This window comes from Variovorax paradoxus B4, assembly GCF_000463015.1.
Classification (GTDB): Bacteria; Pseudomonadota; Gammaproteobacteria; order Burkholderiales; family Burkholderiaceae_C; genus Variovorax; species Variovorax paradoxus_E.
In genome coordinates this window covers 951,630-1,353,255 of the sequence record NC_022234.1, presented here as the reverse complement: position 1 = coordinate 1,353,255, position 401,626 = coordinate 951,630, and the positions used below count along the sequence as shown (strand labels likewise).

Annotated in this window: 386 protein-coding genes, 2 tRNA genes and 12 pseudogenes (1 of these 400 running past the window's edge); 200 read left to right on the top strand and 200 right to left on the bottom strand. The window is 66.2% G+C overall.

The window, feature by feature from the left end; all coding sequences use genetic code 11:
* Positions 1 to 212 precede the first annotated feature (212 nt).
* The 13 genes from VAPA_RS33515 (at position 213) to VAPA_RS33455 (ending at position 14,569) form a co-directional block, all read left to right on the top strand.
* Positions 213 to 773: a hypothetical protein gene (locus tag VAPA_RS33515; RefSeq protein WP_230559079.1), complete on the top strand. Its 561-nt coding sequence runs from the start codon at positions 213 to 215 to the stop codon at positions 771 to 773.
* Positions 774 to 777: 4 nt separating this feature from the next.
* On the top strand, positions 778 to 1,110 hold the full coding sequence (locus VAPA_RS33510; RefSeq protein ID WP_021004705.1) for a TrbC/VirB2 family protein: 333 nt from the start codon (positions 778 to 780) through the stop codon (positions 1,108 to 1,110).
* Between the two features lie 12 nt (positions 1,111 to 1,122).
* Positions 1,123 to 1,491: a VirB3 family type IV secretion system protein gene (locus VAPA_RS33505; RefSeq protein WP_021004704.1), complete on the top strand. Its 369-nt coding sequence runs from the start codon at positions 1,123 to 1,125 to the stop codon at positions 1,489 to 1,491.
* Between the two features lie 14 nt (positions 1,492 to 1,505).
* Complete coding sequence (locus VAPA_RS33500) at positions 1,506 to 4,013, top strand: VirB4 family type IV secretion/conjugal transfer ATPase (protein WP_021004703.1); 2,508 nt, start codon at positions 1,506 to 1,508, stop codon at positions 4,011 to 4,013.
* On the top strand, positions 4,006 to 4,740 hold the full coding sequence (locus VAPA_RS33495) for a TrbJ/VirB5 family protein (RefSeq protein ID WP_021004702.1): 735 nt from the start codon (positions 4,006 to 4,008) through the stop codon (positions 4,738 to 4,740). The genes VAPA_RS33500 and VAPA_RS33495 overlap by 8 nt, the downstream gene beginning before the upstream one ends.
* 235 nt (positions 4,741 to 4,975) lie before the next feature.
* A complete protein-coding gene (locus tag VAPA_RS33490) occupies positions 4,976 to 6,025 on the top strand; it encodes a TrbL/VirB6 family protein (protein WP_021004701.1) in 1,050 nt (349 codons plus the stop codon).
* Positions 6,026 to 6,179: 154 nt separating this feature from the next.
* A complete protein-coding gene (locus VAPA_RS33485; RefSeq protein ID WP_021004700.1) occupies positions 6,180 to 6,902 on the top strand; it encodes a VirB8 family type IV secretion system protein in 723 nt (240 codons plus the stop codon).
* On the top strand, positions 6,899 to 7,741 hold the full coding sequence (locus VAPA_RS33480; protein ID WP_021004699.1) for a TrbG/VirB9 family P-type conjugative transfer protein: 843 nt from the start codon (positions 6,899 to 6,901) through the stop codon (positions 7,739 to 7,741). The genes VAPA_RS33485 and VAPA_RS33480 overlap by 4 nt, the downstream gene beginning before the upstream one ends.
* The gene (gene virB10, locus VAPA_RS33475) at positions 7,738 to 9,075 is read left to right on the top strand and encodes a type IV secretion system protein VirB10 (protein ID WP_021004698.1); all 1,338 of its coding nucleotides are present in this window, start codon (positions 7,738 to 7,740) and stop codon (positions 9,073 to 9,075) included. Before VAPA_RS33480 ends, virB10 begins: the two co-directional genes overlap by 4 nt.
* Positions 9,044 to 10,192 carry a P-type DNA transfer ATPase VirB11 gene (gene virB11 / locus VAPA_RS33470; protein WP_021004697.1) on the top strand — a complete coding sequence of 383 codons (1,149 nt, stop codon included), beginning with the start codon at positions 9,044 to 9,046 and terminating at the stop codon, positions 10,190 to 10,192. The genes virB10 and virB11 overlap by 32 nt, the downstream gene beginning before the upstream one ends.
* Positions 10,185 to 12,113, top strand: a complete 1,929-nt coding sequence (locus VAPA_RS33465; protein WP_230559078.1) for a type IV secretory system conjugative DNA transfer family protein — start codon at positions 10,185 to 10,187, stop codon at positions 12,111 to 12,113. The genes virB11 and VAPA_RS33465 overlap by 8 nt, the downstream gene beginning before the upstream one ends.
* 67 nt (positions 12,114 to 12,180) lie before the next feature.
* The gene (locus VAPA_RS33460; RefSeq protein ID WP_021004695.1) at positions 12,181 to 13,383 is read left to right on the top strand and encodes an LPD7 domain-containing protein; all 1,203 of its coding nucleotides are present in this window, start codon (positions 12,181 to 12,183) and stop codon (positions 13,381 to 13,383) included.
* 469 nt (positions 13,384 to 13,852) lie between these two features.
* A complete protein-coding gene (locus tag VAPA_RS33455) occupies positions 13,853 to 14,569 on the top strand; it encodes a TraX family protein (protein ID WP_021004693.1) in 717 nt (238 codons plus the stop codon).
* Positions 14,570 to 14,640: 71 nt separating this feature from the next.
* On the opposite strand, the gene VAPA_RS33450 is transcribed toward VAPA_RS33455, so the two are convergent.
* The 3 genes from VAPA_RS33450 to VAPA_RS33440 all read right to left on the bottom strand — a co-directional run bounded on the left by VAPA_RS33450 (position 14,641) and on the right by VAPA_RS33440 (position 17,413).
* Positions 14,641 to 15,747, bottom strand: coding sequence for a relaxase/mobilization nuclease domain-containing protein (locus VAPA_RS33450; RefSeq protein WP_021004692.1), 1,107 nt, complete (start codon positions 15,745 to 15,747; stop codon positions 14,641 to 14,643).
* Complete coding sequence (locus tag VAPA_RS35380) at positions 15,740 to 16,318, bottom strand: hypothetical protein (RefSeq protein ID WP_230559077.1); 579 nt, start codon at positions 16,316 to 16,318, stop codon at positions 15,740 to 15,742. Before VAPA_RS35380 ends, VAPA_RS33450 begins: the two co-directional genes overlap by 8 nt.
* 522 nt (positions 16,319 to 16,840) lie before the next feature.
* Positions 16,841 to 17,413: a helix-turn-helix domain-containing protein gene (locus tag VAPA_RS33440; protein ID WP_041946954.1), complete on the bottom strand. Its 573-nt coding sequence runs from the start codon at positions 17,411 to 17,413 to the stop codon at positions 16,841 to 16,843.
* A 590-nt stretch (positions 17,414 to 18,003) separates the two neighbouring features.
* On the opposite strand from VAPA_RS33440, the gene VAPA_RS33435 reads away from it, so the two are divergent.
* Positions 18,004 to 18,522, top strand: a complete 519-nt coding sequence (locus tag VAPA_RS33435) for a hypothetical protein (RefSeq protein WP_021004688.1) — start codon at positions 18,004 to 18,006, stop codon at positions 18,520 to 18,522.
* Positions 18,523 to 18,736: 214 nt separating this feature from the next.
* On the opposite strand, the gene VAPA_RS33430 is transcribed toward VAPA_RS33435, so the two are convergent.
* The 5 genes from VAPA_RS33430 to VAPA_RS33410 all read right to left on the bottom strand — a co-directional run bounded on the left by VAPA_RS33430 (position 18,737) and on the right by VAPA_RS33410 (position 25,392).
* The gene (locus VAPA_RS33430; protein ID WP_021004687.1) at positions 18,737 to 21,088 is read right to left on the bottom strand and encodes a TOTE conflict system archaeo-eukaryotic primase domain-containing protein; all 2,352 of its coding nucleotides are present in this window, start codon (positions 21,086 to 21,088) and stop codon (positions 18,737 to 18,739) included.
* A complete protein-coding gene (locus VAPA_RS34765; RefSeq protein ID WP_155248166.1) occupies positions 21,085 to 21,246 on the bottom strand; it encodes a hypothetical protein in 162 nt (53 codons plus the stop codon). The genes VAPA_RS33430 and VAPA_RS34765 overlap by 4 nt, the downstream gene beginning before the upstream one ends.
* Positions 21,247 to 21,255: 9 nt before the next feature.
* Positions 21,256 to 22,158 (bottom strand): nucleotidyl transferase AbiEii/AbiGii toxin family protein, encoded by a 903-nt coding sequence (locus tag VAPA_RS33425; protein ID WP_021004686.1) that lies wholly within the window; start codon positions 22,156 to 22,158, stop codon positions 21,256 to 21,258.
* On the bottom strand, positions 22,158 to 23,255 hold the full coding sequence (locus tag VAPA_RS33420) for a hypothetical protein (protein ID WP_021004685.1): 1,098 nt from the start codon (positions 23,253 to 23,255) through the stop codon (positions 22,158 to 22,160). Before VAPA_RS33420 ends, VAPA_RS33425 begins: the two co-directional genes overlap by 1 nt.
* A gap of 575 nt (positions 23,256 to 23,830) precedes the next feature.
* A protein-coding gene (locus tag VAPA_RS33410; protein WP_155248141.1) for an IS3 family transposase occupies positions 23,831 to 25,392 on the bottom strand; the annotation gives its coding sequence in 2 pieces (ribosomal slippage) (positions 23,831 to 24,963 and positions 24,963 to 25,392; 1,563 coding nt in all).
* 988 nt (positions 25,393 to 26,380) lie between these two features.
* On the opposite strand from VAPA_RS33410, the gene VAPA_RS33400 reads away from it, so the two are divergent.
* On the top strand, positions 26,381 to 27,544 hold the full coding sequence (locus VAPA_RS33400) for a PDDEXK nuclease domain-containing protein (RefSeq protein ID WP_021004683.1): 1,164 nt from the start codon (positions 26,381 to 26,383) through the stop codon (positions 27,542 to 27,544).
* Positions 27,545 to 28,023: 479 nt separating this feature from the next.
* On the opposite strand, the gene VAPA_RS33395 is transcribed toward VAPA_RS33400, so the two are convergent.
* Positions 28,024 to 28,587: a helix-turn-helix domain-containing protein gene (locus VAPA_RS33395; RefSeq protein ID WP_196232609.1), complete on the bottom strand. Its 564-nt coding sequence runs from the start codon at positions 28,585 to 28,587 to the stop codon at positions 28,024 to 28,026.
* A 226-nt stretch (positions 28,588 to 28,813) separates the two neighbouring features.
* Between VAPA_RS33395 and VAPA_RS34355 the strand changes: the two genes are divergently transcribed.
* The 3 genes and pseudogenes from VAPA_RS34355 to VAPA_RS34750 all read left to right on the top strand — a co-directional run.
* Positions 28,814 to 29,134 (top strand): helix-turn-helix domain-containing protein, encoded by a 321-nt coding sequence (locus VAPA_RS34355; protein ID WP_021004681.1) that lies wholly within the window; start codon positions 28,814 to 28,816, stop codon positions 29,132 to 29,134.
* Between the two features lie 253 nt (positions 29,135 to 29,387).
* Positions 29,388 to 29,729, top strand: a pseudogene (locus VAPA_RS34760) (transposase); the annotation flags it as partial.
* Between the two features lie 259 nt (positions 29,730 to 29,988).
* Positions 29,989 to 30,153: pseudogene (locus tag VAPA_RS34750) on the top strand (ATP-binding protein); the annotation flags it as partial.
* Between the two features lie 296 nt (positions 30,154 to 30,449).
* Here VAPA_RS34750 and VAPA_RS33380 read toward each other — a convergent pair.
* Positions 30,450 to 30,698, bottom strand: a pseudogene (locus tag VAPA_RS33380) (helix-turn-helix domain-containing protein); the annotation flags it as partial.
* Between the two features lie 8 nt (positions 30,699 to 30,706).
* Positions 30,707 to 30,880 (bottom strand): annotated as a pseudogene (locus VAPA_RS35375) (nucleotidyl transferase AbiEii/AbiGii toxin family protein); the annotation flags it as partial.
* A gap of 121 nt (positions 30,881 to 31,001) precedes the next feature.
* Between VAPA_RS35375 and VAPA_RS35495 the strand changes: the two are divergent.
* Both VAPA_RS35495 and VAPA_RS35490 read left to right on the top strand, forming a co-directional pair.
* Positions 31,002 to 31,853 carry a Wadjet anti-phage system protein JetA family protein gene (locus VAPA_RS35495; protein WP_155248164.1) on the top strand — a complete coding sequence of 284 codons (852 nt, stop codon included), beginning with the start codon at positions 31,002 to 31,004 and terminating at the stop codon, positions 31,851 to 31,853.
* Positions 31,799 to 32,239: pseudogene (locus tag VAPA_RS35490) on the top strand (hypothetical protein); the annotation flags it as partial. The gene VAPA_RS35495 and the pseudogene VAPA_RS35490, both read left to right, overlap by 55 nt.
* Positions 32,240 to 32,358: 119 nt before the next feature.
* On the opposite strand, the gene VAPA_RS35485 reads toward VAPA_RS35490, so the two are convergent.
* Together VAPA_RS35485 and VAPA_RS33365 are read right to left on the bottom strand one after the other, a co-directional pair.
* Positions 32,359 to 32,724 (bottom strand): metallophosphoesterase family protein, encoded by a 366-nt coding sequence (locus VAPA_RS35485; RefSeq protein WP_413470497.1) that lies wholly within the window; start codon positions 32,722 to 32,724, stop codon positions 32,359 to 32,361.
* Positions 32,725 to 32,764: 40 nt separating this feature from the next.
* Complete coding sequence (locus VAPA_RS33365; RefSeq protein WP_041946949.1) at positions 32,765 to 33,328, bottom strand: helix-turn-helix domain-containing protein; 564 nt, start codon at positions 33,326 to 33,328, stop codon at positions 32,765 to 32,767.
* A 171-nt stretch (positions 33,329 to 33,499) separates the two neighbouring features.
* Here VAPA_RS33365 and VAPA_RS34340 point away from each other — a divergent pair, with 171 nt between their 5' ends.
* From VAPA_RS34340 to VAPA_RS33340, 6 genes are all read left to right on the top strand, one after another.
* Positions 33,500 to 33,865, top strand: coding sequence for a helix-turn-helix domain-containing protein (locus VAPA_RS34340; protein ID WP_080667000.1), 366 nt, complete (start codon positions 33,500 to 33,502; stop codon positions 33,863 to 33,865).
* A gap of 781 nt (positions 33,866 to 34,646) precedes the next feature.
* On the top strand, positions 34,647 to 35,432 hold the full coding sequence (locus VAPA_RS33360; RefSeq protein WP_021004675.1) for an ABC transporter substrate-binding protein: 786 nt from the start codon (positions 34,647 to 34,649) through the stop codon (positions 35,430 to 35,432).
* 15 nt (positions 35,433 to 35,447) lie between these two features.
* The gene (locus tag VAPA_RS33355; protein WP_021004674.1) at positions 35,448 to 36,119 is read left to right on the top strand and encodes an ABC transporter permease subunit; all 672 of its coding nucleotides are present in this window, start codon (positions 35,448 to 35,450) and stop codon (positions 36,117 to 36,119) included.
* A gap of 4 nt (positions 36,120 to 36,123) precedes the next feature.
* A complete protein-coding gene (locus VAPA_RS33350) occupies positions 36,124 to 36,804 on the top strand; it encodes an ABC transporter permease (RefSeq protein ID WP_021004673.1) in 681 nt (226 codons plus the stop codon).
* Positions 36,805 to 36,817: 13 nt separating this feature from the next.
* Positions 36,818 to 37,405, top strand: a complete 588-nt coding sequence (locus VAPA_RS33345; RefSeq protein ID WP_021004672.1) for a type 2 periplasmic-binding domain-containing protein — start codon at positions 36,818 to 36,820, stop codon at positions 37,403 to 37,405.
* A 2-nt stretch (positions 37,406 to 37,407) separates the two neighbouring features.
* A complete protein-coding gene (locus tag VAPA_RS33340) occupies positions 37,408 to 38,160 on the top strand; it encodes an amino acid ABC transporter ATP-binding protein (protein WP_021004671.1) in 753 nt (250 codons plus the stop codon).
* Between the two features lie 312 nt (positions 38,161 to 38,472).
* Here VAPA_RS33340 and VAPA_RS33330 read toward each other — a convergent pair whose 3' ends face one another.
* From VAPA_RS33330 to VAPA_RS33315, 5 genes are all read right to left on the bottom strand, one after another.
* Positions 38,473 to 39,216, bottom strand: coding sequence for a Fic/DOC family protein (locus tag VAPA_RS33330; RefSeq protein WP_021004669.1), 744 nt, complete (start codon positions 39,214 to 39,216; stop codon positions 38,473 to 38,475).
* Positions 39,200 to 39,886 (bottom strand): hypothetical protein, encoded by a 687-nt coding sequence (locus tag VAPA_RS33325; RefSeq protein ID WP_021004668.1) that lies wholly within the window; start codon positions 39,884 to 39,886, stop codon positions 39,200 to 39,202. Before VAPA_RS33325 ends, VAPA_RS33330 begins: the two co-directional genes overlap by 17 nt.
* A gap of 145 nt (positions 39,887 to 40,031) precedes the next feature.
* Positions 40,032 to 40,439, bottom strand: a complete 408-nt coding sequence (locus VAPA_RS35690; protein WP_413470496.1) for an integrase core domain-containing protein — start codon at positions 40,437 to 40,439, stop codon at positions 40,032 to 40,034.
* A 124-nt stretch (positions 40,440 to 40,563) separates the two neighbouring features.
* The gene (locus VAPA_RS33320) at positions 40,564 to 40,848 is read right to left on the bottom strand and encodes a CopG family ribbon-helix-helix protein (protein WP_021004666.1); all 285 of its coding nucleotides are present in this window, start codon (positions 40,846 to 40,848) and stop codon (positions 40,564 to 40,566) included.
* A gap of 146 nt (positions 40,849 to 40,994) precedes the next feature.
* On the bottom strand, positions 40,995 to 41,546 hold the full coding sequence (locus VAPA_RS33315; RefSeq protein WP_041946747.1) for a chorismate mutase: 552 nt from the start codon (positions 41,544 to 41,546) through the stop codon (positions 40,995 to 40,997).
* A gap of 338 nt (positions 41,547 to 41,884) precedes the next feature.
* On the opposite strand from VAPA_RS33315, the gene VAPA_RS33310 reads away from it, so the two are divergent.
* Positions 41,885 to 42,988, top strand: a complete 1,104-nt coding sequence (locus VAPA_RS33310) for a J domain-containing protein (RefSeq protein ID WP_021004664.1) — start codon at positions 41,885 to 41,887, stop codon at positions 42,986 to 42,988.
* Positions 42,989 to 43,006: 18 nt separating this feature from the next.
* On the opposite strand, the gene VAPA_RS33305 is transcribed toward VAPA_RS33310, so the two are convergent.
* From VAPA_RS33305 to VAPA_RS33295, 3 genes are all read right to left on the bottom strand, one after another.
* On the bottom strand, positions 43,007 to 43,204 hold the full coding sequence (locus VAPA_RS33305) for a hypothetical protein (RefSeq protein WP_021004663.1): 198 nt from the start codon (positions 43,202 to 43,204) through the stop codon (positions 43,007 to 43,009).
* A 134-nt stretch (positions 43,205 to 43,338) separates the two neighbouring features.
* Complete coding sequence (locus VAPA_RS33300) at positions 43,339 to 44,571, bottom strand: type II toxin-antitoxin system HipA family toxin (RefSeq protein ID WP_021004662.1); 1,233 nt, start codon at positions 44,569 to 44,571, stop codon at positions 43,339 to 43,341.
* Positions 44,561 to 44,830 (bottom strand): helix-turn-helix domain-containing protein, encoded by a 270-nt coding sequence (locus VAPA_RS33295; RefSeq protein WP_021004661.1) that lies wholly within the window; start codon positions 44,828 to 44,830, stop codon positions 44,561 to 44,563. Before VAPA_RS33295 ends, VAPA_RS33300 begins: the two co-directional genes overlap by 11 nt.
* Positions 44,831 to 45,078: 248 nt before the next feature.
* On the opposite strand from VAPA_RS33295, the gene VAPA_RS33290 reads away from it, so the two are divergent.
* A complete protein-coding gene (locus tag VAPA_RS33290) occupies positions 45,079 to 45,438 on the top strand; it encodes a hypothetical protein (RefSeq protein WP_021004660.1) in 360 nt (119 codons plus the stop codon).
* The gene (locus VAPA_RS33285; RefSeq protein WP_021004659.1) at positions 45,438 to 46,076 is read left to right on the top strand and encodes a hypothetical protein; all 639 of its coding nucleotides are present in this window, start codon (positions 45,438 to 45,440) and stop codon (positions 46,074 to 46,076) included. Before VAPA_RS33290 ends, VAPA_RS33285 begins: the two co-directional genes overlap by 1 nt.
* Here VAPA_RS33285 and VAPA_RS35685 read toward each other — a convergent pair.
* Positions 45,966 to 46,496 (bottom strand): ATP-binding protein, encoded by a 531-nt coding sequence (locus tag VAPA_RS35685; protein WP_413470490.1) that lies wholly within the window; start codon positions 46,494 to 46,496, stop codon positions 45,966 to 45,968. The genes VAPA_RS33285 and VAPA_RS35685 overlap by 111 nt on opposite strands.
* Before the next feature lie 363 nt (positions 46,497 to 46,859).
* Between VAPA_RS35685 and VAPA_RS33280 the strand changes: the two genes are divergently transcribed.
* Positions 46,860 to 47,249: a hypothetical protein gene (locus VAPA_RS33280; RefSeq protein WP_021004657.1), complete on the top strand. Its 390-nt coding sequence runs from the start codon at positions 46,860 to 46,862 to the stop codon at positions 47,247 to 47,249.
* Positions 47,250 to 47,532: 283 nt separating this feature from the next.
* Here the strand turns inward: VAPA_RS33280 and VAPA_RS33275 are convergent, their stop codons facing one another.
* Positions 47,533 to 47,913, bottom strand: a complete 381-nt coding sequence (locus tag VAPA_RS33275; protein WP_021004656.1) for a type 2 periplasmic-binding domain-containing protein — start codon at positions 47,911 to 47,913, stop codon at positions 47,533 to 47,535.
* 391 nt (positions 47,914 to 48,304) lie between these two features.
* The gene (locus VAPA_RS33270; RefSeq protein ID WP_041946745.1) at positions 48,305 to 49,249 is read right to left on the bottom strand and encodes an ArdC family protein; all 945 of its coding nucleotides are present in this window, start codon (positions 49,247 to 49,249) and stop codon (positions 48,305 to 48,307) included.
* A gap of 833 nt (positions 49,250 to 50,082) precedes the next feature.
* Between VAPA_RS33270 and VAPA_RS33265 the strand changes: the two genes are divergently transcribed.
* The 3 genes from VAPA_RS33265 to VAPA_RS34325 all read left to right on the top strand — a co-directional run bounded on the left by VAPA_RS33265 (position 50,083) and on the right by VAPA_RS34325 (position 51,622).
* Positions 50,083 to 50,352 carry a type II toxin-antitoxin system RelE/ParE family toxin gene (locus VAPA_RS33265; protein ID WP_021004654.1) on the top strand — a complete coding sequence of 90 codons (270 nt, stop codon included), beginning with the start codon at positions 50,083 to 50,085 and terminating at the stop codon, positions 50,350 to 50,352.
* A gap of 41 nt (positions 50,353 to 50,393) precedes the next feature.
* Positions 50,394 to 50,642, top strand: a complete 249-nt coding sequence (locus VAPA_RS33260) for a HigA family addiction module antitoxin (RefSeq protein ID WP_021004653.1) — start codon at positions 50,394 to 50,396, stop codon at positions 50,640 to 50,642.
* 168 nt (positions 50,643 to 50,810) lie between these two features.
* Positions 50,811 to 51,622 (top strand): IS5 family transposase gene (locus tag VAPA_RS34325; RefSeq protein ID WP_196232540.1). Its coding sequence is split into 2 segments (ribosomal slippage): positions 50,811 to 51,141 and positions 51,141 to 51,622, totalling 813 coding nucleotides; the frame shifts between segments, so codons are not numbered across the junction.
* 25 nt (positions 51,623 to 51,647) lie between these two features.
* Here VAPA_RS34325 and VAPA_RS33250 read toward each other — a convergent pair.
* Positions 51,648 to 52,760 (bottom strand): IS5 family transposase, encoded by a 1,113-nt coding sequence (locus tag VAPA_RS33250; RefSeq protein ID WP_041946944.1) that lies wholly within the window; start codon positions 52,758 to 52,760, stop codon positions 51,648 to 51,650.
* A 158-nt stretch (positions 52,761 to 52,918) separates the two neighbouring features.
* Between VAPA_RS33250 and VAPA_RS34990 the strand changes: the two genes are divergently transcribed.
* Positions 52,919 to 53,443 carry a DedA family protein gene (locus VAPA_RS34990; protein WP_051255459.1) on the top strand — a complete coding sequence of 175 codons (525 nt, stop codon included), beginning with the start codon at positions 52,919 to 52,921 and terminating at the stop codon, positions 53,441 to 53,443.
* Positions 53,350 to 54,921: a phosphatase PAP2 family protein gene (locus VAPA_RS33245; RefSeq protein WP_196232596.1), complete on the top strand. Its 1,572-nt coding sequence runs from the start codon at positions 53,350 to 53,352 to the stop codon at positions 54,919 to 54,921. The genes VAPA_RS34990 and VAPA_RS33245 overlap by 94 nt, the downstream gene beginning before the upstream one ends.
* On the opposite strand, the gene VAPA_RS35680 is transcribed toward VAPA_RS33245, so the two are convergent.
* On the bottom strand, positions 54,821 to 55,297 hold the full coding sequence (locus tag VAPA_RS35680; protein WP_413470495.1) for a YkvA family protein: 477 nt from the start codon (positions 55,295 to 55,297) through the stop codon (positions 54,821 to 54,823). The genes VAPA_RS33245 and VAPA_RS35680 overlap by 101 nt on opposite strands.
* Positions 55,298 to 55,427: 130 nt before the next feature.
* Between VAPA_RS35680 and VAPA_RS33240 the strand changes: the two genes are divergently transcribed.
* The gene (locus VAPA_RS33240) at positions 55,428 to 56,843 is read left to right on the top strand and encodes an IS701 family transposase (protein ID WP_021004649.1); all 1,416 of its coding nucleotides are present in this window, start codon (positions 55,428 to 55,430) and stop codon (positions 56,841 to 56,843) included.
* Here the strand turns inward: VAPA_RS33240 and VAPA_RS33235 are convergent.
* Together VAPA_RS33235 and VAPA_RS33230 are read right to left on the bottom strand one after the other, a co-directional pair.
* Positions 56,840 to 58,210 (bottom strand): HipA domain-containing protein, encoded by a 1,371-nt coding sequence (locus tag VAPA_RS33235; RefSeq protein WP_021004648.1) that lies wholly within the window; start codon positions 58,208 to 58,210, stop codon positions 56,840 to 56,842. The two genes, VAPA_RS33240 and VAPA_RS33235, sit on opposite strands and share 4 nt — an antisense overlap.
* Positions 58,197 to 58,523, bottom strand: coding sequence for a helix-turn-helix domain-containing protein (locus VAPA_RS33230; RefSeq protein WP_021004647.1), 327 nt, complete (start codon positions 58,521 to 58,523; stop codon positions 58,197 to 58,199). The genes VAPA_RS33235 and VAPA_RS33230 overlap by 14 nt, the downstream gene beginning before the upstream one ends.
* 651 nt (positions 58,524 to 59,174) lie before the next feature.
* On the opposite strand from VAPA_RS33230, the gene panD reads away from it, so the two are divergent.
* A complete protein-coding gene (gene panD / locus VAPA_RS33225; protein WP_021004646.1) occupies positions 59,175 to 59,576 on the top strand; it encodes an aspartate 1-decarboxylase in 402 nt (133 codons plus the stop codon).
* 68 nt (positions 59,577 to 59,644) lie between these two features.
* Here panD and VAPA_RS33220 read toward each other — a convergent pair whose 3' ends face one another.
* Positions 59,645 to 60,457, bottom strand: a complete 813-nt coding sequence (locus VAPA_RS33220; RefSeq protein WP_021004645.1) for a class I SAM-dependent methyltransferase — start codon at positions 60,455 to 60,457, stop codon at positions 59,645 to 59,647.
* Between the two features lie 9 nt (positions 60,458 to 60,466).
* On the opposite strand from VAPA_RS33220, the gene VAPA_RS34735 reads away from it, so the two are divergent.
* The 7 genes from VAPA_RS34735 to VAPA_RS33195 all read left to right on the top strand — a co-directional run bounded on the left by VAPA_RS34735 (position 60,467) and on the right by VAPA_RS33195 (position 65,022).
* Positions 60,467 to 60,649 (top strand): hypothetical protein, encoded by a 183-nt coding sequence (locus VAPA_RS34735; RefSeq protein ID WP_155248161.1) that lies wholly within the window; start codon positions 60,467 to 60,469, stop codon positions 60,647 to 60,649.
* Positions 60,650 to 60,663: 14 nt separating this feature from the next.
* Complete coding sequence (locus tag VAPA_RS35480) at positions 60,664 to 60,786, top strand: hypothetical protein (protein ID WP_268977828.1); 123 nt, start codon at positions 60,664 to 60,666, stop codon at positions 60,784 to 60,786.
* Between the two features lie 117 nt (positions 60,787 to 60,903).
* Positions 60,904 to 61,305, top strand: coding sequence for a GreA/GreB family elongation factor (locus tag VAPA_RS33215; RefSeq protein ID WP_021004644.1), 402 nt, complete (start codon positions 60,904 to 60,906; stop codon positions 61,303 to 61,305).
* 102 nt (positions 61,306 to 61,407) lie between these two features.
* The gene (locus tag VAPA_RS33210) at positions 61,408 to 61,941 is read left to right on the top strand and encodes a 2'-5' RNA ligase family protein (protein ID WP_021004643.1); all 534 of its coding nucleotides are present in this window, start codon (positions 61,408 to 61,410) and stop codon (positions 61,939 to 61,941) included.
* A gap of 122 nt (positions 61,942 to 62,063) precedes the next feature.
* Positions 62,064 to 62,423 carry a copper-binding protein gene (locus VAPA_RS33205; protein WP_041946744.1) on the top strand — a complete coding sequence of 120 codons (360 nt, stop codon included), beginning with the start codon at positions 62,064 to 62,066 and terminating at the stop codon, positions 62,421 to 62,423.
* A 62-nt stretch (positions 62,424 to 62,485) separates the two neighbouring features.
* Positions 62,486 to 63,946, top strand: a complete 1,461-nt coding sequence (locus VAPA_RS33200) for a sensor domain-containing diguanylate cyclase (protein WP_021004641.1) — start codon at positions 62,486 to 62,488, stop codon at positions 63,944 to 63,946.
* Positions 63,947 to 63,984: 38 nt separating this feature from the next.
* On the top strand, positions 63,985 to 65,022 hold the full coding sequence (locus tag VAPA_RS33195) for an RNA methyltransferase (RefSeq protein WP_021004640.1): 1,038 nt from the start codon (positions 63,985 to 63,987) through the stop codon (positions 65,020 to 65,022).
* Here VAPA_RS33195 and VAPA_RS33190 read toward each other — a convergent pair.
* From VAPA_RS33190 to VAPA_RS33145, 10 genes are all read right to left on the bottom strand, one after another.
* On the bottom strand, positions 65,015 to 65,767 hold the full coding sequence (locus tag VAPA_RS33190) for an alpha/beta fold hydrolase (protein WP_021004639.1): 753 nt from the start codon (positions 65,765 to 65,767) through the stop codon (positions 65,015 to 65,017). The genes VAPA_RS33195 and VAPA_RS33190 overlap by 8 nt on opposite strands.
* 143 nt (positions 65,768 to 65,910) lie before the next feature.
* Positions 65,911 to 66,264 (bottom strand): RidA family protein, encoded by a 354-nt coding sequence (locus VAPA_RS33185; protein WP_021004638.1) that lies wholly within the window; start codon positions 66,262 to 66,264, stop codon positions 65,911 to 65,913.
* Positions 66,261 to 67,418, bottom strand: coding sequence for an NAD(P)/FAD-dependent oxidoreductase (locus VAPA_RS33180; protein ID WP_021004637.1), 1,158 nt, complete (start codon positions 67,416 to 67,418; stop codon positions 66,261 to 66,263). Before VAPA_RS33180 ends, VAPA_RS33185 begins: the two co-directional genes overlap by 4 nt.
* The gene (locus VAPA_RS33175; RefSeq protein WP_021004636.1) at positions 67,415 to 68,803 is read right to left on the bottom strand and encodes an FAD/NAD(P)-dependent oxidoreductase; all 1,389 of its coding nucleotides are present in this window, start codon (positions 68,801 to 68,803) and stop codon (positions 67,415 to 67,417) included. Before VAPA_RS33175 ends, VAPA_RS33180 begins: the two co-directional genes overlap by 4 nt.
* The gene (locus tag VAPA_RS33170; RefSeq protein WP_021004635.1) at positions 68,793 to 69,158 is read right to left on the bottom strand and encodes a (2Fe-2S)-binding protein; all 366 of its coding nucleotides are present in this window, start codon (positions 69,156 to 69,158) and stop codon (positions 68,793 to 68,795) included. Before VAPA_RS33170 ends, VAPA_RS33175 begins: the two co-directional genes overlap by 11 nt.
* Positions 69,148 to 70,284 carry an NAD(P)/FAD-dependent oxidoreductase gene (locus VAPA_RS33165; protein WP_021004634.1) on the bottom strand — a complete coding sequence of 379 codons (1,137 nt, stop codon included), beginning with the start codon at positions 70,282 to 70,284 and terminating at the stop codon, positions 69,148 to 69,150. The genes VAPA_RS33170 and VAPA_RS33165 overlap by 11 nt, the downstream gene beginning before the upstream one ends.
* A gap of 60 nt (positions 70,285 to 70,344) precedes the next feature.
* The gene (locus tag VAPA_RS33160; RefSeq protein WP_021004633.1) at positions 70,345 to 71,139 is read right to left on the bottom strand and encodes an ABC transporter permease; all 795 of its coding nucleotides are present in this window, start codon (positions 71,137 to 71,139) and stop codon (positions 70,345 to 70,347) included.
* A 16-nt stretch (positions 71,140 to 71,155) separates the two neighbouring features.
* The gene (locus VAPA_RS33155) at positions 71,156 to 72,034 is read right to left on the bottom strand and encodes an ABC transporter permease (RefSeq protein ID WP_021004632.1); all 879 of its coding nucleotides are present in this window, start codon (positions 72,032 to 72,034) and stop codon (positions 71,156 to 71,158) included.
* The gene (locus VAPA_RS33150) at positions 72,027 to 73,094 is read right to left on the bottom strand and encodes an ABC transporter ATP-binding protein (protein ID WP_021004631.1); all 1,068 of its coding nucleotides are present in this window, start codon (positions 73,092 to 73,094) and stop codon (positions 72,027 to 72,029) included. Before VAPA_RS33150 ends, VAPA_RS33155 begins: the two co-directional genes overlap by 8 nt.
* Before the next feature lie 6 nt (positions 73,095 to 73,100).
* Entirely contained in the window at positions 73,101 to 74,153 is a 1,053-nt protein-coding gene (locus tag VAPA_RS33145; protein ID WP_021004630.1) for an ABC transporter substrate-binding protein, read from the bottom strand.
* 185 nt (positions 74,154 to 74,338) lie between these two features.
* Here VAPA_RS33145 and VAPA_RS33140 point away from each other — a divergent pair, with 185 nt between their 5' ends.
* The 6 genes from VAPA_RS33140 (at position 74,339) to VAPA_RS33115 (ending at position 80,117) form a co-directional block, all read left to right on the top strand.
* Positions 74,339 to 75,247, top strand: a complete 909-nt coding sequence (locus VAPA_RS33140) for a LysR substrate-binding domain-containing protein (RefSeq protein ID WP_021004629.1) — start codon at positions 74,339 to 74,341, stop codon at positions 75,245 to 75,247.
* A gap of 270 nt (positions 75,248 to 75,517) precedes the next feature.
* Entirely contained in the window at positions 75,518 to 77,503 is a 1,986-nt protein-coding gene (locus tag VAPA_RS33135; RefSeq protein WP_021004628.1) for a sensor histidine kinase, read from the top strand.
* A gap of 50 nt (positions 77,504 to 77,553) precedes the next feature.
* Positions 77,554 to 78,033 carry an AAC(3)-I family aminoglycoside N-acetyltransferase gene (locus tag VAPA_RS33130; protein ID WP_021004627.1) on the top strand — a complete coding sequence of 160 codons (480 nt, stop codon included), beginning with the start codon at positions 77,554 to 77,556 and terminating at the stop codon, positions 78,031 to 78,033.
* A gap of 6 nt (positions 78,034 to 78,039) precedes the next feature.
* On the top strand, positions 78,040 to 78,807 hold the full coding sequence (locus VAPA_RS33125) for a hypothetical protein (RefSeq protein WP_021004626.1): 768 nt from the start codon (positions 78,040 to 78,042) through the stop codon (positions 78,805 to 78,807).
* 46 nt (positions 78,808 to 78,853) lie between these two features.
* Positions 78,854 to 79,498 (top strand): FMN-binding negative transcriptional regulator, encoded by a 645-nt coding sequence (locus VAPA_RS33120; protein ID WP_021004625.1) that lies wholly within the window; start codon positions 78,854 to 78,856, stop codon positions 79,496 to 79,498.
* A gap of 10 nt (positions 79,499 to 79,508) precedes the next feature.
* Entirely contained in the window at positions 79,509 to 80,117 is a 609-nt protein-coding gene (locus VAPA_RS33115) for a trimeric intracellular cation channel family protein (protein WP_021004624.1), read from the top strand.
* Positions 80,118 to 80,151: 34 nt separating this feature from the next.
* On the opposite strand, the gene VAPA_RS33110 is transcribed toward VAPA_RS33115, so the two are convergent.
* Entirely contained in the window at positions 80,152 to 80,949 is a 798-nt protein-coding gene (locus tag VAPA_RS33110; protein ID WP_041946942.1) for a DUF899 domain-containing protein, read from the bottom strand.
* 150 nt (positions 80,950 to 81,099) lie between these two features.
* Here VAPA_RS33110 and VAPA_RS33105 point away from each other — a divergent pair, with 150 nt between their 5' ends.
* A complete protein-coding gene (locus VAPA_RS33105; RefSeq protein WP_021004622.1) occupies positions 81,100 to 82,080 on the top strand; it encodes a Bug family tripartite tricarboxylate transporter substrate binding protein in 981 nt (326 codons plus the stop codon).
* Positions 82,081 to 82,092: 12 nt separating this feature from the next.
* Here the strand turns inward: VAPA_RS33105 and VAPA_RS33100 are convergent, their stop codons facing one another.
* A complete protein-coding gene (locus tag VAPA_RS33100; protein ID WP_230559075.1) occupies positions 82,093 to 82,566 on the bottom strand; it encodes a nucleoside deaminase in 474 nt (157 codons plus the stop codon).
* 87 nt (positions 82,567 to 82,653) lie between these two features.
* On the opposite strand from VAPA_RS33100, the gene VAPA_RS33095 reads away from it, so the two are divergent.
* From VAPA_RS33095 to VAPA_RS33080, 4 genes are all read left to right on the top strand, one after another.
* Positions 82,654 to 83,253 (top strand): TetR/AcrR family transcriptional regulator, encoded by a 600-nt coding sequence (locus tag VAPA_RS33095; protein ID WP_021004620.1) that lies wholly within the window; start codon positions 82,654 to 82,656, stop codon positions 83,251 to 83,253.
* Between the two features lie 81 nt (positions 83,254 to 83,334).
* A complete protein-coding gene (locus tag VAPA_RS33090) occupies positions 83,335 to 84,336 on the top strand; it encodes an NADP-dependent oxidoreductase (RefSeq protein ID WP_021004619.1) in 1,002 nt (333 codons plus the stop codon).
* Between the two features lie 48 nt (positions 84,337 to 84,384).
* The gene (locus VAPA_RS33085; RefSeq protein WP_021004618.1) at positions 84,385 to 85,089 is read left to right on the top strand and encodes an SDR family oxidoreductase; all 705 of its coding nucleotides are present in this window, start codon (positions 84,385 to 84,387) and stop codon (positions 85,087 to 85,089) included.
* On the top strand, positions 85,090 to 85,926 hold the full coding sequence (locus VAPA_RS33080; protein ID WP_021004617.1) for an alpha/beta fold hydrolase: 837 nt from the start codon (positions 85,090 to 85,092) through the stop codon (positions 85,924 to 85,926).
* Here the strand turns inward: VAPA_RS33080 and VAPA_RS33075 are convergent.
* On the bottom strand, positions 85,845 to 86,948 hold the full coding sequence (locus VAPA_RS33075; RefSeq protein ID WP_021004616.1) for a carbon-nitrogen hydrolase family protein: 1,104 nt from the start codon (positions 86,946 to 86,948) through the stop codon (positions 85,845 to 85,847). The two genes, VAPA_RS33080 and VAPA_RS33075, sit on opposite strands and share 82 nt — an antisense overlap.
* A gap of 283 nt (positions 86,949 to 87,231) precedes the next feature.
* Between VAPA_RS33075 and VAPA_RS33070 the strand changes: the two genes are divergently transcribed.
* The 11 genes from VAPA_RS33070 to VAPA_RS33020 all read left to right on the top strand — a co-directional run bounded on the left by VAPA_RS33070 (position 87,232) and on the right by VAPA_RS33020 (position 99,548).
* A complete protein-coding gene (locus VAPA_RS33070; RefSeq protein WP_021004615.1) occupies positions 87,232 to 89,394 on the top strand; it encodes a thiamine pyrophosphate-dependent enzyme in 2,163 nt (720 codons plus the stop codon).
* The gene (locus tag VAPA_RS33065) at positions 89,391 to 90,947 is read left to right on the top strand and encodes an indolepyruvate oxidoreductase subunit beta family protein (RefSeq protein ID WP_021004614.1); all 1,557 of its coding nucleotides are present in this window, start codon (positions 89,391 to 89,393) and stop codon (positions 90,945 to 90,947) included. Before VAPA_RS33070 ends, VAPA_RS33065 begins: the two co-directional genes overlap by 4 nt.
* Positions 90,948 to 90,984: 37 nt before the next feature.
* Positions 90,985 to 92,160 (top strand): ABC transporter substrate-binding protein, encoded by a 1,176-nt coding sequence (locus VAPA_RS33060; protein WP_021004613.1) that lies wholly within the window; start codon positions 90,985 to 90,987, stop codon positions 92,158 to 92,160.
* Positions 92,161 to 92,190: 30 nt separating this feature from the next.
* Positions 92,191 to 93,366 carry an alpha-hydroxy acid oxidase gene (locus VAPA_RS33055; RefSeq protein ID WP_021004612.1) on the top strand — a complete coding sequence of 392 codons (1,176 nt, stop codon included), beginning with the start codon at positions 92,191 to 92,193 and terminating at the stop codon, positions 93,364 to 93,366.
* Complete coding sequence (locus VAPA_RS33050) at positions 93,359 to 94,231, top strand: branched-chain amino acid ABC transporter permease (protein WP_021004611.1); 873 nt, start codon at positions 93,359 to 93,361, stop codon at positions 94,229 to 94,231. The genes VAPA_RS33055 and VAPA_RS33050 overlap by 8 nt, the downstream gene beginning before the upstream one ends.
* Positions 94,228 to 95,172 (top strand): branched-chain amino acid ABC transporter permease, encoded by a 945-nt coding sequence (locus tag VAPA_RS33045; protein ID WP_021004610.1) that lies wholly within the window; start codon positions 94,228 to 94,230, stop codon positions 95,170 to 95,172. Before VAPA_RS33050 ends, VAPA_RS33045 begins: the two co-directional genes overlap by 4 nt.
* 1 nt (position 95,173) lies before the next feature.
* A complete protein-coding gene (locus VAPA_RS33040; RefSeq protein ID WP_021004609.1) occupies positions 95,174 to 95,956 on the top strand; it encodes an ABC transporter ATP-binding protein in 783 nt (260 codons plus the stop codon).
* Complete coding sequence (locus tag VAPA_RS33035) at positions 95,953 to 96,681, top strand: ABC transporter ATP-binding protein (RefSeq protein ID WP_021004608.1); 729 nt, start codon at positions 95,953 to 95,955, stop codon at positions 96,679 to 96,681. The genes VAPA_RS33040 and VAPA_RS33035 overlap by 4 nt, the downstream gene beginning before the upstream one ends.
* Positions 96,682 to 96,692: 11 nt before the next feature.
* On the top strand, positions 96,693 to 97,787 hold the full coding sequence (locus tag VAPA_RS33030; protein WP_021004607.1) for an enolase C-terminal domain-like protein: 1,095 nt from the start codon (positions 96,693 to 96,695) through the stop codon (positions 97,785 to 97,787).
* A 112-nt stretch (positions 97,788 to 97,899) separates the two neighbouring features.
* Positions 97,900 to 98,205, top strand: coding sequence for a helix-turn-helix domain-containing protein (locus VAPA_RS33025; protein ID WP_021004606.1), 306 nt, complete (start codon positions 97,900 to 97,902; stop codon positions 98,203 to 98,205).
* 2 nt (positions 98,206 to 98,207) lie between these two features.
* Entirely contained in the window at positions 98,208 to 99,548 is a 1,341-nt protein-coding gene (locus tag VAPA_RS33020) for a type II toxin-antitoxin system HipA family toxin (RefSeq protein ID WP_021004605.1), read from the top strand.
* 12 nt (positions 99,549 to 99,560) lie between these two features.
* On the opposite strand, the gene VAPA_RS33015 is transcribed toward VAPA_RS33020, so the two are convergent.
* Genes VAPA_RS33015 through iaaH form a run of 6 tightly spaced genes read right to left on the bottom strand, consistent with a single transcriptional unit; the run spans position 99,561 to position 106,441 of the window.
* A complete protein-coding gene (locus tag VAPA_RS33015; RefSeq protein WP_021004604.1) occupies positions 99,561 to 100,457 on the bottom strand; it encodes a LysR family transcriptional regulator in 897 nt (298 codons plus the stop codon).
* Between the two features lie 42 nt (positions 100,458 to 100,499).
* Complete coding sequence (locus VAPA_RS33010) at positions 100,500 to 101,195, bottom strand: ABC transporter ATP-binding protein (protein WP_021004603.1); 696 nt, start codon at positions 101,193 to 101,195, stop codon at positions 100,500 to 100,502.
* The gene (locus VAPA_RS33005) at positions 101,192 to 103,000 is read right to left on the bottom strand and encodes a branched-chain amino acid ABC transporter ATP-binding protein/permease (RefSeq protein WP_021004602.1); all 1,809 of its coding nucleotides are present in this window, start codon (positions 102,998 to 103,000) and stop codon (positions 101,192 to 101,194) included. Before VAPA_RS33005 ends, VAPA_RS33010 begins: the two co-directional genes overlap by 4 nt.
* Positions 102,978 to 103,832, bottom strand: a complete 855-nt coding sequence (locus VAPA_RS33000) for a branched-chain amino acid ABC transporter permease (protein WP_021004601.1) — start codon at positions 103,830 to 103,832, stop codon at positions 102,978 to 102,980. Before VAPA_RS33000 ends, VAPA_RS33005 begins: the two co-directional genes overlap by 23 nt.
* A 7-nt stretch (positions 103,833 to 103,839) precedes the next feature.
* A complete protein-coding gene (locus VAPA_RS32995) occupies positions 103,840 to 104,988 on the bottom strand; it encodes a substrate-binding domain-containing protein (protein WP_021004600.1) in 1,149 nt (382 codons plus the stop codon).
* A 46-nt stretch (positions 104,989 to 105,034) separates the two neighbouring features.
* Complete coding sequence (iaaH, locus tag VAPA_RS32990) at positions 105,035 to 106,441, bottom strand: indoleacetamide hydrolase (protein ID WP_021004599.1); 1,407 nt, start codon at positions 106,439 to 106,441, stop codon at positions 105,035 to 105,037.
* A gap of 170 nt (positions 106,442 to 106,611) precedes the next feature.
* Here iaaH and VAPA_RS32985 point away from each other — a divergent pair, with 170 nt between their 5' ends.
* A complete protein-coding gene (locus tag VAPA_RS32985) occupies positions 106,612 to 107,475 on the top strand; it encodes a helix-turn-helix transcriptional regulator (protein WP_080667051.1) in 864 nt (287 codons plus the stop codon).
* 31 nt (positions 107,476 to 107,506) lie between these two features.
* On the opposite strand, the pseudogene VAPA_RS35575 reads toward VAPA_RS32985, so the two are convergent.
* A pseudogene (locus VAPA_RS35575) lies at positions 107,507 to 108,104 on the bottom strand (alpha/beta hydrolase); the annotation flags it as partial.
* On the opposite strand from VAPA_RS35575, the gene istA reads away from it, so the two are divergent.
* Positions 108,070 to 109,683 (top strand): IS21 family transposase, encoded by a 1,614-nt coding sequence (gene istA, locus VAPA_RS32975; protein WP_021004596.1) that lies wholly within the window; start codon positions 108,070 to 108,072, stop codon positions 109,681 to 109,683. The pseudogene VAPA_RS35575 and the gene istA overlap by 35 nt on opposite strands.
* Positions 109,680 to 110,444 carry an IS21-like element helper ATPase IstB gene (gene istB / locus VAPA_RS32970; RefSeq protein WP_021004595.1) on the top strand — a complete coding sequence of 255 codons (765 nt, stop codon included), beginning with the start codon at positions 109,680 to 109,682 and terminating at the stop codon, positions 110,442 to 110,444. The genes istA and istB overlap by 4 nt, the downstream gene beginning before the upstream one ends.
* A 232-nt stretch (positions 110,445 to 110,676) precedes the next feature.
* Here istB and VAPA_RS35675 read toward each other — a convergent pair whose 3' ends face one another.
* On the bottom strand, positions 110,677 to 110,817 hold the full coding sequence (locus tag VAPA_RS35675) for a TetR/AcrR family transcriptional regulator C-terminal domain-containing protein (RefSeq protein WP_021004594.1): 141 nt from the start codon (positions 110,815 to 110,817) through the stop codon (positions 110,677 to 110,679).
* A gap of 20 nt (positions 110,818 to 110,837) precedes the next feature.
* On the opposite strand from VAPA_RS35675, the gene VAPA_RS35355 reads away from it, so the two are divergent.
* Positions 110,838 to 111,644: a hypothetical protein gene (locus VAPA_RS35355; RefSeq protein WP_230559073.1), complete on the top strand. Its 807-nt coding sequence runs from the start codon at positions 110,838 to 110,840 to the stop codon at positions 111,642 to 111,644.
* Positions 111,619 to 112,167, top strand: coding sequence for a hypothetical protein (locus VAPA_RS35350; RefSeq protein ID WP_051255456.1), 549 nt, complete (start codon positions 111,619 to 111,621; stop codon positions 112,165 to 112,167). The genes VAPA_RS35355 and VAPA_RS35350 overlap by 26 nt, the downstream gene beginning before the upstream one ends.
* Positions 112,168 to 112,510: 343 nt before the next feature.
* Here VAPA_RS35350 and VAPA_RS32960 read toward each other — a convergent pair.
* From VAPA_RS32960 to VAPA_RS32945, 4 genes and pseudogenes are all read right to left on the bottom strand, one after another.
* Positions 112,511 to 113,957 (bottom strand): annotated as a pseudogene (locus VAPA_RS32960) (IS1182 family transposase).
* Between the two features lie 364 nt (positions 113,958 to 114,321).
* The gene (locus tag VAPA_RS32955; RefSeq protein WP_021004592.1) at positions 114,322 to 115,320 is read right to left on the bottom strand and encodes a Bug family tripartite tricarboxylate transporter substrate binding protein; all 999 of its coding nucleotides are present in this window, start codon (positions 115,318 to 115,320) and stop codon (positions 114,322 to 114,324) included.
* A gap of 438 nt (positions 115,321 to 115,758) precedes the next feature.
* The gene (locus tag VAPA_RS32950; RefSeq protein ID WP_021004591.1) at positions 115,759 to 116,709 is read right to left on the bottom strand and encodes a LysR family transcriptional regulator; all 951 of its coding nucleotides are present in this window, start codon (positions 116,707 to 116,709) and stop codon (positions 115,759 to 115,761) included.
* 78 nt (positions 116,710 to 116,787) lie between these two features.
* Positions 116,788 to 117,912 carry a porin gene (locus tag VAPA_RS32945; RefSeq protein WP_021004590.1) on the bottom strand — a complete coding sequence of 375 codons (1,125 nt, stop codon included), beginning with the start codon at positions 117,910 to 117,912 and terminating at the stop codon, positions 116,788 to 116,790.
* A gap of 155 nt (positions 117,913 to 118,067) precedes the next feature.
* Here VAPA_RS32945 and VAPA_RS32940 point away from each other — a divergent pair, with 155 nt between their 5' ends.
* Positions 118,068 to 118,610, top strand: coding sequence for a MarR family winged helix-turn-helix transcriptional regulator (locus VAPA_RS32940; protein ID WP_196232595.1), 543 nt, complete (start codon positions 118,068 to 118,070; stop codon positions 118,608 to 118,610).
* Positions 118,611 to 118,646: 36 nt separating this feature from the next.
* Here the strand turns inward: VAPA_RS32940 and VAPA_RS32935 are convergent, their stop codons facing one another.
* From VAPA_RS32935 to VAPA_RS32890, 10 genes are all read right to left on the bottom strand, one after another.
* Complete coding sequence (locus VAPA_RS32935) at positions 118,647 to 118,955, bottom strand: DUF202 domain-containing protein (RefSeq protein ID WP_041946743.1); 309 nt, start codon at positions 118,953 to 118,955, stop codon at positions 118,647 to 118,649.
* The gene (locus VAPA_RS32930) at positions 118,952 to 119,284 is read right to left on the bottom strand and encodes a YidH family protein (RefSeq protein ID WP_041946742.1); all 333 of its coding nucleotides are present in this window, start codon (positions 119,282 to 119,284) and stop codon (positions 118,952 to 118,954) included. Before VAPA_RS32930 ends, VAPA_RS32935 begins: the two co-directional genes overlap by 4 nt.
* Complete coding sequence (locus VAPA_RS32925; RefSeq protein ID WP_021004586.1) at positions 119,284 to 119,655, bottom strand: RidA family protein; 372 nt, start codon at positions 119,653 to 119,655, stop codon at positions 119,284 to 119,286. Before VAPA_RS32925 ends, VAPA_RS32930 begins: the two co-directional genes overlap by 1 nt.
* Positions 119,656 to 119,666: 11 nt before the next feature.
* Positions 119,667 to 120,524: a tryptophan 2,3-dioxygenase gene (gene kynA / locus VAPA_RS32920; protein WP_041946741.1), complete on the bottom strand. Its 858-nt coding sequence runs from the start codon at positions 120,522 to 120,524 to the stop codon at positions 119,667 to 119,669.
* A 50-nt stretch (positions 120,525 to 120,574) separates the two neighbouring features.
* On the bottom strand, positions 120,575 to 121,807 hold the full coding sequence (locus VAPA_RS32915) for an amino acid aminotransferase (protein WP_051255454.1): 1,233 nt from the start codon (positions 121,805 to 121,807) through the stop codon (positions 120,575 to 120,577).
* Positions 121,800 to 123,215, bottom strand: a complete 1,416-nt coding sequence (locus VAPA_RS32910) for an FAD-binding oxidoreductase (RefSeq protein WP_041946934.1) — start codon at positions 123,213 to 123,215, stop codon at positions 121,800 to 121,802. Before VAPA_RS32910 ends, VAPA_RS32915 begins: the two co-directional genes overlap by 8 nt.
* A gap of 115 nt (positions 123,216 to 123,330) precedes the next feature.
* A complete protein-coding gene (locus tag VAPA_RS32905; RefSeq protein ID WP_021004582.1) occupies positions 123,331 to 124,200 on the bottom strand; it encodes an alpha/beta hydrolase in 870 nt (289 codons plus the stop codon).
* Positions 124,197 to 125,660, bottom strand: a complete 1,464-nt coding sequence (locus tag VAPA_RS32900) for a sulfatase-like hydrolase/transferase (RefSeq protein WP_021004581.1) — start codon at positions 125,658 to 125,660, stop codon at positions 124,197 to 124,199. Before VAPA_RS32900 ends, VAPA_RS32905 begins: the two co-directional genes overlap by 4 nt.
* Before the next feature lie 11 nt (positions 125,661 to 125,671).
* Positions 125,672 to 126,643 (bottom strand): Bug family tripartite tricarboxylate transporter substrate binding protein, encoded by a 972-nt coding sequence (locus VAPA_RS32895; protein WP_021004580.1) that lies wholly within the window; start codon positions 126,641 to 126,643, stop codon positions 125,672 to 125,674.
* A 132-nt stretch (positions 126,644 to 126,775) separates the two neighbouring features.
* A complete protein-coding gene (locus VAPA_RS32890) occupies positions 126,776 to 127,642 on the bottom strand; it encodes a formylglycine-generating enzyme family protein (RefSeq protein ID WP_021004579.1) in 867 nt (288 codons plus the stop codon).
* 86 nt (positions 127,643 to 127,728) lie between these two features.
* Here VAPA_RS32890 and VAPA_RS32885 point away from each other — a divergent pair, with 86 nt between their 5' ends.
* Complete coding sequence (locus VAPA_RS32885; RefSeq protein WP_196232594.1) at positions 127,729 to 129,135, top strand: sulfatase-like hydrolase/transferase; 1,407 nt, start codon at positions 127,729 to 127,731, stop codon at positions 129,133 to 129,135.
* Between the two features lie 967 nt (positions 129,136 to 130,102).
* On the opposite strand, the gene VAPA_RS34310 is transcribed toward VAPA_RS32885, so the two are convergent.
* From VAPA_RS34310 to VAPA_RS34725, 9 genes are all read right to left on the bottom strand, one after another.
* A protein-coding gene (locus tag VAPA_RS34310; RefSeq protein ID WP_196232540.1) for an IS5 family transposase occupies positions 130,103 to 130,914 on the bottom strand; the annotation gives its coding sequence in 2 pieces (ribosomal slippage) (positions 130,103 to 130,584 and positions 130,584 to 130,914; 813 coding nt in all).
* Between the two features lie 769 nt (positions 130,915 to 131,683).
* Positions 131,684 to 131,908, bottom strand: coding sequence for a hypothetical protein (locus VAPA_RS32870; RefSeq protein WP_041946739.1), 225 nt, complete (start codon positions 131,906 to 131,908; stop codon positions 131,684 to 131,686).
* A 92-nt stretch (positions 131,909 to 132,000) separates the two neighbouring features.
* On the bottom strand, positions 132,001 to 132,270 hold the full coding sequence (locus VAPA_RS32865) for a hypothetical protein (protein ID WP_021004575.1): 270 nt from the start codon (positions 132,268 to 132,270) through the stop codon (positions 132,001 to 132,003).
* Between the two features lie 146 nt (positions 132,271 to 132,416).
* Positions 132,417 to 132,983 carry a DUF2846 domain-containing protein gene (locus tag VAPA_RS34300; protein WP_080666995.1) on the bottom strand — a complete coding sequence of 189 codons (567 nt, stop codon included), beginning with the start codon at positions 132,981 to 132,983 and terminating at the stop codon, positions 132,417 to 132,419.
* Positions 132,984 to 133,576: 593 nt separating this feature from the next.
* Entirely contained in the window at positions 133,577 to 134,083 is a 507-nt protein-coding gene (locus VAPA_RS32855; protein ID WP_155248159.1) for a hypothetical protein, read from the bottom strand.
* Between the two features lie 341 nt (positions 134,084 to 134,424).
* The gene (locus VAPA_RS32850; protein WP_155248158.1) at positions 134,425 to 134,934 is read right to left on the bottom strand and encodes a hypothetical protein; all 510 of its coding nucleotides are present in this window, start codon (positions 134,932 to 134,934) and stop codon (positions 134,425 to 134,427) included.
* Positions 134,935 to 135,232: 298 nt separating this feature from the next.
* Positions 135,233 to 135,505 (bottom strand): hypothetical protein, encoded by a 273-nt coding sequence (locus VAPA_RS32845; RefSeq protein WP_041946734.1) that lies wholly within the window; start codon positions 135,503 to 135,505, stop codon positions 135,233 to 135,235.
* A gap of 216 nt (positions 135,506 to 135,721) precedes the next feature.
* Positions 135,722 to 136,507, bottom strand: a complete 786-nt coding sequence (locus VAPA_RS32840) for a hypothetical protein (protein WP_155248157.1) — start codon at positions 136,505 to 136,507, stop codon at positions 135,722 to 135,724.
* Between the two features lie 120 nt (positions 136,508 to 136,627).
* Entirely contained in the window at positions 136,628 to 136,804 is a 177-nt protein-coding gene (locus VAPA_RS34725; protein WP_155248156.1) for a hypothetical protein, read from the bottom strand.
* A gap of 530 nt (positions 136,805 to 137,334) precedes the next feature.
* Here VAPA_RS34725 and VAPA_RS32830 point away from each other — a divergent pair.
* Positions 137,335 to 138,648, top strand: coding sequence for an IS1380 family transposase (locus VAPA_RS32830; RefSeq protein WP_021004568.1), 1,314 nt, complete (start codon positions 137,335 to 137,337; stop codon positions 138,646 to 138,648).
* A 257-nt stretch (positions 138,649 to 138,905) separates the two neighbouring features.
* On the opposite strand, the gene VAPA_RS34720 is transcribed toward VAPA_RS32830, so the two are convergent.
* Entirely contained in the window at positions 138,906 to 139,166 is a 261-nt protein-coding gene (locus tag VAPA_RS34720) for a hypothetical protein (protein WP_155248155.1), read from the bottom strand.
* 240 nt (positions 139,167 to 139,406) lie between these two features.
* Between VAPA_RS34720 and VAPA_RS32825 the strand changes: the two genes are divergently transcribed.
* Complete coding sequence (locus VAPA_RS32825) at positions 139,407 to 139,628, top strand: winged helix-turn-helix domain-containing protein (RefSeq protein WP_080666993.1); 222 nt, start codon at positions 139,407 to 139,409, stop codon at positions 139,626 to 139,628.
* Between the two features lie 203 nt (positions 139,629 to 139,831).
* Here the strand turns inward: VAPA_RS32825 and VAPA_RS32820 are convergent, their stop codons facing one another.
* From VAPA_RS32820 to VAPA_RS32810, 3 genes are read right to left on the bottom strand one after another with little or no spacing between them, the layout of a single operon-like run.
* A complete protein-coding gene (locus VAPA_RS32820) occupies positions 139,832 to 140,818 on the bottom strand; it encodes a Bug family tripartite tricarboxylate transporter substrate binding protein (RefSeq protein WP_021004565.1) in 987 nt (328 codons plus the stop codon).
* A 36-nt stretch (positions 140,819 to 140,854) separates the two neighbouring features.
* Positions 140,855 to 141,133, bottom strand: coding sequence for a muconolactone Delta-isomerase (catC, locus tag VAPA_RS32815; RefSeq protein ID WP_021004564.1), 279 nt, complete (start codon positions 141,131 to 141,133; stop codon positions 140,855 to 140,857).
* Positions 141,134 to 141,135: 2 nt separating this feature from the next.
* On the bottom strand, positions 141,136 to 142,329 hold the full coding sequence (locus VAPA_RS32810) for a muconate cycloisomerase family protein (RefSeq protein ID WP_021004563.1): 1,194 nt from the start codon (positions 142,327 to 142,329) through the stop codon (positions 141,136 to 141,138).
* A gap of 120 nt (positions 142,330 to 142,449) precedes the next feature.
* Here VAPA_RS32810 and VAPA_RS32805 point away from each other — a divergent pair, with 120 nt between their 5' ends.
* From VAPA_RS32805 to VAPA_RS32795, 3 genes are all read left to right on the top strand, one after another.
* A complete protein-coding gene (locus tag VAPA_RS32805) occupies positions 142,450 to 143,331 on the top strand; it encodes a LysR substrate-binding domain-containing protein (RefSeq protein ID WP_021004562.1) in 882 nt (293 codons plus the stop codon).
* A gap of 152 nt (positions 143,332 to 143,483) precedes the next feature.
* Positions 143,484 to 143,780, top strand: coding sequence for a hypothetical protein (locus tag VAPA_RS32800; RefSeq protein WP_021004561.1), 297 nt, complete (start codon positions 143,484 to 143,486; stop codon positions 143,778 to 143,780).
* 62 nt (positions 143,781 to 143,842) lie between these two features.
* On the top strand, positions 143,843 to 144,166 hold the full coding sequence (locus VAPA_RS32795; protein WP_021004560.1) for a hypothetical protein: 324 nt from the start codon (positions 143,843 to 143,845) through the stop codon (positions 144,164 to 144,166).
* Between the two features lie 57 nt (positions 144,167 to 144,223).
* Here VAPA_RS32795 and VAPA_RS32790 read toward each other — a convergent pair whose 3' ends face one another.
* Positions 144,224 to 144,874: an ABC transporter ATP-binding protein gene (locus tag VAPA_RS32790; RefSeq protein WP_021004559.1), complete on the bottom strand. Its 651-nt coding sequence runs from the start codon at positions 144,872 to 144,874 to the stop codon at positions 144,224 to 144,226.
* Positions 144,875 to 145,087: 213 nt separating this feature from the next.
* Between VAPA_RS32790 and VAPA_RS32785 the strand changes: the two genes are divergently transcribed.
* Entirely contained in the window at positions 145,088 to 145,444 is a 357-nt protein-coding gene (locus tag VAPA_RS32785; protein ID WP_021004558.1) for an Arm DNA-binding domain-containing protein, read from the top strand.
* 146 nt (positions 145,445 to 145,590) lie between these two features.
* On the opposite strand, the gene VAPA_RS32780 is transcribed toward VAPA_RS32785, so the two are convergent.
* From VAPA_RS32780 to VAPA_RS32755, 6 genes are all read right to left on the bottom strand, one after another.
* Positions 145,591 to 146,100, bottom strand: coding sequence for a DUF1993 domain-containing protein (locus tag VAPA_RS32780; RefSeq protein ID WP_021004557.1), 510 nt, complete (start codon positions 146,098 to 146,100; stop codon positions 145,591 to 145,593).
* 537 nt (positions 146,101 to 146,637) lie between these two features.
* Positions 146,638 to 147,510: a phosphonopyruvate hydrolase gene (locus tag VAPA_RS32775; RefSeq protein ID WP_021004556.1), complete on the bottom strand. Its 873-nt coding sequence runs from the start codon at positions 147,508 to 147,510 to the stop codon at positions 146,638 to 146,640.
* A gap of 43 nt (positions 147,511 to 147,553) precedes the next feature.
* The gene (locus tag VAPA_RS32770; RefSeq protein ID WP_021004555.1) at positions 147,554 to 148,783 is read right to left on the bottom strand and encodes a pyridoxal phosphate-dependent aminotransferase; all 1,230 of its coding nucleotides are present in this window, start codon (positions 148,781 to 148,783) and stop codon (positions 147,554 to 147,556) included.
* The gene (locus VAPA_RS32765) at positions 148,780 to 150,438 is read right to left on the bottom strand and encodes an ABC transporter permease (RefSeq protein WP_041946730.1); all 1,659 of its coding nucleotides are present in this window, start codon (positions 150,436 to 150,438) and stop codon (positions 148,780 to 148,782) included. The genes VAPA_RS32770 and VAPA_RS32765 overlap by 4 nt, the downstream gene beginning before the upstream one ends.
* On the bottom strand, positions 150,435 to 151,499 hold the full coding sequence (locus VAPA_RS32760; protein ID WP_021004553.1) for an ABC transporter ATP-binding protein: 1,065 nt from the start codon (positions 151,497 to 151,499) through the stop codon (positions 150,435 to 150,437). The genes VAPA_RS32765 and VAPA_RS32760 overlap by 4 nt, the downstream gene beginning before the upstream one ends.
* Positions 151,500 to 151,529: 30 nt before the next feature.
* Positions 151,530 to 152,513 (bottom strand): ABC transporter substrate-binding protein, encoded by a 984-nt coding sequence (locus tag VAPA_RS32755; protein ID WP_021004552.1) that lies wholly within the window; start codon positions 152,511 to 152,513, stop codon positions 151,530 to 151,532.
* Positions 152,514 to 152,613: 100 nt separating this feature from the next.
* On the opposite strand from VAPA_RS32755, the gene VAPA_RS32750 reads away from it, so the two are divergent.
* Complete coding sequence (locus VAPA_RS32750) at positions 152,614 to 153,519, top strand: LysR family transcriptional regulator (RefSeq protein ID WP_021004551.1); 906 nt, start codon at positions 152,614 to 152,616, stop codon at positions 153,517 to 153,519.
* A 488-nt stretch (positions 153,520 to 154,007) separates the two neighbouring features.
* Entirely contained in the window at positions 154,008 to 154,412 is a 405-nt protein-coding gene (locus tag VAPA_RS34715; RefSeq protein WP_155248154.1) for a hypothetical protein, read from the top strand.
* A 210-nt stretch (positions 154,413 to 154,622) separates the two neighbouring features.
* On the opposite strand, the gene VAPA_RS32745 is transcribed toward VAPA_RS34715, so the two are convergent.
* The gene (locus VAPA_RS32745) at positions 154,623 to 156,068 is read right to left on the bottom strand and encodes an IS1182 family transposase (protein ID WP_021004549.1); all 1,446 of its coding nucleotides are present in this window, start codon (positions 156,066 to 156,068) and stop codon (positions 154,623 to 154,625) included.
* Between the two features lie 96 nt (positions 156,069 to 156,164).
* Between VAPA_RS32745 and VAPA_RS32740 the strand changes: the two genes are divergently transcribed.
* Complete coding sequence (locus tag VAPA_RS32740) at positions 156,165 to 156,530, top strand: hypothetical protein (protein ID WP_041946729.1); 366 nt, start codon at positions 156,165 to 156,167, stop codon at positions 156,528 to 156,530.
* A gap of 66 nt (positions 156,531 to 156,596) precedes the next feature.
* Positions 156,597 to 157,121 (top strand): hypothetical protein, encoded by a 525-nt coding sequence (locus VAPA_RS34710; protein ID WP_155248153.1) that lies wholly within the window; start codon positions 156,597 to 156,599, stop codon positions 157,119 to 157,121.
* 265 nt (positions 157,122 to 157,386) lie between these two features.
* Here VAPA_RS34710 and VAPA_RS34705 read toward each other — a convergent pair whose 3' ends face one another.
* Positions 157,387 to 157,731: a hypothetical protein gene (locus VAPA_RS34705; protein ID WP_196232612.1), complete on the bottom strand. Its 345-nt coding sequence runs from the start codon at positions 157,729 to 157,731 to the stop codon at positions 157,387 to 157,389.
* Between VAPA_RS34705 and VAPA_RS32725 the strand changes: the two are divergent.
* A pseudogene (locus tag VAPA_RS32725) lies at positions 157,703 to 158,143 on the top strand (transposase); the annotation flags it as partial. The gene VAPA_RS34705 and the pseudogene VAPA_RS32725 sit on opposite strands and share 29 nt — an antisense overlap.
* Positions 158,144 to 158,710: 567 nt before the next feature.
* Here the strand turns inward: VAPA_RS32725 and VAPA_RS32720 are convergent.
* From VAPA_RS32720 to phnG, 13 genes are all read right to left on the bottom strand, one after another.
* Complete coding sequence (locus VAPA_RS32720; protein WP_155248152.1) at positions 158,711 to 159,184, bottom strand: hypothetical protein; 474 nt, start codon at positions 159,182 to 159,184, stop codon at positions 158,711 to 158,713.
* A gap of 332 nt (positions 159,185 to 159,516) precedes the next feature.
* A complete protein-coding gene (locus VAPA_RS32715) occupies positions 159,517 to 160,365 on the bottom strand; it encodes an alpha/beta hydrolase family protein (RefSeq protein ID WP_021004545.1) in 849 nt (282 codons plus the stop codon).
* 133 nt (positions 160,366 to 160,498) lie between these two features.
* The gene (locus VAPA_RS34290; RefSeq protein ID WP_080666989.1) at positions 160,499 to 160,942 is read right to left on the bottom strand and encodes a GFA family protein; all 444 of its coding nucleotides are present in this window, start codon (positions 160,940 to 160,942) and stop codon (positions 160,499 to 160,501) included.
* A 902-nt stretch (positions 160,943 to 161,844) separates the two neighbouring features.
* A complete protein-coding gene (phnE, locus tag VAPA_RS32705; RefSeq protein WP_021004542.1) occupies positions 161,845 to 162,657 on the bottom strand; it encodes a phosphonate ABC transporter, permease protein PhnE in 813 nt (270 codons plus the stop codon).
* Positions 162,658 to 162,698: 41 nt separating this feature from the next.
* Positions 162,699 to 163,646, bottom strand: coding sequence for a phosphonate ABC transporter substrate-binding protein (gene phnD / locus VAPA_RS32700; protein WP_021004541.1), 948 nt, complete (start codon positions 163,644 to 163,646; stop codon positions 162,699 to 162,701).
* A gap of 57 nt (positions 163,647 to 163,703) precedes the next feature.
* Positions 163,704 to 164,570, bottom strand: a complete 867-nt coding sequence (gene phnC / locus VAPA_RS32695; RefSeq protein ID WP_021004540.1) for a phosphonate ABC transporter ATP-binding protein — start codon at positions 164,568 to 164,570, stop codon at positions 163,704 to 163,706.
* A 112-nt stretch (positions 164,571 to 164,682) separates the two neighbouring features.
* Positions 164,683 to 165,837, bottom strand: coding sequence for an alpha-D-ribose 1-methylphosphonate 5-triphosphate diphosphatase (locus tag VAPA_RS32690; protein WP_021004539.1), 1,155 nt, complete (start codon positions 165,835 to 165,837; stop codon positions 164,683 to 164,685).
* Positions 165,834 to 166,550, bottom strand: a complete 717-nt coding sequence (gene phnL / locus VAPA_RS32685) for a phosphonate C-P lyase system protein PhnL (RefSeq protein WP_021004538.1) — start codon at positions 166,548 to 166,550, stop codon at positions 165,834 to 165,836. Before phnL ends, VAPA_RS32690 begins: the two co-directional genes overlap by 4 nt.
* On the bottom strand, positions 166,547 to 167,338 hold the full coding sequence (gene phnK, locus VAPA_RS32680) for a phosphonate C-P lyase system protein PhnK (protein ID WP_021004537.1): 792 nt from the start codon (positions 167,336 to 167,338) through the stop codon (positions 166,547 to 166,549). The genes phnL and phnK overlap by 4 nt, the downstream gene beginning before the upstream one ends.
* Entirely contained in the window at positions 167,335 to 168,234 is a 900-nt protein-coding gene (locus VAPA_RS32675; RefSeq protein ID WP_021004536.1) for an alpha-D-ribose 1-methylphosphonate 5-phosphate C-P-lyase PhnJ, read from the bottom strand. Before VAPA_RS32675 ends, phnK begins: the two co-directional genes overlap by 4 nt.
* Positions 168,231 to 169,325, bottom strand: a complete 1,095-nt coding sequence (locus VAPA_RS32670) for a carbon-phosphorus lyase complex subunit (RefSeq protein ID WP_021004535.1) — start codon at positions 169,323 to 169,325, stop codon at positions 168,231 to 168,233. Before VAPA_RS32670 ends, VAPA_RS32675 begins: the two co-directional genes overlap by 4 nt.
* Position 169,326: 1 nt before the next feature.
* Positions 169,327 to 169,959, bottom strand: a complete 633-nt coding sequence (gene phnH / locus VAPA_RS32665; RefSeq protein WP_021004534.1) for a phosphonate C-P lyase system protein PhnH — start codon at positions 169,957 to 169,959, stop codon at positions 169,327 to 169,329.
* Positions 169,956 to 170,474 carry a phosphonate C-P lyase system protein PhnG gene (phnG, locus tag VAPA_RS32660; protein ID WP_018905746.1) on the bottom strand — a complete coding sequence of 173 codons (519 nt, stop codon included), beginning with the start codon at positions 170,472 to 170,474 and terminating at the stop codon, positions 169,956 to 169,958. The genes phnH and phnG overlap by 4 nt, the downstream gene beginning before the upstream one ends.
* Positions 170,475 to 170,549: 75 nt before the next feature.
* Between phnG and phnF the strand changes: the two genes are divergently transcribed.
* The 8 genes from phnF to VAPA_RS32620 all read left to right on the top strand — a co-directional run bounded on the left by phnF (position 170,550) and on the right by VAPA_RS32620 (position 180,581).
* The gene (phnF, locus tag VAPA_RS32655) at positions 170,550 to 171,332 is read left to right on the top strand and encodes a phosphonate metabolism transcriptional regulator PhnF (RefSeq protein WP_021004533.1); all 783 of its coding nucleotides are present in this window, start codon (positions 170,550 to 170,552) and stop codon (positions 171,330 to 171,332) included.
* Positions 171,325 to 172,050, top strand: coding sequence for a DUF1045 domain-containing protein (locus VAPA_RS32650; protein ID WP_021004532.1), 726 nt, complete (start codon positions 171,325 to 171,327; stop codon positions 172,048 to 172,050). The genes phnF and VAPA_RS32650 overlap by 8 nt, the downstream gene beginning before the upstream one ends.
* A gap of 22 nt (positions 172,051 to 172,072) precedes the next feature.
* Entirely contained in the window at positions 172,073 to 172,630 is a 558-nt protein-coding gene (phnN, locus tag VAPA_RS32645; RefSeq protein ID WP_021004531.1) for a phosphonate metabolism protein/1,5-bisphosphokinase (PRPP-forming) PhnN, read from the top strand.
* A 199-nt stretch (positions 172,631 to 172,829) separates the two neighbouring features.
* A complete protein-coding gene (nosP, locus tag VAPA_RS32640; protein ID WP_021004530.1) occupies positions 172,830 to 173,990 on the top strand; it encodes a nitric oxide-sensing protein NosP in 1,161 nt (386 codons plus the stop codon).
* Positions 173,983 to 175,080, top strand: a complete 1,098-nt coding sequence (locus tag VAPA_RS32635) for a sensor histidine kinase (protein ID WP_021004529.1) — start codon at positions 173,983 to 173,985, stop codon at positions 175,078 to 175,080. Before nosP ends, VAPA_RS32635 begins: the two co-directional genes overlap by 8 nt.
* Entirely contained in the window at positions 175,077 to 177,344 is a 2,268-nt protein-coding gene (locus VAPA_RS32630; protein WP_021004528.1) for a putative bifunctional diguanylate cyclase/phosphodiesterase, read from the top strand. Before VAPA_RS32635 ends, VAPA_RS32630 begins: the two co-directional genes overlap by 4 nt.
* Positions 177,341 to 178,333, top strand: coding sequence for a TRAP transporter substrate-binding protein (locus VAPA_RS32625; protein ID WP_021004527.1), 993 nt, complete (start codon positions 177,341 to 177,343; stop codon positions 178,331 to 178,333). Before VAPA_RS32630 ends, VAPA_RS32625 begins: the two co-directional genes overlap by 4 nt.
* Before the next feature lie 76 nt (positions 178,334 to 178,409).
* Positions 178,410 to 180,581, top strand: coding sequence for a putative bifunctional diguanylate cyclase/phosphodiesterase (locus VAPA_RS32620; protein ID WP_021004526.1), 2,172 nt, complete (start codon positions 178,410 to 178,412; stop codon positions 180,579 to 180,581).
* A 4-nt stretch (positions 180,582 to 180,585) separates the two neighbouring features.
* Here VAPA_RS32620 and VAPA_RS32615 read toward each other — a convergent pair whose 3' ends face one another.
* The gene (locus VAPA_RS32615; protein WP_021004525.1) at positions 180,586 to 181,353 is read right to left on the bottom strand and encodes an SDR family oxidoreductase; all 768 of its coding nucleotides are present in this window, start codon (positions 181,351 to 181,353) and stop codon (positions 180,586 to 180,588) included.
* A gap of 99 nt (positions 181,354 to 181,452) precedes the next feature.
* On the opposite strand from VAPA_RS32615, the gene VAPA_RS32610 reads away from it, so the two are divergent.
* Complete coding sequence (locus tag VAPA_RS32610; RefSeq protein WP_021004524.1) at positions 181,453 to 182,355, top strand: AraC family transcriptional regulator; 903 nt, start codon at positions 181,453 to 181,455, stop codon at positions 182,353 to 182,355.
* 18 nt (positions 182,356 to 182,373) lie between these two features.
* Here the strand turns inward: VAPA_RS32610 and VAPA_RS32605 are convergent, their stop codons facing one another.
* From VAPA_RS32605 to VAPA_RS32565, 9 genes are all read right to left on the bottom strand, one after another.
* The gene (locus tag VAPA_RS32605) at positions 182,374 to 183,951 is read right to left on the bottom strand and encodes a GMC family oxidoreductase (RefSeq protein ID WP_021004523.1); all 1,578 of its coding nucleotides are present in this window, start codon (positions 183,949 to 183,951) and stop codon (positions 182,374 to 182,376) included.
* 10 nt (positions 183,952 to 183,961) lie between these two features.
* Entirely contained in the window at positions 183,962 to 185,359 is a 1,398-nt protein-coding gene (locus tag VAPA_RS32600; protein ID WP_021004522.1) for an amidase, read from the bottom strand.
* The gene (locus tag VAPA_RS32595; RefSeq protein ID WP_021004521.1) at positions 185,356 to 186,060 is read right to left on the bottom strand and encodes an ABC transporter ATP-binding protein; all 705 of its coding nucleotides are present in this window, start codon (positions 186,058 to 186,060) and stop codon (positions 185,356 to 185,358) included. Before VAPA_RS32595 ends, VAPA_RS32600 begins: the two co-directional genes overlap by 4 nt.
* 15 nt (positions 186,061 to 186,075) lie before the next feature.
* Positions 186,076 to 186,795: an ATP-binding cassette domain-containing protein gene (locus tag VAPA_RS32590; protein ID WP_021004520.1), complete on the bottom strand. Its 720-nt coding sequence runs from the start codon at positions 186,793 to 186,795 to the stop codon at positions 186,076 to 186,078.
* The gene (locus VAPA_RS32585; RefSeq protein WP_021004519.1) at positions 186,792 to 187,880 is read right to left on the bottom strand and encodes a branched-chain amino acid ABC transporter permease; all 1,089 of its coding nucleotides are present in this window, start codon (positions 187,878 to 187,880) and stop codon (positions 186,792 to 186,794) included. The genes VAPA_RS32590 and VAPA_RS32585 overlap by 4 nt, the downstream gene beginning before the upstream one ends.
* Positions 187,877 to 188,743, bottom strand: coding sequence for an ABC transporter permease subunit (locus tag VAPA_RS32580; protein WP_021004518.1), 867 nt, complete (start codon positions 188,741 to 188,743; stop codon positions 187,877 to 187,879). Before VAPA_RS32580 ends, VAPA_RS32585 begins: the two co-directional genes overlap by 4 nt.
* 15 nt (positions 188,744 to 188,758) lie before the next feature.
* Entirely contained in the window at positions 188,759 to 189,985 is a 1,227-nt protein-coding gene (locus VAPA_RS32575; protein ID WP_021004517.1) for an urea ABC transporter substrate-binding protein, read from the bottom strand.
* 84 nt (positions 189,986 to 190,069) lie between these two features.
* Entirely contained in the window at positions 190,070 to 191,587 is a 1,518-nt protein-coding gene (locus VAPA_RS32570) for an amidase (protein WP_021004516.1), read from the bottom strand.
* Positions 191,588 to 191,727: 140 nt separating this feature from the next.
* Positions 191,728 to 192,870 (bottom strand): substrate-binding domain-containing protein, encoded by a 1,143-nt coding sequence (locus VAPA_RS32565; protein ID WP_230559072.1) that lies wholly within the window; start codon positions 192,868 to 192,870, stop codon positions 191,728 to 191,730.
* Positions 192,871 to 193,033: 163 nt separating this feature from the next.
* On the opposite strand from VAPA_RS32565, the gene VAPA_RS32560 reads away from it, so the two are divergent.
* Positions 193,034 to 193,468 carry a MarR family winged helix-turn-helix transcriptional regulator gene (locus tag VAPA_RS32560; protein WP_021004514.1) on the top strand — a complete coding sequence of 145 codons (435 nt, stop codon included), beginning with the start codon at positions 193,034 to 193,036 and terminating at the stop codon, positions 193,466 to 193,468.
* A gap of 56 nt (positions 193,469 to 193,524) precedes the next feature.
* Here the strand turns inward: VAPA_RS32560 and VAPA_RS32555 are convergent, their stop codons facing one another.
* Positions 193,525 to 194,898: a replication initiation protein gene (locus VAPA_RS32555; RefSeq protein ID WP_021004513.1), complete on the bottom strand. Its 1,374-nt coding sequence runs from the start codon at positions 194,896 to 194,898 to the stop codon at positions 193,525 to 193,527.
* 528 nt (positions 194,899 to 195,426) lie between these two features.
* On the opposite strand from VAPA_RS32555, the gene VAPA_RS32550 reads away from it, so the two are divergent.
* Entirely contained in the window at positions 195,427 to 196,662 is a 1,236-nt protein-coding gene (locus VAPA_RS32550; RefSeq protein WP_021004512.1) for an AAA family ATPase, read from the top strand.
* 243 nt (positions 196,663 to 196,905) lie between these two features.
* Positions 196,906 to 197,985, top strand: a complete 1,080-nt coding sequence (locus tag VAPA_RS32545) for a ParB/RepB/Spo0J family partition protein (protein WP_021004511.1) — start codon at positions 196,906 to 196,908, stop codon at positions 197,983 to 197,985.
* 316 nt (positions 197,986 to 198,301) lie between these two features.
* Here VAPA_RS32545 and VAPA_RS35345 read toward each other — a convergent pair whose 3' ends face one another.
* A complete protein-coding gene (locus tag VAPA_RS35345) occupies positions 198,302 to 198,493 on the bottom strand; it encodes a hypothetical protein (protein WP_230559071.1) in 192 nt (63 codons plus the stop codon).
* Between the two features lie 425 nt (positions 198,494 to 198,918).
* Between VAPA_RS35345 and VAPA_RS32530 the strand changes: the two genes are divergently transcribed.
* From VAPA_RS32530 to VAPA_RS32515, 4 genes are all read left to right on the top strand, one after another.
* Positions 198,919 to 199,179 (top strand): hypothetical protein, encoded by a 261-nt coding sequence (locus tag VAPA_RS32530; RefSeq protein ID WP_041946725.1) that lies wholly within the window; start codon positions 198,919 to 198,921, stop codon positions 199,177 to 199,179.
* Positions 199,176 to 201,068, top strand: a complete 1,893-nt coding sequence (locus VAPA_RS32525; RefSeq protein ID WP_021004508.1) for a phage integrase family protein — start codon at positions 199,176 to 199,178, stop codon at positions 201,066 to 201,068. Before VAPA_RS32530 ends, VAPA_RS32525 begins: the two co-directional genes overlap by 4 nt.
* A 127-nt stretch (positions 201,069 to 201,195) precedes the next feature.
* Positions 201,196 to 202,083, top strand: coding sequence for an amidohydrolase family protein (locus tag VAPA_RS32520; protein WP_021004507.1), 888 nt, complete (start codon positions 201,196 to 201,198; stop codon positions 202,081 to 202,083).
* A 79-nt stretch (positions 202,084 to 202,162) separates the two neighbouring features.
* Positions 202,163 to 203,086, top strand: a complete 924-nt coding sequence (locus tag VAPA_RS32515; RefSeq protein WP_021004506.1) for a LysR substrate-binding domain-containing protein — start codon at positions 202,163 to 202,165, stop codon at positions 203,084 to 203,086.
* Between the two features lie 22 nt (positions 203,087 to 203,108).
* Here VAPA_RS32515 and VAPA_RS32510 read toward each other — a convergent pair whose 3' ends face one another.
* The 3 genes from VAPA_RS32510 to VAPA_RS32500 all read right to left on the bottom strand — a co-directional run bounded on the left by VAPA_RS32510 (position 203,109) and on the right by VAPA_RS32500 (position 206,285).
* Positions 203,109 to 204,092 carry a tripartite tricarboxylate transporter substrate binding protein gene (locus VAPA_RS32510; RefSeq protein WP_021004505.1) on the bottom strand — a complete coding sequence of 328 codons (984 nt, stop codon included), beginning with the start codon at positions 204,090 to 204,092 and terminating at the stop codon, positions 203,109 to 203,111.
* Between the two features lie 39 nt (positions 204,093 to 204,131).
* Positions 204,132 to 205,166: a porin gene (locus VAPA_RS32505; protein ID WP_021004504.1), complete on the bottom strand. Its 1,035-nt coding sequence runs from the start codon at positions 205,164 to 205,166 to the stop codon at positions 204,132 to 204,134.
* Positions 205,167 to 205,370: 204 nt separating this feature from the next.
* A complete protein-coding gene (locus VAPA_RS32500) occupies positions 205,371 to 206,285 on the bottom strand; it encodes a LysR family transcriptional regulator (protein WP_021004503.1) in 915 nt (304 codons plus the stop codon).
* A 119-nt stretch (positions 206,286 to 206,404) separates the two neighbouring features.
* On the opposite strand from VAPA_RS32500, the gene VAPA_RS32495 reads away from it, so the two are divergent.
* Genes VAPA_RS32495 through VAPA_RS32475 form a run of 5 tightly spaced genes read left to right on the top strand, consistent with a single transcriptional unit; the run spans position 206,405 to position 212,738 of the window.
* Complete coding sequence (locus tag VAPA_RS32495; protein WP_041946924.1) at positions 206,405 to 207,640, top strand: NAD(P)/FAD-dependent oxidoreductase; 1,236 nt, start codon at positions 206,405 to 206,407, stop codon at positions 207,638 to 207,640.
* Positions 207,640 to 209,616, top strand: coding sequence for a hydantoinase/oxoprolinase family protein (locus tag VAPA_RS32490; protein WP_021004501.1), 1,977 nt, complete (start codon positions 207,640 to 207,642; stop codon positions 209,614 to 209,616). The genes VAPA_RS32495 and VAPA_RS32490 overlap by 1 nt, the downstream gene beginning before the upstream one ends.
* Positions 209,617 to 209,671: 55 nt before the next feature.
* Positions 209,672 to 211,306 (top strand): hydantoinase B/oxoprolinase family protein, encoded by a 1,635-nt coding sequence (locus tag VAPA_RS32485; protein WP_021004500.1) that lies wholly within the window; start codon positions 209,672 to 209,674, stop codon positions 211,304 to 211,306.
* The gene (locus VAPA_RS32480; protein ID WP_021004499.1) at positions 211,303 to 212,298 is read left to right on the top strand and encodes a tripartite tricarboxylate transporter substrate binding protein; all 996 of its coding nucleotides are present in this window, start codon (positions 211,303 to 211,305) and stop codon (positions 212,296 to 212,298) included. The genes VAPA_RS32485 and VAPA_RS32480 overlap by 4 nt, the downstream gene beginning before the upstream one ends.
* Positions 212,299 to 212,303: 5 nt before the next feature.
* Complete coding sequence (locus VAPA_RS32475) at positions 212,304 to 212,738, top strand: RidA family protein (protein ID WP_021004498.1); 435 nt, start codon at positions 212,304 to 212,306, stop codon at positions 212,736 to 212,738.
* On the opposite strand, the gene VAPA_RS32470 is transcribed toward VAPA_RS32475, so the two are convergent.
* The 10 genes from VAPA_RS32470 to VAPA_RS32425 form a co-directional block, all read right to left on the bottom strand.
* A complete protein-coding gene (locus VAPA_RS32470; protein WP_021004497.1) occupies positions 212,718 to 213,650 on the bottom strand; it encodes a CsgG/HfaB family protein in 933 nt (310 codons plus the stop codon). The genes VAPA_RS32475 and VAPA_RS32470 overlap by 21 nt on opposite strands.
* Before the next feature lie 145 nt (positions 213,651 to 213,795).
* A complete protein-coding gene (locus VAPA_RS33700) occupies positions 213,796 to 214,941 on the bottom strand; it encodes an Ig-like domain-containing protein (protein ID WP_021004496.1) in 1,146 nt (381 codons plus the stop codon).
* Positions 214,942 to 215,030: 89 nt separating this feature from the next.
* Entirely contained in the window at positions 215,031 to 216,851 is a 1,821-nt protein-coding gene (locus VAPA_RS32460; protein ID WP_021004495.1) for an ATP-binding response regulator, read from the bottom strand.
* A gap of 61 nt (positions 216,852 to 216,912) precedes the next feature.
* Positions 216,913 to 217,626 carry a response regulator transcription factor gene (locus tag VAPA_RS32455; RefSeq protein WP_021004494.1) on the bottom strand — a complete coding sequence of 238 codons (714 nt, stop codon included), beginning with the start codon at positions 217,624 to 217,626 and terminating at the stop codon, positions 216,913 to 216,915.
* An 84-nt stretch (positions 217,627 to 217,710) separates the two neighbouring features.
* Entirely contained in the window at positions 217,711 to 220,017 is a 2,307-nt protein-coding gene (locus VAPA_RS32450) for a molybdopterin-dependent oxidoreductase (protein WP_021004493.1), read from the bottom strand.
* 14 nt (positions 220,018 to 220,031) lie between these two features.
* Positions 220,032 to 221,012, bottom strand: coding sequence for a Bug family tripartite tricarboxylate transporter substrate binding protein (locus tag VAPA_RS32445; RefSeq protein ID WP_021004492.1), 981 nt, complete (start codon positions 221,010 to 221,012; stop codon positions 220,032 to 220,034).
* 23 nt (positions 221,013 to 221,035) lie between these two features.
* Positions 221,036 to 221,905 carry a sulfurtransferase gene (locus tag VAPA_RS32440; RefSeq protein ID WP_021004491.1) on the bottom strand — a complete coding sequence of 290 codons (870 nt, stop codon included), beginning with the start codon at positions 221,903 to 221,905 and terminating at the stop codon, positions 221,036 to 221,038.
* Positions 221,902 to 222,894: a tripartite tricarboxylate transporter substrate binding protein gene (locus VAPA_RS32435; protein ID WP_021004490.1), complete on the bottom strand. Its 993-nt coding sequence runs from the start codon at positions 222,892 to 222,894 to the stop codon at positions 221,902 to 221,904. The genes VAPA_RS32440 and VAPA_RS32435 overlap by 4 nt, the downstream gene beginning before the upstream one ends.
* A 63-nt stretch (positions 222,895 to 222,957) precedes the next feature.
* On the bottom strand, positions 222,958 to 224,316 hold the full coding sequence (gene purB / locus VAPA_RS32430; RefSeq protein WP_021004489.1) for an adenylosuccinate lyase: 1,359 nt from the start codon (positions 224,314 to 224,316) through the stop codon (positions 222,958 to 222,960).
* A gap of 16 nt (positions 224,317 to 224,332) precedes the next feature.
* Positions 224,333 to 225,811, bottom strand: a complete 1,479-nt coding sequence (locus VAPA_RS32425; RefSeq protein WP_021004488.1) for an FAD-binding oxidoreductase — start codon at positions 225,809 to 225,811, stop codon at positions 224,333 to 224,335.
* A gap of 256 nt (positions 225,812 to 226,067) precedes the next feature.
* Between VAPA_RS32425 and VAPA_RS32420 the strand changes: the two genes are divergently transcribed.
* Positions 226,068 to 226,889, top strand: a complete 822-nt coding sequence (locus VAPA_RS32420; RefSeq protein WP_021004487.1) for an IclR family transcriptional regulator — start codon at positions 226,068 to 226,070, stop codon at positions 226,887 to 226,889.
* A gap of 25 nt (positions 226,890 to 226,914) precedes the next feature.
* On the opposite strand, the gene VAPA_RS32415 is transcribed toward VAPA_RS32420, so the two are convergent.
* The gene (locus VAPA_RS32415) at positions 226,915 to 227,787 is read right to left on the bottom strand and encodes an MBL fold metallo-hydrolase (RefSeq protein ID WP_021004486.1); all 873 of its coding nucleotides are present in this window, start codon (positions 227,785 to 227,787) and stop codon (positions 226,915 to 226,917) included.
* Between the two features lie 74 nt (positions 227,788 to 227,861).
* On the opposite strand from VAPA_RS32415, the gene VAPA_RS32410 reads away from it, so the two are divergent.
* From VAPA_RS32410 to VAPA_RS32395, 4 genes are all read left to right on the top strand, one after another.
* The gene (locus VAPA_RS32410) at positions 227,862 to 229,259 is read left to right on the top strand and encodes an MmgE/PrpD family protein (RefSeq protein ID WP_041946723.1); all 1,398 of its coding nucleotides are present in this window, start codon (positions 227,862 to 227,864) and stop codon (positions 229,257 to 229,259) included.
* Between the two features lie 502 nt (positions 229,260 to 229,761).
* Positions 229,762 to 229,838: transfer RNA gene (locus tag VAPA_RS32405), tRNA-Arg, on the top strand.
* Positions 229,839 to 229,884: 46 nt separating this feature from the next.
* Positions 229,885 to 229,958, top strand: a tRNA-His gene (locus tag VAPA_RS32400).
* 77 nt (positions 229,959 to 230,035) lie between these two features.
* Positions 230,036 to 230,599: an HNH endonuclease gene (locus tag VAPA_RS32395; RefSeq protein ID WP_021004483.1), complete on the top strand. Its 564-nt coding sequence runs from the start codon at positions 230,036 to 230,038 to the stop codon at positions 230,597 to 230,599.
* A gap of 133 nt (positions 230,600 to 230,732) precedes the next feature.
* Here the strand turns inward: VAPA_RS32395 and VAPA_RS32390 are convergent, their stop codons facing one another.
* Complete coding sequence (locus VAPA_RS32390) at positions 230,733 to 230,915, bottom strand: DUF3606 domain-containing protein (protein WP_021004482.1); 183 nt, start codon at positions 230,913 to 230,915, stop codon at positions 230,733 to 230,735.
* A gap of 355 nt (positions 230,916 to 231,270) precedes the next feature.
* On the opposite strand from VAPA_RS32390, the gene VAPA_RS32385 reads away from it, so the two are divergent.
* The 7 genes from VAPA_RS32385 to VAPA_RS32355 all read left to right on the top strand — a co-directional run bounded on the left by VAPA_RS32385 (position 231,271) and on the right by VAPA_RS32355 (position 240,369).
* A complete protein-coding gene (locus VAPA_RS32385; RefSeq protein WP_021004481.1) occupies positions 231,271 to 232,395 on the top strand; it encodes a sensor histidine kinase in 1,125 nt (374 codons plus the stop codon).
* 226 nt (positions 232,396 to 232,621) lie between these two features.
* Complete coding sequence (locus VAPA_RS32380) at positions 232,622 to 233,152, top strand: Csu type fimbrial protein (protein ID WP_021004480.1); 531 nt, start codon at positions 232,622 to 232,624, stop codon at positions 233,150 to 233,152.
* A gap of 20 nt (positions 233,153 to 233,172) precedes the next feature.
* On the top strand, positions 233,173 to 233,970 hold the full coding sequence (locus tag VAPA_RS32375; RefSeq protein WP_021004479.1) for a fimbrial biogenesis chaperone: 798 nt from the start codon (positions 233,173 to 233,175) through the stop codon (positions 233,968 to 233,970).
* A gap of 217 nt (positions 233,971 to 234,187) precedes the next feature.
* Positions 234,188 to 236,386 (top strand): fimbria/pilus outer membrane usher protein, encoded by a 2,199-nt coding sequence (locus VAPA_RS32370; protein ID WP_196232593.1) that lies wholly within the window; start codon positions 234,188 to 234,190, stop codon positions 236,384 to 236,386.
* A complete protein-coding gene (locus tag VAPA_RS32365) occupies positions 236,383 to 236,868 on the top strand; it encodes a Csu type fimbrial protein (RefSeq protein ID WP_041946915.1) in 486 nt (161 codons plus the stop codon). Before VAPA_RS32370 ends, VAPA_RS32365 begins: the two co-directional genes overlap by 4 nt.
* A gap of 167 nt (positions 236,869 to 237,035) precedes the next feature.
* Positions 237,036 to 238,757 carry a circularly permuted ATPgrasp-containing protein gene (locus VAPA_RS32360; RefSeq protein ID WP_021004476.1) on the top strand — a complete coding sequence of 574 codons (1,722 nt, stop codon included), beginning with the start codon at positions 237,036 to 237,038 and terminating at the stop codon, positions 238,755 to 238,757.
* On the top strand, positions 238,750 to 240,369 hold the full coding sequence (locus VAPA_RS32355) for a phospholipase D family protein (protein ID WP_021004475.1): 1,620 nt from the start codon (positions 238,750 to 238,752) through the stop codon (positions 240,367 to 240,369). The genes VAPA_RS32360 and VAPA_RS32355 overlap by 8 nt, the downstream gene beginning before the upstream one ends.
* Before the next feature lie 78 nt (positions 240,370 to 240,447).
* Here VAPA_RS32355 and VAPA_RS32350 read toward each other — a convergent pair whose 3' ends face one another.
* The 6 genes from VAPA_RS32350 to VAPA_RS32325 form a co-directional block, all read right to left on the bottom strand.
* Positions 240,448 to 240,933, bottom strand: a complete 486-nt coding sequence (locus VAPA_RS32350) for a RidA family protein (protein ID WP_021004474.1) — start codon at positions 240,931 to 240,933, stop codon at positions 240,448 to 240,450.
* Positions 240,930 to 241,829, bottom strand: coding sequence for a PhzF family phenazine biosynthesis protein (locus VAPA_RS32345; RefSeq protein WP_021004473.1), 900 nt, complete (start codon positions 241,827 to 241,829; stop codon positions 240,930 to 240,932). The genes VAPA_RS32350 and VAPA_RS32345 overlap by 4 nt, the downstream gene beginning before the upstream one ends.
* A gap of 19 nt (positions 241,830 to 241,848) precedes the next feature.
* Positions 241,849 to 242,844, bottom strand: coding sequence for a Bug family tripartite tricarboxylate transporter substrate binding protein (locus VAPA_RS32340; RefSeq protein ID WP_021004472.1), 996 nt, complete (start codon positions 242,842 to 242,844; stop codon positions 241,849 to 241,851).
* Between the two features lie 115 nt (positions 242,845 to 242,959).
* Positions 242,960 to 243,736, bottom strand: coding sequence for a helix-turn-helix domain-containing protein (locus VAPA_RS32335; protein ID WP_021004471.1), 777 nt, complete (start codon positions 243,734 to 243,736; stop codon positions 242,960 to 242,962).
* Between the two features lie 233 nt (positions 243,737 to 243,969).
* On the bottom strand, positions 243,970 to 244,635 hold the full coding sequence (locus VAPA_RS32330) for a methyltransferase family protein (protein ID WP_021004470.1): 666 nt from the start codon (positions 244,633 to 244,635) through the stop codon (positions 243,970 to 243,972).
* Complete coding sequence (locus VAPA_RS32325; protein ID WP_021004469.1) at positions 244,616 to 244,870, bottom strand: DUF2933 domain-containing protein; 255 nt, start codon at positions 244,868 to 244,870, stop codon at positions 244,616 to 244,618. The genes VAPA_RS32330 and VAPA_RS32325 overlap by 20 nt, the downstream gene beginning before the upstream one ends.
* A 133-nt stretch (positions 244,871 to 245,003) precedes the next feature.
* Between VAPA_RS32325 and VAPA_RS32320 the strand changes: the two genes are divergently transcribed.
* The 5 genes from VAPA_RS32320 to VAPA_RS32300 all read left to right on the top strand — a co-directional run bounded on the left by VAPA_RS32320 (position 245,004) and on the right by VAPA_RS32300 (position 248,832).
* Positions 245,004 to 245,306 carry a DUF5676 family membrane protein gene (locus VAPA_RS32320; RefSeq protein ID WP_021004468.1) on the top strand — a complete coding sequence of 101 codons (303 nt, stop codon included), beginning with the start codon at positions 245,004 to 245,006 and terminating at the stop codon, positions 245,304 to 245,306.
* A gap of 136 nt (positions 245,307 to 245,442) precedes the next feature.
* Complete coding sequence (locus VAPA_RS32315; protein ID WP_021004467.1) at positions 245,443 to 246,411, top strand: LysR family transcriptional regulator; 969 nt, start codon at positions 245,443 to 245,445, stop codon at positions 246,409 to 246,411.
* 119 nt (positions 246,412 to 246,530) lie between these two features.
* A complete protein-coding gene (locus VAPA_RS32310) occupies positions 246,531 to 247,409 on the top strand; it encodes an alpha/beta fold hydrolase (protein ID WP_021004466.1) in 879 nt (292 codons plus the stop codon).
* 26 nt (positions 247,410 to 247,435) lie between these two features.
* Positions 247,436 to 248,011, top strand: a complete 576-nt coding sequence (locus VAPA_RS32305; RefSeq protein ID WP_021004465.1) for a carboxymuconolactone decarboxylase family protein — start codon at positions 247,436 to 247,438, stop codon at positions 248,009 to 248,011.
* The gene (locus VAPA_RS32300) at positions 248,008 to 248,832 is read left to right on the top strand and encodes an amidohydrolase family protein (protein WP_021004464.1); all 825 of its coding nucleotides are present in this window, start codon (positions 248,008 to 248,010) and stop codon (positions 248,830 to 248,832) included. The genes VAPA_RS32305 and VAPA_RS32300 overlap by 4 nt, the downstream gene beginning before the upstream one ends.
* Positions 248,833 to 248,853: 21 nt before the next feature.
* Here VAPA_RS32300 and VAPA_RS32295 read toward each other — a convergent pair whose 3' ends face one another.
* Positions 248,854 to 249,471, bottom strand: coding sequence for a glutathione S-transferase family protein (locus VAPA_RS32295; protein ID WP_080666981.1), 618 nt, complete (start codon positions 249,469 to 249,471; stop codon positions 248,854 to 248,856).
* Positions 249,471 to 250,700: a CaiB/BaiF CoA transferase family protein gene (locus tag VAPA_RS32290; protein ID WP_021004462.1), complete on the bottom strand. Its 1,230-nt coding sequence runs from the start codon at positions 250,698 to 250,700 to the stop codon at positions 249,471 to 249,473. Before VAPA_RS32290 ends, VAPA_RS32295 begins: the two co-directional genes overlap by 1 nt.
* Before the next feature lie 201 nt (positions 250,701 to 250,901).
* Between VAPA_RS32290 and VAPA_RS32285 the strand changes: the two genes are divergently transcribed.
* Entirely contained in the window at positions 250,902 to 251,870 is a 969-nt protein-coding gene (locus tag VAPA_RS32285) for a Bug family tripartite tricarboxylate transporter substrate binding protein (RefSeq protein ID WP_021004461.1), read from the top strand.
* 19 nt (positions 251,871 to 251,889) lie between these two features.
* Here the strand turns inward: VAPA_RS32285 and VAPA_RS32280 are convergent, their stop codons facing one another.
* From VAPA_RS32280 to VAPA_RS32260, 5 genes are all read right to left on the bottom strand, one after another.
* Positions 251,890 to 253,122 (bottom strand): acyl-CoA dehydrogenase family protein, encoded by a 1,233-nt coding sequence (locus tag VAPA_RS32280; protein ID WP_021004460.1) that lies wholly within the window; start codon positions 253,120 to 253,122, stop codon positions 251,890 to 251,892.
* A gap of 147 nt (positions 253,123 to 253,269) precedes the next feature.
* A complete protein-coding gene (locus tag VAPA_RS32275; RefSeq protein WP_021004459.1) occupies positions 253,270 to 254,046 on the bottom strand; it encodes an enoyl-CoA hydratase/isomerase family protein in 777 nt (258 codons plus the stop codon).
* A gap of 110 nt (positions 254,047 to 254,156) precedes the next feature.
* Positions 254,157 to 254,921 carry an ABC transporter substrate-binding protein gene (locus tag VAPA_RS32270; RefSeq protein WP_021004458.1) on the bottom strand — a complete coding sequence of 255 codons (765 nt, stop codon included), beginning with the start codon at positions 254,919 to 254,921 and terminating at the stop codon, positions 254,157 to 254,159.
* Positions 254,918 to 255,964 carry an Ldh family oxidoreductase gene (locus VAPA_RS32265; protein ID WP_021004457.1) on the bottom strand — a complete coding sequence of 349 codons (1,047 nt, stop codon included), beginning with the start codon at positions 255,962 to 255,964 and terminating at the stop codon, positions 254,918 to 254,920. Before VAPA_RS32265 ends, VAPA_RS32270 begins: the two co-directional genes overlap by 4 nt.
* Before the next feature lie 30 nt (positions 255,965 to 255,994).
* Entirely contained in the window at positions 255,995 to 257,011 is a 1,017-nt protein-coding gene (locus tag VAPA_RS32260) for a Bug family tripartite tricarboxylate transporter substrate binding protein (RefSeq protein ID WP_021004456.1), read from the bottom strand.
* Positions 257,012 to 257,127: 116 nt separating this feature from the next.
* Here VAPA_RS32260 and VAPA_RS32255 point away from each other — a divergent pair, with 116 nt between their 5' ends.
* Complete coding sequence (locus tag VAPA_RS32255) at positions 257,128 to 258,030, top strand: LysR family transcriptional regulator (protein ID WP_041946719.1); 903 nt, start codon at positions 257,128 to 257,130, stop codon at positions 258,028 to 258,030.
* Positions 258,031 to 258,158: 128 nt separating this feature from the next.
* Positions 258,159 to 260,543, top strand: a complete 2,385-nt coding sequence (locus tag VAPA_RS32250; protein ID WP_021004454.1) for a DNA polymerase II — start codon at positions 258,159 to 258,161, stop codon at positions 260,541 to 260,543.
* 466 nt (positions 260,544 to 261,009) lie between these two features.
* Here the strand turns inward: VAPA_RS32250 and VAPA_RS32245 are convergent, their stop codons facing one another.
* Genes VAPA_RS32245 through VAPA_RS32230 form a run of 4 tightly spaced genes read right to left on the bottom strand, consistent with a single transcriptional unit; the run spans position 261,010 to position 264,746 of the window.
* Positions 261,010 to 261,867: a fumarylacetoacetate hydrolase family protein gene (locus tag VAPA_RS32245; RefSeq protein WP_021004453.1), complete on the bottom strand. Its 858-nt coding sequence runs from the start codon at positions 261,865 to 261,867 to the stop codon at positions 261,010 to 261,012.
* Positions 261,868 to 261,916: 49 nt separating this feature from the next.
* Positions 261,917 to 262,669: an IclR family transcriptional regulator gene (locus VAPA_RS32240; RefSeq protein WP_230559070.1), complete on the bottom strand. Its 753-nt coding sequence runs from the start codon at positions 262,667 to 262,669 to the stop codon at positions 261,917 to 261,919.
* Between the two features lie 18 nt (positions 262,670 to 262,687).
* Positions 262,688 to 264,196: a bifunctional 3-(3-hydroxy-phenyl)propionate/3-hydroxycinnamic acid hydroxylase MhpA gene (gene mhpA / locus VAPA_RS32235; RefSeq protein WP_021004451.1), complete on the bottom strand. Its 1,509-nt coding sequence runs from the start codon at positions 264,194 to 264,196 to the stop codon at positions 262,688 to 262,690.
* Entirely contained in the window at positions 264,189 to 264,746 is a 558-nt protein-coding gene (locus tag VAPA_RS32230; protein ID WP_021004450.1) for a VOC family protein, read from the bottom strand. The genes mhpA and VAPA_RS32230 overlap by 8 nt, the downstream gene beginning before the upstream one ends.
* A 149-nt stretch (positions 264,747 to 264,895) precedes the next feature.
* Between VAPA_RS32230 and VAPA_RS32225 the strand changes: the two genes are divergently transcribed.
* Both VAPA_RS32225 and VAPA_RS32220 read left to right on the top strand, forming a co-directional pair.
* Positions 264,896 to 265,885: a Bug family tripartite tricarboxylate transporter substrate binding protein gene (locus VAPA_RS32225; RefSeq protein WP_021004449.1), complete on the top strand. Its 990-nt coding sequence runs from the start codon at positions 264,896 to 264,898 to the stop codon at positions 265,883 to 265,885.
* A 471-nt stretch (positions 265,886 to 266,356) separates the two neighbouring features.
* A complete protein-coding gene (locus VAPA_RS32220) occupies positions 266,357 to 267,151 on the top strand; it encodes an AraC family transcriptional regulator (RefSeq protein ID WP_230559069.1) in 795 nt (264 codons plus the stop codon).
* Positions 267,152 to 267,163: 12 nt separating this feature from the next.
* On the opposite strand, the gene VAPA_RS32215 is transcribed toward VAPA_RS32220, so the two are convergent.
* Complete coding sequence (locus tag VAPA_RS32215) at positions 267,164 to 268,084, bottom strand: LysR family transcriptional regulator (protein WP_021004447.1); 921 nt, start codon at positions 268,082 to 268,084, stop codon at positions 267,164 to 267,166.
* Positions 268,085 to 268,250: 166 nt separating this feature from the next.
* Between VAPA_RS32215 and VAPA_RS32210 the strand changes: the two genes are divergently transcribed.
* The 10 genes from VAPA_RS32210 (at position 268,251) to VAPA_RS32165 (ending at position 276,468) form a co-directional block, all read left to right on the top strand.
* Positions 268,251 to 268,970: a pirin family protein gene (locus VAPA_RS32210; protein ID WP_021004446.1), complete on the top strand. Its 720-nt coding sequence runs from the start codon at positions 268,251 to 268,253 to the stop codon at positions 268,968 to 268,970.
* A 143-nt stretch (positions 268,971 to 269,113) separates the two neighbouring features.
* Positions 269,114 to 269,767 carry a hydrolase gene (locus tag VAPA_RS32205; protein WP_021004445.1) on the top strand — a complete coding sequence of 218 codons (654 nt, stop codon included), beginning with the start codon at positions 269,114 to 269,116 and terminating at the stop codon, positions 269,765 to 269,767.
* 17 nt (positions 269,768 to 269,784) lie between these two features.
* The gene (locus VAPA_RS32200) at positions 269,785 to 270,060 is read left to right on the top strand and encodes a DUF1427 family protein (protein ID WP_021004444.1); all 276 of its coding nucleotides are present in this window, start codon (positions 269,785 to 269,787) and stop codon (positions 270,058 to 270,060) included.
* Positions 270,061 to 270,164: 104 nt separating this feature from the next.
* Positions 270,165 to 272,054: an amidohydrolase gene (locus VAPA_RS32195; protein WP_021004443.1), complete on the top strand. Its 1,890-nt coding sequence runs from the start codon at positions 270,165 to 270,167 to the stop codon at positions 272,052 to 272,054.
* A complete protein-coding gene (locus VAPA_RS32190) occupies positions 272,054 to 272,455 on the top strand; it encodes a DoxX family protein (RefSeq protein WP_021004442.1) in 402 nt (133 codons plus the stop codon). Before VAPA_RS32195 ends, VAPA_RS32190 begins: the two co-directional genes overlap by 1 nt.
* Positions 272,448 to 274,046 (top strand): MFS transporter, encoded by a 1,599-nt coding sequence (locus tag VAPA_RS32185; RefSeq protein ID WP_021004441.1) that lies wholly within the window; start codon positions 272,448 to 272,450, stop codon positions 274,044 to 274,046. Before VAPA_RS32190 ends, VAPA_RS32185 begins: the two co-directional genes overlap by 8 nt.
* Before the next feature lie 39 nt (positions 274,047 to 274,085).
* Complete coding sequence (locus tag VAPA_RS32180) at positions 274,086 to 274,631, top strand: Dps family protein (protein WP_021004440.1); 546 nt, start codon at positions 274,086 to 274,088, stop codon at positions 274,629 to 274,631.
* A gap of 58 nt (positions 274,632 to 274,689) precedes the next feature.
* Positions 274,690 to 275,511, top strand: a complete 822-nt coding sequence (locus VAPA_RS32175; protein ID WP_021004439.1) for an alpha/beta fold hydrolase — start codon at positions 274,690 to 274,692, stop codon at positions 275,509 to 275,511.
* A 19-nt stretch (positions 275,512 to 275,530) separates the two neighbouring features.
* The gene (locus VAPA_RS32170) at positions 275,531 to 276,130 is read left to right on the top strand and encodes a hypothetical protein (protein ID WP_021004438.1); all 600 of its coding nucleotides are present in this window, start codon (positions 275,531 to 275,533) and stop codon (positions 276,128 to 276,130) included.
* Between the two features lie 29 nt (positions 276,131 to 276,159).
* Positions 276,160 to 276,468: a GNAT family N-acetyltransferase gene (locus VAPA_RS32165; protein ID WP_021004437.1), complete on the top strand. Its 309-nt coding sequence runs from the start codon at positions 276,160 to 276,162 to the stop codon at positions 276,466 to 276,468.
* A 14-nt stretch (positions 276,469 to 276,482) separates the two neighbouring features.
* Here the strand turns inward: VAPA_RS32165 and VAPA_RS32160 are convergent, their stop codons facing one another.
* Positions 276,483 to 277,187 (bottom strand): YoaK family protein, encoded by a 705-nt coding sequence (locus VAPA_RS32160; protein ID WP_021004436.1) that lies wholly within the window; start codon positions 277,185 to 277,187, stop codon positions 276,483 to 276,485.
* Positions 277,188 to 277,389: 202 nt separating this feature from the next.
* Here VAPA_RS32160 and VAPA_RS32155 point away from each other — a divergent pair, with 202 nt between their 5' ends.
* Positions 277,390 to 278,835: a catalase gene (locus VAPA_RS32155; protein WP_021004435.1), complete on the top strand. Its 1,446-nt coding sequence runs from the start codon at positions 277,390 to 277,392 to the stop codon at positions 278,833 to 278,835.
* 15 nt (positions 278,836 to 278,850) lie between these two features.
* On the opposite strand, the gene VAPA_RS32150 is transcribed toward VAPA_RS32155, so the two are convergent.
* Complete coding sequence (locus VAPA_RS32150) at positions 278,851 to 279,636, bottom strand: helix-turn-helix transcriptional regulator (protein ID WP_230559068.1); 786 nt, start codon at positions 279,634 to 279,636, stop codon at positions 278,851 to 278,853.
* 340 nt (positions 279,637 to 279,976) lie between these two features.
* A complete protein-coding gene (locus VAPA_RS32145) occupies positions 279,977 to 280,981 on the bottom strand; it encodes an alpha/beta fold hydrolase (protein ID WP_080667044.1) in 1,005 nt (334 codons plus the stop codon).
* Between the two features lie 175 nt (positions 280,982 to 281,156).
* Between VAPA_RS32145 and VAPA_RS32140 the strand changes: the two genes are divergently transcribed.
* The 12 genes from VAPA_RS32140 (at position 281,157) to VAPA_RS32085 (ending at position 293,187) form a co-directional block, all read left to right on the top strand.
* A complete protein-coding gene (locus VAPA_RS32140) occupies positions 281,157 to 282,107 on the top strand; it encodes a LysR family transcriptional regulator (RefSeq protein ID WP_021004432.1) in 951 nt (316 codons plus the stop codon).
* A 157-nt stretch (positions 282,108 to 282,264) separates the two neighbouring features.
* Positions 282,265 to 282,774 (top strand): cupin domain-containing protein, encoded by a 510-nt coding sequence (locus tag VAPA_RS32135; RefSeq protein WP_021004431.1) that lies wholly within the window; start codon positions 282,265 to 282,267, stop codon positions 282,772 to 282,774.
* A gap of 38 nt (positions 282,775 to 282,812) precedes the next feature.
* On the top strand, positions 282,813 to 283,820 hold the full coding sequence (locus VAPA_RS32130) for a hypothetical protein (RefSeq protein WP_021004430.1): 1,008 nt from the start codon (positions 282,813 to 282,815) through the stop codon (positions 283,818 to 283,820).
* A gap of 156 nt (positions 283,821 to 283,976) precedes the next feature.
* Complete coding sequence (locus VAPA_RS32125; protein ID WP_041946907.1) at positions 283,977 to 285,440, top strand: aldehyde dehydrogenase family protein; 1,464 nt, start codon at positions 283,977 to 283,979, stop codon at positions 285,438 to 285,440.
* Positions 285,441 to 285,472: 32 nt separating this feature from the next.
* On the top strand, positions 285,473 to 286,447 hold the full coding sequence (locus tag VAPA_RS32120; protein WP_021004428.1) for a tripartite tricarboxylate transporter substrate binding protein: 975 nt from the start codon (positions 285,473 to 285,475) through the stop codon (positions 286,445 to 286,447).
* 20 nt (positions 286,448 to 286,467) lie between these two features.
* Entirely contained in the window at positions 286,468 to 287,535 is a 1,068-nt protein-coding gene (locus tag VAPA_RS32115) for a maleylacetate reductase (protein ID WP_021004427.1), read from the top strand.
* 55 nt (positions 287,536 to 287,590) lie between these two features.
* Positions 287,591 to 288,856 carry an ABC transporter substrate-binding protein gene (locus tag VAPA_RS32110; protein WP_021004426.1) on the top strand — a complete coding sequence of 422 codons (1,266 nt, stop codon included), beginning with the start codon at positions 287,591 to 287,593 and terminating at the stop codon, positions 288,854 to 288,856.
* The gene (locus VAPA_RS32105) at positions 288,853 to 289,572 is read left to right on the top strand and encodes an ABC transporter ATP-binding protein (protein WP_021004425.1); all 720 of its coding nucleotides are present in this window, start codon (positions 288,853 to 288,855) and stop codon (positions 289,570 to 289,572) included. The genes VAPA_RS32110 and VAPA_RS32105 overlap by 4 nt, the downstream gene beginning before the upstream one ends.
* Positions 289,569 to 290,285 carry an ABC transporter ATP-binding protein gene (locus VAPA_RS32100; RefSeq protein ID WP_021004424.1) on the top strand — a complete coding sequence of 239 codons (717 nt, stop codon included), beginning with the start codon at positions 289,569 to 289,571 and terminating at the stop codon, positions 290,283 to 290,285. Before VAPA_RS32105 ends, VAPA_RS32100 begins: the two co-directional genes overlap by 4 nt.
* Positions 290,278 to 291,138, top strand: coding sequence for a branched-chain amino acid ABC transporter permease (locus tag VAPA_RS32095; protein WP_021004423.1), 861 nt, complete (start codon positions 290,278 to 290,280; stop codon positions 291,136 to 291,138). The genes VAPA_RS32100 and VAPA_RS32095 overlap by 8 nt, the downstream gene beginning before the upstream one ends.
* A gap of 11 nt (positions 291,139 to 291,149) precedes the next feature.
* On the top strand, positions 291,150 to 292,316 hold the full coding sequence (locus VAPA_RS32090) for a branched-chain amino acid ABC transporter permease (RefSeq protein ID WP_080666979.1): 1,167 nt from the start codon (positions 291,150 to 291,152) through the stop codon (positions 292,314 to 292,316).
* Complete coding sequence (locus VAPA_RS32085) at positions 292,300 to 293,187, top strand: intradiol ring-cleavage dioxygenase (protein WP_021004421.1); 888 nt, start codon at positions 292,300 to 292,302, stop codon at positions 293,185 to 293,187. Before VAPA_RS32090 ends, VAPA_RS32085 begins: the two co-directional genes overlap by 17 nt.
* Here the strand turns inward: VAPA_RS32085 and VAPA_RS32080 are convergent.
* From VAPA_RS32080 to VAPA_RS32060, 5 genes are read right to left on the bottom strand one after another with little or no spacing between them, the layout of a single operon-like run.
* Positions 293,175 to 293,744: a DUF4286 family protein gene (locus VAPA_RS32080; protein WP_021004420.1), complete on the bottom strand. Its 570-nt coding sequence runs from the start codon at positions 293,742 to 293,744 to the stop codon at positions 293,175 to 293,177. The genes VAPA_RS32085 and VAPA_RS32080 overlap by 13 nt on opposite strands.
* A gap of 13 nt (positions 293,745 to 293,757) precedes the next feature.
* Positions 293,758 to 294,288 (bottom strand): carboxymuconolactone decarboxylase family protein, encoded by a 531-nt coding sequence (locus VAPA_RS32075; RefSeq protein WP_413470494.1) that lies wholly within the window; start codon positions 294,286 to 294,288, stop codon positions 293,758 to 293,760.
* Positions 294,288 to 295,244 carry a Bug family tripartite tricarboxylate transporter substrate binding protein gene (locus VAPA_RS32070; RefSeq protein ID WP_021004418.1) on the bottom strand — a complete coding sequence of 319 codons (957 nt, stop codon included), beginning with the start codon at positions 295,242 to 295,244 and terminating at the stop codon, positions 294,288 to 294,290. Before VAPA_RS32070 ends, VAPA_RS32075 begins: the two co-directional genes overlap by 1 nt.
* A gap of 33 nt (positions 295,245 to 295,277) precedes the next feature.
* Positions 295,278 to 296,078, bottom strand: a complete 801-nt coding sequence (locus VAPA_RS32065; RefSeq protein ID WP_021004417.1) for an SDR family NAD(P)-dependent oxidoreductase — start codon at positions 296,076 to 296,078, stop codon at positions 295,278 to 295,280.
* The gene (locus VAPA_RS32060) at positions 296,075 to 296,914 is read right to left on the bottom strand and encodes an amidohydrolase family protein (RefSeq protein ID WP_021004416.1); all 840 of its coding nucleotides are present in this window, start codon (positions 296,912 to 296,914) and stop codon (positions 296,075 to 296,077) included. The genes VAPA_RS32065 and VAPA_RS32060 overlap by 4 nt, the downstream gene beginning before the upstream one ends.
* A gap of 70 nt (positions 296,915 to 296,984) precedes the next feature.
* Here VAPA_RS32060 and VAPA_RS32055 point away from each other — a divergent pair, with 70 nt between their 5' ends.
* The gene (locus tag VAPA_RS32055; protein WP_021004415.1) at positions 296,985 to 297,878 is read left to right on the top strand and encodes a LysR substrate-binding domain-containing protein; all 894 of its coding nucleotides are present in this window, start codon (positions 296,985 to 296,987) and stop codon (positions 297,876 to 297,878) included.
* A gap of 45 nt (positions 297,879 to 297,923) precedes the next feature.
* Here VAPA_RS32055 and VAPA_RS34285 read toward each other — a convergent pair whose 3' ends face one another.
* Both VAPA_RS34285 and VAPA_RS32050 read right to left on the bottom strand, forming a co-directional pair.
* Positions 297,924 to 298,166, bottom strand: a complete 243-nt coding sequence (locus tag VAPA_RS34285; protein WP_021004414.1) for a hypothetical protein — start codon at positions 298,164 to 298,166, stop codon at positions 297,924 to 297,926.
* A gap of 233 nt (positions 298,167 to 298,399) precedes the next feature.
* Positions 298,400 to 299,236 (bottom strand): helix-turn-helix transcriptional regulator, encoded by an 837-nt coding sequence (locus tag VAPA_RS32050; RefSeq protein ID WP_021004413.1) that lies wholly within the window; start codon positions 299,234 to 299,236, stop codon positions 298,400 to 298,402.
* A gap of 132 nt (positions 299,237 to 299,368) precedes the next feature.
* On the opposite strand from VAPA_RS32050, the gene VAPA_RS32045 reads away from it, so the two are divergent.
* The 3 genes from VAPA_RS32045 (at position 299,369) to VAPA_RS32035 (ending at position 301,449) form a co-directional block, all read left to right on the top strand.
* On the top strand, positions 299,369 to 300,577 hold the full coding sequence (locus tag VAPA_RS32045) for a helix-turn-helix transcriptional regulator (RefSeq protein WP_021004412.1): 1,209 nt from the start codon (positions 299,369 to 299,371) through the stop codon (positions 300,575 to 300,577).
* Positions 300,578 to 300,621: 44 nt separating this feature from the next.
* The gene (locus VAPA_RS32040; protein WP_230559067.1) at positions 300,622 to 301,083 is read left to right on the top strand and encodes a hypothetical protein; all 462 of its coding nucleotides are present in this window, start codon (positions 300,622 to 300,624) and stop codon (positions 301,081 to 301,083) included.
* Positions 301,084 to 301,185: 102 nt separating this feature from the next.
* Positions 301,186 to 301,449 (top strand): hypothetical protein, encoded by a 264-nt coding sequence (locus VAPA_RS32035; protein WP_021004410.1) that lies wholly within the window; start codon positions 301,186 to 301,188, stop codon positions 301,447 to 301,449.
* A 12-nt stretch (positions 301,450 to 301,461) separates the two neighbouring features.
* Here VAPA_RS32035 and VAPA_RS34700 read toward each other — a convergent pair whose 3' ends face one another.
* Genes VAPA_RS34700 through VAPA_RS32025 form a run of 3 tightly spaced genes read right to left on the bottom strand, consistent with a single transcriptional unit; the run spans position 301,462 to position 303,237 of the window.
* The gene (locus VAPA_RS34700; RefSeq protein ID WP_155248150.1) at positions 301,462 to 301,791 is read right to left on the bottom strand and encodes a hypothetical protein; all 330 of its coding nucleotides are present in this window, start codon (positions 301,789 to 301,791) and stop codon (positions 301,462 to 301,464) included.
* Complete coding sequence (locus tag VAPA_RS34695; protein ID WP_021004408.1) at positions 301,745 to 302,218, bottom strand: transposase; 474 nt, start codon at positions 302,216 to 302,218, stop codon at positions 301,745 to 301,747. Before VAPA_RS34695 ends, VAPA_RS34700 begins: the two co-directional genes overlap by 47 nt.
* Positions 302,215 to 303,237 (bottom strand): LysR family transcriptional regulator, encoded by a 1,023-nt coding sequence (locus tag VAPA_RS32025; protein ID WP_021004407.1) that lies wholly within the window; start codon positions 303,235 to 303,237, stop codon positions 302,215 to 302,217. Before VAPA_RS32025 ends, VAPA_RS34695 begins: the two co-directional genes overlap by 4 nt.
* Positions 303,238 to 303,328: 91 nt before the next feature.
* Between VAPA_RS32025 and VAPA_RS32020 the strand changes: the two genes are divergently transcribed.
* Genes VAPA_RS32020 through VAPA_RS32010 form a run of 3 tightly spaced genes read left to right on the top strand, consistent with a single transcriptional unit; the run spans position 303,329 to position 306,828 of the window.
* Complete coding sequence (locus tag VAPA_RS32020) at positions 303,329 to 304,537, top strand: CaiB/BaiF CoA transferase family protein (protein ID WP_021004406.1); 1,209 nt, start codon at positions 303,329 to 303,331, stop codon at positions 304,535 to 304,537.
* Positions 304,534 to 305,820 (top strand): DUF1254 domain-containing protein, encoded by a 1,287-nt coding sequence (locus tag VAPA_RS32015; RefSeq protein ID WP_230559066.1) that lies wholly within the window; start codon positions 304,534 to 304,536, stop codon positions 305,818 to 305,820. Before VAPA_RS32020 ends, VAPA_RS32015 begins: the two co-directional genes overlap by 4 nt.
* A gap of 30 nt (positions 305,821 to 305,850) precedes the next feature.
* Positions 305,851 to 306,828 (top strand): Bug family tripartite tricarboxylate transporter substrate binding protein, encoded by a 978-nt coding sequence (locus tag VAPA_RS32010; protein WP_021004404.1) that lies wholly within the window; start codon positions 305,851 to 305,853, stop codon positions 306,826 to 306,828.
* 72 nt (positions 306,829 to 306,900) lie between these two features.
* Here VAPA_RS32010 and VAPA_RS32005 read toward each other — a convergent pair.
* Positions 306,901 to 307,286, bottom strand: a pseudogene (locus VAPA_RS32005) (transposase); the annotation flags it as partial.
* Positions 307,287 to 307,503: 217 nt separating this feature from the next.
* On the opposite strand from VAPA_RS32005, the gene VAPA_RS32000 reads away from it, so the two are divergent.
* The 6 genes from VAPA_RS32000 (at position 307,504) to VAPA_RS34985 (ending at position 314,972) form a co-directional block, all read left to right on the top strand.
* A complete protein-coding gene (locus VAPA_RS32000; protein ID WP_021004401.1) occupies positions 307,504 to 309,858 on the top strand; it encodes a YadA family autotransporter adhesin in 2,355 nt (784 codons plus the stop codon).
* Positions 309,859 to 309,878: 20 nt separating this feature from the next.
* Positions 309,879 to 310,721 (top strand): OmpA family protein, encoded by an 843-nt coding sequence (locus tag VAPA_RS31995; protein ID WP_021004400.1) that lies wholly within the window; start codon positions 309,879 to 309,881, stop codon positions 310,719 to 310,721.
* Between the two features lie 96 nt (positions 310,722 to 310,817).
* Positions 310,818 to 311,534: a response regulator transcription factor gene (locus tag VAPA_RS31990; RefSeq protein ID WP_021004399.1), complete on the top strand. Its 717-nt coding sequence runs from the start codon at positions 310,818 to 310,820 to the stop codon at positions 311,532 to 311,534.
* A complete protein-coding gene (locus VAPA_RS31985; protein WP_021004398.1) occupies positions 311,531 to 312,826 on the top strand; it encodes a FecR domain-containing protein in 1,296 nt (431 codons plus the stop codon). The genes VAPA_RS31990 and VAPA_RS31985 overlap by 4 nt, the downstream gene beginning before the upstream one ends.
* Positions 312,827 to 314,779 carry a CHASE2 domain-containing protein gene (locus tag VAPA_RS31980; protein WP_021004397.1) on the top strand — a complete coding sequence of 651 codons (1,953 nt, stop codon included), beginning with the start codon at positions 312,827 to 312,829 and terminating at the stop codon, positions 314,777 to 314,779. It abuts the gene before it with no gap.
* Positions 314,760 to 314,972, top strand: a complete 213-nt coding sequence (locus VAPA_RS34985; RefSeq protein WP_041946717.1) for a hypothetical protein — start codon at positions 314,760 to 314,762, stop codon at positions 314,970 to 314,972. Before VAPA_RS31980 ends, VAPA_RS34985 begins: the two co-directional genes overlap by 20 nt.
* A 64-nt stretch (positions 314,973 to 315,036) precedes the next feature.
* Here VAPA_RS34985 and VAPA_RS31970 read toward each other — a convergent pair whose 3' ends face one another.
* Positions 315,037 to 315,954, bottom strand: a complete 918-nt coding sequence (locus VAPA_RS31970) for a LysR family transcriptional regulator (protein WP_021004395.1) — start codon at positions 315,952 to 315,954, stop codon at positions 315,037 to 315,039.
* A gap of 72 nt (positions 315,955 to 316,026) precedes the next feature.
* Here VAPA_RS31970 and VAPA_RS31965 point away from each other — a divergent pair, with 72 nt between their 5' ends.
* The 6 genes from VAPA_RS31965 to VAPA_RS31940 all read left to right on the top strand — a co-directional run bounded on the left by VAPA_RS31965 (position 316,027) and on the right by VAPA_RS31940 (position 320,049).
* Complete coding sequence (locus tag VAPA_RS31965) at positions 316,027 to 316,701, top strand: HAD family hydrolase (RefSeq protein WP_021004394.1); 675 nt, start codon at positions 316,027 to 316,029, stop codon at positions 316,699 to 316,701.
* Between the two features lie 28 nt (positions 316,702 to 316,729).
* Positions 316,730 to 317,716, top strand: coding sequence for a tripartite tricarboxylate transporter substrate-binding protein (locus VAPA_RS31960; RefSeq protein WP_021004393.1), 987 nt, complete (start codon positions 316,730 to 316,732; stop codon positions 317,714 to 317,716).
* Positions 317,717 to 317,730: 14 nt separating this feature from the next.
* Positions 317,731 to 318,876 carry a DSD1 family PLP-dependent enzyme gene (locus tag VAPA_RS31955; RefSeq protein WP_021004392.1) on the top strand — a complete coding sequence of 382 codons (1,146 nt, stop codon included), beginning with the start codon at positions 317,731 to 317,733 and terminating at the stop codon, positions 318,874 to 318,876.
* The gene (locus VAPA_RS31950) at positions 318,866 to 319,282 is read left to right on the top strand and encodes a RidA family protein (RefSeq protein WP_021004391.1); all 417 of its coding nucleotides are present in this window, start codon (positions 318,866 to 318,868) and stop codon (positions 319,280 to 319,282) included. The genes VAPA_RS31955 and VAPA_RS31950 overlap by 11 nt, the downstream gene beginning before the upstream one ends.
* A gap of 84 nt (positions 319,283 to 319,366) precedes the next feature.
* Complete coding sequence (locus tag VAPA_RS31945; protein ID WP_021004390.1) at positions 319,367 to 319,660, top strand: type II toxin-antitoxin system Phd/YefM family antitoxin; 294 nt, start codon at positions 319,367 to 319,369, stop codon at positions 319,658 to 319,660.
* On the top strand, positions 319,657 to 320,049 hold the full coding sequence (locus VAPA_RS31940) for a hypothetical protein (RefSeq protein ID WP_021004389.1): 393 nt from the start codon (positions 319,657 to 319,659) through the stop codon (positions 320,047 to 320,049). Before VAPA_RS31945 ends, VAPA_RS31940 begins: the two co-directional genes overlap by 4 nt.
* A gap of 25 nt (positions 320,050 to 320,074) precedes the next feature.
* Here the strand turns inward: VAPA_RS31940 and VAPA_RS31935 are convergent, their stop codons facing one another.
* Positions 320,075 to 320,731 carry a dihydrofolate reductase family protein gene (locus VAPA_RS31935; protein WP_021004388.1) on the bottom strand — a complete coding sequence of 219 codons (657 nt, stop codon included), beginning with the start codon at positions 320,729 to 320,731 and terminating at the stop codon, positions 320,075 to 320,077.
* A gap of 98 nt (positions 320,732 to 320,829) precedes the next feature.
* Here VAPA_RS31935 and VAPA_RS31930 point away from each other — a divergent pair, with 98 nt between their 5' ends.
* A complete protein-coding gene (locus VAPA_RS31930) occupies positions 320,830 to 321,600 on the top strand; it encodes a glutathione S-transferase family protein (RefSeq protein ID WP_230559065.1) in 771 nt (256 codons plus the stop codon).
* Between the two features lie 71 nt (positions 321,601 to 321,671).
* On the opposite strand, the gene VAPA_RS31925 is transcribed toward VAPA_RS31930, so the two are convergent.
* Positions 321,672 to 322,598, bottom strand: coding sequence for a LysR family transcriptional regulator (locus VAPA_RS31925; protein WP_021004386.1), 927 nt, complete (start codon positions 322,596 to 322,598; stop codon positions 321,672 to 321,674).
* Between the two features lie 105 nt (positions 322,599 to 322,703).
* On the opposite strand from VAPA_RS31925, the gene VAPA_RS31920 reads away from it, so the two are divergent.
* Together VAPA_RS31920 and VAPA_RS31915 are read left to right on the top strand one after the other, a co-directional pair.
* The gene (locus VAPA_RS31920; protein ID WP_021004385.1) at positions 322,704 to 324,149 is read left to right on the top strand and encodes an MFS transporter; all 1,446 of its coding nucleotides are present in this window, start codon (positions 322,704 to 322,706) and stop codon (positions 324,147 to 324,149) included.
* A 396-nt stretch (positions 324,150 to 324,545) separates the two neighbouring features.
* A complete protein-coding gene (locus VAPA_RS31915; RefSeq protein WP_223262492.1) occupies positions 324,546 to 324,758 on the top strand; it encodes a DUF6429 family protein in 213 nt (70 codons plus the stop codon).
* A gap of 2 nt (positions 324,759 to 324,760) precedes the next feature.
* Here the strand turns inward: VAPA_RS31915 and VAPA_RS31910 are convergent, their stop codons facing one another.
* The 3 genes from VAPA_RS31910 to VAPA_RS31900 are packed head-to-tail and all read right to left on the bottom strand — an operon-like array spanning position 324,761 to position 326,279.
* Positions 324,761 to 325,372, bottom strand: coding sequence for a DNA-3-methyladenine glycosylase I (locus VAPA_RS31910; protein WP_021004382.1), 612 nt, complete (start codon positions 325,370 to 325,372; stop codon positions 324,761 to 324,763).
* A gap of 1 nt (position 325,373) precedes the next feature.
* The gene (locus tag VAPA_RS31905; RefSeq protein ID WP_021004381.1) at positions 325,374 to 325,667 is read right to left on the bottom strand and encodes a YciI family protein; all 294 of its coding nucleotides are present in this window, start codon (positions 325,665 to 325,667) and stop codon (positions 325,374 to 325,376) included.
* Between the two features lie 24 nt (positions 325,668 to 325,691).
* Positions 325,692 to 326,279: a TetR/AcrR family transcriptional regulator gene (locus tag VAPA_RS31900; RefSeq protein WP_021004380.1), complete on the bottom strand. Its 588-nt coding sequence runs from the start codon at positions 326,277 to 326,279 to the stop codon at positions 325,692 to 325,694.
* Positions 326,280 to 326,338: 59 nt separating this feature from the next.
* Between VAPA_RS31900 and VAPA_RS31895 the strand changes: the two genes are divergently transcribed.
* Positions 326,339 to 326,941 carry a hypothetical protein gene (locus VAPA_RS31895; protein ID WP_230559063.1) on the top strand — a complete coding sequence of 201 codons (603 nt, stop codon included), beginning with the start codon at positions 326,339 to 326,341 and terminating at the stop codon, positions 326,939 to 326,941.
* A 17-nt stretch (positions 326,942 to 326,958) separates the two neighbouring features.
* Here the strand turns inward: VAPA_RS31895 and VAPA_RS31890 are convergent, their stop codons facing one another.
* The gene (locus VAPA_RS31890) at positions 326,959 to 327,750 is read right to left on the bottom strand and encodes an SDR family NAD(P)-dependent oxidoreductase (protein WP_021004378.1); all 792 of its coding nucleotides are present in this window, start codon (positions 327,748 to 327,750) and stop codon (positions 326,959 to 326,961) included.
* Between the two features lie 51 nt (positions 327,751 to 327,801).
* Complete coding sequence (locus tag VAPA_RS31885) at positions 327,802 to 328,749, bottom strand: alpha/beta fold hydrolase (RefSeq protein WP_021004377.1); 948 nt, start codon at positions 328,747 to 328,749, stop codon at positions 327,802 to 327,804.
* 119 nt (positions 328,750 to 328,868) lie between these two features.
* Between VAPA_RS31885 and VAPA_RS31880 the strand changes: the two genes are divergently transcribed.
* Positions 328,869 to 329,795, top strand: coding sequence for a LysR family transcriptional regulator (locus tag VAPA_RS31880; protein ID WP_021004376.1), 927 nt, complete (start codon positions 328,869 to 328,871; stop codon positions 329,793 to 329,795).
* Positions 329,796 to 329,808: 13 nt separating this feature from the next.
* Here VAPA_RS31880 and VAPA_RS31875 read toward each other — a convergent pair whose 3' ends face one another.
* A complete protein-coding gene (locus tag VAPA_RS31875; protein ID WP_021004375.1) occupies positions 329,809 to 330,354 on the bottom strand; it encodes a DinB family protein in 546 nt (181 codons plus the stop codon).
* Between the two features lie 86 nt (positions 330,355 to 330,440).
* Between VAPA_RS31875 and VAPA_RS31870 the strand changes: the two genes are divergently transcribed.
* The 4 genes from VAPA_RS31870 (at position 330,441) to VAPA_RS31855 (ending at position 334,795) form a co-directional block, all read left to right on the top strand.
* On the top strand, positions 330,441 to 331,067 hold the full coding sequence (locus VAPA_RS31870) for a TetR/AcrR family transcriptional regulator (protein ID WP_021004374.1): 627 nt from the start codon (positions 330,441 to 330,443) through the stop codon (positions 331,065 to 331,067).
* A 136-nt stretch (positions 331,068 to 331,203) separates the two neighbouring features.
* Positions 331,204 to 332,685: an aldehyde dehydrogenase family protein gene (locus VAPA_RS31865; protein ID WP_021004373.1), complete on the top strand. Its 1,482-nt coding sequence runs from the start codon at positions 331,204 to 331,206 to the stop codon at positions 332,683 to 332,685.
* 44 nt (positions 332,686 to 332,729) lie between these two features.
* Entirely contained in the window at positions 332,730 to 333,449 is a 720-nt protein-coding gene (locus tag VAPA_RS31860) for a cupin domain-containing protein (protein WP_021004372.1), read from the top strand.
* 20 nt (positions 333,450 to 333,469) lie between these two features.
* Positions 333,470 to 334,795: an NAD(P)/FAD-dependent oxidoreductase gene (locus tag VAPA_RS31855; RefSeq protein ID WP_021004371.1), complete on the top strand. Its 1,326-nt coding sequence runs from the start codon at positions 333,470 to 333,472 to the stop codon at positions 334,793 to 334,795.
* Here the strand turns inward: VAPA_RS31855 and VAPA_RS31850 are convergent.
* Positions 334,792 to 335,673 (bottom strand): LysR family transcriptional regulator, encoded by an 882-nt coding sequence (locus tag VAPA_RS31850; protein ID WP_021004370.1) that lies wholly within the window; start codon positions 335,671 to 335,673, stop codon positions 334,792 to 334,794. The genes VAPA_RS31855 and VAPA_RS31850 overlap by 4 nt on opposite strands.
* Positions 335,674 to 335,790: 117 nt before the next feature.
* Between VAPA_RS31850 and VAPA_RS31845 the strand changes: the two genes are divergently transcribed.
* The 3 genes from VAPA_RS31845 to VAPA_RS31835 all read left to right on the top strand — a co-directional run bounded on the left by VAPA_RS31845 (position 335,791) and on the right by VAPA_RS31835 (position 339,114).
* Positions 335,791 to 336,729, top strand: a complete 939-nt coding sequence (locus VAPA_RS31845) for an NADP-dependent oxidoreductase (protein ID WP_021004369.1) — start codon at positions 335,791 to 335,793, stop codon at positions 336,727 to 336,729.
* Between the two features lie 40 nt (positions 336,730 to 336,769).
* Complete coding sequence (locus tag VAPA_RS31840; protein WP_021004368.1) at positions 336,770 to 337,639, top strand: NmrA/HSCARG family protein; 870 nt, start codon at positions 336,770 to 336,772, stop codon at positions 337,637 to 337,639.
* Between the two features lie 302 nt (positions 337,640 to 337,941).
* On the top strand, positions 337,942 to 339,114 hold the full coding sequence (locus tag VAPA_RS31835) for a serine hydrolase domain-containing protein (protein ID WP_021004367.1): 1,173 nt from the start codon (positions 337,942 to 337,944) through the stop codon (positions 339,112 to 339,114).
* Between the two features lie 35 nt (positions 339,115 to 339,149).
* Here the strand turns inward: VAPA_RS31835 and VAPA_RS31830 are convergent, their stop codons facing one another.
* The 3 genes from VAPA_RS31830 to VAPA_RS31820 all read right to left on the bottom strand — a co-directional run bounded on the left by VAPA_RS31830 (position 339,150) and on the right by VAPA_RS31820 (position 342,034).
* Positions 339,150 to 340,400 (bottom strand): CaiB/BaiF CoA transferase family protein, encoded by a 1,251-nt coding sequence (locus VAPA_RS31830; RefSeq protein ID WP_021004366.1) that lies wholly within the window; start codon positions 340,398 to 340,400, stop codon positions 339,150 to 339,152.
* Positions 340,401 to 340,475: 75 nt separating this feature from the next.
* Positions 340,476 to 341,255: an IclR family transcriptional regulator gene (locus VAPA_RS31825; protein WP_021004365.1), complete on the bottom strand. Its 780-nt coding sequence runs from the start codon at positions 341,253 to 341,255 to the stop codon at positions 340,476 to 340,478.
* The gene (locus tag VAPA_RS31820; RefSeq protein ID WP_021004364.1) at positions 341,252 to 342,034 is read right to left on the bottom strand and encodes an IclR family transcriptional regulator; all 783 of its coding nucleotides are present in this window, start codon (positions 342,032 to 342,034) and stop codon (positions 341,252 to 341,254) included. The genes VAPA_RS31825 and VAPA_RS31820 overlap by 4 nt, the downstream gene beginning before the upstream one ends.
* A 153-nt stretch (positions 342,035 to 342,187) precedes the next feature.
* On the opposite strand from VAPA_RS31820, the gene VAPA_RS31815 reads away from it, so the two are divergent.
* The 3 genes from VAPA_RS31815 to VAPA_RS31805 are packed head-to-tail and all read left to right on the top strand — an operon-like array spanning position 342,188 to position 345,533.
* Positions 342,188 to 343,156, top strand: a complete 969-nt coding sequence (locus VAPA_RS31815; RefSeq protein ID WP_021004363.1) for a Bug family tripartite tricarboxylate transporter substrate binding protein — start codon at positions 342,188 to 342,190, stop codon at positions 343,154 to 343,156.
* 44 nt (positions 343,157 to 343,200) lie between these two features.
* Positions 343,201 to 344,370 carry an acyl-CoA dehydrogenase family protein gene (locus VAPA_RS31810; protein ID WP_021004362.1) on the top strand — a complete coding sequence of 390 codons (1,170 nt, stop codon included), beginning with the start codon at positions 343,201 to 343,203 and terminating at the stop codon, positions 344,368 to 344,370.
* Positions 344,370 to 345,533, top strand: coding sequence for an acyl-CoA dehydrogenase family protein (locus tag VAPA_RS31805; RefSeq protein WP_021004361.1), 1,164 nt, complete (start codon positions 344,370 to 344,372; stop codon positions 345,531 to 345,533). The genes VAPA_RS31810 and VAPA_RS31805 overlap by 1 nt, the downstream gene beginning before the upstream one ends.
* A 5-nt stretch (positions 345,534 to 345,538) precedes the next feature.
* Here the strand turns inward: VAPA_RS31805 and VAPA_RS31800 are convergent.
* From VAPA_RS31800 to VAPA_RS31790, 3 genes and pseudogenes are all read right to left on the bottom strand, one after another.
* Positions 345,539 to 345,838 (bottom strand): annotated as a pseudogene (locus VAPA_RS31800) (dehydratase); the annotation flags it as partial.
* Positions 345,839 to 345,887: 49 nt separating this feature from the next.
* Positions 345,888 to 346,865, bottom strand: coding sequence for a Bug family tripartite tricarboxylate transporter substrate binding protein (locus tag VAPA_RS31795; protein ID WP_021004359.1), 978 nt, complete (start codon positions 346,863 to 346,865; stop codon positions 345,888 to 345,890).
* 38 nt (positions 346,866 to 346,903) lie between these two features.
* The gene (locus VAPA_RS31790; RefSeq protein ID WP_021004358.1) at positions 346,904 to 348,235 is read right to left on the bottom strand and encodes an arylsulfatase; all 1,332 of its coding nucleotides are present in this window, start codon (positions 348,233 to 348,235) and stop codon (positions 346,904 to 346,906) included.
* 93 nt (positions 348,236 to 348,328) lie between these two features.
* Here VAPA_RS31790 and VAPA_RS31785 point away from each other — a divergent pair, with 93 nt between their 5' ends.
* Positions 348,329 to 349,228, top strand: coding sequence for a LysR family transcriptional regulator (locus VAPA_RS31785; protein ID WP_021004357.1), 900 nt, complete (start codon positions 348,329 to 348,331; stop codon positions 349,226 to 349,228).
* 173 nt (positions 349,229 to 349,401) lie between these two features.
* On the opposite strand, the gene VAPA_RS35670 is transcribed toward VAPA_RS31785, so the two are convergent.
* The 10 genes from VAPA_RS35670 to VAPA_RS31730 all read right to left on the bottom strand — a co-directional run bounded on the left by VAPA_RS35670 (position 349,402) and on the right by VAPA_RS31730 (position 358,845).
* A complete protein-coding gene (locus tag VAPA_RS35670; RefSeq protein ID WP_413470488.1) occupies positions 349,402 to 349,824 on the bottom strand; it encodes a hypothetical protein in 423 nt (140 codons plus the stop codon).
* A 153-nt stretch (positions 349,825 to 349,977) separates the two neighbouring features.
* Entirely contained in the window at positions 349,978 to 350,946 is a 969-nt protein-coding gene (locus tag VAPA_RS31770) for a PDR/VanB family oxidoreductase (protein ID WP_021004355.1), read from the bottom strand.
* 48 nt (positions 350,947 to 350,994) lie between these two features.
* The gene (locus VAPA_RS31765; RefSeq protein ID WP_021004354.1) at positions 350,995 to 352,020 is read right to left on the bottom strand and encodes a Bug family tripartite tricarboxylate transporter substrate binding protein; all 1,026 of its coding nucleotides are present in this window, start codon (positions 352,018 to 352,020) and stop codon (positions 350,995 to 350,997) included.
* Positions 352,021 to 352,087: 67 nt separating this feature from the next.
* Complete coding sequence (locus VAPA_RS31760) at positions 352,088 to 353,365, bottom strand: Rieske 2Fe-2S domain-containing protein (RefSeq protein WP_021004353.1); 1,278 nt, start codon at positions 353,363 to 353,365, stop codon at positions 352,088 to 352,090.
* Positions 353,366 to 353,397: 32 nt separating this feature from the next.
* A complete protein-coding gene (locus tag VAPA_RS31755; RefSeq protein WP_196232592.1) occupies positions 353,398 to 353,913 on the bottom strand; it encodes a MarR family winged helix-turn-helix transcriptional regulator in 516 nt (171 codons plus the stop codon).
* Between the two features lie 240 nt (positions 353,914 to 354,153).
* Positions 354,154 to 355,167 carry a 2Fe-2S iron-sulfur cluster-binding protein gene (locus VAPA_RS31750; protein WP_021004351.1) on the bottom strand — a complete coding sequence of 338 codons (1,014 nt, stop codon included), beginning with the start codon at positions 355,165 to 355,167 and terminating at the stop codon, positions 354,154 to 354,156.
* The gene (locus VAPA_RS31745; protein WP_021004350.1) at positions 355,164 to 356,123 is read right to left on the bottom strand and encodes a PdxA family dehydrogenase; all 960 of its coding nucleotides are present in this window, start codon (positions 356,121 to 356,123) and stop codon (positions 355,164 to 355,166) included. Before VAPA_RS31745 ends, VAPA_RS31750 begins: the two co-directional genes overlap by 4 nt.
* A 2-nt stretch (positions 356,124 to 356,125) precedes the next feature.
* On the bottom strand, positions 356,126 to 356,590 hold the full coding sequence (locus VAPA_RS31740; RefSeq protein WP_021004349.1) for an aromatic-ring-hydroxylating dioxygenase subunit beta: 465 nt from the start codon (positions 356,588 to 356,590) through the stop codon (positions 356,126 to 356,128).
* Between the two features lie 30 nt (positions 356,591 to 356,620).
* Positions 356,621 to 357,865, bottom strand: coding sequence for an aromatic ring-hydroxylating dioxygenase subunit alpha (locus VAPA_RS31735; protein ID WP_021004348.1), 1,245 nt, complete (start codon positions 357,863 to 357,865; stop codon positions 356,621 to 356,623).
* 11 nt (positions 357,866 to 357,876) lie between these two features.
* Positions 357,877 to 358,845 (bottom strand): Bug family tripartite tricarboxylate transporter substrate binding protein, encoded by a 969-nt coding sequence (locus tag VAPA_RS31730; protein WP_021004347.1) that lies wholly within the window; start codon positions 358,843 to 358,845, stop codon positions 357,877 to 357,879.
* Between the two features lie 82 nt (positions 358,846 to 358,927).
* On the opposite strand from VAPA_RS31730, the gene VAPA_RS31725 reads away from it, so the two are divergent.
* Positions 358,928 to 359,728, top strand: coding sequence for an IclR family transcriptional regulator domain-containing protein (locus VAPA_RS31725; protein WP_230559062.1), 801 nt, complete (start codon positions 358,928 to 358,930; stop codon positions 359,726 to 359,728).
* A gap of 45 nt (positions 359,729 to 359,773) precedes the next feature.
* Here VAPA_RS31725 and VAPA_RS31720 read toward each other — a convergent pair whose 3' ends face one another.
* The 3 genes from VAPA_RS31720 to leuC are packed head-to-tail and all read right to left on the bottom strand — an operon-like array spanning position 359,774 to position 362,777.
* Positions 359,774 to 360,766 carry a Bug family tripartite tricarboxylate transporter substrate binding protein gene (locus VAPA_RS31720; protein ID WP_021004345.1) on the bottom strand — a complete coding sequence of 331 codons (993 nt, stop codon included), beginning with the start codon at positions 360,764 to 360,766 and terminating at the stop codon, positions 359,774 to 359,776.
* Positions 360,763 to 361,395, bottom strand: a complete 633-nt coding sequence (gene leuD / locus VAPA_RS31715) for a 3-isopropylmalate dehydratase small subunit (protein WP_021004344.1) — start codon at positions 361,393 to 361,395, stop codon at positions 360,763 to 360,765. The genes VAPA_RS31720 and leuD overlap by 4 nt, the downstream gene beginning before the upstream one ends.
* The gene (gene leuC / locus VAPA_RS31710; protein ID WP_021004343.1) at positions 361,392 to 362,777 is read right to left on the bottom strand and encodes a 3-isopropylmalate dehydratase large subunit; all 1,386 of its coding nucleotides are present in this window, start codon (positions 362,775 to 362,777) and stop codon (positions 361,392 to 361,394) included. The genes leuD and leuC overlap by 4 nt, the downstream gene beginning before the upstream one ends.
* A 116-nt stretch (positions 362,778 to 362,893) precedes the next feature.
* Between leuC and VAPA_RS31705 the strand changes: the two genes are divergently transcribed.
* The 8 genes from VAPA_RS31705 (at position 362,894) to VAPA_RS31670 (ending at position 379,848) form a co-directional block, all read left to right on the top strand.
* Entirely contained in the window at positions 362,894 to 363,622 is a 729-nt protein-coding gene (locus VAPA_RS31705) for a GntR family transcriptional regulator (protein ID WP_021004342.1), read from the top strand.
* Positions 363,623 to 364,272: 650 nt separating this feature from the next.
* Positions 364,273 to 364,596, top strand: a complete 324-nt coding sequence (locus VAPA_RS31700; protein WP_021004340.1) for a DUF2958 domain-containing protein — start codon at positions 364,273 to 364,275, stop codon at positions 364,594 to 364,596.
* 63 nt (positions 364,597 to 364,659) lie between these two features.
* Positions 364,660 to 366,015, top strand: a complete 1,356-nt coding sequence (locus VAPA_RS31695) for an IS1182 family transposase (protein WP_021004339.1) — start codon at positions 364,660 to 364,662, stop codon at positions 366,013 to 366,015.
* Between the two features lie 573 nt (positions 366,016 to 366,588).
* Positions 366,589 to 376,674: a two-partner secretion domain-containing protein gene (locus VAPA_RS31690; RefSeq protein WP_080666944.1), complete on the top strand. Its 10,086-nt coding sequence runs from the start codon at positions 366,589 to 366,591 to the stop codon at positions 376,672 to 376,674.
* Positions 376,675 to 376,718: 44 nt separating this feature from the next.
* Positions 376,719 to 376,922: a hypothetical protein gene (locus VAPA_RS31685; RefSeq protein WP_155248148.1), complete on the top strand. Its 204-nt coding sequence runs from the start codon at positions 376,719 to 376,721 to the stop codon at positions 376,920 to 376,922.
* A 143-nt stretch (positions 376,923 to 377,065) separates the two neighbouring features.
* Entirely contained in the window at positions 377,066 to 378,781 is a 1,716-nt protein-coding gene (locus VAPA_RS31680; protein WP_041946711.1) for a ShlB/FhaC/HecB family hemolysin secretion/activation protein, read from the top strand.
* 24 nt (positions 378,782 to 378,805) lie between these two features.
* The gene (locus VAPA_RS31675) at positions 378,806 to 379,408 is read left to right on the top strand and encodes a hypothetical protein (protein WP_196232591.1); all 603 of its coding nucleotides are present in this window, start codon (positions 378,806 to 378,808) and stop codon (positions 379,406 to 379,408) included.
* On the top strand, positions 379,405 to 379,848 hold the full coding sequence (locus VAPA_RS31670; RefSeq protein ID WP_021004334.1) for a hypothetical protein: 444 nt from the start codon (positions 379,405 to 379,407) through the stop codon (positions 379,846 to 379,848). The genes VAPA_RS31675 and VAPA_RS31670 overlap by 4 nt, the downstream gene beginning before the upstream one ends.
* Positions 379,849 to 379,937: 89 nt before the next feature.
* On the opposite strand, the gene VAPA_RS31665 is transcribed toward VAPA_RS31670, so the two are convergent.
* The 4 genes from VAPA_RS31665 to tnpA form a co-directional block, all read right to left on the bottom strand.
* The gene (locus tag VAPA_RS31665) at positions 379,938 to 380,456 is read right to left on the bottom strand and encodes a hypothetical protein (protein WP_021004333.1); all 519 of its coding nucleotides are present in this window, start codon (positions 380,454 to 380,456) and stop codon (positions 379,938 to 379,940) included.
* A 51-nt stretch (positions 380,457 to 380,507) separates the two neighbouring features.
* The gene (tnpC, locus tag VAPA_RS31660; protein ID WP_021004332.1) at positions 380,508 to 382,076 is read right to left on the bottom strand and encodes an IS66 family transposase; all 1,569 of its coding nucleotides are present in this window, start codon (positions 382,074 to 382,076) and stop codon (positions 380,508 to 380,510) included.
* Positions 382,077 to 382,153: 77 nt separating this feature from the next.
* Positions 382,154 to 382,501 carry an IS66 family insertion sequence element accessory protein TnpB gene (gene tnpB, locus VAPA_RS31655; RefSeq protein WP_021004331.1) on the bottom strand — a complete coding sequence of 116 codons (348 nt, stop codon included), beginning with the start codon at positions 382,499 to 382,501 and terminating at the stop codon, positions 382,154 to 382,156.
* Positions 382,498 to 382,899, bottom strand: a complete 402-nt coding sequence (gene tnpA, locus VAPA_RS31650; protein ID WP_021004330.1) for an IS66-like element accessory protein TnpA — start codon at positions 382,897 to 382,899, stop codon at positions 382,498 to 382,500. Before tnpA ends, tnpB begins: the two co-directional genes overlap by 4 nt.
* Before the next feature lie 117 nt (positions 382,900 to 383,016).
* On the opposite strand from tnpA, the gene VAPA_RS31645 reads away from it, so the two are divergent.
* The 3 genes from VAPA_RS31645 (at position 383,017) to VAPA_RS31635 (ending at position 385,690) form a co-directional block, all read left to right on the top strand.
* Entirely contained in the window at positions 383,017 to 383,742 is a 726-nt protein-coding gene (locus VAPA_RS31645; RefSeq protein WP_051255446.1) for a hypothetical protein, read from the top strand.
* Between the two features lie 302 nt (positions 383,743 to 384,044).
* Positions 384,045 to 384,422 (top strand): PH domain-containing protein, encoded by a 378-nt coding sequence (locus tag VAPA_RS31640; protein WP_021004327.1) that lies wholly within the window; start codon positions 384,045 to 384,047, stop codon positions 384,420 to 384,422.
* Between the two features lie 509 nt (positions 384,423 to 384,931).
* Positions 384,932 to 385,690, top strand: a complete 759-nt coding sequence (locus VAPA_RS31635; RefSeq protein ID WP_230559061.1) for a hypothetical protein — start codon at positions 384,932 to 384,934, stop codon at positions 385,688 to 385,690.
* 355 nt (positions 385,691 to 386,045) lie between these two features.
* On the opposite strand, the gene VAPA_RS31630 is transcribed toward VAPA_RS31635, so the two are convergent.
* The 4 genes and pseudogenes from VAPA_RS31630 to VAPA_RS31615 form a co-directional block, all read right to left on the bottom strand.
* Positions 386,046 to 387,134 (bottom strand): NADH:flavin oxidoreductase, encoded by a 1,089-nt coding sequence (locus VAPA_RS31630; protein ID WP_021004325.1) that lies wholly within the window; start codon positions 387,132 to 387,134, stop codon positions 386,046 to 386,048.
* Between the two features lie 195 nt (positions 387,135 to 387,329).
* Positions 387,330 to 388,847 carry an efflux transporter outer membrane subunit gene (locus VAPA_RS31625; RefSeq protein ID WP_021004324.1) on the bottom strand — a complete coding sequence of 506 codons (1,518 nt, stop codon included), beginning with the start codon at positions 388,845 to 388,847 and terminating at the stop codon, positions 387,330 to 387,332.
* Positions 388,844 to 392,045, bottom strand: a pseudogene (locus tag VAPA_RS31620) (efflux RND transporter permease subunit). The gene VAPA_RS31625 and the pseudogene VAPA_RS31620 overlap by 4 nt, the downstream one beginning before the upstream one ends.
* Positions 392,042 to 393,217, bottom strand: a complete 1,176-nt coding sequence (locus VAPA_RS31615) for an efflux RND transporter periplasmic adaptor subunit (RefSeq protein ID WP_021004321.1) — start codon at positions 393,215 to 393,217, stop codon at positions 392,042 to 392,044. Before VAPA_RS31615 ends, VAPA_RS31620 begins: the two are co-directional and overlap by 4 nt.
* Before the next feature lie 207 nt (positions 393,218 to 393,424).
* Between VAPA_RS31615 and VAPA_RS31610 the strand changes: the two genes are divergently transcribed.
* The 3 genes from VAPA_RS31610 (at position 393,425) to VAPA_RS31600 (ending at position 397,027) form a co-directional block, all read left to right on the top strand.
* Positions 393,425 to 394,369 carry a LysR family transcriptional regulator gene (locus tag VAPA_RS31610; RefSeq protein ID WP_021004320.1) on the top strand — a complete coding sequence of 315 codons (945 nt, stop codon included), beginning with the start codon at positions 393,425 to 393,427 and terminating at the stop codon, positions 394,367 to 394,369.
* Between the two features lie 295 nt (positions 394,370 to 394,664).
* On the top strand, positions 394,665 to 396,053 hold the full coding sequence (gene gor, locus VAPA_RS31605) for a glutathione-disulfide reductase (protein ID WP_021004319.1): 1,389 nt from the start codon (positions 394,665 to 394,667) through the stop codon (positions 396,051 to 396,053).
* A gap of 65 nt (positions 396,054 to 396,118) precedes the next feature.
* Positions 396,119 to 397,027 carry a LysR family transcriptional regulator gene (locus VAPA_RS31600; RefSeq protein WP_021004318.1) on the top strand — a complete coding sequence of 303 codons (909 nt, stop codon included), beginning with the start codon at positions 396,119 to 396,121 and terminating at the stop codon, positions 397,025 to 397,027.
* 79 nt (positions 397,028 to 397,106) lie between these two features.
* Here the strand turns inward: VAPA_RS31600 and VAPA_RS31595 are convergent, their stop codons facing one another.
* From VAPA_RS31595 to VAPA_RS31575, 5 genes and pseudogenes are all read right to left on the bottom strand, one after another.
* Entirely contained in the window at positions 397,107 to 397,451 is a 345-nt protein-coding gene (locus VAPA_RS31595; protein ID WP_021004317.1) for a carboxymuconolactone decarboxylase family protein, read from the bottom strand.
* Between the two features lie 117 nt (positions 397,452 to 397,568).
* On the bottom strand, positions 397,569 to 398,660 hold the full coding sequence (locus tag VAPA_RS31590; RefSeq protein WP_021004316.1) for an alkene reductase: 1,092 nt from the start codon (positions 398,658 to 398,660) through the stop codon (positions 397,569 to 397,571).
* A gap of 26 nt (positions 398,661 to 398,686) precedes the next feature.
* Positions 398,687 to 399,301: a glutathione transferase GstA gene (gene gstA, locus VAPA_RS31585; protein ID WP_021004315.1), complete on the bottom strand. Its 615-nt coding sequence runs from the start codon at positions 399,299 to 399,301 to the stop codon at positions 398,687 to 398,689.
* Between the two features lie 222 nt (positions 399,302 to 399,523).
* Entirely contained in the window at positions 399,524 to 400,399 is an 876-nt protein-coding gene (gene yghU / locus VAPA_RS31580; RefSeq protein WP_021004314.1) for a glutathione-dependent disulfide-bond oxidoreductase, read from the bottom strand.
* A gap of 702 nt (positions 400,400 to 401,101) precedes the next feature.
* Positions 401,102 to 401,626 (bottom strand): annotated as a pseudogene (locus VAPA_RS31575) (IS630 family transposase) (its annotated part continues 21 nt past the right edge of the window); the annotation flags it as partial.

Below are 401,626 nucleotides of genomic sequence, written 5' to 3'. Positions count from 1 at the left end.
GCGCGTCCATCACCCCCGAACGGCGCGCTTCGCGGGCACCGCTGAAACTTGCAACAGAGGCTCGCCCCCCGCACCGGCGGACCCGCCTCACTGCTCCGTGCTCGCACCGCCCTGCCGCGTCGCTCACGAAATATCGCCGCCTCGCGCTTTGCGACACCACTGTCAAAAACAATAGTCGACACACGCACGGGCAGAGGCGGACATTGCGCCCCATGCAAGCAAACGACACTCAACGCGGGCATGCGACCGATGAAGGCCGACGCTCAGCCTGGCTTTCCATGCTCATGTTCGCCGGCTTGATGGCGCACGCGCGCCCCCTGTGGGCCCAGGCGGAGCCCAGCGCATCGCAGGGCGCCGGACCACAGCAGCAGGCGGCGCGCGACAACGACCGCATCGAGATCCTTCGCGAGGAGCTCAGGAAGTCGGAAGCGCAATTGGAAGGTCTCATGCGCCGCAAGGCCGAGCGGCTCGCCGCATCCGACCTGAAGGCAGCGACCGAGGCCGAGGAACAGCGCGTCCGCACGCTCGGCGACATCGCGGCCATCCGGCGGGAGATCGCTTCGGCCTCTCATGCCGCCGCCCAGGCTACGGCGGTCAGGCCCATGGCCGTTCAGGCCGCCAAGAATCCTTCCGCCGCCGGCAAGCGCGTGGCGCCAGCACCGTGGTGGGACGTCTACGGCAGCGGTCGGCGCATTGAATCGCCTGCTTCACTTTCTCCTGCGTCCCCGCCTGGGCAAGTGCCCGCGGGATCAGCCCCCAGCCCAACGGAGTAACGCCATGACCGCATGCTCGATCCACATCCAGCCCGCAGCGGCAGCCGGCATCCGTGTCAAATGGATCGGATGGCTGCTCATCGCGTGGCTCATCGCCGCCGCCCCTGCCGAAATCGCCTGGGCGGGCAGCCCGTTCGCGACCGGTGCGAACGCGACCCAGCAACAACTCGTCGCCATCCTGACGCCGCTGGCCGCAGTCGCCGTGATGGTCTCCGGCGCCATGGCCTGGTTCGGGCGCCTGAGTTGGTGGTGGATGGTCGCGGTCGTGATCGGCACCGTGCTGGTCTTCGGCGGCCCGCAGATCGTGTCCTGGATCCGGGGCCTGTTCGGCGTCTGAAGGGAGCGGTCCATGAGTCGCAACCAGGGCATTGCCGCGGATCCCCTGTTCGTCGGCATGACGCGGCCTTCGATGGTCTGGGGCGTCACCTACTCGGCCATGATGTTCAACATCGTCGTCACGACCGAGTCGTTCATCGTGACCAAGAGCCTCGCGTGGCTGCTGGCCTTCGTGCCGATCCACGGCGTGCTCTACCTCGTGTGCCTGTACGAGCCGCGCTTCTTCGACCTGCTGCAGCTCTGGGGCCGCACGCGCCTGCCGGCCATGCTCGGCGGCAACCTGCGGTTCTGGCGTGCGAACTCGTACAGCCCCCTGGCGCTGAACATGCCTGACTGGCGGGGGCGCCGCCGCATGCGCACGCCGCCCGTGACCTTGGTCTGACGCCGTACCGCGCCATGAAACTGCTGTCACGCTCCGAGCACACGCTGCGCCGCGAAGCCGGCGCCGCGACCATGATTCCGCTTTCGGCGCATGTGGACGAGCATGTGGCCCTGACACGTGCCGGCGACTATGTGCAGACACTCCGCCTGGCCGGCACGAGCTTCGAAAGCGCGGACGACGAGGACATCAACAGCTGGCATGAGCGCCTCAATGTCCTGCTGCGCAACATCGCGTCGCCCAACCTGGCGCTCTGGGCCCACGTGATCCGCCGTCGCGAGGCGGCCTATCCGGCCGGACAGACGACGCCCGGCTTCGCCGACGAGATCGAGCAGCGCTATCGCCGCAAGATGGCTGGCGAGCGGCTGATGGTCAACGAACTGTACCTGTCGGTCGTCTTCCGGCCGCAGCCCACCCGCATCGGCAATGCCGCATTGCGGCTGTTCAAGCGCGTGGACCCGGACGGTGCGCGGGCGGAACTGCACGATGCGCTGGACGCCTGCAGCAAGCTGCGCCAAGAACTGCTCGCCGCCCTGGAACGCTACGACCCCGAAGCACTGGGCATCTATCGGCTGCAGGGGAACGACGGGCTTTTTTCCTCCCTCGTGGAATTCCACGGCCTGCTCGTCAACGGGGAGTGGCAGCGCATGCCGCTGCCGCGCTCGCCACTCAACGAGGTCCTGGCCACCACCCGCCCCTTCTTCGGCAACGAGGCCATGGAATACCGGACCGGCACCCAGACCCGCATTGGCGCCTTCCTCGGCATCAAGGAGTACCCCACGCCCACGGCGCCGGGCATGTTCAGCGCCCTGCTGACCGCGCCCTTCCCCTTCGTGCTCACGCAAAGCTTCACCTTCCTGGCCAAGGGCACGGCCACCGACATGATGAGCCGCCAGCATCACCGGATGGCCGCCGCCGGTGACCTGGCAGTCTCGCAGGCGGAGGAGCTCCAGGACGCGCTGGACGACCTGATGAGCAATCGTTTCGTGGTGGGCGACCACCACTTCAGCCTGCATGTGCTCGCCGACACCTACGACGGCGTCAGCGAGGCCGAGGGACGGCCCCGTCTGAAGCAGCTCAACGACAACGTCGCCCGCGCCCGCTACCTGCTGGGCGACGCAGGAATGGTCGTGGCCCGCGAGGATCTCGCGCTGGAGGCGGCCTTCTGGGCGCAGCTGCCGGGAAACTTCGGCTACCGCAGCCGCAAGGCGCCCGTCACCAGCCGCAACTTCGCCGCCATGTCGCCCTTCCACAATTTCCCGACCGGCCGGGCAACGGGCAACTACTGGGGTGATGCGCTGACCATGTTCACCACGCGCGCGGGCTCGCCCTACTACTTCTCGCTGCATGCGAGCGACCCGCGCAGCCGGGACGGCGGCAGCCGCCGCGATGTCGGACACATCACGGGCGTGGGACCGGTCGGGACCGGCAAGACCACGCTGCTGGGCTTCTGCATGGTGGCGATCTGCAATCGCCTCGATGCCACACAAGTCGTCTTCGACAAGGATGAAGGGCTGCATATCCTGGTGCGGGCACTGGGCGGCCAGTACCTCCCGCTCAAGAACGGGGCACCAACCGGCTGCAATCCGCTGCAGCTCGACGATTCGATCGCCGACAACGTCGAGTTCATGCGGCACTGGCTCAGACGCCTCGTGATGCGCACGCCGGGCGAGACGCTGACCGTCCGTCAGGAAGACGATCTCGACCAGGCACTGCGCGGCACCCTGAAGCTCGACCCCTCTTTCAGGCGCCTGTCCCGGCTCGCCGCCTTCCTCGACATCACGGATCCGGAGGGGATGCACGCGCGCCTTCGGCGGTGGTGCGCCTCGGAGCACGGCGACTATGCCTGGGTCTTCGACAACGATCACGACCACGTGGCCCCGCTGCTTGCCCGGCACGCCCTCGTGGGCTTCGATGTGACCGACTTCCTTGACAACGAGGTCGTGCGCGCCCCGCTGACCCTGTACCTCTTTCACCTCGTCAACCGGATGGTGGACGGCCGCCCGCTGGTGTGCTGGATGGACGAATTCGCCAAGCTGCTGAGCGACCCGGCCTTCGCGAAATTCGCCAAGAACGGCCTGGAGACCTGGCGCAAGAAGAACGCGAACATCGCCACCTTCACCCAGAGCACCAGCCATGTGCTCGATTCCAGCATCGCGCGTGCGATCGTCGAGCAGACGCCGACGAAGATCCTGTTTCCGAATCCGGAGGCGGACTACGACGAATACACCCGGGGCTTCAACCTGACGGACCGAGAGTTCGCGCTCATCAAGCAGGAGCTCGAGCCTGGCTCTCGCCAGTTCCTCATCAAGCAGAACCATGTCAGCGTGGTCGCACAGCTCGATCTCCATGGCTTCGACGACGCCTTGCACGTCATCTCCGGGCGCACCGGCAACGTCCGCCTCATGCGCGAACTGATCGCGATCTGCGGACCGGATCCCGCCCAATGGCTGCCGCCTTTCCGCAGGGCGCTTGCGAACGACCCTTCCCATTCATCCTCACACCAGGAGATCTCCCATGCGTAGATTCCTTGTTGCTCTCTTCTTCGCGGCCACAGCTTCGCTCGCACCGCTGCACGCGAAAGCCGGCATCCCGGTGATCGACATCACGGCCGTCGCCAACCTGATACAGCAGGTCATGTACTGGCAGCAGCAAATCTCCGGGATGCAGAAGCAGTACGACCAACTGAAGGAGTCGAAAGACCAGCTGACTCGGACCCACAACGCCATGACGGGAAGCCGAGGCATGGAGCAGTTGCTGCCGACCTCGGACCTCGCACGCAACTACCTGCCTCCCAGCTATGGCGAACTGATTAACACGCTCAACGGCTCGTCGGCCAGCTATGCCGGGCTGGCCAGCCAGGTCCAGTCGATCATGAAAGCCAACAGCGTTCTCTCGGGAACGCAGTTGGAGGGGCTCAGTCCGGAGTTGCGCCAGGTCGTCGAGCAAGGGCGGCAATCGGCAGCGCTGCTCAACGGAATGACCCAGAACGCGTACCAGAACACCAGCCAGCGCTTCTCGGCCCTGCAACTGCTGATCGATCGCATCGCTTCCGCACAGGACCCCAAGGCGATCCAGGACCTGCAGGCAAGAATGCAGGCCGAGCAGAACATGCTCACCAACGAGCAGACGAAGCTGCAGAGTCTCTATCAGATTGCAAGAGCCGAGGAAGCTAGCCAGCAGCAACGCGCTAGGGAGCAAGTCATCTCTGGCCACGGCGGATTCAACGCAAGATTTGTTCCCAATCCCTGAACCGCTATGTCCAGATCATTGATCGTCATCGCCGTGATTGCGGTACTTGCCACAGGCGGCGCCTATCGGTTGCTGAAACAAGACTCGACGCCAACAGTCCCGCCCGAACTTGTGCCGTCCCAAACCGGCAAGCCAGTAACACCAAGCGTCGAGCACGGGGACTTCCAGAATCGGTTTCGGCCAACGATGCCACTTGCTAGTGACGCCGAGAAATGAAGCTTCGATAGGGCGAGCAATGTTCTTCCAGCAATTCTGGACGTGGCTGACCTCTCAATTGACGGAATACCTCGCGGCAAAAACGGTGGCCGTGGCCGGCGCCATCGAGCCGGCGGTGGTAACGCTTGCGACAATTTACGTGATGATTTGGGGATTCCTCAGCCTGACCGGCAGAGTTCAAGAACCGATATGGGAGGGCGTCAAGCGAATCCTTTTCATCGCCATAGTACTTGGCGTCGGCCTGAGACTCTGGCTTTACAACGAAGTCATTGTCGACACGTTCTTCAATGCACCAACCCAACTGGCTGCCAAGATCACCGCGGCATCGAACCCGGTGTCCGTAATCGACACGATCTGGGAAAAAGGCGGGACTGTTGCTTCGAACCTCTGGAACAAAGGCGGCGTATTGAACGGTGACTTTGGCTTCTATTTGGCGGGAGCCATCGTCTACTTCATCATTGGAGGCGTCGCCGTCTACTCGTTCTTCCTGCTTGTTTTGTCCAAGCTCGCACTGGCACTGATCCTTGCCTTGGGTCCGGTTTTTATTTGCCTGCTTTTCTTCGAGGCTACACGGCGATTCTTCGAGGCTTGGATCGCCCAGATGGCCAACTATGCACTGGTTGCTGTTCTAAGCTCGCTGGTGGCGAGCCTCATGCTTCAGGTTGTTTCTTCCTACGCCACCCAGACAGCAGCGAGGGGCGCGGCCATTGTGACCGTAGACGCATTGAACATGGTGCTGTGTGCTTCGCTTGTGCTGCTGGTGATGCGCCAAATCATGTCCATTGCAGCCGGTCTTGCGAGCGGGATTGCACTGAGTTCATTTGGGCTCGTCAGCGGATTGGCGCGGTGGGCCATGGGCGGGGCCAAGCGAACCAGCTACGAGTTCGGACGCGGCGTGCTGGACGGCCTGCGGCGAGAGCCTGGCAGTCGCTGGGATTCGTTCCGCCGCTTGGCGGGCAACCGCGTCGGCGCCGGCGTGGCTTCCTTCAGAGGGATCGGTAGCTCGCGACGCGGCGGCACCGTGCTTTCCAGAGAGCAGGTCATGCCGAGCCTCTCGCGCAGTCGCTAGCGGTGGAGTGTGCAGATGAAGCCCTCGATCATCCTTTCTCTGCTTACCCTTCTCCTGGCGGCATGCGGCACTCGCCCACCCGCACCGCCGGACTGCGAAGGGCCACTCACACCGATCAACATCTCGGGCGGTGTTTCCCCATCAGGAGCAGTCAATGCGCCGGGACGCCTCCCTTGAGAACTACCTGCACGAAGCCCAGAGCTGGGAACTCGACCGCGCGCGTCGGGCGGAGCGATCGACCAGGATCGCCTGGGCCGTGGCCACATCGGCGGCACTGATCGCGGTTCTCGCCGTCGCCGCCGTCAGCGGGCTCACGCCGCTGAAGGAGCCAGTTCCCGTTCTCATCCGGGTCGACAGCAGCAGCGGCATCGTCGACATCGTTCCCACCTACGAAGGCACGACCGACATCGAGCAGGTCGTGACACGCAACCTGCTGCAGAACTACGTGATTGCGCGCGAGCGTTATTTCTACGGCACCGCGGAAGTGGACTACGAATTGGTCGCCTCGCAAAACTCGCCTCGTCTCAACCAGGAGTGGGCGACCTTGTGGGCGGCCGACAACCCGGCCTCACCTCTGAATGCCTACAAGGACGGCACTTCCATCCGCGCGCAGGTGCAATCGGTCACTTTTCTCAAGCTGGAGAGCGGGAAAGACAAGCTGGCACAGGTCCGCTTCACCCGTTCGACGCGCGCAGGCGGCACCGGGGAGGAGCAGACCAGCCAGTGGGTCTCCACGATCGAGTTCGCCTATGTCCCGCCATCGGCGGACAACAAGATGCGTTCGCTCAACCCACTGGGCTTTCGCGTCGTCGAATACCGCCGCGAGCCCGAGGTCGCCCCGGTTCGCGTTGCACCCGGCAGGCAGGATGCACGATGACGCCCCAGCGCGTGCACCGCAGCTTTCCGCTGGCGATCGGACTGGCGGCAAGTCTGGCGCTTGCCGCGCCGTACGGCCGAGCCGCGACCGTGCCGGCTGCCGGCAAGGTCGATGCCCGGGTACGGGTGGTCGCCTACAACCCGGCAGACGTCATCAGCTTGCAGGGGTACGTGGGCTACCAGATCCACGTGCAGTTTGCCGAAGGCGAGGAGTTCGTGAATCTCGGCTCCGGCGACAACGGCGCCTTCGATATCGGCGCCGAGCGCAACCACTTCTTCATCAAGCCCAAGGAAGCGCGCGCCGCGACCAACTTCACTGTCCTCACGAACCGGCGGACCTATCATTTCGACTACACCGTCTCCTCCATCACGCCGGTAGGCGCTGCCACCAGGCGCATGGTGTATTCGATACGTTTCACCTACCCAGAAGACGAGGCCCGGAAGGCAGCCGAGGATCAGGAACGGCGCCGGGCCGAGGCGCGCATGAGCGAAGGGGCGACCGATCGGCCACGCAACTCCGACTACTGGTTCTGCGGGAACGATTCGCTCAAGCCCGTGAGCGCGCATGACGACGGGGCGCAAACGCGTCTGCGTTTCCACGCGCGCTCCGACTTCCCGGCGATGTTCGTCCAGAACGACGACGGATCCGAATCGCTGTTGAACTTCAACGTCGACGCGGACGAGGTAGTGATTCACCGCGTGGCGCACCGCATTGTGCTGCGGCGGGGCGGGCTGGTCGGTTGCGTGATCAACCGGTCCTTCGTCGGCGGCGGCGCGCGCACCCCCACCAACACCAGCGCAACAGGTGTGCGGCGCATCACTGTAGGAGAAGGGCCATGACCTGGATGAGCGAGCCCCGCCGCGCGTCCCGGACCGATCCCCAGGAGCCTGGCGACGCGCCCGAGATCGACCCGGACACCGGAGAGATCCTGTCAGGGCAGCGAGCCGCGGCCCCGGGAGACGGGACGTTCCGGACAGCCGAAGAGCGCCCGACGATCCAGGGCGAGCGCGCCATTCCATCGGTCAATCGCGAGCGCTCCATCCAGTCGCGCATCAGCGGGTTCCTGGCGCTGACAGCGATCATGCTGCTGGGCGCCGGATTCCTGTTCTGGTACTACAACACCCAGTATGCCAAGACCCAGGAGGCCGAAGAGGCTGCGAGAAAGACGGCTGCTGCGCGCGCCGGCGGCGAGATGAAGGTTCCGCCGCTCGGCCGCATCGATCCGCCCAGAGCGGCGCCGGAAGCAGCAGCGACCGCCGCCCCTCCCTCCCCGCCGTCACCGTCGGCGAACGGCGCCAACACGGGACCGCCGCAGAAGACACCCGAGCAGATCGCACTGGAACGACAGCTGGGCGCCCCGGTGCTTCGGCGCGCCCAAGCCGCTCAGGCGCACAGCGCCACGACGCCGCATGCGTTCGCGGATCCGGCGATGCTGTCTGCCGGCGGCGTGCCAAGCATGGCCCAGCTGATCGGTGCGCTGCAGCCGCCCCACGCCGGTTCGGCGGCACCCGGCGGCGGTCAGCTCGCCGCCAGCCTTCGGCCCACGCCGACCCCGGCGGTCGTCGCCCAGACCCTGCCGACACGGCGCATGCTTTTGCCCAAGGGCGCGTTCATCGACTGCACGCTGGAAACCGCCATCGATTCCACCTATGAGGGCATGGCCACCTGCATCGGCGCGAGCGACGTCTACGGGGCGGACGGCAAGGTCGTGCTGCTGGAGCGTGGCACCAAGTACGTTGGCGAACAGCGTGGAACGCCGCGACAGGGACAGGGCCGCGTCTTCATCGTCTGGAACGAAGCGCGCACGCCGACCGGCGTCGTGGTCCAGCTGGCTTCCCCGGGCACCGACGAATTGGGGCGCAGCGGCCTCCCCGGCTTCGTCGACACCCATTTCTGGGATCGCTTCGGTGCCGCGGTCCTGATCTCGGTGATCGACGGCACGATGCAGACGATCGCCGCCCACCAGCAAAGCGGCACCTCTGTCGGTAGCGGCGGCGGCGTGGTGCTCGCCCCCCAGGGCAGCCGCGATGTCATCACGGAGGTCCTGCGCAGCACCGTGTCGATCCCGCCGACCGTGATCAAGAACCAGGGCGAGCGAATCCAGATTCTGGTCGCCCGCGACGTGGATTTCAGGAGCGTCTATGCGCTTCGAACCGAACCGGCCATCCCTTGATGGCGAGCCCGGCGCCGCCGCAAGCGACCGGCGGCCGGCGCGGGCGCACGCGCATGACGAAGCCTCCGCAGAGCCGCCGTCGTCGCTTGCTCTCTTTCTCGGTCCGCTCGGCCACTTATTGGGTGATCCCGCGGTGACCGAGATCTGCATCAACGAGCCCGGTGCAGCCTTCGTGGAACGGCAGTCCGGCTGGACACGCGAGGCGTTGCCGTTCGCGACCTTCGACTGGTGCATGTCCATCGCCAAGCTCGTGGCCAACTTCACGCGACAGCGCATCTCGGCCAACGAGCCGCTCCTGTCCGCCACCCTCCCGGGCAGCGAAAGAATCCAGATCGTGCTGCCACCCGCAACGCTGGACCAGACCGTCTCGATCACGATTCGGCGCCCCTCGAACACGCTCTGGACCCTCGAAGAGCTGGAGAATTTGCACATCTTCGAGACCACGCGCAGTGCTCCCGCGACTCTGGCGCGGCAATCTGAACTGGCGCCCCTGCCACCCGAAGACCGGGAGCTGACGGACTTCCTCGCACGTCGGCAATTCGTGCCCTTCCTGCGACGCGCCGTCCAGCTCCGCAAGAACATCCTACTGTCCGGCGCCACCGGCTCCGGCAAGACCACGGTCGGCAAGGCGCTGATCCTCGAGGTGCCGTCCGAGGACCGCCTGATCACGATCGAGGACGTGAAGGAGCTGTCGCTGCGCAACCAGCCCAACCACGTGAGGCTCTTCTATTCGCAAGGCGCCCAGGGGCAGGCCGAGGTCACGCCCGGCCAACTGCTCGCCAGCGCCAAACGGCAACGCCCCGATCGGGTGTTCGTGTCCGAGCTTCGCACCGGCGAGGAGGTTTACGACTATCTGGTGTCCGTGAACACCGGCCACCCGGGCTCGATCACCAGCGTGCACGCCGACAGCGCGGAGATGGCCTTCGTGGCGCTGGCGCAGCTGATGAAGCGCAGTCAGGCGGGCCACGGCATGACCACGCGCGACGGCGTGGAACTGGCCCAGATGAGCGTGGACATCGTCGTGCAGTGCGCGCGAGAGCGCAGGGACGGCCTGCTGCGGCGCATCGTGCGGGAGATCTGGTATGACCCTGGCACCAAGATCCGAAGGCTTGCCTAGCCCCTTCAGAATCGCGGTCGCGCTGCTGGTGGCGGCGCTGGTCGGCATGTACGTCGCCGGCCATGCGTTCCTGATCGCGATGAATCTGCCGCCACAGCGCGCCACGCTGCTGACCCTTCACGAGTACTGGCAGGTCTACGGCGAACGGCCGGACGTGCGCCGTGTCCTCATTGCGTCGCTGGCCGGCTCCCAGGGGCTGATGCTCGGTTTGGTCGGAATTGCCATGCTGCCTCGCCGCCGGCCGCTGCATGGCGATGCCCGATTCGCGAGCCGTCGCGAGATCGCGCGATCGGGCCTCCTGAACGAGCACGGCATCATCCTCGGGCGGCTCGGCAATCGCTACCTGGTGCTTCCCGGCCAGCAGGGCGTCGCACTCGAGGCGCCGCCGCGCAGTGGCAAGGGCATCGGCGTGGTCATCCCCAATCTGCTGAACTGGCCCGGCTCGGCCATCGTCAGCGACATCAAGGGCGAGAACTTCACGCGCACCGCCGGCTTCCGTGCGGCCCATGGGCAGCAGGTGCACCTGTTCGATCCCTTGTCCGAGCGCGAGCGCTCGGCACGCTGGAACCCGCTCGGCTACGTCTCCGAGACGCCCTACCGCTGCATCGACGATCTGCAGCGCATCGGCACGATGCTCTTTCCCGATCCACAGGCCGGTGACCCCTTCTGGACCTCCTCGGCCCGATCTCTGTTCCTGGGCATCGCCCTCTATCTCTTCGAGACCAAGGGTGCCACGCGCACCTTGGGCGAGGTCCTGCGCCAGGGCATGGCCAGCGATGCCGAGGGCTTCCAGAAGCACTGGAAGCGCGTGATCGACGCCTGCGAGCGCACGGGGTACCCCTTGTCGCAGGAAGCGGTGCAGAGCCTCTACGACGTGATCGACCTGGCGCCGACCACCGCCTCCAGCATCCGCAAGACCTTCACCAGCCGCCTGGACCTGTGGCTCAACCCGATGATCGATGCCGCCACCTCGGCCAACGATTTCGACCTGAGGGAACTGCGCAAGCGCCCGATCTCGATCTATGTGCAGATCAACCCCGACAACATCGCCCGGCTGCAGCCGCTCCTGAACCTGTTCTTCCAGCAGGCGATCGGCCTGCAAACGCGGGAACTCCCCGAGAACAATCCGCAGCTTCGCCACCAGGTGCTCCTGATGCTCGACGAATTTCCGGCGCTCGGCCGCATTCCCGTCATCGCCGACTCCACGGCCTTTCTGCCCGGGTACGACGTGCGCACCGTGATCATCGTCCAGTCCAATTCGCAGCTGATCGAGAAGTACGGCATCGAGGGCGCCAAGTCGATCCGCAAGATGCTGGCCGCACGCATCGTGTTCCCGCCCAAGGAATACGAGGACGCCGAGGCCATCTCGCGCGAACTGGGAACCTGCACCGTCCGGCAGAAGAACGTCAGCCGCCCGATGTGGGGGGGCGCGGGCAAGGAGCCGACCGTGAGCATCAGCGAGCAACCGCGCCGTCTGCTGCTGCCCCAGGAGGTCAAGGAACTGGGATCGGACCGCATGATCCTGTTCTACGAAGGCCTGCGGCCGGTGCTGGCGCACCGCATCCTCTACTTTCGCGACAGGTTCTTCGCCCCACGCGAACTGCCGCCCCCACTGGTGCCGAAGCTGGACGTGCACAAGTCCAGCCGCGTCGTCGCAACCGCTCCGGCGGCGACGCCCGACGACAGGAAAGACACACCTGACACGCATCCCGGATCCATCACCAACGCCACACCACAGGGCGGTGCCTTCGCACTGACGAACAGGCAGGCCGATACCGTGGCCGGCGATGTACTGAACGACGACCTGAAACTGGACGACTTCTCGTTCGACTTCGGCGACGTGGAGATTCCCATCGAGAAGCTCAGTGACGAGGACATCAAGCGCCACGCCGATGAGTTCATGGCGCAGATCCTGGACTGATGCCACATCGAGTCGGTCGGGACAGCCCGGGGCGTCCTGCCTGACAGCACACATGAAAGGAGCCGCAATGTCCACAGACCGTTCTTCCGGAAACCAAGCTCCGAACGGGACCGAGAGCACCGCACCTTGGAATGACGCAGGCTCCATCCAGGGAGATGCGCCTGCTGCAGGCCGTGGTCATTCCCGGGTGCCCGATGCCATCGAGCGCCGCCACCTGCGCATCGACAATCGCTACTTCTTCCCGGACCGCACCCTCGCGTTCATCGACGACGGCGGCCGTCTCCGCGTGCGGACCGAGAACCGCGAGGTGCTGCACAGCGTCGTGGCGATCGCCGAAGCGCGCGGCTGGCGGGTCATCGAACTCACGGGCACTGAGACCTTCCGCCAGGGCATGTGGCACGAAGCCGCGCTGCGAGGCATCGAGGCCCGAGGCTACGACCCGACCTCGGCTGAGATCCTCCAGGTCCGGCGTGCGTTGAGGAAAAGAGCGTCGCCCTCGCACGAGAACGGACGGGGTCCGATGCCTGTGTCGCTGGACCGCGAAGCAGCAACTGTGCACCAAGGCGCCGTACCCGCCGAAGCCCCCAGCAATTCCAGTCTTCATCCACACGAAGAACCGCAAGACCGCCGATTCGAGCGCGGAGGACCAAGATCGCCTGTCAGGGGGATGCTCGTGGCGGCCGCCGCAGCACCCTATCAATTCGATCCGGCGCAGCGCATGTCCTTCTACGTGACGGTTCGCGCCGAGACCGGGGACCGAACCATCTGGGGTACGGACCTCGAGCGGGCCCTCGCAGAGTCTTCTTCGCAACCGCGCATTGGCGACCAGGTGGTGCTCGCGCAGCTCGGCACCCGTCCGGTCAACGTCCGGGTGGCAGCCCGCAATGCGGAAGGTGAGCTGGTCGGCGAAAAGAAAATTGTCGCGCAGCGTGCGCGGTGGCGCATCGAGACATCCGATCACCTTCGCGCGATGGAACACCACGCCATGCGCATACGCACCGGGGAATTGCTGTCCGATGCGACCCGGGGTCTCCCCGAACTGGCCACGGCGGCGGCGGATCTCAAGCTGGCCGAGCAGTACGCACAGCGCGTGACCAGCGATCCGTCCTCCCAGCAGCGCCTCGTACAGCTGATTCGCGAGCGGATCGCGGAGGCGCTGGCCCAAGGCCGCGCCATCCACCTTCCGGATCGACTCCCGCGCGCCGCACGCATGCATGCGCGCGAACGCACGGCCCGAAGCCGGGAGGAGTTGAGCCACGAGCGCGTCTAGAAATCGTTGGAGGCCAGGGTTGAAGCTTGCAGCGTTTCGTCCAGCCTTGCGTGCGCGTTGTTCGCGCCTCTCTCCGGTCCTGCGCTGGCGCGGAACACCATCCGAGGCGCCTGCTCGAAACTCCGGGCGCAGAGCCTATTCTTTCGGCACCGAGACGCGGCGGGGCTGTTCGGTCCTACTCCACCACCAGCTTTCCGGTCAAGGAACGCGTGCCGGTCTGCTCGAACGTGCGTCATGCCCTTGGACAGGACAAGTTCATTGTGGCGGACGACACGGACGTGCAGGCCGGTCGCCTCAACCGCACGTCCTCGGCTACACAGCGCAACGCCGAGAGCTTGTTGGTTGTACGCAATGCGCCGGCGCTCGTCGCGTGGCGTGGCGTGGCGTGGCGTGGCGCCAGCAGTGGATCGAAGGTATTGAACCACCCCCAGCGTCCTGATGCACAAGGGATTCAACCGGTCCCGCCGCCATGTCCCGAAGGCTCCAGATTCGCAACCGAGTGAAAACTCAGCCGCAGGTGAGCGCCTGGTCGATCTCGAACGGCTCGCTCGAAGCGCTCAAATGGGTCGGTCTGTTGCTCATGGCGGGCGATCACGTCAACAAGTACCTGCTGCATGAGTCGAGCCCGGCTCTCTACGCATTGGGTCGCATGGCGATGCCGCTCTTCGGCTTCGTGCTCATGGTCAACCTGACACGCCCCGGAGCGCTCGAGAGCGGCTTGCACCTGCGCGTCATGAAGCGACTGGCGATCTTTGCCCTGCTGGCGACACCAGCTTTCGTTCATCTGGTCGGCTGGTGGCCGTTGAACATCCTTGCCACCCTTTTACTGGCAACGCTGATCGTCTGGCTGCTGGAGCGGGACGGCTGGGCCGCGCGCTGCATGGCCTTGATCGCCTTCCTCGTTGGTGGCGCCGTGGTGGAGTTCTGGTGGCCGGCGCTGCTCTGCTGCCTGGGCGCCTGGGCGTTCCTGCGCAGGTCCACCGGTCTGCGGATGCTGTTGTGGGCGTTGGCGATGGCTTCACTCACTGCCATCAACGGCAACTTCGCCGCAGTGGCGGCCCTGCTCTTGATTTGGGGAGCTCGGCAGGTCGAGATTCCGTTGCCGCGCAGTCGGTGGGTCTTCTACGCCTTCTATCCAATCCACCTCTCGCTGATTGCCCTGGTGTTGATCGTCACCGAAAATTGACGCGGCGGGATGCTCCGATACCGATCCAATGCCGCAGCATGGGTCGGTCTACGTTCGAGTGCGCGTCGCGTTCACCGGGTGCGCGTTCCGGGCGGCAGAGCATCGTCGCGGTCTGGAGTTCGGCGTCTGATCTGCTCTTTCCAGTGGTCGGCCAGTCGCTGTGAGTCGGTTTGTATGTCCGGCATTCTTCCGACGAAATGATCCACTTGGTCGGCAAGATCTGCCTCGCCCCGTCTTCGGAGCGCATCCACTGTGGCACGCCAATCTTCGACCACCTCCCGCCGGGTGTTTCGCATCTTCTCTTGTCCGTCATCCACGGCGCCTCGCCCCGACCTCAGAGCCTGGAGCAGGTTCTCCAGCTTGGCGCCCATGAAGGTCGAGGTCTTCGGCGGTCGATGCCTGGCTCGGTCGGCGGGCGGCAGCTGTCCGAATGCCCGGAGCGCGCGCAGCCGATGATGGATCGCATCTCTGTACGGTTTGCGGGTCTGCCCTCGCACTTGGCGCGGTGTGGCATTGGCCGCCACGCCCTGCTCTCGCATCAGCGCGGCGAACTGCTCGCGCCACTGGCGCAGCGTTTCCTTGCGGATGTAGAGGCGCTGGCCAGGCTCGAACTCGTGCTCGCACTTGACCACCAGATGCACATGCGGGTGCGGCTGATCGGTGTGCAGCACCATGGCGTAGCGATATTGCAGCGCGAAGTTCTCGCGTGCAAAGACGCGCGCGGCTGCCAGTACCTTGTCCGGCGGCGTGCCGGCGGGCATGGACAGGACGATGTTGTGCACCAACTTCGTACGCGTGTCTTTCTGCCCCGGAGCGGGTTTCGGCTTGTACTGGCTTCTGCAAAGTTCCAGCTGCCAGTCGGCCGTGATCTCCTTGGGAGCACCCCGGCCCTGCGGCGTCAGCCCCTCGTCGGTTTCCAACTGCAGCTTGCCGTGCCGGCCGATGTAGCGCAGATGGGCCTGGACGCCGCCGACATCCCGTCCGCCCCCTGAGACCTTCACCATCACCTCGGGCGTGCGCCCCACGGTGCGCTGAATTTGCGCGATCTGGTCGGCGCCGAGGCGCAGCGTGCCGCCGGGTCCACGCCGACCGTAGCTCACGATGTCCAGGGTCATGTCGCGCGGCGCATCGGCCGCGCCGCGGCCGCTTCGTCCGATGCGCGCCGTCTGTTCAGGCATGGGCACTCCCGGCGCCGGTCTCCCAGCTGATCAGGTTGCGGCGCACAATGGCTACCGTGGCTTCGCGTGCCTCCTCGACTTCCTGCCGGACCGCCGCAATCGCTTCGCCGAGGTCCGGTGCGCCCGGCTCGGGCTGAGTGTTCGGCATGCCGAACATTCGGAGCTGCCGCCCCAGCGCGGCCAGTCGGGCGGCGGTCGCTTTGATCTGGTCCAGTTCGTTCGGCGGCAGCACGGCCGCGTCATGCACATGGTTGTGGATCAGCAGGGCGAGGTAGCTGGCTGTCTTCATCCCGCGGGAATGGGCTCGCTGTGCCGCCAGCGCGCGATCGCCTTTGCGAAGCCGCAGCGTGATGCGATCCGCCACGCCGGGGCGGTTCTCCGATTCGCCTGCAGGCCGCTGTCCACCCGAGTCCAGCCAGCTTTCGCCGTTGGTCTTGAGCACTTCGTCGACCATCTTCGCAAGCAGGCTCGACGCACTGAGGTGATGCCGCGCGGCCAGCGCGACGAAATGCGCCCTCGTCTCGGGCGACACCCGGGTCCCAATCACACTCGACGGAGAGGTCTTAGTCATCGCAACGCCATGGCTGTTAACAATGTCTGACGTCAGACTATCCTGCCCTCATAGCCGCACAAGGACTTTGCCCTCGGAATTCCAGCGTCGAGCTCACCTCGCCGTTTCGCCACTCCCGGAGCGTTGCGGGCGATCGGCAGTTCGGAGCCCTCCATCGATGTTCGGCATGCCGAACATCGATGGAGGTAGACGGAACGATCCCGCCCTCGTAGCCGCACAAGCACTTTTCCCTCGAAGTTTCGACGTCGTCCTGCGACCGCCGCGTCCAGACTGCCGGCAGCGAGACATCCATCCCGCATGCAGAACGAGTCCGCACGGCCGCCGCATGAATTTCCTCACGGCTCCATCAAGCAGAAGACCTCCGCTGTTGCGACGGTTCGAGACTTTCTCGGTGTTCGGCATGCCGAACACCAGAGAAAGCTACGGACAGAGAGGTGAATTCGGTACGTAGCGAATTCGCGGGGAAACCATCGAATGGGCATCCGCGTCGCCCCGCAGCGCGTCAGGGCCGCCAAGAACAGCCTACTCTCGCAGCGTGAACACCACGGAGAGGTAGGAGACCGGCGGGGTCTGGATGGCCTCGATCCCATGCAGCGCGGTCGCATCGAACAGCAGCGAGTCCCCCGCCCCGACCGCCACCGACTTGCCGCCGTAGCGGTACATGACCTCCCCGGACAGGAAGTACAGGAACTTGAGGCCCGGATGCTGGAAGGTCACATAGGGATCGGCGCCGGGCAGCAGCGTGACCAGGTAGGGCTCGACGAACAGGTTGCCCGACAGCAGGTGGCCCAGCAGCTCGTAGCGGTAGTCCGCTACCGCGCCGATGCGATCGACCAAGACACCATGTCCTGCGCGCACATGGCAGAAGTCAGTGCGCCGCGCCTGGTCCCCGAAGAACCGCGACGTCGGCACCCCAAGACCATTCGCGAGGCGCTCCAGTGTCTCCACCGAAGGCGAGACCAGCCCACGCTCGATGCGCGAAAGCATCGAGGCCGAAATCCCCGAGGTCTTAGCCAGCGCGCCGCCAGATACGTCGGCCGCCATGCGCAGCGACTTCACCTGCGTCCCGATGCGTACCGCGGACAGGCTGCGCACGACATGCGCCGGCTGCCGCGGCCGGACACGCGTCACCGACGCTGGCAGGCGCAACGGACGAGCCGTTGGCAGAGGCGAAGCAAGCTCTCTATGGGCCATCTTGAATCTCGCACATGAGAATGGTCAGTGAGCACCTTGTGCAAAGCATCCGGGAACGAGTGCGACACACAACAACTCGTCATATACTTTGTAGCTCTATGCCATTCTATATGTGGCAATCAGACGGTGCCAAGCCGCCGCGCTCCTCCTGTTCCGCCACCCAACTTTCCGCGTGCCTTCCGGACTGCGCGGGTCGCGGTAGGCATCCCGCAGGAGGCCTTCGACACCGTCTCATCTCGGACTTACGTCAGCATTCTTGAGAGAGGCGTAAACGTCCCGACGCTCACGAAGATCGATGCTCTGGTGCGGGTTCTGGGCCTGCACCCGTTGACTGTGCTCACGCTCGCCTACGCAAGTTCGCCGTCGCCCGAAGAAATCGGCAAACTCCAAGAACTGGTGGCAGGAGAAATCGCGAGTCTTGGGTTGTCGGCGTTCTCTCCGAACTCGTTACCCAGAGGCAAGACTCGCAGCACCAAATAAGAAGTTCGGCCATGCGCGTCAAACAGATCGAAGATCTTCCCATGGCCACAAGCGCTGAGCTGTACCAGCTCAGCTGGGTCATCGAGCAACTCATGGCCGACCCCAGGCGCATCGTGCAGGCGCGCTCGCAGCTGCACATGGGCCAACTGGTGAAGTACTGGGACTGGGGGACCGGCAAGCTGCGCGAGGCTCGCATCGCGGCGATGAAGGACCGGCAGGTCACGCTGCTCGACGAACAAAGCAAACAGCGCTTCAGCGTGCTGTACGCGGCCGTCGTGCCTATCGATGAGCAGCAGGCAGGCGCGTCACCCTCACCTGCGGCTGCAGCGCCGCTGAGGCCGCCGCCGGAGATCCATCACAAACAGGACTTCCGCGTCGGCCAGCGCGTGAGCTTCACCGACCAAGGCCTGAGGCGGCATGTCGGAGAAATCGTTCGGATCAACCAGCGCACGGCCACGGTTCACTGCGACGGACGCTCGTGGCGAGTCGCCTTCGCTCTGCTCCAGCACATCGTCGACGTCACACCTTAAACCCGTCGATCATCAACGACGGCCCTGAGCGGGCTATTACCCAGAAACATGGATGCCAACGAAGTATCTACAACGTCATACTCTCTGCCACACTGCCGACGACGATTGTGACTGGCGCCCGCTCCAATTCAAGCGTAGTTGAAACACTTGCATCTGCATCTGCATCTGCATCTGCATCTGCATCTGCATCTGCATTTGCATTTGCATTTGCGCATCAAAACAGACCTTCATTCGGCACGGTGCCGGCGTCGGTCCGATATCCCATCGCTCGGTATCCGCGCTGACGCTTATCCCACATACGCAGCAACGCGGGATGGCCGGTGTCCACGAAGTCGATGATTCGCACGTCGGCCTTGCTGACGTGCTCCCGGTGCAGGCGACCGGCGTACTGCTGCAGCGTCCCTTTCCAGGACACCGGCATGGCGAGCACCAGCGTGTCCAGCGGCGGGTGGTCGAAGCCCTCGCCAACCAACTTGCCGGTCGCCAGGAGGACCCGCGGTGCGTCGGGCGCCAACGCATCAAGGCCTGCCACCAGCGCCGCACGCTGCTTTCTGGACATCCGGCCATGCAGCACGAAGAGGTCCGACCCGAGGCCGTCGAGGGTTGCCTCAATCGCGTTGAGATGTTCCGTGCGCTCCGTCAGGACCAGTATCTTGCGACCCTGCGCGAAGGCATCGCGCACCTCGGCTGCGATGGCTTCAGTCCTCGCCTGATCGTTAGCCAGATGCTGGAATACATTCTGGATGCCGGCATCTTGCGGCAAATCGATCCGGGCATGGCGGGACCGCGGCACCACCTCCAGATCGTGCGGTGCCCCGGCCGGCGTGGCCGCCGTGTGACGGATCGGCCCGCACTGCATGAAGATGATCGGCTGCTGCCCGTCGCGTCGGAACGGCGTGGCGGTCAGGCCAAGCACGTATTTCGCCTTGGTCCGCTTCAGGATGGCGTCGATCGAGACCGCGCCGACGTGGTGGCACTCGTCGACGATCACGTGGCCGTAGTCCTCGACCAGCGGGTTCACCTCACCCCGGCGGGACAAAGACTGCATCACGGCAATGTCGATCCTGCCGGTCGGCTTGGCCTTGCCGCCGCCAATGGTGCCGACCACGGCCGTACCGACGCCCAGAAAGGTCTGCAGCCGCTCCTGCCATTGCTTCAGCAGTTCCGTGCGATGCACCAGTACCAGCGTGTTGACGCCTTTCTCGGCGATCATCGCCGCGGCGATGACTGTCTTGCCAAAGGCAGTCGGTGCGCACAGCACCCCGGCATCAAACGGCAGCATCGCAGCGACGGCGGTCTGCTGGTCTTGACGCAGATTGCCGACGAACGACACGTCCAGCGGCTGGCCCTTGAAGCGCTCGTCTCGCAGCTCACACGCGATGCCGTTCTCGCGCAGCAGCGACAGGGAGGCATCCAGACACCCGCGGGGCAAGGCGATGTGTTGCGGGTAGTTCTCGGCGCAGCCGATGACCCGTGGCTTGTCCCACACCGACACCCGCATCGCCTGCGCCTTGTAAAACTCGGGGTTCTGGAACGCCGCCAGACGGATCAGTCGATTGGCGAGGGGCTGGGGCAGTTGCGCCTTCTCGAAGTAGATCAGGTTGGCCACGGTCATCGTCAGCGAGCGGGGCATGGTTCCCGGCAACTTCTTCGACGCTGTGCTTTCGCGTTTCCAGGGCGTGGCCAGATCCTCGTCGTCAATGAAGGTGATATCCAACGGATGGATGCCACTCGTGGCCCGCAGGATGGTCGGCTCGATGTCGTGTGCGGCCATCGGCTGGAGGGAGGCCAGGAACGCCCACTGGTCCGGGTAGGGGCGCTGCTCGGCGTCGACGAAGACGCTGTAGCCCCTTTCGCGCGGCCCCTTCTGCAGAGGCAGGGCGATCAGGTTACCAAAGCCGCCTCTGGGCATCGTGTCCTGATTCGGAAACAGTCGGTCGTAGGAAGTGAGCCGGAGCTGCCGCGTGCGCTCGCAGGTGTGGCTGATGATGGCTGTGCCGAGGCGGCGGGCATCGCGCGCCGACACGCGAACAGCAAAGAACACCCAGGCATGGGCGCCTTGACCGGAGCGCGAGACCTCCAGCGCTGCTGGCACGCCCAGCCCCGCGCAAGACTGCATGAACGCCTGCGCATCGTCCCGCCATTCGGCCTCGTCGAAGTCGACGGCCAGGAAATGACAGCTGTCGTCCTCCAGCAGCGGATACACCCCGACCGTATGCTCGCCAGCCAGGTGCTTGTAGATCACCGCGTCCGACAGCGGGACGAGCAGACGATTGCCGCAGTCTCCGCACTTGATGCGCGGCTTCTCGCACACCCCGGTGCGCCACTCATTCGCGCAAGCCGGCGCGTAGCCCGACTTGCCGGTGGTCTTGCTCTCCCATCGGACGGGAAACACATCGGTACGACCGCGGAAGAGCCGTCGGAAGATAGCGACCTTCTCGTCAGTGGACAGTCTCGATGGCTCGACGGGCGATGGGGACGGCTGCTGCCGCGTCCGCCATTCGATGCCGTGCGATTCGAGCAGCGCGATCAGCCGGCTGTTCTCCGCGCAGCTTGGTGAGTTCATCGCGGTCCGCCATCGAATCCACGCTCGGCCAACAGGTCGTCCATGTTGTCGCCAACGCCGTATCCCAGGTTGTGGCCGAGGCGTCGGACAGCATCCAGGCGACCCAACAATGCGGACCTGTGCTTGTTGATGCCGACGAATATCGCTTTGATGGCCACGCAGTGTCCTTATCCGATCTGTCCAAGAAGCTGCTCGATCACGTCACTGGCTTGGCGCTGGCGCAACGCCCTCGCCTCGCGCTGCTCGGGTTCGTCGCTCTCGCCAAGTTCAAACTTGGCGACCGACACCGGGCCATCCTTGCGATACCCCTCTGTCTTTTCGTCCTGGGCGAATCGGTTGCGTAAGATTGCCAGCGAGGCCTGGATCACTGCGCCGTGCTTGCCAGCCAGCTCCTTGCGGAACGCGTCGGCGACGGCAGCCAATCCCTCGGGGGCGTGCTCGATGCAGTAGATCAGGTCGTGCGCATCCTTGCGCTCGAAACGCTGATCGAAGGCAAACGCCTTCAGGCAGGTGAAACTCACCAGGTTGGCGTGCTTGACCTTCTCGGTCGCGACGCCGTTGCCGCCCAGCAGTTCGGCCTGGATCTCGGTGAACTGATGGAGGTCAAAAACGATGGACGAGTGCGGGATATTCAGCGCGGAGATCGTGCCCTCGGTCGGCAGCGGCTGCACCTTGCCGCCGGCGATATCAGGCGCATCTGCGAGCAACTCCAACTCCAACACCATCAGCGCACCGTGTTCGGTGCGGGCTTGCCAACGCCAGGAGAGTTTCTTGCCGGCGTCATTTTCGGCGCGCTCGAAGCCCATCTTTTTGAGGTTGTCCTCCAGCGTGTGGTACGCCTCGGTGTCAGCGAGGATCTGCAGGTCGATCACGATATCGACATCGAGGGTGCCCGCATGCGCTGGGACCGCGGGCGGTCGAGCCGCGACCAGATACCTCGGGGTCAGGCCGCCGACCAAGTAGACCGAGTCCTTCCACGGCCCCAACCCGCGCAACAGCGTCACGAGGACGCGTTCGCAGTCAAGCGTGTACTGGTCGCTGTAGCCGTCGAGCGTTGCAGGTTTGGCCATCAGAAGCCGATCCTTTCTTTGCGGAGGTGCTCGGCCATTTCCTTGGAGCGACCTTCGCCGCGCAGCAGATCGAGATAGACCTGTACCGGGCTGGCCAGCCAGATGCCGTCGACTCGTTCGCGAAAGAGCAAGTCGCCCGGCGACTTCGCTTCGATGATGGCCAGGTTGGCGCCTTCATTGACCATACGTGCGCCTAGATCCCTGATGGCGGCATCGGCGCTGGAGCCGATCAGCAGCCGGGCGCGCACCTGGGATACGCTGGATAGGAATGGGGAATAGCGTTGTGCCGCAGCTTCATGACTGATCGCGTATCCGGCATCGTGGGCGTCGAAGACCTCGCCGACTCGCTCCAGCAACGCGTCCGCTTTCGTGGCCGGCACGTAGTACCGGCGAAAAGTCGGGGGTCGGATGGATGCGAGTTGCTTCACCCAAGCATCCAGCAAAGCTGTGGGCTCGCGAAGGTGGCGTTCCTTGCTCGGCCCTTGCCCGCGCGACACCAGCCAGTCGAAACGCTCAAGCTCGGTCAGCACCTGGGAGGCGGTGGCCGGTGACACCATCGCATGCTGGGCCAGCTCTTTCACGCCGAACCAGTCCTGATGTTGGATCAGCACAGCGTGAAGCACTTGCGCGCGCCGCCCGGAAAACAGGGATCGAACCGACTTCGTAAGGGTCTTGGGCGGAGGCTTGTCGATGTAAAAGTAGGCTCCTGGCGCAGGCAAATACATGCTTCCGCCACTGTCGTAGTACCCGACGCGCTCATCTCTGAGCAGTTCCTTGGCGCCGGGGGAAATGGACTCGGCGACCAGTAGTGACAGCGGTTCCTTGCCCTGCCCCCTGGGCCAGCCGTGGCTGGCCTCCCGAAACTGCCAGATCACTTGCCGAACGTCTCGCGGATAAACGGCCTTCTTGGCCTCCACCAGCAGGATGAAGGACTTGCCCGCTACCTGCAGGTCGATCTGCGCGTCATGCCCGCGATCGACGATCGAACCGATGGGCTCCAAATGAGCCAGGTCGGCACGCACCTCCGGCAGTTCTCGGAGGGCGTCGAGGAACTGCGTGATCAGTTGCTGTTCGGTCAGGGAAGACTCGAGCCTCATGGATGCAGAGGGTTATTTACTGTACAGTAAATAAGGCGATCTTAGCGAATATTCGGGGTTTCCGCAATATTTACTGCACAGCGAATAAGCCGTGCAGCGTCCAGGCGGGTGCCGTCGGCCTGGCCCCGCATCACTGCCGAACTTGAGCTGCACTTTGCGCTCTGCACGGCACAACGACATCTGGAGCCGGAGCAGATCACCGCTGTGCGCCTGCAGGGCATCGTAGACCTCGAATTTGGCGGACTCGCTGTACATATCCGCGCAATCTCGGTATTCCCGAAAGCAGTCCACCAGCTCCGCGAAAGCCTGCTCGGCCTCCCGCCCCACCTCGAACGCCGGCTCTGAGAGATCCAACCATGGTGCTCGTCTCCGCCAGCTTGGCCAACTGGCGGCCGGTCGTCAGCGGCTGCGCTGCCAGCATGACGCTTTCCTAGTTGAATTTTTCCTTTACCGCCTTGATGGTCTCGCCCGAAGGAATCGAGAACGGCTTGCTGATACGTCGATGTCCTCGAACTCGAAGGCCCGGGCGATGGCGCGTCGCGTGTCGGCGCGCGTCAAGGTAGTTGTCGCCTCTTTCATGCAGCCAGCGGCTGTATGTTGGGGTTCCTCGCATGTGCCTGAACGATGCAGTCACGTTCGGGGTTGAGAGTCACTGCGCCGATGGGCGACCAGTTGCGTGTAGGCCCTGACCATCGTGCTGGGTTGAGCGCGCGTGCACGGGTGTACAGCGCGTGGCGAGCAGCGAGGATGGCTTGATCGTCGCCGTTGTGGCGTTGCGCAGGGCTGACGTAGCGAATGCCGCTGTGTCGATGGTCATGGTTGTACCAACGCACGAAGCCGGCCGCCCAGGAGCGCGCGTGGTCCAGGTCGGCGAAGCCCCTGGCGGGGAACTCCGGGCGGTACTTGGCCGTTCTGAACAATGCTTCCGCATAGGCGTTGTCGTCGCTCACGCGAGGCCTGGAGTACGACGGCTTCACGCCCAGCCAGTTGAGCATCGCCAGCACTGTCGTGGCCTTCAATGTGGAGCCGTTGTCGCCATGCAGCACCGGCTTGGTGTCCAGGGTGGCGATGCCCTCGGCCAGCGCCGTGCGGCGCACCAGGTGCACGGCATGGTCGGAGTCGTCCGTGTCGTGAACCTCCCAGCCCACGATCTTGCGGCTGTACAGGTCCAGGATCAGGTAGAGATGGAACCAGCGCCCGAGCACCTGCGCGGGCAGGTACGTCATGTCCCAGCACCAGACTTGTCGCGGTGTCTCGGCGATGTGCGTCGTGGGAGGGCGCACGACCCTGGGCGCCTTGGCACGACCGCGATGGGCGCTCTGCCCGTGCGCGCGCAGGACGCGACTGAAGCTGGACTCGCTGGCCAAGTACACACCCTCATCGGCCAGCATGGGCACGATGCGCGCCGGCGGCACGGCAGCGAACCGCGGCTCATTGGCCACCGCCAGCAGCTGTGCGCGCTCTTCCTGGCTCAGGGCATGGCCGGGTATGGGGCGCACGGCCTGCGGCCTGCCATCGCCCGCGGTGAGGCCTTCATGAGCCTGCCAACGCTGCAGGGTGCGCACGTCGATGCCGGCGCTCTCGCAGGCCAGGCGCAGCCGCGCGCCGGCGGTGTGAGCCTTGGAGATGTTCTGGGCCACGATCCGGCGATCTTCGAGGCCGATCATTCGTCCCCTCCCTTGTGGAAGATCGCCTCGAGATTTTTTGAGAGTACCAACAGGGCTGCGGTCTCGGCCAGCGCCCGGTCCTTGCGCAGCAGGTCGCGCTCGAGCTCCTTGATGCGTTTGCGGTCGGCCCGCGTGGCCTGCGGGCTGGCACGGGCCTCTTCAGGCTGTGCCAGCGCGGCAGTGGCGCTCGATCGCCACTTGTCCAGATCGGCTGGGTATACCCCGTGCTCGCGGCACCAGGCGCTCTTGGCCGCCTCGGGCATCGCCGCCGTCGTGATCACCGCCTCAAGCCGCGCGCGCGCAGTCCATGCCCGCCCTCGGGCGGGCATGGACTGCGCATCCTCGCGCCAACGCTCCAGTGTCTCCACTCCAATGCCAACCTCGCGCGCCACTACCTCCAGCGCCGAACTCTCCGGCGGCAGCAACCTTGCTACCGCCCGGTCCTTGAATGCTTGTCCGTATCGAGCCACTCTCATCCTTCATCGCCGCCCCCGGGTTCTTGGGTCTAAGGAGGCGACAACTATTGTGACGCGGGGGGGTGTCCAGGCTGGCTGGCATTGCCTGATCGACACGCGGATCGTTCGCACATTCAGACCCGACAGCTCAGCCAATTGCTCCTGTGACCAATGACGCATTTCGCGGAACATTCGCGTCAAGACTGCCAGCTCAGCGGGTTCAGAAGCCGGGATTCCTGTGTTTTATCTTCAGTCGTCATAGGCGCTCCATAGATGGCGTTTCAATGCCGTCGGTATCGCGCCTGCAATGCCAACACGACAGTGATCCGACACCCTGCAGGGCAGGCACCCCAGCAATGAGCGTCGGCCGCGTGAATGGATGAGTTTTCAAAGGGTGCCGCCTTCCATCGACGGCTCGACCGAGACTCCGCCGCGCGAATCCCGCCCTCATAGCCGCACAAGGACTTTGCCCCCGAAGCTTCGACGTCGTCCTGCGACCCCCACGTCCAGGCTACCGAAACCGAAAATTCATTCCGCTCGCAAAGCAAGCCCACACGGCCGCTGCATAAATTTCCTCACGGCTCAATCAAGCGGAAGACCTCCGCTGTCGATACCCGTTCGAGGCTTTCTCGATGTTCGGCATGCCGAACACCGAGAAAAAGCTACGGGCAGAGAGGTGAATTCGGCACGCAGCGATTCGCGGGGGAACCATCGAATGGGCAGCGATTGCTCCCGTCCCGCGGAAAGCGGCGGCCAAAGCGATTGCTGCATCGAAGGCGCTCACCACCACCCCCTCTGGAGTTCAACCAGTCCTGGGTTCCAACGACGAGATGATCAACAACAGGCTGCCATGCAATTCCCAGGCCTTCCAAGCGCTGATGAATTGAAAGAAGTTCACGACCCCCGCACAGGGCCTCACGCAGCCCGATGCCGCATGGGTTGTTGAAGGCCTCGCGACGACGCCTACGGACTCGATGCTCGGTGGAGGCACTATATTTGCCCGGTGCCATCCTCCACCGCGCTCACCCCGTTCGACTACCCCGGCTTCGTCGCGGATTTGAAACGCCGCATCGACGGTGCGCGGCTGTCGGCCGCGCGCGCCGTCAACCGCGAACTGGTGGGCCTGTACTGGGACATCGGGCAAGCCATCCGTGAGCAGCAGACACGCCGCGGATGGGGCGACGCAGTAGTCGATCGGCTCGCGCGCGACCTCAAGGCTTCCTTCGCAGGGACGGCAGGGTTTTCCGCTGCAAGCCTCTGGCGCATGCGCCAGTTCCACGAGACCTACACCACGCCGGAGTTTCTCGCACAGCTTGTGCGAGAAAGCGGGCGCGACACGCCGCGCCCCCGGGGATCCAGAGCGCTGGCGGCCGCCCGCCAGTCAGAACTCGCACAGGCTGTGCGAGAAATGGTAGAGGCCGTGCCATGGGGCCACCATGTCAACCTGCTGTCCAAACTCGACGATCCGGCCCAGCGCCTGTTCTACCTGAAGGCCACGGCGCGCTTCGGCTGGAGCCGCAACGTACTGCTCAATCAGATCAAGGCGCAGGCCTACGAGCGCTCTCTGGCCGAGGGCAAGTTGCACAACTTCGCGCTGGCGTTGCCCGGTCAACTGGCCGAGCAGGCCGAAGAGGCGCTCAAGAGCAGCTACAACCTGGAATTCCTCGGCATCCGGCGCGAGATCCGCGAGCGCGAACTCGAGGACCACCTGATCGACCGGCTGCGCGACTTCATCCTCGAGTTGGGCTACGGCTTCTGCTTCGTCGGGCGCCAATACCGGCTCACGCTCGGGCGCAAGGAGTACTTCATCGACCTGCTCTTCTATCACCGCTTCCTCAAAGCGCTGGTGGCGATCGAGCTGAAGATCGGCCCCTTCGAGCCGGAGTTCGCGGGCAAGATGGACTTCTACCTCAACCTCCTCAACGAGAAGGAGCGCGCGAGCGACGACGCCCCGTCCATCGGGATCATTCTGTGCGCCGAGAAGGACAACCTCGAGGTGGAGTTCGCACTCAAGAGCAAGTCCAACCCGATCGGAGTGGCCGAGTACCAACTCCAGGGCAGGCTGCCGGCCGAGATGAAGGGCAAGTTGCCCACTGCCCGCCAGCTGCAGGAGGTCCTGCGGGACGGCTACCCACGCGCGGTGACCCCGGACCGTCCCATCCGGTAAAGAGACAGAGGTACCGCCACGCGGTGCACGAAGCACCATATGGGAGCCCTCGGTGCGGCTCCGTCTCGCGGGCCTCGACGACGACGCGGGACTGGCCGACTGTGATCCGCGCGTGGGACACGCGTAACAACACCTCGCATCGCAGATGGGCCCTCCGTCCTGCCCTCATAGCCGCACAAGGAATTTGCCCCCGAAGTTTCGACGTCGTCCTGCGACCGCCGCGTCCAGACTGCCGGCAGCGAGACATCCATCCCGCATGCAGAACGAGCCCACACGGCCGCTGCATGATTTTCCTCACGGCTCCATCAAGCGGAAGACCTCCGCTGTTGCTACCCTTCGAGACTTTCTCGGTGTTCGGCATGCCGAACACCGAGAAATGGAGCCGGACAGAGAGGTGAATTCGGCACGCAGCGAATTCGAGGGACTATCGAATGGGCCTCCGCGTCGCCCCGCTGCGCGGCAATGCCGCCAAGAACGGCCTACTCTCGCAGCGTGAACACCACTGACAGGTAAGAGACCGGCTGGGTCTGAATGGCCTCGATCCCATGCAGTGCGGTCGCTTCGAACAGCAGCGAGTCGCCTGCCCCCACCACAACCGACTTCGTGCCATAGCGGTAGGTGACCTCCCCGGACAGGAAGTGCAGGAACTTGAGGCCGGGATGCTGGAAGGTCACATAGGGATCGGCGCCGGGCAGCAGCGTGACCAGGTAGGGCTCGACGAACAGATTGCCCGACAGCAGATGGCCCAACAGCTCATAACGGTAGTCCGCCACGGCACCGAGGCGATCGACAACAACGCCCTTCCCCGCACGCACATGAGAGAAGTCCGTGCGGCGCGCCTGATCTCCGAAGAAGCGCGACACCGGCACATGCAACCCCTGCGCGACGCGCTCCAAAGTCTCCACGGACGGTGACACCAGACCACGCTCGATGCGCGAAAGCATCGAGGCAGAAATCCCCGAGGCCTTCGCCAGCGAACCAGCCGACATCTCAGCCGCCATGCGAAGCGCCCTCACCTGCGCACCGATGCGCGCCGCGGACATGCTGCGCACGACCGGCGTTGACTGCCGCGGCCGGAAATGCGTCACCGAGGCGGGCAGCCGCAACGGTCGTGCCGTTGGAAGAGGCGAGGCAAGCTGTCGACGCGTCATTGGAATTTCGCTGGCAAACCGCGATGCGGATTGCAAATTAAAAGATTCGCACCAAGAGTAGGTGTATGAGTTAAAGATAACGTGGTTTTAATTGTCTCCAAATCCGAGCCTTCTGTCCATGCAGAAGCAAGTCACTCGGAGAGGAAGGCCACTTGGGGCAACAACATTTGAGGCCGAGCCCGCTCTTGCATTTGGCGCCGTCGTGAGAGCGCTGCGAACGGCAGATGGCATCGGACAGGAAGCATTGGCCCACCAGGCAGGCATCGAACGGTCGCACATGGGGAAAATCGAGCGTGGTGAACACATGCCAACACTCGCCATGATCCTGCGCATCGCGAACGCTCTCGGTCGTACTGCTGGCGAACTGCTGCTCGAGACCGAGTCCGTTTTGACCGAGCAGCAAAATGCGCGGCAGCAGTCGCAAGCAACGGACTCTTAATCCGTAGGTCGAGTGTTCGAGTCACTCAGGGCCCACCACCAACAAGCGCGTAATCGCTGGAAAGCCTGCTATCGAATTGGTAGCAGGCTTTTTTCATTGATAAGACCGGTGACAGTCTGGTGACAGAATCGTCGCGATTGCCACGTCTGGGATCTTCCAACCGGAAGGCCTCATCACAAGACAACGTGTTCGAATTTGTTCGATTGACGCCGCAGCTCGCCTGCCGGTCCGCGGGGTCGTCACCGTTGCCCTGCTCCCGTTGTCGCTCGTCGTGACCGGAGCCAATGAGCATGACCTGACGCAACTCGATGCCGTGCTGCAAGCCATCGTGGTCAAACGCAAGAGGCCAAGCCAGCGGCGCAGCAAGCACCTGTGTGCCGATGGCGGTTACCGAGGCCGGCGCGCGTTGCAGATCATCGAATCGCATGGCTACATTCCTCACGTCGTTGATCGCAGCAAGGAGGCCGATGCCAAGCGGCGCGACCCCACGAAGAGGGCACGGCGCTGGGGGGTCGAGGTCTGCCACAGCTGGTTCAATCGCTTTCGCAAGCTGCTCGTGCGATACGAGAAGCTCGAACGCAGCTTCGTCGCCCTCATCCGCAAGGTTTCGCTATGGCTCGGTCATGCCAGTATCCAGACGACCGAGATGTACACCCGTGCTGACCCGTCCATCAGGCTCGAGTCGCTCGAAGCCACCGCGGCGCCGTGCCTCCGATCGGGTCGATTCGTGCAACCGACAAGTTGATCGCCTCGCTGACCACGGGCAGTTTTATGCGGCGACAGAAACGGGCCGCCTAGAGAGGCTGTCGGGCTCTCGGCAACGGGGGGTCCGCATAAGAATGCTGTCCGCACTAAACCGGGTGGTGCAGGACTGGGGCAAGTACCTCGCCGACGCCACCATGGCCACCACCATCCTGGACCGGCTCATGCACCGCTGCGCAATGCTGGAGTTCGAGGGCAAAAGCTACCGCCTGAAGGAGGCCGCCGCGCCCATCGCCATCACGCCCGAATCGTCATAATCCGACCGTCCTGCCTGGAGCAGTTTGACCGGCCATAAGTGGAGCAGTTTGGGGTGGCCATCGGGGGACATGCCGAACCTCCAAAACAACAGATGGGGAGTTTCGCCGATCTGACGGAAGTGTTGACGGACTTCACCATGATCGGACTACTCAGCCTTCTTGCTGCGGATTGCATTCAGCAGCTTCTCGAGGATCTTCTCCATGATGGGATTTTGAGGCGTGGCCGCCGCCGGGCTCTTGCGCGAACCGGGGTTGGAGCCGTGTCGCAAAAAACGCGGCGTCAGGGCATCACCGAATCATGCCGCCATGGCCTCGTCCTGCTCCTGGCCAATCAGCACGTCGGCGGGAATGCCCATGCCCTTGTTCAGGCGGCGGATCATGTGCAGCGTCAGCGGGCGCTTGCGCGCGAGCACCTCGTAGACGCGGTTCAGCGGGCCGATGTATGGCACGAGGTCGCGCACCCCCAAGCCCGACTGTTCCATGCGGAAGCGGATCGCCCCGATGGGGTCGGGTGGGTCGATGGGGTAGTGCTCGGCTTCGTAGGCCTATGCGGGTCGTATTCATGAGCGATGTCTTTTTCGTTCCCGAACAGCACCTCGTGGGTAGGTCGGTTGTGCCCGGCCAAGTAAGTCACGAAGCATTCCACCGCCGCGTCCGACAAATCACCAGACTCGAACATCTTCAGCACATCAAACAAGTCACGCGGATGCTGGCGATCCATGGCCGATTGATTTTTAAAGTCTTATTAAATTTTTGACGCATTATTCAATCTCGCGCGGCAGCCGACCCGGAACGCCAACGCCCCCCGACTGCCAGATCGCGGTGGCCAACATCGAGGAGCTGCGCCCATGGCTATTCCCGACCTAATCACTTCCGCGGAAAGAGGGCTGTTCGGGCGCATTCCCAGCCGCCTGTTCGCGCCTTTGGCAGCTCCCAACCGTCAGCAGCACTGGCAATTGCTGTGTGCGCTTTATGAGCGGCGGTTCGGCCCTGACGCGCCTTTTCCACCCAGCCACGGATTCCACTGGCGCGAGATCGCGCGCGATATCGAGGACGAGCTGGCCGCGCTTGATGCACGTGCCGCCGCCGCGAATGCAGAGCCACCTCTGACGCCGTTGGTCATTCGTGCGAACGAAGACTTCCACCAGTTGAAGGAAGCGGACTGGCTGCGGGTGGAACTGCGCGGGGTCAAGCAGATGGTCACGATGCCGCCCGTCGTCGCGCATTTCATGGGACTGCTGGTGGAGTTTGCTCAAACCGGCCCGGTGTTCGTGGCCGGTAAGGTACGCTCGATCGAGGCCAACCTGCGGCTGATCGTGCGCGAGAACGCGGAAGGCGACACGCTCCAGGAAGCAGCCAGCCAGATCCGCAGCCTGCTGGAGCACGTGCGCAACACAGGCAACAGCGTGCGCGAGCTGATGCTCGCGATGGACCCGACGATTTCAACCGCTACCTACGTACGGACCTACTTCGACCGGTTCATTCAGCGGGTGTTCATCGGCGACTACGGCGAGTTGCGCACGCGAGAGCACCCGATTTCGCGCAAGCAAGAAATCATCCAAACGGTGGAACACATCCACACGTCCGCCGAGTCGCGCGAGCGGCTTATCGCCTGGTACAGCACCCCAAGCGGACCAGCGGCGACATGCGGCGTGCTGAGCTGCTGTTCGAACGCGACATCCAACGCCTCATCGATCTGAAACGGATCGACGAATACCTGGACCGCCTGGACGAGGAGGTACGCCGCGCGAACAAGCAAGCGCTGGTGTTCCTGGACTTTCGGCTGCGTGCGCTCCGACCGCTCGACCACCTGGTCAAGCACGCGATCGCCGGCGTGCTCGCGGGCGCTGCCGAGGCAGCGCCCTTTGCGCCGGGCGAACTGATCGGAATCGAGCGGCTGGCGGAACCGAAGAAAATGATCGTCCGTCCGCCGCCGGCGCCCCTGCGAACGGCGGTGGTGTCGATCGAGGAGCAGGCCCGCGCGCGGCTCATGTTACGCGCCCGCGATCTGCGGTCCATCACGGCCCCGAAGTTGACCGGCTACGTGCTGGCCAACTTGCAGGGACAGGACGAGGTTCAAAGCGAGCAATTGGTAGTGCAGGGCATCGGGGACGTGCGCGCGATTCAAGCTTTGAATGCGGTCGGACTAGCGATGTCGTCGGAGAGCCGCAACCTCAAGCTCGACGCGATGACGCTCGCGAAAGGCTACACGGTCGAGACGACCGAAGGGAAGCGCGAAGGGGAATGGGTACCCGGCCAACGACCAGTGGCGCAACGAACCAACGGCCGCGCGGCGAGCGCCCCGCGTGCCGCAGGCACGCCTAGCTGGAGGTAAACAAGCGCGCGCAGCGCGCATCGGCACCATGCGCTGTCGGGGAGCACCAACTTCTTCGTCATCTCGCTTTCGGCGTCGTGATTGCCGTGCAGTACAAACGCTCGAATTCCAGCCTTTGCAAGCCGCCCCATCTGCATAGCGAAGAAAATCCCGGTGTTGTAGTCCCGCCGGTCCCCGTCATATAGGTCACCAGCAAACACAACGAATGAGACGCTGTCCTCGATCGCCTTGGTCAGCCGCCTCGCTCCGCAGCCCGACGGTGCCGCCGCGAGCAGCCTATTCGCGCAACGTGAAAACCACCGAGAGGTACGAAACCGTCCCCGAATGAATGGTCTCGATGCCATGCAGCGCGGTCGCTTCGAACAGCAGCGAGTCGCCTGCCCTCACCTCCACAGTCCTGCCGCCATAGCGGTAGCGGACCTCCCCGGACAGGAAGTACAGGAACTTGAGGCCCGGATGCTGGAAGGTCACGTAGGGGTCGGCGCCAGGCAGCAGCGTGACCAGATAGGGCTCGACGAACAGGTTGCCCGACAGCAGGTGGCCCAGCAGCTCGTAGCGGTAGTCCGCCACGGCACCGATGCGGTCGACAAGAACGCCCTGCCCCGCGCGCACATGGCAGAAATCCGTGCGCCGCGCCTGATCGCCGAAGAAGCGCGACGCCGGCACACCCAAACCATTCGCGAGACGCTCCAGGGTCTCCACCGAAGGCGAGACCAGTCCGCGCTCGATGCGAGAAAGCATCGAGGCAGAAATCCCCGAGGCCTTCGCCAGCGCTCCACCGGATACATCAGCCGCCATGCGCAGCGCCCTCACCTGCGCCCCTATGCGCGTCGCCGACAGGCTGCGCGCCGCAGGTGCCGGTCGGCGTGTCTTTGCGGGCAATGCGGAAGTGGGAACTCGTATTGGTCGCCCGGTCGGCAGCGGTGACGCTTGATAGATAGCCATGACAGGGTCTCTATGCAGTGTATATGCCGTCGATTCTAGGGCTGCAAAGAAAGATCGTCAGCGGGTATGCCCACTGCCGCCAAGAGATCGAACCTGCAGGCTCCGACGCACAGGGAGCCTATTTCGATTGCACTCGGCAAGCGTCTCAAAGAACTTCGGATAAAAGCGGATAGATCTCAGACCGAACTCGCCTTCGATTGCGAACTTGATCGGACCTACATATCGCTTATCGAGCGAGGGTTAGCCAATCCATCGTTGTGGACTCTTGGCACACTGGCGTTCGCACTAAAAACGACAGTTCCAGATTTATTGCAAGGCAATACGTACGTCGTTGAGCCATCCATGGGTGAGCAAAGCAGAAAGCGTCGAGTCAATCAGGCCTCCCACGAGTCCAAACTTGCCATCGGCAGCAGGCGTTCGCAATTGCGTTGAACTCCAGTTGCTGCTCCGCGGAGGTCGGCGCGCTATCCCAACCTCGCGCGCCACTACCTCCAGCGCCGAACTCTCCGGCGGCAGCAACCTTGCTACCGCCCGGTCCTTGAATGCTTGTCCGTATCGAGCCACTCTCATCCTTCATCGCCGCCCCCGGGTTCTTGGTTCTAAGGAGGCGACAACTATTGTGATGCGGAGGGATGCACGTGCTCGGCGCATCGCTGCCGAGGGTCGAATTGTTTCCGTCGACGTGGAGGCCCATCCTGAAAAGGGCAATCAGATCTTTGCTGTCGGCGCCGTCAGATCTGACAGCGCAGATACTTACCGCAGCACCTGTTCTCCTGGCAAAGCAGCCGCGGTGGCGGCATCGACCTGCGTTCCTCCACGGGCATCGCGTGCGATTCGATCGAAGTACGCACAGAGCGTCCCCCGCTCTCCCTCGCGAACTTGCGCACCCATGGTCAAGACCTCGCTGTAGGTCGCCTCATGGCGCGAGCCGGCGGGTGGAACGAGGTCGCCGGCGGCGGCGCGGTGGCGAGGCACAGATCGATGCGCTCACCGCGACGCGGCCTCCATACCTCCGGCGCGCCGCCAGGCACGTTCGCGGGCACCGACTCGAATTGCCCGCGATGCAATGTGCGCGTCCCCCGGCGCGCTGGCCCCTCTGCGCCCGAAGGGCGGTCCTTCGAATGGGCAATTGCATCCGATGCAAGCATTGCGCACGCTCCGAAGCTCCTCGACGATCCGCGTATCACAACGATTCGTCTCGGAGACAATGTCCATGCGCTTCCACGCTTCGCTTTCCGGCTTGCTTCGCCGGCCCCTCGGCCTGGCACTCTCGTCATGCCTCTGCATGGCCGCGGCCAACGCCCAGGACAGCTACCGCATCGCGACCGAAGGCTCGTACCCGCCCTGGAGCTTCAAGGACTCGCAGGGGATGCTCCAGGGCTGGGACGTCGACATCGCGCGTGCACTGTGCGAGAAGATGAAGGCCAAGTGCGAGATCGTCGCTCAGGACTGGGATGGCATCATTCCGGGCCTCGTCGCCCGCAAGTACGACATGATCGTGGCGAGCATGGCGATCACGCCGCAGCGCCGCGAGCGCGTGGCCTTCTCGGCCAAGTACAAGGACACGATTTCGCGCTTCGTCGCGCGCAAGGGAATGCCGCCGGACGTCAGCCCCGCGGCGCTGAAGGGCCAGACCATCGGGGTGCAGCGCGGCTCGGTCCAGGCGGCCTACCTCGCGCAGAACTACCAGGCCGCGAACCTCAAGTTCTACGACACGCCGCAGGCCGCCGAACTCGATCTCGTTGCCGGCCGCGTCGAGTACATCCTCGGGAACATGGTCACCTACCACGTCGGCTTCCTGAAGACGCCCGAGGCCAAGGACTTCGCGTTCGTCGGCCCGGAGCTCAAGGGCGGCATCCTCGGCGAAGGCAACGGCATCGCCGTGCGCAAGGACGATGGACAGACCCTGGCGAGGATCAACGCCGCGCTTGAAGCGATCCGGGCCGACGGCACCTACGACCGCATCACGGCGAAGTACTTCCCGTTCAAGCTGATGTAGGCGCCGCGACCCCCGATGAACATCCTCCATGGTTTTGGCGGGCAGTTGCTCCTGGGCGCGCTCGCGACGCTGCAGCTCGCGGCCGCCGCGCTGGTGCTCGGCACGCTGTTCGGCGCCGCCGTCTGCGGCCTGCAGCTCTCGGGCCACCGCATTCTGCGGGCCGCCGGCGACGGCTATGCCGCGGTGGTCCGGGGCATTCCCGACCTGCTGATCGTCTTCGCCGTCTTCTTTGGTGGCTCGCTCACGCTCGCCGCGCTCACCGGCCGCTATGTCGAGATCGACACCTTTCTCGCCGGTGTGGCCGCGCTGGCGCTCTCGTTCGGCGCCTATGCCGCCGAGATCGCGCGGGGCGCACTGCAGTCGGTCCCGAAAACCCAGCGGGAGGCCGCGAGAACGCTCGGCCTGTCGCGCGCCCAGGCGCTGTGGACCGTCGTGCTGCCGCAGGCGGCCCGCTTCGCCCTCGCCCCGTTCGGCAACCAGTCGATCGTTCTGCTCAAGCAGACATCGATCGTCTCCATCGTCGGGTGCGACGAACTCATGCGCAAGGCCGCAGAGGCCTCCGGCGCGACGCGGGAGCCGTTCACGATGTATCTCGCCGCCGCCTGCATCTATCTTGCGCTGACCGGCTTCGCCACGCTGTGCCTCGAGTGGGCGGAGCGCCGCGCCGCACGCCCGCTGGCTGCCTGACCCCATGTTCGACATCACCCTTCTGTGGTCCGTGCTGCCCGCGCTGGTCGAGGGCGCCTGGCTCACGCTCGAGCTCACGGCCTGGGTCATCCTCCTGGGCACGGCCCTGTCGATCCCCGTCGCCCTCGGCAGGAACGCGCGGGCCGCCGGACTGCGCGCGGCGGCCCATGCCTACGTGCTCTTCTTTCGCGGGACCCCCGCGCTGGTCCAGCTGTTCCTGCTCTACTACGGGGCGGGCCAGTTCGACGTGATCCGGCATTCCGTGCTGTGGCCCGTGCTGCGCGATCCCTACTGGTGCGTGGTGATCGCCCTGGGACTGAACTCGGCCGCCTACACCGGCAAGACACTGGGCGCCGCACTGGCCGCGATCCCGCGCGGGACGCGCGAGGCCGCCCGCGTCCTCGGGCTCGGCCGCGTCCAGGCCTTTGGCCTGATCGACCTGCCGCTCGCGGTGCGCACGGCGCTGCCGGCCTTCGGCAACGAGATCATCCTGACCTGCAAGGCGACCTCGCTCGCCAGCACCGTCACCCTGCTCGAGCTCACGGGCAGCGCCCGCCTGCTCACCGCCGAGACCTACGCGCCTTACGAGATCTTTCTCGGCGCAGGCCTCGTCTATCTCGCCATCAACTACGTCCTGCTGCGCGGCGTCCGCGCGCTCGAGGCCTCGTTGAATCGTCCACACTGAACCAAGCAAGCGCATGAGATTCCTCACCCTGGGCCCGGCAGGCAGCAACCACGAATTCGTGACCCGCCGCTACCTCGACTTTCACGGCCTTCGCGACACCGCGATCCTGGACCTGGTCTCCGATTTCGAGCGCGGCGCCGATGCCGTGCTGCGGGGCGAGGCCGATTTCATGATCCAGTGCGCGGTGCATCCCGCCGCTGTGTCGACGGTCGCGAAGTGCTTCGTCGGCCTCCACCTGATCGACACCTTCATCTCGCCGAGCCAGGACCTGGCCATCCTGCAGCGCCACGACGCCGCGCAACGCACGTCCCTTGCGCTCATGCGCCCGACCCTGCCGTACATCGACCGCCGCCAGTGGCCGCAGATCGAATTCGTGGAGACCGTCGCCGAGGTCACCCAGGGCGTGAGGGACGGGAAGTACGCGGTCGGCCTCGGCTATGCCTGGGCCGCGGAAAAACACCCCGAGCTCCTGCATGTGAGGCAGTTCATCGGCACGGTCGACGATGCCTGGATGGTCTATGGGCGCACCCGCGTGAGCACCGGGGAACTGAGCGCCTGGCGCGACAGCCCCGCCGCCCTTCTCTATCGGCGGGGAGCCTGAGCATGGGCGCGGCCATCTCCTCTCTCGATCCGATGGTCTCGGTCGCGGGGCTGTCCAAGCATTTCCACGCACAACAGGTGCTCAGCGACGTCCATCTGAGCGTCGCAGCCGGTGAGCGCGTGGTCGTGTGCGGCCCCTCGGGTTCGGGCAAGTCGACGCTCGCGCGGTGCATCAGCGGACTCGAGAGCTACGCAAGCGGCACCGTGACGGTCAACGGTGTCGCAGTCTCGCCGCGCATGCGCCATGCCGATCTGGTACGGGCCAACATCGGCATGGTGTTCCAGCAGTTCAACCTGTTTCCGCACCTCACCGTGCTCGAGAACTGCACCTTGGCACAGCGATGGGTCCGGCGCCGCTCCCGGCAGGAGGCGCGACAGACCGCACTCGCGTACCTCGACAAGGTCCGGCTCGCCGAGAAGGCGTCAGCCTATCCGGCTCAGCTCTCAGGCGGACAGCAGCAGCGCGTCGCCATCGCGCGGGCACTCTGCCTGAATCCTTCTGTCATGCTGTTCGATGAGGCCACGTCGGCACTCGATCCGGAGATGGTCAAGGAAGTGCTCGAAACCATGATCCTTCTGGCGCGGGATGGCATGACGATGATCTGCATCACCCACGAAATGGGCTTCGCGCGGGCGGTCGCCGACAAGGTCGCGTTCATGGACGGCGGGCGCATCGTGCAGGCCGCGCCGCCCGGCGAGTTCTTCGGCAACTGCGCGGACGCGCGGATCCAGCGATTCCTCAGCAAGGTCTTCTGACCCGAGGTCCTTGCTCGAAGTTCGTGCGTTCACTCGGTGCACACGCGTGCCAGGCCGCGGTCCAGCCCGATGGCGAACAGCGGCGACAGCCCATGCGAGTCAACGTGCCGCGCGGTCGCATGCGTCAACCGCTCGCGGCAACCCGGCCGCTCGCGCAGCGACCGGGTCGCGACGAGTTCGTCGATGGACCGGGGGCGGAGCCGATCGAGCGCCGGACGGAGCTCGTTCCTCAGGTCTGCGCGAGGTCCGGCCGGCCCCCTTCCCTCGCGCCGCCCGCGAACCACGAGCGGATTTCGCCGGCTCAACTGGCGCTCACGGACCCCCATCGTCCGGCTCGACGCTGTAGCCCCGCTGGCGCTCGAAGTCCCGGTACTGTCGCGCGACCTCAGCGTCGCTGTGTTCGCCAGCGATCGTGTCCTCGGGGCCCTGACCATCGAGCCCCGACAAGGTGTCGATCACTCTTCCCCACAATGGCCGCTCTTGGTGAACACCCACGAACGGTTCCAGGTCGTCATCCAGGATGCCCTTGCCAGGCGAAGCAATCTCGGCGCTCAGTGCTTCGAGGTAATCCGTCTTGCGGGTGCGATGCCATGCGATGCTGAAACCAGCCCGGTGGCACAGTTCGCTGTGCACCACCAACATCGTCCGCCCATTGCCATCCAAGAAAGGGTGGCCGTAGGCGAACAGCCCCATCACCTCGCCCGAGCGTTGGCGGAACTGACGCTTGTCGCGCGCGATGCGAAGGCCCTCCTCCACGGCGCGCCGCGCATCGGCCGGGTGACTGAACCAAGTCCCGGCTTTCGTCACCGCGATGTCGGGGGCCGTAGCCGCCCGATCTTGTCCGGCCCAGGGGTAGAACGCCGAGAACAGAATTCGATGGACTGCGAGAAAGTCGTCGTAACCCAGGCGCCTGCGCTTGGCCAAATGGGCGATGGCTTGGTCCAGACCCGCACGAAACAGCTGATGCTCCAACTCCTGAACGATCTGTAAATCCTTCTCCCCGTAGCGGTTGCGCAGGTAACCCGCCTGTTCGAAATCCTTAAATGGATCGAACACGTTGCTTGCGCTCGCGCAGGTAGTTGACCAGCAGCGTGGTCATCTCCGCAGTCGACAGCTTGCCCGCACGTTGGAGCGCGACCAGCAGGTCCTGCACAGGGCCAGTACGGACCGGATCTCCCGCGAGCTTTGTGACAGTCTCGGCCCACTGATCTGACATCGTCGGGCTGTAGCTCACCTGATGTCGACTTGCAAGATCGCGCACGAATTCAGCCACGTTCGTCGCAGGAATGACCAGCCTGCGATCCGACGCAGGCGCAACCTTTGCGCGCGTGCGGTCGTTGATGTAGGACACCCTGCGCTCGCCGAGCGCCAGCTTGCGCGAAAGGCGCCGGTGCCCGGTGTCCAGAACGATGTTGCCGTTGTTGCTCCGGGCGATCGGCGCGGTGTGGCCTGAGGCCGCCGAACCAGGGGTCATGTGAAGCTTGGCAGCAGCCTCACGAGCGAGGGTCTGAAAATCCGCCGCCGGCCGCACCGTCCGAGTCTGGACGTCCCGCCGGGCTTTGGCGTAAACACCCGAGCCCAGACGGACCAGGTCGCCATCGCGCTGCAAGGTCCTGAGCGCGTCGGACACCTGCGACGCACTGCCCAAACCGGCAAGTTCGCTGCGCAATACGACATGGCCGGCTCGACGCCGGATTGACAAACGCATGCGGTCGACAAGCTTCATGGTGGTGCCATTCAATTTTAACACCTTCCGGCAAAATTCAGTACAAATTCCAATTAAATCAACGACTTACACCTGCGAGAAGTAACGGCACTTCGGCATTTCCTGCAACTCCCAGAAAGGAAAGAAGGCCTCCTTGACCTGCCCCTCATGCGATGCAGAGCATCACGCGGAAGCACGGGGATGCAAGACGGATCGATCTCTGCGGTTGCTGAACGGGTTCGAACTTCGCTGGGCGCATTCGCTGGCAACTGCTGTGCGGCCTGACTTCGTTGTCTTCCCGGCGTGAGCGTGTGACGATCGTCCTGGCCCGCCGCAGCGTCTCGAACGCTTGCTCGTTCGGACACTCGTCCCTGAACTTGCGGTGAAGCGCTAGCCGTTCTGCACGGGCCGTCCCGGCCCGATCAGATGCAACGGATGCCGGGGGTCTGCGCCAGCCCCTGAAGGCGCGACAGCTGGGCTCTGGGTCGTGTCGGTGCGCACAACCGGCGGATACCGCGGGAGAGCCCACTGACCAGCAGGCGAGCCGTTCGCTCTGGTCGCATTCCTCGATCATGGAGGCACCGGCCGCGCGCCTGGCCTGCGGGACTCGCGACCGCCTGGATATCGCAGGGCGATCAATGGGTCGATCGAAGACATCGAGGACTTCCGGGGCGACTTCAATCCGCGTCATCTGCCCATCAGTGCTCGAGCTTTCGCGCGGGCGGCTTTACGGGTTCCTCGCCCCGCCCACGAGCAGCAAGGTATTTCTTCGCGTCGTCCCAAGGCACGAAGCTCCCGGTCGCCAGCAACTTTGCCCAGCGCTTCTCGGCGATGCGATGCAGCTCTTCCTGTGCTTCGACTTGCTCGACTGTCCGAGCGATGGCATCGACGATGAAAGCATGGGCAGTTTTTCCTGCCAAGTCCGCAGCTGCGGGGATACGCTCTTTGAGATCGTCGTCCAGGCGAATGGTGGTTGTCGACATGGTCAAACCTTTCGTACGTACATTGCAGCACGGTGGTGCTGCAAACCCTGTCTGGCACTTTCCGGTTTCTTCGGCATGGCGCAGCCGGATCCGCGGCTTGTCAGCAAGATCTTCTGACCCGAGGTCCTTGCCGGAAGTTCGTGCGTTCACTCGGCGCACACGCGCGCCAGGCCGCGGTCCAGCCCGATGGTGAACAGCGGCGACAGCCCATGCGAGTCGACGTGCCGCGCGGTCGCATGCGTCAACCGCTCGCGGCAATCCGGCCGCTCGCGCAGCGACCGGGTCGCGACGAGTTCGTCGATGAACCGGGGGCGGAGCCGATCGAGCGCCGGACGGAGCTCGTTCCTCAGGTCTGCGCGAGGTTCCGCCGGCGCTCCTCCCTCGCGCCGCCAGCGGGCCATGAGCGCGAACTGGACGAGTTTGCTCGCTTCGATCTGGTCGGTGAAGAACGCGGTCACCAGTTCTCCTGGCAAACCCCGCGCGCCCGCCTCTTGCGCAGCCGCCGCAACGACTTCCTGCTCGCGCGGATCGCCCGGCGGATCCGCGACCGGCTGGCGGCTGTCCCATTTGGTCAGCGCCACTTGCCGGGACAGATCGAGCCGCGCCGCGCTCAGGGCCACGAGGGCCGAGAAGCCCTCGGACCGATCGGGCCCGGTGGCATCCGAAGCACAGGCGAGTGTGGCCAGCGTGAGGGCCATCGCGCCGGCCGCTCGGAGACAACGAATCAGAACGCGCATGTGCATCGGGAACCTCCGGAAGTCCAGCGACGCGATCGGGGCTGCCCGCCACCGGATCGACCCGAGGCAAAGATTAGTGCGGGGACGATCGCACGTCGCCTGTCAACATGCCCAGTTGCGCGCGGACCGCCGGTCGCGCGCAACGGTACCGCCGCTCAGACGTGTTGGCGGCGGCGTAGATCCGCCTCCATCCGGTGGTGAGGAGGCGGTTTTGAAGCGGGGGTTCGGCCCGGCGGCCATTGAGGCCGGGCCATGAACGACAATGGCGGCATCATCAAAGCTGGAACTGGAGCTGGCCCGTGTCGCGCACTGACGCCCTTCAAATCTCGTTGCACAAGTCCGGGTCTGCATTGACGCCGCCGCAAAAGCGGTTCAACAGCCTCATCCGGCAGATCGCACAGGCGCGGCAGACGCTGGCGGCGTGGCACGAGCACATCGCGGCGTATCGCCAAGCGCATGCACAGGTGCTCAGGCCGCTGCAGGCAGACTTGATCGCGGGACGCAGGCAATGGGTGTTTGCGTTGGATGCGCTGATTGATCAGCGCAACTGGACCAAGGCGGAGCGCGGCACGTTGCGCGAGCTGCTGTGCGACGCGACGGGGGAACTGCTGGCCGCGCGCGGCGAGGACGCAGCGCTGAAGGCACTGTTCGACAAGCATGCGGAAGTGGACTTCGACACCGAGCAGCGCGAGATGATGCGGGCAATGAAGGGCCTGACGGAGGCGATGACCGGGCTGGACCTGGGCGACGAGGAAGGGATCGATACGGATGCGGACCTGTTCGCGCGCATGCAGCAAGGCTTGCAGGACCGCGCGGCGGCCGAGGAAGCTGAGCGCGAGGCAAAGTCGGCGCTCGGCCGCAAGAGCGCGGCGCGGCAGCGGCGCGAGGCCGAGGCGCAACAGGCCACCCACTCGGTGCGCGAGATCTACCGCAAGCTTGCCAGCGCCTTGCACCCGGATCGCGAGACTGATGAGCGGCAACGCGCAGAGAAGACCGCGCTGATGCAACGGGTCAACCAGGCCTATGCGGCCAACGACCTGCTCGCGCTGCTGGAGCTGCAATTGGAGATCGAGCAGATCGATGCGAGCCACGCCGCGACCGCCGGCGCCCAGCGCTTGAAGCACTACAACAAGGTGCTGGGCGAGCAGTTGGCCGAACTCAAGTCGCAGGTGGCCGACGTGGAGATGGGGTTCCGCATGGAGTTCGGCCTGGAACCCGGTTGGGGAATGAACCCTCGCAAGCTCGGCGAGGTGCTCGAGCAGACGAGCCGCCAGTGGCGAGCCGAGTTGAGCGAGCAACAACGCGATATGCGCATGCTGGGCGATGTGGCGGCGACCAAGCGCTGGCTGAAGCGCCAGAGGCAACTGCTTGACGAATCCGAGTTCGACTTCGAGCCATTCTGAGCCAGGTGCTTGCGGCGATCAGAAGGGGTGGTCAGGATCGAACTCGGGCAGCGGCAAGTGCGGCGCGAGCTGATCGCGCCAGGCCTGCTGCGCGGCCGATCCGTACATTGACCATAGCTGCTGGCGCAGCGCATGCAGGCACTCGAAGACGGCCAGAACCTGCTCGGGTGTCCAGTGCGTGGGCAGCGACGATGGTTGTGCGTGGTGCGAGCTCACGACTTGCTCCTGACGGACTTGCCCGCGCGATGCAACGGAACCAAGAACCCCTCAAGAAGATGGCTGCCGGCAAAATGTGAGGAGCGCCGCCATGCACCGCAGCAGAGAAAACGCCGGCCGGCCGGCGCGCCCGTTCATCGCGCGTGCGCGCGTCCCTCTTCCCAGGCTCGCGCCATCTGCTCCCACAGCGCCCTGGTGACACGCGCGTCGCCTTTGGCCTCATCCAGGGTCTTGCCCATGGCACCCGCTATCCGGTCAATCACGTCGACGGGCTGGGCGACACCACAGATGCGGCGGCCGAAATCCACCAGTTCTTCGGTTGTCGGATAGGCTTTCGTCTGGTGTTTACCCGCGAACAACTTGAGCGCACGTGTCCGGTCTTCGAGCTCAGGGCCACCCGGGAACTGGGTGTACTTGTAGATGGAGGTTGTCACCACATCGAACATGGGCGCCAACCACACGCCCTTGCGCGAGCGGTAGAGCAATCCGAAGTTCTTGAGGTGCGCATCGCCGTTGCGGACCATGATGGAGAAGGCGACCTGCTCGAAGAATCGATGCAGGTTGCTGCTGTGAAGCTGGAACTGGCGCAGCAACTCGGCGACACGCTGGTAGCTGCCGTGGTATTTGCGGTCCGACAGGATGTCGCGCACCCGCAGCCCCGCCAGCGCCGCGATGTCTTCAAAGCCGAGCCGCTCTACCCGGCCATCGTCATGAACGACCAGGTCAAAGCGGTCCAAGACCAGCATCTGGCCATCGTCGGACAACGCGAACGACGGCACATCGATGCCTGCGCGTTTGGCGGCCGTCAGGCACAGATACTCGTTGGCAGCCAGCCCGGGGTAGGCCGCGCTTGCCGCCTTGACAATGAGCGATGGGATGGGCGCCGTCGGTCGGTCCGGCACCATGATCTTGGGCTGCATGCCCGCAATGCCCGCCCCCGTGCTCAAGTAGGCCGCCACCAACTCACTGAAAACCTCTGGCGTGTACGTCGTGCCCAGCAATTCGGCCTTGCTCAGCGTGCGCGGCAAGGCGGGTGCCACCTGGTCGGGCAGGCTGTAGCCCAGCCGGCCAATCCCGTGGCGCCCTGCCAGCGCCAGCATGTGCATCGGCGTCATCGGCTGTTTCGGGAACAGCGCCCGAATTCTCATGAACAGGTCGCCCTCGGGAAGATTCTGGTCCATCGGAGGAAACAGGTCGCCGTCTTGCCAGGTGAGGCGCTCGCTGGGCGGCATCAGCAGGGCCACCGTCGCCTGCTCCGCGTCCGGCGCGAGATACCGGAACTCGCAGGTGGATGTCCGGAGCAACTGGCCCGCCTGGGCCGCGTCCCCGATAGAGACATTCAGGAGACGAATCTTTTCAGGGAGCATCGTCGTCGTCCTGGAATCGCGCAGCGACTTCACTGGCAGACGGCAAGCCAGACCGCTCCAATCGCAGCGCCAGACCGAGTGCCCCCAGCACGGCAAGCAGCGAGGACACGGTGGCGTCTTCCCCGGATTCAAGCCGGTAGATGACCTCCCGAACCTTGCCGGCCTTCTCGGCAAGCTCGGACTTGCTCATCCCCAGGGCTTCGCGCTGCACTCGCAGCTGGCGACCCAGCTCGTCCGGCAATCTGATTTTGTCAGTCATGGCTGACATCCTCGTGGAAATTCACAGTTCTGCCAGTCATAGCTGACAAGCCGTCGTGCCCACCTTTCAACCCCGTCCCAGGGGCACAGGTCCGCCAGGCTGGAAATCGAGAATCTGCTCCACATTGGTTCAACGTTTCGTTCACTCCCGGCGAAATGGCCTTCGGGACGCGGAGGCCAACCATTCGCCTGAGCGAGACGCCTAAAAATCCATAAAATAGCTAAAATCCCTGTTTTAGGATCTTCCTGATGTCTGCCCGCGCTGCCCCCAAGCCCATTGCTGAAATCGAGCGCCTGACGCGCAACCTGCCGTCGTTCTCCGCCACCAAACTGGCCTCGGGCATGCAGAGCGTGACCGGCACCGTGATGGCGCGCGGGGCGGTCCTGATCACGCGGCATGAACAGCCTTCGATGGTGCTGATGTCGGTGGAACGCTATCTGGCGCTGGAACAGGCGGCGCAGCCAGACCTGGAAGCGCTCACGCGCCACTTCGACACCATGTTTTCGCACATGCAGGGCGAGGCAGCCGCACAGGCGATGGCGGATGCCTTTGCCATGGCGCCGGCCGAACTCGGCGAGGCGGCTGTTGCCCGCGCGGCACATCGCTGATGCCGGCGCGAATCTTCGTGCTGGCCGGCGTCAACGGCGCCGGCAAGAGCAGCGTGGGCGGCGCGGCGCTGCTACAGAAGAAGGTCGAGTACTTCAATCCGGACTTGGCCGCACGTGCACTGTCGGATGCCCATCCCGGACTCCCGGCCGAAGTGGCGAACGCCCAGGCCTGGGAACTCGGCCGCAGCGGACTCGAGCGTGCCCTGGCGCAGCAGTCGAACTTTGCCTTCGAAACGACGCTGGGCGCCAGGACGATCCCCGAGATGCTCCTCCAAGGGGCGCGCCAGGGCGCCCTGATTCATCTCTGGTACGCGGGACTTTCTTCTCCGGAACTTCACCTGCAGCGGGTCAAGGCCCGCGTGGCCAGCGGCGGCCATGACATTCCCGAAGCGAAGATCCGCGAGCGCTACGAAACCAGCCGCGCCAACCTGATCCGGCTGCTGCCGCACCTGGCGAGTCTGCGCGTCTATGACAACAGTGCCGAAGGCGATCCAAAGGCCGGCCAGCGGCCTCAACCGCTGCTGTTGCTACACATGGAGGGAGGCCGCGTCGCCTCCCACATTGCGCTCGATCTCGTGCCACAGTGGGCCAAACCCATCATCGTCGCCGCTTGGGGGCGCCGCGGCAGCGCGCCCTGAGCGTTCGAGAGCCTTCGCGCCTCGCGGCGGCGGTGCTGGTCTCTTCCAAAGCGGGTCGGTCCTGGAGCGCTTGAAGGTCCGAGCGATTCGTCGGCACGATCGAGCGGTCCATCGGACGCCCGCCATCGCTTGCACGTGGCCAGGCGGCCAAAGCTTTCGGCAGCACGCGGCGCAGTGCGCCCAAGAACGAATCCGCAGCGAGCGATACGCGCGCCACCGGCGCGACTGGGCCGCGAGGGGGAGTCGGCGGTTCTGCTGCATCAGGCGATCGAGGATCGCCTCGGCAATGGCGGCGTCACCGACCCACGCATGCCCGTGATCGATCGGCAGTTGGCCGGTGATGACGGCGGCCTCGCCGGCTGCCCGGTCGTCGACGATCTCCGGCACATCGCTGCGGGCCTGGACGTCGGGCGCGGCCATGCCCCGGTCGTCCAGCGGCAGCACATCGGTCTTGGCCAGTTGGACCCGGCTTGATCTGACGCCGCGCGTCCCGGCCCGGCCCGGCGCAGCGCCTCGGCGACGCCACGGCACCAGGACGCGCCCCGGCTGCGAGTGGCCCGCCGACACCGCAGCCGGGCGCCTCGCCGAAAGGCCCCCCGGAGCGAGCGCAGCCATGTCCGCGCCGCTGCCGCGCGCGGTCGCAGGCTTGTCCGCTTCGAGAGCGATCCTGCGATCGGCACCGGCGCCGCCGAGGCGCTCCCGGGGCACCTTGACGCAGCGCAAACGGCCGAGGCGAACCCCCTCCTAGACTTTCCGCTCCATGAACTCAGAGGGCATCTCATCATGAACGATTCATCTTCGAAGGCTTTCGTCTCGACCCGCGCATGGATCCTCGCGGCCGGGGTGGTGTTGATGCAGGCGCTTGGCGCCGGCGCATGGGCTCAGGGCACGGGCGAGGCCGATCCCTCGCAAGCCAAGGCACGGCCGGCGCCGCAGACGACACCGTCCGAACGCGCCGCGGCACGCAAGGAGCGCATGGCGCAAGGACGGCAGGTCGCCCGCGGCGCCCAGCTGAGCGAAGGCGATCCGAAGCCGAGCGCGCAGGCCAGGCCGTCCAGGGCGGAGCGACGGACCGAGAACGCCCGCAGGCTTCAGGCGAACCGCCAGGCGAACAGGCGAGGAGAGTTCGCCCGCGGAGGCAACGCCGACGCGCCCGAATCGGGGCGCCGTTGAGCAGCCGGCGTCGACCGCGTCCATCGCAGGGGGGGGCCAGCGGTGCTACCGTGACCGTCGATTCCGCCATCGTGACCGGTGAATCCGGACCATCCGGAAAATCGGTCGCGTCGAGCCCGGATTCACACGTTCGCGCGCAATGCCGGGTCACGAGAGGCCGGAACGGGGCGGTCACGATGCCCCGGAATACCCGGCCGGCGTGCATGATGGCCCCGCGGGGCATCCGCGTCTGGCTGGCCACGGGCGCGATGGGCATGAACTGCGGCACGACCACGCCGGCCACTCAGGCGGGGGGCGCGACGCGCACGTCCGCTTGCGTGCCGGGCAAGTACGCCTCGACCTGGCTCTGAAGGGCGGCCGCTGCAGCGTGCATCGCCTCCCGGAGACGGAGGGCTGCCCGCGTGTGATAGCGGTTGAGCGAGCGGATCAGGCACGCTTTCCGCTCCAGCGCGGGGGCATCGATGGCCACGGCGCCGCGCACGATCAAGCTCCATGCCGTGGCCGCATTGACCACCGCCGTCACACCGCGATGACGCGCGGCATGCACCAGATCCTCCTGCGCATCGGATTCGAAATGCACCTGCAGCCTGAGACCTTGCGCGGCGAACAGGCCCTCGATCCGGCGGCGCAGGGTGTGTTCGGTCGGCAGCTGACCGCCGCGCAAGTTGAGGCGGCGATTTCAGGTGGGCGGCGCATGCACGGGCCCGATGGGTGGCGCGGGTTGCGCGGCCGGCGCGACGTTCCGGCATCGAAGCAGGCGTTGAATCAAGACTGACCGCTACGGCGCGCGGTCAGCACCCCCTTCTGTTTTCACCCCGACCCTGGTGCTCCGCCGGCCCTCATGCCTTTTCCGTTCCGCCTGCCGCGCGACCGTTCGAGGTCGGCGTGCGGAACGCAAGCGTCGCGGGTCCGCCATGTCGATCCGCCGAACGCCGGATTCGGGCCACGCGGGATTCGCGCCGGCACGGCTTCCTGGTGCGGCCCGGCCTGGCCGCGAGGCCGGCGCGCGACATCGCCACGCGCCGCCTTCACCAGATCTCGATGCATCCGCCCCCTCACCGCTGCGCGACAGGTCCGGACCCGCCAAGCGCAGGCATCTCCCGCGCCAAGATGTACGCGAACGCCTCCTCCGCAAGGCGCGCCGCCGTGAAAATCGCCGTGCGGTCGGCCCGCAGCACCTTCAGCCAGGCGTCGATGTAGGCCGCATGCCCCTCGACCGTGGCATCGACCAGCCCGCAGTGCCCCAGGAGGAACGCGCTGCCGAGCTCCGCCACCAGTTCCTCGAACGCATAGGCCGCGTCGCCGAAACGCCGCCCGAAGCTGCGGTTCAGCCGCCCGGGATGGCCGGTCCAGTGCACCAGCTCGTGCAGCGCCGTCGCGCACTGCGCCTCGGCGCCCGTGAACTGCCGCGGCCACGGCAGACGGATCTCGTCGAGCGCCGGCAGGTACGCCGCCTGGTCGAACCCGTGCCGGATCGTCGCATGGCAGCCCCCCAGCAGCCGCATCGCCCGCTCCACGGGACCCTGCGAGGCCGCCGGCGCGGCGATGCCCAGGTCCACGACCTCGAGCGGCAGCCCGTCGATCTGCGCCAGGTTGAAGAGCCAGAACGGCCGGCACCGCAGCACGCCCGGGCGCGCACCGGAACGGGCCGTCAGGGCCTCCTCATCCACGCCGCCTTCCGAGAGGACATCGTCGGCATCGTCAAGGCGCTCCCGCGCCCCGCGCTCGAAGTGCGCGCACAGCACGCCGCGTTCGCCCCGGCGCACCTGGGCGCCGAGGCGCTGCGACTGCCTGTAGGTCAGCCACACATTGGACGCGTAGCCCGCCTCGATCGCCGCCTCCCAGAGCAGCAGCACATTCGCGCCGCGGTAAGGCGCCCCGGTCTTGCCGTTGCGAGGCACTCCGCGCGCCGCCGCCCGCGTCCAGCGTTCGCGGAACACGCTGCCGCCCTTCTCCAGCATCGCGATGATCCGGTCCGTCACCATCTGCCGCACGTCCATGCGGTCCCGCCCCTGCACAGCAGCGCCCGCAGATTCGACAACACCCTCACCTGCTTTGGGTGAGTCCTCGGGGGGTGCGGGAGGAACGCCCGTGGCTGTTTGCATCCGCGCGTGATGCGGGGTGGCGCTGGAAGTTGGATTCGCGTGCATCGCTGGGCCTTTCTGCGGCATGTGCCGCGGTGGTTGAACATCTGCTTTCGGAGCCGCCTCGACGCATGAACAGCGCGCGAAAAGGGCCGATGTCCAGGGACCGGCCGCAAGCCGCAGCCGAACGCAGCGAGGACCGGGTGAGGACGGTGGCAAAGCCCGCAGCCCTGGACAGCGGCCCGTGCGCGCTATGCGTCGGTCAAGAGGTGGCTTCGAACGCAGAGGCCACGCGGACAGGCCGCAGGCACCCGCACGCGGCGCCGCCCAAGGCGGCGTGCCATCCAGGCCGCTGCGAAGCGCGCGCCTCCAGCCCTGTCAGGAACCGCCGAACGCCGAGGCGAGCGGCCTGGCCGGTGACTGCCGTGCATGCACGGCCACTTGGCGACCCGCGCCGATTCCCCGGTCGGCCGGCCCTTCTCCGACCATCGCGCGCATCGGCGTCCAGGCGTCACCGCCGTCCGCGCACCGCACGCGGGCCACGCACAGGCAAGATGCGCCGAGCGGCGCAACGCTCGCGCCCCTCGAAGACTGGAGCAATTCGGCCGTCAAGCCCACTGGTCGAAATCAGAGTCGACAGCAGCCTCGGACTTCGTACTTGGTATGCGCACGGCGGGACCGACGCACATGAGTGCCGCCATGTCCTTGCGAAGCAACTCGGGCGCCGCGCAAGCAGAGGGACGAGGTGCATGGCGATTCAATCCTTCTCTTGCCCGGATACTGAAGAGCTTTTCACCACGGGCAAAAACGCTCGCTTCGCCAATATCCGGGACGTGGCGATCCGCAAGCTGACCCAGTTGGACGCTGCGCCGACGGTAGTTTTCATGAAGATGCCACCAGGCAACGACCTGAAGTTTTACGACGGCGCCTGGCACGTCAGGATCAAGCAGCAGTGGCGGCTGATCTTCAAATGGGGCGATGCGGGCCCATACGACGTGAGGATTGATGACCCGCACTGACCGGCCAGTCAGCCGAAACCGCACCTTGAAAGGGCAACCCGATGTTTAAGAATGGAATGCGCCCGGTCCATCCCGGCGAAGTCCTCCGCGAGGACTACCTCAAGCCCCTTGGCATGACTGCCAACGCGCTGGCGAAGGCGCTGCACGTGCCTGCGTCCCGTGTCAATGACATCGTGCTCGAACGCCGCGGCATTTCGCCAGACACTGCGCTGCGCCTGACTCGCTACTTTGGCGGTGAAGAGGCCGACGCGGTGGGTTGGATCAATATGCAAGCGACCTACGATTTCTAGGTTGCGCAGAAAGCGGTAGCGAAGGCAATCGCCAAAGAGGTGCAGCCACGCGCTGCTGATGATGACCCCTTTGCCTTCGCAGCCTGAGGCGGTTTCTCAACTTGGCCTACTTAGAGTGGCTAACAAAACCCTGTCATCGCCATGCGCGGGGCATGCGTTTGACGAGCGATGGGACGAATCAGAAACAAAGAAATCAGCGCGGCGCTGTACAAGAAGATTGCGCCATTGCTGCCCGTGGTGACACCTTCAGCCAAGGGCGGGCGGCCACGCCTGAGCGACGCGCAAGCTCTCAACGGCATCCTCTTCGTGCTGCGCACGGGCATCCCCTGGGAAGACCTCCCCCAAGAGTTGGGCTTTGGCAGCGGCATGACCTGCTGGCGGCGGCTTCGTGACTGGCAAGCTGCCGGGGTGTGGCATGGCCTGCATCTGGCACTTCTGGGGGAACTGCGCAGCGCCGACAAGCTCGACTTCAGTCGCGTCAGCATGGACGGGGCCAGCGTGCCCAGCCCCCGGGGGGCCCGCACACGGGGCCCAACCCCACGGACCGGGGCAAACTCGGCAGCAAGCGCCACGTCATCACGGACCGCCAGGGCATCCCGCTGATCTTCTGCGTCACCGGGGCCAACCGCCACGATTCGGTGGTCTTCGAGGAACTCGTCGACGCCTTGCCGGCAGTGAGTGGCAAGCGCGGCAGGCCGCGCCGGTGGCCCGAGAAATTGCATGCGGACAAGGGTTACGACTACGCGCGATGCCGTGCTCATCTCAGGCGCCGAGGCATCAAGGATCGCATCGCCCGCAGAGGCATCGAACGCAATGATCGGCTCGGACGCCACCGCTGGGTGGTCGAGCGCACTCACGCCTGGCTGGCTGCCTTCGGCAAGCTGCGCACCCGATTCGAGCGTCGCATCGACATTCATGTCGCGCTGCTTTCCCTGGCGTGTTGCGTCATCTGCATTCGCAATCTCCCCCCGTTTTGTTAGCCGCTCTTAGAGGGTGTAGACGAAATCAACTGAAGTTGGCGAGTCTGCTGAGAAGGATACGCGCCTCGGCAAGCCAGACCCATGCGGTGGAGATAGAGGTATTGCGGTCGTGGTGCATAACCATGCGGCGCCAGCGTTCGTCCCAGGCGTGAGTGCGTTCAACCACCCATCGCTTGGGCAATACGACGAAGCCAGCCACCGGCTGCGGCCAGAGGGACTGTTGCGGATCGTGCAGCCTCCCGGTCGAGCGATTGCCTGGCCTGCGCACGACTTCGACACGGATGCCGTGGACGTGCTCGATGGCCTGCGCACATTTGCCACCGTAAGCACCGTCCGTGTAGAGCCGCTCGATGGTAGGCGCCTTCGCGCAGGCCTGCCCTACCACCTGTGCGGCACCATCGCGGTCTTGCACGTTGGCCGCAGTCACCGTGACGGCCAACAAAAATCCGAGTGTGTCCACCACCAAGTGGCGCTTGCGGCCCTTGACCTTCTTGCCCGCATCGAAGCCACTGTCACCGCCCTGCGGCGAGGAGCGTGTTGACTGGGCATCGATGATTGCCGCGGTCGGCTCCGCATTGCGCCCCATGCGCACACGCCACTGCTGGCGCAGCCGGTCTCGCATCCGCTCGAAGGCATCGGCCTGGACCCAACGCACGAAGGCCTTGTAAACCGCCTGCCATGGTGCAAAGCTCACGGGCAGCAGGCGCCAGGCGCAGCCTGTGCGCAGGACATAGCAACAGGCATCCACAAGGTGCCGGCGCTCGTAGCGCGGCGGCGCGCCTCGCTCCCCCTGCGGGCGTTCGAAGAGATCGGCGATCAGTGCCCATTCAGCATCGGTCAGGTCGGTGCTGTAGTGCGGACCTGCTTCACGTCGATGGGCTGCGGTGTAGCCGTAGCGTTTCAGTGCCGACGCTTTAGGCGGCGGCCCTTCGAGGGCTTTGCGCTTTGGCATCAAGCGCACGATGCCTTGGGCGCGCAAGGCCCTGCGGATCGTTGCCGCGCACACGCGCACGGCACCTCGATGCTCAAGCTCCGACGCCAATTCGTCCAACGTCGCATGCGGCATCTGCGAGACGATGGTCAGTAGCAAAGCGACCTGCTCGGGAAGCAGTGCTGGTGGCCTTCCTCCACGGTCCACTGCCTTCGATTCATCGCCCAATTACCTTTGCCTTGCCATCGCAAACTCCTGTTGGATGGCAACATGGCATGCAAGCTTCAGGCCAGTTGATTTCGTCTACACCCTCTTAAGACGTTCGATCACCCGCAAACGGTCCGGGCACCGACAATGGAATGCTGATGGAATCACATCTTCAAGCGCTGATCGGCTATTTCTCCGAGCACCCGCAATGGGCGCTCGCTGCGGTGTTTGCGGCGGCCCTGCTCGAGTCGCTGGCCGTGATCGGCACGGTTGTTCCGGGCAGTTCGATCGTCTTCGTCGGCGGCGTGCTCGTCGGGCTTCAGGCGCTCGACCCGGCGTCGGTGGCGATTGCCGCAGTGTGCGGTGCGATAGCCGGCGACGGCATAAGCTACTGGCTCGGTCGTCGCCATCGCGATCGGATTCGCGCGCTGTGGCCGATGAAGGCCTATCCCGCCCTTTTCGATCGAGGGCAAGCGTACTTTGCGAAAATGGTGGCAAGAGCGTTTTTCTTGCGCGCTTTCTCGGCCCGCTGCGAGCTGTCGTACCGGTTGTCGCCGGCATGTCGGGCCTACCAGCTCCGCAGTTCTACGTGTTCAACGTTCTGTCGGCGTTGGTGTGGGCGGCGGCTCACCTCGCTCCCGGTTTTCTCTTCGGTGCATCGCTTCAGCTGGCCGGAGCCGTGAGTTCACGGCTCGCCGTCCTGCTGCTCTTCGTCGCCGGCGCCCTGTGGCTCGTCGTCTGGCTCGTGGCCTTGCTGCATCGCCAGGCACGGCCGCGCATCGAAGGCTGGCGAGATCGCGCCGTGGCCTGGGCCAGCACAAGATCGAACCTGCCTGCGCGCATCGTGCTGTCCCTGCTCGACCCCACCCGGGTCGAGTCCAAGGCGCTGCTTGCCGCCGCGTTGATGCTGATCGGCAGCGCTTGGCTATTCTTCGGCGTGCTCGAGGACGTGCTGTCCAATGACCCGCTGGTGCAGGTTGATCGCCGCGTCTATGCGATGCTGCAGATGCTTCGCACGGCCTGGGGCGACAGTCTCATGGTGGCCGTCACAGAATTGGGCAGCGCCCCGGCCGTGATTTCCATCATCACCGCCGTCTCCTTGTGGCTGGCCGCGAAGCGCTGCTGGCGCACGCTGGGCTATTGGCTGGCGGCCGTCGGGTTTGCCCAGTTGCTCGTCTGGACGCTGAAGTTCACGCTGGGTCGAGCGCGACCGACGGAAATCTACAGCGGGATCGATCCCTTTTCGTTTCCGAGTGGCCATGCCGCGATGAATATCGTGGTCTACGGTTTTCTGGCCTTCCTGCTGGCGCGCGCCAAGCCAGTCGGAACGAAGATCGCCATCACGCTGTCGGCCGCGATGGTGATCTTGCTGATCGCGTTTTCACGGTTGTACCTGGGCGCCCACTGGTTCTCGGACGTGCTCGCCAGCTTGAGCCTGGGTCTGGCCTGGGTGGCTTTGCTGAGCATCGCCTACCTCAACCATGTGGGACCTGAGAAGGTGTCTGCCTTGCCGCTGTCGATGGTGGTGGGGCTGACCTTGGCGCTCGTCGGTGGGTGGGTTGTCGTCGAAGACCACCGCGCCGATCTGGCGCAGTACGCCTACCGCCCACGAAGCGACACGGTGCCTGTCGCCGATTGGCGAGCGGACGGATGGCGCAGACTTGCTTCCACCCGAACCGACCTTGGCGGGGACGCCGAAGAGCCGCTGTCGGTGCAATGGGCGGGCCCGACGGAAGCGGTCGCGGGCATTCTGAATCGGGCGGGATGGCATGCTCCCCCGCCCTGGGCCGCGAAGACGGCACTGCTGTGGCTGTTGCCGAACACGCCGATCGATCAGCTCGCCGTGCTGCCGAAGCTCGACTATGGAGAAGCGCAGGGGATGACGTTCATAAAGGTGCTGAACGCCGACGAGCGCACAGTACTGCGTCTGTGGCTATCGGCCTATGTCGTCGAGAGCACCGGAGCAGGGCCGCCACACCCCTTGTGGATCGGCATGGTGACCACCGAGCGCCTGCGGCGTCCTGTCGGCTTGATCACGCTCGCCGCAACGCAACACGATTTCACGACGCCGCTGCGGCGGCTGGCACAGGATGTTCGCGCTCAGCAGGGCTCGGCGCAGTGGCAGGAATGGACCGGGCGGGTTGTGCTGCTGATCGGATGAGCCACGCGAAATCGATACGTCCGACGAACAGCCAACAACGTTTCACCGTCCGAACCAGAACCCGAACCACAGGTCGAGCGCTACGAGAACCATGCACAGCAACACGTTGTCGCTTCTGGTTTGGATCCACCCGATCATGCGTCTGAGCCAATGATCCCCCTCGGGCACAACTTGTATCCCAGACGTTTGCAGGAACCATGTGGATCGCCGCCCAGGACAACTCGGCCAGCATCGCCAAGTCGTCTAGATAGCTCGGTAGCGGCAGCAATTCCGGGGTCAGGTCGACTGGAAGCGCTGCATAAAGGACGACGAAGAACGCGATGGTCTTGGCCGATCGCGGTGTCTCTCGATGAAAACCGGCTACCCACAGGGCCATGACGTTGCGTGCCCCGCGGAAGGTCCATGTTCTGACGTGCTCGATGTCCATCGTCGTTGCATTTGCGCGTTAGTCTTACTGTGTCATAAATTGCATAATTCGATCTTCTCGACTTCGAGCTGGAGGATCTATGAGTGCTGCGGAACGCTTTGATCTCTACCTTGAACACCTGAGCGCAGGCTTGGGTCACGCGGACCGGCATGCCGGCCTTCGGGGCTACTGCACGGGCCTGATGCTCCCCCTGTCGCGCAAGAGCGTGGAGCCCATGGCCGCGCGGGTGGATCCGACGCATGCCAGCGCGCGGCACCAGTCACTGCACCATTTCGTGGCCAAGGCTGAGTGGTCCGACACCCAGATGCTGCGTCGCGTGTGCCAGTGGGTGATGCCCAGGATGGACTTCAGCCAGGGCGGCTGGTGGATCATCGACGACACCGGGTTCCCGAAGAAGGGCCGCCATTCGGTCGGTGTCACGCGCCAGTACTGCGGGATGCTGGGCAAGCAGGACAACTGCCAGGTGGCCGTCAGCATCTCGCTGGCAAGCAAACAGGGCAGCTTGCCCGTGGCCTGGCAACTGTACCTGCCCGAGGACTGGGCGGCAGATGCTGAACGCCGCACCAAGGCTGGCGTTCCCGATGAAGTGCGCTTCGCCACGAAGACGCAGATCGCGCTGCAGCAATTGCGTACGCTGCTGGATGAAGGCGCGCCGCGCCATTGCGTGCTGGCCGATGCTGGCTACGGCGTGGACAACGCTTTTCGTCAGGCGCTCAGCGATATGGGCTTGCTCTATGCGGTAGGTGTCACATCTGCCGTCATGGTCTGGCCGCCTGGCGTTCAGCCGCTGCCACCCAAGCCTTACAGCGGCATGGGCCGACCGCCAGTGATGCCCAGGCGAACGGCGGCACTGCAGCCCATGAGCGTCAAGGCATTGGCGCAGTCGTTGCCAAGCCGAGCGTTCCACAACATCAGCTGGCGCGAGGGAACCGGCGACACACTGAACGGCCGCTTTGCGGCCGTGCGGGTGCGCCACGCCGGCGGCAATACGGGCAAGGCACGCCTGCGTCCCGAGCAGTGGCTGCTCATCGAGTGGCCAGCAAGCGACGCTGAGCCGAGCAAGTACTTCCTGTCCACCCTGCCAGAGGACACGCCGATCAACGAGTTGGTCGACATCGCCCATCAGCGCTGGCGCATCGAGCGTGACTACCAGGATCTGAAGCAGGATTTCGGCCTCGGCCACTACGAGGGCCGAGGGTGGCGGGGGTTTCATCATCACGCCGCGTTGAGCATCGCGGCCTACGGGTTCCTCATGGCCGAACGCCTCGCCGCCGACAAGTCTGTCGGCGGTAAGAAAAACTTCATCGAACGCCAGGTGCCTGCCCTTCCCGAGGATTACATCCCCCGCGGCAGCCCTGCGCGCGCAGCGTCACGTGCCGACGTCAATCACGACACTGCGCCATCGACTGAGCTACCAGCTGATCGCTCGTCTCGGTCAGTGCCCCTGCTGCGGAAGGGCAAGCGAAAAACTGCTCTTGTGACACAGCAACCTTAGAAGTGCTCGGCGGTGAAGGCACGGGCACCGGCCGCCAGCCCCACCAACGTTTGGCTGAGCCGCTGCACCAATTCACATATCGGGCGCAGAAAGTCACGCTCCTCTTCGGTGTACATCGGGGCGGAAAGAAGTTCGGGCGCTCTCTTCATCGCACGGGACAGCCGCTCCGTCTCCCGGTGCAGCAGCTTTTGATTGATGCCGCAAAGGTGGGCGAAATGCGCAAGCTCCATCGCGTTGAGCTCTTCCCATCCGAAGGCGTCGCCGAAGGACATTGCGAAGCTTTGGTCGAGTTCCGGATATTGGGCCACGCTCACGACGTCGTACCACGGCGCGGGCTCAAGCATGGTTCGGTCGACGAAGAACGAAAAGTTTTTTCCATGCGCATCGGAGTTGCCGACCGCCAGCTGGAACAGTGCCCAACGCAACATCTCCAACCGCGCCACCGCCGGGCGGCGCATGAGAGCGGCAAGACCAAAAAGTCTCGGCAGACTCATCCCATCGCGATATTGTGCGAGGGCGGGGGAATTGCCCAGATGGCGCTCATGTTTGGAATCCACCGAAAGATCGGCAGCCTGGCAACCGTCGATGACGTGCAGCTTTGTCACCCAAGCTTGGTTTTCTTCGGCGCGCCATTGCCGGTCGAACCGGGCGACGACCAGAACGGGAACCTTCAGGCGCATGATGGCAACACGGGCCACCTGGGCGCCATACGCCCCTGCGAGCGTCATGCAGTAGTGCTCGTTGGCCACGAGGTGAGGCGTGCGTGGGCCGGCCGGCTGCGGCTTGAGAATGAAAGTCGAGGCCAGCGGCGGCTCCGGCAGCCACATGCTGGCCTCTGTATCGTGGACGAGGTCGTGCGCAGCCCATACGGCCAGCTTGTCCTGATAGCCCGCAATCGACATTCGCACCCGGCCGTCCCACACCGTGAGGCCGCCGTCCTTTGCAGCATCGATACGGCCGCTGAGCTCCTCTCGCGACAGAAAGCGTTGTTCTCGGCGAGCGGCCGCGGCCGTTGGTTGATCGACGGGCTGGAACTCCAATGCTCCGGTCGTCTCCCCTCCCATTTCTCGCAGCAGTGCAAATGCATTGCTCGGTGCGACATGGAGTTGCTCGAGTGCGGCGCGAAGAGGCGCCCCCTCCGGAAAGAGGTTCACGATGAAGCGTCGGATCGCATGAGAGTCATAGCCGTCAGGCGGCGGCTCAAAGGGAAATGCCGGCGAGAGTTGAAATGCACCCTGGCGCGCCCATGCGTGGTCATAACGGAACGACCACTGGTCTTCCGCTCTTGCGTAGGCGAGCTCGCCGACCGGGGTGCCACCATCGTGTGTCACGCGCAAGCGATGCACGTTGTCCTCAGACCCGCTCATCGTCTGACGCCTTCTGCCTGGTCACAAAACTCTGCAGGTCACTTTTGGGTCCGACCACAAGCGCAAGACCAAGCCCATCGAGCACCGCCTGCAGCTTGTCCAGCCTGACGGAGCCCGCTCCATTCTCAAGTCGCGAGACCAGATCGACAGAGACGCCAAAGAGGCTCGCCGCGTCGTCGATGCGAAGTTGTTGCCGCTTTCTGGCCTGGCGCACGTACTGCCCAAGGCCGCCCTGCCCGCGCACCAGAATCGGGGGCGGTGCAATCGGGTCGGCGGCGCGGACCGCCTCGACTTTGACGCTGCTGGAGTTCATTTCGGAATTTACCAAATAGTCGCATAGGCTCGGGCTACCCGAGGAGATATTTCTGATATTCCGAATTTTAACGCTGCGCGTGGCTCTTTGAAGCGCTATTCACTAAATTCCGAAACTACGGCCCTCTCCATCGCGATCAGATCAGAATTTCCGGTTTTCCGAAATTCCAGGAACCCCGCAGCCGCTCAAGATAATTGTCGCTGGCCAAGCGACCGATTTCCGGAGACGGAGGCACCCGCATCGCCCGGAGTGACCCCGATGCTCCGGTGATGTCCCGGCGCCGTCGACCCAGCCCGTCGTGCTGCAGCGTGGCGGGGGGCGTAGGGATGGTTTCGGAACGCTCAACGCCCCAGCGTGCGTCCCTGCCCGCGCCTCTGGCGCAGACGAAAAGCGCGCGGCACCCGTGACGCGCGCGTCGCGCCCACATCCAGGCCCGGCCTCAAGCCATCCCACCACCCTGCCTCTGGGCGAGCGCCGCGCGCAGGCCCCGAAGGACCGGAAGTCCTGGCGATGAAGACGCCACGGGGCGCCGACGCCATTGGCGACTCGACTATGCTTCGCCCGCCGCGTATGCGGCGCCCCTCGTTCCGCCGCGCTCATCGATGGACGCCGGACCGATCCACCTTTTCGCAGAGAGAAAGAGTCCGCTCCATGTTCCGCACCCTGCTCAAGTCCAAGATCCACCGCGTCGCCGTCACCGACTGCGAACTGCACTACGAAGGCTCGTGCGCCATCGACGAAGACCTGCTCGATGCCGCCAACCTGGCCGAGAACGAGCAGGTGCACATCTGGAACATCAACAACGGCGAGCGCTTCGTCACCTACGCGATCCGCGGCGAGCGCGGCACCGGCATCATCTCGGTCAACGGCTCCGCCGCACGCCGGGCCTCGGTGGGCGACCTGATCATCATCGCGGCGTTCGGCCTGGTGCCCGAAGACCAGGTGGCGGGCTACAAGCCCAAGCTGGTGTTTGTGGACGGTGCCAACCGCATCAAGGAAGAGCGCGCGCACGTTCCGGTGCAGGCGGCTTCTGGCGAGACTGCAATGGTCTGAGCGGAGCGCGCTGCGCGAGCGCGGCAAGCGCACACCGCCACGCCATGGCCGGATGTACCGGGAGTGCGCTATCCCGTCGCCACGATCACATGCGCCTGGATTTTTCCGGCCACCGGGCCCTCGCCGCGGTCGCTGGCGATCGCCTGCGTCGCGCGGTCGGTCGCGAGCTGAAGCAAGCTCGCATCGCGCGTCTCGATTTCATTGCGCAGCGGCGTTCCCTGGCAATAGGCGGTGGCAACCTCGCGCGCCGAGGCCGCGCGGCTCACCTCCTCGCGTGTCTCGATCTCGATCCCGGTGAATCCTGCGCGCTTCAAATCCTCGCGGATCCGTGCGATGTCGTGATAGCCGTGCGGCGTGCGGGCGAGGAACCGCGGAGGGTCGTGCGGAAACACCGCAGCCACGGCGTTGGTGACATCGTCGGCAAAGGCGTTTTCTTCGATGCGGTCCCAAACATTGAAGACGAATCGCCCGCCCGCCCTCAGCACGCGACGCGCCTCGGCGTAGCCGGCGACCCGGTCGGGGAAGAACATCGCGCCGAACTGGCAGCAAACGACGTCGAACGCGGCATCTTCGAACGGCAGGTCGAGCGCGTCCGCCTGCCGCCACTCGATGCGGCTGTCGGAGCCCTGCCGGGTCGCGGCATAGTCGAGCATGGGCTGGTTGAGGTCGGTCACCACGTAGCGCGCGTCGGCGCCCAGTCTTGGCGCCAGCGCCCGCGTGACCACGCCGCTGCCGGCCGCAGTTTCGAGCACCGCGCCGGGCGAGGAGGCCGCGACACGCGCCGCCATGTCGGCGGCATAGGCCTCGAAGATCAGGGGGACCATCAGCGTGTCGTAGAACTTCGGGATCGAGCCCGCGAACACCTTGTCGCTTTCAGCCATGGGATCTCCTTGAAAGTTCCGAACGGCAGCCTTGCCATGGTGGACCTGCACGCCGGCTTCGTCAACGTCGCGAACCTGGCTCGTCAGACACGAACTGCCCCACCCAGCCTGCCGCAGATCTTCATCGAATCAGGACAACGGCAATCTGGCAAGAACCCTGAGGACATTGCTTGCCCGGCCACGGCGCGCTGAATAGACTACACACCATGTCGACCACCTTCCTCGTCTTCACCCACACCGCCGCCGCGGCGCTGCTTGCTGCAGCGGCGTGCGCGCGTGCACGCGTGGCCTTGAAGGCGGGTCGCAGGCAACTGCCTGCACATCCCTAGGCCCGGCGGTCGCTTTCTTCCTTCATCTTCAGCGCAACCATCCACCGCCGGGCACAAGTCCCGCGCGTCCGCGGCCATCGTCGTCCATCGACGGGTCCGCACGAATGGAGTGCGTCAATGCATGCAACGATCCACGGCGAGCGCACGCTCACCGAGCTTGACTTCGCCCGCCTGAACAAGCTGCCCAGGCTCAACCTGCCGCCCAGCCTTGCGGACCTTCTGGCCTGTGCCGAGGTGACCAGCTCGAGGGCCGTGCCCGGGAACATCGTGACGATGTGCTCGCGCGTCGACATCGTCGACGTGCACACGCGTCGGCGGCAGACGCTGACCGTCTGCTATCCCGAAGAGGCCAAGCCCGCGGCCGGCCTCATCTCCGTGCTGTCGCCGGTGGGAAACAGCCTGCTCGGCCTGAAGGTCGGGGACACCGCCAGGTGGGAGGCCCCGAACGGAGACGCATGCGCCGCGGAAGTCGCGGCAATCCTCTTTCAGCCCGAGGCGACCGGCGACTACACCACGTAGACGGGCCGGATCGCGCCCGGACCCATCTTGCCGTGACCGGGATGACCTGTCGCGTGCGCGCAGGTGCGCCTTGCGCGCAGGATGGATGAATATCATCGGGCCATGGCGATATCCGCATTCATTGTGCCGGTGCCCTCGGCTGAACCGCTCGTCGGAGACTTGCGCCGGCGCTTCGACGCGACAACCCAACTGGGAGTGCCTGCGCACATCACCGTGCTCGTGCCGTTCATGGACGCCCGGCAGATCACGCCCGCCGTGCTGGAGCGAGCGCAGCACGCGTTGAGTCGGGTGGCCGCATTCTCCTTTTCGCTGGGCACGGTGGCGCGCTTTCCGACGACCGCCTATGTCGCACCGGAGCCTTCCGAGCCTTTCGTCCGCATGACCCAGGCTCTGGTGAAAGCCTTTCCGGATTTCCCGCCGTACGGAGGAGCGCACGAGGAAGTCATTCCGCACCTGACCGTCGCCGATGGCGATGCATCCGAGGCCGCTGCGGCGGCTGCCGAGTTGCAGGGCCGGCTCGATGCATCCGGTGCGGTCAAGGCGGATTGCACCTCGGTCGTGCTGATTGAAAACTCGACGGGCCGCTGGGAAAAGTTGCATGTGTTCCATCTGGCTCGGGCGGCCGGCGTTGGATGAGGTCGTCTCGCTGCGCCACCACCGAGCGTGCACGCGTCGAGACTTCTCCAAGGTCCCGATCTTTGGCTCCGCCGAAGGTTGCGCCTGGCAGAATCATTGGCTGCTTCACTTCCTCCACGACTATGCTGCGCTTCGTCCTCATGACTGCGTTGAGCCTCGCCATCGTGGACGCGGCGGCGGCCCAATCGGCTGAACCGCGGCCCGCTGAAGCCGATGCCGAGGCGGCGCCGGTAACCACATATGCACGCGTCGCCTCCGTCAAGGAGGAGGCCGACGGCCAGCTGTATGTCCGACTGAAGCTGCTTCCGAGGGCCAAGATTCCCTTCACGGTCCAGAGATTCAGGGTGAGGGACCGGACGCTGCTCGCTGGCATCGCCGAGGGCTCATGGGTCAGGTTCAGCGCGAAACACATCGATGGCGAGAACACGTTGACGTCCATCCGTGCCACCGCCGAATGCAAGCGCTTTCAGAAATGCGGCTGAGCCTTCAGCCTGCCGGAGGGTGCATCATTGCGGGGCACAATCCCTCGCACGAAGGAAAACCCATGCCGTCCTCCACCGACTACGAATCGATGTTCGAGTTTGCGCCGATGTCGCTCTGGCTCGAGGATTACAGCGGGCTGCGCCAGCTGTTCGAGTCGTGGCGCGGCGCCGGCGTCGTGGATCTGGTGGGCCACCTGAATGCCGAGCCGCAGCATGTGCGCGATTGCATGGCGCAGCTGAAGGTGCTGAGCGTCAACCAGAGCACGCTCGCCCTCTTCGGTGCCCAAAGCCAGGCCGACCTGCTGTCCCGGCTTGACAGCGTCTTTCGTGACGACATGACTGCGCCCGTGATCTACGAGCTGGACCAGCTCTGGCGCGGCAATCTCTGCTTCGACAACCAGACAGTCAACTATGCGCTCGACGGCCGCCGGCTCGACGTGCATGTGCGCGTGCAGGTGCTGCCCGGATACGAGGCCTCGTGGGACCGCGTGCTGGTCTCGCTGGACGACATCACCGAGCGCGTGCGGGCCGAACGGCTGCGCCTGGAGAGCGAACGCTACGCGCGCGAGCTGTTCGAGCGTTCGCCGGTGTCGTTGTGGGTGGAGGACTTCAGCGCGGTCAAGGCCCTGCTCGACGACATACGCAACCGGGGCATCAGCGACTTCACGACCTTCATCAAGGTGCACCCCGAGTTCATCACGCGCTGCATGCGCGAGATCCGCGTGATCGACGTCAACCGGGAAACCCTGCGCATGTTCGGCGCAGCCGACAAGAGCGAGCTGCTGGACAATCTCTCCGGCATCTTTCGCGACGAGATGCACGACTCCTTCGCCGAGCAGCTGCAGGACCTCTGGAGCGGCAAGATGGTGCAGCAGCGGGAGGTCGTCAACTACGCGCTGACGGGCGACCTGCTGAACATCCACATGCAGTTCGCCGTGCTCGAAGACCGGCTCGCCACCTGGGATCTCGTGCTGGTGTCGCTGATCGACATCACCGCCAGGAAGAAGGCCGAGGCCTACCTCGAGTACCTGGGCAAGCACGACGTGCTGACGCAGCTGCGCAACCGCGCCTTCTTTTCGGAAGAACTGAACCGGCTGTCGCGCAAGGGCCCGTGGCCGGTGTCGGTGCTGGTGATCGACATGAACGGCCTGAAGCCCGTCAACGACGAGGAAGGACACGCCGCCGGCGATGCGCTGCTGCGGCGCGTGGGCGAGGTGCTGAGCAAGGCGGTCGACGAGCCCGGCTGGCCCGCGCGTATCGGCGGCGACGAGTTTGCCGTCGTGCTGCCGAAGACGGACGAGCGCGCGGCGGAGGCCATGCGCGATCGCATCGCTTCCATGCTCGAGCTGAACAACCAGTTCTATGCCGGGCAAAGCGGGCGGGTGCTGAACCTCGCGATCGGCGTGGCGACCTGCGAGGCCGGCGACCAGCTGGACGCGGCGCTGCAGCGCGCAGACCGTGCGATGTACGAGGATAAGGCCCGCCATTACCGCGACAGCGGCACCGAGCGCCGCCGCGAGTAGGCAATGGCAGAGCGCGGCCATGCACAATCTGCCGCAGCATGCGAATCCACGAACTGAAACAACGGCTGCGGGAAGCCGGCGCGGGCCCCAGCCACGCGCAGCGCATCTTGCGGCTGTGGTCCCATGCGCTGCCGCGAAACAGCGGCCGGCGCCTGCCGGCGAGCTTCTTTCCGTCGTCGCTGCTGGCCGCCCTGCCCGCCATCGAAGCCGAGCTTGCGGGACTCGCGCGCATCCACGCGGTGCATCCCGGCGCCGATGGGTCCGAGCGGCTGCTCGTCGCCCTTGCCGACGGCCAGACGGTGGAGAGCGTGCTGCTGCCGCGCGACGGGCTGTGCGTCTCGTCGCAGGTGGGCTGCGCGGTCGGATGCCGGTTCTGCATGACGGGGCGCGACGGATTGCTGCGCCAGGTGGGAAGCGCCGAGATCATTGCCCAGGTCGCCCTCGCGCGCATGCGCCGGCCGGTGCGCAAGGTGGTGTTCATGGGCATGGGCGAACCGGCCCACAACCTGGACAACGTGATGGAGGCCATCGAGCTGCTCGGCACGGTGGGCAACATCGGCCACAAGAACCTGGTGTTCTCCACGGTGGGCGATCCGCGCGCGTTCGAGAGGCTGCAGCAGGCACGCGTCAGGCCCGCGCTGGCGCTCTCCCTGCACACGACCAAGGCCGACCTGCGCAAGAAGCTCCTTCCGCGCGCGCCGAACATGACGCCCGAGGAACTGGTCGGCGCAGGCGAGCGCTACGCACGGGCCACCGGCTACCCGATCCAGTACCAGTGGACGCTGCTGGAAGGCGTCAACGACGGGCCGGAGGAGATCGAAGGCATCGTGAGGCTGCTCTCCGGCAAGTACGGCGTGCTGAACATGATCCCGTTCAACGCGGTGGATGGCGTGGCGTTCAGCCGCCCGTCGTGGGAGCGCTGCGAGCAGATGGCGCGCACGCTGCACCAGCGGGGCATCCTGACGAAGCTGCGCCAATCGGCCGGCCAGGATGTCGACGGCGGATGCGGCCAGCTGAGGGCGCGCGCAGCCGAAGCAGCCGAAATGCGGGTGGTGCCGATTCGTCCGCTCATGTGAACGAGGCCATCCAATCCCAGACCTGGCCGGGCGCCTCGACCATCACGTTGTGGCCATGCGGCCCCAGGTCCCGGGCCTCGGGATCGAGGGAGCGGGTCTGCTCCATCGTGACCAGCGCATCGTGGCGCCCGCGGGCGAGATGGACGGGGCAGCGCGCCAGCGCCGCCAGTTCGGACAGCGGCGGCTTGCCCACGGCATGGGCCCGGGGATCCATTGCGAGACGCCAGCCATCAGTGCCCTGCGCGATGCCCCGCGCAACGGCGGGGGCCGCGGCGCCGGCGATCCCGGCAAGGCCGCAGACCTTCAGGTACCTGTCCCACGCCTCTTCTTCCGTGGCGAATGTCCTGGCCGGCTGTGACGCCAGCGTCTCCATGCGGCGCAGCTCTTCGTCGCTCCACGCGATCTTGATGCCGGCCGCGAACACCCGGTGCGGCGCGAGGCCGAACCAGCCCGTGGCCAGCGCGAGGGCGATCACCCCGCCGAGCGAATGCCCGAGCACCACGAGGCGGCCCTCGGGATGGATGTGCGGCAGCGCAGCGCGCGCCACACTGGCGGCGTACTGGCCGATGGCATAGGAGTCCAGCCGGTCGGACCGGCCATGGCCCGGCAGGTCGAGCACGACCCAGCGGCCGCTCCAGCGAGCGCCGGCCTCGGCGCACATGGGCGACCACACCGCGCCCGTTGCGCCCATGCCGTGCAGCATGAGGAGCAGGTCCGGGCCTTCGCCGCCTTGTTCGATGTACATGTTCGTTGCCTCCGTGGCGCCTTGATGGCGCAAGAATACCCGGCGGTGCGCTCCTGCAACGGGACTGCGGCTCCATTCGCGATGCCTTCCTTGACGGCCGCGTGTGGATGCGCGCTGAAGGTATCTTCTGGCTTTCCGGCGCCCTATAGCGCCGCGGTCACGATGATCTCGACGCGCAGATCGGGCGCGGCCAGCCTGGCTTCGCAGGTGGCGCGGGTGGGCATGGCATCGGCAGGAATCCACGCCGCCCAGGCGGCGTTCAGGCCGGCGAAGTCGCGGTCGATGTCCTGCAGCCAGATCTGCACCGACAGCAGGCGCGACTTGTTCGTGCCGACGCTCGCGAGGTAGCCGTCGATCTTGGCAAGGATGTCGGCGGCCTGCGCCTGGGCGTCGCCGCTGCGGTCGTTCGCGGTGACGCCCGCGAGGTAGGCCACCGAGTTGTGCACGACGATGCGGGAAAGGCGCGCGTTGGAGTCGTAGCGCTGGATGTCGCTCATGAGGGGCTTCCTTCTTGGAGTGGTTGAAAAGTTGCGGCTGTTCGACGCGCGAAGCGATCGACGGCAAAGGCTTCGATGGGCAGCGTGCTGCGGCCTTCGGTCACGAGCTCGGCAACGATCTGCCCGCCGATCGGCCCGAGCTCGAAGCCGTGCGCCGAAAAGCCGAAGGCATGCACGAGATTCGGTGCCGCGCGGCTCGGGCCGATCACGGGAATGCCGTCGGGCATGAAGGCCTCGACGCCGGCCCAGGCGCGGTTGACGCCCAGCGGCTTCAGGTGCGGGAACAGGTCGGTCACCGTGCGCGCGCTGCGTGCGAGCTTCGGCATGTCGACGATGCCGTGCCGCGCGTCGAGGTCCGCGGTGCAGCGCAGCCCGCCGCCGATCAGCACCGTGCCGTTCGCGAACTGCTTGAAGGACAGCGGCCGGCCGGTCGCGCCGAGCACCGGCGTGACGAAGGGCGGCGCGCGATGCGTGATCATGAGCATCAGCCCGCCCCCTTCGACCGGCACCGGGTCGCCGGCTTGCGCGGCCAGCGTGCCGGCCCAGGCGCCCGCGGCGTTGACCAGATGGGTGGCGTCGAAGCTGCCGCGCGTGGTCGCCACGTGCCAGCGGCCGGCGCGATGGTCAATGCGCTCGACGCGCGTCTCCTCGTGCACTTGCGCGCCGGCGCGCTGGGATGCAAGCCGGAATGCGGTGACGGCGCGGTACGGCAAGGCATGGCCGTCGTCGCGCGCCCAGATGGCGCCGACGACGTGCGGCGCGATCGCGGGCACGAGCTCGCGCACCTGTCGGGCGTCGACGAGTTCTTCATGGCCGAAGCCGAGCGAATGCAGATGCGCGACGGTGTCGCGCAGCGTCTGCAGTTCTTCGTCGGTCTCGGCAACCTTCAGCTGGCCGCTGGGCGCGAAGCCCGCGTCGTCGCCGACGAGCTCGGCCAGCCGGTGCCACATCGCCCGCGATGCCAGCGCGAGCGGAATTTCGGCGACGTGGCGCCCGAGCGTTCGCACGCCGCCCGCGTTCACGCCGGAGGCGTGGCGGCCGCAGAACTCGGCTTCGAGCACGATGACTGCAAGCCCGCGCCGCGCAAGATGCAGCGCGCTCGACAGGCCATGCAGGCCGCCACCCACGACGATCACATCCGCCGATCGCTTCATTCCGCGCCCGCGAGCTCGCCCAGCGAGATCGGCTTGATCGGCGGCCGGATGCGGTAGTAGCCCACTTCGGCCGGCGTCACGCCGCGCGCGTCCGCGATCAGCTCGGTCACGGTCAGTCCGCACTGGCGCCCCTGGCACGGGCCCATGCCGCAGCGCCCGAAAGCCTTCGCCTGGTTCGGTCCGTCGCAGCCGAGCGCCACGAAATGCCGGATGTCACCGGCGGCGACTTCCTCGCAGCGGCACACGATCACGTCGTCGGCCGGAATGCGGTTGGCTTTCTTGGGCCGGTACAGCGCATCGAGGAAGGGTCGGATGCGCAGGTGCTCGCGCAACGCCGCGCGAAGCGGTGCAGCGAGCTTGTCGCGCTCGCCGGTCGTGATCCGGCCGAGCCCATGCATCGCGCCGAGCGCCGCAAGCTCACCCTGCCGCGCCGCCGCCAGCGCACCGCCGATGCCGAGGCCATCGCCGGCGACGTGGATGCCGGGCACGTCGAGCGCACCCCAGGCGTCGGCCTTGGGCCGCCAGCACAGTTGCGCGTCGTCCCAGGTGTGCCTGGCCCGCAGCGACCAGGTGAACTGCGTGTTCGGCACCACGCCGTGGTGCAGCAGCAGGGTGGAGGTCTCGATGCAATGCGCCTTGCCGCCGGCGGTGAAGCGCAGCGCCGCCACGCCGTCCTGGCCCTCCCGGCCTTCCGCCGCGAGGTTCTCGGCGCCAGTATGGAAGGGCACGCCGGCGCGCTTGAGCGCGCGCATGAGCGACAGTCCCTTCTTCAGGTAGCGCCAGCCGGCCAGCGCGCCGCCGAGGCGCGGGAGCGCGCGGCGGTAGTCTTCCATCGATGTCGTGTCGACCAGCGCGCGAATGGGCACGCCGGCGCGCACGTACTGCCAGCCGAGCAGGTAGAGCAGCGGTCCGCAGCCTGCCAGCACGACGGGCTCGACCGGCACCACGTCGGCGCTCTTCAAGAGGATCTGCGCGGCACCGGCGGTGAACACGCCCGGCAGCGTCCAGCCCGGGATCGGGAATGGACGCTCCATCGCGCCCGCGCAAAGCACGACGCGTTCGGCCTGCAGCGTGAAAGTCGCGCCGTCGCGCAGGTAGTGCACAGCGCCTTCGGGCGTGACCTGCCAGACCGCGGCGTTGGTGAGGTGCCGGGCGCCGCTTGCGGCGAAGGCCTCGGCGAGCGAGCGGCCGGCGGCGTAGTCCGGCCCGAGCAGGTCGACCCGTCGTGCCGGCGCGTCGGTGATGGCGCGATAGATCTGCCCGCCCGCACCGCGCTGCTCGTCGAGCACGACGACGCTGGCGCCGAGCCGCGCGGCAGCGATGGCGGCCGACATGCCGGCCGGTCCGGCGCCAACGATGGCGATGTCGCAACGCTCATTCGACATGGGCAGCCTCTTCGGCAATCACGGTGCCAGCGCCGTCGAAAGAACGCAGGCCGGCCTGGGTCTTGACCTGCATGCCCTCGGCCACCGCGACGAGGCAGCTCTGGCGGTTGGGCTGGCCGTCGATCTCGACCAGGCAATCGAAGCAGGCGCCCATCATGCAGTAGGGCGCGCGCGGCGCCCCGCTCACGGGCGTGGTGCGGAAGGTCGAGACGCCGTTGGCGAGCAGGGCCGCGGCCACGCTGCAGCCGGCCGGCGCCTGCAGGGCGCGGCCATCGAAGAACAGGGTGACCATCGGCTCGCCGCGCGGCGAAGCATCGGCCGGAACCAGGGAGCGAAAGCGGACGTCAGTGGGCATGGTGAAAGGTCTCGTTGCCGTTGAGGAAGCGGTCGCCGCTGAAGGACTGGATGCCGGCCGGAACGCCGTTCCCGGCGCTGCCGGCGATCCACGGCGCAATGGAGAACGCGTGGTTGGCGGCCAGCGTCACGCCGCTGTGGCAGGTCACGACGAAGGCGCCGGGACACTGCGTCGATGCCTGGTAGATGGGAAAGCCGTCGGGCGTCATCACCCGCAGCGCGCCCCATGCGCGCACCAGCCGCAGGCTCTCCAGCACCGGGAAGCTGCGCACGCCGCGGCGCGCGATGGTGCTGAGCACCTCGGCGGTCGTTCCGTCGTCCAGGCCGACGTCCTCGAGCGAATCGCCGAGCTGGATCGTGCCCTCGTCCGTCTGGCGCACGTAGGTGGTCGGATGGTCGAGAAAGCGGGCGACGCGTTCGCCGACCAGCACCTGGCCCCGGTTGGGCTGCACCGGCGCATGCAGGCCGACCTGCGGCGCCAGTTCGCGGCTGCCGAGGCCGGCCGCGAGCACGACGCGCGGTGCATGCCATGTGGCTGCACGGGTCTCGATCTCGAAGCCGCCGGCCCGCGGCGTGATCCGCGTCACCCGGCTGCCCTGCGCGAAACGCACGCCGTGATGACGGCAGGCCGCGTGGAGCGCGCGCAGCAGCTTCAACGGATTCGCGTGGCCGTCCATCCGCGTGTAGCTCGCGCCCGCGACCGCGGGTCCGACCCCGGGCAGCCGCGCCTTCAGCGATGCATGGTCCAGCATCTCGAAGGCGTAGTCGCCGTCGAGCGCGTCGCCGATGCTGCGCATGCGCGCTTCGCGTGCCTGCAGCTCGTCGTCGGAAAAGCAGAAATGAAAGCCACCGGGCTGGCGCAGTTGCACGTCGATGCCGGTGTCGGCGTTCAGTGCCTCGGCGAGCTGCGGCCATTGCGCGGCCGACTGCATCGTCCAGCGCGCATACGGCGTCATGCCGAACCCCTTGCCCTGGACCCATACGAGCCCGAAGTTGCCGCGCGACGCGCGAAACGCATCGTCGCCCTCGTCGAGGACGGTCACGCGAGTGCCGTTGCGCGCCGCGCCGTAGGCCAGCGCGGTGCCGACCAGGCCGCCACCGACGACGATCAAATCACTTGTGTTCATGGAGCTGCAGAAAAATGAGGCGCCCGAGCGCAAGCAGATGGGCAGACGAGCTGGGCACGTTCAGCCCTTGCCGATCAGCACGCGGTCGAGGCCGACGAGGCGGTCGAGCAGCACCATCAGCAGCACCGTTCCGGCGATGAGCACGGTCGACACCGACGCCACCAGCGGGTCGATGGTCTGCGCGATCTGGTTGTACATGGCGACCGGCAGCGTCGTGGTGCCCGGCGTGGCGACGAACACCGTCATGGTGAGCTCGTCGAAGCTCTGGATGAAGGCGAGCATCCAGCCGCCGACCACGCCCGGGAGGATCAGCGGCAGCACGATGCGGCGAAACGCGGTCATGCGGCTCGCGCCGAGCGAGAGCGCGGCCTTCTCGGCATCGCGGTCGAGGCCCGTGGCCGAGGCCAGCACCAGCCGCAGCGCGTACGGCATCACCACCACCACGTGCGTCAGCGCGAGCCACGCGAACGATCCCGACACGCCCATGGTGGTGAAGAAGCGCAGGAACGCCACGCCCAGCACGACGTGCGGAATCATCAGCGGCGACATGAAGAAGGCCGCGAGCACGCCGCGCCCCGGAAAGCGGTAGCGCACCAGCGCGAGCGCGGCCGGCACCGCCAGCACCACGGCGACGCTCGCGCTCGCGAGGCCGAGCCAGAGCGAGAGCCAGAACGCATTGACAAGTTCGGTGGCGCCGCCGATGGCGCGGAACCAGCGCAGCGAGAAGCCGTCGGTCGGCAGCGAGATGTAGCCCTTGCCGGTGAACGACACCAGCACCACCACGATCAGCGGCGCCAGGATGAAGGCGATGAAGATCGCGTGGTAGACGAGAGAGATCAGTCCGTTCTTGCGCATGTCGTGCCTCTTCTTCTCAACCTTCGAAGACCTGCGCGTAGCGCCGCTCGAGCCAGCGGTTGAAGCCCGCGATGACGATGACGTTGGCGATCAGGAGCAGGATCGCGATCGATGCGCCCAGCGGCCAGTTCAGCGTGCTCAGGAACTCGTCGTAGGCGGCCGTGGCCACCACCTTGAGCCGGCGCCCGCCGAGAATGGCCGGCGTGGCGAAGGCCGAGGCCGCCAGCGCGAACACGATGATTCCGCCCGACAGGATGCCCGGCAGGATCTGCGGCAGGATGACCCGGCGAAACACCGTCAAAGGCGCCGCGCCGAAGGACAGCCCCGCGTTCTCGACCTGCGGATCGAGCTTCTGCAGCGAGGCCCACACCGAGATCACCATGAACGGCATCAGCACGTGCGTGAGCGCGATGACCACCCCGGTCATCGTGAACAGCAGGCGCACTGGTTCGTCCGCGAGGCCTAGCGCCTTCAGGCCCGCGTTGATGAGCCCGTTGTTGCCCATGAGGATGGCCCAGCCCAGCGTGCGAACCACGACCGAGACCAGCAGCGGGCCAAGAATGACGATCAGGAAGATGCCCCGCCACGGCGCCTTCATGCGCGACAGGATGATGGTCTCCGGCACGCCGAACAGCACCGACAGCAGCGTGACGGCCAGCGCCAGGCCGGCCGTGCGCAGGAAGATCTCGTAGTAGTACGGGTCCGAGAAGACCTCGAGGTAGTTGCGCGCGGTGAAGTCCGGCAGCACGCCGCGCGTGCCGTCGAACGAGTGGAATGACAACACCGCGGTGAGCGCGAGCGGAATCACCAGCAGCCCGAGAAACAGCAGCAGCGCAGGCGCGCTGAGGAACCAGGGCGCGGAACCCGCGCGCGACCCGGTGGCGGCCTCAGCCATGCGCGGCCTCCGTGTCGAGCAGGCGCAGGTCGTCGTCCAGCCAGTGCAGCGCGACGGCTTCGCCTTCGGCCGGCGGCACCGCGCCGATGTTGGGATGGCTCACCCGCATTGGCCCGAGCGCGCTGTCGACCTCGACCAGCCAGTGGTTGCCCAGGAAGAGCCGCGTGCGGATGGTGGCGGGAATGCCGCTCGCAGAGGCCGGCGCAAGCCTCACCTTCTCGGGCCGCACGTAGACGTTGACCTCCCGCGCGAGGGACTTTTCCTGGTGCGGCACGTGCAGCAGCGAATCGCCGACACGCACCTCGCAGCAGCGCATGTTGCGGGCTTCGACGACACCCTTCAGCACGTTCGTCTTGCCGAGGAAGGAGGACGCGAACGCGGATTCCGGCCGCTCGTACGCCTCGTACGGCGTGGCGAGCTGCACGATGCGCCCGCCGTGCATGACCGCGATGCGGTCGCTCATGGTCATGGCCTCGACCTGGTCGTGCGTGACCAGGATCGTGGTGATGCCCAGGTGCCGCTGGATGCCGCGCAGTTCGACGTGCATGTCCTCGCGCAGCTTCGCATCGAGGTTCGACATCGGCTCGTCGAGCAGCAGCACCTCGGGGCGCACCGCCAGCGCACGGGCGATGGCAACGCGTTGCCGCTGGCCGCCCGAGAGTTCCTTCGGGTAGCGCTTGCCGAGGCCCGGCAGCCGCACGAGCTCGAGCGTCTCGTCGATGCGCTTCAACTTCCCGGCACCCCGCATGCCGCGCATCTCCAGGCCGAAGCCGATGTTGTCGGCCACGGTCATGTGCGGAAACAGCGCATAGCTCTGGAACACCACGCCCATGCCGCGCTTCTCCGGCCGCATGGCCGTGATGTCGGCGCCGTTCAGGCGGATGCGCCCGCGCGTCGGCTCGACGAAGCCCGCCACCATCTGCAGGGTGGTGGTCTTGCCGCAGCCCGAGGGGCCGAGCAGCGAGATGAACTCGCCGCGCTCGACGTCCAGGCTCAGGCTCTCCACGGCGCGGAAGTCGCCGAAGGTCTTGCCGAGTTGATCGAGTTGGAGGAAGGTCATGCGTGCTCAGCGTTCGACGGTGCGGTTCCAGCGGTTGGTCCACTCGGCACGCTTCTCGTTGACCCGCGTCCAGTCGGTGGGCAGCAGCTTGTCCATCTGCTCCTTGCCGTACGGCACCTTGGCCGCGACCGCCGGTGCCAGCCTGGTGGTGGCGTTGGCCGGGCCCCAGCCCTGCGTGTCGGCGAGGATGGCCTGCACCTCGGGCGTCAGCAGGTAGTTGACGAAGGCCTGCGACAGCGCCGGGGCGGTGTTCTGCGCCACCGGGCAGGCGGCTATCAGCAGGGCCGGCGCGCCTTCCTTCGGAATCACGAACTGCACCGGGAAGCCCGTGTCCTTCAGCGCCTGCACGCGGCCGCTGCCCCACACGGCCAGCATGATGTCGTTGTTCTGGAACAGCTCGGTCATCTTGCCCGGCGACGGTTCCCACGCCAGCACGTTGGGCCCGACTTCGCGCGCCATCGCGGTGAAGCCCGGGTCGATGTTCTTGTCGCCGCCCTTGCGCAGCTTGGCGAAAGTCAGCAGCGTCTGCAGGCCGTAGGTGTTGCTGATCGGCGGGATCGCGACCTTCTGCTTGAAGCGCTTGTCGGTGAGCACCTCCCACGAATCCGGCGCGGGCAGGTTCGCCTTCCTGAAGGCTTCGGTGTTGTAGGCGATGCCGGCGGCGACGATGCCGACGCCGACCGCGCTGTCGGTCATGCGCGCAACGGGGTACAGGTCTTTCAGCACCGGCTGGTTGCCCAGCTTGTCGCAGAAGCCAAACTGCACGGCCTGGTACATCGGGCCGTCGTCGAGCAGCACGACGTTGAGTTCCTGCTTGCCCTTCTGCGCCTGCAGCTTGGCCAGCGTGTCGGTCGAGTTGCCCGACACGTAGACGATCTTGGCGTTGTGCTTGGCCTCGAATGCGGGGATCAGCTTCTCCTTGAAAGCCTTCTCGGTCGAACCGCCGTAGGAGCCGACGTAGAGCGTGGTCGGCTGCTGGGCCGATACGGTCAGCGAGCAGAGGGCCAGCACGGTGGACAGCGCCGCATTCACGGCCGCGGAAACAGGACGAAGCATCATGGGATTTCCTTTGTTGCGCACCAAAAAGTCCGGGTTTTCCCTATCGTGATGCGTTTCTCTTATGGCGCACCAGAATGGGTTCTGCAGTTCGTTTCACTCGAAGGACGCAGATTAACGATGCACCTGACCGCTGAACAATCGTTTTTTTTCAGAAGGCCATAACATTCATGTATGGAGTTCCCGACATGAAGATTCGTCAATTGGAGGCCTTTCGGGCCGTGATGCTGTGGCAAACCGTGACCCGCGCGGCCGAGTCGCTGCATGTGTCGCAGCCCGCCGTCACGCGGCTGGTGGCCGACCTGGAGGAAAGCGTGGGCTTCCCGCTCTTCCTGCGCGTGCGTGGGCGCCTGCAACCCACCGCGGAGGCCGAGGCGCTGAACGAAGAGGTCGAGCGCTCGCTGCTCGGCATGGAGCGCATCGCACGAACCGCCGAGGAGATCCGGTCGCTGCAACGCGGCGCGCTGCGCATTGCCGCCGCGCCGGCACTGGCGCTGTCTTTCCTGCCGCGCGCGATTGCGGGCTTCCTGGCCGAGCACAACGACATCCGGGTGTCGCTCGCCAACCATTCCTCGCGCACGGTGGTGGACATGGTGGTCGGCGAGCGCTGCGACGTCGGCTTCGTCGTTCTGCCGATAAGCCATTCGAGCACGCACGGCGAGCGGCTTATTGCGACCCGGATGGTCTGCGTGATGCGCAGCGACCACCGGCTCGCGAAGAAAAAGGTGATCCGCCCCGCGGACCTGGCCGGCGAGCACTTCGTCTCGCATCCGCATGCGATCGAATCGCGGCTGCACGTCGACGCACTCTTCGCGTCCTACGGCATCGAGCGCAAGCTGCAGGTCGAGACGCAGGTGTCGGCCGGCGTTTGTGCCATGGTGGCTGCCGGCCTCGGCGTGTCGCTGGTGGACCCGATCACCGCACTGGAGCATGCCGGCCAGGGCCTGAGCTTCCTGCCCTTCGAGCCGATGATGGTGACGGACTTTTCCGTACTCACGCCGGTGCGGCGGAGCTCGTCATTGCTCGTGAGCGCCTTCGTCGATCACGTGCGGAAGTTCGCTCTGGCGCAACTCGACCCGAGATTCGTCAGCGCCTGACCTTCTGGCATTGCGAGTGCGACGATTCGGCACGTTGCCGCGACCGGGCCGTTGGCGGGTTGGCCCGGGAAGACGGGCCGAGGACATAATTGTGACTTGATGAAACCATCTCCCGTCCTCCTTGGCTGCCACATCCTCCGTGTGGCAATGGTGGAGGACACCCCCGAGTTCCGGCGGCCATCATGGCGGACCTGTTGATCGCGCAAGCCGCGGGAGCGAGACGTTGAATCCACGGCCAGCTGGAAGCAGCTTCCACGGCGGAAGCGATCGATGAAACCGCGCAGCACGGGCCGTCGGCGCATCGGCCGGTGGATCGCAACGCTATGGCTGGCCTTGCCGCTGGCCGTCCTGCCTTGTGCGGGCGCCACCGAACCGCCGGCAGCGGATGCATCCGCGCCGCAGAGCGATGGCGCTGTCCACATCACCCGGGCCGAGCTGCTGTCCATTCCCGGCACCGGCTATTCCGCCCCGCCGCGGCGCATCGAGGACACCGGGTTGCCAAGCGAAGGCTGGCAGACGGTCAGCCTCCCGCATACGGCCGGACGAGAGCTGGTGCCCACATCCACGGGCGGCGTGCAGACGGTCACCGACTGGTACCGCATCGATCTGGCCGGGCTCGCGCCCTCGGCGCAGCCTCGCCTTCTCTACCTCCCGCGCTGGAAGACCCTGGGCCGCATCGCGGTGTACGGCGATGGCGTGCTGCTCCATCAGTCGCAAGGCAGCGCCGTGCACAACGGCTACAACCATCCGCTGCTGCTGCCGCTGAACGCACCGGCCCATACGCCTTCTCCGGCGTCGGTGCTGATTCGCGTCGACCGCCTGCGCAGCAGCGGGAGCGGTTTTTCAACGGTGTGGGTAGGCGACCAGGATGCGCTGGGCTGGCGCTACCATGCCCGCCAACTGCTGCAGGTGCAGCTGCCGTTCATGGGCAGCGCCGCGTTCCTGGCGGTGGGCGCCTTCGCATTCGCGGTATGGCTGGGCAAGCGGCGCGAATCGCTCTACCTGCTGTTCTTTGCCATCTCGGCGATGGCCTTCCTGCGCACGCTGCACTACTTCGTGAGCGGCGACTACCTGCCGATTTCGGACGAGTGGTTCGAATGGATCACCGTGGCCTCGCTGCTCTGGCTGATCATCCTCATCCACCTGTTCCTGCAGCGGCTGCACCGGCAGCCCTCGCCCTGGCTCACCCGTTCGTCGGTAGCGCTGGCGCTGGCTTGCAGCGTTGCGACGCTGCCGCATGTGTCCAGGGCGATACCCAGCCTCTATCTCTTCACGCCGCTGCTCAACCTGGCGGTGCTGCCCATTGCAGTGCTGATCTTTGCGGTGAACCTGCGCAAGGCGCTGCGCTCCAAATTTCCCGAGGGGCGGCTGGTGGCGGGCTGGGCTGTGCTGGCCCTCGTATTCACTTCCTATGACGGGCTCCTGCAGAACAACCTGGTCAGCCCGGAGAGCGTGTACACCTCTCCCTACGCCATCATCAGCCTGTTCTTCATCTTTTCGTACATCATGTTCCAGCGCTACACGGGCGCGTTCGCCGAGGTGGCCCGATTGAACAAGGGCCTGGCCCAGCGCCTGCAGGCGCGCGAGGCCGAGCTGGAGCAAAGCTACCAGCGGCTGCGCGTGATCGAGAACGAGCAGATGCTCAGTGCCGAGCGTCGGCGCCTGATGCAGGACATGCACGACGGGCTGGGATCGTCGCTGATCAGCGCCATCCGTTCGGTGGAGCAAGGGGCCATGACCGACACCGAGATCTCCGGCGTGCTCAAGGGCTGCATGGACGACCTGAAGCTGGCCATCGATTCCATGGAGAGCGTGGACGCCGATCTGCTGCTGTTGCTGGCGACCTTGCGCTTTCGCCTGGCGCCGCGCATCGAGAGCGCCGGCGTCGCGCTGCGCTGGGAGGTGCAGCCCGTGCCTGCGCTGTCCTGGCTGGACCCGGGCGGCGCACTGCACATCCTGCGCATCATGCAGGAATGCGTGGCCAACGTGCTGCGCCACACGCGGGCCACCACCATCCGCTTCAGCACGGCGACGGATGGCCAGGGCGTCTGCGTGGTGATCGAAGACAACGGCGCGGGCTTTGCCGTGGAGGAAGCCCTGCGCCGAAGCGGCCGGGGGCTGCGCAACCAGCAGCGGCGCGCACTGGCCATCGGTGGCACGGTGCGCTGGGAGTCCGGCAGTGACGGAACGCGCTTCACGCTCTGGCTACCCCTTCACCATGGGGCTGGAATCGAAAAGGCCATGAGTTCCTCTTGAGCCATGGATCGGCCCGCGCCAGCGGGCGTCTTCATTGCTAGGATTCCGTCATGTCCACCTGCACAGTTCAGCAGCTCTCGGCCGACGACGGGGCACTGATGAATGCGCTTCTCGGCGTTTTCGGCGAGGCCTTCGGCGACCCGGATACCTACGGCACCAGCCGGCCTCGCCCCGCCTACCTTCGGCAGTTGCTCGACAGCGACTATTTCATTGTGCTGGTGACGCGCGAGGGACCGCAAGTCATCGGCGGCCTCGCGGCCTACGAGCTGCGGAAGTTCGAGCAGGAGCGCAGCGAGATCTACATCTACGACCTGGCCGTTGCTGCCGCGCACAGGCGCCGAGGAGTTGCGACGGCATTGATCCGCGAGCTCCAGCGCATCGGCGCCGAACGCGGGGCCTACGTGATCTTCGTCCAGGCCGATCCGCCCGATGCGCCGGCCGTCGCCCTGTACTCGAAGCTCGGCGTGCGCGAAGACGTGCTGCATTTCGACATTCCGGTGCCGCCCGTGCGACCCGTGCAGGCGTCCTGAAATTCAATGGCCCTCACGCGTGACAACCGGCCGAGCCGCACCGCCGTGCAGGCCTCGCTGGCAGCCCGGTTCACCCTGCCACCCCTGCCCCCACCGATCCAGGACTGGTTCGCGTGGTGCCGCCGCATGGGGACCCAGTCTCTTGTGCTGGAGGAGCCGAGCTGGCGCGAAGACGGGGGTGGCATGCTCACGGGCTCGGGCGCCGTCGACGCGCCCGGCCTGCTGGCCGAAATGGAAGGCTACCGCTTCATCCTGGACCCGAAGGCGAGCACGCCCGAGCATCTGGTGTGGAGCGACGCCGTGGATGCGGGCCTGTGGCAGCCCCACTGGGTGGTCTTGCAGAACGCCGATGGCGACCCCTTGATCGGCGACATCAGCCAGCCCGAGGTGCCGGTGTTGTGGGACTGTCACGGAAGCGGGCACTGGTCGCCGCAGCCGCTGTTCCCGAATCTCCAGATGCTGATGGAGCGCATCCAGATGCATGTGCCGCCTTCGCTGCCGAGGGGCGGTGTGCCTGTGGTCTTCCACACGGTGCACCTGACGGACCTGGGCAACGAACCCCTGCGGGTCCTGACGGCGCTCAAGGCGCATCCGGACTACAGGCACCTCGCGGGCGCAAGCCTGCTGAAGCTCAGGCACCAGCTGCCGTTGCCGCTGCTGGACAACAGCGTCAGCGTTGCCCTGAAGGACGACCTTGTCCACCGCTTCGAGGCGCTGGGCGCTCGAGTGAAGGTGATCGAAAGGGTCTACCAGCGTGCCGAGGGAAATTCATAGCCTTCCCCAAGCAGCGCCATCTTTCAACTGACTCCCTGGAGTTTTCGTGTACGTATCAAAGCACCACGCGCTGCCCGAGCCCGCTGAAGCCCAGGCACTGATCGAGGCCCACCCGCTGGGCGCATGGGTCGTGCCCGGCAGCGAAGGCCTGGTCGCCAACCATGTGCCCTTTCTGCTGGACAGGTCGCGCGGCCCGTTCGGAACACTGATGGGCCACGTGTCGCGTGCCAATCCCGTGTGGAAGCTGCTGCCTGCCTCAGGGCATTCGGTGGTCATGTTCCAGGGCCCGCAGTCCTACATCACGCCCGGCTGGTATCCGGGCAAGCAGGCGCACGGAAAGGTCGTGCCAACCTGGAACTATGCGGTCGCACATGCGCACGGCATGGCGCGAGCCATCGACGACGAACACTGGCTGCGCGGCATGCTGACGCGCCTCACGGCGGCCCACGAATCCTCGAAACAGCTGCCCTGGAAAATGACGGACGCGCCGGCGGATTTCATCGACAAGCTGCTGCGCGCCGTGGTGGGTATCGAGATTCCGATCGAGCGCCTGGTCGGCAAGCTCAAGGTGAGCCAGGACGAGGCACTGCAGGACCGGTGGGGCACCGTGAGCGGGCTTGCCGCCGAAGGCACCGAGAACGCGGCGGCCATGGCGCTCCTCGTCGAACGTGCCGCCCGGCAGCAGCGCTGACCGGACTGCCATGCTGCTGTACCTGCTCGATCTCGCCGGCATCGCGGTGTTTGCCATCAGCGGCGTGCTGGCGGCGGGCCGTGCGGGCCTCGACTGGCTGGGCGTGGTGGTGATCGCCTCCGTCACGGCCGTGGGCGGCGGCACGCTGCGCGACCTGCTGCTCGACCGCCATCCGGTGTTCTGGATCCGCGAAGTGCGCTACGTGTACGTGATCCTGGCGGCGACCGCGGCCGCCATCGCGTGGGTCCATTTCTTCCCGCTGCCCGAGCACGCGCTGGCATTGGCCGATGCGCTGGGCCTGGCGCTCTTTGCGATGACCGGCGCGCAGGTGGCCGAGGAGCGGCGCCTGCCGGCGCTCGTCGTGATCCTGATCGGCACCATGACGGGCGCCGCCGGCGGCCTCTTGCGCGATGTGCTCACCGACCGCATTCCGCTGCTGCTGAGCAGCGGCATCTACGGTTCCGCCGCCATCGTGGGCATTGCCGCCTACCTGCTTCTGCAGGCCGCGGGAACGCCGCGCCGCTGGGCCTTTCATACGGGCCTGCTGCTGGTCGTGGCGCTCCGGCTCGGCGGAATCTACGGCGGCTGGCACCTGCCGATGCTGCGGCTTTCGGCTTGAGCGTGCGCCACGCGGCGCAGCCACCCGCCCCGCCTCATCGCTTCGCGTTCAGGCTCTGCTCGCGGAACGCCGCCTCGCCGGCGGTGGACACCTCGACCCACTTCTTGTCGGGCACGGCCTCTTCGGCGTAGTTGTCGTGCCAGTTCCACCACTTGTAGGTGGGCGTCTGGGGATAGCCCTCGGGCGAGTCTTCCCACACCTCCTGCCGGCCCAGCGGCGTGATGTCGAGGTAGTTCCAGGTGTTGCCCATCTGCTCGTCGCCGCGGTTGTTGAGGAAGTAGGTGCGGAACACGCGGTCGCCTGCATCGCGGAAGAACACGTTCGTGCCGTGCCACTCGTGCACGCCGAAGTCGGCGTCGAAGCTGTCGGTGAGGGTGAACCACGGGATCTCCCAGCCCATGCGCGCCTTCAGCCGCGCGATGTCTGCCTGCGGCGCACGCGAGACGAAGACGAGGGTGGTGTCGCGGGCGTTCAGGTGGGCAACGTGGGCGACCTGGTCGGCCACCATGGAGCAGCCGCGGCAGGCGTGGTCGGGCCAGCCGAACACGCCGGGCTCGAAGAAGGCGCGGTAGACGATCAGCTGGCGCCGGCCGTCGAACAGCTCGGGCAGGCTGGCCTTGCCCGCGGGCCCGTCGAAGGCATAGGTTTTTTCCACGGCCATCCACGGCATGCGCCGGCGCTCGGCGGCCAGCGCGTCTCGGGCCCGGGTCTGGGCCTTTTCCTTCGCGAGCAGTTGCTCGCGGGCCGCCTCCCACGCCTTGGGCGACACGACCGGTGGCGTGTGCATGGTGGGCGGGCCGCCCTTCTTTCCGTTCTCGATGGAAGTCGTCATGGCTTGAATCTCCTGGTTGGGCGAGAAGAAAAGTTTGGCACCGCCCATCGAGCGGTGGGAGTAACAAGTTTGGCGGGATTGCTGCTTTCCGCGCCGGGCCCGGTTCCTGCTATCCGCTGATTCCCCCCAACGCCAGCAGAGAACAACGCCATGACCACCGACTTCCGCCCCACCCGCCGCGCTGCGCTGCACATGCTCGCGGCAGGAGCGGCCTCGCTCGCGCTCCCTGCCTTCGCGCAATGGCCCGACAGGCCGATCAAGATCATCGTGACCTTTCCGCCGGGCGGCTCCAGCGACGTGCTGGCGCGCGTGATGGCGGAACAGTTGTCGAAGAAGCTGGGGCAGCCCGTGGTCGTGGACAACAAGCCCGGCGCGGGCGGCACGATCGGCGGCGCGCAGGTGGCCTCGGCCGCGCCCGACGGCTACACGCTGATGCTTTCGAACACCACGCCGATCGCGCTCGGCCCCTTCACGCTCGACAAGCAGCCCTACGATCCGGTGGCGGGCTTCAGCCACATCGCCTACCTGGGTGCCGCGCCGCTGGTCATCATGGCCAGCAAGCCGTCCGGCATCAAGAGCTACGCCGAGTTCGAGGCGGCCGCGCGCAAGGACGGCCGCATGGACTTCGGCTCCGGGGGCCCCGGTTCGATCGGCCACATCCACGGCGAGCTGCTCAAGAAGATCACCGGAATCAACATGGTGCACGTGCCCTATCGCGGCGGCGCACCGATGACCACCGATCTGATCGCCAACACCATTCCGGTGGGCATCGACGTCATCACCGCCTACGTTCCCTTCTTCAAGAGCGGACAGCTGGTGCCCCTGGCCGTGACCGGCGCCCAGCGCTCGCCGCTGATGCCGGAGGTTCCGAGCATCGCCGAGCTCAAGCAGCCGAAGCTGGTGCTCGAGAACTTCTTCGGCCTGTCCGGCCCGGCCCGGCTGCCGGAGGACGTGGTGGCGCGGCTCAACGCAGCCTGCAACGAGGTGCTGGTGATGCCCGAGATCCAGAAGAAGCTCACCGATCTGGGCATCGTGGCCAAGCCCGAGAGCGTCGCCGCGTTCAATGGCTTCGTGAAGGAGCAGGTGAACGTGCTGGGCCCGACGGTCAAGGGCGCGGGCATCAAGCTCTAGCCAGGCAAACCCTCAGCGCTTGCGCGGCGCCGCCCAGGCGGCCAGCACCTCGGTGGCTTCATCGGCCAGGTGCTGCTGCGCCGGCATCTTGCGCAGGGCCAGGGGCGCGCCCGCTTCCGTGCGGAGATCATCCACGTCGATCGGGTGGCGAGCAGCGGCCGGCAGCCCGTCGAAGGCCAGGCCTGCCTGTTCCATGGAGGCCGCGTAGAAGAGCGCGCGGATGCCGGCGATGCGCATCGCCGCGACGCACAAGGCGCATGGCTCGCAAGAGGTGTACAGGTCGCATCCGGCAAGGTCGACGCTGCGCAGCCGCCTGCAGGCATCGCGGATCGCCTCGACTTCGCCGTGCGAGGTCGGATCGAAATTCGCCACCGAGTGGTTGAGCCCCTCGCCGACGACCTGGCCGTCCTTCACGACCACGGCCCCGAAGGGCTCCGTGCCGGGCGTTTCGAGGGCCTTGGCCGAAAGCGCCAGGGCCCGTTTCATGAAAGTTTCTTGGTACATCGCTTTTTATCCTGGGTCTTGAACGTTCTGCCGCAGCAGCCCTGCTGGCGCCATGGCCGGAAAAGATGTATGATATGCATCATGCGAAACACAAAGCACAGCGTCAGGGCAGCAGCCAAGGAAGCCTCGCACGAGCGCATCGTGTCCGTGGCTGCCCGGGCGATCCGCCGCAGCGGCTATGACGGCACCGGCGTGGCCGACATCATGAAGGAAGCCGGCCTGACCCATGGCGCCTTCTACGCCCACTTCCCCTCGCGCGAAGCCATGCTGGCCGAGGCCGCGGGCCGGGCCTGCGCCGAATCGGCCGTCGCGGTGGCCAAGGTCGCTTCCGACGTCCCCTCCGGGCAGGCCCTGGCCGCCATGCTGCGCGCCTATCTCTCGCCGGAGCACGTGGCGCATGCGGAGTTGGGGTGCCCGCTGGCTGCGCTGGGCTCGGAGACGCCGCGCCAGGCCGCCGAAGTGCGGCGGGTGACCACCCGGCACATCAAGGAAATGATCGATCTCGTCGCCCGCCAGTCGCCCGACTGGGGGCAGCCCGGGGCGCATGAACGCGCAGTCGTGACCGTCGCCACCATGGTGGGCACCTTGCTGCTCGCGCGCGCGGTCGATGAGCCGGCGCTGTCGGCCGGCCTGTGCGAGGCTGCGCTGAAGCATCTGGCCCCGGCCTGAATCCGTCGGAACACGACGCCTTTTCGTTCGCCAATAAATATGACGATCATCATGCCAAACAACCGGGGGCCAGGAAGAACCATGAAAGCATTTGTGCTCGATCGATACGGCAAGAAAGCCGCGCTGCGGCCGGCAGACATGCCGATGCCGACGCTGCGCGACGACGAGGTCCTGGTCGAGGTCCATGCCGCCGGCGTGAACCTGCTGGACGCCAAGATCAGGAATGGCGAGTTCAAGCTGATCCTGCCGTACCGCCTGCCCCTCGTGCTGGGGCACGACGTGGCCGGCGTCGTGGCCAAGGTCGGCCCGCGCGTGCGGCAATACAAGCCGGGCGACGAGGTCTATGCGCGGGCGGATGATTTCCGGATCGGCACCTTCGCCGAATTCGTTGCGGTCCAGGAGGCATCGCTCGCGCCCAAGCCCCGAGGCCTCTCGATGGAAGAAGCCGCTTCCATTCCGCTGGTGGCCCTGACAGCGTGGCAGGCGCTGGTCGAGAAGGCCGGGCTGAAGAAGGGTCAGAAGGTCTTCATCCAGGCCGGCTCCGGCGGCGTGGGCACCTTTGCCATCCAGCTGGCCAAGCACCTGGGCGCCACCGTCGCCACGACGACGAGCGCGACCAATGCCGCACTCGTGAAGCGCCTGGGCGCAGACGTCGTCATCGACTACAGGACGCAAGACTTCGAGGATCTGCTGCGCGACTGCGACGTGGTCCTGAACAGCCAGGACGGCAAGACGCTCGAGAAATCCCTGCGCGTGCTCAAGCGCGGCGGAAAGCTCATCACCATCTCCGGGCCGCCCGATCCCGAGTTCGGCAAGCAGATCGGCGCGCCCGGTTTCGTGAAGCTGGTCATGCGGCTGTTGAGCGCAGGCATCAGGCGCAGGGCCAAAAGCCGCGGCGTCGGTTTCTCGTTTCTCTTCATGAGCGCGAACGGGAGCCAGCTGCGCGAGATCACGCGTCTTTTCGAGGCCGGCGCCGCCCGCCCGGTGGTGGATCGGGTCTTCCCGTTCGACGCCACCAACGAAGCCCTGGCCTATGTCGAAGCAGGCCGCGCCAAGGGCAAGGTCGTCGTCAAGCTCAAGTGAGCTCCCTCTCTCTCTGTTCTTTTTATCCCCCCACTCTTGGAGATTCCCATGAAGATCGAAAATTCTGTTGCCCTTGTCACGGGTGCCAATCGCGGCATCGGCCTGGCGTTCGCGCGCGAGCTGCTCGACCGCGGCGCCCGCAAGGTCTACGTGGGCGCACGCGACCCCGCGGCGATCACCCAATCCGGCGTCCAGGCGCTGCGCCTCGACGTCAACAATCCGGAAGACGTGTCGGCCGCGGCGGCGCTGGCGTCGGATGTGACGCTGGTCGTCAACAACGCGGGCATTGCCCAAGCCGGAGGCTTTCTCGCGGCCGACAGCGAAGAGGTCGCACGCCGCATCTTCGAGACCAATTTCTTTGCCATGCTGCGCATGAGCAAGGCCTTCGCGCCCATGCTCAAGGCCAACGGCGGCGGCGCGCTGCTCAACGTCCTGTCGGTTGCCTCGTGGGTGAACGGCGGGGATCTGGCGGCCTATTCGGCGAGCAAGGCGGCCGCGTGGTCGCTCACCAATGCCCTGCGCCACGAACTGTCGGCGCAGAAGACCCAGGTGCTCGCACTGCACATGGCCTATGTCGACACCGATCTCACGCGCGGATTCGATGTGCCGAAGACGAGCCCCGAAGACATCGTGAAGCGCGCGCTCGACGGGCTCGAGTCGAACCTCGACGAGGTGCTGGCCGATGAGCTCACCCAGCAGGTCAAGCTCGGAATGACGGCGCCGAGGCCCAGCTACCTTCCGCAGGTGGACTGAGTGGGCCGCTGGACGGACGTTCCAACGAGATCCATCTCGGCCGGCGGCGTGGATTTTGCGTACCGCGAGCTGGGAACGCGCCATGGCGGAACACCGGTGGTGTTTCTCGTTCACCTGGCCGCCGTCCTGGACAACTGGGACCCGCGCATCATGGATGGCATCGCGGCGAAGCACCACGTGATCGCCTTCGACAACCGGGGCGTCGGCGCATCCGGCGGTTCACCGTCCGATTCGGTGGAGCAGATGGCGGACGACGCCATCGCCTTCATCCAGGCGATGGGCTTCGCGCAGGTCGACCTCTTCGGCTTTTCGATGGGCGGCATGATCGCCCAGGAAATCGTGCTGAAGGAGTCGCAACTCGTGCGCAAGATGATCCTCGCGGGCACCGGCCCCGCGGGCGGCGAGGGCATGAGCACGGTGGCCAGGGTTTCGCACTGGGACCTCCTGCGGGGTCTCCTCACCGGCCAGGACCCCAAGCAGTTCCTGTTCTTCACGCGCACGCCGGGCGGCATCGAGGCCGGCAAGGCCTTTCTCGCACGACTGAAGGAACGCTCGGAGAACCGCGACAAGGAGATCACGATCGCCGCATACCTGGCGCAGCTGCGGGCGCTGAAGGCCTGGGGCCGCAAGAAACCCGCCGATCTTTCCGCGGTCAGGCAGCCGGTGCTCATCGTCAACGGCGACGATGACCGGATGGTCCCGACGTCGAACTCGCACGAACTGGCATGGCGGCTTCCGAACAGCACGCTATTCATCTATCCCGATGCCGGGCACGGCAGCGTGTTCCAGTTCCATGCCGACTTCGTGCCCAGGGCGATCGAATTCCTGGATCGATAGACGCCCCAGCCTCCCGGCGCTTCGCCTGCCTGCGCCGCGGCATGTTGTTCGTTGTATTCGGGGTCAAACGCATGCACGCGCGCGCTGGGCTTCTTGTTGAACAGCAGCCGCAGCACATCCGGGCGCGAGTAGTGGCCAGCCGGATCGTAGGCAGCCTTGGCGATGCCGATGGCGCCCAGGTCGACATCCGCATACAGCAAGCCCTCTTGCGTCTCGGGCAGCGGCTCGCACAAGGGCTTGGCGTCCGGGCCATAGATCATCGCGAAGCCGCCGCCTTCCAGCAGCAGGGCGCGCTTGTTCGGCGAGTCGATCAGCAGATCGAGCATCTCCTTGGAGACCGTCGCGCAGGGCGCAATGACATAGCACTGTCCCTCGAGTGCGTAGATCTGGCTGGCCGCGTTGTTGGCTTCGGCGCTCAGCTGGAACGCCGCGCCCCGGTAGACGGAAAAGCTCGGCCACGCCGCGATGTGCACCTGCTCGTGCTGCGAGTACATGGCGTACTTGCTCAGCGGCTGGATGTGCTCCGCACAACACAGCGCGCCCATGCGGCCGAGCGCGGTCTCGTGCACGGCCAGGTGGCTGCCGTCGCCCTCGCCGAACACCGTGCGCTCCGCGTGCGTGGGCTTGAGCTTGCGACGTGTCGCGACGACCTCTCCGCGGTCGTCGATGATGGCCTGCGCCAGATAGAGCGTGCCGCCCTCGCGCTCGCTGAAGCCCAGCACGACGTGAATCCCATGCTGCGCGGCGGCGGCCCGCAGCCGCTCCCATTCGGGACTGCCAATCACGAGCGCGTTCTCGAAGTAGCGTTGCACGAACTGCATGCCCCAGGCTGGTGAGTCGAGCCAGATCCACCACGGGCAGCCCGGCAGCCAGACCTCCGGAAACGCGATCAGCGAAGCGCCGTTGCGCGCCGCCTCGGCGATGAGCCCGATGGCCTTGTCCACACCCTTGCCGAGGTCGAGGAATTCGGGTGCAGCCTGGACGGCCGCCACTTTGTACTGAGTCTTCGAGGGCGAGGTCATGACGGTGAGTCTCTTTCGGTAGGGGATCTGGACTCTAGGAGTGGTGCTCGGTCCTTCCCTATCCATGCCGCCGTTGTTGCCTATCGAGTGGGTCGATGCCGGCAGGAATCGCCGTCCCGAGCTTCATCGATCACATCTATGTGTAACGCAAGCCACATCGATTGGTCCTCTGCCCCTGCGCTCCTAAAGTCCTCCCACTTGATCGACCCGCCATCGCCACCGAGCGGCGGGCCCCACGAAAAAAAGCCGGCGCCTCGAGGCTGCCAGCCGGAGACACAAAGCCATGGAGCGATCTTTCGCCGAAGAAATCAAACGCCTTTCACTGGGCGCCGACGAGGTATTTCATGGCGAGGGCATCCTTGCCGTCACCAAGGCGCTGCTGCAGTCGGGCGTGAGCTACATCGGCGGCTACCAGGGCGCGCCGGTGTCGCACCTGATCGACGTGCTCGGCGATGCGCGCGGGCTGCTCGACGAGCTCGGCATCTACTTCGAGAACAGCGCCTCCGAGGCCGGCGCGGCCGCGATGCTCGGCGCCTCCATCAACTACCCGGTGCGCGGCGCGGTGACGTGGAAGTCCACCGTGGGCACCAACGTTGCCTCGGACGCGCTCTCCAACCTCGCCTCCGCCGGCGTGAAGGGCGGCGCGCTCGTGATCCTGGGCGAGGACTACGGCGAGGGCTCCAGCATCATCCAGGAGCGCACGCACGCCTTCGCCATGAAGTCGCAGATGTGGCTGATGGACCCGCGGCCCAACCTGACGTCCATCGTCGATGCGGTCGAGCGCAGCTTCGAGCTCTCCGAAGCAAGCCAGACGCCGGTGATGCTGCAGCTGCGCATCCGCGCCTGCCACGTGCACGGCAGCTTCGTGTGCAAGGACAACCGCGCACCGGCCATCTCCACGCGCGACGTCATCGAGAAGCCGCACTTCGACTTCGCGAACATCAACCTGCCGCCATCGATCTATGCGCAAGAGCGCATGAAGGTGGACTCGCGCTGGCCGGCCGCGCTCGACTTCATCCGCCGCGAGCGCCTCAATGAGCGCTTCGAAGGCGACTGCGGCGACATCGGCCTGATCCTGCCCGGCGGCCTCTACAACGGCACCATCCGCGCGCTGCAGCAGCTCGGCCTGGCCGACGCCTTCGGCCACAGCCGCATTCCGCTGCAGGTGCTCAACGTGGTCTACCCAATGGTGCCCGACGAGCTGGTGGACTTCTGCGCCGGCAAGCGCGCGGTGCTGATGGTCGAGGAAGGCCAGCCCAACTACATGGAAGACGCGCTGCACGCCATCCTGCGCAAGGCCGGCTGCGACACGCGCCTGCACGGCAAGGACATCTTCCCGATGGCCGGCGAATACACCGGGGAAGTGCTGGTACGCTGCATCTCCGATTTCATCCGCCAGGCGCAGCCGCAGGCACTGGGCGACGACGGCGTGGCACAGGTCGGCGACGCCGCCGCGCCGCTGGCCACGCTCAAGCCGCAGGCGGTGCAGGCGCTGGGCGTGCCGGTGCCGAACCGGCCGCCGGGTTTCTGCATCGGCTGCCCCGAGCGTCCGGTGTTCGCCGCCATCAAGCTGATGCAGAAGGAGCTCGGTGCGGTCCACGTGAGCGCCGACATCGGCTGCCACACCTTCGGAACGCTGCCGCCCTTCAACACCGGCAGCACGGTGCTCGGCTACGGGCTGGGGCTGGCCAGTTCCTCGGGCGTGGGCCCGCTCATGGGCAACCGCGTCGTCAGCATCATGGGCGACGGCGGCTTCTGGCACAACGGCTTCACCAGCGGCGTGGTGAACGCGGTCTACAACGGCCAGGACTCGGTGCTGGTGATCCTGAAGAACGGCTACACCTCGGCCACCGGCACGCAGGCCATTCCTTCTTCTCCCATGCAGCCGGCGGCACGGCCGCTCACGCTCGACATCGAAGCCGCGCTCAAGGGCGTCGGCGTCGCGTGGGTGCGCAAGGTCACCAGCTACAACGTCGCCGAGATGCGCGACACGCTGCAGGAGGCCATGACCACCGAGCAAGGCGGCCTGAAGGTGATCATTGCCGACGGCGAATGCCAGCTCGAGCGCCAGCGCCGCATCAAGCCGGTCAATGCCGCCAAGCTCAAGCGCGGCGAGCGCGTGGTGCGCACGCGCTTCGGCATCGACGACGACGTGTGCACCGGCGACCACTCCTGCATCCGCCTGTCGGGCTGCCCCTCGCTCACCGTCAAGCCCAACCCGAGCGCGCTGCGCACCGACCCGGTGGCCACCGTGAACCAGGGCTGCGTGGGCTGCGGCCTGTGCGGCGAGAACGCGCATGCCGCCATTCTGTGCCCCTCCTTCTACAAGGCGGAGATCGTGCAGAACGCCGGCACCTGGGAGCGCCTGCTGCACCGGCTGCGCGGCGGCGTCATCGGCCTGATGGCCGGCAAGGCGCGCGACCGCGCGGAGGCGCTCGCCGCATGAACACCGCGCGCACATCCACCCCGCGCATCGTGACCGTGCTGGTGGCCGCCATGGGCGGCGAAGGCGGCGGCGTGCTGGCCGACTGGTTGATCTCGGCCGCCGCGGCGCACGACTTCCCGGTGCAGAGCACCTCGGTTCCCGGCGTGGCGCAGCGCACCGGCGCGACCAACTACTACATCGAGATCTACCCCGTGCCGAGCGCGCAGCTCGGCGGCGCGCGGCCGGTGTTCTCGCTCACGCCGAACCCGGGCGACGTGAACATCGTCGCGGCCTCCGAGCTCGTGGAGGCCGGGCGTGTGCTGCAGGGCGGCTTCGTGCATCCGCAGCGCACCACGCTGGTGGCGTCGCTGCACCGCGAGTACGCGGTGTCGGAGAAGTCGGCGATGGGCGACGGCCGCTACGACGGCCAGCGCGTGACCGAGGCGGCGCGGCGCCTCGCGCAGCGCACCTTCCTCTTCGACATGCGTGCGCTGGCCTGGCGCAACGGCACGGTGATCAACACGGTGATGTTCGGCGCGATGGCCGGCAGCGGCGCCCTTCCCTTCTCGCGCGAAGCCTGCGAGCAGGCGATCCGCGAATCGGGCAAGGCGGTGGAAGCGAGCCTCAAGGGGTTTGCTGCGGGCTACGACCATGTGACGGGCACAGCGAGTGCGGCGTCTGCCGAACAAGGCACGGTCGCAGCCTCTGCCCTCCATCCGCGCGCCCAGGCAATGCCCGAGCCGTTGCGCAAGCTGGTGAGCCATGGCCTGCGGCAGGTCGCCGACTACCAGGACGCACGCTACGCCGATCTCTACCTGGATCGCGTCCAGGTCGTGTGCGAAGCCGAGCGCGCACACGGCGGCGACTTCCCCGTGGCGCGCGAAACCGCGCGCTACCTCGCACTGTGGATGAGCTACGAGGACGTGATCCGCGTCGCCGACCTCAAGACGCGCGGCGACCGGCTGCAGCGGGTGCGCAAGGAAGTCGGCGCGCGCGATGGCGAGCCGCTGCGGCTGACCGAATACCTCAAGCCCGGGCTCGACGAGATCTGTTCGCTGCTGCCCACGCGCGCCGCCGACTGGCTGCGCGCGCGCCTCGCGCACAAGTCCCACAAGCTGAGCATCGGCCTGCACATGCGCACCGACACCGTGCGCGGCTTCGCCATGCTGTGCGCGCTGCGTTCGCTGCGGCCGCTGCGCCGGCGCACCTCGCGCTACGCCTTCGAGCAGGCCATGATCGAACGCTGGCTCGAAGCCGTGCGGCGCGCGCTCGCGCTCAGCCCGCGGCTGGCCTTCGAGCTGGCGCTGTGCGGCAACCTCGTCAAGGGCTACGGAGAGACCAGCGAGCGCGGCCACCGCAACCTCGGTGCCGTGCTCGACGACATGCAGGCCACGATGGCCTCGGCCTCGCACGATGCCGGTTCGCTCGAGCAGGCCGCCGACCGCGTGCGTTCGGCCCGCGAAGCCGCACTGGCCGACCCCGAGGGCCGCACGCTGGCGCGCGCACTCGGCCTGCCGGCGCCGGAGGTGCGCGCCCACCCCATCCACATCGTGCGGCGAAGACCGGCGCGCTGAAGAGATTCCCTCACGCAGAACCATCAGGAGACAAAAAATGAAAATCGCCAAGTTCCCCCACCTTCGCATCGGCCGTCGCGCCGTCGCTTCCCTGCTGGCCGGCGCCGCGCTGCTGCCGCTGGCTGCCGCCGTGCACGCTGCCGATCCCATCAAGATCGGCGCGGTGGTCTCCGCCACCGGCCCGGCCTCGTTCCTCGGCGACCCGCAGCAGAAGACGCTTGCCATGTACGTGCAAAAGATCAACGCCGCCGGCGGCGTGCTCGGCCGCAAGCTCGAGCTGGTGCTGTACGACGACGCCAGCGACGCCAACAAGGCCAACGCCTTCACGCGCCGGCTCATCATGCAGGACGAGGTCGACGTCATCGTCGGCGCCTCGACCACCGGCGCCACCATGGCGATGGTGCCGCAGGCGGAAGCGGCGAAGGTACCGATGATCTCGCTCGCCGCAGCCTCGGTCATCGTCGAGCCGGTCAAGCCCTACGTCTTCAAGATGCCGCACTCCGACCGCATGGCGGCCGAGAAGGTGCTCGGCGAAATGAAGCGCCGTGGCTTCACGCAGTTTGCGCTGCTGTCCGACACCGGCGGCTTCGGCAAGTCGGGCCGCACCGAGACCCTCAAGCTCGCCGGCACGCTCGGCATGAAGGTGGCCGAAGACCAGACCTACGGCGAGAAGGACACCGACATCACGCCGCAGCTCACGCGCATCAAGTCCTCGCCCGCGCAGGCGATCCTGGTGTTCGGCACGGGCCAGGCGCCGGCCATCATCGCGCGCAACTACCAGCAGCTGGCCATGAAGCAGCCGCTGTACACCACGCACGGCCAGGCCTCGACGGAGTTCATCCGCATCGCGGGCAAGTCGTCCGAAGGCATCCGCATGCCCTCGCCCGCCTTGCTGATTGCGCAGGCGCTGCCCGATGGCGACACGCAGAAGAAGGTCAGCGTGTCGTATGCGAAGGAATTCGAATCGCAGGCCAGGATGGACGTGTCCACCTTCGGCGGCTATGCGCATGACGCGCTCTTCCTGCTGGTCGACGCGATCCAGCGCGCGGGCGGCACCGACAAGCAGAAGCTGCGCGACGCGATCGAGGCCACCAAAGGTTTCGTCGGGGTGAGCGGCATCTACACCATGTCGGCCGCCGACCACATGGGCCTCGACGTGTCGGCGTTCCGCATGGTCGAGGTGCAGGGAGGCGCGTTCAAGGAAGTGCGCTGAGGCCGTGCGGCCCTGCAGAGAAGGACACGCATGAAGCTCAATGCAAACGACCACCGACGCCACGCGCGCCGGCGGCTGCCGCGCTTCGTCTTCGACTATGTCGACGGCGGCGCCGAGAACGAAGACTGCCTGCGGCGCAATACCGCCGATCTGGCCGGCCTGCATCTGTTGCCCACCGCCCTGTGCGACACCCGTCATGCAGACACCGGCATCACGGTGTTCGGCCGGCGTTGGTCTGCGCCGACGGGCGTGGCGCCGATCGGCTTCTCGGGGCTGGTGCGGCCGCACGGCGACACGCTGCTGGCCTGCGCCGCGGCTTCTGTCGGCGTGCCGCATGTGCTGCCCACGCCCTCCAACGACCGGCTCGAGGCCGTGCGCGACGCCGCGCTCGCGCGCAATCCCGATGCCGTGCAGTGGATGCAGCTGTACGTCATGGGCGACCGGACGATCGCCGAACAGCTGGTGCGGCGCGCGCGCCACGCGGGCTACGGCGCGCTGGTGCTGACGGTGGACGCCACCGTCAGCGGCCTGCGCGAGCGCGACGTGCGCAACGGCTTCAAGCTGCCCTTTCGCTTCACGCCCTCGACGCTGCTTGACCTCGCACTGCATCCGTCCTGGTCTCTGGGTATGGCGATGCAGGGCCGTTCGCCCTCCTTCGTCAACCTCACGGAATCGGACGATGGTGCCACCTCGCCGCAGGTGCAGGCCGCGCTGCTGTCGCGCACCATGGACCGCACGCTGGTGTGGGAGCACCTGGCCTGGCTGCGCGGGCTGTGGGATGGGCCGCTGGTCATCAAGGGACTGCTCCATCCGCACGATGCCGAACGCGCCATCGCGCACGGTGCGGACGCCATCGTGGTGTCGAACCACGGCGGGCGTCAGCTCGATGCAGCGCCCTCCACCATCTCTGTGCTGCCGCGCATGGTCGATGCGGTGGCGCAGCGCATTCCCGTGTTCGTGGATGGCGGTTTCCGCCGCGGCAGCGACGTGGTCAAGGCGCTGGCCGCCGGCGCCACTGCCGCCTTCGTCGGCCGCCCCGCTGCGTGGGGCATGGCCACGGAGGGCGAGGCCGGCGCGCGCAGCGTGCTGGCCGCGCTGTCCGAGGAGATCGCCCGCACCATGATCCTGATCGGCGCCGACCGCGTGGCCGACATCTCGGCGCAGCACCTGCTCGTCAACCCCCAAGCCGGAGACCGCCGTGGCTGACTTCATGCAATTCGTTTTCTCGGGGCTCACCACCGGCGCGATTTATGCGCTGGCCGCGCTGGGCTTCTCGCTGATCTACAACGCCAGCGGCGTCATCAACTTCGCCCAGGGCGATTTCCTGATGCTCGGCGCGATGATCACCGCCGCCATGCTGGGTGCCAACCTGCCGTACGGCCTGGCCATTGCGGGCGGCGTGCTGGCCACCGTGGCGGCGGGCCTGCTGCTCTACCGGCTGGCGATCAGGCCGGCCGGAGAGGCCAGCGTGGTGTCGCTCATCATCATCACCATCGGCGCGTCGATCTTCATCCAGGGGGTGGTGCAGATCGTGCTCGGCAAGAACCAGCAGACGCTGCCGCCCTTCAGCGGCGACGCGTCGCTCTCCATCCTCGGCGCATATGTGCTGCCGCAGAGCCTGTGGGTGCTGGGCACGGCGGCGGTGCTGGTCGCCCTGTGCTTCGCGTTCTTCCGCTTCACCATGGTCGGCAAGGCGATGCTGGCGGTGGCCGCCAACGCGCTGGCGGCGCGCGCAGTGGGCATCCCCACCTCGCGCGTGCTGCAGCTCTCGTTCGGCCTCTCGGCGCTGCTGGGCGCCGTGGCCGGCGTGGTGGCCGCACCGATCACCACCACCGTCTACGACATCGGCCTCATGCTGGGCATGAAGGGCTTCGTCGCAGCCACCCTCGGCGGCCTCGGCAGCGCGGGCGGCGCGGTGGTGGGCGGGCTCATCGTCGGGCTGCTGGAGGCGCTGATGGCGGGCTACGTGTCGTCGGCCTACAAGGACGCGGTGCCCTTCGTGCTGATCGTCTTCATCCTGCTGGTCATGCCGCACGGGCTGTTCGGCGCCAAGGCCTCGGAGCGCGTATGAAGGCAGGAACGCATGCGCTCTTGCGCCCCTCCCTGCTGGTGCTGGCATTGGTGCTCGCGCTGCTGCCGCTGGCCATGCCGAACAACTACGTGATCGACGTGGCCGTGCGCATCGCGCTCGCCGCCATCGCCGCCATCGGGCTCAACCTGCTGATGGGCTTTGCCGGCCAGATCAGCATCGGGCATGCGGCCTTCGTCGCCATCGGCGCCTATGGCAGCGGCATCGTGACCGTGCGCTTCGGCTGGCCGCCGCTGACGGCCATCGGCGGCGCAGCTCTTGGCGCGGCGGTCGTCGCCTGGCTGATCGCCAAGCCGATCCTGCGGCTCAAGGGCCATTCGCTCACCATGGCCACGCTGGGCCTGGGCGTGATCGTCAACATCGTGCTGATCAACGAAGTGGACTGGACCGGCGGGCCCGACGGCATGCCGGTGCCGCCGCTGGTGGTCGGCGGCTTCGCCTTCGCGAAGGTGCTGCACTGGTATACGCTGGCGGCGGTGCTGCTGTGGCTGTCGGTGCTGCTTTCGCTCAACCTGTACGAATCGCCGGGCGGGCGCGCGCTGCGGGGCCTGAATGGCTCGGAGGTGGCGGCGCGCGTGATGGGGGTGGACGTGGCGCGCTTCAAGGTGCGTGCCTTCGTGCTTTCGGCTGTGTTCGCGGCCGTATCGGGCAGCCTCACGGCGCACTACCTGGGCTTCATCAGCCCCTCGCTCGCCGCCTTCACTCACTCGGTGGAGCTGGCGACCATGGTGGTGCTCGGCGGCATGGCCTCGACCTTCGGGGCGGTGCTGGGCGCGGCCCTGCTCACCGCCCTGCCGCAACTGCTGGGTGGGCTGCACGGCTACGAGATGGTGTTCTTCGGCCTCGTGCTGATGCTGACCATGATGTTCCTGCCCAAGGGACTCGTGCCCTCCATCGCGCTCAAGCTGCGCAGGAAGGCCTGAGATGCTCGAAGTGAAGAACCTCTCCAAGTCCTTCGGCGGCGTGCACGCCATGCAGGACGTGAGCTTCACGGTGCGCGCCGGCTCGGTGCACTCGGTGATCGGGCCCAACGGCGCGGGCAAGACCACGCTGTTCAACCTGATCAGCGGCGTATACGAACCCACGCGCGGCGAGATCCTGCTCGACGGCGAGAACGTGGCAGGCCTCGCACCCGACCAGCTTGCGCGCCGGGGCATGAGCCGCACCTTCCAGAACCTGCAGGTCTGCATGAACATGACCGCGTGCGAGAACGTGATGCTCGGCGCCCACCTGCGCACGCGCAGCTCGCTGCTGGGCGGCATGACCGGTGCCACGCGCCGCGCGGACGCCGCGCTGCGCGAGGAGGCGCTGCGGCTGATCGACGAGGTGGGCGTGGGCCGGCACGCGCATGCGCACGCCACGCAGCTGTCCTTCGGCCTGCTCAAGCGGCTGGAGATTGCGCGCGCGCTGGCGAGCAGGCCGCGCCTGCTGCTGCTCGACGAACCGGCGGCCGGCCTGAACGACACCGAGACGCACGAGATCACCGAACTCATCCGCCGCATCGCGGCCTCGGGCGTGACGGTGCTGCTGGTCGAACACGACATGAAGCTGGTGATGAACATTTCAGACCATCTGCTGGTGCTCGACTACGGCCGCAAGCTCGCCGAAGGCACGGCCGCCGAAGTGCGCGCGAATCCGCACGTGATCGCGGCGTATCTCGGCACCGAGGCGGCGAGCGAAGCCGTTGACATCGCGGAGGCCGCATGAGCAGCGCAACTACCGGCAGCAGCGCCGCGCTCGAAGTGCGCGGCCTCTTCGCCGGCTACGGCCGCATCGAGGCGCTGCACGGCATCGACCTGCGGCTCGGCCGCGGCGAACTGGTGGCGCTGATCGGCGCCAACGGCGCGGGCAAGACGACGCTGCTGCGCGCGCTCTCCGGCCTCATCAAGCCCAGCGCAGGCAGCGTGAGCCTGTTCGGCCGAGAGATCGGCCGCGAGAGCGCCGACGCGCGCGTGCGCGCCGGGCTGTCGCAGGTGCTGGAAGGCCGGCAGGTCTTCGGGCCGCTCTCCGTGCAGGACAACCTGCTGCTGGGCAGCTACACCCGCCCCGAACGCCGCCAGCAGCGCATGGAAGAGATGTACGCCCTGTTTCCCATCCTGCAGGAGAAGCGCCTGCTCGCCGCCGGCACGCTCTCGGGCGGCCAGCAGCAGATGCTGGCCATTGCCCGCGCCCTGATGAGCGAGCCCAAGGTGCTGCTGCTCGACGAACCTTCGATGGGCCTGGCGCCGCTGCTGGTGAAGGAGATCTTCGGCGTGATCGCGCGGCTGAAGGCGCAGGGCATCCCGATCCTGCTGGTGGAGCAGAACGCGCACGCCGCGCTGTCGGTGGCCGACGTCGGCTATGTGCTGGAAACCGGCACCATCACGCTCGGCGGCCCGGCCGCGCAGCTGCTGCGCGACGAGCGCGTGAAGGCCGCCTACCTCGGACTGTGAAGGAGAAGCGAATGAACATGCCCACCGATCCCGGCCTGTTGATCACCGACGTGCAGGCGCGCGCGGTCAACGTGCCGCTCGAGCACCCCGTGCGCACCAGCGTCGGCGTGGTGGCGACCGCCCCGCTGGTGTTGATCGACCTGCACACCAACCAGGGCGCCGTCGGCCATGCCTACGTTTTCACCTACACGCCGCTCGCCCTGCGGGCCACGCGTCGCATGCTGCTGACGCTGGGCGGCGTGCTCAAGGGCCAGGCGCTTGCGCCGGTCGACCTCGACCAGTTGCTCGCGCAGCGGCTGCGCCTGCTCGGGCGCACCGGCATTGCGCTCATGGCGAGCGCGGGCCTCGACATGGCGGCGTGGGATGCGCTGGCCAAGGTGCGCAACATGCCGCTGGTGGAATTGCTGGGCGGCACCCGCCGCGCCATCGCGGCCTATGACAGCCACAGCATGGACGGCCGCGAACTCGGCGTGGCGCGAGCGGAAGGGGCGATGGCCCAAGGCTTCCAGGCCATCAAGACGAAGATCGGCTATGCCACGCTGGCCGAGGACCTGGCCATCGTTCGCGCGCTGCGCGGCGTGATCGGCGAGGACACGCAACTGCTGGTCGACTACAACCAGGGCCTGACGGCCGTCGAGGCGGTGCGCCGCATCCGCGCGCTGGAGGACGAAGGCATCGGCTGGGTCGAGGAGCCCACGCTGCAGGAAGACTATGCCGGCCACGCGCGCATCCGCGAGCAGGTGCGCCTGCCGATCCAGATGGGCGAGAACTGGTGCGGCCCCGGCGAGATGGCCAAGGCGCTGCAGGCCGGTGCCTGCGACCTCGCCATGCCCGACGCGATGAAGATCGGCGGCGTGACCGGCTGGCTGCGCGCCGCGGCGCTGGCGCAATCGCACGGTGTGCCGATGTCGAGCCACATCTTCCAGGAGGTCAGCGTGCACCTGCTGGCCGTCACGCCGACACGGCACCTGCTCGAGCGCATGGACCTCGCGGCGCCGGTGCTGGCGCGGCCCCTGGCCTTTGCGGACGGCACAGCCATCGCGCCGCCGGAGCCTGGCACCGGCATCGCGTGGAACGAGGAGGCGGTGCGCCAGTACCTCGTCTAGAGGACAACATACCCATGTCGTGGGTATCCACTGAATTACCCATTTGATAGGTATTTTGCCGGATACCCCTCATATCGGTAAACTGCGAGTTACCCACTTCGTTGGTATTCCCATGCAGCAAGTCCTCTCGGTTCCATCGCAGCTCGGCGTGCTCCTCAAGGCGGCCCGCAAGGAAGCAGGCATCTCTCAGGTGAAGCTGGCCGAGCGGCTCGGCATCAGCCAGAGCCGCATGTCCCACATGGAGCTCAACCCCGGCTCGGTGAGCCTGGAGCAACTGCTGGCGCTCTTCGGCGTGCTGGGCCTCGAGATGCTGGTCGGCTCGAAGAATCCGGCGAAGCGCTCGACTGCGCAAGCATCAGATGCCGACCACCCAGGCCCAAGGCATGTCGCCAGCGAGCCGCCCGCTTCAGAGTGGTGAGCATGGCGCGTACATCGAACATGCCGGCGCTTTCCATCTGGGCCAACGGCGAGCGCGTCGGCACCTGGCGCATTCCTGCGCGCGGGGCGGACGAGTTGCGCTACGACGACGCCTGGGTCGGCTCGCCGACAGGGCGCCCGCTCTCGCTCTCCTTGCCGCTGGTCGGCGGCTTCATCCACAAGGGCCCGGTCGTCCAGAACTACTTCGACAACCTGCTGCCCGACAGCCAGCCCATTCGAGAGCGCATCGCGAGCCGCTTCAGGACGCGCACGACGCAGCCCTTCGACCTCCTGCAGGCCATCGGCCGCGATTGCGTGGGCGCCATCCAGCTGCTGGGCGAGGACGACGGCCCGGCGGATGTCGAACGCATCGAGGGCGAGGCGATGAGTGAGGCCGACGTCGAGAAGCTGCTGCAGCAGACCGTCGACCCCGGCAGGTTTGCTGCGCAATCCGCACCCGAAGACGAGTTGCGCATCTCCCTGGCCGGCGCCCAGGAGAAGACCGCGCTGCTGTGGCACGAGGGCCAATGGTTCCGCCCGCACGGCTCGACGCCCACCACGCACATCCTGAAGTTGCCGCTGGGCCTGGTCGGCCACCGCAAAGCCGACTTCAGCACCTCGGTGGAAAACGAATGGCTTTGCCTGAACATCCTGCAGGAGTACGGCATACCCGTGCCCCGCACGGCTGTCCTGCGCTTCGGCTCGCAGAAGGTGCTGGCCGTCGAGCGCTTCGATCGCAGGTTGCACTCGTCCGGCCACTGGTGGCTGCGCCTGCCGCAGGAAGACTTCTGCCAGGCCCTGGGCAAGCCGCCGCACCTGAAGTACGAGGCCGATGGTGGTCCCGGCATGGTCGACCTGGCAGGGGTGCTTCGAAGCTCGGTCGATGCCCAGCAGGACCTGGCCACGCTCATCACCGTGCAGTTGCTCTTCTGGATGCTCGGCGCGCCCGACGGGCATGCGAAGAACTTCAGCATCGCATGGTTGCCGATGGGCCGCTACAGGCTGACACCCGTCTACGACGTGATGTCCATCTGGCCCGTGGAGGGCAACGGGCCGAACCAGTTCTCCAAGCACGAGGCCAAGCTGGCCATGGCCCTGATCGGCAAGAGCAAGCACTACCAGTTCAAGACCATCCAGCGGCGTCATTTCAATGCCATGGCGCAGAAGTGCCACTACGGGCCGGACGCGGAGAGCCTCATCCAGCGCGTGCTCTCGGCAACGCCGGGCGTGATCGACCGCATCGGCGCGCGCCTGCCTGCGCACTTTCCGGCCGCGGTGTCCCACAGGATTCTCGAAGGCCTTGTGCGTTCCGCCAAGGCGCTGGAGGCGATGCCCGCTTTCTAGGCGGTCGAACGCTCAAAGCTTGCCGAGCGTCTGCACGATCTCTTCGACCAGCCAGCGGTGGGCCGCGCTGTACTCCTGCCGCGCATGCCAATGGGCCTGCACCTGGAAGTCCGGCAGCGGCACGGGCAGCGGCAGCGCCTTCAGCCCGCCCTGCAACACGTAGAGGCTTGCCACGCGCGAAGGCAGCAGCACCAGCAGGTCGCTCTGCGACAACAGCTGCGGCAGCACGGTGAACTGGGGCACGCGCGCCACGATGTTGCGGTTGATGCCGCGCTCGGCCAGCGCCTCCTCGATCAGGAAGTGGCCCGAGCGCGGTGAAGACACCATCACGTGCCGCGCCGACGAGAACTCCTTCAGGCTCATGCGCTCGCCGATGGTCGGATGGTTGGCCGACATCAGGCACACGTAATGCTCACGAAACAGCAGCACGCTGTGCATGGGAGATGCCAGCGCCGGGATGTTGCCGATGGCCATGTCGAGCCGCCCGACCGACAGGTCTTCGCCCAGCGCATCCGGAATCTGCACGATGTCGATCTCGATGTGCGGCGCCGACTCCTGGAACCTGCGCAACAGCGGCGGCACGAAATACAGCACGCCGATGTCCGACATCGCAAGGCGAAAGCGCCGCGTCGAGCGCAGCGGGTCGAAGGCGATGTTCTGCTCGAGGGTGCTCTCGACGGTGGTCAGCGCCTCCCGGTAGCGCTCGAACAGCTGTTCCGCCAGGCTGGTGGGCATCAGGCCGTCGCTGCCGCGCATGAACAGGCGGTCGGCATACACCTTGCGCAGCTTCGCGAGGCCGTAGCTGATGGTCGGCTGCGTGACGTCGAGCCGCTCCGCCGCCTGCGTCACGCTGCGCGTTTCATAGATCGCGACGAACACGCGAACGAGGTTGAGGTCCAGATGGCTCATGGTTCTTGCCGGAGGCTGGAATGTGCCACAGACCGGCGGCAGTCAGACCACCAGGTGCGCCTCCAGCGTCTCGCGCGGCAGCTCGCTGGCCGGCCCCGCCAGCGAGCATTCGCCATGGTCGATGGCCAGGATGTCGTCGGCCACAGACAGCAGGAACTCCAGGTTCTGCTCGACGATGACGAACGACGCACCCTCGGCCTTGCGCGCGCCAACCAGCCGGACCATGCGCTCGATGTTCTCCGGCTGCACGCCCTCGGTGGGCTCGTCGAGGATGCTGAGCGGCGCGCGCAGCCCGAGGGTGCGCGTGAAGGAGAGCAGCTTGCGCTCGCCGCCGCTGAGCGAACCGGCGCGCTGCTGCATGCGCTCGGCCAGGCGCGGAAATGCCTCGAGGCAGGCGGCGTAGCGCTGGCCGTCGCGGCCGCGCAGGTGCAGCCAGAGGTTCTCGCTCACGCTGAGGTCGCCGAAGACCACGTCCTCCTGCGGCGCATAGGCCATGCCCGCGGCCAGCCGCTGCTGCGGCGGCACGCGCGCCAGGTCGCGCCCGGCGAGCGTCACCCTGCCCCGCTGCAGCGGAAGAAAGCCGCTGAGCGCGCGCATGAGCGTCGTCTTGCCCACGCCGTTGCGGCCCAGCACGCCGAGCACGCGCCCCGCGCCGACAGTGCCCGCGAGGCCGCGCAGCACCATGGTGTCGCCGTAGCCGCAGACCACATCGTCGAAAACCAGCAGCGGCGTGCTCATTTGCGCGCTCCCGCATAGACCGCCCGCACGGCGGGATCGGCCTGGATCTGCGCCAGCGGACCGCGCGCCAGCAGCTTGCCCTGGTGCAGCACGTAGACGTCGCCACCGATGGCGGCCACCGCGCTGATGTCGTGCTCGATGACCAGCGCCGCCGCGCCCAGGCGCCTGGTCGCGGCCTTGATCGCCTCGATCATGTGGTGCGTCTCCGCGGGCGACAGGCCGGCGCAGGGTTCGTCGAGCAGCACGAGGCGGGGCTGCGGCAGCATGGTCATGACGAACTCCAGTGCCTGCCGCTCACCCTGCGAGAGGCTGCCGGCCGGCGCGTGCAGTTGCCTGCCGAGCGCGGGAAAGAGCGCGAGCAGCTCCCCGCGCAGCGGGCTGTCCCACCCCAACGGCGCACGCTGCAATGACGCCGCGGGACGCAGGCGGCCCGCCCACAGCGCGACATCGAGGTTCTGGCTCACGCTCAGGCCGGGAAAGACCGAAGGAATCTGCAGCTTGCGCCCCACGCCCTGCCGGGCCACGCGCCAGGCGGTGGCGCCCGACACGTCGGCGCCGTCCAGCCGGATGCGCCCGGTGCGCAGCGGCAGGCGGCCGGTCATCACGTTGAAGGCCGAGGTCTTGCCCGCGCCGTTCGGTCCGATCACGCAGCGCAGGCCGGGGCCCTGCAGGTCGAACGTGAGGCCGTCGAGGATGCGCACGCCGCCTTGGGCGGATTCGACCTGCTCGAACGCGAGGCGCACGTCGGCCCCCTGCGCCCTCACCTCCGGTGCCAGTGTCTTGTGCGCCTGCGGAATCTCTTCTGCGTGCGCCGAGAACCGCCGCCCCAACCCGGCCAGCCCATCGGGCAGGAACCGCACCACCAGAATGAAGATCGCGCCGACAGCCACCTCCCAGTAGGCGAAGTGGTCGCGCAGCTCCGACGACGCATAGCCGACGAACACGGCGCCCAGCAGCGCGCCCAGCGGACTGGCCTTGCCGCCCACCGCGGCCCAGATGACGAACTCGGTGGACAGCACGAAGCCCATCGTCAGCGGTGTGACGATGCCCTGGTGCATGGCGAACAGCGCGCCGGCCAGGGCTGCGAGCGTTGCGGAGAATGCGAAGGCGACGGCCTTGATGCGGTCGGTGGCGCAGCCGAAGAGCTGCAGCCGCTCCTCGTTCTGCGCCAGCGCGCTCCACAAGAGGCCCAGCGGCCGCCCGAGCACGGCAGCGATCAGCAGCGTGCTGCCCAGCGCGCAGGCCGCGACCACCCAGTAGAAGCTGCTGTAGCGCTCGGTGCCGGGCAGCTCGGGAATGTCGGCCATGCCGTTGAAGCCGCCGGTGACCGCGCTCCACTGCTGCGCCGCGAGGAAGCCGAGCATCGTCATCGCCAGGGTGATGAGCGAGAAGAACGGCCCGCTGCGGTGGCTGCGCGCGAACACCAGCCGCGCCGCCACGTAGGCCAGCGCGGCGGGTGCGAACAGCGCCAGCGGCAAGGCAGCGAACCAGGCCGGCTGCTGCTGCGCCGCCTTCAGCATGCCGCCGGCCAGGTAGGCGCCCAGGCCGAAGAACAGCGCATGCCCCAGCGGCAGGAAGCCGAGTCGCCCCCAGCACAGCGCCACGCCTTGCGTCGCAATGCCGTAGATGAGGAACAGCGCGATCTGGTAGGCGACGAAATCGTTCGACACGAAGGGCGGGGCCAGCAGCCCCGCGCCGAGCAGCCACGGCCCGGCCGCTCGACTGCGCCACCCGCGCCACCTGCGCGCGGGAGCCCGCGGTGCGGCGGCGGCCCGCGAAGCATCAACGGCGTCCAAAGAGTCCATTCGGTTTCAACCAGAGAAAGAGGATCGAGAGAATCAGCACCACCGCATAGCCGCTGGTCTGGCCCGCGATGCTGCTGACGGCGGACTGGGTGCCGCCGATCACGCCCACGCCGCCGCCGAAGCCGCCGAGCGTGCCGAGCCCGCCGACCACCAGCACGAAGAAGGAATCGAGCAGGTAGTCGACACCGATGCCGGGCTCGATGCGCACCAGCGGTGCCAGCAGCACGCCCGCGGCGCCGGCCAGCACCACGCCGATGACGAAGGCCTGCGAGGCCAGCCGGCGCGTGTCGATGCCCAGCGCCTGCGCGAGCACCGGGTTGCCGGTCATCGCCCGCACGCGCAGCCCCATGGTGCTGCGCCGGTACCAGAGCGCGAGGCCGATCATCAGCACCACCGCCAGCGCGATCAGCGCGAGCCGGTAGCCCGGGTACTGCACGCCGCCCAGGTCGACCGGCGCGCCCAGCGTGCTCTCGACGTTGCGGTAGCCGCGCCCGTACACCGCCTCGACCGTCTTGCGCATGACCATTGCCAGACCCCAGGTGGCCAGCAATGTGTCGAAAGGCCGCGCGTACAGCGGGCGGATCAGCCAGCGCTCCACCGCATAGCCCAGCACGCCGCACACGAGCATGGCCAGCGGCATGGCCGTGGCGATCGGCCAGCCCCAGGCCTGCACGGTCACGACCGCGTAGGCACCCAGCATCACGAACTCGCCATGCGCCATGTTCATCACGCCGAGCAGGCCGAACACCACCGCGAGGCCGAGCGTGGTAAGGCCCAGTGTCGCCAATTCGTAGGCGAGGTTCAGCGCGTGCAGCAGCCAGCTGGTGTCCATCGCACCGTCACGCCTTGCAGGATTGGCCCGACGCGATGCGCGGGAAGGTCTTCACGACGCGAAAGCCCTTGTCGCCCACGTCGGCGAGGTAGATGTCCTGGTCGACATGCCGCGCATGCATGGTGACGGCGCCGCGCGGGCCGTTGTAGCCCGCGCCTTCGCTGGCCGGCTCCAGCTTCGCCACTTCGAGCGACTTGGCGCGCACGGCCATCGCCTCCAGCATCAGGAAGCCTTCGTAGACCGATTCGGCCAGGCCGTTGAGCGCGGGCGCCTGGGCGCCGAAGCGCTTGAAGTAGGCGTCCGAGAAGGCCTTGGCCGCCGGCGTCTCGATGTTGGCGAAATAGCCCGCGCTCGAATACAGGTTGCGCGCGTTGGCCAGGCCGATGCCGGCCAGCGTGTTCTCCTCGATCAGCGTGCCAAGGCGGATCGCCTTGTCGGGCAGCCCGAAGCTCGCGAAGGCCTTGTTGAAAGTGACGGAAGCACCGCCCACCAGCGACACCAGCACCGCGTCCGCGCCGCTGTCGCGGATGCGGGCCAGGCTCGAATCGAAGTTGTCGGCGGTGAACGGCAGGTACTCGTCGCCGACGACCTGGGCGCCGGTCTGGGCGATGTAGCCCTTGGCCGCGGCGTTGGTGTTGCGGCCCCAGATGTAGTCGTTGCCGATCATGTACCACTTCTTCGGCTTGCGTTCCGAGGCCAGCCACGGGATCACCGGCGCGAGCTGCTGCGCGGGCGTCTCGCCGTTCACGTAGGTGCCGCGCGCGCATTCGCCGCCTTCGTACACCGGCGTGTAGAAATACGGCACCTGGCCCTTGAAGAGCCCCACCAGCGCGCCGCGCACCGCGCTGTCGTGCATGCCGATCACCGCCTGTGCGCCCTGCCCTTTCCAGAGCTTGAGCGCGGTCTGCGACGCTTCGGCGGGCGGCAGCCCGGCATCGCCGAAGAGCGCGTTGATGTTGCGGCCGAGCACGCCGCCGCGGGCGTTGATCGTCTGCACGGCCAGCTCGGCGCAGGCCTTGGCCGAGGGGCCGAAGAGTCCGGCCGGCCCGCTCATCGGCAGCATGACGGCCACGTTGAGCGGCGATGCCGCGCGCACGGCCGAAGAACTGGCAGCCGCGGCGGCCGCAAGGCCGTGGAGAAAGGTACGACGGTCCATGGGAACTCCTGGTTTTGGAATGAATGACGGGGTCGGGCCGGCGCGCTCAGCGCCGCCAGGGCGCCGAGGGCAGCGCGGGCAACACCGCCTCGATGGCGGCGGCCAGCGCCAGCAGGCCGCGGTCGCTGCCTGCCGGACCGTCGAGTGCCAGCCCCACGGGCAATCCGTCTGCCAGGCCGGCGGGCAGGGTCAGGCCGGGAATGCCGGCGTTGCTGCCCGGATCGGTGTTGCGGATGAAGGCAGCGAAGGTCGGGTGTTCCTGTCCGTCGAGCAGCACCGTGACGTCCCGGCCGATCGGCGCGGCCGTCAACGGCGTGGTGGGGAACAGCAGCGCCCTCACCCCATGCGCGGCAAAGGCTTCGGCATAGACGGCCTGCAACGCGCGGCGCGCCTGCAGCGCCTGCTGGTAGGCCGCCTTGGGCACCGCGCCCTCGCCCAGCAACGGCCGCACGATGGCCGCGACGTCGGGACTGCCGATGGCCTCGACCAACTGACGCAGATCGACGCCGCGCTGCGCGTAGTGCAGGTAGTCGCCCATGTCCCTGACGAACTCGTAGAGCGCAATCGGAAATCCGGCCGCTTCGTTGAACCCGGCGAGCGTTGGCAGCGGCACCTCGACCAGTTGCGCACCCGCGGCGCGCAGCCGGTCGACCGCGCCTTGTGCCGCCTCGCGCACGCCGGAATCGACACCTTCCCAGAAGCCCGGTCCCGGAATGCCCAGGCGCACGTCCTGCAGCGATACGGGTGCGAGCGGCTGCGCGCTGCCCGCGAGCACGCCGTCGAGCAGCGCGCAGTCCTCGACGCTGCGCGCGATGGGCCCGGCCGTGTCGCGGGTGAGCGAGATGGGCGCGATGCCCCGGCCCGGCACGCGGCCCGTCGTCGGGCGCAAGCCCGTCACGCCGCACAGCGCGGCGGGCACGCGCACCGAACCGCCCGTGTCCGTGCCGATGGCCGCGGGCACCAGCCCCGCCGCCACCACCACACCCGAACCGCCGCTGCTGCCGCCGGGAATGCGCGTGGGGTCCCAGGGGTTGCGGGCGGCGCCGGTGACGCTGTTGTTGGTGGTGATGCCCATGGCCAGCTCGTGCATGTTGGCCTTGCCAGCGATCAGCGCACCGGCTTCGCGCAGCCGCCGCACCACTTCGGCGTCCTGTGGCGGGTGAAGGCCGAGCAGCGCCCGCGTGCCCGCGGAACTGGGCAGCGCCACCGCGTCGATGTTGTCCTTCAACGCCACCGGCACGCCGAGCAAGGGAAGGTCCTCCCCCGCCGCGATGCGCACATCCGCAGCCTTGGCCTCGGCGCGCAGCCCTTCGGGGTCGAAGGCGACATAGCCGTTCAGCGCGGCATGCGCTTGCGTCCGCTCGATCAGCGCATCGGCCACGTCCAGGCTTCGGAACGAACGTGCCTGGAAGCCGCGCCGCAGGTCGGCGACGCCGAGTTGTGTGAGGTTCATGAGGGTTCCCGTAACGTTCCCTGCATCCTAGAAATCGCCCGGGCATCCCACACCTAGCACGATTGATAGGGGTCCGAAGGGACCTACGGGTCGGTCCCGATTCACGCGCCATCGGCCGGGGCTAGCATCGCCAGTCAACAAGTTTGCACGGTCTTTGCTTGACCGACGCCATGCACCTCTCCACAGCACAGACCCGCGCACTGGGTGACGTCATGCGTCTACTGGCCCAAGCCACCGACGCGGACACGCTGCGCAACGACCTGGCATTGCCCATGCTCGACCTGCTGCGAGCGGACAACTACGTCTCCTTCACCTGGGACGCCGCCCAGCAGCGCTTCGCGCGTGTGAAGGCGATGAACATGTCGCCGGAAAACCTGCGCAGCTGGGACGAGTACTACCGCTTCGTCGACCCGCTCACCTTTCCGATGATGGCGCGGCGCCATCCGACGCTGGCCACGCAAATCCTCTGCCAGCAGGACCTGTCGCGCACGGAGTTCTTCAACGACTTCCTCCAGCGCGACCGCATGCACTGGGGCGTGAACGTCTACGTCTTCGCCGACGGCGAATGCACCGGCGACATGCGCATCTGGCGCCACCGAGAACGCGGAAACTTCGATGCCAACGAGATCGAAGTGCTGCGCCTGGTCGAACCTGCCTTTGCGGCAGCGCTTGCGCGCTTTCGCTGGGAGGCGAAGCCGGCGGCGTCTGCCGGCGCGCACGAAGGCGTGAGCGAGCTGCTGCAGCGCAAGTCCGCGCTGAGCCAGCGCGAAGCCGAGGCCGCGGCGCTCATCGTCTCGGGATGCCCCGACAAGCTCATTGCAAAGCGCATGGGCGTCGGGTTAGCCACGGTCCGCTTCCATCTCACCAATGCATTCCGCAAGCTGCGGGTCGACAACCGGACCCAGCTCGCGGCGCGGGTGCAGGCGCTGGTCAACGCCGAGATTTCATCCGCCGGACACGCAACCGCCGCACATTGCACGCACATGCTCGCGGCCTCTGCCGCCGCGGCAACGGACAGCCCGGTCTTGAACTGAGTCCGTGGATCTTCGGGGAGTGCGCTCGTTCAGGCCTGGACGCCAGTGAGGCATGGCTCGGCGAGGGTGACGGTCTTGCGCGGGGCCATTCGCGCGGCCATCTTCCTTTGATTTTCCGGATCGATCGTCCGGTCCTCGCTGGAGATCTGGTACCAGCTCGGCTTCTTCTTCCATGCCGGCGCGGTCACGTTGTCGCCGAACGTGCTGGCCAGCGGCGCCTTCTGCGCCACCGCCATCACCAGGGCCTCGTCCGCCGTCAGGTCCTGGCAGAAGCTCTCCTGGAACTTGTCGTACTTTGCCCAGAGATAGCCGTCGCTGTCGGGCGCGAGACTGGCAATCGCCGCCGGCGGGATGGCATGGCTGAGGCCGCCTGCGCTTTCACCGGCATCCGGTGCGAACGCGGCGATATAGACCAGGCCAGTGCGCCGCGCCGCGCCAGCCCCGGCGGCCACCCAAAGTGCCCCACTTGTGGCCACCCAAACTGCTCCACCCTGGCCCGGGTGATCTGACGCATTGAACACGGTGCGTCGGGCACCGCGAAGCCCGACAGGCAGGACGTTAATTTCCACCCCCTCTGAGCGAGGGAACAACGGAGTGAACGTCTTGAAGCCACATCTGCAAACCACCATCTGGACGCTGCTCAAGGGCGGCGCCACCCAGCGCGAGATCGAACGCATCACCGGCATCTCGCGCCACACCATCCGCACCTACCAGCAGCGCTTCGCCGCCGATCCGGCAAACTGCCCCGGGGTGGCCACCGACTCTGGTGGTCAAACTGCTCCACCCTGGCCACCGACTTCCGGGCCGGTAGCGCCGCCGCTGGCCACCTCCAAGTGCGCCCCCCACCGCGCCTTCATCGACGCCCAGTTGCGCCTGGGCCGCAACGCCACCGCCATCTACCAGGACCTGGTCGACCTGCACGGCTTTGACGGCGCCTACAACTCGGTCAAACGGTTCTGCGCCCAGCTTCGCCACAAGGAGCCCGAGCAGTTTGATCGTCTGAGCTTTGCGCCCGGCGAGGAGATGCAGGTCGACTACGGTGAAGGCGCCCCCACGCGGATGCCGGGCACCGAGCGCTGGCGCAAACCCCGCCTGTTCGTGGCCACGCTGCGCTACTCGCGGCGTAGCTTCCGCCGCGTGGTCTGGAAATCCAGCCAGCAAGTCTGGGCTGAGTTGCACGAGCAGGCCTGGGCCTACTTCGGCGGGTCCACCCACTACGTCGTCCTCGACAACCTCAAGGAAGGCGTCTTGAAGCCCGACCTGTACGAGCCCGCGCTCAATCCGGTCTACGCGGCCACACTCGCTCATTACGAGGTGGTGGCCGACCCGGCCCGGGTCCGGGATCCGAATCGCAAGGGGACGGTGGAGAACGCGATCCAACACACCCAGGCCACCGCGCTCAAGGGCCGGCGCTTCGAGACCATCGAAGAGCAGAACACCTTCCTGGAACACTGGGAGTCCAGGTGGGCCGCCTCGCGCATCCACGGCGCCGAGCGGCGTCAGGTGCAGGCCATGTTCGAGGAGGAGCGCGCCCACCTGCAGCCGCTGCCGGCCACGCGCATGCAGTACTTCACCGAGGTGCAGCGCACGGTCTGCGACGACAGCTGCGTGCGCATCGACCACAGCAGCTACGCCGCTCGTCTGGCCCCGATTGGCTCCAAGGTGCTGGTGCGGCTGTTCGAGCGGCGCATCGAGATCCGCGAGCTGCGCACGCAAGCCTTGCTGCGCACCCACGAGCGGGTCGATCGCCCCGGCAGCGTGGTGCTGCCCATGGCCGAGCGGGTGTTCAACCCCTCGCGCGAGACGCGCTACATCCTGGCCCAGGCCCGAGCCATCGGGGCGCAGGCCTCGCAGCTGTGCCAGATGCTGTTCGCCATCGAGGGACGCGTGGGCCAGCGCAAGCTGTGGGGCATCGTCAACCTGGCCAAGCGCTACCCGAACCACTTTATCGACGCGGCCTGTGCGGGCGCCATGGAGCAAGGCGTGCACAGCTACCGCCACGTCAAGGCGCTCACCGAGCGGCTGGTGGCCGACGCCCTGGCCGCCCTGCAGGCCGGCACGCCGACACAGTCGGCGTCAACGCTCACCCAGCAGCACGCGCTCATCCGCAGCGCCGACGAATACGGCGATCTGTTCGCCCACGCCGCCACCGCCACCTCGGGCGGCACAACCTCTCCCACCCCCACCACTGAGATCGCCCAGCCATGAACATGACAGAGATCGAACGCGCCCTGCGCGAGCTGCGCCTGTCCGGCATCGCCGACACGCTGTCCACCCGCGTGATGCAGGCCCAGGCCGCCCAGCAGCCCTTCCTGGAGACGTTGGCCGCCATGCTGCAAGACGAGCTCGACCGGCGCCGCTCGCGATTGATGGAGCGCCGCTTCAAGCGCTCAGGCCTGGCCGAGCGCCTGACGCTGGCGGACTTCGACTGGCGCTTCAATCCCAAGCTGCCGCGCAACGCCTGCTTCGAGTTGCACACCCTGAAGTTCATCGGCGAGGGGGCCAACGCATTGATCGTCGGCAAGCCCGGCACCGGGAAGTCGCACATCGCCAAGGCTGTGGCCTACCAGGCCACGTTGCAGGGCTATGACGTGCGCTACGTGGAGGCCGACTCCGAGTTCGCCCACTACGGGCTGGCCAGCACGGCGCAGCAGGCCGAACAGCTCAAGGGCTGGATCGAGCCGGACCTGTTGGTCCTTGATGACCTGTTCCTGGCCCGGCGCATTGCCGACGTGAGCGCCGAACTCTTGCAGGCCATCGTGCACCAGCGCTACAAGCTGCGTCGCGCCATCGTCATCACCTCCAACCGGGTGGTGCAGGACTGGGGAAAGTACCTCGCCGACGCCACCATGGCCACCACCATCCTGGACCGGCTCATGCACCGCTGCGCAATGCTGGAGTTCGAGGGCAAGAGCTACCGCCTGAAGGAGGCCGCCGCGCGCATCGCCATCACGCCCGAATCGTCATAATCCGACCGTCCTGCCTGGAGCAGTTTGACCGGCCATAAGTGGAGCAGTTTGGGGTGGCCATCGGGGCGCCAGAAACCATGCACCAGAGCGATTGTGGGTTTGCCACTCATGTTTCGATTTCTCCTCCATCAAAGATTGCACGGTTGCAGCAAAGCCCACAAGCCTTGTTGTCTATGTCCCTCGTAGATCTCATCGATAGACCACAGCACATGGCGGCGAGCCCCTTCGCGGCCTACCGCGGCGCGGCGCCAGCGAGGAACATTTCTACAGCGCGCTGAACCATCGCATGGATCTGATCCGCCGACAGTGGCGGCGGATTGGTCTGGAACAGCCGAACCTGGGTCTCTGCCGTGACCAGCGCGGAGAACTGCATCGCGTGTGCCGCTAAATATTGTGGACCCAGGTTCGAAGATTAGCGCGCTGCTGGCCGGTGCCCGTAAGAAGCTGGATGCCTTGGTCGACGGGGCATCAGGACTCCATCCAACCCCAGGATCGGTCTGCATCGCATTTTTTTCCATCAGTACTGGAGCCCAGCGCGCGACGATACTTCCGGTGCAGGGAAAGAATCTGGCAGATGTCTGGCAACAAGGCGCGGCAGCACTGCAATCAAATGCCAAACGTTCGCCGCGCCCGCCGAAATACTTGCGTGTTGACGTGGTTGATCAAGTCGAGCAACTTACCTGGGGAGAGCTGAAGCTCCGCCTCTCCCAGACCAAGCGCAACTACTTCACGCAGGGTCTTTCGCTGGATGCTGGCTTCGAGACCGCGATGCTCGCACCTGAAATGAATGGCGCGACCGTGCTATACGATGGCGATATCGAGCATGCGGAGCCGAATCCGGGCAACCTGCGCATTTTCGCCGAGCGACGTTTCGGGCGCGAGTTGGAGTTCCCGAAGGACGATGCGGCACCGGTTTGGTGTTTCGACACTCGCGCTGTCTACGCGGACCGCGATGGAGCATGGCCGATTACGGCAAAGGGAGCCGCTGCAGGCTACCGGCAACTGGACAGCCGGGACTCCGGGCAGGTCCGCACGTTGATCGATCGTGCAAGCGAATACCTCGCTGGACAGGTCAAATCTACGGGGGAGTTCCACTATGGCTGGTTCCCTTGCTTTGATCGTCCGATTCCTACCTACAACACGCTGCGCCATGCGAGTTCCACCTATGCGCTGATTGAGCGCTTGGGAGCTTACGCGTGATGCTGCGCAGAAGGCAGCCATCGACCGCTCACTGGCCTTCCTTGCCGGCACACTGATCCAATCGGCACAGTTGCCTGATGGTACGCATGCCGCCTTCCTCTTGGACATGTCGCACGAAATCAAGCTCGGCGGCAACGCGGTGTGCCTGTTGGCGTTCGTGAAGTACACCGAACTCACCGGCGACAGGCGCTTCCTGCCACTGATGGAGCAGCTTGGGCTGGGCATTGCTCACATGCAAGATCCGCAGACCGGTCGCTTTGTTCACGTACTGCATCACACGGGCCTCGCCGTGAAGGACGCGTTCCGCGTCATCTACTACGACGGCGAAGCCGCATTCGGCCTGATGCGGCTTACGGTCTCACGAAAGACGGACGCTGGCTCGCGATGGTCGAAAATGCCTTCGAGTACTTTATCGCTGCGAAGCACTCGCAGGCGCACGATCACTGGCTCAGCTACTGCGTCAACGAGCTCACCCGCCACCGGCCCGAACTACGCCACTACCAGTTCGGGCTACGGAACGTAGCCGACTATCTCGATTTTGTGCTCGAGCGCATCACCACGTTCCCGACCCTGCTCGAATTGATGATGGCTGCGCATAGAAGCCGATCCGCAGTTGCGACACCTGCTCGAGGGTATAGACCGCGAAAAGTTCTACCGGGCGCTGGAGCAGCGTGCGCGGTACTTGGCCAACGGCCACTTCTGGCCGAGGTTGTGTGGAAACGCAATTGACACATCAGTATGCCGAGCACGAGACCACAGGCCCCGTCATTGAGCCCGCTGATGCCATCCGGTACTTATCGCCGCGCAAACGCGCATTCCTCCTCTTCGTGATGTTCTGGCCCATCCTCAGCCGTCGTTAAAGGCGCTCACGCCCCCGCCAACTTGATCGCCTTCATCGTTCTTGTCATGCCCAGGATGGCGATCACCCGCTTGAGGTTGTAAGCCAGCACATGCAAGCTCATCTCGGTGCCGACATTCTCCACGTGTCTTCGTCAGGAAGTGCGTCCAGCCCATCCAGTGCTTGAGGGTCCCGAACACATGCTCCACGGTACTTCTTCGCAGCGTCATGGAATCGGGCTTGCGATCAAGCCGCTGCTGAACGCGCTCCAGCACTGCTTCGTGCTCCCAACGCTTCACGCGTCGTTCTTTGCCAGTGGTGCATTGCGCCTTGAGGGGACACTGCGGGCACACCGACGTCCAGTAAGCCCGCAGGTTCATTTCCCGTTCCGTGGTGGTCTGATGCCACCGCAGTCGTTGTCCTGCAGGGCACTGGTACTCGTCATCTTTCGCGATATAGATGAAGTCGCTCTTGTCGAAGCGCCCCTGGGCCTTGGCGCCCGAGGTCATCGGCTTGGGCACGAAGGTTGTGATGCCAACGTCTTCGCAGGCCTTGAGTTCGGTGCCGTTGAAGTACCCGCGGTCAGCGAAGACGCGCACCCTGCTTTTACCCATCGCCTCGCGAGCGGCCTGCGCCATCTTGCTTAGCTGGGCTCGGTCATTGCCGATGTTCGTCACCTCGTGGGCAATGATCAGATGGTGCTTGGCATCAACGGCCGCTTGCACGTTGTAGCCCACCAGGCCCGAGCCCTTGGCTTGTGAGTTCATCGAGCGTGAATCGGGATCGGTGGTGGAGCGCTGGCCATCGGGTTCGTGCTTCAGCTGTTCCTTGGTCTCATCGAGCTGGCGCATCTGCTCGCGCAATCTCTTGATCTTGTCCTGCAGCCGCTCGGTCTTGGCCTCGACCTGCGCGGGCTGCGTGCGGTCGGCGGTCTCCAGCGCGTCGAGGTAGCGCTGGATGCTCTGCTCGATCTGCCGCTGGCGCGCATCGATCTTGGCTGGCGTGACGTTGCGGTCCCGGCTGTTGACCGCCTTGAATTTGCTGCCATCGATGGCCACGATGGCCTGCGTGAACAGCTTGAGCTCCCGGCACATGCTCACGAAGCGCTTGCAGACGTTGCGGATGCCCGCCCCGTTGTCGTGACGGAAGTCGGCAATGGTCTTGAAGTCCGGGGCAAGCCGGCCAGTGAGCCACATCAGTTCGACGTTGCGCTGGGCCTCGCGCTCCAGACGCCGGCTGGACTGGATGCGGTTCAGGTAGCCGTAGATGTAGAGCTTGAGCAGCACCGCCGGGTGGTACGCAGGCCGACCGGTGGCAGCGGGGTCTGCGCCTTTGAAGCCGAGTGCCTGAAGATCCAGTTCCTCGACAAAGACGTCGACAACGCGCACCGGGTTGTCTTCGCCGATATAGTCATCAAGACATTCCGGCAACAACGCGACCTGCTGTCGGTCTTCGCCTTCGATGAATCGCTTCATGCGCCACCTCGCTCTGACGGGTTGGCAGATTTTATTTGGAGCGAAGCGATCAACGAAGTGTTTTCACACAACCTCGGCCATAACCGGCCGTTCGTCAACGACGCTCAATTCGCGGAATAGCGGACGTTCGTTGGCGGTGCTTCCGCTGTAGATGGGTAGGCCTCGAAGCTGCACGGAAGGCGCATGCCGGGGCCGATACTGACCACAGTTTCGCTGGCCCGTGGGGCAAGTCGAAGGCGGCTTCGACAACCAGCGCGCCGATGACGCAGCTTTGACCATGGCGTTCATGGCGCCTACTGCCACGTAGCGCAGTGCCGTAAGGCCGCCTCCCAATGACAGGCATCGCGAGTTGCTCAAAAGTGAATCACTCGATTGTGATCCGTGCGGTTTGGATGACAGAGCCCCAGTGGGCCGCCTCCGCTGCCAGTCTCTCCTTGAAGGCGGTGGCCGTCAGCTTGGCAGGTTCCAGCCCGCGCTTCTTCAGATCGGCGCGGCCCTCGGGGCGAGCGAGGATCTTCGTGATCTCCGAGGCAAGAAGGTCCGTGATGGCGGCGGGCGTGCCTGTTCTCGCAAAAATCGCATTCCACGCGCGCGCCTTGACGGACGGAAACCCGACCTCCGCGGCAGTCGGCACCTCGGGCAGCAGCGAATTGCGCTGCTCGTCAGGCACGAACAAGGGCCGAAGCCGGCCGCCACGGATGTGAGGTAGGGACGAAGAAAGTCCGTCCAACATCAGGTCCGCGTGACCACCCATCACGTCGGTCAGCGCTGGTCCCACGCCACGATAAGGAACGTGCACGATCGGGGCGCCGCTCGCCAAACGCAGCATCTCAACGCCAAGATGCGAAAGCGTCCCGGCGCCCGGGGATGCCGCTCGCACCGGATCGCCCGTCCGCTTGGCATTCTCCAAAAGCGATCTCAGGTCCTTCTGTGGACTGGAAACGAAAATGAGGAGTGACTCCACAGGGGGCGACAGCGGCACGAGATCGTGGACAGGATTGAAATTCGCCGTCTTGTACAGGAACGGCGCTGTGACCAAATAGGTGGCACCGACGAGAAGCGTGTGTCCGTCGGCGGCGGCTGCCAGAAACCTTTTCGTCGCAATGAGTCCGCCTGCGCCCGTGACGTTCTCCACTACGACGGGCTGCCGGAGGATTTCCCCAAGCGGCTCGGCGATCGAACGTCCCGTGATATCGCTGGGACCACCGGCGACGAAGGGACATATGAGAGTGACGGGTCGGGCGGGGTAACCGGTTGCGCCGCAGGCAGGCGATGCACCCAACGAAAGAGCAGCGCAGCCGAGCCCTGCGCCCAAGAAGTTGCGGCGTGTGCTGCGCCCTATCGCATCTAGAGTGACTGCCATTTTCTCGTAATGCCCTTAGATATACAGGTTGGATTGGAATACGTGCGGTCTCTCTACTCTAGAGAATCGGGCTCGGATGGGGAAATACGAATATTGACGCCGGCGATCCGAAATCGGATCGCGATACGACCGCATCGCGAGTTCAAAACGGTGTGACCTACAGCCTGCATAGAACTTGACGCCACGATTGGCGCGACCAGTCTGCTGTGCGCCTGCGAAATGCGAAATGCGAAGGCTGACAGGCACGGGGAGGAGCGCGATCGATTCGGAGTTGGAAGCTGCCGCCACCCGCGGCCTTACGAGCCGCCTGAAGTTGAACAGGTGCTGTGATCTGGTTTCCTTGGCCCGTGGTTGATCTTCAGTCCCCGGAAAAAAGAGAGCGTCCAGCGACGGGGCTCTATCGACGGGGGACCAGTGGCGACGCGCCGGTGCGGCAGCTTAGGGGGACACGGACTCTACGGCGGCGAACTCACGGGACGCAGTTCGCAATGCTTCAATCATCCGCAGGATATGCGTCGGCTGCGCGTCTCCCCGGCGTGTCAGGATACCGATCGGTCCCGCAAGGTCAGCCAATTTGTCGACTAGAACGCGGACTTGACCACGGTCACTGTGTTCCCGGGCAATCGATCTGGGCATCACTGCGACGCGACCAGTGAGTTCAACGAGCGCGACATTCGCCACGATGGAAGTCGACTCGATCAGGTCGTGCGGCAACCTACCGCACTGGCTCAGGAAATGGACATCGAGATTTGCTCTCAGCGCGGTACCCGGAAGTGGCAAGATCCATAGCTGATCGATCAGCGCCCCAAGTCCGCTGACAGGCTTCGAAATGGCATTCGATGGCCCGCACACGATGGAGAAGTGCTCGACAAATAGCAGCTCAAAGGCTGCGTTGACCGTGCCCGCCGCTGGTGCCCTTCCCAGCGCCAAGTTCACGCTGCCATCGCGCAGTCCTGCCAGCAGGAAGTCATTCGCGCCATCGACGATCTGGATATCCATGCGCGGTGTTTCACGCTTCACGAAAGCGACAGCGTTTGCCACGAGTCGGGACGGAGCGCCAGGCATGACGCCCAATCGAAGACTTCCCGCGTTGCCACTCTTTAGAGCGACCGCCTCGTGATAGACATGATCGATGCCTGCCAAGAACATGGCCGCGTGCCGGATGAGCAGCCGCCCCATGTCGGTGGGCGCCATGCCACGACTCGTGCGCTCGAAGAGCAGGACTCCCATGAGTTCTTCCAACTCATGGATCAGTCGCGTCGCCGCCGGCTGGCTCATACCGCACCGCTCGGCAGCCTTGTGCAGGCTCACGGTTTCGCCCAGGCTGGCCAGCAGCGTCAGTTGTCTGAGCTTGAGGTGGTTGCGAAGCTCGGCGGAAGACGAAATCATCGGTCGATTGTCACTCACGGCACCGCGGCCGCTTCGCACGCTGCACACCAGTGACGCTCAGATACGCAAGGATTGCCTTCAGAAGATGTGGCGCAGCCCGAACTCCACGCCCTTGGAGTTCCGGCCCGCCGCCGGCGTCACGCCTCCGCTGAGTGTGTACGTGCCCCGTCCCGTGTTCGATAAGTGGGCGTAGGTTCCGTACACGGCAGTCCGCTTCGACAGGTTGTGAATGAAGCCTACCGCGATCTGGCTCGCGTCGTTCATATCCCGCGCGCTGCGGTCCGAATTGCGCAGTGCCGAGGAACTGCGGTCATCCAGTCGCGCGTAGCTCGCACGCAGGACGGTTGCACCTACCGGAACACGCACTCCGATGGCGGCGACGCCCTTCTTCACTGTCCCCGTTGACAGCTGGACCTTCGCATTGCTATAGAGAACGTATACCTTCGCCACCTGTGCGTCCCACGTCGCGCCGATGGCGCTGTTCGTATAGTCGCCCAGCGCTGCCGTCGACACGTATTTGGTCCGGTCGTAGCCAGCTGAGATGTCGAACGAACCAACTGCATAACCGACGCGTAGGCCATGCATGTCCCCGTCGCCGCGGTTGGCGGCCGTCGAATTGTTCTCCCCGATAGCCGCCATGGCATGTCCATAGAACCCGCCCAGACCGGCTGGCGTCCAATAACTGAGGCTATTGCTCGCCACGATCGTTGTGGGTAGCGGACCGTTTCCGGCGGCCGCATACGTGAGGTTGCCGATTCGCCCGATACCGTTCGTGTTGAATGCGTCGTAATTGATATTCATGTACTGCATCGGGACGAAATCACGGCCGAGACGGAGCTCGCCCCAGCGGTCACCCAGGCTCACATAAGAGCGCCGATCGAACACAATCGCGCCACCGCCGGCCACGCCGCTGGATTGGTTGCTCGTGTTCGTAGGGCGGCCCGTGCCTTCGTCGGGATTGAGGCCGGCCTCCAGCCAGAACCCTGCATTCAAGCCACCGCCGAGATCCTCGACGCCGCGGAAAATCAGTCTGCTGGTCGTCAAGCCGCTGTTGGAGAGGTTTGTCACGCGTCCGGTGCCGCCACCGGACAAGCGCTGCACGCCCACGTCGATGACCCCTTCGAGGACAACTCTCGATTGCGCAAAGGCGGCCGTTCCGACGGAAGCGCCAACCACCGATAGGATGAAAAGAACCTTGTTCAACTTTGCCCCTCGAAAGATGTTGTTGTGGAGGCGCAGTCTAGGAAGTCCGGTTGAACGGCGGAAATGAGTTTTGAGGAGCGAGCGATACGGAAACCGGATCGGTCGCGGACAATGGCTGGATGAATATGCAGCGGTCCACAGAACACCCGTTCGACTTGGCAGGCTTCCTGCCGTACAAGCTGTCCGTGCTCTCGCGGCTGACGCAGGAACTCCTCGCCTCGGTGCTGGTGGAAGCGGACGTCACCATCGCACAATGGCGTGTTTACCTCAGCCTCGCCAAGCAGGGGCCGAGCCATCTCAACGGGATCGCGGACTTCACGATGTTGCCGCAGTCGTCGTTGAGCCGCTCGATCGCCCAGATGGCCGATCGAGGCTTGGTACGAAGTGTGCGCAACGAAAATGACCGACGGCTGGCCCAGATCGATTTGACGAGCCAGGGCAGGAAGAGATTCGAGCAGCTCACCGTCGCCATCCAGGCCGCCTGCGAAGCGGCCTTTGCGATGGATGAGCCGGAGGAAGTGAACTTCCTGGAAACGGTCGACGAACTCATCGCCCGTCTGTCGAACCGGCTGGGAGAACCGGCCGATGTGACAATGCGCGCAGTTGGCACCGCAAAGCCGCGCAGAGCGGCGAGGCCTGCGCCGACAAAGACTCAGCCAACACGTTCTACCGGCGCGGCAAAGAAGGGGCGGCAATAGCTGCGTAGGCCCGTTCCGCCAGCGCTGCGGCGGCCCTCACCGCATTCCCAGAACCACGCAGCAGACAGAGGACGCTGCCACCATCACGGCGACACTCGACACCATCCACATCATCCACGTGCCCACCGCAACAGGTGCAGCAGCCAATCGCAGGGACCGGCAGTCCCCGACGGCAACGAATGCAGCGGCAACGATGCCCACGATGGCCGCAGACACGAACAAAACCGCGTGCTGCCCGCTGATGCCGGCCTTCAGGAGGAGCAGAGCATTGGCTGCCATCGCCACCCCTGTTCGCGTCCAGGCCAGCCGGGTCCTCTCAGGCTGCAGCCCCGGATCGCGGCTCATGCCTGTGAAAGAAGCAACAGGACTGCCACGCCGCAGACCGTGACGGAGAAGGCGGCCATCGCAGGCAACAGCAGCGAGCGGGGCAATGGCTGTTCCCGGCGCATGGCGGCCTGGTTAACGCACCAGCCGCAGTACGCCGCGACTGCGACCAGCCCACCCACGATGGACGAGCCGATCGCCACTGCATCGACCAGCCATCGTGGCTCGATACGCGCTGCGAACTGGTAGAAAAGCATGCCACCGGCAAGCACGGCAAGCGCAGTGCGGATCCATGCCAGGAACGTCCTCTCGTTGGCGAGCGAGAACCTGTAGTCCGGCTCTTTCTCCATCACAGCATCGCGTAGGCAACGATCTCGATCTTCATGCCGGGCACCGCCAGGGAGGACACTGCGACACTGGAGCGATTGGGGTATGGCGCCTCGAAGAAATCCCTGTAAACGCCGTCGATCGCCTTCATGTCCGACATGTCGGTCATGTAGATCAGCACCTGGCAGACGTGCTCGAGCCCGCCACCCGCTGCCTGCATGGCACGCCGGAGGTTCGCGAGCGTGATGCGCGCCTGTTCCTCGACGGGGCCAGTGCTCACTGTCCCGTCCGTGTTCACCGGCCCGTGGGCCGTGAAAATCATCCCTTTGCTGCGCACCGCCCATGAAAAGGGCTGCCCGAGCGGCGGCAGGCCGACATCCAGCACTTCCTTCATCTCGCCCGCCGTCACAGGTCCGTCCGCAGCGACCAGAGTTCCGGAAACAGCACGACATCGAGCATCTTGCGCAGATAGCTCACGCCCCCCGTGCCGCCGGTGCCCCGCTTGAAGCCGATCACACGCTCGACGGTCGTCACATGGCGGAAGCGCCAGAGACGGAAGCTGTCTTCGAGGTCAGTCAGCTTCTCTCCCAACTGGTAGAGCGTCCAATGGCGATCCGGATTGCGGTAGACGGTCAGCCAGGCCTGGCACACGCCCTCGTTCGCCGTGTAGGGCTGCGTCCAGTCACGCTCGAGCGATTCGGCCGGCACATCGATCCCGTCGGCGTGAAGCCGGCGGATCGCGTGGTCATAGAGCGAAGGCGATTCATGGGCTTTGCGGACGGTCGCGAGCAGGTCCGCACGATGCTCGTGGGGCTTCAGCATCGCCGCATTCTTGTTGCCCAGCGCGAACTCGATGCAGCGGTACTGGTAGCTCTGGAAGCCGCTGGACTGCTTCAGGTAGGGGCGCAGCGCCGTGTATTCCGGCGGCGTCATGGTCGCGAGCACGTCCCATGCATTCACCAACTGCTCCATGATCCGGGTCACGCGCGCCAGCATCTTGAAGGCCTGCTGCATGCGACCAGCGGCGATCTCGGAGATCGCGGCGTGCAATTCGTGGAGCATCAGCTTCATCCAGAGTTCGCTCGTCTGATGCTGCACGATGAAGAGCATCTCGTTGTGGTCCGGCGAAAGCGGTTCCTGCGCGTTCAGTATTTTGTCGAGGTGAAGGTAGTCGCCATAGCTCATCGAACTGCTGAAATCGAGCTGCGCGCGTTCCTCGCCCACGATCTTCTCGCCTTCTCCGAGAGAAGGCTCCTTTGACACAGTACCGTGGACTGGACAGGTCACATCTATCTCCTTGTCGAATCGGTCGGTCAGTCCAGCACGGCCGCAATGGCATCCGAGACATGGTCGATGCTTTGCGGCGTAAGACCCGGAATGCACACGCGTCCCGTATCCAACATATATACGGCGTGCTGCTCACGCAAGGCGTGCAGTTGACGCGCACTGAGACCGGTGTAGCTGAACATCCCGCGTTGCTGGAGGAGATACGAGAAGTCGTGACCAGCGCCGCACCTAGCGTTCAGCGCAGCGTGAAGCCGTTTCCGCATATCTCCGATGCGGCCTCGCATGGCGGCGAGGTCGGAAATCCAAAGCGTTCGCAATTCGTCGCAGTCCAGGACGGTCTCGACAAGAGCACTGCCATGCGCAGCGGGGGTCGAGTAGTTTCCGCGCACCGCCAGCTTCAGTTGGCCGAGCACAGCTTCGGCAGCGGCTGCATCCGTGCAGACCACGCTAAGGCCACCGGCACGTTCTCCGTAGATCGAGAAGTTCTTCGAGAAGGAGTTGGCAACAAGGAACTCATGGCCCTCGTCCGCGAGTAGCCGGATGGAGGCCGCGTCTTGGTCCAGACCGTCGCCGAAGCCCTGGTAAGCCATGTCGACGAAGGGTAGGAGGCGCCGCTCGCGCATGATGCCGGAGATGACTTTCCATTGCGCGATGTCGAGGTCCATGCCGGTTGGGTTGTGGCAGCTCGCATGCAGCAGGACGACACTTCTCTCCCGAAGGCCTCGCAGTCGGTCGACCAAGGCATCGAAGCAAAGACTCCTGGTACGGGCGTCGAAATACGGGTACGTCTGCACGTCGAAGCCAGCACCCTGGAACAGCGCAAAGTGGTTGTCCCACGTGGGGTCCGGCAAATAAACATGCGTGCAGCCCAATTGCGAGCGCAGGAAGTCGGCGCCGACCCGCAATGCGCCCGATCCGCCGATCGACGCCATGGTCGCAACCCGGCCGGCCTCGAGCGCCGGATGCGAACGGCCGAAGACGAGGTCCTGCACGGCTTTCCGGTACCTCGCCGCTCCTTCCATGGGGAGATAGGGAGATGGACCTCCACGCTTGAACAGCAATTCCTGCGCTCGGCGCACGGACTGGAGCACCGGCAGCCGACCGGCTTCGTCGAAGTAAAGGCCTATGCTCAAGCTGACCTTCGCGGGACGCGGGTCGCGCGTGAACACCTCCATCAGCGCGAGGATCGGATCGCCTGCGTATCTAGGAAGACTGGAGAAAAGGGAGGACATCGGCAAGTCGCTTTCGGGTTCAGGCATTCGCGAAGATTTTTCCGGGGTTCATCAGCCCCTGGGCATCAAGCGCGTCCTTCACCCGTCGCATCAGCTCCAGTTGTGCGGGGGACTCCAGCTTTTGGAACATGTCCAGCTTGCCGATGCCGATGCCATGCTCGGCGCTGATGGAGCCGGCGAAGTCGTTCACGAGCCGGTACACGCTTTCCGTGGCTTCGGCCTTGGCACGGGCGAAGTCGGTGGAATCGATCGGCACCGAGGTGACGAAGTTGAGGTGCAGGTTGCCGTCGCCGACGTGCCCGAACAGCACAGTCGCCAGGCTCGGCCAGCGAGTGGCGACGAGCGCATCGAGTTCCCGCATGAAGAGAGGAATGCTCGAGATCGGCACAGAGACATCGTGTGCCGAGAACTGCGGGTGCGCGCGCAGCATCGCCTCGGGGATCGCTTCGCGAATCGTCCACAAGGTCTCGGCCTGCTGCTCGCTGCTGGCGATCACCGCGTCGCTCAATACGCCCGCATCGGAGGCTGCCGTGAGACAGTGGAGCAGTTCTTCTTCCAGGCTTTCACCGGCATGCGGTGACGTGATCTCGACCAGAACCGCATACGCTCCTTCGCCTCCTATCGGCGCCGGCCGCTGGAGGTGGGCGCAGGCAAGACGCAAGGAGGAGCCCGTCATGAATTCAAATCCGGTCAGGCCGGCGTCGAAAGCATCACGTACCCGCACGAAGAGGTCGAGGATTGCCTCCGGCTCCGGAAGGGTCACGAGAGCGACGACCTTCTGACGCGGCCGCGGAAGCAACCGCAGCGTGGCCGCCGTGACAATGCCGAGGGTTCCTTCAGTGCCAATGAAGAGATGCTTCAAGTCGAAGCCGGCGTTGTCCTTGCGCAGCGCCTTGAGCCGCGTCCAGATGCTGCCGTCCGGCAGGACGACCTCGAGTCCCAGGACCAGTTCGCGCATGTTTCCATAGCGGACGACCGCGGTGCCGCCTGCGTTCGACGCGATGCATCCGCCGACTTGGCACGAGCCCTCCGCGCCGAGGCTCAGCGGAAAGAGCCGGCCCTTATCGGCTGCGGCTTCCTGCACCTCGTGCAGAACAACGCCGGCTTCGACCGTGATCGTGTTGGACACCGCGTCCAAGGCACGGATCTTCTTCAGCCGCTCCAGGGAGAGAACGATCTGAGGCCGCCCGCCGGTGGGCGTCGCACCGCCGGCCAAGCCGGTATTCCCCCCCTGCGGAACGACCCCGACGCCGTGCTGCGCACACCACGCGACACAGCGCGCCACATCTTCTGTGCACGCGGGGCGCACGATCGCCTCCGCATGGCCGGAGAACGTGCGCGTCCAGTCCAGCAGATAGCGTTCACGGATACTGGCGTCGGTGACGACCGCGTCGGCGCCGAGAAGGGTCGCCAGAGAGATTTCGGTGTGGTTCATGAGAGCTTCGAAAGGCATGCCGACGGCATGGCTGCACCGCACTGTAGGGACTGCAAGTCCGCTTGTGAAATGAAGAAATCAGGGCGCGCGATCCGCTTTCCGGATCACGCCGTTCTCAATCGACCGCGCGCCTCAGCCACTGGCAGATTCGGGAATCCGCATCGCGATAGGCGTCCAGCACGGAGAAGTGATGCGCGTCCGCGAGAGGCGAGCAGTCCACGCGGCAACCTGCGTTTGCCAGCTGCGCCGCGAATTCGCTCCCCTGGCGCAAGAATTCCTGGGACTCCAGTGCACCCCACGTGACAAGGACCGGCGCCGGAACGCGCTTGACATGCCGCATCGGCGAGCAACGATCAATCGTTTCCTCATCGAGCCGCAGTGCCGGTTGCAAATAGCTGTATTGCAGGGGCGCAAGGTCGTGCAGACCGCTCACCGACACGGCTGCGTTCAACACGTCTTCAGGTAGCGCGTACGCCTCTTTCCAGGGCGCAAGCAGCGACATCATGGCAAGGTGACCTCCCGCGGAATGCCCTCCAACCGTGATGCGTGCGGGATCCCCCCCGAACCGCTCGATGTTTCCGTACACCCACGCGATGCTTGCGCGTGCCTGCCTCACGATTTCCGTGATGCTCACACTCGGGCACAACGCGTAGTCCACCACCACCGTCGTGAATCCGATGTTGCGTAAGGCGTACGCGACGAAACTGAAGTCAGACGCGCCAAGCGAACGCCAGTAACCGCCGTGGAAAAAGACGTGAACCGGCGCTGCCGGTGCATCCGCGCAGAAGATGTCCAGTTTCTCAGCCGCGGTGGCGCCGTACGGAAGACGCAGGCGGCAAGGCAGTTGCAAGCGCGCCGTCGCGGATTCCTCCTGCCAGCGCGTCAGATAGGCTGGATAGTCAGGCACCGAAGCGCCTGCGTCGTATTGCGCGTCGATCTCGCCCTGGTGGCCAAGTGCTGCGCCAGACTGCGCATCGCCTATCACGCTGCGATCTTGGTTTTCGGCGGCGGCGTGGCACCCCGCTCGCCCATCTGCGCGGCGGCGTCGCGACCGCCAAGGCTGTCGATGAACGCCGTCTGGTCCTGCTTGGCCTGTGCATCGACGGCTTCCGGATCGCAGACGCGGCGCAGTTCGCGTTCCATATCCGCGAGAACCGGCAGGTATTGCGGAATGGCTGAAAGATCGCGCAGTTCACCGGGGTCGGTTTCGAGATCGAAGAGCTCTGGCGCGAAGCGCACGTAGTAGTGATACTTCCACCTGCCCTTGCGGACCATGAATCCCGCTGTATTGCTGCCTGTGGCGTGGTACTCGCTCACGATGACACGCTGCTGCGCATTCGGCAACTCGTCCAGCCTGAGCACCGACCAGCCCGGACGTCCAGCCATCTCGTCCTTCCATCGAAGTCCTGCGACATCCAGGATCGTGGGATACATGTCGATGAGGTCGACCGGCGTGTCGCAGGTGACGCCGATGGGCAGCCGCGGGCCGGCGACGATCATCGGCACCTTGACGGTTTCCTGATAAAGCGTCGACTTGCCCCACAGGCCGCGTGCACCGACGTTGTCGCCATGATCGGAGGTGTAGACCACGTGCGTGCTGTCGAACAAGCCCGTTTGGTCGAGCGTGGAGACAATCTTGCCGACGTTGTCGTCGAGGAAGCTGCACAGGGCGTAGTACGCGAGGAAGGCGTTCCTGCGCTCCTGGGCGCTGCGAAAGCGTTCCTCGTTCGGGATGCATTGTGCATAGGTTTCCACCCACGGATGGCGGACCGCGCCCGCGTTAGGATGGAGTTTTGCCTCGGGCACATTGACGTCCTTGTAGAGGTCGAAGAACTCCTGCGGCGCGGTGAGCGGAAAGTGCGGCGCCACCAAACCGACGTACAGCACGAAGGGTCGATCGTCATGCGCCGCATCCCGCAGCCATTCGACCGCCGTGTGGGTCACCGCTCGGTCGTACTCGGTGTAGGGCGACTCGCCGGGTCCGATGTTCTCGCCGAGCATGCGCTTGCCTTCGCCGATCGGCAGGATGGGATCACGGATCGATCCCCACACCATGCCGTGCCCGCCTACAACGTGCATTGGCAGGTGCTCCCTGTCGAAGCCCACCGGATCCGTTGCGTTGCGGTAGTGAAGCTTGCCGATGCTCTCGACGCGAACGGCGTTGCGTTGCAGGACGTGGCCCCAGCTCTCCGGGGTGCCCGTGTACGGCGACGCATTGTCCCAGTGGCGGGTCTGGTGCACACGCATGCCGGTCGCGAACGCGGCGCGGGCCGGCACGCAAATCGGACTGGGCGTGTAGGCGTCCGTGAAAGACGCGCCGCGCCGCGCGAGCGCGTCCAGGTGCGGTGTCTTGATGAAGGGGTGTCCGGCGCGTCCCAGATACATGGGGTTGTGCTCGTCGGACATGATGACTACGACATTCTTTCGGCTCACTTGCTTCTCCATGGGGTTCCTGCTCACTCGGCTGCCTTGAATCCAGTTTCGCGCACGGCCACCTGCCACCGCGCTGAGTCGGCGGACAGCTTGCGGGCGAGCGCGGCCTGGTCGGCGCCCGGGGACGCCTGGTAGCCCAGCCGATCCATGATCGCGACCGTCGCCGGCGCTTTCGCGGCCGCCGTGACAGCCGCGCTCAGGTTGGCGAGAACGGGCGCCGGAACCTCCCGCCTGGCCACCACGCACATGTATTCCGAGGCCGTGAGCTGCGGGAACCCGGCCGACTTGAAGGTGGGCACCTCCGGCAGCGCAGCCTGTCGCTCCTCGGAACTGACCGCCAGAATGCGAAGCTTGCCGTTCCTGTGCATCGGCAGAAGGTTCGGAAGCGCCGTCAGCGCAGCGCCCAGGCTGCCGCCGATGACATCGTTGAGCGCGGCCGCTCCGCCCTTGTACGGCACGCTCACCAGCGGCACCTTGGCGTGCTTTGCCAACAGGTCGCCGAGGAGCTGCATCACGGAGCCAGCGCCAGGAGTTCCATAGGACGCGTACGCGGGGTCCTGCTTGGCGCGATCGAGGAATTCCGCCAAGGTCTTCGGACCGTCCTGCGCATTCACCGCCAGACCGAATTGCACATTGGCCGGCGCACCAATGATCGCCAGGTCGCTCAGCTTGTACCGGAGATTGCTGTAGATATGCGGAAACAAGGTCAGGTTTGTCGATGGCGTCAACAGCAACGTGTTTCCGTCGGCAGGCGCCATCATGAACGCCTCGGTCCCGATCCGGCCGCCAGCGCCTGGGCGGTTGTCCACCACCACGTTGAAACCGGAGCCACGCATCCCATCCGCGAGCGCCCGCGCGACCGCGTCCGCAGTGCCGCCTGGAGCAAATCCGACGATCATCTTCAGCGGCTGGTTGGTCGCGGAGAGGCCCGGAAGTGACACAGTGAAGGCAGCCGCGGGGACCAGCGCACCAAAGCGGCGGCGAGTGATGAGCATGGTGGGATGCCTTTCCTGGAAGTGGTTTATCTGCACGCACTTTAAGGACGGTCGCGCGCGGAATGAAATGACTTTTTGGATGCAAGCGATCCGCTAAATGGATCGCTCGCAGTCAAGCGAAGTGGTTCGCATCTAGGCTGTTCGTGCGCAACGGAACCCGATGTGGCTTGTTGTCTCGCTCCCCGGCTGCGCGTGACGGGCCGCTGGCCGGTAGCGCTGGCAATAGTTCGCCGCACACAGGTGCGAGCCACCTTTAAGCACCTTCGTTTCAGTGCCGCGCCCACGTTTCGACGCGCAACAGGAAGGCTTGTGCGGCTCGGCGTGCAAGGGCAACGACCAATCGTCCGATGTCCACTCCCAGACGTTGCCGATCATGTCGAACAGGCCCCATCCGTTTCCCGGATATGAGCGAACCGGCGAGGTTCTCTCCCAGCCGTCGCGCACCGTGTTTTCAAGCGGGAACGTCCCCTGCCAGTAGTTGGCAAGCACCAAGCCTTCGGGCTCAAGATGGCTGCCCCACGCATAGTCGGCGCCTTCGAGCCCGCCGCGGGCGGCGAACTCCCATTCCACTTCGGTCGGCAGGCGCTTGCCGCACCACGCGGCATACGCTGAGGCATCTTCAAATGCGACGTGCACCACCGGATGCTGCGCCAGCCCCTCGATGCTGCTGCCCTTTCCCAGTGGCGCGTGCCAGCAGGCACCCTGACGGAAGTCCCACCACTGGCCGGGATCCGCCAAGTTCACCGCAGTCATCGGTGCGGCAAACACTGCCGATCCCGCAAAGGGCATTCCTTCGTGCACCCGCTCCGCCACGGTGCGGTAGTCCGTTCGCGTCACGAAGCGTTCGAATTCAGCGTTCGTGACCGGCGTCTCATCAATGCAGAAGGGTTCAACCAGCGCGCGCCGGACCGGACGCTCCTCCGGATAGAACCGATCGGAGCCCATCGAAAACTCGCCGCCATCGAGCCGGACCATCCGAACATCCGTCAGTTCGCTCATATCAATTCCACTTGCATATGCATGTGCATACGATATCATGCCGCTCGTCAACCCCGACCGACCAGACATCTATCGACCGAGACATCATGTCCAATTCAACGAAATCCCGTCGCCCCAACATCATCGTTATCCTCACCGACGATATGGGTCATGGCGATCTCTCCTCCTATGGCAGCACGCTGGTAGAAACGAAGAACATCGACAGCATCGGGCGCGACGGCGTGCGATTCACCGCTGGCTACAGTTCCGCACCGCTGTGCAGTCCCTCGCGCGCAGGCCTGGTAACCGGCCGCTACCAGCAGCGCTTTGGTTTCGAGCAGCAGGTTTCCTCGGGCGCCTACCCGGAGCAAAGGGAGGTGCGTCTGGAAGATGGCAGCCTCGCTCCCCTGCAGGGCGAGGCCGAGTTCCTGCGTCGCGGCATTCCCACCACTGAGAAAAACATCGGCGAGGTCTTCAAGGCGGCGGGATACGCGACCGGCGTTTTCGGGAAATGGCATCTCGGCCATGGTCCGCAGTTCCTGCCGCATAACCGCGGCTTTGACGAGTCGGTTGTCTTCTACGGCAATACCAGCCTGCAATCCATCCGCCCGGACGATCCGGATCTGGTGAACGTCAAGGTCGACTATCACGATGAGGCGAAGGACACCGCCTGGACCCGCGAAGGCCTGAATGCGGTGCGCCGCAACGGCGAAGTGATTGACGTGGACCAGTACCTGATGTTCTTCTTCCGCGACGAACTCGTGAAGTTCATCGATCGCATGAAGGACGAGCCCTTCATGGTCTATTTCCCGGTCAACTCCCCTGTCCCTCCGCTGCAAGTTCCCAAGCGGCTATTCGACCAGCTGAAGGACCGTATTCCGAACATCGCCCAGCGCGCGTACAACGCATTCCTGCTCGCTCTGGACGAAGTCGTCGGCTCCGTGCTCGACGCCGTGCGCCGCAACGGACTGGAAAACGACACGCTCATCATCTTCGTCAGTGACAACGGGAACGCGCTCAGCCGTCCGGGCAGCAATGCCCCATTCTCCGGTGGCAAGTACAGCACCTACGAAGGCGGCATCCGCATGCCTTTCATGATGAAGTGGCCCGGACACATTCGTGCGGGTCAGGTCTACGAGCAGCCGGTCAGCACTCTGGACATCCTGCCGACGGTAGCGGCCGCCGGCGAGGTTCCGACGACCGATACGCAGCCGCTCGACGGGGTGAACCTGCTTCCGTGGCTGAAAGACGAGAAGCAAGGTGCCCCTCACGAAGCGCTGTTCTGGAAGCTGGCCGCCTACTCCGGGGTACGGGTAGGAGACTGGAAGCTGTATCTTGAACCGAAGAACGGTGTCGCACAGCTCTTTCACCTCGGTTCCGACCCGGGAGAGAAGGTTGATATGAAGACGTTTCGACCCGAGATCTTCCAGCTGCTGCTCGATCGCTACATGGAGTGGGACAAGTCGCTGCCGCCGCGCGCGTGGACAAATATCTCACCGGTGTTCAGGAAATAGCCCGGAAGGCCGGTCCGATGCGGCCGTGGCGATCCACACTGGACGCACGGCTAGTTTGGGGATCTATTAGCAGTCGCCCGCCTTGCGAACTGGCGCGTCACGCGCGCCGAGCTGCGCGTGGCCACGGGCGCGAGCGGCACTCAGCTCAAGGTGCACCTGGCGCGACTGGCCGAGCTGGAGTACCTGCTGGTGTATCTCGCCTTGCGAGGTCAGGACTACGCGTACGAGCTGCTGCAGTACCGAGCCGGCCAGGACGGCAAAAATAGTGGGAAGGGGCCGCACCTGACGGGCCTGATCGACGCACAGGCGCTGCAAGCCCGCAGCTACGACGCGCAGCGGTCAGCCTCAGCGCCGGCGCGGTCGGCTCCTCATCGGAGTGCGGTGGGTGGGCAGTCGGCCGATGAGTGCAGCCGTCCAGAGCGCGCAAGCCCGCATGATGCAAGGCTTGCCGCCGAAATGCCCGCACGATCCGCTCGCATGCGCCACCCCTGCGACCACCGCACGCGCGTCGTTCCGGGTGAACCTACTTCATCCCTCCATCGAGGTCCTCTCCCCTCAATTCGGACGCATTCGCGGTCAAGCACCCACGTTACCTCGGCGTCTCAGAGAACCCGACGTTGCTGGATGCCGATGAAGCCTCGGCCGTTAGACCCGCGCCGACGCGTAATCGGTCGAGGTGCTAGTAGCAGGCCAACGACGCGGGCCCCGCCACTTGAACGCCAGCTCACTCAGGCATCGCGAAGGGCTGCTTCGGAGAAATCTGTACAGCCGCGTTGGAGCGCAGCGAACGTCTCTTATGGGCCCGAAGCCGTCTTTCGGACGGCTCCAAAGCGGCCGTTGATCTGCGCAACAAGCTGGATTCAGCACCCGCGGTTCCGCGCAACAACATGAATTAAATCGCCCGGGCTTTTGCTGATGTCGAATCTAGGCCGATCTGCGAGAGAGTCCCCGCAAACACTTAGAGCGGCTAACAAAACGGGGGGAGATTGCGAATGCAGATGACGCAACACGCCAGGGAAAGCAGCGCGACATGAATGTCGATGCGACGCTCGAATCGGGTGCGCAGCTTGCCGAAGGCAGCCAGCCAGGCGTGAGTGCGCTCGACCACCCAGCGGTGGCGTCCGAGCCGATCATTGCGTTCGATGCCTCTGCGGGCGATGCGATCCTTGATGCCTCGGCGCCTGAGATGAGCACGGCATCGCGCGTAGTCGTAACCCTTGTCCGCATGCAATTTCTCGGGCCACCGGCGCGGCCTGCCGCGCTTGCCACTCACTGCCGGCAAGGCGTCGACGAGTTCCTCGAAGACCACCGAATCGTGGCGGTTGGCCCCGGTGACGCAGAAGATCAGCGGGATGCCCTGGCGGTCCGTGATGACGTGGCGCTTGCTGCCGAGTTTGCCCCGGTCCGTGGGGTTGGGCCCCGTGTGCGGGCCCCCCGGGGGCTGGGCACGCTGGCCCCGTCCATGCTGACGCGACTGAAGTCGAGCTTGTCGGCGCTGCGCAGTTCCCCCAGAAGTGCCAGATGCAGGCCATGCCACACCCCGGCAGCTTGCCAGTCACGAAGCCGCCGCCAGCAGGTCATGCCGCTGCCAAAGCCCAACTCTTGGGGGAGGTCTTCCCAGGGGATGCCCGTGCGCAGCACGAAGAGGATGCCGTTGAGAGCTTGCGCGTCGCTCAGGCGTGGCCGCCCGCCCTTGGCTGAAGGTGTCACCACGGGCAGCAATGGCGCAATCTTCTTGTACAGCGCCGCGCTGATTTCTTTGTTTCTGATTCGTCCCATCGCTCGTCAAACGCATGCCCCGCGCATGGCGATGACAGGGTTTTGTTAGCCACTCTTAGAAAGCCCCAGTGCAGCGGACGCTGACCATGACTGCTCCGGGCAAGGCTGTTCGCGAAACAAGTTCATCCCACCGGTTGTTCTGTTTAAGGGGCGTGACTGGCCCTAGTGGGTAGATTCGAACGTAGCTCGGGAGATGAGAAGTCAAGTAAGCACCCACGGTATGGCTTCGCACCCGCGCGGCACTCTCCTCCCGGTCCGAAGAGCCGACGGCAGCAAATCCGACGACATCCACCACCACGCTGCCCGCAGCAAGCTCCGAACAACGCCGTTGCTCCAAGAAGACAGAAATGGTCTCGACTGCTTTGGCGTTCTCGCCTTCAACGGGCCCAAGAGGTGACGGCAAAAAAAGTACTAAGTCTTTAGTCGCTGCTCGTGAATCTGCTCGAGCGCAAATGCTGAAGCCGAGGCTGGTGCTCAGCATAAGAAGCACTGTGAGTCGTCGTCGCATAACTTGCTCGGGGTCTAGTCATTTACCTTTGCGCAACCGACCTCGCTTGAAGCGCAGGAACATGCCACCAGCGAGAACGGCCAGCATGCCTGCCAAGACTAGTTGTCCAATGAACGCGGCGAGAGCTGCCCCTGAGATTAGGCCCAATCCAACGGCACAGTGGACGAGGTGCATTGCTGCATCGAACTTTGCTCCAGGATAGAACTTAGCCATTTGGGTTTGGTTGTGGGCGGTGGAACGTCTAATTGTGGCCTGGGGGACCTAATCTATGAGCTTGCCGTCCTGCCAGTACTCATACAAAGCACCGGGAGTGTTAACCCAAAAGATAAGCGTGGAGGGCGCCTCCAGTTCAATGAGAATCTCGGTATCTACAGCTCCTCCGATAGAAACGACCTCGCATTCCGAACCGGGCGGAAGGTGAAACTCATTTGCCCACGGCTCCACGATGATCGACAGACCAGTGGTGAACGAGTTTTTCAGCTTCACGGAACTTCTATTTGTCATTTCACCGCGCCTCCGACCGTCTGGTTCTGGCCGAATGCCGTCCATCATCAATAGTTTCCACGCGACTCATGGGATCAAGGATTGGTGTTCGGGATGGCCAAGATCCAGTGGCGCAGCCATGCCAACAGTGTCTGTCGATCAATCTCGCCTTCTCGGCCCGTTTCGACGGCAAGTAGCAGCTGGCCCTGTACCTGCTGAGCCTCTTTGATCTTTCGATAGTCCATAGCTTCAAGCGCAGCAGCGTGCCCAGCCAATTGCGTAGCGAAGGACTGGACGGAGATCTCTCGCGACTCAAACGCGGCTGCCAATGCTTGGAGCCTATCGGCAATTCTTTCGTTCGACATTCGTGCTTCTCCCTCGACTTGATCGCACCCAAAGCGGGGCTTACTGACCGATATTGCGAAATTCTGCCGCACATGCGAGCGACCGCTGGTGGCCGACTGAAGTCCCCAGCACTTTCAGGCAAAGGAGCCCGAAACGACTCGCAGCTTCATTCGATCGAGCGGGTCTCCTTGATCTCTGTCAGGCCATCGTGCGGATCGACAGCGACCAGCATGTGATCGATGACAGGCATGAACATGGGCACCGGCAGGCCCCCTGCCGTCATCGCAACCGACCCTATGTCCTCCCCGGGACCCTTGTGTTCCACGTGATAACGAATGTACGTGGTGCTACCGGGCTTCGTCGTGACTTCAAGACTTCTCGTTTTGAACTTGCCGTAAGCCTCGCTCGGTCGTCGGAGTTCGATCTTATGGACACCTGCGTCAAGATTGCGGCGGGCATACGATCCACTCGAGATTTTTCCGATGACCTTGTCGTCGATGACCAACAAGGGTGAGAAACCACCAGCCGCGAATTTGCTCGGACGATAGATATAGATCGCGCTCGACTCACCTGTAGGCGCTTCGGCAGAGGTAAATTGAGGCCCGGTTGCACCGCAAGCTGTCAACAGAAGCGCAGCGATTGCCGTGCACGCGAGCCGGAGATCCAACGAGCGATTTTCGCGTCTATGAGAATCTGGAAAAGAGTTGGAGGCAAGAATGGATGGGAATGGCATTTGCTTCGGCCTGAGGATATTTCGTCAGCTGCTAGCCGCATTGTGCCGGCGCGATGAACGGCCGGTTCTGGCCGACTGTAGCCGAAGCACTGCCGGCAGCGCGGGGCTCATTGCGGTCTTCCGGTCTGCTCTGAAGCGGACGTGCCTGCGATGGTCTACGGGCGGTCCTTGGGGTCCTTCGAATAGATTTGGAAGTACGCTGCCTCCGGCAATCCTTGGTCGTTCCGCCTGCATCCTGGGAACCAAACCCAAGCCAACTGCCCCACCTGCAAATCACTCAGATCGCCGTCTCCACCGAAGGCTGTATAGATTGGGCTCTTCACTCGAACGCGAACGCGTTGAGTGGCGTTGTTCGGCTGAATGGTGACAACGTCATGTTGGATTGAAGCAATGACGCCTTCAACGTTCGCCCGCGATGGCGCTTCGGCGCCTCCGTCCGGAACTGGAAGGACGCACCGAGCATGCAATAGCGTCGCGAGGCAGGTAATGGCAGCGGATAGAGCGAGCTGGCGAAAGCGCTTCGCCTTGGTCATCCAGCAGCGGGTCAAGTGAAGGCTCATCGAAGGACCGGTAGTGGCCGTCAGCGGCAAATTCTAGTGAGTGGCGCGGTGCGCCTGCGCCAACTTATCTAAATGACGCCCGGTGCGCCAACCCGTCCAGGCGAGAAGCGCTATCAGCAGAGCAGCGGCTCCCACGGCCAATCCCGTGGTAGCTCTATTGGCATTTTGATAGCTTGCAAGCGCTTGAGCGGAGGCTCTGTAGGAACAAGCCACGGTGCCAGCCCTAGCAACTTCGAACAGCGTCTTCTCCATCCGCAGCACGCTAATCTCTTCTCCAAGCGGCAGACGTTTCAGGTCCGAAATGCATGCCCAAAAGCGCAGGCGCTCGCTCTCTCCGTTGATTCGTATCAGCAGGTACTCATAACTCGAATAGCGACTGTGCCGTGTCTCGAAGCCAAGCAGCGTCCCATTTTCGTTTGCGAGGCTTTCCCGACGGGGGACGTCCTGTTGCCAGACGAAAAGACTGGCGACGCCCCCAAATGCCAAAAGCAGGATGGCGATGGTCGCGGCGCCTATTACGTTTCTAATGCTGGTTTTCACGGAACGCATTCTGCCTAGCAACACGTGCGTTGGCTCGACGAAGCCGTGGCGCCTGAAGCAACCAGCGACGTTGATTCAGATATCGTGACAAATGCCTGCCTATGGCGGTCAGACATGAGGGCGATACAGTGCGCCGCGACAGATTGGTCGAAGGTGAATCATTGCTTGGATTTCGAATAGACAGTTCGTTGAAGACGTTCTGATCCGGGCCACATTACGCCCGACGGACGGGGGACCGCTCTTGGCCGACTGTCGCTGTACGGGCTGCTGACAGAAAGGGCCCTGAGCGGCTGTACGCCCCGCTCCAAAGCGGTCATCGCTACGCGAACGCGTCACGGAACTCATCTTCCAACTAGGGAGCGTATGAATCGATCAGAATTCAAGAATAGATCGTCCTGCGTCGGATCGATTGGCATGCTGACGATTGCGCCAGTGCGAAACTTTCGTACGCGGTCGGGCGCGGCGACCGACAGGCTTTCACCGTCGACACCAAGCTCAGCTATCAGCACACTATCGTCGTAGTAGGCGAGCGGAGAGAGTTTGTGAATCCCGTCGCGGCCGTCTAGATCTCTGCCAGTAGCTTCTATCTTTGCGGCAAGTGTCGGCCATTCGAGCGTCACCTGTTCAGCGTCATTGAGCGTGGCCCGATACGCCCTCAAAGAATCGACTAGCCCGGGCAGCACAACATCGGCCATCACGGCAAGATCGAATTTGGTCGGGCTAAACTCGAAAACAAAATGGTCGTCGAATTGCGATGAATCCTTAAGGTATGTTTTTGACCTCAGCGAATACGACGCATAGCCCGAAAGGCCGGCACCTAGCTTTCCACGGAACATGACAGTGCTGGTCAAGCTTCCCGGCTCGAATTGGAACTCCAATGGCCGACGGGGCCGCCACATCTCCGGGAATCCAAACAGCGTCTCAACTAAACGCGCATGAACTTCGTGAGGCGCTTCATTGAGCGTGGGCTTACATCGAACCATAAGTTCCCATTTTTTCAATCAAAACTCCCCGTAGAAATATGGTTTCGGCTTGTGCAAGACGGTTAGAGAAGATGCCCTTCTTCCGTCCAAAAATTGTGAACGTAGCCGAAGGGGAAATGAATGAAAATCTGTGAAGGTCCGGTTTTGGCCGCTTGACGTCGGTTGCTCATTGAGCGCCTTCAAGGGCCTCGATGTATGGCAGCACCTGTGGATGAGCCTGAACCCACTGCTCGCCCAAGTACGCCGCTATGGAGCCCGAGCCGATGACGCTCTCGATTGCCCCGAATTTCGAAGCGGCCTGCAGCAGGCCGTGCGCCGCATGCATTGCCTCCTCGCTCGCGGCCGACTTCGGCTCCCCAGCTTCGATGCCCCACTCCTTTTGAATTGCCGCAATGAGTTTGCCAGCGGCAGCCTCAAGTGGTGTTCGTGAGCGTGTCATGGATGCCAATCTAACCTACTGGTGAAGGACCGGTTATGGCCGTTAGCAGTCTGCCAGCTTGCCATGTTTATTGATTTCCATCTGAAGACGATCCGCCTTTCCATGGGACGCAACCCGCGTGCACTGGGCACACGCCTGCCTGGGCAAAGGAACTAGGAAGATACGCTGGTCGGCGCTCGACGGAAACGTGGACCAAACGGGTACGGAAATCCACATCTACTGTTGCGCAGACACGGCACCCGTCGGTGTCGCATAGCCAAAACGGGCATAGCGCGTTTTGATGGTTCCCTGCCAGCCGACTTCTTCCAGAGGAAGATACATCCCGGCGTCGACCAGCCAGGCAAGGCTGCGACGTTGCAGGTTCTCGACGTTGTCCTTGTGTTCGCATTCCACCCTCAAGTACAAGCCTTTCGCTCCGGGGTTGAGTTGCGAAAGTGGCTGCACATCGGAGCCAGTCCTGCAGGTCACGGAATCGTTGATCGTGACCTGCTTGTTGAAGTCGGGGCCGCGACTGTTGACTTCCTTGACCTGCCGTTCAGTCTCAGTGCGATACGAGAAGGTCTTGCTGGGCGATGGTGCACAAAGAGTCGCGACGTCGCCATCGAACTTTGAAAGCCTGTAGCGATGGCTCAAAGACGCGTCCAAGGCCGTGTCGAACGGAACGAAGCTCTTGCCGGCCGGAACGATCACAGTGTTGTTGAGCCTCAGGCCGACCGCGCTCTCGCTGAATACAGGCACTAGCCCGCATAGGGTCATGCGACGAAAGCGCGCTCTGGCGCTGTTGTCCACGGTCTTCTCGCGGCCCACGTCTGAACCGACGATCAATAACAACTGGCCTTGCTGCCATGTCATGTGCGCTTGCTCCCGAACGATGGAGACCAAGCCCAGGTTGCCCTTGAGTTCCTGCTCTTGCCGGTTCTCAAAGAAGTTGAGAGTTGGCGCCGCTACAAAGGAATCCTCACGAGGTGCGCTTGCAAAGCGTTGCCGAATCGGCTCCGGCATGTAAAGCGCCAAATCCCCCTGAATGTCCCGGCCTGGGCGCGATGCGCATCCCGTTAGAACCAGCAGGGCGCAGGCCACTAGACCCATCTGTAACGTTCTTGTTTCCCTCATCCGCTTCTTTTAGGCGAGCAAATATCGAACGTCAACTACGGAAAATCGTTGATCTTCGGGTGTACCAACGTGGCGCTGGTCACCACCGATCAGGTAATGTTCCTCACCCGACAAGACAGCGAACCCCTCAAATAGACCGTTCGTGTCGATGAAAGCGCGGTAGGCAGCGGGCAGCGGGATGGTCATTGGGAATGCAGGTTATGGCCGACTGTAGCCGGTGGCGGTGCCGTCGCGAAGGGGCTGAAGCCGTCAATGGGCTTGCACAAAGCTGTCGTCCACATTACGGCGCAACGATGGTCGCGGTTCCAATCGCTCCCAGGCAGAAGGTTAGAAAAGCCGTAAGGGCCCACCACATCTTGCGCCGAGCGGCATTTCCTTCGTCGGTGAAGAACGAGCCCATGAGCAAGGACGGTGCAAAGAACCTGCCCCACTGACGGTCCTCCCTGTAGCTGCGCATAACCTTCATCGTGTAGTACGCGGAGAGGCATACGCACACCAGAGCACCAGACAAGCACAATAAAAACGCGACAGCGGCTAGTTCGGGGAGTTGCATGATGAGCAAGTGGAGAGCCCTCAGAAGAACGCCTGGTCTTGGATGGACTCAGTCAGTGCCTAGCCTGGATATTTCGCGAGTAGAAGGTCGGCAGCCCTGAGCCGGGATGCGTTGTTATTGGTATCTGATGCCAAGAACATGCAACTCGAGAACAGGACTGCCAGTGCCAAAGTGTACCGATGTGCCAGTGAGATTTTGCAAGGTTGGGCGTCGCGTCGTGGAGGCGGCGTTTGACGGCGGAGATATCGTCAGCGACGGTGGTGCGGTACTGCTCAAGCAAGTCGATGAGCGCATCGGCTTGACGCGCGCGGCGGCGCGCGTGTTCGCTGACGCACGGCGCAAGGCCAGCGTGCGTCACGACATTCGCAGTCTGCTCGCGCAGCGCGTGTACGGCTTGTGTTGTGGCTGGGAAAGTGTTTCGCAGCACAACACGCTGCGCCATGACCTGGCGCACCAAACGGCGGTAGGTCGTGTCGTTGAGCTGGCCTCGGCGCCGACGTTGAGCCGGTTGGAGACTTCGGCCACGAGCGAGCATGCCGCGGCGTTGCACGCTGTTTTGTTGGATCAATTCATCGCTAGCCGCATGACGACCCCCGACGAACTCGTGCTCGACATCGATGCCACGCACATCCCGCTGTACGGTGACCAGGAAGGCGCGCACTTCCACGCCCACTACGACAACTACTGCTACTTGCCGCTGTACATCTTCTGTGGGCAAGACATGCTCGCGTGCGTGCTGCGCCCGAGCTGGCGCGATCCGGCCAGCGTGCTCAGCGCGTTGATCAAGCTGATCGCGCGACGGCTGCGCCAGGCGTGGCCCGGCGTGCGGCTCGTGGTGCGCGGCGACTCCGGCTTCTGTCGCCCGAAGGCGCTGCGCCGCTTCGACGCCTGGGGCATTGACTACATCGTGGGCCTGCAGAAGAACTCCGCCTTGCTTGAACGCGTGGCCATCGCTGAACACGCGCTGGCCGAGCAGTACGAAGCCGTCGGCACGAAGCAGCGCCTGATCGGCGAGTTCCGATATGCAACGCGCAGCTGGGAGCGTGAGCGGCGCGTCATCGCGCGGCTGGAGCACGGCGCGCAAGGGCGCAATCCACGCTTCGTGGTCACGAGCCTGGAAGCGGGAGACGCCAAGTCGCTGTACGAGGACTTGTACTGCGCCCGCGGTGAGGCCGAGAACCGCATCAAGGAAGCGCAGATGGACCTGTTCGGTCGCCGCGGCAGTTGTCGCCGCTTCGCGTCCAACCAGATGCGCCTGCTGTTGGCTGCGCTGGCCTACACCTTGATGATCAACCTGCGCCGGCTGGCCCTTCAAGGCACGCAGTTGGAACGCGCGTGCACCGCCACCATCCGCGTCAAGCTGCTCAAGATCGGCGCCGCCGTGCTGCGCAATACCCGTCGCATCCGCCTGCTGCTGGCCTCGCACCACCCGCTCAAGCACGTCTTCCTCACGGCCGCTCGCGCACTGGCTCCATAGATCGCGTCGAGTGCTGTCCCCGGCACGTCGACAAACAACGGGGGTAAGGGGGCACTGCGTCTTCAGCCCCAGCAATGCGGCTGAAATCTCACTCATCGCGGTTGTATCGCGCGCTTCGCGCCCTACATTGATCAACTGCCATCGCGACACGTCACTCGCGAAATATCCAGGCTAGTGCCTTGGCCTGCTCGCGTATCGAGAAGGTGACCGTGAAGTCCGGATTGACGACCACTTCGCCTGTGGACCGAAGTCGGTACTCACCAGGCCCCACCTCTTGAAAAGATCGTGTATCGGGAGGCAGCTTGAATTGCTCGCCAGTTCTTTGGCCGTCCAGGGATAAAAGTATCCCTGTCCGCTGGTTGGTCCGCAGAGGTGACCCGACCGAACAATTGTTGCTGCTCGAATGGCTCTTCGGCATCTGCTCCAAAGTAAGCAAGTCCGACGAGAACCATTTTTCCGGGGAGCGCCTTCGCAAGTGATGCATCCCACGGATGCTCTTCCTCGGTGCCTTTGTTCATAGGTTAGGTCAATCTGGTTCTGCCAAATTCTGCCTCCTGTTCGGAGGTCCGCTCTTGGCCGATGGCAGTCTTCGGCGCGGGCCACAGCGACGAGCGCCAGTCGGCGCCCGACGCCAACGGCGCAATTTAGCCGCTAAATTCCAGAGTTAGTGATACAAAACCCAAAGAATTCCATCTCTTGTGAAACAGCGGTTCCATCCTCAATGGTTGATCGGCACGTAAGTGGTTGACTCCAAACGAATGAGAGTTCCATGCCCGGTGAATCTCGACAGAGGCCGCGTGATGTCACGCGCAGGCCTCATCAAGGCCGTGTGGGGATCGAGCGCCCATCATCAGCGCGACAACATTGTCACGGTGGCCATTCTGAGACTTCGCCAGAAGCTGGACGATCCGTTCGATCTGAAGCTGATTCACACGGTGCATCGCAAGGAGTACGTCCTGGAGGTCCGCCATGACCGCTAGCCTGCGTGTCCCGGCAGCCTGCGTTGCTCGGCTGATTGTCGACGCGTCTCTCCATGAACTGAGGAGTTCCCGCATCGATCAGCGCACCAGACCTGACGACGAGCCGGTGAGCGGCGTGAGCCAGGAATTGCGCCCAGCGCAGTGGGGCGAAGCGCGTGCAGTGCTCCGGCATCGGCATCATGGGTCCGCTCGAAGTGAAAAATTCAGTCCAGGCGGATGTGCCGCTCTGCGATCAGCTTCGACCAGCGCTGCGTTTCCTTCGCCAGATGCGCTGCGAGTTCCTCCGGGTCGGAACCCACGGCCTCGGCGCCGATGCCTTCAAGGCGCGCGGCGACCTCGGGCTGCTTCAGCGTCTCGGTCAGGACCTTGTGGAGCTTGTCGACGATCGGCCGGGGCGTGCCGGCAGGAACAAAGACCGCGAACCACGGCGATACGTCGTAGCCGGCCACGCCGGCCTCCGCCATCGTGGGCACGTTCGGCAGCGCCTTGGAACGCCTGGCGGTGGTCACGGCCAGCGCCCGCAGCTTCCCCGATTGCAGCTGGGTGTGCGCGGAAGTGATGCTGTCGAACATGTAGTTGAGCTGGCCGCCCAGCAGATCGGCCATCGCCGGTCCGCTGCCCTTGTAGGGCACGTGCAGCATCTCGGTGCGCGTCAACGAGGTGAACATCTCGCCAGCCAGGTGGATCGACGTGCCGTTGCCGGCCGATGCATAGGTCAGCTTCCCAGGGCTCTTGCGCGCGGCCTCGATCACATCGGCGACGCTGCGCACGTTGGGCTGGGTGCCGTTGGTCACCAGCACATTGGGCACGACGGCCAGCAGGCTCACGGGCGCGAAGTCGGCGACCGGGTCGTAGCTCAGCTTGCCGTACAAGGGCTTGTTGGTGGCCATGCCGATCGAGGTGATCAGCAGGGTGTAGCCATCGGGCGCGGACTTTGCCACCGCGTCGGCGCCGATGTTGCCGCCGGCGCCGGCCCGGTTCTCGATCACGAACGGCTGGCCCAGCGCCTTGCCGGCCTTCTCGCCGAGGACGCGCGCAATGACGTCCATGGCTCCGCCGGGCGGGAATGGAACCACCCAGCGCACAGGCTTTTTCGGCCAGTCCGTGGCGGCGGTCTGCGCATGGCTCGACGCGGCGGTGCCCAGCACCAGGCCGGCACTCAGGCAAGCCAGCAGTTGTCTTCTTTTCATGTGTTGTCTCCGGATGATTGGTGGATGCTGCGACGCTCAGGCGATCGCGGAAGGGTGCTGCGCGAGCGGCGTGACCTGAATCTTCATGAAAGGGAACAGCGGAAGCTGCGAAAGAAGCCCGTGCAGCTCGTCGTTGGATGCGGCGTCGAACACGCTGTAGTTGGCATACTCGCCGGCCACGCGCCAAAGATGGCGCCAGTGGCCTTCGCGCTGCAGCTGCTGCGCGTAGGCCTTCTCGCGGGCCTTGACGGCTTCGGCCTGTTCGGCAGGCAGGTCGTGCGGAATGTTCACATCCATTCGAACGAGAAAAAGCATGCTCATGCTCCCTGGGTGAAAGGGGCGCGGTGCCCGAGGTCGATGTGCACCGGCACGAGGCCGGTGCGCGCGCGGTCGAAGCGCTCCAGCTGCGCCGGATCCACGTCGACGCCGAAGCCGGGACCATCGGGCAACTGCAGTTCGAAGTCGCGGATCTCCATCCGCTGGACCACCAGGTCGTCCACCAGCAACTGCGGCCCGAACAATTCGCAGCCGTGGTGCTGCTTGCCGAGGGTCGAGAAAACGTGAGCGGCGGCCGCGCTGCCGATCGAGGTCTCGAGCATCGTGCCGCCATACCAGCCGATGTCGGCGGCCTCGGCCACTGCCGCCACTTCGCGGGTGCGCAGCAAGCCGCCGTGCTTGGCAACCTTGAGCGAGAAGACATGGCACGCCTTGGCGCGCGCGAGCCGCATGGCATCCTGCGGCGTGCACACGGTCTCGTCCGCCATGATGCAGGCGCGGGCGCCGAGCTCGGTGCTCAGCACCGCGAGCGCTTCCACGTTCCATTTCGCCACCGGCTGCTCGATCAGGCTGACGCCCGCGTCGATCAGGCGCGGCAGATGGCGCCTGGCCGTGCTGCCGTCCCACGCCTGGTTGATGTCCACGGTGAGGGTGGCCCGCCCTTCGAGGGCCCGCGCGATCTGCGCGACATGGCTCACGTCGTCCTCGGGGGAACGCGCACCGATCTTCATCTTGAAGATCCGGTGGCGCCTCTGTTCCAGGCGCAGCTGCGCCTCTTCCAGGTCGCGCGCCACATCCCCGCTGGCCAGCGTCCATGCCAAGGGCAGACTCTGCCGGCGCTTGCCGCCGAGCAGCTGCCACGCAGGCAGCCCGAGCGTGCGCGCCATCGCATCGATCAGTGCCATCTCGACGGCGCTCTTGGCGAATGCATTGCCCTTGCAGGCGGCGTCCATCCGGTCCAGGGCATCCGAGAAGCAGCCACCCTCCTGTCCCAACAGCACGGGCGCGAGATAGGCCTCGATGGCGTGCCGTATGCCTTCGGGCGATTCCTCGTTCCACGAAGGCCCGCCGATCGTGGCGGCCTCGCCGAAGCCACTCGCACCATTGCCGAGCCACAGCTGGACGATGACGGGACTCTGCCGGCTGATCGCCCCGAAGGACAGCCTGTGCGGCCGGATGGTGGGGATGTCCAGTATCCGCGCCTCGATCCGCTCGATGCGAAAACGACCCGTCATGAGCTCTTGCCTTTGCCTGATGTTTGATGCGACGAAGCAAGGCTAAGCGTTGGACCGATCAATGAAAAATGATTTATTTATGATGTATCGTTCGATAAAAACGAACGGACAGGCACTCCCATGGAAATCCGCCAGCTGCGCTACTTTCTGGACATCGCCCAGACCGAGCACCTGACGCAATCGGCGCAGAACCTGTTCGTCACCCAGTCGACGCTGTCGCACGGGCTGCGGCTGCTCGAACAGGAACTGGGCGTGGCGCTGTTCGATCGCCTGGGGCGGGGCCTGAAGCTCTCACAGGCCGGTGCGGAGTTTCGCGCGTATGCCACGCGCGCGCTCAAGGAGGTCGAGTCGGGCCGCATGGCCCTCGCCGACCTGAACGGCTTGCGCTCCGGCCGCCTGACGGTGGGCGCCTTTCCCACCTTCCTGAACACCGTGGTGCCCGCCACCGTCGCGGCCTTCAGCCAGGCCTACCCCGGCGTGAGGGTCGAGGTGCGCGACTTGCGCGCAGGACCGATCGAGGAGCAACTGCTCAGCGGCGAGCTCGACCTGGGCATCGCCTTCCACCCTGCCACGCGTGAAGACATCGAGACCGAACCGCTGTTCGACGAACGCCTGTTGCTGGTGGTCGGGCCGATGCATCCCCTGGCCGGCCGGCGCAGCATCGCGATGAAGGCCCTTGCCCGCGTGCCGCTGGCACTGCTGCCAAGAACCTTTGCCACGCGCCGCATGATCGACGAGGCCCTGCGCTCGGTGAGCACGGCGGTCGAGATCCGGGTCGAGATGGACTCCGTGGAGTCCCTGCTCGGCGTCTGCCGCCACGGCGAACTTGCCAGCATCGTGCCCGAGCGTGCCGCAAGCCAGGCACCGGACCTGCACGCGGTCGTCCTGACCGCGCCAACGCTTGTGCGGCACGCCGGCATCCTCTGGCGGCGCGGCGCGTCACGCAATGCCGCCGCACGCGAGTTCGCGGCACTGCTGCGCGCCTCGCCCATTCAAGAATAAGAAGAACAGCCGCCGTGCCGCGCTCGGCGGCGCCCGCGCATGCCGGAATGCCCTGCAAAAAGTTCATCGGAAATTCGCCGCAGCCTTACCGGCCCTTCACATTGCGCCCTCAGCATGGGAACTCCTGAATACAACGACTCGAAGGAGTTGAAATGAAGAAGTTGTCCCTCGCATTGGCTACGGCCGCCCTGCTCTCTCTGGCCGCCCTGAGCGCTCCTGCGCAAGCGCAGCCGCACCATGGCGACCACGGCTATCGCCCGCACGTGGTCGTTGTTCCGCCGCCCCCGCCGCGCCATGTCGTGCGGCACGGCTACGACCACCGCCACGACCGCCATGCCGACTATCGTCATGGCCGCCGCGCCGACTACCGCCATGCGCGTCGCGACAGCGACCGCGACGGTGTGCCCGACCGCTACGACCGCCGCCCCCACAATCCATATCGGCGCTGAGCGCGAGCGCTTGCCGCCGGCACACGCTTTCGCAGCAGCCGCACCTCGTCAAGGAGAACGCCATGTCCATTCGAGCCACCGCAGTACTCGTGCTGTTTTCCGCCATCGCCGCCCCCAGCGCTTTCGCCTACGACGACGATTCGAAGAAGCGCTGGCGACGCGGCGACTGGCAAAGCAACTGGCGCGACGACCGCTGGGCCAGACCCTGCGAGGTCAAGCAGGAGTCGAAGCGAGGCGAGTTCAAGCGCGAGGTCAAGTGCAAGGACGGCGTCGGGGCCACGTGGCAAGGGGAATGGAAGGACGAGTTCCAGGACGGCCCCTGCAAGGTCAAGCTCGAGGCCAGCCGCGAGGTGTTCAAGGAAGAGGTCAAGTGCAAGGAGCGCTGACGGCGGATCGCAACCCGGGAGTCAGCGCTCTGGAATGAACCTCTTGCGCTGGACCACTCAGCGAAGCGGCAGCTCGATGCACCCGGCGAGCGCAACCCGCGGCACGTGGTCGAGGCGCGCGCTGCTGGCAATGACGATCGCACGGCCCGCGTGCCCGGCCAACGACTCGACGGCCCTCCACAGGCAGCCTATCGACCGCGCGTCGAGCGCGCCTTCGGGTTCGTCGAGCAGCACCAGCGCGCGGCCCGAAGCCAGTGCGGCCGCCAGCCCCACCTTGCGCTTCGATCCGGTGGAGAGCATGTACATCGGCTTGTCGATGTGCGGCGCCAGCGAAAAACCCTCGACCAGCACCTGCCACAGCGCCGCATCGAAGCCAGCGTCGCCTTCGCTCAGGGTGGCCGTGCATGCACGCGCGGTGAGCTGGTCGAAGGCTTCGGCGGCCGGGTCGCAGAAGAACACGTTGCGCCTGTAGGCCTCGGGCTCGGTGTCGAGCCGCGCGCCCGCGAGCGTCAGCGTTCCGGAAGCCGAAGGCAGCGCGCCCGCGATCACGCGCAGCAGGGTCGACTTTCCGCTGCCTGTGTCGCCATGCAGCAGCGTGACGCCCTCGCCCACCGAAGCGCACCAGCCGGATGCGAGCGCGGGCTGGCCCGGATAGGCAAAGCTCAGGTCCTGGAGCTGAAGAATGGGAGGCAGTGTCGGGGCGTTCATGTGCGTGCGGAAGTCCTTGTCGGATTCTGCCTCGGCCCCAGGCCACCATTTTTCTTTCTCGGTAGAGCCCAAGTCAGCTCAAAAGCCCTTGTACATCAAGGACTTGGCCTCAATAAGGCTCAAGCGGCATCACCGAATCTCACAAAGTCCCGTTCTTGCGCGTACCGGTGTACCCCAGACTGCTTTTCAACCGCAGTCGATTTTGGGTACACCATGGGGCAACTCAGCGAGCTTCAGATCAGGGCGGCAGCGCCGCGGGACAAGGAATATTTGCTGGCGGACGGCGACGGTCTCTACCTTCGCGTGCGCCCGGCCGGCAAGGCGTGGGTCTATCGCTCCAAGCGGCATGGCAAGGAGGCCAAGCTCAGCATCGGCCACTACCCGGTGGTGACGCTGGCGGCGGCGCGCAGGAAGGCGCGTGCCGAAGCCGAGAAGCGCGCCGAAGGCGTTGATCCCCGCGAGGCACGGCGGTTGGAGGAAGAGCGCGAGCGCATTGCACGCCTCAATACCTTCGAACGACCGCCCGTGCCTGGCACGCGCAGGCGCGGGTTAGTTTTACATCGGCGCTAACAATTTGGTCAGCTTTGACCAGGCGCCAAGCAAATTAGGGTAGATAAAGCCTCCATCCACAGTTAGCTGAAATCGCGCAGCGACGGAGGCTCTAGTTGCTATCGAGCGGCAGTGGCCAGAGTGGCTGAACTCCTGTCTGTCTTGGGTCAGTAGGCACCCATGTAGTCGCGCTTACCGATCTCAATACCGTTGTGGCGCAAGATTGCATAGGTGGTGGTCACGTGGAAGAAAAACTGCGGCAGTCCATAGTGCAGAAGATATGCGCCTGCGGTCAGCTTCTTTTCCTTGGGGGTGCCGGGGCGCAATACGATCTCGCGGCTCTCGCTTGAATCAAATTGCTCAGACTTGAAGGAGCCGATATGGGCCAAAGCTTTGGCGATCAACGCTTGCAGGTCGACGAAGCTGACCTCAGTGTCGGGCCAGGACGGCACCTCGGCACCAGCCAGGCGGGAGGCAATGCCCTTGGAGAAGTCTGCGGCGATCTGTACCTGACGTACTAGCGGAAACATATCAGGGAACAACCGCGCCTGCAGCAGCGCATTTGGATCGATATTTTTTTTCGTCGCGTGGTCTTCGGCCTTCTTGAGCACGTCGGACAGGGCGCGCAGCATCTGCTGCATGACGGGAACGGAGGCGTTGTACAGCGGGCTGGTCATAGTGAGTTCACTTCTAAAATTGGGCACGATGGCCGGAGTTGGCGTGGCAGAGGCCCTGCCGACCATGTAAGGCTAACAGCACAGGGGCGAACTAAATCACCCCGGCTTTTGTGGCCAGCTTTTCTTCCCGCTGGTAGTCGGAGCAGCCGCGTTGAAGGGCAGTTCACTATCAAGAAGCGGACGTCAATTGCAGACGCACGACAGACCGCGATCCCCAAAAGCGGTCATCGAGCAGGCTTGTACAAGGTCAGCGAGCCATCGCCGCAGTGTTCTTCTGTACTACGCGTGTGTTCAATCCCGCAACCTGCAACAAAGACAGCGACCAGCAGCAGTGCGGCGCCAGCCAAGAACGCTGCCGAGTAGCTGGATGTGGGGGCTCCACCGCCCGAGCCGCGGCGACCATAGCGGCGCTCGCGGCCGTCAGGCGGAGGCAGCTTGCGGAACCTTCACAACGGCGATGCCCAATGTGTGTATCTCACGCATGCTGGACACGCAACGGCGGCTGCGACTACATTGCTCACGCTGAGGCGTATCGGCTCACCTTAAGAAGCTCGACTCGACTGCCCGCATCGATGCATCGCCCTGCAGCTCGATGATGTCTTTCACTGATGGAAGGAGCGGGTCCACGGCCCGGATTCCGCCCTCTGCTCGGATCTGACGAAACACCTTGCGCATCGCACCGACCGCAGCGCGGATCGCATGATTGCCGTAGATCACGACGCCGACTTTTCGAAGGCCCTCGATGTCGGCCTCGGACAACTGAGGATAGGCGGTCGGGACCAGGACCAGTGGCACCTTTGCAGGCCAGGCGGTGACGAAATTTAGGATCTCGTCCGGTGTCTTCTGCTTGGAGTGGATGAGGATGGCGTCGGCGCCGGCCTCTGCGTAGGCCAGGCCTCGCCTGATTGCCTCGTCCTGTCCGAGTCCGGCGATCAACGCCTCCACCCTCGCGACCACCACGAAATCGCGGTCCTTGCGGGCAGCGCAGGCTGCGGCGATCTTTCCCTGGAACTCTTCAGCGCGGACCAGCTCCTGGCGACCCTCCGTGCGCAGGCTCGTGTCCTTGGGAAATGTCTTGTCCTCCATGACGATGGCCGACGCACCCGCCGCCTCGTATTGCGGGACGACGTAGTGGACGTTCACGGCGTTGCCGAAACCGGTGTCGATGTCCGCGATGAGTGGAATCGAGACGACGCTGGCGATCGCACGCATCATCTCGAGGTGCGTTCCCATCGAGAGGATGTTGGCATCCGGCACCGCATAGCTGGCCGAAAGCTCGAAGCCGCTGCCCCAGATGCCGCCGAAGCCGGCTTCTTCCGCCAGTTTCGCGGCCAGGGGGTTGTGGGCGGCCATCGCTGTCAACAGCTTGCCGCTCTCGAGCGCATTCCGAAGTGTCTTGTTCTTGGTCATGAGGGTTCTCGTTGGTTGATGGCTCGGCCGACGGGTGTGGCCTTCAGCGCAGCTGCGCGCACGCCGCTGCAATCCGGCTCATGGCCTCGGCAAGGTCTTCGTCCGAGGCGGCATACGACACCCGGAAGTGGCCGGGCAACTCGAACGCGGAGCCCGGTACGATGGCGACGCCGGCCTCGCGCAGGAAGTAGAGGGCCAGCTCGCTGTCCGTGGTGATCAGGTTGTTGGCGGCGTCCCGACGCCCGAGGAGGCCCTGGCAGCCCGGGAACGCGTAGAACGCGCCTGGCGGGAGGTCGCAGGTGACGCCGTCGATCGTGTTGAGCTTTCCGACCACCATGTCCCGGCGCCGGCGGAAGGCCTCGACGAACTGCGGCAGGAAATCCATCGGGCCGTTGAGCGCGGCAATCGATGCCGCCTGGCTGATGGAACTGGTGTGCGAGGTGGACTGCGACTGCACCAGGTTCATCGCCTTGATGAGCTCGAGCGGGCCCGCCCCGAAGCCGACCCGCCAGCCCGTCATCGCGTACGACTTGGACACGCCGTTGATGGTCAGCGTGCGCGAGGCAAGGTCAGGTGCGACCGCAGCGGGGGTGGCGAACGCAGTGTCGTCGTACCGGATCTTCTCGTAGATGTCGTCGGCCATGATCCAGACCTGCGGATGCCGGCGCAGTACCTCCGCCAGGGCGGCCAGTTCGGCATGCGAGTACACGGCTCCGCTGGGGTTCGAGGGCGAGTTGAGCATCAGCCACTTGGTGCGCGGCGTGATGGCTGCTTCCAGCTGCTCGGGCGTGAGCTTGAAGGCCGTGGACGCCCCGCAGCGCACGATGACTGGCTTGCCGCCTGCGAGCAGCACCATTTCGGGGTAGGAGACCCAGGCGGGAGTGGGCACCACGACTTCGTCGCCGGCATTGACCGTGGCCTGCAGGGCGTTGTAGAGCAACTGCTTGGCACCACACCCCACCTGGATCTGTTCCGGCGTGAAGTGAAGGCCGTTGTCGCGCTCGAATTTCCTGACCACGGCTTCGCGCAGCGCGAACGTGCCCGCAACGTCGGTGTAGCGCGACTCGTTGCGGTCGATGGCCGCTTTGCCGGCCTCGCGCACATGTTCGGGTGTCGGAAAGTCGGGCTCGCCCTGGCTCAGCGTGATGATGCTGCGACCCTCGCGCTTGAGCTGGTTGGCCAGGCGGGTCATTTCCTTGGTCGCCGAGGGCTTGGCACCCAGCACGCGGTCGGCCAGGAAGAGAGGGGGGGTCTTGTCTGTCGTCGTTGTCATTCGATGGTTCCAACCTTGAGCCTGAAGATCCAGCGCGCCAGCGCCAGGGGGATGAAAATGGTTGCCAGCAGCACCAGGCTGTAGGCGCAGGCCAGGGCCATGCGCCCGCTGTCGATCTGCTGGAAGATCTCGATCGGCATGGTGTTCATGCCGCCGAAATACAGCACCACCGTGGCCGAGAGTTCCGACAGGGTGGTCACCCACATCAGAACGGCCGCAGCAACCGCCGACGGGCCGATCACGGGCAACACGACGCGGAAGAAGCTGCGCAGCGGGCTCACGCCGAGGCTCATCGACGCTTCCTCGATCGAGTCCTTCAGGTTGTGGAGCGGTCCCATGGCAGCGCGCACGCTGGTGGGCATGCGGCGCAGGAAGTACGCCAGGGCCATCACCAGCCAGCTGCCGGTGAGTACCAGCCAGCCACTGTTGAACGCGTTGATCAGCGCGATGCCCAGGACCGTGCCGGCGATCGTCAGCGGCAGCATGACCAGGACGTCCAGCACGTGCGTGAGTGCCGATTTACGCTTGACGATCAGGTATGCCGACGCGATGGAGAACAGCACGCCGCATGCCGTGGCGACCGACGCCAGGAACAGCGAGTTGTACAGGGGCTCTGGGGCTCGGACCAGGGCGTGCTGCAGGTGCGCCAGGGTGAATCCCCCGTACCTCAGCACCGGTCCGACCGAAGGAGTGAATGCGGTCACGACGACCACCGCGGCCGGCAGCAGCGACAGCGCCACCACGCCCAGCACCGCAGCGCTCGCCATGATCGAGCGCCATCCGTGAACGGTGAGCGCTATCGGGCTGCGCCCGGACTCCATCTGGAACTGGCGTCGCTCGACCACGAACTTCTGTATCAGCAGCAGGCCAGCGCCCAGGAACACCAGCACCGAGGCCATGGTCGTCTGCATCTGGGGATTGCCGCCCATCTCACTGACGAATTCGTTGTAGGCCTTGACCGCCAGAACCGGCGTGCGTGCGCCCAGGATGGCCGGCACGCCGAAGCTCCCGATGACATGGGTGAAAACCACCAGGGCGCCGGCGAAGATGGAAGGCATGAGCAGCGGCAACGTCACGCCCACCAGCACCCGACCCGCCGGGCGGCCCAGGCTCAGCGCTGCTTCCTCGAGGTTGCGGTCCATCGACTTCAACCCCACCAGCACCGCCACGAAGGCGAACACGTAGTTGTTGAGCGTCATCACATAGACCAGCCCCCACCACGAATAGAGCGAGGGCAGCTCGACCCCCAAGGGGGCGAGCAGCGCATTCACCCAGCCTTGCTTGCCCAGGATGAGGACCCAGGCGGCAGCCACCACCACATCCGGAACGACCAGGGTGATCAAGGGCAGCGCAGTGACCAGGCCGACGAACGGGAACTTGCATCGCGCCACGACCAGCGCCAGGCTGCCGCCCACCGCCATCGACGTGATGGTGACAGCGAAGCCGAGGATGAGGGTGTTGAAGAAGACATCCCGGTAGGCAGCCTCCGAGAAGAAGCGCAGGTAGCCGCCCAGGCCGAGGCTTCCGTCGGGTTCGACCAACGACTTGCCCAGCATGCCCACCAGCGGCCAGAGGAGGAAGATGCCCAGGAGACCCAGCGCCATCAACGCCAGCGTGAGCCATGCGGGGTCGCGTCGAAGTGCGCCCAGCATCATGAGCCCTGCACGATGTGCGCATCACGGGGCAGGCGCAGGGAGACGGCGTCGCCCCGTGCGAGCAAGGCCGTCACCGGGCTGCTGCGCATGTCCACCCGCAGCTTCCCGGCGCTCGTGCGCACGATGTAGCCGACGGAGCCGCCGCGGAATTCCACATGCTCGACCATCCCGGCGAGCTCCCCTTCGGCCACCGTACCGTTCACCCCGAAGGACAAATCCTCACTGCGCACGGCGAGCTGCGAGCCAGGCTGCACGGGAACCTGGCTACGCGTCAGCATCACGCCGGCTGGCGTTCCCAGACGTCGCGTGCCATCCGGCGCACGAGGAAGCTCTTCATCGATCGCGATCAGATTCGCACCGCCGACGAAGTCGGCCGCGAAGGCCGTCAGCGGTCTTGCGTAGACATCCCTCGGCGCGCCGAGTTGGACGATGCGACCGCGGTCCATGACCGCGATCAGGTCGGACATCGCCAGTGCTTCTTCCTGATCGTGGGTCACGAACACCGTGGTGATGCCGGCTTCGGTCTGAAGCTCGCGAATCATGGCGCGCAACTCGACGCGCAGTTTGACGTCGAGCGCCGAAAGTGGCTCGTCCAGCAGCAGCAATCGCGGCTCGATCACCAGCGCCCGGGCCATGGCCACGCGCTGCCGTTGCCCGCCGGAAAGCGCCGAGGGTGAGCGCTCTGCGAACTTCTCCAGTCCGACGCGTGCCAGCATGGCCAGCGCCCGCTGCCGGACCTCCGCTCGCGATACGCCGCGCGCTGCCAGGCCGTAGCTCACATTGGCGAGCACAGAGCGATCAGGGAACAGGGCGTAGTCCTGAAACACCATGCCCACGCCGCGGCGGTGCACCGGGATGTTCGTGACATCTTCCTCTGCGAAAAGAATGCGTCCAGCATCGGGTCGCACGAAGCCGCCCAGCATGCGCAGCAGCGTCGTCTTGCCACAGCCCGAAGGCCCGAGAAGCGTGAAGAACTTGCCGCTGGGGATGGTCAGGTCCAGGCGCTCGAACAGCGTCTGGCCGCCATAGCTCTGCGCGATGGCATCGAAGGAGACTTGCATGGAGGGGGTTCCTGGCGATGGTCCTGCGGATCAGCGAGCGCCGACGAGCTGCCGCCAGCGTGCAATGAACGCCGCGCGATCGGCGCCCATGCGCGCGTCATCCAGTGCCACGACCTTGATCGTCGAGAGGGCCGGCAGGTCCGATAACTTGCTCACATCGACATCCGCGCGCAACGGACGCCGATAGGCGGTCTTGAAGATCTCCGTCTGCGCCGGGCGCGATGCAAGGAATTCGTAGAACGTGCGAGCGTCCTCCGGGTTCTTGCCACCCTTGATGAGCGCCATGCCTTCCGGCGACAAAAAGGTGCCTTCGGTGGGATAGACCAACCGGACTTCCTTCAGGCCGCCGGCCACGTACTCGTAGGCCGCATATTCCATGGTCACCGCGACGGCGAATTCACCCTTGGCGACGCCCTCGTAGGCCGCCGACGTGGTGCCGACGATCACCGCGTTGCGCGCGATCTTCTCCAGAGCGGCATCGCCGAGCAGCTGCTGGAGACCGTAGAGCGCGACGTACGAAGCGCTGCTGCGCTCCGGGTCGGGAATGACGATCTTGCCTTTCCATTTGGGATCGGCGAGGTCCGCCCAACCGCTGGGCGGCTGGCCGTTCGGGACCTGGCGCAGATTGGCCATCAGCACGGTGACGTGCGTGTTCGTCCCTAGCCACAGTCCGTCAGGACCGCGATAGGCCGCTGGCACCGCGACGGCCTGCGGCGACGCATAGGGCGCGAGCTGCTCCCGGAACTCGCTGATCGTCGACAGGCCCCCCGACCAGAAAATGTCGCCCAGGGGATTGGCTGCCTCCGCCTTGATGCGCTGCATCAGCGCACCCGTGCCGGCACGGACCACCGAAACCTTGATGCCGGGATGGCGCTTCGTGAACTGATCGACGACCGCGTTGACGGTCTCCACATTGTTCGAGGAGTAGAGGACGACGTTGCCGGCCGTTGCCGCCACGGACCAGAAGCCCCCGAGAATGAGGAATCCTGATAGCTTCAAGAAATTGCGGATCATTTTTCGACTTCCAGTCAGCGGTTGGTGATGGAAATCATCTTATGCACGGGCAATTTAGACACAACCTTGGTTATGTGACAGTATTCTTATGGGTGATGCAATGGTGAGCAAAACTCATACTCGACCTGGCGACATTCCGCTGCTCGCGGTGCGTGCATTCGTCGCTGTCGGGCGCCAGGGAAGCTTTACCCGAGCGGGCGCGGCGCTGGGCGTGACGCAGGGCGCGGTGAGCCGCCATGTGGCGACGCTGGAAGCGTTTGCGGGTACGCGCCTGTTCATACGCCGAGGCGCCACTTCGGACTTCACGCCCGCAGGGATGCAGCTCTACGAAGCCTTGAAAGATGCGATGTCCACCATCGAGATCACCATGCAGTTGCTGGTGCAGAAGGCAAGCCAGCACGACCGGCTCAAGGTGAGAACGTCAATGCCGAGTTTTGCCATGACCGTCGTCGTCCCCTCGCTGGGCGCCTACTCTGCGAAGCACGGCGTGCAGATCGACCTCATCACCAGCCTTGCTCCGCCGCAGCCCTCGGACGACTTCGATGTGCTGATCACACGCGACCTGAGCCTGGCCGGCACCGAGAGCTGGGAGCTGGCCCGTGAGGAACTGGTCTGCGTGGGATCACCGTCGCTGGTCGCCGCGCATCACAGCCGAGCCAAAAGTGCCTGGCCGATGGTCGCCGCAAGGTCAAGGCCGGAGATGCTTGCCGTCTGGGCCATCGCGGCGGGCATTCCTTCCGACCAGCTCCACGTCGAGGCGACCTACGACCACCTCTTCCTTGCCGTCTCCGCCGCGATCGGCGGGACAGGGTTTCTCGTGACGCCAAAATTGCTGGTTCTGGATCAACTGAGGGCCGGCAACCTTCAACTCGCCGACGAAGCTGGCGTGAGTTCTGGCGCGAGTTATGTCGCCTACGTGAATTCCCATAGCGCACACACACAGGCGGCAAGAGAGTTCTGCCGTTGGTTGAAGGGACTGCTCCGAGAAAGGTTGTCCACGAAGTAACGCTGACTGCCAAGCCGAAGCTGAAGAAGCTCTTGCTGCGCGACAAAGACGGGTCACACATCGAGATTAAGGCGGTAGCCGTTACCCCAATCCCTCGGAGTGACGCCGATGGAATACTTGCTCGGGTGGCGCATCGCGCTCGCCACGCGCCTGCTCGGCGACGGCGCGACGGTCGCCGACCTCGCAGCACGCGTGGGTACAGCTCGGCCAGCGCGTTTAGCGTCGCATTCAACCGAAATTTCTGCCGTGCCCCCGTGCACTTCGCACGTCGCGATCAACAGACGCGCACGATGGTCCCGTGACAGATGTCGGCCAAGACCAGTCGTTCGTGCAAGGGCACAATCCGGTCAGGAGGTATGGGCGCGAAGCGGAAGTTCGTAGCGCTCGATAGCTGCCGTTCAATTCCCGCATGGTCGCGCAATATGGCACCGGGTACGGTGCGCACGCCAGAATAGATGGTCATTGCCTGTCAAAGGAGGAGCCCTGTCTTGCCTTACTCCATGATTGTTTTCGTCCCCCCGGTGTCTGAAGACGATGAAGCTGCTGTGGGAATGATCCTCGACTATGACGACGATCCCAGAAACGAAGGGCTTCCACTTGATCGACGCCTGCATGCATTGATTGATGAGCTTGCGCAGATCTACCCGCGCTCTGCGTCTCTCCCGCCGGAGCGGTGCGACGAATGCATTTGGGCGGAGGAGCCGCTGGAGCTGAATGGCCGTGGCCGTCTGTGCCACTTCGCCCTTTCTGGCCGACACGACATCGATCCGCTGATAGAGCGGATTTCAGAAGTAGCTCTCCGACGTGGCCTCGTCGTCTTCGATCAGGATCGTTTGCGCAGACCGTCCAAAGCGGGCCTTGGAACAGATACCGACCCTGGAATTCTGCACTGACGGCGACCTAACAGGTCAAGAAGGGGCCGTAGCGCGAGCGCGGCAGAATGCTCCGTTGGCAGCACTCGGCCGAGGTTGTGTGGAAACGCACTCGACGTGCGAGTATGCCGAACTGAGATGCAAGCTGGCGCGCTGCAGACGCGGAACTCGGCGGCGAAGTCAGTGATGCAGGCACTGGCCGCGCTGCGCGGCGAGCGCGACTAAAAGGGCTCACGCCCTTGCCAACTGCATCGCCCTCATTGTTCTCGCGATCCCCAGTATGTTCATCACTCGCTTGAGGTTGTAGGCCAGCACGTGCAGGCTCATTTCGGTGCTCACATGCGCCAATGTCTTGGTGAGGAAGTGGGTCGATCCCATCCAGTGCTTCAGCGTACCGAACACATGCTCCACGGTACTTCTTCGCAGCGTCATGGCATCGGGCTTGCGATCAAGCCGTTGCTGAACGCGCTCCAGCACTGCTTCGTGCTCCCAACGCTTCACGCGTCGTTCTTTGCCAGTGGTGCATTGCGCCTTGAGGGGACACTGCGGGCACACCGACGTCCAGTAAGCCCGCAGGTTCATTTCCCGTTCCGTGGTGGTCTGATGCCACCGCAGTCGTTGTCCTGCAGGGCACTGGTACTCGTCATCTTTCGCGATATAGATGAAGTCGCTCTTGTCGAAGCGCCCCTGGGCCTTGGCGCCCGAGGTCATCGGCTTGGGCACGAAGGTTGTGATGCCAACGTCTTCGCAGGCCTTGAGTTCGGTGCCGTTGAAGTACCCGCGGTCAGCGAAGACGCGCAGCCTGCTTTTACCCATCGCCTCGCGCGCGGCCTGCGCCATCTTGCTTAGCTGGGCTCGGTCATTGCCGATGTTCGTCACCTCGTGGGCAATGATCAGATGGTGCTTGGCATCAACGGCCGCTTGCACGTTGTAGCCCACCAGGCCCGAGCCCTTGGCTTGTGAGTTCATCGAGCGTGAATCGGGATCGGTGGTGGAGCGCTGGCCATCGGGTTCGTGCTTCAGCTGTTCCTTGGTCTCATCGAGCTGGCGCATCTGCTCGCGCAATCTCTTGATCTTGTCCTGCAGCCGCTCGGTCTTGGCCTCGACCTGCGCGGGCTGCGTGCGGTCGGCGGTCTCCAGCGCGTCGAGGTAGCGCTGGATGCTCTGCTCGATCTGCCGCTGGCGCGCATCGATCTTGGCTGGCGTGACGTTGCGGTCCCGGCTGTTGACCGCCTTGAATTTGCTGCCATCGATGGCCACGATGGCCTGCGTGAACAGCTTGAGCTCCCGGCACATGCTCACGAAGCGCTTGCAGACGTTGCGGATGCCCGCCCCGTTGTCGTGACGGAAGTCGGCAATGGTCTTGAAGTCCGGGGCAAGCCGGCCAGTGAGCCACATCAGTTCGACGTTGCGCTGGGCCTCGCGCTCCAGACGCCGGCTGGACTGGATGCGGTTCAGGTAGCCGTAGATGTAGAGCTTGAGCAGCACCGCCGGGTGGTACGCAGGCCGACCGGTGGCAGCGGGGTCTGCGCCTTTGAAGCCGAGTGCCTGAAGATCCAGTTCCTCGACAAAGACGTCGACAACGCGCACCGGGTTGTCTTCGCCGATATAGTCATCAAGACATTCCGGCAACAACGCGACCTGCTGTCGGTCTTCGCCTTCGATGAATCGCTTCATGGGGCACCTTGCTTGGAACGGGTGCACCGATTTTATTTTTTGACGGGCGGGACTGGAAGTCTTTTCACACAGCCTCGGCCAGGACCGGACATTCAAATGCAAACGGAACTGAACCTCAAGAAAACCGACCTGATCAGGCGTCTTGTGGAGGCGGGCTATGGCGAAGAGCTACGCCTGATCCTTCTCGGTGCCTCAAGATTTAACCGCCCAGAACTTGACGACGAATCCGACGTCAAATACCCGCCAGAATGGGTGCATTACGAAGGGCGTCTGCATTTAATTTCACTGGTGCAGGCACATCTTGAGTTGACGTCAATGTTCGGGACGACCCTTCAAACTACAAGCGCGGGAACGCGACACTACTTCGCTCACTCAGCGGAGTTCGAGCTCTGGCTTAGCCATGGCGCACCCGGCGTATCGATCGCTCAGTTGCGCGCGCTGGAAGCAACCTCCGACCAGTAATTCGTCTGCGGTCGGCCACAACCGGACAGTCACCTTCACCGTCAGATCCTGCAAAGGACCAATAGCATGGCCATGTCGAGAACACAGATGACACAGAATGGGAGTGATGGGCCGTTGCTTTTTGTCTTTCTAGGGTTCGTGTTCTTATTCGCAGCTCTTTTGCTTTCATCCGCGGGGCGCATCGGAATCCCGCAGCCAGAAGCATTACACCAAGTGACGGGAACGGTGCTTGAAGTTAGACGCACTCAAGCCCCCAAGGGTCCACCGCAGATCCACATGGATATTCGTGAGGGCAAGTCGATCTATCACGTGACCCAAGATGACTTTGGGCGGGACGCCACGGGAATGAGACGCGTGCGAGTCGGCGATAGTGTTGTCGCGTACGTCCAACCGGATTTCCTAATGAATCGACATTGGCTTTGGGGCCTTGAGAGAGAAGGGCAGATTCTGATTTCGTACCAAGAGGTGCTTCAGGAAAAGCGGCGCTTTGCTACGCATCTCGATTCAATCGCGTATGGGTCATTTGCTGTCGGAGCGATTTTTCTTTTGTTTGGCGGGCTCCTTCGTTGGCGCTATGGGTTTTGGAAGTGATCTTTCCCATGCGCCAAGGCACAGGCTTGATGTAGCGCTGCTCCATGGCAGGCGACCGTCTACAGTCGGCCAGGAGCGGCCTGTGACAGCAGATAAAAGCGGACGCTCGACGTAGAAATGACCTGCGGACAGTAGGCGGGCGAACGCCCGCCGATAGGACGTCCGTGTCAATTGCCAAGTTAGAGCTCACTGCCGGCAGCGCCCCGCACTCCGCACGATCTTTTGCGCGGCAGGCACAACTTGTGTTGAGCACGACGCTGCTAGCCTAGAAGTCATACGAATCCACTTCATCTGCTAAGCCCTTTCTCCCGCGTTCCTTAAGCTGGGGCAAGACCTCATCGACCATGCGTTCGATCTCCGGATCTGAATCTTGAGCCTGCGCGATGATCCTTCGATGCAATTCACGATGCTTCTTGGCGATCTCGGCGAAGTCGGGATCCTTCTCCTTCAGAAGTAGCTTTTCAAGCTTACGCAATTGGACGCGCTGTTCTTCCAGTTGTTTCGTCAGGGCTTCGATCTTGGGATCAGGCTTCTTGGTCTTGTCATAGAGATAGTTCGTAATAAGGCCAATGAAGATACCCGCTGAGCCGAGCAAGTACTTCTTGTCCACCCTGCCAGAGGACACGCCGATCAACGAGTTGGTCGACATCGCCCATCAGCGTTGGCGCATCGAGCGTGACTACCAGGATCTGAAGCAGGATTTCGGCCTCGGCCACTACGAGGGCCGAGGGTGGCGGGGGTTCCATCATCACGCCGCGTTGAGCATCGCGGCCTACGGGTTCCTCATGGCCGAACGCCTCGTCGACGACAAGTCTGTCGGCGGTAAAAAAAACTTCATCGAACGCCAAGTACCTGCCCTTCCCGAGGATTACATCCCCCGCGGCAGTCCTGCGCGCGCAGCGTCACGTGCCGACGTCAATCACGACACTGCGCCATCGACTGAACTACCAGCTGATCGCTCGTCTCGGACAGTGCCCCTGCTGCGGAAGGGCAAGCGAAAAACTGCTTTTGTGACACAGTAAGATTAGGCAGCCCCTGTGCAACGGACGCTGACCATGACCGCTCCGGGCAAGGCTGTTCGCGGAGCAAATTCATCCCACCGATTGTTTTGTCTAAAAGGCGTGACTGGCCCTAATGGGTAGATTCGGACGTAGCTTGGGAGATGAGAGGTCAAGTAAGCACCCACGGTATGGCTTCGCACCCGCGCGGCACTCTCCTCCCAGTCTGAAGAGCCAGCCGCGGCAAACCCGATGGCATCCACCACCACGCTGCCTGCGGCAAGCTCCGAGCAACGCCGTTGCTCCAAGAAGACAGAAATGGTCTCGACTGCTTTGGCGTTGTCGCCTTCTACGGGCCCAAGAGGTGACGGCAAAAAAAGCATCACGTCTTTGGTCGCTGCCCGAGAATCAGCTCGTACGCAAATGCTGAACCCGAGGCTTACGGTCAGCATGAGAAGCACAGTGAGTCGTCGTTCCATAACTTCCTCGAATCGCTCGTCACTTTCCGGGTCATGGGCCTGCCAAGATAGGTGTCGAACGTCGGCCTTTGCCGATGAAGTCTGATCACTTAGCCGGCCGCACCCTGCAGCGCTATCGGCGCGTCGCACTATGCACGCGCAGCACTTCGTCTTTTTCCTTCAATGGCAGAAAGAAGATTCCTGGCTTGAGGCTGGAAAATCCCGCTCCCTTCAAGAGCAGAAGTCGCGTAGTTGCATCGTTTTGATGAGCGGCCCTGATCTGACCGAGGCTGTAGTGCATAAGCGGGTCGAGCGGTATGAGCAATTCCCTTGGTACGCGGTCTGTATTTGTGATCAGAGCCTCGTCGACTGCCACGCGAAGACGAATGACATTCGCCGAACCAGGGCCAGTGCGCGCCTGATCATCCGAGACCGGATTGCCCTTCGCGTCAACCATGTCAACGCTGACGACGCGGCCGACCAGTACATGGTCCGCCTCCGTAGCCATTGCGGTGAGGGACATCTGCAGCGGAAGGCTCGCCGGTGCAGCAAGGGGGATCGTTGCCATCAGCGACAAAAGAAGGCGTTTCATCAAGCGTTCAAGCACTTCACGATCTCCAGAAACATCTGCTCGCCGTTGGGTCGCGCTACCGAGAGCGCGGACTGCTGTTTTCGGCCGGACTGTGCCACTCACGCGAGGCGGTGGTCACGAGGTTTGGGGCACTCACAGTTTCCGATATCTCGCGGACCGGTCTTGACGCAGCCCAAGCGCGGTACTCCTCCAGCTTTGCGTCCAGAGCTGCGGCGAAATCGGGTGTCATGTTTCCTCGATTCTGTGAATCGTCCGTTGAGGGCGAATTCTGCCCCGGCGCCGAACGTCTGGTCTTGGCCGACCTCAGCCTTTCCGCAGTAGCTCCCATCCGGTCCGCTCATCGCGCCTCACAGGACACCGATCAGAAATTCATGGATAGTGGCGGGAAACTGCGCATGGAACTGTTCCCTGTCGAAACCGTCTGGATCGGTGGCCGGTAGAAACCCGGGCCGCTGCATGCTGGCCGGGAAAGGCGTCAGAAATGAGTAGTGGCCTGCTCCGTCCACGGTGATCAGATCTCGCAGGATGCCCTTGGGCAGCGCGGACAGAGCCTGTTCAATCTTTCGCGCCGGGGTGACCTGATCCTGTGCGCCAGTGATCACCAGGATCGGCGACCTCACGTCGGCAAGCGATGCAGGGGCCAGAAACCAGTCCGTCGCGGGGGCCAGGAGCACCGCAGCCCGGACCCGTGCGTCAGCCTGCACCGCGATCGGGGTCCCTCTTCGGGACCATGGATTTCCACCCACTAACGCCAGAGCCGTATACCCGCCCATTGAATGCCCCAGCGCGCATACTCGCCGGGCATCTGGCGCGGGTCCTAGAAACTCGTCCGAGAAGACAGCATCGATGGCCAACGAAGCCTGGCGTGGGCGAGTCGCGGCCGCTGTATCCGTGTTCGAGAGCGAGCCGTCGTTCCGGTTATCGCCCGGATGTTCAGGGCTCACGACGATAAAACCTTTCCTCGCCAAGTAGCCTGCAATGGAGCGATAGAGCAGATGGGAGCCACCGCCGCCATGCGAGATCACACACACCGGAAAGCGGCCAGGCGCGATCGGGGCATCGAGGGTGGCGTTGAAATGGTACGGTCCGATCAAAGTTCCGGTGGACGACGCTTCGCTCGGATACTGGACGATCGCAGGAAAGGACGAACCGCTCTGCGGGTCTCGTATCGCAATTTGGCGGATGCCTGATTCCATGGTGGTTTACTTGTTGGAGGAGGCGCCCTCGATCAACTGTTGTCGACCAGACTTCTGGGAAGTACAGGTGAGTGTCTGTGCAGATCGAGCATAGAAGAGCCAAAGTGAGGTTGAAGAATGGCCGGTTCCAGTGTCAGTCGCCTTTTCGGCCATGCGCAGGAGCAGGGACGATTGGCTCGAAGCCTGAGCGGCCGCCGAACTGCGGTAACCCATCCGAGATCACATGCCATGGCGCCTTGTCATCAACAAAGTAGTGCCCCGTCGGCACCAAGCCCGTCGATTCAACGATGGCACCAAAAGGGACGCCAACGATGCCGGGATCACGCGCATCCGTCGTGTACAAATGCGAACCGCAGATCTTGCAGAAGTGACGCATCGTGTTGGCGGTCGGGGCGAACACGCCAAGGGCTTGTGCTCCTGTTCGCGGCTGCGGCGGGTCCGAAAAGCTGACCCACGTCGTGAATGTCGCTCCCGATTGGCTTCGACATTGACCGCAATGACAATGAATGGTTCGGCGAGGTGAGCGGTCGAATCCAATCTCCAGGGCATGGCAATAACAACGAGCGAGCGTTCTCATATGGGCCTCCAAGTTCTGTGAGGCCACGCGCTGCTACGGGCATTGGCGGCACCGGCCGACGGCCATTCTGACATCACGACGCGGTGTAGCCCACGAACGCCGTGGACTGAAAAATTCGCCTCGAACGGCTGCTTTCAGATCAAAGTGAGTGTCCATGCCAAATGTCGGGTTCTGGCCGACTGTAGCCTACCAGTACAAGGTCAAAACCGTGGCTTCCCCGATGAACCTTCCCTCCCAAACTCGCAACTCCTGACCCTCGGCGATGCGTGCCCTCACGAGATCCGGGCTGAGGAATTTCACGGGCACGACGCGCGACTCTCCTGGTCGCAGCGGCTCCATTTCGGAAAGGTCAAACCTTCCGTCAAAGAGATCACCATCAATGCTCAGCGGGCAGCCCCACCAGTCGGTGGAAGTTGGCCCCGCTCGCCCGCCTGCGTCCGACGGGAACAACCGCAGCTCGACGAGAGCGTCAGGAGTCCAAAGTGCCACCACGTTCCTTTCAAAGTGCGGTCACTAGTCACCGCGAATGTCCGGAACCAAGCAGATTCTGCGCATCCGGCGAACGTCTGCTGCTGGCCGATCTGCGTCGTTGTCTCGGTTAAGCGGACCGTCTGCAATCGCTGCGAAGCGGGCCGCCACTCTCGTCGAGCGAGCGGCGGCGCAGAGCGCAACCCGGTCGCGGCGGGACAGACACGTGGTTGTAGACCGGACGCCCAATTTCCCTGTCGCCGAGTTGCGCAATAACCGGAGCAAGATCCGCTGGGTGCACTACTTGTAGATTGCACCGGCAGGTCGTGGATAGTCCAGTGTACCCAGAGAACAGGAGCAGAGAGCCAAAGCAAGTGCTGGCGCCGGTTGCGGAAGATTTTTCGATTCCGCACCAGCTCCAACCCGCCTTCGGCTCAGATCAGGAACTTGCGGATGCGCGCCGACGCCAGGTCGATGGCGCTCACGCTCACCACGATGATCAGCATCACCGCGCAGGTCTCGGCGTACTGGAAGCCGCGGATGATCTCCCACAGCACCACGCCGATGCCGCCCGCGCCCACCATGCCCACCACCGACGCCGAGCGCACGTTCGACTCGAAGCGGTACAGCGCATACGAAATCCACAGCGGCATCACCTGCGGCAGCACGCCGTAGACGATCTCGTGCAGCGCGCTGGCGCCCGTGGAGCGGATGCCTTCCACCGGCTGCGGGTCGATGGCCTCCACCGCTTCGGCGAACAGCTTGGCCAGCACGCCGGTGGTGTGCACCCACAGCGCCAGCACGCCGGCGAAGGGGCCCAGGCCCACGGCCACCACGAACAGCATCGCGAACACCATCTCGTTGATGGCGCGGCAGCTGTCCATGAGGCGGCGCATCGGCTGGTAGATCCACCAGGGCACGATGTTGGCGGACGCCAGCAGCGCAAGCGGCACGGCGGTGACCACGGCCAGCGCCGTGCCCCACAGCGCGATCTGCAAGGTGACGACCATCTCCTGCAGGTACATGCGCCACTGCGTGAAGTTCGGCGGAAAGAACTCGGCCGCGTAGGTGGCCATGTTGCCGGAATCGCGCCAGAGTTCGAACGGACGCATGTCGGCGCCCTTCCAGGACGCGGCCAGCAGGATCAGCAGGCCCGCCCACGAGAGCTGCCAGGCGAGACTGCGCTTGGGAGCGGCGGACGCCGCAGGCGCCAGGCTCGGGCGGACGATATGGACCGTGGGTTGCATGGCGGACACAGCAGTGCAGCAGCAAAAAAAAGTGGCGGCGCTCAGTTCAGCGCGGCCAGCTTCTTGTCGATGTCGGCCAGCCTGGCCTTCTTGTCGGCATCACCGAGCACGGCGTCGGCCTCGATCTTGGTGCGCTGGCCGAACAGGTCGAGCTGGCGGATCGGCAGCAGCTGCTTGTCGCTCGATTCCTTGAAGCCCGAGAGCTTCGAGATCTTCATGACGATTTCCTTCTCGCGCGCATCGGACTTGGCGTAGTTGTAGAAGAAGTTGCGCAGCTTGGCCTTGGTCGCCTCGGGCAGGTCCTTGCGCATGACGAGGGGGTCGAGCGGAATCAGCGGCGAGGTCCAGACGATCTTGATGTCCTTGAACTTCTCGGGGAAGCGCTCCTTCACCTTCTCGAGGTTCTCGCTGTTGTTGGTGGCCACGTCGACCTGCTTGTTGGCCACGGCCAGCGCGTTGGTCTCGTGGTTGGCGCTGCGCGTCACCTTGAAGATCGATTTGGCATCGAGCTTGTTCTGCGCGAAGACGTAGAAGCCCGGCACCAGGTAGCCCGAGGTCGAGTTCGGGTCGCCGTTGCCGAAGCTCAGGTTCTTCGCATTCTTGAGCACGTCGTCGAGCGTGTTGAGCGGGCTCTCGCGGTTCACGATCAGGTGCGAGTAGTAGCCCTGCGTGCCGTCGGCGTTGACCATCTGCGCGAACACCTCGCCGCTCGCGCGGTCGACCGCTTCCATGGCCGACTTGTTGCCGAACCAGCCGATGTGCACCTTGTTGAAGCGCATGCCTTCGATGATGCCGGCGTAATCGGGTGCGAAGAAGGCCGTGACCTTCAGGCCGGTCTGGCGGCTCATGTCGTCGATCAGCGGCTGCCAGTCGCCCTTGAGGTTCTGCGTCGCCTCGGTCGAGATGATGCCGAAGTTGATGTCCTGCGCGAGGGACGCGCCGGCAAGGCCGAGGCCCAGCGCGGCGGCGGCAATGAGTTTCTTGATCATGGATGGCTCCAGGGAATTGGAAAGAATGGAAAAGAAGAAAGACGCGTTCTTCGCGGCCTATGCGGCTTGCGCAGCCCACGACACGGGAGCAGCAGGGTTCAGCACGTGCACGTTGGCGCCCTCGGGTGCCGCGGCCGGTGCGGCGGGCCGCAGCAGCTCCTCGGCCTGCACGCCGTACAGGTCGCGCAGCAGCGCGGGCGTCAGCGCCGAGGAAGGGCCGTCGAACACCACCTGGCCCTGGTTCAGCGCCACCACGCGAGGGCAGTACTTCATCGCGATGTCGACCTGGTGCAGCGACACGATGACGGTGCAGCCGTCCTCGCGGTTGATGCGCGCGAGGATCTCCATCACCTTGCGCGAGGACTCGGGGTCGAGCGATGCAATGGGTTCGTCGGCCAGCACCACCTTGGCGCCTTGCACCAGCGTGCGCGCAATGGCCGCGCGCTGCTGCTGGCCGCCCGACAGCGTGGAGGCGCGCTGCGCATGGCAGTCGGCAATGCCCACGCGCCCGAGGGCCTCCAGCGCCAGCGCGCGCTCCTGTGCCGTGAACATGCGCAGCCAGCTGCGCCACCACGGCATGCGGTGCAGCGAGCCGACGAGCACGTTCACCAGCACCGGCAGCCGCGCCACCAGGTTGAACTGCTGGAACACGAAGCCGACCTGCGAGCGCATCTTGCGGATGTCGCGGTGGATGCGGCCGCCCTTCTGCACGCAGCAGCCGTCGATCTCGATCAGCGAATCGGTGCCGCCATCGGCGGCCACCAGGCCCGCCACGTGCCGCAGCAGCGTGGACTTGCCGGAGCCCGAGGCGCCGATCAACGCCACCATCTCGCCGCGGTTCACGGCCAGGTTGACGTCGCGCAGCGCATGCCGGCCGTTGGCGAAGTGCTTGTTCAGTTGATGGATGCGCAGGACACTGGTCATCTTGAGTTCCAAAGTCGTCTAGACAAGTGAAGTCTCGCGAGGCGTCGTGACATGCGCGCGACAGCTGCGCGACATTGCGGCGACAGCCGCGGTAACGCCCCCGAAGACGCCCTCAGATCACGCGCCGGCCCTGGCGCCACACGCCGCGCACCACCGGGTGCCTGGCACCGTCGGCCATCTGAGTGATGCGCACCTGCACCAGGTCGGCGCGCAGCCCCGGCTCCAGGCTGCCGCGGTCGTGCAGGCCGGCCGCGCGCGCGGGTGCGCGGCTCACCATCGCCACCGCTTCGGGCAGCGTGCAGATGCCCTCGTCCACCAGCCGCATCACCGCACTCATGAGGCTGCCGGGCACATAGTCGGAAGAAAGGATGTCGAGCAGGCCCTGGCGCGCCAGCTCGGCCGCGGCCACGTTGCCCGAATGCGAGCCGCCCCGCACCACGTTCGGCCCGCCCATGATGTTGGCGAGCCCGAGCTCTCTCGCCGCGCGCGCGGCCGCCAGCGTGGTCGGGAATTCCGACATGCTGGCGCCCTCCGCATGCGCCTGCTCCACATGCGCCACGGTGGTGTCGTCATGGCTCGCAAGCGCGATGCCGTGCATGCGGCAATGCTCGACGAAGTGCCGGCGGTGCGGCTGGGCATAGCGCGTCTGCAGCAGCACGGCCTCGGAGACGCGGCGGTCGAACTTGTCGTCGCTCCAGCCCTTCTTGCCGGTGTAGTAGACGCGCGCAACCTCGATGTTCTCCCACTGGCGCTGGCCCGGCGTGTGGTCCATGAGCGAGATCATCGACAGGCGCGGGTGCTTGCGGAACGGCTCGAACAGCTCGATGGTGTTGGGCGCCGGCAGCTCGCAGCGCACGTGCAGGTGGTGGTCGGCGCGCAGCAGGTCGCCCTCGATGCAGCCGTCGAGCACGTCGAGCAGCGTGTCCCAGGTGCTGCCGCGCAGGCTCTCGGGGTCGGCTTCGCCCACGCCCAGCGCGTCGAACACCGTGGTGATGCCGGCGGCGGCCACCTCGGCGTCGTGCGCGAGCAGTGCAGGCATTTCGGCCCACTGCACCTTGGGGCGCGGCATCAGGTGCCGCTCCAGGTTGTCGGTGTGCACCTCGACCAGGCCCGGGAACAGGTAGTCGCCGTCGAGGTCGAGCGTGCCCGCAGCGGTGGCGCCGCTGTCCAGCGCCTCGATGCGCCCGCCGGCCACCGAGAGCGCGCCCAGCACCACCTCGTCGGCCAGCACCATGCGCGCGTTGGAAAAGACGATGGGTGCGCTCATGGCCGGGTGCTCCTGAAGTCGCCCACGTTGACGCGGCGGGTGGCCACGGCCGCGCCCACTTCGGCGTCGTGGAAGATGCCGACGATGGCTGCGCCGCGTGCCGTGGCCTCGCGGATCAGCTCGATCACGGTGGTCGTGTTGGCGGCATCCAGCGATGCGGTGGGCTCGTCCAGCAGCAACAGCGGCTTGGGCTTGATCATGTTGCGCGCGATGTTGATGCGCTGCTGCTCGCCGCCCGAGAAGGTGGCCGGCGGCAGGTGCCACAGGCGCTCGGGAATGCGCAGCCGTGCGAGCCAGCGGCGCGCCTCGGCACGCGCGGCCTCGATGCCCGCGGGGTCGTCGCCCGCGTCCTCCGCCAGCGGCTCGGCCACCACGTCGAGCGCGGGCACGCGCGGGATCACGCGCAGGAACTGGCTCACGTAGCCGATGGTGTCGCGCCGCAGGCGCACCAGCTCGCGCGGCGCCACCTCGGTCACGTCCACCGGGCCGGCAGGCGCCTGCACCGTGATGCGGCCCGCGCTGGCGCGGTAGTTGGCGTAGATGAGCTTGAGCAGCGTGCTCTTGCCCAGGCCCGAGGCGCCGTCGAGCACCACGCATTCGCCCGCGCTCACGCTCAGGTCGACCGCGTCGAACACCGACAGCTCCAGCTGGTTCTGGTGGTGCAGCGTGAAGCGCTTGGCCACGCCCTGAAGAAGAAGCAAGGGAGTCGTCATGGCTGGAGCACCGAGGAAACGAGGAGTTGGGTGTAGGCGTGCTGCGGGTCGTCCAGCACCTGGTCCGTGAGGCCGGTCTCGACCACGCGGCCCTGCTGCATCACGACCATCCGGTGCGCCAGCAGGCGGGCCACGGCGAGGTCGTGCGTGACGACGATGGCCGCGAGCTGCATCTGCCGCGTGAGCTGGCGCAGCAGGTCGAGCAGGCGGGCCTGCACCGACACGTCGAGGCCCGAGGTCGGCTCGTCCATGAACACCAGCCGCGGCTGCGTGACCAGGTTGCGCGCGATCTGCAGGCGCTGGCGCATGCCGCCCGAAAAAGTGCGCGGCGTGTCGTCGATGCGCGCCGGATCGATCTCCACGCGCTGCAGCCAGTCGGCCGCCGTGGCGCGCACGCGGCCGTAGTGCCGCTCGCCCAGGCCCATGAGCCGCTCGCCCACGTTGGCACCGGCCGAGACGTCCATGCGCAGGCCGTCGGCCGGGTTCTGGTGCACGAAGCCCCAGTCGGTGCGCGAGAGCAGGCGCTGCTGGGCCTCGGTCATCGCGAACACGTCCTGCAGGCCGCCGCCGCGCACGTGGAACTGCACGCTGCCGGCGTCGGGGCGGCTGCGCGCGGCAATGGCGTCGAGCAGGGTCGACTTGCCCGAGCCCGATTCACCGACCACCGCCAGCACCTCGCCGGGCCAGAGATCGAAGGAGGCGTCTTGCAGCGCCACGCGGTCGCCGTAGCGCTTGCCGACGCCGCGCACGCGCAGCAGCGGCAGGGAGGAAACCTGCGCCGTGCTCATGCGAGGGCTCCGTCCACGGTGGCCGCCGAATCGTTCGCGGGATCGGGCGAAGTGGCAGCATCCGACTGCTGGCGCGACTGGCAGTAGTCGGAGTCGGAGCACACGTGCATGCGTGCGCCCAAGTCGTCGGTGATCACTTCGTCGAGGAAGCTGTCGGTCGCGCCGCACAGCGCGCAGGGCGTGTCCCAGCGCTGGATCTCGAAAGGGTGGTCCTCGAAGCTCAGGCTTTCGACCGGCGTGTAGGGCGGCACCGCATAGATGCGCTTCTCGCGGCCGGCGCCGAACAGCTGCAGCGCGGGGTTCATGTGCATCTTGGGGTTGTCGAACTTGGGGATCGGCGACGGCGACATCACGTAGCGGCCGTTCACCAGCACCGGATAGTCGTAGGTGGTGGCGATGTGGCCGTAGCGCGCGATGTCTTCGTAGAGCTTCACGTGCATCAGCCCGTACTCGGCCAGCGCGTGCAGCGTGCGCGTGGTGGTCTCGCGCGGCTCCAGCCGCTGCATCGGCTCGGGCACCGGCACCTGGTAGACCAGCACCTGCCCTTCCGACAGCGCTGCCTCGGGGATGCGGTGGCGCGTCTGGATCAGCGTGGCCCCGGCCGTGCGCGTGGTGGTGTCCACGCCCGTGGTGCGCTCGAAGAAGCGGCGGATGTTGACGGCGTTGACAGTGTCGTCGGAGCCCTGGTCGATCACCTTCAGCACGTCGCGCGGGCCGATGACCGCGGCCGTCACCTGGATGCCGCCCGTGCCCCAGCCGTAGGGCAGCGGCATCTCGCGCGAGCCGAAGGGCACCTGGTAGCCCGGAATGGCCACGGCCTTGAGGATGGCGCGGCGGATCATGCGCTTGGTGCGCTCGTCGAGGTAGGCGAAGTTGTATTCGGTGGTGGTCGTCATTCGTGGTCTCCCGCGCCGGCGGCGGCGCGCATCTTCCGCACGAGCTCGAGCTCGGACTGGAAGTCGACGTAGTGCGGCAGCTTCAGGTGCTGCACGAAACCCGAGGCTTCGAGGCTGTCGCTGTGCGAGAGCACGAACTCCTGCATCTGCGCGGGCGACTCCACGGGCTCGCCGAGCTCGTCGGCGCGCAGCGCGCGGTCGACCAGGCTCATCGCCATGGCCTTGCGCTCGCAGTGGCCGAAGGCCAGGCCGTAGCCGCGCGTGAACTGCGGCGGCTCGCTCTTGCTGCCCGCGAACTGGTTGACCATCTCGCATTCGGTGATCTCCAGGTCGCCGATGGAGATGGTGAAGTCGAGCTCCTCGGGCGCGAGCTCCAGTTCCACGCTGCCGAAGCGGATCTCGCCGACGAACGGGTGGCTGTGCGAATAGCCGCGCTGGGTGGAATAGGCCATGGCCAGCAGAAAGCCCTCGTCGCCGCGCGCAAGGTTCTGCAGCCGCGTCGCGCGGTCGGCCGGAAAGCGCAGCGGCGCACGCGTGAGGTCGACCGGTGCGGGATCGCCGGGCGGCACGGCGCGGGTTTCGATCAGCCCTTCCTGGTTCAGCAGATCGACCACGCGCGGCGTGACCGCGGGGGGCGGCGTGGCCGCATCGGCCGCGGACGCCGGCGCGGCCTGCTGCCGCCCCTCGGCCAGCAGCGCGAAGTCGAGCAGGCGCTGCGTGTAGTCGTGCGTCGCGCCCAGCACCTGGCCGCCGGGCAGGTCCTTGAAGGTGGCGGAGATGCGGCGGTCCAGCGCCATGCGCGAGGTGTCGAGCGCCACGCTGTGGCCGAGGCGCGGCAGCGTCGCGCGGTAGGCGCGCAGCAGGAAGATGGCCTCCACCATGTCGCCTGAAGCCTGCTTGATCGCGAGCGCAGCCAGCTCGGGGTCGTAGACCGAGCCCTCGGTCATCACGCGGTCGACCGCGAGCTTCAGCTGCTCGCGGATCTGGCGCACCGACAGCTCCGGCGTGCCGGTGTCGCCGCGGCGCTGTTCGGCCAGCAGCCGGTAGCTGGCGAGGATGGCGGCTTCCCCGCCCTTGACGGCAACGTACATCTCAAGCCTCCTGTTCGATGCGGGTGGTGCGCGGCAGCCCCACGATGCGTTGCGGCGCGGCCAGGAACACGTCCACGCCGCGCGGAAACAGCGCGTGGTTCGCGGACCATTGGGTGGTGAAGGCCGGTGCCAGGCCTTCCACGGCGATGGCGTTGCGTTCCTGGATGCCGGGGCCGCGCAGCGTCCAGCGCGGTGCGCTTGCTTCGGCCGGTGCGGACACGCCCATCACGTTGGCCACGTCGATCACGCAGGTGGCCGACTGGTCCGGATAGGCGTCGCTGCCCTGCGCGAAGGCATCGAGCGGCGGGCATGCATCGCCCTCGCCGATCCACGCGAACTGCGCCTGCGCAGGCTCGTCGACCAGCACGCAGCCGGTGTGAAAGCGCAGCCATGCGGCCGCGTCGCTGCCCGCGAGCGATGGCGACAGCCAGAGGCGGCAGTCGGGGTCGAGCAGCGCCAGCAGCAGCGCGGCCGAGGCGCCGTGCCCCTGCGACGGCACCTGCGCATCGTGCGACAGCTCGACGATGCGGCCCGGATGCGCGAGCGCGTGCAGCGCCGAGCGGAACACCGCCTGGCTGCCGAGTGCGGCATCGGTGAATCCCGCGCCCAGGGTGGAAAGCATGTTCGCGTTCATTCGGAATCGTCCTCGTCCATGTCGGCGCCGCCGGCTTCGCGCGCCACCGTGAAGAACTCGACCTTGCTGCCCTGGGCGCGTGCATGGCGCTGCGCGCGCAGCGCCGCGAGATGCGCACGCACGGGCGCCAGCAGCCGGGCATCGAGCGCGGCCTGCTGCGCCGGGTCCTGCAGCAGCGCGTCGGCCACGGCCGCGAGCTGCGCATGGCGGTGCGAACGGCCGAGCACATAGGCCACGCCCACTGCGGCGCCCGGCTGCGGCGCGGTGCCGCCCAGGCGCAGCGCGCAGCGCGTGACCGTCACCTCGCCCAGGTTGAAGCGCTCGCCGGTGCCGCCGGCGCGGCCCTGCACCATCACCAGGCCGGTCTCGGGTGCGCGCAGCCACTGCGGCGGGGTCTCGGCGTGCTGCGCGAGCGCCGGTTCGAGCAGCGAGACGGGCGCACGCGCCAGCATCGCCAGCCACTGCGCGCGGCGCAGCGGGCGGGCGGCGGGTTCTGTGTCAAAGGCATGAAACATGAGAGTGATACGCTTGAAGTTGTATAGACAAATTCGGCAACTGACGCGAGCTTAGAGAGCGCGCAAGTAGGTTTAATGACAAGCACGACGACGACCCCTGCCTCCGCGCTGGCTCCGCGCCCCGCCGCCACCACCACCGAACGCACCGCACGCGACAGCTTCTGGATCCGCATCGCGGCCGACCTGGCCGAGGCCATTGCGCGCGGCGTGTATTCGCCGGGCCAGCGCCTGCCCTCCGAGCACGCGCTGGCCGAGCAGTTCGGCGTGAACCGCCACACCATCCGCCGCTCGCTCGCCAACCTTTGCAGCCAGGGGCTGCTGCGCGTGACGCAGGGCAGCGGCACCTATGTGGAAGAGTTCGCGGTCGACCTCGCGCTGGCCAAGCGCCCGCGCTTCCAGCGCAGCATGGCGCTGGCGGGGCTGCGCGGCGCGCTGCGCGTGGTCGGCGCGAGCACCGTGCGCGCCACCGCGGCACAGGCGCGTTCGCTCGCGGTGCCGGCGCGCAGTTCCCTGCTGTGCCTGCAAGTGATCGGCGAAGCCGAGGGTCAGCCGCTGCACTGCAGCGAACGCTTCTTTCCCCTGCCGCGCTTTGCGGGACTGGAGGCCGTGGTGCGCGAGACCGGCTCCATCACGGCCGGCTTCGAGGCCCACGGCGTGGCCGACTACACGCGCCACCACAGCCGCATCACCGCGCAGATGCCCGAGGCCGCGATCGCCGCGCAGCTGCGCCAGCCGGTCAGCCGGCCGGTGCTGTTCGTGGAGAGCGTGAACGTCGACACCGCGGGCGTGCCGATCGAATACGCCAGGGCCTGGTTCGCGGGCGACCGCACCTCGCTGACGGTGGCGCACGATGACTGAAGCCGTGTCCCGCAGGTGCGTCGTGGCCCACCGCTACGCGGCCTATTTCGCGCCGGCCACGGGCAGCCCGTGGTGGGAGGCCGGCAGCCACTGGCTCGGACGCTGCGCGGCACGCGGGCAACTGCTGCCGCAACCCGCCATCGAAGGCATGCCGCCCGCGCGGCAGCAGGCGCTGACAGCCGCGCCGCGACGCTATGGCTGGCATGCCACGCTGAAGGCGCCCTTTGCCTTGCCCTCGCATCTGGATGCAAGGTCGCTGCGCTCCGGCATCCGCCACATCTGCAACGCATGGGAACCGTTCGACATGCCCGCACTGGCGGTGGTGCGGCTCGACGATTTCCTGGCGCTCGTGCCCGCGGCGCCCAGCCGCGCGCTGAACGCATTGGCCAGCGCCTGCGTGACGGGCCTGCACGCCTTCGCCGCGCCGCTGCCGGCGGCCGAATTGCAGCGCCGCCGCGCAGCAGGTCTCACGCCCGAGGAAGACGCACTGCTGCAGCGCTGGGGCTATCCCTTCGTGCTCGACCGCTTCCGCTTTCATTTCTCGCTGAGCGGATCGCTGCGCGGGATCGACGAGGCCGAGGTGCAGGCGCTGCACGCCGCGGCGCAACGGCACTTCGGCGCGCTGCCCGCGCAACGTTTCGATGCCATCAGCCTGTTCGCGGAACCCGAGCCGCGCGCGGACTTCATGTGCATCGAACAGATGGCGCTGGGTGCATGAGCGCGGCGCCAAGGGTGCACCCGTGAACGGCCGCCTGGTCTACGTGGTCGGGCCTTCGGGCGCGGGCAAGGACAGCGTCATCGACTGGCTGAGGCAGCGGCTGCCGCAAGATGCCCGCGTGCACTTCGCGCGCCGCACCATCACCCGCCCCGTGCAGCCGCAGGGCGAGCAGCACGACAGCGTCGACGTGGCCGCGTTCATGCGCCTGCGCGAGGCCGGCGCGTTCGCCATGCAATGGGAGGCCAACGCCCTGCACTACGGTATTGCACGCGCGGAACTCGCCCCGCGCGGCGACGGCAAGACCGTGGTCGTGAACGGCTCGCGCGCCTACCTGCCCGAAGCCGTACGGCTCTTTCCCGAGCTGGTTGTCGCCCACATCACGGCCGACGCCCAGACGCTGCGCAGCCGGCTGCTCGCACGTCAGCGGGAGACCGCACAGATGGTGGATGCGCGCGTGCGAAGGGCACTCGACTTCCAGCTGCCGCAGGGCATGGCAGCCATCGAGGTCCGCAACGATGCCACGCTCGCGCACGCGGGCGCACAGCTGCAACAGGCGTTGAAGGCATGGAAATGCCTGTGAGCGGCCGTGGCGAAGCGCGAAGCCGGTAACCCGATCGGCGTACGCCGCGCAGTTGGCGCCTGGCGTTAGAACTTTTCATGTAAGCAGCTCGCGAAAGTAGCGAAAGATCGCGATCCGCGGCAGGGATGTCCCGCATGGAATGCGCCTGCCATGACGATCCATCCGGCGTCTAATGCACCCTCACGCAAGGAGTCGCAACATGGCGGATACGGACTGCATACGCAAAGCCCACTCCTGTGCGGCGGACCCCCGCCAGGCCGCGCAGGAATTCCATGCCGTGGTGGCGCAGCCAGGCATGGCGCTGGTGATCTTTTACTGCTCCAGCGAATACGACCTGGACGTACTCGCCGACGAGATGAAGCGCCTGTTCGGCGACGTCCCGCTCGTGGGCTGCACCACGGCCGGAGAAATCGGCCCCGCCGGATTCCGCGACCACAGCATCGCAGGCGCGAGTTTTCCGGCCAGCCACTTCCGGGTTGCCGCGGGCCAGGTCGATCAGCTGCAGCAGTTCGAGGTGGAAGCCGGCCAGGACTTTGCCCAGGCGCTGCTGCACAAGCTGCTGGCCGAGGGTGCGCCCACCGATGCGGACCACAGCTTCGCACTGCTGCTGATCGACGGCTTGTCGCTGCGCGAAGAACCCGTGACGCGCGCGTTCCAGACCGCGCTGGGCCGGCTTCCCCTGCTCGGCGGCTCGGCCGGCGACGGCATGAAGTTCGAACGGACCCAGGTCTACTGGGACGGCCGGTTCGGCTCCGACTGCGCCGTGCTGGTGCTGGTGACGTCGCGCATGCCGTTCCGGATCTTCAAGACGCAGCACGTCGTTGCCACCGAAGACAGGCTGGTCGTGACCGAGGCAGACGCAGCCTCGCGCGTGGTCAAGCAAATCAACGGCCTGCCGGCGAGCCAGGAGTACGCACGCATGCTCGGCATCGACGCCTCCGACCTGGACCCTTCGCGCTTCGCGGCCTGGCCGGTGGTGCTGACGATCGGCGGAACCACCTATGTGCGCTCGATCCAGAAGGTCAATCCGGATGGCAGCCTGACTTTTTTCTGCGCGATCGAAAACGGCCTCGTGCTGAGGGTGGCCAAGGGTGTGGATCTGCTGCAGAACCTGGAGCAGGCCTTTGCCGGCATACGCGCCGAGATCGGCCCGCCGCAGCTGGTTCTGGGCTACGACTGCATCCTGCGCAAGCTGGAGATCGCGCAGAGCGCCGCAAAGGACCGCATCGGCGAACTCCTGCAGCAGAACAACACGGTCGGCTTCCACACCTACGGGGAGCAGTTCCGCGGCGTGCATGTCAACCAGACGCTGGTCGGCATTGCATTCGGCACTAACGGCGGGGAGGCCAGCCATGTCTGAGACTGCAACACTGCTGCGCCCCGGCGCGCAAGAGCTTTCCTCGAAGGACGAGATCGCGCGGCTCCACAAGATCATCCAGGCCCTGATGGACCGGGCCGAGCGCAGCGCCAATGCGCAGGGCTCCGACTTCAACCTCTTCCAGACCACGATCATGCTGGAGGAGCAGGTGCTCAGCCGCACCGCGGAACTGGAAGCGGCGCTGCGCGAGAACGAGCAGGTCAACCGGGTGCTGCGCAAGACGCAGGCCGACCTGGTGGCGGCCGCGCGCTCGGCCGGCATGGCCGAGATCGCCACCAACGTGCTGCACAACGTGGGCAACGTGCTCAACAGCGTCAACGTATCCGCCGGACTGATTCTCTCCAGGGTTCGCGCGTCCAAGGTGGAGGGACTCGCACGCACGGTGCAGCTGATGAGCGAGCATGCGGGCGACCTGGGCACCTTCCTCGCATCCGACGCCAAGGGCAGGATGCTCCCGGGCTACCTGATGCAGCTGACGCCGCTCCTGGTGGCGGAACAGCGCGCCGTCGTCGACGAGCTGGTGGCGCTGGGCAAGAGCGTCGACCACATCAAGGAGATCATCGCCGCGCAGCAGGCCCATGCCGGCGCTTCCAGCCTGGTCGAGTCGATACGGGTCCACGAGCTGGTCGAGGATGCACTGCGCATGAACGCGGGAGGCCTGGCGCGCCACCAGGTGGTGATGCAGAGCGACCTGGCCCGGATTCCCGAGCTGCCGCTGGACAGGGGCCGTGTGCTGCAGGTGCTGATGAACCTGGTGCGCAATGCCAGGCAGGCCATGGAGGAGGCGGCGGACGACAGCGCGAAACTCATGCTGAATGCGGAGATCGTCGGGGACGAGATGCTGCGCATCCGCGTCGCGGACACGGGCGTCGGCATCGCCCCGGAGAACCTGACGCGGGTGTTCGTGCACGGGTTCACCACCAAGAAGGACGGCCACGGGTTCGGGCTGCACAGCGCGGCCATCGCGGCGCGCGAGATGGGCGGCACGCTGGCAGTCCACAGCGACGGGCCCGGCACCGGCGCCACCTTCACGCTCGAACTTCCGATCAGAAAGGCCGCAGAGACACCATGAGCACACCGCAGAACCGCCGCATCCTGCTGGCGGACGACACGCCGGCCATCCACGAGGACTTCCGCAAGATCCTCCTTCCGGCAGCCGCGGACGCGAACCTGGACGACCTGGAGTCCGCGCTGTTCGGAACCTCGGCCAGGAAGAGCGAGGCGGACTTCGTGCTGGACAGCGCCTACCAGGGGCAGGAGGCGCTCGCGAAGCTGCGCGAGGCATTGGAGGCCGACGCACCCTACGCCATGGCGTTCATCGACATGCGCATGCCACCGGGGTGGGACGGCGTCGAGACCATCGAGCAGCTGTGGCTCGAAGACCCGCGCCTGCAGATCGTGATCTGCACGGCCTATGCGGACCAGTCGTGGGTCGAGGTGTTCGAGCGGCTGGACGCGCGCGACCGCCTGCTGGTGCTCAAGAAGCCGTTCGATCCGATCGAGGTCCGCCAGCTGGCCAGTGCGCTCACCATGAAGTGGCAGATGACGCAGGACGCCGCCTTCAAGATGAACCAGCTCGAGCAGGCTGTGGAGGAACGCACGCGTGAGCTGTCGGACGCCAACATCATCGTGCAGAACAGCCCGACCATCCTCTACCGCCTGCGCGGCGAGCCCGCGTTCCCGCTGATCTACATCTCGCACAACATCACCAAGTTCGGCCACGAACCGGCGGCCCTGCTGGCCAACCCGGATTGGGCGGACGTGCTGATCGACCCGGCCGACCAGGCCGGCGTCGCCGCCGCGATGGCGCGCGTGCTCGAGAAGGATGCCGAAGGCGCCTCGATCGAATACCGCCTGTGCACCGGGGACGGCGCGCGGCGCTGGGTCGAGAACCGCTACGTTCCGGTGCGCGACAAGGACGGCCGGCTCATCGAGGTCGAGGGCATCGTCATCGACGTCACCGAGCGCAAGGCGGCGGAGGAACAGCTGGCCAGGATGGCGCGCACCGACGGGCTCACGGGCCTGGCCAACCGCGCCACGCTCGTCGAGCGCCTGCACCAGGCCCATGCCGCGGCACGGCGCGGCTCGGTGCCGTTTGCACTCCATTGCCTCGACCTGGACCACTTCAAGCCGGTCAACGACATGTTCGGCCATCCGGGCGGCGACCTGCTGCTGCGCGAGGTGTCCCTGCGCCTGAAGAACTGCACCCGCGAGACCGACGTGGTGGCCCGCCTGGGCGGCGACGAGTTTGCCGTGCTGCAGAGCGAGATGGCCGAGCCGGCCGCCGCGGGCGCGCTGGCCGCGAAGATCCAGCAAGAGCTGGCGCGCCCGTACATGATCGACGGCAACCAGGTGCATGCCTCGGCCAGCATCGGCATCTGCCCCTACACCCCGGGCAGCGAAAGCCCCGAGGAAATGCTCGCGCAGGCCGACGTGGCGCTCTACCGCTCGAAGGAACAGGGGCGCAACCAGTACCACTTCCACTCGGAAGAGCTCGACCGGGATGTCCGCGACCGGGTGGCGCTCGGCGAGGACCTGAAGAAGGCCATCGACCGCGAGGAGCTGGAGCTCTACTACCAGCCGCAGGTCGAGCTGTCCTCCGGGAAGATCGTGGGCGTGGAAGCGCTGCTGCGCTGGAACCATCCGCAGCGCGGCCTGCTCGACGCGGCCGCGTTCGTGCCGATTGCGGAGCGCACCGGCGGCATCGTCGTGCTGGGCCGCTGGGTGCTGGATCAGGCATGCAGGCAGATGAGCGCGTGGCGCGAACAGGGCGTGGCGCCGCCCGTGGTGGCCATCAACCTGTCGCTCGGGCAGCTCAGGCAAGGCAGCGAGCTGATCCGCGACGTGACCGAGAGCCTCGCCAAATGGCAGCTCGATCCGTCCGTTCTGGAGTTCGACGTGACGGAGTCGACGCTGGCCCAGATGACATGGACCCACAACGACGTGCTGCCGAAGCTGCGGGCGCTCGGTGTGCGCATTGCGATCGACGACTTCGGCACCGAATACTCGTCGTTCGAATACCTGCGGACCTACCGCGTGAACCACCTGAAGATCGCGCAGTCGATGCTCAAGCGGGCCATCGACGATCCGGACAGCGCGGCCACGGTTCGCGCCATCATGAATCTCGCGCGGGAAGCGCGCATCGGAATCATCGTCGAGGGCCTGGAGACGGAGACGCAACTCGCCTTTCTTCAATCGACCGGTGCCACCACGCTGGCGCAGGGCTACTACTTCAGCGAGGCCGTGATGGCCACCGAGGCCGGCGACTTCCTGCGCTCGGGCACCATGGAGCAGAGCGAGCGCAGCAAGGGCGGGGACCACGGGGCCGCCGCATGAAAAAGGCGCTCCTGCTGCTTGCCGCGACGTGGGGCTTCGCTGCCCTGGCGCCGCCGGCGCATGCCGATCCCGTGGTGCTGTCGCTGGTGCATGCCGCCACCACCTCGCACCCGGCCCATCTGGCGGCCCTCCAGTTCGCCAAGCGGGTCGAGGAGCGCACCCACGGGCAGGTCCGCACCGAGATCTTTCCCGCGTCCCAGCTCGGCAGCGAGAACGAACTGCTGCAGAAGGTCAGGCTGGGCGCGGTCGACATGGACGTGACCTCGATGAACTACCTCATCAAGTACGAGAAAGCGTTCTCCGTCGTCGTCATGCCGTATCTCTTCGACAGCTATGCGCATGCCCACCGCGTGCTCGATGGCCCGGCCATGAAATGGCTCGCACCGCTGGCCGAGAAGCAGGGCTTCGTCATCCTGTCCAACTGGGAATGGGGATTCCGCAACATCACCAACAACAAGCGCCCGATCAACGTGCCCGAAGACGTGCGCGGCCTCCGGGTGCGCGTTCCGCCCGTCGCCGAACTCGAGGCCACCATGCAGGCGCTGGGCGCGCAGGTCAGCAAGGTCGGCTTCAAGGAACTTCCCCAGGCGCTGTCGCAGGGCCTGGTCGACGGCCAGGAGAACCCGCTCAACGTCATCTACTACAACAAGCTGTACGAAGTGCAAAAGCACCTCGCCCTGACCCGCCATGTGTACTACAACACGCTCCACCTCATGAGCACCAGGACCTGGGCGAAGCTCACGCCGGCCGAGCAGGCGATCGTGCGTGAAGAGAGCAAGGCGGCGGGCGACGGCATGCGCAGGAAGATCATTGCCGAAGAGGAGGAGCTGATCGCAAAGATGGTTGCCGCCGGCGTGAAGGTCACGCGCCCCGACCCGGCGCCGTTCCGCGCGGCCACGCAGGGCGCCCGCGAGAAGATCAGGCGCTTCGCGGGCGACGAGAACGTGCGCACGTTCCTGAAGATGGTCGACGCAGAGCGAAGGCAGTGACGCATCTCTCCAACGGCGACTTGGGAGCGAGCCGCAATTGATCAAATTCCCGATCGACTTCTCGTGGGGGAGAAGAATGCGCAGCCTGCGGGGGGAGATCGCGCTTGGCTTCGGCGTCGTCATTGCGCTGATGCTCGCATTGGGCGCGTCCTTCTATCTCAGCGAACAGCGCTCCGCGGCGGCCATCGACAAGCTGCTGAACAGCGACAACCGGATGGCGGACCTGAGCCTGCGCAGTTCGCTGGCGATGTACAAGGCCCGCGACGCCGAGAACGAACTCCTGCTGTCCGTGGACCGGCTCGGGGTGGCGCAGGCGAGCGCGCGCTCCCTGCCGGCCATGCAAAACCATCTGCTGGACATGCGGGAGTACCTCGCCAGCCTTCGGATCCTCTCGACCGATCCGAAATTCAGGGACCAGGTCGACCGGATCGAGACCCAGACCCGGCAGTACGAGGACGGATTCCTCGCGTTCATCGCGCGGCATGGCAAGGAAGGCTCTCTGGACCCGGCCCCTGCGTTTCACCAGGGCTACGTCGACACGGCCGTTGCCATCGAGTCCTCGGTGGAGGCGCTGCACACCGAGGCGACCAAGCGCGCGCTCCAGACGCGCAACGATGTCGAACGCGCCGCCAAATTCTCGCGCTGGGCCGCCATTGCCATGGTCGTCCTGGCCACCGTTCTGGGCGCGGTGGTCGCGAGCATCGTCTCGCAACGCATCACGGGCTCCATCGCGCAGCTCATCGCCTTTTCCCGGCGTGTCGCCGCGGGAGACTTCGGTGCCAGGGCGCCGCAGGGCCGCGCGGATGAATTCGGCATCCTCGCGAACGCGATGAACCAGATGGCCGAGTCGATCGAGAATTCCAATGCGCTGCTGGAAAGCAGCGCCGACCGCCTGAAGCACCAGGCCACCCACGACGTACTGACGGGGCTTCCGAACCGCGCGCTGCTGGAGGATCGCCTCAGGCAAGCCGTCTCGTATGCCGATCGATACGGCCGGCTGATGACGGTGGTGTTCATCAACCTCGACGGCTTCAAGCTGGTCAACGACAGCCTGGGCCGCAAGGCCGGCGACGAATTGCTGAAGGTCATGGCCGAACGCATGACCCAGTGCCTGCGCAGCGTGGACACGGTGGTGCGAACGGGCGGAGACGAATTCGTGATCGTCCTGTACGACCAGCCCGGAGACGGAACGGAGGTCGCCCCGGCCCTGCAGAGGCTGCAGGAGGCCATTGCGCAGCCCGTCGAGATCGATGGCCAGGGGGTCCAGGTCACGGCCAGCCTGGGCGTGGCCACCTATCCTGCGGACGGGGCCGACGTCGACACCTTGCTCATGAACGCCGATGCCGCGATGTCCCGCGCCAAGGCCTCGGGGCGCAACAATTTCCAGTTCTATGCGGCCGAGATGAACGACGCGATCCGCGACGGGCTCGCCATGCGCGAAGGACTGCGCAATGCCATCGTGCGGGGCGAGTTCCACCTCGTGTACCAGCCCCAGGTGGAAATGGGATCGGGCCAGGTGACGGGCGTGGAGGCATTGATCCGCTGGCAGCATTCCGAGCGCGGCCTGGTATCTCCGGTGGAATTCATTCCGCTGGCGGAAGAGACCGGCCTCATCGTTCCCATCGGCGAATGGGTGCTGCGCACCGCCTGCTTCCAGAACAAGGCCTGGCAGGACGCGGGCCTGCCGGCCTTCAGCGTTTCGGTCAATGTGTCGGCGCGGCAGTTCAGGGAACGGACCTTGATCGAACAGGTCGCCCAGGCGCTCGAGGAAAGCGGGCTCGAAGCCCGCTTTCTCGAGCTGGAACTGACCGAAAGCATGGTCATGGAAGACCTCGAGAAAGCCCTGCAGTCGATGAAGGCCCTGCAAGCGATGGGCGTGCAGTTCTCCATCGACGATTTCGGAACCGGCTATTCGAGCCTGAGCGCGCTCAAGCGCTTTCCCATCGCCAGGCTGAAGATCGATCGCGCCTTCGTGCGCGACATTCCCGGCGACGAAGAGGACAAGGCCATCGCCAAGGCCATCATTTCTCTGGGGCACGAGCTCAATCTCAGGGTGATCGCCGAAGGCGTCGAGACCGAGCAACAGCTGGAATTCCTGCGCGCCCACGGTTGCGACGAAATGCAGGGCTATCTCTTCAGCCGGCCCGTGCTGCCCGCCGAGCTTGCCGCCCTGGTCAAGACGCGCTCCGGCATTGCGGCGGCAGGCGGTACGTCCGTTGCGCGCCCGAGGCGGATGGCGACACGCTGAGCCTTCACACGCCGGACTGGCGCAAGGCAGCGGCGTTCCGGGCGAGCGCGATCGCGTCGGCACCCGCCGGATACCGGAGCGTTGCGGCGGGGTCGCCCGCGGCGCGCCACACGGCCTCGGCCACGTCCGGCTCGGCGGTCACAGCCGTCGGGCTCCCCAGCGCCGCGAAGATGGACTGCGCGAAGGGGCCATAGGCCTCGGGAATCAGGCCTTGCATGCGCTCGGCCCCATTGGCCGTGAAGCGCGTGCCCGGCCCATAGCCGGGCTCGACGAGCTTCACCCGAACGTCGAACGGGGCGAGCTCGAGCGCCAGCGACGCCGTGAAACCCTCGATCGCGGTCTTGCTCGCGGTGTACGCCGCCACGAGCGGCATCGGCGCGAGCGTGACGCTCGACGTCACGTTGATGACCAGCCCCGACCTGCGGCGCCGGAACTGCGGCAGCACGGCCTGGGTCATCGCCATCGTGCCGAAGGTGTTCGTTTCGAAGATGTCGCGCACGGTGGCCATCGGCGTCGCCTCGAACGCCCCGAAGAGTCCGAGGCCGGCGTTGTTCACGAGGACGTCGATCGGTCCGGCGGCTTCGAGCGCGGCGGCAATGCTTTCGGGCTTCGTCACATCCAGGGGCAGCACGCGCAGGCGCTCCGAAAGCGGGAAGAGTTCGGCGCGCGGCGTCCGCATGGTGGCGATCACCTGCCAGCCCCGGGCCTGGAAGTGGCGCGCGGTTTCCAGGCCGTAGCCGGACGAGCAGCCGGTGATCAGGATGGTCTTCATCGGAATTCCTTTGAGCTTGGGTTGAGGTGCGTCACGATATCGCCGGCCGGAAGGACTTCCTATAATTCGGAGTCCGTACTTTGTTTGCAGGAGTCCTGCATGGCTGATCCGCTCGCCCAAGTCGTCCAGCTGCTTCGCCCGCGCGCGGTGTACGCGAAGGTGATCAGCGGCGCCGGTTCGTGGGCGGTGCGCTATTCGGCCTTCGGCGAGCCCAGCTTCTGCACGATGCTCGAGGGCGAATGCGTTCTTGCGGTGGACGGGCAGCAACCCCTCGCCCTGGTCGCCGGCGACTTCGTGCTCATGCCGGCGACACCGGGATTCACCATGTCGGGTCTTGAGCCGGCGGTGCCGGTCGTCGTGGACCCCAAGCTGGCCCCCGCGCCGACGGACGAGATCCGCCACGGCAGGCGCGAAGGCCCGCCCGACATGCGGATGCTCGGCGGCTACTTCGCCTTCGATTCGCCGGATGCCTCGCTGCTGGCGTCGCTGCTTCCGACGCTGCTGCACGTGCGCGACATCGGGCGGCTTTCCGTTCTGGTGCAGCTCGTGAGGGAGGAGTCGCTCGAACAGAAGCCGGGGCGCGACCTCGTGCTCGAACGCCTTGTCGAACTGCTGCTGATCGAGGCTCTGCGCTCGACGCCCGGCGAAGCCGCGCCGCCGGGGCTGCTTCGCGGCCTGGCAGACCCGCGGCTGTCGATCGCGCTGCGGCATCTTCACGGCGACCCCGCGCATTCGTGGACGGTGGCCGACCTCGCAAGGAAGGCCGCACTGTCGCGCTCGGCGTTCTTCGATCGCTTCTCGCGCGCCGTCGGCCTGCCGCCGATGGAGTACCTGCTTGGCTGGCGCATGGCCATCGCGAAGGATCTGCTCGCTCGCAACGACGTCGGCATCGCAGAAGTTGCCGAACGCGTCGGCTATGGCTGCGCCAGCACGTTCAGCACGGCGTTCAGGCGCTGCGTGGGCCAACCACCGGGCCGCTACGCGCGGCAGCAGGCGCCGTGACCCGGCGCCTGGACGACGTCAGCGCAGGATGAAACCGGCCGCGCGCTCGGCCACCATGATCGTCGGTGCATTGGTGTTGCCCGAGACCATCGAGGGGAACACCGAGGCGTCGGCCACGTAGAGCCCCTCGGTGCCATGCACGCGGCAGGCCGGGTCGACCACCGCCATGGCATGCGTTCCCATGCTGCAGGTGCTGGTCGGGTGATAGAGCGTGGTGGCCTGGGCGCGCACGAACTCGGCCAGCGCCTCGTCCGACCGGGCCGCAGCGCTGCCCTCGAACTCCGCGGCAATCACCTCGCGCAACGGCGACTGCGCCGCGATGCGCCGCTGCAGCCGGATGCCCTCGACCACCAGCCGCAGGTCGGCGCCTTCGGGGTCGCTGAAGTAGCGCGGGTCGATCGCGGGCTGCTCGAGCGGATCGGCCGAGCGCAGCCGCAGGACGCCGTGGCTTTGCGGCCGCTGCGCCACCGAGAACAGCGTGATGCCGGGCTGCGTCGACTGGTAGCGCGCATGGTCGCGGTGCGACGCGGCGATGCAGTAGAGCTGCAGGTCGGGGTCCTCGGCCTCTGCCCCGATGCGCGCGAAGCCGCCGCAGGCCGACCAGTTGGAACTCAGCGGTCCGCTGCGCGTGGCCTCCCATTGCGCCAGGTCGGCGGCAGCCTCCGCGGCGCTCGCCTGTGCAATGCCGAAGCGCCGCGTGGTCGCGAAGCTCACGGGGCAATTGATGTGGTCCTGCAGGTTGCGGCCCACGCCGGGCAGGTCGAGCAGCGCACGGATGCCGAGCGCCGCGAGCTCGTCGGCCGGACCGATGCCCGAATGCAGCAGAAGTTGCGGCGAGCCGATGGCACCGGCGCAGAGCACAACCTCGGAAGACGCCTCGGCCGTGTGCGGCACACCGTTGTCCAGGAACGCCACGCCGGTCGCGCGCGTGCCCCTGAAGCGCGCGCGCAGCAGCACGGCGCCGGTGCGCACCGTGAGGTTGGGCCGCGCGAGCGCAGGCTGGAGAAAGGCCTTGCCGGTGCCGAAGCGCTCGCCGTCCTTGAGCGTCGCCTGGAACAGGCCGACGCCCTCTTGCGCATCGCCGTTGAAATCTTCATTGGGCGGCAGCCCCGCGGCCTGCGCGGCGTCGAGCCACAGGCGCTCCACGGGATCGATGTGGGCGACGTCCGAGATCACCAGTTCACCCTCGGCGCCATGCAGCGGCGAGCCGGTCCAGCGCAGGTTGCGCTCGGACTTCCTGAAGGCCGGCAGCACCTCGCGCCAGCCCCAGCCCGGACAGCCCGCCGCCTCCCAGCGCGCGTAGTCGGACGGCACGCCGCGCATGTAGATCATGGCGTTGAGCGCGCCCGAGCCGCCGATCATCCGGCCGCGCGGCCAGTACATGCGCCGCATGCGGCAGCCGGCCTGGGGCACGGTGTGGAAACCCCAGTCGACCTCGGTGTCGAGCATCAGCGGCCAGTGGGCGGGGATGTCGGCGTTGCGCGGGGCCGCGCGGCCGGCCTCCAGCAGCAGCACCTTGCGCGCCGGATCGGCCGACAGCCGGTTGGCCAGCACGCAGCCCGCGGAACCCGCGCCGACGATGATCGTGTCGTACATGAAGGAAGCGCTACAGCGCCGGATGCCGCCGGTGCCAGTCCGTCGCCTGCTGGAAGGCCCAGCCGGCGCGCACCAGCAGCTCTTCCTCGAAGTGGCGCGCGACGAACTGGAACGCGACCGGCGTGCCCGCATCGGTGAAACCGCCGGGCAGCGTGATCGTCGGGCTGCCGCTCATGTCCAGCGGACAGGTGTAGCGCAGCATCGCGGACATCAGCCCGGCGTCCTCGCCGAAGCTCAGCATGCGCTCGAGCGTCGGCGAGGCGACGCCCTGCGCGGGCATCAGCAGCAGGTCGATGCCCTCGAACATCTCGCGCACCCTGCCGCTGAAGGCATGGCGGCGGAGCACGATCTTCTGGTAGTCGATGCCGCTCTGCGCACGGCCCAGGTCGAGCAGGCCCGAGAGCGCGGGGCCGTACATCTGCTTGCGTGCAGGATAGGTCGACTCGTGCACCACGGCCGCCTCGATGCCGCAGAGCGGGAACCAGTCGGCGATGACCTGCGCCGGGTCGGGGAAGGTCACGTGGCGCACCTCGGCGCCGAGTTCGCGCACGGCCGCGAGCGCGCCTTCCATCACCTGCGCGGTGGCCGCATCGACGCCCTCCCCGTTCCAGCGCGCGTCGATGCCCACGCGCAGGCCGCGCAAGCCGCGCTCCATGCCCGCGAGGTAGTTGGGCACGGCCGCGAGGCTCGCGGTCGGGTCTTTCGGATCGGCCCCCGCGATGGCGCCGAGCATCGCACCCGCATCGGCCGCGCTGCGCGTCATCGGGCCGATGTGGTCGAGCGTGGCGGCCAGCTCGAAGGCGCCATGGCGGCTCACGCGGCCCCAGGTCGGCTTCAGGCCGGTGAGGCCATTGGCGGAGGACGGAAAGCGGATCGAGCCGCCGGTGTCGGTGCCGAGCGAGCCATAGCACAGCCCTGCGGCCGTGGCCACGCCCGAGCCGCTCGACGAGGCACCCGACCAGTGCGCCGCGTTCCACGGATTGGCCGGCGGCGTGACGCTGGGGTGGTGGTCGGCGTAGGCGCTCTCGGTGAGCTGCAGCTTGCCGAGGATCACGGCCCCGGCTTCGCGCAGCTTGCGCACGGCGGTGCCGTCCTCGGTGGGCACGAAGTCGCGGTAGAGCGTCATGCCGGCGGTGGTGGCCACGCCTTTTGTCCAGCACAGGTCCTTCACCGCCACCGGCACGCCGTGCAGCGGCCCGCGGATCTCGCCCCGGGCGATCTCGGCCTCGGCGCGGCGCGCGTCGGCCAGCGCCTGTTCGGCCATCACGATCACATAGCTCTTGAGCGCGCCGTCGACCTTTTCGATGCGCGCGAGCTGCGCTTGCGTGACCTCGACCGGCGAGAGCGCCTGGCGCTGGATGCGCCGGCCGACGTCGACCAGCTCGAGGTAATGCAGTTCGTTGCTCATCCGTGGACTCCTGTGTATTGGCTCATGATTTCGAAATCGCCGAGGTGCTCGCGCGGGATCTCGCCGCCGATCTGGCCGCGCTTGATGACCAGCACGCGCTGCGACACGGCCGCGATGAATTCGAGGTTCTGCTCCACCAGCACGATCGTGAGCTTCATGCGGTCGCGCAGCGCGGCCAGCGTCTCGGCGATCTCCTCGATGATCGAAGGCTGGATGCCTTCGGTCGGCTCGTCGAGCAAGAGCAGCGTGGGCTTGCCGGCCAGCGCGCGCGCCAGCGCCAGCAGCTGCTGCTCGCCGCCCGAGAGCGAACCGCCGGGCCGCTCGAGCAGCGGCTTCAGGCGCGGAAAATCTTCCAGCAGCGCCTCGATGGTGTCCGTCGTGCGCTCGCCTGTCTTCACCAGGCCCATGCGCAGGTTGTCCATCGCGCTGAGCGCCGGAAAGATCTCGCGCCCCTGCGGCACATAGGCCATGCCCAGGCGCGCCCGCGCGTGCGGCGCATGGCGCGTGATGTCGGCGCCGTCGAAGCGCACCATGCCGGCAGTAGCGCGCAGCGCGCCGATCAGCGTGCGCAGCAGCGTGGTCTTGCCCATGCCGTTGTGGCCCAGGATGCCCACCGACTCGCCCCGTGCGATGGTGAGCGAAACATCGTGCAGCACCGGGATGGCCCCGTAGCCGGCATGGAGACCCGTGACTTCGAGCATGCGCGCCTTTCGGGTTCAGTGCGGCTTCTTGCCGAGGTAGATCTGCTGGATCAGCGGGTCGCTCATGATGCGGTCCGGCGTGTCCTCCTTGATCACGGCGCCCTGGTGCAGCACCGTCACCTTCTTGGCGATCATGCGGATGAAGTTCATGTCGTGCTCCACCACCACCAGCGCATGCTGGCGGTTGATCTCCAGGATGAGCTCGGCCGTGCGCGCCACCTCGGCGTCGCTCATGCCGGCGGCCGGCTCGTCGAGCAGGATCAGCGGCGGGTCGGCCGCGATCACCACGCCGATCTCCACCCACTGCCGCATGCCGTGCGCCAGACGGCCCGCCGTGACGTCGCGCCAGGCGTGCATGCCCACGCGCTCGAGCGTCTCGCGCGTGATGCGGTCGGCCTGCGCGGTGCTGTTCAGGCGCCGCGCCGAGAGCCAGACGTTCTCCCACACGCTCAGGCCGTTGAACAGGCTGGGCACCTGGGTCTTGATGCCGATCCCCAGGCGGCCCGGGTCGTGCGGCTGCATCTTCGAGATGTCCTGGCCGCGGAACAGGATCTGGCCCGAGGTCGGCTTGACCTGGCCGGTCAGCAGCTTGAAGAAGGTGCTCTTGCCGGCGCCGTTGGGGCCGATCACGCAGCGCAGCTCGGCCTCGGCCAGGGTGAAGTTGACGTCGCGCGTGGCATGCACGCCGCCGAAGCGCACGTTGAGGTTGCGCGTCTCGATCAGGGGCGTGCTCATGGCGCCGTCTCCGTCGCGGCCAGCGCGCGCGGCGGTTCCGTCGGAGCCGCCGCGGGCATGGCCACTTTCGGCGCGTGGGCTGGCGCCTTGCGCCAGCGCCGCCACGCCATGTCGATCAGGTCGCCGAGGGTCGGCACGATGCCGCGCGGCACCAGCAGCACGAAGACCACCAGGATGGCGCCGAGCACCAGGTTCGCGTTGAAGGCCTGCTGCGTGCCGATCTGCGAGGTGAGCCACTGGATCGCGACGCAGCCGACGATCGGCCCGACCAGCGTGCCCAGGCCGCCGACGATGACCCAGATGATGATCTGCGCCGACTGCGCAAGGCCGAAGATGGTCGGGCTCGTGAACGCGCCCCAGTTCGCGAACAGGCAGCCCGCCAGGCCCGCGATCGCGCCGCCCAGCGTGAAGCTGAAGAGCTTGTAGACGCGCGCGTCGTAGCCCAGGAGCAGCACGCGCTGCTCGTTCTCCTTGGCCGCCACGATCACGCGGCCGATCTTGGAGGCGATCAGCACGCGCAGTCCCAGGTAGACCAGCAGCAGGCAGGTGAAGGTGACGTAGAACAGGTCCTTCGGCGTCAGCACCTCGTCCTGCTGACCGGGCCAGTTGAGCGTCGGTATCGCCGGGATGCCGTTGAAGCCGCCCAGCGGCGCGCTGCCGATGCGCCACTCGGGCCCGGCGGTGGAGTTGACCAGGTTGAACAGGATCAGCGTGACGGTGAGCGTGATCACGCCCATGTACACGTCCGACAGCCGGCCGTAGAAGATCACGTAGCCCAGCAGCGCGGCGAACAGCGCCGGCACCACGATCGCGAGCAGGAAGGGCACGGTGCTGTCGCCCATGTTCATCACCGCGATCGCGTAGGTGTACGAGCCCAGGCCGAAGAAAGCGGCCTGGCCGAAGCACAGGATGCCGCCGAAGCCCCAGATGAAGGCCAGGCTCACACCGAGGATCGACATGACGGCGTAGATCGTGACCTCGATCAGCGTGTAGTCGTCCATCACGCCGGGCAGGCCGAAGAGCAGCGCGATGCCCACCGCCAGGCTGACCGCCGCGCTGGCCCAGGACTTGGCAAAACGGTTCACAGGGACCCCTTGAAGAAACGTCCGGTGATGCCTTGCGGCAGCAGCCGCAGCATCACGATGGCCGCGACGAGCAGCGCCACCTCGCCGAGCACCGGCGTGGTCGCGAAGGTCGCGAGCTGGTTGATGGCACCGAACAGGCCGGAGGCGCCGAGCAGGCCCGCGAGGATGGCCGGCCCGCCGCCGATCACGGTGATGAAGGCCTTGGCCACGAAGGCCGCGCCCATGGTCGGCACCACCCCGGTCAACGGCGCGAGCAGCCCGCCGGCCAGGCCGGAGAGCGCGGCGCCGACCGCGAAGGTGACCGAGTACACGCGGCTCGGGCTGATGCCCAGCGCGTTCGCCATGTCGGGCTTCTGCATGGTGCCGCGCGCGATCAGGCCGAGCTGCGTGCGCGTGAGCACGAAGCGGATCGCGAGTGCGAGCGCCACGGCCACCGCGATGATCACCAGCGTGTAGCCGCTGACCGAGTAGGCGCCGACCGAGAAGCTGCCGAGCGGCGCCGAGACGCCGGCGGTGGTGTTGCCCGCCACCGAGGTGACGATGCCCACCAGCAGCAGCGACAGCCCCCAGGTGGCCAGCATGGTGTCGACCATGCGGCCGTACAGGCGCCGGATGACCAGCCGCTCCAGCACCACGCCGACGACGCCCACTGCGATCGGCGCGACGACGAAGATCGCGATCCACAGGTTGATGCCGAGCTTGAGCGCCGCGATGACGGCATAGGCGCCGAGCATCATGAACTCGCCGTGCGCGAGGTTGATGACCTTCATCATCCCGAAGATGACGGCCAGCCCGGCCGAGACGATGACCAGGCTCGCCACCGCGTAGAGCACCTGGATGAGGACGACGAACGCGAGATCCATGTCGGCGCCCTGCCCTCAGACCTTGATCACGTACTGCTGGTTGTCCTTCGGATTCTTCACGAGGTTGCACACCGCGCTGGTGTCCACCGGGGGCTGCTGCTGGAAGGTCTCGACGATGTTGAGCTGCTTGTTGCGCACCTCCGCGATGCTCACGTTCAGCACGCAGTGGTGGGTGGCCGCATCGAGCGTGACCTTGCCGCTCGGGCCGTCGATGCTGATGCCGGTCTCCAGGGCCGCGATCATCTTCTCGCGATCCAGCGAGCCGGCCTTCTTCACGCCCTCGGCCCAGAGCTTGAAGCCCTGGTAGGTGCCCATCGCGAGTTCGGTGATGTTGGGGTAGTCGGCACCGAAGCGCTTGTAGAAGCGCTCCTTGAAGGCCTTGTTCTGCGGCGTGTCGAGGTTCTGGAAATAGTTGTACGAAATGAGGAAGCCGTCGGTCTCGGCCTGCGACAGCACGATGTGCTCGTTGCCGCCCGCAAACGTCGTGGACGCGAGCGGGATCTTCTTCGTCAGGCCCGCCGCGGCCCACTGGCGGTAGAAGGAGATGTGCGCGCCGCCCACCAGCGCCGAGACGATCATGTCGGGCTTGGCCGCCTCGATCTTCGAGATGGTCGGGCCGAAGTTGGTCACGTCGAGCGGGAAGAAGTCGATGGAAGCCACCGAGCCGCCGTTGTCCTGCACGAACTTCTTCACCCACTGCGAAGTGATCTGGCCGTAGTTGTAGTCGGCCGCCACCACGTAGACCTTCTTGCCCCACTTCTTCATCGCATAGGGGATGAGCTTGGCAACGGTCTGCCCGGGCGTGACGCCGGTGCAGAAGGTGTTGCGGTCGCACACGCCGCCCTCGTACTGCGTGTTGTAGAAGTACAGCGTCTTGTTGCGCGTGAGCACCGGCCGGATCACCTCGCGCGAGGCCGAGGTGATGCCGCCCATCACCACCGTCGACTTGTCCTTGAGCGCCGACTGCTGCGCGAACTGCGCGTAGAGCTGCATGTTCGACTGCGGGTCGTAGGTGGCCAGCCTGAGCTTCTTGCCCAGCAGGCCGCCGGCCGCGTTCTGCTCCTCGACCGCGAGCGTCATGCAGTCGGCCATCGGCTTGCCGTAGATGTCCAGTCCGCCCGACATGTCGACGATGCTGCCGACGACGATCTCGTCGGCCGCCATGGCGGCCATCGGGAACAGCGGCACCGCGGTGCCCGCCAGGGCGGCGGCCGACGACTGGATGAAGGAACGACGATCCATGGAACTAACTCCTCGTTGGTTGGCGGGCGCAGCCGCCGCTGTGTGTTTGAGAAAGGCAGGAACGGAAGAAAGCGGGGGAAAGCGTCAGATGGCTTTCCAGTCGCCGGCCTGCTCGAAGGCATAGGCGGCGCGGTAGATGGTGGCTTCGTCGTGGTGGCGGCCGGTGAGCATCATCCCGACCGGCAGGCCGTCGACGAGCCCGCAGGGCACGCTCATCGACGGGTGGCCCGTGACGTCGAAGGGACAGGTGTTGGGCAGCACCTCGAAGGCGCGCGTGACCACCTCCTCGATGCCCGCGCCGGGCGGCGGCAGCGGCGTGGCCGTGATCGGCAGCGTGGGCATCAGCAGCAGGTCGAAGTCGGCCAGCGTGCTGTCGTAGGCCGCGGTCAGCTGGCGTGCGAGGTTCTGCGCCTTGGCGTAGTAGTGGCCGCGGTAGTGCTTGATGAAGTACTCCCCCAGCACCATGGTGAGCTTGAGCGTTTCCGAGAGCTCGTCGGCGCGCTGCTTCCAGCCGGCGTGGAAGTCGACCATGCTCGTGACGTAGAGGCCCTTCCAGTTGAAGCCGTGGCCGTTGTCCTTCATCATCTGCTGGGTCGCGCCCTCGGCGGCGATCGGCAGCCAGATCGCCGGACCGACCGCATGCATGGGCACCGACACCTCGCTGACGATCGCGCCCAGCCGGGTGAACACCTCGGCCGCCTTGCGCACCTTGGCGCCGACGGCGGCATCCGACTGGGGCCAGCCGAAGCCCTCCTTGACGATGCCGATGCGCAGGCCGCGCACGCCGTCCTTCATGAGCTCGCTGTAGGGCTTGGCGGCCTGGCCCGCATGCTGGCGCGGATCGAGCCCGTCGGGGCCGGCCAGCACCTCGAGCATCAGCGCGTTGTCGGTCACGTTGGCCGTCATCGGGCCCGTGTGGTCGAGGGTGAGTTCGATCGGCATCACGCCCGTGTACGGCACCAGGCCATGCGTGGCCTTCATGCCGTAGATGCCGCAGTACGACGCCGGCATGCGGATGGAGCCGCCCTGGTCGCCGCCGATGGCAAGGTCCACCTCGCCCGCGGCCACCAGCGCCGCGCTGCCCGACGAGGAGCCGCCCGCCGAGTAGCCCATGCGGTGCGGGTTGTGCACCGGCCCCGAGGCGCTGGTGTGCGAGCCGCCCGAGAAGCAGAAGTATTCGCAGACCGACTTGCCCACCACCGTGGCGCCGGCATCGAGCAGCCGCGTGACGACCGTGGCGTCGACGTTCGGCACATAGCCTTCGAGCGTGGAGGCGCCGTTCATCATCGGCACGCCGGCCAGGCAGACGTTGTCCTTCAGCACCACCGTCTTGCCGGCGAGCTTGCCCTCGGGCTTGCCCTTGATCGTGGTCTTGACGTACCAGGCGCCGTACCTGTTCTCCTCGCCCAGCGGGCGGTAGCCGGGCGTGCGCGCGTAGCTCACCACGGGCAGGTAGTCGGGCATCGCGTCGACCGCGTCGTAGGCGTCGAAGTTGGCCTGCAGCAGCGCGTTGTAGCTGCTCGCCTGCGCTTCGGACAGGTGGATGCCCAGACTCAGTGCGACGTCTTGCAGCTGGTCCAGGGTGGGGCGCTTGATGGCCATGAACGACTCCGTGTTTCGGGTGGAAGGGTTCGCCTGCAGCCCATCGGGCATGGGCGCGACACGGATGGATTCTGGAATCTGATATTTTCCAAGTCAAGCATTTTATTTTCCAAGGAAAACAAAATGCCTGGTGGAGCCGCTCACAGCTGCGTGATCACGCGGAACACGTTGCCCTCCGCACGGGCCAGGTAGATGGGGGTGTGGGTGATGCCGTCGGCGCCATAGGCCGCATCGCGCGCACTCCGGTAGCGCAGCGGCGAAGCGCCCAGGCGCTCATCGCAGGCCGCCGGGCGCCGCTGGCGCTCGAGCAGCGCCGCCAGGAAGTGCATGCCCTCGTAGGTCGACTGGCCGAAGGTGTTGAGCGTGGGCGCACGCTCGCCGAAGTGCGCGCGGTAGCGCTCCTTGAAGGCCAGGTTGGCTTCGGTGTCGAGCGTGGCGAAGTAGCCGCAGGCGACGTAGAGGTCCTCCGCGTTGTCGGCGCCGATGCCCAGCAGTTCGTTCTCGCCGATGGCGCAGGACAGCCTGAACATCGCGCGCGACAGGCCGGCGGCGCCGAAGGCGCGGTTGAACTCGATCGCGTCCTGCCCGACCAGCGACAGCACGACCGCGTCTGCCCTGCCCTGGCGCAGCGCGTCGAGCGCCTCGGAAAAGTCGGTGGTGCCGAAGGGCACGTACATCTCGCCGACCAGCTCGCCGCCGGTCTCGGCGATGTAGCCGCGCGCCATGCGGTGCGACACGTGCGGCCACACGTAGTCGTTGCCGATGGCGAACCAGCGCCGCGGGCGCTTGCGCGCGCCGAGCCAGCGGATCGCCGGCCCGAGCTGGCGCGCCGTCGTCTCGCCGATGGCGAAGACGCCCGGCGTCGACTCCCCGCCCTCGTAGAGCGGGGTGTAGACGAACGGGATCTGCCCGCCGACGGCCCGCAGGATGCGCTGGCGCACGGCGCTGGTGTGCATGCCGATGATGGCGTCGATGTCGCCCGCCTGCACCAGCTCGATCAGCGTGGCCTCGATGTCGGGCGCATCGTCCGCGGCGTTGACGGTCAAGAGCCGGCAGCCGCGCCCGCCGATGCCCGCCTCGCGGTTGAGCTCGGCGACGGCCAGCTTGGCCGACGACATCGCGGACGGCCCCCAGATGCCGGCCGTGCCGCCCAGCGGCACGCACAGCGCGATCTGCAGTTCCTGCCGCGCGAGCGCCGGCCGCTCGGCCCTCACGAACGGCGCGCCGGAACGCGGCGGACGCCGCGGCGCGCCACGCGGCATGAAGACGGGCGGGCGAGGCATGACCGATCCAGGGGAAGAAAACATCGGGAGCTCCCGGGCAACGCACCAAGACGGCAACTGGGGCAGACGCTATCGCAAAAATCGCGCCAATACTTTCCTGGGAAAAGGATCGTTGCTAAACTGGCGGCTCCCAACCACGCGACAAAGACCGTTGCCTCGCCCCATGCCCGAGCAAGACATTTCGCAGTATCTGGCGTATCTGCTGGCCTCCGCCAACCGGCGCATGCGCCTCGGCCTGGCCCAGTCGATCGCCGCAGAAGAGGTCACGGAGGAGCATTGGCGCATCCTCCAGGTGCTCGCCGACGAGCAGGGCCGCTCCATGGGCGACCTGGCCGAGTTGGTGCTGCTCAACCACCCGGCGCTCACCAAGAACATCGACAAGCTCGTGAGCCGCGGCCTGGTGCAGCGCGCCGCCGACGCGGCCGACAGCCGGCGGGTGCTGGTCTATGTCACCGACCTCGGGCTGGAGACGGTGTCACGGCTCAAGAAGAGCGTGGACGCGCACCACCATGTGATCGAGGAGGCGCTCGGCCCGCGCAAGACCAGCCAGCTCAAGAAGCTGCTGGAGACCTTCATCGACGAGTGCGAGGCGAACTGAGACGCGAGCAGCTGTGCGCTTCAAGCGATAAGTATGCGCTCACATAAAAGGCATCGTCAGATACCGGCCACGCCGCGCTGAAGCGCGAAATCCAGCAGCACGCGGTCGGAGGGCTCTTCGGGCCAGGTGTCCTCGGCCAGCCAGCGGAAGAAGGTGGTCGCGGCCACGCGGCTGGCGGGGCCGTCGCGCCGCCAGGCGCGCGCAATGGGGGCCGCCACCTGATCGAGCCGTTCGGCCTCGAAGCGCGTGCGCACCTCGGCCTGCATGGGCTGCGGCATCTCGGCGAACACGGCGCGCGCCTGCCCCATGCGGTCGTTCTCCCAGAGCTCGCGGATGCGCCGCAGCCGGTCGGCCTCCGACAGCACTGCCGCGGGCGGCGCCAGCGCGGGCGCCGCGCCGCTGCTGGGCGCCTGCTCCATCGCGGTCACGCCGGCGTAGCCCTTCTTCAGCGCGTCCTTGAAATAGGCCGCAGGCGACTTGAGCACGGGCATCGAGGCATTGCGCAGCCGCTGGTCCACATGGTCGAGCGTGGCGCGGATCTGCCCTTCGTCGGTGGTGGCATAGAGATCCTGGGCCTCGTCCTGTTTCAGGCCCAGCGCGATCAGGCGCCCCACCAGCTCCAGGTCGAAGACGTTGCGGTTCGACGCGCTGATGTCGCCCAGGCGCTGCTGGACCTTGGGAACGACCCGGAACTGGATCTCCTCGATCTTGCGGCCGCGCTTGTGCTCGATCAGTTCCAGCCCGAAGTCCTCGCACAGCGCGTCGATCTCGGCCAGCGCCTTGCTGATGACGTCGCGCTTGAGGAAGCGGTAGTCGACCTCCTTGATGTCGCTGCGCCCCGTCAGCACCGCGGCCCACCAGACGACGTCCTCGCGCATCGACAGCCGCCCCGGCGAGGTGAGATAGCGCGCGCCGATCTCGTACAGCACCGCCGCGGAATAGCTGCGCATCTGGCTGCTCATCTCGAGCAGCACGCGCGTGTATTGGTGCGGCTTGACCAGCCGCTCCTTGATCTCGTCCGGATAGCGCCAGGTCACCATGCAGGGCCGCCCCCTGCCCTGCTCTTCGATCGTGACCGTGCCGAGCAGCTGCGAGGACACCCACCGCTTCAGGGAACTGCTGCTGGTCGACCACTCGATGGTCGTGGCCTGCATGTCGCGCAGGTGCGATTTGAGCAGTTCGGTGTTGTTGGAGTTGAAGCGGGCGTCGCCGATCAGCTCGCTCAGGGTCAGCCGATAGACCGGCTCGTCCACGCCCTGGCGCTGCGAGTGGTAGAGCAGCGCGTTGTAGATGCGCCGCGACAGCAGGGTGAGGCGGCCGCGCTTGGGACGGATGGCAATGGCCTCGTTGGCCTTGGCAACGCTCTGTTCCTCCGCCGTGGGCGATGGCCGCGGCGGAGACCGGGATTGTGGATTTTCTTCTTCGACCATGGTCCGCAGCGGCAATCAGATGGTTTCACATCATGCCCGTGCATTGTGATTCAGTCAATTCACATTACACCGGCAATGGTGCCTTGGTATGTTTGCAGATAAACACTTGGGGAATTGAAGAATTGGGATTCCGTTTTCCTCCATCCTGACAGTCACTTACGGCCCCTGATGTGAGATCGGTTGGGATTGAATGTGAGAACGGCTGGGATTCGGCGTGAGCCTCGTTGGGAGACCGGGGCCGCTTTTGTGAGTCCGGATGGGTTCCAATGTGAGTGGATATGGGTTCCAGCCCCGGGCGGCGTCCCTGTTTGGGGGCCAAGACGGGCATCGGGTGCGCAAAAGACCTGCGCAGGGCGCCCTGCCCCCGGTTTTCGGGTGTTGCGGCGCCTCGGCTGCGAGGGCCCATGGCCTGGGTCCCCAATCCCTCTCACAATACTTCGCGGGACTCCGGCTGACTTCTCCGCGAAACTTGTTCATTCGACAGATTCTCATAGAATTGCCGTATTCTGTCGAATAAGGCCAAACAAAATGTCCGTTCCCGTCCCTCCCATCGGTGGAAACCTGGTTTCCAGCGACGTTCAGGTCCCTCCCCGCCAAACCATCAACATGCAGAAGATCGCGGCACTGGCGACTCGGGCCGGGTCGATGGTGGAGCAGATCCGGGGCATGCTGCTGGCGCCGGAAGCCCGCAAGATCCCCCCGACCTACTCCACCGCCCAGCTGGCCTCGCTCTGCGGCGTCGACAAGGCGCACGTGGCCTACCGCATCACCAAGGAAGACCTGCCAGCCGGCCGGCTGACGCCTTCGGGGGGCAAGCGGACTTTCGAACTGGACGAACTGCGCCGGTGGACCCGAACCTACCGCGCAGAAAAGATGCGGCCGGCCGGACGCAAGGCCATCACGATCGCCGTGGGCAACTTCAAGGGCGGCGTGGCCAAGACGACCACGGCCATGGTGCTGGCGCAGGGGCTCAGCCTGCGCGGGCACCGCGTGCTCGCGATCGATACCGATCCCCAGGGCTCGCTCACCACGCTGCACGGCCTGCTGCCGGAAGCCGAGGTCACGGAGGACATGACGATCGGGCCGCTGTGCGACGGCAGCGAGAACGACATCCGCTACGCCATTCGCTCGACCTACTGGGACGGCATCGATCTGGTCGCCGCCGCGCCCTTCCTGTTCTCCGCCGAGTTCGCCCTCCCCGCCCGCCAGATGCAGCAGCCCGGCGCCAAGTTCTGGGACGTGCTGAACGAGGGCCTGGAGACGGTGCGGGACCTGTACGACGTGATCGTGATCGACACGCCCCCTTCCCTTTCGTACGTCACGATCAATGCGCTGTGGGCCGCGAACGGGATCGTCGTGCCGGTGCCGCCCTCGGGCCTGGACTTCGCCTCGTCGGCGCAGTTCTGGTCGCTGCTCGCCGACCTGGGCGGCAACCTGGACGGCCAGAGCAAGGACCGCGAGGGCAAGGCCTTCGACTTCCTGCACGTGCTGCTGAGCCGCGTGGACGCGGCCGACCCGGCGATGCCGGCGGTGCGGCAGTGGATCCAGGCCACTTACGGCGAATACACTCTTCCCGTTGAAATCCCCAAGACCAGCGTGACCAGCAACAAGGCGGCCGAGTTCGCCACGGTCTACGATGTCCAGAAGTACGAGGGGGCCGCCAAGACATATAAGCGTGCGGTGGACGCCTACGACTCGTTCGTCGAACTCGTCGAGCAGTCGGTGATCGGCGCATGGACGGCCCAGGGGAGGGCCCAGCAATGAGAAAGCCGGCGATGCTTCCGGGAGCCTCTCTGGGTGGAAACCAGGTTTCCACCGGGCGGCGCGTTCCATCCGTACGCGGCGTACCGGACGCCGTGGAAACCTGGTTTCCACGGCCGCAGGCTCCGCAATTCCGATGCGGCGCGGCGACTCCGCGGTGCCCGTCGAAGGCCACGGGGCACACCTGCAGAAGGTCCCGTTTCCCGACATTGAGGGCGGCGCAAGCCGCGCCAAGGAGTGTCCATCATGGCTAGCACCCGCAAGCGGCTGGAGGCGTTGACCGCCGGCCTGATGCTTCCCGAAGCGGCAAAGGATCCGGTCGATGCGCCGGCCTCGACGTCCGCTCCCGCGGTGCCCCCGTCGGCATCGAGCGTCGTGGAAACCAGGTTTCCACCGGCCGTCGGCGGCTCGCTCGCGCCGCGCACCGGCCCCGGCCAGATGATGGCTTTCCGGGGCCAGATCCAGCAGGTCGAAGGAGAGATGGCGGCGCTGCGCGAAAAGCTCGGCCAGTACGAAGGCTCGCTGCCGACGCGGAAGATGGACCCGAAAACCATCCATCCCAGCCGCTGGGCAAACCGCCACGACGCCTCGTTCACGAGCAGTGCCTTCGCAGGCCTGAAGGCGGACATCGAGCACGCCGGCGGCAACGTCCAGGCGATCCTGGTGCGGCCGCTCAAGGACGAACCCGGCCAGTTCGAGATCGTCTTCGGCCACCGCCGGCATCGGGCCGCGCTGGAGCTCGGCATTCCGGTGCTGGCATCCATCTGGGTCGACGAGCTGGGCGATGCGGCGCTCTTCGCCGCGATGGACCGGGAGAATCGCGAACGCGCGGATCTGTCCAACTACGAACAGGGCCTGATGTACCAGCGCGCGCTGGAAGAGCAGCTGTTCCCGACGCAGCGCCAGTTGGCCGAAGCGCTCGGCGTGAGCCATACCTGGGTGCGCAAGGCGCTGATGGTGGCGCAGCTGCCGTCGGCGGTGGTGGAGTGCTTCCGCAGCCCTCTGGAGATCAGCTTTCGCCATGCCGAGCAGATCAATGCCGCCATGGAAAAAGACCGCCGCGGCGTCCTGAAGCGCGTGGAAAGACTGCGGGGCCACAGCCTCGCCCCGGCGATGGTCGTCGCAAGGCTGCTCGATGCCAAGCCCGGCTTCGAGCGCTCGGAGAAGCTCGACATCCTGTCCGCGGGGGAGAAGATCGGCACGCTGGTGCGTGCCAAGAGCGGAGAGATCACGATCACGATCGTTCCGGAAGCCGCCACCGGGGCCAGCCAGGAAGCGCTCGAAGCAGGCATCGCCGAAACCTTGCGCAAGGCACGCACGCTGTAAATTCGCCCGCCGGGGGAGGGCGGCACGGCAATTGTGAGAACCGTTGGGATTTGCTTCGGCCGCACCTTCAGGCGTTCCGCGGCCGCAGCGGCATCCAGGCCGGGAGCCCGCCGGCCGCCGGGCAGGGCAGAGGCCACGCCCGCCTGGGCCGCCTCACGGCGCCCGGCCCACCATTCGCGGGCCGGGCGGTGTCTTCGGCCGGACCACGACCGCGGGGGCTGGATGCTGATGGCAGGAGGCTGGACGACGCCCTCCGGCCGCGGGCCCGCGCAGACCGGCGCTTCGTACGCCGGACACGCGAGGCGCGGTCCTTGCACTAGCGCTTCTCCTTGTACTCGCCGTTCTTCTCCGATTTGCGCTCGACCTTGCACCGGCCGTCCCAGAACGCTTCCTTGTACTCGCGGCCACCATGTCGCCCCTTGCCGCGGCCGTGGCCGCTCTCGTCCTGATGTGGGTCCGCGGCTGCGGGTGAGATGGCACCGGCCGCGGGCAGGGTGGTCAGGGCCAAGGGGCGGAGAAAGTGATTCACGAAAGACCTCGGATGCGAACCGCAGGCATCGTATTTGGGGCAAGGCGGCCGGTGGCCATGGCCGGCGCAGCGCAGGCCCGGCAGGCGGATCGGGCCTGCAGGCAGGCGCCGCGCAGGCAGCGGATGTCAGCGATCGGCGGGCAGTTTCAAGGGCGCCAGGGGATCCGGCGGCACTTGGAAGACCTCGGTCAACCCGGATAAAATCCAATAAAATCAACAACTTAGACGAGAGTACTCGTGGAGATGCTTGATTGCAACACAAAATGTGTATTGATGATTACTTCAGTTATCATCAGCCAAATCATGACAACGACCACCGTACCAGACGGCCGGCCGGCATCCGCCACCGCCATGTTCCATCCCGCCGTCGCGGCGAGATGGAACGCCGCCTGAGTGCGACAGACATGCCTGCCGTTCCCACACCCTCCCAGCTGTCCCACATCGATGACGACGAGCTCGCGCGCCTGGCGTCGAGCTGGCGGGCCCTTGCGGGCCGCGGCGACCGCGAGGCGTTCGGCATCGCGCATGCGCTCGAGGTCGAGCAGCGCCGGCGCACGCGCGTGAGCCAGCTGCAGCAACTGCCCGAGGACCCCGGGCCCGCGCCGCGTCCGTGGTGGAAGTTCTGGCAGCCGGCCGGCGAGCGGAACCCGACATCGGCCTCATGAAGGCCGTGATTCCGCGCAAGCTGCACCGCGGACACTTCGCGTTCATGCGGGCGCTGGCCCAGGGGCTCGAGGAAAGGGCCAGCTGGGACCGCTACCTGCGGCTGGAGGGCGAGCACACCGACCTGCGCACCGTGCGCCGCACCATCGCCTGGATCCGCGACGAATTCGCGGCGGCGGCGCGGCGCGAGCACAGGCCCGGCACGGCCCGCCTGATCCTGCTCGATGCGGACCGTTTCTCCGCGGCCCCGGCGCTGCCGAGCCTTGCCGAGTTCGCCGAGGCGAACGGCATGGAGGATTTCTCCGAATCCGAACAGGTCGAGGCCTACGAGGCCGCCTACCCGGCCGCGGGCAAGGCCGGGCAGGGCGCCCGGCCCTCGCGGCGCGCGCGCGTGGTGGAGCGCCAGCTCGAGGCGCTGCGCTGGCTCGAGAACCTGGTTGCCCAGGACCCGCGCCCGCTCGACAGCGTGTCGGCATGGCTCAATCCCTCGGTGGCGAGCCGCCTGGAACGCGCCGGGCTGCGCACGCTCCACGCGCTCGTCGAGCACATCAACGGCATCGGCGCGCGCTGGTGGGTGCATGTGCCGGGCGTGGGCGAGCTGAAGGCGGGGCGGATTCTCGACTGGCTGCGGGCCAACGAGCAGGTGCTCGGGCTGCGCATCGGCGCCCACGCGATGACGCCCAGGGCGCAGCTCGGCCCGCTGGCGCTGGCCGAGGTGGTGCCGGGCGGCACCGCGCTCGTGCCCTACGAGAAATTCGTCCTCCCCGCCGAACTCGACGGCAGCGCAGGCACCAACCGCGCGCCGCGCGGGCAGTGCCTTCTCATGGCCGCCAACGACCACGAGGCCGTGGGGGCATGGCTCAGTGCCAAGCGCGCGGGCGATGCCACCGGTGACCTGTCGGCCACCCAGCGCGCCTACCGCAAGGAGGCCGAGCGCCTCCTGCTCTGGGCCGTGCTGGAGCGCGGGAAGGCACTGTCGTCGCTCACCGTCGGGGATGCGATCGACTACCGCGATTTCCTGCTCGATCCGCCCGCCCACTGGTGCGGCGCGCGCCATCACCAGCGCTGGTCGCCGCTGTGGCGGCCGATGGAAGGGCCGCTGGCGCCCTCGGCGCTGCGCCAGGCCATCGCGATCCTGCGAAGCCTGCACGCCTTCCTGGTGAACCGGAACTACCTGGTGGGCAATCCCTTTGCCACCCTGGCGCCGCCGGCCAGCCTGCAGCAGCCGCTGGACTCCAGCCGCGCGCTGAGCTTCGCGCAGTGGGACCACGTCGACGCACTGCTTCAGGCGCACGCCGACACGGAAGCCAGGCGCCGGCTGCGGCGCGGCATGCGCTGGCTCTATGCGACCGGCCTGCGGCTGGCCGAGATCACCAGTGCCAAGTGCGAGGATCTGCAGCAGGTCGAGTACCGCGGCGCCGACGGCGCGCTGGCCGTCGGCTGGCAGCTGGCGGTGGCCGGGAAGGGCGGGCGCGGCCGCCAGGTGCCGGTGCCGCCGGCGCTCGTGGCCGAGCTGGAGGACGAGCTCGCGCGGCATGGCTTCGAGCGGCAGGTCGGCGCCGTGAGCAACCGCGGCATCCACGTGCTGGCGCGATTCGACGCCGAACTCCGGCGTCCGGCCGCATGGTCCGCCTCGGGCCTGTACCAGGCGATCAAGGCCTTTGTCGCCCAGGCCGCCGCCGGCCTGCGCGGCCCCGACGCACAACAGCTCAAGAAAGCGAGCACTCACTGGCTGCGACACTCGCACGGATCCCATGCGCTTCGGGGCAGGGAAGGGCAGGTGCCGGTGCCGATCCAGGTCGTGCAGAACAACCTCGGACACGCCTCGGTGGGAACCACGGCCATGTACCTGGCCACGGCGCGCGCGCAGAGCCATACCGAATTGCGCTAGCTGCTAGCGCGCTTCGACGCTCGCTCGCCGGCGGAAATCTGCGCAAGATGCGCAGCTATGCATACATCGGTTCCCTGCCTTTCGGTCCGCGGTCGTCCGCCATGCCATTCCGCCACCGAGGCACGCCATGCCAGCTAGCGCGATGGACAAGGATTGGCTGTGTTTTCACCCGAACCCGTCGAAGCCGGGCTTCACGCTGCCGCCCGGCGCGGTGGATGCGCACTGCCACGTCTTCGGCCCGGGTGCCGTGTTCCCCTACGGGCCCGAGCGCAAGTACACGCCCTGCGACGCTTCGAAGGAGCAGCTCTTCGCCTTGCGCGACCTGCTGGGCTTCGAGCGCAATGTGATCGTGCAGGCGACCTGCCACGGCAGCGACAACCGCGCGCTGCTCGATGCCCTTGCGCACTCGAACGGGCGCGCGCGCGGCGTGGCCTCGGTCGCGCCCGACGTGAGCGAGGCCGAACTGCGCCGCCTGCACGAGGCCGGCGTGCGGGGCGTGCGCTTCAATTTCCTCAAGCGCCTGGCGGACTTCACGCCGCGCGAGGTGCTGATGAGCATCGCCGAGCGCATCGCCCCGCTGGGCTGGCACGTGGTCGTGTATTTCGAGGCGCAGGACCTGCCCGAGCTCTGGAATTTCTTCACCCGCCTGCCGACGATCGTGGTGGTCGATCACATGGGCCGGCCCGATGTGACCCAGCCGGTCGACGGGCCGCAGTTCGAGCGCTTCGTGCGGCTCATGCGCGAGCATCCGAAAGTGTGGTCGAAGGTGAGCTGCCCCGAGCGCGTGTCGGTCTCCGGACCGCCGACCTACGATGACGTCGTCCCGTTCGCGCAGCGCCTGGTCGAGACCTTCCCGGACCGCGTGCTGTGGGGCACCGACTGGCCGCATCCCAACCTCAAGACGCACATGCCCGACGACGGCACGCTGGTCGACATGATTCCGCGCATTGCGCGCACCGTGCAGCTGCAGCAGCAACTGCTCGTGGACAACCCGATGCGGCTGTACTGGGCCTGAGCGCGGCTGCCGCGGGGGAAGCCGGCGGCCCGCTCCAGAGGAGCCGCACCGCATGCCGACAAGCCTAGACTCCAGCCCCATGGACCTCAAGCAGCTGGAGTACTTCGTTCGCGTGGCCGAGCTGGGGAGCTTCACGCGGGCGTCGATCGTGATCGACGTGGCCCAGCCCGCGCTCAGCCGGCAGGTGCGCCAGCTCGAAGTGGAGCTGCGACAGAATCTTCTGACGCGCAATGGCCGCGGCGTCACGCTCACCGAGGCGGGCAAGCTGCTGCTGGCGCATGCCAGGGGCATCCTGCACCAGATCGAGCGCGCCAAGGAGGACCTCGGCCGGATGCGCGGCGCGCTGGCCGGCCGCGTCGCAGTGGGCCTGCCGCCGAGCATCGCCAAGCGCATTGCCGTGCCGTTGACCCGCGCCTTTCGCCAGCAGCTGCCCGATGCGCGCCTCGCCATCACCGAGGCGCTCTCGAGCGCCATGCAGGAATCGGTGACCGCGGGCCGCATCGACCTGGCGCTGCTCTACAACCCCGCGCCTTCGGCCGACATCGACAGCGTGGTCATCCTCGAGGAAGACCTGTACCTGGTCGGGCCGGCGGCGCAGCCCGGTGCCGAGCCCGATGCACAGGTTTCGCTGCGCGAGGTGGCTTCGCGGCCGCTCGTGATTCCGACCCAGCCCAACTCGATCCGCATGCTGGTCGAGGCGGAAATGGCCAACATCGGATGCCGCCCGACCATCGCGATGGAGATCGACGGCGTGGCCGCCATCCTCGATCTCGTCATCGACGGCGTGGGCTCGGCGGTGCTGTCCTCGAACGCGGTGCGCACGGCGCCGCGGCCGGAGGCTTTCGGCATCCGGCGGATCGTGGATCCTCCGCTGCGCAGCCGGCTGGCATTGGCCGTCAGTTCCCAGCGGCCGGCCACGCTCACCCAGCAGGCCGTTCTCAAGCTGGTGCGGGAGGTGGTGGATCAGACGATGAACGGGTCGCCGCCACCGGCGCGGCGTTGACGCGCCGCCCTCGCCCTGGCGCTCACTGTTTCGGAATGCCGGCCAGGCGGATGACTTCCGACCAGCGCTGAATCTCGTCCCTCAAGAGGTCCGCCTGCTGCTGCGGCGTGCTTCCCTGCGCCTCGACCCCGAGCTGGCGCAGCCGCTCCCTGACTTCCGGCGCGGCGAGCGCCGCGTTGGCTTCCTTGTTGAGCCTGGCGATGACGGCGGGCGGCGTCTTCGCGGGCACGGCAAAGGCGTTCCACGACGAGACCCTGAAATCGGGCGCGCCGCTCTCCGCGACCGTCGGCGTGTCCGGCAGCGCGAACGAGCGCTTCGCGCCCATGACCGCGATGGCGCGCAGCGACTTGCCGCCGACCTGTCCGAGGATCGGCGCGAGGATCTCGACGCCGGCGTCGATCTGTCCGCCCCGCAGCGCCGTGATCAGCGCGGGCGAGCCGTTGAAGGGAATCACCTGCGCGTCGATGCCGGTGCTGCGCTTGAGCAGCTCGGCCGCCAGGTGCTGCGTGCTGCCCACGTTGATCGTGCCGATGTTGACGGTGCCGGGATGCGCCTTGGCGTAGGCCAGCAGCTCCTGCATCGTCTTGAACCTGGCGTCGGCGGCCGTCACCACGGCCATGTCGAAATAGCCGAGCGTCGACACCGGCGCGAAGTCCCGGACGGTGTCGAACGGCAGGCGCTTGAACAGCCCCGCGCTGACGGCATTGCCGTTGGACATCAGCAGCATGGTGAGCCCGTCCGGCGCCGCCTTGGCCACCGCATCGGAAGCGACCACGCCGCCGGCGCCCGGCTTGTTGTCCACGATGATGCTCTGCCCCATGGACTGCGACATCTTCTGCGCGACGGTGCGCGCCGTGAGGTCGGCCACGCCGCCGGGGCCGAAGGGCACCACGAGGCGGATGGGCTTGGTGGACGATGGCCGCTGCGCGCTGGCGCCCGCGCAGAGCAACGAGAGTGCGGCCAGCGCGAGCGCCGAACGCCGGGTGGTTTTGAGCAGGATGTTCATGAGGTTCGACTCCGGTGTTGGACAAGCATGCGGGACATCTCAGAAGCGGTGCCGCACGCCGAGCGCGAGGCTCCCCCGCCGCGCATATCCCGTGAGACGGTCCGAGAGATAGACGGCGTAGAGGTCGGTGCGCTTGGAAAGATGGTGGTCATAGCCGAGCGCTGCCGTGGTGCGGCGCGCGTCGGCCAGCGGCGTGTCGCGCTGCGTCCGGGCCACCGACGCCATCACCCGGCCCGCGCCCGCGGGCACCGCGACGCCGAGCTGGGTGGTGCGGGTCTGGGTGCGGATGTCGGGTGTGTCGGTGTGAAAGTACTGGCCGTAGACCTTCACCATGCCGACGTCGTACGAGAGTCCAGCCATCTGCGCCTTCTGGCTTGCGATGGGCGCGGCAAGGCCCGGGCCCACCTTCACCTGCTGGGCGGAGATCACCGCGGCGAACGGGCCGTTCGCGTAGTTGACGGTCAGGTTCAGGTTGTGCCGGCCGGGCCGGTCCGCCACTTCGCCCAGTCCGTACGCCGCGGACACCCGGAACCCTGCCACCTCGGGCGAGGCGTACTGGATGGTGTTGTCCCAGACGCTGTCGCCCAGCACCGCGCGGTTGTAGCCCGTGTTCCAGACCTGCAGCATGACCGGGCTCAGGTTGGCGGAGGCGAGGAAGGGATTGAAGTTGCCCGTGGCCGCATAGAGCGCGTTGGTCTGCCGGCCCAGGCTCAATTGGCCGTAGGCGCCGCCGAGGCCGACATAGGAATTGCGCGAGAAATAGGGATCGGCCGATGTCCTTCCGAACGTGCCGCTGTCGGCCTGGATGAAACTCTCCAGTGCGAAGAACGCCTGCAGGCCGCCGCCCAGGTCTTCGGTGCCCCGCACGCCCCAGAAGGAAGTCGTCATGCCGCCGCTGTTCAGGACCTTGGTGCGGCCGGGCTGGTCGCTGCGGCGCAGCGAACCCACGTATTCGTCGAGCACGCCGTAGATGCTTGCGCCTTCTGCCGGCGCGCCCTGTGCAAAGGCCGGGCAGGCCCCGAGCGAAGCTGTTGCGAGACCTGCCGCAAGGCAGGCGCGAGCGCGCATATCCATTCTTTTGTCTCCGTCTTTTTTGAAGCGCCGGTGGCTGTCCTGGGTCGGGTTCCGGCGTGATGGACTATCGCCACTCGGGCGGCGGCTCGCTATCCGGCCTGGGCACTTTTAGATATGTCGCGGCGGCATACCTGGCGGGCAGCGGCAGTTCGGCGCAGCCCTGGCTGCTGGTGACGGCGTGCAGCAGGCTCGACGGCACCGCCTTCAGCGCCAGGCCTTCGCCCTCGCCGCGGGCCGGCCGGCACGCCGGTGCATCATGGCGACGAAGGCTTGCGCTGCGGGCGAAAGCGCCATGCCGCGACGCTGATAGATGAAGAACTGGCGCCGGATCTCCGGTCCGCGCAGCGGCATGAAGCGCACATCGAAATTGCCCGCGAACATCCGCGCATAGTCGGGCACGGCGGCAAGGCCGGTCCCCACGCCGACGAGCGCCAGCGCGGTGGTGAGGTAGCCGACCTCGGCGGCGGTCTGCATCGACAGCGAGGTGTCGTGCGCCTGCAGGATGCGCTCCAGATGCCGATTGAATTCGCTCGAATAGATCACCCAGCGTTCGTCGCGCAGCTCGTCCCACGACACCGCGCGCCGGTTGGCCAGCCGGTGGCGCGCGGAGCAGACCATGCGGATCGGCACGTCCATCAGGAAGCTGCGGGTCACGTCCTCGCCGCTCGGGCGCTCGGGGCCCACGCCCAGTTCCACTTCGCCGCGCCGCACGGTGCCCACGACGTCGTCGGTGGTCGCGTCCGTCATGCGCAAGCCGATGTCGGGGTGCGCCGCCTCGAACTCGCCGAGCACCGCACTGAGCCAGGTGCAGGCCAGCATCTGTGGTGCCACCACGCGCAGCAGTCCGGTGCGCAGCGAGCGCAGGTCCGACGCGCCTTCGACGACCTGGTTGACGTCGTCGAGGATGCGGCGGGCCAGTGGCAACAGCTGCTGGCCCGCCTCGGTCAGCGTCACGGTCGCGCCGCGGTCGAAGAGCTGGACGCCCAGCGATTCTTCCAGTTGCTGCAGCAGCATGCTCACGGCCGATTGCGTGAGGTTCAGCTGCCGGCCCGCTGCCGTGAAGCTGCCCGCGCGCGCGACTGCGGAAAAGGCGCGCATCTGCCGAAAGCTGATGTTCATGGACTGCACCAAGGAGGGGAGTGCGGAGAGGCGACCAAGCGGAGATTATCAAGAATGCTGATGAGCACATCAAATGAATTGGTTTGCTTGATGGCCCAGACCTTTCCAGAATGCGGGCCATGCACATCGCCGTCATCGGAACCGGAATCGTGGGCGTCTGCACAGGCGCCTGGCTGCAGCGCGACGGCCATCGGGTCACCTTCATCGATCCGCTCGACGCCGGCGAGGCCTGCTCGTTCGGCAACGCAGGTTCGCTCTCGCCCAGCGCCTGCCTGCCGGTCGGCATGCCCAACATGTGGAAGCGCGTGCCGCGCTGGCTGCTGGATCCGCTCGGCCCGCTCACGGTGCGATGGCCGCACGCGCCGGCCGTGCTGCCCTGGCTGCTGCGCATGCTGCGGCACTCGACGCCGGAGGAAGTCACGCGCATTGCCACCGCGCTGCGCAGTCTCCTCGCGCCGATCTTCGACTGCTACGAACCCCTGCTTGCGCACGCCGGAGCGCAGCAGCTGGTGCGGCGCAGCGGCTGTCTCTACGTCTATTCGTCGCGCGAGGTCGCGGCGCAATGGCAGTGGGGCATGAACCTGCGCCGCTCGCTCGGCGTGAACCTGGTGGACGTGGAGCGCGACGAACTCGAACACCTGGAGCCTGACCTGAAGGGGCGCTTCCGCTTCGGCATCCTGGCGCCCGACAACGGGTCCACCTCGGACCCGTCCGCGCTGGTGAAGGCGCTGCATGCGCGCTGCGTGATCGATGGCGCGCGCCACGAGCGGCGCAGCGCCACCGGCTTCGAGAAGCAGGGCGGCCGGGTGACGGGCGTGCGCTTCGACCGCGGCGAGCCGCTTGCGGCCGACGGCGTGGTGCTCGCGGCGGGCGCCTGGTCGGCGCCGCTGGCTGCGCAGCTCGGCAGCCGCGTCCCGCTCGAGACGCAGCGCGGCTATCACGTCACCGTGCACAGTTCCAACCTGGGCCTGCGCCACACCGTGATGGCTGTCGAGCACAACCTGATGGTCAACCCGATGGCGATGGGCCTGCGCCTGGCCGGCACCGTGGAGTTCGCGGGCCTCGAGGCACCGCCGAACTACGCGCGCGCGGATGCGTTGCTGGCGCAGGGGCGCCAGCTGTTCCCGCACCTCGACACCTCCGAGGTCTCGCGCTGGATGGGCCACCGGCCCTCGATGCCCGACAGCCTGCCGGTGGTCGGCCGCGCGGGCGGCGCCGACAACGCATGGCTGGCCTTCGGACATGGCCACATGGGCATGTGCATGGGGGCCAGCACGGGCCGCGAGATCGCGCACCTCGTGGCGGGGCGGCCGCCGCAGGTCGACCTTCATCCCTTCCGGGCGGACCGTTTCTGATGCAGGCCGCCACGCGCCCGCGCTGGTCCATCGGCGTCGACATGGGAGGCACCTTCATCGACGTGGTGGCCGCGGGGTCCGACGGCCGGCTGTTGAGCCTCAAGCATCCGCGCGAAGCCGGAAAGCTGGCCGAGCCCGTGCTCGCGGCCATCGACCGCCTGTGCGCCGAACACGGCATCGCGCCCGGCGAGGTGGCCCGCATCGTGCACGGCTCCACCGTGGTCACCAATCTGCTGCTCGAACAGAACGCGCCGCCCATCGCCGTCATCACCACGTCGGGCCTGCGCGACGTACTCACGCTCGCGCGGCAGGACCGCCGCGAACTCTACGAACCCGTGATTGCACCGGCCACGCCGGACGCCGTGCTGTTTCCCGCGCACCTGCGCTTCGAGGTCGACGGGCGCATCGACGCGCAGGGCCGCGAGGTTGCGCCGCTGGCCCTGGAGGGCTTCGACGGCACTGCCGCAGCCATCGCCGAGGCAGGCGTGCGCGCGGTCGCGGTGTGCCTGCTGTTCTCGCACCGCAACGCGCGGCACGAACTGCAACTGCGTGCATTGCTGCGCGCGCGCTGTCCGCAGCTGCTCGTGTCCCTGTCGAGCGAGGTCGATCCCAAGCCGCGCGAGTTCGAGCGCTTTCTCACGACCGCGCTCGATGCCTACAGCAAGCCGTTGATCAGCGACTACCTGCAGGCGCTGGCGACGGCGCTGGCCGGCCGCGGCCTGCCCGAGCCCTTTCTGATGCGCTCCGAGGGCGGCACCGGCGCCTGGCGCGACGTGGCGCAGCGCCCGGTGAGCCTGGCGATGTCCGGTCCCTGCGCGGCCTTGCAGGGTGTTGCCGCGAGCCTGCGTGAGGGGGCCGGGCTGCCCCCGTCCCTGCTGACGATCGATGTCGGCGGCACCAGCACCGACATCGGCCTGGTCGAGGACGGCCGGCCGGCTTTCGCGGAGTCGCTGCAGTGCGGCGCGCTCGCGCTGCGGCTGCGCTGCGCGGACGTGGAGTCGCTGTCGGTCGGAGGCGGCAGCCTGGCCGAGGTGCTGGCCGGCGGCGCGCTGCGCCTCGGCCCGCGCTCGCAGGGGGCATGGCCCGGGCCCGCGGCCTACGGGCTCGGCGGAGATCGCGCAACGTTGACGGATGCGCTGTGCGTGCTCGGGCGCCTGCCCGCCATGCTGGCGGGCGGCGTCGCGCTGGCGCGCGATGCGGCCGAGGCCGCACTGGCCCGCGATGTGTCGGGCCCGCTGGGAATTTCTTCCGGGGACGCCGCGCTGGCCGTGGTGCGCACGGCGGCCAGTGCGATGGCCGAGGCCCTGAAGATGCGCAGCTTCCAGCGCGGCCTGGATCCCGCCGACACCGTGCTGGTCGCGGTGGGCGGCGGCGGCGCCCAGCACGCGGCCGAGGTGGCCGAGCTCGCCGGCATCCGCCAGGTGCGGGTGCTGCCGCATGCGGGCGTGGTGGCGGCGCTCGGCATGCTGTGCGCGCTGCCCGCGGACACGGTCGAGCGCAGCTGCGAATGGGCTTTCGACGAGGCCGGACTCGAACGCGCACAGCGGCTTGCGGTCGAGCTCGCACCTGCGGCCGGCGCGGGCCGGGTGCGCTGGAGCGTCGCGCTGTGCGATGCAGGGCAGGAGTTTCCGATCGATGTCGCCTGGCATCCCGCGTCCGACACGCTCGATGTGCTGCTGCAGCGCTTCTCGGCGCGCCACGCACGGCTGCGCGGTGCGGCGCCGCCGAGCACGGCGGTGCAGCTGCGTGTGCTGCGCGCGGTGTTCGAGCAGGCCTTGCCGCGTCCGGCGCCTTTTGCCGAAGATGTTGCCGCGCCCGCTGCGGGCGCATGGCAGGGCCTGCCCGATGCCGGCGAAGGTCCGCGTGCCTTGTTCGCCGCGATGACCACCGTCTGGGTGCCGCAGGGTTGGCGATGGCGCCGGCTCGGCGACGATTCGCTGGCGCTCGGGGCCGTGGCCATGGGAGATCGCGCATGAGCCGCCGAGCCGCTCCCAAGGCGAATCCCGCAGTGCGTCGCGCGGAGCTTGCCCGATGAACGCCGCACACGTCACCGCGCAGATGGAACCGGTGCGGCTTGCGCTGCAGGGCGCGGTCGATCGCATGCAGGGCGGCATGATGCGGGCCGCCTATTCCTCCATTGCCCGCGAGGGCGGCGACTGTGCTGCCGCGCTGTTCCTGCCCGATGGCCGGCTGGTGGCGCAGGCGCGTTCGCTGCCGCTGCTGCTGGGCTCGCTGATTCCCGCGGTCGCGGGCGTGCTGCGCCGCTTTCCGGCCGCCGGCATGGCGCAAGGGGAGGGCTACCTGATGAACGATCCGTGGTCGGGCGGCACGCACCTGCCGGACCTGATCGTCGTGCGCCCCGTGCTGCAGCAGGGCGTGGTGATCGCGCTCGCGGCCACCTGCATGCACCACCAGGACGTGGGCGGCATGGCGCCGGGATCGATCCCGCCGAATGCCACCGAGATCTACCAGGAAGGCCTGCGCCTGCCGCCGCTGCGCTGGCGCACGGCGGCCGGCCCCGAAGACGGCGTGACTGCGATCCTCGAAGCCAACAGCCGTACACCGGCCAACCTGCGCGGCGACCTCGCGGCGCAATGGTCGGCCGTGAGCCTGGGCGCGCGCGAGCTCGGCGCGCTGGCGGTGCGCACGGGCGCGCTGTTCGCACCGGTCTGCGATGCACTGATCGCGCAGGCCGAGCAGATGACGCGCGCGGCCCTGCGCGCCGCGCCCGATGGCGAGTGGACGTGGGAAGACCAGCTCGACGGCGACGGCATCGATGCCGTGCCGGTGCGCATCGCGGTCAGGCTGCGCAAGCAGGGCGATGCGATCGACATCGACTTCGCGGGCAGCTCGCCGCAGGTGCGCGGGCCCGTCAACGCATCGCCGGCCAGCGTGCTCTCCGCGGCGCTTTTTTTCATGCGCACGCTCGCGCCCGAAGCGCCGAACAACGCCGGCTGCCTCGCGCCCCTCAGGCTGCACCTGCCGCCGGGCAGCGTCGTGAACCCCGATCTGCCCGCCGCGGTGAATGCGCGCACGGCCACGGTCAAGCTGGCCTGCAACGCCATGCTCGGCGCATGGTCGCAGGCCGGTGCAGGCGTGTCGGTGGCGCCGCATGCGGGCGTGGCCACGGTCATGTCGATCAGCGGCGTGCGCGATGACGGACAGCGCTGGATGCTGACCGAAATCATCGCGAGCGGCGCCGGTGCGAGCGCGCTCGGCCCCGGGCGATCGGGTGTCTCGACCGATATCGGCAACGCACGCAACACGCCCGTCGAAGTGCTCGAAACCGAGGCGCCCCTGCGCGTGGAGTGCTACGCCATCCGCGAAGGCTCGGGCGGTGGCGGCCTGCATTGCGGCGGCCACGGCGTGCGCCGCGTCTATCGCCTGCTCGAGGGCCGCGCACAGGTGTCCTACCGCGGCGAGCGCCATGCCAGCCAGGCGCGAGGTGTCCAGGGCGGCGGGCCGGGCGCATCGTCGGCCGCGCGGATGCTGCGCGCCGACGGCAGCGTCGAGGTGCTGGGTGCCAGGGCACGCATCGATTGGCATGCCGGCGATCGCCTCGTGATCGAAACCGCCGGCGGCGGCGGCTGGGGCGAAGCGCCGGCCTCCGCGCAATCTCTGTCGAGGAACCCCGCCGATCCGGCGAACCAAGGAACGAACCGATGAAATCCATTCACTCCCGCTGCAGGCGTTTCGCCCTTCGCGGCGCCTTGACCCTGGCCCTGGCCGCGCTGATGCCTGCATGGGCGATGGCGCAGGCCTATCCCTCCAGGCCGATCCGCATCGTCGTGCCTTTCCCGCCGGGCGGCAGCACCGATGTGCTCGCGCGCCGCATCGGCGAGAAGCTGGCCGTCGCGTTCGGCCAGCCGGTGATCGTCGACAACCGCGCGGGCGCGGGCGGCACCCTGGGTGCGGACCATGTCGCCAAGTCTGCGCCCGACGGCTACACGCTGCTGATGGGGGTGACCGGCACCAACGCGATCAGCGGCGCGCTGTACCCGAAGCTGCCCTATGACGTGGCCAAGGATTTCGCGCCCGTCTCGCTGGTGGTGTCGGCGCCGCTGGTGCTGGTGCGCCATCCGGGCTTTGCGGCGGCGACCGTGCAGGAGGTCGTTGCCGCCGCCAAGGCCAGGCCGGGCTCGATCAGCTATGGCTCGCCCGGCAACGGCACCTCGATGCACCTGACCGGCGAGATGTTCAAGCTCTCGGCCAAGGCCTCGCTGCTGCACATTCCCTACCGCGGCAGCGCGGGCGCGCTGACCGATCTCATGGGCGGGCAGATCGACACCATGTTCGGCGACTTTCTCGTGGTCTGGCCCCAGGTCGAAGCGGGCAAGGTGATGCCGATTGCCGTGACCTCGAGACAGCGCCACAAGATGCTGCCGAACGTGCCCACCGTCGCCGAGAGCGGCTACCCCGGCTTCGAGGCGCTGTCGTGGCAGGGCCTGTTCGCGCCGTCAGGGACGCCGCCGGCCGTGGTCGACCAGCTCAACCGCGAGGTGAACAAGGTGCTGGCGAGCGCCGACATCCAGGAGTATTTCGGCTCGCGCGGCTTCACGCTCGGGGGCAGCAGCGCGGTCGATTTCGGCACCTTCATCCGCGGCGAGATCGACAAGTGGACCCGCATCGTGAAAGCTTCCGGCGCCAAGCCCGACTGAAGCGCATGGACCGCATTTCACGCGTGGGACCGCCGGTGGTGCGTGCCGGTCAGGTGCAGCCCCTCTCGGCGGCGGTGGTCGCCGAGGGGCCCCTGGTGTTCGTTTCGGGGCAGGTGCCGATGCGCAACGGCCAGCCCGCGGCCCCCGACATCGCCGGGCAGACGCATGCGGCGATCGACATGATCGAGGAGATCCTTGCGCGCGCCGGTTGCAGGCTCGAGGACGTGGTCAAGACCACGGCATGGCTGGTGGATGGCTCCGACTATCCGCTCTTCAATGCGGCCTACGGCGAGCGCTTCCGGCCGGACCGTGCACCGGCGCGATCGACCGTGCTGGCCGGCTTGATCGCGCCGGTGCGCGTCGAGATCGAAGCCGTGGCCATCGTCCGCACCGTGCCATCCCGGCAGGCACAGGGCTACTTACCTTCTTCTGCGATTTGACGCAGGCTGTGCCGAAGTCTGCGAAGGCGCCGCACCGCCATCCACGCCAAGCCGGCCGCCGCCGCCCAGGCCCTGGCCGCGCACCGTCTGCGCCTTGTAGCTGCGCAGCGAGCGCACCATCTGGTTGAATGCGTCCATGAAGGCCGCCGCGATCAGCTTGCCCTGCGGCGTGCGCGTGTAACCGCCGACGTTGCCGCCGCCGCGCAAGCCGCTCAGGTCGCCGAAGCCCGCGAAGTCGGTCTTGGAGGCGCTGCCTTCCGAAGCCGCGACCTGCACGCCCGAGCGGTTGTCGATGAGCGTCAGCAGGGCCGCGGCTTCCTTGGTCTGGAGGCTGGCGCCAAGGTTCGCGATGGCGCGGCCCCGGCCACCGCCGATCAGCCCGCCAATGGTGCCGCCGAGCCCGCCCGCGTCGTTGTTGCTGAAGACGATCTCGGGCGAGAGGCCGTAGTCGGAAGCCACCATCTGGCCGCGGCCGAAGTTGCTGCCGCCGCGCATTTCGCCCGACTGCATGAGCGCGCGCTCGCGCGTCATGGCGTTCATGCCCGAGGCGCCGCGCTCTACCACCACGAAGCAGTTCGACTGCTGCACCAAGAGGCGCAGCAGGTTGGCCGTGGGCGGCAGCTTGTATTCGCCGGTGAGCACGGTGTACCAGCCGGCATTGACGTTCTCGATCAGCGAGACGGTGCCCAGCGGCGAATCGCAGCGCTCGAGCGCGCTGCTCTCACCGGAGGTGGCCGAGCCCGCGGCGCTGCCTGTGGCAACTGTCTTGGCCGACTGGCTGCCCATCTGCATGTCGAGCGCGGGCATGTTCTGGCAACCGGCAAGAGCCAGCAGCGTTGCCGCTGCTGCCGTGGCCATGGCCGGCCTTGAAAGCGCGCGCTGCTGGCGTGGCTTGCCTGTGGACTTCTTCATGCGATCCTCCCCCGTTGGTTGCGAAAGGGCCGGAATGCGGCCCTGCGCAAATTTAGTGGGAAGGCAAGATTGCCCACAGTGTCTAAAGTCACTTGTTGCGCTGATGCCAGCGCCCGTTGCCCGGATCACAACAGCCCTCAGGATCTCACTTGATGTCGAAAACGCTGATCTTGGTGGTTTGCAGCACCTGGCGGATCGTGAGCGCGTTCGGGTACTGCCCCACAACCTCCGTGCGCAGCTCATGTCCCCGATACGGTCCCTCGGCAGCAACCCAGCTGACCTTGTCGAAGGTATGTGTCGTGGGCGAGGAGGTGATGGGAGTGTCCACTTGATGGGTGGTGAACTTGCAGGCCTCGAAGGTTCCCACAGCGCTCTGGAGGGTCTCGCGGCCCACGTAGGTGTAGGACGTCGTCGTCGTACCTTCTTCGACGCGGTCGGCGTATTCGTTCCTGGCCGTGTACGTGAAATCGAAGGTCTGTCCGGGCTCCATGGCGACCGGTTGCCGACGCGGCGGGTTGATCGTCTGGCGGACGTTGCCTCCGGTCATGCCGTAGCTCACCACGAAACCGTCCACAAAGGCGTTGTAGCCCATGTTGGTTCCTCCGTAGCTGCCGTCGTCTCCGTAGAAATCCACTTTCGTTTCCATGGTCGCCGCGCCATTGAACTCCTTGGGTCCCGTGACGGTGCTCACGAGGCGCCGAGGCGGCGTAGCGCCATCCCCGCTGACGGTGAGTTCGAAATCCAAGGTCGTTCCCGTCCGGAAGAACCCCTCGTTGAAGCAGGCCGCCGAACTGGTGGCTGATGTCACTGTGACGGTGATCGTGATCGTCGCGGCCGCGGACGTGAGCCCGGTGGCATCGGACACGGTGTAGCTGACCACCGTCGGGCTGCCGGTGAAGCCGCTCGCGGGAGTGAAGACCACCGCCCCCTCGCTGCCGACCTGCCAGCTTCCCTCGCTGGGCACCTGCAGGCTGCGTCCATCGCCGGACAAGGTGGCGCCGGCCGGTGGCTGCACGAAGCGCACCGAATTGCGATCGAGGTTGCCGTCGGCATCCTGGTCGTTGTCGAGCACGCTGATGGTGACGCTGGCACCGGCCTGGCCGCTGGCGCTGTCATTGGTTGCCACTGGGGTGGTGCCGGTAGGGCTGCCTGTGCCGCCAGCGGGGGTGCCTGCGCCTGCAGGGAGCCCGCCTGCAAAGCCGCCGCCGCCCGAGCCGCCTCCTCCGCATGCCACCATTGCCGCTGCGACGGCCGCGGCCACCGCACCCATTGCCCATGGATTCTTCTTCATTCGTTTCTCTCCCTGTTGAGTGTCAAAGGGCCGAGATCCGGCCCCGTGTCAATTTAGGAGAAGCGAAGAAGGCGCCATAGTGCCGAAAGTCACTTGTCGCGTCGATGCGCGCGTCGGTGGCCTGCAGGCGCGAGCTCGGCCATGGCTTGCAGGAGCGTTGCGGCGCTCACGGGCTTGAACAGCACCGGCACACCCGAGGCGCGTACGCGCTGCAGCCGCTCGGGCGCAGTCTCGCCGGTGATCAGAAGCAGCGGTGCATCGAGCCGAAAGCGTTCGCGCAGGCGCTGCCCGACATCGAGCCCGTCCACGCCGTCGGCCAACCGATAGTCGCACAGCATCAGTGCGAACGGCCTGGCTTGGGCATCAGGGTGCGCCAATGCTTCGACCGCGGCGGCTTCGTTGGCCACGGCCACCACATCGAGGGAATAGCCTTGCAGCAGTGCCGTCATGGCTTCCCGGATCTCGGACTCGTCGTCGATCAACAGGATGGGCCCGCGCAGATCCGGAATCGTGAAGCGATGCCGTACGGGCGACTCGAGATCCTGAAGCAGGAGATCCGCGGGCGCATCCAGTGAGGCCTTGGCCATCGGAACCACCAGGCGAAAGCACGTGCCGCGGCCCGGGCGCGAGCGCACTTGTACCGGATGCGCGAGAAGATGCGACAGGCGCTGCACGATCGACAACCCGATGCCCAGGCCGCGTGAGCGGTCGCGTCCCGGATTCCCGATCTGGTAGAACTCCTCGAAGATGCGTTCCAACTGCGCGGGCGCAATGCCGATGCCGGTGTCGCGCACTTCGATCCACACAAGATCGCCGCGCGCAAGTGCCGTCACGGTCACGCCGCCTTGCTGCGTGTACTTCAATGCGTTGTCGACCAGGTTCGAGAGCATGCGATACAGGAGCTGCGGGTCGCTGTGCACCCACAGCCCGCTGGCGCGAATGCGCAGCTGCAGGTTCTTCTGGTCGGCCTGTGCCGAGAAGGTGTGGTTGAGCGGGCGAAACAGCGCATCGAGTTCCAGAGCGCATGGATCGGGAACGACCACCCCTGCGTCGAGGCGGGAGATATCGAGCATGGTGTTCAGCGAGGCGCCCAGGGTGTCGACCGCGCGCATCAGGCGCTCGGCATTCTTCACTTCGGGGCGGCCGTCCAGGGCATTTTCCAGAGCGGCCCCGAACAATGCGATGGCGTGCATCGGCTGGCGCAGGTCGTGGCTGGCGGTGGCCAGGAAGCGGGTTTTTTCGGCGCTGGCGCGCTCGGTGGCTGCAATCTGCTCGCTCAGGCGAGCGGCCAGGGCCTCGTTCTCGAAGCGCAGGACCAGCGATTCGGTCAGCCGCCGGTTCTCCTGCAGCCCGGCGCGGAACGTGAGCACCAGGTTGACGGTTCCGAATGCGGCGAGGAACCAGTTCAGGGCACTGCCATGCCAGACCAGGGCGGCAATGAGGCCCGTCATCATGGGAACGCCGTATCCGAACATGGCCGGCTTCAGAGGCCATCGTGCCTGCACCGCTCGCGTCCAACTGCCGATGATGACCACCGTGAACACGGTGGTCATGACCAGATCCGTCGTCGACACAAGGAACAAGGGCGCCGGAGCCGTGGCGACGCTGACCATGGTGACCAGGCGAGCGTACTTGCGTGCCCAATAGGGGCTGTCGGACATCGGTGTGGCAGGGGTCCAGCGCGGTGCGAGCAACGCGTACAGGTCCACGGCCGCAAGAACGAGCAGCCACCACATCAACCACGGATAGTCGAGACGTGAGTAGCTGAAGATGGCCAGCGCGGCGGCAAAGCCGAAATGGGCCAGGATCGCCGTGCTGTGACCGGCGTAGACCGACGCCACGTGCTCGCGCAATATGCGCAGGCCCAGCGTGGCGTCGACAGCCAGATGCTTCGACACGATGTCGCTCATCGAATTGCCTCCCTGCAGGGTTGAGTCCCTGCCTATGTATTTCGCTGCGCGCAGGCGGTGCTTAGCGCAAGCTGCTGATCAACTCGGCACGAGAGCGTACGCCGAACAGCAAGAGGATGGTCGAGACGTAGTTCTTGACGGTGCCTTCGCCAAGGGTCGCTGCCTCCGCAATCTCCTTGTTGGTCTTTCCCTCCAGTATCCACTGGAGCACCTGCAACTGTCGCGGTGCAAGCGCCTGCCAGGCGCGGTCATGGGAGGGTTTGACCGGCCGGATCGACGTGGTCAATGGACGAGGCGAGCCGTCGATGGCGTCGCTTCCGAGCAGTCCGCAGGCTCGGATGAAGCTCACCACTTCCTTGAGGTTGGCCGATTTCGGCAGGAAGGCGCTGGCGCCCAGACTCAGCGCGTTCTGGGCGACCATGCTCTGGGCGAGCGAGGTGGTGCCGGAACCGGAGAGCGCAACAATGCGCGCGGCAGGATAGCGAGCGCGAAATTCCACCAGGCCGCTGAGGCCCTGGGTGTCGGGCAAGGCCAGGTCCAACAGCACCAGGTCGATGGCGTCCCGGACTCTTTCATACAGGGCCAAGGCCTCGGCGAGGCTGCCGGCCTCGAAGACCTCGACAGTCTCGCCCGATGGGGAGGACTGTGCTTCCAGCAGTGCACGCACACCCAGGCGCACCAGGTCGTGATCGTCCACCACCAGAATGGCGCGCGGCCGCCGTACATCGGCAGGAGCGCCGTGTTTGGGGGGGCGGTTCGATTCGTCGGTACTCACGCCACCGAATCTAGCGGTTCCGGGCGGGAAGGTAAGTGAAGAAAGTCACGTTGCTCTTCACATACCTGTTCTTGGAACTTTCGTTCAGATGGCAGCACCCGCCGGCGGCTCGAACGCGCGGATCGGCGGCAGCGCGCCGTCGTAGCGTTCGATCTGCACCGTGCTGAGCTGTCCTGCGCAGCCTTGCGCGAGCGACGAGGTGCCGATGTCGCGGGTCAGCACGTTGGGGTTGCCGTGCACGCACATCGGGCGGCCCTGGTCGTCCGTCGCCGGGTCGTACCAGGCGCCGGTCGGCAGTTGCACCACGTCTTCGCGCATGTCGGCACACAGGTGGGCGCTGGCCAGGCAGGCGCCGATCTCGTTGAAGAGCCGCACGATGTCGCCCTCCTCGATGCCGCGCGCTGCGGCGGCCGTCGGGTGCAGCGTGCAGACCTCGCGGCCGCGGCGCTTGCTGGCCTGGCTGTGCGCACCGAAGTCGAGCTGGCTGTGCAGCTTGGTGTGCGGCTGGTTGGCGACCAGCCACAGCGGATGCTCGGCGGTCGGCGCGAACCTCGGCGCAAGCCAGGCCGGATGGCCCGGGCAGTCGGCGTAGCCGAAGGCGGCAACGGCCGGCGAGCTGACCTGCACCTTGCCGCTCGGCGTGGGCAGCGGCGCACCGGTGGGGTCGTTGCGAAAGGCGCGCAGCATGCCGCCGTCGTCGTCGCGCTGCGGCAGCATGAGTTCGCCGCGCTGCCAGAAGGTCTCGAAGTCCGGCGCTTCGAGGCCCAGGTCCTCGAGCCCGGTGCGGGTGCGTTCGTACAGGTGCGCCAGCCATTCGCGCGTCGTGCGGCCCTCGCTGAAGGCCTCGAGCGCGCCGAGGCGCCGGGCCAGTTCGCAGAAGATGTCGTAGTCGTCGCGCGCCAGGCCGCAGGGCTCGGCGATGCGGTGCATCGCCACCACCATCGGGTCGGTGGGCGTGGCGCCGATGTCCTCGCGCTCCAGCGTCATGGTGCTGGGCAGCACGATGTCGGCATGGCGCGCGGTCGCGGTCCAGGCGATCTCGTGCACGACGAAGGTGTCGAGGGTACGGAAGGCCTCGGCCAGCCGCGCCAGGTCCTGGTGGTGGTGAAACGGGTTGCCGCCCGCCCAGTAGGCCAGGCGGATGTGCGGATAGGTCCGGCGCTGGCCGTTGTAGTCGAAGGGCTGGCCCGGGTTGAGCAGCATGTCGCTGATGCGTGCGACCGGGATGAATTCCTTCACGCCGTTGCTGCCCTGGGGCAGTGCGGCCGCCAGCACGGCGTTGTTGCGCTTGCCGTAGTGCGCCAGCGTGCCCAGCGCGTAGTTGTAGCCGCCACCGGGCAGGCCCAGCTGGCCCAGCGCCGCGGCCAGCACCGCACCCATCCAGACCGGCTGCTCGCCGTGCTCGGCGCGCTGCAGCGAGTGCGACACGACCACCAGCGTGCGCTTGCCGACGAGCGAGCGGGCGAGGTCGACGAGCTGCTGCGCCGGCAGGTCGCAGATCGGTGCGGCCCAGGCGCAGCTCTTGGCCACGCCGTCGCTGCGGCCCATCAGGTAGTCCTCGAACGTGGCCCAGCCGTCGCAGCAGCGGGCGATGAACTCGCGATCGTGCGCACCGTCGCTGACGATCTGGTGCACCAGGGCCAGCATCAGCGCCGTGTCGGTGTTGGGCCTGGCGGCGAGCCATTCGAACTGCGCTTCGTCGGGCAGGTCGCTCCTGAGCGGGCTGATGCAGACGAAGCGGCAGCCGCGCGCCGCCGCTTCGCGCATCGAGCTGCGCTCGACATGGCGGCTGATGCCGCCCGAGGCCACGCGCGAATTCTTCAGCGCCATGCCGCCGAAGGCCAGCACCACGTCGGTGTGCGCGACGATCTGTTCCCACGTCACGTTGCGGCGCGCCACCTCTTCCATCGAGCCGAGGATGTGCGGCAGCATCGGGCCCGAGGCGCCGGCGCTGTAGCTGTTGACCGAGCGCACGTAGCCGCCGAGCGTGGTGTTGAGGAAGCGGTGGACCTGGCTCTGCGCATGGTGGAAGCGCCCCGCGCTCGACCAGCCGTAGGAGCCGCCGAAGACCGCGCCCGCGCCGTGCCGCTCCTTCACCCGCCGCAGCTCCGCGGCCAGCAGGTCGAGCACCTCGCTCCAGGGCATGGCCACGTAGGCGTCCTGGCCGCGCATCGGATCGGGCCCCGGGCCGCGCTCCAGCCAGCCCTTGCGCACCATCGGCGTGGTCACGCGCGCCCGGTGGCGCAGCGCATCGGGAAAGTTGTCGATCAGCGGGTTCGGATCCGGATCGCCCGGGTGCGGCTTCACCGCGAGCGTGTGGCCGTCCCAGGCGGCGGAGAACACGCCCCAGTGGGCGCTGTGCGGATGGAAGGTGGGCGTGTCGGCGGGCATGGTGTGGACGGTTCCTACTCGGCCTTCAATCCGCCGCGCTCGACCGCGCGCCTGTAGTTCGCAACGTCCTTCACGATGAAGTCGCGGAACTGGTCGCCGGTCAGCGTGGCCTCCCGCGCACCGTCGGCGCGGTAGACCCTGAGCAGCTCCGGATCCTTCATGGCTTTCTCGACGGCGCGGCCGATGGTGTCGACCACCTCCTTCGGCGTGCCGGCCGGCGCGGCCAGGCCATACCACTGCGTCATCACGACGTCGATGCCCGACTCCTTGAGCGTGGGCACGTCCGGCAACGAGGGCACGCGGCGCGGGCTGCTCACGGCCAGCAGCCTGAGCTTGCCGCCGGCGATCTGCCCCATGAGCGGCGTATAGGGCGCGAAGAAGCTCGCCACCTGGCCGCCGAACAGGTCGTTGAGCGCGGGGCCCGAGCCCTTGTAGGGAATGTGCAGGATGTCCAGGCTGGCCTGCTGCTTGACCATCTCCATCACGATCTGCGCCGCGCCGCCGGTGCCGGTCGACGCATAGGTGAGCTTGCCGGCCCTGGCCTCGGCCACGTAGTCCTTCAGGGTCTCGATCTTCGAGTTGCTGCTCACCATCAGGCCGAAGGGCGTCTCGACCAGCTGCGCGATGGGCACGAAGTCTTCAGGCACCTTGTAGGGCAGGTTGCCGCGGATCGCAGGCGCGCTGCCCATGTTGCCGCTCATCGCGAGGATCAGCGTGTACCCGTCGGGCCGGGCATGCGCCACGGTCTCGGCCGCGATGTTGCCACCGGCGCCCGCCCTGTTGTCCACGATCACCGCCTGGCCGATGTGCTTGCCGAGCGCGTTGGCGATGACGCGGCCGTACAGGTCGCCGCCGCCGCCGGGCGGAAACCCCACGACCAGCTTGATCGGCTGCTCGGGGTAGGCCGCGTGGGCGATGCCCACCAGGGCCGCGAAGCCGGCCGTGGCGAGCAGGGCGGCCGAGCGGCGCAGGAAATGGCGTCTTGGGGTTGGCATGGGCTTGTCTCCGAAGCTTCTTGTCAGGCCGCCGGGCCGGTGGCGATTGGCGCGCCGGGCTGCGCGCTCCACTCGCTCCACGATCCGGGGTACAGCGCCGCGCCCTTCAGGCCCGCGACCTCCATGGCCAGCAGGTTGTGGCAGGCGGTGACGCCCGAGCCGCACTGGTTCACCAGTTCCGCGGCGGGTCGGCCGCCGGTGATGGCGTCGAACTCGGCGCGCAGCTGGTGGGCGGGCTTGAAGCGGCCGTCGGCGTCCAGGTTGTCCTTGAACAGGCGGTTCCTCGCGCCGGGGATGTGGCCGCCGACCGGGTCCATCGTTTCGTTCTCGCCGCGGAAGCGGTCGGGGGCGCGGGCGTCGAGCACGAGCTTGTGCCCACTCTCGATGTTGGCCCTCACCTGGTCGTAGGAAAGGGTTGTGACCAGCGGTTCGCGCAGCGTGAAGCGGCCGGGTGGCCGCGCGGGTGGCGCTTCGGTCGACACCGCATGGCCCGCGGCTTTCCAGGCCGCGATGCCGCCGTCGAGCACGGCCACCGCGCGGTGCCCGGCCCAGCGCAGCATCCACCACAGGCGTGCCGCATACATGCCGCCGGCGTTGTCGTACGCCACGACCTGGCTGTCGTTGCCCACGCCGATCGCGGCCATGGTGCGGGCGAAGGCTTCGCGGCCGGGCAGCGGGTGGCGGCCGTTGCGGCCGGTCTTCTCGGCCGAGAGGGCATGTTCCAGGTGAAGGTAGAACGCGCCCGGAATGTGCCCCGCGTCGTAGGCCTGCTGGCCGGCGTCGAGATTCGTCAACTCGAAGCTGCAGTCCAGCACCAGGGGCGGATGCGCACTCCGTTGCGCGTCGGCCAGTTGCTCGGTGGAGATGAGGGTGTCGCAGGTCATGGGGTTCATTGGGAGATTTCCTTCATCAGCGAAGGCGTGATCGCCGCCTTGTAGCGGGCGATGTCGTCCACGACGAAGCTGCGAAAGCCGTTCATCGGCAGGTCGTGCTCGGTGGCGGCGTCCTTGCGGATGGCGTCGCGCACCTCCGGCGTCGCCAGTGCGCGGCTGAGGTGGTCGGACAGCAGCTTCACCACCGCCTGCGGCGTTCCGGCGGGCGCCACCAGCCCGTACCACTGCGTCACCGGCACGTTCACCCCGAGCTCCTTGAAGGTCGGCACCTCGGGGATCGCCGGGTTGCGCTTTTCCCCGGTGATCGCCAGCAGCCGCAGCTGGCCCTGGCGCACCTGGCCGACCAGCGGGGATGCGGTGGCGAAGAAGCTGTCGACCTGGCCCCCCAGCATGTCGGTGATGGCCGGGCCCGATCCCTTGTAGGGCACGTGCAGCATCTCCACCCCGGCCTTCTGCTTGACCATTTCCATGCCGATGTGCGCGGCGCCGCCGGTGCCGGTGGAGGCGAAGCTCAGCTTCTGCGTCCTGGCGGCATCGAGCAGCTCGCGCGCCGTCTTGAAGCGTGAACCCTGGCTGACGAACAGGCCGTGCGGCGCCTCCAGGATCAGCCCGATCGCCGTGAAGTCGTCGGGCACCTTGTAGGGAAGGCTCTGCGGCTTCATGGCGGGCGAGACCGCCAGGTTGCCGCTCATGGCCAGCAGGATCGTGTAGCCGTCGGGCCTGGCCTTGGCCACGATGTCGGCGGCAATGTTGCCGCCGGCGCCGGCGCGGTTGTCGACGACCACGGTCTGCCCGAGCGTCCTGCCCATGGCGTTGGCGATCAACCGGCCGTACAGGTCGCCGCCGCCGCCGGGCGGAAAACCCACCACGAGCTTGACGGGCTGCTCGGGGTAGGCCGCCTGGGCGGCGGGTGCGGCCAGCGCCAGCATGCCGGCGGCTGCCAACGCGAAGGCGCACAAATGGCGGCGGCTCGGGGCGATGGTGTGCATGTCATGTCTCCTTGATTTATTCGTGGAGCGGGAGGTGCCGTGCGCACCCCCGCAGGGGCGCAATCAGCCGAGCCAGGCCGCCTGCGCGGCCACGACACGGTCCACCGAAGCGCCGCATTGGCCCAGATAGGCCGCGGGATCCGTCATGTCGCGGATCTCGTCGTCGGCGAGCAGCTTGCCGAGGCCCGCGTGCTGGCGCATCGCATCGGCGAACGTCAGCTTCTGCGTGATGCCGTGCATCGAGGCCTCGTAGATCCACTCGTGCGCGGTCTGCTTGCCGACGCGCTCCGACAGTTCCAGCATCACGCGTTCCGACAGCAGGTAGCCGCGCATCCGGTCGAGGTTGGCGGCCATCACGTCGGCATTCACCTTCAGGCCTGCCAGCAGGTTCCTGGCCTGGAACAGCATGGCGCCGGCGATCATGCAGCACTCGGGCAGGGCCTTCCATTCCATCTTCCAGGCGATGCCGTCGCGCTCGCCCTCCTGCACCATGCCTTCGACCATCATCGCGGCGTTGTAGCGCAGCGGGCGCGAGAGGCCGGCCAGGTTCTCGGCCGAGGTCGGGTTGCGCTTGTGCGGCATGGTGGACGAGCCCAGCTTGCCTTCGGAGAAACCTTCCTCGACCTCGCCGAACTCGTTGCGCTGCATGTTGAAGAGCTCGTTGCCGATCTTCGACAGCGTGCTGCCCAGCATGGCGAGCAGGCCCGTGTATTCGGTGAAGCGGTCGCGCGCCGGTGCCCAGCTGATCGTGGGCACGCCCAGACCGAGCTTCTTCAGCATCAGGGCCTCGAGCTCGACCGCCTTCGGACCCAGCGAAGCCTGGCTGCCCACGGCGCCGGCCAGCATGCCGACCAGCACGCGCGGTGCGGCCTGCACCAGGCGTTCTTGGTGGCGGCCGAGCTCGTCGAGCCACACGGCGCACTTGTGGCCGAAGGTGATCGGCAGCGCCTGCACGCCATGCGTGCGGCCCGCCATGGGCGTGTCGCGGTGGGCCACGGCCAGGCGGCCGAGCTCTCGGCCCACGGCCTGCAGGTCGCGCATCGCTACTGCGTGGAATTCCTTGAGCTGCAGCGCCACGCCGGTATCGACCACGTCCTGCGTGGTCGCGCCGTAATGCACCCATTCGCCGTTCTCCTTGGAACAGGCGGCCTGCAGCTGCTTCAGCGCCGGCACCAGCGAATGCTTGATGCGGCGGATCTCGGCCGACATCGCGGCGATGTCGATGTTCTCGACCTTGGCCTTGCTCGCGATCTCCTTCGCGGCGGCGGCCGGGATGAGGCCCAGCTCGGCCTGCGCGGAGGCCAGCGCGGCTTCGAAGTCGAGCCACTTCTGGATGCGGTTCTCCTCGCCGAAGATGGTGCGCAGTTCATCGGTGCCCCAGAGGTGCTGGAGCGATTGCATGTCGAAGACGGAAACGGGCATGGAGGTCCTGGTGGAGTTAGCGGGAGGTGAGGGAGTCCAGGAACGCGCGCGGCAGCATGCGGCCCGGATTGAAGGTGTTGGCCGGGTCCAGCGCGCGCTTGATCTGCGCCATGGCGGCCAGCGCGACCGGGCTCTTGTAGTGCATGAAGGCCGCCTGCTTCTGCCGCCCGATGCCGTGCTCCGCGGAGATGGAGCCGCCCAGGCGCGCGGCGGTGGCATGCACGACGCCGTGCACCGCCCCTTCGTGCGAACGGAAATCGGCATCGGCCATGCCGGCGGGCTTGCCCTGGTTGTAGTGCAGGTTGCCGTCGCCCACGTGGCCGAAGCAGACGATGCGGATGCCGGGCATCAGCTGCTGCAGCGCCGCGCCGGCCTGGTCGATGAAATCGGGAATGCGCGAGATGGCGACGGCGATGTCGTGCTTGATCGACGGGCCTTCCAGCCGCTGGGCCTCGGGGATGTGCTCGCGCAGTGCCCAGAAGGCATGGGCCTGGCTGTCGGAGGCGGCGAGCGCGGCATCCAGCACCAGGCCATCCTCCATCGCCGCGCCCAGCACCTCCTCCACCGCGGGCTGCAGGTCCAGGCTCGCGGAGACCTCCGACACGTCGAGCAGCACCGACCAGGGCGCCACGCCGCCGAGCGGTGCGCGCATGCCGGGCGTGCCATGCTGCAACACCAGGCCCAGCGGCCCCTCGCCGATCAGCTCGAAGGCGGTCACGCGCTCGCCCACCGCATCGGTCAGGCGCGACAGCAGCGCCACCGCGGCCCGCGGGTCGCGCACCGCGGCCCAGGCCGTGACCACCTGGCGCGGCCTTGAAAAGAGCTTGAAGGTGGCGGCGGTCACGATGCCCAGCGTGCCTTCGCCGCCGATGAAGAGCTGCTTCAGGTCGTAGCCGGTGTTGTCCTTGCGCAGCGCGCCCAGCAGGTCGAGCACGCGGCCATCGGCCAGCACCACTTCCAGGCCCAGCACCAGTTCGCGGGTGTTACCGTAGCGCAGGACCTGCTCGCCGCCCGCGTTGGTGGAGACCACGCCACCCACCGTGGCGCTGCCCTCGGAGGCCAGCGAGAGCGGGAACAGGCGGCCCGCCGCCTCGGCCGCGGCCTGCGCCTCGCGCACGGTGCAGCCGGCCTCGAGCGTGAGCGTGTTGTCCAGCGGATCCGCGCGGCGCACGGCGCGCATGCGATCGAGGCTCAGCACGATCTCGGTCCCCGAGTCGTCGGGCGTGGAGGCGCCGACGAGGCCGGTGTTGCCGCCCTGCGGCACGATGGGCACACCCGCGGCCGCACAGGCCGCGACCACGCGCGACACCTCGCCGGTGCTGGCCGGGCGCACCACGGCACGCGCGGCGCCGGGGTAGATGCGGCGCCACTCGGCCTCGTAGCGGGCCATGTCGGCGGCGGCCGTCAGCACGTGGGCAGCGCCCACGATGCCGGACAGCGTCTCGGCCAGCGCGTCGGTGGCTGGGGCGGCGGGAATGTCGATGGTCGCGGTCATGCAGAAGGCGGGTGCCCCTGCGCGCCGATCGTCCGGCGCGAGGAAAACCCCCGATGTCTCCGTCTCTAAAAACACTTCTCGGCAACCCGGCACGAGGGCAGGGCGGGGGCCCTGCGCCATCGTGCCGGGATGGCTCTTTATGATTTGCAGTATTTCATTGATTGAAATACAGTTCAATAAACAAAATTCTAGTGAGCGTGCCCGGCGCTGTCAACGGTGTCGGCACCGATGCGGCGATCGCACACAATCTGCACCCATGAGATCTACCCCCGCTTCGAAGAAGACATCGGACCCGAGCCCGGCCCGCAAGACGGCACGGCGCCCATCGGACGCCGCCTCGCCCGTGAAGGCGACGGCCTCCGAGGTGGAGGCCAGCGCGCCGCAGCCGCCCTCCGGCGTGCTCGAGCGCGGCCTGTCGATCCTCGAATGCTTCACCGAGGACCGGTTGCGGCTGAAGTTGCGCGAGCTGGCCGAATGCACGGGCCTGGACAAGGCCACACTGCTGCGGCTGCTCGGCGTGCTGGTGCGTGCCCGCATGGTCCACCGCTTCGACGACGGCGCCTACGCACCCGGCCCGGCGCTGCTGCACATGGGCATGCTCTACCGGCGTACCTTCGACATCGGCACGCGGCTGCAGCCGGTCCTGCAGGAGGTGATGCGGCAGACCGGCGAGACGGTGGCCTTCTACGTGCGCGACGGCGACGAACGCGTCTGTCTCTACCGCGAGAACAGCAGCAACGAGGTGCGCCACCATGTGGAAGTGGGCGCGCGGCTCAAGCTCTCGGCCGGCGGCTCGTCGTCGCACGTGCTGCGCTATTTCACGGGCGGCAGCACGCCGCATGCGGAGGCCATTGCGCGCGACGGCTTCGCCATCACGCGCGAGGAGCGGGTGCCGCAGATCGCGTCGGTGGCGGTGCCTGTGTTCGACAGCGACGGCGCCTTCCAGGGCGCGCTGGTGGTGATCGGCCTCGCGCAGCGGCAGAGCGCCACGGCCCAGCGCAAGGCCGTGCAGGTGGCGCAAAAGGCGCTGGTGCAGCAGGGCTTCAGCAGCCGTCCGCCGCGGGACTGGCGCCGGTAGCGCCCGCGGGCCGTGTGGCCCCGGGTCACAGCCGGTCGACGGGAATCTTCAGGTACGCGGTGCCGTTGGCATCGGGCGGCGGCATGCGGCCCGCGCGCATGTTGACCTGCACCGACGGCAGCATCAGCGCCGGCAGCGCCAAGGTGGCATCGCGCGCTTGACGGCGCGCGACAAAGTCGGCCTCGGGCACGCCCTCGCGCACATGGATGTTGCCCGCGCGCTGCGCTGCGACGGTGGTGCTGCAGGCGGCCTCTCGCCCGGTGGGCGGGTAGTCGTGGCAGAGGTAGAGCACGGTCTGCGGCGGCAGTGCGAGCAGCCGGCGGATCGAACGGAACATGGTGGGCGCATCGCCGCCGGGGAAATCGCAGCGGGCGGTGCCCAGGTCGGGCATGAACAGCGTGTCGCCGACGAACACCGCATCCGGGCCGCCGGCCGGGTCGGCGATGCGGTAGGCCATGTCCGCCGGCGTGTGGCCGGGCACATGCAGCGCCTGCGCCTGCAGCCGGCCGATGGCGAAGGCCTCGCCATCGGCGAACAGCCGGTTGAACTGCGAGCCGTCCACGGCCATGTCGCCGGCATTGAAGACGCCGCGGAATTCACGCTGCACGTGGGTGATGCCCGCACCGATCGCCAGCGTCCCGCCGAAGCGCTGCTGCAGCCAGGGCGCACCGGACAGGTGATCCGCATGCGCATGCGTCTCCAGCAGCCATTGCACCCGCAGGCCCTTCGCCTCGATGTGCGCGGCCACGGCCTCGGCCGGACGCGCATCGGTGCGGCCGGAACGCGCGTCGAAGCCCAGCACCGGGTCGATGACCGCACAGACGCCGGCGCCATCGTCGACCACATGGGAGAAGGTGGCGGTGGCCGCATCGAAGAAGGAACGGATGAAAAGGCGCATTTGGCAAATTCCTCGCAAGTCGAGTCATTTTATATAATGACACGAATTTCATTCAATAAAATCTAGAGACTACAGTGGCCGCAACTTCCATCTCCACCGCCTTGCCCGAATCCACGCTGGTCGCGCATCTGTTCCATCAGGCAGCCCAGCCATTGACGGCCGTCACGCGTGCACGGCTCGCGCAGGCGCTGCTGGACTGGTTCACCGCCGGCGGGTCGGCGCAGGACATGCCCGCTGCCGCCGGGCTGCGCGGCCTGGGACAGGCGTTGATGCCCGGCGCCGGCAGGGCGGCGCTGTTCGGCGGCAAGCCCGAAGGCGCCACACCGCTGGCCGCCGGCTTCGTCAACGCGGGCATCGCGCATCTTCGCGAGATCGACGACGCGCACCGCGCGGCGATGCTGCATCCGGGCGTGGTCGCCATCACGCCGGTGCTCGCGCTGGCATCCTCGCTCGAGTTGACGCACGAGCGCGCCGCACGCGCCATCGTGGCCGGCTACGAGGTCGCACTGCGCCTGGGCGAAGCCCTGGGCGCGCGCCATGCGGGCCTGTTCCACGCCACCGCCACGGCCGGCGCCGTGGGCGCGGCTGCCGCGGCCGGCATGGCGATGGGGCTCGATGCGCGGCGGCTGCACCATGCGCTGGGCATCGCCGCGACGCAGGCGGCCGGCCTCTGGCAACTGGTGGACGACGACGCGCACGATTCCAAGTCGCTGCATCCCGCGTTCGCCGTGCGCAACGGCATGACGGCAGCCTATGCCGCCCGGGCCGGCCTGCCGGGGGCGCGCGCCTTCTTCACCGGCCGGCGCGGCATGTACGCCGCGCTGGCCGGCGAAGGGCCATTGGCCGCCGTCGATGGAGGGCTGGAGGCGCCCGAGCGGCTGCACACCACCACCATCAAGGCCTGGCCGGCCTGCGCGATGCTCTTCACGCCGCTCGACGCGACGCACGCATTGATCGAGGAACACCACATCCGCGCCGCCGACGTGCAGGCGATGGAGATCGAGATCTTTCCGCATGCGCTGAAGATCGCGGGCGTGCAGTGGCCCGCCAGGCCGACCGAGGCCAGCTTCTGCCTGCGCTACCTGCTGGCAGTGCTGCTGGAGAAGGGCGCGCTCGGCATCACGGACACGGAGGCACCCGACCTCGACAACCCCGGGCTGCGCGCCCTGGCCGCGCGCATGCAGGTGCTGCCGAACGATCAGTTCCAACGTGCGTTCCCGCAGCGCCGTCCGAGCCGCGTGACGATCAGGCTGCACGATGGAAGGCAGCTCACGGCCTACCGCGATCTGCGCCGCGGCGACCCCGAGGACCCCTACACCTGGGAAGGCTTGCAGCAGCGCATGCGCACCTTCGTGCCCGCCATGGGCGATGCGCAGGCCGCCGCACTGGCCAGGTGGTGCGAGGGGTTCACGGATGCGGCGCAGGATGCCTTGCGCTGCGCGCCGGCCGACGCGCTGTTCGGCGCAGCCTAGCGTTGCTCCGGCCAAAACAACAACACAAAAAAAGTTTGCCGAGCCTGTTGACGCGAAAGTAAAGACTATTTACAGTTCATCCCACTCGCGGATTTGCCCGCACGGATTTCATTCACACCAACGCAAGCAGGAACCATCGTGAACGCAGGACTGACCCTCACCAGCATTCGACCCGCACCGGGCCGGGTGTTCGTGCGTGCCTGGTTTTGCGCTGACCTCGGCATGCTGCCGTCGAAGCGCCATCAGCGACCGAACCCCATGCACTTCACGCCGGCGCATTCGCCGCGGGCTCGTGCCGATGAGGATCAGTTGCCACCGGGCGGAGGTAGCGCGTAACTAAGCGCGCATCTCTCAAGCGCTCTCATGCAGAGGCCCGGACACCGAAAGGTTCCGGGCCTTTTTGTTTTTACCCGAGCGGGACCGGGCCATGCAGATGGCCCTCCCGCGGAAACCGGCCGCAAAGATTGGGCGGCGCCGGAACCCGTAACCGGACACCTTTTTTCCCGCGTTAGCTCAATGGACCAGAGCACCTGCCTACGAAGCAGGGGGTTGCACGTTCGAGTCGTGCACGTGGGACCAACGCCTCGCTGGCTCAGAGAACAGACGAGCGAATTTGCACCACGTGGTGCGCGTAGCTCAAGGGCAGAGCCGCGGGTTGTGATCCCGCTGACGACGGTTCGACTCCGTTCGCGCACCCCATGTTCGACCCTCTCCATGGCGATGGCTATTCCGCGTCATCGATCTCATCGAAAACCATCGCCGCGAAAGGAGGCGAAATGAACCCACATGTACTGCAACTGGACATCCAGGGAACGCCGCAGGCCTGGATCTCGCTGGAGCAGGCTGCGCTGCACTATGCCAGCGCATCCGTTGCCTGGGAGCAGGGCACCACGCCGCTGGCCACATTGCGCGGCGGCTTCAACGTCGCTCGGGGAGCGCAGTCGCGAATCGAAGTGGCGCCGATCATCGCGCTGCGCGGCGCATCGAAGATCAATCTTTTCGAGGTCGTTCCCGGCGTCAGCAAGAGCAAGCTGCTGCGTCGCGACCGCCACACCTGCGCTTACTGCGCCGGCGTGTTCCACGAACGCGAGCTGCAATGCGAGCACGTGTTCCCGGAATCGCGCGGTGGACCCTGGACCTGGATGAACCTGGTCGCCGCTTGCGCGCCGTGCAACAACCGCAAGGCGGCGCGCACGCCGGAGGAGGCGGGCATGCCGCTGGTCTACCTGCCCTACGTGCCGAGCCGCTTCGAGGACTTCCTGCTGGAAGGCCGGAACATCCGGGCGGATGTGCACGAGTGGCTGGCGAGGCGTCTGCCGAAGGGGTCTCGGCTGCATTGACGATCCGTGTCGACGGAGAGATACCTCTGCACCTTTGGGGCGCTTCTTTTGAAGCGCCTTTTTTTGATCAAAGAGGACCGTGGGACAAGAATTCGTGCTGATGATGAGGTCGTCGGCCGCCCGTTTGCACCTCTCAGGACCGCCTGGTGAGGAATTCCCGCACCCTCTCTGCCTGATCGCCCACGACAGCGACCGCATTTCGCAGTTCTTGCTCGCTCACACCGAGCGCGTGGGTCCAGTCCTTGACCTCCCGCGCCTCGTTGAGATTGATGCGATTGCGGCCCTGGACGCTCACATTGGTCTTGTCGTCTGCCATGTTGTCGTGTTCCTTAAGCCAATCTGCGGGGTCGGGCTGCCAGCGCCGCTCCTCGGCGGACAGCTCCTGAATCAACTTCAACCGGTAAGTTGGCCTCTCCATGCAGGCAATTGGCGCATCCTGCTGAAAGCCTCCTTGTAGGAAGGTGGGATGCTTGGTGACGATCGTTCACCTACAAAACATGACACCCGGAGGACTGAAGCCAGCGAATGCAGCCGGGCGTCGCGTCCAGCTTCACTTTGCTCTGAAGTTTCCTCGACGTCCCAGCCCCCAGGCGCCTATAGTGGAATTCGAGCCTGCGAAGCATGAGCTGCTGGCCTGCCCCGCCGCTTCGTGCCTGACCAAGGAGGTCTTCATGCACCGTTTCCTTCTCAACAATCGCGACGAACTGATCGCGAGGTGCAAGGCGAAAGTTGCACAGCGCCCCTTGCGAGCGGCGACCGACAAGCAACTGGCCCATGGCGTGCCCATGTTCCTGGACCAGCTCACGAGAACGCTCTCCGCGGAAGACGACGACGAACTGGACCTGAGCATCGCCATCTCGGGGCCCTCTGGAGGCGATACGCTCGCCCTGTCGGAAATAGGCGTGAGCGCCACCGCGCACGGCAAGGAACTGCTCAATCTCGGCTATACCGTGGACCAGGTCGTTCATGACTACGGCGATCTCTGCCAGGCCATCACGGACCTCGCATTCGAGTGCGACGCGCCATTTGCCGTGGTCGAGTTTCGCACGTTGAACCGTTGTCTGGACAACGCCATTGCGGACGCCGTCACCGAATTCAGCGCTCAGCGCGATGCGCAGATCTCGGTGCAGCAGCTCGCGGGCGAAAAGCAACGTCTGGGATTCCTGGTTCATGAACTGCGCAACTCGCTCGGCACGGCCACCCTCGCCGTGCGTGCGCTCGAACTGGGCCACATGGCCATCAGCGGCGCCACGGGCGCGGTCCTCAAGCGAAGCCTTTCCACGCTCGGTCTGTTGATCAGCAGGGCCACGGCCGAGGTGAGGGGCGAAGGGGCAGATCAACGCCAGACCTTCTCGGTGGCATCCTTCATTGCGGACGTCGACCTTGTGGCCCGGCTCGATGTGGCGCGCCAAGGCGCCGTTTTCGAGGTGCGAACCGTGGACCCCTCGCTGGCGATTCTGGCCAACCGGGACCTGCTTCACGCGGCGCTGGCCAACCTGCTGCAGAACGCGTTCAAGTACACCCAGGAGAACTCCATGGTGACCCTGAGCGCCTACGCCTCGGGCGAACAGGTCCTCATCGATGTCGAGGACCATTGCGGAGGATTGCCGCCAGGTGGCGCCGCCAAGATGTTCATCCCTTTCAGTCCCAACAGCGACAGCCGAGCGGGTCTGGGACTCGGGCTCTCGATCGCTCGTCAGAGCATTGAAGCGGACAACGGAACATTGACGGTCCGGGACGTGCCAGGTTCGGGCTGCGTCTTCACCATCAGCCTTCCACTTCACTCTCTTGAATAGGCGAGTTCGTGCAGCGTCGCATTGCAGCGGATGGTCATGGCGGGGCAGGCCTCTGACGCAGCCTCCGGCGGCGCTCAGCACGGCGGCGGCACCATCGATTTGCGCTGCATCAATTGAAACAAATTGCTTATTTCTTTTTGGCGATGGCGGCACGACATGCCTTTACCCCTCAGACTGGGCGCAACGGCGGCGTTCTGACCGAGCACGTTCAATGAAGGAAACTTCCATGCAACGGAAACTCTCGCGTTCTCCCCGCATCGTGGGTGCTGGGGCACTCGCCTTGTTGGCTGTCCTGGCCGTTCAATCCGCGCAAGCCGCCGTGGCGACCGCCACGTTCCAGGTGACGGCCACCGTGCTGAAGGCCTGCCTCGTGTCGACACCCGCCACGCTGGCCTTTGGCAGCTACACCCCGTCGACCGGGACAGTGGCCACCGGCACAACGGCATTCAATGTCACCTGCACTTTCGGCACGACGTACTCTGTAGGCCTGAGTCCTGGCGCCGGCTCGGGTGCGACGGTAACCACGCGCAAGATGACGAGCCCGACAGCTCCCGCAGGCAACGAAACCCTGTCGTACGCTCTTTTCAAGGAAAGCGCGATGACCACCAACTGGGACGACAGCACGGCCGGTACAGGCTACACGGCCACCGGCCTGCCGCAGCCGTACACCATCTACGGCGCGATTCCCATCGGCCAATACACCGCTTCCCCCCAGGTGGACTACGCCGACACCATCACGCTCACGTTGACCTACTGAGGTCGACGACATCGCGCCGAATGGCTCCACTGCTCCCGCGCATAGCGGCATTGCTGCCCTGGGTGCTGGCGGCGATGGGGATAGCGTCCGGCGCAGTCCAGGCCGCGAGTCTCTATGTCGCGCCGGTGCGGGTGGTGCTGACACCATCGCGTCCCGTTGCGGCCCTTACGTTGGGCAGCGGCGAAGAAGAGGCCGAAGTCGCGGTCCAGGCGGAGGTGATGGCCTGGTCGCAAGAGAACGGGCAGGACATCTATCAGCCCACGCGCGAGGTGCTGGTCAACCCTTCGATCTTTCGCCTGTCGCCTGGCGCGCAGCAGATCGTGCGGCTCGGCCTGCAGGTTCCGGCGGCCGACACGGAGCGCAGCTACCGCATCTTCTTCCAGCAGTTGCCGCGTGACCAGGCGCTCCCACGGGACGGCAAGGGCGGCGCGCAATTGCAGACGCTGCTGCGTCTTGCCGTGCCGATCTTCGTACCGCCCGCAGGCGCATCGCGCCAGGACGCGCAATGGCGCCTGCAGCGTGCGTCCCCCGATTCGGCCACACCCGGAGGTTCCGGCCACGTCCTGACCATCGACAACCGCGGCACGGATCATTTGCAGCTGACGCAGATCCTCGTGCGGCGCGAAGGTGGCGTCGAACTGCTGCGAAAGAACATGTCCCTCTATGTGCTGCCTGGCCGGTCGGCCGACGTGGCGTTGGACCTGCCCCTGCTGGCCCGTGGCAGCAGCCTCCAGATCGATGCCACGAGCGATGCGCCCACCGCGTTGCCGGCGGCCATCGTGCACATTCCCCGTGCCGACACCGCGCCACGCCAGTGACGAGGCCCCCGGGTTGCAGCTGCTGCGTGTGTCTTGTCACCCCGCCCGGGGCAGGCTGAGCCTCCCCGCGCGCCCCTCGGCGGCACTCGGCCTCTGCGTGTGCTGCAGTTGCCTCGCTGTTCAGGTCGCCAGTGCGCAGACCGTTGCCTCGAATCCCGCGGAAGATGCACAGCCTGTGATCCTGGACGTGCGCATCAACGGACAGCCGCAGGAAGCGATGCGACCCATTCGCCGCCGTGGCGCGCAGTTGCTGTTCGGGCGGCCAGACCTCGAGGCCTGGCAGTTGGTCATACCTGCTGCGCCCACCGCGCGGATCGGCGGCGTCGACTATTTCGATCTGCGCGGCATCACGGGCCTCAAGGTGACGCTGGACGAGCGCACCCAGAGCGCGAATCTGCAGGTACCGCCCGAGGCCTTCACTGCCGGCGCGACACGTGCACGCACCGCGCCGCGCGTGCCCCTGTCCGAGGCCGCACTTGGCGGCTTCCTCAACTATGACGTCGCGTTGCAGCACGATCGCCAGGGAACCCGCGCCTCGGGTTATTTCGACGCGGCAGTCTCAGGCGCGTGGGGAGTGATGGCCAGCAACTTCGTGGTCGGCCAGTCTTCGCTCGGGGGAGCCCACGGCGCGACCCGGCTCGACACCTACTACCGATACGACGACCCCGAGCGCCTGACGCGGCTGACCGTGGGTGACTCGATCACGCAAGGCGCCGTATGGTCCACGCCATTTCGTTTCGGTGGCGTGCAGTTCGGCACCCAGTTCAGCCTGCAGCCGGGCTACATCAGCTATCCGACGCCGACACTGCGTGGCGGCTCGGCCGTTCCTTCGGCCGTGGAGGTGTATGTCAACGACACGCTGCGCTACCAGGACAAGGTGAATGCGGGGCCGTTCGCGATCAGTGATGTGCCGGTACTGACGGGCGCGGGCGAAATGCGTTTTGCAGTGACCGATGCGCTCGGCGTGCGCCGCACGGTCACGGCGCCGTACTACGTGAGCTCGAGCCTGCTGCGCGCCGGCCTGTCGAACTACTCGATCGCGTTCGGCTGGAATCGCCTGCGCTATGGCGAGCGCAGCTTCGACTACGGACGGCCCTTCGTGTCCGGCAACTGGCGCAAGGGGCTGGATGACACGGCCACCATCGAATGGCATGGCGAGGCCGACGCGCGCAGCCAGACCGCCGGCGGCGGCCTGAACTGGGTGTGGGCCCCGATGGGCGAATTCGGCCTGCACGGCGCTGCCAGCCGTTCTTCGGATGGCGGGCACGGCACGCTGGCGCGGGCCTCTTTCACGCGCACGAGCAACGACTGGAACTTCTCCGCCAGCCGCCAGGTGGCAAGCCGGGACTTCACCCAGATCGGCTGGCAGGACGGCAAGGTGCACGTCGCTGGTCAAAGCCAGGTCTTTGCGGGACGCTCGCTGGGAAAGTTCGGAACGCTCGGTGCCAGCCATACGCTGCTGCGCTACAGCTCCGGCGAGCGCGTCGGCGTGTGGACGGCCAGCTGGACGCTGGCCGTCGCCGGCGACGCATGGTTGAGCACCTACGCCGCGCGCACCAGCCAGAATGCCATGCGCCCAGCCACCACCGTTGGCGTGACGCTGACCGTGCCGCTGGGTGAACGCCGCAACCTCTCGGTCTCGACGCAACGCAGCGAAGGACGCAACACGACCACCGCCGAAATCAGCCAGTCGCCGCCCAGCGATGCCGGCTACGGCTATCGGCTGCTGGTGTCGCGCGGCGAACTCCAGAGGACGGAGGCGAGCGTCGATTGGCTCGGCCGCTACGGCATCGTCACGGCCGAAGCTGCAAGGCTGGGCGGCGAGACGGGTCTGCGCCTGCGCGCCAGCGGCGCAGTGGGCTATACGCAAGGGCTTGCATTCGCAACCCGCCAGACCGACGACGCCTTCGCGCTGGTCACCGTGCCGGGCGCACCGGGCATCAAGGTCTACCGCGAGAACCAGCCCTGGACCACCACCGATGCGGAAGGACGGGCCATCGTGACCGGCTTGCGCGCCTATGAACCGAACCGGATCGGCATCGACAACACCGATCTCCCCATCGAGGCACAGGTGCGCAGCGACACGCTCCAGGTTGTCCCGCGCTACAAGGGCATTGCGATTGCGGCCTTCGATATTTCCCATGACACGCAGGTACTCGCGACCGTCCATCTGCCCGACGGGCGGCCCTTGCCGCCCGGCATCGACATCTGGAGCAGCACGCGCGCGGCTTCGCTCATCTCCGGATACGGCGGGGCGGTGTCCATCGAGCGGCCGCAGGCCGGCGAACAGTTCGAAGCGCGCTGGCGTGGCGGACAATGCCGCTTCACGTTGGGTCCCGTGCTCCCCAGGAGCATCCTCTCCGGCCTTGGCCCCTACATATGCGAACCGATCGCCGCAGCCTCGTCGCCCCGTTGAAGCGCCGCATCCGCAACGTGGCGTTGGCGGTATCCATGCTGTCAGCGGCCGGCGTGGCGCAGGCCGGGACCGGGCAGACCTGCAATGTTCTTCTGTGCGTGACCGTCATTGCGGGCGACCTTGCCTTCGGCAACTACGCGCCACTGAGCGCCCTGGTGACCGACAGCACGTCGACGGTCACGATACAGGCGCGCCTGGTCCTCGGGGTGGTGCCAACGGCGATCAGCTACACCGTCGGTCTGGGAACAGGCGCCGGAACGGTCGCGCAGCGCAAGATGACCTCGGGCGCCAACGGGCTCAACTACAACCTGTACACCGATGCTGCGCGTGGCACGGTCTGGGGCGCGAGCAGTGTCTCGGGCAGCACGAGCGGCGTCACGGGCAACGCTTCGCATACTGTCTACGGGCGCATTCCCGCAAGCCAGGCCACGGTAGTGCCCGGCACCTACGCTGACGCTATCGTCGTGACCGTCACCTTCTGAGTGGGACCTTTGGCCCGACACGGACCGCGTGAACTTCGTCCGGCGTCGGTTCACGGCGTTGTGCGGGTGCTGCCGTGAAGAATAGCGCCGCGGCTTCCCGGGACTGAGCCACCTGGCTTGATCTTGCTCAAGCACCTGCCGCTCCATCGGTGCATCCTCTTGCCTGCATGCCCAGACCCGTTCCCCACCTCTTTCGCAACGAAACCACCGCGCTGCCTGCGGGCGAGCGCGCCGAATCCTTTGCGGCCACCGTGTCGATCTTGGCACCCACTGCCAAGATCGAGCAGCTCAACCGCGAGTGCTTCTGCCTCAGCCTCGACCGGGACGCGCTCGCACGCGCGCTCGGCGCCGAGCTGGGGCAGCCGGGCCTGTCGGAGCTGGTGCGCGAGCGCTGCCCGTTCGTGTTCGCGGCCCAGCCGGTGTTCGTTGCCGCGCCGCGGATACGGCGCATGGCGCAGGTGGTGCGGGCCGTCGAGTCGGTGGTGGCGCTGCCGGCGTACCGCGAACAGACGCTGGCCGCCGCTCCCGCGATTGCCCGGCTGGGCAACACAGGCCCGCGCGGCGTGTTCTTCGGCTACGACTTCCATCTCGAGCAGGACCGCCTCGGCCTCATCGAGATCAACACCAACGCCGGCGGGGCCATGCTCAACGCGGTGCTGGCGCGCGCCCAGCGAGCCTGCTGCGAGGCGATGGATTCGATGGCGCCCACGCAGGCCAGTGCGGACGCCTTCGAGCAGCGCATCGTCGACATGTTCCGCCAGGAATGGCGGCTTGCGGGCCGCTCGCGGCCGCTGGCCAGCATCGCCATCGTGGACACGGCGCCGCCGGAGCAATACCTCTACGCGGAGTTCCTGCTGTTCCAGCAACTCTTCGAGCGGCACGGCCTGCGCGCCGTCATTGCCGACCCGTCGTCCCTCGAATGGCGAAACGGTGCGCTATGGCATGGCGACGTGGCCATCGACCTGGTCTACAACCGCCTGACCGACTTCTATCTCGAGCAGCCGGAAAGCGCCGCGCTGCGTGAGGCGTACGTGCATCAAGGCGTCGTGCTGACGCCGCATCCGCAAGCTCACGCGCTGTACGCGGACAAGCGGCAGCTCGCCGTTTTCAGCGATGCGGCGCGGCTGCAGGCGCTGGGTGTGCCCGAAGCCACCCGACGGGTGCTGCTGCACGCGGTCCCGCACACCGAGGTCGTGAATGCTGCCGATGGCGAGCGCCTGTGGGCCGCACGCCGCGGCCTTTTCTTCAAGCCGGTCGCCGGCTTTGGCAGCCGCGCCGCCTACCGCGGCGACAAGCTCACGCGGCGGGTGTGGCAGGAGATCCTCGCTGGCGACTACGTGGCGCAGGCCATCGTGCCGCCGGGCGAACGCCGGATCGACGAGGACGCCGCCCATGCCATGAAGTTCGACCTGCGCGCCTACGCCTACGACGGCGACGCGCAGTGGGTGGCCGCGCGCATGTACCAGGGGCAGACCACCAACTTCCGCACCCCCGGCGGTGGCTTCGCGCCGGTGTACAGCACGGTCGACGCGTCGGGCCGCACGCTGCGCCATCCGGCTGGCGACCATGCCTCGTATGTGTTCCTGCTCGACGAGGCCGGCGGCGTGCACGCGGTCCCGCATGCGCTGTACGTGGCGCTCGCGCGCCACGAGGCCGCGGCGCCCGCATGGGCCGGCCAGAACCTGCGCCTGGCCGACTGGTACGTGCGTCTGAAGGACGGCGAGCCCGACGCCATCGTCAACGAGACCTATGGGCTTGCCCATGTCGACGCGCACGGCCGCATCGAGTCGGTGGGCGCCCCTGCCGATGCCGGCTGGCCGACGGTGGAGGAACGGGGACGCATGCACGCCATGCTTTTCGAGGCGGCGGAGGCGCTGCGTGATGCGTGAGCAGCTCGATCTTTCGCCGGCCGGCATCGAACGCCGCCGCCGCCGCCGCAGCGGGATGGTTGGCCGATGCATGCTCGCCGTGGCCGCGGCGCTGCTCGCCGCCTGTACGTCGCTTGCTCTCGACGTGCCCCGCGTGCCGTCCCATGCGTTCGACCAACCCCTGCTGACGTCGCTTGGCCGCACCTACTTCTCGCGACTCGCATCGGCACCGGGCCAATCGGGTTTTCATCTGCTGGTCTCCGGACCGGAGGCGTTTGCCGCTCGCGGCGCTCTCGCCGCAGCGGCGGAACGAAGCCTCGACCTGCAGTACTACAGCGTCGCCGATGATTCGACGGCGACCCTGCTGCTGGACGGTGTGTTGCGGGCCGCGCAGCGGGGCGTTCGCGTGCGGCTGCTGGTCGACGACCTGAATGTGGGCGATCGCGAATCTCACCTGGCCATGCTCGCCGCCCATCCGAACGTGGAAGTGAGGTTGTTCAATCCGTTCTCGCAGCGCGGCAGTTTCGGCCTGGCGCAGGTGCTCGAACTGCTTGGCGACGGCGAGCGCCTGAATCGGCGAATGCACAACAAGCTGTGGATCGCCGACGGTGCCGTGGCCGTGATGGGCGGCCGCAATCTGGGCAACGCCTACTTCAATGTGTCCCAGGAGCGCGACTTTGCCGATCTCGACGTGCTGGCCGCCGGCCCCGTGGTGGCCGACGTGTCACGCAGCTTCGACCGGTACTGGAACAGCCGTGGGGCGGTGCCGATTGCTGCAATTGCCGGCCCTGTGCCGGCCCCGGCCGAACTCCGGCAGGCATGGGCCGGGATCGCCGCGCAGGCCGGCGACTTTCGAGAGAGCGACTATGTGCGCTCGCTGCGCAAGACAGCGTTCGGCAGCCTGGTGCGCACCGGACAGGTGCCGCTGGTCATTGCGCCCGCCGAGGCGCTGTCCGACGTGCCTGTGGATCCGTTCGCTGGTTCGCTCGAGACCACCAGCGCGATCTTCCCGGTGCTGCGCAAGTCGGTCGAGAAGGCCCGGCATGAAGTGATTCTGGTGTCGCCCTATCTGGTTCCGGGTGCAACCGGCGTGCAGGTGCTTTGCGGTCTGGCCCGCCGCGGCGTGCGAGTGCGGATCCTCACCAATTCACTGGCCTCGACCGATGTGCCGGTGGTGCATGCCGGATACGCGCGCTATCGTCCGCGGATGCTCGCGTGCGGCGTGGCGCTGTATGAGTTGCGGCCCGGCGGACCCGGCGCCAGGAGCCCGCGCCTGGGGCTGTCGTCGGGTGCCAGCCTTCATGCCAAGGCCGTCGTCGTCGATGGCGAGGCGGTGTTCATCGGGTCGATGAACCTCGATCCGCGCTCCAGCAAGCTCAACACCGAGGTGGCGCTGCGGATCGAGAGCCAGGAGCTCGGGCGGCAGCTGACCGCGCTGTTCGGCGAGGCCACCACGCTCGACCAGGTCTTCGAGGTCGGGCTCGACGAGCCCGGCGACGCCGCTTCATCGCTGCATTGGCAGTCCCTGGAAAACGATCGGCCGGTGCGTTATTCGAGCGACCCGCTTGCCAGCGCATGGCGCGTCTGGATGGCCCGCTTTCTGGGGGGATTGGCGCCGGAAGAACTGTTGTAGGGAGTCCGTGGCTTCGAGGTGCCTGCCCGAGCCGTGACGGCGAGGAACGGAAAAGCAAGTTCTGCCCATCTGAATCATCTATCGGGCGTGCACCATGGCCTCCAGCTCGATCTCCACCCAGGCATCGTCCGGCAGGCTGCTCACTCCCACCGCAGTGCGCGCCGGCGGGCTATGGCCGTCGAAGGCCACGCCCAGCACATTCGACGCCCCATCAAGCACCACGCCGTGCTGCCCGAACCCGGGGTCGGCATTGACGTAGCCGCGTACGCGAACGATCTGCTCGACGTTCGAAAGACCTCCCGCCGCACTCGCCAGTGCCGACAGCGCATTGAGCGCGGCCACCTCGGCGGCGTGCGCGGCCTCGAGGATGTCGCTGTCGTCGCGGCAGCGTCCCGCCAGCGCACGCCCGTTGATGCGGCAGGTCTGTCCGCTCACGTGCACCCAATGCCTGTCACCTCCGAGCGGCACGACACAGGTGGACGCGTAGTTGCCCTTGGGCGTCGGCGCGGCCGGTAGCACCAGGCCTACCGAACGCAGGCGTTCATCCGGGTGTGTTGCACTCACAGTGCGGCCCATTCCACGTGGCCGCTGAGCCAGCAGCCGACCACTTCGCCGTGCGCCCCGAACCGCGCCTGCAGCTCGATGGCCGAGGGGCTGCCCATGGCTTCGCCCTGACGGATCGACGTGACCACCGGCGCGGCAGGCGTTCCGACGGGAATGGCATCGGTGATGCTCAGGTAGCCCCACAAGGCGGCCGCTGCGATGCCTGTGGCCGCGTCTTCCGGATAGCCGGAGGAACGCGGAAACTGCCGCGCCGCGACGACGGGCGTGCCGTCGGCACCGGTTTCCACGGCGTAGGGATAGAGCCCCGTCGAATCGATCGACGCGCACGTTGCCTCGATCTGCCCGAGCAGGGGTGTCAGTGCATCGAGCGCCGCGATGGTGGGCATGCGCACCAGCGTCTTGACGCGGCTGGTGGCGGCATTCTCGACCAGCGAATGGCGCTCGACCGGCAGTTGCGGACTCAACACCTGGCAGACCCGCTCGCCGAAATGCGCGTCGACGGCCGACAGCCTGACCTTCGGCTGCGAGATCCACACGCGTCCGCGCGGTGCGTCCCACCAGGCGTCGACCACGCCGCTCAGGGTGCGTATCCGCGCGGAGGGCGTGGTCCATTCGCCCCATGCGCGCAGCGCCCACAGGGTTCCGACCGTGGCGTGCCCGCACATCTCCATCTCGTGGTTGGGAACGAAGAAACGGAATTTCCAGTCGATGCCGGGCTCGTTCGACTCGAAGACGAATGCCGACTCGTGGCCGTGGCGCCGGGCCACGTCCTGCATGTCGGACGCGGCCATGCCGTCGGCGTTCCTCACCATGGGAACAGGGTTGCCGCCACGGGGGCCGTTGACGAAGACGCGGATGCCTGCGACTTCGCCGGATTGCCGATGGGCCATGTTCATGACGTGGTGGTCCTTTCGTTCAATCTGCGGTTGCACCGGCAGCCTGTGCGATGCCGCGCCAGAAGGGCGCGTCGCGCGCCACGGTGGCCTGCATGACCTCGGACGTGCCGGGGGTCGCGTTCACGCCCTTGGAGGCCAGGTCGGCCGCAATCGCCCGATCACTCAGCACCGCGGTCAACGCGCGGTTGAACTTCTCCACCACCTTGGGCGGCGTGTCCTTCGGGAAGGCAAAGCCGTACCAGAGCGTCTGGTCGAACCCGGCCACGCCGGCCTGCGCGAACGTGGGCACGCCGGCGAGCAGCGCGTCGGGGGCTGTCGTGGCGATCGCCGCGAGCTTGTGGCTGTGGATGTAGGGCGCCAGGCCGACCGGGTTGTCGAACATGAACTGCACCTGGCCGCCGATCAGGTCGGTGTACGCGGGGGCCGCACCGCGGTAGGGCACGTGCACCCACGGCGCCTTCGCGACGTCCTTGAATTTCTCGCCCAGCAAATGCGACACGGTGCCAGCGCCGACCGACGCGAAGCTCGCGCCCTCGGGCCGGGCGCGCAGCGCCGCGATGAACGACTTCATGTCCGTCGCCTTCAGCTGCCGGTTGGCCACCAGCACGTAGGGCGAAGTGCCGATGATGCCGCCGTAGGCGAAGTCCTTGACCGGGTCATAGGACAGCTTCTTGTAGACGCCCGTGCTCACCGCGTGCGTGCTCGTGGTTGCGATGCCGACGGTGTAGCCGTCCGGGTTGGCCCGGGCGACCATGCCGGACCCGATGGTCCCGCCGGCGCCCGCGCGGTTGTCGATGACCAGCTGCTGGCCCAGCTGCTTCTGCAGCGCCACCTGGACCGAGCGCACGACGAGGTCGGTGCCACCGCCGGCGGGGAAGGGGACGATCACGGTGATCGGCTTGGTGGGCCATTCCTGCGCGAGGGCGGGGACGCCCGAAAGGGCCGAGACGCCGAGGGCCAGCGGTGCGAAATGTCGTGCGGCCATGCGGGCTGCGCGCTGAAAAGGTCGATGCATGAATCAGCTCCAGGGGTGTGGGGGCTGATGCTAGGAAGACCCGGCGCCGGGCACGAACCGGAACGCGACGAAGGGCGATCCAGGGAGCGACAGGCCGCTCGGCCTGCGCGTCGGGTCAGTGCGAGATGGCGCGCAGCAGCCGGCCGAGGTGTCCGCTGCTGGCGAAGCCGAGTTGCAGGCTGGTCTGCGCGAGCGTCTGGCCCTGTGCCATGAGCTCGCGGGCACGCCCCGCGAGCATGCGGCGGCGGATGTCGATGGGCGACGTGCCGAACTCCTGCAGGCAGGCGCGTTGCAGCTGCCGCTGCGAGACGCCCAACTCGCACGCGACCGCATCGACGAGCGGCACCTGCTGGTCCCACTCCAGCGCCAGGCCGAAGCGGCGCACCATCCGCTGTCCGAGCGAGGGCGCAGCTGTGTCCGGCAGCAGCGGCAGGCTGCGCCCCACGGCGATCTGCATGACGATGGCGTCGACCAGCGGCTCGGCGCTGCGCGGGTCGAGCGTGGAGGACACCAGCGCATCGAGCATGGCGAGCATCGCGCCGTCCAGGCGAAACGCGCCGAAGCTGCCGCGGCCCTTGAGCACCTCGGGGGCGAGGTACAGCTCGCCGTGGCGCTGTTTCTGGGTACTGGCCCTTGTGTTGTGCGCGGTGGCTGCGGGCAACAGGATGGCTGTTGAGCGGGACAGTTGAACGGTGCCTGTGTGGCCTGCCGCGTCGTTCGGATGTTCGTCGATCCACGCCGCCTTCAATCCGCCGGTCTGCGGCCACAGCAGCATCGCGCAGTCGTGCATGTGCCAGTTGCAGTGGTAACGGGGCTGACCGCTGTAGCGCAGCGCGAACCCGCGCGGCGCGGTCAGCGCGAGCTTGGGGGAAAGATAGGCGTGTGGCGTCACGGGGCAGCCTCCAGGGGGAACAGGCACGGAATGCCTGCGCAGCAATTATCGGACCGAGGTTGCCGACAGGCCCAGGCGCGCCAGTCGCTTCCTTCTCCAGATGAGGATACCCGTGACGCCGAGCGTCGCCACACGCCCCGGAGTGTGCCTCACGTGCTGCGCGTATTCCGGCAGCACGAGCGCCGGTTCGGCGCCCGGTAGCATTGCCGAGACCGGACGCGAACTCTGCTCCCTCAGTGGCCGCTGGCTTGGCGTGCGTGCGAAGCCCTGAACAAATTCGGGATGAACCGAGGCGTGGCCTTCGCGTACTCGCGCCAGGCCTCGCCGAAAGCCTGCTCGGAATCACGCTCCTCCGAGATGGCCAACCGCACGTACATCACCAACAGCACCGGGAACATTCCGAGCGTCAGCATCGTGGGCCACTGAAGCAGGAAGCCGAACATGATGGCCACGAAGCCGATGTACTGGGGATGGCGAACGAGCCGGTAGGGGCCCGTCTTGGCCAGTTCGTGCCGTCGCTGGGCGTGATACAGCACGTGCCACGCCTTGGACAGCAACGTGAACCCGGCAAAGATGAAGGCGAAGCTGAGGATGTGCAGCGCGCCGAAGTGCGGATTGCCATGCCGGCCCGTGATGAGCCACCACAGATGGCCGGCGTCGTGCTCGAGCAGGTTGACGCCCGGAAACTTCGTGCCGAGCCAGCCGGAGAGCAGGTAGATGGTCAGCGGGAAGCCGTACATCTCCGCGAACAGGGCCACGATGAAGGCACCGTACGCGCCGAAGCTGCGCCAGTCGCGCAGGTTCGCCGGTTTGAAGAAGCTGTATGCGAACCCCACGAAGATGACGGAGTTCAGGAACACGAGGCCCCAGAGGCCGTAGTCATTCGGAGCGCTGTTCATGGTCGTTCCCCGGGGACTGTCCGCCCGGGTGCCCATGGCCGCCGTGACCATGGCCTTGGTGCATGAAGATGTGCATCAACGGACAGGCCAGAACGATCAGGTAGGGCAGGGCGCCGAACAGGTGTGCTGTGTGCTCGGTGACGAGGTAGAAGCCGCCGACCGCGGCGGCTGCGAACAGCGTCAGGCCCGCAGGGGAGCGCCGGAACGGCGGCGACTCGGAATGATCGTGGTCCATGGGCGTGCTCCTTTGGTCACCGGACTCCCTCTCGTTGCACGAGCGTCGCACGTATTTCGACGCGCGGCTTGATGTGTGTCAATGCAGCCCGGCCCCATCGCGCCAAGATTTGAAGCGCCACCAGGAGAATCTCATGAGCACGACATCGCCTTCAGTCCGGAACCCGGACTCCGCTCCCACGGCGCTGCGTACGGGGATGGCCCTGGCCATGACCGTTGCGGTCTTCTACACGCTGTGCGCAATGGTCTGGCTCGCCGCGCCCGGCCCATTCCTGAACTTCATGAACGGCCTGTTCCACGGCATGGACTTCAGCGCACTCATGCGGCCTGCACCGTTTTCCTGGGCCGGCTTCCTCGAAGCGTTGGTCGTGTTGAGCGTTTGGGCATTCCTCGCGGGCTCGTTCTTTGGATGGCTGCGCCAACGTCTTGGCAGCTGAAGCCCTCTTCGGGGTGGCGGCCTCCCACTCCAACCAGGTTCGGAAATTGTCTCCGACCCCTTGTCGCTGCTGCAAACCCGCTACCGAGGAAGGCTGTTGCCCATACACAATGGGTACCTTCCCTGTGGTGCCCGACATGCAGCCCGCCAAAGCCACCAACCTCCAACTCGATCTCACCTCCGACCTGCAGAAATGGCGGGCCTTTCTGGCCATCGCCGAACTCGGCAGCCTGACGCGCGCAGCCCTCTTTCTCGACAGCAACCAGTCGTTGTTGAGCCGGCACCTGAATGCCCTCGAACGCGAATGCAACGCGCGCCTGTTCAACCGCACCGGTCGCGGTGTGGCGCTGTCCGATGTGGGCCAGAGAATCTTTCCGCACGTCAAGGCGCTGCTTGCGGACGCCGAACAACTGGAGCTCGAGATTCGCGGCGAGGCGCGCGAGCCGATGGGGCGCGTCACCATCGGCTCGCTGCCTTCGATCACGAATCCGATCGTCGGGCGCCTCTTCAAGCAGCTGCGCGCGCGCCACCCGGGCGTCCAGCTCAAGATTCTCGAAGGCTCGAGCGGACAGGTGGAAGAATGGCTGGCCGACGAACGCGTGGACATTGCCATCCTCTATCGCTACGGCAACTCCCTGCCGCAGCAGGAACAGGCGCTGGCCACGGTCGACAGCTACCTGATCGGCGCCGCCGGCGACCGCCTGACCGCCGCAGCCGAAGTGCCGTTCAGCGCGCTGCATGAGCTGCCCTTCATCCTGCCGGGCGCGCCCAACGGCCTGCGCACAGCGCTCGACGGCATCGCGCGGCAGGAGCGCATCACGCTGGCGCCGGCGATGGAAGCCGATTCGCTGCCGCTGATGCGCTCCACCGTGGCCGAGGCTCGCCTGTACACCGTGCTGCCGATCCACGCCGTCTGGGCCGAGGTGCAGGAAGGCCGCTTGCAGGCCGCGAAGATCGTCTCGCCCGGCGTGCAGCGCATTGTTTCCATGGCGTTGGCCCGCACCAAGGGTCCGGCCAAGGCTGTGTCGACGGTGGCAGCGGAGATCGTCGACATCGTCAACGACAACGCCCGCAGCGGCATGTGGCGTCCGATCGAGCCGGCGTAGCGTTGCGGTCCGCTGCATAGCAGCATTGCGTCGTGCGGGCAGTCGCGGCGCCCGACCCGCGCCTATGCTCATCCACTCAAAAGTGGCCATCCTCGAGGCCACTCGTGCCGGAGACATGCATGCCCCTGAGATGGTTCGATCGACAGCTGCGCAAGGCCGCGATGGGCGCGCTCGCGCTGTCGCTGCTGGCCTGTACCAGCTTCGCCCCCGTCGACGCCCCGGCCCGCCAGCGCGTGCTGTTGACCGAGGGCCCGGCCCGCATCGACGTGATCGTCGAAGGCCGGGGGCCCGCGGTGGTGCTGCTGCCCTCGTCGCAGCGCGACTCGGAAGACTTCGACGATGTGGCGGCGCGCATCGCCGCCGCCGGCTTCAAGGTCCTGCGGCCGCAGCCGCGCGGCATGGGCGGCTCGACCGGACCGATGCAGGCCTTGAGCCTGCACGTGCTGGCCGCCGACGTGGCGGCCACGGTGCGGCAGCTGGGCGGCGGTCGCGCCGTGCTGGTGGGCCATGCCTTTGGACATTTCGTGGCGCGCGTGGCCGACCTCGACCATCCGCAGCAGGTGCGCGGCGTGGTGGTCGCCGGCGGCGCGGCGCGCACATTTCCGGCCGGCATGGCCGAATCCCTGGCCATCGCCTCCGATCCCACGCAGCCGCGCGAAGCACGTTTGCGCGGTTTGCGCCACGCATTCTTCGCACCCGGCAACAACCCCGAGCCCTGGCTTTCCGGCTGGCACCCGGAGCTGCGCCAGGCCTACCGACAGGCCGGTGCAAAGCCGGCCAAGGAACTGTGGTGGCCGGTGAGCCATGCGCCGCTGCTCGACCTGCAGGGTGCCGACGACCCGTGGCGCCCGCCCGCGTCGCGCAACGAACTGAAAGACGTGCTCGGCGACAAGGTCACGGTGCAGGTGATCCCGAATGCCAGCCATGCGCTGATTCCCGAACAACCCGCGGCGGTGGCACAGGCTATCGTGGCGTGGATCGGCACGCTGCCGCCCTGAACTGGACACCTTCGAGAAGTCACCTCATGCCACGCATACCCCTCTTTCCGACCGACACCATGAGCCCTGAGCAGGGCGCGGTCCACGACAGGATCGTCTCCGGCCCGCGCGGCAGGATCCAGGGTCCGCTGCGGGCCGCCCTGCACAACCCGGAACTGGCCGACAAATGGCAGGCACTCGGCGCGCTGCTGCGCTACGGCACAACCTTGCCGCCGCGGCTGTCGGAGATCGCGATCCTGGTCACCGGCCGCGCCTGCAACTCGCCTTTCGAGTGGTATGCGCATCGCGCAGAGGCCGAGAAGGCGGGCATCGAGCGGCCCGTCATCGAGGCGATCCTGACCGGCTCCGAACCGTCCGGCCTGTCGGCGGACGATGCCGCCGTCTACCGCTATGCCGTCGAACTCAATCGCCACAACTCGGTCTCCGACGCCACGTACGCTGTGGCGCTGGCGCGCTTCGGGGCACGTACCGTGGTGGAACTCACGGCGCTGATCGGTTACTACACCATGGTCGCGATGACGCTCAACTGCCACGAGATTCCCCTGCCTGAAGGCGTGGCGCCGGCCTTTGCCCTGCCGCAGCACGCGGAACTTGCAGCATGAACGCCGTGCCGGCCACCGTGGCCGGATGGGACTGCCACGCCCACCTGTTCGGCCCCTACGACCGCTTTCCGCTGGCCCCGGAGCGCAGCTACACGCCGCCCGAGGCCGTTGCGTCGCAGTACCTGGCGCTGCTGGCCCGGCTCGGCTTGAGCAACGGCGTGCTGGTGCATCCCAGTGCCTATGGCGAGGACCACTCGCTGCTGCTGCATGCGCTGGCGGCCCATTCCGGCCTGCGCGGCGTGGTCGTCGTGCAGCCGGGCAGCCGATTGGCACTGGCCGGCTTGCACGGCCAAGGGGTGCGCGGCGCGCGCTTCAGCCACCGAAGCGGCGCCGGCACCAACTTTGCGGGAAGTGCCTCCTTCGATGACCTGCGTGCGCTGGCCCCGGCGCTGGCCGATGCGGGCTTGCACGCCGAACTGTGGACCGACTGCCAAGCCTTGCCCGGCATTGCCGCCGAGCTCAAGGCACTGCCGGTGCCGGTCGTGATCGATCACATGGGCGGCTTCGATGTCGAAGCGGGCGTCGACGCCCCCGGCTTTCGCGTGCTGCTCGAGCTGCTGGCCTCGGGCCGGGTATGGGTCAAGCTGTGCGCCTACCGCAATCTTCTGGACGCGCCCGACTGGCAGGCCGGCCGCCCGTTCCAGCAGAAGATGATCGAGGCCAACCCGGAGCGCCTGGTGTGGGGCAGCGACTGGCCGCACCTGCGCGTGGCGCCGAGTCCGGACGCGGCATCGCTGCTCGCGATGTTCAAGGACTGGGCCGGCCGCGACGAACTCGCCGAGCGGGTGCTCGTGGCCAATCCGGGGATGCTCTATCGCTGACCCGGAGGCCGGTCTGCGGACTCAGCCATCGATCGGCTCCGTCGCAGCGAAAGAAGGACGGGCGCGCAGCGTCTCGAACCAGGTCGCAAGGGCAGGGGCCGATTGGCGCCATCCGAGCGTGTCGAAACGGTAGTCGAGGTAGCCGAGCGCACAGCCGAGTGCCACGTGGCCTATCGAGAGCGGCGCATGGCGCAAGGCCTGCGCTTCCTGGTCGAGCATGTGCACAGAGGCGCGGGTCTTGAGCTCGAACGCGGCGAGCAGGGCTTGCAGCGGCACCTCGCGTTCGCGCTCGTTGCGCCAGAGAATCAGCGCGTCGAGGAGCCCGTCGCCGAAAGCGTGCCAGCGCAGCGCCTGCCAGCGCGCCTCGCCCTGCGGCGGGAACAGCGCGCCGCCGGCCAGGTCATTCAGGTATTCGCAGATCACGATCGAATCGAACAGCGTCGAGCCGTCCTCGCGCACCAGGGTCGGGATCTTCGACAGCGGGTTGTCCGCCATGATGGCCGGATTGGGCTTGCGCATCGCGGCGACCGAGCGAACCAGTTCGAGCCTGGGCAGCAGGCCGAGTTCGTGGGCGCAGATCATCACTTTGCGCACATAGGGCGACTTGGGCGACCAGTGCAGCTTCATCGCCTGGGCCATCAGACCGCTCCGGCTTCCCGCAACGCATGGATGCCCGCCGTGCTGTACCCCAGCTCGGACAGGATGTCGTCGCTGTGCTGGCCCAGCAATGGCGGCGCGGTCTGCGTTTGCAGCGGGGAATCCGCAAAACGCATCGGACTCGCGACCTGCGGCGCGTCGACACCGCTCGGATGAGGCACGTAGCGAAGCATCTCGCGCGCCTTCACCTGAGGCTCCTCGAACACCTCGGCGACCGTGTTGATGGGGCCGCAGGGCACGCCGGCCTTGTCGAGCGCGGCAATCAGCTTCTCGCGCTCCCACTGGGCGAACGCGTCGCGCAGCATGGCGGACAGCTCACGGATGTTGCGCACCCGCTGGGCGTTGGTCGCGAAGCGCTCGTCCGCGATCCAGTCGGTGCGGCCGAAGACTTCGCAGAGCTTGGCGAACTGGGCGTCGTTTCCGACCACGAGGATCACGTCGCCGTCGGCGCAGCCGTACACGTCCTGCGGCTGGATATTCGGATGCGCGTTGCCGTTGCGCTGCGGCACCTTGCCCGACACCAGGTAGTTCATCGCCTGGTTGGAAAGCGTCGCGACCTGTACATCGAGCATCGCGATGTCGATGGCGTCGCCGACGCCGGTTTCATTGCGGCGCGCCAACGCGGCAAGCACCGAGACGGCGGTGTACATGCCGGTCATCAGATCGACGATCGGGATGCCGACTTTCTGCGGACCGCCGCCGGGGCGGCCGTTCTTTTCTCCGGTGACGCTCATCAGGCCTCCCATTGCCTGGATCAGGAAGTCGTAGGCCGGCTGGTCGCGGCGGGGGCCTGTCTGGCCGAAGCCCGTGACCGAGCAGTAGATGAGCCGCGGGTTGACCTTGCGCAACGATGCCTCATCCAGGCCATAGCGCGCCAGTGTGCCAGCCTTGTAGTTCTCGAGCACGATGTCGGCTCGCCTGGCGAGTTCCTTGATGATCTTCTGGCCCTCCGGCTTCTCGAGGCTGACAGTGATCGAGCGTTTCCCGCGGTTGACGGCCAGGTAGTAGCCCGCTTCCTTCGTATCCTTGCCTTCGGCATCTTTCAGGAACGGAGGTCCCCAGGTTCGTGTGTCGTCGCCCATGCCGGGCCGCTCGACCTTGATCACCTCTGCGCCAAGGTCGGCGAGGATCTGGCTTGCCCAGGGCGCGGCGAGGATGCGGCTGAGGTCCAGCACCTTGACATGCGCCAGCGGCCCCTTGTTCGTGGTCATTCGAATTCTCCTTGTGTTGGGCGAATTCTGGAATCCGGACCCGTCCCGGGCTACTGGCGAGCCCGCAAGACTGTGATGCGCAGCGGCGCATAACGGCAGGCCTCGCGTGGCCGGCATCGCATAGCAGCTATGCGCCGGAGCGCGGTGGCACGGCTCGCCGCCCTGCCTAAAGTTCGGTCACGACAATCGGAGACATCGACCATGAATGGACTTTTCAAATCCGCAGCTGCACTTGCCCTTGCGCTGGCCGCAGCGTCGGGATGGGCGCAGGCCTACCCCTCCAAGCCGATCCGCGTGGTCGTTCCTTTTCCGGCCGGCGGACCGGTGGACCAGACAGCCCGCGCACTTGGCGCCAAGCTGAGCACGTCTCTGGGCCAATCCATCATCATCGACAACAAGGGCGGCGCCGGCGGCCTGCTCGGTGCCGACGCGGTCGCCAAGTCACCCGCCGACGGCTACACGCTGCTGTTCTCTTCGGCGGGGGCGCTGGCCATCGTGCCGCACATCGCGCCGTCGATGCCTTACAACCCCCAGAAGGACCTGGCTGCAGTGACCCAGGCGCTGAAGGTGCCGGCGGTGCTGGTGGTGGCCGCGGATTCAAGATTCAAGGCCTTCGCGGATCTGAAGGCTGCGGCCACCGGCGACGCCAGCAAGGTCAACTATGCCTCCGCCGGCAGCGGCACCACGCCGCACCTTCAGGCGGAGCTGCTCAAGCGTGAGGCCAGGCTGAACATCAACCACATTCCCTACCGCGGCGCGGCACCGGCACTGACCGACCTGATGGGCGGGCAGGTGGACATGATGATGGTCGACATTCCCGTGGTCCTGCCGTTCATCCAGTCGGGCAAGGTCCGCCCCCTGGCCGTGACCAGCGCCAGGCGCATTCCTGTCCTCAAGGATGTGCCGACGGTCGGCGAGCTCGGAATGCCGAAGGTGGAGGCCTACAACTGGTATGGAATGCTGGCCCCCGCACGGACGCCGGCCGAAATCATCGACAAGATGTACCGTGCTGTCGGCGCCGCATTGCGCTCGCCTGACCTGAAGCAGCAGTTCGAGCAGCAGGGCGTGGAAGTCGTCGGCAGCAGCCCTGCGGAGTTCGGGCGGTTCATTTCCACGGAGTCGGAACGTTGGGGATCGCTGGCCAAGGCGGTGGGCGCCAAGCTGGATTGAACGCTCCACCCCGTCGGGTTCACGCGCGCGCCGGCCCGGCGCGTTTGGCCAGTTCCAGCTTGGCGATGGCGTTGCGGTGCACTTCGTCGGGTCCGTCGACGATGCGCACCGTGCGCTGGTGCGCATAGGCTTCGGCAAGCCAGAAGTCCTGGCTGACACCGGCGGCGCCGTGCGCCTGGATCGCCCAGTCGACCACCTTGCACGACATGTTGGGTGCCACCACCTTGATCATCGCGATCTCGGCGCGCGCTTCCTTGTTGCCCACGGTGTCCATCTTGTAGGCCGCATTGAGCGTGAGCAGGCGGGCCTGGTCGATGAGGCAGCGCGATTCGGCGATGCGCTCGTGCCAGATCGACTGCTCCGCGAGCGGACGGCCAAAGGCCACGCGGCTGCGCAGCCGGTCGCACATCAGTTCGAGCGCGCGCTCGGCGGCGCCGATGGAGCGCATGCAATGATGAATGCGCCCCGGGCCGAGCCGCCCTTGCGCGATCTCGAAACCGCGCCCTTCGCCCAAGAGGATGTTCGATGCGGGAACGCGCACGTCCTCCAGCAGCACTTCCATGTGGCCGTGCGGTGCGTCGTCGTAGCCGAACACCGAAAGATGCCGCAGCACCGTGATGCCCTTGGTGTCGCGCGGCACCAGCACCATCGACTGCTGCGCATGGCGCGGCGCGTCGGGGTCGGTCTTGCCCATCACGATGAAGATCTTGCAGCGCGGGCTGCCCGCGCCCGAAGAAAACCACTTGCGGCCGTTGATCACGTACTCGTCGCCTTCGCGGCGGATCGTGCACTGGATGTTGGTGGCGTCCGACGAGGCGACGGCCGGCTCGGTCATCAGGAAGCCCGAGCGGATCTCGCCGGCGAGCAGCGGCGCCAGCCATTCGTCCTTCTGCGCCTCGGTGCCGTAGCGCTCGATGGTTTCCATGTTGCCGGTGTCGGGCGCCGAGCAGTTGAACACCTCGCCTGACCAGGAGACGCGGCCCATCACCTCGCACAGCGGCGCGTAGTCGAGGTTGGAGATGGCCGGCACGTCGCGGTGCGGATGGGGCAGGAACATGTTCCAGAGGCCGGCCGCGCGCGCCACGGGCTTCAGCTCCTCGACGAGCGGCGACACCTGCCAGGCATTGCCCTGGCGGCGGAAGGCGTCCATCTCGTGGTGGTAGCGCGCTTCGTTCGGATAGATGTGCTGGTCGAAGAACCTGTTCAGGCGTTCGAGCAGCTCGCGGGTCTTGGGGGAGGGTTCGGCAAACATGGGGGCGTCCTTTCATGGTGCGAGCAACCTGGCCGGACCGCTCGCTTGCGAAAGATTTGAACATCGCGCGTCGTCGAATGCCGTCCCGCAAGCGACGACGAGCGCCGCGCTTCACGACAGCCGCCCACGTGGCGGTGTCCGAGCGGATCAACGCCCCGTGAAAACCGGCGTGCGCTTCTCGGCAAAGGCGCGCTGGGCTTCCTTCGCATCGTCGGTCTTCGCGATCTGCGCCGTCATGTCCTGCTCGTAGCGGTAGCCGTCTCGCAGGCTCATGTCCTCGATCACGTTGAGGGTGTGCTTGCCCATCCGGGTGGACACGGGGCTCTTGGAGGCGATGGTGGCGGCGATCTCGCGAGCCGTGGGCATCAGGTCCTCGGGAGCCGTGCAGGCCTCCACGATGCCGAGCCGGTACAACTCGGGCCCCGGCACACGCATGCCCGTGAGCATCATGCGGCGCAGGCGCGAATGGCTGAACAGGCGCATGGCATGGCGGCAGCCGCCGAGCAGACCGACGTCGACCTCGGGCAGCCCGAGCGAGGCCTTCTCCGAGGCGATGAGAATGTCGCTCGAAGCCGCCATGGCAAGGCCGGAGCCGAGCGCGGCACCGTTGATCGCGCAGATCACGGGCTTGGCGCATTCGCGGATCGCGTGGAAGCACTCGCGCGTGCGGCGCGAGTGGGCCATCAGATCGCCCGGTCCCTTGATCACCTCGGCCCGTCCCTTCAGGTCGGCCCCGGCGCAGAACACCTTGCCTTCGCCGGTAAGGATCACGACGCGCACGTCGTCCATCTCGGAAATCTGGTCCAGGGCCCGGGTCAGCTCGTCATTGAGCACGCGCGTCAGCGCATTGACGGGCGGTGCGTCCAAGGTCAGCGTGGCCACGTGATCGGCGATGGCCACCTTGAGCTGAGAGAAGTTGTCCATGATGTCTCCTGATGCCATCCGTTCGGCATGTGGAAGACGAGTCTACGAGCCGCTTGCCCGGGCGGCGAGCGCCATCGCGGCACAGCAGCTATGCCTTGGAAGGCATGGCGTCACGGCGGCAGTCCGATAGCCTGGCAAGCATCCTTCGGCGGCGCAACCGCCGCACCCTCGATGTTGTGGCGCGCCATGGCCTCGGCGACAAAGCCCGACGCCTTCATCTCCTCGACAAACGCGCTCAGGCAGTCGGCGGCGTCGATGCCTCTGCTTCGCGGCGTTCCCATCGCCTGCTGGATGACCATGAATCTCCCGGGCAAGAGCCGCAAGCCCTTCAACCTTGCGGCGTCGGAGGCGAGCTGCTGGCGCACACCGGCGGCCACATCGGCTTCGTGTGCGAGAAACTCGTCGACCACCGCGGGAGAGGTGTCCGCACGGACGATCTGCGCATGCTTGAGTTCTCGCGTCAGGTAGAGGTCATAGGCGCTTCCCCTGCCGACCATGATCCGCACGCCTGCGGCATCCACTTGCTCGTTGGCTGCGATTGCGGAGTTCTCTCGCACGAGGTAGCTGCCTTCGATCAGTATGTACGGTGCCGTGAAGAGCAAGCCCTCCCCGCGCAGCGGATCGACGGCGAAGAAGCCGATGTCTGCCTGCTCACCCGAGACCGCAGCGACGGATTTGCCCGCGGCATCGAACACGACGAGCTTCAGCTCGGCCTGCAGACGCCTGGCCAGTTCTGCGGCCAGGTCGACGGACACACCGGCCGCCTGCCCGCGCGCGGCATCCCAGCGCGCCAGGATCGGGTTGCCGAGGTTGATCGACGCACGCAGCACGCCCGCAGGCAGGAGCGCCGATCGGATGGAGGGTTCGACCGTCATGGCTTGGCGGCATGCTGTTCGAGCAAGGCGAGAACGGCAGGATCCAGTGCAAGACCTTCGCGCCGGTGACGCGCCAGGTTGTTCAGCTCGATCTCGCCCGGCACAAGGACCGGACGCGATGCCTGCGCGGGAGGGCTGTCATGAAGGATGGCCGCGAAATCATTCATTCGCTGCGCGAGCCATGGGGTGGACCCGAGGTGCCGCGTATCGATGAGGATGAAGAAATGGCCCAGGTTCTGCGGTTCGTCGGGTGCGTCGACCCACGACTTCACGTGCGTGAGGTAGGCCGCGCCCGACAGCAGGCCGGCGAAGAGGTCCACGAGCAGGGCCAGCCCGTAGCCCTTGTGCCCGCCGATCGGGAGCAGGAAGCCTTCGAGGGCCGCCGCCGGATCGGTCGTGGTGCGGCCCGCCTTGTCCGTCGCCCAGGTGTCTGGAATGGCATCACCGCGCTTGAGCGCGTTGCGGATCTTGGCGCGCGCGGCCACGCTGATCGCCATGTCCAGGAGGAACGGATTGCCGCCCGGATTCGGCACGCCAAAACCGACCGGGCTGTTCCCGAGGCGGGCATCGCTGCCGCCCCACGGAGCGATGGTGGTGGTGGCATTGCTGCCGATGATGCTGGCGAAGCCGGCTTCGGCCGCGATCAGCGAATACGGCGAGACGGGGCCGAAGTGGTTGCTGCCGCGTGCGAAGGCCACGCCAACGCCTGTCTGCCTGGCCGTGTCCATGGCCGCGTCCAGCGCTCGCATTCCAACCAGGGGTCCGACGCCGTTGTCGCCGTCGATGCTCACGATGGCGGGGGCTCGCTGCTCCCGCGTGATGCGCGGCCTGGCCTTGATGCCGCCCACACCCAACCGCTCCCCGTAGGACTCGATGCGGCTGAGGCCGTGCGTGGACAGGCCGAACAGATCGGCCGTGACCAGGATCCTGGCGACGTCGCGTGCATCTTCGTGCGCGAGGCCGAGGCCCTCGAAGGCGCGCGTGCCGAGTTCAAGCAATTCGGGCTCGCGCAGCACGCGTTTTTCTGCAATGGTCGTGTTCATGGTGGCTTTCAATAGTGGTGAATGGCGGCGTCATTCGGCCTTGAGGCCGGCCTTGCGGACGACAGAGCCCCAGCGTTCGCGCTCGGCCCTGATGAACTTGGCGAATTCCGCAGGCCCCATGGGCGAAGCCGTGCTGCCGTCTTCCTCAAGCCGCGCACGTACGGCCGGAACACCCAATGCCTTGACCGCGGCCTCGTGCAAGCGGCTGACGATCTCCGGCGGCGTCCTGGCCGGTGCAAGGATCCCGAACCATTGGGAGCTGTCGAAGCCGGGGTGGCCGAGCTCGGCCACCGTGGGAACGCTGGGCAGTGCGTCCAGCCGGTGCGGCGATCCGCTCGCGATGATCCTGATCCTTCCGGCCTTGGCCTGCGCGATGAAACCGGGCGGTCCGGCGGAAGCGGCGTCCGTGTTTCCCGCCAGCAGATCGTTGAGCTGGGCGCCGGTGCCCTTGTACGGCACATGGGTGACGTCGATCCGGGTGGTGACCTTCAACATCTCGAACGCCAGGTGGCCGGCGCTGCCGTTGCCTGCGGAGCCATAGTTCAGCTTGCCGGGCTGCGCCCTGGCCAACGCGACAAACTCCGCAAGCGTCTGCGCAGGCACCTTCGCGCCAACGGCAAACACCATCGGCACCTTGGCCAGCAAGGCGACAGGGGTGAAATCCTCGTCGCCATACGGCAGCTTGGCGAACATCGCGGGATTGACCGCCAAGGTGCCGACATGCCCGAGCACGATGTTGTAGCCATCAGGCGCCGCGCGCGCCACCTCCTGCATGGCAATGATTCCGGATGCGCCGGCCTTGTTGTCGACGATCACGGCCTGCCCGAGCGTCTTGGACATCTCGTTGGCGAGCAGACGCGCGATGACGTCGGAACTTCCTCCCGGCCCATACGGCACGACGAGGCGCACCGTCTTTGCCGGCCAGGCTGCGTGGGCGAGTGGCGCCGTCGCCGCGAGCGACGCTGCGGCAATCAATGTGGCCGCTCGACGGAATGCCGCGAACGGCGATGTCCATCGGCGGCGCGTCGCGTTGATCGATTGATGCATGGATGTCTGTCTCGTTGTGGATGCAGCCCTGGACGCAGGCTGCTGCGAGACGAATGATCTCCAAGCGCGCAGTTGGTGTAAATTGCAAATATCAGAGCTACTTTTGCTTAAAACGCATGAATTTCGATCTGGCCGACCTGCGGGCCTTCCTGTCGGTGGCCGATTTCTCGAGCTTCCGCGCGGCCTCCGACAACCTGCACCTGTCGCAGTCCGCGTTGTCGCGCCGCATCGACAAGCTCGAATCGGCGCTGGGCGTGGCCCTGTTCAATCGAACCACGCGGAAGGTCGAGCTCACGACCATCGGGCGGGCCTTCGTGCCCAAGGCGCGCAGCGTCATGCGCGAACTGGAGGACGCGCTCGTCGGCATCAAGGAAGTCACCGACCGGGTCTCCGGCCAGGTCACCATCGCGTGCGTGCCGTCGGCGGTCGGCTACTTCCTGCCGGCGGCGATCAAGCAGTTCCACGAGGCCTACCCGAGGGTGCGCATTCGCCTCGTCGACGAATCGTCCGCCGAAATCCTCGTTGCCGTGGCCCGCGGAGACGCCGACTTCGGCTTGACCTACATCGGCACCCAGGAACCCGACATCGATTTCGAGCCCTTGCTGGAAGAGCGCTTCGTCGTCGCATGCCCCGTCGGGCACCCGCTCGCGAGGCAGAAGCGCGTCACCTGGGCCGAACTGGCGCAGCACGAGTACGTGACCCTTGCGCAGGGCAGCGGCAATCGCTTCCTGATCGATCAGGCCCTCAGCCACGTGGAGAGCAAGCCGCAATGGTTCTGCGAGGTGCGGCATGTGCCGGCCCTGGTCAGCCTCGTCGAGGCAGGCCTGGGCCTGGGTGTGGTGCCGCGCCTGGCGATGCCGCCGAAGGGACACGCCGGCCTGGTGAGCATTCCACTGGAAGGCCCCAAGGTCACGCGGCTCATCGGACTGATCCGGCGGCGCGGCCGTGAATTCATGCCGTCCGCTCAGCTGTTCTACGACATGCTTCTGAAAACCCGCCGCAAGAGTTCGGTGGGATAGGGCGGCATCACCCTTTGTCTGCACGTTGGCACACTCTCCGCCTGCGCGGATGGAAGCTCGACACTGGCGCGCGAAAATCGCCTGTGCCCAGATCCACCTTCCCGCTCTACCCCATTCTCCAAGCGCTCGTGACATCCACCGAACTCAAGGGCTTCATCCTCACGCGCCACTGGCGGGATGCACCCGCCGGCACGGAGATCGAGTACTGGCTGGCAACCGATGCGGGGCCGCGGAAAGTGGTCCTGACCTCCCGCAGCAGCGTGGCGTTCGTCGCGACCCGGCACAGGGCGGCGGTGGAAGCCCACCTCGCGGCCATGCCGGGCGTGCAGCTGCGTGAGCTCGAACTCAAGACCTTCCACCAGGAAGCGGTCCTCGGTGTCTATGCGAAGCACTTCCGCCAGCTCGGTCGGTTGGCACGCTCCCTCCAGGCACAGGGCATTCCCCTGTTCGAAGCCGACGTGCGCCCGCACGACCGCTACCTGATGGAACGCTTCATCACCGCCGGCGTGCGGGTGGAAGGAGGGCGGGCGGAGCGCGCCACCATCGTCGACTGCAAACTCAAGCCCGCGCCCGAATTCCGCCCCGTGCTGAAGGTCGTGTCGCTGGACATCGAGACGAGCCAGAACGAAGCGCTCTATTCCATTGCGCTGGACGGCACGCAAGAGCGTGTCGTCTTCATGCTGGGCGAGCTGCCATCGGACACGCCATCTGAATCGGATGAGCCCACGGCCTTCTCGCTCATCTATTGCCCGTCACGCAAGGCCATGCTCGAGAAGCTCAACGATTGGTTCGAGCGGAACGACCCCGACGTCGTCATCGGCTGGAACGTCATCCAGTTCGACCTGCGCGTGCTTCAGAAGACCGCCAACGACTGCGGCGTGCCGCTTCTCCTGGGACGGGAGCGCCGCCCCATCGAATGGCGAACCCATCCGGGCAAGCAGGGATACCTGTTCGCGCCCACACCGGGCCGGGTCGTCATCGACGGCATCGACGCACTCAAGGCCGCGGTGTGGAGCTTTCCGTCCTTCAGCCTCGAGACCGTCTCGCAGGCGCTGCTCGGTGAAGGCAAGACCATTGGCGACGAATACGACAGGATGGCGGAGATCGAGCGGCGGTACCAGGAAGACAAGCCCGCGCTCGCGCTCTACAACATCCGGGACTGCGAGCTGGTCCTGCGCATCTTCGACAAGGCGAAGCTGCTGCAGTTCGTGATGGAGCGAGCCCAGACCACGGGCCTGCAGGTCGACCACTTCGGTGGCTCCATTGCCGCGTTCAGCCACCACTACATGCCGCGGATGCATCGCCTGGGCTACGTGGCGCCGAACGTGGGCGAGATTCCGAGCAAGGCCTATCCCGGCGGATACGTGATGGACTCGAAACCGGGGTTCTATGACTCCGTCGTGGTCCTGGACTACAAGAGCCTCTACCCCTCGATCATCCGGACCTTCCTTGTCGATCCGGTGGGCCTCGTCGAGGGCTCGAACGCCAGCGACCCGGCCATGCGCGTCAAGGGACCCAAGGGGACCGTCTTTTCGCGCGACAAGCACTGCCTGCCGGAGATCGTGACCACGCTCTGGCGTGCCCGGGACGAGGCCAAGCGGGCGAAGAACGAGCCGCTGTCCCAAGCCCTGAAGCTGCTCATGAACTCCTTCGCCGGCGTGCTGGGTGCGGCCGAGTGCCGGTTCTTCAATCCCGAGCTGGTGTCCGCTGTCACCCTGCGCGGCCACGAGATGATGAAGCTCACGCGAGAATTCGTGGAAAGGCGGGGTTACGAGGCGATCTATGGCGATACCGACTCCATCTTCGTCTGGCTCAAGCGCACCCACACCAACGAGGAGGCGCACGCCGTCGCGGCGGGCCTGGCGGCCGACATCAACGACTGGTGGACGCGCACGCTGCGCGAGGAGCAGGGCCTGGAGAGCTTTCTCGAGATCGAGGTCGACACCCACTACAAGAAGTTCTTCATGCCCACCATTCGCGGCTCGGAGGTCGGCAGCAAGAAGCGCTACGCCGGCCTCAGTGCCGATGCCACGGGCAAGGAGGAGATGGTGTACCGCGGACTGGAGATGGCACGCAGCGACTGGACCCCGTTGGCGCGCCAGTTCCAGCAGGGCCTGCTTTCACGCATCTTTCAGGGCGAGCCCTACAAGGAGTTCGTGACCGACTATGCGAAGTCGACGCTGGCCGGCGCCAAGGACGACCTGCTCATCTACCGCAAGCGCCTGCGCCACCGGCTCGATGCCTATCTGGTCAACGTGCCGCCGCAGGTCCGGGCGGCTCGCATTGCCGACGAACACAATGGTCGGGTCGGTCGGCCCAAGCAGTATCAGAAAGGTGGCTGGATTCAGTACGTCATGACGCAGAACGGGCCGGAGCCGCTGGAGACCCGCCATTCGCGCATCGACTACGACCACTACCTTACCAGGCAGCTCCAGCCGATTGCCGATGCCATTCTTCAGCCCATTGGAGAAAGCTTCATGGCCTTGACGACTTCGCAACGCGGTCTCTTTTAGCCAAGATCGAATGGGCATGCGCAAGAACCCGTTCTCCTCGTCGTCACGGGCCTGGCGGAAATCGTTGGCTGCGATCTGCCCCATTTTCGGTTGAAGCATGGCCGGGTCTGCATGGCTATTGCAAAGTGGCAGCGGTCGGCATCGAGGCGTTTTCCTGAGCGATTTTCTTCCTCCCCTTGCCTCTACCAGCGCCGAACCGCTGTCGAGAGGCAGTGTGCGCGAGGCGCGTGAAGCCGGAGTGAAGTCTGTGCAAGAGTTCCGTGAAACGACACTTGACGTCTTGTGGCGAGCCACTCTTCGACTGAGCTACATGCGCCTGAATACCGTGGAGTGGTTGACGCGCAGCACCCTGGTCGACTGACGGTGAGGGAGTATTGACGTGCCTTCGGTCGTCGTCGGTTGGTCCGCGGTGTTCGGCGTTGGCATTGCTGAGCTGGCCTGCTGTTCAGATGTTTATCCACTCGTGTCACTCTGCACAGACTCCATTTCGCAACACACCGATCGCGTCGACCTCTACTTCGACAATGTCGCCGGGCTTCATCCAAACGGGTGGCGTGCGCTTGGCGCCCACACCGCCGGGCGTGCCGGTGACGATCACGTCGCCCGCGGCTAGCGGCATGAAGGCCGAGATGTGCGCAATCTGCCGGGGAATGCTGTGGATCAGCTTGTCGGTGGTGGTGCGTTGCATCTCCTGGCCGTTCAGGCGCGTGATGAGCGTCATGACCTGGTTGTCCTTGATGTCGTCGCGCGTGATCATCCACGGGCCGAAACCACCGGTGCGCCAGAAATTCTTGCCGGCGGTCCATTGCGGGGTGGCGGTCTGCCAGTCGCGGATGCTGCCGTCGTTGTAGCAGGCGTAGCCGGCGATGTGGTTCCACGCGTCGGCTTCGCCAATGCGTCGTCCGCCCCGGCCGATGACGATGGCGATCTCACCTTCGTAGTCGAGCTTGCTCGATTCGGGCGGCAGCACGATATCGTCGCCATGCGCCACCTGCGACTCGGCCACGCGCAGGAAGAGGGTGGGCTTCTCGGTGATTTCACGACCGGTCTCGCGCACATGTTCGCCGTAGTTGAGTCCCACGCAAACGATCTTGCCGGGGTTGGGGATCACGGGCAGCAGTTGAACTTCGCTCAGCGGCAGTGTTGCATCGGCGTTCGCAATCGACGCGGCGGCTTCGTCCAGCAGGCCGGCGGCAATCAACGCCTTCAAGTCCGTCGCGCGGCTGCCGAAGATGCTGCGCAGGTCGGTAACGCGGTCTGCGCGGTCGCCTGTCACCGCGCCGTAGCTGTCGATGCCGTTGTGCTGGTAGCTGATGAGTTTCATGGTCTGTCCGTGAGGCCTGCGAGGGCACGTGGTGGTTGTGGAAATGGGTTTACGCCAGGCGACCTCCAATGCGCGACGCGCCCTCGGTGATCAGGTGAACCATCTTGTCGAGATCGACGATCGACAGGCGCGAGGTATCGAAGACCAGCGAGATGGCGCCCCATGCGCCCCCATCGGCCTTCAGGATCGGCGCGGCGACGGCGGCGAGCTGCGGCTCGAGCTCGCCGATCGACACATAGTGGCCCGCCTTGCGGATCGCCGCGTAATAGCGGCGGAACTCGCTCCACTCGGCGGGCAGCCCGCTGTGCACGAGCTCGTCGTGGCGGGCATCGAAGACCTTGCGCAGCTGCGCTGGCGCGAACGTGGCCAAGAGTACCTTGGGCGCGCCGCCCTGGAACAGTGGGCGCGGCCGGCCGCGTCCGTAGGCCAGCGCGGGCGGTGCACCGCCCATCTCGCGGTGCGTGTCCAGCACCTGCATGCCGAACAGGCCCGAGGCGACGCAGTCGAAGCCGGTGGCTGCCACCAGTTCCCGCATCACCGGTATGCCTTCGCGCAGCACCGGGTCCGCCTTGCGGATGTAATGGTCGAGCAGGATGATGCGCGGGCCCAGCGCGTAGTGCGAATCTTCCACGCGCTGCAGCAGGCCGGCTTCCAGCAGCAGCCGCACATAGCGGTAGCCCGTGGGCAGGGACACGTCGAGCGCAGCCGAGATGTCGTCCGCCGTGCGTGTCAGGTGCGTGTCGTCGAACAGGTCGAGAACACCCAGCATGCGCCCCAGGCTGGACATGGATTTTTCCGGCACGCGATTTCCTCCAGGATGTCATGGCGCGACGGGGAGGTGTTGCGAGATGCGATCCAGATCGTGCCCCGTGCGCGCGACGCCGACGATATATCGGTCGGGCCGCAGTATGACCGCTTGCGCTTCCTGGGCATCGAGCCAGTCCCGCAGTGGCGCCTCGAGCTGGTCGATGACGACCGCGTCGGCGTGGCGCCAGCGTTCGACGGTCGCGGGCGCGGCGGCGGCGAGCGCATCGGCTCGGCCGATGACCGCGCTGCGGCGACCGAGCAACTCGTCGAGCAGACGGCCGTCCTGCAGGCGCGGCTGGGGAAACGGGCGGCCCGCTGGCGACCCGGGCTGCGCGTCGAACGCGCCAGCGCCCAGCACCTGCGGCGGTAGCTCGAAGATTTCCGGCCGGCCCGCGCGGAATTTCGCGTCGCGCTCGGCCGCGAGCGCGGGGTCGGTGGTCTGGATGATGTTGCCCAGCCGCACGGCCAGCTCGATGAGCGCACGCACGTGCGGCGCGCGCTCCGACTCGTAGGTGTCGAGCAGCGAGGCGGGGGCGTGCCGCGCCAGTACCGCCTCCAGCTTCCACGCGAGGTTGGCCGCGTCGCGGATGCCCGCGCACATGCCCTGGCCCAGGAAGGGCGGCGTCTGGTGGCAGGCGTCGCCAGCCAGCAGCAGTCGGCCCTGGCGCCAGCCTTGCGCGATCACGGAGTGGAAGGTGTAGATGGCCGCGCGCTCCAGCCACGCCTGCTCGGGCCGCACCCAGGGCGCGACCAGGCGCCAGAGCGACTCGGGCTGCACCAACGCCTCACGGTCGTCGCCGGGCAGCACCATGATTTCCCAGCGCCGCCGGTCGCCGACCACGTTGCAGTAGGTCATGGGCCGCGCCGGGTCGCAGTGCTGCACGGTGTGCGCGGGCAGGTCGACCGGTTGCCGCAGCACAACGTCGAACACCAGCCACGGCTGGCGCAGCCCGAGGTCGACCATCGCGCTGCCCATGTGCTGGCGCACCGGCGAGCGCGCCCCGTCGCAGCCGACGACGTAGCGCGCGCGAACGGTCGATGCGTGGCCGCTGCCAGCATCGCGAACATCGAGCGTCGCACCGCTCGCGTCCTGCACGATGCCGGTCAATTCGCTGCGCAACCGCACCTCCACGTTGCGGAAGCGCGCCAGGCCTTCGCGCAGCACGGCCTCGAGTTCGGGCTGGTGAAAGTAGTAGTTGTTCGCGCAGCCGTGCGGGCCGAGCGCGGCACTGCCGCCGCGGATGAGCATGGTCTCGCCCGCGCCGTTGACGAAGTGCATGCCCTGCTCGCCGGGCCGGGCGATGGCCAGCGCCTGTTCGCGCAGCCCTGCGCCCTGCAGAATGCGCAGCACCTCGCCGTCGAAATGGATGGCCCGCGGCAGCGGGAACACGCCGCCTTCCTTCTCGAGCACCACCACCGAGAGACCCGCCGCGCCCAGCAGGTTGGCGAGCGTGGCGCCGGTTGGGCCGAGTCCGACGATGGCGACGTCGTGGCAACGCACCGATTCAACCGTTTCAGTCACGCTGGTCTGCCTCCATGCGGCGCGCCACTTCGGCTTGCCACTGCGCGCGGCTCATGAACTTCGGAAAGCGCTTGGCGATGGCTTCCGCCTGCGCAACGATGACCTCGTCGGGTTGTGACAGGTCGATCGGCTCGCGCAGCGGCTGTTCGCAGTACCAGGGTGTGTCCATGAAGAGCTCGAGCCGGTTGCCCTCGGGGTCGCGGCAGTACACCGACACCGCGTTGCCGTGCGTCACCGGATGCATGTCGTGCGCGCCCTCGGCCAGCAGCCGGTCGTGAAACTGGCGCAGCGTGGCGATGTCGGGCACGCGGAAGGAGATCTGGTTGACCACATTGAAGCCCGGGTTCGCTGGCCGGCCGGTGGCCAGCACCAGCTGGTGGTGTTCGCGCGGGTCGCGGCTCAGGAACACCAGCTGCACCGTGCCCAGGTCGCCCGCGTCGGTTTGCGTGAAGCGCAGCGCCTGCCTGTAGAAGCGCGCCATGCGGGACAGGTCGCTCACGTACAGGCCGATGTGGCTGAACTGCAGGCTCGACGGGTTGTCTTCGGTCATTCCAGTGTCTCCAGGCGATAAAGCGCTCAGGCATTCGGCTTCAAGTTGATGAAATAATAACTTAAATTATCGTATTTTGACAATACAACGTATTTCACTATCATTCGAGCTCGAGCAGACGGTACGCATGATCAATAGGAGACAAACCAATGAACGTTCTGAAGATGCTGGCCCGCCGCTGGCTGGCCCTGGGTGTGATTGCCGCGTCAGGTGCGGTGGCGACCGGCGCGGCGGCGCAGGCCGACTACCCCAGCAAGGCGGTGCGCATCATTGCCCCGTTCCCCGCGGGCAGCGGACCCGACGCGAACGCGCGCGAGATTGCCTCGGAGCTCACGAAGATCCTGGGCCAGACCTTCTACGTGGAGAACCGGCCGGGGGCGTCGAACATCATCGGGACGGAGGTGGCCGCGAAGGCGCCGGCCGACGGGTATTCGCTCTACATCGGCACGACCAGCTCCCTATCGGTGGTGCCGCACCTGTATTCGAAGCTGCCCTTCAACGCCGAGAAGGACTTCGCGCCGGTCAGCCTGCTCGGCGTGCTGAACACGGGCCTCATCGCCACGCCGGGCGTGGAGGCGAAGGACGCGCGTGCGCTCATCGCCGCGCTCAAGGCCAAGCCTGATTCGGTGACGGTCGCCACCGCAGGCATCGGCAGCTATTCGCACCTGTCGGCCGCGTGGTTCAACAGCGCCGCGGGCGTGAAGACCAACCTCGTGCCTTACAACAGCACCAGCCCCTACACGGACCTGATGAGCGGCCAGGTGCAGGCGATGTTCGACGGCCTTCCCGCCGCCGCCGGAAGCATCCGCGCCGGTCGGCTGAAGCTGCTTGCCATTACCGGCAACAAGCGGCACCCGAGTTTTCCGGACGTGCCCACCTTTGCAGAGGCCGGGCTGCCCGACTACGCGCCGATCGCCTGGCAAGGCATCCTCGCGCCGGCCGGCACGCCGAAGCCCACCCTCGACAAGCTCAGCGCCGCCATGCAGAAGGCCTGCCAGTCCGAGGAGCTAGCGAAGAAGTGGCGCGAGTACGGTGGCGAACTGCGCTGCAACACACCGGCAGAGTTCGCCGCCTTCATCAACGCCGATCGGCAGATGTGGGGCCAAGTGATCAGGCAGGCCAACATCAAGCTGGACTGACGCGCCAGATGCTGCTGCACAGTGTGGCGACCGACACGATCACGCGCGAGGTGCAGGTGCCGAACGAACAGTTCGACGCCGTGCGGCTCCATCTCGGCGATGCCGCGTCCTCCTCGGCGAGACGCTAGCGAGCAGGCATCCTGCGCCACTCTCGTTGGCGCATTCGGCGGCGCCTGCTCCCCGCGCGCCAAGTGCACGTTTGGTTCCCGTCGTCCTCTTGCAAGTCGTTGTCCGACCGCGAGTGGTGAAGACCTTATCCGCCCAAGGGCGTCGCCAAGCGCAAGTAGTTACCATGCTATTTTTTTGCCAGCTCGGCGGTCGCCCATCTGTGCCGCGTGTCGTTCTCACATGCTGAATCCCCTTCGTTCTGACTGCCAATTTGGACAACGGCTGGCGTCGCAGTACGGCATCGACGCGGTCCAGTCGCTCGTGAGCAGGTCGCGCTGCGGCTGCGAACTGGGAGTCGCGCGCATGCGCTATGCGCTGCCGCATCTCTTCGTGCTGGCGCCTCTCCCGCCCGAGGACGCGTTTCTTCTCAGTGTGGAGATCAACTCTGGCGGCAGCCGGCGCATCGTCCGGGATGGCAAATCCCGACAGCTGGGCCTGCAGCAGGAGGGCGCCTTCCACATCGCCGATCTGTCGCAGCGCGCCTCGGCGTACGTCAGCAGCCCGTTCCACTCGATGTTCTTCCACCTGCCGCGCGCCACGCTCGATGCGTTCACCGAAGAGATGGAAATGCCTCGCGTCGAAAGATTGCGCTGCGCCGCCGGCACGCTGGATCCGGTGATCGCCAATCTGGGCCGCGCCATGCTGCCCGTGCTGATGCACCCGCAGGATGCGAGCCGGCTGTTCGTGGACCACGTGGCGCTGGCCCTGAAGGCGCACGTGGTTCATGTCTATGGCGGTGGGGCCGACTCCGCCCCCGTGCGGGCCCGGGGCCTGGCGCCCTGGCAGGAACGCCGCGCCAAGGCGTTCCTGATGCAACACCTCGCAGGCGATGTATCGCTGGCGGACGCCGCTCGCGAGTGTGCGTTGTCGCGCAGTCACTTCAGCAAGGCGTTCAAGCAAACAACCGGGCAAACGCCGCATGCATGGCTTGTCACGCAGCGCGTGGAAGCGGCACGCCGCCTGCTGGAGCAGCCCCATCTTCCGATCGCCGAGATTGCCGCAACCTGCGGGTTTTCTGACCAAAGCCACCTGACACGGGTGTTCACCGCGCACACCGGTACGTCGCCGGCGCGCTGGCGGCGCTTGAACGCGGGCTGACTGGCACCCCTCTCAGGAGGACGTCCAGGTCGACCTCGGCAACAGCGCCGGAACCAGCTGCCGGTTCAGCTGCTTCACCCACCACTGAAGCGCCTTTCCCTTCGCGCCGGTCTTCCACGCCAGCCAGAACGCCTCGGGTGCGCGCGGCTCTTCGGTCTGCAACTCGATCAGCGTGCCGCGCGCCAGCTCGCCCTCTATGCAAGCCCGTGGCAGGAAGCCGTGGCCCAGGCCCGCGGCCTGGCAGGCGATCTTCGCGGCCATGGTCGGGACGGCCACGCGGTGCTGGCCGGCGAGCAGCCCCACGGTGCGGTCGGACAGCATGCGTGCGCTGTCGCTCACCACGACGGCGTTGTGCTCGAGCAGGTCGCCGCGATGCAGCGGCCGGCCGAGCCGGGTCAGCGGATGTGTCGGCGCAACGCAGAACGCGAAGTCGAGGCTGCCCACCATGACGGCCTGATAGCCTCCGCCGGCCGGCCCTTCGCCCGCGGCAATGACGATGTCGGCGCGTCCTTCGCGCAACGCCTCCCAAGTGCCGGTGAGCGCCTCGCAGCCGATGCGCAGTCGCGTGCCGCAGCGCAGCGCCTCGAAGGCGCGGATGTCGTCGATGAATGCCTGCGTGGGAATCAGCGAGTCGTGCACCAGCCGCAGTTCCGATTCGAAGCCCGTGGCGATCTGCCGCATGCGCGATTCGAGATCGCTTGCGGCGCCGAGCAGCCAGCGGCCTTCCCTGAGCATTTCTTCCCCGGCCGCGGTGAGGGTCACGCGCGGCCCGTTGCGCACGAACAGCAGCATGTCCAGCTGCTCCTCGAGCTTGCCCACGGCGTACGAGATGGTCGAGGGCACCTTGTTCAAGCGCGCGCCCGCGGCGGCAAAGGAGCCGTGGCGCGCGATGGCATCCACGAGTTCGATGGCTTCGAGGCTGAGTCTGAGCATGGGCAAGTCCTTGGAAACGAATCATCGAAAAGTTCGATGATAAAAGGCCAAAAATTTCGTCCAGAGGCCTCGCTGAAAGAAAGATGATTCAGCCATGCCTCGGAAGTTCTTCTCCGAAGCCATTGTGAATCACATCGAACTAATCGACCAAAAAAGGACGTAAATCATGCTGGAAATTCGCAGCGCCAATGACCGCGGACTCGCAGACTTCGGCTGGCTCAAGTCCCGCCACACCTTCTCCTTCGGTCACTATCACGACCCGGAGCAGGAAGGCTTCTCGGACTTGCTGGTGATCAACGACGACCGCGTGCATCCCGGCCGCGGCTTCGGCACTCATCCGCACCGCGACATGGAAATCTTCTCGTACGTGCTCGACGGCGCGCTCGAGCACAAGGACTCGATGGGCACGGGCTCTGTCATCCGCCCCGGCGACGTGCAGATGATGAGTGCGGGCACCGGCGTGCGCCACAGCGAGTTCAATTCGTCGGCCACCGATGCGCTGCACTTCCTGCAGATCTGGATCGTGCCGAACGCCAAGGGCGTCGCACCGCGCTATCAGCAGGTGCACTTCGCGCCCGAAGAAAAGCGCGGCCGCCTGCGGCTGATCATTTCGCCCGAGGGCACGGACGGTTCGCTCGCCGTGCACCAGGACGCCCGCGTTTACGCCGGCCTCTTCGACGACGATGAATCCACGTCGCTCACGCTCGGCCCCAATCGCCATGCCTATGTGCATGTGGCGCGCGGCAGGGTCGAAGTCAACGGACAGCGGTTGGGCGAGGGAGACGGCGCGCGGATGCGCGGCGAACAGCGAATCGACCTGTCACGCGGCGAAGGCGCCGAGGTGCTGGTGTTCGACCTGCGCCCCAACGAGTTGCCTTCCTTCTGACAACGCATGTGCGTCCCGGGGCCGGCGCGGACGGCAAATGTCCAAACGGCCTCACAAATTGACAAGACATGGATCCACGCTGGAACGAGGATGCATGGCGCGGCAAGCCCCTTTTTTTTAATCGTCAACTCACGGAGAGCCTCATGTCCATCCAAGCCACCCCCACCGCCGGCGCCAAGCTGCTCACCCCCACCGACCACACGCTGGTGATGATCGACTTCCAGTCGCAGATGGCCTTTGCCACGCACTCGATCGATGCGGTGAACCTGCGCAACAACGCCGCTCTCGTGGCCAACGCGGCGGCCGGTTTCAAGGTCTCGACCATCCTCACGACCGTGGCCGAGAAGAGCTTCTCGGGCCCGATGTTCAGCGAGATCACCGACGCCTTCCCGGGCCAGAAGATGCTCGACCGCACCTCGATGAACACGTGGGAAGACGCGGCCGTGATCGAGCGCGTGAACGAGATCGGCAAGAAGCGCATCGTGCTGTCGGGCCTGTGGACCGGCGTGTGCATCGTCGGGCCGGCGCTGTCGGCGCTCGACCAGGGCTTCGAGGTGTTCGTGATCGCCGACGCCTGCGGCGACGTCTCGGCCGAGGCGCACAACCGCGCGATGGACCGCATGGTGCAGGCCGGCGCACAGCCGATGACTTCGCTGCAATACCTGCTCGAATTGCAGCGCGACTGGGCCCGCACCGACACGTACGAAATGACCACCGGCATTGCGAAGAAATTCGGTGGCGCTTATGGCCTGGGTGTGACCTACGCCAAGACCATGTTCGGCGCCCACGAAGGCTGAACGCCGCGGTGAACAAGATGAAGCCCTACGTCCTGTCGCTCGCGCTCGGCCTGCTCGTCGGCGTGATCTACGCACTGTTCCAGGTGCGCTCGCCGGCCCCGCCGGTCATCGCCCTGGTGGGGCTTCTCGGGATCCTGCTCGGCGAGCAGATCCCGCCGCTCATCAAGAGCGCGATCAAGCCGCAGGCCACTGCGACGTCGTGGCTGCAGCACCAGGTCAAGCCGCATGTGTTCGGCGAGCTGCCGCAATGCGCCAAGGCCGGGCCGGGCGCCGCGGCGCGCAAAGACGCATGAACGATCCGCTCGACGAACAACGCCGCCGGCTGTGCCTGGGCACGCTCGGCGCCGCCGCCCTTGCCGGAACGGCAAGCGCGCAAACCACCCAAAGGAGACCCGACATGGCTGGTACCGCCGCCCCCGACCTGATCCTGCACAACGGCCGCTTCACCACGCTGGACCGCGCCAATCCCACGGCGAGTGCCGTGACCATCAAGGATGGCCGCTTCCTGCGCGTGGGCCGCAGCGAAGACGTGCTGCCCCTGGTCGGCAGCGGCACCCGCGTGGTGGACCTGCAGGGCAAGCGCGTGCTGCCGGGCCTCATCGACAACCACCTGCACATCATTCGCGGCGGCCTCAACTTCAACCTCGAATTGCGGTGGGACGGCGTGCGCAGCCTGGCCGACGCCATGGCGATGCTCAAGCGCCAGGTGGCCATCACGCCCGCGCCGCAATGGGTGCGCGTGGTGGGCGGCTTCACCGAGCACCAGTTCGTGGAAAAGCGCCTGCCGACCATCGAAGAACTCAATGGGGTGGCACCCGACACGCCGGTGTTCCTGCTGCACCTGTACGACCGTGCGCTGCTCAACGGCGCGGCGCTGCGCGCCGTGGGCTACACCAAGGACACGCCCGCGCCGCCCGGAGGCGAGATCGTGCGCGATGCGGCCGGCAACCCGACCGGCTTGCTGCTGGCCAAGCCGAATGCGTCGATCCTCTACGCCACCCTGGCCAAGGGCCCGAAGCTGCCTTTCGAATACCAGCTCAATTCCACGCGCCACTTCATGCGCGAGCTCAACCGCCTGGGCGTGACCGGCGCCATCGATGCGGGCGGCGGCTTCCAGAATTTTCCCGAGGACTACCAGGTGATCCAGCAGCTGGCCGATGCCGGCCAGCTCACCATCCGCCTGGCCTACAACCTGTTCACGCAGAAGCCCAAGCAGGAGAAGCAGGACTTTCTCAACTGGACCGCCACGTCGAAGTACAAGCAGGGCGACGACTACTTCCGCCACAACGGCGCGGGCGAGATGCTGGTGTTCTCGGCCGCCGACTTCGAGGACTTCCGCCAGCCGCGCCCGGACATGGCGCCCGAGATGGAAGGCGAGCTGGAAGAGGTGGTGCGCGTGCTGGTGCAGAACAAGTGGCCATGGCGCCTGCATGCCACCTACGACGAGACCATCGACCGCGCGCTCGACGTGTTCGAGAAGGTCAACCGCGACACGCCGCTCGCGGGCCTGAACTGGTTCTTCGACCATTGCGAGACCATCTCCGAGAAATCGATCGACCGCATCGCCGCCCTGGGCGGCGGCATCGCGGTGCAGCACCGCATGGCCTACCAGGGCGAATATTTCGTGGAGCGCTACGGTGCCGGCGCGGCCGAGGCCACGCCGCCGGTCAAGCGCATGCTCGAGAAGGGCGTGAAGGTATCGGCCGGCACCGACGCGACGCGCGTCGCCTCGTACAACCCCTGGGTGTCGCTGTCGTGGCTGGTCACCGGCAAGACCGTCGGCGGCATGCAGCTCTACCCGCAGCGCAACTGCCTCGACCGCGAAGGCGCACTGCGCATGTGGACCGAGAACGTGACCTGGTTCTCCAACGAGGTCGGCAGGAAGGGCCGCATCGAAGCCGGCATGCTGGCCGACCTGATGGTGCCCGACCGCGACTTCTTCGCCTGCCCGGAATCGGAGATTGCCGATACCACGGCGCTCTTGACCATGGTCGGCGGCAAGGTGGTGTACGCCGCGGGGCCGTTCCAGTCGCACGACGAAGGCGCGCCGCCTCCGGCCATGCCCGACTGGTCGCCGGTGCGCCGCTTCGGCGGCTATGGCGGCTGGGGCGATGCCGAGGGCGCGCCGCTGCAAAAGGCGATGCGCCAAGCGGCCATGTCCTGCGCCTGCGCCAACGACTGCAACGTGCACGGGCACCAGCACGCGACGGCCTGGAGCAGCAAGCTGCCGATCGCCGACCTCAAGAGCTTCTGGGGCGCGCTCGGCTGCGCCTGCTGGGCGGTGTGATGGCGACGCGCTGGACCACCTCGCCTGCCGTGCGCTGGATCGCCCTGCTGCTGCTGTGCGCGGCCTACCTGCAGGGCGGGCTCAACAAGGCGATGGACTTCAACGCGGCCATTGCCGAGATGAACCACTTCGGCCTGTCTCCCGCGGCACCGCTGGCGGTGGCGGTGATCGTGCTGGAGCTCGGCGCCGCGGCGCTCATCCTCACGGGCTTCTACCGCTGGCTCGGCGCGCTGGCGCTGGGCGGCTTCACGCTGATGGCGACCTTCGTGGCGCTTCGCTTCTGGGAGATGCCGCAGCCCGAGCGCTTCATGGCGGCGAACTCCTTCTTCGAACATCTGGGCCTGGTCGGCGGTTTTCTCCTGGTGGCCTGGCATGACCTGAAGGAGCGCGCGAATGGCTGATCTCGCCGGTGCCGCCAAGGCCGTGCGGTCGACCGGAAGCTTCGCGCCCTTGCGCCAGCCGGTTTTTGCCGTGCTGTGGACCGCCACCGTGCTTGGCAACATCGGCAGCTTCATGCGCGACGTGGCCAGCTCGTGGCTGGTGACCGACCTGTCGGCCAGTCCCACGGCAGTGGCGCTGATCCAGACCGCGGCCACGCTGCCGATCTTCCTGCTCGCGATTCCGGCCGGGGTGCTCTCCGACATCCTCGACCGGCGGCGCTTCCTGATCTTCGTGCAGCTGGTGCTGGCCAGCGTCAGCGGCACGCTGCTGGTGCTCTCGCACACCGGCGCGCTCACCGTCGAGTACCTGATTGCGCTGACCTTCGTCGGCGGCATCGGCGCTGCGCTGATGGGGCCGACGTGGCAGTCGATCGTGCCGGAGCTGGTGCCACGCGCCGACCTCAAGAACGCGGTAGCGCTGAACTCGCTGGGCATCAACATTGCGCGCTCCATCGGGCCGGCCGCGGGCGGGCTGATCCTCGCGAGCTTCGGTGCCGCCGTGACCTACGGCGCCGACGTGCTCAGCTATGCGTTCGTCATTGCCGCGCTGCTCTGGTGGAAGCGCCCCGCCGCGGTGGACAGCGGCCTGTCGGAGAACTTCCTGGGCGCCTTCCGCGCCGGCCTGCGCTACACGCGTGCCAGCCGCGAGCTGCACCGCGTGCTGCTGCGCGCGGCTGTGTTCTTTCTGTTCGCCAGCTCGGTCTGGGCCCTGCTGCCGCTGGTGGCGCGCCAGATGCTCGGCGGAACGGCCGGCTTCTACGGCGTGCTGTTGGGTGCGGTGGGCGCGGGCGCCATCGCCGGTGCGTTGGTCATGCCGCGGCTGCGCGCACGGCTGGATGCAGACGGGCTCGTGCTGCTGGCCTCGGTGATCACCGCCGCGGTGATGGCCGCGCTGGTGTTTGCGCCGCCCAAGTGGCTGGCCGTGCTGCTGCTGTTGCTGCTGGGCCTGGGCTGGATCATTGCGCTCACCACGCTCAACGGCGTGGCGCAATCCATCCTGCCGAACTGGGTGCGCGGGCGCGGCCTGGCTGTGTACCTCACGGTGTTCAACGGCGCGATGGCGGCCGGCAGCCTGGGCTGGGGCCTGGTCGCACAGGAGATCGGCGTGCCGTACACGCTGGTGGCCGGTGCCGTCGGCCTGGTGATCGTGGCCCTGTTGTTCCACCGCGCGCGCCTGCCCACGGGCGAGTCGGACCTGCAGGCCTCGAACCATTGGCCCGAGCCGCTGGTTGCCGAGCCCATCGCGCACGACCGCGGCCCGGTGATGGTGCAGGTCGAGTACCGCATCCGCAAGGAAGACCGCCCGGCGTTTCTCGACGCGATGAAGCGGCTGTCGCTGGAGCGCCGCCGCGACGGCGCCTACGCGTGGGGCGTGACCGAACACACCGGCGACCCCGAGCGCGTGATGGAGTGGTTCCTCGTCGAATCCTGGGCCGAGCATCTGCGCCAGCACCACCGCGTGTCGCTTGCCGATGCCGACCTGCAGAACGAAGCCGTGCGCTTCCACATGGGGCCCGGCAAGCCCGAGGTGCATCACTTCCTTTCCATCTGACTTTCTCCTGTGCCCGCCAGCCAATCTTCAAGGAAACACATGGCCAACCCCAAGACCGCCAAGACCGCCAAAGCCGTCAAGAACACCAAGGCCCGGCGCCAGGCGCCGCTGCACACCCCGAGCGACCTCGGTGCGGACGCCACGCGCGACATCTCCGCGTCACTCAACGTGCTGCTGGCCGATGTGTTCGCGCTGTACTTCAAGACCAAGAACTTCCACTGGCACATGTCGGGCCCGTCGTTCCGCGACTACCACCTGCTGCTCGATGAACAGGCCGACCAGATCTTTGCCACCGTCGACCCCATTGCCGAGCGTGTGCGCAAGGTCGGCGGCACCACGCTGCGCTCGACCGGCCATGCCGCACGTCTGCAGCGCCTGTCGGACAACGACGCCGACTTCGTGACCCCCATCGGCATGCTGGCCGAGCTCCGGGAGGACAACCAGCGCCTGGCCGGCTTCATGCGCGCCACGCACGGGGTGTGCGACGAGTACGGCGACGTGGCCACCGCCAGCTTGCTGGAGAACTGGATCGACGAGGCCGAGCAGCGCACGTGGTTCCTCTTCGAATCGGTGCGCCAGAGCTGAGCATGCCAGCCTTCCGGCACCGCTTCTTTCTCTCCCTCCACTCCACTATCTAAGAATCATGACCACACTCACATTGCGCGACGGCACCGAGCTCTACTACAAGGACTGGGGCTCGGGCCAGCCCATTCTGTTCAGCCACGGCTGGCCGCTCAGCGCCGACATGTGGGACGCCCAGATGCTGTTCTTCGCGGAACGCGGCTACCGCGCAATCGCGTTCGACCGCCGCGGCTTCGGCCGCTCGAGCCAGCCGTGGACCGGCTACGACTACGACACCTTCGCCGACGACATCGCCGAGCTGATCGAGAAGCTCGACCTGAAGGACGTGATCCTCGCGGGCTTCTCGATGGGCGGCGGCGACGTGACGCGCTACATCGCGCGCAAGGGCAGCGCACGCGTGGCCAAGCTCGCGCTCATCAGCGCCGTGACGCCGCTGTTCATGAAGACGCCCGACCATCCCGTGGGGCCCGACGCCTCGGTATTCGCAGGCATCCGCGCCGGGCTGGCCGCCGATCGTGCGCAGTTCCTCGACGACTTCAGCACGCTCTTCTACGGCACCAACCGCCCCGGCGCCAAGGTGTCGCAAGGCGTCTTCAAGCAGACGCTGCAGATCGCGCTGCAGGCCTCGATCAAGGCCACCCTCGACTGCGTGACCGCGTTCTCCGAAACCGACTTCCGCCCCGACATGGCCAGGATCGACGTGCCTACGCTCGTGATCCACGGCGACGATGACCAGGTCGTGCCCATCGAGGCCACGGCCAAGCTCGCGGCCGAGATGATCGAGGGCAGCCAGCTCAAGGTCTACGCCGGCGCGCCGCACGCCACCTGCACCACCCACAAGGACCAGGTGAACGCCGATCTGCTCGCGTTCATTCAAGCCTGAGCGTTCGCTGGCAGCGGGCATGCAAGGCGCTTACGGCGACCTCCTGGGACGGTACTTCGAGCTGCCTTCCGTGCCCGCGCTCGTCATGCTGCCAGCGCCGAAGACCCCCTTCGTTGCCACGCGCATCACCTGCCAGCCCGACCAGCTGGGCATGAAGCAGGAGATCCCGCCCGAGGATGCGTTTGTCGTGACGCTGCACTTGGTCGGTGTAGGCCACCACGAGCTCTGGGTGCGGGGCCGGCCTTCGGTGGTGCGCGGCTATGTGCCCGGAGCGATCAGCATCGTCGACTTGCGCGACGAGGTGGCGAGCTACCTGGGCAGTCCGCTGGATGCCCTTCACTTCTACGTGCCGCGCGCACTGGTGGATGCCGTGACCGATGCGGCGGGCCTGGCGCGCGTGAGCGGCATTGCCTGCCCCCCGGGGTTGGTCGATCCGGTCATGGGAAGCCTGGGTGCGGCGGTGCTGGCCTTGCTCGATGGACCGCGGCGCGCAAGCTCGGCGGCCAGCGAGCATCTGGCGATCGCGATCTGTGCCCACCTGGTCCATCGCTTCGGGAACACTGCCAAGGCCGATGCGGCCACGTCCCCAACCGTGCGGCGTCTGCGGCGCATGCACTGACGTTTCCTCTCCTACTCGAGACCCTCTTCATGACCACGCCTCCTTCCGTTCAAGACAACCCGTCGAAGCACCGTTTCGAGTTCGCGTCGCAAGGCGAGCGCGCGGTCGCGATCTACACCCTGTCGGGCGACGTCATCACTTTCGTCCACACCCTGGTGCCCGAGGCACTGCAGGGCCAGGGCGTGGCCAGGCAGCTGGTGCTCGCGGGCCTGGCCTCCGCGCGCGAGCGCGGCCTGCGCGTCATTCCAAAATGCCCCGTGTTTGCGGCCTACATGCGCTCGCATCCGGAGACGCACGACCTGCTGGCCGATGAAGGCCGCACCTTGCTCGGTCTTTGAGGCGGCCAGTACCTTCAGCGGTGAGAACCGGCCGGTTGGGCGGCCTCACCCTCGCGTGTGCTGCGTTGAAGCACCACGGCGCAGGCGGCCAGCACCGGCGGCACCGCGAAGCACCAGACGTTCACCCGGTTGTAGATGAGCGCGGCGGCGGCGCAGCCCGCGGCGAACACGGCCACGCTGCTCGCCATGCGCCGCAACCGGGCGCGCGCAACGGTTGCCTCTTCCGGAGGCAGGCCACGCAGCAGATCGGCGATATCGATCATCACCTGCGTGGTCGTTCCGGTCATGAGCGTGGTCGGCGGGGCGCTGCCCAGATGCAGCCGGTGCACGGCATTCTGGATTGCCATGGCCGAAACCAACGCCATGCCCGTGAGCATCGCGAGGCCGCTGTCGCTGTCCTTGAAGGGCCCATACCCGATGGCGAAGGCAGCGCCGGCCGCCAGCAGCAGCATCTTGAGCACCAGCATCGTGCGCAGCACCGGCAGGCCGACGGCGGGCAGCCCCTGGCCGAGCCATCGCGCGAGGATCACCACGGAGCAGAACACCGGCAATGCGACCAGCTTGGTCAACGCGCCCGAGGTGCCATGCACCAGCGCCGCGCCGATGGTCACGAAGTTGCCCGTGACATGGGCCGTGAACAGGCCCTGCAGCGCCAGGAAGCCGGCGGTGTCCACGAAGCCGCCGTTGAGGCTCATGAGCAAGGGGAGAGAGGGTTTCATGGGGTGACCTTCACGCGCAGAGGAATGGGATAGGAATGCCGCGCCCATGGTGCGCGATCCCGCGCCTGCCGTCTTGTCGGCTTGGCGGCTGCTTTGCACATTCGTGCGCACCCCCGGAGTTCAAGGGGGGCGACTCTTGTTCAAGACATGCGCGCGTCGGCGCGGTACACATCCCGCCGAGACATCACGCAGCAAGAATTTCATGACCCAACCCCACAGCAGGCCACCCACCTTGACCACGACGAGCGGCGCACCCGTCGCGGACAGCCAGAATTCGATCACTGCGGGCCCGCGCGGGCCGATCCTGCGGCAGGACTACCAGATGAGCGAGAAGCTGGCCTACATGGCGCGCGAGCGCATTCCGGAACGGGTGTTGCATGCCAAGGGCGCGGCCGCCTTCGGCACACTGCGAATCACGGGCGACATCTCGCGCCACACGCGTGCACGGGTGCTCCAGCCGGGGCAATGCACGCCAGTGCTGGTCCGGTTCTCGGTGCTGACAGGCGAGCAGGGCTGCGCCGACGCGGAGCGCGACCTGCGCGGTTTCGCCCTCAAGGCATACACAGAAGAAGGCAACTGGGACCTGGTCGGCAGCCACCTGCCGGTCGCCTGTATCCGCGATCCGCAGAAATTTCCCGACCTGGTACGGGCCCTGAAGCGGCATCCGGTCAGGCACCTGCGCTCGCCCACGGCGATCTGGGACTTCTGGTCGCTGTCGCCCGAGAGCCTGCACCAGATCGTGATGCTGTTCTCCGACCGGGGCCTGCCGGCAGGCTTTCGCCACATGCACGGCTACGGTGCGCATGCTTTCGGGCTGGTCAACGCGGCCAATGAACGGGTGTGGGTCAAGTTCCATCTCCGGACGCTACAGGGCATTCGCTGCCTGACAAACGCGCAGGCCCGCGAGGTGATCGCCGACGACCGCGAAAGCGCGCAGCGCGATCTGTTCGATTGCATCGAACGGGGCGAGCTCCCGCGCTGGTCGCTGCAGATTCAGGTGATGAGCGAGGCGCAGGCGGCGCAGCTGCCGTTCAACCCCTTCGACGCGACCAAGGTCTGGCCGCAGCGGGAGTTTCCGCTCGTCGAGGTCGGCACTCTCGAGCTCGACGCCAATCCGGACAACTACTTCGCGCAGGTGGAGCAAGCCACCTTCAATCCCGCCAACATCGTGCCCGGCATCTGCTTCTCGCCCGACAAGCTGCTGCAGGGGCGACTGCTGGCCTATGCCGACGCGCAGCGCTACCGCGTGGGTACGCATCACGAGGCCTTGCCGGTGAATCGGCCGCGGTCGCCGGTGCATACCTATCATGCGGACGGCGCAATGCGGCTGGATGTTCCGGCTCGGACCGATGCCTACTACGAGCCGAACTCGTTCGGCGGACCGCGCCCCGACCGCACGCTTGCCGAGCCGCCGCTGCCCCTGGAGGGCGACGCCATGCGCTTCGACGATCGCCAGGGGCTCGGGGACCATGCGCAGGCGGCGGTCTTGTACCGCAGCATGGACGGTGGCCACAGGCAGCGGCTCTACGAGAACATCGCGAGATCGATGGCCGGCGTGCCCGAGGCCATTCAGCGGCGCCAGATCGCGCATTTCCGGCTTGTCGACAACTCGCTGGGCCAGGGCGTGGCAGACCGGCTCGGCCTTTAGCCGGGTGCGCCCGGCCTAGCTCCCGATCCGCATCCTGCGCCGCCAAATGCCTGGCGGGGCGCCGGAATGCTGAGCGAAGACGCGGGTGAAGTGGCTTTGATCGGCAAAACCGCAAGCCGCCGCGACGTCCGCCAGCGGCATGTCGAAGTCCGTGAGAAGTGCGCGAGCATGCTCCAGCCGCTGTGCGATCAACCATTGATGGGGCGTGTACCCGGTGGTCTCGCGGAAGGCGTGAATGAAATAGCTGCGTGACAGGCCGCAGGCGTCGGCAATCTCGGTGATCGAGATGCTGCCTTCGATCTTGCTGCGCAACATTTCCTTTGCGCGTGCCTCGTGCGAGCGCGACAGGAGCCGGTTGGTTCTGGGTGCCGCCGCCGCTGCGCCGCCGTAGGTTTCGACGAGATAGCTCGTCATGGCCACGCTCAACTGGTCGACGAACAGCATGCTCGCGCTGGCGGGGTGCTCGAGCGCCGGCGTCAGCGCACACGCAAGATTGAGAAGCACCTCGTCCCGGACACCCGCCACGTAGGCGAGGCTGCCGACGCGCTTGCCCTCCTTTTCCTCGATGGCGCGCTCGAGGCTGGCGGGCGATATCTCGAGCAGCACGAAGTCGAATGGGCGCCGGATGTCCGCGCGATAGCGATCCGAGAAGCTTCGAATGTAGATCGACCCCTTGTCGAAATCGTGGCACGAGGCGCGGTGCCCGTCGAGAATGCGCCGGCTGTGACCGTCGCGCATCGAGATGCCAAGCAGCACACCGCGGGCGCTGGCCTCCGTTTGCACGTGGTGGAGTTGGTGCATGTCCATTGTCTTGCGATGGATATCGACCCCGTTCGCACGGAGGCCCTGGTCTCTTCGCAGATGGCTGGACATGCACCCCAGCGTGTCCTTTGGGGCGGAATCGGGCTGCCGCGACGCAGGAGCTTCCTGGGCCGCCGGGGGCATGTTCCTGCTTTTTGCGGAATGGTCGCTTTCGGCATGCATGGGCGGACAGGTGTGGAACGGGAGTTGGCGAACGTCCATTTGCGGCTTTCGCAATGATTGCCGATAGAAAGTTTGAACGCTTTCTTGAATATTTGCACGGAGTCGATCGCGATGGCAGGAGGCCTTGGCCGCCTCCTGCGGTTCGGCCCCCGCGATCTCAGCTCTTGAAGAATGCGAGCAGATCGGGGTTGATCAGGTCGGCATGGGTTGCGCACATGCCGTGCGGCAGCCCAGGGTAGACCTTCAAGGTGGCATTCTTGATGATCTTCGCGGTCAACTGGCTCGAGATCCCGATCGGCACGACCTGGTCGTCGTCACCGTGCATCACCAGCGTCGGCACGTCCATCTTCTTCAGGTCCTCGGTGAAGTCGGTTTCCGAGAACGCCTTGATACCGTCGTAGTGGGCCTGCACGGAGCCCATCATGCCCTGTTGCCACCAGTGCTCACGAATGCCTTCCGAAATCTTCGCACCGGGACGGTTGAAGCCGTAGAACGGCAGCGTGAAGTCCTTGAAGAACTGCGGCCTGTTGCTGGCGACCGCCGCACGAATGCCATCCAGCACCTCGATGGGCACGCCATTGGGATTGGCTGCGGTCTTGACCATCAGCGGGGGCACCGAGCTGATGAGCACGGCTTTGGCTACCCGCTTGCTGCCGTGCCGGCTGATGTAGCGTGCGACTTCGCCGCCGCCGGTCGAGTGGCCAACGTGGATTGCCTTGCGCAGATCGAGCGCTTCCGTCAGCGCCGCCAGGTCGTCGGCATAGTGATCCATGTCGTGGCCGGTCGAGCCCTGGCTCGAGCGCCCGTGCCCGCGACGGTCGTGCGCGATGACCCGATATCCCTGGCGCAGGAAGAACAGCATCTGGCCGTCCCAGTCGTCCGCGCTCAGCGGCCAGCCGTGCGAGAAGACAACGGGTTGCCCGCTGCCCCAGTCCTTGTAGTAGATCTGCGTGCCGTCCCTGGTGGTGATGGTGCTCATGGTTTTCGTTCCTTTCTTGGGTGGTGTTGGATGCGTCGCACGAGCGCCGCTGGGGAGTGGGTCGGCGGCGCTTGCCACGAACGGCATCCCGGCAGCGGCGACCATGCCGGCCCCGGTGACGAGCAGTTGCCGCCGGGAAGGGAGGGGAGGGAGGGTGTCGGAGGGGTCTGATTCAAGTGCCATGGTCAAGGGGTGATTGGAATGGTCTGGAGGCCGCAGACGAGCCTACGCATCACCGGTTGAACTGGCTTGCACGATTTAACACTCCGTTGTCTGTTTGTGCGGAGGGCGGCGGTCAGCCACGTGCGAAGATCCGGCCGACGGCGCACCGCCACAGAAGCGCTACATTGCATGCGCCATGGACCGCCTCGAAAACATTGAGACCTTCGTACGGGTCGCGCAGACCCAGAGCTTCGCCGAGGCCGCACGCCAGCTGCGGATCTCGAAGTCCGTGGTGACCAGCCGCGTGAAGCAGCTGGAAGACCACGTCGGCGCGCCGCTGTTCCACCGCAGCACGCGCGTGGTGCGGCTCAGCGACGTCGGGCAGGCCTTCCTGCGCGACTGCGTCGAGCTGGTCGGGCGGGCCAACGACATCCTGGACCAGATGCGAGACGCCAAGGACGGGCCCACCGGCACCTTGCGCGTGCATGCGCTCACCGGCTTCGTGCTCGGGCATTTCGCCACGCTGCTGCGGACCTTTCAGTCGAGCTTTCCCGACATCCACCTCGAACTCATCGTGAGCGACGCGGTGGTCGATCCGGTGAAGGCGGGGGTGGACTGCGCGCTGCAGATCTTTCCGGCGGCGTCGACCGAGCTGGTGTCGCGGCCGCTGTTTCCGGTGCGCCGGGTGTTCTGCGCCACGCCCGACTACCTGCGCGCGCACGGCCGGCCCGCGAGCCCGCGCGAGCTGCACAAGCACACGCTCGGCCTGTACTCGGGCTACCCGACGCGCGACCGCTGGACCTTCCACCACGGCGGCGAGCAGGTGACGATGTACATGAGCGCCGCACTGCTCACCAACAGCGTCCACCTGCTGCGGGAATACGCCATGGAGCATGCCGGCATCGTCTGCCTGCCGACGCTGGTGGCTGGCGAAGCGATCCTGCGCGGCGAGCTGGAGGTGGTGCTGCCGGCGCACCAGCTGTCGTCGTTCTCGCTCAGCGCGGTCTATGCGGGCACGTCGCGCAATGCGTTCAAGCTGCGGCTCTTCATCGAGCACCTGACCCACGCCTTCTCCAAGGTGCCGCCGTGGGACGCGGCCATGATCGAACGGGGCCTGCTGCCGCCCAGCCTGATCTGGGACGCCTGAGGCGAACGCAGTCCGTTCCAGGGGTAAACCCTGCGCATTGAACGGATTTGCCGAACAATGCGGCCCGCGTTTCGGGTCTACCGCCGTCGCCGCGCGTTTCCTACAGTGCGTACATCGCAGCGCCACGCTGCATCGTCCAGCACCTCAGGAGACATCCATGACCGTTGCCTACCAGACCCGCTTCGGGTCGCTCAAGCACTACGAAAAGGGCCACGTCGAGCCGATCGACGACGACGTGCGCCACTACGCGTTCTCCAACTGCTTCGAGATCGCCAGCATCAGCCGGCCGTACGAGAAGGTCGTGTTCGGCCAGAACCAGATCTACGTGCTCGAGACCCTGCGCGCCGAGGGCACCTCGCCCTGGTACACCTGTGCGCACGACGAGTTCGCGCTGGTGATGGACGGCGATGTCGAGGTGCACCTCGTGCAGCTCGACGCGAGCCAGACGGTCGCCGACAAGGAGAAGAACGGCGCGGTGCTCGTGAAGGGCGAGCCCCAGGGCAGGAAGATGGGCTGGATGAAGCTCTCGCGCGGCCACCAGGGCCTGCTGCCGAAGAACACCGCCTACCAGTTCCGCAGCGCCGGCGATCCGGGCGTGATCGTCTTGCAGAGCTGCAAGGGCGAGCTCTCGGTAGAGAAGTGGACCGAGATTTGCCAGGCCCATTGAAGCCAACGCCGAACCAACCGCACCAGGAGCCACACACCATGAACGCACCCGCTGAACTCGCCAAGGTGATCGCGTCCCAGCCCGACGCCACGCTCGGCTACAAGGATTTCTCGCTCGGCAGCTTCAGCTTCCGCCGCGACGAGTATTTCGTGCACATCGGCTGGAAGACCCGCGACGGTCGCCCGATGAGCCACACCATGGACGCCGGCAGCTACCTGCGCGCATTGATGCGCGACGTGGCCTGGGGCTTTTTCTACGGCTGGGTCAATTTCGACGATGTATTCGGCACCGTCAACCACTACGAGTCGGTCGACCTCTACGCCGGGAGCTTCAACGGCACGATGAAGGACGCGGGCATCGACCTGCTCGAGAACTTTCCGACCGCGCAGATCCGCGCCACCTTCGAGGCCATGCTCGACGACTGGACCAACGAGGCCTTCGACCCCTTTGCGGCGCCGCAGGAGACCGGCTCGCCCTACGGCCGCAAGAAGGGCAACAACACCGCCAAGATCACGAGGGCGCGCGAACTGGCCAAGCGCTGCGTGGGCCTGAAGGGCGACCTCGACCTGCGCAGCGACGAGCGCGGCGCACCGGTCAATCGTGCCTTCGCCGACGTGCCGCAGGCGCAGCCCGAGCTGCACCCCGAGCCCGGCTTCGAGAACGAGGTGCACGCCTTCAACCTCTTCGGCTTCCTGAGCCGCTCGCAGGTCACGTGGAACCCGAGCTTCACCTCGGTGGTGAAGCACAGCTACATGTGCCCGACGACCGAGGAGCACATCCTGCCGATCATCCACGGCAACGACCGCGTCGAGTGGTTCTTCCAGATGACCGACGAGATCCACTGGGATTGCGGCGACAAGAACACCGGCAGGCCCATGGCCCGCGTGATCATGAAGGCCGGCGACATGGCCGCCATGCCCGCCTACTGCCGCCACCAGGGTTTCAGCCCGAAGCGCTCGATGCTGCTGGTGTGGGAGAACGGCTCGCCGAGCCTGGTGTACGAGATCCAGAAGGGCGAGAGCCCGGAGATCCCGGTCGAGTTCTGAATGGCCCCCTCTCCCGCGTGCGGGAGAGGGCTGGGGTGAGGGTGGCGTCCGTGCCGCCGCCGCCCCTCACCCCCACCCTCTCCCCAAGGGGCGAGGGAGAAATGCAAAGACATGAAGCCCAATGACATTGCCGCTGCGGTAGGCCTGCGTACGCCCATCCGCCACCAGCTCTTCATCGACGGCCGCTTCGTCGACGCCGAATCCGGCGAGACCCTGGCCACGCTCAATCCGCACGACAACACGCCCATCGCCCATGTCGCGCTCGCAGGCAAGGCCGACGTCGACAAGGCCGTCGCTGCCGCGAAGCGTGCGTTCCCGGCGTGGAGCCGCATGGCTGCCGCCGACCGCGGCCGCATCCTGCTCAGGCTCGCCGACCTGATCGAGGCCAACGGCGAAGAACTCGCGCGGCTCGAGTCGCTCGACACCGGCCACCCGATCCGCGATTCGCGCCGGCTCGACGTGCCGCGCACGGCGGCGTGCTTCCGCTACTTCGGCGGCATGGCCGACAAGTTCCAGGGCGAGACCATTCCGGTGGAGGAGGGCTTCCTCAACTACACGCTGCGCGAACCGGTCGGCATTGTCGGGCAGGTGGTGCCGTGGAACTTTCCGCTGATGTTCACGAGCTGGAAGATGGCGCCCGCGCTCGCGGCCGGCAACTGCATCGTGATGAAGCCGGCCGAGATCACGCCGCTCACCTCGCTGCGCATCGCCGAGCTGATGGCCGAGGCTGGCTTGCCACCGGGCGTGGTCAACATGCTGCCGGGCCTGGGCAGCGTCGCGGGCCAGTACATCGCCGAGCATCCGGAGATCGCCAAGATTGCTTTCACCGGCAGCACGGCGACAGGCCGGCGCATCGTGCAGGCCAGTGCGGGCAATCTGAAAAAAGTGCAGCTCGAACTCGGCGGCAAGGGACCCAACATCGTGTTCGAGGATGCGAACCTGCAGGCCGCCGTGAACGGCAGCGCCTGGGCCATCTTCCACAACCAGGGGCAGGCCTGCATCGCGGGCTCGCGGCTGATGCTGCACGAGAAGATCGCCGATGCCTTCCTCGAGCAGTTCATCGCGCTCGCGCAGTCCATCCGCCTGGGCAATCCGCTCGACGAGAACACCGAGATGGGCCCGCTCACAAGCGTCCAGCATCGCGACCGCGTGCTGAGCTACGTCGAGGTTGCGCAAGGGCAGGGCGGCGAGGTACTGGCAGGCGGAAAGTCGCCCGGCGGCGATCTCGCACAGGGCTGCTACGTGGCGCCGACCGTGGTGCGTGCGAAGTCGTACAAGGACCGCGTGGCACAGGAAGAAGTGTTCGGCCCCTTCGTCACCGTGCTCACCTTCAAGACCGACGAGGAGGCGATGCAGATCGCCAACGGCACCGACTACGGCCTGGGCAGCGGCCTGTGGACCCGCGACCTGCAGCGCGCCCACAAGGTGGCGCGCGATCTGCACGCCGGCATGGTCTGGATCAACAGCTACAAGCGCGTGAACCCCGGCTCGCCCTTCGGCGGCGTGGGCCAGAGCGGCTACGGCCGCGAGATGGGCTTCGACGCGATGCGCGAGTACACGCAGGTCAAGAGCGTGTGGGTCAACGTCGACGCGCAGATTCCGCCGCACTTCGTGCGCTGACTTCTTTCCTTTCAATTCACCGGGCGCACACGATGTCCTTTCCGATCCTTTCCCGGGCGCTGGCCGCCTGCATGCTGCTGCTGGGCGTCGCCGTCCAGGCCCAGCCCCAGGCCTGGCCCGCCAAGCCCGTGCGGCTGGTCGTCGGCTTCCCGCCGGGCGGCATCGTCGACACCGTCGCGCGCCAGCTGCAGCCGCGCCTGCAGGCCGCGCTCGGCCAGACCGTGATCGTCGACAACCGCAGCGGCGCCGGCGGCACGCTGGCGGCGGCCGAGGTGGCGCGCGCGGCACCCGACGGCCACACGCTGCTGATGGTGTTCGACAGCTACGCCACCTATCCGCTGGTCTATCCGAAGCTGAGCTTCGACATCGCGAAGGACCTGCAGCCCGTGACCCAGGTCGCGAGCAACCCGCTGGTGCTGGTGGTCAACCCGAAGGTCCAGGCCAAGGATTTCCAGCGCTTCATCGGGCTGCTCAAGGCGCAGCCGGGCGGCCTCAACTACGCAAGCGTCGGCCCGGGGTCGAGCAACCATCTCACGGCCGAATACTTCAAGGCCGTGAGCGGCACTTTCGTCACGCACATTCCCTACCGCGGCGGCGGCCCGGCCCAGCAGGACCTGCTGGGCGGACAGGTCGAGATGATGTTCCTTTCGGCCGTGCTCGCCCAGCCGCACGTCAACGCCGGCCGGCTGCGCGCCCTGGCGCAGACCGGCGCGCAGCGCGCGTCCGCCTATGCCGAGGTGCCGACCGTGGCCGAGAGCGGCTACCCGGGCTTCGAGGTGAACTCCTGGGTCGGCCTGCTCGCCCCGGCCGGTACGCCGCGCGCCGTGGTCGACCGGCTGCAGGCCGAGGTGCGCAAGGCGGTGACCGAGCCCGCATTCCAGCAGCGGCTGCGCGAACGGGGCCTGACGGGCATCGCCAACACGCCCGAGCAGTTCGCCGCCGTGCTGCGCACCGAGCAGGACAAGTGGGCCCGCCTGGTGCGCGAACGTCGCCTGAGCCTGGAATAGACGGACGGCAGGAACGCGCCATGCACGACTTCATCCACACCACCCATCCGCAGCGCGTGGTGTTCGGCGCCGGTTCGCTGCGCCACCTGGCGCGCGAGATCGATGCGCTGGGCGCAAAAAGGGCGCTGTTGCTCTGCACGCCCGAGCAGCGGCCGCAGGCCGAGCGCGTGGCGGCCTCGCTCGGCGCGCAGGCGGCCGGCCTGTTCGACCGCGCCGTGATGCATGTGCCCATCGAGACCGCGCGCGAGGCACGCGAGCTGGCGCGCCGGGTCGGCGCCGACTGCGCCGTGGCGCTCGGCGGCGGCTCTACCACCGGGCTGGGCAAGGCCATCGCGCTGGAATCGGGGCTGCCGATCGTCGCCATTCCCACCACCTACGCGGGCAGCGAGATGACGCCGATCTACGGCCTCACCGAGAACGGCCTGAAGAAGACCGGCAAGGACCCGCGCGTGCTGCCGCGCACCGTGATCTACGACCCCGAGCTGTCGCGCACGCTGCCCGTGGGCCTGAGCGTGACCAGCGGCATCAACGCCATCGCGCATGCGGCCGAAGGCCTGTACGCGCAGGACAGCAATCCGGTGATGGACCTGATGGCCGAGGAGGGCATTGCCGCGCTCGCACGCGCGTTGCCCGCCATCCGTGCGCAGCCCGACGACCTGGCGGCGCGCTCGGACGCGCTCTACGGCGCGTGGCTGTGCGGCAGCGTGCTCGGCGCGGTGGGCATGGCCCTGCACCACAAGCTGTGCCACACGCTGGGCGGCAGCTTCAACCTGCCGCACGCCGAAGTGCACACGGTGGTGCTGCCGCACGCGCTCGCATTCAACGCGCCGGCCGCGCCGCGTGCCATGGCACGCATCGCGCGCGCGCTCGGCGGCGCGTCGGCACCGGCGGCTGTCCATGCGCTGGCGCGCGACAACGGCGCGCCGGTGGCACTCAAGGACATCGGCATGCGTGCCGCCGACCTCGACCGCGCGGCCGACATCGCCGTCGCCAACCCGTACTGGAACCCGCGGCCCTTCGGCCCGGCCGAACGCGACGCGATCCGCGCACTGCTGCAGCGCGCCTTCGACGGCGAGCCGCCGGGCTAGCCGCGAAGCGCACACAGGCAGGCTCAGACACAGACGACCAACGAAGGAGACAACCATGACATTCAACCGCAGACAGTTCACGCAGGCCGCGGCTGCGCTCGCCGCCACGGGCGCCACGCCGCTGGTGTTCGCCGCCGACACGCTGAAGATCGGCTACGTGTCGCCCCAGACCGGGCCGCTCGCGCCCTTCGGCGAGGCCGACAAGTGGGTGATCGAGCAGATGAAGGCCGCCTTCAAGGACGGCCTCACCGTGGGCGGCAGGAAATACGCCGTGCAGATCGTGCTCAAGGACAGCCAGTCGAACCCCAACCGCGCGGGCGAGGTCGCCAATGACCTGATCCTGAAGGACAAGGTCGCGCTCGTGCTCACCGCCGGCACGCCCGAGACCGCCAACCCGGTCAGCGATGCCTGCGAACTCAACGAGGTGCCGTGCATCTCCAGCGTGGTGCCGTGGCAGCCCTGGTTCTTCGGCCGCAAGGGCGATCCCGCGAAGGGCTTCAACTGGACCTATCACCTGTTCTGGGGGCTCGAGGACGTCATCGCCAACTTCACCAACGGCTGGAAGACCGTGGCCACCAACAAGAAGGTCGGCGGCCTGTTTCCCAACGACGGCGACGGCAATGCCTGGGGCGACAAGGAGCTGGGCTTTCCGAAGCCGCTCGCGCAGATGGGCTTCACGCTCACCGACCCCGGCCGCTTCCAGAACGGCACGCAGGACTTCAGCGCGCAGATCGCGGCCTTCAAGCGCGACAACGTCGAGATCGTCACCGGCGTGGTGATCCCGCCCGATGCCAAGACCTTCCTCACGCAGGCGCGGCAGCAGGGCTTCCGGCCCAAGGTGATCACGCTCGGCAAGGCCCTGCTGTTCCCGGGCGCCATCGAGGCGCTGGGCGAGCTGGGCGACGGCCTCTCCACCGAGGTGTGGTGGAGCCCGTCGCATCCGTTCACCTCCAGCCTCACGCAGCAAAGCGCCAAGGCGCTGGCCGAGGCCTACGAGGCCGGCACGAAGAAGCAGTGGACCCAGCCCATCGGCTTCGCGCATGCGCTGTTCGAGGTGGCGGCGAACGCGCTGTCGCGTTCGAAGTCGCTGAAGGCCGGCGACGTGCGCGACGCCGTGGCCGCGACATCGATCGACTCCGTGGTCGGCCCCGTGAAATGGGGCGGGCAAGGCCCGTTCAAGAACGTCAGCAAGACGCCGCTGGTGCTCGGCCAGTGGGGCAAGGGCACGCAGCGCAAGGTGGAGCTGACCCTGGTGAACAACGAGGCCGCCAGGACGATCCCGACCAGCGGCACGCTGCGCCTGCTCCGGCCGCTGCCATGACGCTGCTGGCATTGCACGGCGTGAGCAAGTCCTTCGGGGCGCTCAAGGTCACCGACGGCATCACGCTGGCGGTGGCCGAGGGCGAGACGCTGGGCATTCTCGGCCCCAACGGCGCGGGCAAGACCACGCTGTTCAACCTGATCTCGGGCGATGCGCGCGTCGACGCCGGCCGCGTGGAATACGCGGGCCGCGACGTGACGCGGCTGCGCCCGCACCAGCGCTGCCGCGCCGGCATCGGCCGCAGCTACCAGGTGCCGCAACCCTTCGGGAACATGAGCGTGTTCGAGAACCTCGTGACCGCCGCCTGCTTCGGCGGGCAGCAGGCCGAGCGCGAGGCGTGGCAGACGGCGCACGAGGTGCTGGGCCAGACCGGGCTCGCGGCGCACGCCAACAAGCCGGCCGGCGGCCTCACGCTGCTCGACCGCAAGCGGCTCGAGCTGGCGCGCGCGCTCGCGACGAACCCGCGCCTGCTGCTGCTCGACGAGATCGCGGGCGGGCTCACCGAGCCCGAGGCCGCGGTGCTGGTGGCGGAGCTGAAACGCATCAAGGCGCGCGGCGTGACCATGATCTGGATCGAGCACGTGGTGCATGCGCTGCTGTCGCTGGCCGACCGGCTGTTCGTCATCAACTTCGGGCAGCAGCTCGCGCAAGGCGCGCCGCGCGCCGTGATGAACGACCCCGAGGTGCGGCGCGTGTACATGGGGATCGAGGCATGACCGCGCTGCTCGACACCCACGGCCTGCAGGCCTTCTATGGCGACGCGCAGGCGCTGTTCGGCATCGACTTCACGCTGGCCGCCGGCGAGCTGGTGGCGATCATCGGTGCCAACGGCGCGGGCAAGTCCACCTTCCTCAAGAGCCTCACGGGGCTGCTGCGCGCGCCGCGCGAGGCGATCCGCTTCAAGGGCGAGGCGATCGGCGGCCTGCCGCCCGGCGAGATCGTGCGGCGCGGCCTGGCGATGGTGCCGGAAGGCCGGCGCCTGTTTCCGAGCCTCGACGTCGAGGAGAACCTGCTGATGGGCGCCACGCCGCGCCGCGCGGGGCCGTGGAACCTGCGGCGCCTGTACGAGCTGTTTCCCATCCTCGCCGAGAAGCGGCGCCAGCCGGCCACCTCGCTGTCGGGCGGGCAGCAGCAGATGGTGGCGCTCGGCCGCGCGCTCATGAGCAACCCTGAGGTGCTGCTGTGCGACGAGCTGTCGCTCGGCCTCGCACCGATCGTCATCCGCGAGATCTATGCGGCCATGCCGGCCATCACGGGGGAGGGCATGACGGTCGTGATCGTGGAGCAGGACGTGCGCATGGCGCGGCAGGTGTCGCAGCGCGTCTACTGCTTCCAGGACGGGCGCGTGTCGCTCACGGGGCGCTCGGACGAACTCACGCCAGAGCAGATCTCGCAGGCCTATTTCGGCATGGAGGACAGCCATGCTTGAAACCCTGCTCCAGGGCGTGCTGCTCGGCGGCCTCTACACCCTGTTCGCGCTCGGCCAGTCGCTGATGTTCGGCGTCATGCGGCTGACCAACACCGCGCAGGGCGACTTCATCATCCTGGGCGCCTTTGCGGTGATTGCCGGCGTCTCGATGACCGGCGCGGCCGTGCCTTGGGGCGTGGTGCTCGCGGTGCTGCCGCTGGCCTTCGGCTTCGGCTACCTGCTGCAGCGCCACGTGCTCAACGGCACGCTGGGCAAGGACCCGCTGCCTTCGCTGGTCGTGACCTTCGGCCTGTCGATCGTGATCCAGAACCTGCTGCTGGAGCTGTTCTCGGCCGATCCGCGCGCGATCGAAGTGGGTGCGCTGGCCACCGCATCGGTGCCGCTCGGCGATTCGCTGGCGCTGGGCGCGCTGCCGCTGGTGATCCTGGCCGTTGCGCTGGCGGCGACGGCCGCGATGCAGTGGATGTTCGCGCGCACGCCGCTGGGCCGGACCTTCCGCGCGGTTTCCGACGACCGCGAGATCGCCGAGCTGATGGGCCTCAGGGCAAAGCAGGTCTACGCGCTGGCCACGGGCATCGCCTTCGTGCTGATAGCGATCGCCGGCGCGCTGCAGGGCATGCGCACCACGGTGTCGCCGTCGGACGGCCCGCTGCTGCTGCTGTTCGCCTTCGAGGCCGTGATCATCGGCGGCATGGGCTCGTTCTGGGGCACGCTGGCCGGCGCCATGATCCTCGGGATCGCGCAGCAGGTGGGCTTTCGCATCGACCCGGGCTGGGGCATCTGGTTCGGCCATCTGGTGTTCCTCGCGGTGCTGGTGCTGCGGCCGCAGGGACTGTTTCCCAAGACACGTTGAGGACTCCCGACATGAACGACAAGACCTCGCCCGCGCCGCTGAAGCATGTCTTCGCCAGCTCGGGCCGCAGCCCGGACGGCGAGATCCCGAGCGGCCGCCATCGCGCTGGCCGCGCGCGTGCAGCTGCAGCCGGGTCGAGCGCGACGGCCCCCGTTGTTGCCATCGACACCAGCAGCAGCCGCCGCGCCGGCTGGACCGCGGCCGTGCTCGTCGTGGTCGCGGCCACGCTGCCCTTCTGGGGCGAGTCGAGCTGGATGCGCGAGTTCGTCGAGATCGCCTGCTACTTCATCTTCGCGATGATGTGGAACCTGCTGGCCGGCTACGGCGGTATGGTCAGCATCGGGCAGCAGGCCTTCTTCGGCTTCGGCGGCTACGTGATGCTGATGCTCGGCAACTTCGCGGGCGTCAATCCCTTCGTCGCGGTCCCGCTGGGGGCGCTGGCCGCGGCGCTGATCGCGGTGCCGGTGTCCTTCGTCGCCTTCCGGCTGTCGGGCGGCTACTTCGCCATCGGCACCTGGGTGATCGCCGAGGTGTTCAGGCTCAGCTTCGCCAATGTGTCGGCGGTGGGCGGCGGCTCGGGCACCACGCTCACGGCGCTGCGCGGCATCGAGCGCGCCACGCGCGAGAGCGTCACCTACTGGATGGCACTGGGCTGCGTGGTGGCGGCGGTCTTGCTGGTCTGCCTGTTCCTGCGCAGCCGGTTCGGGCTGGCGTTGCTGGCGATCCGCGACAACGAGATGGCCGCCGAATCGCAGGGCATTCCGGTGGCGCGCATGAAGCTCGCGGTCTACGTGGTGGCGGCCTTCGGCGCCGGGCTGGCAGGGGCGCTGTACTTCGTGGGCAACCTGCGCATCAGTCCCGACGCGGCCTTTGCGCCGAACTGGACCGCCTTCGCGATCTTCATGGTCGTGATCGGCGGCATCGGCCGCATCGAAGGGCCGCTGGTCGGCGCGCTCGTCTTCTGGGCGCTGAACAAGTTCCTCAGCGACTACGGCACCTGGTACCTGCTCGGGCTCGGGCTGCTGGCCATAGGGGTCACACTCTTCTTCAAGCAGGGGCTGTGGGGCTGGGCGCAGCAGCGCTGGGCCTGGTCCCTGTTCCCGACGCAACGACGGCTGATGCTGCCGCATGCGCCTTCTTCCGACCTGGAGCTCGACGCCCATGCGAAACATCGATGAACACACCATCACCGCCGCCGTGCTCGACCGCATGTCCGGGTGCGAGGATGCGCGCCTGAAGGAAGTGATATCGGCGCTCGTGCGCCATCTGCACGACTTTGCGCGCGAGGTGAAGCTGACCGAGGCCGAGTGGGCCGCCGGCATCGACTTCCTCACCGCCACGGGCCAGAAGTGCGATGCGCAGCGCCAGGAGTTCATCCTGCTGTCGGACACCCTGGGCCTGTCGATGCTCACCGTGGCGATGAATCACGCGAAGAGCCCGCAGGCCACGGAGGCCACCGTGTTCGGCCCCTTCCACGTGGCCGGCGCGCCGCAGCTTCCGCTGGGCAGCGACATCGCGGGCGGCGCCGTGGGCGAACCGTTGTTCGTGGAGGCCAGCGTGCGCGGGCGCGACGGCGAGCCCATCGCCGATGCGGTGGTCGATGTGTGGGAGGCCGATGCCGAAGGCTTCTACGACGTGCAGCGGCCCGGCGATCACCCGCAGGGGCGGGCGGTCTTCCGCACGAACGCCGAGGGCCGCCTGTGGTTTCGCGGCGTGGCGCCGGTGGCCTATCCGATTCCCACCGACGGGCCGGTGGGCGCGATGCTGCGCGCGACGCGGCGCCATCCCTGGCGCCCCGCGCATGTCCACTTCATGATCCAGGCACCGGGCTACGAGACGCTGATCACGCACGTCTTCCGCGAGGGCGACCCCTACCTCGACAGCGATGCGGTGTTCGGCGTGCGCAGTTCTCTGATCGGCAACTTCGCGGCGCATGCCCCGGGCCGCGCGCCCGACGGCAGCCTGCAGGACGGGCCGTTCCACACGCTGGACTTCGCGTTCGTGCTCGAGCGCCAAGCGCCAGGCAACTGCGCTGCTCAAAGCGGATGAAGGTGAGGCGTGAAGCTGGTGTGGTCGCCGTCGGCCGCCGCCCAGCGAAACATGGTTCGCCTCGTGTTGCGGAAAGCGGGCCGAACCCGCGCGCTCCATGGCGTCGCCCGCACGGCCAGCCACTCGGGACTGCCCAGTGTCTCAGCGCCTGCGAGGTCGTAGCAGGCGTAGTAGCGCGGCGAGCCCGCGGCATCGACATAGCGCGCGGCTCGGACGGTCCCCGGCACGGCGGCGAGGCCGGGCAGATGCTCCTGCGCATACCAGGCGTTGAGTTCGTCCTCGAACTCGGGCAGCACGTCCGTCTCCACGACGTAGTGGTGCGAAGCGACCTGGCTGGCCGACGCGCCCCGCACCTCCTGCAGGCAGGCGAGCCGTCTCCACTCGCCGGCAACCCCGTCGGCGGGCGGCGTCGGTGGCAGGGTCCCCGGCAGGTAGGAGTAGATCAGCTGCCCGTCCACCGCTTGCCACGATCGGGCTTCATCCAGCCGCGCGCGGCTCGGGCCCGCCAGCAGATCGGCCGCGGATGCGTCGTGCTTGAGAAGCCAGAGGTCCTGCATTTCGGGGCCTCGTTCAATGCGCGACGTTCAGGGCGACAAGCAGGCGCGACACCATGTTGTAGGCCGCCACGGTCGCCACGACTTCCACCACCCCCTTGGGGTCGAAGTGCTGCTGGATGCGACCCATGAGTTCGTCCGGAACCACGATCCGGCGGGTCATTGCATCCGTCAGCTCCAGCACCAGGTGCTCGATCGGTGTGAACACGTCCGGCAGCACGTCCTGCCGGACGGCATCGATCTTCTCGGCGCTGACGCCCGCCTTCTGCGCGTGGGGCACGTGCGCGTCGTACTCGAAGCTCGCTCCGTTGAGCACCGCGACCCGAAGGATCGTCAGTTCGCGCAGATCGGCCGCAACGCCGGTCTGGTTGCGCACCGCCGTGAGCATGCGTTCCCAGCCCGAGGCGATCGGCCCGCTGTTGAGGAGCACCTGGTAGAGCAGCGACACGCGGCCGCGCTCGGCCATGATGCGGGACTCGACTTCGGCCAGTTCCGGATGCGTGCCGGGTTGCACGAGGGGAACGCGGATGGGGGTGGTGGTCGTCATCATTCGGCCCTGATGTTCTTGGCGCGGATCAGCTTCGCCCATTTCTCGGTGTCGCGCTTCTGGATGGTCGCGAGTTCCTGCGCGGTGGACCCGACAGGCTCGGTGCCTGTCTTCAGCAACTTCTCGCGCACCACCGGGTTGGCCAGTGTGTTGCGCACCGCCTTGTTGAGCGCCTCGACGATGTCGGGCGGCGTCTTCGCAGGCGCAAACAGCGCATACCAGTTGTTGGTGTCGACCCCCTTGATGCCTTGCTCTTCGAGCGTCTTCACGTCGGGCAGCGAAGGATGCCGCTTGCCGGACGCCACGCCGAGCGCCTTGAGCCGTCCACCTTGCAGGTGCCCGAGCAGCCCGGGCACATCGCCGAAGAAGCCGCTGACCTGGCCTCCCATCAGGTCCGTGATGGCAGGAGCGGCGCCTTTGTAGGGCACATGAAGCAGCCTGGCGCCGCTCGAATCGGCGAGCTGCTCGATGGCCAGGTGCGGAATGCTTCCCGTGCCGGAGGAGCCCATCGGCGTGGGCTCTGCGCGCTTCTTCGTTGCTGCGACGAACTCGGCCGCATCCTTGGCCGGATTGCCCTGCTGAGCCACGAGCAATTCGACGTTGTTGACGACCAGCGAGACCGGCACGAAGTCGCGCTGCATGTCGTAGGGGAGCTTCTCGTAGAGCGAAGAATTGATGGCCGCCGCACCCACGCTGGTGAACCACAGCGTGCTGCCGTCCGGCGCCGATTTCATGACATCGACGGCGCCGATGGCGCCATTGGCGCCCGGCTTGTTGTCGATGATGACCATGCGGCCCAGCTCCTTGCCGAGCTGTTCGGACAGGGTCCGCGCGACCGCGTCGACCGGCCCGCCCGAGGTGAAGGAAACGACGATCCGCGTCGTCTTCGGCTGTGCGTGCGCGGCGGGCAGCAGCAGCGCGGCGAATGCCGCCGCGAGCAGGTGGTGCTTGATCATGAATGTCTCCGTCTTTTTGTCATCGCTCGAATCTCAGTCGCAGCGCGCGGTCATGCCGCCATCGACGATCAGTTCGGTGCCGGTGATGAACCGGGCCTCGTCGCTCGCCAGGAACAGCACCGCGCTCGCCGTGTCGCGGCCATCGCCCATGAAACCGAGCGGAATGCGTTTCTGGCGCTGGGCCAGCAGTGCATCGACGTTGCCGCCGGCGCGCTGCTTTGCCAGGCGCGTCTCGACCATCGGCGTGTGCAGCTGCCCCGGCACGACGCTGTTGACCCGGACACCCCGGGCGGCGTGCTGGACCGCGATCACGCGCGACATCTGGATGACGCCGGCCTTGGTCGCGGCGTACGCCACCTGGGCGCTGCCGGTCCAGCGCAGGCCCGAGGTCGAGGAGATGTTGACGATCGAACCCGCGCCCTTCGCGAGCATCGTGGGAAGCACGTGCTTGCAGGTCAGGAACACGCTCTTGAGGTTCACGTCGACCTGCAGGTTCCATGTCTCTTCGGCCAATTCCACCGGCCCGCCCGCTGCGGACCCGCCCACGTTGTTGACCAGGATGTCGATCGTCCCGTAGGTATCGAGGCAAGCCGCCGCCATGGCGGCGACGCTCTCGCTGCTCGTGACGTCGCAGAGCCATGGCGCGATCGATGCGCGGGCGTCGCCGGCCAGCTCGAGCGTCTCCTCGAGCCGGGCGCGATCGCGGTCCACCGCGAGGACCCTGGCGCCTTCCTCGGCGAGGCGAACGGCAATGGCGCGGCCATTCCCCCAGCCGGCGCCGACGCAACCGGCACCGGTCACGATGGCGACCTTGTTCTCGAATCGCAGGCTCATGTCTTGTTTCCAAATCGATAGAGGCGTTCCGGGTTGCCGACCAGCAACGCATGGCGTGCGGATTCGGTCGGAGCAACCTCGGCAATGAGGTCGACGAGCTGCTGCTCGTCGGGAATGGGGCCAGCGTGGTTGGGGTGGGGCCAGTCGTTGCCCCACACGACCCGGTCGCCGAATTCCGCAACCAGCTTTCGCGCGAAGGGCTGGGCGTCGGCATAGGGCGGACCGCGCCGCGTGATGCGGTCCATGCCGCTCACCTTGACCCAGAAGCGTTCGTCCGCCATCAGCCCGAGCAGCGCCCGGAAGTCCGGCTGGTCGAGGCCCAACGCCGCATCGATGCGTCCGATGTGGTCGATCACCACCGGCGTGGGCGACCGGCGCAGCGCGGGCGCCAGGTCCGTGAGCAGGGCCGGATCGCCGTGGATCTGCAGATGCCAGCCGAGCGGCGCGAAGCGACCCGCCAGCGACAGGACCTCCTCGATGGGCGCGTGCCGGCCGAGGTGGCCCATGAAGTTGAACCGGGCACCGCGAAAGCCCGCGGCGTCGAGGTGCTGGAGTTCTGCGATGCCCGTGTCGGTCGGCAGCAGGGCGACACCGCGGTAGCTCGACGGCCGCCCAGCGACCGCGTCCGCGGTGGCCCGGTTGTCGAAGCCGTGGCAGGCCGACTGCACGACCACGCAGCGCTGCAGGCCGAGCCGGTCGTTCAGCGCGTACAGGGCTTCCTTCGGCGCATCGGCCTCGGGAACGAAGCTGGCGTCGGCGGCATAGGGAAAGCGCGCGCGGGGCCCGAATACATGGCAATGGGCATTGCAGGCCCCGGGGGGCAGGGTTGAGGTCATGAACGCAGTTTCCCGGCCGCGGGCGATACGCGTAAGGACGCCGGGCCTATATCAGCTATGCTGCCTGGCTATGGAACTTCGCCAGCTTCAGTATTTCGTCGCGGTGGTCGATGCGGGGAGCTTCAGCCGTGGTGCGGTGGTGCTGGACCTGGCGCAGCCCAGCCTGAGCAGGCAGATCGCGCTGCTGGAGGCGGACCTCGGGCAACGGCTGCTGGTGAGAACCGGACGCGGCGTGACCACGACGGATGCGGGAGAAGCCCTGCTCGTCCATGCGCGCGCCATGCTCGAGATCTCACGCCGCGCCCGCGACGAGCTGGGAGAGATGGACGAAAGTCCGGGCGGCCGGATCGTGGTCGGCATGCCGCCACGGGTGGCCCTTGGCTTGAGCGCGCCCCTCATCCGGCGGTTCAGGCAGAGGTTTCCCCGTGCCGTCATCACGGTGCTCGAAGGCCTGAGCGTTGCGCTGCGCGAATCGCTGATCGCGGGGCGGCTGGACCTGGCGCTGCTCTTCGATCCCGCGCCTTCGGCCCAGCTTTCGTACCAGCCGCTGATGCGCGAAAAGCTCCTGCTGGTGGCGCCGCCCAAGAGCAAGCTGCCGGCCCGCGTCGCCTTGCCGGCGCTGGCGAACTACCCCATGGTCCTGCCCAGTGCGCCGAATGCGATCCGGCATTTGCTCGACTCGGTGCTGGGTCCGCGCCGCATCGAGCTCCAGGTGCTCGCGGAGGTCGGCGCCGTGCGTACCGTCCTGGCGCTCGTGGCGAGCGGCGTCGGGTGCACGATCCTTCCGGAGAGCGCATTGGGCGCAGTCGGCGACGAAGCACTGCCACGCGCGCCGATCGGGCCGCCCGGCATCTGGAACGCGCTGGTCCTCGCGACGCCGACGGTGCGTCCGGCCACCCGGCTCGTGCGCGGTACGGCGCAGCTTCTTCAAGAACTGGATTTCCGGCGCCACCAAGCCGAATAGGCAAACTGGGTGGCTCCCCCCCAAGACTTCATGTTCAACGTGTCCTCACAGCACTGGCGGAAGGCATCGCAGGCGGGCTTCGTACGCTTCCCATGCACGGATGCGGTTCTCGAGGTCTTCATGATTGACCGATCGCGAGAGATAGCGTTGTCGCGGGTCGGCTGTGCCGGTCGCGCAGCACCGCACAAGGGCTGCGACAGCACGCTTGAAGGCGTCGTGCACGGACGGAACGGGCGCCTCAACTGCATCGGTCGACAGCGGAGGTGGGAGGATTCGGCTGATGTTCATGGTGAACTCCTGGGGTTGGAATCGCGTGTTGGCGAGGGGAGGCCTTCTTCGCCTTGGCCACGCCGTCCGTCCCGGCCCGACATCCGCCGTCGGACCGCAGGCATCAGCGGAATCGGCGGCAACGGGCGCATGCGCATGTCGTCTTCCCAAGCGGAACGGTGGGGTCCCGAGCCTAGGGAGATCGCACGCTCAAGGCGTCATCGGAACCAATGACGCGTGGGGTCGCCGCACCATCAATCGATGTTCGATAGGCCGGCTTCGGGCAGGCGTCCGAGCCAGAGGGAGGTCAGCGCCGCCCGGTTATGGACACCGAACTTGGCATAGATCGACTTCACGTGGATGTGCGTCGTGTTCGGGCTTTGGCCCAGGATGGCTGCGACCGCCTTCTCCGCCTTTCCGTCGAGCAGTCCCAGCAAGACCCTGCGTTCCATCGCCGTGAGCGGCGCGTTCGCGATGAGGAGCCCGTGGCTGAGCAATTGCTGGCGGTAGAACCAGCGCAGCCCGCGAAGCGCCAGGCCGAAAGGGTGCTTGTCCGCTGATGAGAACCGGGGTGCTTCCGTGCTGCGGAAGATGAACAGGTGCACCCGCACATCGTCGTTGATCGCACAACGCATCGACATGCTGTCCGCGTGTCCGATAGCCAGATAGTGGCGCCGATAGTGTGGTCCGTCGAACCACTGCGGAGGCAGCGCTTCAAACAGGAGCTGGGTGCGGAACGGTTCTTCGCCGGACACGGCAAGGATCTGTGAGAGGTCGACAGACGGTGACCACAGGGTGTCGAACTGCTCCTGGACCGAGGCGGCAATCGGCGGCAAAGGCCGCAGGAGGCGGACGAATCGCGGACGCCAGCCGTTCAACGCGTCGCCCGACGCAGGGCTTGGCAGCCGCACGACCACCGACCAAAGTGCGTTGTGCGCGCCGAAGATCGAACAGAGGCTGCAGAGCAGATGCTCGAGCGCTTCATCGCCATCGCCGATGGGGTAGTTCGCGAGTTTGTCCCACAGCGCGTAGATCGCCTCGGTGAAATCGTTCCCTGGAGGCTGGGCGGGGCGCGCAACTCCTGCATTCAATTGGTCACCTGTTTAGGTTATTACGCGACGCAGCCTGCCGGCCTACGATCCCTCGATGAACCAGCCCAGCATCGTATGGCATTTGACGGACCTCGCGCCTCGGGTTCGGGCGTCGGCTCGGAACCGCGTGCGATGACGGGCCTGCAAGGGATTCCCGTCGCCGAGCTGTCGGAGCTGATCGGCGCGATCTACGACTGCTCCCTCGACCCGCAGCGGTGGGCCGCAACATGCGCAATGATTGCGCAGCGCTGTGACAGCGTCGGGGGCGGCATCTGCGTGCACGACCTGAAGCAGATCCAGAACGACCAGCTGTACGTCTTCGGCTATGAGCCGGAGTTTCTGCAGAAACTCGGCGTCCAGTACGCCGAGAGTCCGATGGCTGTGGCCGATGTCGTTTCCAACATCGGGGAGGTGAGCGCGCTGTCGATGGAGCGCTTCCATCTGCATGACAGCCGCTTCTACCGCGAAGTGTTGCAGCCATACGGGGTGCTCGACATCATCTGGTTTCCGGCGCTGCGCACCGGCGGGCGCATGGCGTCCCTGCACGCGTCGCGCAGCGACAAGTCGCCGCCCTACCAGCAGAGCGACCTCGGCCTGTTCGAGCTCCTTGCGCCGCACGTCTGCCGTGCCCTGGCGATTTCCGATGCGCTCGACATCCAGGTGCTGAATTCAGAGGCGCTGAAGAGAACCCTCGATGGGCTGGCCGCCGGCGTGTTCCTGGCAGCGCGTGATGGTCGCGTCGTGTACATGAACACTGCGGCCGAGCGACAGGTCAGATCGGGCACGGCGATGCGCCTGGTCAACAACCGGTTGTTCCCGGTCTGTCCGGCCGCGCGTGCCGCATTGACGCAGGCGATCCAGGATTCAGGCCGCGATGGTGCCGACATGCGCACCAAGGACCATGCGATCGGAATCCCCGATGGAGCCGGCGGGGGCTACGTCGCCACCTTGCTGCCGGTTGCCGATGGCCGCCGCGCGGGAATCCTCGCACCGTTCGCGGCGAGTGTTGCCGTGTTCATCCAGGATCCTGTCCAGGCGCCGCTGATGCCTGGGGAGGCATTTGGACGGCTGCATGGTCTCACCGGCGGCGAACTGCGCGTGCTGATGGCGCTGTCGCAAGGCCTCGGCGGCATCGAGGCCGCCGGCATGCTGGGCGTGGGCGAGCCGACCATCCGCACCCACCTGCAGAGGATCTACTCCAAGACCGGCACGTCCAAGCAGGGGGATCTGCTGCGTCTGCTGCACCACTCGACACCTCCGACTCGGCAGCAGGCGCGCCTGGCGGATCCTTGTGCGCATGAACCCGTGTCATCGCTTCCGATGACGCGGCGGCTGCGGTGATCGCCTACGCTCGCGCACCAAGATTGACAACAAGAAAGTTTGCCATGTTCGACCGCACCGTTCGACGCCTGTCCGCAGCACAAAGCGCACTCATGCTTCGGCTCTCGAAGCGCACGCAGCTCATCGGGTCCTTCGCGACGGGGGCGGTTGTCGCCGGCGCTCTCCTGACCTTCGCGATGAACAGTCCGGCCGTCAGCGTCACGGCACCAAGCAAACCTGCACGAGCAGCCGCGGCAGTCCCGCTCATTGCCGCGACGCAATCCAGACTCGATCTGCTGCGCAACGAGGCGGCGAGCGGCGACGAATTTTCAAACCGGGCACTCTCCCAAGCTCTGCTGGACGAGTTCGACTTGACCGGCGACTCAGATGACCTCTACGAGGCCATGCTTTGGGTCGACAGGCGTTGGGACCTGCACGGCAATCAAGAACTGGCTGCGCGCATCGTCGACCGCTACTGCGGGCACCGCGTGGTGCGTTGGCACTTGTTCTGTGTTCTGGGCGAATGACGGACACGGGCCACCGTGATCGCTTTCGATGCGGCGCGGTCGGTTCGCAAGACCCCGGGGCTCCGCCAGGCATTCCGGTCTTGCCATCAGCCAGGAGTAGATATGGACTTCCTCAGGATATTCCAAACAGCAGTGCTCGCGGGGCTGGGAGTTACCGCCACCGCGTGTCACCAGAGCAGACAACCGCTGGAGTCCGGAAAAGCCGCGGCGCAGGCCGAAGATGACAACCTTGCGTCCAGATACGCCCGGGCCACGGAGGCGAGCGTCGTGGGGACGGGCCGCGATGCCTACATCGGCGAGATCTTCTCGAAGGAGCAGAGGGCACTCGCCTCCATGCCCCCGGACGCGGACGCTCCAAGCTTCTGAGCAACCATCCAATCAAATCCATGCAGCATGGTTGCCTGTCGCCAGGATGGGCGACCGAAGTCGGTCACAACACACACATCGTTCTGAAATCATCGCAGAGGGCGAGCATCGTTTGTCGTGCTTCAGCGATCTTGGCGTGCCGATGCATCGATGCCGCCGACTTGGCTTGTGCGGTGTTCGCTTGCCGCGCAGCAGCGCGATGCGTTTGCGGCGCGTCACCTTCATGCGCAGTTGCAGCCTTTCCAGGCGATACAACCGGTACACGGGCTTCTTGCCCACTTCCCGGCCCTCGCGTTCAAGCATCACCAGGACACGCCGGCAACCAAAGCGAGGCCCGCTCATCGCGATGTCTCGAATGCGCTGACGCAGGGCGCTCGGACCGCGTGCGGCGCTCTCGGTGTACCGCGTCGAACGCCGCAGCAGCGACAGTCGACATGACCGATGCACACTGATCTGAAAGCGCTCTTGCGTTCAGGCCGCCAGCTCGCGCCGCTTGGCAGCCTTCAGAGCTTTTTCGCACGAGCTCCTGCTGAATCTGCCGATCCAGCGTCAGGTCGGCCACGATACGCCGCAACCGTGCGCTTTCGCCCTCGAGTTGCTTGAGCTTGTGCAGCTCACTCACGCCGAAGTCCGCGTACTTCTTCTTCCACGTACAGAACGTCGCTTCCGATATGCCGATCTGTCGGCACACATGCACCACCGGCGTGCCGCAATCGGCGAGTCGCAGCGCGTAGGCAATCTGCTCCTCGGAAAATCTCGACTTCTTCATCGCTTCTCCTTGCCCCGTTCGGGGCATGGGAGGCAACCGTACCCTTGGTTTTGATCTGTATTGGGTGTCCGGGGCAACGTCATCCCACTGACGGACCGTATGGCATGTGCAAATTCCGTGAGGATCGCAGGCCGCGCCAGGTCGTCTCGTCGAAAGAACAAGCCGAACGACGGCAGGACGACCCGCGGTCCGACTTTGAGCCTTTGCACGCCGCCCCTGGCGACTTCGTCCGCCGCATGCTCCAGTCGTACCGCGCACAGCAGCGAGGGATCCTTGCGAAGGACGGTGCCGATCGTTACCGAGGACATGGCCTCGATGACCGGCACCGGCGGTGTCACGCCGCTGTTCAGGAAGACTGTCATGAAAGCCTGCCTGACCAGCGTGTCCTTGGGCGGAAGCACCCATTGTGCGGCTCGCAGATCGGCCCACTGCAACCTGCGTTTGGTGACGCTCGGGTTCGAGAGGGAGGCGAGCACACAGAGCTCGTCCTTCAGCATCACGGCGGGTTCGAGCAACGGAATCATGTCGCTGGAGATCAGCTCGGGCGTGATGGCGCCGAAGACGCAGTCGAGCTCCCCTTCGAGCAGGCGATGGATGAGTTCGTGGACACGGCCCTCTCGCAACTGCACGGCGGCTCCCGGCAGTCGCTTTCGCAGCTTGACGATGGCCGCTGGAACGGCGGCAGTGACCGACGGCGCGCCGACGCGCAACACCGCTGTCACTCCGCTTTGCATGGCGTCCACATCCGCGGTGGCCCTGGCCAATTCATGCAGCACTGCGCGTGCTCGAAATGCGGCGCTTGAACCCAGAGCGTTTGCATGGATCCCCTGATGGCTGCGTTCGAACAGCCTGGCCCCGAAGCAGCTCTCGAGCTCTCCGAGCATCTTGCTGATCGCAGGCTGGCTCAGATGCAGCTGCGCCGCCGCGCCGCGCATCGTGGGCGTCCCGGACAGCACCACGAGCAGTTCGAGGTGTCTCAGGCGCAGCGTGCGGACGAGGCGGTCGGTTCTGGTGTCCATTTCGGCATCCTGCGGCATATATCGAATCGTGATCACTCCCTCACGATTATCGAATTTTCAAGAATCGGGGAAGGCGATAACGTCGCCCCGAATGAATTTCGAATCCAAAGAGACATCCGGGCCCGCCGCCCCGCTGAAGAACGTGCGCGTGATCGACATGGGGCAGTACATCGCCGGGCCCGGCGCGGCCATGGTCCTGGCCGAGCTGGGCGCGCAGGTGATCAAGGTTGAACCGCTGGCAGGCGACCAGGCCAGGCACATCGGCCGTTACGGCGAGTCGATGATCCGCGCCTACAGCCGCGGCAAGCAGTCCATCGCGCTCAACCTGAAGAGCGAGGCTGGCCGGGAGATCGCGTGGCGGCTGATCGGGGACAGCGACGTCGTGATCCAGAACCTGCGCCCCGGCGCCGTCGAGGCGCTGGGTCTGGGGCCGTCCGCGGTGCGGGGGCGGTTTCCCAGGGTCATCTACCTGTCGATCTCGGGCTTCGGGGACTTGGGGCCTTCGAGCGCACGTCCTGGCTACGACATCGCGGCACAGGCCGAGAGCGGCTTGATGTCGGTCACGGGCGAGCCGGATCGCCTCCCGCAGAAGGTGGGGGTGCCGATCATCGATGCTGCCGCGGCGCACCTGGGTGCCCAGGCGGTGCTCGCTGCGCTTTACGGGCGCGGGCAGACGGGTGTGGGCGAGACACTGCGCACGTCGCTGCTCGAGGTGGCGATGCATTTGCAGGCCACCACCTGGTGCGACTACCTGGGAGGTGCGCCCGAGCCGACGCGCATCGGCGATGGCCAGCCCAACAACGCGCCGGCTGCCGAGGTGGTGCCGACGCGTGACGGGCACATCGTGCTGTCTGCCTACGCGGACGAGCACTGGGCGCGATTCTGTCGTGTGATGGGACGCGAGCCGCTCGCGACGGACCCCCGCTTCTGCACCAACGCACTGCGGGTGCAGCACCGTGCCGAGCTTCGCGTCGTGTTGCGCGAATGCCTTTCGTCCTTCACCAGTGAAGAGTGCGTGGCGCTGCTCAGCCGCAACCAGATCGTTGTCGGCTTTGTTCGCAGCTACCAGCAGGTGCTGCAAAGTGCGGACGTCCGGGCGAGCGGAATACTGGTCGATGCACTGGGCGCGGACGGCCAACGCTACCCCTCCCTGGCATTGCCCTATCGGCTGGGCGACGCGCCACGTGCCACGCCGGCGGCCGCGCCTGCGTGCGGGGCCGACACGGATCGGCTCCTGGCCGAGCTCGGACTCGCGGCGAACGAGATCGACGAACTTCGCCGCGCCGGCGCGGTGGCATGACGCAAAAGAAGATGCCCGTGAATTCGAAGATCGATCCCATCGCGCACGGCTGCGACAACCTGGTGATCCAGACGCTGCCGCTGTTCGAGATGATGCGGATGCGCGCGGCGACGACCGCGCGGCGACACCCCGTTCTCGGGTTCGCTGCACCGAATCCAGCATCCGCCGCGCGGTGGGTCAACCAGTTCACCCACACGCACCGTCGTCTCGGCCCGGAAGACAAGGAGGTCGTCAGCCCGAACAACGACACGGTCTACAGCAACGCCTGGCTGGACCTTTCCGAGGGGCCGGTCATCATCGAATCGCCCGAGATGGGCGACCGCTACTGGACGCTGGGCTTGCTGGACGCGTGGACGAATCCGTTCGCCTACGTGGGGCGCCGCACGACGGGCAACAGGCCGCAGCGCACGCTGGTGCACGGCCCGGGCTGGCGCGGGGTTGTCCCGCCGGACATCGCGCTGACGATTGCCGCGCCGGGAGATGACGTGTGGCTGATCGGCCGCCATCTCGTCGAGGATGACGGCGAGGATGCCGCTCGTGTGCGGGAGACGCAATCCAAAATGCGCCTCGTTCGCCTGGATGGCAGCGACGCGGCCATGCGGGTGGACACGTGGATGGAGGGGCGCGATGCGGGCATCCCGCCTGCGGACCTGTACCTGTCCGTGGTGAGCGCCGCATTGCGGCGCAATCCGCCGCTTGCGGTAGAGCGCCAGGCATGGCCCCCTGCCGCGGCTGAGCTGGAGGCTTCGCTTCCTGCCGTCTACGAACGGCTGCGTACAAGCAACCAGCCGCACGATCTGGGCGGTGGCTGGGCGATCCCGGTCATGGTGAAGACCCACTGGGGCGACGACTACCTGACGCGTGCCCGCATCGCTCGAAACTTCATTGGCGCGCTGGGCATCGAAGAGGCGATGTATCCCACCGCGGAGGTGGACGCGCGCGGCGCGCCGCTGGATGGATCGCAGCACTACGAGCTGCGGTTTGCGCCGGGGAAAGGACTGAAGGTGGGGGCCTTCTGGTCGCTCACGATGTACCGTCGCAGCGACTGTCTTTTCGTCGCCAACCCCATCCACCGGTACTCGATCGGCGACCGCACGCCAGGCTTGCACCACGACGCCGATGGCAGCCTTGCCATACGCCTGCAGGCCGAGGACCCGGGGCCCGGTGTGAACTGGCTTCCAGCGCCGAGGGGCGAGTTGTTCTACGTCGTGCTGCGGCTCTACCAACCGCATGCCGACCATCTGGAGCTGCGATTCGAATATCCGCCGATCCAGCCGATCTGACACCAAAAAAATCAACGGAGACAAGCAATCATGACAATGAACCGCCGACACATTCTCACAGCAGCCGCGGCTGGCCTGGCACTGCCTTGGAGCGCATCGAGCCACGCGCAGGCATGGCCGGCACGGCCGATCCGCATGGTCTCTCCCTACGGTGCGGGTGGGTCGAACGACATCCTGACGCGCGTGCTTGGCGACTTCCTCGGGCGAAGGCTCGGCCAGAGCGTCGTGATCGAGAACAAGGCCGGAGCCGGTACGCGCATTGCCAATGAATTCGTGGCCAAGGCGCCGGCAGACGGCTACACGCTGCTCCACGCGGCAGCACCGATTGCCATTGGAGAGGCGCTGTACAAGGGCCTGCCATACGACGTTCACAAGAACTTCGCCTCGATCGCCAGCACGGCCATCGCGCCCTTGTTTCTGGTGGTCAATGCCGACGCGCCGTACAAGTCGCTCGCGGCGTTCATCAAGCACGCGAAGGCCGATCCGAAAGGCGCGACCCTCGGATCGCCTGGGGCGGGTTCCGCGCCGCATCTGACGGCCCAGCTCCTGCTGCGCGCCTCGGGCGTGAAAGGCATCGTGGTGCAGTACCGTGGCGACGCGGCGGCCTACACCGAGCTTCTTGCCGGGCGAATCGATGCCACCTTGACGGCCATTTCGACCGCGATTCCCCACATGCAGGCTGGCAAGCTGCGGGTGCTGGGCGTGGCCACAGAAGAGCGCACGACGCTGTACCCGGAAGCGCCGACCCTGCGGGAGCAGGGGCTGCCTTCCGTCGTGGGCTATGGCTGGTACGGCATGCTCGCGCCGGCAGGAACGCCTGCCAGCATCGTCATGCGGCTCAATGCGGAGATCAATGCTGCGGTGGCCGACGCGGATGTCCGCCGCAAGGCCGAAGCTGCAGGACTGCAGCTGCGCGGCGGAAGCGCCGCCAGCTTCAGTGCGTTCATTGTCAGCGAGACGCGCAAGTGGGCGCAGGTCATCAAGTCCGCGAACATCACGGCCGAATGATGAGCGCGATGCCTTGGCGCCGCCACAGCGCCATCAACAAGGCGTTGAGAACCCGTTCGGTATCGATGGCGTGAGCAGGCGGGCAACACGATGCTTGCGGCATGTCTCCGCCCAGATCGCGCATGTCCATGGTCAGCTTGCGGTAGCCATGGACGCCGCCGCTCTCCAGCCAGGCGTGCTGCCTGGCAAAGCACGCTGCGGCCCTTTTAGGATGGCGCGCTTCTCGGCGATCCGCTTGAGCTCGGCCTTCAGCCGGCGCAATTCCTCTGTCTGCGACACCTGCGCCTGCCGATCATCAGAAGGCGTGCGCAGGCCCTGATCCATTGATAGAGGCTGTGCTGGCTCACGTCCATCCGGGCCGAAACATCGGTCACCTTGTGGCCACGTTCGGTGATCTGCTTGACCGCCCCGGCCTTGAACTCCTCGGCGCATCTCTGCTTACTCGTGGCACCTCCTATTGGGCCTCAGGTTTGAGGCTCAGAGGGGTCTAGAAAATCCCAGACGATTCAGTCTGCACATTGCGTTTCTCCACTTTCAAAGCCTCAATTTGGCAAGAAATGTGCAGTTCTTCACCATATCAGTTTGCAGATTGTTAACAAAGGTCAAGAGTTGTTTTTCAATCGGCCTGAGTAAGCAGAATTCCGCTCACTTTTTGAAACACTTGGAGGTGAGCTTGTGAATGAGTCCTATCGATCTCTGGAACGCGAAGCCCTTGACGTTGAGGTGACCAAGTCAAAGGCGGATCGCGTTCCTGGCAAGAAATTCCGCGCCAAACGCTCAACGCTGGCCGCTTGTGTCGTCATATTGGCGGGCACGGCGCAGGCACAAGTCAAGATCGGCGACAACCCGCTGAGCATCAATCCCGGCTCTGCGCTCGAAGTCGAAAGCACCAATCGCGGCGTCCTCATCACACGCATCGCGTTGACCGACCGCAACACCTGGGGACTCAACGGCAATCAGCCTGTCGACGGCATGATTGTCTACAACACGACGGCGACAACCGGGGTCAACGGCCTGCAGGAAGGTCTGGCTGTCTGGAAGAACGGCCAATGGATCAGCGCGGACGAAACGCCGTACTTCCATGCCAATTCCACCCTTGTCGGCAATTCGACCCTGGCCAATTCGGGCGCCACCGGCGCGAATTCCGTCGCTGTCGGCCCCAATGCGGTGGCCTCCGGCGCCAACACGTTGGCGGCCGGTCTTGGTGCCACGGCGGCCACGCCCAACAGTGTGGCGCTCGGGGCCAATGCCAACGCAAGCAATGGCGGCCTTGTGGCCATCGGGCCCGGTGCACGGTCGCTGGCGCAGAACACGATTGCGATTGGCGGGACGGCGACCACCCGGCTGGGCATCGCCATCGGCTTTGCGTCGACTTCAGCCGGCAACGGTGCCGTTGCGATCGGCGACGCCACGACCTCGAATGCGTTCTCAACCGTCGCACTGGGCCAGAGCGCCGTGGCCACGAACGACTATGCCATCAGCATGGGACGGCTGGCGAACGCGGGCAATGTACGCGCGACGTCCCTGGGCGCGAACTCGGCGGCATCGGGTATCGCTGCGACGGCACTCGGATCGATGAGCGCGGCCACCGGCAACTACGCAACCGCCACCGGTGGACGGGTGTACCTGCTCAATGGCGCCCCGCTGGACAGCACGTATACCCCCAACGCCGGGTTCGCAACGGCCTTTGACAGTTTCGTCGACACGCAGGCGACGGGCATCCTGGCGACGGCCAACGGGTCAGGAGCGAGAGCCACTGCGGACCGGAGCTTGGCACTGGGTGCATTGAGCCAGGCAAGCCAGGCCGGCGCGGTGGCGTTGGGCGCGGATTCTGTCTCCGACCGCGTGATTGCCCCCACGACGGGCACCATTCCCGCCGGCAGCGCCCTCATCGACTACAACACCACCGACCGGACGCTCCTCGGTGCGGTTTCCGTCGGCAATGCGACCAGCTACCGCCAGATCACCAATGTGGCCGACGGGACGCAGGCACAGGATGCCGTGACGATCCGGCAGTTGTCCAGCGCGCTGCAGTCCTTTGCCGTCACACCAACGAAGTATTTCCACGCCAACTCAAGCGCCGCGGATTCTCTCGCCATCGGCACCGAGTCGGTGGCCGTGGGTCCTCAGACGGTGGTCAACGGCAACAACGGCGTGGGCATCGGCAATGGTGCCGTGGTGCAGCAGAGCGCGCCTGGCGGCATCGCCATCGGCCAGGGTGCCACCTCGCACATGGCGGATTCCATTGCACTGGGCACCCAGTCCTCGGCTGCGGCTGTCCAAGGCGTGGCCATCGGCGCAGGCACCAGTGTGACCCAGGCCGGGGGCGTTGCGCTCGGCGCCGGCTCGGCCGCTTCGACAGCCGCAGGCGTGGCCGGCTATGTGCCGCCGACGGCCACGGACTCGCAACGCCTCGCGATCGGTGCCACCACCAGCACGCTGGCTGCGGTGTCGGTTGGCGATGCTGCCAACGGCCAGTTTCGCCAGATCACCGGCGTGGCCGCAGGCGCGGCCGACAGCGATGCGGTGAACGTCTCGCAACTGAGGGCGGTGCAGGGCACGGTGGCCGTGATCGACCAGTCGACAGTCAAGTACGACACCAATGCCGACGGCACGGCCAACTACAACAGCGTGACCATGGGCGGCGCCAATTCGACCAGCCCGGTGGCGATCCACAACGTCGCCAACGGCGTTGCACCCAACGACGCAGTCAACGTGAACCAGCTCAACACCGCGGTCGGGGGCATCAACAACCGCATCCATGCACTGGACGACAAGGTCAACGCCAACACCAAGATGCTCTCGGGTGGTATCGCAGCTTCAGCCGCGATGGCGGTGGTTACGCCGGTGGAGCCCGGCCGCTACCACGTGAGCGGCGCCGTGGCCGGCTACAACGGCCAGGCCGGCATCGGCTTCAATCTGCTCAAGCGTTCCGAGAACGGACAGACCACCTTGCACGCCGGCGTGGGCTGGGGTTCCGGTGGCAGCAAGGCCATCGTGCGCGTGGGCTTTGGGTTCTCGTTCGACTGACCGGCAGAGGAGCAACATTCATGAAAAAGCACAACGCAATCCAATCTCTCGCGCTGGTAGTTCTCGCGGCAATGCTGGGCGGCTGCGCCTCGAGCGTCCACATGCCCGATCAGGCGGCCGGGGCACCCGCTGCCAATGAGTCCGTGAGCTTTCCCGATGCGGGCAACGCTTGGCTCAAGGGCGGAACCTTCATCGACGTGGAGCAGCTGCGCCGCATCGGCCGCGGCATGACGAAGAACCAGGTGCGCGAGCTCATCAGCTATCCGCATTTCAGCGAAGGCTTGTTTGGTCCGAAGGAATGGGACTACCTGTTCAACTTCCGCACCGGCCGTGGCGACGAATTCGTCACCTGCCAGTACAAGGTGGTCTACAAGGATGGCGTCTCCGATGCGATGTACTGGAAGGATCCGGCCTGCGCGGGCTATCTCCAGCCCAGAGTCCGCGAGGTGGTGCGCCCGGTGGCGGCCACGGCGGCACCGCAGCGGTTCAAGGTCGCGGCCGATGCGCTGTTTGCCTTCGACAAGTCAAGCACGGCCGACATGCTGCCCGAAGGCCGAAACCAGCTCGACGCGCTGGCGGCGCAGCTCAAGGGGCAGTACAAGCGCTTCGACACGGTCACCGTCATTGGACACACCGACAGATTGGGAAGCGATGTCTACAACCAGGCGCTTTCGATCGCGCGTGCAGCCACGGTGCGTGACTATCTGATCGCGCAGGGCCTTCCGCAATCGGCGCTGCGTGCCTTCGGTGTCGGCAAGACGCAGCCGCTGGTCCAGTGCGCTGACAGCCAGCAACGCGCCCAGCTCATTGCCTGCCTGCAGCCCAACCGGCGTGTGGAACTCGAAGTCACCGGTGAGCGATAAATTGCGTTGCCGCACGGTGCCATTGAAGGCACCGCTGCCCGCCCGGCCCGGGCGAAGACCCCATGCATCATCGGAGGGGCTGTGAGGGAATCATCGGTGAGCCACAAGTCTGGCGACGCCCCAGCGTCGCGACCGCGCGTCGCGCTGCTCGAAGACTCCCCGGAAGAGGCGCAGGCGGTGATCGAACTCCTGACCCACAACGGCCATCAGGTCGTGCATCAAAAAAGCGGGAAGGTCTTCTTCGAGATGCTGCAGCGCGACAGCTTCGACATCCTCATTCTCGATTGGAGCGTGCCGGAGCTGTCCGGCTATGACGTGCTGCGCCGCGTGCGCGATAACCTTCGCTCCAATGTGCCTGTGGTGATGCTCACCGCGCGCGGCAGCGAGTTCGAGGTGGTGCAGGCCCTCAACGGGGGCGCCGACGACTATCTTGTGAAGCCGTGGCGACCGTTCGAACTGCTGGCCCGTCTTCAGGTACAGCTGCGCAGCGGCCGGTCGCAGCCCGCCGCGCCGGGCGAAGACGAGATCGAAGGCTGGCATTTCAGTGCCGCAGATCAGACCGTCAGAAGGGGTACCGAAGAATTTCGTCTGCCGCTCAAGGAGTTCGAGGTCGCCCGCATGCTGTTCCGTCATCTGGGGAGGCCGTTGTCGCGCGAGCACCTGAACGAGACCCTGTGGGCGCGGCAGGCTGCATCGCGAACGATAGACACCCATGTGTCGCGCGTGCGAAGCCGCCTTGGATTGACCATCGACAGAGGGTTTCAGCTGCAGGCGATTTACGGCTTCGGCTACCGGCTGGACCGCGTCGCATGAGGGCAATTCGATGGCTGGCCATCGCGTGCCTGTGCCTGCCCATGGGCCTGGCTGCTCAACCGACGCCGCACGTTGTGCAGCCTGGAGACACGCTGTGGGGTATTTCGCAGCGGCATCTGGGCCGGCCGCTGCTGTGGCCTTCGATCCAGCAACGCAACGGCGTGGGCGAACCGCGACAACTGCCGGTCGGCAAGGTCCTGCATTTCGCCGATGGGAATGCCCAGGCCGTTGTGGTGGCCGTCAGCGGCGATGTGCGTGCGGAGTCCGGCAACGGCGAGCGCAGCGCTGCGCAACCCGCCATGCGGCTTCCCGAGGGGGGGTGGATCCGCACCGGGCCCGACAGCTTCGTCACGCTGCGGCTGCCCGATGGCTCGCTGTGCACGCTGCCTTCGAACTCCGCTGTCCGACTCGTCCGGTTTTCCGATGCGGCGGGCCGCGCCGCTGCGGTGCTGGACCTGCAGGCGGGCGAGGTCGAATCGCGCGTGCCGCCCAGGGTAGTTCCTGCGGGTCAGGACGTGTTTCGGGTGCGCACGCGCATGGCGACCGTGGGCGTGCGTGGCACCCACTTTCGTGTGAACCTTGCCGATGAACATCGTGTGGTGGTGAGCGTGCTGGAGAGTGGTGTCGTGGTCAGCACGCCAACACAGCCGGACCTGCCGGTGAGGGCGCCGCAGGGCGTGGTCATCAACAATGGCCCGCAGAGCGGCGTTGTGCAGGACCTGCTGCCGGTACCCGATTGGATCGATTCCGGCCTGCCGCAAAACCAGCCGGCCGTCCTGCTGGCGTGGGCCGAGGTCAATGGCGCAGCCGGCTACCACGCGCAACTCGCACGCGACGCCGAATTCCTGGACGTGGTCGCCGAGCGGCATGTGGCGCGCTCCGGTCCTCGCGAACTGGCGCTGTTTGACGGGATTTCCAGCGGAAGCTACTTCGCTCGGGTGGCGGCCGTGACGCCGGAAGGGGTCGAGGGGCAAGCTGCGGTCAGCGCCTTTTCGCGAGCATCCTTGTCAGCCTCTCTGGTGGGCCGGATGCGCTGGATCGCCGCCAGCAACGAGGTCGAGCTCGGCTGGGATCCGGTTGCCGGCAGTACCTATGGCCTGGAGATTGCCGAGGACGCCGCGTTCACTCGCGTTGTGGTGCGGGCAGACGGTCTGCTCGGTCGCCGAGTGCGAGTGGAGGCATTGCCGCCGGGTCAGTACTTTTGGCGGGTGCGCGCCGAAACGATTTTGCAGGGCCAACGCTCCGAGACCGTCGGCCCGGTGCTGCCCTTGCTGATCGAAGGGGTGCGCTGAGTGACCGTGAGGATCGAGTCTTCCAGGCCGCACGTCCTCTGGCGCGAATGGATCGCATGCCTGCTGATCGTGCTGGCCTTTGCGGGGCTGGTGCAGCATTGCGGGATTCTGGAGCGGGTGGATCTGGCGGTCTATGACGAGCTGCTCCGGCTCGATGCCAAGCCCGCTCATCCGGATATCTTGATCGTCGCAGTAGACGACGCAAGCCTGCAAGCACTCGGTCGCTGGCCTTGGCCGCGCGAACTGCACACACAGCTATTGCAACGCCTCGCCGCCGCGGGGCCGCGTGCGGTCGCGTTCGACATGCTGTTCACCGAAGCGGCAAGCGAACCGGGGTCAGACCTCCGATTGGCAGGTGCCCTGGGCCTCATGAAGGCAGTCAGTCCGGTATTTCTTCCAATGACAGTGCGTACGCCCTTGGTCACCGGTCGAACGCCCGAAGTGCTCGCCCCCTTGCCGGTCCTGGAGCAGGCGGTGACAGGGCTGGGTCACATTCACGTGGAACTGGACAGCGACAGCGCAGCTCGCAGCCTTTATCTACACGAGGGCAAGGCCGGGCATCGTTGGCCGGCGCTATCGCTGGCACTCGCGCAGGTCAGTGATGCAAACAAGCCCGCCGGCGGTTCCGATGAGCCGCAGGATGGCACGGGGTGGCTGCGTGGATCTCGCATCCTCATCCCGTTCTCAGGCCCCCCGGGGCACTACAAGACCGTACCTTACGTCAGCGTGCTGAATGGCGAGGTACCCGACGCCGCATTGCGCGGGAAGACGATCTTGATCGGGTTGACCGCAACTGGGATTGGCGATCAGTACCCGACGCCTTTCTCCACCGGCTCGGGTCTGATGCCAGGGGTCGAGATCAATGCCGCGGCGCTGGACGGCTTGCTGCGCGACCGCTCGCTGGTTCCAGTCGGTCCGTGGCTCCAGGCCGTCATTTCTGCGCTTGTTCTGCTGGGCTGGATGATCTGGCTTTGGCGTGCGGGGCCGCGTGCGAGCCTCCTGGGCCTGTTGGCCTTTGGTGCGCTGGCGATGGTGATCACGACGGTACTGCAGGTGGGCCTGCGCTGGTGGTTGCCGGTGGGAGGCTGGATGCTGGGGGCGCTGTTGGCCTATGTGCTCTGGAGCTGGAGACGCTTGGCGGTGCTGTTGGCCGATCTGAGTCTGCGCGCCGACGCGATGCTGCCAGGATCGGCGCAACCGAAACGCGATGCCTGGCAACAAGTGGTTGATGCGCTTGACCGCGCCCTGCAGGCCAAGCATCAAGCTGAGCGCCGGCGCACCGAGGCGCTGCAGCTGCTCTCGCACGATCTGCGCGCCCCGCAGTCGGCCGTGCTTGCGCTCTTGCGCACGCAGCCTCCGCACCGCGATGAGGACGCACTGCTGTACGAGCGCATCGAGCGACAAGTGAAAACCACGCTTTCCTTGGCGGACGACTTTGTACTGCACCTGCGCGCAGAGGGCGAGGAATATGTGCGAGAGGAGGTTGACCTGGCACAGCTTCTGACCGAAGTTCATGAGCGTGCCTGGCCGCTCGCCAAGGAAAAGGGCATCCGGCTCACACTCACTCTGCCGGAATTTGATGACGACGCTCCAGGCTGTTGGCTGTGCGTGGAGCCTCGCTTGCTCGGTCGCGCGCTATTCAATCTGGCCGAGAACGCCGTCAAGTACAGCTCGGCCGGCAGTCACACTGACCTGGCGCTGGTCTGGACGCCGGGGCGGGTGCCCGTGGTCACGGTGAGCGATCAGGGCGAGGGAATTCCGGCGTCGGCGTTGCCGACCTTGTTCGAGCGCTACAGCCGGCTTGAGCAGAACGCAGGCGTTGCTGGCCATGGACTGGGATTGAGCTTGGTCAAGACGGTCATCGAGCGCCATGGCGGCAGCATCGAGGTTCGGAGTGCCCCCGGGAAAGGAACGGCCTTCAGTATCACATTCCATGAGAACGACGGAGCCTAGCGTTGCGACCGCGTACTCGCCTCTGAATGTGATCGGCGTTGACCATGTCCCCTTCGAGCATCTCTTCGGCTTGATCGATGCCGTCCGTGAAGGGCATGATCTTGATGTGATCCTTCTCGGGTTGCATGCGAACGCGACGCGAGAAATGGCCCTGGTTCCGGTTCAAAAACAGTTCTGCAAAGCCTCAACCTAAAAGGAGAACATCTAGCGCTTATCCACACGGTGAAGCCTTCAGGCTCACAAGGCGGGTGTGCCTATCACGCGGCGCCGCGCCGGCCCGATGGCCCCGCCGCCTCGACCAGAAAACTGACCAGCGCCTGCACCCGCGCGCTGCGTCCCTTGCGCGTGGGGACGAGCACCACCACGGGGGCAGCGCCAAACTCCCAGTCCACCATCACCCGCTCGAGGCGGCCGGCGGCCAGTGCTTCGGCGGCGTCCCACTGGGAGCGCAGCACGATGCCCAGGCCATCCTCGGCCCACTGGCGTGCCACGCTGCCGTCGTTGGTGACGAACGCCGGGCTGATGCGCAGCGTCTCGCCCTTGCGGGCGCCGCTGCCCGCGGGCCGCATGTGCCACAGCGTCACGTCCTCGTCGTTCTCGCGGATGCAGATGCAGGCGTGGTAGGCCAGGTCCGCCGGGTTGCGGGGCGTGCCGTGCTCACGCAGGTAGCCGGGGCTTGCGCACAGCCATCGCTCGTTGGAAGCGAGCGTATGGCCCACCCAGGACGAGTCGCGCACCGAACCCACGTGCACCACGGCGTCGGAATCGTGCTTGTCCGGCCACGGGGTTTCGCGCAGGTCGAGTTGCAGCCGCAGGGCCGGGTGCAGGCGGGAGAACCGGGACAGCAACGGCGCGACGTGCGTGCGGCCATAACCGAAGGACGCGGCGACCCGCAGCGTTCCGGTCAGGCGCCGGTCGTCGCGCTGCAGGGATTCGCGCAGGCCGTCGAACTTCAGCAGAAGCTCATAGGCCTCGCGCCCGAACCGTTCGCCTTCCGACGTGAGGTGCAGCTTGCGCGACGTGCGGTTGGCCAGTACCAGGCCCAGCGAGGCCTCGAGCTTGCGCAGCCGCATCGACAGGGCGGGCGGGGTGACACCCAGCGAGCGCGCCGCTGCACTGAGCGAGCTCTCGCGCAGCAGCGCGGCAGCCAGGCGAAGGTCTTCGATCTGCATCATTCAGCGAAGCTTAACTATTGATGACTCGATAGTGAAGCACGAAGACGCCTTGGCACGCCTAAAGTGAGCGCCATGCAAAACACTTCGACGCCCATCTCGACGGCCGGCCGCTATCCCCGGGCCGTGCTGTTCGACCTGCTCACTGCGCTGCTCGATTCGTGGACCGTCTGGAACGCGGCTGCGGGCTCCGAGCCGATGGGCCGCGCCTGGCGCGCCGAATACCTGCGGCTGACCTATGGCTGCGGCGCCTACGTGCCCTACGAAGACCTGGTGCGGCAGGCCGCGGCGACTGTCGGGTTGCCCGCCGGCGCACCGCAGTCGCTGGACGACCATTGGGACGAACTGCCCGCCTGGAGCGGCGCCGCCGAACTGCTGCGGGCGCTCGAGCCCCACTGCAAGCTGGCCGTGGTGACCAACTGCTCGCGGCGCCTTGGCCAACGCGCCGCCGAGCGCCTGGGAATCGACTGGGACGTGGTCGTGACCTCCGAGGAGGCGGGCTTCTACAAGCCCGATCCGAGGCCCTACCGGCTTGCCTTGGAGCGACTGGACGTGCAGCCGGGCGAGGCGGCATTCGTTGCCGGTTCAGGCTACGACATGTTCGGCACCGCCAGCGTCGGCCTGCGCACCTACTGGCACAACCGCGTCGGGCTGGCCCGACCCGAGAGCGCGCCCTTGGCGGAGGTCGAGTCGCCCACGCTCGATGGCGTGCTGCCATGGCTGCGCGGCTTCCGGCCGGCCGCTTCCTGATTCAACCCTACCACTCCAGGACCTGCCCATGATCCGCTTCCTTCGCCTGGCCGGGAGCCTTGCCGCCCTCTGTGCCAATTTGTTTGTCGCGCCCGGCGCCATCGCCCGGGCGTTTCCGGCCCGCCCGGTCACGCTGATCGTTCCTTTCCCGGCCGGCGGCCCCAGCGACGCACTGGCCCGTGCCGTCGCACAGAAGATGGCGGCGCCCCTGGGCCAGCCCATCGTCATCGAGAACCTCGGCGGCGCCAATGGCGTCATCGGCCTGACCAAGGCCACCAAGGCCGCCGCCGACGGCTACACCATCTCCTTCGGGGGCATCGGCACGCACGTCGTCAACGTCGCGCTGTATAAAAAGCTGGCCTATGACCCCGTCGCCGATTTCGCCCCCATCGGTCCCGCAGGCGCGGCACCGATGCTGCTGCTGGCCCGCGCCGACCTGCCGGCCGGCAACCTGCGCGAGTTCGGCGCCTGGCTGGCGAAGCACAAGGACAAGGCGTCCTACGGCAGCGCCGGGGTCGGGTCCATCTCGCACTACGGCTGTGTGCTGTTGCTGTCTTCCATCGCCCGGAACGCCACGCACGTGCCCTACAAGGGCGTCGCGCCTGCGGTCAACGACCTGATGGGCGGCCAGACCGATTTCATGTGCGATCAGACCACCACCGCACTGCCGCAGATCGCTGGCGGGCGCATCAAGGCCATCGCGGTACTGTCGGGCGCGCGCCTTGCGCAGCTGCCTCGCGTCGGCACCGCGACGGAAGGCGGTCATCCCCTGGATGTGCGTTCCTGGAACGCCTTCTTCGCCCCGCGCGGCACGCCGCAGCCCGTGCTCGCGAAATTGACGAGCGCGCTGCAGCAGGCGGTCGCCGATCCGGCCCTGCGCAAGCAGATGGAGGGGCTGGGTGTCGACCTGCCTGCGCCCGCCGACGCAACGCCCGCGGCCGTCACCGCGCTCATCGCGCGCGGCATCCGCGACGACGTGCCGGCCCTCAAGGCCAAGGGCGAATACCTGGATTGACCCGAGTACGCAATATGCAAGACAACCTCAAGAATCTCGCCAACATCGACACTCCCGCAGCCATCGTGTCGCTGCAGCGCATGCAACAGAACATCGCCCGCATGCAGCAGCGCGCCGACGCCCTGGGCGTGCGCTTTCGCCCGCATGTGAAGACCACCAAATGTGCCGATGTGGTCGTCGCCCAGCTCGATGCCGGCGCGGCGGGCATCACCGTGTCGACGCTGAAAGAGGCCGATCAGTTCTTTGGCCACGGCGTGACCGATATCCTCTACGCCGTCGGCATGGCGGCGCACCGGCTTGCGCATGCACTGGACCTGTGCCGGCGCGGCTGTGCGCTGCAGATCCTGACCGACAGCCTGGAGGGCGCACGGGCCATCGCCGAATACGGCCGCGAGCACGGCCACGCTTTCGAGGTGCTCATCGAGATCGACACCGATGGGCACCGTTCCGGCATCAAGCCGGCCGAGGACATCCTGCTCGCGGTCGGCCGCGTGCTGCACGAGGGCGGCATGCGCCTGGCGGGCGTGCTGACGCATGCGGGCTCCAGCTACGAGCTGCACACGCCCCAGGCCCTTGCCGCCCTGGCCGAGCAGGAACGCGCCGGCTGCGTGCTGGCTGCCGAACGCCTGCGCGCAGCGGGCCTGCCGTGCCCCATCGTGTCGGTAGGCTCCACCCCCACTGCGCTGGAAGCCGCATCGCTGGAGGGCGTGACCGAACTGCGGGCCGGGGTCTATGTCTTCTTCGACCTGGTGATGCGCAACGTGGGCGTCTGCAGCACCGAAGACATCGCGCTGAGCGTGCTCACCACCGTCATCGGGCACCAGGCCGACAAGGGCTGGGCCATCGTCGATGCCGGCTGGATGGCCATGAGCCGCGACCGGGGCACGGCCAGGCAGCAGCGCGACTGCGGCTATGGCCAGGTGTGCACCGTGGATGGGGTGCCGATAGATGGCTACCTGCTGTCGGCAGCCAACCAGGAGCATGGCATCCTGTCGCGGGAGGGCACTGCGGACGCGGACATCGTGGCGCGTTTCCCGGTCGGAACCCGGCTGCGGATACTCCCCAACCATGCCTGCGCCACGGGCGCGCAGTTTCCCGCCTACGAGGCGCTGGCCGCGGACGGCACCGTGCAAACCTGGGAGCGGTTCCATGGCTGGTGAGAACGCCGCCCAACCGAAGCGCATGCCGGGCCCGGTCCATGTCGCCGTGCCCGCGCTGGCCAGGCCAGGCGGCCACTACAGCCATGCCGCCCTGGGCGGCGGCCTGGTGTTCATCGCAGGGCAGCTGCCGATCACGCCGGGTGGCGAGCGCCTGATCGATGCGGCGTTCGAACAGCAGGTGGCCCAGACGCTGGCGAACGTGCAGGCCGCCTTGCTGGCGGCAGGTTCGAGTATCGACAGGCTGCTGCAGGTGCGGGTCTATCTCGACGACGTCGCCAACTGGCCGGCGTTCGACAGGATCTATGCGCGGTGGGCCGGACCGTCCCGCCCGGCAAGGGCGGTCGTGCCGACCGGGCCGCTGCACTTCGGGTTCAAGGTCGAGGTGGAGGCGATGGGGCTTGCGTGAATGGGCAATTGCAGGGTGCAGGGTGCAGGGTGCAGGATTGGACGCTAGACTGACGTTAAAGCAAACCTTAACGGATACTGCAATATGCCATTGAGAGCATCGGACATTGTTCCCATCAGCGAAGCGCGCGCCCGGCTCACCGAACTGGCCGAAGACGTGGTCGGCAGCGGCTCAGAGAAGGTGCTGACCAAGAACGGCGCGAGCTACGTTGCCTTGGTCGATGCACGCCGGCTGGATTACTACCATGCCCTCGAGTCGGAGCACGCCAGCCTTGTGCTGGCTGAAGACGCCAGCATCGGCCTGCGGCAGGCCTTGGCAGGCCAGTTCGTGTCTGACGAGGAGCTGGACCGGGCACTGGGCGTCGCATCGGCGCCGTGAGCATTCCCGTCAATGCAAGGGTTCGGGCGGTTCTGAACTTTCTGGTGTGCCTGCACGCTGCACGTAGCCTCATGGAGGCGCAGGACGTCGCTTCTGCGCCGGTGCGCTTCAAGAAATTGCAGGCTGAAGTGGTCAGAGCGCGCGCGCTTCTTTCGTTCGCGCCCACAAGCGGGCGACCTGCTCGATTCCTCGATGCCAAGTCGGGCTGGGGGCGGTTTCAAGCTGAGCAGGCAAGGCAAATGGCCCAAGCACTTGGCTTGCCCGATTTGCGGGAACTGGTGCTGGCTCGTCACATCCTGCTCTATGCCCATTCCGGGGGAGACGTGGTGCTGCTTTCGCTGAGGCATGAGCGTCAGCTGGGTTACGGCTTGCCCAAGCATCCCACCTGACGAGCACTGAGGAAGGCCTGATCCCTCAAGACGCGCTGCGTCGCAGGAACACATGCGTGGCGCGCTCGCCTGCCACCTGCCGTTCGCAGCGGTAGCCCAGCGCCGGCAGGTCCAGGCCTGCAAACAGCGCCTCGCCCTTGCCCAGCAGCACCGGCCGCACGGCCAGGTGCAGTTCGTCGATCAGCCCGGCCTTCAGATACTCGCGCACGGTAGCCGCGCCACCGCCCACACGCACGTCGCGCGCACCTGCGGCGGCCTGCGCCAGCGCGAGCGCTTCGTGGATGCCGCCAGTGACGAAATGGAAGGTGGTGCCGCCGCGCATCGTCAGTGGTGCGCGGGCATGGTGGGTCAGCACGAAGACCGGCACGTGGTACGGGGGCTCGTCGCCCCACCAGCCTTTCCAGCTCTCGTCAGGCCAGGGACCGCGCACCGGCCCGAACATGTTGCGACCGAGGATCCAGGCGCCCATCTCGGCGAAGCCTTGTTCGGCCATCTCGTTGTCGATGCCGGTCTCGCCGTTGGCCTCGCCCGTCTTTTGCATCTGCTGCCAGACGCGCGTGGGAAAGAACCAGTCCATGAGTTCGGGGCCGCGAACGCCCAGCGGGTGCTCCAGGCTCTGGTCCGGGCCGGCGGCGAAGCCGTCGAGCGAAACGCCGAAGCTGCGCACGAGCAATCGGGCCATCGGGTCGTCTCCTGCAAGAAGAAGGGAGCTTCAGTTTAGCGCGGGCGGCGCCCCGCGAACCATCGTTCGAGGCAATGGGCATCGCGCAGAATGCCCGCATGAGCATCGAGTACATCAGCGTTGAAGAAGCCATTGCCGGCACCGGCCTGCGCATGGTGGTGGTAGGCCACATTCCCAGCCCCTGGTCCGAGGCGGCCAAAGGCATCTTGCATGTGAAAGGCATCCCGTGGAAAGCGGTGCGCTTGGCCTACGACAGCCCGCAACTCAAGGAGTGGGCCGGCCAGCGCAACGCGCCCGTGGCCATCTACAACAACGAGGCGCCGCGCTCGGGCTGGGCAGAAATCCTGCTCCTGTGCGAGCGACTCGCGCCGCAGCCCTCGCTCCTGCCGGCCGATGCGGCCGACCGGGCGCTGATGTTCGGCCTGGCCCACGAGATCTGCGGCGAGCAGGGGCTGGCCTGGTCGCGCCGCCTGCAGCTGGTGCAGGCCGGCCTGGCAGGAGAGGGCGGTTTCGCTGCACCGGCCGCGGCATACATCGGCAAGAAGTACGGCTTCAGTCCGCAGGCGGGCGCGAATGCGCCCGCGCGCGTGGTGGCTGTGCTGAAGATGCTGGCGGCGCGCCTGAAGGCACAGCAGGCGGCCGGCAGCGATTACTACATCGGCAGAAGCCTTACGGCCGTGGACATCTACAGCGCGACCGCGCTGGCGCTGATGCGCCCGTTGCCGCAGGCGGTTTGCGAGATGGACCCCGCCACGCGCCGGGCCTTCGAGTTCCGCGAGCCGGTGACCGATGCAGCGCTGGACGATGCACTGCTGCGGCACCGTGACATGATGTACGAGCGGCACCTGGGGCTGCCGCTGTCGCTGTGACGGTCCCGCGGAGCCCCGCATCCGGCGGCGATGCCGGCGTTGTTCAAAGCCGAAGCATTCATTGAATGCAATCAGGGTGCTCTTGTCCGCTCGTTCAGCGGCCGGCAAACCTCCAGCACCAGCCCGCGCAGCCACCGATGCGCAGGGTCCCGATCCAGGCGCGGATGCCACATCTGCGACACGGTGATCTGCTCCGTGGGCATCGGCAGAGGGAACGAGCGCAGCGTGCCGCGCGCCCTCAGGTGTTCGAAGTAGGAGGACGGAATCAATGCAACCAGGTCGGTCGCGGCCGCTATCGACAGGGCAGTGCCGAAGCTGGGCACCACGACCGCGGTGTTGCGCACCAGGCCCATCGCCGCGAGTGCGTCGTCCGCCGGTCCCACGGTCCGGCCGTGGCGTGAAGTGACCACGTGGTCGCAGGCGGCGTAGCGCTCGGCCGTGATCTCGGGTCCGGCGAGCAGGGGATGGCCATCGCGCACCACCGCAATGAAGCGGTCGCGAAAGAGCGCCTGGACGCGGACCTCCGGGCCCGAGTCGCCGAGAACGCCGATATCCAGATCGAGCAATCCCTCGCGCAGGGGACGAACGTCCTTGTCGGGCTTGGGCGCGAAGCGCAGGCGAACGCCGGGCGCCTCGCGCGCGGCGCGGGCCACCAGCCGAGGCGCGAAGCCCTCGATGAAGCCGTCATTGGCCCGTATCGTGAACAGGTGCCGGAGCGTGCGGGGGTCCAGGCTCGCGCCCGCGGGCTGCAGCACCGCGCGCGACTCCTGCACCAGCTCCCTGACGCGGTCGCGCAGTGCCAGCGCATGCGGCGTGAGCACCATGGCGCGGCCCGCGCGCACGAGGAGCTGGTCCCCGGTGGATTCCCGCAACCGCGCGAGCGCCCGGCTCATCGCCGACTCGCTCAGGCCCAGGCGCTCGGCAGCTTTCGCGACGCTGCCCTCGGAAAGAAGTGCGTTCAACGCAAACAGCAGGTTCAGGTCGGCTTCTGTCGGCATGCCCGAACCTAGCACGGCCGCGGGGATTTCGACAGGCGCCGCATGCAGGAACAAGCTGCGCGCCGCGCGCTGTGCAAGCCGTGTGCGCAGTCCTAAGCTGGACCCATGTTGACATCCACACTTCGACCCAACTCTTCTTCCACTGCTTCGCGCGCCGCCGAAGCCCGAGAGGTGAACGACAACGCCAACGTGGTGCATGACGCCGACGGCCTGCCGCTGCCGCGGCGTTGCCTGGCCATCGCCGCGATCCTGGGTGCGGGCGTGCTGGTGGTGCTCGATGGCGCCATCGCCAACATCGCGCTCCCAAACATTGCCCAGCAGTTGCAGGCGACGCCCGCCGATGCCGTCTGGATCATCACCGCTTACCAGCTGGCCGTGGTCATGTTCCTGTTGCCGGCTTCTGCAGTCGGGGAGAGCTTCGGGTATCGACGGGTCTTCGCGGGCGGCGTCGCGCTGTTCACCGCGGCGTCGGTGCTGTGCGCGCTGGCGCCATCGCTGCCATGGCTCGTGGCGGCGAGGTGCCTTCAGGGCCTGGGCAGTGCGGCCGTGATGCCGCTCGGGCTGGCGTTGCTGCGCTTCACCTATCCGCGTCGGCTGCTGGCGCGCTCGATCGCGTGGAATGCGCTCGCCGTCGCAGCCGCTTCAGCGTCGGGACCTACCCTTGGTGCTTTCATACTCTCGGCGGCAAGTTGGCCGTGGCTCTTTGCGGTGAACCTGCCGATCGGCCTCCTCGTGCTTGCTGCCTGCGCGGAGTTGCCGAGTCCGGCGCGTTCGGTGCGCCGCATCGACGCCTGGAGCATCGCACTCAACGCGATCATGTTCGCCTCTTTCGTGCTGGGGAGTGACCGACTGGTGGCGCAGCCGCTGCACGGCGGCGCGTTGCTCGCGCTGTCGGCCGCCTGCATGGTCCTGCTGGTGCGGCGCGAAATGCCAAAGGCGGCGCCGTTGATCCCGCTCGACCTGCTGCGCGTGCATTCCTTTCGGGTCTCGATCATTGCCTCCGTGTGCTGCTTCACCGGCCAGATGGCCGGCCTCGTGGCGCTGCCGTTCTACATCCAGCACGAACTCGGCCAGAGCGCGGTGACGGCGGGCCTCTTGATGACCCCCTGGCCCTTGGCAGTGATGCTGGCCGCACCGCTGTCGGCACGCCTGGCCCAGCGCGTGCCCAGCGCCTGGCTGTGCGCGGCCGGCAGTGCGTGCTTCGCGAGCGGTCTGGGCCTGTGCGCCCTGTGGCCGCTGCACGGCAACCCGGCCCTGCCGATCGCCGCGTTCACGAGCCTCGCAGGCCTGGGCTTCGGCTTCTTCCAGACACCGAACAACCAGAACATGCTGCTCTCGGCACCCAAGGAACGCAGCGGCGCCGCCGGTGGCGCGCAAGGCACCGCCCGTCTCACGGGGCTGACGCTCGGCAGCCTGTTGATGAGCTTGATGTTCGAGCTGCTGCCGTCCCACAGCGCAGTGCACTGGGGCCTGGCGATGGCGGCTCTGGCTGCGTTGGCCGGGGGCGTGGCGAGTTTGTTCAGGAGCATCGCGAGGGATCGCGCCGTGTGATGGGTATCGGAGGCGAGGCTCTTTGGGCCCCGGCCTTGCTGGTGCGAACGGCGGCTTTTTGAGGTACGCGTCGGCATTCCTCCTTCTCGACGAACTTGATTTCGCTCTGTACTGGACTTCGGCGCACTTCGCGCGCGGTTGGCACGTCCTCGAGGTGGAAGAAGGCGGGTGGCTGGACGAGGAGTCTCAGTTGCAAGAACATGTGAATCCGCGCAGGGAAATGGCTTACCGTCGCTGGGAATGCATGCGTCAATGTCTTTGGTTCCATGGACCCTCAAATCGAGAAGGACTCATGGAGACGAGGTGCTAACGCACCAAATGACCAACGAGCATGCCCGCCGACTGCGCGAGTCCATCCAATGTTGAAAGTCGAGGGGTGATGGCATGAGATACGACATGGTGAAGGTCGAAGAACTGATTCTGGCGTTGCTCGGCGTCTTCGAGTTCGAGAACGGACGCGTATGGAAGCGATATGACTTCGCAATCATGGACGAGCTCCACGAAAAAGGGCTCATCACCAAGGCCCACGGCAGGCAGGAATCGGTCTATCTCACGGACGAGGGAATGCGCCGTGCCAAGGAGCTCGCGGCCAAACACTTCGGGACCTGACCTCAGGGGATCGACAATGCAAGCGCCCGGCGCGCCTGTTCGACCCGGGCGCGTGTCACGCAGCCGGCAGCATGGTCATTGATCAGCCCCACGGCCTGCATGAAGGCATACACAGTGGTGGGCCCGACAAACTTCCAGCCCTGTTTCTTCAAGTCCTTGGACAAGGCCTGCGAGACCGCTGACGCAGAAGCGGTTTGCGGCTCTGCGAGCTGCGCAGGGTTCGGCTCGTGGCGCCAGAAGTAAGACGCCAGCGATCCCTCGCGCTGCGCCATCTCCTCGGCCATGCGCGCGTTGTGAACCACGGCCTCGATCTTGCCGCGATGGCGCACGATGCCGCTGTCGCCGAGCAATCGCTCGACATCGCGTTCGCCCAAGCGCGCGACACGCCGGTAGTCGAAGCCCAGGAAGGCTGTCCGGAAGTTCTCTCGCTTGACCAGAATGGTGCGCCAGCTCAGGCCCGACTGGAAGCCTTCCAGGCACAGCTTCTCGAAGAGGCGGTGGTCATCCGTGACCGGGAAGCCCCATTCAGTATCGTGATAATGGAGAAACTCGGGAGCGGCGGCGCACCAGCGACAGCGCGGCTGCCCATCGGGCCCGAGGAGAGTCGAGCCCATTTCAGGTACGTTCCACCAGGAACTGCAGGCGTTCGTCGGCCCTGCTGGGCGCCATCTCCACGATCTCGACCTTGACCACGTCCTGTGCCACGAAGGGATCCAGCGCCACGCGATTTTCCAGCGCCTCGCGGGTGGTGTTGTGTGCCAGGACGGTACCGCCCTGATTGCCCGAGAGGCTGCCTGTCAGGAGGAAGACGTTATCTTCGAATCCCTGCTCGATCCATTGCATGTGTTCCGCCATGTGGCGCGATGCCTGGCCTTTGTTGCTCGAGAACCTGAGGAACACACAGAACATGAATGACCTTTCCTGAAAAGATGGCTAACGCGAACGCCGGGAGGCAGTCGTCTTCACCGGCGCGCAGGACTCGACCCAGGCACTCATGAGCGCCACCTCCTGCTGCACGAATTTCTTGTCGCGCAGAGACTGCGCGAGCACCGCCGCTCCCTGGCTGCGCGCCAGGAGATGCAGGGCGAGCGCATCCGCTTCCTTGCCTCGGCCCATTTGGCGGAACTGCCCTCGCAGCCATACGCGAAAGAGATCCAGGATGGCGTTGGCCTCGCCTTGCCCCGGGTGCCCGAGCTTGGCCAGCTCCGTGCACAGGGTGCCGACCGGACAGCCGTGGCGCATGATCTTGGCTTGATTGCGGATCAGCAGGGTGATGAACAGGCGGATGCGCTCCTGAGGACTCTCGCCCTCGGTCTCCCACTGCGTCAACATCGCTCGCGTGCGCTCCATTCGCTCGGCCACGACCGCCGCCAGAATCTCGTCCTTCGTCTTGAAGTGATAGTAGAAATTGCCGCGCGAGATCTTCACGGCATCCGCGATGTCCGCGAAGGATGTGTGCTCGAACCCGCGCTCGTAGAACAGGGCGTCGGCGGCTTGAACGATGCTGTCGCGGGTAGGCAAGGCTTGAGTAGGACGGTTGACCTAAAGAATGCGTGCAACTGTAGGACGTGTGTCCTAGATTGTCAATCCGCCCGGAACAGGCGGGCCGATTTCGGGGTTCCGTGCAGGAGCGGCCAAAGCGATACCAGCCGAGCGACGCGCTCACCGGGCAGGTCGACCCGTTCGGCTATAACCTCGATTTCCGCAGTGCCGCCCAGGCGAAGGAGTTCTTGATGAGTTTGGATTTCCCTTTCGGCCGCATGGCACTTGCCCTCTGCGCGGGTTCGCTCTTCGCCGTGACGTCCGTGATCGCCGGGGAGGTCGCCAGCCAGGCGACAAGTGGGAGTCTTGCCGCCGAAAAATTGGCTGCTCGCACCGGACCGGAGCGCGTTGTCGTGGAGAGCGCAGGGCCCTACGGCGTCGACACGGAAAGCGTCAGGCGCCATCTTGCCAACACCTTGGCAGCGGATTCGGCGCTGACGCCTCTACCGCGCAACAACGAGCGGTACAGCTTCGATGGGAAGCTTCGCACCTATGTCGTGCCGGTGCGTCCGGCCATCGACAACCCCATCAACAGCTATTCGCCCTACGACAGCAGTTCGTTCCGCCGAGATGCCGTGGCCGCGGATGCGTCGAATCTCGGCTTGCTTCAGGCGGTGTTCAAGCGCCTCGCTGCGGATTGAATGTCATCGTGCCTTCGTCAGAAGGCACTCTTGACGACCCCGCCGTCAACGCGAAGGGCTGCGCCCGTGGTCGCCGACGCGAGCGGGCTTGCGACGTAGGCCACGAGCGAGGCCACTTCCTGCGGCGAAGCGAAGCGCTTGATCAGCGAGGTCGGGCGTACGTGGTCGAAGAACTCCGCCTCGACCTGCTCGAAGCTCTTGCCGCTCGATCGCGCCATGCCTTCCACGAAGTCGCCGACGCCGCGCGATGTCGTCGGGCCTGGGAGTACGCTGTTCACCGTGATGTTCGTGCCGGCGACCGATTCCGCCAGCCCGCGCGAAACCGCGAGCTGCGCGGTCTTCGTCACACCGTAGTGGATCATCTCGGTCGGTATCTGCACCGCGCTCTCACTCGAGATGAAGATGATCCTTCCCCAATTCGCGCGCCTCATTTCCGGCAGCACCAAGCGTGCGAGGCGGACGCCGCTCAGGACATTGACGTCGAAGAAGCGCCGCCAATCTTCATCGGGAATTTCGTCGAAAGCCTTGGCCTCGAAGATGCCCAGGTTGTTGACGAGGATGCCGATGCCGGGGTGGCGACGCACGGCTTCCTCGGCAGCGTCGGCCCGGCTGAGGTCTGCGGCATGGCCGAAAACCGCGCCATGCGTCTCCGAGCGGATGCGATCCACTGCCTCGTCGACTGCCGTCTGCGACCTGCCGTTGACAATGACGCTTGCGCCCTCCTGGGCCAGCGTGCGCGCGATGGCATAGCCAATTCCGGCTGAGCTGCCACTCACCAGGGCCAGCTTGCCATTGAGTTGAAGGTCCATGTCGATGCTCCTTGGTGACTTTGATGCGTTCGAAGGCGAGGCCCCCTCCCGCTACCCCAGGAAGTTGACCAACGCCGGGAGGACCTGATCTGGCGCCTCTTCCATCAGCCAGTGCCCGGACCCCTTGACGATCACGCCCTGCACATTGGTCGCAACCATCTTGCCCTGCTCGATCAGGAAGGTTCCGCCGGCCTTTTCTCCGGAGAGGATCAGCATCGGCATGGGCAGCGGCGTCTTACCCAGTTCGGCGAACTCGGCCGCATCCTGCTCGAAGGCCTTGAAGTATTCGAATCCGGCACGCATGCCGCCGGGTTGTGCGTAGGCCTTGGCGTAGAACTGGCGATCGGCTTCGGGCACCGAGTGCTTGGGGTCGGCCGCAAAGTCATTCCAGAAATGCTCGAAATAGATCCGCTCGCGCCCGTTCACGAGCGCCAGCGGCGTCGCACCGTGGAAATGGAAATGCCAAAGGTCGCGCAGCAGCCAGACGTTTTGCCATTCGCCGATGCCGGGCAGGAAGGCGTCCATGAGCACCACCTTGTCAGTCTCCGAAGGAAACTGGGCGGCGTACGCGTAGGCCACCATCAAGCCGATGTCGTGGCCGACGATGCTCGCGCTGCGGATGCCGAGCGACCGGACAAGTTCGTGGATGTCGACGGCCATGTTCTTCTTTCCGTAGCCCGTCTCGGGCTTCGACGAATTGCCGGCGCCCCGAAGATCGGGCACGACCACGGTGTGCGTTTTCGCCAGCAGCGGCATCAGCGGGTTCCACATGTGCCCGGTCTCGGCGTAGCCGTGCAGCAGCACGACGGTCGGCCCGGTGCCGCCAATGCGATAGCTGATGCGGGTGCCGTTCACCTCGGCGGTGCCTGCGCGGAAGCCCCGCACCGCGTCGACCGCGGGTGCGGCGTGCGCCGTGGCGCCCATGGTCAGTGCGGCGCCAACCGCGGCTGCGCCGGCGATCAGCGCGCGGCGGGTCGGGGCGGGATGGGTGTCGGTCATGCTGGGGGCCTTTCTGTCGGTTTGTGGGTGACGTGAATTTATGATTCAGCTTCACTTCCAGAAAGGGCCCAAAAGTGGTTTACTCGTTCAGCTTTGCTGAATGACTGGAGCCGAGGCCCATGGACCGATTGCGTGCTTACGAGGTGTTCGTCACCGTGGTCGCGCGGGGCAGCTTCATCAAGGCGGCCGACGCGCTGGACACCTCTGCGGCCAATGTGACGCGCTACGTCAACGAGCTGGAAGCCCACTTGCGCACGCGGCTGATCAACCGCACATCGCGCCGCTTGTCGCTCACCGAAGGCGGCGAAGCACTGTTCGACCGGGCGAAGTCGATTCTTGAAGAAGTGGCGGAGACCGAGGCGCTGGCGACCAGCGCGTCACTCCAGCCGCGTGGGCGCCTGCGCATCAACGCGCCGCTGAGTTTCGGCAGCCTCGTGCTGGCGCCCCTGTGGCCACGGTTCATGGCGAAGTATCCCGATGTCGAGCTCGACATCGCGCTCATCGACCGCCTGGTCGACATCGTCGAAGAGGGCTACGACCTGGCCATCCGCATCTCGCGGACCACGTCGGGAAACCACATCGCGCGCCGCCTGGGTTGCTCGCAGAACCTGGTCTGTGCCTCGCCCGAATACCTTGCGGCCCATGGCATGCCCGAGGTCCCGGCGGACCTTTCGCGGCATCCGTGCCTGGGCTACACGTACGGTGCGACCTCCGACGAGTGGCAGTTTGCCGGCCCCGGCGGGACACTGGAATCCGTGCGCGTGCGCTGGGCCTTGCGCGCCAACAATGGCGACACCGCCCGCGCCGCGGCGCTCGCTGGCGTCGGCGTCATCTGGCAGCCGAGCTTCGTGATTGGCGAGGATGTGCAGGCCGGTCGATTGGTCGAGGTCATGCCCGGCTATCGCATGCCTCCCATCGACATCCTGGCGATCTACGCAAGCCGCCGCCATCTCAGCGCCAAGGTGCGGGTGATGGTCGACTTTCTGGTCGACGCTTTTCAAGGGTCGGGGCCGGAGCAAGGTAAATTGACGGTGGTTGGCAAGTGACCGTCTGCTGAATTCAGGCCTGGAGTTGGCGCAGTTGCGTTCGCTCTGCCGGTGACAGCATGCAAACCCGCCTTCTCGCCGGCGCTTCGGCCTCGTGCAGGTACGCCGTGAAGCCATCCTTGGCCGGCGGCGCCGAATGGAGCAGCATCACGGCGCTGACCTGTCCGCGATGGCCCGCTGCGTGCGTGACGACATGCATGAGCATCTCCTCGCGGGACATGCGCCCCGGTGCGCCGTCGGTGAACGCGAAATCGATCCGTTCGGCCAGCTGGGCAGGATCGAGCGTCGAGACGTAGTCGATGTATTCCCGGTCGCTTCTTCTGAGATCGGCGGCCAGGGCTGCGAGCGCTGGCATCTCGCTCAGGTTGGCCGATGGGTACGCGTGGGCTTCCCGCCGGAGGTGCGCGGCGAATATGCGGTCCACCACATACGTGTGGCTCAAAGCCTTGATGGCCAAGGCAGTGACCGGGGAGTTGTCGCCGAGCCCGGCAAGCGTTGTCAACAGCTGGTCGTCGGCCCAAGCCTTGAATCCGAAGAGGCGGTGCAATGTGTCGTGCATGTCATGGTTCTCCTGGGGTGTTTGCGTGTCTGCCTAGAATATGAGCGATCATTCGCTTTTGCTACTCGCATTGACGGCTGCAGAACATGGCGCAAAAACCGGTCACCAGGCCCAGGAAAATCGCGGTTCAGGAGCGATCGCGCGCGACGGTCGACAACCTGATCGAGGCAACTGCTCGCATTCTGGTCAAGGAAGGCTTCGACAGGGCGAGCACCAACCGCATCGCGGAAGTTGCGGGGGTGAGCATCGGCTCGCTCTATCAATACTTCCCCTCCAAGGAGGCGCTCGTCGCCGCCGTGATCGAGCGCCACCAGCAGCAGATCATGCAAATGGTCCGCAGCGAACTGGCACAGGTCAGGGCCCAGCCGCTGGACCAGGCGATACGCCGATTCGTCGCGGTCGCGGTCGCAGCGCATCGTCTCGATCCACGGCTGCATCGCGTGCTTGCCGAGCAGATCCCGCGCGTGGGAAAGCTCGAGAAGCTGGAAACTTTCAGCCGTGAAAACTTCAGTCTGTTCAGGGCCTACCTCGAGGCCGCGCGCGACGAACTGGGCGTCGACGACCTGGAGCTCGCATCATTCGTGTGCGTCACCACGATCGAGGCATTGACGCACAACGCGGTGCTGCACCATGCCAAAGCGCTGACCGGCGATCGAATGGACGCACTCATCGACGAGGGCGCGCGCCTGGTCACCGGCTATCTCAAAGGCTAGCGCGGAACCGAGGCCACGGCAGGATCTGCTGCCAGCGGCTCGCACAACCGCAGCCTGCTTTGTGCAAAGCCCTCATTGCAGCACCGGCACGGGGGGCACGCAGCCTAAACTTTTGGTCATCCAAAGGACCGACGCCGTGAACTCCTCCATCATCGAACCTCTCCGGAGCGCCGGTCGCCTGCACCGCGTGTTCATCGACGGTGAATGGGTGGTGCCGCAGGGCCAGGCCCGCGCCAGTGTCATCGACCCGTCGACCGAGGAACCCATTGCGGACATCGCGCTGGGCAACACGCAGGACGTGGATGCGGCCGTGGCCGCCGCGCGCCGCGCCTTCACTGCATGGTCCGTGAGTTCCGCCGAAAGCAGGGCCGTGCTTCTCGACCGAGTGCACACACTCATCCTCGAGCGCGCAGAACTTTTCGCGCAGGCGATCTCGCTGGAGATGGGCGCTGCCATCGGCTTCGCGCGCAGCACGCAGGTGCCGGTGGCGGCAGAGCACATTCGCGTGGCCCGCGACAATGCGCGCAGTTATGTGTTCGTCACCCATCGCGGGGACATGGCCATCATGCGCGAGGCCATCGGCGTGTGCGGCCTGATCACGCCGTGGAACTGGCCGCTCTACCAGATCACCGCCAAGGTCGGCCCCGCCTTGGCGGCGGGATGCACGGTGGTGCTCAAGCCCAGCGAACTGTCGCCGCTGAGCGCGCTGCTCTTTGCGGATCTGATGCAGGACGCAGGCACGCCGCCCGGTGTGTTCAACCTGGTGGGCGGCAACGGGCCCGAGGTGGGCGCCGCGCTGTCGGCGCATCCGGACGTGGACATGATCTCCATCACCGGCTCGACGCGGGCCGGCGTCCTGGTGGCCCAGGCGGCGGCGCCGACGGTGAAGCGCGTGGCCCAGGAACTCGGTGGGAAGTCTCCCAATGTCATCCTGCCGGACGCGGACCTGGCGCGCGCCGTACCGGCAGGCGTGGCGGCCGCCTTCCGCAATGTCGGCCAGTCCTGCAGCGCACCGACCCGCATGATCGTGCCCCGCGCGCGCCTCCAGGAGGTCGAACGGATCGCGCGCGACGCGGCATCCAGCTTCGTCGTGGGCGATCCGCGTTCGCAGCAGACCACGCACGGCCCGGTGGCGAACCGCGCGCAGTTCCATCGCGTGCAGGAAATGATCGGCATCGGCATTGCCGAAGGCGCGCAGCTCGTCTGCGGCGGCCTCGGCCGGCCGGAGGGCCTGAGCCGCGGCTTCTATTGCCGTCCCACCATCTTCACCGCGGTGCATCCTCGAATGCAGATCGCGCAAGAAGAGATCTTCGGGCCCGTCCTGGCGATCATTCCCTATGACAACGTGGACGAGGCCGTGGAGATCGCCAACGACACGGTCTATGGCCTGGGCGCGCACGTGCAGGGGCAGGACCTTGTCGCGGCGCGTGCCGTCGCGGCGCGGATCCGGTCCGGGCAGGTCCACATCAACTATCCGGCCTGGAACCCCCAGGCCCCCTTCGGTGGCTACAAGCGCTCGGGAAACGGACGCGAATACGGCGTCGAAGGTCTCGAGGAGTACCTGGAAACCAAGGCCATTCTCGGCTTCCAGGATGCCTCGGCAGCCCGTAGCGGCTGACAGGTTTTTCGGAAGAAGACATCGCGCATCGCGCAGGAGCAATCATGACCGTGGCCCTCGTACTGCACCGCGCCGGCGGCGCACCCCTTTCGACCGCCTTCCGCAGGGCGCCGTTCGGCAAGGACGACCCCTTTGCGCGGCATCGCGAGATCGCGTGGGAAGGACCTGGCGCGATGAGCGCGGGCCGCACCGGCTTCATTGGTGAGCTCGACGTCGCGAGCTACCCCCACATCGAAACCATCGTCGTGGTCGAGGGCGCACTGACCCTGACGGCGGCCGGGGCGGCCCCGCTGGTGGTCGGTCCCCAGGCGGGCGCCGTCATCGGATGCGGCACCTCGCTTCATATCCAGGCCGCCTCCCGCGTGCGGTTCGTGTTTTGCGCGGCCGCTTGCGAGAGACCGACCCAACGCGGCGTCTTCCCCCTGCACGCCGACGCCAACTTCAAGCCCTCCGCGACGCTGCCCGCGGAAGTGCTGCTGGGCCCCTCGCCGGAGTGCCGCAGCGACAACGCCTTCACCGACGACGGCGCGCAGTACCTCGCGGGCACCTGGGACTCGACGCCCTACCACCGGATCGTTCGCCCGCATCGCATGAACGAGTTCATGCATCTGCTGGCCGGCAGCGTGCGGTTCGCATCGCCGGATGGCAGCGTGCTTTCCACGGCGACCGGCGACGCGCTGTTCGTGCCCCAGGGCGCACCGATCGGGTGGGAAAGCAGCGATCGCGTGGCGAAGTTCTACGTGTGCCAAAGCGTTGCGGCTTGAACGCACGAGCGAGATCCATCATGTCCCCTCCGCTGCGCCACATCCAGACTTCGCCCACGCTGCCGGCTTCGGCCGACGTCGTCGTGATCGGCGGCGGCATCATCGGCGTCTTTACCGCCTACCACCTGGCCAAGCGCGGCATTTCGGTCGCCTTGGTGGAAAAGGGCAGGATCGGCGCCGAGCAATCGAGCCGCAACTGGGGCTGGTGCCGGCAGCAGAACCGCGACGCCCGCGAGCTGCCGTTGGCGAGCAAGAGCCTCGACCTGTGGGAACAATTTGCCGCCGAGAGCGGCGAAGACACGGGCTTTCGTCGCTGCGGGCTGCTCTATCTCAGCAATGACGAGGCGGAAATTTCCCGCTGGGCCAGCTGGCGAGATTTTGCGAAAACCGCAGGCGTGACGACCCACATGCTGAGCAGCCGCGAGGCCGCCGAGCGGGGCCATGCGACCGGCCGCGCGTGGAAAGGCGGCGTCTTCTCGCCCAGCGATGGCACCGCCGATCCTGGCAAGGCCGCTCCGGCCGTGGCTGCTGCGCTCATCAAGCTCGGGGGCAGCGTCCACCAGAATTGCGCGGCCCGCGGCATCGAGATGGAAGGCGGACGGGTCAGCGGCGTGATCACGGAAGCCGGAGTCATCAAGACCCGAGCGGCCGTGATGGCTGGTGGCGCCTGGGCGTCCTCGTTCTGCCGGCAACTGGGCATCCGCTTTCCGCAGGCCTCGATCCGCCAATCCATCCTGAGCGTGTCTGCCGTGGAGCAGCGCCTGCCGGATGCCGTGGTGAGCGCGGGCGTGTCCGCCACGCGCCGCAACGACGGACGCTATGCGCTGGCCATCAGCGGCCGTGCGCGCGTGGATCCGACAGGACAGTTCCTGCGCTTCGCATTGCAATTCGTGCCCATGTTCGCCAAGCGCTGGCGCAACCTTCGCCCGGGCGGCCTGGAAGGCATTCGGGGTGGCCATGAAACGCTGGCGCGCTGGCGGCTCGACGCGCCGACGCCGATGGAACGCGTGCGCATCCTCGATCCGAGGCCCGATCCCGCGAGCATCAGGGACACCCACCGCCGCGCCATCGAACTGCTGCCCCAGCTTCGCGACGCCAGGATCACGCACGCCTGGGCTGGCTACATCGACAGCACGCCGGACGGTGTTCCCGGCATCGGGGAGGTGCCGGGCATGCCGGGGTTCATTTTGGCTGCGGGCTTTTCCGGACACGGCTTTGGCATCGGCCCTGGCGCCGGCCACCTGATCGCGGACCTTGCCAGCGGCGCCGAACCGATCGTCGACCCCGTGCCGTATCGGCCGGAGCGCTTCAGCAACTCGGCATGGGGGAAGGTCGCTGATTTCTAGCCGTTCAGCACGAGCGACCCCTGCGGATATTGCTCGCACATGAATTCGACGAACGCCCGGACCTTCGGCGCAGGAAGTCGCCTCGAGGTATGCAGGACCCAGAGCGCGACCTCCACGCCCGAAACCATGCCCCACTGAACCAGTTCTCCGCGCGTCAGCTGGTTCCATGCGATGGACTGCGGTATCAGCGCGGCGCCGGCGCCGGCGACCGCAGCGTCGCGAATCATCAGGAACGAGGAAAGTCTCAGCCTCGGGATCGGCTCCACGACAAGGCGTCCGTCGTCGAGCGTCCAATTCCCGCCTTGAAAGCTCGTTGAAACGACGCCGGGAACAGGGCTGACCTTGCCCTTGCCTGGTGTCGGCATGGGCACGGAGGGCGCGGCCACGACCACCAGCCGGTCCTTGGCGAAGCACCGGCCCACAAGGCTGCTGTCGGGGCTTGGATTGATCCGGATCGCGGCGTCGAACTGCTCCTCGACGAGGTCGACCAGGCGATCGTCCGCCACCACCTCGCAGTTGACCTCGGGGTTGGCCGTGCAGAACTCGGCGCTGATGCGGCCCATCGCCAGCTGGGAGAACAGCACCGGCGAGGCGATGCGCAAGCGCCCACGTGGTACCGACAAGCCCTCGCGCGCGGAGGTCATGGCGTCAGCCACCTCGTGCATCGGCCCTTCGGTGCGATCCACCAGCATCTGGCCGGCTTCCGTGAGCTTGAGCCCGCGGGCGCTGCGCTCGATGAGGCGCACGCCGAGCTGCTCTTCCAGGTCCGCGATGCGCCGGGACAGGGTGGCCTTCGATCGCCCGCTTGCACGGCTTGCCTTTCCGAGGCCTCCATTCGCTGCGACGAGTGCGAAGTCGGTCAATGCGTTCAGGTCCATGTGTTCAGGTCCATGTGTTCCGGATTTGAGACGAGGTGTCTTCATTTTCACGTCTTCGTTTTACGAATGCAACGGACTATCTTCTCCCCATCGCAACTTCGAGATGAGGAAATTGAAATGACCACCACCACGCAACGCGCTGTGCTGATCCGGGCCTATGGCGGTGTGGCCGCCGCCGAGGTCGCCGAGATCGCAAGGCCTGCAGCCGGGCCGGGCCAGGTTCTGGTCCGCGTTCGGGCCGCCGGTGTGAACGGCATCGACTGGAAAGTTCGTGAAGGCTTCGTCCGGGAGGCTTTCCCGCTTCAACTGCCCGCCGTGCTGGGCATCGAACTCGCGGGCGCCGTCGAGGCGCTCGGCCCCGGCGCCTCGCGCTTTCGCGTGGGCGATCGGGTCATGGGGCCGCTCGGTGGCCTCGGCGCCTATGCCGATGTCGTGGCCGTCGACGAAGCGAACCTGGTGCGCACGCCGCAGGGCCTGGACGACGTTCATGCAGCCGGCGTCCCGGTGGCAGCCGTGGCCGCCTGGCAGAGCCTGCACCACGCGGGCCCGATCGCCGCAGGCCAGCGGATCCTGGTCCACGGCGCAGCGGGAGGGCTGGGCGGCTATGCCGTGCAGTACGCCAAGCGGGCAGGCGCCGAAGTCTTCGCGACGGCGTCGACCGCGCACCTCGAATACGTGCGCAGCCTGGGCGCGGCTCACGTCATCGACTACCGGACCCAACACTTCGAATCGGTCGCGCAGGACATCGACCTGGTGCTCGACTACGTCGGCGGCGAAGGGCTCGATCGCTCGTGGCAGGTGCTGTCGAAGGACGGTGCGATCGTCGCCACGTCTTCGCCCGACATCCTGGCACGCACGCCGCCCGGCCGCCGCGGGCTGTGGTTCATGACCAGGCCGGACGCCGCCCTGCTGGAACGGCTGGCCGCGGAGATCGCCGAAGGCACGCTGATCTCGAAGCTCGGCGAGGTCGTGGGCTTTGGCGACATCCCCGCGGCCATCGAACGCAATCGCACCGACCCTCGCATCGGCAAGGTGGTCGCGGACTTCTCGCGCTGATCGATCTTTTCATCCCCCTCTAACTTTCCAGGAGATTTCCATGAGCATTCTCGTCACAGGTGCCACCGGCACCATCGGTTCCCTCGTCGTCCAAGGCCTGGCCGCTGCCGGCGCCGACGTCAGCGCCTTCGTTCGCACGCCGGGAAAGCAGCGCTTCCCGGCGGGCGTCAAGGAGGTTGTCGGCGATTTGACCGACGTGCCCTCGCTGCGCGCGGCCCTGTCCTCAGTGCGCACGCTGTTTTTGCTGAACGCCGTCACGCCCGACGAAGTGACGCAGGCCCTCGTCGCGCTGAACCTGGCGCGCGAGGCGGGCATCGAGCGCATCGTCTACCTGTCGGTCATCCATGCGGACAAGTTCACCAACGTACCGCACTTCACCGGCAAGCACACGGTCGAGCGGATGATCGAGAGCCTCGACATTCCGGCGACCATCCTTCGGCCGGCCTACTTCATGCAGAACGAGCGCATGGTGCAGCAGGTGATCCAGGGCTACGGCGTCTACCCGATGCCGATCGGCTCCACGGGCGTCGCGATGATCGATGCGCGGGACATCGCGGACGCGGCCGTCGCCGAACTGCTGCGCCGCGACCGCGCGCCTGCGCCGTCACCGCGCGTGACGCTGGAGCTGGTCGGGCCCGAGCTGTTGACCGGAGCGTCGGTGGCCAAGGCCTGGAGTGCCGCGCTCGGTCGCGAAGTGGCTTACGGCGGGGATGACGTGGCGGCCTTCGAAGGCCAGATGGCCGCGCTGGGCCCGTCCTGGCTGGCCTACGACATGCGCCTGATGATGGCCGGGATCCAGAAGTTCGGCATGCACGGTGCGCACGGTGCAGCGGATCGCCTGCAGGCCATGCTCGGCCGTCCTCTGCGCAGGTATGCGGACTTCGTCAAGGAGGCCGTCGCCGCGTCGTAGGCAGCGCGCTTCGCGACAGGTTGCGCTTGTGGCAGAGCCAGGCATATGCAACCATCGCTCCGCCGTGCGGCGAGGCGAGAAAGCGCATCGCCATCACTCGTCGGGCGTCATACCAACAAGGGGGCCGCGTGGATCAAGGTGTTCAAAAGAAGGCATTCGTACTATTGCACGGGTTGCGCGCGGCTCCTTCGGTTCTCTTGATTGCAGCGGCGATGCTTGTTGTCGCTTGCGGTGGTGGTGGCGGTGGTGGGAATGGCGGCGCTGTTCTTCCGATCGTCGGCATTCCACCTGCAAATGGCGGCGTGACCACTCCGGACAACGGCAACGCCGACGGCTACCCGCATGCGTTGGAGCCCATCGGCACGGTGCGCCAGATCTACGACGGCGCACTTTCCCCTGAACTGGCGGTCAACACCTACCGCAACATCGACCGCTTGTTTCCCACGCGCACTGTCGAGCCCGGCGGCACGCCGCATGCGTTGCCCGCTGCGGCCACGCGGCTCACGCAGGTGAGCTTCACGGTGAGTGCTGCGACCTACAGTCTCGCCAACTTCATGTCGGTGAATCGTGTTGCCGGTCTGCTCATCCTGAAGGACGGCAAAATCGCCAATGAGACCTATCAGTACGGCAACACGCAGCGCACGCGCTGGATGTCGATGTCGGTGGCCAAGTCGGTCACCTCGACGCTGATCGGGGCGGCCGTGAAGGACGGCTACATTGCCAGCATCGATGACCAGGTCACCAAGTACGTGCCACGGCTGGCGGGCAGCGCCTACGATGGTGCGACGGTCCGCAATGTGATGATGATGGCTTCGGGCGCGCAGTGGAACGAGACCTACACCAACCCGAACTCCGACCGCCGCCAGTTGCTCGAGGCGCAGATCAGCCAGAAGCCGGGTTCGGCCATGGATCTCATGAGCAGGCTGCCGCGCGCGGCGGCACCGGGCTCCGTTTACAACTACAGCACTGGTGAAACACAAGTGGCCGGCGAGATCGTCTACAACGCCGTCAAGAAACCCCTGGCGCAGTATCTTTCCGAGAAGATATGGTCGAAGGCCGGGATGGAGGCGCAGGCCAACTGGTGGCTCGACTCGCCCAACGGCGTGGAGATCGGCGGCAGCGGCATCAGCGCCACCTTGCGTGACTACGGACGCTTCGGCCTGTTCGTGATGAACGATGGTGTGGCTGCCGGCCAGCAGGTGGTGCCGGTCGGATGGGTCACGGAAGCGGGCACGCCCAAGGTGCTGACCGGTGGCAACTCGATCAACTACGGCTACCTGTGGTGGATACCGTCGAGTGGCCCGTCGGCCGCCGACGGCGCTTTCTACGCGAACGGCATCATGGGCCAGCAGATCTACATCAACCGCAAGGAAAAGGTGGTCATCGTCGTCTGGGGCGCGCAGACCGACCCGGCGGGAAACGGCAGCTTGCCAGTGGTGCCGTTCTTTGATGCCGTGGTGGCGGCGCTCAAGTAGGCGGTGCGAATGTTCAGGCCAGCCGCAGCGCTCGCTCAGATCACGCCGTCGCGCTGCAGCCTGTCCAGCGCTTCGCTGCCAAGGCCCAGGGCGCCGTAGACCTCCGCGTTGTGTTCGCCGGCCGCCGGCCCGGTGCGCGGCGCCGCGGGCCTGAAGCCCGAGAAGCGCGGCACGATCGCAGGGGCGGGCAGCGACCCGAGGTCCGGGTCGGGCAAGCGGATGATGGCTTCGCGCGCAATGAAGTGCGGATCGGCCATCACGTCGTCCACCGCATAGACCTTGCTATGGGGAACGCCGCCGCGGGTCAGGGCTTCGGACAGTTGCGCGAGCGTCTGGCACTCGCACCAGCCCGCGACGATCGCATCGATCTCGTCGATGTTCCGAACCCGGTCCGGCGTGGTGACAAAGCGCGGATCGTGCGCCAGCGCCGGCTGGCCCATGGCCTGGCAGATGCGCTTGAAGATGGCCTCGGACGATCCCACGATCGTGACCCAGTGGCCGTCGGCGGTGCGGTACATGTTGGAAGGGGCCGTGTAGGTGGCCCGGCTGCCGGAGCGGCTGCGGGCCTGCCCGAGCATCTCGTGCTCGACCGGCAGGGCCTCCAGCAACCGGAACATGGCCTCGGTCGCCGAGAGATCGATCTCCCGGCCCGGTGCGTCCGGGTGGCGGTGGCGTTCCGCGATCGCAGTGGAGATGGAAAAGGCGCCGAACAGGCCCGCGATGACGTCGCCGAGCGGGTAGTTCATGTGCTGCGGACTGCGGCCGCTTTCGCCGGTCAGGTGGGCGAAGCCGCTCATCGCCTCGAAGATGCGCGCGAAGCCCGGGCGCTGCGCATAGGGGCCGGTCTGGCCGAAGCCGGTGACGCGCAGGATGATCAGCTTCGGATTGACCGACCACAGCGTGGGCGCATCCAGTCCCCACTTGTCGAGCGTGCCGGTGCGGAAGTTCTCGACCAGAACGTCGTACGACGCGATCAGCCTGAGGAACAGCGCACGGCCTTCCGGCTTGCGCACATCGAGCGACACGCCTTTCTTGCCGCGGTTCGAGACCTTCCAGAACAGCGCATGGTCCGGCGTGGTGGGCGCCAGCGAACGCAGCGGGTCGTTGCCTTCCGGCAGCTCCAGCTTGACGACCTCGGCCCCCATGTCGGCACACAGCGACGCCGAGAACGGCGCCGCGATCACGGTGGCCATGTCCAGGATCCGGATGCCGGCCAGCGGTCCTTGTTGTGCTGCAGGCGGTGGTGTTGCCTCTATGGCATCGGTGCGTGGGGCGTCGGATTGCATGCATCGGAGTCTGTTTGCGCGCTCCATTTGCCGCAACCCATGTTTCGATATCCTGAACGCAGGCTCTGGCGCGCGCTATCGCAGGCCCAGCGAGAACTCGATGCTGTGCGCCAGCGTGAGCAGCCGCGGCGCGACGTCCCGGCGCATCTGCGCAAAGCTGCCGCGCTTCGTTGCCACGGCGCAGTTCAGCACGAACTGCATCCCATCCACCAGGCCGTGCAGCGGCACGGCAAAGCCATGCCGGTTCGGCTGCCAGTCGGCGCGGGCACTGCAGAAGCCGTCGCGCGCCAGTTCTTCCCGCGCCAGCTCCGCTGCTGCGGCGTGGCGTTCGAACTCGGCCGGCGCGGCGACGCGGATCTGGTTCAGCACCGACAGGCGGTCTTCCGGCGCAGCGCGCGCCAGCCAGGCGCGTCCGATGGCGGTGGCCAGCATGGGAAGCGGCGCGCCGATGTCGGGTGTCAGGACGAAGTCTTCGCTGCTGCGCGCGGTCTCCACGTACACCATGTGGATGCGGTGGCGCAGGCCGAGCGAGACGGCGCCTTCGATTTCGCGCGCCAGCGTTTCCATCATCGGCCGCGCAATGGGGCGGATGCGCATGCTGGCCAGCAGCGGATGGCTCAGCCCGAGCACGGCCGCCCCCAGCCTGTAGCTGGCCGTGGCCGGGTCGCGCCGCAGGTAGCCGAGCAGCGCCAGCGTGTGCGTCAGGCGCGCGACCGTGGGTTTCGAGAGGCCCGTGCGCTGCGCGAAGTCCTTGTTCGCCAGGCTCGACTCGCCGGGATGAAAGCACAGCAGCAGGTCGATGCCGCTCGCGAGCGTGGTGGCGAACTGGCGGTCCTTGTTGTCGGTGTCGTTCATTGCGCGGCATCCAGGTCGTCTTCCACGCTGCGCGCGAGCGCAACGAGACTCGGGCCCACGCCTTGCTCGAGCTGGCGCGGGCCGAGCCGCGACGTGAGCACGCCGCAATTGAGGACCAGGGTCTCGCCGTCCTGGGGAATGCGGATCGGCACGCCGACCGCCTGCACGTCGCTGCGCCATGCGCCGCGCGACACACAGAAGCCCCTGCGCTTCAGATCGGCTTGCGCCCGGGCGAGGTCGGCTTCGTGGTGCCGCACCTGGCCGGGCTCCGACGCTTCGATCTGCGCCAGCACGGCGTCGCGCAATTGGTGTGGCGCCTGCGCGAGCCAACTGCGCCCCATGGCCGTGGGCAGCATCGGCACGGCGGCCCCGATGTCGGGCCGCCATGCACTGAGGTCGTGCCCGCGGCAGGTTTCGACGTAGACCATTCGCGTGCGATCGCGCATGCCCAGCGACACCGAGCCACCCACTTCGTCGGCCAGCTGCTTCATGCGGGCCCGTGCGACCTGCCGGATGCGCAGGCTTGCCATCAGCGGGTAGCCGATCGTGAGCGCCGTGGAGCCCAGGCGATAGCGCCGGAGGTGCGCATCGAAGACCACCAGGCCGCGGGCCGCCAGCGTGTAGGTCAGCCGCGAGATCGTCGCCTTCGACAGCCCGGTGCGTTCCGACAGCTCCTTGTTGCCGAGGGCGGGTTCGCCGACGGTGAAGCAGTGCAGCACCTGCAGGCCGTGCTGCAGCGTGGTCGCGAAGTCGGGGTCGGGGTGGCGTGCGGCAGGCATGTGGGGCTCGTGGCTCGTGGGGCGCGATGAATGCTACGTCCGGCAAGGCGCGCTGGCGAGCGACGGCATTCAAGATAGAGAAACATCGTTTTCCATATGTCATGCCGCTGCGTAGTCTCCGGGCCCTGGCGAAAAATCAACCGGAGACTCCCCATGCGCAAGATGTTCATGCTCGCTGCCGCCTGTCTGCTGGCAACGGCTTCCGTGGTGCACGCCGACCCGGCTTCCTATCCGACCAAACCGGTTCGCCTCATCGTGCCCTTTGCACCGGGCGGCTCCACGGACGTGCTGGCCCGGCTGCTGGCCGCGGCCCTGAGTCCGGAACTGGGTCAGCCCGTCATCGTCGAGAACAAGGCGGGCGCCGGCGGCAACATCGGGGGCGACTACGTCGCCAAGTCGGCGCCCGACGGCTACACGCTGCTGATTGCGGCGGCAGGCCCCACGGTGATCAACCCGAGCCTCTACGCCAGGATGCCCTACGACCCCGCGAAGGACCTGCGGCCGGTGACCTTGCTGATTCAGGAGCCCAACCTGATGGCGGTCAACCCGAAGGTCCCGGCGAAGACGGTGACCGAGTTCATCGCCTATGCCAGGTCCAGGCCGAAGGAGGTCAGCTTCGGCTCGGCGGGCAACGGCAGCCCGTCCCACCTGGCCGGCGAATGGTTCAACCAGCTCACCGGCACCACGATGGTCCACGTCCCGTACAAGGGCACGGGCCCTGCGATGAACGATCTGCTCGCCGGCCAGATCGCGATGATGATCGACAACATGCCCGCCCTGTGGCCGCATGTGCAGTCGGGCAGGCTCAGGGCGTTGGCGGTGTCCACCGACAAGCGGGCCACGGTCGCGCCCGACGTGCCGACCATTTCCGAGTCCGTCAAGGGCTTCAGCTTCGGTGCATGGAAGGGCCTGATGGTGCCCGCAGCGACGCCCACGGCCATCGTCGAGCGCCTGCACGCCGCCACGACGAAGGCGCTGGAAAAGCCCGAGCTTCGCAATCGCCTGGTGGCCTTGGGCGCCGAGCCGGTCGGCAACACCCCGGCGCAGTTTGCCGCGGTGATCAAGACCGAAACAGCCTCGTGGGCGGCGCTGGTGAAGTCCACCGGAACCAAGCTGGACTGACGCCTCCCCGCGCATCCACCCAATGAAGCAAGGAGCAACACATCATGCAGCGTGATCCCCAAGCGTTCGAGCAATTCCTGGGCCGCTTGCGCAGCTACGTGCGCGAGCGGCTGGTGCCGAACGAAGCGCGCGTGGCCGACGCCGACGAAGTGCCCGCCGACCTGGTGGCCGACATGGCGGCGCAGGGCCTGTTCGGCTATTCGATCCCCGAGGCCTATGGCGGCGCGGGCATGACGACCGAGGAACTGGTGCTGGCGGCGATGGAGCTGTCGCAATGCTCGGTGGCGTTCCGGGCCCGTGTCGGCACCAACACCGGCATCGGATCCGAAGCCCTGGTGGCCGACGGCACGGAAGCTCAGAAGCGGCGCTACCTTCCGCGGCTGGCCAGCGGCGAGCTGACCGGCGCGTTCGCGCTGACCGAACCCGAAGCCGGTTCGGACGCCGTGTCGCTGCGCACCTCGGCGCGGCGCGACGGCGACCACTACGTGATCAACGGCACCAAGTGCTTCATCACCAACGCGCCGATCGCGGGCCTTTTCACGGTGATGGCGCGCACCGACCCCAACGACCTGTCGGCACGCGGTGTCACGGCCTTCCTGGTCGAGCGCGGCATGCCCGGGCTCAGCACCGGGCCGGCCTACAGGAAGATGGGGCAGGCAGGCTCGCCCGTGTCGGAGGTGCACATGAACGACTGCATCGTGCCGGCGGAGAACGTCATCGGCGGGCGCGAGGGGCAGGGCTTCAAGACGGCAATGAAGGTGCTGAACAAGCAGCGCATCCACCTGGCGGCCCTGTGCATCGGGCCGGCGATCCGCATGCTGCAGGACGCCGTGGCGTTCGTGTCCACGCGCAGGCAGTTCGGCCAGGTGCTTTCGGGCTTCCAGCTGATCCAGGCCCTGATCGCCGACAGCCAGACCGAGATCCATGCGGCCCGGGCGCTGGTGCTGGACACCGCGCGCAAGCGCGACGAAGGCATCGACGTGACGATGGAAGCGTCGATCTGCAAGTACTTCGCGTCCGAGATGTGCGGCCGCGTGGCCGACCGCAGCGTGCAGATGCTGGGCGGCTACGGCTACATCGCCGACCACGGCATGGAGCGCTTCTACCGCGACGTGCGGCTGTTCCGGCTGTACGAAGGCACGAGCCAGATCCACCAGCTCAACATCGCCAGGCGCACGCTGGCCAAAGCCGGCTACGGCAGCGAAGGCGCCTGATGTTCGGCTACAGCGACCGCCTTCCGGCCCTGCGCGAGGCGGTCCGGCGCTTCGTCGAGGAAGAGGCCATTCCGCGCGAGTGCCCGGCGCTGGCCCACGATCTGGACGCACTGGAAGCGGCGACCCGTTCATTGCGCGCCAAGGCCATGGAGGCCGGCATCTACGCACCGCAGCTGCCGGTGGCGTGGGGCGGCCTGGGCCTGTCCTGGCGCGATCGTTCGGTGGTGCTCGAAGAGGCCGGCCGGAGCTTCCTGGCGCCATTGGCCATGAACTGCGCACCGCCGGACCAGCCGAACATGATCAACCTGCTCGCCGAAGGATCGCCGGCGCAGCAGCAGCGCTACCTGGTGCCGCTCGCGCGCGGCGAGGCCCGGTCGTGTTTCGCGATGACCGAACCCGAGCCCGGCGCGGGGTCCGATCCGTCGATGCTGCAGACGGTGGCCGCGCGCCGCCCCGGCGGCTGGGTCATCAACGGCCGCAAGTGGTTCATCAGCGGGGCGGTCGGCGCCTCGTTCGCGCTGGTGCTGGCGAAGACGGGCGAGGGTGCCACGATCTTCATCGTTGATGCCGGCAACCCCGGCTATCGCGTGGTGCGCAACATCGCGAGCATCGATGGTTTCCAGATCGGCGGGCATGGCGAGATCGAACTGCAGGATTGCTTCGTCGATGACGGCGCGGTGCTGGGCGAGGCGGGCCAGGGCTTCGCCTATGCGCAGATGCGGCTCGAACCGGCGCGTCTGTCGCACTGCATGCGCTTCATCGGCCGCGCCTCGCGCGCGATGGCGCTGGCGCAGGACTACGCCAACCGGCGCAGCTCGTTCGGGCAGCCGCTCGCGCAGCTGCAGCAGGTGCAGGCGATGGTGGCGGACTCGCACATCGACCTGCATGCCGCACGCCTGATGACCTGGCACGCGGCCGCCAAGCTCGATGCCCATGAAAGCATCAAGCACGAGTCGGCCATGGTCAAGGTGTTCGTGTCGGAAGCCGTGGGGCGGGTGGCGGACCGCGCCGCGCAGATCATGGGCGCGCTCGGCATGTCGGAAGACGCGCCCGTGTCGATGATCCTGCGCGAGATGCGGCCTTTTCGCGTCTACGACGGCGCGTCGGAGGTGCACCGCTCGACGCTGGCCCGCCGCATCCTGAAGGAATCGCTGCGCCCTTGAGGCCGTCACTCGCTGGCGGTCAGCAGGACCGTGCCGTGCGCGAGCACGCGGGTCCGGTCGTCTGATCCTTTCATGCATCCCTGCAGCTCGATGATGCTGCCGCCCTTTGGACGGGCCGCGATCGATGAAACGCTCCACTCGATCAGCACCGTCTCGCTCGCCAACACGGGCCGCAGCAGATCGACGGAGAAGTTGATGCCCAGGACGTTTCCCTTCTTCGCGAAATGCGTGGCGGTCAGTCCCATCAGCAGCGAGGTGGTGTGCGTGCCGCTGGCGATCATTCCGCCGAAGCGCGTGCCTCTTGCGAACGCCGCATCCCCGCCGGGTCAATTTTCGGCGGCAATCAACAGTTTCCTACTCGAGCGGAAGACGAGCCTTCTGGGCGAGCGCTTGCCACCGCGCCAGGTCCCGGGAGACGAAGTCGGTGGTCTGCTGGGCTGTTGCGGTTGCAGTCACAATCCCCGCGCTGGCGAATGCAGCCCGTACTTCGGGGTTCTGCAAGGCCCTGGTGATGGCAGCGTTCAGCGCGGCGATCCGATCCGGCGGCGCGCCAGTGGCGGTCGCAACCGCGAACCACTGGTCGGCGTCGAACCCTTTGAGCCCGGCCTCGCCGAAGGTGGGCGTGTCCGGCAGCATCGCCGATCGCGATGCGGTGGTCACTGCGTAGGCTCGCAGCTTGCCGGATTTGATGTGCGGCAGGACCGGCGTGATGCCAAGTATCCCGAGGGGAACCTGGCCGCCGACGACATCCGCGACGGCCTGGCTGCCGCCCTTGTAGGGGACGTGGACGATCTGGGTCCCGGCCATTTGGTTCATCATCTCGCCCGCCAGGTGCTGGCTCGTTCCGTTGCCCGAGGTTGCGAACGCGAAGGCCTTCGGGTCCTTCTTCGCCGCGGCCAGCAACGCCTCGAGATTGGTCGGTAGCGCGCTGGCCGTGGTGCCGACAAGGACCATGGGGCCCTTGGCGAGCATGGCAACACCCGCGAGCTCCTTGCCCAAGTGCGGCGTCGGAACGTTCGTCAGGATCGGACCTGGCACCGTCACCAGCGTGGAACCGTTGCCGGGAGCCTTGGCTGCGGCCTGCAGCGCGATGGCGCCGGCAGCGCCCGGCCGGTTGTCCACGACGACGGTCTGCCCAAGCGCCTGTTCGACCTGGCGCGCCAACAGGCGAGTCACGACGTCGACGGTTCCTCCCGCTGGCTGTCCGACGAGCCAGGTGATGATCTGGCCCGAGCCAGCGCCTTGCGCGAAGAGCGGTGGCGCCACCGCGATGCAGGCGGTACCGGCGAGGAGGGCGAGCATGCGCCGGCGGCAGGGGATGGGTGCATTCATGGCGGGGAGACGATCGAGGTTGGGAAGGCAATACAGCATCAATCGAGCTGGCCCGGCGGCGTGTTCGGATGCTTCTGGAAACTGTCCTGGAAGGACTTGACCAGCTTGAGCGCGGGGCCGAGGACCCAGGTGTTGTAGACCAGCACGTCCGTCTCTTCCTTGGGGTCCCGCGTGATGTTGAAGAGATAAGGCGACTCCAGCTTGCCCTTGCCTTCGTTCACCTGAGGCTCCCAGTAGAAATGCAGCTTCCAGTCCCTCCACTTGACGGCCCGCAGCTCGTTCTTGATGTAGAACGCAAAGCCCTCGCGCGCCGACTTGTCCTGGTCGCCCAGGAAGAATGGCAACTGGTCGACGCCATCGATCGGGCGGTCCTGAGGCACCGAGACGCCGGCGAGTCCCGCCAGCGTCGTGTAGAGATCGGTCACGTGCACGATCTCGCTGCTCACGCGGCCGGCCGGAATGCGGCCCGGCCAGCGCACGATGAAGGGCACGCGCAGGCTGCCCTCCATGGCCGTGTGGTAGGTCCCGGACCAGGGACCCGCCGTGCCCCGGTAGGGCGCGCGGAATTCGGGGCCGTTGTCGCTGCAGAAGATCAGGAGGGTGTCGTCGGCCAGGCCCAGTTCGCCGATCGCCTTGACCACCTGGCCCACCCGGTGGTCCATCTCCACCATGCAATCTGCAAAATCGCCGGCGCCGGTCCGCCCCGCGAACTCGGGGTGCGGCAGCGTCGGAAAGTGAAGATGGACGAGCGGTAGATAAAGGAAGAAGGGCTTGCGCGCGGCGGCATTGCGCTGCATGAACTCGATCGAGCGATCGACCAGATCCGCATCGATGCCGCGGCGCGCCTCCAGGTCGTAGACCTTCACGCCCTCGGACTGCTCGCCCCGAAGCCCCTGCATGATCCATGGCAGGTCCACCACGCTCGGGTCGAAACCGACGGTCGACGTGAACTGGCTCTCATCCGTGGTGCGCGGAATGCCGTACCACTCGTCGAAACCCCGGTCCGATGGAAAGCGCCCCGGCACGTCTCCCAGGTGCCACTTGCCGAAGTGGGCCGTGGCATACCCCTGGCCGGACAGCAACTGCGCCAGGGTGATCTCGCGGCGGGTCAGCCCCTGAGGAAGACCCGGAGGCACCGACTGCAGGCAGCCTGTGCGGATCGGATGCCGTCCGCTCATGAGCGCCGAGCGCGTTGGGACGCAGTCGCTCTCGACATTGAAGTTCTGCAGCAGCAATCCTTGCTTCGCGAGCGCGTCGATGTTGGGGGTGGGGGCTCCCCGCAGGGCACCGCCTCCGTAGCAGCCGAGTTCGCCCCAGCCGAGGTTGTCGGCGAGGATGAGGACGATATTGGGTGTGGCGCGGGAAGGCATCGTGGGGCTGGCCTGTGGACTGGAACCATGAATCTACGCTGCGTTTGCAAGCAGAGGTATTCCCGGATGGAAGGAATTCCATAAAATCCAGGAATGTCACTCGCGATCCGCGACATCCAATATTTCCTGGCGGTCGCCAAGGCCGGCCAGCTTTCTTCGGCGGCGGAAGCGCAGGGCGTGACGCAGCCTGCACTGACCAAGGCGGTACGGCGGGTGGAACAGGAATTCGGACTCCAGATCTTCGAACGCAGTGTTCGCGGCATGACGTTGACGTCCGCGGGCCTCAGGCTGGCGGAACAGATGCGCAGGCTGCAGGCCAACTACGCCGACACGGTCCTGCTGGCCGACGCCATGCGGGCCCAGCAAGCCGGCCTCCTGCGCATCGGCGTGACCGACACCACGGCTGGCAATCGAATCGCGGCGGTGCTCGGGCCGCTGCTGATGCAACGTCCGGGACTGCGCGTCCGGGTGCGGGTGGACCGCTCGGATGCATTGGCTGTGCAGGTGGTCGAGGGAGAATTGGATCTCGCCCTGGTGCCCGCCTACGAGGGCCAGCCGCTGGAAGCCGAGCGGACCAAGATTGACAACGATCCCATGCTGCCGCTGGTGCGCGCAAAGCACCCGCTGGCCTTGCGTTCGCGCCTGTCGCTCAAAGACGTCGCGAACTTCGGATGGATGACCGGCCCCGTGCACTCGGCCGCATACCGTGCTTTGGAAGAGATATTTGCACGGCACGGTCTTCCCCCACCCACGATCGTCATGCAAGTTCCCTTCGCGTCGGAGATGAACCTCTCCGTGCTCGCGACGACCGACCTTGTCACGCTGGTGCCGCGTTCGTTCATGCGGCATGCGCCGGACCACCGATTCGCCGTACTGCCCATTGCCGCCCTCCGCATCCCCCGCGCGGTGGTGCTGCTCTCTCGGCCCGGGTCGGCATGGTCTCCGCTGATGCAGACGCTGCGCGACAACCTTCTCGCGCTTGGGCGCAGCTGAGAGATCTTCGACCAGCGTTGGTGCCCGAACTTGTGCATCGTTTGGGTTACGCCGCGGAACATCCTGAGAAGCGCTGACCACGAACTCTGGCCGGGTCAGTGAACTGACCAATGCGCCGCATTGCAACTGAACTGGTCGACCGGAAAGGGGGCGGACGGCAGTTGCACCGTCGCTCATATCTTCGGAATGTTGGCTCCACTGACAGACCGCATGGCATGCGCAAATTCCGCGAGGACCGCAGGCTGCGCCAATCCGTCTCGTCGAAAGAACAAGCCGAACGACGGCAGGACGACCTGCGGTCCGACTTTGAGCCTTTGTACGCCGCCCCTGGCGATTTCGTCCGCCGCATGCTCCAGTCGTACCGCGCACAGCAGCGAGGGATCCTTGCGAAGGACGGTGCCGCCGGCCGGAACGCCGCCCAGCATCGTCGCGCGGCTGAACGCGGAGATCAATGCCGCGGTGACCGATGCGGATGTCCGTCGCAGGGCCGAGGCCGCGGGACTGCAACTTCGCGGGAGCACCAGCGAGGACTTCAGCGCGTTCATTGCGAGCGCAACCCGCAAGTGGGCGCAGATCATCAAGACTGCGAACATCATGGCCGAATGATGAGTCCGGCGCATAGGGAGCAGCGGCCGGCCGCACGCCGGAGTGTCTGAGAAGCCCGGTACTTCGTCAGACGGACAGAGTCGCCAAGCGAAATCGGGACCGGGAGGATCGGGTCCTGCGGCGGTCGCCTTTCGCGGGGGTGCCTAGAGATCAACTACCAGCGTCGCACTGCAAGCGCGCGAGCAGCAAGCCATCATCGTCTTGTTGCTCGCCCGCTCGGCTTCGGTAAGGATTTCGTCGCGGTGTTCGGGGATGCCCTCGAGCACATGCACCTCGCAGGAACCGCAGATGCCCTGGCGACAGGAATAGTCGACATTCACTCCAGCCTGCAGAAGCGCGTCGAGTGTGCTCAGTTCGGGCCCCACCATGACGCTGCGTCCGCTCCTGGCCAGGCGCAATTCGAAGCTGCCCGCATCCGGCGGTGGCGCTGCGGCGCCGAAGCGCTCCACGTGAACGCGCGCTGGATCGATGTCCCGTGTCGCTTCGGTAAACGCATCGAGCATGCCTTCGGGCCCACAGCAGTAGAAGTGCGTGCCCGGCACAGCGTCGGACACGAGCGCGCCCAAGTCGATGCGGCCCGCGCTGGCACTGCTGTGCAGGTGCACGCGCTCTCCCAGTTGCCGAAGCTCTCGCGCAAAAGGCGCGACCGCCGCGTGGCTGGTTGTGTAGTGCAGGCGCCATGGCCGGCCTTTGCGCTCCAAGGTCCTTGCCATCGGCAGCAGCGGTGTGATGCCGATGCCACCGGCGAGGAGCAGCGACGGGCCATCATGGTCTGCCAGTGCAAACTGGTTCCGTGGCGCGGACACTTGAATCATGTCGCCGACACGCAACCGGTCGTGCACGTAGGCCGATCCGCCTCGACTGTCCGTTTCACGCTTCACGGCCAGCACGTAGACTCCTTCTTCACCGCTGACCACCGAATAGGGGCGCGTCACGCCGTTGGCGAGACGTACATCCACATGGGAGCCGGGCGAAGCGGGCGGGAGCGCGCGATCCTCGATGTGGCGAAGTTCGATGCTCAGCACGGCCGGCGATTCCAGGCGCATGGCAGCCACCTGGACCGCGAAGACGCTCTCACCCCGGCCTGCGTTTTTCTCTTCTTGCTTCTGCATTTCTTCCCGAGACCGCGGCCGAGAAGGACCGGTGGCCTTCAGCCTTCCTCACTGTTGCACTGTAAGGCCGGCGGCCTTGATGACCTTGCTGAACTTGGTCACATCCTTCTCGAGCCATTTCCTGGCGTCCGAGGACCCCACGAAAGTGGGCTGGACGTCAAGGTCGTTCAGCTTCCTGACGATCTCTGCGTCCTTCATCGTGGTCTGCAGCGCGGCTTCGAGTTTCGCGACCACGCTCGCAGGCGTGCCCGCGGGCGCCGACAGAGTCACAAGCTGTTCGTTGTCGTCCATCTCCGGGTAGCCCTGCTCGCCGGTGGTTCCGACCTGCGGCATGGCCTTCAGGCGCTCGTGCCGCTGAACGGCGATGTTGCGAATACCGTTGCCCTCGAAGTTCCGCACGATCGAGCTGTACGGCAGCGCGCAGGCCTGCACTTCGCCCGCCCGTAAGCCGGTCAGGGCCGGGGCAACGCCGTTGTAGGGCACATGGATGACATTCAGGGCGGTTCCCGTCTTGGACTTCACCAGGCCCTTGAACATCTCGAGCTGCAGATGATTCAGCCCACTCACGCCGGTCGTGCAGAAGCTCAGGCCGCCCGGCCTGTCGTGTGCCAGTTTCACCAGCTCAGGCAACGTCTTGACCTGCGCCGACGCGTTGACCGCGAACAGCGAGGTATAGATGGCCACGCCGCCGAGCGGCGTGTAGTCCTTCAGCTGGTACTCGAAGTTCGGCACGATCAGGTTCAGGAAGCCGAACGCGGAACCGGACGCAATGAACAGGGTGTAGCCATCGGGCTTGGCCTGGGCGACGTAACGCGCTCCGACCGCGCTGCCCGCGCCTGGACGGTTCACGACCAGCACCGGTTGGCCCAATAGGTCGCGCAGCTTTTCCGCAATGACGCGGGCGGTCGCGTCCAGACTGCCGCCGGGCGCGAACGGAACGATGATGGTCACCGGCTGTTTGGGATAGTCTGTTTCGGCAGCCTGTCCCACGCCTGCGCCGAGGGCGATGGCGCCGGCCAGAAAAAGATTGCGGATCAGCGCCCGCGCGCCGAGGGGAAAGTGAGGGAATTTCATCGTATGTCTCCTGGTCTTGTGTATGGACGCGTCGGGTGTCGCCGGGTCGCAAATCCCGGGGTGGCCCTCAGGTGGCTGACAGGTCCTTCGGTCGTGCCGTGCCTATCAGTTCTTCCGACTCGGTGGGGTCGAGGCTTTCAGGCAGCACGGCCTGCGTCGCACGCACGCTGTACAGGTGCGGCATGTCCGGGCCCACGGGGCGCTGGCCTTCCGCGCAGGCGAGCGCCGCGTCGATAAGCAAGCGGCGCATCGCGACCACGGCGCGATCGCTGGTGCCGAGATGCTCGCGCGTCCTGTCGACGATGGGACCGGCCGACTCGGCGACCATTGCATCCTGTGCGCGGATGCCCGCGATCCCGGTGAAGGACACGGTCTTCTGCAGCTGCCGATCGATGAGGTAGTCGTTGTCCAGGCGCTCGGTCGGCCGCGTGGTGCCTGGAACGACCCTGCGGTGCGCGTAGTCGCCGTTGCGCCACGCCTTCAGCTCCTTCTCTTCCAGCGGACGATCCGGTCGGAAGGTGGCACACAGCACCCAGCAGCGCTCATCGTTCATCGGCACCCACATGCGCACCAGCCGGGCTTCGGCAGGATGCGGCGGAATCATGGTGTAGAAGGGCAGCAGGAACTGGTTCAGGCGCCAATAGCGCTGGCTCTCGTCGACGCGGCGCCCGTTGCAGGCCATGAAGCCCGATGGGCTCGGCACGATCTTCCAGAGTGGCGCCTTGTCGTTCTTGAAGAACCGGCCGGTGAGGGCGCGATCATCGTCATTCGTCCTGTCGACGAGGCTGTGCAGGAAGCCGACATGCGCGCTGTCCAGTTCTCCCTCCATGGCCTGGGCGTAGTTGCAGTCCTGTTCCCAGCGCGAGACGTAGACGTGCGAGGAGGGCAGCCCGAGCCACTCGAAGTCGGGCAGCGGAGGCTCCTTGTCGGGCTCGCCCATGTAGACCCAGAGCACGCCCCCGGCGATGCGCGCCGGATAGGCGCGCGCGCGCACCTTGCAGCGCATGGGACTGTCGGGTGCCTCGGTCGGCATGTCCAGGCACTGGCCATCCACGCCGAACTTCCAGCCGTGATAGACACAACGCACGCCGCCTTCCTCGTTGCGGCCGAAGAAGAGACTGGCACCGCGGTGCGGGCAATGCTGGTCGAGCACGCCGATGCGGCCTTCCGTGTCGCGGAACACCACCAGCGCTTCTCCGAGCAGTTGCAGACGCACGGGCGGCTCGTCGGTGCCAGGTACCTCGGCCTCGGTCATCGCCGGGGTCCAGAAGCACCGCATCAGCTTCCCCATCGGGGTATCGGGGTTGGTGCGCGTGAGGAGGTCGTTGTTTTCTTTGCTGAGCATGATTGACGTGGGTACCGTTGTGGAGTGGTATTTCAGTCCGAGAGGTCGGCCTCGAAGGCGTCGTCGCCCAGCCTCGGAAGGTTCTCGATCAGCTTGTGCAGGTCCGCGCGCAGGCGTTTGACCTGTGCGGCGCTCATGCCATCGGTCAAACGGGCTTCGCGCTGCTGCGATGTGCTGTACAGCTCCTGGGAGAGGGAGCGACCCGTCTCGGTCAGGCTGATCGTCATCTCGCGTCCATGCCGAGCGAGTGTGACAAGGCCCTGCTGACTGAGGACCTGCAGGCTCCGACTGGCCGCGGCCTTGTCGACGTCCGCGGCAGCGGCAACGAACGCGGCGCTGCATTCGTGCTCGACACCCAAGGCCAAGAGAAGCCGGTACTCCGTCGTCCCGATGTCCCAGCGCTGCATGTAGAAGCTCGATGCGCTGCGGCTCAGGCGGACGGACAGGCTCGTGACCAGCCATCCGATGAAATCCGTTGCGAGCGCGGGCAATGGCCGCTCCATCACGGGATCGCTGGTGTCAGAGCGCCGCTGCGCGACCTTTTCCACTGCGCGTGGATGGGAAGCGCGGCGAGGTGCGGCAGGTAATTTCTTGGCTGGCATCGTAGGGGCAGGAGATGAACGCGATGACTATTGTTGATCTATCAACGTTGATATGTCAACGATCGGGTTTTCCCGCATGTTGCATCGCGCAGCGCGCAATCGACGCCGCCTCGCCGTCGCAAGCGGCCTGCGTGAACCTGATGATCGAGAATATGCCCACGCCGAAGGCGAAGCGGACGTTCCCACTCAAGGGTGGGCGGCTGGCCCCTCGACGAACACGTCGGAGTGGAAGTCGCCCGCGTCGAGTCTGCGATGCCGCAGCGCTGCGTTGCGCACCGCGTTCACCATCGCTGGTGAGCCGCAGCAATACAGCTCATGTCCCCGCAGGTCGGCGCACGTGGCGAGCAGCGCCTCGTCGGCTCGGCCCGCGAAGTCGCCGTCGCCTGCCGCGCCGTCGTCGCTCAGCGCACTGACGAAGCGCATCCTCGGCCATTGCTTCTGCCAGCGCGCGACTGCCGGGCGCAGGTAGATGCCGTCGGCCTGCCGCGCCGCCCAGATCAGCGTGATGGGCCGGTCGATGCGCCGCTTGAGCATGTCGTCCAGGATGGACTTCACCGGCGCGAAGCCGGTGCCGCCCGCCACGAACACCACGGGCCGCGCCTGTTCCTGCTGCAGCGAGAACGCGCCAAAGGGCAGCTCGATGTCGAGCAGCTCGCCTGCCGCCAGCTGCGACACGCGCGCGCTGAAGGCGCCGCCCGGCACATGGCGCACGTGCAGCGTGACGGCGTCGCTCTCGTGCGGCGCATTGGCCATGGAGTAGCTGCGCGTGCTGCCGTCGGGCAGCGAAAGCTGCAGGTACTGTCCGGCCCTGAACCTGGCGCGCTGCCCCGCGGGCAGGCGCATCTGCAGCACAGACACGTCGAGCGCGGCCAGCTCGTTGCGGAACACCTTCGCCGTGAAACGCTTGCGCGCGTCAGGGTCGACGCGGCGCATCGCGGTCGGCGCGATCTCGATGTCGCCGCGCGGCGCGCACATGCAGAACAGCACCTGGTTCGGCAGGCAGGTCTCGTTGGTGATGGCGCCCGTGCCGATGGCCCCCACCTCGCCGCGCACCACGGCGCCGGCGCAATTGCCGCAAACGCCCTTGCGGCACGAGTAGGGCAGCTCGATGCCGGCGCGCGCTGCCGCATCGAGCACGCTTTCGTTGTCCGCGCATTCGAAGGCGACGTCGCGGCCGGCGATGAAGATGCGATGGCTCATGGCCGGCCTCCCGAGAGCAGCGCGATGGTGCGAAGTACGGCTTTCGGGTCGGCCGCGCCACGGCCCGCGATGTCCATGGCGCTGCCGTGCCCCACGCTCGACAGCAACGCATCGGCGCCGATGCTGAGCGCACTGGCGGCCTGCGGCGCGAGCAGCTTGACCGGGATGTGGCCCTGGTCGTGCAGCATTGCCACGTAGAGGTCGTGGCCGCCGTGCCCACGTTGGGCCAGCAGCATGTCGGCACCGGCCGGGCCGTGCATGCGCAGGCCCTCGGCGCGCAGCGTGTCGACGGCGGGCACCACGATGGCGGCGTCTTCCGGCCCGAACAGGCCGCCTTCCGAGGCGTGCGGGTTGATGCCGAACACGCCGATCGAAGGATCGGCCACGCCCAGCAGCGCGCAGGCTCGCGCGCCAGCCCGGACGGCTTGCGCGACCAGTGCCGGTGTCAGCCGATAGAGCGCGGCGCGAACGCTCTCGTGCAGCGTGGCATGCACGATGCGCAGGCCGCCGCCCACCAGCATGAGGAACACGCGGTCCTCGGGCACGCCGCACACGCGCGCGACCAGAGACGGGTAGCCGCTGAAGGCGATGCCGGCCTGGTGGATGGCGGTCTCGTGGTGCGGGCAGGCGACCACCGCATCGACCTCGCCGCGTCGGCAGGCCTGCAGCGCGGCGGTGGCGGAGGCGACGGCCGACGCGCCCGCCGCCGCATCGATGCGGCCGGGCACCGCGGCGCTCGCGGGCAGCTCGCCCACGCTCACGAGCCGCACGTCGCGTAGCAGCGCAGCCAGGCTGAGTTGTGCCGCCGTGCGCTCGAACACGCTGGCGGGGCCGTAGAGCGTGAGGCGCGCGCGGTCGGCTGCGGGCAGTGCGGCGAGCGCCTTCAGCGCAATCTCCGGACCGATGCCGTTCGGATCGCCGGCGGCCAGCGCGAGTTTGCAGGAGGGGGCGCGCATGGTCACAGCGGCAGCGCGAGCAGGGTGTCGATGACCGTGCTGTCGCACACCGCCACGCGCGATTGCAGGCGCAGCTGTCCTTCCTGCCGGACGAAGCGGTCCTGGTAGACGCCGGTGGCGAACACCTCGGTCTGGCCCGTGGCCATGATGCGCGCCACGATGAAAGGCGTGCGCGCCTCGGCGCTTTCGGCCTGCGCGTTCTGCAGCCGTGGCATGCCCAGCAGGTGCCGGTAGCGCTGGCGTTCGTAGATGTTGGCCTCGCGCAGCGCGGCGATGCGGTCTTCGAGCATCGCGCGCGAGTCGGCGTAGACGATGCCGGCCGCGAGGCCTTCGCGCTCGTTCTCGATGTGGGTGATGCGGTAGTGGCATTCTTCGGTGAAGAAGCCGGGCCATTGCTCCAGCGCATCGCTGTCGATGGTGTCGGCATAGGCCGCGTTGAAGGCGCACAGCGCCAGCAGGTCGATCATCGTGGGTTCTCTCTTTGCTTCGCTAGCGACTCATGCGCCCATGTGCCGGCGGTAGGCTTTCCAGAAGCCGCGCACCGAGGCCTCGGTGGCCCGGCCTTCGCTGGAGGCCGTCGCGTCACCGCCCATTTCGACGATGGCCTCATGGTCGGCCGCGCCGGCGATGCCGCGCTGCACGAACCCTCCGACCGCGCCGTCCTCCATCGAGATGAAGCCGGCCGGGCCGACCAGGTTCGATTGCTTGAGCCGTACCTTGCGCTGCTCGGGGGTGTCGTCGGCATAGCCGATGTAGGTCCAGTTCAGTTCGGTGCGCGTCGTGCCTCTGGGCAGTACCTGGCGCACGGCCAGGCAGTTCTGGATCTGCTGCAGCACGAAGCCGGGGAACACCGACAGGATCTGCAACGTCACGCCGTCGTCGTACTCCTTGAAGCCGGCCAGGACGCTCGGGTCCTTCAAGCGGTAACGGTCGTTGTCGGAGCGAAGGGCCTGCTCCCTGTATGACGCATCCTTCTCTGCGGCCGTGTCGATCATCGAATAGCTCACATGATGGCCGCCGCTCCCGTCGACGATCACGCCGCCTTTCTGCGACAGGCGGTTGAGCTCGAAGGTGGTGAAGAACAGGTGCAGCAGGCTGGCGTGGTAGCTGTCCTTGACGTTCTCGACGTAGAGCTTCCAGTTGTTGGGCAGTGCCTGCGTGAAGCGGCCGATGACCTCCACCGGCTTGTGCAGCACGCGTTCGATGCGCTGGCAGATCTCGTCGCCGAGATACTCTTCGATCGATGGCACGTTCTCGCTGAAGCTGCCGAAGACCAGGCCGCAGAAGCTCGCGATGCGCAGCTTGCGCGGGCCATGCGCTTCCTTGCAGAAGCTGGCGGGCATGCCGCCCTGGCCCTTCACGCCCTTCTCGAACGCCACGCCGGTCAGATCGCCCTGGCGGTTGTAGCTCCAGGCGTGGTAGACGCACTGGAAGTTGTCGCTGCGGCCCGATTTCTCGAGTGCGATCAATGCACCGCGGTGGGCGCAGCGGTTCTCGAAGGCGTAGATCTCGCCGTCGTCGTCGCGCACCACCACCACCGGCGTTTCGCCCGCAAAGGTGGTGCGGTAGCTGCCGGCGTCGGGCAGCTCGGCCTCCAGGCAAAGATAGTTCCAGACCTCGCCGCGAAAGATGCGCGCCTGTTCGTCGGCCGCGAGCTGGGGGTCGCTGTAGACCGCAAACGGGATGCGCGTGAGGCCGGGGCCGGACCAGTGGACCGGCTGGGATTGGATGTCGTTGTGCATGGGGAGATCGCTTATTCCATGGTGACCTTGGCGGCCTGGATGACCTTGTGCCACTTGGCCGATTCCGCCTGGATGAACTGGCCGGTGCGCGCGCTGTCCCAGCCGCGCGGCTCGGCGCCTTGCTCGGCAAATTTCTGCTTCACGTCGGGCAGCGCGAGCGCCGCGGCCATCGCCTTCTGCGTGGCATCGACCGTGGCCGCGGGTGTGCCCGGCGGCGCAACGACCGCGAACCAGGTGACCGCGTTCATGGCCGGCAGCTTCTGCTCGGCGAAGGTGGGCACGTTGGGCAAGGCCTTGGTACGCTGCTCGTCGGCTACGGCCAGGATGCGGACCTTGCCGGTGCGCTCGAACTGCAGCGACGAGGAGATGTTGTCGAAGAACACATCGACCTGCCCGCCGATGAGGTCGACCAGCGCGGGCGCGGTGCCCTTGTAGGGCACGTGCGTCATCTCGGTGCCCGTGAGTTGCATGAAGAGACTGGCCGTGAGGTGCGACGTGGTGCCGTTGCCCTGCGAGGCGAAGCTCACCTTGCCGGGGTTGGCCTTCAGGTAGGCGACGAACTCGGCCACGCTGTGCACCGGCAGCTTGGGGTTGACCACCAGCACGTTGGGCACGGTGGCCAGCACGGTCACGGGCACCCAGCGCGTCGGGTCGAACCCGAGCTTCTTGTACAGGTGCTGGTTGATGGCGATGGGTGCGGGCGGCGAGGCCAGCAGCGTCTTGCCGTCGGGCTCGGCGCGGAACACCACGTCGGCGCCGATGTTGCCGCCCGCGCCGGTGCGGTTCTCCACCACCACCCCCGCGGGGTACAGGTCGCGCAGCTTGTCGGCCACCACGCGCGGCAGGATGTCGGCGGTGCCGCCGGCGGGGAAGGGCACCACGAGGCGTGCAATCTTGTTGTCGTTCTGTGCCTGGGCCTGCGCCATCAGGCAGGCGCAGGCCAGCAGCGCAAGCGCGCGCCGGGTGAGTCTCTGGAACATTGGTTGTCTCCGTGTTGTTCGTGCATCGAGGGGATTCCAGTGTCTCTTTGCCAAGGCGCGTGCAACAAGCTAGATTTGCGCAATGCGCAAGAACCAGGCGAATTCCCCCAGCGAAGAGGTGGTGCCCGACAAGAATTTCGTGGCCTCGCTGCAAAAGGGCCTCGACGTGCTGACCTGCTTCGGCCGCCAGCACAGCCGCCTCACGGTGTCGGAGGTGGGGCGGCTCACGCAGAGCTCGCCCGCGTCGGCGCGCCGCTCGCTGCTCACGCTGCAGACGCTGGGCTATCTCGACAGCGACGGCAAGCGGTTCTGGATGCTGCCGAAGGCGCTGCTGGTGGCGCACGCGTATCTCGCGTCGCGGCCCGCGCCCTCGCTGGCGCAGCCGCTGCTCGATGCGCTGTCGGAGCGCACGCGGGAGTCGGCGTCGTTGGCCATGCTGCAGGGCGACGACGCGATCATCATTGCGCGCTCGACCGCGCGGCGCAGCCTGAGCACGGGGCTGGGCATCGGCTCGCGGCTGCCGGCGTACTGCGCGGCATTGGGGCGCGTGTTGCTCGCAGGCTTGCCGCCCGAAGAGGCGGCGCGGCGCGTGCGCGCCATGACGCGCCCGCGCCTGAGCGCGCGCACCGTCACCGATGCCGGCGAGGTGCTGGCGCTCATCGCGCGTTGCCGTGAAGAAGGCTACGCCAGCAACGACGGCGAGCTCGAACTGGGTGTGCGATCGATGGCCGTACCCGTGTTCGACCGCTCGGGCCAGGTCATGGCGGCGATGAGCATCGCCGTGCGCGCCGAACGCATGACGCTGGCGGAAGTGCGCGAAACCTTCCTGCCGCCGTTGCGCAAGGCCGCTGGCAGCCTGGTGGCGCGGCTGCACGCCGCCTGAACCGCGCACGCGGCATGCGGAACTGCGCGTGTGTCGCCCGTGCTGCTATTCGGCCTTGACGCCCGCCGCCTTCACCACCGGCGCCCACTTGGTGATCTCGCTGCGGATCGTCGCGGCGAAGTCCGCCGCGGTGGAGCCGACCGGCTCCACGCTCAGTTCGGCCAGCCGATGGCGCACGTCGGGCATCTGCATCACCTTGACGAGGTCGCCCGACAGCCTGGCCGCCACCGGCGCTGGCAAGCCGGCCGGCGCGACGAAGCCGAACAGGCTCTCCAGCGAATAGCCCGCGATGGTTTCGCCGATGGTGGGGTAGTCGGGGTAGATGCGGCTGCGTTTCGCGTTGGTGATGCCCAGCACCTTCAGCTTGCCGGCCTTCACGTGCGGCAGCGCCGAGTCGAGCAGCACGAAGCCGACCGGCACGCGTCCGCTCAGCAGGTCGTTGTAGGCCGGCGCACTGCCGTTGTAGGGGATGTGCACCATGCCGGTTTTCGCGCGCACGTTCATGAGTTCGCCCGCCAGGTGCGTGGCGGTGCCGATGCCCAACGAGGCGTAGCTGACGGCGCCGGCCTTGGCGCGCGCCTTCTCGATGAGCCCCTTCACATCGTCAGCCGGAAACGACGGGATCGCCACCAGCGCGATCACCGGAAAGCCCAGCAGGCTCAGCGGCGTGAAGTCCTTGACGGCGTCGTAGGGCAAGTCGGTGCGCAGCGACGGGTTGATGGTGAATGCGCTGATGACGATGCCGAAGGTGTAGCCGTCGGCTGGCGCGCGGGCGATGGCCTGCGTGCCGACGATGGTGCCGGCGCCCGGCTTGTTGTCGACGATCACGCTCTGGTTCCAGAGCTCGCCGAGCTTCTGGGCCATGAAGCGGCCGATGACGTCGGTGGCGCCGCCCGGCGGCAGCGGGATGACCATGCGCACCGGGCGCGAAGGAAAGTCGGCCGCCAGCGCGTGGCGCGACAGCAGCGCCGAGGCGGCGAAGGCCGTGGCGGTGCGAAGCACATCGCGGCGCGATGGCGCAAGGGGGTGAAGGGTCACGGCGTCTCCTTTGTCTTCAGATAGATCCATGGTCGTGCCTGGGCATCGCGCGCCTGGAATGCGTCGATCTCGGCGCTGCGCGCCAGCGTCAGCTCGAGGTCGTCCAGGCCGCGCAGCAGGCCCTCGCGGCGCCGCGCGGGCAGGGCGAAATGCAGCGCGGCCATGCCGGGCGCATGCACCGTGCAGGCAGGAAGATCGACTGTGACGGGCGAGGAAGGCGTTCGAGACACCGCATGCGCCAGTGCCTCTACTTGCGCGCGCGCCAGCTGCACTGGCAACAGGCCGTTCTGGAAGCAGTTGCCGTAGAAGATGTCGCCGAAGCTCGGCGCCACGACGCACCGTATGCCCAGCGCCATGAGCGCCCACACAGCGCCTTCGCGCGAGCTGCCGCAGCCGAAGTTGTCGCCCGCCAGCAAGATGTGCGCGCTTCGGTAGGGCGTGCGGTTCAGAACAAAATCGGGGTCCTCGCTGCCGTCGGCACGAAAGCGCAAGGCAGCGAGCGCGTGCGGCCCCAACTGCTCGCGGGGCACGCCGCTGAAAAGCGGCTCGACGCGGATGATCGTGTCGGTGTCGATGTTGTCGAGCAGCAGCGGCGCGGCCACGGCCTGCAGCACCGTGAACGGTGTCATGCGCGTGCCTCCAAGGTGCGGTGGTCGACGATGCAGCCTGCGACTGCGGCAGCCGCCGCCATCTGCGGGCTCGCCAGGTGGGTGCGCGCGCCCGGGCCCTGGCGGCCGACGAAGTTGCGGTTCGAGGTTGACACGGCGCGCTGCCCCGGCGGCACGGCCTCGCCGTTGCCGGCCACGCACAGCGAGCAGCCCGACTCGCGCCATTCGAAGCCTGCATCGCAAAAGACCTGATCGAGCCCTTCGTCCTCGGCCGCGCGCTTCACGAGTTCGGAGCCGGGCACGACCCAGGCCCTCACGCCCCCGGCCACGCGTCGGCCCCGCACAATATCTGCGGCCAGCCGCAGGTCCGAGATCCGTGCGTTGGTACACGAGCCGATAAAGACCCAGTCGACAGGCGTGCCCGCGATCGGGTCGCCGGCACGCAGGCCCATGTAGTCGAGCGCGGCCTGCTGCGCCGGGCCTGCGGGCACGGGCACCACGCCGCCGACACCGAGCACATCCTGCGGGCTCACGCCCCATGTGACCTGCGGGTCGATACCCGACGCATCGATGCGTACTTCTCGGTCGTATGCCGCGTCGTCGTCTCCGCGCAACTCGCGCCATTGCGTTACCGCGCGTTCCCACAGCGCTTCCGCCGGGGCGTAGGGGCGACCGCGAAGGTAGTCGAAGGTGCGTGCGTCCGGCGCGATGATGCCGAACCGCCCGCCCATTTCCACCGACAGGTTGCACACCGTCATGCGCGCTTCCATGTCGAGCGCGTCGATCGCCGGGCCGGCGTACTCGACCGCGCAGCCCGCGGCCCCGGTGGCGCCCAGGCGGCCGATGGTGTGCAGGATCAGGTCCTTCGCGCTCACGCCGCTCGGCAGCGCGCCGTCGAACCAGATGCGCATCTGGCGCGGGCGCTGCAGCACGATGGTCTGCGTGGCCGCGACGTGCTGGAACTCGGTGGCGCCGATGCCGAACGCCAGTGCGCCGAGGGCACCGTGCGTGCAGGTGTGGCTGTCGCTGCAGACGATGGAGGCGCCCGGCAGGGTCAGTCCAAGTTCGGGCCCGACCACGTGCACGATGCCTTGGCCGGCCTGCCCGAGGTCGAACAGCCGGATGCCCTGGGTCTGGGTCTCGTGGCGCAGGTCCTTGAGGTATCGCAGCGCGTTGGCCGTGTGGCCGGTTCGGCCTGGGGCGGTGGACACGGTGTGGTCGGGCGTCGCGAAGGTGAGTTCGGGGTTGCGCACCGCGTGGCCGCGCTGGCGCAGCGCGGCCAGCGCCTTGCTGCCAGGGTCGCTCACCAGGTGGCGGTCCACGTGAAGCAGAGAGAAGCCGTCGCCCAGGTCCACCACTACATGGGTGTCCCATATCTTGTCGAAGAGCGTGCGGCCTGCCATGTGTTGTCCGGTGGTCTCGTGGTGATTGCAGCGGCCCGGAGTGGCTGCTTGGTCTTATTGTATTTACATCAATACATTTAGCAAGGTGCAGGGCTGCTAGCAGTTAAGATTTCCGCATGGACCTCAACAGGCAACCCGGCGTCGCACTGCACCACCAGATATCCACCATGATCGAAGACATGGTGGCCAGCGGCCGGCTGCGCGACGGCGACCAGTTGCCCACCGAAGAAGACCTGGGTGCGCAGTACGGCGTGTCGCGCGTGACGGTGCGGCGGGCCTTGCAGTCGCTTGAAGCGCGCGGCCTGCTGAAGCGGCAGCGCGGCCGGGGCACCTACCTGTCGGTGCCGTTCCGGTCGGCACCGCTGCCGATGCCCATGAACGCGTTCCTCTCGGCCATGGCCGAGCGCCGCTCGCGCAGCACGCCCAGCGTGAAGGAGTTCGGCTTCGTGCCCGCGCCGCTCGACGTGGCAACGGCGCTGCAGCTCGACGAAGGCACGATGGTGCTGAAGGTGGTGCGCGTGCGCGCGACGGGACGCACGCCGATCCTGCACAGCGTGGTCTACCTGACTGAGGACGTGGGGCGGCTTTTCACCAGAGCCGACTTCGGCCGTGCGGCGCTGACCGAACTGCTGCAGGGCAAGGGCATCCGCTACGAGCGCATCGAGATGGTCACGCGCGCTACGCTGGCCGACGTGACGCTGTCCAAGCTGCTCGACGTGGGCATCGGCTCCGCGCTGGTCGATGTCATGCGCATCGGCTATGACGAGGCGGGTCGGCCTTTCGAATTCCAGATTCTGCGCGGGCCTTCTGACCGCTTCCACACGCACGTCACGATCAAAGGTTGAGTGCGGAGCACTTCATGCGTGCTGGCCGGTGCCGCAGGGGCGATACTTCATAAACCAAGCCGGCGACGGGGCAGCTCCCGATAACCGGGGATTTCAGCTACCTGTGGGCTGACCGACGAACGGTAATGGGGTGTTCTCGTGACCTACGTTATCAGGAGTTAAGACATGAGACTGAACCAACGACCGATAACTGGGTGTTCTCGCGACTTGAGGCGTCTAGCCAACCGACAGTCATAGGGTGTTTACGTGCCTGTGGTTATCGTCGGTTGGTCTCCTGCCCGTGAACAGAGCCGTGTCGCGTCAGAGGCCACGCGTACTCGCCTGATCGGCCATGGACAGGCCTCGCATCTCCTGGAATGCTGATGCCCATTCGACCGGCCGAAGCTTCGAAGCATGTATCGCCAATTCGAAGCTGGCTATTTGGGCCCGCATGTGCCGCGCACGTTCGCCACGGAGATGCTGCGAAGGAGAGATGTCGGGCCTCGCCGTTCTTTGGAACTTGAGGTATGTAAGAGGCAACCCGCACCCTACGCAGAGCCACCGTTCTACTGTCCAGAATGGTCTACACAGTTGTGCCAGCCAGAGCGAACCGCAAACGCCAATCGGTTGATGCATCGCTAGAGAGCGGGTACCTGATTCTTGGAGATTCCATGTTCTTGCTGACCGAAGAGCAACGCACTCAGATGCTCTCCAACGGCGCGGCCCGCACCCGAGGCGAGCACACCGATCCCTATCCCGTTCTCAAGCTTTACACCCCGGATGGTGGCCTATCGTGGGTCTTGAGTGAATTGGACGTAGACGGAGACCTGGCCTATGGGCTTATTGACGTTGGCACCGGATTTCCCGAACTTGGCCTAGTGAGTCTGTCTATGTTGGCGAGCATCAAAGGGCCGAGGGGCATGTCAGTGGTGGCCGAGCCGCACTACAAGGCGCGCAAGACGTTGTCGGCCTACCTAGGAGCCCGTCGGGCTTAGCAGTCTTCCGGCTGAAGGCGCTATCCGAGACAATTGCTGCTGCACAACTGAGAGTCCGCCCTGATGAGCCGCTTCGTACCTGTAGACCGAGACACTGCGTACCTGTTGCCGCCGTCGGTGGACGAATGGTTGCCTGATGATCACTTGGCGCGCTTCGTGGTCGAAGTCATCGAGCAGCTCGATCTGAGTGATCTGACCCGCCAATATGCGGGGCGAGGCTCGGCCGCTCACCATCCGGCGGTGCTGCTGGGCTTGCTGATCTACGGCTACGCCAACGGCATTCACTCCAGCCGCAAGATCGAGCGCGCGACTTACGACTCGGTGGCGTTTCGCTACGTGGCGGCCAATACCCACCCCGATCACGACACGCTGGCGACATTCCGCCGCCGCTTCCTGAAGGAGGTCGAGGCGCTGTTCGTGCAGGTGCTGGTGCTCGCACGCGAGATGAAGCTGCTCAAGCTCGGCCACATCGCGCTGGACGGCACCAAGATCGGCGCCAGCGCCAGCAAGCACAAGGCGCTGTCCTGGGCGCACGCCAACAAGATCGAAGCGCAGTTGCGCCGGGAAGTGCAGGCCCTGCTGGCGCTGGCGGAGACCAGCGACCGTACAGCGCTACCCGATGGCATGGACGTACCAGCGGAGATTGCCAGGCGTGAAGACCGCCTGAGCGCCATCACGCAGGCCAAGGCCAAGATCGAGCAGCGTGCGGGCGAACGCTACCAGGGCGAGCAACAGGAATTCGAGGGCAAGCAGGCCAAGCGCAAGGCTCAACGTGATGCAGGCAAGAAGCCACGCGGCAAGGACCCCGAGCCGCCCCAGGCCGGCCCCAAGGACGGCGACCAGGTCAACCTCACAGATGAGCAGTCGCGCATCATGCCGGTGTCCGGCGGGGGCTTCGAGCAGAGCTACAACGCGCAGGCCGGCGTGGACACCGACACGATGATGGTGATCACCGCGCACGTCACGCAGGCGTGTAACGACAAGCGCGAAGTGGTGCCCACGCTCAAGCAAATCGATACGCTGCCCGAGGCGTTAGGCACGGTGCACACGCTCATCGCCGACAAAGGCTTCTTCAGCCAAGCCAACGTGGTCGCGTGCACGCAGGCGGGGATCGAGCCGCTGCTGGCGATCAAGCGACAGTCGCATCACGAACCCCTGATGGAGCGATTTGCATCCGACCCCGATGCGCCGCAGACGACAGATGCGGTCGTGAATATGGTTCACCGGCTGTCCACGCAAGTCGGCAAGGCACTGTACAAACTTCGCAAGCAGACGGTCGAGCCGGTGTTCGGCATCATCAAGCGGGTGATGGGCTGGCGTCAGATGAGTATGCGCGGGCTGGCCAAGGCGCAAGGCGAGTGGAACCTCGTGACCATGGCATGGAACATCAAGCGCATGCACGTGCTGCGAGCCACTTGAAGGAAAAAAAGTGCGCCCCGATCACGCAAAAATCGAGTCGCCGCGCGACCCCATGCGCCCTCACAGTGCCTCGGCAACCATCAGGGGTGCTCATTCAGCCCGACGCCATCCAAAAAACTCCGTCGCTGCCATCATTCAGATTCGTTCGAGCTCAAGTCCGACGGTCTCCTAGCCGACGCACAACATGACGGAATGATCACTGACTGACGCCGTCTGAGTTGCCTAGATCGACTCGTCTCAAGAGGATTGCAGCGGCGGCGAACCGAAGGCCCGAACGGCGGCAACGGACTGAATTCATGGTGCAAGGCCTACTCGGCGAAGTACCCCCGAAATTCGCACACCGCCCCTTTCTGCGGCGCCATGTATCGCGACCGATCGTTGTGCTGGTCCAACATAAATGCTCCCGGTGTAATGCCTGCGCCTTACATCCCCGGACGTCAGTTTTCAAGTATGTCCGATTCGTGAATAAGTACCGCGCGAACGAGGACGCTGCCCTCCCATAATCGGCCCGCCGAAGCATCCTGTCACAGAAATAACGATGCCCGGCAGCCAATCCAGAGGGAGCACCAGAACATGAATCGCCATTTGCATCGCATCGTCTTCAACGCCAGGCGCGGCCTGCGCATGGTGGTCCAGGAGACGGCGAAAAGCACAGGCAAGGGCTCGTCCAAGGCAACCACCGTGGCAAGCGCGGCCGGCGCCAGCGCGGCCGCCTTTGCGCCGATGCTCGTGGGTGCGGCGCTCGCGGGCATGCTGTGGGCGCCACCGGTGCAAGCCCAGATCGCCGGCGCGCCCAATGTTCCGGCCAACCTGCGCCCCACCGTGCTGGTGGCGCCCAACGGCGTGCCGCTCGTCAACATCCAGACGCCCAGCGCGGCCGGCGTCTCGCGCAACGTCTTCAACCAGTTCAACGTGGCGCCCAACGGCACCATCCTCAACAACAGCCGCACGAACGTACAGACCCAGCTCGGTGGGATCGTCCAGGGCAATCCGTTTCTTGCCACCGGCCCCGCGCGCATCATCCTCAACGAAGTCAACGGCGGCAGCCCGAGCCAGCTGCGCGGCTACATCGAGGTGGGCGGCACGCGGGCCGAAGTGATCATTGCCAACCCCGCCGGCATCAGCGTTGACGGCGGCGGCTTCATCAATGCGAGCCGGGCCACGCTGACCACCGGCACGCCGCAATTCAATGCCGTGGGCGGCCTGGACAGCTTCCTCGTGCGCGGCGGCACCATCACCATCGACGGCGCGGGCCTGGACGCCAGCAAGACCGACTACGCCGCCATCCTCGCGCGCGCCGTGCAGGCCAACGCCGGCATCTGGGCCAGCGAACTGAAGGTGGTGACCGGCGCCAACACGGTCAGCGCCGACCACAGCCAGGTCACGCCCACCACGGGCACCGGCACGGCGCCCACCTTTGCCCTGGACGTGGCCGCGCTCGGCGGCATGTACGCCGGCAAGATCACCCTCATCGGCACCGAGGCCGGCCTGGGTGTGCGCAACGCCGGCACCATCCAGGCCGCGCCGGGCGCCACCGCGCTGATGGGCGCGGGCCAACTGGTGGTCACCAGCGCCGGGCGCCTGGAGAACATCGGCACGCTCCAGGCCACCGCCGATGCGAACCTCGCGGCTTCGGCGCTCGCCAACAGCGGCCGCATCAGCAGTGGCGGCAACCTCAAGCTCACGACCCAGGGCGACCTGGCCAATGCACTCAACGGCGCGGGCGGCACGCTCGAAGGCGCGCGGCTGGAGCTCGCCAGCACCGCGGGCGACATCGACAACCGCGGCGGCACCCTGCGCCAGACCAGCAGCGCCGGCCTCGGGTTGAGCGCGCCGGCCTTGAGCAACACCAGCGGCGGCGTCATCGGGCTGGGGCCGGTGGCGGCTGCGCCGCCCACGCCGGGCACCGGCACTGGCGGCGGCACGGGCGGCACAGGAACCGGAACGGGCGGCACGGCCAGCCCCGGCACCCCGACCGCAGGCACGGACACCGGCTCCGGCGGCACCATCGCGCCGGCACCGTACGTGCCGCCATCGCCCGGCACCGTCACCGCGGCCGGCACGCTCCGCAACGATGGCGGCAAGATCTACGCGGGCGAGCCCATCAGCCTGCAAAGCGCCCACATCAACAACAACGGCGGCACCCTGAGCGTCGCCAGCATGGCCGTGAGCCAGCCGAGCTTCGACAACCACGGCGGCACGCTCAACGTCAGCAACGGCTTCAGCGCCAACGTCGAGCGCTTCGACAACACCGGCGGCACGCTGAACGCCGGCAGCCTGAACATCGCCACCACCGGCGACCTCATCAACGTCGGCGGCACGCTCACCAGCGCCACCGATGCCACCCTGACCGTGGGCGGCCAGGCCGACAACACGCGCGGCACGATCTCGAGCACAGGGGCGCTGGCGGCCAACGTGGCAGGCGCGGTCCACAACACCGCCGGCAAGCTGGTGGCCAACCAGGGCGTCACGCTCGGCGCCGGCAGCCTGGACAACACGCAGGGCAGCATCCAGTCGGCGCAGGCCGGTGTGCAGCTGGCCGTGGCCAACCAGTTGCAGAACGGCAGCGGCGGCACCGTCGGCGCCGCCACCGACCTGGGCGTGCAGGCGGGTTTGCTGCTGAACGCCGAGGGCGCCAGCCTGCGCGGCGCGAACGATGCCTCCGTCGCGGTCGGCGGCACGTTGCGCAACGACGGCAGCATCACGGCCGGGCGTCACACGACGCTCAGCGCCGGCAGCCTGCAAGGCAGCCGCACCGGCGTGCTCGGCGCGGGCATCCAGGGCGACGGAACCCTTGGCGCGGCGGGTGACCTGGTGGTCACCGCCACCGGCGCGCTGGCGGCCCACGGCACCACGCTTGCAGCCGGCCAAGCGACGCTGCAGGGCGCGAGCGTCGATCTGTCGGCGAGCCAGACCAGCGCGGACAACATCGCCATCACGGCCACGCAAGGCAACGTGCTCACGGGTAGTAGAGCCACCGTCGTGACCCCCGGCACCTTGCGCATCACGGCCAACACCCAGCCGGACCAGACGCTGGTCAACGACGCGGGCATCCTCAATGCCGGCCAACTGGACCTGAATGTCGCGAACCTCGCCAACACCAACGGCGGGGAGATCGTGCAGACCGGCACCGGCGCCACCACCGTCGCCGTCGCGGGCACCTTGAACAACGATGGTGGTCGTATCGCGAGCAACGGCCAGGACCTGAGCCTTGGTGGTGCGACCATCACCAACGCCGGCGGCAAGATCGAGCATGCCGGCACCGGCAAGCTCGCCATTGCGGGCGGCAGCTACAGCAGCACCGATGGACAGATCACGGCCAACGGCGCACTGACGGTCGCCATGTCGGGCGCCTTCAATCAAGACGGCGTCAAGGCCGCGATCAGCGCCCAACAGATCAGCATCGATGCCGGTTCGCTCGGCAACCGCGCCGGCAGCCAAATCGTGCAGACCGGCACCAACGCCATGCGCATCACCGTGGTTGGCGCGCTGGACAACAGCGGCGGCACGCTGGCCAGCAACGGCGACACGACCGTCGCGGCCGGCAGCCTGGCCAACCAGGGCGGCACCATTCGCGCCGCCGAGACCTCCGACCTTGCCCTGATCGTGGACGGCCTGCTCGACAACAGCCACAAGGGCGTGATCGGCGCGGGCGGAAACACCACCATCGCGGCCGGCAGCCTCAACAACGACGCCGGCAGCACAACCGCGGTCGGCGACCTGACCGCCACCATCGGCGGCGCCGCGACCAACGTGGGCGGCACGCTGGCGGCCAACGGCCGCACCACACTCGTGGCCGGCACGCTGGACAACACCGGCGGGACGGTGGCCGCCGTCAATGGCAACCTGAGCGTCACGACCATCGGCACGACGACGAACAAGGGCGGCACCTTGCAAGCCGGCGCCACGACGACATTGCTGAACGGCGGCCTCAACAACGCCGGCGGCCAGGTCTTCGGCAACAGCCTATCGGTCGACACGCGGGGCCAGGCACTGGACAACAGCGCGAAGGGCACGCTGGCAGCGATCACCACCGTCAATGTGAATTCAGGCGCGCTGAACAACGATGCCGGCCTGATCCAGTCCGGTGGTGCCATGACCATCGATACGAATGGCCAGGCACTGACCAACACCAGCGCCGAGGGCTATCGTTCCAAACCCGAAGACGCGCCGGGCGGCATCACGAGCGCGGACACGCTGACGCTGACGAGCGTGGGCGATCTGAACAACGCCGCCGGCTTCATCGGCGCGAAGAACGCATTGGACGCCAGCACCCAGGCCTTCACGAACACGGGCGGCGGCCAGGTGCTCGGGCAGTCCGCGGTCACGCTCGACACCCATGGCGCTGCCTACGACAACACCGGCGGCCAGACGCTGGCGGTCGGCAACCTCGGCATCAACGCCGGGACGCTGACCAACACCGGTGGCCTGATCCGCTCGATGGCGACCACCACGCTCCACGCCGGCAGCGTCGTCAACACCGGCACCCAGCGGATGGAGCAGGGCATCGAAGGTCAGAACGTCGACATCACGGCCCAGTCCATCGCCAATGCCTCGGGCGCCATCCGTGCCGACCAGAACGCCACCCTGACGAGCAGCGGAACGATCGACAACAGCGCGGGCCTGGTGTCCGCCGGCGACACACTCACGATCAGAGACCCCGCCGCGGCCAAGACCCTGTCGGTGGTCAACACCGGCGGCACCCTGGTCGGCGGCAAGAACGTCGTCCTCGACGCGGGCTCGGTCACATGGGACGGCAAGCTGCTGTCGCTTGGCGACATGAGCCTGGCGGTCACCCAGGACATCACCTTCGCGGCGGGCAGCGAGACCGTCGCCAACCACAACCTGACGGTGTCGACGACCGGCGACATCACCAACGCCGGCCGGCTGGCCGCGGGCAACGACCTGACGCTCTCGGCGAAGGACATCAACAACACGGCCACCGGCGACATCCAGGGCAAGACCACCACGCTGAACGCCACTGGCACGCTGACCAACCGCGGCGTGATCGACGGCGGCATCACGCGCATCAATGCCGGCACGTTGAACAATGTGGGCACTGGCCGAATTTATGGCGACTGGGTGGCGATCGGCGCCGGCACGCTCAACAACAGCGCCGAAACGGTTAACGGCGTCGCATCGGCCGGCACCATTGCCGCGCGCGAGCGCCTCGACATCGGCGCCGGGACCATCAACAACCGCGACGGTGCCCTGATCCTCAGCGCCGGCAATCTCTATGTGGGCGGCGAACTGATCGACGGCAAGGCCAGCAAGTCAGCCAGCGTATTGAACAACCACGCGGCGACCATCGAGGCCGTGCAGGACATGGATATCAAGGCCAATGTCCTGAACAACACCAACGGCGGCGTGACCTGGACGACCCAGACCACCTCCGACGGCAAGCAGCACACTGAATATGCACTGCCCGGCAGCTCGACGCGCTACGACCCGAGCCAGCTGGTCTTCGTGACGGTCCAGGGGCCCTCGGTCGACTTCGAGCACCTGATGGGCTATCTGTGGCCCAGCTTCGTCAGCCACACTGCAGGACCCGTCTCCGGCCAGTTCTCGGGCATCCTGGTGCCCTCGGCCAGCTATCCGCTGTCCCGCTACGGCACCTACTACGCGAACCCGCCGCGCAACAGCCGCGATCTCACGGGCACGCGGCAAATCAACATCGATCAGACCGAGACGTACACCGAGCCGGGCGCCTGGTACGCCCGGACCGACCCGATCTGGGCGGCCTTCGGCGTGACGCCGCCCGCAACCGACATGCCTGCCGACGCAATTCAGGCCCAGGCCTATCTTGACGCCCACCAGCGCCTCGACGCCGCGACCGAGGCCTTTATCCGAGACGTCTACGACAACTACGCGCGCTCCTACTACGCCTGGGTCTATACCGAGTCGACCACCACCCCTGTGCTGCAGACGTCGTCGCCCGGCCGGATCATCGCCGGCGGCAAGATGAACATTGCCGTGGGCAGCGGCACCAACGACATGAGCCAGATCCTGGCCGGGGGAGCGCTCACCGTCACCGGCGGGAAGATCGAGAACAAGAACGTCGAGGTCTCCGGCGCGCAGACGCGCACCGGGGTGCAGCTGTTCCAGGCGGGCCTGGGCGACGGCGAGCAGATCTCGCCTTACAACACCAGCGTGCCCACCACCGTGACCCTGGCGGCGGCACGGCAGGAGGGCAATGTCTCGGTGATCGGCAGCGGCGGGTCCACCGGCACCCTGACCCCCGGCCACACCAACCAGGGCGTACCTGGTGCGAGCGGCGTCAACGCCGGCGGTCCCACCGGCGTGGCCGGCGGGACTGGCACGCCGGTGAATGGACCAGGTACGGCCTCGGGCGGCGCAGCCGGCCCCGTTGTTCACCCAATCATCGAGGTGAACCTGGCGGCCAGCTCCGGAGCCACGCAAGTCGTGCGCACCACTTTGCCGGGCCTCACGGTGCCCACCGCCAGCCTGTTCCGCACGCATCCGGAAACTTCGAGTCATTACCTGATCGAGACCGATCCGCGCTTTGCGAACCGGCACAACTGGCTCAGCAGCGACTACCTGCTGAACAACTTGGGGCAAGACCCCAACAACACGCTCAAGCGCCTGGGTGATGGCTACTACGAGCAGCGCCTGATCCGCGAGCAGGTGGCCCAGCTGACCGGCTACCGCTACCTCGATGGCTACGACAGCGACGAACCCCAGTACACCGCCTTGATGGATGCCGGACTCACCTTCGCGCGGCAGTACGGCCTGCGGCCGGGCATCGCGCTCAGCGACGCCCAGATGGCGCAGTTGACCAGCGACATCGTCTGGCTGGTGGAGCAGACCGTCACGCTGCCCGACGGCAGCAGCCAGCGCGTCCTCGTGCCGCAGGTCTACGTGCGCGTGAAGAACGGCGACATCGATGGCTCGGGCGCCTTGCTGGCCGGCAAGGAAGTCAACATCAAGCTCGATGGCGATCTGGTCAACAGCGGTACCGTCGCCGGGCGCAAGACCGTCAGCATCACGGCGGAGAACATCCAGAACCTGAACGGCCGCATCTCCGGCGACAGCCTCGACCTCAAGGCCCGGACCGACCTGAACAACATCGGCGGCACGATCGACGCGGCCAGCCAACTCAAGATCGAGGCCGGGCGCGACATCAACGTGCGCAGCACGACCAGCAGCAGCGGGCTGGCTCTGGACCTCACGCCCGGGGCCGTGAGCCTGCGCGGCGCCACCATCGTCGACCGGGTGGCCGGCCTGTATGTGAGCGACCCCAAGGGCGTGTTGGTGGCGTCGGCCGGCCGCGACGTCAACCTGATCGGCGCCCTCGTCGCCAACAGCGGCAAGGAAGGCACGACCGAGATCGGCGCTGGCCGCGACATCAACCTGGGCACCGTCACGACTGCAAGGCAGGACACCACGGTTCGAGACGCCGGCAACTACCGAGCCGAAGCCAGCACGCGGGAAGTCGGCACCCGCATCGAGACCAGCGGAGACATCAACCTGCACGCCCAGCGGGATGTCAACGTGCGGGCGGCCACCATCAACAGCGCGGAGGGCGCACTGGAGGTCGCCGCCAAACGTAACATCACCATCGATGCGGGCCAGTCGACTTCGGCCCTCAATGCGGGACGCCGCACCGAGGAGAGCGGCTTCTGGGGCAGCGACCGCAGCATGGAGCAAGGCACCTATGGGTCGACCGGCGTCATCGGCAGCAGCCTGGGTGGCAAGACCATGGTGCTGGATGCGGGCAATGACATCCGCATCCGCGGCTCGAACGTGGTGAGCGACCAGGGCACTGAGCTCTGGGCCGGCAACAACATCACCATCGAAGCCGCGACGCAGACCCGGGACAGCCAGTATGTCCGCGAGGAATCCAAGAGCGGCATGTTTGACGCGAACTCGGGCTGGACCTGGGGCCAGCAGGACGCGCGAAGCACCAGCAACCGCGCGGCGAGCACGGCCGTGGGCAGTACCGTCGGGGCAATAGCGGGCAATGTCACCATCACCGCCGGTAACCGCTACAGCCAGGTTGGCAGCGATGTGGTAGCGCCGGGAGGCGACGTCGACATTCAGGCGCGCGATGTGCAGATCGTCGAGGCGCGCGAGAGCAGCCGCAGCGAGAGCACGCAGAGCTTCTCCCAGAGTGGCATCACACTGGGGATCAAGGCGCCGCTGATCGACATGCTGCGGAATCTGGAGGACACCACCCAGGCGATGCATGACACCAAGGACGACCGCATGCAGGCGCTGGGCGCTGCCAGCATGGCGCTCAGCGGCTACTCGGCGTACCAGGACATCTCCCAAGCTGCGGTCACCGGCAGCGGGAACGCCAATGGTGCCGTCAGCATGGGAGGCACCCTCACCCTAGGCAGCAGTTCCAGCGAGTCCACGCGGACGGAAAGCAGCAATACGTCGGCCGGCTCACGCGTGGAGGCTGGCGGCAACGTCACCATCACCGCCACTGGCGGCGGCCGAGACTCCAATGTCCTCGTGCGCGGAAGCGAGATCAGCGCCGGCAAGAACGTCAACTTGGCGGCGGACAACAACATCACGCTCGAGGCGGCGGCCAATTCGAGGGAGCAGAGTTCCACCAGCCACAGCAGCAACGCCAGCATCGGCGTTGGCTTCACGTTCGGGGAGAGCAATGGCCTCACGATCGAGGTGGCGGCCGGCCGTCAGAGCGGCCGTGACAACGGCACCGATGGCGCATGGACGAACACCAACATCCATGCGGGCCAGCAAGTGAATATCACCAGTGGCGGAGATACCAGAGTCCGGGGCACCACAGTTTCGGGAAACCGAATCAATGCGGATGTGGGCGGCAACCTGCACATCGAGACCCTCCAGGACACCAGCACCTATCACAGCCAGAACAGCGGAGGCGGCTTCAATGCCACCATCTGCGCTTGGTATTGCTATGGCGACAGCAGCGTGAGCGTTTATGCCAACAACATGCGCGGCGACGGGAATTTTGCGAGCGCGACGCAGCAAAGCGGGTTCCTCGCGGGTAACGGCGGCTTCGGCGTCCATGTGGCGGGCAACACCAATCTTGTCGGTGGTGTGATCACTAGCACTGATGCGGCGGTCAATTTGGGTAGGAACAGCTTCGCGACAGGCAGTTTGACGATGACCGATCTGGTCAACCACGACACCTTCCAAGGCAGCGGGTACAGCGTCAACTTCAGCACCAGCACCTCGGGGTCGAGTTCTGGCAGCGCCGGCATCGGCAGCAACGATGTCAATCAGTCGAGCCTCACGCAAAGCGGGATCTCGGGCATTGCAGGCAACACGGCGGCTCGCACCGGAGTCGACGGCACCAACGCGCTGCAAAGGACCAATCGCGAGCGGGCCATGAGAGATGTTCAAGGGCAAGTCCTGATCACAGCGCAATTCGGATCACAGGCGTCAAGTGCATGGGGTCAGTATGCGAACGAGCGATTGCGGAATGCCACAACCGACGAGGAGCGGGCATGCTGGGGGAGCAGCGGCACATGTCGCGCTTCCGGGCACATGGTGATTGGAGGGCTGACAGGGGGTGCCGGGGGCGCCATTGGCGCGGTTGCAAGTACGCAGGTCGCCTCTTACGTTGACCAGACCGTCAGCGCGTTGGGGCTCACTGGTGCTGTACATGATTCAGTGGTGGCGGGGCTGACCATGGCCATCGGTGGTGCGCTAGGTGGTACATCAGGAGCCGCTGGGGCATTGAACGAGGTCACGAACAACTATCTGACGAGCACTCAATGGGAGGCGCTCGCGGAAGACATCAAACGATGCCAAGCGCGAAACTGCACGACCGAGGAACAGCAGGTCATACGTAACAGCTATCAGGATCTCAGCAATCAACAGAATGTGGCGTTGGCCAACTGCGCGAAAACTGGCAACTGCATTACCTTGCGAGAGGAGGTGATCAATGGAACGCAGGCGATGATCGATCTCGCGGATGACGGAAAGCTGCCAATCGGCGCCGCAACCGGCAATGATCTGGGACAGTACGCAGGGCAGCGGCTGGCGAACGACCCCGCTTATCGAGAGACGGTCAGGCAATCGATCGATGTGCTGAACAATTGCAAAGCGAATCCCCAGCAATGTACACAGCAAGCGATCACCGCTGCCGCATTGATTGTGGCCCCACTGCTGGGGCCGGCTGGAGTTTCGTTGACTTGGGAAGGACTTGCCGTAGGCGGGACAATTGGGGCAACGGCAAATGTGGGTGGCCAGTTGTACGCAAATGGCGGAAGTGTTAGTCAGGTCAATCCACGGGATGTCGGGATGGCGTTCTATACCGGGGCGCTCACTTATGGGGCAGGATTTATGTCTTCGATGTTCGTTAACACAGGGGGCGCGCTCGTCGGATCGGGGATGAACACAATCTATATGAATCAAGCGCCTTCCGCTTCCGGAGGAAGCATCTTTGGGGCTGCGCTGGGGACAACGCTTGGTTATCCAGTCGCCGCAGTCACGCAGAACGGATTGAATGGCTATTTCAATGCATGGTATCGGCCAATGTGGCAAGACCTAGGTTACACGATGCAGAGTTGGCTGCAGCCTAGTGTTGTGCCCGGGGTGGGCGGCGCCAGCGTTGGCAGCTTTTTGCAGGAGCTGGCCAATGCGGGAGTTAATAACCCAAATGTTCCACAAGGTACAGGCAGCCCAACCAGAGGTGGGAGATGAACACATCGCGAAGTCTAGGCTTGAGAATGTTTGGAGTTCTGTTCTTGACCTGCCTCTTCATCATCGGCGTCGGATTTTCCTTGGCTGCTTTGCTTGCCATGCCCTTGATTCGCTGGGCAATCCATGGGGTTCTCTATTTCCCCGTTAGCTCGTCAGAACTTCGCAGTCTGTTGTTTGTCATTCTCGGCGTGACTGTTGTTGCAACGGTCGTCATGTGGTTGGCCGGAAAGTACAAGGGACAGTGGTGATCTTCTTGCCTGACGGTATGTGGCTGGGGTTATGTGACTGGTAGGCGAGCACAAAGAGCATTGGTGAATTTCGGAGTTCCTGCGCGCTATGGTGCAGATCAAAGGATAGTGAGGGAGAGAAATTGAAAACAAACCCGTGTGCCATGCTGGCCGGTGTGCTGCTGGGCGGCCCCTTGTTGGCTCAAGCGCAGGTCTCCAGCACGCCGCAACCCTTTGTCGAACAGCAACGCCAGCAGGAACGCGAACGCGCCCTGCGCGAGCAGAACGAGCGCACGGTGGACCAGCGGCTGCAGGCCGCGCCACCCGCGCCTACCCAGCGCATTCCCGAATCCGAAGCCCCGTGCTTTCGCATCGACCGCGTATTACTGGTCGGCGAGCAGGCCGAGGCCTTCCAGTGGGCGGTGGCCGATCTGTCCGGCCCCGAGGGCAACGATTCACCACTGGGCCGGTGCCTCGGCACGCCGGGTGTGAACGTGGTGCTCGCCCGCGCCCAGCAGGCGGCGATTGCGCGCGGCTTTGTCACCACCCGGGTACTTGCTGCGCCGCAGGACCTGTCCACCGGCACCCTGACCTTGTCGCTGGTGCCCGGGCGCATCGCGGCCATCCGGACCACGCCGGATTCTTCCTCCACGCTGCTGGGCAGCGGCGCCTTGCTGGGGTCCGCCATCCCCGCCCGCCCGGGCGATTTGCTGAACCTGCGCGACATCGAGCAGGGCCTGGAGAACCTCAAGCGCGCCCCCACGGCCGAGGCCGACATCCAGATCGAACCCTCCACCGCACCCGATGCCAAGCCGGGCGACAGCGACCTGGTGGTCAAGTACGTGCAGGCCAAGAAGTGGCGCCTCACCCTGAGCCTGGACGACAGCGGCACCGAGGCCACGGGCCGCTACCAGGCCGGCGCCACGCTGTCGCTGGACAACCCCTTCGGGCTGAACGACCTGTTCTATGTCAGCGCCAACCACAACCTCAACGGCCACGTCTTCAGCGACCCGGCCAAGGGCACCGAAGGCCAGACGGTGCACTACTCGCTGCCCTACGGCTACTGGATGCTGGGCCTCACGGCCTCCAACAGCCAGTACCACCAGCGCGTGGCCGGGCTGAACCAGGACTATGTCTACGCGGGCAAGACCAACAACGCCGAGGTCAAGCTCTCGCGCCTGCTGTACCGCGACCAGAGCCGCAAGACCACGCTGGCGCTGAAGGGCTTCCGGCGCGAATCGCGCAACTTCGTGGACGACACCGAGGTCGAGGTGCAGCACCGGGTGGTGGGGGGCTGGGAGCTCGGGCTGAACCACAAGGAGTTCATCGGCGACGCGACGCTGGAAGGCACGCTCGCCTACAAGCATGGCACGGGCGGCTTCGGGTCGATCGCAGCGCCGGAGGAGACGTTCGGCGAGGGCACCTCGCGCATGCGGCTGTACACGGCCGAGCTGAGCCTGAACGCGCCGTTCAAGCTGGGCGAGCAGAAGCTGCGCTACTCGGGCCTGGTCCGCGCGCAATGGAACCGCACGCCGCTGATGTCACAGGACAGGTTTGCCATCGGCGGGCGCTACACAGTGCGCGGCTTCGACGGCGAGACGAGCCTGATGGGCGAGCGCGGCTGGCTGATCCGCAACGACATCGGCTGGGCCATGGGGCAGAGCGGGGCGGAGCTGTATGTCGGTGCCGACTACGGGCATGTCGGCGGGCGCTCCACCGCGGACCTGCCGGGCCGCAGCCTCGCGGGCGCGGTCATCGGGGTGCGGGGGCAGTGGAGCAAGCTCAGCTACGACTTCTTCATGGGGGCGCCGATCCGCAAGCCTGAGGGGTACCGCACGGCCAAGACCACCTTCGGCTTCAATCTCAACGCAAGTTTCTGATTTGAAAATTCAAGGGAAAGCGAAGTGAACCATCTCATTGACGTCGTCCACCGACCAACAGCAAGGCCAACAATGACACTGAATGGCAGTCTCATGAAGGCGCTGGCAGCCTTACCTCTGGCCGCAGCACTTTGGGGTTGCGCCTCCCCTGCAACTCGCGTTCCAGTCGAGACGATTCGCGCCAATTACCAGAACCAACTGGTCAAGCCAGGAGAACCGTTCGCCACACTGAGCGGCTATCCCTACAGGCACTACATGGATACGGCATGGGCTGCTTACGTTCCCTCTCGTGTCGACGGCACTGTCACGGGCATCAGACAGTTCGGAGGCGCAAGCGCCGGCCTCTATAGCCCTCACGTCTCTCTTGTCAAGCTCAAGATTCCGCCGGGACGGCACGACGTGATGGTCTCCGGAGGAAAGCTCACGGGAGAGCAGACTTTGCTCAAGAACATCGAATTCAAGGCCGGGACGAGCTACGTGATAACGGAAAAGACAAGTGAAAAAGGACAGCGGCTCGTACTGATATCGGCTTACCAGGCGGACACGCGGTTCTCCATTGGTGAGAAGGAGCATTACCTTGTCGAGTCACCGGCTCTAGCCGTGGCCCCCTTGGGGAGCACAGAATGAAAAGGTTTTTCCTCCCCCTGCTCGCCGCCGTGCTTGCCGGGTGCACTGCAATGCCGTTGTACAGAAGCATTGACGAGCTCAAGGCTCGCGCAGAGCATCGTGTGACCCTCACTACGGAACGTGACTTCGTCTTGGTGTACCGCGACGTTGGACGTCAAGCCCGCAGCGCATCCGAGACCATCAACAAGATGCTTACCGGCGCCGCAAGCATCGACATGCGAGAAACTTCGGAGCTTGACCGAACCGGAGGTCGAGGCACCGTGACGATGCGGCAGGGCTATACAACGCGCATCGCCCACTACGAGATCACCAAACTGCCGACGGGCGGTACGGAGGTGAAAGCATGGTGGTCGCGCTTCAGCCCGATCTCCATCGAATTCTTGAAATCCGCAGTAGAGGGGAAAACGCCTACGGAGGGCACGCTTGAGTCTTCCAAGTAGTACGCGGACCGTGCAGTCATTTTCTAAATTGTCCGAATGAGAGGGAGCGTAAGCGTCAGCTCACGGCCCTCTTGACCGTGGCCGAACAATCAGATGTCGAAGACCTGGCGCAGCATGTGGAACGGCACTCGCCATGAATGCCCGTTGCCCGTGTCGACGGTGGCGGTGCGCTGGTTGATGCGCACGACGACGCCTACCTGCGGCTGGAGGTACCTGTCGTCGAACGAGACCTTCTCGCCGCAGCGGAAGTCACCCCGTGAAGGCATGCTCTGCGGTGGTGCTGCGCGCGCAGAAGCCGTTGCGGGCGGGCTTGCAGGATCCGGTGGTTCGACGGCGACATAGGGCAGCTTCCACTCGCGTCGCGTGCCTTCCTCGTGCAAAGTCACCTGCGTGTCCTTCATGGCGACCACCTTGCCATGGCGCATCTGGCCGTCGCGCCAGTCGAGGAAGCGCACTGTCTGGCCGAGATTCATGTTTCTGCGCACGGCGAGGATGCGTCTGGGATCGGCCAGCATCCGTTCGATGATGGCGCTCAGCTGGAACAGCTCCAGGCTGCTCGCCCGGTTGAGCGCATCGATCAGCTTCGGGTCGGTGCCTTGCGGGTTCACTCTGTCGTCCTCTTCGCGTTGTCCGGTTGCAAGCGCCCGGGCACGAGGTGCTCAGGCGGCCAGTCGCTGCTCGATGTGCTGCGGCCCACCGATGTTCCACGGCAGCAACTCGTCGATGCGGTTGATCGGATGGTCCGCGATGCGCCCGAGCACATCGCGCAGGTAGGCCTCGGGGTCGAGCCCGTTCAACTTGGCCGATTCCACCAGGCTGTAGATGGCCGCAGCGCGCTCGCCCCCGGCGTCCGAGCCCATGAACATGAAGTTCTTTCGGCCCAGGCCGACGCCGCGCAGCGCGCGCTCGGCGGCGTTGTTGTCGATCTCGATGCGCCCGTCGTCGCGGTAGCGCGTCAGCGATCCGAGCCGCGTGAGCGTGTAGCCGATGGCGCGCGCGAGCTCCGACTTGGCAGACACCTGCCCGAGCATTCCTCTCAACCAGGCGAACAGTTCCTCAAGCAACGGACCGGCCCGCGCCTGGCGCTCCCGGCATCGCTCGGCCGGAGGGCGCCCCCGTATGTCGGCCTCGATCGCATACAGCGCACCGATGCGCCGCAGCGCTTGTTCGGCAACCGAGCCCGGCGCCCGACCCTGGCTCTCGTGCAGATCCCAGAACGGTCTGCGCGCATGGGCCCAACATGAAGCCTCGATGATGGCGCCGCCGGCGTAGAGCTTGGCGAAGCCCGCATACGCATCGGCCTGCAAGACCCCCTTGAAGTCCTTCAGGTGCGCCTGGGGATGCTCGCCCTTGCGGTCGGGCGAGCAGCGCAACCACGCGGCCGGCGCGTCGGTGCTCGCCGAGGACCGATCGTCACGCACGTAGACCCAGAGCCTTCCGGTCTTGGTCCGGCCGCGCCCGGGCGAGAGCACCGCCACGGGCGTGTCGTCGGCATGCAGCTTGGAGCCCGCCAGCACGTAGCGCCCGAGCGCGGCAACCAGTGGGTCCAGCAGCTTCTCGCTCTGACCGACCCAGCCGGCCATGGTGGAGCGCTCAATGGGCACACCTTCGCGGGCGTAGATGCGGCTCTGGCGGTAGAGAGGTTGGTGGTCGCAATACTTGGCGACCAGCACGTGGGCCAGCAGCCCGGGACCGGCCACGCCGCGTGCGATGGGCCGGCTCGGCGCTGGCGCCTGGAAGATGGATTCGCACGCCATGCAGGCGAGCTTGGGGCGCACGTGGCGGATCACCTTGAAGCGCGAGGGCACGTATTCCAGTTGTTCGGAGACGTCCTGGCCGATCTGGCGCAACCGGCCGCCGCACGCGCTGCAGCCACAGGCCTGGCCGGCGGCGTCGCGCCGTGCATCCGAAGTCTCGGGCCGGTACACATGGTTCTCGCGCGGCAGGTGCGCGGGCAGGCTGCGGTCGAAGCCTTCGCTGTTGGCGGCTGGCGCCTTGGGGGTCTGCGCGATCGGCGCAAGCTCGTGTATCGGCAAGTCAGCGATCAACGCGATCTGCGGGTCGTCCAGCTGTTCGCTGGAGGCACCGAAGCGGGCCCGGACCTGGCGCAGCAGCTGCACCTTGAGCTTGTCCACGAGCAGCTTGAGCAGGGCCACTTCCGCGTCACGCGCCTGCACGACGCGCAGCAGCGAGTCGACGGTGTGGGGTGCGTGGGCGGTGTTCGGCACGCCCTCTACTATGCCATCGGCCTTGCCCGGAATTGACCGAGACCCGTGCGTTCAAAAGACGAATTCTTGAGCGCGCCTCAAGCCGCGAGCACGGGCTGATCGGTGCGCGTCGGCATGCGCCAGTCGATGCCTTCGAGCAGCATGGACAACTGCGCCGGGGTCAGCGAGACCTTGCCCGACACAGCCTGCGGCCAGACGAAGCGGCCTCGCTCCAAACGCTTGGCCAGGATCAGCAGGCCCTGGCCATCGAACCATAGGACCTTCAGCATGTCGCCGCGCCGGCCGCGGAAGACGAAGACGTGGCCGCAGAAGGGGTTGGCCTCCAGCGCCGTCTGCACCATCGCTGACAGGCCGTTGAATCCCTTCCTCATGTCGGTGTGGCCCGCGACGATCCAGACGCGGGTGCTCGTGGGCAGGCCGATCACGCCAGCGCCTTCAGCGTCTGCAGGACATGGCGCACGCTGGCTTCGTCGACCGCGCCGCGCAGTCGAACCCGCGCACCGCCGACGTCGATCTCGATGGTCCCGGCAGGTTGGCGAGGCGCCGCCACCGTTGGTGAGGGGCATGGCTCAACCGGCGCGGCTTCAATGGTGACGGGCAACAGCATCGGCGAGGGCTCGGACGGCGCCGGCGTCTGGGGCTGCTCTTGTGCACTCAGATGCATCCGGCGCCATGCGAACAGGAGGTTCGAGTTGATGCCGGCCTCCAGCGCGACGGCTGCCACCGACGCACCGGGAACCAGGCTGCGCGCGACCAATTCGCGCTTGAACATCGGGCTGTGCTCGCGCCTACGGCGTTTGCTCGGGGTGTCTTGATCGTTCATTGATGTGCATTAGCAGTTCTTGATGCACACGACCGCCGCGCGCACCGAACCGCCAATCCTGCTCAAAGCCGTCAACAAAAAAAGAGGGTGCTGAGACGACGCTTACGAGGGAGCGCCATGAAACGCATCATTACCGTCTGCGCCATCGCAGTCATGCTCGTCGCTTGCGCAGGCCGGCCCAAGCAAGCCGCCAATGAAGAGCCAGAGCCGCTGTCACATCCCCGGGTCGAGATCGTCTACAACGCCAAGTCCGAACTAGGAGTTCTGGATACCGGCGCGACCCCGACGGTCGGGCTCGGCGGTTTGCTCGGGCCGGTGGGAGTACTGGTGGCGATTGGCGCGGACGCTGCGAGTCGCAGCAACTCGATCAACCAAGTCGCGAGCCGCAGTAAACGCTTTCAACAGGCCATAGAGGAAAGCCAGGGCGAGTTGACGCTTCATCGGGAATACGCCGAACGCCTGGCCGAGGCCATGCGAGCGACAGGTCGCGAAGTCAAGCTCACGTCAAGTGATCGCGCCACGGGCGCTGCGCGAAAAATGGAGCTCGCCGGCCTGACGGCTACGCCGGGTTATGAGGTGATGCTGCTGCGCATTACTGCCGGCTACGGAGCGCCAAGCTTGACCGCGGACTTCCGGCCCATCATTGTGGTGGAGTACGCATTGCGCGACGACAAGCTCCAGCCCATCACGTGGAACTCCGTCACGTCAAACCGGGGCGGTCCCAGCTACTTCGCCTATGACACTTTGTTGAAAGAAAACAAGGCGGCATATGAGGGCCTGCGCCAGGAACTGTTTGCCACCGTGGGGCGGGTGATGAACAACGATTTTCCGAAGCAGGAATAGCTACCTCGAGAAGCATCCCTTCTGCGTGGTTGCGCAGGGCCTTCCTGTTCAGACTGGCCAGCGGCACCAGGAAGCGGGCGAAAGCCTCCCACTCCCGCAGGATCGGCTCAAGGTTGCCCTCGATGAACTCTCCAAGGCCGGTGAGGGGACGTGGTCGGTCATGCTTGGCCCCGTTATGGAGAAGGTCAGCGTATCACCGAAGGTCGGAGGAGCTCAAAGGCTGCGAAGTCGGCGGTGCGCCGCTGGTGGACAATGACGACTGCCAACGGTCGCATGATTAATCTAGCCTCGAGGAAACAACAATGGGACTACTTGACGGAATGCTTGGAAATGCAGCCAAGATCGACCCGGCGAAGATTCAGCAAGAGTTCGGCCAGATACTGGCGAAGGGGGAAGTGGTCGAGCACGCCTACCAGCTAATCCGCGACTACTTCGTGTTCACCGACAAGCGTTTCGTCTTGGTTGACAAACAAGGCATCACGGGGAGCAAGATCGAATACCACTCGATTCCCTACAAGAGCATCACCCACTTCAGCGTAGAGACCGCCGGTACATTCGATCTCGATGCCGAACTCAAGATATGGATCTCGGGAACGGTTGCTCCGATCCAGAAGCAGTTCAACAAAAAGCTCAGCATCTACGAGGTGCAGAGCGTATTGGCCGGCTATGTGCTCAGGTGAGTCGGGATTCGGTCAAGAAGAATAGAGGGGCCGAACTTCAACGACACCACTGCTATGAAAGCTCACGGAGTCGCATGAATGTCAGGGGGACATGACTGACCAACCGCCGATAATCTGTGATTCTCGCGACTAGAAGTGGTCGACCAATCGACGGTAATTGGGTGTTGACGTGCCTGGGGTTATCGTGGGTTGGGCGTCCCCGCCTCATCGTTCGCGAAAGCGGTTTGTATCGGAACCGCTTTGGCAGGGCAGGGCATCGCTCCGCAATCAACTTACGGAATCTCGCGCGGTAAACGGGTGCTTCAGACTGACTGCGGTCAGTTGCCATCAACGGGTCGGCAAATGAAGCCGACCGCAAAGCAGTCTCTAGCCGTCGCTTGCAGCCAGACGCGCTTCGTCAGTTCCGCCACTGAGCGTTTTTTTTTTGTTGCCGGTGCGCGAGAAATCTGAAGGCCGAGGCCTGCGAGGCAGCTTCGGCAAGGCTTGTCGAATCAATAGGAGCGCGCTGCTTGACGTCCGTCGCACGGACTCGGCTCGACTGCAGCTTGGTCAGCCTGAGCGCACTATTGCCCATTGCGGCCCAGCGCATTACGCTGCATAGGATGTATGTTCCTCATCCCAGCCTTGCCCTGCATGCTCTGTTTCACGCAAAACCGTACCAGGGCGCGGCACCGGAGAAGGCGCACTTCGTCTTCGTGGGACTGGATGCGAACTACGCGCCGGAGGTGGAGCGGAGCGCCTCCTTCGCCCTTATCAAGGAGTACCACGCCGACGGCGTGAGCTTTTGGCAGCGCCACGGTGTGCACCACCCATTCCTGCATCCGGGTTACGCGGGCGACCGCCGCGGTGGTGGGGTGCCCTATCACCGAAACTTTACGAGCATCGGATTCACGTCGCAGGATGCACCTTGCGTGTCCTTTGTGGAACTGCTGCACGTTCCCACCGTTGGCACTAGCGCTCTAGACCCCGACGACTTGGACGAAGTGCACCTCGGTCGACTGGCTGCACTCATGTGCGACGGCCAGCCGCGCAATGTCTTCCTCTGCGCGGACGCCGTGCGGCAGCTTCGCAGAAATCCGAAGTTTAGTTGGCTGCCTCGTGTGATTGCAGGTGAAGTTCTTCCGGTGCTGTGTCGCACGGGCAAGACGACCATCTATCAGAACCTGCACTTCTCCTGCCGCGAGCAGCAGCGGCGGCGGGCTGAAGCAGTGGTCATCGGGGCCCTTGCTCGAGCTCAGCCTTATGTGGAGGTACGTCCGCTGGGCTGACGTGTGTCATTCCGTCAGTGGGACCAACTCGCCCGTACAAAACGAGCCCGCGCCATGGCTGCTGTTGGCCCGACACCTGTTCGAGGCTGAATGGCGGCAATTGCTGCATACCTACCGCTCGCAGGTAGGAGCTGCCAACCTGGGCGTAGCATATTCCTACCGTTTGCGGTGGTTCTCAGCCGCCGATAAGGGGGTATTTACGTGCCTTTGGTTATCGTCAGTTGTTTCCTCGGCCCCGAGTTTCGGCGTTGCTCCGGCCTGCGTTCTTCGATGGTCGTAATAGTCCGGCGATCGCGCGGACAACCCGCCTCCTTGTGCTGGGAGCGAGTCGGGGACCGGGTATTCGTCCGCCCCCCTATCGCGAGCCGTGCAAGACGAAGGTCTGCCATCCCCGCATATGGTCGATGAAGCGTTCGCTCAACCCACGCTCGCGCAAGTACTCGGCAGGCACTGGAAGCCTTGGACTGTCGTACGTCGGGTTGGCCTTGACCTGCAGAGGAAAGTCCCGCTGAAGAATGCCAGCGCGGGCAATCAGCACGAAGTCGCAGCCCTCGTCCAGCAACTCGCCGGCACGCTTGGCACTCATGATCTTGCCGGCTGTCCCCAGGCGAACTCCCTTACGAGGCAATTCGGTGAAGAGGCTAAGCATCGTCTTGCCACGGAATGGCCCTTCTCTGACGACCTGCGCAGAGTCCCACAAGGCCAGGTCAAGATAATCGATCAGTTCGCGATCAAAGATATAAGCGGTGACCTCGAGCAGTTCCTCCAGGCGCAATCCGTACCGCTCGATCGACAGTCGCCAGCCAATCTGAAAATCAGGGCCGCATTCCCGGCGGATGCCTTCGATCACCTCCAGGGTCAGGCGCGCCCGGTTCTCGAGGCTCCCGCCGTATTTGTCCTTGCGATCGTTCAGGAACGGCGACATGAACTCCGAAAGGATCCAACCGAATGCGCCATGCACCGCGACGCCGTCGAACCCTGCCAGTTGCGCCCTTTTCGCGGCAGCGATAAAGCTGTCGCGGATCCGCTCCACCACTTCGGTCGAGATCGCCTGAATGCCCGGCAAGGTGTCACTGGAAGCAGGAGCTGGAATGCCCCCCAGCAGCGGGTTGGCACGGTGGCCCGCGTGGTGCAGCTGAACCGCCGAGAGGCCACCGCCGCTCCGAATGGTTGTGGCCATCCGGGTAAGGCCTGGCAGGTGTTCATCGCTGTGGATTCCCAACTGCCGCGCAAACGCAATGCCGCCCGCTTCCACGGTCGTGGCACAAGTCTGGATCAACGCGTAGCCACCTTGAGACAGCTGCTCCATCCAGAAATGGTCGTACACGGAGGCAGTGCCGTCGAGCTCGCTTTGCTGGTTGGTCAGCGGCGCCAGCATGAAGCGATTCCTCATCGCCGGACCGTGCAGGAGAGTGAGCGGTTTGAAGAGATCAGAAACAGACACAGGAAAGCTCCAAAAATTGGTTAGAAATACAGATCGGGATCGGGCAACGACCGTTGACCAGCCGCACCCGAACTAGAACTGCGTCCGCGGCGGATGCAATCGCTCGAACGCGCAGGCTGCAGATGCCTTGAATTTGAGTGCGGCATGCGGCGCGTGGAAGGAGGCAGCCTTGGCCGCTCCTGCAACACCGTCGGATCAGCCTTTGATGTCGGACTTCTCGGCGTTTGAGAGGTCCCAGCCACCGCCGAGCGCTTTGACCAGATCAACGGTCGCGCGCGCGCGCTCCCCCTCGAAATGGATGCGCGACTGGCGACTGCGCAAGCGGGTGCGCTCGGCATCGACCACGACCAGGTAGTCGACGTCGCCTTCGTCGAATCTCGCTTTGGCTGATTGCGCAACGCCAGACGATGCGTCTTCCGCTCCCCGCTGGTGAACGATCCGCTCGTCAAGGGTTCTGATCGAGACCAGGGAGTCTTCAACCTCGCGGAAGGCCTGGAGCACCGTCTTGCGGTATTCGGCGACTCCCTCCTCGTAGACGCCGCGTACGCGGGCCACTTCGGCACTTCGCCTTCCTCCATCGAAGATTGGCATGCTCAAGGCCGTTCCCACCAGAGGACCCAGCAGAAACGTTCGTTGGGACCAGTTGGCCAGATTGCCCAAGTCGGCCGACTCGTAGCCCAGGGAGCCCGTCAGCGAGAGCGCCGGAAAGAATGCTGCCCTCGCAACGCCGATGCGCGCGTTCTCCGCGGTCATGGCGCGTTCGGCTGCTGCGATGTCCGGCCTGCGCTCAAGTAACGTCGAGGGCATGCCTGGCGGAAGCTGGACCGTGACGTTGTCGAGAGGCTTTGCCTCGACGGAGAACGCTGCAGGCAGCTTGCCCAACAGGATCGCCAAGGCATGCAAGGCCAGGGCATGCTGCCGTTCGACAGACAGCTGCTCCGAGCGGGCCGAGAACAATTCAGTCTTCACCTGGTCGACGACATAAGGGGCCACAGCGCCCACATCGAGCTTTCGCTCCAACAGCGACATGGCGTCTTGTCTCAGCTTCACGGTGTCCCGAAGCAGGCGGAGCTCGCCCTCGAACTGTCGCAGGCTGAAGTACGTCTTGGCGACGTCGGCCTGGACGAGCAACAGCATCTGGTGCGCCAGCGCCTGCTGCCGGGCCGCATCGGCACGTGCGGCGGCAACGCCTGAAGAAACCCGGCCGAAGATGTCGACCTCGTAGGCGACGGAGGCCTGTGCGCGCCACAGCGTTTGCGTGGACCCCGGTGCGCCGTCTCCGCGCCCCGCAGCCGTGCCGCTGATGCGCTGCCGAGTGGGACCGAAACCGACGCCCACTTCCGGAAGCTGCGCCGACTCGCTTTGCGAAATCAGTGCGCGTGCCTGCTTGAGCCTTGCCATCGCGATGGACACATCCGGATTCGCCTTGAGCGCCTCCTCTTCGAGTTGCACAAGGACAGGGTCGCCGAAGACTCCCCACCATGGAGATGGCGCCTGCTGGTCTGCCGGTTCGGCCGGCCGCCACCGACCTGGGTCTTCCGTGGGCTGGAGCGCGAGCGTGCGCCCCTCGTACTCCGCGAACGTCGCGGGAATGTCGATGCCGGGACGATTTTCGACGGGCGTGAGGGAGCACGCAGACAGCAGGAACAGACTTGCTGCCAAGGCAAGCGCACTTCTGGACAGTTGCTGGATCGCTCGGGTTGGGTGGGTCATGCCTGAACCTCCGGCTGTTGATTTCCAAGGTGATGCGGGGCGATCACGGGCGCCTCGTGATGCGCGGCAGATCGAAGCGGCCTTCCTCCGCTAAGCGCCCGGGCCAGTACGTAGAAGAGCGGTGTGAGAAAGAGGCCGAACAGCGTGACGCCGATCATTCCGAAGAACACCGAGATGCCCATCGCCTGGCGCATTTCTGCACCTGCGCCTGTCGAAAGAACGAGTGGGATCACGCCCATGATGAAGGCCAGCGACGTCATCAGGATGGGCCGCAGCCGCAAGCGACAGGACTCGATCACGGCCTTCAACGTGGACATCCCCGCCATCTCGAGCTCGCGCGCGAACTCGACGATCAGGATGGCGTTCTTCGACGCCAGGCCGACAAGCACGATGAGTCCGATCTGGGTGAAGATGTTGTTGTCGCCCTTCGTGAGCCACACACCAAGCAGCGCGGAGAAGATGCTCATCGGAATGATGAGGATGATCGCCAGCGGCAGCGTCAGGCTCTCGTACTGGGCCGCCAATACGAAGAACACCAAGAGAACGCAGAGGGGAAGAATCCAGACTGCGCTGTTGCCGGCAATGATCTGCTGGTAGGTCAGGTCGGTCCATTCGAACGTCATCCCTGGTGGCAAGGTTGCAGCCGCAATCCGCTGGATGGCCTCCATTGCCTGGTCCGACGAGTAGCCCGGCGCGGGCTGCGCCACGTCGCGACGTGAAGCCGTTGTAGCGGGTGACCTGGTCGGGTCCGTACGTCTGGCTGACCTTGGCGAACGACGCGAGCGGAACCATCTGCCCGGACTCGCTGCGAACGTGCAGTTGCCCGATGTCTTCCGGCTTGGAGCGGAACTGGCCGTCGGCCTGCATGCGCACCTGGTACACGCGGCCCAGGAAGTTGAAGTCGTTCACATAGTAGGAACCGAGGAAGGACTGCATCGCACTGAAGGCCGCTGGCGTATTCACACCCAGCTGCTGTGCCTTCGCACGGTCGATGTCTACCTTGAGCTGGGGCGCGTTCACGTTGTAAGTCGAGAATAGCGGGCCGAGCTCGGGCGCTTCGGACGCCTTTTTGATGAAGGCTTGTGTCGCCTTGTAGAGCTCGTCGTAACCCAGGTCCGCCCGGTCCTCGATCTGCAGCTTGAAGCCGCCCAGGGTTCCGAGGCCGTAGACCGGCGGTGGTGGAAAGATCCCGGTGAAGGCGTGTCCGATGCTGCCGAACTCACGGCCGAGGTCGGCCGCGACCTGGTCGGCGCTGATCCCCTTGCGCTCCTTGAACGGCTTGAGCAACACAAATGTCAGGGCCGTGCTCGAGCTCTTGGTCACCCCATTGATCGAAAGACCGCTGTAGCTCGATGTTCCGAGGACGGCAGGGTGCTTGAGCGCCATGGCATTCATCTTGTTCATGGTCGCCTCGGTGCGGTCCAGCGTCGAGCCCTCGGGCAGTTGCGCCAGGCTCACGAGGTACTCCTTGTCCTGTGCAGGAACGAACCCACCCGGGACATGACCGGTAAGCCACCAGGTTCCCCCCAGCAAGAGCGCGTACACGACGAGCAACGCCCCCTTGTGCCGCAGCAGACGGCCGACGCCTCCTCCATATGCCTCTGAGGTGCGGTCGAAGGTGCGGTTGAAGCGCCCGAAGAAGCGGCCGAACACCTTCTGCGTTACCCGGGTCACCGCGTCTGGCGCATCGCCATGTCCCTTCAGCAGTAAGGCCGACAGCGCCGGAGACAGCGTGAGCGAGTTCACCGCCGAGATCAGCGTGGAAATGGCGATGGTCACCGCGAACTGCTTGTAGAACTCGCCTGTCAGGCCGCTGAGAAAGGCCAGCGGAAGAAAAACAGCAGACAGCGTCAATGCGATGGCGATGATGGGCCCGCTGACCTCGCGCATGGCCTGGTAGGTCGCCTCACGGGGACTGAGCCCGCGTGCGATGTTCCGCTCCACGTTCTCGACGACCACAATGGCATCGTCCACCACGATGCCGATGGCCACTACCAAGCCGAACAGCGACAGCGTGTTGATCGAGTAGCCCGCCAGCAGCAGGAAGGTGAACGTGCCGACGATCGAAATGGGAACCGCGATAAGCGGAATGATGGAAGCGCGCCAGGTCTGCAGAAAGAGGAACACGACCAGCACCACCAGCGCCACGGACTCCAGCAGCGTTTCGATGACCGCGTCGATGCCGGACTGAACCGCGCGGCTCGGCTCATAGACGATGCGATAAACCACGTCTTCGGGGAAATCATTCTCGAGCTCCTTCATGGCCTTGTGCACGTCGCGGGAGATCTGAAGCGAGTTCGCGCCAGGTGATTCCTGCACGGTCACGGCGACGGCGGGCGAGTTGTCCAGCGTGGCGCGGATGCCGTAGTCTTCGGCGCCGAGTTCCACGCGCGCCACGTCGCCCAGGCGCGTGATCGCTCCACGGGCATCGGACTTGATGACGATGGCCTTGAACTCCTCGGGTGACTTGAGCCGGCCGTCGGCGTTGACGTTGAGTTGGAAGGCGGTGTCCGCAGAGGTTGGTGCACTTCCGATCGTTCCGACAGCGGCCTGGATGTTCTGGCGTCGAATGGCGTCGGCGACATCGTTCGCACTCAGTCCCCGCTCGGCCAGGGCGGCCGGATCCAGCCAGACACGCATGGCATAGCCGCCGGGGCCCCAGATCGCCACGTCGCCGACGCCCGTGATCCGGGCCAGGCGATCCTTCACATGAAGGATGGCGTAGTTGCTGATGTAGTTGTTGTCGTAGGTGCCCTTCGGCGACACCATGTGCACGGCGATGGTGATCATCGGCAGGTTCTTGACCGCCGTCACGCCCAGGCGCTGCACGTCCTCGGGGAGTCGCGCCTGGGCTTGGGACACCCGGGTCTGCACCAACTGTTGGGCCCTGTCCGGATCGGTTCCCAGCTTAAAGGTCACGGTCAGGTACAGGTGACCATCGCCGCTGGCCTTCGAGTCCATGTAGAGCATGTCCTCAATGCCGTTGACGGACTGCTCCAACGGTGCCGCGACGGTTTCCGCGATCGTCTTGGCGTTAGCGCCCGGGTATTGCGCGTGCACCACGACCGACGGCGGGATGACCTGCGGGTATTCCGAGACCGGCATGTTGAACGACGCTACGAGCCCTGCAAGGAGAATCAGCGCAGACAGGACGCCAGCGAAGATCGGCCTGTCGATGAAGAATTTCGAGATGTTCACGACCTGCCTCCGTTGGTGGCGCCGGCGGAGGCCTCCGGGGCCTCTGCAGCGACTGCGGACACCGACGCACCGGGGGACGCGCGGAAAGCGCCATCCACAATGACCTTGGCACCCGGGGCGAGCCCGCTGCGCACGACCCGCTGCGTTCCTTGCAGCACGCCGAGGTCGACGACCCGGCGCTCGACCTTGTTCTGCGCATTGACGACGAGAACATACTTCCGGTCCTGGTCGGTGCTGACGACGGCCTCGTCCACCAACACGGCGTCATAGGGGGCACCGCCTTGCAGACGGATGCGCGCCCGAAGACCGGGAAGCATCTCGGGATTCACCTTGTCGATGCGCGCACGAACCCGCACGGTTCCCGACCGGGTATCCATCTGGTTGTCGATCGCTTCGATGGACGCCGCGTAGGGAAAGTCGGTGTCGGTGGCCAAACCGACCTTCACTACAGGCTGCGTGCCCGCCCTCAGCGAAGGGGCGATGATCTGGAGGTAGCTCTGCTCGTCCACGTTGAAGGATGCGTAGAGCTTGCTGTCAGAGACGATCCTGGTGAGCGGGGTCGCTTCCCCGCCTGCCGTCACCACATTGCCCGCCGTGATTTCCGCCCGGGAGATCCGTCCCGCAATAGGCGCGCGAACCTGGGTGTAGCTGAGCTGCAGTTGAGCCTGCGCGAGAGCGGCCTGCGCTCCCTTCAGTGACGAGGCAGCCTCGCGCGCCGCATTGTCGAGCGTGTCGAACTCCCTGCGCGCGATCGAATTCGATTCCAGCAGCCTCTGTCCGCGGGCGCGCTCCGTGTCTGCCAGCCGTTGCCGTGCTTCGGCACCTGCCAGGGTGGCCTGCGCCTGGCGCACCTGGGTCTCGAAGGGTGCTGGGTCGATGACGAAAAGAACGTCACCCTGGCGAACATGCTGGCCCGGCTTGAAGTGCACCGCGAGCAGCGAGCCCGGTACCTTGGCGCGAACGTCGACGAGGTCCACGGCTTCGAGCCGCCCCGTGTAGTCCTGCGCATCGGACACCGAGCGCTGCAAGGCTGGCCGGTACTTGACGATGGGGAGTGCGGCGGCGGCTTGAGGATGCGCTTCGGAACCGTGCTTCCAAAACATGCTGCCAGCAACGACCACCGCAACGGCAGTCGTGACGACCGCCAGGTGCTGCTTCTTGAGGGTTTTCATGCGACGTGCTCTACAAAATTGAACGGTTTGCAGTCTGTGCGCGCGGCGCATGAAGATCGAGTCCGGAACCTGGGTTACTTTGTTGCCGCCGTTGGAACAATCACTTGTCATCGCCCCCTGCCAATGCGATAAAAATGGAATTTCTCGCGGTGCGAGCCAGACCTAGTTCCGTACCGTGCAATAGTCGCCCTACAAGGAGAGAACCCCGTGGACCGCCTCCAGTCGATGCAGATCTTCGCCCGCGTGGTCGAAATGCACAGCTTCACTCGAGCTGCGGACAGCCTATTCCTGCCCAAATCCCGGGTCACGCGAGCCGTGAAAGATCTGGAGAAGTTCCTGGGCGCCCGACTTTTGCAGCGGACCACGCGCCACATCAGCCTGACCCCGGAGGGCACGCTGTACTTCGAGCATTGCAAGCGGTTGCTCGCGGACATCGAAGGCGTCGAGTCGAGCTTCCCGGGACGGGCCGGGCAGCCTCGCGGCTGCCTTCGAGTCGACATGACGCTCTCGCTCGCGCGCTTGGTCGTCCTGCCTTGCATCAAGGACTTCCAGACTCGTTTCCCGGACGTCGAACTCACGCTGACGGCGTCTGACCGCACGGTGGAGCTCGTGCAGGAGGGTATCGATTGCGTCATTCGAGCGGGGACGCCCGAAGACTCCGCCACGCTCGTTGCCAAGCGCATCGGCTCATTCGAGTGGGTGACCTGCGCCTCGCCGGAATACCTGGCCCGTCACGGCCCGCCTGAATCTCTGGAGGATCTGGCGAATCACGAGGCCGTCGGCTACCTGTCTAGCCGCACCGCGCGCACGATGGACTGGAATTTCGAGGTGAATGGCGAGCACCGCAGCGTCAGGATGCGAGAACGTCTCATCGTCAACGACACGGATGCGTACGTGACATGCGGCCTCGAAGGCCTCGGCCTCATCCGTGCCGGCAGCTACATGGTGCGTCCCTACCTTCTGAGCGGCCGCCTTCGGCAGGTGCTCGCCGACCATGCGTCGCCGACTGTGCCGCTCTCGGTCCTATACCCCCAGAATCGTCAGTTGTCCCCGACCGTGAGAGCGTTCGCAGACTGGGTTGCAGAAGTCGTGCGCAAGGAGGAAGCCGGATGGCGGGTCGACTCCTACGAGTCCGCGCGATGGCAAGCTTAGGCCCAGGATACGCCGACGCTCGCTTTCATATGTCGTCATGCGGCTGGTCGTGCACGCCCGTTGTTCAGTCGCCTGAACATTCAATTCGTCGTCGGAGCCTTTATCGAGTTCTGGAACATGCTCAGAATTCGTGCTCAAGGTCGTGGGTGCGACGACGCTGTGTCGTTTGACGCTCGAAGCCGCCTGGCGGGAAAGGACGCGGTGAAGCCCATGGGTCGATCACCAGACCGCCACGAAATTCGACGAGAGGGCACCGTTGCGCGCGTTCGCGTGTCAGTCAAAAAAGGAATCTTTCATGGCCGCGTATGACTACGATCTGTTCGTGATCGGAGGTGGCTCGGGCGGCGTGAGGGCCGGGCGTATTGCTGCCGCGCTGGGCAAACGTGTCGCGATCGCGGAAGAGCACCGGTTCGGCGGCACCTGCGTCATTCGGGGCTGCGTTCCCAAGAAGCTTTTCGTGTACGCCTCCCAGTATCGCGAGCACTTCGAGGATGCTGCAGGGTACGGATGGAAAGTCAGCGAGACCACGTTCGACTGGGACACCTTGCTTGCCGCCAAGGACAAGGAAATCCTAAGACTCGAAGGCTTGTACCGGCGTGGGCTCGAGAGCAACGGCGCCCGGATCATCGACGGCCGCGCCGAGTTGGTCGACGCGCACACCGTGCGCCTGGTGCAGACCGGCCAGACCGTCACCGCCGACAGGATTGTCATTGCCACAGGCGGCACGCCGAACCCCCATGCAGCGCTCCCTGGCCATGAGCTGTGCATCTCGTCCAACGAAGCTTTCGATCTTCCGCAGCTGCCGCGCTCGATACTGATTGCCGGCGGCGGCTACATCGCGGTCGAGTTCGCCAACGTGTTCCACGGCCTTGGTGTGGCTGTAACGCTCATCTACCGCGGCAAGGAGATCTTGTCGCGTTTCGATCACGACCTGCGCCAGGGCTTGCACAAAGCCATGGTCGACAAGGGCATCCGCATCGTTCTCACCGACGTCATGGAGAAGGTGGAACAGAAGGTTGACGGCAGTTTGTTGGTCAGAACGATGTGCGGCGAGTCGATCTCGGTCGACACCGTCATGCTGGCGCTCGGCCGCGAGCCGAACACGCAGGGGTTGGGCCTGGAAGCTGCCGGTGTGAAGGTGGATGGGCTTGGCGCGATCGTCGTGGACGATTACTCCCGCACAAATGTGCCCAACATATTTGCGCTGGGAGACGTCACCTACCGGGTGCAGCTGACACCCGTCGCCATCCATGAAGCCATGTGCTTCATCGAGACCGAGTACAAGAAAAATCCGACCTCGCCCGATCACGACCTGATCCCCACGGCCGTTTTTTCGCAGCCGGAGATCGGCACGGTGGGTCTGTCGGAGGAAGACGCCGCCGAGAAGTATCCCGAGATCGCGGTCTATCGCGCCGAGTTCCGCCCGATGAAGGCGACGCTCTCGGGCCGCACGGAAAAGATGCTCATGAAGCTCGTCGTCGACGCCGCAAGCCGCAAGGTGGTCGGCGCCCACATCCTCGGCCACGAGGCCGGCGAGATGGTGCAGTTGCTTGGCGTCTCCCTGAAGGCAGGGGTCACGAAGGATGATTTTGACCGGACCATGGCCGTCCATCCCACTGCAGCCGAGGAACTCGTGACCATGTACCAGCCGAGTTACCGCGTCAGGGGCGGCGTGCGCGTTTGAACCTTGATGGCTCGATTGCGCCTTGCTGTGCGGACTCCTGTCACCCGATTCGCTCAGGACCACGGATGAACAAATTTTTGGCGATGGAAGTGTTTGTCCAGGTCGTGGACACCGGCGGATTCACCCGCGCGGCCGAGAACATGAAGCTTCCCAAAGCGACGGTGTCGACCTTGATCCAGTCGCTGGAAGGTTCGCTGTCGGTCAAGCTTCTGAACCGGACCACCCGGCACGTCAGCGTTACCGCTGAAGGCGCCGCCTTCTACGAACGCTGCATGCGCATTCTCTCGGAGGTGCGCGAAGCCGAGGACTGCGTGTCTCAAACAAGGGGCAGCCCCGCGGGAAGGCTGCGTATCGACGCCCCCACCGGCCTGGCCAGCGAGGTGATCATTCCCGCGCTTCCCGACTTCGTCGAGCGGTATCCGGACATCCGGCTCGAACTGGGTTGCAGCGACCGGCAGGTGGACCTGGTCGAGGAAGGGGTAGATTGCGCGATTCGCGGAGGCCGTCGCCTGACCGATTCCAGTCTGATCGCGCGCCGCGTCGGCACGATGCACTACACCACTTGTGCCTCGCCGGCCTACCTCAAACGCCATGGCCGGCCCATGCATCCCAACGATCTGGTACACCACAGCTGCGTCAATTATTTCTCCGCACGTTCGGGCAAGATGTTCGATTGGTACTTCAAGAAGGACGGCGAGAAGATCCAGGTCGCCTTGTCCAGTCACATCGCATTGAGCGACAGCTATGCGTACACGGCTGCAGGCCTGGCCGGGTTGGGTATCGTGCAGATGGCAGACTTCCTGATGGCGGCTATGCTCAAAGACGGGCGGCTCGTATCCGTCCTGGACGACTGGACCAACGAACCACTGCCGATCCACGTGGTGTATCCGCAGAACCGCCACCTTTCGGCCAAGGTGCGTGTGTTCGTCGAGTGGGTAGCGCAACTGTTCTTGAACCACGCCACCATGCGCTGACGAAGGGCTGCCACCCGCCGGCACAGGCAAGATACTTGCGGCCACCGGGGACGAAGCCAAAGGCGCTTCTTGCAGCGGCTTACTTGCCGGGCAGTTGCTGGTACGTTTCGACCACGCGGGCCGAATACGTGAGCGCCGCTCCGGCGTTCATCGCAATGGCCACGCCCAGTGCCTCGGAAACTTCCTCGAGCGAGGCGCCAGCCTCCGCGGCCTTCTTGGTATGCACGGCGATGCAGCCATCGCAACGCGTGGTGACGGCGACGGCGAGGGAAATCAGTTCGTGGATCTTGGGCTCCAGATGGCCGGTCTTTGCGGCGGCGTTGTCCAGGGCCGCCATCCCGCGCATCACGTCGGGACTTTGCTTGGCGAAGTCGCCCACGCGCTCCAGCAAGGACGTCCGGTAGCCGTTCCAGTCTTGCATCATGATCCTTGTTCCTTTTCTAGGGTTGTGGGTGCCGGCGCCAACCTGGCGTCCGGCGGGAATGGAAGAAATTTCGCTGTCCCAACTCACGGCGGGATGCCGCGGGCAGCGGCCAGTCGCTCAATCAAAGGCTTCGCTGCACATCATCGTCTCGTAGTCGGTGTAGCCCTCAGCTCCCTGGCTGTAGTAGGTCGCCATCTCGTCCTTGGTCAACGGTGCGCCGTAGCGCAGGCGCCAGACCAGGTCAGGGTTGGCCAGGAAGGGACGCCCGAAGCTGATCGCATCGGCCAAGCCGCTGTCGAGGTCGGCCTTGGCGCGCGCCACGTCGTAGTCGCTGTTGAGCACCAGGGCGCCCTTGAAATGCCTGCGAATCTGAGGCGACAGGCGGGGGACGTCGGTTGCGCCAAATGTCCCGTCCGGGCCAGGCTCTCGCAACTCCAGGAAGGCGATACCGATAGCGTTCAGCATCTCCGCCGCGGCGGTGAACAGCGGCGCCGGGTTGCTGTCGTCCACGCCGTAGCTTTCGCCATTGGGCGACAGGCGGACGGCAGTGCGATTGGCGCCCACCTCGTCCGTAACGGCCTGCGTGACCAAGCGCAGCAACCGCACCCGGTTGTCGATGCTGCCGCCGTATTCGTCAGTCCGAGCGTTGGTGCCGTCCCGCAGGAATTGATCGAGCAACTGGCCATTGGCGGCGTGGATCTGAACGCCGTCGAAGCCCGCGGCCATGGCGTTGCTTGCGGCGCTGACATAGTCGGAGATCAGGCTTGGGATTTCCTCGGTCGCCAGCGGTCTTGCGATTTCGAACGGCATCTTGCCTTCATAGGTGTGCGCATCTCCCGGCATGGCCGTGGCACTGGCCGATACAGGCTGACGGCCCGTCACGGCCGAGTGGGCCATGCGGCCCATGTGCCAAAGCTGCGCGAAGATGAGCCCGCCTGTGTCATGCACCGCCTGCGTGACGGGCATCCAGGCCTTGACCTGCTCAGAGGACCACAGTCCTGGTGCATAGGGCCAGCCAACGGCCTGGCGCGAAATGCCAGTGGCTTCTCCGATGATCAACCCGGCCGTGGCGCGCTGCGCGTAGTAGTCGGCCATGATCGGCGTCGGCACATGGTCGCGGGTGGCGCGCGCTCGGGTCAGCGGCGCCATGAAGGTGCGATTGGACGCGTTGAGCGCGCCCAGCGCGAGGGGATCGAAAAGTGTCGGCATGAAGGTTCCTCGGGAGGGCTTGGATTTCAGTCGTTCGCCAGCAGGCCTTCGGCTTGCAAAGCCGCGCGCACACTGGCCCGTTGCTCCATGCGTGCCATGAACTTCTGGATGGAGGCATAGCCGGTGACGTCGATCCTCACCCGCGATGGCCATGACAGGACGTTGTAGAGATACGCATCGGCGACCGAGAATTGCGCGCCCAGGACGTAGTCGTTCCGGGACAGGTGTTCGTCGATGTATTCGAACTTGCTGGTCAGATTGCCATCCGCAAATCTTTTCTTCGTTGCTTCATCGAGGAATGGCGAAAACATCACGGCCATGCCCTTGTGCAGATCGCTTGCCACGAAATTGAGCCACTCCAGCGCCGTGTAGCGCTCCCGCGTCCCGAACGGTGGGAGAAGGTTGGCGGCCGGATTCTTGTCTGCGATCCACTGCAGAATGACCGCCCCCTCGGTGAGCAGGTCGCCGTCGTCCATCTTCAGCACAGGGATGAAGCCCTTGGGCGACACCTTCAGGTAGTCGCCTGCGACCGTCGTCTTGGTTTTGAAGTCGACTTTGATCAAGTCGTACGCCTGTCCGGCCTCTCGCAGTGCGATTTGCGAAGCAAGCCCGCAGGAGCCAGGGGAGTAATACAGTTTCATACTAATAAAAGTCTTGGTGGTTGAAAGGCGCAGCCGTTAACAGCGGCCTGCTGGACTGGAAAATTGCCTAGATGCTTGGGTGCGCCGCGGGGACGTCCATGCGGCAGCTCCAAGGGCGAAGACGTCGCCCTGGGAGATACGGTTGAATTTTTGAGAGCCCGGACCAGGGCGCACGACGCGTGCGGGTGGCGTGGTCGTGCAGCCTGGGGCTGGGAGCGCTGACTATTTGCCTTGCTGTAATGACTCGAAGTCTTTGGCGTCGTGGCGCTCGCGAAGGAAGGTGCCCGGTTCTCCGGAAACGCGGTTGACGACCCTGCCGCGCGCAACTGCGGGGCGAGTTGCTATCGCCCTGTACCAGCGCAGCAGATGCGTATATTCCTCGACGGCCAAGAACTCGTGCGTGTTGTAGACGCCATAGAGGCTGCCTGGATACCACGGCCAGATCGCCATATCCGCGATCGTGTACTGATCCCCAGCGAGGAACTCGTGCGTGGCCAGATGCGTGTCCAGCACATGCAGCTGCCGTTTGGTCTCCATCGCGTACCGGTCGATCGCATACTCGATCTTTAGTGGTGCATAGGCGTAGAAGTGGCCCAGTCCTCCGCCGACAAAGGGAGCCGAGCCCATCTGCCACATCAACCAGTTGAACGTCTCCGTCCGCGCCCGACCTTCGGTCGGCAGGAATGCGCCGAATCGTTCTGCAAGATGAACGAGGATGGAGCCGCTCTCGAAAACGCGCGTGACTGGATCCGTGGAGTGATCAACGAGCGCCGGAATCTTGCCATTGGGATTGATGCCCACGAAGCCGCTTCCGAATTGATCGCCTTTGAAGATATCGATCAGCCACGCGTCGTATTCGGCTCCCGGATGCCCGGCCGCCAGAAGCTCCTCCAGCATGATTGTGATCTTCTGTCCGTTCGGGGTTCCCTGCGAGTACAGCTGCAGAGGATGCTTGCCGACTGGCAACTCCTTCTCGAACCTGGCGCCGGAAACCGGGCGATTGATGCTGCCGAACGTACCGCCATAGTTGTTCTTCGGGCTCCAGACTTTGGCCAGAACATAGTCGGCAGGTTGATTTAGAACTATGGAATCGGTCATCGGTTGCTCCGTGTGACACAGGTATTCGGAATTAGGCGGTTCGAGGTGGCGAATTCAATGGGTGAGCATCTAGTGACTTGCATACTTTGATCGTTGCGTTATTCAGACGGGTCGCCGTCACTCTCGGATTGCGTTGTCGGCACTGCCGGGTCGGCCAACCATGAGCACAGCAATGCCGGAAGTGAGATCTCCGCTGCTCAAGCCTTTTTGATACTTTTCAAAGAATATTTAGCAGATTGACTGGTTTCGCATTGCATGCAAAAAATTCTACAGAGACGGTTAAATTGATAAACCAGTTGAAGACGAATTCACCGTTCAGCCGGCGGAACAGTGCTAATGGCTATGCGGCAGGCTTTCGATCTCGGTGCGCTGGTCTTGACTTCGTAGGATGCCCTCCGTAGGTGCATAAGCATTCGCAGAACGCGCGGCGACCGCCTCAAGAGAAGCAGGATTTCGCAAAATGTGGGCGCCTTTGGCATCTCGAAGCTCGAGCGCCGAGCCGGGACTTGCGTCTGGCGAGCCTGCTTCGCGCCACTGCAGGCTGCGCCGGCATCGCGTGGCACGAATGCAAGATCTACTTGCTCTTCGAGGTATTCCGGTACCGAGACGCTCAAGCCAATGGTCGTGGCCGGATCCGTCGGAAGGCCAGGATAGGGGGTTCGCGATTACAGGTTGAGTTCTCTAGTCATCGTATGCTGTTGGCTAGTGTCGTGAGTTAGAAGTTCGCAGACAAAATCTCTCGACGCTCGCGAGGATGTCATCGGCGGTCTTGGACCAGACGAACGGCTTCGGGTCGTCGTTGTTGCTCTTGATGTAGTGCCTGATCGCCTGTTCGAGTTGTCGTGTGGAGCGATGCGTGCCGCGACGGATGTACTTTTGCGTCAGGGTGGCGAACCAGCGTTCGACCTGGTTCAGCCAGGACGCAGAGGTCGGCGTGAAGTGCACCTGAAAGCGCGGATGTCGGGCAAGCCAGTTCCTGATGGCGGGAGTCTTGTGTGTTCCGTAATTGTCCATCACGAGGTGGATGTCCAGCACTGCCGGCACGTTGGCCTCGATGGTGCGCAGGAACTGCAGGAACTCGGTGCTTCGATGGCGGCGATGCAAGTCCCCGATGACCGATCCAGTGGCGATGTCCAACGCCGCGAAGAGCGTGGTCGTGCCGTGGCGCTCGTAGTCGTGAGTTCGCCGCTCAGGGATGCCTGGGGCCAGGGGGAGCAAGGGCTGCGT

Excerpts from the sequence above, each read along its gene's own strand:
- VAPA_RS33515 (WP_230559079.1), top strand. The coding sequence starts at position 213 with ATGCAAGCAAACGACACTCAACGCGGGCATGCGACCGATGAAGGCCGA.
- VAPA_RS33510 (WP_021004705.1), top strand. The coding sequence starts at position 778 with ATGACCGCATGCTCGATCCACATCCAGCCCGCAGCGGCAGCCGGCATC.
- VAPA_RS33505 (WP_021004704.1), top strand. The coding sequence starts at position 1,123 with ATGAGTCGCAACCAGGGCATTGCCGCGGATCCCCTGTTCGTCGGCATG.
- VAPA_RS33500 (WP_021004703.1), top strand. The coding sequence starts at position 1,506 with ATGAAACTGCTGTCACGCTCCGAGCACACGCTGCGCCGCGAAGCCGGC.
- VAPA_RS33495 (WP_021004702.1), top strand. The coding sequence starts at position 4,006 with ATGCGTAGATTCCTTGTTGCTCTCTTCTTCGCGGCCACAGCTTCGCTC.
- VAPA_RS33490 (WP_021004701.1), top strand. The coding sequence starts at position 4,976 with ATGTTCTTCCAGCAATTCTGGACGTGGCTGACCTCTCAATTGACGGAA.
- VAPA_RS33485 (WP_021004700.1), top strand. The coding sequence starts at position 6,180 with ATGCGCCGGGACGCCTCCCTTGAGAACTACCTGCACGAAGCCCAGAGC.
- VAPA_RS33480 (WP_021004699.1), top strand. The coding sequence starts at position 6,899 with ATGACGCCCCAGCGCGTGCACCGCAGCTTTCCGCTGGCGATCGGACTG.
- virB10 (WP_021004698.1), top strand. The coding sequence starts at position 7,738 with ATGACCTGGATGAGCGAGCCCCGCCGCGCGTCCCGGACCGATCCCCAG.
- virB11 (WP_021004697.1), top strand. The coding sequence starts at position 9,044 with ATGCGCTTCGAACCGAACCGGCCATCCCTTGATGGCGAGCCCGGCGCC.
- VAPA_RS33460 (WP_021004695.1), top strand. The coding sequence starts at position 12,181 with ATGTCCACAGACCGTTCTTCCGGAAACCAAGCTCCGAACGGGACCGAG.
- VAPA_RS33455 (WP_021004693.1), top strand. The coding sequence starts at position 13,853 with ATGTCCCGAAGGCTCCAGATTCGCAACCGAGTGAAAACTCAGCCGCAG.
- VAPA_RS33450 (WP_021004692.1), bottom strand. The coding sequence starts at position 15,747 with ATGCCTGAACAGACGGCGCGCATCGGACGAAGCGGCCGCGGCGCGGCC.
- VAPA_RS35380 (WP_230559077.1), bottom strand. The coding sequence starts at position 16,318 with ATGACTAAGACCTCTCCGTCGAGTGTGATTGGGACCCGGGTGTCGCCC.
- VAPA_RS33435 (WP_021004688.1), top strand. The coding sequence starts at position 18,004 with ATGCGCGTCAAACAGATCGAAGATCTTCCCATGGCCACAAGCGCTGAG.
- VAPA_RS33430 (WP_021004687.1), bottom strand. The coding sequence starts at position 21,088 with ATGAACTCACCAAGCTGCGCGGAGAACAGCCGGCTGATCGCGCTGCTC.
- VAPA_RS33425 (WP_021004686.1), bottom strand. The coding sequence starts at position 22,158 with ATGGCCAAACCTGCAACGCTCGACGGCTACAGCGACCAGTACACGCTT.
- VAPA_RS33420 (WP_021004685.1), bottom strand. The coding sequence starts at position 23,255 with ATGAGGCTCGAGTCTTCCCTGACCGAACAGCAACTGATCACGCAGTTC.
- VAPA_RS33395 (WP_196232609.1), bottom strand. The coding sequence starts at position 28,587 with ATGTCCGCGGCGCGCATCGGTGCGCAGGTGAGGGCGCTTCGCATGGCG.
- VAPA_RS34355 (WP_021004681.1), top strand. The coding sequence starts at position 28,814 with ATGCAGAAGCAAGTCACTCGGAGAGGAAGGCCACTTGGGGCAACAACA.
- VAPA_RS35495 (WP_155248164.1), top strand. The coding sequence starts at position 31,002 with ATGGCTATTCCCGACCTAATCACTTCCGCGGAAAGAGGGCTGTTCGGG.
- VAPA_RS34340 (WP_080667000.1), top strand. The coding sequence starts at position 33,500 with ATGCCCACTGCCGCCAAGAGATCGAACCTGCAGGCTCCGACGCACAGG.
- VAPA_RS33360 (WP_021004675.1), top strand. The coding sequence starts at position 34,647 with ATGCGCTTCCACGCTTCGCTTTCCGGCTTGCTTCGCCGGCCCCTCGGC.
- VAPA_RS33355 (WP_021004674.1), top strand. The coding sequence starts at position 35,448 with ATGAACATCCTCCATGGTTTTGGCGGGCAGTTGCTCCTGGGCGCGCTC.
- VAPA_RS33350 (WP_021004673.1), top strand. The coding sequence starts at position 36,124 with ATGTTCGACATCACCCTTCTGTGGTCCGTGCTGCCCGCGCTGGTCGAG.
- VAPA_RS33345 (WP_021004672.1), top strand. The coding sequence starts at position 36,818 with ATGAGATTCCTCACCCTGGGCCCGGCAGGCAGCAACCACGAATTCGTG.
- VAPA_RS33340 (WP_021004671.1), top strand. The coding sequence starts at position 37,408 with ATGGGCGCGGCCATCTCCTCTCTCGATCCGATGGTCTCGGTCGCGGGG.
- VAPA_RS33325 (WP_021004668.1), bottom strand. The coding sequence starts at position 39,886 with ATGAAGCTTGTCGACCGCATGCGTTTGTCAATCCGGCGTCGAGCCGGC.
- VAPA_RS35690 (WP_413470496.1), bottom strand. The coding sequence starts at position 40,439 with ATGATCGAGGAATGCGACCAGAGCGAACGGCTCGCCTGCTGGTCAGTG.
- VAPA_RS33320 (WP_021004666.1), bottom strand. The coding sequence starts at position 40,848 with ATGTCGACAACCACCATTCGCCTGGACGACGATCTCAAAGAGCGTATC.
- VAPA_RS33315 (WP_041946747.1), bottom strand. The coding sequence starts at position 41,546 with ATGGCCCTCACGCTGGCCACACTCGCCTGTGCTTCGGATGCCACCGGG.
- VAPA_RS33300 (WP_021004662.1), bottom strand. The coding sequence starts at position 44,571 with ATGCTCCCTGAAAAGATTCGTCTCCTGAATGTCTCTATCGGGGACGCG.
- VAPA_RS33295 (WP_021004661.1), bottom strand. The coding sequence starts at position 44,830 with ATGACTGACAAAATCAGATTGCCGGACGAGCTGGGTCGCCAGCTGCGA.
- VAPA_RS33290 (WP_021004660.1), top strand. The coding sequence starts at position 45,079 with ATGTCTGCCCGCGCTGCCCCCAAGCCCATTGCTGAAATCGAGCGCCTG.
- VAPA_RS33285 (WP_021004659.1), top strand. The coding sequence starts at position 45,438 with ATGCCGGCGCGAATCTTCGTGCTGGCCGGCGTCAACGGCGCCGGCAAG.
- VAPA_RS35685 (WP_413470490.1), bottom strand. The coding sequence starts at position 46,496 with ATGGCCGCGCCCGACGTCCAGGCCCGCAGCGATGTGCCGGAGATCGTC.
- VAPA_RS33280 (WP_021004657.1), top strand. The coding sequence starts at position 46,860 with ATGAACGATTCATCTTCGAAGGCTTTCGTCTCGACCCGCGCATGGATC.
- VAPA_RS33270 (WP_041946745.1), bottom strand. The coding sequence starts at position 49,249 with ATGGACGTGCGGCAGATGGTGACGGACCGGATCATCGCGATGCTGGAG.
- VAPA_RS33265 (WP_021004654.1), top strand. The coding sequence starts at position 50,083 with ATGGCGATTCAATCCTTCTCTTGCCCGGATACTGAAGAGCTTTTCACC.
- VAPA_RS33260 (WP_021004653.1), top strand. The coding sequence starts at position 50,394 with ATGTTTAAGAATGGAATGCGCCCGGTCCATCCCGGCGAAGTCCTCCGC.
- VAPA_RS34990 (WP_051255459.1), top strand. The coding sequence starts at position 52,919 with ATGGAATCACATCTTCAAGCGCTGATCGGCTATTTCTCCGAGCACCCG.
- VAPA_RS35680 (WP_413470495.1), bottom strand. The coding sequence starts at position 55,297 with ATGGCCCTGTGGGTAGCCGGTTTTCATCGAGAGACACCGCGATCGGCC.
- VAPA_RS33240 (WP_021004649.1), top strand. The coding sequence starts at position 55,428 with ATGAGTGCTGCGGAACGCTTTGATCTCTACCTTGAACACCTGAGCGCA.
- VAPA_RS33235 (WP_021004648.1), bottom strand. The coding sequence starts at position 58,210 with ATGAGCGGGTCTGAGGACAACGTGCATCGCTTGCGCGTGACACACGAT.
- VAPA_RS33230 (WP_021004647.1), bottom strand. The coding sequence starts at position 58,523 with ATGAACTCCAGCAGCGTCAAAGTCGAGGCGGTCCGCGCCGCCGACCCG.
- panD (WP_021004646.1), top strand. The coding sequence starts at position 59,175 with ATGTTCCGCACCCTGCTCAAGTCCAAGATCCACCGCGTCGCCGTCACC.
- VAPA_RS33220 (WP_021004645.1), bottom strand. The coding sequence starts at position 60,457 with ATGGCTGAAAGCGACAAGGTGTTCGCGGGCTCGATCCCGAAGTTCTAC.
- VAPA_RS35480 (WP_268977828.1), top strand. The coding sequence starts at position 60,664 with ATGTCGACCACCTTCCTCGTCTTCACCCACACCGCCGCCGCGGCGCTG.
- VAPA_RS33215 (WP_021004644.1), top strand. The coding sequence starts at position 60,904 with ATGCATGCAACGATCCACGGCGAGCGCACGCTCACCGAGCTTGACTTC.
- VAPA_RS33210 (WP_021004643.1), top strand. The coding sequence starts at position 61,408 with ATGGCGATATCCGCATTCATTGTGCCGGTGCCCTCGGCTGAACCGCTC.
- VAPA_RS33205 (WP_041946744.1), top strand. The coding sequence starts at position 62,064 with ATGCTGCGCTTCGTCCTCATGACTGCGTTGAGCCTCGCCATCGTGGAC.
- VAPA_RS33200 (WP_021004641.1), top strand. The coding sequence starts at position 62,486 with ATGCCGTCCTCCACCGACTACGAATCGATGTTCGAGTTTGCGCCGATG.
- VAPA_RS33195 (WP_021004640.1), top strand. The coding sequence starts at position 63,985 with ATGCGAATCCACGAACTGAAACAACGGCTGCGGGAAGCCGGCGCGGGC.
- VAPA_RS33190 (WP_021004639.1), bottom strand. The coding sequence starts at position 65,767 with ATGTACATCGAACAAGGCGGCGAAGGCCCGGACCTGCTCCTCATGCTG.
- VAPA_RS33185 (WP_021004638.1), bottom strand. The coding sequence starts at position 66,264 with ATGAGCGACATCCAGCGCTACGACTCCAACGCGCGCCTTTCCCGCATC.
- VAPA_RS33180 (WP_021004637.1), bottom strand. The coding sequence starts at position 67,418 with ATGAAGCGATCGGCGGATGTGATCGTCGTGGGTGGCGGCCTGCATGGC.
- VAPA_RS33175 (WP_021004636.1), bottom strand. The coding sequence starts at position 68,803 with ATGTCGAATGAGCGTTGCGACATCGCCATCGTTGGCGCCGGACCGGCC.
- VAPA_RS33170 (WP_021004635.1), bottom strand. The coding sequence starts at position 69,158 with ATGCCCACTGACGTCCGCTTTCGCTCCCTGGTTCCGGCCGATGCTTCG.
- VAPA_RS33165 (WP_021004634.1), bottom strand. The coding sequence starts at position 70,284 with ATGAACACAAGTGATTTGATCGTCGTCGGTGGCGGCCTGGTCGGCACC.
- VAPA_RS33160 (WP_021004633.1), bottom strand. The coding sequence starts at position 71,139 with ATGCGCAAGAACGGACTGATCTCTCTCGTCTACCACGCGATCTTCATC.
- VAPA_RS33155 (WP_021004632.1), bottom strand. The coding sequence starts at position 72,034 with ATGGCTGAGGCCGCCACCGGGTCGCGCGCGGGTTCCGCGCCCTGGTTC.
- VAPA_RS33150 (WP_021004631.1), bottom strand. The coding sequence starts at position 73,094 with ATGACCTTCCTCCAACTCGATCAACTCGGCAAGACCTTCGGCGACTTC.
- VAPA_RS33145 (WP_021004630.1), bottom strand. The coding sequence starts at position 74,153 with ATGATGCTTCGTCCTGTTTCCGCGGCCGTGAATGCGGCGCTGTCCACC.
- VAPA_RS33140 (WP_021004629.1), top strand. The coding sequence starts at position 74,339 with ATGAAGATTCGTCAATTGGAGGCCTTTCGGGCCGTGATGCTGTGGCAA.
- VAPA_RS33135 (WP_021004628.1), top strand. The coding sequence starts at position 75,518 with ATGAAACCGCGCAGCACGGGCCGTCGGCGCATCGGCCGGTGGATCGCA.
- VAPA_RS33130 (WP_021004627.1), top strand. The coding sequence starts at position 77,554 with ATGTCCACCTGCACAGTTCAGCAGCTCTCGGCCGACGACGGGGCACTG.
- VAPA_RS33125 (WP_021004626.1), top strand. The coding sequence starts at position 78,040 with ATGGCCCTCACGCGTGACAACCGGCCGAGCCGCACCGCCGTGCAGGCC.
- VAPA_RS33115 (WP_021004624.1), top strand. The coding sequence starts at position 79,509 with ATGCTGCTGTACCTGCTCGATCTCGCCGGCATCGCGGTGTTTGCCATC.
- VAPA_RS33110 (WP_041946942.1), bottom strand. The coding sequence starts at position 80,949 with ATGACGACTTCCATCGAGAACGGAAAGAAGGGCGGCCCGCCCACCATG.
- VAPA_RS33105 (WP_021004622.1), top strand. The coding sequence starts at position 81,100 with ATGACCACCGACTTCCGCCCCACCCGCCGCGCTGCGCTGCACATGCTC.
- VAPA_RS33100 (WP_230559075.1), bottom strand. The coding sequence starts at position 82,566 with ATGAAACGGGCCCTGGCGCTTTCGGCCAAGGCCCTCGAAACGCCCGGC.
- VAPA_RS33095 (WP_021004620.1), top strand. The coding sequence starts at position 82,654 with ATGATATGCATCATGCGAAACACAAAGCACAGCGTCAGGGCAGCAGCC.
- VAPA_RS33090 (WP_021004619.1), top strand. The coding sequence starts at position 83,335 with ATGAAAGCATTTGTGCTCGATCGATACGGCAAGAAAGCCGCGCTGCGG.
- VAPA_RS33085 (WP_021004618.1), top strand. The coding sequence starts at position 84,385 with ATGAAGATCGAAAATTCTGTTGCCCTTGTCACGGGTGCCAATCGCGGC.
- VAPA_RS33075 (WP_021004616.1), bottom strand. The coding sequence starts at position 86,948 with ATGACCTCGCCCTCGAAGACTCAGTACAAAGTGGCGGCCGTCCAGGCT.
- VAPA_RS33070 (WP_021004615.1), top strand. The coding sequence starts at position 87,232 with ATGGAGCGATCTTTCGCCGAAGAAATCAAACGCCTTTCACTGGGCGCC.
- VAPA_RS33065 (WP_021004614.1), top strand. The coding sequence starts at position 89,391 with ATGAACACCGCGCGCACATCCACCCCGCGCATCGTGACCGTGCTGGTG.
- VAPA_RS33060 (WP_021004613.1), top strand. The coding sequence starts at position 90,985 with ATGAAAATCGCCAAGTTCCCCCACCTTCGCATCGGCCGTCGCGCCGTC.
- VAPA_RS33055 (WP_021004612.1), top strand. The coding sequence starts at position 92,191 with ATGAAGCTCAATGCAAACGACCACCGACGCCACGCGCGCCGGCGGCTG.
- VAPA_RS33045 (WP_021004610.1), top strand. The coding sequence starts at position 94,228 with ATGAAGGCAGGAACGCATGCGCTCTTGCGCCCCTCCCTGCTGGTGCTG.
- VAPA_RS33040 (WP_021004609.1), top strand. The coding sequence starts at position 95,174 with ATGCTCGAAGTGAAGAACCTCTCCAAGTCCTTCGGCGGCGTGCACGCC.
- VAPA_RS33035 (WP_021004608.1), top strand. The coding sequence starts at position 95,953 with ATGAGCAGCGCAACTACCGGCAGCAGCGCCGCGCTCGAAGTGCGCGGC.
- VAPA_RS33030 (WP_021004607.1), top strand. The coding sequence starts at position 96,693 with ATGAACATGCCCACCGATCCCGGCCTGTTGATCACCGACGTGCAGGCG.
- VAPA_RS33025 (WP_021004606.1), top strand. The coding sequence starts at position 97,900 with ATGCAGCAAGTCCTCTCGGTTCCATCGCAGCTCGGCGTGCTCCTCAAG.
- VAPA_RS33020 (WP_021004605.1), top strand. The coding sequence starts at position 98,208 with ATGGCGCGTACATCGAACATGCCGGCGCTTTCCATCTGGGCCAACGGC.
- VAPA_RS33015 (WP_021004604.1), bottom strand. The coding sequence starts at position 100,457 with ATGAGCCATCTGGACCTCAACCTCGTTCGCGTGTTCGTCGCGATCTAT.
- VAPA_RS33010 (WP_021004603.1), bottom strand. The coding sequence starts at position 101,195 with ATGAGCACGCCGCTGCTGGTTTTCGACGATGTGGTCTGCGGCTACGGC.
- VAPA_RS33005 (WP_021004602.1), bottom strand. The coding sequence starts at position 103,000 with ATGGACTCTTTGGACGCCGTTGATGCTTCGCGGGCCGCCGCCGCACCG.
- VAPA_RS33000 (WP_021004601.1), bottom strand. The coding sequence starts at position 103,832 with ATGGACACCAGCTGGCTGCTGCACGCGCTGAACCTCGCCTACGAATTG.
- VAPA_RS32995 (WP_021004600.1), bottom strand. The coding sequence starts at position 104,988 with ATGGACCGTCGTACCTTTCTCCACGGCCTTGCGGCCGCCGCGGCTGCC.
- iaaH (WP_021004599.1), bottom strand. The coding sequence starts at position 106,441 with ATGAACCTCACACAACTCGGCGTCGCCGACCTGCGGCGCGGCTTCCAG.
- VAPA_RS32985 (WP_080667051.1), top strand. The coding sequence starts at position 106,612 with ATGCACCTCTCCACAGCACAGACCCGCGCACTGGGTGACGTCATGCGT.
- istB (WP_021004595.1), top strand. The coding sequence starts at position 109,680 with ATGAACATGACAGAGATCGAACGCGCCCTGCGCGAGCTGCGCCTGTCC.
- VAPA_RS35675 (WP_021004594.1), bottom strand. The coding sequence starts at position 110,817 with ATGCAGTTCTCCGCGCTGGTCACGGCAGAGACCCAGGTTCGGCTGTTC.
- VAPA_RS32955 (WP_021004592.1), bottom strand. The coding sequence starts at position 115,320 with ATGGCAGTCACTCTAGATGCGATAGGGCGCAGCACACGCCGCAACTTC.
- VAPA_RS32950 (WP_021004591.1), bottom strand. The coding sequence starts at position 116,709 with ATGATTTCGTCTTCCGCCGAGCTTCGCAACCACCTCAAGCTCAGACAA.
- VAPA_RS32935 (WP_041946743.1), bottom strand. The coding sequence starts at position 118,955 with ATGAGCCGCGATCCGGGGCTGCAGCCTGAGAGGACCCGGCTGGCCTGG.
- VAPA_RS32930 (WP_041946742.1), bottom strand. The coding sequence starts at position 119,284 with ATGGAGAAAGAGCCGGACTACAGGTTCTCGCTCGCCAACGAGAGGACG.
- VAPA_RS32925 (WP_021004586.1), bottom strand. The coding sequence starts at position 119,655 with ATGAAGGAAGTGCTGGATGTCGGCCTGCCGCCGCTCGGGCAGCCCTTT.
- VAPA_RS32915 (WP_051255454.1), bottom strand. The coding sequence starts at position 121,807 with ATGCCTGAACCCGAAAGCGACTTGCCGATGTCCTCCCTTTTCTCCAGT.
- VAPA_RS32910 (WP_041946934.1), bottom strand. The coding sequence starts at position 123,215 with ATGAACCACACCGAAATCTCTCTGGCGACCCTTCTCGGCGCCGACGCG.
- VAPA_RS32900 (WP_021004581.1), bottom strand. The coding sequence starts at position 125,660 with ATGGAGAAGCAAGTGAGCCGAAAGAATGTCGTAGTCATCATGTCCGAC.
- VAPA_RS32895 (WP_021004580.1), bottom strand. The coding sequence starts at position 126,643 with ATGCTCATCACTCGCCGCCGCTTTGGTGCGCTGGTCCCCGCGGCTGCC.
- VAPA_RS32890 (WP_021004579.1), bottom strand. The coding sequence starts at position 127,642 with ATGAGCGAACTGACGGATGTTCGGATGGTCCGGCTCGATGGCGGCGAG.
- VAPA_RS32885 (WP_196232594.1), top strand. The coding sequence starts at position 127,729 with ATGTCCAATTCAACGAAATCCCGTCGCCCCAACATCATCGTTATCCTC.
- VAPA_RS32865 (WP_021004575.1), bottom strand. The coding sequence starts at position 132,270 with ATGTCGAACGAAAGAATTGCCGATAGGCTCCAAGCATTGGCAGCCGCG.
- VAPA_RS34300 (WP_080666995.1), bottom strand. The coding sequence starts at position 132,983 with ATGCCATTCCCATCCATTCTTGCCTCCAACTCTTTTCCAGATTCTCAT.
- VAPA_RS32845 (WP_041946734.1), bottom strand. The coding sequence starts at position 135,505 with ATGACACGCTCACGAACACCACTTGAGGCTGCCGCTGGCAAACTCATT.
- VAPA_RS32840 (WP_155248157.1), bottom strand. The coding sequence starts at position 136,507 with ATGCCGGAGCCGATTCGGCAACGCTTTGCAAGCGCACCTCGTGAGGAT.
- VAPA_RS34725 (WP_155248156.1), bottom strand. The coding sequence starts at position 136,804 with ATGACCATCCCGCTGCCCGCTGCCTACCGCGCTTTCATCGACACGAAC.
- VAPA_RS34720 (WP_155248155.1), bottom strand. The coding sequence starts at position 139,166 with ATGAACAAAGGCACCGAGGAAGAGCATCCGTGGGATGCATCACTTGCG.
- VAPA_RS32825 (WP_080666993.1), top strand. The coding sequence starts at position 139,407 with ATGAGAGTTCCATGCCCGGTGAATCTCGACAGAGGCCGCGTGATGTCA.
- VAPA_RS32820 (WP_021004565.1), bottom strand. The coding sequence starts at position 140,818 with ATGAAAAGAAGACAACTGCTGGCTTGCCTGAGTGCCGGCCTGGTGCTG.
- catC (WP_021004564.1), bottom strand. The coding sequence starts at position 141,133 with ATGCTTTTTCTCGTTCGAATGGATGTGAACATTCCGCACGACCTGCCT.
- VAPA_RS32810 (WP_021004563.1), bottom strand. The coding sequence starts at position 142,329 with ATGACGGGTCGTTTTCGCATCGAGCGGATCGAGGCGCGGATACTGGAC.
- VAPA_RS32805 (WP_021004562.1), top strand. The coding sequence starts at position 142,450 with ATGGAAATCCGCCAGCTGCGCTACTTTCTGGACATCGCCCAGACCGAG.
- VAPA_RS32800 (WP_021004561.1), top strand. The coding sequence starts at position 143,484 with ATGAAGAAGTTGTCCCTCGCATTGGCTACGGCCGCCCTGCTCTCTCTG.
- VAPA_RS32795 (WP_021004560.1), top strand. The coding sequence starts at position 143,843 with ATGTCCATTCGAGCCACCGCAGTACTCGTGCTGTTTTCCGCCATCGCC.
- VAPA_RS32790 (WP_021004559.1), bottom strand. The coding sequence starts at position 144,874 with ATGAACGCCCCGACACTGCCTCCCATTCTTCAGCTCCAGGACCTGAGC.
- VAPA_RS32785 (WP_021004558.1), top strand. The coding sequence starts at position 145,088 with ATGGGGCAACTCAGCGAGCTTCAGATCAGGGCGGCAGCGCCGCGGGAC.
- VAPA_RS32780 (WP_021004557.1), bottom strand. The coding sequence starts at position 146,100 with ATGACCAGCCCGCTGTACAACGCCTCCGTTCCCGTCATGCAGCAGATG.
- VAPA_RS32775 (WP_021004556.1), bottom strand. The coding sequence starts at position 147,510 with ATGACCAAGAACAAGACACTTCGGAATGCGCTCGAGAGCGGCAAGCTG.
- VAPA_RS32770 (WP_021004555.1), bottom strand. The coding sequence starts at position 148,783 with ATGACAACGACGACAGACAAGACCCCCCCTCTCTTCCTGGCCGACCGC.
- VAPA_RS32765 (WP_041946730.1), bottom strand. The coding sequence starts at position 150,438 with ATGATGCTGGGCGCACTTCGACGCGACCCCGCATGGCTCACGCTGGCG.
- VAPA_RS32760 (WP_021004553.1), bottom strand. The coding sequence starts at position 151,499 with ATGCAAGTCTCCTTCGATGCCATCGCGCAGAGCTATGGCGGCCAGACG.
- VAPA_RS32755 (WP_021004552.1), bottom strand. The coding sequence starts at position 152,513 with ATGATCCGCAATTTCTTGAAGCTATCAGGATTCCTCATTCTCGGGGGC.
- VAPA_RS32750 (WP_021004551.1), top strand. The coding sequence starts at position 152,614 with ATGGTGAGCAAAACTCATACTCGACCTGGCGACATTCCGCTGCTCGCG.
- VAPA_RS32745 (WP_021004549.1), bottom strand. The coding sequence starts at position 156,068 with ATGAAGCGATTCATCGAAGGCGAAGACCGACAGCAGGTCGCGTTGTTG.
- VAPA_RS32740 (WP_041946729.1), top strand. The coding sequence starts at position 156,165 with ATGCAAACGGAACTGAACCTCAAGAAAACCGACCTGATCAGGCGTCTT.
- VAPA_RS34710 (WP_155248153.1), top strand. The coding sequence starts at position 156,597 with ATGGCCATGTCGAGAACACAGATGACACAGAATGGGAGTGATGGGCCG.
- VAPA_RS32715 (WP_021004545.1), bottom strand. The coding sequence starts at position 160,365 with ATGGAATCAGGCATCCGCCAAATTGCGATACGAGACCCGCAGAGCGGT.
- VAPA_RS34290 (WP_080666989.1), bottom strand. The coding sequence starts at position 160,942 with ATGAGAACGCTCGCTCGTTGTTATTGCCATGCCCTGGAGATTGGATTC.
- phnE (WP_021004542.1), bottom strand. The coding sequence starts at position 162,657 with ATGCAACCCACGGTCCATATCGTCCGCCCGAGCCTGGCGCCTGCGGCG.
- phnD (WP_021004541.1), bottom strand. The coding sequence starts at position 163,646 with ATGATCAAGAAACTCATTGCCGCCGCCGCGCTGGGCCTCGGCCTTGCC.
- phnC (WP_021004540.1), bottom strand. The coding sequence starts at position 164,570 with ATGACCAGTGTCCTGCGCATCCATCAACTGAACAAGCACTTCGCCAAC.
- VAPA_RS32690 (WP_021004539.1), bottom strand. The coding sequence starts at position 165,837 with ATGAGCGCACCCATCGTCTTTTCCAACGCGCGCATGGTGCTGGCCGAC.
- phnL (WP_021004538.1), bottom strand. The coding sequence starts at position 166,550 with ATGACGACTCCCTTGCTTCTTCTTCAGGGCGTGGCCAAGCGCTTCACG.
- phnK (WP_021004537.1), bottom strand. The coding sequence starts at position 167,338 with ATGAGCACGGCGCAGGTTTCCTCCCTGCCGCTGCTGCGCGTGCGCGGC.
- VAPA_RS32675 (WP_021004536.1), bottom strand. The coding sequence starts at position 168,234 with ATGACGACCACCACCGAATACAACTTCGCCTACCTCGACGAGCGCACC.
- VAPA_RS32670 (WP_021004535.1), bottom strand. The coding sequence starts at position 169,325 with ATGTACGTTGCCGTCAAGGGCGGGGAAGCCGCCATCCTCGCCAGCTAC.
- phnH (WP_021004534.1), bottom strand. The coding sequence starts at position 169,959 with ATGAACGCGAACATGCTTTCCACCCTGGGCGCGGGATTCACCGATGCC.
- phnG (WP_018905746.1), bottom strand. The coding sequence starts at position 170,474 with ATGTTTCATGCCTTTGACACAGAACCCGCCGCCCGCCCGCTGCGCCGC.
- phnF (WP_021004533.1), top strand. The coding sequence starts at position 170,550 with ATGACAAGCACGACGACGACCCCTGCCTCCGCGCTGGCTCCGCGCCCC.
- VAPA_RS32650 (WP_021004532.1), top strand. The coding sequence starts at position 171,325 with ATGACTGAAGCCGTGTCCCGCAGGTGCGTCGTGGCCCACCGCTACGCG.
- nosP (WP_021004530.1), top strand. The coding sequence starts at position 172,830 with ATGGCGGATACGGACTGCATACGCAAAGCCCACTCCTGTGCGGCGGAC.
- VAPA_RS32635 (WP_021004529.1), top strand. The coding sequence starts at position 173,983 with ATGTCTGAGACTGCAACACTGCTGCGCCCCGGCGCGCAAGAGCTTTCC.
- VAPA_RS32630 (WP_021004528.1), top strand. The coding sequence starts at position 175,077 with ATGAGCACACCGCAGAACCGCCGCATCCTGCTGGCGGACGACACGCCG.
- VAPA_RS32625 (WP_021004527.1), top strand. The coding sequence starts at position 177,341 with ATGAAAAAGGCGCTCCTGCTGCTTGCCGCGACGTGGGGCTTCGCTGCC.
- VAPA_RS32620 (WP_021004526.1), top strand. The coding sequence starts at position 178,410 with ATGCGCAGCCTGCGGGGGGAGATCGCGCTTGGCTTCGGCGTCGTCATT.
- VAPA_RS32615 (WP_021004525.1), bottom strand. The coding sequence starts at position 181,353 with ATGAAGACCATCCTGATCACCGGCTGCTCGTCCGGCTACGGCCTGGAA.
- VAPA_RS32610 (WP_021004524.1), top strand. The coding sequence starts at position 181,453 with ATGGCTGATCCGCTCGCCCAAGTCGTCCAGCTGCTTCGCCCGCGCGCG.
- VAPA_RS32605 (WP_021004523.1), bottom strand. The coding sequence starts at position 183,951 with ATGTACGACACGATCATCGTCGGCGCGGGTTCCGCGGGCTGCGTGCTG.
- VAPA_RS32600 (WP_021004522.1), bottom strand. The coding sequence starts at position 185,359 with ATGAGCAACGAACTGCATTACCTCGAGCTGGTCGACGTCGGCCGGCGC.
- VAPA_RS32595 (WP_021004521.1), bottom strand. The coding sequence starts at position 186,060 with ATGCTCGAAGTCACGGGTCTCCATGCCGGCTACGGGGCCATCCCGGTG.
- VAPA_RS32590 (WP_021004520.1), bottom strand. The coding sequence starts at position 186,795 with ATGAGCACGCCCCTGATCGAGACGCGCAACCTCAACGTGCGCTTCGGC.
- VAPA_RS32580 (WP_021004518.1), bottom strand. The coding sequence starts at position 188,743 with ATGGATCTCGCGTTCGTCGTCCTCATCCAGGTGCTCTACGCGGTGGCG.
- VAPA_RS32575 (WP_021004517.1), bottom strand. The coding sequence starts at position 189,985 with ATGGATCGTCGTTCCTTCATCCAGTCGTCGGCCGCCGCCCTGGCGGGC.
- VAPA_RS32570 (WP_021004516.1), bottom strand. The coding sequence starts at position 191,587 with ATGGCCATCAAGCGCCCCACCCTGGACCAGCTGCAAGACGTCGCACTG.
- VAPA_RS32565 (WP_230559072.1), bottom strand. The coding sequence starts at position 192,870 with ATGCCTCGCCCGCCCGTCTTCATGCCGCGTGGCGCGCCGCGGCGTCCG.
- VAPA_RS32560 (WP_021004514.1), top strand. The coding sequence starts at position 193,034 with ATGCCCGAGCAAGACATTTCGCAGTATCTGGCGTATCTGCTGGCCTCC.
- VAPA_RS32555 (WP_021004513.1), bottom strand. The coding sequence starts at position 194,898 with ATGGTCGAAGAAGAAAATCCACAATCCCGGTCTCCGCCGCGGCCATCG.
- VAPA_RS32550 (WP_021004512.1), top strand. The coding sequence starts at position 195,427 with ATGTCCGTTCCCGTCCCTCCCATCGGTGGAAACCTGGTTTCCAGCGAC.
- VAPA_RS32545 (WP_021004511.1), top strand. The coding sequence starts at position 196,906 with ATGGCTAGCACCCGCAAGCGGCTGGAGGCGTTGACCGCCGGCCTGATG.
- VAPA_RS32530 (WP_041946725.1), top strand. The coding sequence starts at position 198,919 with ATGCCTGCCGTTCCCACACCCTCCCAGCTGTCCCACATCGATGACGAC.
- VAPA_RS32525 (WP_021004508.1), top strand. The coding sequence starts at position 199,176 with ATGAAGGCCGTGATTCCGCGCAAGCTGCACCGCGGACACTTCGCGTTC.
- VAPA_RS32520 (WP_021004507.1), top strand. The coding sequence starts at position 201,196 with ATGCCAGCTAGCGCGATGGACAAGGATTGGCTGTGTTTTCACCCGAAC.
- VAPA_RS32515 (WP_021004506.1), top strand. The coding sequence starts at position 202,163 with ATGGACCTCAAGCAGCTGGAGTACTTCGTTCGCGTGGCCGAGCTGGGG.
- VAPA_RS32510 (WP_021004505.1), bottom strand. The coding sequence starts at position 204,092 with ATGAACATCCTGCTCAAAACCACCCGGCGTTCGGCGCTCGCGCTGGCC.
- VAPA_RS32505 (WP_021004504.1), bottom strand. The coding sequence starts at position 205,166 with ATGGATATGCGCGCTCGCGCCTGCCTTGCGGCAGGTCTCGCAACAGCT.
- VAPA_RS32500 (WP_021004503.1), bottom strand. The coding sequence starts at position 206,285 with ATGAACATCAGCTTTCGGCAGATGCGCGCCTTTTCCGCAGTCGCGCGC.
- VAPA_RS32495 (WP_041946924.1), top strand. The coding sequence starts at position 206,405 with ATGCACATCGCCGTCATCGGAACCGGAATCGTGGGCGTCTGCACAGGC.
- VAPA_RS32490 (WP_021004501.1), top strand. The coding sequence starts at position 207,640 with ATGCAGGCCGCCACGCGCCCGCGCTGGTCCATCGGCGTCGACATGGGA.
- VAPA_RS32485 (WP_021004500.1), top strand. The coding sequence starts at position 209,672 with ATGAACGCCGCACACGTCACCGCGCAGATGGAACCGGTGCGGCTTGCG.
- VAPA_RS32480 (WP_021004499.1), top strand. The coding sequence starts at position 211,303 with ATGAAATCCATTCACTCCCGCTGCAGGCGTTTCGCCCTTCGCGGCGCC.
- VAPA_RS32475 (WP_021004498.1), top strand. The coding sequence starts at position 212,304 with ATGGACCGCATTTCACGCGTGGGACCGCCGGTGGTGCGTGCCGGTCAG.
- VAPA_RS32470 (WP_021004497.1), bottom strand. The coding sequence starts at position 213,650 with ATGAAGAAGTCCACAGGCAAGCCACGCCAGCAGCGCGCGCTTTCAAGG.
- VAPA_RS33700 (WP_021004496.1), bottom strand. The coding sequence starts at position 214,941 with ATGAAGAAGAATCCATGGGCAATGGGTGCGGTGGCCGCGGCCGTCGCA.
- VAPA_RS32460 (WP_021004495.1), bottom strand. The coding sequence starts at position 216,851 with ATGAGCGACATCGTGTCGAAGCATCTGGCTGTCGACGCCACGCTGGGC.
- VAPA_RS32450 (WP_021004493.1), bottom strand. The coding sequence starts at position 220,017 with ATGCCCGCCGACACGCCCACCTTCCATCCGCACAGCGCCCACTGGGGC.
- VAPA_RS32445 (WP_021004492.1), bottom strand. The coding sequence starts at position 221,012 with ATGCCAACCCCAAGACGCCATTTCCTGCGCCGCTCGGCCGCCCTGCTC.
- VAPA_RS32440 (WP_021004491.1), bottom strand. The coding sequence starts at position 221,905 with ATGAACCCCATGACCTGCGACACCCTCATCTCCACCGAGCAACTGGCC.
- VAPA_RS32435 (WP_021004490.1), bottom strand. The coding sequence starts at position 222,894 with ATGCACACCATCGCCCCGAGCCGCCGCCATTTGTGCGCCTTCGCGTTG.
- purB (WP_021004489.1), bottom strand. The coding sequence starts at position 224,316 with ATGCCCGTTTCCGTCTTCGACATGCAATCGCTCCAGCACCTCTGGGGC.
- VAPA_RS32425 (WP_021004488.1), bottom strand. The coding sequence starts at position 225,811 with ATGACCGCGACCATCGACATTCCCGCCGCCCCAGCCACCGACGCGCTG.
- VAPA_RS32420 (WP_021004487.1), top strand. The coding sequence starts at position 226,068 with ATGAGATCTACCCCCGCTTCGAAGAAGACATCGGACCCGAGCCCGGCC.
- VAPA_RS32415 (WP_021004486.1), bottom strand. The coding sequence starts at position 227,787 with ATGCGCCTTTTCATCCGTTCCTTCTTCGATGCGGCCACCGCCACCTTC.
- VAPA_RS32395 (WP_021004483.1), top strand. The coding sequence starts at position 230,036 with ATGAACCCACATGTACTGCAACTGGACATCCAGGGAACGCCGCAGGCC.
- VAPA_RS32390 (WP_021004482.1), bottom strand. The coding sequence starts at position 230,915 with ATGGCAGACGACAAGACCAATGTGAGCGTCCAGGGCCGCAATCGCATC.
- VAPA_RS32385 (WP_021004481.1), top strand. The coding sequence starts at position 231,271 with ATGCACCGTTTCCTTCTCAACAATCGCGACGAACTGATCGCGAGGTGC.
- VAPA_RS32380 (WP_021004480.1), top strand. The coding sequence starts at position 232,622 with ATGCAACGGAAACTCTCGCGTTCTCCCCGCATCGTGGGTGCTGGGGCA.
- VAPA_RS32375 (WP_021004479.1), top strand. The coding sequence starts at position 233,173 with ATGGCTCCACTGCTCCCGCGCATAGCGGCATTGCTGCCCTGGGTGCTG.
- VAPA_RS32370 (WP_196232593.1), top strand. The coding sequence starts at position 234,188 with ATGCGACCCATTCGCCGCCGTGGCGCGCAGTTGCTGTTCGGGCGGCCA.
- VAPA_RS32360 (WP_021004476.1), top strand. The coding sequence starts at position 237,036 with ATGCCCAGACCCGTTCCCCACCTCTTTCGCAACGAAACCACCGCGCTG.
- VAPA_RS32355 (WP_021004475.1), top strand. The coding sequence starts at position 238,750 with ATGCGTGAGCAGCTCGATCTTTCGCCGGCCGGCATCGAACGCCGCCGC.
- VAPA_RS32345 (WP_021004473.1), bottom strand. The coding sequence starts at position 241,829 with ATGAACATGGCCCATCGGCAATCCGGCGAAGTCGCAGGCATCCGCGTC.
- VAPA_RS32340 (WP_021004472.1), bottom strand. The coding sequence starts at position 242,844 with ATGCATCGACCTTTTCAGCGCGCAGCCCGCATGGCCGCACGACATTTC.
- VAPA_RS32330 (WP_021004470.1), bottom strand. The coding sequence starts at position 244,635 with ATGAACAGCGCTCCGAATGACTACGGCCTCTGGGGCCTCGTGTTCCTG.
- VAPA_RS32325 (WP_021004469.1), bottom strand. The coding sequence starts at position 244,870 with ATGGACCACGATCATTCCGAGTCGCCGCCGTTCCGGCGCTCCCCTGCG.
- VAPA_RS32320 (WP_021004468.1), top strand. The coding sequence starts at position 245,004 with ATGAGCACGACATCGCCTTCAGTCCGGAACCCGGACTCCGCTCCCACG.
- VAPA_RS32315 (WP_021004467.1), top strand. The coding sequence starts at position 245,443 with ATGCAGCCCGCCAAAGCCACCAACCTCCAACTCGATCTCACCTCCGAC.
- VAPA_RS32310 (WP_021004466.1), top strand. The coding sequence starts at position 246,531 with ATGCCCCTGAGATGGTTCGATCGACAGCTGCGCAAGGCCGCGATGGGC.
- VAPA_RS32305 (WP_021004465.1), top strand. The coding sequence starts at position 247,436 with ATGCCACGCATACCCCTCTTTCCGACCGACACCATGAGCCCTGAGCAG.
- VAPA_RS32300 (WP_021004464.1), top strand. The coding sequence starts at position 248,008 with ATGAACGCCGTGCCGGCCACCGTGGCCGGATGGGACTGCCACGCCCAC.
- VAPA_RS32295 (WP_080666981.1), bottom strand. The coding sequence starts at position 249,471 with ATGGCCCAGGCGATGAAGCTGCACTGGTCGCCCAAGTCGCCCTATGTG.
- VAPA_RS32290 (WP_021004462.1), bottom strand. The coding sequence starts at position 250,700 with ATGACCACGAACAAGGGGCCGCTGGCGCATGTCAAGGTGCTGGACCTC.
- VAPA_RS32285 (WP_021004461.1), top strand. The coding sequence starts at position 250,902 with ATGAATGGACTTTTCAAATCCGCAGCTGCACTTGCCCTTGCGCTGGCC.
- VAPA_RS32280 (WP_021004460.1), bottom strand. The coding sequence starts at position 253,122 with ATGTTTGCCGAACCCTCCCCCAAGACCCGCGAGCTGCTCGAACGCCTG.
- VAPA_RS32275 (WP_021004459.1), bottom strand. The coding sequence starts at position 254,046 with ATGGACAACTTCTCTCAGCTCAAGGTGGCCATCGCCGATCACGTGGCC.
- VAPA_RS32270 (WP_021004458.1), bottom strand. The coding sequence starts at position 254,921 with ATGACGGTCGAACCCTCCATCCGATCGGCGCTCCTGCCTGCGGGCGTG.
- VAPA_RS32265 (WP_021004457.1), bottom strand. The coding sequence starts at position 255,964 with ATGAACACGACCATTGCAGAAAAACGCGTGCTGCGCGAGCCCGAATTG.
- VAPA_RS32260 (WP_021004456.1), bottom strand. The coding sequence starts at position 257,011 with ATGCATCAATCGATCAACGCGACGCGCCGCCGATGGACATCGCCGTTC.
- VAPA_RS32255 (WP_041946719.1), top strand. The coding sequence starts at position 257,128 with ATGAATTTCGATCTGGCCGACCTGCGGGCCTTCCTGTCGGTGGCCGAT.
- VAPA_RS32245 (WP_021004453.1), bottom strand. The coding sequence starts at position 261,867 with ATGAAACTCATCAGCTACCAGCACAACGGCATCGACAGCTACGGCGCG.
- VAPA_RS32230 (WP_021004450.1), bottom strand. The coding sequence starts at position 264,746 with ATGACCGAAGACAACCCGTCGAGCCTGCAGTTCAGCCACATCGGCCTG.
- VAPA_RS32225 (WP_021004449.1), top strand. The coding sequence starts at position 264,896 with ATGAACGTTCTGAAGATGCTGGCCCGCCGCTGGCTGGCCCTGGGTGTG.
- VAPA_RS32220 (WP_230559069.1), top strand. The coding sequence starts at position 266,357 with ATGCGCTATGCGCTGCCGCATCTCTTCGTGCTGGCGCCTCTCCCGCCC.
- VAPA_RS32215 (WP_021004447.1), bottom strand. The coding sequence starts at position 268,084 with ATGCTCAGACTCAGCCTCGAAGCCATCGAACTCGTGGATGCCATCGCG.
- VAPA_RS32210 (WP_021004446.1), top strand. The coding sequence starts at position 268,251 with ATGCTGGAAATTCGCAGCGCCAATGACCGCGGACTCGCAGACTTCGGC.
- VAPA_RS32205 (WP_021004445.1), top strand. The coding sequence starts at position 269,114 with ATGTCCATCCAAGCCACCCCCACCGCCGGCGCCAAGCTGCTCACCCCC.
- VAPA_RS32200 (WP_021004444.1), top strand. The coding sequence starts at position 269,785 with ATGAAGCCCTACGTCCTGTCGCTCGCGCTCGGCCTGCTCGTCGGCGTG.
- VAPA_RS32195 (WP_021004443.1), top strand. The coding sequence starts at position 270,165 with ATGGCTGGTACCGCCGCCCCCGACCTGATCCTGCACAACGGCCGCTTC.
- VAPA_RS32190 (WP_021004442.1), top strand. The coding sequence starts at position 272,054 with ATGGCGACGCGCTGGACCACCTCGCCTGCCGTGCGCTGGATCGCCCTG.
- VAPA_RS32185 (WP_021004441.1), top strand. The coding sequence starts at position 272,448 with ATGGCTGATCTCGCCGGTGCCGCCAAGGCCGTGCGGTCGACCGGAAGC.
- VAPA_RS32180 (WP_021004440.1), top strand. The coding sequence starts at position 274,086 with ATGGCCAACCCCAAGACCGCCAAGACCGCCAAAGCCGTCAAGAACACC.
- VAPA_RS32175 (WP_021004439.1), top strand. The coding sequence starts at position 274,690 with ATGACCACACTCACATTGCGCGACGGCACCGAGCTCTACTACAAGGAC.
- VAPA_RS32170 (WP_021004438.1), top strand. The coding sequence starts at position 275,531 with ATGCAAGGCGCTTACGGCGACCTCCTGGGACGGTACTTCGAGCTGCCT.
- VAPA_RS32165 (WP_021004437.1), top strand. The coding sequence starts at position 276,160 with ATGACCACGCCTCCTTCCGTTCAAGACAACCCGTCGAAGCACCGTTTC.
- VAPA_RS32160 (WP_021004436.1), bottom strand. The coding sequence starts at position 277,187 with ATGAAACCCTCTCTCCCCTTGCTCATGAGCCTCAACGGCGGCTTCGTG.
- VAPA_RS32155 (WP_021004435.1), top strand. The coding sequence starts at position 277,390 with ATGACCCAACCCCACAGCAGGCCACCCACCTTGACCACGACGAGCGGC.
- VAPA_RS32150 (WP_230559068.1), bottom strand. The coding sequence starts at position 279,636 with ATGCACCAACTCCACCACGTGCAAACGGAGGCCAGCGCCCGCGGTGTG.
- VAPA_RS32145 (WP_080667044.1), bottom strand. The coding sequence starts at position 280,981 with ATGGCACTTGAATCAGACCCCTCCGACACCCTCCCTCCCCTCCCTTCC.
- VAPA_RS32140 (WP_021004432.1), top strand. The coding sequence starts at position 281,157 with ATGGACCGCCTCGAAAACATTGAGACCTTCGTACGGGTCGCGCAGACC.
- VAPA_RS32135 (WP_021004431.1), top strand. The coding sequence starts at position 282,265 with ATGACCGTTGCCTACCAGACCCGCTTCGGGTCGCTCAAGCACTACGAA.
- VAPA_RS32130 (WP_021004430.1), top strand. The coding sequence starts at position 282,813 with ATGAACGCACCCGCTGAACTCGCCAAGGTGATCGCGTCCCAGCCCGAC.
- VAPA_RS32120 (WP_021004428.1), top strand. The coding sequence starts at position 285,473 with ATGTCCTTTCCGATCCTTTCCCGGGCGCTGGCCGCCTGCATGCTGCTG.
- VAPA_RS32115 (WP_021004427.1), top strand. The coding sequence starts at position 286,468 with ATGCACGACTTCATCCACACCACCCATCCGCAGCGCGTGGTGTTCGGC.
- VAPA_RS32110 (WP_021004426.1), top strand. The coding sequence starts at position 287,591 with ATGACATTCAACCGCAGACAGTTCACGCAGGCCGCGGCTGCGCTCGCC.
- VAPA_RS32105 (WP_021004425.1), top strand. The coding sequence starts at position 288,853 with ATGACGCTGCTGGCATTGCACGGCGTGAGCAAGTCCTTCGGGGCGCTC.
- VAPA_RS32100 (WP_021004424.1), top strand. The coding sequence starts at position 289,569 with ATGACCGCGCTGCTCGACACCCACGGCCTGCAGGCCTTCTATGGCGAC.
- VAPA_RS32095 (WP_021004423.1), top strand. The coding sequence starts at position 290,278 with ATGCTTGAAACCCTGCTCCAGGGCGTGCTGCTCGGCGGCCTCTACACC.
- VAPA_RS32090 (WP_080666979.1), top strand. The coding sequence starts at position 291,150 with ATGAACGACAAGACCTCGCCCGCGCCGCTGAAGCATGTCTTCGCCAGC.
- VAPA_RS32085 (WP_021004421.1), top strand. The coding sequence starts at position 292,300 with ATGCGAAACATCGATGAACACACCATCACCGCCGCCGTGCTCGACCGC.
- VAPA_RS32080 (WP_021004420.1), bottom strand. The coding sequence starts at position 293,744 with ATGCAGGACCTCTGGCTTCTCAAGCACGACGCATCCGCGGCCGATCTG.
- VAPA_RS32075 (WP_413470494.1), bottom strand. The coding sequence starts at position 294,288 with ATGACGACCACCACCCCCATCCGCGTTCCCCTCGTGCAACCCGGCACG.
- VAPA_RS32070 (WP_021004418.1), bottom strand. The coding sequence starts at position 295,244 with ATGATCAAGCACCACCTGCTCGCGGCGGCATTCGCCGCGCTGCTGCTG.
- VAPA_RS32065 (WP_021004417.1), bottom strand. The coding sequence starts at position 296,078 with ATGAGCCTGCGATTCGAGAACAAGGTCGCCATCGTGACCGGTGCCGGT.
- VAPA_RS32060 (WP_021004416.1), bottom strand. The coding sequence starts at position 296,914 with ATGACCTCAACCCTGCCCCCCGGGGCCTGCAATGCCCATTGCCATGTA.
- VAPA_RS32055 (WP_021004415.1), top strand. The coding sequence starts at position 296,985 with ATGGAACTTCGCCAGCTTCAGTATTTCGTCGCGGTGGTCGATGCGGGG.
- VAPA_RS34285 (WP_021004414.1), bottom strand. The coding sequence starts at position 298,166 with ATGAACATCAGCCGAATCCTCCCACCTCCGCTGTCGACCGATGCAGTT.
- VAPA_RS32045 (WP_021004412.1), top strand. The coding sequence starts at position 299,369 with ATGACGGGCCTGCAAGGGATTCCCGTCGCCGAGCTGTCGGAGCTGATC.
- VAPA_RS32040 (WP_230559067.1), top strand. The coding sequence starts at position 300,622 with ATGTTCGACCGCACCGTTCGACGCCTGTCCGCAGCACAAAGCGCACTC.
- VAPA_RS32035 (WP_021004410.1), top strand. The coding sequence starts at position 301,186 with ATGGACTTCCTCAGGATATTCCAAACAGCAGTGCTCGCGGGGCTGGGA.
- VAPA_RS34700 (WP_155248150.1), bottom strand. The coding sequence starts at position 301,791 with ATGAGCGGGCCTCGCTTTGGTTGCCGGCGTGTCCTGGTGATGCTTGAA.
- VAPA_RS34695 (WP_021004408.1), bottom strand. The coding sequence starts at position 302,218 with ATGAAGAAGTCGAGATTTTCCGAGGAGCAGATTGCCTACGCGCTGCGA.
- VAPA_RS32025 (WP_021004407.1), bottom strand. The coding sequence starts at position 303,237 with ATGGACACCAGAACCGACCGCCTCGTCCGCACGCTGCGCCTGAGACAC.
- VAPA_RS32020 (WP_021004406.1), top strand. The coding sequence starts at position 303,329 with ATGAATTTCGAATCCAAAGAGACATCCGGGCCCGCCGCCCCGCTGAAG.
- VAPA_RS32015 (WP_230559066.1), top strand. The coding sequence starts at position 304,534 with ATGACGCAAAAGAAGATGCCCGTGAATTCGAAGATCGATCCCATCGCG.
- VAPA_RS32010 (WP_021004404.1), top strand. The coding sequence starts at position 305,851 with ATGACAATGAACCGCCGACACATTCTCACAGCAGCCGCGGCTGGCCTG.
- VAPA_RS31995 (WP_021004400.1), top strand. The coding sequence starts at position 309,879 with ATGAAAAAGCACAACGCAATCCAATCTCTCGCGCTGGTAGTTCTCGCG.
- VAPA_RS31985 (WP_021004398.1), top strand. The coding sequence starts at position 311,531 with ATGAGGGCAATTCGATGGCTGGCCATCGCGTGCCTGTGCCTGCCCATG.
- VAPA_RS34985 (WP_041946717.1), top strand. The coding sequence starts at position 314,760 with ATGAGAACGACGGAGCCTAGCGTTGCGACCGCGTACTCGCCTCTGAAT.
- VAPA_RS31970 (WP_021004395.1), bottom strand. The coding sequence starts at position 315,954 with ATGATGCAGATCGAAGACCTTCGCCTGGCTGCCGCGCTGCTGCGCGAG.
- VAPA_RS31965 (WP_021004394.1), top strand. The coding sequence starts at position 316,027 with ATGCAAAACACTTCGACGCCCATCTCGACGGCCGGCCGCTATCCCCGG.
- VAPA_RS31960 (WP_021004393.1), top strand. The coding sequence starts at position 316,730 with ATGATCCGCTTCCTTCGCCTGGCCGGGAGCCTTGCCGCCCTCTGTGCC.
- VAPA_RS31955 (WP_021004392.1), top strand. The coding sequence starts at position 317,731 with ATGCAAGACAACCTCAAGAATCTCGCCAACATCGACACTCCCGCAGCC.
- VAPA_RS31950 (WP_021004391.1), top strand. The coding sequence starts at position 318,866 with ATGGCTGGTGAGAACGCCGCCCAACCGAAGCGCATGCCGGGCCCGGTC.
- VAPA_RS31945 (WP_021004390.1), top strand. The coding sequence starts at position 319,367 with ATGCCATTGAGAGCATCGGACATTGTTCCCATCAGCGAAGCGCGCGCC.
- VAPA_RS31935 (WP_021004388.1), bottom strand. The coding sequence starts at position 320,731 with ATGGCCCGATTGCTCGTGCGCAGCTTCGGCGTTTCGCTCGACGGCTTC.
- VAPA_RS31930 (WP_230559065.1), top strand. The coding sequence starts at position 320,830 with ATGAGCATCGAGTACATCAGCGTTGAAGAAGCCATTGCCGGCACCGGC.
- VAPA_RS31925 (WP_021004386.1), bottom strand. The coding sequence starts at position 322,598 with ATGCCGACAGAAGCCGACCTGAACCTGCTGTTTGCGTTGAACGCACTT.
- VAPA_RS31920 (WP_021004385.1), top strand. The coding sequence starts at position 322,704 with ATGTTGACATCCACACTTCGACCCAACTCTTCTTCCACTGCTTCGCGC.
- VAPA_RS31915 (WP_223262492.1), top strand. The coding sequence starts at position 324,546 with ATGGTGAAGGTCGAAGAACTGATTCTGGCGTTGCTCGGCGTCTTCGAG.
- VAPA_RS31910 (WP_021004382.1), bottom strand. The coding sequence starts at position 325,372 with ATGGGCTCGACTCTCCTCGGGCCCGATGGGCAGCCGCGCTGTCGCTGG.
- VAPA_RS31905 (WP_021004381.1), bottom strand. The coding sequence starts at position 325,667 with ATGTTCTGTGTGTTCCTCAGGTTCTCGAGCAACAAAGGCCAGGCATCG.
- VAPA_RS31890 (WP_021004378.1), bottom strand. The coding sequence starts at position 327,750 with ATGGACCTTCAACTCAATGGCAAGCTGGCCCTGGTGAGTGGCAGCTCA.
- VAPA_RS31885 (WP_021004377.1), bottom strand. The coding sequence starts at position 328,749 with ATGACCGACACCCATCCCGCCCCGACCCGCCGCGCGCTGATCGCCGGC.
- VAPA_RS31880 (WP_021004376.1), top strand. The coding sequence starts at position 328,869 with ATGGACCGATTGCGTGCTTACGAGGTGTTCGTCACCGTGGTCGCGCGG.
- VAPA_RS31875 (WP_021004375.1), bottom strand. The coding sequence starts at position 330,354 with ATGCACGACACATTGCACCGCCTCTTCGGATTCAAGGCTTGGGCCGAC.
- VAPA_RS31870 (WP_021004374.1), top strand. The coding sequence starts at position 330,441 with ATGGCGCAAAAACCGGTCACCAGGCCCAGGAAAATCGCGGTTCAGGAG.
- VAPA_RS31860 (WP_021004372.1), top strand. The coding sequence starts at position 332,730 with ATGACCGTGGCCCTCGTACTGCACCGCGCCGGCGGCGCACCCCTTTCG.
- VAPA_RS31855 (WP_021004371.1), top strand. The coding sequence starts at position 333,470 with ATGTCCCCTCCGCTGCGCCACATCCAGACTTCGCCCACGCTGCCGGCT.
- VAPA_RS31850 (WP_021004370.1), bottom strand. The coding sequence starts at position 335,673 with ATGGACCTGAACGCATTGACCGACTTCGCACTCGTCGCAGCGAATGGA.
- VAPA_RS31845 (WP_021004369.1), top strand. The coding sequence starts at position 335,791 with ATGACCACCACCACGCAACGCGCTGTGCTGATCCGGGCCTATGGCGGT.
- VAPA_RS31840 (WP_021004368.1), top strand. The coding sequence starts at position 336,770 with ATGAGCATTCTCGTCACAGGTGCCACCGGCACCATCGGTTCCCTCGTC.
- VAPA_RS31830 (WP_021004366.1), bottom strand. The coding sequence starts at position 340,400 with ATGCAATCCGACGCCCCACGCACCGATGCCATAGAGGCAACACCACCG.
- VAPA_RS31825 (WP_021004365.1), bottom strand. The coding sequence starts at position 341,255 with ATGAACGACACCGACAACAAGGACCGCCAGTTCGCCACCACGCTCGCG.
- VAPA_RS31820 (WP_021004364.1), bottom strand. The coding sequence starts at position 342,034 with ATGCCTGCCGCACGCCACCCCGACCCCGACTTCGCGACCACGCTGCAG.
- VAPA_RS31815 (WP_021004363.1), top strand. The coding sequence starts at position 342,188 with ATGCGCAAGATGTTCATGCTCGCTGCCGCCTGTCTGCTGGCAACGGCT.
- VAPA_RS31810 (WP_021004362.1), top strand. The coding sequence starts at position 343,201 with ATGCAGCGTGATCCCCAAGCGTTCGAGCAATTCCTGGGCCGCTTGCGC.
- VAPA_RS31805 (WP_021004361.1), top strand. The coding sequence starts at position 344,370 with ATGTTCGGCTACAGCGACCGCCTTCCGGCCCTGCGCGAGGCGGTCCGG.
- VAPA_RS31795 (WP_021004359.1), bottom strand. The coding sequence starts at position 346,865 with ATGAATGCACCCATCCCCTGCCGCCGGCGCATGCTCGCCCTCCTCGCC.
- VAPA_RS31790 (WP_021004358.1), bottom strand. The coding sequence starts at position 348,235 with ATGCCTTCCCGCGCCACACCCAATATCGTCCTCATCCTCGCCGACAAC.
- VAPA_RS31785 (WP_021004357.1), top strand. The coding sequence starts at position 348,329 with ATGTCACTCGCGATCCGCGACATCCAATATTTCCTGGCGGTCGCCAAG.
- VAPA_RS35670 (WP_413470488.1), bottom strand. The coding sequence starts at position 349,824 with ATGATGTTCGCAGTCTTGATGATCTGCGCCCACTTGCGGGTTGCGCTC.
- VAPA_RS31770 (WP_021004355.1), bottom strand. The coding sequence starts at position 350,946 with ATGCAGAAGCAAGAAGAGAAAAACGCAGGCCGGGGTGAGAGCGTCTTC.
- VAPA_RS31765 (WP_021004354.1), bottom strand. The coding sequence starts at position 352,020 with ATGAAATTCCCTCACTTTCCCCTCGGCGCGCGGGCGCTGATCCGCAAT.
- VAPA_RS31760 (WP_021004353.1), bottom strand. The coding sequence starts at position 353,365 with ATGCTCAGCAAAGAAAACAACGACCTCCTCACGCGCACCAACCCCGAT.
- VAPA_RS31750 (WP_021004351.1), bottom strand. The coding sequence starts at position 355,167 with ATGAGCCATCGCATCTTCATCGCCGGCCGCGACGTCGCCTTCGAATGC.
- VAPA_RS31745 (WP_021004350.1), bottom strand. The coding sequence starts at position 356,123 with ATGCGCGCCCCCTCCTGCAAACTCGCGCTGGCCGCCGGCGATCCGAAC.
- VAPA_RS31740 (WP_021004349.1), bottom strand. The coding sequence starts at position 356,590 with ATGATCGACCTGCTGGCGCTGTGCGCCTTCAACGCGGCCTATGCCGAC.
- VAPA_RS31735 (WP_021004348.1), bottom strand. The coding sequence starts at position 357,865 with ATGCACAACGACATCCAATCCCAGCCGGTCCACTGGTCCGGCCCCGGC.
- VAPA_RS31730 (WP_021004347.1), bottom strand. The coding sequence starts at position 358,845 with ATGTTCCAGAGACTCACCCGGCGCGCGCTTGCGCTGCTGGCCTGCGCC.
- VAPA_RS31725 (WP_230559062.1), top strand. The coding sequence starts at position 358,928 with ATGCGCAAGAACCAGGCGAATTCCCCCAGCGAAGAGGTGGTGCCCGAC.
- leuD (WP_021004344.1), bottom strand. The coding sequence starts at position 361,395 with ATGACACCGTTCACGGTGCTGCAGGCCGTGGCCGCGCCGCTGCTGCTC.
- leuC (WP_021004343.1), bottom strand. The coding sequence starts at position 362,777 with ATGGCAGGCCGCACGCTCTTCGACAAGATATGGGACACCCATGTAGTG.
- VAPA_RS31705 (WP_021004342.1), top strand. The coding sequence starts at position 362,894 with ATGGACCTCAACAGGCAACCCGGCGTCGCACTGCACCACCAGATATCC.
- VAPA_RS31700 (WP_021004340.1), top strand. The coding sequence starts at position 364,273 with ATGTTCTTGCTGACCGAAGAGCAACGCACTCAGATGCTCTCCAACGGC.
- VAPA_RS31695 (WP_021004339.1), top strand. The coding sequence starts at position 364,660 with ATGAGCCGCTTCGTACCTGTAGACCGAGACACTGCGTACCTGTTGCCG.
- VAPA_RS31690 (WP_080666944.1), top strand. The coding sequence starts at position 366,589 with ATGAATCGCCATTTGCATCGCATCGTCTTCAACGCCAGGCGCGGCCTG.
- VAPA_RS31680 (WP_041946711.1), top strand. The coding sequence starts at position 377,066 with ATGCTGGCCGGTGTGCTGCTGGGCGGCCCCTTGTTGGCTCAAGCGCAG.
- VAPA_RS31670 (WP_021004334.1), top strand. The coding sequence starts at position 379,405 with ATGAAAAGGTTTTTCCTCCCCCTGCTCGCCGCCGTGCTTGCCGGGTGC.
- tnpA (WP_021004330.1), bottom strand. The coding sequence starts at position 382,899 with ATGAACGATCAAGACACCCCGAGCAAACGCCGTAGGCGCGAGCACAGC.
- VAPA_RS31645 (WP_051255446.1), top strand. The coding sequence starts at position 383,017 with ATGAAACGCATCATTACCGTCTGCGCCATCGCAGTCATGCTCGTCGCT.
- VAPA_RS31640 (WP_021004327.1), top strand. The coding sequence starts at position 384,045 with ATGGGACTACTTGACGGAATGCTTGGAAATGCAGCCAAGATCGACCCG.
- VAPA_RS31625 (WP_021004324.1), bottom strand. The coding sequence starts at position 388,847 with ATGACCCACCCAACCCGAGCGATCCAGCAACTGTCCAGAAGTGCGCTT.
- VAPA_RS31615 (WP_021004321.1), bottom strand. The coding sequence starts at position 393,217 with ATGAAAACCCTCAAGAAGCAGCACCTGGCGGTCGTCACGACTGCCGTT.
- gor (WP_021004319.1), top strand. The coding sequence starts at position 394,665 with ATGGCCGCGTATGACTACGATCTGTTCGTGATCGGAGGTGGCTCGGGC.
- VAPA_RS31600 (WP_021004318.1), top strand. The coding sequence starts at position 396,119 with ATGAACAAATTTTTGGCGATGGAAGTGTTTGTCCAGGTCGTGGACACC.
- VAPA_RS31595 (WP_021004317.1), bottom strand. The coding sequence starts at position 397,451 with ATGATGCAAGACTGGAACGGCTACCGGACGTCCTTGCTGGAGCGCGTG.
- VAPA_RS31590 (WP_021004316.1), bottom strand. The coding sequence starts at position 398,660 with ATGCCGACACTTTTCGATCCCCTCGCGCTGGGCGCGCTCAACGCGTCC.
- gstA (WP_021004315.1), bottom strand. The coding sequence starts at position 399,301 with ATGAAACTGTATTACTCCCCTGGCTCCTGCGGGCTTGCTTCGCAAATC.
- yghU (WP_021004314.1), bottom strand. The coding sequence starts at position 400,399 with ATGACCGATTCCATAGTTCTAAATCAACCTGCCGACTATGTTCTGGCC.